This is a genomic window from Flavobacterium johnsoniae (assembly GCF_001879205.1).
Taxonomy (GTDB): Bacteria; Bacteroidota; Bacteroidia; order Flavobacteriales; family Flavobacteriaceae; genus Flavobacterium; species Flavobacterium johnsoniae_A.
Genome location: NZ_MLFK01000001.1, coordinates 1 through 461,373, shown reverse-complemented (window position 1 = coordinate 461,373; position 461,373 = coordinate 1). Strand labels below are relative to the sequence as shown.

Sequence of the window (461,373 nt, the reverse complement as noted above, 5' to 3'; positions counted from 1 at the left end):
AATGACACAACTAATTTACGACAGTACTTTTGAAGGCTGGCTGACAGCTGTATTTGAGATTTATGAATTGAAACTCGAAGATATTGTTTTTGCCAAAAACGAAACTTCAGGCGCTTTACTTTTTTCAGATTCCTATTTAGTGATAACCGATACTGCAAAAGCAAAACGTGTTTTAAACGGACTGAAAGAAAGACTTTCTGCGGATGGATTTGCAAATGTTTACAAAGCGTTTTTGTCTGATATTGATAAGATTGAAGAAATCTTGTTTCGGTTTGTGAAATATGTATTCTCAAGTTCAAAAAACATTGAAGAAGATTTGGCTAATGCCGATGTTTTAGGGGTTAGAAAAGCGGCACATTTAACAGGAAAGGAAAGCCACCGAATGAACGCTTTTGTTCGGTTTAAATTAACAAAAGACAATTTGTATTATGCCATTGTCGAACCCGATTGTGATGTGCTGCCTTTGATTGAAAATCATTTTAAGAACCGTTATGCCGATCAGCGCTGGTTAATTTATGATGCTAAACGGAAATATGGTATTTATTATGACCTTGAAAATACATCAACGGTCGAAATTCAGTTTAATGCTCAATCTGGTTCGTCTAAATTTTTAGCTGAAATATGCGATGAAAATGAAGAGTTTTTTCAGAATCTGTGGAGACGTTATTTCAGCAGTGTTAATATTGAATCAAGAAAAAACACCAAGCTTCATTTACAGCACATGCCAAAACGATATTGGAAGAATTTAACCGAGAAGATTCCTAATCTAAAATAAAATGAGTTGTTTTATTCCGAAAAGCTACACAAAGGTTTTTACAAAGATTCTCTGAATTTAGAGTGATTTCCGGTAAGAACTAATAATCATTCTGTTTTTTTAAATCTTTGTAAAAAATCTTTGTGCATTTTAAGCAACTCTTCAAACGAAGAAAAAATTAAATTCCCAAACGAAAATCTTTTACACTTTTCTGCTCAAGGCTTATGGCTTCAAAATAGCTTGTTGTTCCTTTATCAACCGGACATTGTGCGCTTATACCGCCCCAAAGTTCTGCGGGATAATTGTTTTTGTACAAACGAACCATCTGCCAGGTTTTGTTATCAAGTGAATAATAACTTGCAACTGTCTGTGTATCGGATGAAATTTTCATGTAAACCGTTTTTCCCTGTACAATATCATGATTGTTATCGTCTGAAGTTCCTATTGTACGAACCGTTACGATTCTGTGATTGCCGCGTTCGTCTTGTTCAAAACAGAATTTTTGATAAAAATTATCATGTACATACAAATACAAAACTCCGGCATTGTATAAACCCGTTTCTGTAAACTCAGGGCTCACTTTTGCGGTTAGGGTAAAAGGTTTTGTATTGTCTATTTTGGATAAAAGAATAGGAGCGGTGTTGTTTGAAAGTTTGTTGTTTGGATCTGAAAAGTAATCTTTTTTCTCGCCTACATGAAATTGGATATTCTTTTTCTCGTCGACTTTGGCAAGGGTATCGGCACCGTTTATAGATTTGGTAAACTGAATTTTATCGAGTTTTATATCGCAGGAACTGCCGCGGACAAAAGCAGAATCTGAAGATTTTGCGTTGGTTTTTTCTGCGCTTTGTTTTTGTTTTGAGTTGTCGTTACAGCTTGAAAGTATCATAATTCCGAAAAAAGCAAGGCAGGTAATAAATTTAGTTTTCATAAAATGTTTTGTTAGAAGTATAAAAATGATAATTTAGGTTTTTCAAATTTACTCCCGCTTTCCAAAAACGGCAATACGTAAAATTAACCAATTTATAAAAATGGCTTTATCAAAAGTTTCCATCAAAGACCAGTTAACTTCAATTTTATTACAGCAAACATTTCTGGATGGAGAAAAATTAGATATAGAAGATTATAAAAACTCTGTTGCCTCTTATGTTGCGATAGAGCAATGTGTAGCAGTGCTTTCTGATTTTCAGGCAGATTGCAGTTATATTTATGCAGGAAATTTTGGTGCCCTTTTTGGACTTCCTTCAGAAAGTCTGTTTATCGATTCTGCTTTTGAAGATTGTATTTTCAATAAAATAAATTCTGATGACGTAACCGAACGTCATGCTTTAGAACTTCAATATCTGCAGTATCTTAAAAAAATACCAGATGAGGAATATCGAAAATATAGTACTTTCAGCCGTTTGCGAACTTCAGATTCTGAAAATCCAAATTACATAAATCATCGAACTATGTATCTAAAAAAAGCAGCGAACGGAAGCATTTGGCTGGCGTTGTGCTTGTATTCACCATCAGGTGATGTACATGCCAGAACTGGAATTGACGGTAGAATTGTCAATATACAGACAGGCGAAACAATCACTTCTGAAAAATACAAACCACTCGGAGAAAACCTTCTTTCTAAAAGAGAGTTAGAAATTCTAAAGCTTGTAGCAAAAGGAAACAGCAGCAATCAAATTGCGAAATTGCTGCATATTTCGGTTTATACAGTTCGCCGCCACAGACAGAATATTATTCAGAAGATGCAAGTATCCAATACAACTGAGGCGTTACGAACGGCTTTTGTTTTGGGATTGATTAAATACTAATCTTTGATTTCTACTTACTTTTCTTCAAAGCATCCAGCAATTCCACCATATCAACAACACCGTAAGTTGACGAATAATCAGAAACCGCATAAGGTAAAATAAGGCTGTTGTTGTGAATAATCGCCCCGCAAGAGTATACAACATTCGGGACATAACCTTCTCGTTCGTCTTCTAATGGAGAGAGTAAAGGTTCCTGAAGTCTTCCGATTTCCTTAGACGGATCATCGAGATCAAACAAAGAGGCACCAATGCAGTAACGTCTCATCGTACCCACACCGTGTGTAATTACGAGCCAGCCTTCTTCTGTCCAAAGAGGGGAACCGCAGTTTCCTATTTGTGTGAATTCCCATGTATATCTCGGCTCTTGTAAAAGAGTTGGAGTATTCCACTGCGTAGCACGGTCAGAATACATAATGTAGTTGTTAACCCCGTCGATTCTGGCCAGCATAGCATATTTGCCCTTTATCTTTCTTGGAAATAAAGCCAGGTTTTTATTTTGAGCGCCTTCGCCGTGTAAGGGCATTACTCTGAAAGAATAAAAATCTTCGGTAGAAATTAATTTTGGCAGTATAGCATGACCATTGTATGCGGTGTAAGTTGCCATGACACGTACAGAATTGTCGTCATCAACAAAGCGAACAAAACGTGCATCCTCGATACCACGGCTTTCAGACTCAGATATTGGAAATATAACACGTTCTGTAATATCTGAATCGTGTTTGAATTGCAAATCGTAAAAAGAATTCGCTAACCATAATATTTCCTCCAGTGCCATTTTTCTTTCCTGACGAATAGAGGGATCGCTTAAAGCTGTGTTTAATATGTTTTTTAAAATCGCAAATTCAAATTCCTCCGGCAGATCCTGCATAATCTGGGCAATGTACTTGTCCTGCGTATGCATCTCGATCAGCTTGGTTAGAAAACGCTCTTTATTGAATAAGGTTTTGTGTTCGATTTCGGCCTTATCAATATGATGACCAATTTTCATTATTTGCAGATTATTATCTCGGTCCAAAATTCCTCTCCTAAAAACAATAGACGAAATATGGCCTTCACCTGTTGCACGAAAAGAAATAATAACACGTTTTTCTCCGGCTTCCAGACCAGACTGGTCAAAATCTTCAACGATTGAAGGATTGAAAATCGCAGCCGATTCTATAGCATATTCCATTGTGCAATACGAACCAATAAGCATTTTTCTGTTCAGTGACATCGCTTCATAATCAATCTGCATGGCTTCTATAATAGGTCTGATTCTTTCGCAATGTCTAAAAAATACAGCCGAAATATTTCGATGACGCCTTGCAAACTCACGAAGTGTTTGTTCTAAAGTTTCTAAAACCTGCTTTTCATCCAGCATCATAATACGTAACACCATTTGCTGGGTTCGTTCCTCTCCATTCATAAAATATCGCGCAACAACTCTTCTGGAATCTGGGGTGAATTTTATATTTTTTCGGATGACTGATACTCGCATAGTTTTTGTTTTTGAAAATTATTGTGCTGTTATTTGCTTTATAAAATGGGAAGTGTGCTTGTTTGAAACAAGATTTTTACTTTTTTAACCTCTATTTCAATAACAAGTTACTGATTTTGTTAAAGAAAAAGCTTAATTTTTTATTAAAATCTTTTAAGAAATTTGTTTTTTCTCCGCCTTAATTAATCATCTTATACCAGAATACTTCTAAAGATATCTTAGTTTTTCTTCTTCAATATCCAGATAATGCATTTGCCTGCGTATGATAGACTCATCTAAAGTCTGATCTGCTTTGTTTTTATTTATCAGCCATTTTCTCTGCTGGTTTAATAAGTCAAGATAAATATGCTTATGATGTTGTTCTATTGATTCATCATCGATTCCTTTACTATGCTGTTCCCATTTTTGAATGAGATGTTGTAATGAAGTATTGTCTTTTACCTGATCGTCATAATTCGTTTTTAAATAATGTAAAGCAAATTCAGCCAGTTCTTGTCGTAAAAGATGATTCGCTTCATCACGGGGCAGAGGATCATATATGTCAGTCAGTTTAATTTTTCTGATAAAATACGGAAGCGTTAATCCCTGAATTAATAAAGTCAAAAGAATAACGATAAAAGTGATAAACAATATAAGATTACGCTGCGGAAAGCCATTACCATTGTTCAAATAAACAGGTATAGACAATGCAGCAGCCAGTGAAACCACACCACGCATTCCGGTCCAGCCCAGAATAAATGGTGTTTTATAACCCGGATGTCTTCTGTCTGCCACCGTAATAAAATTTCGCGCAATCAGGGTTACAATAACAGCTCCGTAAGAAGATAATATTCGGCTTATAATTAAAACAATCGTAATAACTACACCATATCCAATTGCGGTAGGAAGACTTATACTTGCTTCTTCAAGCCCTTTGGTAATTTGAGGTAAATCTAATCCGATTAACATAAAGACTAATCCGTTCAATATAAAACAAAAACTTTCCCAGACATTTATGCCTTGCAAACGAGATTTACTGCTTAGAAAACGATGCCTGTTATTGGATAAAAGCAATCCGCAGCTTACAACCGCCAATACTCCGGAACTATGAGCTTCTTCGGCCGCCAGATAAATTATGTAGGGAGTTAGTAATGACAAAACGATATCGGCATTCGCATCGGTAGGCAGATATTTATGGGCTTTCATAAACAGCCATCCTATTAATAAACCAATTGCAACACCGCCAAAAATCATCCAGCTAAAACTCATTGCTGCTTTGTAAAATATAAATTGCTCTGTCGCCACAGCAATCATTGCAAATCTGAAAATAATTAGGGAAGAGGCATCATTTAGTAAACTTTCGCCTTCTAATATTGACGAAATGGTTTTGGGTACTTTAACAAATTTCAAAATTGCACCGGCACTTACGGCATCCGGAGGCGATACGATGCCGCCTAAAACAAAACCTAATGCCAATGAAAAGCCGGGAATAAGATAATTGGCTACTAAAGCGACTGAAAGTGCCGAGACAAAAACAACAACGAAGGCAAAGCTCGTAATAATGCGTCTCCAGCGCCACATTTCTTTCCATGAAACGGTCCATGCGGCCTCATATAACAAAGGAGGCAGGAAAATAAAAAAGATGAGTTCAGGCTCAATATTTATAGTAGGAACACCGGGAATAAAACTAATAACCAATCCGGCCAGTACCAGAAGTACAGGATAGGCTACTTTAATTTTATTGGCCAGCATAATGAGCAGTAAAATAATAATTAACAGACCCAGATAAAAAGGAAAATTGTCCAGCATTTAGTTTAGGTTTCTATATTCAATAGGTGTGTAACCGGTATTCTTTTTAAACATTCGATTAAAATGCTGCGGATATTTAAATCCTAATTCAAAAGCAATCTGGCTTATAGATTTCTCTGTATCAAAAATTCGTTCTTTTGCCAGATTTATTAATTTTAGCTGAATATGTTCCTGCGCAGTTTTACCAGTTTCTTTTTTAATTAAATCTCCAAAATAATTAGGAGAAAAATGCAAAAGGGCCGCAAAATATCCAACAGATGGCAAACCTGTGTCTTGTGCATTTTCAGACTGGAAATAGTCATTTAACAAATTCTCAAATTTTGACAAAATATCAGTATTGATAACATCACGCGTAATAAATTGCCTGTCATAAAAACGAACACAATGATTTAAAAGCAGTTCTATAGTATTGCTTATAATACTTTTGCTGTGCTTATCAATCGATTGACTTAATTCATATTCTAATTTACTAAATAAATCTTTTATAATTTGCTGTTCTTTTAAAGATAAATGAAGCGCTTCGTGCCAATCATAAGAAAAGAACGAATATTGGTTTATATTTTTAGCAAGTGCAGTTCCTTTTATCAAATCAGGATGAAAAAGTAATGTTAAGCCTGTAGATTTATAATTGTCTGTATTGCTGACTTCAAGTACTTGTCCCGGCGCTACAAAAACCATTGTTCCGTCATCATAATCATACGTATTGCGGCCGTATTTTAATTCGCCGCAATTTCCTGCTTTTAAAAATATAGCATAAAAACTAAAGTGTATGCGGGTATGATTAGGTAATGCATTACTATTAGAATTATCAAAAACACTTATTAAAGGATGCTGTGTTTCAACACCTTTTAACTGATTGTACTGTGTTACTTTTTCGAGTTTTATAATGTGTTCCATGATCTATTTGTAAATTATTCAGACAAATATACTATTCAGATTCTTAATAACTTAGCGTAATAATTCAAATCAGTAAAAATGGTAATAATAGCTGTAATATGTATTATATAAAGCTGGTTTTATTAAAGGAAATTTGTACTATTAAAAATAAGAATAAACTTTTATATAAATAAAATTATGGAAAAGAGAATATTAGGAACACAAGGATTGGAGGTTTCTGCATTAGGACTGGGCTGTATGGGATTAAGTTTTGCTTACGGTACAGCGGTAGATAAACAACACGGGATAAAAATAATCAGAGAAGCATACGAACAGGGAATTACCTTTTTTGACACAGCCGAAGCTTATGGTATTGCCAATGAAGAATTGGTAGGAGAAGCTTTGAGTCCGTTTAGAAAAGAAGTTATTATTGCAACTAAATTTGGCTTTAAAGGCGGACAAGCATTTAACGGGCAGGACAGCCGTCCGGAAAATATCCGAGCAGTTGCGGAAGAATCTTTGAGACGACTAAAAACAGATGTTATTGATTTATTTTATCAGCACAGAGTTGATCAAAATGTGCCGATAGAAGATGTTGCAGGAACAGTTAAAGATCTTATACAAGAGGGAAAAGTAAAATATTTTGGGCTTTCGGAAGCTGGAGTTTCGTCTATTAGAAAAGCACATGAAGTTCAGCCTGTATCAGCTTTGCAAAGTGAATATTCGATTTGGTGGAGAGAACCTGAGTTAGAAATTTTGCCAGTGCTGGAAGAATTAGGAATTGGCTTTGTACCGTTTAGCCCTTTAGGACGAGGATTTTTAACCGGAGCAATTACTGAAAGCACCAATTTTGAGCCGACAGATTTTAGAAATAATCTGCCTCGTTTTAGTGAAGAAAACAGAAAAGCAAATCAAAAATTAGTTGATTTACTGGCTGCAATCGCTTCTCAAAAACAGGCTTCTCCTGCACAAATTGCATTAGGCTGGCTTTTGGCACAAAAACCGTGGATAGCACCAATTCCGGGCACAACAAAATCAAACCGATTAACAGAGAATATTGGCGGAGCATCAATTCATTTATCTGCTGAGGATGTTAAAAAAATTGACGACGCATTTGCTCAAACCACAATACAAGGAGATCGATATCCTGCGCAGCTTCAACAAACGGTGGGGAAATAAATTTTATAAAATACAAAAAGTGCTGAATTGAAAAGTTCAGCACTTTTTAATTAAAAGAGGCATCAATTATTTTTTGAAAAAAAATGACCGCACAATCTGGTTAGAATTGTACGGACAAATCAAGTTAACTAATCATTTAATTGGGCGTAAAGGTCAGATAATCTAAATTCATATTGCCATTTTCTACAATATGCAATGTGAGTACTTGTATTCCTTTTTCTAATTTAATAGTTCCAATATTGTCTGAACTGTTCCAATGGTGCCATTGCCTCCATGCAACAGGATCATTGTCGTCGTGTGTCGAAATTATCTTCATATTTCCGGTTGTATCTTTTCCGTTTAGCGAAATAGAAATTGCTCCATCGCCGTTTGCCGTATACAAAACGCCAATTTTATAAATACCGGATTTCTTGACCTCAATGGTATAATTAATCCATTCTAATGGTTGTGTCCAACCTACATAAAGCTGATTCATTTTGATGGGTACTTTGGTGTAAGGCGTATCATCAATACTATCTGTTTTGGTATAGGATATATCTACACCTTCTTTTATCCTAAATTCATTTAAAGGATTTCCGTTTACCGGATTCAGTTTACCGCTTCCGTTATTTATTTCATCAGTATCGTGATATGCTGTTCCTTCGCCTCCCAGATCATAGAATTCACATTCTAACCTGCCTGGAATTTGCTGCACTTTAAATGGTTTTGGCTTTGCAGCCGATGTTTGTGCAAACGTCAAAATACCATTCATCAAAACAAAAAGATTTAGAAGGGTTAGTACTTTTTTCATTCTATTAATTTTGAATTAACGTATTTCTAAAGTAGCAATTGAATGCGCAAGGCTTGTAATTTTCGAAGCTTTTCCTTTTATCCAAAGAAAATATTCTACATCATTATCAGATTGATTCATAACCACAACTTCCAGATTATTGTTTTGATTTACAAAAGCAGTCGACAAAAGTTTATTGCTGCTTGAGTTGCAAGCCACACGTTTAGCGCCTGGTTTAATAAATTTAGAAAAGTGCCCTAAATAATAATATCCGTTAGTATAAATTAATTTTCCGGTTTTAAGATCAGCATGAATAGGAGACATACAGAAATTTTGCACATGATTTGGTCCGCCTTTTTCATCCAATAAAATATTCCAGTCTGTCCAGGCCACGGTTCCAATATTAAAATCGTTAATCATCGACATCCCGTATTTTTCACCATAACTCCAGTCCGTTAATAATTTTTGGTCAAAATCGGCGGCACAGCCTTCAGTCAGAATCAGCGGTTTATCTGGAAAAGCTTCTGCCACGCGGCGTTCTGCTTCAAAGTTCATTCCGTTTTTATGCCAGTCTTCGTACCAGTGATAGCCCACTCCCCAAACATATTTTGCCGCATCTTTATCTTCCAGAACCGTACTTACACGCTGGTACATCAAATCGCGGTTATGATCCCACATGATTAATTTCTTTTTAGATAATCCGGCTTTCTGCATGGTTGGTCCAAGGAAGTTTTTTATAAAATCACGTTCTTCTTCGGCAGTAAAAATACAAGATTCCCATTTTTGTACCGCCATAGGTTCATTCTGAACGGTATAACCCCAAATAGGAATTCCTTCTTTTTCGTATTCATTAATAAATTTTACGAAAAAGTTCGCCCAGCTTTGGTGGTATTCCGGTTTTAAAGCACCGCCTTGTAATACATTATTGTTGGTTTTCATCCATGCCGGCGGACTCCATGGCGAAGCATATAAAGTTAGTTTTCCTCCCGCTTTTGCAATAGCTTCTTTAATTAACGGAATTCTGAATTTTCTATCATGAGCAACATCAAAAGTTTTTAAGTCTTTATCGCCTTCAGTAATATAACTGTAAATATCGCTTGAGAAATCACAGCTTTGCATATTGGTACGCGCTAATGTGTAACCAATACCTTTTTCCTTATCATAATAAGCGGTCAGGATTTCCTGTTGCTTGTCTTTAGGAAGCTGGTAAAAAACTTCTGCGGAAGCATCGGTAATTGCGCCGCCAATTCCCAGCATGGTTTGATAGGTTTTAGAAGGATCAACAAAAACAGAAATTTCTTTTTCCAGAGGCTGCGGTTTATCAAAAAAAGATAATGTTTCGGTTTTTGTTAATTTATTGTCGGTGTTTTTTGCGGTTACAAAAACCGTTACACTTTTGTAAGCTGCAGTTTTAGGAACTTGTTTCTGCGCCATTACATTTGCTGCCAAAAATCCGGACAACATGATGGTCAGGCATGTTTTGATTTGGTTTGTATTCATAGGATTGTGGTTAAATAGTTAATATCATTTTACGAAAGAATCTGATCGATTTTCTGAAGCTCATCGGCAGAAAAAGAAGCATTTTGAAGACAACCCACAGAATCGACTACTTGCTCCGGTTTGCTGGCGCCAATAATTACCGAGCTAATGCGTTTGTCTTTTAAAACCCAGGCTAATGCCATTTGAGCCAGACTTTGGCCGCGTTCTAAAGCCATTTCATTTAGTTTACGGACTTTTTCAATATTTTCAGGTGTAATCGCATCTTCTTCAATTGCTCCGTTACCGCGATGAGCATTTGCTCTTGAATTTTCCGGAATTCCGTTTAAATATTTATTAGTTAAAAGTCCTTGTGCCAAAGGTGAAAAAGCAATGCCTCCAACTCCGTTAAGTTCTAAAACATCCAGTAGCCCATCCTCAATAGTACGTTCCAGCATTGAATATTTGGGTTGATGTATCAGGCACGGCGTTCCTAGTTCTTTCAAAATTTTAATAGCTTTTTGTGTTTCAGTTGGACTATAACTTGAAATGCCTACATAAAGGGCTTTTCCCTGACGCACGATCAAATCAAGTGCAGCCATGGTTTCTTCCATAGGTGTATGGGGATCAGGTCTGTGATGGTAGAATATGTCAACATAATCTAACCCCATACGCGAAAGGCTTTGGTCTAAACTCGAAATCAAGTGTTTTTTTGATCCCCAGTCGCCATAAGGTCCATCCCACATTGGCCATCCGGCTTTGGTTGAAATGACAAGTTCATCACGAAACGATTTGAAATCTTCTTGAAATAATTTTCCAAAAGTACTCTCCGCAGATCCTGCCGGCGGACCATAATTATTGGCAAGATCAAAATGGCTGATCCCATTATCGAAAGCTGTATGCAGTATGTTTCGGGCATTTTCGATGCTGTCAATAGCGCCAAAGTTATGCCATAACCCAAGAGAAAGTGCAGGAAGCAGTAATCCGCTGTTACCGGAGCGACGGTATTCCATTTTTTGATATCGGTTTGAATCTGGTAAATAGCTCATGTTTTTTGTTATGATAGTTATATTTTTCTAAATGCTTTAATTACAATTTCCAGGTCAGTCGCGCCTCGAAAGCCGCTAAAACCAACAGAAAGTTTTGTTCCGTCTGACATTGTTAAGGGTTGTCCGCCCTGCCAGCCTATAAGGTCCGGAGCGTCAATTCCGTTTGCATTTTCCTCCACAATATTGTTAAAAACTAATCTTTCATATTCTCCGGTTTTAACTCCCGTAAGCCATACCTGACTTGCTTTTGTCCAGGCTATTTTATACGATTGTCTTTTGCGGGCTTTATCGTTTCCGTACATTCGGCCGTAAACATTGCCTTCTTCATCAATAATACATATAGCTGCATTTCCGTTAGAAATTGCTTTGTCTTCCTCAATTTCCATGTAATTTGGAATAAGATCTTCAATGGCTGATAACGCTAAAGTAATTTTTAAGTGGAGAATTTGATCATTCATTGTTTGGAGGGATAAAATGTTAAGTTTTCAAAGGTCAATTATTTTGTTACCTAATTTCTTAAACTAGATCAAGAAATAATAATAAATAAATCATCTTATATTTACGATTTATAAATAAATGCAATCCTTATTAAACCCGAATAAAAATGTTTCAGAAGATACACGAATACCTTTCAAGGTCTGTCCGTCTTTCAGAACGAGAGCTTAAGATTTTTGAAAATAGTCTCGAATTGAGGATGGTTCCAAAAAAAACAATTTTGCTGCACGCAGGCGAAGTATGTAATTTTGAAGCCTATATTAATAAAGGCTGTATCAGGGAATATTTTATTGACGATCACGGAATCGAACTGACTTTACAATTCGCAACCGAAGACTGGTGGGTAAGTGATATTACAAGTTTTGAAGACCAGGTTGCAAGCGATATGTATATTGAAACTCTGGAGGATTGTGAATTATTGGTTTTGAGCCGGCAGTCAAAAGAAAATCTTATTAATGAAGTTCCTCAATTAGAAAGAATGTTCCGATTGATGATTCAGAGGCATTTATCTAAATTACAAAAGCGTTTGTTTAAAACGGTTTCTTCTTCGGCAATGGATCAATATATCGAGTTTGTTACACGTTATCCCACCATATCACAGCGCGTTTCGCAGCAATATATCGCATCTTATCTTGGTATTACGCCTGAGTTTTTAAGCAGATTACGTGCAAAACATTTAAAGAACGGAAAGAATTAGATGATCTGCTTTTAAAATAAAAGATTTCAATAAAAAAAGCTCCATTAGAAATAATGGAGCTTTTCAGTTTTATTACATTTTCTGGATTTTCTTAATTCCAGATTCCGTTCATTTCTGTTAATATGATAGGTTTGCCGTCTGTAACTACAATAGTGTGTTCGTGTTGCGCCATAAAACCGCCTTTGTTTCCTACCATTGTCCAGCCGTCATTAAGTTCTACAGCAATAGACGAAGATGTTGAAATAAAAGTTTCAATAGCTACAACAGAGTCTTTTTTAAAACGTCTTTGGTCAAATCGGTTTTTATAGTTTAGTAATTCATCCGGCTGTTCGTGCAGGCTTCTGCCAATCCCGTGTCCGGCAAGATTTTTTATGACTTTGTAACCTCTTTTTTTTGCTTCTGTTTCTATGAGATAGCCTATTTCAGAAATTTTTACGCCGCCTTTTATATTGTTTATTGCTTTTTGTAAAATATCTTTTGAGGCATCAACGAGTTTTTGATGTCCGTTTTTATCTTCGCCAATAACAAACGAATTTCCGTTATCTGACCAAAAGCCATCTAATTCAGCCGAAACATCAATATTAATTAAATCACCTTCGTTAAGAATTCTTTTGTCTGACGGAATACCATGGCAAAATTCGTTGTTTACACTAATACAAGTCCAGCCCGGAAAACCATACGTTAAATACGGTGCTGATTTTGCTCCTAAATCATTCAGGATTTTCCCGCCATATTCGTCTAATTCCTTTGTTGACATGCCAGGTTTTACAAAGTTTCTCATTTCTTTTAAAGCATAAGCTACTGCTTCGCTTGCCTTTTTCATTCCTATTAATTCTGATTCTTGTTTTACTGACATGGTATTTTGTTTATTTAAATCCTAACACATTTCCATGCCAGAATTAATATTCTATTTTTTAATTTGAGATGGTCAATGTGATTTTCTTGATAAAGCAAATATAAAACTAATTAATTACGATTGAATTCGTATGTTTAATAGATTTCTATGCTATTTATTAGTACGTTTTATAAATTTAATTGTGTCTGTAATGATAGGAGCGGTCCAGCCTTTATTTGGATCTGGATTTTTTTGTTCTAAAATTACATGTATCGTATCAGATAAGTTATCAAGTTCGATTATCTTTCTCTCAGATTCTATTCCACCAGAATATTCTTCTCCTAAAAGTCTTAGTTCAAATTGAAAATTTTCGGGTTTCTCTTTTTTGAAAAGTACTTCTAAAGGGTAATTTGTATGCACCATATTATCATTTTCGTCATACGAAATTTCTGTTTTAGCTGTGAATATTTGGAGTTTTGTGCTGTCGAGAAGTATAAAGTTATTTGGTGTTGGAGAATAAAAAATTTGTTCAACCCTTTTTTCTTTATCATCTTCACGGGAGTTGCTTATCATTGAATAAGCTATAAAGCCATAAGTTAATAGATTGCCTATTAATAAAGGAATAAAGAGTTTCTTTATGGTATCATTAAAGATTAATTTAATAGTTAATACTTCAAGAAACACACTTCCTAAACACATTAATATGTATGTTGCCACCCAATTAATAATGTCAAAAGTTGCATGAGGAACAAAATTGTCTGCCACAAGATGCCAAAAAAGCATTGCCCACATCATTACAAATGTTCCGACAAGTCCTGAAATCAAGTTTCCGACTACTGATGCGATGATTGCTTTTTTTAATGAATATTTTAGCATTGCCATAATTGTAAAGGTTTCAATTATGATGGTTACAAATACTAAAAACCAAAAGCGCCAAATTTCGTCATATACGTAAATTGCCGGCCAAACCATATTAAGTGAAATCATGTTGCTTCTGTATTTATTATTTTCTCTGTCGAAATAAAATTAATGATTTAATAGAACTGGCAGATATCTTTGTGAAATTAAAAATGATTTAATAAAAACCCCTTAAACAGAAATGCTTAAGGGGTTTGCCTTTTTATAAAAATAGTATTCTTTATTCAACACATAGAAACGTATATTTTATGTGTGCAAGAATATCAAAAGAAACATATTTCTAACGCCTAGCTCTTTATGTGTGTTTAAAATAAGTGAAATGCCTTTTTAGAGAGGATTAAATTTATGTTTCTATGTTAAAATTAATTGCCCCCAACAATTTTTTTTATTTAACTAAATAAGGAACTTCATCTGCTTCACAAAGTCTGAAATAGCCTAATGCAAAATTATTGACATCGGTATTGTTTACAATATTTCCTCTAATATTTCCCGGTGGAACTGAAAACGGATTTGCGCTTGAGGCTTCTAAGATTAATTTCATGTAATTATAAAAATTCTTTGAGATACCTCTATGCGTTATAGTTACCGTATTGCCGGGTTTCATATCTTCATGAGAAAATCGGGTGCTTATTTCATTACCATTATAAAATTCATCATTTGTTATTTCGTATTGCGGAAATATTAAGAATGAGCTTTTGTATTGTGTTAAATAAAAATTGAGCTGATCTGCCGGATCTTTATAATAAAAAGTAAGTTCGATGATGTCTTCACCTCCAAAATCAGGAATCATCTGCTGTTCTATTTTATCTATTGGAGTTACAGAAGTCAGCTTTTCGACCGCAGTAAAACTTTGACCTTCGGCCTGAATGAATAATTTATAATCCATGTCGATTACCGGAACAAAATTGGTACATACATAAACTCCCGGTTCAGATTCATTAAAAGTAAAAACATCGCCTGTGCTGTTTTCTACTCTTACCTGAGCACCAGAAACTTTTGGTGTCGAACTGCTGTAATAAGAAGCTGTTTTGCTGATTTTGATAACCTGATTGTTACCTGTTGTTCCTTTTTTCCAAATTATTTCGGCATCGATTACAATTCTTGATTCACCTGTGTCTAAATCAAGATTTACAACATCTTCGCAAGAAGTAAAAAATACAACAAAAAGAAGACTCATTAATGCCAGTGCTTTATTCATTACATTATATTTTTTCAATTTATTCATAGCATTAAAATTTAAAATTATAAGAAACTCCCGGTACAATGCCAAAGATTGAGAGTCTTCTTGTTTCATTTGCTCCGGTATCTTCGTTTGTTGTAAAACTCATAGAAGCTGCATTTTTTCTGTTGTAGATATTATAAATGCTGAATACCCAATAGCTTTGCCAGCCTTTCTTTTTGTCTGGTCTTGGTGTATAAGTTGCCGCCACATCAAGGTGATGAAAAAGAGGCAGCCTGTTCTCGTTTCTCAAAGAATAATTAGGAACATTAATTTCTCCAAATTCATAATAACCATTGGCATATGTTACCGGCTGACCTGACTGAAGTGTGAAATTACCATTGAAAGACCATTTTGGACTAAATTCATAGCTTCCTACGATGCTTAAGTTATGCATTTTATCATAGCCTGATAAATACCAGTCTCCATTTGCAATTCCTGGTTCCTCTGGTGTTCTTCCTGGTGTTTTTTGCTCTGCTCTGGACAAGGTATAAGAAACCCATCCGGTAAAAAGACCTGTGTTTTTTCTAAACAATAATTCCATACCATACGATCTGGCTTTACCATTCAGGATAACCTGCTCAATGTTGTTGTTGGCTAAAATATCTGCCCCGTCGATATAGTCAATTCGATTTTGAACTTTTTTATAGAATAACTCTCCTTCAAAAGAATAATCACGGTCTTTGAAATTTTTAAAATATCCAATTGCATATTGATCCAACAGCTGAGGTTTGGTAAACGGTCCGCTTGGCGTCCAGATACTCATAGGAAGCGGAGATTGTGTATTAGATAAAATATGAATGTACTGTGCCATTCTGTTGTAACTTGCTTTTACCGAAGTATTATCATTGAAAGCATAAGATAAAGCAGCTCTTGGTTCGAAATTATCAAATTTACTGATCGTTTTTCCGCTTCCGTAAGAGGTAGTTCCTGTTGGAGTGCCTTCTTCATAGATTTTATATAACGGATTATATACTACCGACTGATTGTTTTCGTAAGTGCTGATTACTTCAGAGCCTAAACGATAAAACATGCTGTAACGAAGTCCGTAACGGAAATTCAGTTTCTCTGTAATCTGATTTTCAAAATCGATAAAAGCAGAAGCTTCTAAGGCATGCTTTTTATCAAGCTGTTTGTAGTTAAATGGAGAATCTAGACTTGTAGGCTGTACAACACCGGGATTGAAATCATAGTATAATCCGTCGATTCCGTAATTGGCCTTGAACTTGTCTGATATTTGATAATTCCAGTTGTACTTAAGTCCGTAACTTTTAATATTACTGTCCCATTCAAAACTTTCTGTCGTGATACCGAGATTAAATCTGTAATCACTGTAAAAAGCAGAAAGATTAGAATTTAAGCTTTCAGAAAATGTATGTTTCCAGCTTAAAATTCCCATTGTGTTTCCGTATTTGCTTGAAAAACGATCGTTAATATCGAATACATCGTTTCCTAAATAACCAGAAAAGGCAATGGTGTTATTGGCATTTAAACGATAATTTAATTTGGCGTTGAAGTCATAAAACATAGCCGAGTTTTTGTTGTCGGCCAATTTTAAAAATAAGTGCGCATACGAAGTACGTCCCGAAACGATAAAAGAACCTTTATCTTTTTTTATCGGACCCTGTACTAAAAGCCGGCTTGAAATAACACCAATACCACCATTTACCTTATAATCTTCAAAATCTCCGGTTTGCTGTGTAACATCTAAAACAGACGAAACACGCCCTCCAAATTTAGAAGGAATTCCTCCCTTATATAAATCTAAACCATTAACGATATCTGCATTAAAAATGGAGAAAAATCCAAACATGTGCGAATCAGCATAAACAGGCGCCCCATCAAGAAGAATCAAATTCTGATCGGCAGCACCACCGCGGACATTAAACCCTGAAGAAGCTTCTCCGGCATTAGTAACTCCGGGTAATGTTAAAATCGATTTTAAAGGATCTGCTTCGCCCATTGCTACAGGAATTCGTTTTATTTCCTGCATAGAAAGCCTGTTCACACTCATTTGAGGAGTCTTGATGTCAACAGCTTTGTTAGTCGTTATAATTACCTGTTCTAATTGCTGACTGTCTTCTTCCAGATTAAAATTAATCGTAGTATCATCAGAAACGGTTATTTGCTTTTCTTTGTTTTTAAAACCAACATAACTAATAGCAACAGTATAACTTCCGTTTGGGATTTCGATGCTGTATTTTCCGTTAGCATCTGTTACGGTGCCGGTTTCCAGTTCTTTAATGTAAACATTGGCGCCAATAACAGATTGTTTAGTATCATCAAGAATTCGTCCCGTCAGCTTACTTTTTTTTTTATCGGCCTTTACAGGTTGAGATTTTTGTTTCACAAAAATATTATGACCCACAATAGAAAATTGAACGGATGAAATTTTGTTTAGTTCAGAGATGAGTTTCTCGATTTCGATATTTTTAAAAGTATTTTTCTTTGTAAAATATTTTTGACTCGTGTCTATTTGATCTGTAAAAGCAAATTTAAAATCGGTTTGATTTTCGATTTGTTTAAAGAATTCTTTTAAAGTTACATTTTGGTCTACCGTTACTGTAACGTTTTGAGCAGACATACATAAACTGAATAAAAAAAAGCATGCTGAAATTATATGCTTCATGAATTTTTGTATTTTTGGATTATTATTAAATGGAATAACTTCGTGTTATCCTGATTATGAGGAGGATGTGTAGTTTCGCGGCTTACATCCTTTTTCTTTTCTATCGAAAAGTAATCTGTTTTAAATCTTCATTTATTTCAAAATTTAGGTTATACATTTCTGATATTAATTCTACAATCGTTTTTAAATCTTCTTTTTTATTTATTCGTACGGTAATTTTCTGATTGCTGTATTCCTCAGGAATTGTCACTTTGTAGTCATAGTTTTCTTCAATATAAGCGCCTACGGCAGTGAGTTTTTGATTGTCAAAATCTACAAATCGGTTAAATTCGGCTACTGATGCGGTTTGGTTTCCGTAAGTAAATTTCTGCCCCGGTTTCAAAATCCATTTTTGATCCTGTCCCTTAACATTCATTTGAACGCTTCCTTCAAAAAGCTCGACCGTTACTTCTTTTTCCTGAGATTCTTTTACAGTAAAACAAGTTCCCAGTACAGTCGTAGTAGTTTCTTTGCAGAAAACCTGAAACGGATGCTGTTTGTCTTTTTTAACCTGAAAATAAGCCTCGCCGGTAACCTCAATTTTTCTGTTTAAGGCAAAATTATTTCCATAAGAAATTTTAGATTTCGGACTTAGTGCAACTTCTGAATTATCTGGCAGCACTACATGTTTTATTTTTGTCGTTGTATTCTCGATTACATTTGAGGCAAGAATGACATTTTCTGTTTCTTGGGTACGATTCAAATAGATCCCAGTCCCAACAAGAATAAAAAGCAAAACCGATGCGGCCGCATAATAGCGCCATGGTTTAAACTTTCGTTTTTGGGCACCAAAAGTTTTGGAATGGAATTCCTCCCAAGAAGCTTCTTTTATCTCGTCTGAATGGGAGCTTGGGGCTTCATTCCATAATTTTTCAAACTCGTCGTCTAATTTTTCTTTATCCATGTTTTTTGGTGTTAAAGTTTTTGACAATAAAATCCTTGTTTAGTAAAAACACCGTATACCATTTCTTTTATTTCTCTATTGGTTTCGATTCGTAGAATTCTTTGGCGATTTTGAAAATCGAAATTTATAATACAATCGGAAATAACGAACTGTAAAAGAGCTACAATTAAGCTTGCATCTTTTTTGGTTCTAACATTCGTTTTATAAGCTTCAATATGCATTTTTTGTTCTTGTTTTTATATATAACAAACGAGAACAAAAAAGTTCCTAATGATCTGCGATTTTTTTTCGAATAAATTTACTGGCGAGATAAATATGATTGGCAATGGTCTTCTCAGAAAGATCCGTAATCTCTGCAATTTCCTTATAGCTAAGGTTTTCCAGTTTGTGTAAAGTAAATATTTTTTGTTGCTGTTCCGGAAGCTGATTGATGAAATTATATAACTTTTCTTTTCTTTCGTCATAAATTCCTGAGTCAGTTTCTTCCTGAACGATGTCAGCTTTAAAAGGATCAAGCTGTACTATTTTGTTTTCTCTGTTAACGTGATTGAGAATGATGTTTTTGCAAATAGTAAACAATTGCTTGTCAAACAAAACATCTTCATTAAGTAATTCTCTTTTATTGTATAATCTTAAAATACTCTCCTGAACAAAGTCTTCCGGAGTAAGTACAGTGAGATCAAATCGTCTGGCAATGTTTATTAGTTTATCATAGTAATTGAAATAAACCTCCTTGAAGGCTGCTTCATTACCTTTTTTTAAACTTAAAATAAACTTTTTATTGTCCATAACAAAAATATCACAACTAGTTTACCTAGTCAAAACTCATTGAATTTAATATTATTGTATTCAAAAAATGAGCAAGCTCAAATTGTAAATGTAATAAGTTACAAAGAACCGTAAATTAATTGTAAGGTTTGACGTTTGCTGCTTAAAAATGTTACAGAATTTTGCTTACTTTTTAATTTAACATTTAAAATTTAACAGTGAACTTGATGTTGAAATCTTGTAGATTAAAGATTTAAGGCGATTATTTTTGTGTATTTTGATTATAAAAAATAAAATCCCTTAAGCTGAAATCTTAAGGGATTTTGTTTCTGTTTATTTAATGAGGTATAGAAAAAAAACACCAGCTTTAAAGTGGTGTTTGTATTTGTATTGAAACAAGCTTTCTAAGTAACAGCTTTATTTTTCCTCTAAATTATCTGCTGCAGAAATCTGATCCAGAATGTTAGTTTGGTTGGGAGAAATGTAATTTTTTATCTCAGGAGCATTTTCTTTCTTAAAAAGAAGATCTAATGCATTGTAAAGTTTTAGCAAAACATCTTTGTCTTCTTTTGCAATATCTAAAGCAGTATTAAAATTAAAAACATAATTATTCGAATTGCGTACTTCTACTTTTATCGTTTTTGATGTGATTTTAAATTTAACTATATCCATATTGTGTATATTACTTCGTTTGCAAAAATACTATTTTAATGGCGGTTAAATAAATGTAAACCACAAATTCTGCCATAATTAGAAAGTTGCTATAAATGAAAAAACATCACTTAAAAAGTGATGTTTTTTTACCTGGTAGCGAGGACGGGAGTTGAACCCGTGACCTCAGGGTTATGAATCCTGCGCTCTAACCAACTGAGCTACCTCGCCTGGACTGCTATCATGAATTCCTGATTGCGGGTGCAAAGATAGAAATAATATTAAAGCTTCCAAGAATAAATTGAAGAAAAAAAAATATTTTTAAAAACGTGTTGTTTTTGAACATATATTCTTATATTTCGAAAAAATTAAAAGTAGCACATGGATTCAAAAATACGTTACGAAATCGAGTTTCCGATCAATTCTTCGCCACAATTATTGTATCAATATATATCAACTCCGTCAGGTTTATCAGAATGGTTTGCTGACAATGTTAATTCAAGAGGTGAATTTTTTACTTTCATCTGGAACGATTCGCAGGAAAAAGCACGTCTTGCCTCAAAAAAAACAGGCGAAAAAGTAAAATTTAAATGGGTTGACGAAAGCAGTAAGGATACTGAATACTTTTTTGAATTGCATATTTTAGTTGATGAGTTAACTAAAGATGTATCATTAATGGTAGTTGATTTCGCTGAAAAAGAAGAAGTAGGAGAGGCTAAACAATTGTGGGAGAATCAAATCTCAGATCTAAAACATCTTATAGGATCGGTTTAGTAAAAGTCTATTTTATGCCTTATATTTGCCCTGAACAAAATTCAGGGTTTTTTTATGATCAATTTTAACGGAAACATAGCAACAGAAGAAAATATACTAACTCAAAATCGTGCCTTTTTATACGGAGACGGTGTTTTTGAAACAGTAAAAATTATAAACAATAAAATTTTGTTTCTGGAAGATCATTATTTTCGACTAATGGCTTCCATGCGTGTAGTTAGAATGGAAATTCCGATGAATTTTACAATGGAATATTTTGAAGAACAAGTTTTAAAACTAGTTCAGGAAAAAAATATTTCAGCATCAGCAAGAGCTAGAATCACTGTCTTTAGGAATGATGGCGGGTTATATCTGCCGAAATCGAATGAAGTTTCGTTTTTAATTCACGCAACACCGCTTGACAATACATTATATGCTTTAAATTTAAGCGAGTACGAAGTTGATTTGTATAAAGACTTCTATGTAACAAAACAATTATTATCGTCGATTAAAACGACTAATAAGATGATCAATGTTACCGGAAGCATTTTTGCCCATGAAAACGGTCTTGCAAATTGCCTTTTAGTAAATGATACTAAAAATGTGGTAGAAGCTTTGCAGGGAAATTTGTTTATGGTTACTGGCAAAAAACTTATTACGCCGCCTGTTTCTGAAGGTTGTTTAAACGGAATTATGCGCAAGCAGATTTTAGCTTTGGCTAAAAAAGTAGAAGGCATAGAAGTAACAGAAGAAATAATTTCACCGTTCGAACTTCAAAAAGCTGATGAATTATTCCTGACAAATGTAATCACGGGAATACAGCCGATAACTAAATATCGAAAAAAAGAGTTTACCAGCAATCTGGCTCATTTATTAGTGCAAAAACTAAATGAATCCATTTCTGAAAATTAATTCAGATATGGATTTTCAGGTGCATTTGACCAGATAAGATAATCTCCGCCAAGTTCAATAATCTGCTCTTTCCAAAAATGGGTAGTAGATTTTCCGATAATTTTGTTTTTGTAATTATTATCAGCAATAATCCAGGAGTTGCCTTGCATTTCACTTTCAAGCTGATTTTCGTCCCAACCGGTATAACCTAAGAAAAAACGAATGTTGTTCTTGTTGATCGATCCGTCGTTAATTAAGTCTTTGGTTGATTCGAAATCTCCTCCCCAATAAATCCCGTTAGAAATCTCGACACTATTCGGGATTAAATCTGGAATATTATGAATGAAGTACAGATTGTCTTGTTCAACTGGGCCTCCGTTATATATTTTGAAGGTGGCATCAATTTCAGGTATTAAATCATTAATAGTATATTTTAATGGTTTATTAATGATAAAACCTATTGATCCTTCTTTGTTATGGTCTGCTAATAAAATTACCGATCTGTTAAAAGATAAATCTCCAATTATTGAAGGCTCGGCAATAAGCAGGTGTCCTTTTTTTAATTTTTCTGAAATCATACGGCTACAATTTTTATTAAATTTAATCATAAAATTTTTAAAATCACAAAAAAAATCGTTAAACCGCACAAAAAAACCCTCCATAAGAGGGTTTTAATTATATTCTTTAGTTTAGAGAACTTTCTTACTTAGTTCACTGCACTTTCTAATTCAGCTCCAGCTTTGAATTTTACTACATTTTTTGCAGCAATTTTGATAGTTTTTCCTGTTTGAGGATTTCTACCGTCTCTAGCAGCTCTCGCAGATACTGACCAAGATCCGAAACCTACTAATGAAATTCTTCCGCCTTTTTTCAAAGTAGTTCCTACATTTCCTAAAAATGACTCTAAAGCTAATTTTGCCGCAGCTTTTGTAATTCCTGCATCAGCAGCGATAGCATCGATTAATTCTGATTTGTTCATAATAATTAGTTATTAATTGTTGGTTAAAAAAAATTGTTAATACACAAATTTAGTAGGAAATCCGTTCCTTGCAAGTGTTTTCTTTAAATTTAGCAAGAATTGTTGATAACTTGCTTTTTTTGTTCATAAAGCAGGTTGTTTGTCGATCAAAAACAGGTACAAACCCCTGTTTTACTGACGTTAATAGACCTTTGCGCTATCAGAAAAAGTTATCCCATTTAGCAATTCTGCCACTTGCATTCGTTTTTTTCCTGGTAATTGTATGCTTAATAACTCAATAAAGCCGTTTTTTATTGCAATCCTGATTTCTTTTTTACTGCTAATTAAGCTTCCTATTTCGTAAGAATGGGTTTCTGAAACCAATTTTGCTTCATATATTTTGATATTTAATTCTTCATTTTTATCCTTCAAAAAGCACCAGGCTGCCGGATAAGGACTTAAACCCCGGATTAAATTGTTGATTTCCTCTCCTGATTTTGTCCAGTCAATCTTACAGTTCTCCTTGTTTAATTTGTAAGCCGTTTTGATTTCTTCATTATCTTCCTGGATTGTAGTAGTTACATTCCCGTTTTCAATCACTTTTAAGGTGTCAATAACGGTCTGGCTTCCTAAATTCATTAATCGGTCGTGCAATTGTCCTGCATTTTCTGGTGGTTCAATAGCAATTTCCGAATTTAATATCATAGCTCCCGTGTCAATTTTATCGTCAATAAAAAATGTTGTAACACCGGTTTTGGTTTCACCATTAATAATCGCCCAGTTTATTGGCGCCGCCCCGCGATAATTGGGTAATAAAGAAGCATGAAGGTTAAAAGTTCCTAAACTTGGCATTTCCCATACCACTTTTGGCAGCATTCTAAAAGCAACAACAATTTGTAAATTTGCATTCAAAGCTTTTAATTCGGCTAGAAAACTTTCGTCTTTTAAATTTGTTGGCTGCAATAAAGTAAGATTGTTTGCCAGTGCATATTCTTTAACAGCAGAATATTTTATTTTTTGTCCGCGTCCTGCCGGTTTATCTGCGGCTGTAATGACGCCAACAACATCGTAATTGTTTTTAAGAATGGTGTCCAGAATGCCAACAGCGAATTCTGGAGTTCCCATGAATATAATTCGTAATTTTTCCATTATGATTTTAAAGTGTATTTATTATTGGGCAATATAATAATATGATTGTTTTCTAATAATTCCTGCAGAACCAAGAGAATATCTTTAGTGTCTAGTTTTATTTGGTTTTCAATTTCTCGCGAAGTTAGTGCTGCTGTTTTTAAAAGAGACAAAATTTTATCGGCAATAGAATCGGCTTCGGTAATTTTTCCTTTTTGTGTTATGCAATAAGAACAAACGCCACAATTTTCTTTTGTTTCTTCACCAAAATAATCCAGGATTAATCTGTTTTTGCACGTTTTGTCTTCTTTTATATAATATAGTACAGACGAAAGCTGATCTCGTTTTAGTTTGTTTTGTTTCTCCAGATATTTTGAAACCCGATTAATAGTTAAATCATCTTCGCGTACTTCGTTGAATAAAATCGTAGCGTCGTTGTTTTTAGACTTGTATTCAATGATTTCTCTTTCTTTTAATTTTTCTAAAAGTGCGGTAACTTGTTCTTCGGTATGATTTGATTTTTTTGCAATCAGTGCCAGATTAATTGCTGTTTTCATTTCGTGAACTCCCGGATAAGTCCTTAAAATTGCCAGAATAATTTCTTCATCATTTGGATTCAGGCTCATATATCGAATTGTTTCTTTTGATTCGATTAAAAACTGCATCGTCACTTTTTCTGAAAATTCCTGAGACATTGTAATAATCCCCTGTTGATTTAAAAACTGTAAAGCATTGTATGTTTTTAAAGTAGGGAAATCATATTTGTTGCAAAAATGATTCATTTTAAAAGAATAAGAATCGTCTAAACCTTCGCCGTAAGCAATTTGAAAATAATTGCAGAGTTTGATGTACATTGTTTTGAGAAACTTTTTGTCTGGCAGTACATTTATGAACTGTTGTTCTGTTTGGTTTGCATCTGAGTTATTGAATAATAAAACCGAGAAAGCTTTTTCTCCATTTCGTCCTGCTCTTCCAGATTCCTGATAATAATTTTCCAGATTTTCAGGTAATTGCGTATGGATAACCGTTTTTACATTGTCTTTGTCAATTCCCATCCCAAAGGCATTTGTAGCAACAATTACCTGTGCTTGTTCAGACATCCACAACTGCATGTTCTTGTCTTTTTCCTGAGCCGAGAGGCCGCCGTGATAATATGTTGCTTTAAATCCTAACGATTGCAGCTGGGTTGATATATTCAGGCAGGATTTTCTGTTTCGTACATATATAATAGAGGGCTGTGGATTTTTCTTTAAAACCTGCTCAACACGATATAGTTTGTCTTCGACTTCAAAAACCATGTAGGCAATGTTTTTTCTCTCAAAAGACTGTTGAAAAAGTTTGGTATCTTTTAATCCGAGTTCAGTTTTAATATCTTCGACAACTCTTGGTGTAGCTGTTGCGGTTAAAGCCAAAAACGGAATTTTAGGGAAGTATTTCTTTAATTCAGAAACTTTTAAATAAGCCGGACGGAAATCATGCCCCCACTGTGAAACACAATGTGCTTCATCAATTGCAATTAAATTTATAGGAAGATTTTTGATTCGCTCCAAAATCCAGTCCGATTGTAAACGCTCTGGCGAAAGATAAAGGAATTTATAATTTCCGAACTGACAATTGTCTAAAAGATTTATGATTTCTTCTGTATGAATTCCTCCAGTAAGTGCAATCGCTTTGATGTCTCTTTTTTGGAGATTTGCGACTTGGTCTTTCATTAAAGCAATTAAAGGAGAAATAACAAGACATATTCCTTCACGCATCATGGCCGGAACCTGAAAACAAATTGATTTTCCGCCCCCGGTTGGCAGCAGTGCAAAAGTATCCTGACCCTCTAAAACTGAATCAATGATTTCCTTTTGGAGTGGTCTAAAACTGGCGTGTTTCCAGTATTTTAAAAGAATTTCCTGTGCGTCCTGCATGGCCTGCGTTTTAAAGTTAAAAATGTAGAAATCAGTTTCTAGTTTTGCAACTTTAAAACCGGCTGCTAAATTTTGTCTAAGATATAAAGAATTCTGTTTTCCACCGTATCTTTTGGAACCTCAATTAAATCGTAGCCGTATTTCTTATACGTTTCAATCAAGTGTTTCTGAATTGTTAATGCCTGTTCAAAATTTTCATAACGTTCTGTGTCGCTCTGATAAATTTCTTCCCATGGTGGTAAAATAAAAGTTTTAGAATATTTGAAATTTTCACAAGCTTTTACAAAATGTTCCGGATATTCGTCGCCAATATAATCCATATAAGCCACAACATCAGGAATGCCTCGATCAATAAAAACGATATTATCAGGTTCTTTTGCAGCGTTTTCAAACTGTTTGATGCGCCCTTCTAAAAGCATTTCACTAAACAATAAAGGCTGCTCCAGAAACAATTGCTCGATGCCTCTTTTTTGAGCTTCGAGTGTAACTTCTCTGGAAATTTCAGGGTAACAACAGTAGCCGCGAGCGACTAATTCGTTTATAAGCGTAGATTTTCCTGTACCAGGACCGCCAATGAGAACTATGATTTGTTTTTGCACTATTCTAAAAATAAAGCGCAAATTTACCTAAACTTATTCATAATTAAAAAGAATATTTATCAAGAGCGAAAGATTTGGCATTTTTAGTGGATAAAAATTCCTGATGTCAGCTTAGGTTTAATACAAATTTTGGTAAACTGGACTGAAGTCCAGCTCTACAATATAGATTGTTCCTTCGGAACTAAATTTTGAAAAGAGACATGTGTTTGGTCAATCTTGCCATCAATGGGCTGAATTCTTTCTATAATATAGGTTGTTTCTCTAGAACTAAATCGAAAAAAAGAGCCATAGGCTGGCCAAATATCGTAAGGCTGGACTTCAGTCCAGTTTGAGAATGTTTGTTTTCGGTGTCTAATCGGAAAAGGAATAATGAATTTTTAGGATTTTAATAGGATCATTTTTTTTAATTACAAAACAAATATCCACCAGAACCTTTTCCTTTTTTAGAAGGAACAATCAAATGCGATTCAAATTTCTTTTCTTTCAAAACATCATTCACAAAATCCAGAACATACTGCTGACCTTCGTGAAAAAGATAACCTGAGAATTCATGTCCGCCGCCACAAAAAGTAATCAGTTCAATATCTTTATGTAAATCCAGTATGTGATTGTAAACCGCGTACGATCCAAAAAGAATCAACCAGCCCGAAGCGTTTGTAGGGCAGGAGCGATGGGAACCTGCATTGTACGGAACTGTATCGTCATTATTTCCATGTGCCAATAACATTGGAATTGCTTTTTCTTTAGTAATCAGATTTATATCCTGAATCGCACCGGAACCTCCAATAAAACCTTTATATTTGAAATTTTCCGGAAGATTACTTTTGTATAAATTCATCAATTTATAATCCCAAAACGAAGCATGAAAACCAATTTCGGCACCGGCACTAATTCCGGAAATAAATATTTTAGAAGTGTCGAGGTTGTATTTATCTGCATTTTCGATTAAGAATGATGTTGCCTGCCACATATCGCTTACGCCAATCTGAATTGCTTTTATTTTTTCGGTTAAAGTTCCTTTACAGCCAAAATCTTTTCCTTTCATATATAAACTGTATGAAATACTGGCAACGGCATAACCGTTTTCGGCCATAAATTTCCCGAAGTTTTTTTCGCTTGTGCGTTCACCACCAGAAAACCCGCCGCCAAAAGCAAACATAATTACAGGAATTTTTTCGCCGGCTTTTTTCTTTGGCAGATACAAATCTAAATCCAGTTTTAGTGTGTCGTTTTGGAAATAAGTACGGGTTTTAACTTCTTGTGCTTTAATATTGTAAAAGGTAAAGAGTGTGAAAAGTAAGAAGATGATTTTTTTCATTGTAATGTATTTTTAATCTCGCAAAGGCGCAGAGCTGCGAAGTATTTTCAAATATAAAGGTTTGTTGCGAATTTCACGAATTTTCAAGATTTTAAATTTTACAAGCAATCAAAAAAGAATGAAATTTGTGACTAAAAAGCAACAGTCTTTTCAATAGAAAAAATCTAAAACCTAAAATCTAATATCTGAAATCAAAAACGTATATTTGCGTTTATTTTTAATTACGAATGGAGAACGATAAAGAAAAAAATACCGCAGAATTTTACGAAAGATTAAAAGTCGAACTAGATAACGCAAATACTTGGCCAGCAGAATACTTGTATAAATTCATTGTGCCGTCTGTAGCCGATAATGTAGAGCGTGTTGAAAAAGCTTTTGATAGTATGGGAGCGGTTATTAAAACAACAAAATCTAAAACCGGTAAATTTACCAGTGTTTCTGTAGATGTAACCATGAACAGCTCTGATGAGGTGATTGGTAAATACAAAGAAGTATCTACAATAGAAGGTATAGTTTCATTATAACTTATGGTCGAAAAATATAAAAAAGAAGTCGCAAACGACGTTGTCTTTAACTTAGAATATAATTCTGAAAGACAGCGTTTGATTATTCCGGAGTACGGTCGTCATTTACAAAAACTGATTGACCAGGCTACTGCAATCGAAGATGATGAAACACGCAACAAAGCTGCGAAATACATCATTCAGGTTATGGGAAGTTTGAATCCGCATTTGCGAGATGTGCCGGATTTTCAGCATAAATTATGGGATCAGCTTTTTATCATGTCTGATTTTAAATTGAATGTGGAATCTCCGTACCCAATTCCGTCAAGAGAAGTTTTGGAGTTAAAGCCAGATGTTTTGCAATATCCGCAAAACTTTCCTAAATACCGATTCTACGGAAACAATATCAAATATATGATTGATGTTGCCAATAAATGGGAAGAAGGCGAAATGAAAAATGCACTGGTTATGGTAATTGCCAACCACATGAAAAAATCATTTTTGAGCTGGAACAAAGACACCGTAAAAGACGACGTAATTTTTGAACATTTATACGAATTGTCCGGAGGAAAAATAAATTTGCTGCACAGTACGGAAGAATTACTGAACACAACAGATTTAATGCGTACAAACAAACGTGTTTCAAACAAAATTGCACCAGCCGGACAGCCAAAGATTCAGAATAACAAAAACAACAAAGGCGGTCAAAAAAAAACATTTCAAAAAAACAATAATCAGAAATAAAAAAGGCGCTAAGATACTAAGGAACTAAGCTGCTAAGATTTTTAGCTTAGGACCTCAGAATCTCAGAACCTTAGAACCTAAACAAGATCTATGGGAATTTTTAAAATCGAAGGAGGAACTCCTTTAAAAGGAGAAATCACTCCGCAAGGAGCAAAAAATGAGGCATTACAAATTTTATGTGCCGTGCTTCTAACGGGAGATAAAGTAAAAATTAATAATATTCCCGATATTATAGACATCAATAAATTAATCACTTTACTGGGTAATTTAGGGGTAAAAATTCAGCGCAATGAACCGGGTTCGATTACGTTTCAGGCTGATGAAGTTAATGTTGGATACTTAGAAACTGAAGCTTTCAAGAAAGAAGGAGGAGCGCTTCGTGGTTCTATTATGATTGTTGGTCCGCTTTTGGCCCGTTTCGGAAAAGGATATATTCCGAAACCAGGAGGAGATAAAATTGGCCGACGCAGATTAGATACTCACTTTGAAGGTTTCATCAACCTTGGAGCAAAATTTAGATACAACAGAGAAGATCACTTTTACGGAGTAGAATCTCCAAAAGAAGGACTTAAAGGAACAGATATGCTTCTTGATGAGGCTTCTGTAACCGGAACTGCAAACATTGTAATGGCTGCTGTTTTGGCAAAAGGAACAACTACAGTTTACAACGCTGCCTGCGAACCATATTTACAACAATTGTGTAAAATGCTGAACTCTATGGGAGCAAAAATTACGGGAGTTGGATCTAACTTGTTGACTATCGAAGGTGTTGAAAGCCTTGGCGGATGTGAGCACACAATCCTGCCTGATATGATCGAAATAGGTTCTTGGATTGGTCTTGCGGCTATGACAAAAAGCGAAATCACGATTAAAAATGTAAGCTGGGAGAATTTAGGTTTGATTCCGAATACATTTAGAAAACTTGGAATTACAATCGAAAAACGCAACGACGATATTTACATTCCGGCTCACAAAGACGGTTACGAAGTAAAAACAGATATCGACGGTTCGATCTTAACCATTGCCGATGCACCATGGCCAGGATTTACACCTGACTTGTTGAGTATTGTTTTGGTAGTAGCAACACAAGCAAAAGGAGATGTTTTAATTCATCAAAAAATGTTCGAAAGCCGTTTGTTCTTCGTAGACAAATTAATCGACATGGGAGCAAAAATCATGTTATGTGATCCGCATAGAGCAGTGGTTATGGGACATAATTTCGAATCTCAACTAAAAGCAACAACAATGTCATCACCAGATATTCGTGCGGGAATTTCACTATTGATTGCAGCGCTTTCAGCAAAAGGAACAAGCACAATTCAAAATATCGAGCAAATCGACCGTGGATACGAGCGTATCGACGAGCGCTTAAGAGCAATTGGAGCAAAAATCGTGAGAGCGTAAAAAGAAAGCAAGCCACGAACTGCACGATTTATTTTAAATAAAAATTTGTGTAATTCGTGCAATTCGTGGCAAAAAAATAAATGTCACTACATGACAAACGAACAAAAAGCTATAAAAGCTACTATCTTTAGTATAGCCGGAAATACCTGCTTAGCCCTTGTAAAAGGTTTAGCAGGTTTTTTTGGCAATTCATACGCCTTGATTGCAGATGCAATCGAATCAACGACGGATATATTTTCATCTTGTCTGGTGTTATTCGGAATTAAATATTCGAATAAACCTGCAGATGAAAACCATCCCTATGGTCACGGTCGTGCAGAACCTCTTATTACCTTTTTGGTTGTTGGGTTTTTAATCACTTCGGCTACGATTATTGGGTATGAAAGTATTGCTAATATTGGAACTTCGCACGATCTGCCAAAATCATGGACTTTATACATTTTAGGTGCCATTATTATCTGGAAGGAATACTCTTTTCGTTTAGTAATGAAAAGAAGCCGACAAACCAATAGTTCCTCTCTTGCAGCCGATGCCTGGCATCATAGGAGTGATGCTATAACTTCGATTGCCGCTTTTATCGGGATTTCGATTGCCTTGATTATGGGAAAAGGTTACGAATCTGCAGACGATTGGGCAGCGCTCTTTGCTGCATTTTTTATTTTATACAACAGCTATAAAATTTTCAGGCCTGCACTTGGCGAAATCATGGACGAAAATCTAAACGACGATTTAGTCGAAGAAATTCGCGTAAAAGCTTTAACTGTTCCTGGAATTCTCGGAACCGAAAAATGTTTCATCCGTAAAGCCGGAATGCGTTACCATGTCGATCTTCATGCTATAGTTTCGGCTAAGATTTCTGTAAAAGAAGGGCATGATTTATCGCATAAATTGCAAGATACCTTAAAAGAACAAATTCCGCAGCTGGGAAATGTTTTGATCCATATTGAACCAGATGATTATCATTGTTAAAAGGTTCTGAGGGGCTAAGGCTCTAAGATACTAAGGTGTTTTTACCATATCTCTCTTTGTCAAAGTTTAAAACTTTGACAAAGATTAAATTAAAAATCCGTTTATTCTTTTTAACGAATAAACGGATTTTTTTGATGTTTGTCAGTTCGGGCGAAGTCGAGAACCATCCAGCTTTTTACTTAGTAACTTAGAAAAAAAACTCAGAACCTTAGTATCTTAGACCTTTAGCAACTTCCTTAGTCCAACACATTCAAAATCTTCAATCCAAACACCACACCATTTTGCTGAATGCCGCCTTGATAAGAATGCACGTAATCGACCCTAAATAATTTGAATTTTCCGAAACCAAGATTGTCTAGACCAACCGTAAATTCAGAATAAGGTTTGCGATCCGGAATTGCCAGCGAATGAAATCCAAGATTCATGGTTGATTTTAAAAGATTCAAAAGCGGAATTTTATTCATCACATATCCCATGTCATTGTGTTCTAAATGCATTTCAAAATAACTGTCGTTTGTGCTGTTCGTATAATAAGGCATTAAATTAAAAACATTTAAATAACGGCCGCTTGTGCCAATATGCGTTTGGTTTCCGTTAAAATGGCGGTAATCTATAAAAGAGATATTCTCAGCATTAAAGAATTTACCCGCTTTAAAATTCATTCCTAAAGTACCTTTGTTTCCAAGCGGTAAATCGTATTGAACAGAAGAACCGATTCTTTCGTATTCATATTTCTTTTCGCTTCCTGCAAATGCTTTTTCGAATGCAATAACTACAGTTGGATATTTACCATCTCTAAAATTATATCTTCCGTCAGGTCTTGAAATGTATTTGTTGCCAAAATTAATTCGGGCACTTACACTGGTTTTAAACAAATGATGCTGTTCAAATGGAGCTGTAGTAAAATCATTTGGAGCAAGCGGATTATTAGAAGAATATAAATCATCTCTTTTAAAAAAAGAATAATCAGTCGTATTAAAAAGAGGTTTTCGCTGTTCATAAGCTGCTTTAGCGTACAGATTGACTCCGTTTAAAACATTTTGCGAATAGTTAACCTGAGCATATTCTAAATTATACAATTTCATATAATTGTCTTTAAAGAACAAAGAACTTATAGAGTTGACTAATTTAGAAATTGGCTGTCCGCTGTTAAACTGCTCCGTTTTTGTTCCTCCTGATATTCCAAGAGTGGCATAATTTATATTGTTGAATTTATGAGTCAATTGCCCGGTTACGCGGAAACGTTCATCAGAAAATCCGTAGTTAAAAGTGGTGCTGACAGAAGTTGTTTTTCCTTCTTCCTCATTGCCTTTTTTAAATGAAAATCCGGAATCTAAATTAAATCCCTGAACCGTATTAAAGCTTAAAGAAGTAAGCTTTAGTAAGCCGTCATAATTAAATGAATATTTTTTGAACGTATTTTTATAATCATAACCCATCAAGACATCCAAAACTTTAAACTTATTGTTTTTTGCATCGATAGAATCAGTGTATTTTCTGGATGTTCGAATCGTTAAAAGACTGTCTTTTTTAGTGTAATCGCTGCTTTCTTCAATCGTTAACGGAATTGGTCTAATTTCATTCCAGAAAGCATTGTCTTTTTTATTCGCATTGGTTTCAAAAGAGACAATTTCGTTTCCAAAAGTTTTTTTCTCGAAAGAAGATGGAAATTCATAATTAGAATAAACATAATTGAAATTTCCAGAGAATTTTATACCAAAAATACCCGCATTAAAAGAAAGAGTCTGCGCATTTTTAGACCAGATTTTGTTTTGCATATTGTAACTAAAGCTCTGTTTTAAATTCATGACTTCAGTAAACTCATTTTTCATGCGATAGCCTTTTATGTCTAAATCTATAGCATAAATGGCAAAACTATCATCGACTATATAAATGTAGCCTTCAAAAACAGGTTCTTTATCTCGTTTAGGGATAACTTTAATTTTATAAATCTGTTGGTTATTATCATTGTAAGATGTGCCTTCTAATTTGTATTTATAGTAATTGAAAGCATTATCGGCAATAGGAGAAATCATTTTAATATCAAACTTCACCGTATTATCATAAAAATCATAAGTAGATAAAGCTGCAGTATTGTAGCTGTATCCGCGGTTATTTCCTGATATTTTCGATGCAATAATTTTCTCTTTTAACCTGGCAGGTTTTTCAAAAGTAATTTTCGAAACCGTTTCAGACAAATATAAAATTCCGGTTCCGGTCGAATCTAAATTTGAAGCCATGTCCGGGCTAAGATCTACTTTTTGGCCTAAGATTTTTTTAGGAAGATCTTTCACTTTAAACATACCTTTCGAATAAAAATCGGCTGTATAACGTCCGGTTTTATCTGAGTTTTCTTTTTTGTTTGCTATTGCACTTTTTATAATAGCATTTGCAGGATTGATTTTAGGATCAATAACAACTTCATTTAGCGAGAAACTTTCTTCTTGAAGTTTAACATCCAAAATGGCTGTTTTCGTTGCTGCAAGAACAATTTTCTTTTGAGTTTTATAGCCTAAGTACTGAAAAATTATTGTGCTCCCCGCAACTTCTTTTACGTTGAGCTGATATTTTCCCTGCTCATTAGAAGTGGTGCCGCGATAAGTGTTTTCTTCAAAAATAGAAACAAACGGCAATGGATTTCCTTTTTCATCGGTTATAGTTCCTTTGATTTGGGCAAAATTGGAAATCGAAAATATAAAAAAGGCGAATAAAGTAAAGTTTCTCATGAAAGTGGTTTCTCTCACAAAAATAAAAGAAGTTGAAAATGAGGTTACTAATAATTTGTTAAATTAAATAGATTCAAATTTCTTTGCACCGTCAGGCTGAGCGGAGTCAATTGTCAGGCTGAGCGTAGTCGAAGCCCTCTTGTTTCCATAAGCCTTCGACTACGCTCAGGATGACATTCGTTAATCAGGTTTTTACAAAAACGACTGAATCGCCAATTCGTAGCTTTTTAAACCAAATCCCAGAATAACTCCTTTAGCATTTCCAGATAAATAAGATTGATGTCTAAAACTTTCTCGGGCATATGTATTTGAGATATGTACTTCGATTACCGGAGTTGTAACGGCTTTTATAGCATCGCCCAAACCAATGGAAGTATGTGTATAAGCACCTGCATTTAGAATTATTCCGTCAAAAGTAAAACCGCATTCCTGAATTTTACCAATCAATTCGCCCTCAATATTACTTTGGTAATAAGAAAGTTCGACGTTTGGAAATTTTTGTTTCAACGTTTCAAAGTAATCTTCAAAAGTCTGGCTTCCGTAAACTTCCGGTTCGCGTTTTCCTAAAAGATTCAAATTGGGTCCGTTGATAATGCAGATTTTCATGTTTAATTATTTATGTTGAAGTATTAGAATTGTCACTAGTTTTTGCAATTGCATTGAAATTGATTTTTGCAATTGTCATTGAACTTTGTAAAAATAAAAAAACCGCTCTAATAAACAGAACGGTTTTTGTAAAAGTATGTGATATTCTTTTAGAACATGTAACCAGCTGAAAGTTGGAATACAGAGTTTTTAAAGTCAGCTTCTTCTGAAATCTCAGTTAGACCAATTCCGTAGCGAGCTTGAACAAAAAGACCTCCAACGACTTTTAATCCTAAACCTGCATTAAGAGAGAAGTCAAAAGTTTTTGGATCTGCTGCATCAAATTCCTTTTTATTACTTACAAGGAAAGAGGCTTGTGGACCAAGTTCTAAGCTAAGAGATTTTGTCATGTAGATTTTTGCCATTACAGGAATAGCAATATATCCCATTTCGTTTTTAAAATCCTGTACAGCACTTTTGTATTCTGCTCCTTGTGTAGTATACAAAAGCTCTGGCTGAATAGAGAATTTTTCTAATAACTTAAGTTCTGCGACTAAACCAGCGTGATAACTGGTAATACCTTCTTTATCAACAGAGATTCCGTTAAAACCAGAACCGCCTGTTTGGTTAGCAAAGTTAACTCCGGCTTTAACCCCAATTTGTACAAATTGAGCCTGAATTGTAGCTGACGTTGCTAGGAACAATACAGCTGCTAAAAGTATTTTCTTCATAAAAAGTGTTTTTAGTGTTTGGTATTTAAATGTTATTCTTTAGATCAAAACTACATTATTTTGATTTTATTGTTTTATATCTGCCTTTATATAATTATTAAAATTTACATTTTTTTTAAGATTTAAATACAGTTTTCTTGACTTTGGTTTGCTAAATGACTGAAATACAACCGAATATTTGTAATTAAATTCTCGCTTATTTTGATATTTAAAATAGATTAAAATATTTTTTTTGATAAGTAAAATCTTAATTTTATATCTAAAACTTAAAAATGCATGCCAAAGGAAAGAGGTAATTTTAGTATAGTTTTTAAAATCATAATGCGAATTTCATTCTTTCAAAAAATCAGAATTAAAACATAATTTATGTTCAATTAACAATTTAGAAGCTTATTACTATTTTATTTGTTAAATTCCAAATTAGTTTTTATGAAGAATATATTTATATTTGACTATTAAATTTAACCAAAACAAATTAAAATGAAGAAAATTATTTTAGCTGCAATCGCAGTGATGGCATTTAGTTTTGCAAATGCGCAGGAAACAAGATTTGGAGTAAAAGGAGGTCTTAACCTTACGACTTTTGCTGGAGGAAATTATTGGGATGCTAAATCTTTGGTAGGTTTTCATGTTGGAGGTTTTGCTGAAATTAAAATTATCGAAAGATTATCTATTCAGCCAGAGGTTTTGTTCTCTACTCAAGGGGCTAAATTAGAAGGACCTTTTGATTCTGATTTTGATGCTAAATTAAATTATATCAATATTCCAGTTTTAGCTAAATTTTATGTTACAAAACAATTTACTGTTGAGGCTGGTCCGCAATTAGGATTTTTAGTATCTGCTAAACAAGAAGGTGAAGATGCTAAAGATTTTTATAAATCTGTAGATTTAGGTTTCAATTTTGGAGTTGGATATAATTTTACTGAAAATGTTGGTGTAGGTCTTCGTTATACTGTAGGTTTATCTAATGTTGGAGATTATGATAGTGAGGATTTCGATGAATATCTTGACAGCCCAAAAAACAGTGTTTTAGCTTTATCTTTAGCATATAAATTCTAATTAGAATTCTAAAATATTAAAAAACCTTCCTAAATCAGGAAGGTTTTTTTATGCTTATTTAGAAGGGTTTCCATTTATGTCTTATTTTAATAGTTAATTGACTTTTAGAGTAAGTTTAATCTTTTGTTTTTAATTTTATTCGTGAACTTAATTAAAATTTAAAAATAAAATGAAGAAGATTATTCTAGCAGCAATTGCAATAATGTTATTTGAATTTGTTAGTGCACAAGAAACACGATTTGGAATAAAAGGAGGAGCAAACCTTTCAAGTTGGACAGGAGATACTAACAACGTTAATCTAAATCCTAAATTTGGATTTGTTATAGGAGGTTTTTCTGAAATTAAGTTGACAGATAAATTTGCATTACAGCCTGAACTTAATTACTCTACACAAGGTACAAAACTAGATAATTTCGTCTTTTTGCAAAATTTACATTTTGACGACTTTGAATTACCAACTGCAGACATAAAGTGGAATCTGGCGTATTTAAATATTCCTGTAATGTTTAAATACTATATAGTTAATAAATTTAATATAGAAGCAGGCCCGCAGATTGGTATTTTACTTTCTGCAAAAACTAAAACAAAAATAGAGGGAATTAATCAAACTAGTGAAATGGATGTTAAAGATTTTTTTAAATCTATTGATTTTGGTTTAAATTTTGGTGCATCTTATGATTTTACAGAAAATGTTTCAATTGGAGCAAGGTATAATTTAGGATTGTCTAATATCGCTAAAACAATAGATGGCGATAAATCAAAACTTCATAACAGTGTTTTAGCTTTATCTTTAGCATATAAATTCTAATTAGAATTCTAAAATATTTAAAAACCTTCCTAAATCAGGAAGGTTTTTTTTATGCGGTGGCTTTTTTACATAAATACTATTTTATTTGTTAAATTAAAAATACCAGAGTAAAAGGTATATTTTTATATTTGACTTAATTATTTAACCAAAAACAAATAAAATGAAGAGAATTTTTTTATCTGCTATTGCAGTTATGGCATTTAGTTTTGCAAACGCTCAGGATGGACACTTTAAAGTTGGAGCACACGCTGGTGTGGTTTTAGGTGATTTAAGTGATTCCTACTCTGCTAACTTAGGTGTTGATGTGGCATATCTGTGGAATGTTGCTGACAAATTCAGCGTTGGAGCAACAACGGGTTATACTGCCTATGTTCCTAAATCTAATAACTATAACTTTGGCTTTGGACAAGTTGAAATTAAAAGTCCTAATGCCGCTTTTATACCAGTGGCGGCAACTGCACAATATTCAATAACAGACAATTTGTTTGTTGGCGCTGATTTAGGGTACGCAATTTATGCCTCAAGCGGAGACGGAGATGGAGGAGTTTTGTATCAGCCAAAATTTGGTTATCAAAATCAGAAAATTGAATTGTTTGCGTCTTATAAAGCAATATCTGATGATGCTACGCTTTCTTCTTTGAACATCGGATTCAATTATAAATTCTAATTTATAGTTTACTTTATTTTCAAAACCTTCCGTAATCCGGAAGGTTTTTTTATGCCCAAAAAATGTTTTACTTTGTAAATATGAAATGGAATAATTATATAAAAGATTATCAATCGTATTTAAGGATAGAAAGAGGTTTGTCTAAAAATACAATTGAAAATTACAGCTTTGATATAGAACGGTTATGCCTTTTTTTGGAGGTCAATCAAATTGATGTTTCTCCCATAAAAATTACCGATGAAACGGTGCAGCAATTTATATATGCGGTTTCTAAAGAAGTAAATCCAAGATCGCAGGCAAGAATTATTTCAGGTCTAAAAAGCTTTTTCAGCTATTTGGTTTTTGAAGATTATCGAAATGATAGTCCATTAGAGTTAATAGAAAGTCCAAAAACAGGAAGAAAGCTCCCAGATACTTTGTCGGTTAAAGAAATCGATGCGCTTATTGCGGCAATTGATTTAAGCAGTAATGAAGGAGAAAGAAATAGGGCCATACTGGAAACTCTTTACGGATGCGGACTTCGTGTCTCTGAATTGGTTTCGCTAAAAATATCAGATTTGTTTTTTGATGAAGGTTTTATAAAAATTACCGGAAAAGGAAATAAAGAACGTTTTGTGCCAATTGGAAAACTGACTAAAAAATACATCGAAATTTATCAAGATGAGATTAGAGTGCATCTTAATATTAAAAAAGGCTGTGAAGATACTCTATTTTTAAACCGAAGAGGAAGTCAGCTTACGCGTGCTATGATTTTTACTATTATAAAGGATTTGGCGGTAAAGATCAATTTAAATAAAAGCATCAGCCCGCATACTTTGCGCCATTCTTTTGCTACACATTTACTCGAAAATGGAGCCGATTTAAGATCGATTCAATTAATGCTTGGACATGAATCTATTACTACAACCGAGATTTATGTTCATTTAGACAGGAGTTTCTTAAAAGAAGTTATGCATTCTTACCATCCGCGTAAATAATTTTTTGGTATAGGTGTTAATTTTTAAGTCAAAAATTAATATCTTGTATTAAAATTTTACATTAAAGCGAGTAAAATAAGCTGATTTTTGAGCATTCTTTGGCTTGAATTAGTGTTTTATTATTTACTTAAATAGCGATATATGGTTTTTGATTTATACAGTAATGAGGATTGCTTAGAAATAAATAATTTTTACAGAAAGTTGTTTGCCGAAATGCCTGATCTGCTTTTTCAGTTTGTTGTAGACCGTAATAACCATTACACTTTTCCTTTGGTTAGTAAGTCGGCAGATGAAATTTTTGAGTTGTCTGTAAATGAATTTACAGATATTATCAAAGTGACTATTTACGAACGAATTTTAGAGCAGGATCGCGATTTGTTTTTTCAATCTTTGGTCAAGGCCAGAAAGGAGATAGAGCCATGGCAAGTTGAATTTAGAGCTGTTTTGCCTAAAAAAGGACTCAGATGGTTTAAGGTCACGGCCAAAACAGAATTGTCGACAGACGGAAGAGTAAGCTTTTTTGGACATGTTTCTGATATTACCGAATTAAAAGATAAAGAAGAAAAACTTCGTATTTCTGAAGAAAGATTTCAGTTTGCTCTTGAAGCATCTACCGCCGGGATCTGGGATTGGGATATGGTGACCAATAATGTTTTTTATTCTTCTCTTTCGCTTAAAATTTTAGAACTGGAGTCGGCAGATATTTTTGATGATCCGGAGCGCTGGGACAAAATCGTGCATCCCGATGATCTTCCAAAATATTACTCAGATATCCGAGAGCATTTTGATAATAAGATTCCCTTTTATGAAAATTACCATCGCGTGATGACTTCCAGTGGTAATTATAAATGGATTCTGGATAGAGGAAAAGTAATTGAAAGGGACGAAAACGGAAAACCACTGCGTGTGATTGGTACTCATACGGATGTTTCAGCTCAAAAAGAAAAAGAATTGGAGCTGTTAAAAACAATGAAATTGTACAGCGACCAAAACAGCCGCTTGTTGAATTTTTCGCATATTGTTTCTCATAATTTAAATACACAGGCGGGAAATATAAAATCGATTTTAGATTTTATTGATGCCGATGGTGACAAAGAAACAGTAACAGAAATGCTGGAACATCTGCGGACGGTTTCAAATGATTTAAATGAGACAATTTCTAATTTAACACAAATTGTAAAAACACAAAGTAACATCAATATTGCCGTTGAGCCTTTGAAACTGCATGAGTATATCGAAAAAACAATTTCAACGATAAAAGGCTATGATAAGCAAAAGAAAGTGACGATTGTAAATAACGTGCCTCAATACTTAACCATAAATTTTAATCCGGCTTATCTGGAAAGTGTCTTGTTGAACTTTACCACTAATGCAATAAAGTATGCGCATCCGGATCGTGATCCGCTTATTGTTTTTGATTTTGGAATTGAACCAGAGGGATACAAATCATTAAAAATTACAGATAATGGTTTGGGAATTGACTTAAAAGTATATGGTGATTTATTATTCGGGATGTATAAAACCTTTCATAAGCATAATGAAGCAAGAGGAATTGGATTATATATCACCAGAAATCAAATTGAAGCCATGAAAGCGACCGTTTCTGTTGAAAGTGAAGTAGGAGTGGGAACAAGTTTTAAAATCGTCTTTAATGATCTTTAAATTATTTATAATAAAAAAGGCTGTCCGATGAAGACAGCCTTTTTTGGTTTTATATAAAATGAGAATTACTTCGCAATGTTAACTGCTCTTGTTTCTCTGATTACAGTAACTTTTACCTGACCCGGGTAAGTCATTTCAGTTTGAATTTTTTGTGAAATCTCAAATGATAAGTTTGCTGCATTATCATCAGAAACTTTTTCGCTTTCTACAATTACACGTAATTCTCTACCAGCCTGAATTGCATAGGCATTTTTTACACCGCTGAATCCGTAAGCTACATCTTCAAGGTCTTTTAAACGCTGGATGTAAGAATCCAGAACCTGACGTCTTGCGCCTGGTCTTGCACCTGAAATAGCATCACAAACCTGAACAATTGGAGACAATAACGATTTCATTTCGATCTCGTCGTGGTGGGCTCCAATAGCGTTGCATACTTCTTCTTTTTCACCATATTTTTCAGCCCATTGCATACCTAATAATGCGTGTGGTAAATCACTTTCTGTATCCGGAACTTTACCAATATCGTGAAGTAAACCAGCTCTTTTAGCCAGTTTCACATTTAAGCCTAATTCGGCTGCCATGATACCACAAAGTTTAGAAACTTCTCTTGAGTGCTGTAATAAATTTTGTCCGTAAGAAGAACGATATTTCATTCTACCCACTACTTTAATTAATTCCGGGTGTAAACCGTGAATTCCTAAATCGATAACAGTACGTTTACCAACTTCGATAATTTCATCATCGATTTGTTTAGCTGTTTTAGCAACAACTTCTTCAATACGTGCCGGGTGAATACGTCCGTCAGTTACTAATTTGTGTAAAGACAAACGTGCGATTTCTCTACGAACCGGATCAAAACAAGAAAGAATAATAGCTTCTGGTGTATCATCAACAATGATTTCAACTCCGGTTGCGGCTTCAAGAGCTCTAATGTTACGACCTTCACGGCCAATGATACGTCCTTTTACATCATCAGATTCAATGTTGAATACAGAAACGCAATTTTCAACTGCTTCCTCAGTTCCAACTCTTTGAATAGTATTAATGATGATTTTTTTAGCTTCTTGCTGTGCAGTAAGTTTAGCCTCTTCAATCGTGTCCTGAATGTGAGACATAGCTTTGCTTTTAGCTTCGGCTTTTAAACCTTCTACTAATTGCTCTTTTGCTTCTTCTGCAGAAAGACCTGAAATTACCTCAAGCTGCTGTAATTGACTTTTGTGTAATTTGTCAACTTCAGCTTGTTTTTTGTCCAGAACTTCAATTTTATTGTTGTATTCAGCAGTTTTAGCTTCAAAATCGTCGTTAACTTTTTTGGCTTTCGAAAGTTCGTTAGAAACTTGAGATTCTTTATCGCGCACTCTTTTTTCTACTTCGGCTACTTTTTTATCGCGTGCCAAAATAACTTGTTCGTGTTCAGATTTTAATTCGATAAAACGCTCTTTTGCCTGAAGGATTTTATCTTTTTTAATATTTTCGGCTTCTAAATTAGCGTCTTTTAATATTGAAGCAGCTTCTTTTTTAGCGTTTTTGATTAGGTTTGAAATATTACTTTTCTCGATAATTTTAGCTATTGCAAAACCTGCCGCAATACCTACAATACCAATAATGATCGTTATGATGTCCATGTTTGTTAGGGTTTATATATAAAAAAAGCCTACATTAATTGCTTGAATAAACTCGTAAAGACAAGTTTTGAGCTAACTCACTGTTCAAGTTTCCCGGTCAAAGCTGGGCATACTATAGTAGCGACGATTTGCTCATTCTAAATTGTTAGTGTTGAGTTTACCAATTGTGAACTAATGTAGGCAGTATCTTAGTTTCTGTAAAGAACGTTTAATTTTCGAGATATTGATCTAAAAGCGAATTTAATCTTTTAATTCTTTCAATGGTTTCTTCGCCATCGATTGCGTTATCAATTTGTTTTTGTTCCACCTGCGATGCAAATTGCAGTGCACACATGGCTAATACATCTTGTTTGTCGCGAACTGCGTAACTTTCTTCGAATTGCTTGATCATAGCATCAATTTTTTTTGAGGCGCTTCTAAGGCCTTCTTCCTGAGCGGGTTCAACCGTTAACGGGTAAACGCGGTCGGCAATTGATATTTTAATTCTAAGCTTTCCGTCCATATTTCTAATCTGATAGTTGTGCTATACAGTAATCAATTTCGCGAATTAATGAATTTATTTTAAGCTTTGTCTCTCTCTTGTTGTTATCGCTGCCAAGCAACGAATTGGCTATTTTAAGTGTTTCATATTGCTTTTTCAAAGCTTCCATTTCTTCAGATTGTTTCTGGATAATTTGCACGGCTTTGGCTAATTCTAATCGTAAATCCTGATTGTTTTTTTCAAGGCCTTTTGATTTTTCAAAAAGCTTCTCGACTTTATATTCAAGAGTATCAATTATTTCGGCAATTACACTCATTATAAATCCTATTCATTACTTAATCATACAAAGTTAGTATTCCTTTTTATTAATGCAATTTTTTCTCGATTTTTTTGCATTAAAAATAGACAAATAAATGAAATTCAATCAATTGTGTTTTTGTGGGTTTTTACTCGGTTTTTACCTGTTAATTTTTTATCTTAGCAAAAATGTTACTTATGAAATTTACAATACTTGCCTTTTTATTTAGCCCTTTTCTATTCGCCCAGACACAATATCCTAAAGATTATTTCCGTCCGCCCCTTGATATTCCTATGCAGTTATCCGGGAATTTTGGAGAGTTAAGGCCCAATCATTTCCATGCAGGTTTTGACTTAAAGACGAATCAAAGAGAAGGATTAAATGTGTATGCGATTGCTGATGGCTACGTGTCAAGAATAAAAATTTCGACTTTTGGAAACGGAAAATGTATTTACATAACGCATCCAAATGGGTACACATCGGTTTATGGACATTTGCAGACAACAGTTGGACCAATTCAGGATTATGTAAAGAAAACTCATTATAAAGAAAAAGCATACGAAATTGAAATGTTTCCAAAACCAGACGAACTTCCGGTTACAAAAGGACAATTAATAGCGCTTTCCGGAAATACAGGTTCTTCAGAAGGGCCGCATCTGCATTTTGAAATCCGCGATACCAAAACAGAGTTTGTAATCAATCCGATGTTTTTTGGTTTTGATAAAAATATTAAGGATACCAAAAAACCTACGCTTTCCAGTTTGTATGTTTACCCTTTAGATAATGCAACGGTTAATCAGTCTAAACAGCCTTTGCTTGTAAATATGACGCTTCAGAAAGACGGAACTTATTTAGCAGGGAAAGTAAAAACAAACGGAAAAATTGGTTTTGGAATTAATGCCGTTGATACCGATGATGTATCTCATAACAAAAATGGTGTTTTTAATGTTTCCAGCTTTTTAAACGGAAACCAGAATTACAATTATCAGTTTAATACGTATTCTTTTGATGAAATGCGATATATCAATGCTTTTATTGATTATTCCAGATATAAAAAAACAAGTCAGCGCATTCAGAAACTTTTTATGAATACGCCTTTTGCATTAAGTATTATTAAATCAGATTCTCTTCGTGGGATAATTTCGGCTCAGCCCAATCTGGCGTCTACTTACAGAATTGAGGTTTCTGATTATTTCGGAAATCAAAATTCAATTACAGTTCCAATTGAGTATGATACTGCAACACCGCTTGTGCAGGCAGAACCTGTTACATCAAAATATTTTATTAAGTACAAAAAGGATTCTAATTTTGAAAAAGATAATATGTCTGTTTTCTTTCCGGCAGGAACTTTCTACGAAGATTTTAATATGAATTTTGATGTAAGAAACAATAAAATTTATATTCATGATGATACGGTTCCTGTACATTCAAACTTTACCATTACGATTAAAGACAGCACTTATCCGGAATCTCTGCGCGATAAACTTTATATAGGAAGAGGCAGCAGCTATAATGGAACTATTAGAAAGGGAGATGTTTTTACTGCCAAGGCCAAAATACTGGGACAATACGGCCTGGTTCTCGATACAATTGCACCGGTTATTAAAATTACAAAACCTGTAGAAGGGAAATGGATCAGCGACCAGAAAAAAATTGATTTTACAATTAATGATTCTTCTTCCGGAATAAAGTCTTATAACGGATACTTAAACGGAAGCTGGGTTTTATTTGAATATGAAAACAAAAACAGAAGAATTACACATACTTTCGATGATCAATACCTGACTGAAGGTGAAAACTTTTTAAAAATTGAAGTAGTTGACAATGTAGGAAATTCTACTATCTTTGAAACTCATTTTTTTAGAAGTCAACAAAAATAAAACCCAAATCTTTGAATAAAAACAAGTTAATATTCGCTTTACTTTTTTTGTGCTTTGCTTGTATTTCATTTGCTCAAAATGCTCATGTAAAAGGTATTATTTTGGATAATGAAAATCATCCGGTTTCTAATGTAAATATAACATCAGGTAAAAACAGCACACAGTCTGATGCGAATGGTTTTTTTGATATTGAAGTCATTTCCAATAAAAAAGCTTCGATCATTTTTACACATATTTCTTTAAAGATGATCAGCCTGACGGTGAATTTAAAAACCAGCGAAATTTTTGTTTTTAATCCTGTAATGAATAATTCACAGGAACAAATGGGAGAAGTTTTTGTTTCGTCCAGAAATAGAAAACGCGTGCAGGGAATTACAACGGTGGATGCTGCGACAATAAAAAAGATTCCCGGTGCCAATGCCGGAATAGAGAATATTCTGAAGACACTTCCCGGCGTTAATTCTAACAATGAATTAAGTACGCAATATGCCGTTAGAGGGGGTAATTATGACGAGAATTTAGTTTATGTTAACGAAGTCGAAGTCTATCGTCCCTTTTTAATTCGTTCCGGACAACAGGAAGGTTTAAGTTTTACCAATACTGATTTGGTTCAAAATGTAGATTTCTCAGCCGGAGGGTTTCAGGCCAAATTTGGAGATAAATTATCATCAGTTTTAGATATTACTTATAGAAAACCAACTCAGTTTGGTGCTTCGCTTGAAGCAAGTTTACTGGGCGGAAGCGCTTCTGTAGATTTGGTTTCGAAAAACAAAAAATGGTCGGCTGTTACAGGAGTTCGTTATCGAAACAATAGTTTATTGGTAAACAGCCAGGATACACAAACGAATTATACGCCTACTTTTGCAGATATTCAGACGAATGTAAATTATGATATTTCTGAAAAATGGCAAATGAGCTTTTTGGGAAATATTTCGCAGAATAAATATTTATATCAGCCTTTAACCCGCGAAACAAAATTTGGAACCATTGATCAGCCGATGGCTTTGGCGGTTTATTATGAAGGTCAGGAAAAAGATCAGTACGATACTTATTTTGGAGCTTTAAAAACGACTTATAAAGCTTCGCCTTCGCTGACTTTAAAATTTATTGGTTCGTTATTTCATACTACAGAAAAAGAACATTTCGATATTTTGGCCCAATATCGTTTAGGAAATGTAGATCCCGAAAATCCAAATGATGCATCACCAATTGACTTTACCCGCGGTATAGGTTCTCAGCTTAATCATGCCCGTAATGATTTAGATGCATTAATCGCCAATGCCGAAATTAAAGGTTTTAAAGATTGGAAAGAGAGTCAGCTTGAATTTGGGTTGAAATATACCAGAGAATCAATTAGAGACAGAATTGTAGAGTGGGAGATGATTGATTCGGCAGGATTTTCTATCAATCCGCCATTGGTTATCCTGCCGCAAAATAATCAGCCTTATGCGCCGTATACGGGTCCGCTTTTACCGTATCAGGATATTCGTGCCGCCAATTTTAATACAATTAACAGGTTTTCAGGATACGCACAATGGAATAAGCAATCAGAACTGGGGTCAAGTCAGATCTGGTATCACATTGGAGCGCGTTTTCAGAGCTGGAATGTTTCAGGAGCTTCAGAAGAAGGCAAAAACCAATTTGTGGTAAGTCCGCGGGCTCAGTTTGCTATAAAACCGGATTGGGATCGCGATATGGTTTTCAGGATTTCGGGAGGATTGTATCACCAGCCGCCGTTTTATCGGGAACTTCGTGACTTAGAAGGGGTTGTCAATCCTAATGTGAAAGCACAGGAAGCTATTCATGTGGTAGTGAGCAATGATTATAATTTCAGGATGTGGAACCGTCCTTTTAAATGGGTTACCGAGGTTTATTACAAATCACTTTCAGATGTAAATGTGTATTCGATTGATAATGTACGTATTCGATATGTGGCCAATAATAACGCAAAAGCCTACGCACAGGGACTTGATTTTAGATTAAACGGAGAATTTGTACCGGGAACAGAATCATGGGTTAGTTTTGGATATTTAAAAACCGAAGAAAACTACGAAAACAAAGGTTATATCGCCCGCCCAACAGATCAGCGTTTAAAATTTGCAATGTTGTTTCAGGATTATATGCCTAATATTCCAAGTGTAAAAGTATATCTAAATTTAGTTTACAATACAGGTTTGCCAGGGGGTGCACCAGCCTATTCAGATCCATATTTGTACCAAAACAGATTGAATGATTACAGAAGAGCTGATATTGGCTTTGCAAAAGTTTTTGTCGATGCCAGTACACAAAATTTAAAAACCAGCTGGTTGAAAAACTTCAAAGAATTAGCTGTTGGATTAGAGATTTTTAATCTCTTTAATAATCAAAATGCGATTACAAATACATGGGTTCGCGATGTGTATTCAAAAAATCAATATGCGATTCCAAACTATATGACTTCGAGAGTTTTTAACGTAAAGATAAATGCTAGATTATGATCGGAAAACGTGAAAAAAGAAAAAAGATTTTTTACGTTCCGGGAATGATTTCTTTGGTTTTGATTCCGTTGTTTTGTTTTTATCATTTTTATAAAGTTGATGCTTTTAAGGATGAAAGATGCATAAGTATCAATATTCCTTCGGATTCTATTGAGATAGGAAACTTTTTATCTCTTAAAAGGGATTATCAGGTTTTTAATTTTCAAAATTCCTTGGATTTGGAAAGAAATAACTTGAATAAACTTCAGTTTGCGTTAAGGAATTTAAATCGTACAAATGATACTATAAAAGGAATTCAAATTCATTTAGGCAAAAAAATGAAATATGAAGTTTATATTAGAATTTTAGACATTTTTATTATTGAGAAAATGCTATTATATACACAATATAAGGATGATTTTTTTGTTGTAATGCTGCCAAAACCAAAACTTTCAAATACAAAAAAAATTGTTCCTATCGTATGTGGTTATTGGGAAGCAAATAAAGATTACTTTCTGGAAGAAGAAAGAAAAGCAAAATTAAAATATACCATTTCTCTTTATGAAAAATATTGGATTGTTTTTCTGGGTTATTTTGGAATTGTTCTAATCAATATCTTCGCAGTAGTAAAATTCAATAAAAACCAAAATTACAATCAAAAATAGTATATTTGGTAATCGAATATAATCATTGCAGATGAAAAAGTATTTTAAATATATCGCCATAGTAACTTTCGGAACATTAATTAGTTGCCGAGAGGAAGTTCAAAAGCCAAAAGTAAGTTACGACGTATCAAACAAGGTAAGTGTCACTAAAGCCGATTCTACGCAGGTAGAAGTTGCAGATCTTCCTGTTCAAATGCAGGGAACGGATTACCTAATTCACCCGGTTGGAGACCTGAGAGTTTATGAAAGAGGTTCCAAAGCACGTTACGGATCTTCGAGTGTAAATGATGTGAGTTTTACTATTTCTAATTTAGGCGAATATGAAATCACAGGTTATCTTCAAAATCTAAAATTTCAAAAAGTCGATTCAGATTCGATTCGTCCGTTATCAGATAAGCCGGTTTTAATTTTAACGGCTACTTATTTAAAAACTGTTGCAGATAAAACGCAGAATAAAGTTATGGTTTACACTTTAACAGATTCTGATACCAATAAAGATGGAAAAATTGATACAAGCGATATTAAAACTTTATATTTAAGTAATATCAGCGGTGAGAATTTTACAAAAGTTTCAGCAGATCTTCAGGAATTAGTTGACTGGAGTTTAATTGAATCTAAAAACCGTTTGTATTTTAGAACTATTGAAGATACAAACCAAAACGGTCAATTCGATAAAAATGACGTTTTGCACTACAATTATATAGACTTAGCTTCTAAAAAATGGGAAGTGAAAAGTTATAAACCTATCTAAGGTGCTAAGATTCTAAGGTTTGTAAAAAGCCGTTTAAAAATTAATAACATAATTTTTAAACGGCTTTTTTGTTCAGTAAGAAAAAAACTCAGTTCCTCAGAACCTTAGTACCTCAGAACCTTTTTATATCAATATATCACTTTCCAGATCAGATTTTTCTATTTCAAAGCCAAAACCCAAACGTTCTACTAATTCTATTACCAGTTTTTTGTACCAGTTTTCAGATTTTGGGTGAATGTATATTTTCTCAATTAATTGATTGATATCAACATTAATTTTTATTCCGTCGTTAAGCTTAATGTCATTTTTTGAAGTGTCGGTAAGAATGCGTACTTCGCGTTCGTATTGAAAGCTTTTTCTTTTAAATAAAAATGGGAAAAACAAATCATCAAACGGAATATATTCTTTTTTATAGTCGATGTAATTAACCTCTCCAATATACTGATCAAAATTATTTTCCGGTTTTACTGCTTTTTGAAGTCTTCCAATTGTAGATTGAATAGCTAAGCCTTCGTTGTTTTTTGTAAAAATCTGCCACATGGCAAAAGATTCATATTCGTTAATATGCCAGCTGCTAATCGCTACTTTTTCGCGATGTGTTTTGTAGTAATTTAAAAATTCAGGATTATCTGCGGCAAGTTTTTTAATCTCTTCATAAGTAGGTTCGCTGAAAGTACCCTCGTATTGATCTTCAAACTTGTCAGAACGGGACATGAATAGCTTTTTTGAAAGTAACAAATCCAGGAATTTAGATAAGTCAAGGTATTTCCAAACAATAGTATCGGGATCTTCGGGCAGTTTTATGTTGGGATTGTTAAGATACATTTGTTGAAAGAATTAGATTTTATCTTTAACTAATTTAAAGTTATAAAAATAAAAACAGATTAAAGAAATTAAACTGAGTTTTAATATTTCCTTAATCTGTTTAGATTGTTTTGTTATGTGTAAGTCTTTAAGATTCGAAAGACTGCATGGTAACTAATTTGTTGTAAGTTCCGTTGTGCGCAATTAATTCGTCATGAGTTCCCTGTTCAACGATTTTTCCTTTTTGCATTACCACAATAACATCTGCTTTTTGAATCGTCGAAAGTCTGTGTGCAATTACAATCGAAGTCCTGTTCTGCATCATGTTTTCGAGCGCAACCTGAACGAATTTTTCACTTTCGGTATCCAATGCTGATGTTGCCTCATCCAGAATCATAATAGGTGGGTTTTTCAATACCGCTCTGGCGATTGATAAACGTTGTTTTTGTCCGCCTGAAATTTTGTTTCCACTGTCGCCAATATTAGTATAAATTCCTAAAGGCAGATCTTTTACAAACTCATACGCATTGGCAATTTTAAGCGCATCGATAATCTCATCATCTGTAGCATCTAATTTACCTAATGCAATATTAGCTTTGATTGTATCATTAAATAAAATACTGTCTTGTGTAACCAGTCCCATCAAACTACGAAGCGACTGCAGGTTTAAATCTTTTATATTAACTCCATCAATAGAAATTGAACCTTCGTTTACATCATAAAAACGGGTTAATAAATTCGCAATGGTGCTTTTCCCGCTTCCGGATTGTCCAACAAGAGCAACAGTTTGTCCTTTTTTAATTTGAAGAGAAAAATCTTTTAAAACATTTTCATTTTCATATTTAAAGTTGATATGCTGGATGTCTATTTCATTATCAAAACTTGTTTTTTCGATCGCATCAACTTTGCTTGTAATAAGGTTTTCCTGGTCTAGAATTTCTAAAACACGTTCTGCAGCAGCATTTCCTCTTTTTACTCCGTATGAAGCTTTAGAGATCGCTTTTGCAGGAGTTAGGATATTATACGCTAATCCCATATAAGCAATAAAAGCAGCACCGTCTAAGGTTTTGTCAATTAAAACCATTTGGCCTCCATACCAAAGCAATATTGCAATTACTGTGATTCCCATAAATTCGCTGGCAGGCGATGCTAAATTTTGACGGTTACCAATGCTGTTTGATAAAGAAAAAAAGCGCTCTGTAGAGTTTTTGAAAACATTGTTGAAATAGTTTTCAGCATTATATCCTTTTACCACTTTTAATCCGCCAATAGTTTCCTCAATAGTAGATAAGAAAGTACCTTGTTCTTCCTGCGCTTTTGTAGATTGTTTTTTAAGCTGTTTCCCGATTAAAGAAATAATGTATCCGGAAACCGGAATAAATACAAAAACGAACAATGTTAACTTAGCACTTATGATTAACATTGCTATTATCGTAAATACAATTGTCAAAGGTTCTTTAACAATAAGTTCTAAAATTGCTAAAAAAGAGGTTTGTACCTCATTTACATCACCAGAAATTCTTGAAATAACATCTCCTTTTCTCTTTTCAGAATAAAAAGCCAAAGGCAGTTCCAGTGTTTTTTTGTATAATGCATTTCGCATGTCTCTTAAAACACCATTTCGTAAAAAAGTAATAAAAAACATCGCAGCATAATCGGCTAAGTTTTTAAGTAAAAAGATCGAAATAATAATCGCGACCATGATAGATAAAACATACCCTGATTCGTGTGTGCCTTTTGTTGTGGTAATATAGTAGCTTAAATAGTCTTCTCCATATTCCTGAATTTTTAAAATTCCGTGAAATACAGGTTTTACAGTGTTCTGTTTTGTTTTATCAAATAGAACCTGAAGCATTGGTATTAATGCAACAAAAGAAAGAGTACTGAAAAGTGCATACAAAACATTAAAAAAGATGTTTAAGAATGCGTATTTTTTATATGGATATATAAAAGGAACTATTTTTTTGAAATTACTCATTTTGATGTATATGGTTTTCTGCTTTGGTAATGGCTCTTTCGAGTTTTTCCGGCAATAATTTTTTTTCGGGCAATTGGTTTAAATAAGCTGAAAAAATTGAAAAATTGGTTTGTTCGTCATCAGCCGGCATTAAATAATGAATTGTGCGGGTGATTTTTCACTGCACAAAATTAATCCAATTGGTTTGTTTTCTCCTTCTTTTTGCTTTTTTTTATAAAAAAGACTCTAATTTACATTATTTCAAATGTGAATCAGAGTCCTGAATGTCAAACTTAATTAATTGAGTACGCGCTGTGTAAACAATTGTAAGGCTTTTATACAGAGTTTGTTACTCATTATATTAATTCAATTGCATATCTGCAATGATATTTTGTATTTTTTCGTCTAAGAAACTTTCGGCAGCATCAAAATCTAAAACCGATTCTAATTCGGCATTAACGCTGATATAGAATTTGATTTTTGGTTCAGTTCCGCTTGGTCTTGCACAAATTTTAGAACCGTCTTCTGTATAATAAATCAATACGTTTGATTTTGGAATATCCATTGAAGATTCTTCGTTTGTCAATAGGTTTAATGCAGTCGATGATTGGTAATCTTCAACCATAATCACACGCTGACCATTGATTTCTTTCAAAGGATTTTGACGTAAATTAATCATCATCTGATTGATTTCTTCCAAGCCTTCCATTCCTTTTTTGGTCAATGAAACTAAAAATTCTTTATAGAAACCATTTTCTACATAAAGCTGAATTAACTCTTTGTAAACAGAACTTCCAGCGGCTTTTGCCTGAGCGGCAATTTCGCATATTAATAAGGTAGCGGCAACGGCATCTTTATCTCTAACGGCATCACCAACCATAAATCCGAAACTTTCTTCGCCTCCGCCAATAAATTCCAATTCAGGAAAATCTTTGATCATTTTAGCGATCCACTTAAATCCTGTTAATCCAACTTTGCATTCTACGCCATAGCTTGTGGCTAATTCCATAATCATTGGAGTCGAAACAATAGTTGAGCCTACAAATTGTTTTCCGTTAAGTTTACCGGCTTTTTTCCATTGTTTCAATAAGAAAGAAGTCATTAAGACCATCGTCTGATTTCCGTTTAGTAAAATCATTTTACCGTCGTTATTTCTAACAGCAACTCCTAAACGGTCGCAATCAGGGTCTGTTCCAACGACAATATCAGAATTTGTTTTATCTGCCAAAGCCAAAGCCATTGTTAAAGCTTCCGGTTCTTCCGGGTTTGGAGATTTTACAGTAGGGAAATCCCCGTCCGGAACTGCCTGCTCTGGTACAATGTGAACATTTTTATATCCTGCCTGTGCTAAAGTATCCGGAATAGATTTTATAGAAGTTCCGTGCAATGAAGTAAAAACAATATGAAGATTGTCTTTGGCTTCAGCCGGAGTATTGAAACTCGCGTTGTCTATAGATGATTTTACAAATGCCTTGTCAATTTCAGTGTCGATATATTGAATTAAGCTTTCGTTTGCATTAAATTTTATTTTATCGTAGCTCAGGTTTTCGATCACTTTGATAATAGCGGCATCCTGAGGAGGAACAATTTGCCCGCCATCTTCCCAATATACTTTATAACCGTTGTATTCCGGCGGATTATGCGAAGCCGTAAGAACAATTCCGCATTGACAGCCCAAATATTTAAGGGCAAAAGACAATTCAGGAGTAGGTCGTAAATCTGAAAATAAATATACCTGAATTCCATTTGCAGAAAAAACATCAGCAACCACCTTTGCCAAAGTATTACTGTTATGACGACAATCATAAGCAATAACAACTTTTAACGGCTGATTTGGAAAAACCTCATGTAAATAATCAGATAAACCCTGAGTGTTTTTTCCAAGTGTATATTTGTTAATTCTGTTGTTTCCAACACCCATAACGCCACGCATACCTCCAGTTCCAAATTCAAGGTTTTTGTAAAAACTTTCCTCAAGTTCTTTTGGAGAAGTAGTCATCAATTCTTTTACAGCTGCTTGTGTTTCCTGATCAAATGTTGGCGTCAGCCATTCGTTTACAGCGTTTAATATATTAGGAGCTATATTCATGTAAATGTCTTTTTAATATTTTAAATAAAGATACGTTTTTTCAGGAGCTGATCCTGCTCCCGATAACTATCGGTACTATGTTTTTACGGCTTAATCCTGCCGCAAAAGGATGCCATTGCCGTGAGGGCTAAGGCTTTTTGTTAAAAATTAACCTCTCGGGAAACTTTATAACGTTCTTCGTTGTTTTTAGTTCTTAAAATAATTTCACCTAAAAACCCGGCTAAGAAAAGCTGTGTTCCAAGGATCATGGTGGTCAGAGCTATAAAAAACCATGGATTGTTAGTCACCAGGCTGTATTTCATCCCGGTATACATATGATATAATTTTGAAACACCAATGTAACCCGCCAGTAAAAAACCAATGATAAACATTACAGAGCCTATGGCGCCAAATAAGTGCATAGGTCTTTTTCCGAATCTTGATAAAAACCAAATTGTAATCAGATCAAGGAAACCGTTAATAAAACGTTCCATTCCAAATTTGGTTTCACCATATTTGCGAGCTTGGTGAATTACTACTTTTTCTCCAATTTTGCCAAAACCTGCGTTTTTTGCCAAAACCGGAATGTATCGATGCATTTCGCCCGAAACTTCGATGTTTTTTACAACCGCATTTTTATAAGCTTTTAATCCGCAGTTAAAATCGTTTAACTCAACGCCGGAAGTTTTTCTTGCCGCCCAGTTAAATAATTTTGAAGGTAAATTTTTTGCTACAACAGAATCGTAACGTTTCTTTTTCCAGCCTGAAACTAAATCGAATCGTTCTTTGGTAATCATTTCATACAATTCCGGAATTTCGTCCGGGCTGTCCTGCAGGTCGGCATCCATAGTAATGATAACATCACCTTTTGCTTTTGCAAAACCTGCGTGCAGTGCCTGCGATTTTCCAAAATTCTTCATGAAACGAATCCCTTTTACATTTGGGTTTTCGTTAGAAAAACTTTCAATAATATTCCAAGAATCATCTGTACTTCCATCATCTACAAAAATGATTTCATAAGAGTAATTGTTAGACTGCATCACTTTAATAATCCATGAATAGAGTTCTTTAAGCGATTCCTCCTCGTTTAGAAGCGGTATAAGTATAGATAGATTCATTTATAATTTTTATTCTTGTGTAGATTTGCTTTTAAAAAATGCCGCTAAAATTAATCCTAAAATAGAGTAGCCTACAATACTAAAAACCAATGCTTTTAATTGTTCCAGAGTAGAGAAGGGACTGTTTTCTTTCATTTTAGCCAAAGCTTCGTTTATGGCAGAAGCAGGAGTTCCAAATTTTTGTAATGTTTCGGCCATATATTTAATAAGTAACTGGTTTACTGTTTCTTTTGCTTCCGGATCAATTACGTTAAATAATACGATGCTGAACAAAGTAGAAATGGCAATAGCAATTATTGTAGTTATAAAAAAAGTGGTAAAAGCATCTTTAAAGGAGAAAAAGCCAATCTCTTTTTTTGTTTTTGTAAGTAATAGAATGCCAACTACTAAATAAATAACAAAAGAAAGACCGCCAATCCAGCCGGAAACAAACAATTTTAAATCAACAGCATATATAGTTGCCGTGATTAACGCCAGAATAATACCCAGGGTAATTCCGTATGTAACTCCATTCTTTTTTATAACTTCATTAATCATATTTATATATGTTTTAAAATTAATCCACAAATATAGCAATTCCCAATATATTCGAAGAGAAAAAAAGCTTTTTGAATTTAACTAAAAAAAAGTAAGCTAAACATTTGTTTATTAAAAAAGAATTGTAAATTTGCACACTCAAAATTAATTAAAATTTTAAACAAAAAAGAGCAGCTTTTGTTTACACCTTTTTCTAACCATGAAAAAGCTTCAAAATAAAAATGTTCTAAACAATAAATAAAAAGAAAGATGAAAAAAGGAATTCACCCAGAAAATTACAGATTAGTTGCATTTAAAGACATGTCAAATGACGAAGTTTTTATCACTAAATCTACTGCAGATACAAAAGAAACAATTGAAGTTGACGGAGTTGAGTATCCAGTTGTAAAAATGGAGATTTCTAGAACATCTCACCCTTTTTATACTGGTAAATCTAAACTTATCGATACTGCAGGACGTATTGATAAATTCAAAACTAAATATGCAAAACACGCTAAAAAATAATAGCTGTTTAAAATTATACAAAAGCCTTCCAGATTTGGAGGGCTTTTTTTTTATGCGTGTCCCATTATAGAATTTAACCGCAAAGTGCGCAGGGATTTTTACTATCAGTTTTTTGAAATACACAAATATCACAAAGCGAAATCCAGACAAAGCTTTGCGAACTTTGCGGTTGAAAAAATTATGAATTTAAAGATCAAATTTCTCCTCAATATTTCTCCTTCCGCTAAAAAAAAAGAATTATTTTCTTATTTTGAATAAAAGCCTGTTTAATCAGACACATAAATATTTGTAACTTTGGTCTCGGTAACCAAATCAAATTTTAACACATTAAATTAATTGTATGAATTACATTCTTTTTGACGGTCCCGTCCGGAATGCTTTATTACCTTTTACATTTACCAGGCCGGTGGCCGATATTTTAATCGGAATTATGACGATTCGCCAAAAATGGGAAACTCGTTTAGGTTCGACTATAACAACTATTACAGAAGAATACTTATCTGCCAAATTCCCAATGGTAGAAATGGAAGAAAATGTAATGATAAACGCGGCGTATTTGCCAAATGATACGCTGGCAGAATTAGTTTCTGATTTAAAACCAAATCAGGCAATTTTTAAAGGGGATGATGTAATTGCTTTTTTTACAACTGAAAATCAGGAAGAAGTTGATTTTGATTCGTATGAAATCATTCAGTATAATGATGAATGTCTGACAGTAGAACATACTTGGGATATTTTTTCCAAAAATGATGCTGCTATTCGTGCCGATTTTGCATATTTGACTGAAGACAGAAAATCACAGCCAATTCCTAAAAGTGTAAATACAATCGCACCGGAGAATATTTTTATTGAAGAAGGGGCAAAATTAGAATTTGTAACCTTAAATGCTTCAAACGGTCCTATTTATATAGGTAAGAATACCGAAATTATGGAAGGAACCGTAATTCGCGGGCCATTTGCTTTATGCGAAAATGCAATGGTAAAAATGTCGGCTAAAGTTTACGGAGCAACAACTGTTGGGCCAGGATCCAGAATAGGAGGAGAGGTTAAAAATTCTGTTCTTTTTGCCAATTCAAATAAAGGGCATGAAGGGTTTTTAGGTGACTCTGTTTTGGGTGAATGGTGTAATATTGGGGCTGATAGCAATAACTCCAACCTTAAAAACAATTACGAAGAAGTAAAATTATGGAGTTATGAAACAGAAGGTTTTGCAAAAACAGGGCTTCAGTTTTGCGGTTTAATGATGGGAGATCATAGTAAATGCGGTATTAATACTATGTTTAATACCGGAACAGTTGTGGGCGTGAGCGCTAATATTTTCGGAAGCGGTTTTCCTCGTAACTTTGTTCCAAGTTTTTCTTGGGGAGGTGCAGCGGGTTTTACAACTTACGTAACCAAGAAAGCTTTTGAAACTGCCAAATTAGTGATGGGAAGACGAAATATAGATTTTGACGAAACCGAAGCTGCAATTTTGGAACATATTTTTGAAGAAACGAAAAAATGGAGAAAAGACTAATTAAATAATTAGTTAATTTGATAATCAGATAAATTAGCAAACCCGTCAGGTTCTTAGAACTTGTCGGGTTTTGTTCTTAAGTCAAATGCTATTTGTCGATCTTGCTGAAATCTCCTTTTAAATTGAATTTTAATTCTAAGCCGTTGCTTAGTTTGGTTTCGTAGCCAAAAGTTCCTATTTCTATTTTAGTTACTTTTTCTTTAGGGAAGTTTGTCTTTATGTACGAAGCAATTTTTTTTGGAACAATTGATTTAGGGATTTTTTCATTTTTACCATCCACTTCTTTCCAGTTTCCTTTTTTATCAAATTCGATTTCAATTTTATTATCAAATTGAACTTTGTATTCTGTAGAAAGAATTTCTTTGTCTTCGAGTATATAGCTCGGCTTTTTCGATCCAAAATGGGTTTTTAAAAAGGTTTGTGCGTTTGCCGGCAAAGCTTCTTTTTTAATTACAGTTTTTTGTGCATTTGCAGAAAGTCCAAACATTAATCCTGCAATTAGATAAACAGCCAGTTTTAATTTCGTTTTCATATTTTGCTGATTTTTAAATTCTTATACAAGGTAAGGTTAAAATTTTAAAATATAAAAATCTAAGTAGTTTTTAAAATCAGTCAATTTTTTAGCCGCAGGTTAAAGGATTAAAAAGATTTTTTACAGAGTTAGTGAAAAACCTATAATCTGCGATAAAAAAAGCAAAACTATCTAATTATCACATTCTCAAAATTAGATAATTTTCAAATTGGCACATTATCTAATTAAATCTATCTTTGCAGCACGAAAAAACAGGTAGTCACATAAACGATTAACCGATTAAACAAATTTACAGAAGATAATGATTACAGTTAACGATATTTCGGTTCAGTTTGGCGGAACTACACTTTTTAGCGATGTTTCTTTTGCTATCAATGAAAATGATAAAATTGCCCTTATGGGTAAAAATGGTGCGGGAAAATCGACACTTCTAAAAATAATTGCCGGACAAAGCAAACCTTCTACCGGAAGTATCTCTACACCAAAAGATGCTGTTGTGGCTTATCTGCCTCAGCATTTACTAACAAAAGACGGCTCAACTGTAATGGAAGAAGCTTCGAAAGCTTTTGGTGAGATTTTTAAAATGAAAGCCGAAATTGATGAAATCAACGAACAATTAACTGTTCGTACTGATTATGAAAGTGACGAATACATGAAATTGATCGAAAGAGTTTCGGACTTAAGCGAGAAATATTATGCAATCGAAGAAGTAAATTATGAGGCTGAAGTTGAGAAAATTTTAGTTGGTTTAGGTTTTGAACGTGAAGATTTTACAAGACAGACTTCTGAGTTTTCAGGAGGATGGAGAATGCGTATTGAGCTTGCTAAAATTTTACTGCAAAAACCGGATTTGATTTTGTTGGATGAGCCTACCAACCACATGGATATTGAAAGTATCCAATGGTTAGAAGAGTTTTTGGTAAATTCGGCAAAAGCAGTTGTGGTAATTTCGCACGATAGAGCGTTTGTAGATAATATTACAAACCGTACTATTGAAGTAACAATGGGAAGAATTTACGATTACAAAGCGAAGTACTCTCATTACTTAGAGTTAAGAAAAGACCGTCGTATTCATCAGCAGAAAGCTTATGACGAACAGCAAAAAATGATTGCTGATAACAGAGCTTTTATTGATCGTTTTAAAGGAACTTTCTCTAAAACAGATGCAGTTCAGTCTCGTGTAAAAATGCTTGAAAAGCTAGAGATCGTTCAGGTTGATGAAGTAGATACATCGGCATTGCGTTTAAAATTCCCTCCGGCGGCACGTTCTGGCCAATATCCTGTTATCGTAAAAGAAATGGCTAAATCGTATGGCGACCATGTGGTTTTTAAAGATGCTAATATTGTAATCGAACGTGGTCAGAAAGTAGCTTTTGTTGGAAAAAATGGTGAAGGAAAATCGACTATGATCAAAGCTATTATGAAAGAAATAGGCGTTGATTCTGGCAGTGTTGAAATTGGACATAATGCACAAATTGGATATTTTGCTCAAAACCAGGCTTCATTGTTAGATGAAAATGCAACCATCTTTGAAACGATTGATGCTATTGCGGTTGGAGATATTCGTACACAGATTAAAAATATCCTTGGGGCATTTATGTTTCAGGGCGATGATATCACTAAGAAAGTAAAAGTGCTTTCAGGAGGAGAAAAAACACGTTTGGCAATGATTAAATTGCTGCTGGAGCCAGTGAATTTATTGATTCTGGATGAGCCTTCGAATCACTTGGATATGAAAACGAAAGATATTATTAAAGATGCACTTCGTGATTTCGACGGAACTTTAATTCTGGTTTCTCACGACCGTGATTTCCTTGACGGATTGGCAACTAAAGTTTTTGAATTCGGCAACAAGCGAGTAAAAGAACATTTTGAAGATGTGGCAGGTTTCCTTGCTCACAAAAAAATGGATTCGATGAGAGAAATCGAAAAGTAATTTATAAATACAATAGCATAATAAAGCACAAGAACTCAAATTTCTTGTGCTTTTTTGTTTTTATTTTTATGCTTCTTTAAAAAAAAAACAAGTCTAAAGAGCAATAGGGGACGTACAAAGTTAAGGATGTTAATTTTGCATTAAATGGTTTTGCAGCAAGCAATTAAAGAATAGTTAAGTGTTTTAAGTACGTTTTTTGTTAATGACAGAAAGTTATGTATTGATGTTAAATTCTTACGTTTTTTTTATACCTTAGTCATCATAATTCTATTAAACTAATTGTTAATATGAAAAAGAGTATTTTATTTTTTGCTGTTTTATTAACGGGTTTATTTAGTTCTTCTGTGTTTTCTCAAACAGATGATGAGCCAGTTGCTTTAGGTCTGCCTGGAGATAATCTTAATTTATATGCGGTTTTGGATATTTTTCAAAAATCGAAAACCTTAGAAGATTTTGAAAAAGCATTAAATGATCCGGAGAATAAGGTTAACAATTTAGATTTAAATAATGATGGAGAAATCGATTATTTAGAAGTAGAAAGTAATAAAGAAGGCAATACACATGTAATTGTGCTTCAGGTTGCTGTAAATAATACCGAAACGCAAGACGTTGCCGTAATTGAAGTAGGCAAAGATAAAAAGAATAATATTCATGTTCAGGCTATTGGAGATGAAGATTTGTACGGTAAGGATTATATTGTCGAACCTTCAGATAAAGTTTCAGGAACACCAAATCCTGGTTATAAAGGAGATGCGACTGTAATTGTAAATAATAATACAACCAATAATTATAATACCACCACAAGTCCAAGCTACATAAGTACAAGTGTGAGTGCATGGCCAGTAGTGTTGTTTTTATTTTCACCAGTATATGTTGTTTATAGATCTCCGTGGCATTGGGGTTATTATCCTCCTTATTGGCGCCCTTGGCGTCCAGTATATTACCATGATTATTGGGGGTACCATGGACATTATTACAGAAGTCCTTATTATAGAAGAACGGCTGTTGTGAGAAATCCAAGGTATTATAACAACTATGTGTCCAGAAGAAATACATCAGTAGTGGTTAGGGATAATCGAGTTAACGGACGCTATAATACTACTTATAATGGAAGAGATTACAAAAGGCCTGCACCGGTTACAAGACCAAGCAGACCCGGAAATACGACCAGACCTGTAACGCGTCCAACAAATCCATCAACAAGGCCGGGAAATACGACCAGACCCGTAACGCGTCCAACAAACCCGTCAACCAGACCAGGAAATACGACAAAACCCGTAACACGTCCAACAAACCCGTCTACAAGACCCGGAAATACAACAAGGCCAGTAACGCCCACTAGTCCGTCTACAAGACCTGCGGTAAGACCTGCACAACCAACAACAAGACCGGCCTCACGCCCGGCGACTTCAAGACCAACGCAGCCAACAGCAACGCCTAGATCTTCAAATGGCGGTTCTAACAGAAGATAGATTGACAGATAGTAATAAAGCTAGTATTAGCTTAAATTTTTATAGAGCGTATGAGTAAAACTTTACACATCATATCAATTTTTGTTTTTTTAGCAATACCGCTTTTTATGAATTCGCAAACTGAAAATACGCAGTCAGCAGCAGTTCCGGAAAGCACTGTTAAATATCCTCAGTTTCAGTTTAAAGGACTTCTGCAAGCTCGTTATTTGGAGAGTTTTGGGGACAATGTTGATGTTTTGGGAGTTCATCATTCTACGGGAGAAGTGACCCAGAGTTCCTTTGATATAAAAAGGATGCGTGTAGGGCTTAATACAAAATTAAGTGAGGCGACAGAAGTTGTAATCCTGGTAAATTTAGCCGATTTTAAATCGGATCCTAAAGGAAAAGTTCTTGAAAACGCTTATGGAAAATATACCTTTAATAGATATCTGGCTTTAACAGGCGGGCAGTTCAGACCTGCTTTTGGTATTGAGGAACTGGTTCCGGTTGATATTATTAAATCATTTGATTTCTCAAATCAGTATTATGAATTTGGAAAAAACGGATGGACGAGTTTTCAAATTGGAGCTTCTGCATCTGGATCTGTTGATATTGGGAAAATTCCGGTAAGTTATGCTGTTTCTGTTTTAAATGGAAATGGAAGAAATCAGGAAATGGATAATGATAACGGAAAACAATATGCAACCAGATTGGTTTTTGGATTGTCAAAATTACACAAAATAGACCTGGGTTTAAATGGCGGAATCGGGAAAAGGTCTAATCAAAAGGTTTTTGCCGTAGGGGTAGATGTTACCAGTGATTTTAAGCTGACGGATAAATTTACTTTTGATCTGCAAATTGAATATAAGCAGGGGACAAATCAAAATCTGTATTTTGCTTTACCGCCGGAAGGCAGAACTGCAAATATTGATGATTATCAAATGCGGGGGATTTACTTTCTGCCTAATTTAAGATATCTGGTCGATTATAAAAAACTCACTTCATTGGAACTGTCCTGCCGATTTGAATCTTTTGATAATAATTTTAAAACAAGCCCAAATTTAAGAAGAACTTATACGCCAATGATAAGTCTTGAATTTGGTAAAGCCTATACAGGGCGCATAGAAATGGGGTTTGAAATAGACCGATACGATAAGAATATTCCGGATACATCTTACTATAATGATGATTTATTCCTGATTCAGCTGCAGCTTCGACTTTAATATAATTTAATTCTTGTTTTTTATGAAAGAAGTAAAAATCCCTCAAACCTTAATTACACTTGCTGTTGGAATTGCGATTTGGTTAATTCCTGCTCCAGATGGTGTCGTTTCTGAAGCCTGGCATTTATTTGCAATATTTGTTGCAACTATTCTGGGAATTATTTTAAAAGCGGCTCCAATGGGAACTATGTGTATGATTGCTATTGCATTAACTGCTTTTACTCAGGTTTTAGCGCCGGGCGATCCGGGAAAGTCAATAACACTGGCATTAAAAGGTTTTGGAGATAAGGTGATCTGGCTTATTGGGATTTCATTTTTCATAGCAAGAGGCTTTATAAAAACGGGGTTAGGAAACAGAATTGCTTTTTTGTTTATTCGAATATTCGGAAAAAGTTCGCTTGGATTGGCCTATGGTTTAGGATTAGCTGATTTGGTTTTAGCACCTGCCGTACCAAGTAATACAGCTCGAGGCGGAGGAATTATTTATCCCATTATGAAATCAATGTCGATGAGTTTTGGCTCAATGCCGGAACAACCCGAAACACATAGAAAATTGGGTTCATACTTAACCCTGAATTGTTACAATATGAACTTAATTGCATCATCAATGTTTCTTACCGGGACGGCGAGTAATCCTATGTGTCAGAAGTTTGCGCTTAATTTAGGGATTAAAATAACCTGGATGTCATGGGCAGCGGCGGCAATTGTTCCTGGTTTATGTGCTTTTTTTGTGATTCCTTTTGTATTGTATAAAATTTATCCTCCGGAGCTCAAAAAAACGGGAGATGCTCCTCAAATTGCTTCTCAAAAACTGAAAGAAATGGGGCCGATTACCCGTAATGAATGGATGATGCTGCTGACCTTTTTTATTTTGTTGTTTCTCTGGATGACAGGTGATTTGTTTTCTATTGATGCCACAACAACAGCATTTATTGGGTTGGTAATCCTGCTATTAACTTCAGTTTTAACCTGGGATGATGTAAAAGCCGAAAAAGGAGCATGGGATACCATTGTGTGGTTCTCGGTTCTGGTAATGATGGCGAGTTCTTTAAATGAATTAGGTTTTATCGGCTGGTTTAGCAATGTTGTAAAAGCGCAAATAGGAGGTTTGAGCTGGCAGATGGCTTTTCCTATTATTATATTGGTGTATTTTTTTAGTCATTATCTTTTTGCGAGTGCAACGGCTCACGTGGCGGCAATGTATGCGGCTCTCTTGGGAGTTGGAGTTTCACTCGGAATTCCAGGTCTGCTTTTGGCTTTTATGCTTGGTTTTGTAGGTTCGATCTACGGAACTTTAACGCATTACGGCCATGGTCCGGCTCCTGTTTTCTTTGGGAGCGGATATGTCGATTTAAAAAGCTGGTGGGTTAAAGGTTTAGTAACCGGACTGATAATGCTTTTTATTTATATGGTAATTGGCGGATTATGGCTGTGGGTTATCGGCGATTTTTAAATCCTGATTCCCGGCGGCAATAAATCTTTGTACTTTGGATTTTTTTTGAAAAATGCAGCGATTTTTGGATGAATGGGTACAACTCTGAATTTTTTCTCTATGCTTAATTCCATAATGTTTTTAAGCAGAGTGTCAATTACAGGTTGGTTTTCAAAGTTTTCCGGAGTGTTGATTTTAGTTAAAAAAATCTTTTTTTCTTGAAAAGAATATTCAACGCTTAATAATCCTTCAGGGACTACGGTTTCAAATTGTCTTGCAAAAGTATTGTCTTTGATTTCCATAGTTTCAGTAGATTCCATATTTGTCATGTTTTTGGGGTGGATAAAAAATATTAGAAAAAGAACGATAAAATGCAGTTAGATACTGTTTTTTTTAAAGATATCTAAAATGATTAATTGGAGTACAAAGGTAATCATTTGATTTTCAATAATGAGTTATTTTTAAGATCGTTTTAATTAAGTCATCATTTTGTAATTTTATTTGTTTTAATATTTAATTATGGTGTAGGATTTGCTGTGCATATTATTAAAAAAAGTAAATTTAGCCTGAAATTAAAACCCGCAATTAAGAGAAATGAGTAAAATTCCAGTATATTTTATGCCCGGTTTGGCGGCAAGTCCGGCAATATTTGAAAGAATCAAATTAGATGAATCTGTTTTTGAAACGTGTCTTTTAGAATGGGAAATTCCACATCCAAAAGAAGCATTGTCAGATTACGCCCTTCGAATTTCTAAGAACATCAAACACGAAAATCCTGTTTTAATTGGAGTTTCCTTCGGAGGAATTTTGGTTCAGGAAATAGCTAAGCATATTCAGGCCCGAAAAGTAATTATTATTTCGAGTGTTAGAAGTAATATTGAATTTCCTAAAAGAATGAAAATAGGAAAGACCACAAAAGCCTATAAATTGATTCCGATGAAGCTTATTTTAAATATAGAAAGTCTGGCGAAATATTCTTTTGGAGAAAAAATCAATAAACGCATTAAATTATATGAGAAGTTTTTAGCTGTCCGCGATCTCAATTATTTGCAATGGGCTGTAGAGTCCGTTATATTATGGGATAGAAATAAAGTAGACGATAATGTAATTCATATTCACGGCGATCAGGACGAAGTTTTTCCTATAAAGTATATCAACAGCTGTATCGTAGTAAAAGGAGGGACTCATATCATGATTCTCAATAAATACAAATGGCTGAATGAGAATCTGCCATCGATTATTTTAGAAAAGTAAATGCCAAAAAAAAATCCCAAACTCTTTTTGAATTTGGGATTTTACTATTGGAATTTTAGAAAAGTTTAAATTTTCTTCATTTGTTCTTTCATCATAGAGATTTGCTCTTTCAGCATTCCTTGTTTGTCTAATTTTTTCGCTTCGGCTAATAAATTAGTCGCTTCTAGTTTTCTTCGGCGTGACATGGCAACTCCTGCAAGGTTTAGTTTTGCTACTGCCAAATCCATATCCATTGATAGTCCAAGCTCGATTGCTTTTTTGAAATGTTTCTCAGCCTGGATTAAATTGGTTTGAGAAAGCATAATCCCGTGAAGGTAATTAAAATATCCTTGTTGTTTTCTTACTAAGGCAGTTTCGGGATTTTTGATATATGCCAGCCATTTTTTAGCACCTTCGAAGTCTTGTTTTCTTAATTTAAGGAAAGCTAATAAGATAAATTCGTTTTTAAAATAAAGAAAAATAGGAATTGCAGACAATAATATAAGGAAGATACCATTTCCGATTTCTTTATCGATAATCTGCCAAACGCCAGCTACTACTAGAAGTCCGGCTAGAATAAGTTTGATAATTTTGTTAAACATAATAGATGTATATTTGTGATTGCAAAGATAGTAAAAGGAATTAAAAATATTTTTATAAAACTACTTGCCAGAAAAAAAAGTCTTTGTATATTTGCACTCGGTTTTAGAATAACGATCTATAAAACCAGAAAAGAGATATTAGATACCATTTAAAGATACAAAGCAATGAGCAAAAGAACATTTCAACCATCGAAAAGAAAAAGAAGAAATAAGCACGGATTTATGGACAGAATGGCTTCTGCGAATGGAAGAAAAGTTCTAGCGCGTAGAAGAGCAAAAGGAAGACATAAATTAACTGTTTCTAGCGAGCCTAGACACAAAAAATAATGTTTCTATAAACATAAATAAGGCGTTACTTTCTTAGTATCGCCTTTTTTTATACCTTGTCGGTAAAAATTTTCTCAACATTCTAGTTTATAGTATACTAAGGATGTTTTTTAAAGTACTTTTATAACTACACAATACATATACAATGCCTAAAGACACATCAATAAAATCAGTTTTAATAATAGGTTCAGGACCTATTGTTATTGGTCAAGCTTGCGAATTCGATTATGCGGGATCTCAATCTGCACGTTCGATTCGTGAAGAAGGAATTGAGGTTATCTTGATAAACTCGAATCCAGCGACGATTATGACCGACCCAACTATGGCCGATCATGTTTATTTGAAACCACTAACTACAAAATCGATTATTGAAATTCTGAAGGAACATCCACAAATTGATGCTGTTTTGCCTACAATGGGAGGACAGACAGCTTTGAACTTGTGTTTGGAGGCTGAAGAAAAAGGAATTTGGCAGGATTTTGGAGTAAGATTAATTGGAGTTGACGTAAACGCAATTAATATTACGGAAGACAGAGAGCAGTTTAAACAGCTTCTTGAAAAAATTAATGTACCAACTGCACCTGCAAAAACAGCTACTTCTTACCTTGAAGGAAAAGAAATTGCACAAGAATTTGGTTTTCCGCTTGTAATTCGCCCTTCGTTTACTCTTGGAGGAACTGGAGCAGCAGTGGTTTACAAAAAAGAAGATTTTGACGAGCTTTTAACCCGCGGACTTGAAGCTTCTCCAATTCATGAAGTTTTGATCGATAAAGCTTTGATGGGATGGAAAGAATACGAGTTGGAACTTTTAAGAGATAAAAATGATAACGTTGTAATTATCTGTTCTATCGAAAACATGGACCCAATGGGAATCCATACAGGAGATTCGATTACAGTTGCGCCTGCAATGACTTTATCTGATACAACTTTCCAAAAACTGAGAGATTACGCCATCTTAATGATGAGAAGTATCGGGAATTTTGCTGGAGGTTGTAATGTACAGTTTGCGGTTTCTCCAGATGAAAAAGAAGATATCGTTGCGATCGAGATCAACCCTCGTGTATCTCGTTCATCTGCCTTAGCATCAAAAGCAACAGGTTATCCAATTGCTAAAATTGCTTCTAAACTGGCTTTAGGATACAATTTAGATGAATTACAAAATCAAATTACAAAATCTACTTCGGCTCTTTTTGAACCAACTTTAGATTATGTAATCGTAAAAATACCACGTTGGAACTTCGATAAATTTGAAGGATCAGACAGAACTTTGGGGCTTCAGATGAAATCTGTAGGTGAGGTTATGGGAATCGGACGTTCTTTCCAGGAAGCACTTCATAAAGCAACTCAGTCTTTAGAAATTAAAAGAAATGGCTTAGGAGCTGACGGAAAAGGATATAAAGATTACGAGCAGATCATCGAAAAGCTTACTTATGCAAGCTGGGACAGAGTTTTCGTAATTTATGATGCAATCGCAATGGGAATTCCGTTGAGCAGAATTCATGAAATTACAAGAATCGATATGTGGTTCTTAAAACAATATGAAGAGCTTTATGTTTTAGAGAAAGAAATTTCAAACTATAAAGTTTCTGATCTTCCAAAAGAATTATTACTTGAAGCAAAACAAAAAGGTTTTGCTGACAGACAATTGGCTCACATGATGAATTGTCTGGAAAGTGAAGTGCATTCTTTACGTATGGAGAAAAACATCAACCGTGTATTTAAACTGGTTGATACTTGTGCGGCAGAGTTTAAAGCTAAGACACCATATTACTACTCTACTTTTGAGGCGGAAATTGAAAAAGCAAACGGCGAACGTTACGTAGATAACGAAAGTATTTTGACTGACAGGAAGAAAGTAATCGTTCTGGGTTCCGGACCAAACAGAATCGGGCAGGGAATTGAGTTTGACTACTCTTGTGTACACGGAGTTTTAGCAGCAAAAGAATGTGGTTACGAAACGATCATGATTAACTGTAATCCTGAAACGGTTTCTACAGATTTTGATACGGCTGACAAATTATACTTTGAACCAGTTTTCTGGGAACATATTTACGACATCATTCAGCATGAAAAGCCGGAAGGTGTAATCGTGCAGCTGGGTGGACAAACAGCTTTGAAATTGGCAGATAAATTATCTAAATACGGTGTGAAAATCATTGGAACTAGTTTTGATGCACTTGACTTAGCCGAAGACAGAGGAAGATTCTCAGATTTATTGACAGAATTACATATTCCTTTCCCAAGATTTGGAATCGCAGAAACGGCAGACGAAGCTTCGACTTTAGCTGACAGTTTGGACTTCCCGCTTTTAATTCGTCCTTCTTATGTATTAGGAGGTCAGGGAATGAAAATTGTAATCAATAAAAAAGAATTGGAAGAGCACGTTATCGATTTGTTGAAAACAATTCCAGGAAACAAATTACTTCTGGATCACTATTTAGCCGGAGCAATCGAAGCTGAAGCAGATGCTATTTGTGATGCTGATGGAAATGTTTACATCATAGGAATTATGGAACATATTGAACCTTGTGGTGTTCACTCTGGAGATAGTAACGCAACATTGCCTCCTTTTAACTTAGGAGAATTTGTAATGCAGCAAATTAAAGATCATACGCATAAAATTGCAAGAGCTTTAAAAACGGTTGGTTTAATCAATATTCAGTTTGCGATAAAAGATGATACAGTTTACATTATCGAAGCAAATCCAAGAGCTTCAAGAACGGTTCCGTTCATTGCAAAAGCTTACGGAGAACCTTACGTAAACTACGCTACAAAAGTAATGTTAGGTCATAATAAAGTAACTGACTTTGATTTCAACCCACAATTAAAAGGGTACGCAATCAAACAGCCGGTTTTCTCTTTCAGCAAGTTCCCGAATGTAAACAAAGCGTTAGGGCCAGAAATGAAATCGACAGGAGAAAGCATCTTGTTTATTGATGATTTAAAAGATGATCAATTCTACGAATTGTACTCTAGAAGAAAAATGTATTTGAGTAAATAATCTCAGATTCTGATATAAATAAAAAAGCTCCAATGTAGATTGGAGCTTTTTTGGTTTTGGTTAGTTTTTATTAGTTATTCACTTTGACTAAAGTTCATATTATCTCTGGTATTTTTTTGTACTGAAATTGCACCAAATAACGCTAGTAAAAATGCGAAAGCATAAAAACCTTTTTCACTTGGAAGAATAGTAGCATTCCATAATCCAACAACTAAAAGAACGATTGACAGCAAGGTTCCAAACCAACAGATTCCGTAATAAATATCGGTTACCGGAAGTTTTTCAAGCCGGTCTCTAACGCTTTTTTGTAAAGAAACAACAGCAAAAAGTCCGAACATTAAAACGGTGAAATAATATCCTTTTTCGTTCAACAGCATTTCGGCTCTGGCAAGTCCAACAATAAATCCAATTGTTCCGGCTGCAAGGGCAACCCATGATGCTGCGATAAAGGCATTAGATGTTTTTTGTATCATAATTAATTAGGTTAATTTAAATTTTGAGATGTAAGTTTTTGGTTGGTTTAAATCTCATTTTGTAAATGTAATTAAATTCGATTAAGATCAAAATAAAAATTACAAAGTAAAATCTTCTTAATATGTTGTATTGGTTTAATGTTCTTTGTATGCCGTTGAAAATAATGTATTAAGGATAAGTTTAAAATAAAAAAAGCTCCAATTATGGAGCTTTGATCATTTATAAAGTAAGTGTAAGAATTTGTTATTTAATTAACTGCTGCAATGGTTTTAATTGTTCCATATCAATTTTTGATTCTTTTAAAACAGACATAAGTGTCATGATATTATTCGGATTCATATTGTTTCCTAAAACACGAACAACTGCAAAGCCATTTTCTTTTCTGTTAGCAAAAACTATAAATTCTGTAATGTTTTCGTCTGTTCCAACATAGCTTATTGATGCACCGTCTTTACCAGAACCAAATTTCATTAATTCCTGATATTTCGGGTTTTTTAAAATTGCTGTAACTTTTTTACGTTCTGTTTCAAACTGAGCCTGATTTTTATCATTGGCTTTAAAGGCCAAGATATTCATTTTGTTGAATGAATTTACTGCATCTTTTTGTTCTGCAGATAGTTTCGTTTTTTCTAAATTTAAAATACTGGGCGAAACGTCAAGTGCGATGAAATCCTTATTGTCGGTATTCTCGACAAAATATTTTTGCAGTGAAGGTTCAGAATTACAACTTACAAAAGTTAGTACTGCTAAAATGGCTGTGGTGATAACATTAATTTTCATAATTATTTTTTGCTTTTAGAAGCTTTTTTTAAGTCAGAACCACCTGGCAACTGCATTTTATCTGTTAGCACTGAGATTTCGTTTAAATCAAAATTACCTGTAAGAGATAATAAAACAGTCTCGTCATTTTTAGCGCCGTCAACAAACATTAGCAATTCTTTAATTTGTGTGTCTGTAGCTCCTGATCTTACCATTATTTTGACATTTTTACCGCTGTCATTCACTCGCATTAATTCTTCTAAACCGGCAGTTTTGATGTATTTATCTGCAGAAGCTTTCATGTCGGCTTCAACTTTAGGGTTTTTTGTTGTAAACACTTTTAAGTAGTCTAATTTTTTAATCAGATTGATGTATTGCTGCGTTTCTTTATCAGAAGCATCAACTTTTACTTTACTCATTAAATCAAACATTTTTTTGTTTACAATTACTGCTGTTACATCGTCCTGACCGTCAAATTTGTCAAAAGCGCTTTGTGCATAAAAAGCTTGTGTAACGAATGCGAAAACTAGAGTTATGATGAAATTTTTCATTTGATTGGATTTTAATTACTGTTTAAAAATTTTGTTTTTTGATTGTTCATATTCTTTAATGTATTGTACACTTTCAATACCTACATTAACATTGTTTGACAATAAGGCCAAAGCTTTCTGCGTTGCTGCCAGTGCTTCTTCCGGATCGTCATAGGTTCCTAATTCTGACTGCGCTACAGCCGGGGCTGCACTTTTTTCGCTTGCAAAATAATAGGTTCCAATTCCAAGTAAAACAACCACCGAAGCTGCGATTGACAACCACGCTGCATTTCGTTTCTTTTTCCTAGGCTCTGAGAACGAAAGTTCCTGCGTCGATTTTTGTTGTTTTACCTGAGAGAAATAACCAAAAAATGGTTTGTACTGCTCCAAATGCTGCGCAACATCTGACGAAGAAAAATATTCTTTTAATTGGTTTTCTTCGGCAATAGTAGTTTCTCCCTGAAAGTATTTTTCTAATATATTTTCTATTTTATCTAATTCCATAACTGTGTGCATTTATCATTGATTCTCTTATCTTTTTTCTTGCTCTCGAAAGTGCTACCCGAATTGCGGTTTCATTCATATTTACGATTTTCGCAATTTCTTCAAATTCGTATTGTTCTACATCCCGCAGCTGAATTAATAATTGAAGTTGCTCCGGCAGCTGGCTTATAATTTTTTCAACCCATTCAAGACTATTTGAATCTTCCAGTTTTTTGTCTAATTGAGGCTCACGATCTGTAAAATTATTATGTACAATCTGCAGATTTCCGGCTCTTTTAGATTTTAACTGATCCAGGCAATAATTTTTTGTCATGGTCATTGCCAGTGCTTCTACATTATTATACTCGTCCAGATTCTCTTTTTTATTCCATAATTTTACCATTACCTCCTGAGTGGCGTCTTCGGCCTCTTCGGTACTGGTAAGCAATCGTTTTGCCAGACGAAAAACTTTGTCTTTAAAAGGATTTACTAATTCTATAAACACATTCTGGTTCATAAATTAAAAGGTTATTCGTTAGCTTATATAGTCAAGACGAGGCACAATTATTTTTGTTACAGGAATTTTGTAAATTTTTTTTAATTAAAAATAATAATTGTTAAAACTAAAGGTAGTATTTTTACGTTAATACTATACCACTTACACCGAAACCTAATTTTATGAAACCAATTTTAAAAAGTCTTATTGTGCTTTTTCTTCTTGCGTTTGCTTTGCAATCGTGCGAAGATGAAGATGATGTGGCGGCTCCCGCACAATTGCAGGTCAATGATTTTATATGGAAAGGCCTGAATGAACTTTATTTGTGGCAGGGTGATGTTCCTAATTTAGCAGATGATCGTTTTAGCACACAAGCAGCATTAAATTCTTATTTAGCAGGATATTCAAGACCTGAGGATTTGTTTCAGGATTTATTAAACAAGCCGGTAAGCAAATATCCGAGTAATCCAATCGATCGTTTTAGCTGGATAGTAAGCGATTATACTGTTTTAGAACAAGAATTAGGTGGTATTACAAAGAATAATGGAGTAGATTTCAGGCTTACACAAGTTTCCGAAGGGTCTAATGAATTAGTAGGCTTTGTTCGTTATATTATTCCTAATTCTGATGCTTCGACTAAAGAGATAAAAAGAGGCGATTTATTTACCAGCGTAAACGGGACAAAACTTACAGTTTCAAATTATCAGTCATTGTTAAGTTCTGACAGCTATACTTTACAGTTTGCGGATGTCAGTGGTTCTTCATTCGTTTTAAATGGAAAATCAGTTTCTTTAACTAAAACAATTTTAGAGGAGAATCCTATTTTGATAAGCAAAGTAATTCAGTCAGGAGGACATAAAATAGGATACTTAATGTATAATGGCTTTTATGCAGAGTATGATGGAAGATTGAATCAGGCTTTTGGAGATTTAAAAGCACAAGCTGCAACTGACCTGGTTTTGGATTTAAGATATAACGGAGGAGGATCTGTTCGCTCTTCTACTCGTTTGGCAAGTATGATTACCGGACAATTTGAAGGAAAGATATTTTCGAAAAGACAATACAATTTTAAGCAAATGGCAGGAATGAATGCCGATGATTTAGAAACTTTAAATGAGCGATTTGTAAAAGATATTGACGGCACGGCATTGAATGGCTTAAATTTATCTACAGTCTATATCTTAACAACTGCAAGTACTGCATCAGCAAGTGAATTAATCATAAACGGACTAAAACCGTATATTAATGTTGTTCAAATTGGACAAACAACTACTGGTAAAAATGTGGGTTCGTTAACGATTTATGATTCACCAACTTTTGTTTCAAAAAGAGGAATAAATCCAAATCATAAATATGCCATGCAGCCCTTAGTGTTTAAGATTACTAATGCTGCAGATTTTGGCGATTATACAGGTGGTTTGGTTCCTACCTATGTAAAGACGGATTCGTATAGAAATTATGGTGTTTTAGGAGATCCTTCGGAGCCATTATTGAACTTAGCCATCTCTAAAATTACCGGAGTTGCAGCTAAGAAAACACAGGATGACGGTGTAGATTTACCTTATGTAAGTGATTCTAAAAAAATAAACGGATTGCGAAACGAAATGTATTTAGACGGTGCTCCAAAAGAGTTTGTAAAAACGATATTAAAATAAAAAAATGGCTTTCAGAAATGAAAGCCATTTTTTTATACACTTCAAAAAAGAATTAGTTGTTAAAGTAAAAGCCGTTTGGAGATACTCCAACATTTAGAGTTTTGCTAAGCGTACCTGTTAAAGAGTAGATATATGCATATCCCGGATCTGTATAATTTACAGCATCACCAATATAAATATTATTGTTTTTTACTGCAAAGCCATAAAGAATCTTAACTTCTGATGCTTTAAATAAGGGAGTTGTTGGTAATGATGCAGCGCTTGTAGCAGCAGTATAGATATTATTTCCAACAGTATAATAAAATTTACTGTCATTAATATCTAAAAATCCTGGATGAGTTAAATCTGCGAAGTTTAATGTTGCTGTAACTGTATTAGTGCTTAAATCAACTTTTACTAATTTACCGGCAGTTTCTGGCGCAGCATATGACGGTCTTCCTGCACACAAAATATATAAAGCACCATTGTCTTTTACTAATGAAGTTGGAACATCTCCTACAGCAAAGTTTGCTGCCACAGTATTAGTAGCGGCATTTATTACCGTTAATGAGTTTCCTTGGCCGTAACCGCCTTTTTGGGCTATATAAAGTTTACCGTTATTTTCTACAATTTTTTCCGGACCTTCAATTACAGGAATTGAAGAAGTAACTGTATTTGAAGCAAGATCGATTACAGCAACATAATCATCTGCTGCATTATAAGGATCTCCCCAGTTCGTAACATATCCTTTTCCGTTTGCAAAGGCAATATATCGCGGATATTTTAAACCAGTTGTAATTGTAGCGATACTTTTAAATGTGTATCTGTTCACTACTTCAATTTTATTAGATGCGTTTACAACTACATAAGCATTGTCTCCTTGAAAACCAATATTTTGTGCAGTATCTCCAGTTACTTTTCCAGGATTAACCAATGAGAATATATTGTTTTCAAGAGTTAAATTATCTGATAAATAAGAAACAGACCCATTAGGAGTTTCAAATTTACCTTCATTTAAAATGAATAATCCGCCTTTGTAGTTTCCGCTGGCTTCTTCTTGGTTATTGTCATCATCATTGCTGCAGGAAGCAAAAAACGCCGAGCTTACAATGACTGCTAAAAATAGTCTATTAAATTTTTTCATGATTTTTAAAAATTAAGGTTTATGTATATAGTATAATTTCTTCCCGGCATTTGTCTGCTAATTACGGGCTGATAATTTTCATTCCACAGATTTAAAACTTGAAATCCAATTTTGTAACTGTTTTTTGTTCCAAAATCATAATCTGCTCCAAGATTTCCAACATTATAATCTTTTACTCTTGTTGCCGGATTATTAAAAGGAGTACTGTAAACTTCTCCATTATATAAATACTGAAAATAAGAGGATATTTTTTTCCAGTTATATGTCACGGATCCTGTTAATTTATGATAAGGAACATAAATTAGTTGTTTGTAAATCAATTCATTTTTAATTGATTGTTTGCTCTCTGAAACTGTATAGGCATAAGTGCCGTTTACTGTAAAATTATGTGCTCCAATTTTAGGTTTCCATTCTAAAAGAACTTCGGCTCCATAAGCTCTGACTTTATCTGTATTTTCAGGTGACCAAATATCTCCGCTTCCTTCTGTTGGAACCCAGCGAAGCAAGTCCTTGATAGAATTGTAATAAGCAGTTATAGATAGAGAAAAGTTTTTTCTAAAGAATTCATTGCCAATTTCAGCCTGATACGATGTTTCAGGTTTTAGATTAGGGTTTCCGCTTCCTTCCCAAAATAAATCATTGTAAGTTGGCATTCTGAAATTCTTTGAAGCATTAAGTTTTATACGGTAAAAGTCAGTAAATTGATATCTTGTACCAAATGAAAAAAGAAAAGGATTACCGTAATTATCTGTTATTTCCTGACGAATACTGGCATTGTAATCCCATTTTTCGGTAAGTAAATGATGCAGTAATAAACTGGCAGAACCCACTTCTCTTTTGACGTTATCAATACTCGAACCGTAGCCTTTATTTCTGCTGTAATCTACAATTGAATTTAATTTAATTTTATCATTTACATCAAAAGCCAAATCATATTTAATAATAGAAGTTTCGACTTTGCCATAAGTAAATGTTTTAGAATTAATATTAGGGAAATATTTATAAGATTCGCCAATATGCGCCACTCTTAGCTTTGAAGTAAAACGATTAAAAAGGCTTTCCCATTCTAATAAATTACGGGTATTAAAATCGTTGTACTTTGTTTTTAATGCGTTTGGAGAAGTTAGAGAAAAATGGCGTTCTGAATCATAAAACTGACTGTAAGCTTTTATAATATTATTAGCATTGAATTTATAACCAAAAGTCGTATTCATACTCGTGTTATAATATTCGCCATTTGTATTTCTTTCATCAGAATTGCCGGGATATTTAAAATCATTCTCAGAACTATTTCTTGAAATGCTGACCTGTAAACTATATTTCTCAGATGAAACTATAGTACGATAATTTGCGCTGTATGTGTCGTAACTTCCTGCACTAAAAAATACATGATTAGAAAATTCATTTTTAAAACGTAGATCGTTATTTAAATGAATGCTTCCGCCAATAGCACTACTTCCGTATAAAACACTTCCGCCTCCTGCTTTTACCGTTATTGAATTGAAATCTCTGGTTCCAATGGTGTTGAAATCGGCTTGACCTAAAAATTGCGAATTAATATTTATTCCGTTCCAAATTACAGCAGTCTGCGCACCGGTTGTTCCTCTAAAAGATGGTGCCGAAGTCATACCAAGACCATTTTCCTTAAAATAAATAACAGTGTTGAAATTTAAAAGAGAGGTTAAAGAAGGCTGGTTTGTATCAATAATAGAATCATTTAATACCTGGATGGACTGAGAACTGGAATATTTCTTAAGATTAGAGTCAGAAACTATAACTTCTTTTAATTTAATAGAATCGCTCTGCGCCAAAATGAATTGGCACAACATCAAAAGAAAAAAGGTAAAACGTATTCTTAAAGTCATAACTTCTCCACTCTTTTTCCCGAGAGCTCGATATTTGTTACAAAGGCAGGTCTCCTGGCTTGCGTCTTGTTGTTTACCTTCCCATTCGCTTGGGGGCGAGCAGTGGTTTTGCAGTTTACAACAAACATTCTTTTCAGAACTAAGCTTACAGTTGCGGGTACAGCTCAAGAATTTACTTGATTCCCTTTTAATGTGTTTGAAAAACACAACCTTAATTTGCTGCAAATATAGAGTTAAATATGCTGATAATTCAAATATCTTTTACTTTAAGAATTAAATATTCAAATAAAACAGATAATTATAGTTCTATTCTTATGACTTCTCCAAAATCTACTTTATTCTGAAATGCTTCTTTTAAAGGGAGTGAGGTCTGATGACATAAAAAACTTCTAATAATACCGGCATGCGCAACAATAATAACAGGATGTTTTGTCTCTGAAATTTGATCGGATAAAAAATCCTTAACTCTTTCATGCAGTTCTGTAAAAGATTCACCATTAGAAACTCTGATGTTTACAAAATCTTTCATCCAAGGATTTAATTGTTCGGGCGGAATATCATTCCATTTTTTCAATTCCCAGTCGCCAAAATTCATTTCTTTTAAACGATCGTCTTCCTGATATGAAATGGTTTTTATATTTTTTTGGATATGTTTTGCCAAAATTGAACAACGCTTCAGCGGACTTGAAAAAATTACCGCTTCAGATGGCAATTCTGAGATAATTCTATCGAAGATTGCAGCAAAAGGCTCCGCAATATTTACATCAGATTGTCCGTAGCAAATACCTTTTTCGCAGCTTGTTTCGGTATGGCGGACTAGATAAATTTCCATATAAAAAGAATACTTAAATAATAAATGACTTCACAAACCTGCTGTGTGGCACCAAGACAATCTCCTGTATAACCGTCAATCCATTTTTGGAAATATCTAGCCAGAAAGTAACGCATGATAAAAACAGGAACTAAAACAAAAAGAATTTTATAGTTGAAATAGGAGAGACCAAAAATTGGAATTAATCCGAAGAAGAAAGAACCGAAAATTTCTCTCCAGCCATAATTTTTAGCAATAGGTTTGCTTTTGCTCGAAGCGTCATCTCTAGAATATTCATGCGTAAAAATAATACTGATTGCAGCCAAACGGCTTAAAGAATGCGCAGAAATAAATAATAGAAAAACGAGAAAAATGTTATTATTGAAAAGAGAAATGGATTCTGAAAGTAATTTAAATTTTGCCAGAAAAAGCAAAACAAGTCCAATCGCTCCATAAGCGCCAATGGCACTATCTTTCATAATCATCAGGATTTTTTCTTTAGTCCAGCCTCCGCCAAATCCGTCGCAGACATCTGCAAAACCATCTTCATGGAAAGCTCCGGTTGTTAAAACAGAAGTTATAAGGGCCAAGATAACCGCTGTTTCTATCGAAAGAAAAAGTGAAAAAAGATAAAAAGCCAGAAATGAAATGGTCCCGACAATCCAGCCAATAAAAGGAAAATATCGTGTGGCTTTATTTAGATAATCCGGATTGTGATCAATATTTTTTGGACATGGAATTCTAGTGTAGAACATTAAACAGGTAAAGAAGATATGTAATTCTTTTTTCATTTTAAGATAAAAATTTAATTGATTTTCTGTCATTTCGACGAAGAAGAAATCGCACTTGCAGATCGATAAAGTTTAGCGATTATCTATGTGAAGTTTCGTGTGCGATTTCTTCTTCGTCGAAGTGATAAATATGGTTTATTTGCGACTAACCCCAGCACTTTCAAAGCTTGCCATTTCATTTAAAAAAGCCTCAGCCGATTTTAAAATAGGGAAAGCAATAGCACAGCCCGTTCCTTCGCCCAAGCGCAAATCTAAATTTAAAACAGGTTTTGCGTCAAGATATTCCAGTAATTTTAAATGGGCTTTTTCGGCAGAGCAATGACAAAAAACGGCATTTTTCATAATATTCGGATTTATTTTTGAAGCAATTAAAAAAGCTGTAGAGCAAATAAACCCATCAATGAGAATCAGCATTTTATTTTCAAAAGCACTCAGCATTCCACCAGCCATCTGCATAATTTCAAAACCTCCAAAATAGGCGAGTTGCTCCATCAATTCGGCTTGACCGGAATAATTTTCCAAAGCTTTTTCTAGAATTTTTTGTTTGTTAAGGAGTTTTTGATCGTTAATTCCGGTTCCTTTTCCAACGCATTCTTCGATGGGAAAACCAGTTAAAATACTCATTAAAACAGAAGCGGTTGAAGTATTTCCAATTCCCATTTCGCCAAAACCGATGCAGTTGGAACCTTTTTCAGCAATATTTTCAACAATCGATTTACCTTTTTCAAAACACAATTGCAGTTCTGTTTCGCTCATTGCAGGAACGTGCAGAAACGATTGAGTTCCTTTTGCTATTTTGGCGTCAATTAATTTTGTGTTGGTTGGGAAATCATAATTTACACCCGAGTCTACAATCGATAAATCAATATTATTTTGTTTACAGAAAATATTAATAGCGGCGCCGCCTTCAAGAAAATTATTGACCATTTGGCGCGTGACATCCTGAGGATAATCGCTCACGCCATGATTTGCAATTCCGTGATCTGCGGCAAAAACAACAATATTCGGATTTATGATTTTCGGATCCAAAGTTTCAAAAATGGATGCGATTTGAAAAGCCAGTGTTTCTAATGTTCCCAAAGAACCAACAGGCTTTGTTTTAGAATCTATTTTTTCTTGCAGAAGGCTTGCGAAATCAGTTTTTTTGTCGATTTTACTTTCTGTCTTTAGATCAAAGCCAGAAATATTTATTTGATGAATTTCGTTAATTTCTTTGGAGTCTGCCGTTTCCGATTTTTGTTTCCAATGCAATTGCTGTAACATGGGCTGATTGCCATAATTTGTGGCAGGTTTACCAATACAGAAATATCCAAGGGGTTCAATATTTTCGGGTAAATCGAGAATTTTTTTAAACTGAAAATAATTTAAAATCGAAACCCAGCCCATTCCGTAACCTTGTTCAGTAAGCGAAAGCCAGATATTCTGCGCAGCACAAACAGAACTGAACTTTACGGCTTCATTACTGCCGATGGTTCCAATAGTAAATTGATTTAAAACCGAACGATCATAAGCAATTATAAGTCCGATTGGAGCTTCTTCAATCGCTTCCAGTTTTAGCGATTTGTAAAGTTCTTTCTGTTCTGGATTATCTGTAAGTGCCTCAGCTTTTTTATTGTAATCTAAAAAAAGATTTTTAATGGCACTTTTAACTTCATCCGATTTAATGATGTAATATCGCGTAGCATCAGTTAGTCCTACAGACGGCGCCCAATGTCCGGCTTGTAAAGCCTTTTGAATTACTTCATCCGGAACCTCATCGGTAGTAAAATGTCGGGTATCACGACGTGATTTTAATATATCGTCTAAACTGCTCATAAAAACCAAAATTTAAATTCCTAATTCCAATTTTTACAATTGAAATATTCTAGTAAAGATAAAGTATAGCGTTGGAATTTGGAATTTAAATTTTGGAATTTCCTTTTAAGGAGTAGAATTTCATCCTTTTATTTTAACCGGAATTCCAGAAACCATCAAAACAACTTCATCAGCTTTTGAGGCTATAAATTGATTCATCCAGCCTTGCAGTTCCGTAAACTTTCTGCCAATTTCTGTTGCGGCATGAACACCCATTCCGATTTCGTTAGTAACGATAATTAAGGTTGTGTTTTCCTGACTGGCTATGGCAAGAAATTCTTTTTTTGCTTCTTCCAGACTTAAATTCACATCGTTTTTATGATCTACAAAAAAGTTCGTGAGCCAAAGCGTGACGCAATCAATCAGTGCTGTTTTTCCTGTAAAGTTAATTTCGCTTAGATATTTTTCTTTTTCAATATTTGTCCAGCGTTCGTCACGTTCGTTTTGATGACGGTCAATACGGTTCTGGAAATCCGAATCCCATTTTCTGGCTGTTGCGACATAAATGGGTGAATTAGAAAGCTGCAATGCTAGATTTTGAGCATACGTGCTTTTTCCTGAGCGTTCGCCTCCTGTTATTAGATAAATCATTTATAATAGTTGGTTGTTGATTATTAATTTTGGATATTTTTTTGCTTTCCAAATGGTTTTTGGAACTTTTGCGAATACTTGTTATTAGTTTTGAAATTGCATTAGTAACTAATAATTAATTTAATAAGGGCAATGACGGCAGCCGTTTCCACAGCAAGTTCCTCTTTTTAGATGATACCATGTTTTAAAGACCATATTGCCGTTTTCGACATAATAGTCAATTCCTTCAATTAATTTATCTGTTTTGGGTAAAGATACGGCTTTGTTTTTTAGGGCATTTTTTGGAGTAATAGTTTCGATGTAAGCATCGATTTTATCTTCGCAGGCTTCTTTAAAGCAGGTTGGACAAAGACAGTCGCCTCCTTCTGAAAGATTGAAAATTGGTGGATAGTCGTTGCACCAGCATTTGTTTTCAACCGAGATATCTCCACAGCTGAATTCAGTCTCACAGCTCGAGCAAACTTTTGTTTTTGTGGTATTCATAAATGTAAAGATACAGTTTGTTGTTTTGTAAGAATAAAGGTAAATAAAAAATTTAGAAAATGCTTTACCTTTGTTCCTATCGAAAACGCAAAATATGAAACATTTATTCCCTAAACTGATTTTTATTTTTTCTTTTTTTGTTCTGGCAGGATGTAAGAAGAATGAAACAATCGAAACGGTAAAAACTGAAACAGCAAAAAACAGCATCGAGTATGCATCTGGGCTTTCTATCGTTAAATATGAGGATTATTCCGTTGTAACGGTTTCAAATCCGTGGCCAAATTCGAATAAAGATTTTAAATATATTTTGAAAGAAAAAGAGGCTAAAGTTCCTGATAGTCTTCAAACCTATACTACGATTCAGGTTCCATTAGAATCTGTTGTTGTAACCTCTACAACCAATATTCCTTTTTTAGAAATGCTTGAAGTAGAGAATAAACTAATTGGTTTTCCGCATACAGATTATATTTCATCAGAAAAAACCAGAGCCTTAATTGATAAAGGTTCTGTTAAAAACGTTGGGCAAAATGAAAAATTAAATATCGAGCAATTAATAGAATTATCACCAAATTTGATTGTAACTTTTGGAGTTGATAATAACAATCCGATGCTGGATAATTTGAAAAAAAGCGGTTTAAATGTTTTAATTCAGGGTGACTGGATGGAGCAGTCTCCACTAGGAAAAGCCGAATGGATTAAACTTTATGGGGCTTTATTTGGCAAAGAAGAAAAAGCAAAAGAATTATTTGATAAAATTGTGCAGAGTTACGATCAGGCTAAAAAACTGGCTGCAGAAAAAACAATAAGTTCAACAGTGTTATACGGATCTATGTACGAAGATGTTTGGTATGTTGCCAAAGGAAACAGTTGGGTTGCCGAATTCATGAAAGATGCGCACGCTAATTATTTGTGGGCAGATTTAAAAGGAACAGGAAGCGAAGGTTTGTCTTTTGAAAAGGTTTTGGATAAAGCTAAAACAGCAAATGTATGGATTGCTTCAGGCTCATTTAAAAGTTTGGATGAATTGCAAAAGGCAAATCCGCATTATAACGAATTTGATGCTTTTAAAAATAAAACAGTATATAGTTTTGAAGGAAAACTGGGCGCTACGGGCGGAACTGTTTATTATGAATTGGCACCAAGCCGTCCGGATTTAGTTTTAAAGGATTATATCAAAATTTTTCATCCTGATTTACTGCCAAGCTACGAATTTACTTTTGCATCAAAACTGAATTAAATTGGCGGATAAAAAACGAAATACCATTTTATTTGCTATTCTGACTTTGGGCCTATTGCTGATGTTTTTTGCAAGCATTAGTTTGGGATCGGTCATGATTCCGCTGAAAGATGTTTTTACAAGTTTAACAGGCGGACATGCAGCAAAATCAACCTGGGAGTATATTATTATTAATTACCGTCTGCCAAAAGCAATTACGGCAGTTTTGGTAGGAACCGGACTTTCGATCAGCGGACTCTTAATGCAGACTTTATTTCGAAATCCGCTTGCCGGACCCTATGTTTTAGGATTGAGTTCCGGAGCAAGTCTGGGTGTTGCTTTTGTGATTTTGGGCGCTGGATTTCTGCCTTCTTTTTTAAGTGTAATTGCTTTATCCTCATACGGAATTGTAATTGCCTCAACATTTGGCAGTACCTTAGTTTTGCTTTTGGTTTTGGTAGTTTCGCAAAGATTACGGGATACAATGGCAATTTTAATTGTTGGTTTAATGTTTGGAAGTTTTACAACCGCAATAGTAAGTGTTTTGACTTATTTCAGTACAGCCGAACAATTGCAGAAATTCACCTTTTGGTCAATGGGGAGTTTAGGAAACCTTTCGTGGTCAACCATCGGAATTTTGACTTTCTGTGTTGGAATTGGATTGCTTTTAAGTGCTAAAAGTATCAAACCTTTAAATGCGTTGCTTTTAGGTGAAAATTATGCAAAAAGCATGGGTTTAAATTTTAAAAGAGCAAGACTGATTATCATATTTGCAACGAGTATATTATCAGGAGCGATTACAGCATTTGCAGGGCCCATTGCATTTATTGGTTTAGCAGTACCGCATATCGCAAAACTAACATTTCAAACGAGTAACCACACCATATTATTTTGGAGTACTTTATTTTTCGGTTCAATTATTATGTTGTTCTGTGATATTGTCTCACAAATGCCGGGATTTGATGTTACGCTTCCAATAAATGCTATTACATCTATTATTGGTGCGCCGGTTGTAATCTGGCTTTTAGTGAGGAAAAGAAATTTTCAATGATTTTTTGTTACAGATTAATGGATTAAAAAAACCAGAAAATCTGAATAATCATTTAATCTGTGGGCAAAAAAACTTAGCAGCTCAGTATCTTAGAACCTTAGCAACTTTCAAAAAAAACAATCTCAATGAAAAGAAGTATCCTAAATACAGCAAATTTAAATATTGGATATAAATCCAAGAATGCAGTTGTGACGATTGCGCAAAATTTGAATTTAAATTTGAAGTCAGGAAAACTCATTTCTTTGATTGGAGCAAACGGAGTTGGTAAATCGACGTTGCTGCGAACCATCACCGGAATTCAGCATCCGTTATCAGGAAATGTTTATTTAAATGATAAAAATATCTCTGCTTACAAACCTTTAGAATTAGCACAGAATTTAAGTTTGGTTTTAACCGAAAAATTACCGCCAAGTAATCTTTCCGTTTTCGAATTGGTTGCGTTAGGCCGTCAGCCCTATACAAATTGGGTGGGAACTTTAACTCAAACCGATATCGAAAAAGTTCAGGAAGCGATGCAATTGACACAAATCGAACATCTTTCTCATAAAAAACATTATGAAATAAGTGACGGACAATTACAAAAGGTTTTAATTGCCAGAGCTTTGGCACAAGACACACCGCTGATTATTCTGGACGAACCCACTACTCATTTGGATTTACTGCACAAAGTTTCTTTATTTAAATTATTAAAGAAACTAACTCAGGAAACTCAAAAGTGTATTTTATTTTCGACCCATGATATTGATCTGGCAATTCAGTTAAGTGATGAAATGATTGTGATGACACCTGAAAATGTGGTTCAGGACGAACCTTGTCATTTAATTTCAAACGGAAGTTTCGCAGCTTTGTTTAAAGACGAACATATTGTTTTTGATGCCGAAAAAGGAAAATTTATCGTGACTTAATTATTGTTTTCAAAGCGAACTCTGTAAACATGAAGCAAGTGTTCCAGTTCTTCAAATTTTATGTCTAATTCATCAATCTCGACCATCACGTTGTTAAAAGATAGAAAATTAGCAGAATCCCGGCCGCTGGATTGGTTAAACACATTGTCATCATGGATGTTTTTCCAGGAAACCAGCTTTTCATCTCTTAATTTAATTCCTTTGTCATTAATTACAATTTGCGGGTTATTGTTTTTAAGTTTCGTAAATTGATCGTAAGCCAGATATAATCCAATTAATATTAGTATTAAAGACCAGTATTCTGCTTCCAAAACTAGGTAAATTCCAATTAAAATTATTCCAACACTTACCGCTAGTGCAAAATAAATACTAGTTTTTGAATAATAAATTAAGGTCTCTTTAGGTACGTTTATATCGTCTTTATAAACATCTTTTTCAAGAAATTTTTTCTGTAATAACTGCAGTTTTGCCTCCTGCTCTGAATTTTTAAATTCTGTTTTTTCAAACCAGCTGTCGCTTTTCCAAATTAGTTTCTGGTTTATTGCTTTTCGTTTTAATTCGTTAACATTTCGCACATTTTCATAAGCCCAGACTTTCCATTTATTAACAAAATAACTCCACGTTATCCAGCCTAATAAAGTACCAAGAATAAAAGTGATAGGAATTGTCCATCCGGGAACTAAATCATATACACTAAGAGTAATGCCTAAAGTGATAATTACCACCATAACTGCCATAGGCAAATAAACAAGTGTAATTTTTCCTTTGCTGATCGCTTCATTAACTGTTACCGTTTTTTTCATACTATTTGAAAAAGTAAAATTGATAAGATTTAATCTGCTCCTGCAAGATTTTTACAAACCCTGTGGGATATCGGGATTATTTCTTTAATCCAATCTGTCTTTTAGCTTCACCAACCACAAAAGCAACCGAGTTTGCGATATTAAAAGATCGAATTAGCGGAGACATCGGGATTGTTAAATGATTTTCGAATCTAGCCATAAATTCTTTGCTTAAACCAACGCTTTCTTTCCCAAATACTAACCAGTCACCATCCTGAAATTCAATTTCGAAATAGGATTTTTCGGCATGGGAACTCATGAGGAAAACACGGGAATGATCCGGAATTTGTTTAACCCATTCGTCTACATTTTGATATTCGGTTACATCGAGATGCACCCAATAATCCAGACCCGAACGTTTTAGGTTTTTATCATTAATTACAAATCCGAAGGGATGAATTAAATGCAGCCGGCTTTCAGTTCCAACGCACAATCTTCCAATATTTCCGGTATTATTTGGTATTTCAGGCTCTACGAGAACTACGTTTAGCATTATTGTTTATTTGTTAATTTATTTAATCGTTTATTTGAAAACCGCTTACTTCTAAAACATCTCCGGCTTTTAGGTTTTGCAAATATACATTTCCTATTCTAACGCGAACTAACCTTAAAGTTGGAAAACCAACCGCAGCAGTCATTTTTCGAACCTGACGAAACTTTCCTTCATTTACCGTAATAGAAGCCCACGAAGTAGGGCCATGACGTTCGTCTCTGATTTTTTTAGCTCTCGGACCAAAATCGGGAATTTCGGTGACAATAAAAGCAGAGCAGGGTTTTGTTTTGTATTTGCCTCCTTCAAAACCTATCTCAACGCCTTTTTGCAATTGCTCGATTGCTTCGGGCGTAATAATGCCGTCTACCTGAACGTAATATTCTTTGTCTACTTTTTTGCTTCTAATCTGCTCGCTTACTTTTCCGTCAGTTGTCAGCAAAAGCAAACCTTCAGAATCTTCGTCTAATCTTCCAATTGCCATAGTGCCTTGTGGGAAATCATGCAATTCGCCCAAAAGTTTTTTCTTTCTTTTTAATTCATAAATAAATTGGCTCAAATAGCCGTAAGGTTTAAAAAGAATGAAGTGCCTGTGCATGTTTTAATTTTTTTGCAAAGATAAGGTTGTTCTGCAAGTATTAAAGCATATCTGCTGTGTGTTTATCGTTTTTCGATTTCATCTTTTTCAGCCATTCATAAACAAACCAAATTACGGTAATGGAAAATACGATTAATAAAGGAGCATAATAGTTTTTGAAAAAATCATGGAAATAACTTCCAATAAAAATATATATAGAGGCCATGCATAATTTTATCAAAATAAATTCGGCATTAGACCAGCTTGTTTTGGTTTTTAAAAATTTCATGTGTTTTTTCAATTTAATTATTTGATAAATAGTGTGTTGTGGTTTTGTACTTAAAGTTATGAAAATGATTTATAAACCAAAAGCTATGTTAAACCATTTCGTTTTAAAATTTAGAATTCGTAATATTAAGATAGAAACTCAAAATAATAAAGATATGGAAACGAATAATTTAGGCTCTAAAAAGATAAATGGAGTGCAAAAAAATATAGATGAATCTAAAGGAAAAAATATTTCGCACGATGGAAAAGCAGATGATGCTAATTTGAAAAAAGAAGTAGTAACAGATGCTGATGGAAAAAAAGAAGTGGTTGAAAGAGCGAGAAATGAAAACGAAGATATTAAAGTTGTCAAAGGAGATGTGAACCCAAATAATGCAAATGCAAACCGTGGTGTTTCCTCCGAAGAAGAAGCAAAAAAAACGGTGGAGAATAAAGACAGAAATTCGGATATTACACCAAACCGCTATCCAAATTCACATCCGGATAATCATGAAGACCGAGGTAACATGAAATTAGACGAAGATGAACAATAAGAAAAAAGGAATGGATTTATGTGATTTTAATGTGAAATAACATTTGATTATGAGAAAGTCTTAATCTTATTGTAAACCCTGATTTTGCTATGGCTGTCAGTAGATATCTTCGTAAATTTAGAGTACAAATTTTAAATACATAAAAAATGGCACTTTTAGAAAACAAAGTAGCTTTTGTATCTGGCGGTGGTTCAGGAATTGGACGCGCTGTTGCAGAAGCCTACGCTCGAGAAGGAGCAAAAGTTGTAATTTCAGATATTAATGTAGAACACGGTGAAGAAACCGTAAAAGTGATAAAGGATAGCGGTGGAGAAGCTTTTTTTGTAAAGGGCGACTCGTCTAGTGCAATTGACAATAAACGTATGGTTGAGGTAACGGTTTCAAAATACGGCCGACTTGATATTGCCTGTAACAATGCAGGAATGGGAGGTCCTGCGAAACCAACCGGAGAATATGAACCAGAAGCCTGGGATCGTGTTATTGCACTGAATTTGAGCGGTGTATTTTATGCTTGCCGCTACCAATTAGAGCAAATGGAAAAAAATGGCGGAGGAAATATCGTTAATATTGCTTCTATTCACGGGCAGGTTGCAGCCCCGTTAAGTCCGGCTTATACAGCTTCTAAACACGGAGTGGTAGGTTTAACAAAAAATATTGCGGCAGAATATGCTCAGAAAAATATTCGTTGTAATGCTGTTGGTCCGGGATATATCGAAACGGCTTTACTAAAAGATAATCTGAATAATGATGCGATGAATGCCGTTGCAGCAAAAGCGCCAATGAATCGTTTGGGAACTGCCGAAGAAATTGCAGAACTTGTCACTTTTTTAAGTTCGGAGAAATCTTCTTTCACAACCGGAAGTTATATTATTGCCGATGGAGGTTATACCGCAGTTTAATAATAAAAATTGAATTATTATAGAGAGCTGTCTGTTTTTCAGACAGCTTTTTTTTGTTTTTTAATATTAAAAAGTAAAGTTGGATAAAAGTTTTTTCTTGTTAATTTTGAATAATTGAAAAAAGAATATAAATGTTATAAAAATCATTAAAAGCCCAATATATCTGATAAAAATAACAATTAAGATTCAATTATGTGATTTTTTCTCATATATACTTACAGAATACCTTACAATAATTTTATGTTTTTACAATATTCTCTTAACTTTAAACGAGATAAATTTGAATTCTAAAAACTCTATTATAAAAACGTATGAAAAACAATTACTCTTTTCGTCATTTAATGACATTATTAGGTTTTTTATGTTGCTTGGTGCTAAATGCGCAGACGATGCCAGTGCCGCAACCTTTGCCTTATACGCAAAATTTTAATGCATTAGCAGCAAATTCAACCACTTATCCAGATGGTTTTCAGGGATGGTTAGTAAGCGCAAGTCAAAATACATCATCGTATAGTACAGCCTTATCAGGTGATAGAGGCTTACTTGCCAGCAGTACTGCAAATACCAGTAGTGGAAACATCCATAATTATAATGGTAAAATAGGTTTCTTAAATACTACTAGTGCAGATTTTTCAATTGGTTTTGCATTTTCAACGGTTAATATTACAGGTGTTAGGGTTCAATATGATGCTATGATAATACGTAATCCTTTTGATGGAGCAGGCAATAATCGTCTTCAGGAAATGGGTTTACAATATCGTGTTGGAACTACAGGGGCTTTTATAAATTTACCTTCAACAGAATATTTAAACAATAGTACTACTCCTCAAACCACAGCAGTTACAAATCCATTAAATAATAGTACTACGAGAATAAGTGTTACATTACCGTCTGATTGCGATAATCAACAGGTAGTTCAGATAAGATGGATCGCAAGATTAGCTTCAGGTACTGCAGGCTCTCGCCAATCTTTCGCAATTGACAATATTGATATTAGAAAGGATATAGAAGGCCCAGCTAATATCGCCGGCTATCCAAAAACGTCTAATATCTTAGGAGAAAGTTTTGATTTTATTAATAAAATAGATGAAATTGGAAAAACATATTACGTACTGCTGCCAGGTGGAAGTGCAGAGCCAACTATTGTGCAAATAAAAGCAGGTCAGGATTCAAATGGAACTGCAGCATTACAATCAGGAGTTTTTGATGTAACAAGTCCAGCTAAGGAATATGTAAAAAGTTTTACCGGATTAACCTTAAGCACGGCATATTCTATTTTTTCAACCTCAGAAGACATAATTGGAAATACTCAGACAGTAAATAAAATAGATGTTACAACACTAAATGTTATTCCTCCTGCTATATCTACATCAGTTGGTGTATTAAATTTAGGCGGTACCGAACCTAATTTTGATCCTTTAGTTAAAAGTTATCAGATAGGAGCTTCTAATCTTACTGCAAATGTAGTGGTTACTGCTTCTGGAAATTTTACTATTTCTAAAGACAATATAACATTTTCATCATCGTTAACATTTGTCCCTGCTGATTTTAATTCTAATGCGACGCCATCAGTTTACGTAAAGTTTACACCAACAGCAATTGGAAGTTTTACAGGTTCCATAACTCATGAAACAACAGGAGGTACAACCAAGACAGTTACTTTAACCGCTTTTGGAGTAAATCCTTTTGTACAAAATTTTGATGATGTAAACATTTTCTCAAACAGCCAATGGCTGCAATACAATGAGGCTGGGGCTATAAACAAATGGTCGCATACCACTCAGTCACGAAATGTTAATTCTGGAACTGGAGCAGTTTTAATAAACGGATTCTCAGATAACGGCCCAAGTAAAGACTGGTTGATTTCTCCGCGATTACGTTTAGATAGTTTTAGCCAAATTCCATTATTATCTTTTTACTCTCGTCAATTTTATGATGGACCATCTTTAAAATTATTAGTTTCTACAAATTATGACGGAGTAAGTGACCCAAATACCGCAACATGGACAGCATTAGACGGGAAATTTCCGGGCAATACCGGAAATTATACAAAGTCTCAGTATATAAATTTAACTGCTTATAAAACAGATCACACTTATTTAGCTTGGGTTTACGAAACAGTTTCAGGTGGAAATGGGAACGCTGCAGAATGGTCTTTTGATGATTTTGCCATTACAAATGAATCACAATATGTGGATGCAAATCCAATTTTAGATTTTGCAGATATAAGTCCAAATTCGGTTTCTGCCAGTCAGTCATTTATTTTTACAGCCGTAGGATATGGCGATATAACTATTACTGCTCCGTCATCGTATGAATTATCAACAGATAATGTTTCATTTGCATCAAGTATTATCGTTTCTTCTGCAGATGCAGGAACAGGAAAAACACTTTATGCTAGATTTGCGCCAACAACAAAAGAACCAACAATTTCTGGTGCATTAACGATAACTGGAACAGAACTCAACAAAAAAATCGGCTCTTTTACAGGATCTTCTATTCTAAAAGTAGATACTTTTGATGTTGTAACTTACAATTTGGAATTTTTTGGGACAGATGTTAGAGATAAAAGCAATGTTGAATTTGGACCTACAAATGATGCGTTACAAATAGAAAACGTTGCTAAAGTAATGAATAAATTAAATGCTGACGTTTATGTAGTTCAGGAAGTATCTGATGATCCGTCAATTGATATTTTAATTTCTAAAATAAATATCAACGGTAAAACATTCGATAAAACAATTTCGACTTCCTGGTCATATTCGTTTCAAGACCCGGATCCTAATTTTCCACCTCAAAAATTAGTAGTGCTATATAACACAAAAACAACGACTGTAAAAAATACAAAAGTGTTGTTTAAAGATTTATACGATCAGGTTCGCCTTGGAACTGTAGTTTTGCCAAATTATCCGGGTACAGAAACACCTGAGAAAAATGATGACAGCTTTTTCTCATCAGGACGTCTGCCATATTTGGTTCAGATAGAAACTAATATTGGTGGTATCAAAAAAGAAATCAACCTGATCGATCTTCATGCACGCGCAAACAGTGGTACCGATATAATGAAATACAATCAGCGTAAATATGATATTGACTATCTAAAAACGGCTTTAGATACAGATTATCCAGATTCGAACCTTATTCTCTTAGGAGATTTTAATGATGATGTAAAATCATGGGTTGGAAATGTAAATACACCATCATCTTACCAGAAATTCGTCGAAGATAATACAGGATACAATGCTTTAACATTAGGAATCAGCCAGGCTGGAGCTTACAGTTTTTTAAGTTCAGGAGGTTTCTTAGATCATATCATAATTTCGAATGAACTGAATGATGAATATATCGACAAATCAATTGCAGTTTACGATCCTCGCATCGATATTTTAAATTACACTACCACAACTTCAGATCACGGACCTGTAATTGCCCGTTTTGAATTGAAAGAAGATGTACTATCGACACCGGACTTTGAAACTAAAAACGGATTTTTCGTAAAAGCCTATCCAAACCCTGCATCTGATGTTTTAAATCTTACAATAAAAACAAACGAAAGTAAAAATCTTAAATTAAGACTTTACGATTTAAACGGTCGTGCATTAGGAAATCCAATTGAGATTAAAAGCAGTCAGGAAGTAAGCGAGACTGTAATGTCAGTTCGAAGTTTAAATCCGGGACTTTATTTTTACACTTTATCAGAAAATAATAAAGTAGTTTATAAAGATAAAATCCTTAAAAAATAAATTTTAGAGTTTAATAAAGAAAGGCAGTTCAACTTGAACTGCCTTTTGTTTTTATTGCGGTTTGCCAAGTAACAACTTAGCTCGATTAAGATCTGTTTGATTAGAAATAGAAAGAAAATAATCTAATTGCCATTGTTGTGTTTTTTGCGCTTGTTTGCTCGTTGTTTCGTCCCAGGGAGGATAAACCCTCGTGGCTCTTATTCCTTCTTTAGCTGCTGTAGTAAAAATTCCTTTTTTAAGTAAAACATCTTTTGAGAAAATAAACTGACCTGCTAAATTCTCTTTTTGAACACTCACAATTACAAAATCAATTTCATCATTATAATCAAATGGTTCAATTATTCCTGATTGATTTCGTTTCCATAACGTTACAAACTGTCCTGTTTTTGTTGGCGTAATCTTTGCCGATCTAAATTTAACCCGGCTTTTATTGATGCTAAAATCAAAAGCATCATATTCCTGACTTTCTTTTTCAGGATGAGGTTCAGAACATTCAAAACCGCAAAGGTCATAAACCAGTTCTTTGGCAGTAAGTAAATTTTTTGGCAGTGATTTCGAATCTTTCCAATTCTTTTTTAAAGTCATTTATAAGTGTTTTTCTTCAAAATTACAATAAAAATAACGTTAGAAATTCACATTTAATCCAAAATTCAATCCCCATTGAAACTGATTGAAAGACTGGCTGTTTAACGGATTTACATAATAATTTACAGCTGGCTCTACAAAAACGTTTGTTTTTTTATAAACACGGTATTGAATCGTACTGCTCAAAGTAGAACCATATACATAATCTTTTGCATTTACATTTTCACCAATAGAATTACCATCTAAAGCAACATTATTCGAAATTAATTTACCAACAAATGCGCCGGTATTTAAATTGATGTTAGTTTTATTTCGGCTGAAAATCGAATATGAAACTTCTAAAGGCATTTCCAGGTATCTTAAATTTTGATCCAGATTACCGCTTTGAACGTTATCACTTTTCAAAGATTCTTTTGCATTATTTGAAACCAGGACATAATCAGCATCACTGGCAATTTGAGGCATGCTGGCACTTTGGGCAAAATAATCAACCGGGGTAAATAACGCACTGCTTTTTACATTAAAATAAGAAACGTTGGCAACACTTTGACCGAGTTCATTGATCTTAAATCCAGACGCAACCGCCCATTTTTTGTTGATTTTATATTGGGTCTTTACACCATAAGAATTACTTTGTTTAGAATCGTTTACATTACCCAGCGTTTTATTGTTTCTATAGTTTTCAGAATTGGCAACTCCGGCAAAAAGCTGTAAAGCCCATTTTTCGTTTTTAGAAAGAAGTTTATCTTCTTTTTTCTTTTTGTCTTCAGCTGGAGTTGTAATCCCTTTTTCCAGATTTTGAAGTTCTGCCAGCTGTGCAGAATCCTTTTTGCTCAATACATTCACATTAGTAAAAGACGAATTGTTTTTCACATTCTCTTTTTGAACATTTGCAATACTTTTTTCTGTGGTTGTTTTTGTGATGTATTGCTTTTCTTTATTGGAGTTTACAGTATTTTGATTTCCATTTAAAGCAGGATTTAAAGCTGTAAATGCAATATTGTTGTTGTTTTTTGAAGATGAAACATTTTCAAAAATTGAATTGGAAAGCTGATTTTTCGAGGCGTTGTTAAAATTATTTTGTTTTCCGCCATTAAATGTTTTCTCTGCAAGAGCTTTGTCTGCTTTTTTTCTTTCAACGTCTGCTAATTGACTTTTTGAAGCCGTCGTAAAGCTGTTGGTTTTATTCGGTGTAAATGATTTTTCAACTGACGGATTTAATTTTCCGTTTTTATTGCCGAAAAGAGAAGCTTTAGAAGCTGAATTAAATGCATTGTTTTCTTTGTCCTGATTAAACGATTTTTGGGCTACAGCCTGATTCAAGCCTGCTTTTTTATCATTCGAAACCGGATTTTTAGAAACTGCATTAAAACTGTTTTCTTTTGCAGCAGGATCAGATGATTTTTCTGCAACAGCACTGTTGTTTAAACTGTTTTTAGAATTCTTTTTTGTTTCAAAAGAACCATTGCTGGTGTTGTTTTCAGAATTAGTTTGAGCTGCTGTTTCCGGATTTTGATTTAGATAATTGTTTGATTGATTTGTTGTTTCTTCTGATGATGAAATTTGATTGTTGTTCGTTGATTGATTTGTAATAGTATTTTCTTTAGAAATGCCTTTGTTTAGATCATTATTTTCAGGGGTGTTTTTTTTCTCGTCCTGAACAATCGTGTTGTTTTTTAAACTGTTATTGTGAATAGTATTGATCTGTTTGCTGCTAGAAGAAAAATGCAAAACAGATGGGAGCATTAAGCCCAATAATAAGCATGCAGCAGCCGACCACCAAAGAATAACTTTCTTCTTCTTTTTAGGTTCGTTTAATTTTTCTTCAATTTGACCCCATAATTCAGGAGGCGGAACACTCGAAAAGTCTTCCATTGATGAAAAAATATCTTCTATTTTTTGCTTCTTCATGCTGTCTTAAAATTTTTTATGCTCAATATTCTTTTTTGCAAAATGTGCTTAGCCCGATTTAAATTAGATTTTGATGTTCCTTCTGATATTTTTAATAAATCGGCAATTTCTTTGTGTTTCATTTTTTCAAAAACATACAGGTTAAAAACCGTTCGGTACTGGTCTGGTAAATCCCGTATATATTCCAGGAGTTTTTCTTGTTCTATGGGCAGAACGTCCAGCTCTTCTTCTTCAATAAAATCCGTATCAGGATCAAAAACATCGAGAAAGAAACTTTCTTTTTTCTTCTTGTTTAAAGTCTCTATGAGTTTATTAATAAAGATTCTTTTGAGCCATCCTTCAAAACTTCCTTCAAATTTGTATTGGTTTATTTTTTGAAAAACGATTACAAAGGCTTCCTGAAAAACATCTTTTGCATCGTCTTCGTTCTTCATATATTTTAAGCATATACCATATAAAACAGGAGAGAACAACTGATATATTTTCAGTTGTCCCTCTCTGTCATTTTTCATGCAAAGCTTAATATATTTTTCTAAATCGTCTTTCAAAAATGTGGTATTGTTTGGTTTTGCAAAAATAGTTTTTATAAGCTTATAAAACTACCTTTTGTAAATAGTTCGGACAGCATCTGCATTATTGCTTACAATTGTTAGGTTTTGATTATCAACGTTTTCTATGATATATGTTTTGCCCTCAAAAGTAATAAGGTTATGCTCTGCCTGATCTAAAAAACCAAGACCTTTTTCTACTTGATAATTGCTCACTCTAATCTCAACATTGTTCTTATAAGTAATTATTTTTCCCTCCGGAGTAAAAACTACCTTTTTGGTAAATCCGGCAGTTTTTGGGGTTGCAGTGTACGGGTTAGATCCGCCGCCAATTGATTTTTCCCATATCCAGGTATTGATTATAGACCCGGAATTTATGCCAGTTGATTCTAGCGAATAAGCTGAAGAGAAAAGACAAAGAACAATTAGAATTATATAATGCTTTTTCATACGCGGGCTTATTTTAAACTAGTGATTTTGTCCTGAATGGCTTTTTTGAATATTTTGATTTCAGTACTTTGATCATCGGTGTCCATATTGTCGATGCTGACTTTGGTTACCACTGCACCTTGACGAAGTTCAAAATAAGTACCGCCTCCATCAGCAACATCCGGAGTTCCGTAAACTTTAGTTTGTCCTTTTAAAGCTAAAATTTCAGCAGGAACACTTTTTAAGAATGAAGTATATTCGCCTCTTTTTGTTTTTACGGTGTATTTGTATTGACCGAAATCATAATTTCCTGTTGCTACATTCTGAAAGTTCAAAATGTTAAAATCATTTAACTGACTGTAAAAATTAACACCGCCAAAAGCTCCAATTACAATATTATCAGCACTTTCATTAACCTTATTGAATATTATAGGTTTATTAGTTCTTGGAATTAAAATGAAATCTGAAGGATAAGTTGGGTTTTGCGTTACGGTTTCGCCGGCTGCAGGTGCTTTTTCATAAAAATTGATTTTAATCTGGCAGTTATTTTCAATAATAGATGTTATTTTTATCAAATAACCGTTAGTAGGTTTTATTCCTGCAAAAATTCCAACTAGTAGGTTTTTAGAAAAATCAATATTTGGATCACTTGGAACGGTACATGTATTCTCATGTTTTGTAAAATAAGTATCCATTCTTTCCTGTGATTCCAGAACGTATGCAGTTGAATTATTTGGTAAAGTTTTTACGCTGTAATTACATAAAAGCGGGAAACCTGTAAAAGCTACATTTGTGTCAGTACCACAATCAGAAACAAGGTCGTCATTATTAAGTGAGCATCCGCTCAATCCAAAAGCTATAAACAAGCTCAATATTAATTTTTTCATGATAAAATTTTAATAGGTTATATGTACAAGATGAAGGTCTTTTAAAAAGGTTGCGTTAAAATTTATTTATTTTTTGATTTATTTTTTTGAAACATTTTCAGCGATTGTTTGTTTAATTTAGAATTGGTACTAATTCGTGAAATTTTAATTTAAAAAACACCAACTACGTATTATTGCGTACTTTTACTTAAAAAAAACTTAGCTATGTTTGATTTTCTTTCGTATTTATTGGCTTTTGTAATCGCTTTAATCTTAGGGATATACTTAGGAAAAGTATTGTCTTCGGCTAAATTTCAGTCAGAGAAAGTTTCTTTAGAAGAAAGATTGAATGCAAATACCAATCAGTTTCAAGTGCAGAAAGAACAATTTGAGACGGAAAGAAATAATTTTCAGAAACAACTTCAAGTTATCAATTCTGAGAAAGAAAATATCCGGACAGAAAAAGACAGTCTTGCCATTCAGCTTTCTAAAAAAGAAGTTGATTTCGAAAATTTATGGGAACGTCATAAAGAACAAAAAAGTGAAATAAACGAACTGCAGGAAAAATTTACAAAAGAATTTGAAAACCTGGCTAATAAAATCCTTGAAGAGAAATCGGCTAAATTCACAGAACAGAATAGTGAGAATATGAAAAATATCCTGTTGCCGCTTCAGGATAAAATTCATGTATTTGAACAAAAGGTCGATCAAACACATAAAGAAAGTATCGATTATCATGCGGCACTTCGCCAGCAGATTATAGGTCTAAGCGAAATGAACGCTCAAATGAGCAAAGAAACCCTGAACCTGACAAAAGCATTAAAAGGCGACAGTAAAATGCAGGGAAATTGGGGCGAATTGGTTTTAGAACGCGTTCTGGAAAAATCCGGTTTAGAAAAAGGGAGGGAATATGAAGTACAGCAGAGTTTTGTAAACAGTGAAGGAAATCGCGTTTTTCCTGATGTTGTAATCAATCTGCCGGACGGAAAGAAAATGATTGTCGATTCTAAAGTTTCTCTGGTTGCTTATGAAAAATGGGTTAACGAAGAATCGGATCTGTTGAAAATCGATTGGCTTAGAGAACACGTTTTATCCATTAAACGCCACGTAGAACAACTCGGAAATAAAAACTACCACGATTTGTACCAAATAGAAAGCCCGGATTTTGTTTTGCTTTTTATCCCGATAGAACCTGCGTTTGCCATTGCACTAAATGAAGATTCAACTTTATATAATAAAGCCTTTGACCGCAATATTGTAATTGTGACCCCAAGTACATTGCTGGCAACACTGCGAACAATAGATAGTATGTGGGCGAATCAGAAACAACAGGAAAATGCTTTCGAAATTGCGCGCCAGGCCGGAGCGCTATACGATAAATTTGAGGGTTTCGTAACCGATTTGGTAAGAATTGGCAATAAAATCAAAGATACCAAAACTGAATATGAAAGTGCTATGAATAAGTTAGTTGACGGTAAAGGAAACTTAATTTCTAGTGTAGAAAGATTGAAAAAAATGGGAGCGAAAGCCAAGAAATCTCTTCCGGAGAACATTATCAACAGGGCTTTAAATACGGATGAAAACGAATTATTGAATTAGAAAATATTAAACACATAGCACACTATATTTATTTGAAAAAGTGAAACACCTTTTTCTAAATTAAAAGCGATGCTTCTATGTGTTAAAAAAATAACTATAGAAATTTCCAAAAACACAAAAACATGACTGCAGATTTTAAACCCGTTTCATCATCCAAAATTAGTATATCAGAGTTAATGCTTCCGTCGCATACCAACTTCAGCGGTAAAATTCACGGAGGATATATTTTACAATTACTGGATCAGATTGCTTTTGCTTCGGCATCAAAATTTAGCGGTAATTACTGTGTAACAGCTTCTGTTGATACAGTAAACTTTCTTAAACCAATAGAAGTGGGCGAGCTGGTAACCATGAAAGCTTCGGTTAATTATGTGGGAAGAAGTTCGATGATTGTAGGGATTCGCGTTGAGGCAGAAAATATTCAAACCGGAGTGATCAAGCATTGTAATTCGTCTTATTTTACAATGGTTGCCAAAGACAAAGACGGCAAAAGTGTTCAGGTTCCAGGCCTGATTTTGTCTAATTTAGAAGAAGTGAGACGATTTAGAAAAGCAATTAAACACATCGAGGTTCGAAAAGAAGTAGAAGAACATGAAAAAATTGCCAACATAAACTCAATTGAAGATTTAGCAAGCTTAGATAAATACAATGTACTTTTAGAAATCAGCTAAATTTCCTATCTTTATTAAATACACATTTAAATAAAGAAATCATGGTAAAGTTTGGATATACAATTTTATACGTTGAAGACGTAGAAAAATCAATAGAATTTTATGAAAATGCATTTGGATTTGCACGAAAATTTGTGAGTCCCGAAAATGATTATGGCGAATTAAATACAGGCGGCACCACACTTTCGTTTGCATCAAAAAACCTGGGTGTTCAAAATCTGGAAGACGGCTTTATTGAAAGTACTTTAGAAGATAAACCTTTTGCGATAGAATTGGCTTTTGTAACAGATGATGTAGGCGATTTGGTACAAAAGGCAACTTCACTGGGAGCTGTTTTGGTTGCCGAACCAAAGAAAAAACCGTGGGGACAAGTTGTATCTTATGTGAGAGATCTTGATGGTTTTTTAATTGAGATTTGTACCCCGGTAGAAATGTAATTTTAAAAAGAAATACCATTTCACATTATACATTTTACAATTAAAATATTCACAAATATTTAGCATTAGGGCCAGAACTTCGCATGTAGAAATTTCGTAACTTTAAGTGTAATCATAAGGTTACGAAATTTTTTCACGGAGTACTGCCGTTCTATTTTTTTAAGTCCAGTTTTTTCTCTTCTTAAAAAGTGAATAGAATGACATAATTGTTTAACTGCTGACGATTATGAAAAGAACTACATCACTTATTTTACTTTTTACCGCATTCTCATTATTTGCCCAGGACAAGTTTAAAACCAGTACGGCAATTGTAAATTTTGAAGCCTCTGTGCCTTTTTTTGAAGAGGTGAAAGCGGTAAATAAGCTCGGAACAATTGTTCTTGAACCTCAATCCAGTACCCTTATTTGTACTGTCGTAGTAAAAGATTTTCGTTTTAAAATGGATTTAATGCAAGAACATTTTAACGATAATTATTTAGAAACCAACCGATATCCAAAAGCAGTCTTTAAAGGCAAAATTGAAAAATTTGATTTAAAAGATGTTGATGGTCTTGAAAAAGAATACAATGTAAAAGGGAAGCTTTACCTGCACGGGAAATCGAAGATTATAGAAATGAAAGCTTTGATAAAAAGAGTACCGGAAGGCATACAAATAGCTTGCAATTACCCTATTTCAGTTTCTGATTTTAATATAGCAATACCAAGTGTTGTGGCTAATAAAATTTCGAGTACGGCCAACACTAATTTACTTGGGGTTGTACAGAATGAGGAAGAAAAAAAGTATCTGACTTTGAAATAACTTAATGTATGCAGCTTATTAATGCTTTTTCTAAATCGGTGAATTGAAATTCAAATCCGGTTTTTTGTATTTTTTCTGATGACACCCTTTGCCCTTTTAAAATGGCCTCGCTCATTTCTCCTAAACCAATTCTAAGAATAAACGGAGGAACTTTAGGAAGCCAGATGGCATATCCGTATAATGCTGCCAGAATCTTAGAGAATCTGGAATTTGTGGTATTATCTGTAACGGCAGCATTGTACGGACCATGCATTTTATCGTCTACAACCGATTTACAGTAAATTTGGCATAAATCTTCGATATGAATCCAGGGTAGATATTGTTTTCCTGTTCCTAAAACAGCACCAAAACCCGATTTAAAACTGGGGTTTACCTTTTTTAAAAAACCTTCATCTTTTCCCAAAACAATTCCAGTCCGGATTTTTACGGTTCGAATGCCGAATGCTTCAATTTTATCGACAGCATTTTCCCATATCTGGCAGGTTGTTCCCAGAAAATCGTCTGCAGGAGGAGTTTCTTCTGTACAAATTTTATGGCTGGTAACTGCCCCGTAAATTCCAACTGCCGAAGACGAGATAAAAGCATTTAGCTTTTTATTGTGTTTTTCTAAAACCGAAAAAATCAAATCGATGGGTTTTGTACGGCTTTCTAAAATTGCTTTTTTTCTCTTTTCGGTCCATCTTTTTTCTACGATTCCTTCACCTGCAAGATGAATGATGTAATCTGCGTTTAAAACCGCATTTTCATCAATATAATTTTTATTTAAATCCCAATTGTAATATTTTATTTCAGGAGTGTTTTCTTTGTTGCTGCGACTCAAAACAGACACAGAATATCCAGCATCAATAAGAACGTTTGTTAAATGTTTTCCAATGAATCCGCTTCCGCCGGTTAATAGAACATTTTGAGCCATAATAGTTTATAATATATTTAACAGTACATATTGTTTAAGGATTAGTAAAGGTACTTAAACAATGTTTACCTTTATGGCAAATTCTAAATTTTAATAAAATGGCGACTAAAAAAAAGGAAATTACCAAAGATTACATCGTTTCAACATATATGAATGAAGTTTTGGAAAAAGGACAAAAACCAAAATCGGTTTATCATTTTGCCAAAGAGAATGATTTTAGCGAAGCCGAATTTTATTCCTTTTTTGGAACATTAGAAGGTTTAGAAAAAGAAATATTCCGACTGTTTTTTGAAAACACAGTCAACTTGCTTCATAAAAACGAGGAATATCAGCAATATGATATGAAGAATAAAATGCTGAGCTTTTATTTTACCTTCTTCGAGATTTTAACGGCAAACAGAAGTTACGTTTTACAAACGCTGAAAGTCGATCGAAATCCGCTTAAAAATTTAGTGCAGCTGGCCACACTTCGAGAAAGTTTCAAGAGTTATGTTTCGGAAATTTTAACTGATGATTATAGATTAGAGCAGGAAAAATTGCAGAAATTTCAGGAAAGCGCTATTCAGGAATCGGCCTGGCTGCAATTGATGCTTACAATTAAATTTTGGATGGAAGATGAATCTGCTGCATTTGAGAAAACCGATATTTTTATCGAAAAATCAGTTAATGCTTCATTTGAGTTAATGAATGTTGCGCCTATGAACCATTTGATAGATTTGGGCAAATTTCTATTCAAAGAAAAAATATACAGTAAATAATGAAAACGATCGATTATATTCCAACTTCAAAAATAGAAAGAGCCGGAAAACTGGTTCAAACCGGGGCTAAAATTGGAGTAAACTATGTAAAGCACTATGCCGAAAAAATAGTCAATCCTGATTTAACCCGAGATAAACTAAACGAAAATAACGCCGAAGACATTTATGACGGACTAAAAAGCTTAAAAGGAAGTGCTTTGAAAGTAGCTCAAATGTTAAGCATGGACAAAAATTTTCTGCCGCAGGCTTATGTAGAGAAATTTTCGTTGTCGCAATTTTCAGTACCGCCGCTTTCTGCACCTTTGGTTTTAAAAACATTCAAAAATAATTTTGGAAAAACGCCTTATGAAATTTTTGATGAATTTAATCCAAATTCAGTAAACGCGGCAAGTATTGGACAGGTACATCTGGCTAAGAAAAATGATAAAAAACTAGCGGTTAAAATTCAATATCCCGGTGTTGCAAACAGTATTTCGTCTGATTTGGCGCTGGTAAAACCAATTGCGATTAGAATGTTTAATCTGCAGGGAAAAGATTCAGATAAATATTTCAAAGAAGTTGAAGATAAACTTATAGAAGAAACGAATTATTTGTTAGAATTAAAACAAAGCCAGGAAGTTGTTGATGCCTGCAGTAAGATAGAAAATATCATTTTCCCAAATTATTATCCGGAGTTTTCATCCGAGAAAATTATTACGATGGATTGGATGACGGGGATTCATCTTTCTGAATTTACAGCAGTAAATACAGATCAGGAAGTTGGCGATAAAATAGGGCAGGCACTTTGGGATTTTTATATGTATCAAATTCACGTTTTACGCAAAGTACACGCAGATCCGCATCCGGGGAATTTTTTGGTTGATGATCAAAACCATTTGATTGCTTTAGATTTTGGGTGTATGAAACAGATTCCGGATGATTTCTATACACCGTATTTCGAATTAATCAACAAAAACGTAATTACGGATCAAGCTTTGTTTAATCAAAAGTTATTTGAATTAGAAATTCTTCGTCCCGATGATACGGCGGCAGAAGTCGAATATTTTACCGAAATGTTCCATGATTTGTTATCACTTTTTACCAAACCTTTTCAAAACGAAACTTTCGATTTTGCCGATGAAACTTTCTTTAATGCCATCGCCGAATTAGGGAAACGCTTTTCTGAAGATACAAATTTGAAAAAAATGAACGGAAATCGTGGTTCTAAGCACTTTATTTACATGAACCGTACTTTCTTTGGTTTGTACAACTTAATGTTTGATTTGAAGGCGAAAATTGTTGTTGATAATTATTTGAAATACTAGACTGGGAAATTCCAATATAAAATATTCAAATTCCAAATTTTATTCTCATAGAACTTTGTCAAAGTTAAAAACTTTGACAAAGTTTTTTTTTTCGTCTAATTTGTGATCCCTCGTTCCTCGGGATGACAATATTGCAAAGATTTACTTATGCGATCCTTTATCAGAATAACAATAATGATTATAAATCTGCTCAATCTGCCAAATCTGCGGGAAGCCAAAAAAAACTTATTTCAAAATTCCAGCCTTATAAGTTGCAATGGCACGATCTCTCGCAAAAGCATGATCGACCATTGGAGCATTATAACCAAAATCGAATTCAGGAATCCATTTGCGGATATACTCGCCTTTTTCGTCAAATTTCTTTTGCTGGATTTCCGGATTAAAAACCCTGAAGTATGGCGCAGCATCACAGCCTGTTCCTGCGGCCCATTGCCAGTTTCCTACATTTGAAGCTAATTCGAAATCCAGCAGTTTTTCGGCAAAATAAGCTTCGCCCCACTGCCAGTTAATTAGTAAATGTTTGCATAAAAAACTCGCCACGACCATGCGCACGCGATTGTGCATATAACCCGTTTCATTAAGCTGACGCATTCCGGCATCGACCATTGGGTAACCTGTAGTTCCGGAACACCATCGTTTAAAATCATCTTCGTTATTTCTCCATTGGATTCCATCATAAGCTGATTTAAAATTATGATTGACACAATTCGGAAAACTGAAAAGAATTTGAATAAAGAACTCTCGCCAAATTAATTCGCTTAAAAATGTCTGGTTTTTTCTATTGGCCCAATTGACTAATTTGCGAATACTTACTGTTCCAAAACGTAAATGAGGCGAAAGATAAGATGTGCTGTCAAGAGCAGGGAAATCTCTTGTTTCTTTATAACTGCCAATTTGTGTAAGGTTGTGCGGCTGTACTTTTATCGTGCTTCTTTCAAATCCAATTGCGGCTAAATCAGGAAATGGAAATTGATTTTTTGCAAAGCTGGATTGAAATGAACTCGCATCGTATTCTGGAGCTGATCCTGATAAATGATACTTTTCGAGCCATTTATTTTTATAAGGTGTATAAACAGTATACGGAAGTCCGTCGGCTTTTGTGATTTCTTTTTCTTCAAAAATAACATGGTCTTTAAAGGAAAAACATTCGATGTTGTTTTCTTTTAATAAAGAACAAATCGCTGAATCTCTCTGGATGGCAAAAGGTTCGTAATCTTTATTGAAAAATACGTTTTGAATATCAAATTCGTGTATAAGTGATTGCCAGATTTCTTTTGTTTTTCCTTTTTTTATTAAAATCGAAGATCTCAGTGAGTTGAGTTCGGTATTGATTTTTTGAAGTGAATCGTATATAAAGCTTACTCTGGCATCGTTTTTTGGAAGATTATCCAGAATATCATCATCAAAAATAAATAGAGGAATTAAAGGAAAATCAGATTGTAAAGCGTGAAATAATCCGGTATTGTCTTCTAAACGTAAATCGCGTCTAAACCAGAAAAAGGAAACTTTTTGTTTTGTCATTGTTTTGATGATCTTTTTTTGCCACACATCTCACAGATTAAAAAAGATCTCTGATCTGTATTCATTTGTGAACCTGTATCTATTTTTTGGAATTAAACAATTCTTCGATTTTTTTGTAACGGAAATCAAAAATGCTTTTTAGTTTGTTCTTTACAACTAAGTGATTCATAATTCGGCCGAGAAAGCCAAATGGCAGGGCATAATGAACGACATCTGTCATTTTAGTGCCGCCGTCTGGTGCTGGCTCAAAAAAATGTTTGTGATGCCATAATGCGTATGGACCGAAACGTTGTTCGTCTACAAAATATTCATTCTGCTGCGAAATTGTGATGATGGTCATCCAGTTGATTTTAATTCCTAAAATTGGTTTTAAAGTATAAGTAATCACTTGTCCGGGATACATGCGTTTGTTGTCAAAATCCTGGATTTCGAAACTCATGGTATCCGGTGTTATAATTTGAAGGTTTTGTGGGCTTGAGAAAAAATCCCAACATTCTTCGATACCGGCATTTAGATGTTGTACAGTTTGTAATTTATATACTTTCATTTCTTATAAATCAATTGATGTAAATGTTTCTTGTAATACGTGAGCGTTAGGGGTTGCAGTGGAGCTCTCCCGATTTTTCATCGGGAAGCGGGAACGGAAAACCCGGCCCTTGGGGAACGCCCAAATAATGCTACATTTTATAATATTTTAAAGGTACAAACAGCATTCCGAAACATTCTCCGTGTTCTTTATTGAGGTGTTTATGATGTATTTTATGTGCTTTTCGAAGTCCGATGAGGTATTTGTTTTTGGTGTTTTTGAACCATTTAAACCGTTGGTGAATCAAGACATCGTGAATTAAAAAATAGCAGACTCCGTAAAGCGTAACACCGCAGGCAATGAAAAACAAATAGTTGAACCCGCCCTGAACACCGAAATAAAATAAAAGAATACTCGGGATTGCAAAAATGACAAAGAAAATATCATTGCGTTCAAAAGTATGCTCGTATTTGGGCTGATGATGATCTGCGTGAAAATACCACATAAAACCGTGCATTACGTATTTGTGAGTAAGCCAAGTTACACATTCCATAAACAGAAAAACGCCCAAAAAGATTAAAAAAGAAATCATTTTTTATGTTTTGAATTTATTATAATAATTGTTTGATCGTGTCATTTACGCATTCTTGTCATTTCGAAGGAGAAATTATACTAGCTTTAATTTATATGTTACAAAAGACTGTGCTAAAAGTCCGGCTTTTGTATAGTTGGAAACGCGTATTCTTGAGTTTCCAATTTCATAGTATGGCGTGTTTTTTAGTTTTTTGAGCAGTTTTCTGTAATAAACATAAGCAGTATATACTCCAAATTTTGCTTCTATTGGCAGTTTTACAATTCCCTGATAGGCAATGCGGAAATCTTCTTCGATTTCTTTAATAATCTGCTCTTTTGCATCTTCGTTGAAATTATTGAGATTAACACCCGGAAAATAAGTACGGTTTAAAATCGTGTTGTCATCTTTTAAATCTCTAAGGAAATTAACTTTCTGAAAAGCCGATCCCAAACGCATTGCTTCGTTTTTTAATTGTTCGTATTTATGCTCTTTACCGCAGACAAAGACTTTTAAACACATTAACCCCACAACATCTGCAGAGCCGTAAATATAATCTGCATATTCGGTTTGAGTGTTGTAAGTTGATTTAATGAGATCTAGTTTCATGCTTTTTAAAAAAGCCTGAACCAAATCGTCGGTAATATTGTATTGTTTTACGGTATGCTGAAAAGAGTTTAGAATTGGATTTAAGCTGATGCCCAGTTCCATTGCTTTGTAATATTCTTTTTCGAAATCGGCAATGAGGTATTCTTTTTCATATTCGTGAAATGAATCTACAATTTCATCGGCGAAGCGAACAAATCCGTAAATGCTGTAAATAGCATCACGAATGCTTGGCGACAGCATTTTGACTGCAATCGAAAAAGACGAGCTGTAATTTTTGGTAACCAATTTACTGCATTTGAAAGAAACGGCGTCGAATAGTGATTTCATTTTTTAAGATCTTAGAGATTTTTGAATTAATTCAGCTGCTAGTTTTCCTGAAATTAAGGCAGGCGGAACACCTGGTCCGGGAACGGTTAATTGTCCCGTGAAATATAAATTCCTGACTTTTTTGCTTTTTAATTTGGGTCTTAAAAATGCAGTTTGTAATAGGGTATTGGCCATTCCGTAGGCATTTCCTTTGTATGCATTATAATCTGTTACAAAGTCGTTTTTGCAAAATGACTTTTTAAATATAATATTATTTCTGATTTCCTGCTCGGTAAGTTTTTCAAAACGGGTAATTATTTTTTCGAAATATTCTTCGCGCAGTGCTTCGCTGTCTTCTATTCCCGGTGCAAGCGGAATTAAGAAGAAGCCTGTTTCCATTCCGTCTGGTGCTGCTGTTAAATCTGTTTTGGATGGAAAATTGGCGTAAAACAAAGGAGATTCTGGCCATTTTGGGTTGTCGTAAATATCAACAGCATGCTGATTAAAATCAGTGTCAAAAAATAAAGCATGGTGCGAAATGTTTTCTATTTTTTTGTTGAAACCAATAAAAAACAGAAGGGATGATGGAGCAAAAATTCGGCTTTCCCAATATTTTTCAGAATATACACGATGTTCTTTTTTTAATAAAGTTTCGGTATGCTCATAGTCGGCGCCGCTTAAAACAATATCGGCTTTTATTATTTCTCCTTTGATTACGATACCTGTAGCGGTTTTATTTTCAACTATTATACTTTCGATTGGTGAATTGGTTTTTATAGTAACTCCCAGTTCTAAGGCTAATTTTTCAATTCCTCTAATAACATCAAACATTCCGGTTTTTGGGTGCCAGGTTCCCAGTCCAAAATCAGCATAATTCATAAAATTATAAAACGATGGTGTTTTGGTTGGTTTAGCGCCTAGAAATAAAACAGGAAATTCGAGAATCTGAATTAGTTTTTCGTTTTTGAATTTCTTCCGGATATCAGCACTTACATTTCCAAAAAACTGATTGAGTTTTAAAGCAGTTTCTTTTGTTATTAATTCAAGTGGTGAAACTCCCGGACGATAGACTAAATCTTTTATCGCGATATCGTAATTGCTTTTGGCCTGATTGATAAAGTTTTCGAGTTTTTGACCACTTCCTTTTTCAATGTTTTCAAAAGTGTTTTTAATGTCTTCTAAATTATCATAAATGCTAATAAAATCATTGATTCCAAAATAGACGCGATAGGCAGGATTTAGTTTGATGAGTTCGTAATAATCGGACGTTTTTTTATTAAAGTCCTTAAAAAAGCGCTCAAAAACATCTGGCATCCAGTACCAGCTTGGTCCCATATCGAATGTAAAACCTTCTTTTTTAAATTGTCTTGCACGACCGCCAATCGATTGATTTTTTTCATAAATAGTGACCTTGTTTCCTTGCTTTGCCAAGTAACATGAAGCGGCTAACGAAGAAAAGCCTGATCCTATTATTGTGATAGTTTTTGTCATTTGTTTAACAAATATACAAAAACTTTAAACAAAATAATTATATTGAATCCATTGTTTCTTCCATGGAGTCAAAAATGCGGATTCTTTCAGGTAAAACTTTCTTGTCAATATGTTCTACCATTTTTCCCATAAGCCATATTTCGTTGTTTTTTTGCAGTAACTTTTGTCCCATCGATTTGACGTATTGGTTTATTACACTGCGATCTGGCTGTATGGTCATGAAAGATACAAAAGTGATATTCTCGAAATGTTTGGTTAAATCCTGCAGGTTTTCGATAGGCATGCTTTCGCCAAGGTAAATAGTTTTGTATCCTCGGGACAGGATTTCATATTGAAGGTAAAGCAGTCCTATTTGATGAATTTCATTTAAAGGAAGTGACAGAACAAAAATTCGGTCTGTTTTTGTTGGTTTTTGAATTTGGAGGCTTTCGGTGTAAATTAAGATTTTCTGCTTAATCAAATGACTCATGAAATGTTCATTTGCAGGCGTGATAGTTTCAGACTGCCATAACAATCCTAATTCTTTTAATAAAGGTAAAAAATGATCTTTAAAAACTTCTTTAAATGTTTTTTCAGAAATAAGCCAGTCAAACGTATTGAAGAATAATTCCTGGTCAAAATTCATCATCGCCATTTTAAAAGATGTAATGGCATAGTTTTGCGAGTTTTTCTTTGAAATTATTTCACGAACTAACTGCGGAATCTTTTCGTCCGGATAAGTTGCGATTTTAGAAATCTTATAACCGTATTCGTGTAGTAAAGTAATGTTTAAAAGTTTCTGTAAATTCTGTAAGTTATAAAGCCTGATATTAGTATCTGTACGCATTGGTTCAAGGATGTTATATCTTTTTTCCCAAATACGGATGGTGTGTGCTTTTATACCGGATAAATTCTCGAGATCTTTTATACTGAAAACAGTTTTTATGTTGTTTATCATTTTTTTCGATTAGGTGAACAAAAGTAAAACAAAATCTCAAAAAATAGGTGAAACTTGTTAAAAATGATAGATTCTTAGCGGTTTACGACGCTTTTAAATTCTAGATTATATTTTGAAAAAATGTTTTGAAAGATTTTATAATGTATAAAAAAAGCAATCTGTAAATAAAATTTTACAGATTGCTTTTTTGTATTTGGCTTTTTGTTATTTACAAAATGTAGCTTTGTTTTTTGCGGCACTTTGACTTCCTAGTTCAATTGCTTTAGAGAAATCTTTACAGGCATTTTTCTTGTCTCCAATTTTGTTGTAAGCTAAACCTCTTAAATTATAAGCGATATAATCTTTAGGGTTTAATCCAAGCGATGAGGTGCAGTCGTCAATAGTTCCTTGGTAGTTTTGCAATTTGTAGTTTACATTAGCTCTTCCGGTGAAAGCGTCTGCATTCATGCTGTCTAAATCAATTGTCTTGCTAAAATCAGCCTGAGCGCCTTTTAGATCATTTAATTTAAATTTTGCAACACCTCTGTTTTGGTAAGCTTCTACAAATTTAGAATTCATGCTGATGGCTTTCGTGTAATCAGAAATGGCGCCTTTTGTGTTGCCGGCTTCGGCTTTTTTCATGGCTTTATCGAAATAAGCCGTTGCAGACTGTGCCCATGAAGAGCAGGATATCATAATGAATGATATCAATAGTAGGTTTTTCATAAAAACTAATTTGGGATTAGCGGTTAATTATTCTTGGACGAATGTAAGGAAGTTTTTGTTTTATAAAAGAAACTCTTTTGTGAAATAAGCATTATTTTATTGTTTGATAATTTGTGAGCTTATTAATTTTATATTTGATAAAAAACAAACCTTGAAATCTATAAAACATATACATCCAGTTTGAGGCTGATATGTCTTATGTTATCAGCATCATATACCAGTTAGCGGCAGGCAAAAGCTAAAATTTCGCATCAAAAAATTAATCAAAAAAAATTACAGCATGGAATTGGATTTTAAAGATTTTCCTATACTAATAACCGAAAGATTAATATTAAGAAATATTGAAAACACTGATGTTGTTTTAATTCATCAATTACATTCTGATGCAATTGTAAATGCTTTTGTTGGAAGAGATAATTCTTCAAGCTTAAAAAAAGCAGAAGAATACATAATTAAAATGCAAAATTTAGTAGCGAAAAATGAATGCATTTATTGGGTTATAACAGAAAAAGGAAATAATAATCTAATAGGTTCAGTTTGTTTATGGAATTTTGATGTAAAAAATGAAATTGTAGAAATAGGATATGAAATGCTGAATGAATTTCAAGGTAAAGGCATAATGACTGAAGCAATCAAAAAAATTATAGAATATACGTTTGAAAAAATGAAAGCAAAAATAATAACAGCTTTTCCGTCTTCTGACAATATTAATTCTGTATCAATATTAAAAAAAATGAACTTTGAATTGGAGAGGAAAAAATATAATAATACCCATCAGAATATAAAAAATCTGGTAACTTATACTTTACGGAATAGCCAAATTAATAACTAAAACTGCTGGTAATTAATAAGCCGCGCTCCACATGGCTAAAAATGAAAAAAGGTCAAGTAAATTAATACCTGACCTTTTGTGACCCGACTGGGGCTCGAACCCAGGACCCCATCATTAAAAGTGATGTGCTCTACCGACTGAGCTATCGAGTCATTGCTTTCAAGAAACTTATTTTGTTAATCACAAATTTGTTTTGTGACCCGACTGGGGCTCGAACCCAGGACCCCATCATTAAAAGTGATGTGCTCTACCGACTGAGCTATCGAGTCATATTCGTTTCTTGAATGCGGGTGCAAATATAAGGAGTTTTTTTTGAAGTTTCCAAGCGATTTTATTATAAATTTGTCTTTTTTTTGGAAAAGTTTCCAATTGCTTAGTTTATAAGGTTTTATTAATATGAAAAAAATTGTACTGTTAGGTTATATGGGTTGCGGAAAGTCTACGATTGCCCAAAATTTGTCTAAAATCACAGAAATTCCCTTTTTAGATTTAGATGTTTGCATCGAAAAAAAAGCAAATTTATCGATAAAAGAGATTTTTGAGCAGTTTGGAGAAATTCATTTTCGCAAATTAGAGCACGAAATGTTCTTAGAATTACTTCAATCTCCGGAAAACAGCATTATTGGTTTAGGCGGAGGAACTCCCTGCTATGCAAATAATCATTTATTATTGCAGAGAGAGGATATCGATTCTATTTATCTTAAAGCATCAATTGATACTTTATATAATAGATTAGTATATAATAAGAGTAAACGTCCTCTAATTGCAGATATGAATGAGGAGGAGATGAAAGAGTTTATTGCAAAGCATTTGTTCGACAGAAGTTTTTATTACAACCACGCGCAATACAAGGTTGTGGTTGATAATAAAACAGTCGATGAAACAGTTGAGGATATTTTGAAGATCCTAGCTTAAGAACGCATGATTGCCTTCGTTTTTGTCAAATACAACCTGAACATGCTCTAATAAAGACGTAGATAAGGAAATTCCTTTAAAATCTGCCTTTACAGGGTATTTTTTGTGATTTCTATCTACAAGTACTGCTGTTTTGAATTTCTTCAATGGTACGTCAAGAAAATGACGAACAGCATAAATTAGTGTAGTGCCTGAATTTAGTACATCATCAACAAGTACCAATCCTTTGTTCTCGTATTCTTCTTTCTTTAAAGAAGTCTGAATAGGAGACTGCGGATTTTGTTTGTCGATTTTTACTTCGCACAATGAAACTTTAAGTGTAGAGATATTGCTTAGGGCAGCAGCTAGTTTTTCTGCAAAAATAGATCCGTTAGAAGCAATTCCGGCAATTACAACTTCTTCTTCGTCAACAAACGTTTCGTAGATTTGATAAGCTATACGTTTTATCTTGTGTTCGATTTCCTGATTGGTTAAGATGATGTTTTTGCTCATGATTTATTTTTTTTGCTAATATAATTAATTTAAAAGCCAATATAAAAAATCCAAATTCCAATTTCTGAAGCCAGATTTTTAATATTGATCATTTTGATAGTTTTTGGGATTTGGAATTTAAAAATGAGGATTTTTAAGACTCATTTATTCTATTTCTTCTTCCTCATCAATAATGTCATTTCCATATTCGTCAATATCTCTTCGGTCTTTTTTGGTTGGTCTTCCTGTACCGCTTTTACGATAATGTTCCTTCGACAGCTTTAGCAGTTCTAAATGTGCATAAGCTTCCGGCGGTGTTTCGTTTTTACGGTAAATATCTACCAGTTTAGCGCCAACTCGGCTTTCCGGAATATCAAGCACTGTTATAATTTGTGTAATTTGATCTTTTCTAAAAGTAATTCTATCGGTAGGAAATACTTCTTTTGATGGTTTTGCAACCTGCCCGTTTACGGTGATATGGTTCTTTTTACAGGCCTCAGTTACCATGTTTCTGGTCTTGTAATAACGAACGCACCATAAGTATTTATCTATTCTCATAATTTTTCTAAAATCCAAGTTAAATTCTTTACAAAAATAAATCAATATTGTATCTTGCGCACCTAAAAAATTAACAATAATGAATAAATTTAAATATTATTTTATTTTATTACTTGCGGGGATTACGATTGTATCTTGTAAAAAAAGTGATGATGATGATGTTGTAGTAGTGCCTTTAAGAGATTATCAGGAACAATATAACGTTGATAACGCAGATATTGAAGAATATTTAAATACTTATTATATAACTGTAACAGATAGTCCTGGTAACCAAACGGATCAGGATGTTACGTTTACAAAGATTACAGACCCTGCAGCGCAGCCTTCCATAATGTCTTATTTAAATAGTGCTTCGTTTCCGAAATTACTAAGAAGAGATATTGATGTGCACGGAATCATTTATAAAACCTATTATTTGGTTTTAAGAGAAGGTACAGGAACTTCTCCAATGAATACAGATGCTGTTCTTACGGCTTATAAAGGAGAGTACTTAACACGTGTTGCGAAAACGGCAACTGAGCCTGAATATGTAAAAACAACTCAGTTTGAAGAGGTTAAATTTCCGCAGTCACCTTTGGATTTATTTGGTACAATTATAGGCTGGAGCGAGCTTTTTCCTCAGTTTAAAACAGGTGATTCATCAACGGACCCTTCTAACGGAAGTGCAAAATATGAAAATTTTGGAGCTGGGATATTATTCATTCCTTCTGGTTTAGGATATTATGCTGCACCGCCAAGCGGAAGTACGATACCTGCTTATGCTCCTTTAATTTTTAGTATTAAGTTGTATAGCTATAAAAGAATGGATCATGAATATAATGTTTCCAATGGATCTCTTATTTCAAATCCTGATGGAGTTTATGATTATCAGGAGGATTTGAATCATGATGGCTATGTTCGTGATTATAGAAATACTACTTTGTATCCTAACAAACCCGTAAATCCAGATGATACAGATGGAGATGGAATTCCGGATTTCTTAGATCAGGATGATGATGGAGACGGTTACAGCACAAGATTTGAAATTACTAAACCAAGTTATGATTTAGATCCATTGGTTTCTGGTTTGAGTAAATATTATCCTTTCGACCCAATTTCGGATAATCCAGCAACTCCTAATGTAGATGAAACTGAAAGACATGGTATTCCTGCATTTTCAGCAACCGGAGAGCCGGATTATAATTCTCCCGGAAGAATAAGAATTCACGTAGACAAAGATCATCATTCGGCAAAACCGTAATGATTTTAAATAGATAAAAGTAAAAACCTCGAAATTGAATTTCGAGGTTTTTTTTGTTTTTAATTAAAAAAAATAATGAATGTAAAGTAATAATATTATGTTAAGGTTTGTGTCTTAAGTATTGTTTATCAATGTTTTAATGTTCTTGTGTAGGATTTGTTTTCTGTTTTACGGGATCACGTAAGTAATTTACTTATTTAACGTGTAGATTTGAAAGAATAATATTAAAATTTTATAAAAATGAAAAAATTAATTGCATTGTTTTTAGTGTTTACTGCTTTGTCATGCAGCAGCGAAGATCAGGTAAATCAAGAAGTTACTGCTGTAGATAATACAGCTTCAGTTTTAGATGGTAAAATGTTATCATTTAAAAATGAAGAACTTTTTGTTAAAGAGTATTCTGATTTGGCTGATTTAGATACTGATGAGCTTAAGAATTGGGTTGCTTCAAAAAAATTAGTTTCGTTACTAAATACTTCAGACGATTCAGCAAGTATGGAAGAAGATGTATTGTCCGAAACAAGAATTATCTATTCAGATGCATTAAAATCAGTTTTAAATTCGGAATCAAAAGTTAAAATTAATGGTAACGTTTTATGGCTTAATGAACGTACTTTTTATTTGCTTTCTGAGGATGAAATTAATTTAAGTGTTGCAGAGCTTACTAATCGTGAAGCTAAATTGCAAAAATACGGCCAGTTGTTAAGTGTTGCTAAAGTTTCTAAGAATATAACTGGCAGATTAGTTCTTCCTAATGAAAACAGAATAAAATCATTTGCAAGTCCAGAAATAAATGTTAATGGCGGCAGATTGAGACATGTAGTAGATTTGTATAATGAAACTATTGTTTTAAATGATGGTATTCAGTCTAGTAAGATGTATTTAAGATCAACATTGCAATACAGATCATGCTCAACATTAGCTGGCTGCAGATGGAAAGAGGCTATGAATCTTCGATATTTAACGAGTGATTTTCAAGGTAGACCAGGTGATACTACTGGTATTTGGACTATATATGGTATTTATAATAATCCAGCAATATCAGGAACAAAAACCTATCAGGTAGGATCTTGGAAATTCACTGTGCCGTATATGTCAGATGTTAATTTTTATATTTCTGGTCCGATAGTGTGTAGTATTAATGGCGTAGTGCCTACTCCACAAATTTCTATGGAAATGTCCTGGTACTACTAGTAAAACTAAAAAACCTCGAAATTTAATTTCGAGGTTTTTTTATAAAGTAAGAAAAGTAAAAAATTATTTTCTTTTGATCACTCTTTCTACAGCTTCAACAATGGCCTGATTGTTTAATTTGTATTTTTCCATTAATTGTTCTGGAGTTCCAGATTCACCAAAACTGTCGTTTACGGCTACAAATTCTTGTGGAGTTGGATTTTTTAGAGCTAATACTCCAGAAACACTTTCTCCAAGACCTCCAAGATAGTTGTGCTCTTCTGCAGTAACTATACATCTTGTTTTAGCAACCGATTTAAGAATTGCTTCTTCATCAAGAGGTTTAATTGTGTGAATGTTGATTACTTCAGCAGAGATTCCTTTTGCTTCTAAAGCTTCTGCAGCGATAAGAGCTTCCCAAACTAAATGTCCTGTTGCAACAATTGTTACGTCAGTTCCTTCGTTTAGTAAAATTGCTTTCCCAATTACGAATGGTTCGTCAGCAGGAGTAAAGTTAGGTACAACCGGACGGCCAAAACGTAAATAAGCCGGACCATGATGATCTGCCAATGCCAAAGTTGCAGCTTTAGTCTGGTTGTAATCGCAAGTATTGATTACCGTCATTCCTGGTAACATTTTCATTAATCCGATGTCTTCTAAGATTTGGTGAGTTGCCCCGTCTTCTCCTAGAGTTAAACCTGCGTGAGAAGCACAGATTTTTACGTTTTTATCTGAGTAAGCAACAGATTGACGGATTTGATCGTAAACTCTTCCTGTTGAGAAATTAGCGAAAGTTCCTGTAAAAGGAATTTTTCCTCCAATTGTTAAACCTGCAGCGATACCAATCATATTAGCTTCTGCGATTCCAATTTGGAAAAAACGCTCTGGATGATTTTTTTTGAAATCATCAAATTTTAATGATCCAATTAAATCAGCACATAATGCCACAACGTTTTCGTTTTTTTGACCTAATTCAGTCATTCCCGCTCCAAAACCAGAACGAGTATCTTTGCTTCCTGTATTTTCGTATTTTTTCATTTAATTTTCTTTTGAGATGCTGCTCTTCTAAGTGGCTTCGTTAAGTTTTACCGAAAACTGCCACTGAGACTGAACACTTTTTTAATAATCGATTTGATCTGCAGAATAGTTTTGAGCTAGAGCATTTTTCAATTGGTCATCGTTTGGTGCTTTACCATGCCAAGCATGAGTGTGCATCATAAAGTCAACACCATTACCCATTTCAGTGTGTAATAAAATACAAACCGGTTTTCCTTTTCCTGTTCTTGATTTTGCATCTGTTAATCCTGCGATAATAGCATCGATATTGTTTCCTTCAGCAATTTCTAAAACGTCCCAGTCAAAAGCTTCGAATTTTGCACGAAGGCTTCCCATTGCTAAAACTTCGTCTGTAGTTCCGTCAATTTGTTTTCCGTTAACGTCTACGGTTGCAATAAGGTTGTCTACTTTTTTAGCAGAAGCATACATAATAGCTTCCCAGTTTTGACCTTCTTGTAATTCTCCGTCACCGTGTAAAGTAAAAACTAAATGATTATCTCCATTTAATTTTTTAGCTTGTGCAGCACCAAGAGCAACAGATAAACCTTGTCCTAATGATCCAGACGCCATACGAACTCCAGGTAAACCTTCATGAGTTGTTGGGTGCCCTTGTAAACGAGAGTTTAATAATCTAAAAGTTGCAAGTTCTGAAATAGGGAAATAGCCGCTACGTGCTAAAACGCTGTAAAATACTGGAGAAATATGACCATTTGAAAGGAAGAAAATATCTTCTCCAATTCCGTCCATATCAAAACCTTCCTTACGTTCCATAATATTTTGGTAAAGTGTTACCAAAAATTCAGTACAACCTAATGAACCACCTGGGTGACCTGAGTTGACAGCATGTACCATTCTAAGAATATCTCTTCTTACTTGGATCGTTAAATCGCTTAATTGTTGTGTGTTAGGCTTCATTTTATATGTAAAAGTTAAACTGTTGCAAAAGTAATCGTTATTTTGCGGGCTGACAAATGATTTTCTGCTTTAGTTTGCCACAATTGTTAAATTATGATTCTTTTTTTATTGATCTGGAAAAAAAGTTTGAACTCTTGCTGTTAGTCTATAAAAAGTTTTGCCGCAGATTTCACGGATTACAATGATTTTAAAATCTTGCTAATCGGTGAAATCTGCGGCAAAAATAACTGTAACGTTATAAATGAAAGATTAATTTGTATCGCTCTCGCTGTAGAAATTATTTTCTTCGTCTTCAGAACCAATTTCTTCTTGTTCGTCATCAAGTTCTGAGCCGGGAATGTCTAAATCATTTCCTATTTTGTCGCTGTTTTGTTTCCATTCGTGATTGTCCTGATTGATGATTCTTTCTCCGGAAATATCTTCGGGATCAATGTCTTCTAATTTGTTTTCCTGATTGTAGATATCTTCATTTGCCGGGTAATCTAGATTTTCCAGGTTTCTCTCGATTTGTTCATCTTTAATCTGATCTAATTTTTCTTCAGAGTTTATCATGATTTCTAAATTTTTAGTTGATAGTATTTTTATAATAATTAAAATTATGAAATGATGATTGTTAATGTGTTACACTTTAGTAATGTGGTTGTTGTAATTTTTACATTTCCTTGAATTTGTGGTTGATGAATAACTGTAAGGCTTTTTTTTACCACAAAAATGCTTTTAGATTTGATTTTTGTCCCTGATTGTTATAGCCGCTAAATTCAAGTGCTGTCAGGTTTCAGGTTTTGGGTTGATCAGTCATCAAAATCTAATTTTCTAATTGACAAATTATCTACTTAAATTTTCCTCAAATTAGATTATCTTTGCCGACTGAAAAAAGAAACAGATGAAGTTTGATTTATTACAAAAAGATCCGCAGTCTAAAGCTAGGGCGGGAAGTATTACTACTGATCACGGCGTAATTGAAACGCCTATTTTTATGCCCGTAGGAACGGTAGCTTCCGTAAAAGGAGTACATCAGCGAGAGCTGAAAGACGATATTAATCCGGATATTATTCTTGGAAATACATACCATTTATATCTTCGTCCGCAGACAGAAATTCTTGAAAAAGCAGGAGGATTGCATAAATTCATGAATTGGGATCGTAATATTTTGACAGATTCTGGAGGTTATCAGGTATATTCTCTTTCGAGTAATCGAAAAATTAAAGAAGAAGGGGTAAAGTTTAAATCGCATATTGACGGTTCTTACCACTTTTTTACTCCAGAAAATGTAATGGAAATTCAGCGTACTATTGGAGCTGATATTATTATGGCTTTTGATGAGTGCACGCCGTATCCTTGCGATTACAGATATGCACAAAGATCGATGCATATGACGCACCGCTGGCTGGATCGTTGTATTAATCATTTAGACAAAGTGCCTTACAAATACGGTTACGAACAGACTTTTTTTCCGATTGTTCAGGGAAGTACTTATAAGGATCTGCGTCGTCAATCGGCTGAATATATTGCCAATGCCGGACAGCAGGGAAATGCAATTGGAGGCTTATCAGTAGGGGAACCTGCAGAGGAAATGTACGCAATGACCGAAGTAGTATGCGAAATTCTTCCGGAAGATAAACCCCGCTATTTAATGGGTGTGGGAACTCCTATAAATATATTAGAAAATATTGCGTTAGGAATTGATATGTTTGATTGTGTTATGCCAACACGAAATGCAAGAAACGGTATGTTGTTTACGGCAAACGGAACGATCAATATTAAAAATAAAAAGTGGGAAGCTGATTTTTCTCCAATTGATGAAATGGGACATACTTTTGTAGATACAGAATATACAAAAGCCTATTTACGTCATTTGTTTGCTGCTAACGAATATTTAGGAAAACAAATTGCTACAATTCATAATCTTGGTTTCTATATGTGGTTGGTTCGTGAAGCGAGAAAACATATCTTAGCAGGCGATTTTAGACCATGGAAAGAAATGATGGTTAAAAATATGAGTCAAAGACTTTAAAAATAGGTTTATTCGTTTAATCGTTTATTCGGTTAAACGATTTGAACAAATAAACGATTAAACTTTATGCTGTCAATAATAGATAAATACATCTTAAAAAGATATCTCGGAACTTTTTCTGTGATGCTGCTTTTGTTTGCTCCAATCGGAATCGTAATTGACGTTTCTGAAAAAGTAAATAAGATGCTCGAAAACAAGATTCCGTTTATGGATATTGCGTTCTATTATTACAACTTTACTATTTATTTTATCAACTCTTTATTTCCGATATTTCTGTTTCTGTCGGTTATTTGGTTTACTTCAAAACTGGCAAATAATACCGAGATTATTGCGATTTTAAGTTCCGGAATTTCATTTACCCGTTTTCTTCGTCCTTATATTGTTGGGGCTACAATTGTTTCGATCTTTGTTTTGTTAATGGGATTTTTTATTGTGCCTGCAGCGAGTGAAGGCTATAATAATTTTAGGTATACCTATTTAAAAGGGAACGGAAAGGAGCTCATGCGGGGCGAAAATACTAATGTTTACAGACAAATTAATGACCACGATTTTATCTTTGTAAATAGTTTTAATGAAGAATCTAAAACCGCATTTAATTTTACGCTGGAACATTTTGAGAAAGAAAAATTGACTTACAAAATTACAGCGAGCCGTATAAAATGGGATCCTAAAAAGAAAATTTACATTTTGTACGATTATACAAAAAGAACGCTGGGAGATTTAAATGATGTTATAGAGAAAGTTCCGGAAAAAAATGTGAGTTTTAAATTTGAACTTGCTGATTTAACTCCGGTTGTTTACATAGCCGAAACACTGACTTTAGGCAAATTATACGATTTTATCGAAAAAGAAAGAAAAAGAGGTTCAGGAAACATCAATACTTATTTAGTGGTGCTTTATAAAAAATACAGTGTTCCGGTTTCTGCTTTTATCCTTACTATTATTGCGGTTTCGGTTTCTTCAATGAAGCGTCGCGGCGGTATGGGAATGAACCTGGCAATTGGAATCGCGATTGCGTTTTCATTTGTATTTTTTGATAAAATTTTTGGTACTCTTGCCGAAAAATCTTCTTTTTCACCCTTATTAGCTGTCTGGTTCCCAAATATGGTTTTTGGAGCTCTGGCAGTTTACTTATTACGTAATGCGAAACGATAATTTAAAAAGTTACCTAAATCTTCATTTAATAGTTTTTATCTGGGGTTTTACGGCTATTCTTGGTGCTCTTATTACAATCGATGCCGAAAATTTAGTGTGGTACAGAATGTTAATTGCCGGACTTTTTCTTGGCGGGTTTATTGTCTATAAAAAGCAGTCTTTTAAAATATCGGCGCAGTCTTTTGCAAAATTAATTTTTGTTGGATTATTAATTGCACTGCATTGGATTTTCTTCTTTAAAGCGATTCATGTGTCCAACGTTTCGATAACGCTGTCCATTTTTTCGCTTGGAGCCTTTTTTGCTTCGTTATTAGAACCGCTTTTTTACGGAAGAAAAGTACTTTGGTATGAGGTTTTCTTTGGGTTGATTATTATTGCCGGTTTAGGGCTGATATTGCAAGTTGAAATAAAGTACCTTACAGGGGTTTATTATGCTTTGATTTCTATAATTCTGGGGGTTTTGTTTACTTTGATGAATGGGAAATTAATATCAGATCATGAGCCATCCGTTATTACGTTTTACGAATTTGGAGCAGGAGTTTTCTTTATCTCGATTTATTTTTTAGTTATAGGAAAATTTAATGCTGACTTTTTTGTGATGTCACTAAATAACTGGATTTTACTACTGGTTTTGGCTTCTGTTTGTACAGCTTATGCCTTTACCGCATCTGTAAAAGTTATGCAGCGATTAACACCATATACGGTAATGTTAACGACTAATTTAGAGCCGGTTTACGGAATTCTTTTGGCTTATTTTATTCTTGGAGGAAAAGAAAAAATGAGCACAGAATTTTACATTGGCGCCATCATAATTGTTATTACTGTTATTTTAAATGGTGTTTTTAAACATTATAAGAATAAAGAAAAAGTGTAATATTTACCTTATTTTTAAATTACATTTTTGCATTTTAAACACGAATTAATCACACGAATAGTATAATATTTTTATATTTGCGGTTCGATTTAAAAACAAAATTCAAAAATCCATGGAATATTTAGATTTTGAGCTTCCAATAAAAGAACTTGAAGAACAGTTAGAAAAGTGTGTTATAATTGGAAAAGAATCTGACGTTGATGTTACGCCTACTTGTAAAGAAATCAACAAGAAATTAGAACAAACTAAGAAAGAAATATATAAAAACCTTACGGCCTGGCAGCGTGTACAACTGTCAAGGCATCCAAATCGACCATATACATTAGACTATATCAGAGCAATTTGCGGTGATACATTTTTGGAACTTCATGGAGACAGAGGTTTTAAAGATGATAAAGCGATGGTTGGCGGTCTTGGAAAAATAAACGGACAGTCGTTTATGATCGTTGGTCAGCAAAAAGGTTTTAATACAAAAACACGTCAATACCGTAATTTTGGTATGGCAAATCCAGAAGGATACCGTAAAGCTTTGCGTTTAATGAAAATGGCAGAGAAATTTGGAATTCCGGTTTTAACTTTAGTAGATACTCCGGGTGCATATCCTGGTCTTGAAGCTGAAGAAAGAGGACAAGGAGAAGCTATTGCCAGAAACATTTTTGAAATGGTTCGTTTACAAGTGCCAATTATCACTATCATTGTGGGTGAAGGTGCTTCTGGAGGAGCATTAGGAATAGGTGTTGGAGATCGAGTTTATATGTTAGAGAATACTTGGTATTCTGTAATTTCTCCAGAGTCATGTTCGTCTATTTTATGGAAAAGCTGGGAGTACAAAGAACGTGCTGCCGAAGCTTTAAAATTGACTTCGTCTGACATGAAAAAACAAAAGTTAGTTGATGATGTTATTCCGGAACCACTTGGCGGAGCGCACTATGACCGCGAAACTACTTTTAAAACAGTAGCCGAATACATTACAAAAGGATACAACGAATTGAAAGACTTATCAACAGCCGAGCTAATTGCCCAAAGAATGGACAAATACAGCAATATGGGCGAGTATAAAGAGTAAATTCATATAATATGATTAAAAATCCGAAGCCCTGCGGTTTCGGATTTTTTTTTGGTTATCAACAAAAGAAAAATATTTATAAACATTTAATAGTTATAACTCGATAACAATTTTTTTTTAAATTTTGTTACTTTCGCTATATGGAAAATTTCAAGAATGTAAACCCTGTAAAGGTAGATAAAACCACTATTATTAATCTCGAAAAAGGAAAACTCCCTCCACAAGTTCTTGATTTGGAGGAAGCGGTGCTTGGTGCAATGATGATTGATAAAAAAGGGGTAGATGATGTAATTGATATTTTACAGCCCGATGCTTTTTACAAAGATGCGCATAAACACATTTTTGAAGCGATTTTGCAGCTTTTTACAGAAACACAGCCAATCGATTTGCTGACCGTTTCGACTCAGTTAAAGAAAAATGGAAAGTTAGAATTAGCGGGAGGAGATTTTTATTTAATTCAGCTTACGCAAAAGATTGCTTCTTCTGCGCACATCGAATTTCACTCACGTATTATTCTTCAAAAATTTATTCAAAGAAGTTTGATTCGAATTTCTTCGGAAATTATCGAAGAATCTTATGATGAAACTACCGATGTATTTGATTTATTAGATAAAGCAGAATCTAAATTGTATGAAGTAACGCAGGGAAATATCAAGCGTAGTTCTGAAACAGCTCAAAGTTTAGTTTTACAAGCAAAGAAACGTATTGAGGAAATTGCGGGTAAAGAAGGTTTGAGTGGTATTGCGACTGGTTTTGAGAAGTTAGATCAGTTAACTTCCGGATGGCAGCCTTCGGATTTAATTATTATTGCAGCTCGTCCTGGTATGGGTAAAACAGCTTTCGTACTTTCTATGGCGCGAAACGTTGCTATTCAGTTTGGGCATGCAGTGGCCGTTTTCTCTCTGGAGATGGCTTCTGTACAGTTAATTACCAGGCTTATTTCATCTGAAACAGGATTGTCTTCAGAAAAATTAAGAACTGGAAAGCTGGAAAAACACGAATGGGAGCAGCTGAGTACTAAAGTAAAAGACTTAGAAAAAGCACCTTTGTTTATTGATGACACACCTTCACTTTCTATTTTTGATTTACGTGCTAAATGTCGTCGTTTGGCCTCGCAGCACGGAATTAAATTAATTATAATTGACTCTTTGCAGTTAATGACAGCTGGTGGTAACGGTAAAGGAGGAGGAAATCGTGAGCAGGAGATTTCTACCATTTCCCGAAACTTAAAAGCATTAGCAAAAGAGTTAAACGTGCCGGTTATTGCACTTTCGCAGTTGTCTCGTGCCGTTGAAACGCGTGGATCAAGTAAAAGACCGTTGCTTTCGGATCTTCGTGAATCTGGAGCGATTGAGCAGGATGCTGATATTGTATCGTTTATTTATCGTCCTGAATATTATAAAATTGAAGAGTGGGATGATGATGAGCAATCGTCAACTGCAGGTCAGGCTGAGTTTATTATAGCTAAACACCGTAACGGTGGACTTGAAAATATTCGTTTAAAATTCTTAGGACATTTGGGTAAATTTGATAACCTTGAAGATTTTAGCGGCGGATATGATGACTTACCTTCAAAAATGAATCATGACGACAATCCGTTTATAACTAAAAATCTTCCATCTGCAAATGAAGCTTTTGGAAGTAATTTAAATGACGATGACGACGACAGCGATGTTCCGTTTTAAATTATATAAAAATCTTAATAAAAAGTCTTTGTAAGTATGTTCTCGCAAAGACTTTTTTTTGTTTAATACTTGCGTATTTATACGCATTATTTCACACTATAGTATTCCTTATTCAGAATAATTTCGGTAGTTTAGCGAGACCATAAACAAATTAACTAATTTTAAATTCTTAAAAAACTATGAGCGAAAAAGACTTTCCAGAAGCAGTTCAAATTCCGTTGGGTATAGCCAAAGAGTGGAAAGAAAGATTTCAGGAAGATAACACTCCTGAAGATCCTAAAACCAAAGTAACATCTTATTTAATTCCAAGAAAAACTTTAGAAAAAGTATTGGAACTTGAAACCGAGGTGGTTCGTGCATATCTTGGGATCAATGACGAAAAACTACGAACTTTACTTTTTGTTGGAGCAAAACTAGATGAAAAAACGGGTAAATATGTAGATGTTTACGGACAAGAAGGATCTGTTTTTGCTAAATCTGCAGATAATGTAGAAGGAGGAGATGTTGTTTACGATGGTATACGTCCTAGCCCGCCATTTTAATTTTAAATTAAGTATTTAAAAATGATTGATTTTTTAATGTACTTGACCTATTTCGTTTTATTTATAAACTTAATAGTTTATTCATATAGCTTTTTCCGAAAGGGAAAAGCTAATGTTTTTTTTGTCTCTTATATAATATTTTCCGCGGCAATGCAATTTTCAATGGAGTTGTTGTACCAGTTTGGAAAAACTAATTTAGTTGTGGTTAATATATTCTTTATAGGACAAATGATTTTACTGGGTATGTTTTATAACTCATTGACCTTAGTAAAAAGCCAAAAAATATTTATAAAAATTAGTTTAGCCATAGCACTGCTTGTTTTGGCGATACAATTTAGCATGAATCCAAATGAGTTTATTAAGTTTAATTTATTTGAAATTACTTTGACGAATCTGCTTATTGTAGTTTTTGCATTATTTCATTTTTATAATATGCTTACAGAAACTAAGAGTTATTATTACATCAGCATTGGTGTCGTATTTTATTTGCTGGCAAGTACTGTATTGTATTTAATTGGAAATCTTTCTGTAGAACTTAGTGATGATCTTAAACTTTTAACCTGGATATTAAATAGTTTTTTAGTTCTTTGTTTTCAATTTTTTATTTTATTCGATTGGATAAAAAGTTTTTCTTCAAAAAACGCCCTAACCAAATAAACTATTTTGTAATACTTTGATATGAACAGTCATTCGATTCCTGAAAAAGAACTAGTCACAATAATTTTATACATCTCCCTTTTCTTTATAATAGTTTCTGTTATACTGGTAATATTTTTCTATTTCTCCAGAAAAAAGATCATTCAGAAGGAACTTGAAAAAAAGGATTTAATACTGCAGTATCAAAAAGAACAATTGCATGCGGTTGTTCATATGCAGGAAGAAGAGCGCAAACGTATTGCACAAGATTTACACGATGACATAAGTTCTAAGCTTAATATTGTTTCGCTGAATACTCACTTGCTTTCGTCGCCAAATTTAACTGTAGAAGAAACAGCAGAAATTACAGGTAACATTATTAATCTAACTGCCAAAGCGTTAGAGAATTCAAGAAAAATTGCACATAATTTATTGCCTCCGGTTTTTGAAAAATTTGGACTTCATGCAGGTATAGAAGAGTTGTGTGAAGAATTTGAGAGCAGCAAATCTGTTAAAACATATTATAAAAATGAGATCAGCTTTAAGGAAAATGAGATCGATCGTCATTTACACGTTTTTAGGGTGCTGCAAGAATTAATGAATAACTCGCTGCGACATGGCAAATCAGACAAAATCTGGATAACGTTTAAAAATGAAAAAGGAATAAATATCTGTGAGTATAAAGATAATGGAGTAGGCTTTGACAGTGAAGATTTTGAAAATTACAGAGGATTAGGAATGAAAAATATCAATAGCCGTATTTCTTTCTTAAACGGAACAATCAGTTTTGAATCAGAAATAAATAAGGGAGTAGAAGTAATTTTTACTTTTTAAGTTAAAAAGCAGAAATAAATTGATGCAAATGCCAATAATATAAGGTTTTTTAACTTTTTGTGATTCATAATTTTGTATTTTCGGCATACCAAACGACCAAAAATAAATGAAATGAATACCATTATTAAAATTGCTTTAGTCGACGACGAAGTTTTATTTCGAAAAGGGATAGCTTTTTTATTGCAGAGAGAAGATAATATTGAGATTATTTTCGAAGCATCAAACGGCGAAGAGTTAGTAAATAAACTGCTTGAAAATGAAGTTAAGCCGGATATTATTATCATGGATTTGAAAATGCCGGTTTTAAATGGAGTTGAAGCAACAAAAATTATTCGAAAATCTTTTCCCGAAATAAAAATTATTGCGCTTACCAGCTATGATTCAAAATCTTTTATAGCCAATATGATTCAAGTAGGTGCAGTCGCTTATTTAATTAAAAATACAACTCCAAAAGATTTAATTAAAACGATTAACGAAGTGAATAAAAAAGGTTTTTATTACAACGAAAGTGTTTTAAAAATTATTCAGGAAACGATCGTTTCTTCAAAAAATTCTAAAGGAAATTTAGAAACAAGTTTTCTTTCGCCCAGAGAAATTGAGATACTTCAGTTAATTTGTCTGCAAAAAACAACTTCTGAAATAGCCGAGCATCTTTTTTTAAGTCCCCGAACTGTTGAAGGCCATCGCAATAACTTGCTGCTAAAAACAGAATCTAGAAATATTGCGGGTTTAGTAGTATATGCGATTCAAAATGAAATTGCCGTTTTAACACTATAATTTTAACTGGTCAGAAACTGAATGGATAAAACATAGTAAGCAATTATCGTTACTACAAGTACACAAAGGCCAATTTTTTGCATGATATTCATTCCTCTTGGCTGGTTATTACTCTCATTAAACTTCATGGTGGTTTCTTTTTACATCGATTAGTTTGATGATTCAGGATTCCAAATGTAGGCAGAAAAAGTTTTTAAGAAATAGGTGTTTTTACCTGTTTTTGCAAACGTTATGGTTAATTTTATCGACGTAGAACTTTAACGTTGAGTTTAACAGCAAAACCTTATGATGCGTTATGTTTTTAAGACGTTCCTCATTATCTTTACTAAAATAATTTTCTAATGAAAAAAAGTTTAGTTTATATTTTTATATTGATGTTTTCGTTCCAAATGAAGGCTTCGTTTATCTTACTTCCTATGGACGAAACCACGCAGCAAAATCATCTAAAAGCGTATGGTATAACATATTGGTGCTTAAGCAGAGATTATAAAGCAAGCTGGCTTTTAAATTATCGCGGTGGTTCGTTTTTATTGCCGGATGCAGAAGAAATTCGAAAAGAATGTAAAATTCGCGGGGTTAGTTTTGAAGTGCTTTCGGATAGTGAAGAAGCTTCAATTTTAAATGATATTTCCAGTCCATCGCAAAATATGGAATCTGTAATTCTTGAAAAAGCACCTAAAATTGCGGTTTATACTCCAAAAGGAAAACAGCCTTGGGATGATGCGGTGACTTTAGTTTTAACTTATGCCGAAATTCCATTTACTCCAATTTATGACGAAGAAGTTTTAAGTGATCAATTATTGCTTTATGATTGGCTTCACCTGCATCACGAAGATTTTACCGGACAGTACGGAAAATTTTATGCAGCTTATAAAAATACACCTTGGTATATTGAGCAAAAAAAAGATTCTGAAGCTTTGGCCGCTAAACTTGGTTATTCTAAAGTTTCTCAGGAAAAAGGTGCTGTTGCAAAAAAAATAAGAGACTTTGTTATTGGAGGCGGTTTTATGTTTGCCATGTGTTCTGCTACGGATAGTTTTGATATTGCACTGGCTGCAGATGGAGTTGATATTTGTGAAACTATGTTTGATGGTGATCCGAGCGAATCTAATTATCAGGCAAAACTAAATTATGGAAATTCTTTTGCTTTTAAAGACTTCATTTTGGAACGCAGACCAGAGGTTTATGAGTTTTCTGATATTGATATGACAGGAAAGAGAAGGGTTCCAATGGAAAAAGACTATTTCACTTTAATGGAATTTTCTGCAAAATGGGATCCCATTCCAAGTATGTTATGTCAAAATCATACACAATTGGTAAAAGGATTCATGGGACAGACAACTTCTTTTAATGAAACTTTGGTAAAATCTAATGTTCTGGTTATGGGAACGTGCGAAATTAATGGCGAAGCAAGATATATTCACGGCGAAAAAGGAAAAGGAATGTTTACTTTTTTTGGAGGCCACGATCCAGAAGATTTTCAGCATCAGGTAGGAGATCCGCCAACGGTTTTGGATTTGCACCCAAATTCTCCGGGTTACCGTTTGATTTTAAACAACGTTTTATTTCCAGCAGCCAAAAAGAAGAAACTTAAAACATAGTTAATTCAACGAAAATTCAAACCAAATAGGAATATGGTCTGATATTTTTCTAGCTTCTTCAAGTGAATCGTAACTGTTGTAAAATAAAACAGTTCCGGAATTGATATGCTTTACGGCATTTGATTTATAAAAAATATTATCAAATTCCGATGCCAAACAGATTCCGGCCTTACATTTATGTTTTAATGTTGTTTTTTGTTTTTGTAAAAGCGAAACATAGCCCATTTTTTTTAATGGATTAAAAACAGTGTGCGATTCGGGGCAATTAAAATCACCGGCAAAAACTAAATTCAAATTAGGATATTCCTGTGGAAGAAATTTGAAATATTTAATTTCGGTTTCTGGTTGTTTACTTTTTGTTATAGCATGAAAATTAACAATAGTAATATTTCTTTTTTTTATTTCGAATGTAGCGAAGTAAGGTTCCCTGTCTATTTCAAGATGGTATTTTTTTTCAAGCCAGGGATCACTTTTTAATTTTGCCTTGCTTGTTTTCCAAAGAAAAGCATAACGCTCTCTTTTATAACTGTTTCCGCTGGTAGGATCACTTATGGTGTAATCCCACTTGCTTCCTTTTTCGTTTAATATAGAGGTAAGTTTAGCAACAGCTTGCGCGCCTCCATAACCAGCAACAACTTCTTGTATTGCCACAATATCATAGTCTTGTATTGTTTTGGCGATAAAGGCTAAATTAGTCTGAGATTTTGATTTTCCAAAGTTTTCTAAATTCCAGGAAATGAACTTGGTTTGTGAAAAGGCTTGTACGGAAATAAAAAAAAGTAGAAGGTAAAATGTAATATTTTTCATTAATTTTCAAAAATCCAAATATAAGCATTGATTTCTATTTCCGTGCTTACTTAAAAAAATTAATGCTTCTTGTATCTGTTTTTTAATGCTGTTCCAATTATTATAATTTGTAAAACTAATAACGCCGGAATACAAATCATTTTCCAGTCAATCTCAAGCCAGCCAGTTCTTTCAGAAATAAAAGCAAAACTTATAGAAAGAAAAAGGCAAAGAACCATTGTTTTCATGATGATTTTATTGTTGGTTGTGTTGATCTTCGCAAAAAGATCAAACTTATATTTAGGTTTCATTTGGTTAATAGTTTATACAAACTTAAATCTATATAAAGTTATTTCCTTACGGGAATCCGTAAAAGGGTGTTAAAACAACCTTACACTAAGCCAAAATCCTTTGCAATGGCAATTAAGTGAACATTATTATTAGCTTTAAAATAAATTTTTAATTTGTTGATTCGTTTTTCTATACTACTCGTTCCATTTGGAGTTATTGAATTTGCTTTAAATTCGTTTGAAATATTTTCTAATATATATCCTTTTGCCAATAGCGATAGAATAGATATGTCGTAAGATTCAATTTCGATTAATGATTTGTCATTAAAGTTAAAGTTTAGATCAGAAGAAAGAATTCGTTCTTCATTTCTAAAAGTTTTTTCAAGTGCTGTTCTTAGTTCCTGAATGCTATTTCTTCCTTTAGATACGTATGCGTTTACACCTAAATCTTCAAACAGGGTTTTAATACGATATGATTTGTCCTCTATTGAAAATACAATTTTTTTAAGTTGAGGCTGTACTTTATTGACCGCTTCTATTAGTTCATCGCCGCTTTCAAGATTTGTCTTTCTATGATCTGTTTTAAATGACAAATCAGTAATAAGCAAATCGTATGGCTCTTTATCATTTAAGGCCTTTTTTACTTTTAATAATCCTTCGTCGCAATATTTTACATGATGAATTACGGGGATTTTTAAGTCCTCAAGAACTTGAACAACCGCAATGCTTATACTATCTAAATCTTCTGCAACTAAAACTTTTTGAAACATATAAATTATTTTATAGGGGGAATGTTATAATTATTTTGAAACCATTTTCTGTATAATTGTCAAAATTAATAGTTCCATTTATAGTTTTAATACGGTTTTCCACATTTTGCATATCATTTTTCAAAATTATTCTTTGATTTGGAGCTTTAGGCCTGTTATTACTGTATGTGACCGAGATATTGTTTCCAATTATTTTAAAGGAAATTATGGCTAAAGTCACATCGATGTCGCTTTTCATATACTGTAGCAGCTCTTGTAATATCCTGTAAAGAATTATTTTTTTAATTTTATTGATCTTATTCCAGTTTATATTATCTAAACCGTTTATCAATAAATTTAGGTTGGGGGTTTTAAAACCAGCCATCATTTCTTTTAAGCCGGTGCCATATTTTTCATTAGTTATAATGATGCTGTTTTCTCTCGAAATGTTCCGTGTCTGCGAGTATATTTTATCTAAGTTGGTTAACAGCTGATTTTTATTCTCAATATTTTCTAAGTCTTTATTTTGAGCAAAGACAAATGTATTGAGCACTTCTCGGGTAAGTTCGTTGTGAAGTTTGTTCAAAATTCTTATTTCATTTTCAAAAACAGCGGCTTTTTTTGCCTTATTACCCTTATATGTTATATGAAAGCTTAAGAAAAGAGTTATAAGACTAATAATAAAAATGATTACAATACTAATAGTGCTTCTGTTTTTTTGTCTTTCTAATTGCAATTTATTTTCAGCTTCTAATGTTTTAAGTTCTAAATTCTCATTTTTATCTAATTTTGAGTGGTACTTTATATTAGAAAATTGATTTTTTTGTTTTAGTCTGGCTGTATTTACGCTGTCTGTAAAATTAATATATAGATTAGTATACTTTTTTAGATCATTTCCTTTGCTGCTTTTTACTAAGAAACCTAAACAATACTTTTGATCAGCATATAAATTAAGTTCAGAAGCTTTTTTGTATCCGAGTTTAGCATATTTTTGAGCTAACTGCGGATTACTTTTGAGATAATATTCAGACAAAGAGGCATAGCTGCCCGACATGTCTTCACGATCTTTTATTTTAATTCTAATTTTTAGGGCTTTATTGTAAAGATCAATTGCTTTTGGATTTTTGAGGTGATAATAACAAATCCCTAAATTATTTACCATTGTAGCGTAATCTATTACATCAAATCGGTCCGTGTTGCTCGTTTTATATTTATCGGCATAATATCCTTGTGTTGTTAACTTTTCGAATATGTAGGCCGCTTTTTTATATTGTTTTTGTTTTATATAAACAATACCAATATTGTTTAAGATATTCCATTTTCTCCAGGGCAAAGTATTGAGATGTAATGCTTTCCTAAAGTACAGCAAAGCATTTTCGGTATCATTGTTTTTAAAGTAATTAAAGCCAAGAATACAATATGCATTCCAGGCATACCGTGGTTTTGTCATGTACTTTAGATGTGGCAAAATTTTTATTGCAGTGGCTTCACTTTGAATATAGTTGCCTTGGTACTGATAAATGTATCCAATTGAAATTAAGGCATCGACATAATCAATTCTGTTTTTTATTGGGTCTGACAGTTCGATTACCTTCGTATAAGCTTTAAAGGCATTGTTATAATCAGCTTGAGCGAAATAATCGTCTCCAACAATTGTTAATCTCTTTATCTGAGCCGTGTGATCAGGTATTATATGTTTAATCTGCTCCTTCTTTTCGCATGAAGCTGGAAGAATGAGTAAAAAAAATAGTGAGAATAAAAATGGAATAAAATTAGTAGTTTTCATCTAAGATTTTTGAAAAACACATATTGTGGTTTCTTAATTAAACTGGAATTTTAATAAAAGCTTTAAATCCTTCATTTAAACTGGAAGTAATATCAATTTGTCCTTTTGTTTTAAGAATTCGGCTTTCTACATTATACAAACCGTTTTTAAATATAATTTTATCGGTTTCTATGCCTTTACCATTATCTGTGTAATTGATTAAAATGCTTTTTTCGGCATTTTTAAAAGTAATTCCAACTAGTGTAGCTTCACTGTACTTTCTCATATTGACAAGTAATTCCTGTAATACTCTGTAAATGGTGATTTTTTTATTTTTATCAATTTCGTTCCAGGCGATGCTCTCTAATCCATTTAAGATTAAATTAATGTTCGATTTTCCAAAGCCGGAAATCATATCTTTAAGAAGTAAAACATAATTTTCATCGGTTGCAATTGTGCAATTCTCTCTTGAAATATCTCTTGTTCTGGAATAAATAGCGTCTAAATTATTTAATAATTGTATTTTGTTTTCAGCTAATGATAAGTTTTTGTTTTCGGCGAAAGCCATTGTATGATAAATATCGTTTGCTAGTTCGTCATGCAGTTTTTTAGAAATTCTGATTTCACTGTTATATGCAGCTTCTATCTTTTCTCTTTTTGCCTTAGAAGTTAGATAATAATATAGAATTAAAATAAGGCATAGACTCAAAACAATAATAATATAAGACGCAATATTTCTATTTTTTTGTCTTTCCAGTTTTAATTCATTTTCTGCTTTATGAGTTTTTAATTTTAAATTCTCTTCCTTTTCACGTTTAGAATCATATTTGATTTTGGCAAATTGATTTTTCGCTTTTTGCCTAACTTCATCAATACTGTCAACTAAATTTATGTAAATGGCAGAGTAATCTTTTAATTCTTTATTACTACTGTTTTTAATTATCATTTTTAATGCTGATAATCTTCCGTCGACATAATTTATTTTACCGTATTCTTTATAGCTTAAAAGTATAAATTCCTTAGACAGTGAAGGATTTTGTTGTTCGTAAAACTGAGCAAGATGAAAATAGCTTTTCCCTAAGCCATAAGGACTTTTTACTTTTTTTCTTATTTCTAATGCTTTGTTTAAATAACCTAAAGCATTTTCATTTTCTTTAAGTCTGAAATAACATAGGCCAATATTTGCTAATATTGAGCCATAGAAACTTTCGTCTCTCATTACTTCTTTTTTCGTTTCTATGGGAAGAAGGATAGTAAGAGCCTGACGGTATTTTTTTTCTTGAATTAATGCAACGGCAATGTTATTTTTCGCTGCTAGCTTTCGCCAGTTTTTTGTGTTTAGTTGCAGCGCTTTTTGATTGTACAATATTGCATTTTTGTAATCGTAGGTTTCTAGATAATTGGTACTTAAAGTAACATATAAGTTCCAGGTGTGAAGTTGGTTTTTTACATATTTGGTATAAGGGAGTGCTTTTGTAATTGTAGCTTCAGTACCTGCATAATCTCCATGAGTCTGCTGAATGATTGCCATACGGTTTAACGTACTTATGTAGTTATCGGCGTCTTTTGATGGTACACATATAAAAATTGCTTCGTTATAATAGTAAAAAGCACTGTCGAGTTTATTGTTGTCAAAAAGAGTATCAGCAATTGCTATTAGTTTGTCAACCTTAGCCTTATTGTAAGCTTCTTTTTTGTTAATGGAAGACTTCTGCTGGCAGGAATAGAGCAGTAGTAAAGTAACAATTAAGAGGTAAGAAAAATATGTTTTTTTCGTAATCATGCGCCAAAAATAAAAAAACTGAATTCCTGTGAAAGAGTATAAATACCTGTTTTTATAAAATTTTCAATTTTGTATTTTTCAGCTGCTCATTTACAAGTATATACAAAGAAACCCTCTGATAAGAGGGGCCTTGGTTTTAAAAATGTTGTAAAATTTATCTTTCTAAAAAAATTATACGGCTCTTAAACCTGTGGTAATTGCTAATCTATTCCAGGAGTTAATTGTGATGATGGCAAGGATGATTTCGGCTAAATATTTCTCATCAAATAAACTTGCTGCATTTTGATAAACTTCATCAGAAACATGATTGCTAATTAAGGTTACTTGTTCTGTCAAAGCCAGGATAGCCTTTTCTTCTTCAGTAAAAACATCAGCTTCACGCCATGCACTTGTTAAGTAAATGCGCTGTTCAGTTTCGCCTTGTTTTCTTGCATCTGCTGTGTGCATGTTAATGCAAAAAGCGCAGCCATTAATTTGCGAAGCACGTATTTTAATTAGTTCTTTATGAGTTGGTGTTAATGAAGTAGTAGAAATGTATTTCTCTAGATTCATTAAAGCTTGATAGGCTTGTGGAGCAACTTCCGGAATAACGATTCTTGGTTTCATTTTATATGTTTTTAAAAGTTTAATACAAAGGTCAATTAAGTATGTTTAAAAAAACTTGAACTACTTCAAGAAATTCATCTTATACTTTTCCGGCTCTGATTTTACTCATAAATTCGGCTGAAAAATCTAAATAGGAGGCAAGCATATATTGAGGAACTCGTTGTACAAATTCAGGGTTTAAATCATTAAAGTGGTGATATCTTTCTTCTGCCGACATTGTAAATAAGAATTTAATCCGCATTTGAGCTGCGCCAAATGATTTTTGAGAAACAACCCTAAAGTATCTTTCAAGTTTTGGAATTTGAACTAATAAGTTTTCTAATGTATTTTTTTCAAGGGCAATAACCTCACAGTTTTCAACAGCCTGAATGTAAAAGTGCGACGGAGTATTATTGTGGTAGCTAAGGTAATCTGTTATCCACCAGTTTTCAATAGCAAATTGCAAAGTTTGCTCTGTTCCTTTTGAATTAATTATGTATTGTCTCGCGCATCCTTTTGTGATAAAGTACATTGTATTGCACATCTGGCCTTCTTTTAATACATGCTCTTTCCTTTTGATAGGAGTTATGCTTAGGCAGGATTTCAAAGTGTCTATTTCTGAAGATTCTAATTTGATGAATTTCTGTATATGATCAAAAAGTGCCGTAAACATTTGTGTATTTTTTTTAGAACTTTAAAGATAAACCAGTTTTGTGGAAAAACAAAAAACCATTCGAATTAACGAATGGTTTCTTTATGATAAGTAAGTAATCTAAATTGAGTTTATAAAACGTTTATTTTACTTTATTAAGTATTGCTTTGAAAGCTTCTGGGTGGTTCATAGCTAAATCTGCAAGAACTTTACGGTTCAATTCGATTCCGTTAGCTTTAACTTTCCCCATGAATTGAGAATAAGACATTCCTTCTAATCTAGCTCCAGCGTTAATACGTTGAATCCATAATGAACGGAAGTTTCTTTTATTCTGTTTTCTGTCACGGTAAGCGTAGCTCATCGCTTTCTCTACCGCATTCTTAGCAACTGTCCAAACGTTTTTACGTCTGCCAAAGAAACCTTTGGCTTGCTTCATTATTTTTTTTCTTCTTGCTCTTTTAGCAACTGAATTTACCGATCTTGGCATAATTTTAATGTGTTTTTGTAGCAGGCGTCCTGAATTGAATCAAAGGAACTTCAAAGCCATACTCCAAGGTTATATAAATAATTTTTTAACCTAAAGAATTATTAGATAATTCTTAATTGTTGTTTGATGCTTTTCTCATCTGTTTTGTGAACTAGCGCTGAGTGTGTCAAAGCTAATTTACGTTTTTTAGATTTTTTAGTCAAGATGTGACTTTTAAAAGCATGCTTTCTTTTAATCTTTCCAGAACCAGTAACTTTAAAACGTTTCTTAGCGCTAGATTTAGTTTTCATTTTAGGCATTTTTCCTAGTGTTTTAATTTATTCTTACTTACTTATATTTTTTACAAGCTTTAGGCTTTAGGCTTTAAGCTTTAAGCAAAGGTTTAATGAACCAGTTGCTTAAAGTTTAGGGCTTATTGCTTACAGCAAATAATTATTTCTTTTTCTTCGGAGCAATGAACATAATCATTCTCTTACCTTCAAGAACTGGCATAGCTTCTACTTTACCAAATTCTTCTAAATCTGTAGCTAAACGTAATAATAAAATCTGCCCTTGATCTTTATAGATGATCGAACGTCCTTTAAAGAAAACGAATGCTTTTAATTTTGCTCCTTCTTTTAGGAACTTCTCAGCATTTTTTCTTTTAAATTCATAATCATGCTCATCTGTCTGAGGACCAAAACGAATCTCCTTTACTACAACTTGCGAAGATTTAGCTTTTAATGCCTTGTCACGTTTCTTTTGTTCGTAAACAAATTTCTTGTAATCCATGATTTTACAAACCGGCGGCTCAGCATTTGGCGAAATTTCAACTAGATCCAATTCGAATTGGTCAGCTAAACGTAGCGCATCAGCTATTTTAAAAACCCCTGGTTCAATGTTTTCACCTACAAGACGTACTTCAGGAACACGAATAAGATTGTTTATTCTGTGTGCATCTTTTTTTTCTACTCGAGGTTGAAAACCTCTGTTACTTTTTATTGCTATGACTTTCTAATTTAAGTTAAACTGTAAATACTTTTAATGTCTTTTTTATTTCTTCGTCTACAATCGAAGCAAATTCTTCGATAGAAACTGTAATGTTACCTTTTCCTTCTTGCCCATGACGACGAATAGAAATAGTACCGTTTTTCTCTTCTTCCTCACCAACAATAAGCATAAATGGGATTTTCTGCATTTCTGCATCTCTAATTTTCTTACCGATAGTTTCATTTCGGTTGTCAATTAGGGCGCGAATTTCGTGATTTTCTAGCAAATCTAAAACTTTTTTAGCATAATTTTCGTATTTCTCGCTCAAAGACAAGATTATAGCCTGTTCCGGCATTAGCCAAAGTGGGAAATTTCCTGCAGTGTGCTCTAGTAAAATTGCTATAAAACGTTCCATAGATCCAAATGGAGCTCTGTGAATCATAACTGGGCGATGTAATTCATTATCAGCACCTTTGTATGTTAAGTCAAAACGTTCTGGTAAGTTATAATCTACCTGAATTGTTCCTAACTGCCATTGTCTTCCTAAAGCATCCTTAACCATAAAGTCAAGCTTTGGTCCGTAAAATGCAGCTTCACCATATTCTACAACAGTATTTAGTCCTTTGTCAGCTGCTGCATTGATGATTGCGTTTTCGGCTTTCTCCCAATTTTCGTCTGTACCTATATATTTCTCTCTGTTTTCCTGATCTCTCAATGAAATCTGAGCTGTGAAGTTTTCAAAGCCTAATGATCCAAATACGTATAAAACTAAATCAATTACTTTTTTGAATTCCTCGTCCAATTGTTCCGGAGTACAGAAAATATGTGCGTCATCCTGAGTAAAACCTCTAACACGAGTTAAACCATGCAATTCTCCAGATTGTTCGTATCTGTAAACAGTACCAAATTCTGCATAACGTTTTGGTAAGTCTTTGTATGACCAAGGTCTTACATTATAAATCTCACAGTGGTGAGGGCAGTTCATCGGTTTTAATAAAAACTCTTCGCCTTCGGCTGGAGTATGTATTGGCTGAAAACTGTCAGCACCATATTTAGCATAGTGGCCAGAAGTTACATAAAGCTCTTTTTGACCAATATGCGGACTAACAACTTGTTCGTAACCTGCTTTCTTTTGAGCTCTTTTTAGAAATTGTTCTAAGCGTTCTCTAAGTGCGGCTCCTTTTGGTAACCATAAAGGTAAACCTTGTCCGACCTTTTGAGAAAAAGCAAACAATTCAAGTTCTTTTCCTAATTTACGGTGATCACGACGTTTTGCTTCTTCTAGAAGTTCAAGGTATTCAGTTAAATCTTTTTGTTTTGGGAAAGATGTTCCGTAAACACGAGTCAGCTGTTTGTTCTTTTCATCACCTCTCCAATAAGCGCCGGCAACGCTCATGATTTTCATAGCTTTGATGATTCCGGTATTCGGAATATGGCCGCCACGACATAAATCAGTAAAAGTAGAGTGGTCACAAAAAGTAATAGTCCCATCTTCAAGGTTCGAAATCAATTCCGTCTTGTAAACGTTGTCTTTATACATTTCTAATGCATCAGCTTTACTTACCGGACGCATTTTAAATTCGTGCTTTCCTCTTGAGATCTCAAGAACGCGATCTTCGATCTTCTTAAAATCAGCTTCAGAGATCTTTTGATCTTCAAAATCTACATCATAATAAAACCCGTTGGCAATTGCAGGTCCTAGAGTCAATTTAATTCCAGGGTATAATTCTTCAAGTGCTTGCGCCATTACGTGCGAAGTTGAATGCCAGAAAGCTTTTTTGCCCTCGGCATCATTCCAAGTATATAAAATAAGATTACCATCGGTCGTTAATGGGGTCTCGGTCTCAATAGTTGTACCATTAAAAGATGCAGAAATAACATTTCTGGCAAAACCTTCGCTAATGTTTTTAGCGACCTCCATTGGAGTTACGCCTGAAGCAAACTCTCTAATTGACCCATCGGGTAAAGTAATCTTGATCATTGTTTATAATTTTGTGAATGCAAATATAAGTGATTAGAAAAATACATACAATATATATATGTATAAGATTACGTATTATATATATGTATAAAGTTTACTATAATATATAAGAGTAAAATTTCAGAACACCTGTCCTAAATATATATGTCTATAATGGTTTGTTTGGTTGAGCGGTTCCCAAGGATTATGCTGTTGGTTTTAAATTGAGTTTTTAATGAGAAGCTTTGTCCTGTGTATTTGTTCTGTCTTTTGTGTTTCCTGAAGTCCTTGTGGATTGGTGTAATAGGATTTGTTATGGAATCGTGGAGAGAATCGGTGTTAAGGCGGAGGGTTTAAAATAGAATTTAGATTAAATAAGCCCAAGAAGTGGTGGTTAACGCTTATAAAACGTATAAACTCTTTAAAATTGAGTGTGTGATATAGGGTTGAAATATATAAATAACAGTAAAATGCAGGAAAAACTGACAATGTTTCAAAAAAGAACAAATTGTAAAACTGCTGTTATCAGACGGTTAAGAAAAAAGGTTAAAAAAGATGGAAAAAATATAAAAAAAAGGCTTGTAAATGTAAATAAAGGTGGTACTTTTGCACCCGCAACAGCGACAGACGTTCCCTGAAATACTGACAAGCTTATAAGATTTGGATGAAGAAATTTTTTCAAAAAAAGATTAAAAAAAGCTTGTGAGAATGGAAAACGGATGTTACATTTGCACCCCGCAAAACACGGAAAGTTCCTTGATATAGTGATAAGAAAATAGAAGAAATAGAGGCGAAAAAAAAGTTTCAAATTTTTTTAAATTTTTCTTGCACATTTAAAAAGAAAGTTTTAGTTTTGCACCCGCTTTGAAACACAAGTGAAAACAAAAAGAAACACGTTCGTAGACATATTGAATTGACAGCCGTTTTGAGAGAGATCTCAAAACAAATAATAAAGAGTAATAGAATCGTTTGATTCGAAAAAAGACCACTAGAATAAAGCATCGCAATATAATATAAAAATATACGATGAAGAGTTTGATCCTGGCTCAGGATGAACGCTAGCGGCAGGCTTAACACATGCAAGTCGAGGGGTATATGTCTTCGGATATAGAGACCGGCGCACGGGTGCGTAACGCGTATGCAATCTGCCTTTCACAGAGGGATAGCCCAGAGAAATTTGGATTAATACCTCATAGTATTATGCCTCGGCATCGAGATATAATTAAAGTCACAACGGTGAAAGATGAGCATGCGTCCCATTAGCTAGTTGGTAAGGTAACGGCTTACCAAGGCTACGATGGGTAGGGGTCCTGAGAGGGAGATCCCCCACACTGGTACTGAGACACGGACCAGACTCCTACGGGAGGCAGCAGTGAGGAATATTGGACAATGGGCGCAAGCCTGATCCAGCCATGCCGCGTGCAGGATGACGGTCCTATGGATTGTAAACTGCTTTTGTACGAGAAGAAACACTCCTTCGTGAAGGAATTTGACGGTATCGTAAGAATAAGGATCGGCTAACTCCGTGCCAGCAGCCGCGGTAATACGGAGGATCCAAGCGTTATCCGGAATCATTGGGTTTAAAGGGTCCGTAGGCGGTTTAGTAAGTCAGTGGTGAAAGCCCATCGCTCAACGGTGGAACGGCCATTGATACTGCTGAACTTGAATTATTAGGAAGTAACTAGAATATGTAGTGTAGCGGTGAAATGCTTAGAGATTACATGGAATACCAATTGCGAAGGCAGGTTACTACTAATTGATTGACGCTGATGGACGAAAGCGTGGGGAGCGAACAGGATTAGATACCCTGGTAGTCCACGCCGTAAACGATGGATACTAGCTGTTGGGAGCAATCTCAGTGGCTAAGCGAAAGTGATAAGTATCCCACCTGGGGAGTACGTTCGCAAGAATGAAACTCAAAGGAATTGACGGGGGCCCGCACAAGCGGTGGAGCATGTGGTTTAATTCGATGATACGCGAGGAACCTTACCAAGGCTTAAATGTAGATTGACCGTTTTGGAAACAGAACTTTCGCAAGACAATTTACAAGGTGCTGCATGGTTGTCGTCAGCTCGTGCCGTGAGGTGTCAGGTTAAGTCCTATAACGAGCGCAACCCCTGTTGTTAGTTGCCAGCGAGTCAAGTCGGGAACTCTAACAAGACTGCCAGTGCAAACTGTGAGGAAGGTGGGGATGACGTCAAATCATCACGGCCCTTACGCCTTGGGCTACACACGTGCTACAATGGCCGGTACAGAGAGCAGCCACTGGGTGACCAGGAGCGAATCTATAAAGCCGGTCACAGTTCGGATCGGAGTCTGCAACTCGACTCCGTGAAGCTGGAATCGCTAGTAATCGGATATCAGCCATGATCCGGTGAATACGTTCCCGGGCCTTGTACACACCGCCCGTCAAGCCATGGAAGCTGGGGGTGCCTGAAGTCGGTGACCGCAAGGAGCTGCCTAGGGTAAAACTGGTAACTAGGGCTAAGTCGTAACAAGGTAGCCGTACCGGAAGGTGCGGCTGGAACACCTCCTTTCTAGAGCCCTGAGTGTTAGTGGAAACACACGCCGGGGAAAAAGATGCTCTATTGGTTTTAGGATTTAGGGATAATATTACTCTTGCTGTTAGTTCAAATAATAAATTTTTAAGTAAAACAGAGTCTCGTAGCTCAGCTGGTTAGAGTACTACACTGATAATGTAGGGGTCGGCAGTTCGAGTCTGCCCGGGACTACTAAATTACTTAAGAAAAAGGAAATTCTGGAAGCTGGGATTCACCAAAGGAAATTAGAGAAGAATTAGAAATCTAAAATCTGAATTCTAAAATCTAAGATTTAAAATGGGGGATTAGCTCAGCTGGCTAGAGCGCCTGCCTTGCACGCAGGAGGTCAACGGTTCGACTCCGTTATTCTCCACAAAAGGCTGTAAGCCTGAGGCCTAGTGCGTAAAGCGCGAAGCATATAAAGTTCATTGACATATTGAGATAAGAAAATAATAAAAAGTAGAAAGCGTTTTTTATAATTTATTGTAAAGAACAAAAAAAAACGGTCATAATTGATTTTATGATTGGTACAATAAGCAAAATAAGGGCGTATGGGGGATGCCTAGGCTCTCAGAGGCGATGAAAGGCGTGATAAGCTGCGAAAAGCTGCGGGGACGGGCACACACCGATTGATCCGCAGATACCTGAATGGGGCAACCCACTATGTTGAAGACATAGTACACCGATAGGTGGGCAAACCCGCTGAACTGAAACATCTAAGTAGGCGGAGGAGAAGAAAACAAAAGTGATTCCGTAAGTAGTGGCGAGCGAACGCGGATTAGCCCAAACCAGTGATGTTACGGCATTGCTGGGGTTGTAGGACCACGAGATTTTATGCATGCAGAACCGGAAGTTACTGGAAAGTGACGCCAAAGAGGGTGATAGCCCCGTATGGGTAATAAATGTAATAGATAGTGGTATCCTGAGTAGGGCGGGGCACGTGAAACCCTGTCTGAATTTGGCGGGACCATCCGCTAAGGCTAAATACTCCTGAGAGACCGATAGTGAACCAGTACCGTGAGGGAAAGGTGAAAAGAACCGTGAATAACGGAGTGAAATAGATCCTGAAACCATACGCTTACAAGCGGTCGGAGCCCTTTCGTGGGGTGACGGCGTGCCTTTTGCATAATGAGCCTACGAGTTAACGTTGCTGGCAAGGATAAGTGGTTAAGCCATGGATCCGCAGCGAAAGCGAGTCTGAATAGGGCGCTTTAGTCAGTAGTGTTAGACGCGAAACCGTGTGATCTACCCATGGGCAGGTTGAAGCTGTGGTAACACACAGTGGAGGACCGAACCGGTTGACGTTGAAAAGTCTTCGGATGACCTGTGGGTAGGGGTGAAAGGCCAATCAAACTCGGAAATAGCTCGTACTCCCCGAAATGCATTTAGGTGCAGCGTTAGTTATAAAGTTATATAGAGGTAGAGCTACTGATTGGATGCGGGGGCTTCACCGCCTACCAATTCCTGACAAACTCCGAATGCTGTATAATGTTCACTAACAGTGAGGGCTTGGGTGCTAAGGTCCAAGTCCGAGAGGGAAAGAACCCAGACCATCAGCTAAGGTCCCCAAATATATGCTAAGTTGAAAGAACGAGGTTTGTCTGCCCAGACAGCTAGGATGTTGGCTTGGAAGCAGCCATTCATTTAAAGAGTGCGTAACAGCTCACTAGTCGAGCGGACGAGCATGGATAATAATCGGGCATAAGCATATTACCGAAGCTATGGATTTAGAGATTACTCTAAGTGGTAGGGGAGCATTCTAACAGGGTTGAAGGTTTTTCGTAAGGAGGGCTGGACTGGTTAGAAAAGAAAATGTAGGCATAAGTAACGATAATGCGGGCGAGAAACCCGCACACCGAAAAACTAAGGTTTCCACAGCTATGCTAATCAGCTGTGGGTTAGTCTGGTCCTAAGGCGAACCCGAAAGGGACAGTCGATGGCTAACGGGTTAATATTCCCGTACTACTAATTACTGTGATGGGGTGACGGAGTGATGAAAGCGCCGCGAACTGACGGAATAGTTCGTTAAAGTACCTAGCTATAGGCTCTGCAGGCAAATCCGCAGAGACTGGTGAAATACGATAGTACTCGGAGTCTTCGGACAAAGAGATAGTGCGCCTAAGGGCTTCCAAGAAAAACCTCTAAACTTCAGGTAATTAGTACCAGTACCGTAAACCGACACAGGTAGTTGAGGAGAGAATCCTAAGGTGCTCGAGAGATTCATGGCTAAGGAATTAGGCAAAATAGACCTGTAACTTCGGGAGAAAGGTCGCCCTGAGCAATCAGGGCCGCAGTGAAGAGGTCCAGGCGACTGTTTATCAAAAACACAGGGCTCTGCAAAATCGTAAGATGAAGTATAGGGCCTGACACCTGCCCGGTGCTGGAAGGTTAAGAGGAGATGTTATCTTCGGAGAAGCATTGAATTGAAGCCCCAGTAAACGGCGGCCGTAACTATAACGGTCCTAAGGTAGCGAAATTCCTTGTCGGGTAAGTTCCGACCTGCACGAATGGTGTAACGATCTGGACACTGTCTCAGCCATGAGCTCGGTGAAATTGTAGTAACGGTGAAGATGCCGTTTACCCGCAGTGGGACGAAAAGACCCTGTGCACCTTTACTATAGCTTAGTATTGACCTTGGATAAATGATGTGTAGGATAGGTTGGAGACTATGAAGCGGCGTCGCCAGGCGTTGTGGAGTCATTGTTGAAATACAACCCTTTGTTTATCTGAGGCCTAACCCCGCAAAGGCGGGGGACATTGCTTGGTGGGTAGTTTGACTGGGGTGGTCGCCTCCAAAAGAGTAACGGAGGCTTCTAAAGGTTCCCTCAGTACGCTTGGTAACCGTGCGTAGAGTGCAATGGCATAAGGGAGCTTGACTGAGAGACATACAGGTCGATCAGGTACGAAAGTAGAGCATAGTGATCCGGTGGTTCCGCATGGAAGGGCCATCGCTCAAAGGATAAAAGGTACGCCGGGGATAACAGGCTGATCTCCCCCAAGAGCTCATATCGACGGGGGGGTTTGGCACCTCGATGTCGGCTCGTCACATCCTGGGGCTGGAGAAGGTCCCAAGGGTTGGGCTGTTCGCCCATTAAAGTGGCACGCGAGCTGGGTTCAGAACGTCGTGAGACAGTTCGGTCTCTATCTACTGTGGGCGTTAGAAATTTGAGTGGATCTGATTCTAGTACGAGAGGACCGAATTGGACAAACCTCTAGTGTATCTGTTGTCCCGCCAGGGGCACCGCAGAGTAGCTACGTTTGGAAGGGATAAGCGCTGAAAGCATATAAGCGCGAAACCCACCACAAGATGAGATTTCTTTTAAGGATCGTGGAAGATGACCACGTTGATAGGCTATAGATGTAAAGGCAGTAATGTCATAGTCGAGTAGTACTAATAATCCGTAAGCTTATGTACACCCTTTTCCCCCGATGCAAGTCGGGGGGAGAAACTTTCTAGAAATACTAAATAAAAATACTTTTCTTTATCTCAGTATGTTAAGATATTGGTTTTAATTATGAATTGTCAATTATCAATTGTTAATTAAAACAGATTGCCCAAAGCAATTATAACTTCTTAAGGTGGTTATTGCGGCGGGGCTCACCTCTTCCCATCCCGAACAGAGTAGTTAAGCCCGCCTGCGCAGATGGTACTGCAGTTATGTGGGAGAGTATGTCGTCGCCTTTCTTTTGAAAAACCCTATTCCAGCGAATAGGGTTTTTTGTTTTATAGATGTTTTTAAAACTTCGCATCAATCTGCGTATTGCACTCGAATAAATAAAAAAGTTTCTTATAACACGCCTGCGTTAGGGATGGAAGCGGCATCCTTTTGTTTTTTTCTTTAAAAAACAAAAGATACAGCGCACAGCCCGGCCCGGAGGGAACGCCATGAATGTTTTTACTTCAACATATTTAAAATTAAAAGGTTCGTTTTTGTTAAATTATAGTCAATTGTTTAGTCTTAAATATTCATACTTTAGAATTTTAGGATTTGAATCAGTATTTTTGTGTTTAAATTATTTATTTAAACATGAAGAAAAGTATTTTACTGTTGGCACTTTTTGTTATCACAAATTTAAGTGCTCAACAACGTCCCAAATTAGTTGTAGGTATTGTAGTTGATCAAATGAAAATGGAATATTTATATCGATTTTCAGATGATTTTTCCCCAAATGGTTTTAAAAAGTTAATGAATAATGGATATGTTTTCCAGAATATGCATTACAATTATATGCCAACTTATACTGCACCTGGACATGCTTCAATATACACAGGTACGACACCTGCTACACATGGAATTGTTGGTAATGAATGGTTCAGCAGAACTTTAGGAAAAGAAATGTATTGTACAGATGATGCTGGTGTGAAAACAGTAGGTGATGGAACTGCAGAGGAAGGCGCAATGTCTCCTAAAAATCTTCAAAACACTACAATTACAGATGAAGTTCGTATGGCAACTAATTTTACTGGTAAAGTAATAGGAATGAGCCTTAAAGACCGTGGTGCAATTCTTCCGGCTGGGCATTTTGCAAATTGGGCATTTTGGTACAGTAAAACAGGCTCGTTTATTTCTAGTACATTTTATGGTGAAAAATTACCAGAATGGGTGTCAGAGTTCAATAACGAAAAAAACTATTTGAAATACATTAATAAAGGCTGGGATTTATTTAAGCCAGCTTCTGTTTATAACGAAAGTCTTCCGGATAACAATCCGTATGAAGGTAAATTATATGGAAGTGCGGCTCCGGTTTTTCCTTACGATTTAAAATCTATGTATGAAAAAAATGATGCTGGAATTATTAGAGCAACTCCTTTTGGGAACGACCTATTAGCTGAATTTGCAAAAAGAGCCATTGAGAAGGAAGAATTAGGGAAAGATAATGTTACGGATTTCTTGACTGTTAGTTTTTCTTCTACAGATTACGTTGGTCACTTATTGGGACCGAGATCTATGGAACTTCAGGATACTTATTTAAGATTGGACCAGACTATTGCTGATTTTTTAGCATATCTTGATAAAACGGTAGGTAAAGGGAATTATTTACTTTTCTTAACAGCAGACCATGCTGGTGCTGAAAATGTTATTTACTTAAAAGATCGTAAATATAATGTAGACAATTACCCTTCTAAAGAAGTTAAGAAAAGCTTACAAGATTTTTCAACTAAGACTTTTGGTGTTGATTTGATTCAAAATTATTCAAACTTTAATGTTTTCTTTAATAAACAGATTATTAAGGATAAGAAATTAGATCTAGATAAAGTTAAAGATGCTTTTAAAAAGTTTTTAATTACTCAGCCACAAGTTAAAAAAGTTTATACGGAAGAAGAAGTTTTAGCTAATGCTGGGAATGACTATGCTCTAAATTTTGTTGCTAAAGGTTATGATGTTACGCAAAATGGAGATTTAATTATTGTTGATAAGCCTGGAATGATAGAATATACAACAACAGGAACATCTCATGGTACTATTTATAGTTATGATACACATGTACCTGCTATTTTTTATGGCTGGCATATCAAAAAGGGAGAATCTTACGATAAGAAAGCAATTACGGAGATTGCTCCAACAATAGCTCAGAAAATTAAAGTTACTTTTCCAAATGGAACAGAAGCAAAAGTAATGACTGAGGTTCTGGATAGTAAGAAATAAAGAAAATATATTATTTTTAAAAACCTGTCTTCATGACAGGTTTTTTTATGGCATAAAAAAAGGTTTTTCTTTATTGAAAAACCTTTTGTAATAGTGACTAGTAAGCACTTATAAATATTGGCACTATGCGTTTGCCAATACTAATTCTTCGTTAAAAGGAAGATTCCATGCTTCAGCAACTCCTTTATAAAGGATTTTTCCGTTAGCAATATTCAACCCTTTTTTTAGTTCTTCATTTTCTGCACAAGCTTTTTCCCACCCTTTGTTTGCTAATTGCACTGCATAAGGCAAAGTAGCATTCGTTAAAGCTAAAGTAGAAGTGTAAGGAACAGCTCCCGGCATATTAGCTACACAATAGTGAACGATATCATCAATAATGAAAGTTGGGTTTTCGTGAGTTGTTGGCGTACAAGTTTCGATACATCCACCTTGATCAACAGCAACGTCAACAACGACAGTTCCCGGACGCATTAATTTAAGCATATCACGAGTGATTAAGTGTGGTGCTTTTGCTCCAGGTATTAAAACTGCTCCAACAATTAAGTCAGCGTCTTTAATTGCTCTTGTAATATTGTAATGGTTAGACATTTCTGTGTTTACGTTTGCAGGCATGATATCATCTAACTGACGTAAACGAGGCAAGCTTAAATCCATAATAGTCACCTGAGCACCTAAACCAGCGGCCATTTTTGCGGCTTGAGTTCCTACTATTCCTCCACCTAAAACTAGTACTTTTGCCGGTGGAACACCTGGTACACCTCCTAAAAGAATTCCTCTTCCTTTCAATGGTTTTTCAAGATATTTTGCCCCTTGTTGAATAGCCATACGACCAGCAACTTCAGACATTGGAACCAATAGAGGTAAGCTGCGGTCTGTTTTTTCAACAGTTTCGTATGCTAAACAAACTGCTCCTTTTTCCAGCATTGCATGTGTTAACGGTTCAGATGAAGCAAAATGAAAATAAGTAAATAATAATTGATCTTTTTTAATTAATGGATATTCAGATGCAATTGGCTCTTTTACTTTTATGATCATTTCTGCAATCGCATAAACTTCTTCAATAGTTGGTAAAACTACAGCACCAGCCTGAACATATTCTTCATCGGCAAAACCACTTCCTAAACCAGCAGTTGATTGAACATATACTGTATGTCCGTGTTTTTTCATTTCTGAAACACCTGCAGGAGTTAAAGCAACTCTGTTTTCATTATTTTTAATTTCTTTTGGAACGCCTATTATCATTTTTGTTATATTTTGTGGTTTTTATTGAATTTTTTACAAAGCTACAGATAGAGAATAAATTGTGGTTTAATGGATGTTAAATAAGAAAATATTATTTTATTTTCTACTTTTACAGAAAATTATTCTTTTTGGGACTTAAAATTATTCTTCAAAAAGAAAAAAAGACTGAATTTCGCAAAATTAATACAACGTTTTCGCTATGGCTTTAGATGAAATTGACAAAAAAATCTTACGACTTTTACAGGAAGATGCGCACTACACTTTAAAAGACATCGCAAACAAAATAAATTTGTCTTTGACTCCTGTTCATGATCGAGTAAAACGACTTGAGAAAGAGGGGGTTATAGAAAAGTATGTGACGATTTTAGACAAGAAAAAACTCGGGAATAATCTAACTGTTTATTGTCAGGTTACGCTTACTAAACAGACTTATGACACCTCTGAGGGGTTTAATCAGTCGATTTTAAATTTGCCGGAGGTTGTAGAATGTAATTATGTTTCAGGGAATTTTGATTATATGCTAAAGATTATAATTCCTGATATGGAAAGTTATCATCATTTTCATCAAAAGAAATTATCCGTTTTACCCGAAGTTTCGCTTATAAATACTGTTTTTGTTATATCTGAAGTAAAAAGTACCACTGTTCTTCCTATATAAAATCTTCCTGTATAAAAGCAAAAACCACCAAGAGTTACTTGATGGTTTTAATAAAAAAGTTAGTTAGGTTGAATTAATAATAAGTATAACGTCTTACCTTGGCAATATATTTTGCAAGACGAATAACTTGATGACTATAACCATATTCATTATCATACCAAATATAAAGTACAATACTTTTTCCATCTTTTGATACGATAGTGGCATTGCTGTCATAAATTGATGGAGCAGATGTGCCAACAATATCAGACGAAACCAATTCATTATTCAATGAATATTTTATTTGCTCTACCAGTTCCCCTTCAAGAGCATATTTCTTCATGATTTTATTGATAGCAGCAATTGATGTTGCTTTTTTAACTTCTAAATTTAAAACGACTAACGAACCATTTGGAACTGGAACTCGAATAGCATTTGAAGTTAATTTTCCTTCTAAAGATGGTAAAGCTTTTGCAACAGCACTTCCTGCACCAGTTTCAGTAATGACCATATTTAATGCCGCAGCTCTGCCTCGACGGTATTTTCTATGCATATTATCGACCAAATTTTGATCGTTTGTATAAGCATGAATCGTTTCTAAGTGTCCCTTTGCGACTCCTAAAGTTTCTTCGATTACCTTTAAAATTGGTGTAATAGCATTTGTAGTACAGGAAGCGGCTGAAAAAATATCATTTTCATCCGGATTATAATCGTTATGATTTACGCCGTGTACAATATTTGGAACTCCTTTTCCTGGAGCGGTAAGCAAAACTTTGCTTGCCCCATTTGAAGTTAGATGCCTTTTTAAAGCTTCTTCCGTTGTAAATGCACCAGTATTATCGATTACCAAAGCATCGTTAATTCCGTATAGTGTATAGTCAATTTCTTCTGGAGAATTTGCAGTAATGATATGAACCGTTGTTCCATTAATAATTAAAGCATTGTTTTTAGGGTCAGCAGTTACAGAACCCTGAAAATCACCGTGAATAGAATCATATCGCAATAGAGAAGCTCGTTTCTCTAAACTTGATGCGTCATTTTTATCGCGGGTTACAATTGCTCTCAAACGCAGTTGATTTCCTTTTCCTGTTTTTGACATTAACTCTCTCGCAAGTAAACGTCCGATTCTTCCAAATCCATAAAGCACAACATCTTTTGGCTGAATTTCTTTTGAAGATTTTGCTTTTTTCAATTTTTCAATGACAAAATATCTTGCGTCAGGATATTTTTCATCTTCTAAACGATATTCGTAAGTTAATTTACCAAGATCAATTTTCGCTGGCGGAAGATCTAATGACAAAACAACTTTTGCAATTTCTACCGAATCAAAGATAGTTATTGGTTTGCCTACAAATTCACCCGCATATTGATGAAGGTTGATAATATCGCTGACATTTTTATCCAATAATTGATTTTTAAATAAAACCATTTCAATGGATTTGTCATACCATAAATCACTTATGATTTTGACTAATTCGACTCCTGCTCTTCTTCGGTCGACTTGTAATGATACCTCTTTTTGGTACAAAGATTTGTTACTCATAATTGATTAAATTGAAAAAATAAAATGCTCACTATTTTAAAATTTTGCGCAAAAGTATCTATTTCAATCGATTTCGTAAACTATTTTGGCATTTATTTTCAAAAAAGAAAATGCCACCTTAATTTCTTAAGATGGCATTTTTTTAAGTTTAGCCCGCAGTCTCAGTTTTCAATTTTTAACAGTTTAACTGCAAACTGAGACAGAATATTGTGACTGATAAAAGTGACTTAAATAATAATTCTAAAAATTTCACCGTTTTTATTAATCATTTCGATACGTACACTTTGTCCTTCGTCTTTTTTATTTAAAAGTTTAGAAACAGTTTCAACATTTGTAGCTTTTACATTATCGATACTCAAGATGATATTTCCCTGCAATTCACTTTGATATTGCATTAAATTTTCATTTGTAATGTTTTTGATTTTTACACCGTAATCAATTCTGAATTTCTTTTTATCGGCAGCATCAATGTTTTCTAATTCAATTCCTTTAAATTCAGTGCTAAAGAATTCATTTTTACTTAAAGTAACAGGAACAGTTTTTGTTTTTCCGTCTTTAATATAAGTTACTTTAACCACATCATTTGGACGTTTTGTATTTATGTAACCAGAAAGATCAGCAAAAGTTGAAATGTTTTGTTCGTCAAGTTTTACGATAATATCTCCTTTAGTAAGACCTGCTTTTTCTGCACCAGAGTTTTTAGAAACTTTGTTAATATAAAAACCTTGAGTTTCTGTAATTCCTAATTCTTTAGATGCTGTGCTGTTCAATTCACCTCCTTCTACGCCCAGAATTCCTCTTTGAACATTCCCATATTCCATTATATCTTCAATAATTTTTCGGGCAATGTTTGATGGAACAGCAAAAGAATACCCAACATAAGATCCAGTCATAGACGAAATCATAGTGTTAATTCCAATTAATTCACCTCTTGTATTTACCAATGCTCCACCAGAATTTCCAGGGTTTACAGCAGCATCTGTTTGAATAAATGACTGAATACCGCTTTGGTCTAAATTTCTGGCTTTTGCAGAAACAATTCCGGCCGTAACTGTTGAAGTCAAATTATAAGGATTCCCAACTGCTAAAACCCATTCTCCGATTTTGACAGAATCAGAATTAGCGAAAGCTGTATAAGGTAATTTTTCATCCGCATTAATTTTTAATAATGCGATGTCCATTTTAGAATCTGTACCTATAAGTTTTGCTTTGTATGATTTTTTGTTGTTTAATGTAATTTCAATTTCAGATGCATCTTTAATAACGTGGTTATTTGTCACGATATATCCATCTTCAGAAATAATTACACCAGAACCGGTTCCTACTTGTTCTTGCTGCTGCTGTCCTCCATAACCATAGAAAAATTCAAGCATAGGATTGCTGACCGTTCTTCTGGAAACATTTTTTACGTGTACAACTGTGTGAATTGTTTTGTCTGCAGCTTCGGTAAAATCAACTGCTTCGCCCGGTAATCCAACAGTTTTGCCGTATGAACTAGGAGCAAGAGTAACAACAGAATTTCCTTTTCCAAAGAAAGAATCACTGCCGTCAAATAATAACTTGTAAGCACCAAGGGTAGTAGCACCGCTTAGTAGTGAAACTAAAAATAAGGTTGAAAATTTTTTCATATTACAGTTTATGTTTTAAGTTATTTAGGTATTTGTTTTTAACATTTATAACGTAAAATTATGCCAAAAAATTATTTCAAAAAATGCTTTAACGCTCTTTAACATTGATTAACATTTCATTAATTAATCTTCGTAGTTTCTTCGTACTTTTGTATTTCTTAATGACAAAAAAATGCAAGTAGAATTTTATAAATATCAAGGTACAGGTAATGATTTTGTGATGATCGATAACAGATCTAATTTCTTTCCAAAAGAAGATGTAAAGTTAATTGAACGCTTGTGCGACAGACGTTTCGGAATTGGGGCGGACGGACTTATTTTGTTAGAAAATGATTCTGAAACTGATTTTAGAATGGTTTACTATAATTCAGATGGAAACCCAAGTTCAATGTGCGGCAATGGCGGCCGTTGTTTGGTAGCTTTCGCAAATCAATTAGGGGTTATTGATAACAAAACAACTTTTATTGCTACAGATGGTTTACATCATGCATCGGTAGGAAATGACGCAATTGTTTCATTGCAAATGATTGATGTTGATGAAGTGCAAAAAAAAGATACTTATACCTTTTTAAATACCGGATCGCCGCATCATGTACAAATTGTAGACGATTTAGAACATTATAATGTAAAAGAAAACGGAGCCGCTATTCGTTATGGCGATTTATACGGACAAAAAGGCAGTAATGTCAATTTCGTTAAGAAAATCGATGATAGTACTTTTTCTCTGCGTACTTACGAAAGAGGTGTAGAAGATGAAACACTGGCTTGCGGAACCGGTGCTACAGCTGTGGCAATTGCTATGAATGCTATTGGAGAAACAGACCAAACTTCGATTAACTTAAATGTTGAAGGAGGAAAACTTGTAGTTTCTTTTGATAAAGCAGGTGATCACTTTACAAATGTATTCCTTACAGGTCCGGCAAAATTTGTTTTTAAAGGAACTATAGAAATTTAATACTCATTCTGAACGGAGTAAAAGACAGATTCAAAATCTAAAATATAAAATCTGCAATCTAAAATTAAAGTATGATAACACTCAAAGGCGATACCATTTATCTTCGTTCGCTTGAACCTGAAGATTTAGAGTTTGTATATGCTATGGAAAATGATCAGAGCATTTGGGAAGTTAGCAATACTAATACTCCATACAGTCGTTTTTTGATTCGCCAATATCTTGAAAATGCACAGCAAGATATCTATGAAGCTAAACAATTACGTTTAGCAATTTGCCAGGATGAGGATTTTCCTGCTATAGGTTTGATTGATTTATTTGAATTTGATCCAAGAAATAACCGGGCGGGAATTGGTATTGTTATTCAAAAAAAGGAAAATCGAGGACAAAATATTGGTTCTGAGGCTTTAGAGCTTTTAATTAATTATGCATTTTTTAATTTAAATCTACACCAGCTTTATGCAAATATTAGTACAAATAATGAAGCAAGTATAGCTCTTTTTACTAAATTTGGTTTTGAGAAAATAGGAATTAAAAAAGACTGGATTTTGCTAAATAACCACTATCATGATGAAGCAATTTTTCAGTTAATCAATAAAAACATTTAAACTAAGTAGCTTTGAAATTAAAAAAAATCATCACCATAACCGCTGTAGCCGTAATTTCAGTTTTAATGATTTACGGATTTATTCTAATAAGCCGAATTTTTAGTGCCAATACCAAATTTGAAGAAAAAGAACTCTATGTATATGTCCCTACAGGAGCTAACTACACTGACGTCAAAAAAATACTAGAACCATACATCAAGAATTTTGACAATTTTGAAATGGTTGCCAGTAAAAGAAGTTATCCTGAAAATGTAAAATCAGGACGTTTTCTTCTTAAAAAAGATATGAATAATATAGACTTGGTTCGTGCCATGCGTTCCAATGTTCCAGTAAAATTAGCTTTTAATAATCAGGAACGTCTAGAGAATTTTGCCGGAAGAGTAGGCTCTCAAATCGAGGCTGATAGTTTATCATTAATGAAAGCATTTAAAGATTCTACTTTCTTAGCAGCAAATGGATTTAACGAAGAGAATGTTTTTGCTATGTTTATTCCAAATACTTATGAAGTTTACTGGAATACATCTGCAGAGAAATTTCGTGATAAAATGATTAAAGAATACCATAAGTTTTGGACTCCTGAAAGAATTGAACAAGCCAAAAAACAAGGATTGACTCCAGTTCAGGTTTCTATTTTAGCTTCTATTGTGCACAAAGAATCGGTTAAAAAAGATGAAAGACCTCGAATTGCAGGTGTTTATTTGAATCGTTTACGTTTAGAAATGCCATTACAAGCGGATCCAACTGTTATTTATGCTTTAAAATTGAGAGACAATAATTTCGATCAGGTAATAAAAAGAGTTTTTTATAACGATTTGGTTATGAAATCTCCATACAATACCTACATACATATCGGCCTTCCGCCAGGTCCAATTGCTATGGCAGATATTACGGCACTTGAGGCAGTTTTAAATCCAGAGAAAAATGATTACATTTATTTTTGTGCAAGTATAGATCGTTTTGGTTATCATGAATTTGCATCTAATTATGCAGATCATACTAAAAATGCAAAAAAGTATTCTGACTGGATTGCTAGTCAGGGTGTGAACAGATAAAGATTAGTTTTCTTCAATAAGAAGAATCAAATAAAAACCGAAGTCCAAAGCTTCGGTTTTTTTAATATAAAAAATCAATACCGAATTATCATTCTTCAATGTCATTATTGTGATAAAAAATCAACCACTTTTATTTTAATTTGAAGTTTATTTCTAATAAAACGAAGGTCAAAAAATGACCGAAAATAATTTTTAAAAAGCTATTTTTAGATAAAAAAATCAAAAACATACTTTAAAAATAGGTTTTAACTTGTTAATAAAAATAAAAATTATGTAATATGAAATGAGTTTTTGATATAAAATAGTTTGTTTGTGTAGGTTTTGCCTTTCTATTTTAACAAAAATGATAAAAAATTGATAAAAATGCCCTTTTTTGTAAATTTAATATTGGCATTTTGGTTCTTGTTTTCAATTTTAGGTAAAGCGTCGAAAACTGCATGATTAGTGGTTTAAGCAAGAATTCTAAAATTTTCAAAACCTGTAAATCGTTGATTAACAGTATTGTTTTGTATTGCGTATCTTTGCATCGTAGAAATTTCAAAAAGGTGACAGCGTTTGAAGAAAAACAAATTATGATAAAGAAATGGTATTTTTATGCGAGTTTAATCGTTATTATTACATTTTTAACTTTGGGTTTTAAACCCTTTAATGTAGAAACCAAACCTTGGTTTTTAATAGAAAAAACAGATGGATCCGAATACTTACTTCCATCGAAAGACAAGGATGACTATCCTGAATTAAAAAAAGTAAATATTTTATTTACAGAAAAACGCCTGATAAGCTTTAAAGAAGCAGTTGCTTTTAAAGAATCTCAAGGAAAATACCGACTGGTAAATTCACTGGGGTATATGGGAAAATATCAATTTGGTTCAAAAGCCTTAAGAGCTATTGGGATCAGAAGTGATAAAGAATTTCTAAAAGATCCAGCCTTGCAGGAAAAAGCTTTTGTTGCCTTATTATCCAAAAACAAATGGATTTTGCGTAATGAAATTGAAAAGTACGAAGGAAAAATCATCAATGGAATCGAAATTACCGAATCTGGTATTTTAGCGGCGGCACATCTTGGCGGCGCCGGATCTGTAAAAAACTTTTTTAAACACAAAGGAAACAGGCATTTTAGAGATGCTTTTGGAACTTCGTTAAAAAGTTACATGCGAGACTTTGGAGGTTATGATCTTTCTTTTATTGAAGCAGATAGTAATGCGACAATAAACGATTAAAAAAAATCCCGATTTGTAAATCGGGATTTTTTTTTGAATATGTTTTAATCAATTAATATCTCTAAAATTTTAATTGCTGCTTCGCTGATTTTGGTTCCGGGACCAAAAATAGCTGCTGCACCTGCATCAAAAAGAAATTGGTAGTCCTGAGCAGGAATAACACCGCCCACAATAACCATAATATCTTCACGATCATGTTTTTTTAGTTCTTCAATAACTTGTGGAACCAAAGTTTTGTGACCGGCCGCAAGTGATGAAACACCTAAAATATGAACGTCATTTTCTACAGCTTGTTTCGCCGCTTCGGCAGGAGTTTGAAATAAAGGACCTATATCCACATCAAAACCTACATCCGCATAACCGGTTGCGACTACTTTTGCACCGCGATCGTGACCATCCTGCCCCATTTTGGCAATCATAATTCTTGGGCGTCTTCCTTCTTGTTTCGCAAAAACGTCTGCTAATTGCTTCGCCTTTTCAAAGTTTTCGTCATTCTTAATTGCTGCACTATACACACCGCTAAATGATTTAATTTGTGCTTTAAACCTCCCGAAAACAGTTTCAAGAGCATCACTTATTTCACCTAGCGTTGCTCTGTTTCTTGCTGCTTCCACAGCAATTTCAAGTAAGTTTCCTTCTTTGGTTTTGGCACAATGAATTAGTTTTTCCAGTGACTGATTTACTTTTTCAGTATCTCTTTTTGCTTTAATTTCTTCAAGTCGTTCAATTTGCTGTTTACGAACCATCTGGTTGTCTACATCCAAAATATGTAACGGATCTTCTTTTTCTAATCTAAATTGATTTACACCTACAATAATATCTTGTCCGCTGTCGATTCTGGCTTGTTTTCGTGCCGCAGCTTCTTCAATTCGAAGTTTCGGAATTCCGGCTTCAATTGCTTTTGTCATACCGCCCAGTTCTTCTACTTCTTCAATTAGCTTCCAGGTATTTTGTAAAATCTCATTGGTTAGTGATTCCACATAATAGCTTCCGCCCCAAGGATCGACCGTTTTGGTGATTTTGGTTTCTTCCTGCAGGTAAATTTGGGTATTTCGGGCAATTCTGGCAGAGAAGTCAGTTGGCAGCGCAATTGCTTCATCAAGAGCATTTGTATGTAATGACTGCGTTCCTCCAAAAGCAGCGGCAGTGGCTTCAATACAAGTTCTGGCTACATTATTAAAAGGATCTTGTTCCGTCAAACTCCAGCCGCTGGTTTGGCAATGGGTTCTTAACGCTAATGATTTATCGCTTTTCGGATTAAATTGCTGAATTAATTTTGCCCAAATCATTCGTCCGGCCCTCATTTTTGCAATTTCCATAAAATGATTCATTCCAATAGCCCAAAAGAAAGAGAGGCGGGGAGCAAATTCATCAATTGTCATTCCTGTGGATAATCCGGTTCGAATATATTCTAAACCATCGGCTAAAGTATAGGCTAATTCAATATCAGCTGTTGCTCCGGCTTCCTGCATATGATATCCGGAAATAGAAATAGAATTGAATTTAGGCATCTTTTTGCTCGTAAATTCAAAAATATCGGCAATGATTTTCATCGAAGGCGCAGGCGGATAGATGTAAGTATTACGCACCATAAACTCCTTCAAAATATCATTTTGAATTGTTCCTGAAAGTTTATTCAGTTCAACTCCTTGTTCTTCGGCAGCGACAATGTAAAATGCCATAATTGGTAATACGGCACCATTCATGGTCATGGAAACCGACATTTCGTCTAACGGAATCTGATCAAATAATACTTTCATATCTTCGACAGAATCGATAGCGACTCCTGCTTTTCCCACGTCGCCAACCACTCTTTCATGATCAGAATCGTAACCACGGTGGGTTGGTAAATCAAAAGCTATAGAAAGTCCTTTTTGTCCTGCTGCCAAATTTCTTCTGTAAAAAGCATTGCTTTCTTCTGCAGTAGAAAATCCAGCATACTGACGAATCGTCCACGGACGGCGAACGTACATGGTAGCGTAAGGGCCGCGTAAATTAGGCGTAAAACCTGCTCCGAAATCCAGAAACTCTAAATCTTCTATATCTTTTTCAGAATAGTTTTTTTTAAGTTCGATTCCTTCGGCTGTGGTGAAGTTTTGGGTTAAGTCCCGAAGCTTCGGGATTGAGTTGTGTGACAGTTCATCTAACCTCTCATTTTTAACTTCTAACTTTATATGTTTAAGGTCTTTTCTTATCATGGAGACACTTTTCTTTGGTGTGAAATTAATTACTTATAACATTATTCAAGTTCAAGCCTTTCTTGTTCCAGCTTCTCGGCCAATCTTTTTTCTATAATGGGTGTAATTAATGTTTTTCTGGGTTTAATTTTTACGAAAGGGAACAATTCTAAATCATGTTTCATTCGGTCTTCTTTATTCGGGTATTTGTTTGTGCCCAGAAGTACTTCTTTTTTAGAATCAAATAATTCCTGCTCTTTATTGGCGCTTTCCTGAATTTTCTTTTTGATTGTTCCGTCGTTCAAAAGCTTTAAGAAACCACCATTTGCTTCAATATCTTTAAATAATGCTAAGCTTTTTTCTGCTAGCTGCATGGTTAAACTTTCGATATAATAACTTCCGTCTGCCGGATTATCCACTTTGTCAAAATAACTTTCGTGTTTTAAAACCAAGAGCTGGTTTCTTGCTATTCGGTCACCAAATTCATTGTCTTTATGATATAATGCATCATAAGGTAAATTAGCGACAGCATCTGCACCTCCTAAAATTGCTGACATACACTCAGTTGTAGTGCGAAGCATGTTTACATTATAATCGTAAATGGTCTTATTACGTTTGGTTGGCGTAACCAAAAATTGGCAGTCTATTTCAGGATTATATTCGGCTGCAATTAATTTAAAGAGCATTCGTAAAGCCCTAAGCTTTGCAATCTCAAAGAAATAATTTGTTCCAACAGCTATTTGAAAAACAATAGGTTTTATTAAACCCGGAAAACGGTTTAAGTATTCATTGGCATGTGCTAAACTATAAGCAATTTGCTGCGTAATATTAGCTCCTGAATTTTGGTATAAACCAGAATCTACGCTTATTAGTGAAAGATTTGTGGTTTGGCCGGCAATCTTCTCGAGCGTTTCAAAATTATTTTTGTCCGATGTTGTAAACCAGTTTCCATCTCGTGCCAATTGTCCAATAGGATCTAAATTACAATAAAAAATCGCCTTTTTCTGGATTGAAATAGTATCCAGCTTTTTTACGAAATCGATTGAGAGAAAACTTAAATGAAAGTAAATAGTTCTGTTTTCTAAAGGAAGATTTTCTAGTAATTTTTGAATATCGGTATTTTCATTTTGAATAGTAAAACGTAAACTTTCAGCACCTCTTTCCAGCGTGTTTATAGCTCTGTTGATTGATTTTTCAACATCATGAACAAATATATTCTGGCAGATTTTAAATTCTGAAGCCTGAGTTTGAACAGCAGCACTTTTTGTAAATTCGTCGCTATGATAAAAAGGTTTAACCTGAATGTCTTCGGGAGAATTCCAAATTACAGTTTGGTTGTAATCGGCTCCATCTAATTCAAACTGAATTTTTTGTTTCCATTGCTTGGATGAAATCGGATTAAAATCGTCGAATAGGTTAGCGGCCATTTGTTTTTTTTTCTGGTTATTCTTTTTCTTGAATGGTATCTCCTTCAAATTGAATGATGTAAATATCTTCGCTGTCTTTTTTCATGAAGTACTTTTCGCGAGCATATTTTTCTATTTGTTCAGGATTTTTAAGTTGTTTGATCTGTTCCTGATCTTTTTTTATTTCTTCCTGATAATATTTTTTATTGTCCTGAAGTTCATTAATCTGCCCATCTAAAAAACGATGATCAAAATAAGAGTAATTGTCTAAAAACAGCATCCAGACAATAAAAAACAGCAAAACCCAAACATATTTGTTGCCCAGGTATTTAAACCATTTTTTGTCCTTATATGGATTTTTTAATTTCATTTTTAAACGAATATTGTTTTGAATATGATTGGTCTTTTTATTCCGATAGTTCCGATCATTCGGTAGAAAATCCTTTTGTGCCGGTCACGAGCTTCGAGAGGCACAAAAGTCTCCTTATTTTTTGGAATAAATTTACAATAAAAATTACGAAATTCTCTGATTAATTACAGCACGAACTACATCAATCGCTACAGTGTTGTATTTGTCATTTGGAATAATGATGTCTGCAAATGCTTTTGATGGCTCGATAAACTGTTCATGCATAGGTTTTAAAGTCGTTTGGTAGCGGTTTAAAACCTCGTCGATATCACGTCCGCGTTCTGAAATATCTCTTTTTAAACGGCGAATTAATCTTTCGTCAGAATCAGCATGAACGTATATTTTAATATCAAAAAGCTCACGTAATTCCGGATTTGTCAGAATTAAAATTCCTTCAACGATCATTACCTTTCTTGGATGTGTAGAAACCGTATCGTCAGTTCTGTTATGCTGAATAAAAGAATATACAGGCTGATCGATTGTTTCACCTGCTTTTAAAGCTCTTAAATGTTTTTCTAATAATTCAAAATCAATCGCACGAGGATGATCAAAATTAATTAATGCTCTTTCGTCAAAAGACAAATTGGTAGTTTCTTTATAATAAGAATCCTGAGAAATTACGCCAACTTCTGTGTCTGGTAATTCGTTCATGATTTGGTGTACTACCGTTGTTTTTCCACTTCCTGTTCCCCCTGCAATTCCAATAATGAGCATAAAATTTTTGTTTGATATTTGTTTGACAAAAATAATAATTTAACTGAATTGTCTAAACATATTAATGTATTTAAACCATATAAGTAGTGTAAGTAAATGTAAGTAAACAGATATTTAAACAATTTATTACTTCATTGAACTTATATCACTTATATGGTTAAAATGATTGTCAATTATATGATAAAAAAATCCCGAAAGTAAACCTTCGGGATTTCGTGCAATCAGTATAGTTTTAAAAAATATTCTGAATTTAGTAAGCACTTGTAATTATTTATTCTTTTTTGCTTTTATCATCATTTCAAGCTGATCCCAAAGTTCTTCCGGAATTGCTTCTAACAAATTAAATTGTCCTGCACCTTTTAACCATTCGCCTCCGTCAATTGTAATAACATCACCATTTACATAAGCAGAAAAATCAGAAACCAGATACGCAGCAAGATTTGCTAATTCCTGATGATCTCCAACACGTTTCAATGGTACTTTTTTTGCCATGTCAAACTTTTCAGAAAGATCTCCCGGCAGTAATCTGTCCCAGGCTCCTTTTGTAGGGAATGGCCCCGGAGCGATGGCGTTAGAACGAATTCCGTATTTGGCCCATTCTACAGCAAGGCTTCTTGTCATGGCTAGTACCCCTGCTTTTGCAGTAGCACTCGGCACCACATAAGCAGATCCTGTCCAGGCATAAGTAGTAACAATATTTAAAATCGTTGCCGAAGTTTGTTTGCTGTCAATCCAGTGTTTTCCAAAAGCCAGTGTACAGTTTTTAGAACCTTTAAGTACGATATCTATAACAGTATCAAATGCATTTGCAGATAAACGTTCTGTTGGCGAAATAAAATTTCCGGCCGCATTGTTTAAAAGAACATCGACCTTTCCAAAAGCTTTTAAAGTTTCCTGAAGCATGTTTTCTACTTCTTCATAATGACGAACGTCACATTGAAGCGGTAAACATTTTCCGCCCGTTTCACTTTCAAGTTCTGCAGCGGTCGTTTTCAGCTTTTCTAAATCTCTTGAAGTAATCGCAACTTGTGCGCCTAATTCTAAAAAATATTTGGTCATTGCTTTACCTAAACCGCTTCCGCCGCCGGTAACTACAATCACTTTTCCTTTCAAAGCGTCGTCACGTAACATTTTATCTGTATAGCTCATACTTTTCTTTTTTTACAATATTAATTAAAAAAATAGGATGCACGCATAATATTGTTATAAAATTTTAATAAACTTTATATATCACATATTTTTTTCGCGGCAGATTCAAGTGTAAAGTCGTCTTTAGCAAAGCAAAAACGGATTAATTTCTGATCTTTATGATCTGAATAAAAAGTCGAAATAGGGATTGCCGCAACTCCATGATTGATAATTAGATTTTTGCAGAAAGTAACATCGTCTTCTTCTGAAATATTGGCGTACGAAGCCACCTGAAAGTAAGTTCCTTCACAAGGTTTTAATTCGAAACGGCTGTTTTGAAGCAGTTTTTGAAAATAATCTCTTTTTTCCTGATAGAATTTTCCAAGCTGGCTGACATCTACAACGTCAAGATATTCGCTGATTGCAAATTGCGAAATACTGTTTACGCTGAAAACCAAAAACTGATGCACTTTCTTGATTTCTTTCATTAAATGTTCTGGAGCAATGGTGTAACCAATTTTCCAGCCTGTAATATGAAATGATTTCCCGAAAGAAGAAACCATAATGCAGCGATCTAAAAGAAAGTTTTTGGTATGTGCCGAAATATGTTTTTCTTCAAAAGTGATGTATTCGTAAACTTCATCAGATAAAACTAAAAGATCGGGATATTTTGAAAGTATTTTTTCTAATTGAAGAAAATCAGCCTCAGTTAATATTTTTCCTGTTGGGTTATGCGGATTGTTGATGATAATCATTCGGCTCTTTGCTGAACATGCTTTTTCGATTGTTTCCCAATTGGGCGTATAATCGTCGTTTAGAGCTACACGAACCGGTTTGGCTTTGCAAAGTAAAACAGGAGATTCGTATGAATCGTAGCTCGGATCCAGAATTATAACCTCGTCGTTTTCTTTTACCAAAGCTAAAATTGACGTAAAAATTCCCTGTGTGGCGCCAGCGGTAACCAAAAGTTCTAAATCAGGATTGATAATTCTGTTATAAGAATCCTGAATCAGCTTTGCAATTTTGCTCATTAATGGCGGATATCCAGCCATTGGGGTGTATTGATGCGCATTTTCCTTAGCTAATCTGGCAATAATATCCGTTAATCTTTCATCAACAGGAAAATTTGGAAATCCCTGAGACAGATTTATGGCATTATATTCGGCAGCCATTTTTGACATTATCGTAAAAATGCTGGTGGTTACGTTTGGGAGTTTACTCATTATAAAGTTTGATTAGGGAAAACTTGTGAGTACAATATAAGGCAATTTTTACAATTACATTTTATGAATGATGAAAATTGTCGGTCGTTTATCAATGTCAATTTTTAATTTCTTCCAGTCAGAGACCTTTAGTGTTTTGATAAATTCTGTTGGCAAAGTAATATCCGTAGCAATACATAAATGTGTCGACGGATTTAAAATCTGAAGTAGATCTTCAATCAATTTGTTATTTCTATATGGTGTTTCAATAAATAATTGAGACTGATTTTTGTCATGTGATAATTTCTCAAAATGACGAATTGCCGATTTTTTCTCGTCTTTATCTATTGGCAAATAACCATTAAAAGTAAAACTCTGACCGTTCATTCCAGAAGCCATCATAGCTAATAGAATAGAAGAGGGGCCGACTAAAGGTACGACCTGAATACCTTTTTCATGGGCCAGTTTTACAATTACAGCACCGGGATCAGCAACGCCGGGACAGCCGGCTTCACTCATTAATCCCATATTTTTTCCTTCTAATAAAGGTTTGATGAAATCTAAATGTTCGCTTGGTTCTGTTCTTTTATTTAGTGTAAAAAGAATTAATTCTGATTGTTTTTTCTCCGGATAAACTGCTTTTATTGATTTTCTGGCTGTTTTGTCGTTTTCAACAATATAATGGTCAATAATTTCGATTGTTCTTCTTACAGTTTGCGGTAAAACATCCATTGGATCGCTTTCGCCCATTGTGGTTGGAATTAAATATAGTTTTCCTAGAAGTTTCATTTTATGACAGTTTATAGTGTAAAACAAAAATGTATTTTAATTATATATGAATAACTAAAATACAAATTAAATTATGAATGTTTTTTGATAAGTTTTTGGGCAATGATTTCGGCTGCTTCGTCGAGCATTTGATATACACTATCAAATCCGTTAACAGCTCCGTAGTAAGGATCTGGAACATCTACATTTTCGTCTGGAAATAATTCATTTAGAATAAGACTGACTTTGTTTTTGTGTTCGGGAGTTTTAGCAAGATGAAGGACATCTCTGTAATTCGAGCCATCCATTACATAGATATAGTCGAATTCGTCAAAATCAGCAGTTTTAAATTGTCTTCCTTTTTGGTTGTCAATGCATAAGCCGTTTTTTTGAGCAACGGCGATCGAACGTTTGTCTGGAGCATGGCCAACATGCCACGAGCCCGTTCCGGCTGAATCAACAATAAATTGGTCTTGAGGTAATTTTGAAGCTAAAATTCCTTCGGCTAAAGGAGATCTGCAAATATTCCCCAGGCAAACCATTAAAATTTTTACTGGCATGATCGCGTTATAGCGTTAGTTTTTTGTTGATATCTTCGACAAATTTCTTGAATTGTTTGTCTGTAGAAACTAAATTATCGACAGTTTTACAAGCGTGTAATACAGTTGCATGATCGCGGTCTCCAATTTGTGAACCAATGTTTGCCAAAGAAGCTTTAGTGAATTTCTTTGCAAAAAACATCGCCAATTGTCTCGCTTGAACTACGTGCCTCTTTCTCGTTTTAGATTGAAGTGTTTCGATATCCAATTGGAAATAATCAGACACAATTTTTTGGATATAATCAATAGAGATTTCTCTCTTAACGTTTTTAACAAATTTCTCAACAACGCTTTTTGCTAATTCAATCGTAACTTCTTTTTTGTTGAAAGAAGATTGAGCAATTAACGAAATAATAGCGCCTTCTAATTCTCTAACATTCGATTTGATATTACGGGCCACATATTCTAAAATATCTTCCGGCATATCAACACCATCACGATATAAAATATTTTTTAAGATCGAGATACGGGTTTCATAATCAGGCTGGTGCAATTCTGCAGACAATCCCCATTTGAAACGAGATAATAAACGCTGCTCGATATCCTGCATATCAACAGGAGCTTTGTCAGAAGTTAAAATTACCTGCTTTCCGTTTTGGTGCAAATAGTTAAAAATGTGGAAAAATACATCCTGAGTTCCTGATTTTCCCGATAAAAACTGAACGTCGTCTATAATCAAAACATCGATTAACTGGTAAAAGTGAATGAAATCGTTACGATTGTTCTTTTTTACAGAATCAATATATTGTTGTGTGAAAATTTCGGCAGAAATATATAAAACCGTTTTTTCAGGATATTTGTCTTTTACTTCAACCCCAATAGCATGTGCTAAGTGTGTTTTTCCTAAACCAACTCCTCCAAAAATCAATAACGGATTAAATGAAGTTCCTCCAGGTTTATTGGCAACGGCCATACCCGCAGAACGAGCTAAACGGTTAGAATCTCCTTCGAGGAAATTGTCAAAACTATAATTAGGGTTTAACTGAGATTCAATTTTTAAATTTCTGATCCCCGGAATTACAAACGGATTCTTAAGTTCAGGATTTAGGTTTTTAAACGGAGCGTCAACCTCTTGCGGTTTCATCGGAACTCTATTGGAACTTGGAAGCTGCTCGGTAAACGGCTGTTTATTTCCATAAGTGTTCTCCATTTTAATTTTATAGAGTAACTTTGCGTTTTTTCCCAGTTCTTTGGTAAGCGCAACTTTCAATAATTTTACGTAATGTTCTTCGAGCCATTCGTAGAAAAATTTACTTGGTACTTGAATATATAATGCGTTATCGGTTAGCTCAACTGATTTGATTGGTTCAAACCAAGTTTTGTATGCTTGATCTTGAATATTGTCCTTTATGAAGGACAAACAGTTTTCCCATACCGATTGAGCAGTTTTAGTCATAGATTCAAATAAATTTTTATATTATTAATAAAGATTCTCCTGTGAAAATGGAGCAATTTTATTCCGTATTTCGGGATAACAAATATGTGAACAAATTTCTGTAAAAAAAAATATTTTGGTATCTAATTTTATAAAAAAATGTTGTAAGAGAACTTTAAGAATTTAAAATTTTTTAATATATAAATAATGAAAAAACATCAAACGCAAGTGCGTGTTCGTTACTCCGAAACTGACCAAATGGGGGTTGTTTATCACGGAAATTATGTGCCATATTTTGAGATCGGACGCGTGGAATGGCTTAGAAATAAAGGGATTTCGTATAAAAGCATGGAAGAAAGCGGTATCGGGCTTCCAATTGTTTCGATGCAAATCAATTATAAAAAATCAGCTCGTTATGATGAGCTTTTAACAATTCATACCACATTCAAAAGTCAGTCATCTGTTAAGATTGAATTTGACTGCGAAATCTATAACGAAGCAAATGAGTTATTAACAACTGCGGTGTTTATTTTAGTATTTATTTCGTTAAAAACGGGCCGCCCTACCGCACCTCCGGATTACATTTTAGAATTGTTTAAAACACTAACATAATTGTTAAAACGAGGGGCGTTTTTATACTAAATTATATAATTTTAACGTCGATTTCAAACATTAAATCAAAAATGTCGAATATAGATTCGGCATTTTTTTTGCGCGTTTTTGTGGTTATTTTGCCAATTGGCAGTCCGGAATTCTCATCAATTTCCATTTCCTGAGAAGTTATTTCGAGTTTTTTTTCTTTTATAACACGCATCACTTTGTTCATGTTTTTATAATCAAAAGAAATTAAAAAATGCACATCGATTGTTTTTTCGACAATTTCGCAAACTTCCAATGTCATTTGTGCTGTTGTCCGATAAGCAGCAATTAAACCGCCGACACCCAGTTTGGTTCCTCCAAAAATACGAACCACAACTATAAGAATGTTTGTTAAACCAAAAGATTGTATTTGTCCATAAATGGGCGCACCGGCAGTATTGCTGGGTTCTCCATCATCGTTTGTACGGTAGGAAATTTTTGGAGCTGTTCCTAATTGATAAGCATAGCAATAATGTACGGCGTGAGGATGAAGTTTTCTTAAATTTTCAATAATTGGTTTTACTTCGTCCTCACTTTCTATAGGGTAAGCATAGCCAAAGAACTTGCTTCCTTTTTCTTTAAAAAGCACTTCTTCAGATTCTCCGGCAATGGTTTGGTATGTATCGTTGTATTCCAAAAGTAAATATCTAAAATATGTTTAATTGTTTTTTTACAGAGTAAAATTTACCGCAAACTTCGTGAAGGTTTTATTGTTAGCTGTCAGTTTGTAAGCTTTAAAAGTTCGCAAAGCTAAATCAATACAAAGTTTTGCAAACTTTATATTCTTAATCCGTTAAAATCTTGGTGAGTTTTGTGTACATCTTTGTGATAAATTCTCCCCAAATTCACGTTACAATATCTTTTTCTCAAATAAATCTACAACATCTTCCTGACCCACTTGTAAATTCCAAACATGAAATCCCAATGCAGTAGCGGCATCTGTATTTTCTTTTTTATCATCAACAAATAACGTTTGGCTCGGAATTAAATTATGCGCATCTATTAAATGTTGAAAAGAGGAGGCATTTGGTTTTCGTTTTCCAATCTCAAATGAAAAATGAACTTTTTCAAAACAATTATAGAAGTCTGTGTAAAAAGCAATTCCGACTGTTTTTTCGAAAGTGCCAATATGAATGGAATCAGTATTACTTAATAAAAACAGGCGGTATTTTTTTGAAAGTTCTTTTAAGAAATCTAATCGGTAAGAAGGGAAATCGGCTAAAACAGCATTCCAGGCTTCTAAAATTTCTTCGATAGAAGCATTTGGCAGCTGCTTTTGAAATCCGTCCAGAAAATCCCCGTATGAAATATCTCCGGTTTCAAATAACAAATTCAAACGGTCCAATTCAGAATTCCATTCGGTTAATCCTAATTTTTGCAATCCGGATATGGTTCCTTGTTTGTTTAAATTGATAAAAATATCTCCAAAGTCAAAAATTATCGTATCAATCATAATTTCTTACGTATATTAATTCGTCGTTTTGAATATAAGTTTTAGCTGCGTTTTTCTTTATAAGTTCTGGTGCTTTTGTTCCTTTTTCAAAAATAGCTTTTCCAACAAATATTCGGGCTTCGTCCCAAATGTTTTGATCTATAAAAGATTGTAAAGTCTGTCTTCCGCCTTCAATAATGACAGATTGAATTTGATGCTGATATAAAACAGCTAAAATCTGCGGAATCATCTTTTCGTCAAAATCAATTCTTTCAAAAATGGTGTTTTCTGTAGAAATATTATTTGCAGATTTCGAAAATACAATTGTCTTTACACTCTCGTCAAAAACAAAACTGTCTTTTGAAATTCGGTTTTTTTGGTCTAAAACCACTCTAACAGGGTTATTGCCAGTCCAATCTCTAACATTCAATTTTGGGTTGTCATCAATCACTGTTTGAGTTCCGGCTAAAATCGCTTGTTCTTCACTTCGCCATTTATGTACTAATTGGCGGGAATATTGATTGGTAATCCAAACCGGTTTGCGTTCCTGGCCCATTTCTTTTTCTGGAGCCAAAAAACCGTCTTGACTTTCTGCCCATTTCAATATAATATAAGGTCTCTTTTTTTGATGAAAAGTAAAAAAGCGTTTGTTGAGTTCGCTGCATTCGTCTTCTAAAATACCTACAACTACATTTGCGCCGGCTTCAACTAATTTTTTAATACCGTTTCCTGCTACTTTTTCGTTTGGGTCAACGGTTCCCACTACAACATTCGGAATTTCGTTTGCAATAATTAAGTCGCAGCACGGAGGTGTTTTTCCAAAATGAGAACAAGGTTCCAAACTAACATAAATAGTAGCTTTTTTTAAAAGCGATTTGTCCTTTACAGATTGTACTGCATTGACTTCGGCGTGTGGTTCTCCGGCTTTTTTGTGCCAGCCCTCGCCAATAATTTTACCTTCATAGACAATTACACTGCCCACCATAGGATTTGGATAAGTTGTTCCAAAGCCGTTTTTGGCAAGTTCAATGCATCGTCTGATATATTTCTCATGTATATTCACGTTGCAAAAGTAACATATTTTGAGTTTTGAGTCTAATGATAAAATAATAGTTGTGAAACAATCCAAATTGTTATGAAAGGATCAAAAAAGTATTTTTATTTTTGTAGATATAAGAAAATAAAGAAAAATGAATAATTGGATTATCAGAAAAATCAAAAAAGAAGACAATCAGTCAGTTGCAAAGTTAATACGGTCGGTTTTTGATGAAATGGAAATCCCAAAAGTAGGCACCGCCTACGAAGATCCGTATTTAGATTTGATGTTTGAAGAATATAATAAGCCAAAATCGGTTTATTTTGTAGTAGAAATTGAAGGCGAAATCTTGGGTTGTGCCGGAATTGCACCACTCGAAAATGGGGATCCTAAAATATGTGAATTACAGAAAATGTATTTTTCGCCAAAATTGCGCGGCTTGGGAATTGGAACTAAAATGATGGAGGAATGTTTAGAGCAGGCAAGAATTTTTGGTTTCGAAAATTGTTATATAGAAACCATGCCTTTTATGCATGCGGCTCAAAAATTATACAAAAAATCAGGTTTCGAATATTTAGACGCTCCAATGGGATGTACCGGGCACAATTCTTGCCCTGTTTGGATGTTGAAAAAATTATAAGCCTATGAGAAAATTTGTTTTTGGAATTGTTTTAGTTTCTGTTTTGTTCTCCTGTAAAGATGCCAAAGAAAAAAAAGCGGTTAAAAATCCCATTAGCAATAAAGATACGGTTGCTGAAATTGCAGTAAGTGAAAATTCTGTCGAACAAGAAGTGTTTAAAAGCGATTTTGAAATTTTGCTTCCGCGAAGTTATCGAACTTATGATAATGAAAATCCAGCATCGTTATTAAACCAAAAATGGATTGAATTGTATCAGGAAAATGAAGAATATTATTTAGGGAGACCCAGCTATAAAATCAAAAAAGGATTTGATGAGTGTTCCGGCGATTCTTTAATTTCTATAATGCCCGAAAATAAAGCTTTGATTTTTATAGATAATCCAGAACTAAAAGCAGGAAAAATAAATTCTTTAAAAATCAAGAAACATAAAATTTGGCCCAATGAAAAAGTAAATTTTACGTTTAATAACGTAAATTACATTTTACGTGCCGAAGGGAAAGTGCTTTCTGAAAATAACGCTGTTTCCAATGATAACGAAGATGAAGTTTTTAAGGAAGTAGCACATTATAAACTTTTTATAACGGCTGGGAACAATGCTGAAAAATTGCTTTTAGCCGAAGAATCTTTCCATGACACTTTTGTAGAACTTCTTTTTGCAGGTGATATTGACGGTGACGGAAAACTAGATTTTGTTTTTGGAGCCAGCAGAGATTATGAAGAAGAAAGAGTAGTCTTGTTTCTTTCATCAAGAGCAGAAAAAGGAGAGGCTGTAAAAAAAGTTTCGGAAATAGCAGTTCAATTTGACTGTTAATTAAATCGACTATCTAAATATAACAGATATAAAAAAAATGAAAATCAAACAATATCGTACTCAGTTTATTAAAGAGTTGTCGCCTTTTTACGATGCGTACGAAGCGGAGAGTTTTTTCTATTTAATTTTAGAAGATAAACATCAGCTGCGCCAAATCGATTTAGCCTTAAATCATGAATTGTTTTTTTCTGAGGCTGATTTTGTTGTTTGGGATTCATTATTAGCACAGCTAAAAAAAGAAGTCCCAATTCAATATCTACTAGGAAAAACTAATTTTTATGGTTTAGATTTTGAAGTAAATGAAAATGTTTTGATTCCGAGACCGGAAACCGAAGAATTGGTCGAGTGGATTATCAGCGAAAACGCGGCAAGTGACAGAACAAAAAAAATAAAAATTCTTGATATAGGAACAGGAAGCGGCTGTATAGCAATTTCATTGGCTAAAAATCTGCCAAATGCCGAAGTTTACGCCATGGATGTTTCTAAAAAAGCAATTGAAACAGCAAAAAGAAATGCTGCCAAAAACGATGTTGATGTCACTTTTATATTTCAGAATATTTTAGAAACGGAAGAATTAAAATGCCAATTTGATATTATTGTTTCTAATCCGCCTTATGTTCGAAATTTAGAAAAACAGGAAATCAAGAAAAATGTACTGGATTACGAACCGCATCTGGCTCTTTTTGTGGATGATAATGATGCTTTAATTTTCTACAAAAAAATAGCTTCTCTGGCTCATAATAATCTTCTTAAAAATGGCCAATTGTATTTCGAAATCAATCAATATTTAGGAAAAGAAATGATCGATTTACTGGGTAAAATGGATTTTATAAACATCGATCTCCGAAAGGATATTTACGACAACGATCGTATGATCTCCTGCAAGGTTTCTATATAGTCTCAGTTTTCAGTCTCAGTCTCAGTTTTCGTTAATAGTGAAACTGAAAACTGAGACTGAAAACTAAAAAAAACTACTCGTAACGAAGAGCCTCAATCGGGTCTAATTGCGAAGCTTTTATGGCAGGATATAATCCGGAAACAATGGCAACAAGAAAGCTGGTTCCAAAAGCAGCAAATATAGCTTTCCATGGAATTACAAAAGCAAAATCCATTATTCCTGCAAATGCACCGCCAACGAGAATTCCTAATACAATCCCGATTAAACCTCCAATTTGACCAATCAATAAAGTTTCGATAAAAAACTGGACTGAAATCGTAATTTTTGTCGCGCCAAGTGCTTTTCTAACGCCAATTTCCCGCGTGCGTTCCGTAACCGAAACAATCATGATATTCATCAAAGCGATTGACGATCCTAAAATTGTAATGACGCTGATAATCCAGGCTGCCCAGCCTAAATATTGGGTGATTCCCAAAATTCTATTAATTAAATCGTCACTTCTCCCAATTCCGAAATTATTATCGCGAACCGGACTTAACTTACGAACTCTTCGCATAGTGCTTGTTGCATTATCAACAGCTTCGTCTAAAAGTTCTTTTTTAGATACCATCACACTAACAGTGTAATTTATATTAGGAGCAGTAAATAAAGATCTTGCTACCTGAATAGGAATTAAAACGCGTAAATCCTGACTGTTTCCAAATGTTGAGCCTTTTTCTTTTAAAACTCCAATAACTTTAAAACGTGCACCGCGAATTGAAATTACTTTATCTATTGGGTTTACATCTTTCAATAAACCTTTTTCAAAATCAGAACCCACAATGCAGGAATACGTATTATTGTCAATATCAAATTGGTTAAAAGAACGGCCCAAAGTGGTTTCCAAACCAGAGTTTGAAATAAAATGTTCATCAACTCCTACAATTGTAATTTCCGGATCTGTTTTTTGATCCTGATATTTTACTTCGGCTTTTGAAGTTGCGGTAAACGAAAGAGAAGTTTCGGTAAAAGGGTATTTATATTTGTTTTTGAATGCAACGGCTTCCGGGTAAGAAATAATTGGGTTTATCACTTCACGTTCATTTCCGCCACGGTTTCGAACTGTATTTTCGTATTGATTAATGTTGAAAGTATTCGCTCCCATCGAAGCAAAATTGGTCGAAACGGTATTTTCGAGAGCCGTTACAACGGTCAAGATTCCAACCAAAGCTGTAATTCCGATAGCAATAATTAAAACAGTAAGAATGGTTCGCAGTAATTGTGTTTTGATAGAACCAAAAGCAATTCGGATATTTTCTTTAAATAATTTTAGCATCATGACCAATTTGTCACGAAAATACGTTTTTTGTTACAAGTTTGTTTTCGAAGTGTTATTATTTATTTTAAAAAGTAAGATATTTGCAGTCCGTTTTAAATTAAGTCGAAAGTTGGAAAGTCATAAAGTCGAAAGTGTAAAACCAACAATCAAAAAAAATCTAAAAGTAAAATAATTTTAAAGGTTTTAGATTTTAGATCTCAAAGAAATCTAAAATCTAAAATCAACAATCTAAAATATTAAATCAAGATGGCTTCAAAACCAAGTATTCCACAAGGAACAAGAGATTTTTCGCCTGCAGAGGTGTCAAAACGTCAATATATTATTCAAACCATAAAAAATAATTTTGAGAAATTTGGTTTTCAGCCGATAGAAACTCCTTCGTTTGAAAATTCAGATACTTTAATGGGGAAATATGGAGAAGAAGGAGATCGTTTGATTTTTAAGATATTAAACTCGGGTAACTTTTTCTTCAATAAAAATAAAATTGAATTACCAGAATCGATTGAAGCGCTGCAGGTTAATTCTGCGGAAACAATTGATATCAATCAAAGAATTGAACTTAATAAATTTACAGGAAAAATTTCTGAAAAAGCTTTGCGTTACGACTTAACAGTTCCGTTTGCAAGATACGTTGTGCAACACCAAAACGAAATTGAATTTCCTTTTAAAAGATATCAGATTCAACCGGTGTGGAGAGCTGACCGCCCGCAGAGAGGACGTTACAGAGAATTTTATCAATGTGATGCCGATGTTGTTGGTTCAAAATCGTTATGGCAGGAAGTAGAATTGGTTCAATTGTACGATACTGTTTTTACTTCTCTAGGTTTAGAAGGTGTAACGATCAAAATTAATAACCGAAAAATATTATCTGGAATTGCCGAAGTTATTGGGGCTTCAGATAAATTAATCGATTTTACGGTTGCCCTTGATAAATTAGATAAAATTGGAGAAGACGGCGTAAAGAAAGAAATGATCGAAAAAGGAATTGCCGAAGAAGCGTTGCTAAAAGTACAGCCTCTTTTTAATTTTAGCGGCACTTTTGCAGATAAAATCAAGCAGCTTTCGGAATTATTAGCTTCATCAGAAGAAGGTATGAAAGGTGTTGAAGAATTGAAGTTTATCTGTGACAATGTTGCGGTTTTAGGTTTGGCGACAGCAACTCTAGATTTAGATGTAACTTTGGCTCGAGGGTTAAATTATTATACCGGAGCTATTTTTGAAGTTGCAGCTCCAAAAACCGTATCAATGGGATCTATTGGCGGGGGCGGAAGATACGACGATTTGACTGGTATTTTTGGTTTAAAAAATATGAGCGGTGTTGGAATTTCTTTTGGACTAGACCGAATTTATCTGGTTTTAGAAGAATTACAATTATTCCCGGAAACTGTGGCAGCGACTTCAAAAGCCATATTTATTAATTACGGAGATAAAGAAGCTTTGTATGCTTCAAAAGCTATTCAGAAATTAAGACAGGAAAATATTAAAGTTGAATTATATCCTGATAATGTAAAAGTAGGGAAACAGTTTCAATATGCAGATAAACGTTTGATTCCGTTTGCGGTCATTGCCGGTGATCAGGAAATTGCTTCAAATTCGTATGCACTTAAAAATTTAGTGACAGGTGAGCAGGTTTCTGTGGACTTTGAAGGATTAAAAAATGCTTTGTTAGCATAAGAGTTTAACCGCAAAGTACGCTAAGATATTTTATTTCACATATAAAAAAACAAAAAGTTCGCAAAGCTGGAGAAACACATAGCTTTGCGAACTTTCTTTTTTTTATAAAACCAGATCTCTAAAAAAAACTGGCAATCTTTGTGATGATTTCATCTGGTTTTTATTTTGCTGAAAAAAAGAGGAATTCGCAAACCTTTGAAGATGATTTGGTTAATTATTTACTAGCTTTTTATCAGCTTAAATCTTTTCTAATCTGCGCGAAATACTTGCTGGTGAAGAAAAAAAGCTTTTAATTTGCCGACCTTAAGTTACGGGCGTAGTTCAAGGGTAGAATAGCGGTCTCCAAAACCGTTGATGGGGGTTCGAATCCCTCCGCCCGTGCGAAAATACATCAAAGACTTTTGAAGAATTAAAAAGTTTAAAGCATAAAAAAAAGCTTCGTCTCTATAAAGGCGAAGCTTTTTTTAATATAAGGTAAACTTGAATTAATAATTATTTAGAGGCCGAGGCCAACCCTTAAATTCAATTTTGATAGGTAATAATTTAGTTCTTACTTTGGGACTCAAATATACGACAAACTAAAACGTAATAGTCTTAAAATTATAATAAATTTTAATGAGCCTTTTTCGATTTTTAAAAGTCTCATAATTAATAAAGTGACAATTTGACATTTTATAAGATTTGGCAGTACTTTTGCAATCCAAAAGAAAGAAATAAAAAATGAAGTTTAAGAATATTTTTAAAAATAAAAGTAATATGACTACGGAAAATACAGAATTCGATCAGGAATTAGACGATGTAACGTTAGAGAACAATGCCAACGGTGAGCAGTTAATTGTTGAAGAATTAAGTGTTGAAGAGCAATTAGCTCAAGACTTGGCAAAAGAAAAAGATAAGTTTTTGAGATTATTTGCCGAATTTGAAAATTACAAAAAAAGAACTTCAAAAGAGCGTATCGATTTGTTTAAAACTGCAAATCAAGAAGTTTTGTTAGCAATGCTTCCTGTTTTAGACGATTTTGACAGAGCAGCTGTAGAGATCAACAAATCTGACGATGAGAATTTGAAAAAAGGAGTTGAGTTAATTCATGAAAAACTAAAAAGCACTTTGGTTTCTAAAGGATTAGAGCAAGTTGAAATTCAAGCAGGTGATGCTTTTAATGCTGATATTGCTGAGGCAATTACCCAAATTCCGGCTCCGTCTGATAAATTAAAAGGGAAAATTGTTGATGTTATTGAAAAAGGATACAAATTAGGAGACAAAATTATTCGTTTCCCTAAAGTTGTAGTTGGAAACTAAAAAATGCAAATAAAATTCTAAATGACAATTCATTAAGTATTGGAATTTGGGATTTGTAGTTTGGAATTTAAACCTAATTATGAAAAAAGATTTTTACGAAATACTAGGCATTTCAAAAAATGCTGATGCTGCCGAAATTAAAAAAGCTTACCGAAAAAGCGCTTTAAAATATCACCCGGATAAAAATCCAGGCGACAAAGAGGCAGAAGAAAACTTTAAACTTGCGGCAGAAGCTTATGAAGTTTTAAGTGATCCGCAGAAAAAAGCAAAATACGATCAATACGGACATCAGGCATTTGATGGTTCTGGCGGATTTGGCGGTGGTCACGGCGGTATGAATATGGATGACATTTTCAGTCAGTTTGGTGACATTTTTGGCGGCGGATTTGGCGGTTTCGGAGGTGGAGGCGGAGGTCCTCGCCGCGCTAAAGGAAGTAATCTTAGAATTAAAGTGAAACTAACTTTAGAAGAGATTGCAAATGGTGTTGAGAAAAAAGTAAAAGTAAAACGTAAAGTTCAGGCAAAAGGTGTAACGTATAAAACTTGTACGACTTGTAACGGTCAAGGTCAGGTTATGCGTGTAACCAATACCATTTTAGGAAGAATGCAATCTGCTTCAACTTGTCCTACTTGTGGTGGTTCTGGTCAAATTTTAGATAAAAAGCCTTCTGAAGCAGCTTCACAAGGAATGGTTCAGGAAGATGAAACAGTATCAATCAAAATCCCGGCAGGTGTTACTGACGGAATGCAGTTGAAAGTTTCAAACAAAGGAAATGATGCGCCTGGAAATAGTATTCCGGGAGATTTAATTGTAGCGATTGAAGAAGTTGAGCACGAATTTTTAAAACGTGAAGGCGAAAACATTCATTACGATTTATACATCAGTTTTCCAGAAGCTGTTTTAGGATCTTCTAAAGATATTGAAGCAATCAACGGAAAAGTTCGAATTAAACTGGAAGAAGGAATTCAATCTGGAAAAATCTTAAGATTAAAAGGAAAAGGAATTCCAAGTTTAAACGGTTACGGAAGCGGAGATTTATTAGTTCACGTAAATGTATGGACTCCAAAAACATTGAACAAAGAACAAAAACAATTCTTTGAAAATGCTTTAAACGACGAACATTTTGTGCCGAGCCCTGAAAAATCAGAAAAATCATTTTTTGAAAAAGTAAAAGATATGTTCTCATAATCTAAACTTTTTTACAATGTTTAAATAATTCAAAACCCATTCTAAACATAAATAGAATGGGTTTTTTGCGTATTATTATGCAGATTCGATACGAATTATTTACTTTTACAGACTGTTGGCAGAAATAGCAAAAGCCGGCAAATGAAAATCAAAAAAATAAAATGAGCAACTTACTCGAAGTACATAAAGTCGTAAAACAATATGGCAATTATGTAGCGCTTAACGAAGTTTCATTAAATGTGCCAAAAGGCAGTATATATGGACTTTTAGGTCCAAATGGAGCGGGCAAAACTTCCCTTATCAGAATCATAAATCAAATTACAATGCCGGACAGCGGTGAAGTAATTTTAGATGGAGAAAAACTACAGCCAAAACACGTGCAGACCATCGGATATCTTCCGGAAGAAAGAGGTTTGTACAGCTCGATGAAAGTAGGCGAGCAGTGTTTGTATCTGGCACAAATGAAAGGACTTTCTAAAGCCGAAGCAAAAAAACAATTGGATTATTGGTTTGACCGTTTGGGAATTCAAGGCTGGTGGAATAAAAAAATCCAGGAACTTTCTAAAGGAATGGCGCAAAAAATTCAGTTTGTAGTTTGTGTATTGCATAAACCTAAACTGCTGATTTTTGATGAACCATTTTCTGGATTTGATCCCGTAAATGCAAATGTCATAAAAGATGAAATTCTGGCATTAAAAGAACAAGGCTCAACTATTATATTTTCGACTCACAGAATGGAAAGCGTCGAAGAACTTTGTGATCATATTGCTTTAATTCATAAATCGAATAAACTAATTGAAGGAAAAGTAGGCGACGTAAAACGTCAGTTTAAAACCAATAGTTTTGAAGTGGGGATTTTAACCAATAATGTCGAAGGTTTGATGTATGATATTACACAAAAATTTACCGTTTCTCCTGCTAATTTTAAATCATTAAATGACGACTTAAAATTAAATATTCAAATAGGAAATGCTGCACCAAATGAATTGCTGAATATTTTGACACAACGTGGACAGGTAACTCATTTCGTAGAAAAAATACCAAGTGTAAATGATATTTTTATTCAAACGGTGACTGAAAACAAAAAATTAAATTCCAATAATTAAATTCCAAATTCCAATTTAAAACATTGGAGTTTGAATTCGAAAATTATAAATATTTATGAGTATTATCTCGTTGATTATAAAAAGAGAGTTTATTGCCAAAGTCCGCAATAAATCTTTTGTTGTCATGACTTTTTTGAGTCCGCTTTTGTTTGTGGCGATTGCCGTATTCATCGGTTATTTGAGTTCGATGAAAGCAGAAACAAAACGTATCGCAATTCATGATGAAACCGGACTTTTTGCCGCAGATTTTTTAAAGGAGAATAAAAAAGGTGCCGAATTTAAATATCTTAATTTATCTGAAATTGATGTAAAAGCGTTGAAAGACAGCATTACAAAAGAAAATTTCAGCGGTTTAATTGTGATCCCAAAAACAATTGACACGAAAGATTTAGAAAGTAAAATTGAATTTATTTCGAATAACAGCCCCAGTATTTCTTTTATAGAAAACACGCAGGATATTATCGGAACAAAAATTACAAAGCTAAATCTGGAGAAAGCCAAACTGGATACGCTGGCTATTCAAAAAGCACAGTCAAATGTAAATATCCATTTGGTTAAAGCTTCTGGAGAAGAAAGTTTAAAAGGTTTAAACGAAATCAAAATAGCAATTGGCGGTGCTTTTGGTTATCTGATTATGATGTTTATTATCATTTACGGAAATATGGTAATGCGAAGCGTAATTGAAGAAAAAACAAACCGAATTATCGAAATCATTATATCATCTGTAAAACCATTTCAATTAATGATTGGTAAAATTGTGGGAACTTCATTGGCCGGAATTTTGCAATTTATGATTTGGGCGATTATTGGTCTGGGATTAATGTTTGCAGCTTCGGCATTTTTTGGAGTTAACGTTGGCCCGACAGCCCGAATTTCGCCAGAATTAATGCAGTCTGCACAACACGAACTTTCAGGATCTGCGCAAATGTATATTGCCGAATTATGGAACCTGCCTATTGCCAGTATCATAATTGGCTTTGTGGTTTATTTCATCGGAGGATATTTTTTATACAGTTCGTTTTATGCGGCAATTGGTGCAGCAGTGGACAATCAAACCGATTCGCAGCAATTTTTACTGCCAATATTAATGCCCTTAATTCTTAGTGTTTATATTGGATTTTTTACTGTAGTGAATGATCCGCACGGAACAGTTGCCGTTGTATTTTCAATGATTCCGCTTACGTCGCCAATCGTTATGTTAATGCGTATTCCGTTTGGTGTGCCGTGGTGGCAAATTGCAATTTCGGTATCATTATTGTTTGCTACCTTTTTCCTTGTTGTTTGGTTCGCTGCCAAGATTTACCGTGTAGGTATTTTAATGTACGGCAAAAAACCAACCTGGAAGGAATTGTATAAATGGCTTAAATATTAATTTTTAAAGTTGCTAAGATTCTAAGGTTCTGAGTTGCTAAGGTTTTTTAGCTTCTTCTAAGAAAAACCTCAGTATCTTAGTAACTCAGAACCTTAGAAAAAATGAGTAAAATAATAATTATAGAAGACGAAGCGGCGATTAGAAGAGTTTTGGTGAAAATTTTATCAGAAGAAAATGATGCGTATCAGGTTGATGAGGCCGAGGATGGTGCCGCTGGTCTTGAAAAAATAAAAAACAACGATTACGATTTGGTTTTGTGCGATATTAAAATGCCAAAATTAGATGGTGTTGAGGTTTTAGAAGAAGTAAAAAAAATAAAACCAGAGATTCCGATGGTGATGATTTCAGGTCATGGCGATATGGAAACAGCAATTCACACTATGCGTTTAGGCGCTTTTGATTATATCTCAAAACCACCAGATTTAAATCGTTTACTAAATACAGTTCGTAACGCTTTAGACAAAAAACAATTAGTTGTTGAAAATAAAATTCTGAAGAAAAAAGTCAGCAAGAACTACGAAATGATAGGCGAGAGCGAATCTATTAATCATATAAAAATGATGATTGATAAAGTAGCTCAAACCGAAGCCAGAGTTTTAATTACGGGACCAAACGGAACCGGAAAAGAATTAGTGGCGCATCAGTTACACGAAAAAAGCGAACGATCTAATTTCCCTTTAATCGAAGTAAACTGCGCGGCGATTCCGAGTGAATTAATAGAAAGTGAATTATTTGGACACGTAAAAGGTGCTTTTACATCAGCAGTGAAAGATCGTGCCGGAAAGTTTGAAGCAGCAGATAAAGGAACTATTTTCTTAGACGAAATTGGCGATATGAGTCTTTCGGCGCAAGCCAAAGTTTTACGAGCACTTCAGGAAAGCATGATTACCCGAGTTGGTGCAGATAAAGATATTAAAGTTGATGTTCGCGTTGTAGCTGCAACAAACAAAGATTTAAAAACAGAAATTGCCGAAGGGCGTTTCCGTGAAGATTTATACCACCGTCTGGCTGTTATTTTGATAAAAGTACCGCCATTAAATGAAAGACGCGATGATATTCCGGCTTTGATACGACATTTTGCGGCTAAAATTGCTTCTGAACAAGGAAATGTGGTGAAAGTATTTTCGGCGCAGGCTATAAAATTATTACAGGAGTATGATTGGACCGGAAATATTCGTGAACTTAGAAATGTGGTTGAAAGATTAATCATTTTAGGAGGAAACGAAATCTCTGAAACCGATGTGAAATTGTTTGCAAGCAAATAGGTGCTTTGCACTTTAGGCGATAAGCAGTAAGCTTTTAGCCTTAAGCTATGACATAAAAGTTTTTTGCCTATGGCTTAATGCCTAAAGCCTAAAGCTGAAAATTTAAAAATAATTTTTGCTTACAGCGTATAGCTTAAAGCTTAAAGCATAAAAAAAAATGAAACTAAAAAAAATAAACGAGAAACTACAAGACGGATTAATTGAAAACGGTTTAACAGAAGCAAACGTTTTGCAGATGGAGACGTTCTCGACGATAAAAAGTGGTGCCGATTGTATAATTATTTCTCCAGAAAAAAGCGGAAAAACAACTACGATTGTTTTGAATGTAATTCAGCAATTGGCAGGAAAAACCGAAGAATCGCCGCGTGCTTTGATTATTGTTGAGGATAAAGCGAAAGTTCTTGAAATGGAAGAGCTTTTTGAGAAGTACGGTAAATATACCAATCTCGAAGTTTATGGTGTACACGACAAGGGCGATATGGATTACGATAAAAATTATGTTTCAACCGGAATCGATGTTTTAATTGGAACTCCAAATAAATTGAGCGATATGTTTTCTACTGCCGGTTACAATGTCAACCGTTTGAAAATGTTTATTTTAGATGATGCAGACCCAATTTTGAAATTACGTCACGAAACTAAAATCATGCGTATTTCAAACAGTATTGCCAAAACACAGCGCTTGATTTTTGCTGAAACGCTAACAGAACGAATCGAAATTTTGGCAGATAAAATGCTTCTTGAACCTTATTTATTTGATATGGATGAAGAAGGTGAGGAGGAACTTGACGAAGAAGAAGAGGATATTCAGGAAGAATAGATAGTCACAGTTTTCAGTTTTTTTTCTTACTGCAAATTGAGAGTGAAAACTAAAATAATAATTATAAAAAAATAAATGTCATGGGATTAATGAAGGTATATTCAGGAAGCGAAGTATTAGCTATTGCTTTACAGGAAAGATTAGAAGAAGCTGGTGTAGAAACATTAAAAAAAGATAATATTCAATCGGCTCGTTTAGGAGGTTTTGGCGGTACAGATTTGGCAGTTGAGGTTTTTATTCAGGAAACAGATTTTGCAAAAGCAAATCCGGTTATTGAAGAATTTAGAATGAGTCTTTAAAAGTTTTCAGTCTCAGTTTTCAGTATGAAAAAACTGCTTACTGAGACTGAAAACTGAAAACTAAAAAAAATGCAATACAAAATGTTAGTTCTCGACATGGATGATACCTTGTTGACAGACGACCACAAAATTTCAGATTTAAATAAAAAAGTATTATTAGAAGCGCAGGCAAAAGGAGTTTATGTTGTTTTGGCTTCTGGGCGTCCTACTTTGGCTATGACAGCTTACGCCAAAGAGCTTGAATTAGATTTGAACGATTCTTATATGCTTTCCTATAATGGCGCTATTATAAGCCGTGTAAAAGATGATCTTGTTTTGTTTGAACAGAAATTAACTCCGGAACAAATTCACGAATTATATGATTATAGTGTGAAAATGAAAACGCACATTATAACATATCTGGATGAGGAAATTATAAGCGAAACAGACTCTGAGTATATTGAGATTGAAAAAGAAATTACCGGAATGCATCATCTTAAAGTTTCTAGTTTTAAAGATACTGTAGACAGACCAGCCGTTAAATGTATTTTATTAGAAGATCCTGCTTATTTAAAAGAAATAGAGAAAGATTTAAAAGCTGCAATGCCTCATTTAAGTGTTTCAATGTCTAAACCTTTTTTCCTTGAAGTGGCTCAAAACGGAATCGACAAAGCGGCGAGCTTGAAGAAATTAGCCGAAAAACTGGGAATTCATCAAAGTGAAATTATCGCTGTGGGGAATGCAGGAAATGACTTGACCATGATTGAATATGCCGGGCTAGGAGTTTGGGTTGATAACGTTACGCCTGAATTACGTGATAAAGCCGATTTAATAGTAGCTTCAAATAATAATAATGGTGTTGCTGAAGTAGTTCAAAAATATATTCTAAATTAATTTCTGATGAAAAATCCAATTGAAACAGAACGTTTGCTATTACGGGAAGTGCTTTTTTCAGATGTTGATGGAATGTTCGAATTGGATTCTAATCCGAATGTTCATATTTACCTCGGAAATAAACCAGTTACTACCATTGAACAAAGCGCAGCATACATCGAAAATCTGCAGCAGCAATACAAAGATTTTGGAACCGGGCGCTGGGCTGTTATTCTTAAAGAAACCAATGAATTTATTGGCTGGTCTGGCATAAAATTTATTACGGATGAGATTAATAACCATAAAAATTTTTACGAAATTGGTTATCGTTTTATAGAAAAACATTGGGGTAAAGGTTATGCAACCGAGGCCGGAAAAGCTTTTATAGATCATGCATTCAACGAAATGAAAGTTGAAGCTGTATATGCCTTTGCAGATGAAGGGAATGATAACTCAAGAAAGATTCTCGAGAAACTGGGTTTACAATTTGTAAACTCTTTTGAATATGAAGGAGAAATGGAAGTTTGGTACAAGATAAAAAATCCAAACTTGTAATTTTCTAAGAAATGCGTTCCAAATCTTTGAAAGCTTTTAGTAAAGTTTGCAAAGATTTGGAAAACGTCGTTTCTTAAATTATTTTTTAGCTACAGAAACAAAATATTTATTTCCGTCACCCATTGTAAGTTTTACACGCTCGTCGCAAAGATCGATTGCAAAATTTGCGCTTTCATAACAGCTGCAAGTAGTGTTTTTATCTTTAGACATTTCAGTTTTACAATTGTTATTTTTGAATGTTGCCAATTGCGGAGTATATAAACTTACTAAATCTGTAGAAGCCGTTACTAAAGAGATAATACTTGCTGAATTATTATTGGTAATTCTGTAAACAATTCTGTCAGTATAATTTACTTCGTTTACAGTTACTTTACGAATGTAAGTATAAGCTGTTGATCCTTCACCTGGCTCTTTTACTTCAAATTTAAATCCAACTGCACGAATTGCGATATCAAATTGTGACTGCGAATTTAAACTCGCCCAATTTGTTAAAGTACTAATTGATGGAAATGGATTAGCAGTTGCAGCTGGGGCATTAGTTTGCGCTTGCGAACTAAAAATGGTTAAGAACATCAAGCAGATTGTGGGTAAAAATGCTTTCATAGTGGGGTTTTTAATTTTTAATTGTTGCCTACTCTTTCTGGTTTTCGGCCTTCCCATTCGTTTTTTTAGTAACAAAACAACAACATAACGATTGAAATTCAAAATTGTTATGCATGATTTGTTATAATATTAATATTAACACTTAATTTTTTTATATTTCTGATTAAATCACCAAAATATCTAAACAAAGTTAAATGTAAGAAAATTTTAATTTAAAGCTCAAAAAAATGTATTTAATCGATAAAATTTGCACTTAATCGATGTTTTTGTCATTTTATTCTTATTGAATTAAAATTGATTCTCTTTTTAATACATCAAATTGAGAGGCATTTTAAATTGTTATTTTATTTTTTAATGTGTTTTAAAATAGATGTTTAATGCAAAATGTTGATATATAGTGTATTATTGATTTTATTTTAAAGAATATTGTATGTAAATTTGCAAACTCCTCAAAAGAGATGTAAATATAATATCTTACTACTTATAAATGTAGTGTATTCCTATGGAAAATAGAAAAAAAGTTGCTTTTTATACGCTTGGCTGCAAATTGAATTTTTCAGAAACCTCTACGATTGCCAGAAACTTTAATGATGAAGGTTTTGATCGTGTCGATTTTGAAGATGTTGCAGATATATATGTGATCAATACCTGCTCTGTAACAGATAATGCAGATAAGCAGTTTAAGCAGGTTGTAAAAAAAGCAATGAAGTTAAATGATAAAGCTTTTGTTGCCGCAGTTGGATGTTATGCACAATTAAAGCCGGAAGAATTAGCGGCAGTTGATGGTGTTGATTTGGTTTTAGGAGCTACAGAAAAATTTAAAATCACCGACTATATTCACGATTTGAGTAAAAACGATATGGGTGAAGTTCATTCATGCGAAATTGCCGAAGCCGATTTTTATGTGGGAAGTTATTCTATTGGCGATCGTACCCGTGCGTTCTTAAAAGTTCAGGACGGCTGCGATTATAAATGTACCTATTGCACAATTCCTCTGGCGCGAGGCATTTCAAGAAGTGATGCTTTAGAAAATGTCTTAAAAAATGCCAAAGAAATTTCGGCGCAAAACATACGAGAAATTGTTTTAACCGGAGTAAATATCGGGGATTACGGAAAAGGAGAATTTGGGAATAAAAAACACGAACATACTTTTCTTGATTTAGTTAAAGCTTTAGACGAGGTTGAAGGAATCGAACGTCTTCGAATTTCATCTATTGAACCTAATTTATTGAAAAATGAAACGATCGATTTTGTTTCAAAAAGCAGAACTTTTGTACCTCATTTTCATATTCCGCTGCAATCAGGAAGCAATGATATTTTAAAGCTGATGAAACGTCGTTATTTACGCGAAGTATATACAGATCGTGTAAACAAAATTAGAGAAGTAATGCCGCAAGCTTGTATTGGCGTAGACGTTATTGTTGGTTTTCCTGGTGAAACTGATGAGCATTTCTTAGAAACGTATCATTTTTTAAATGAAATGGATATTTCGTATCTGCATGTTTTTACTTATTCCGAAAGAGATAATACAGAAGCTGTTGATATGCCGGGAGTTGTTCCTGCTAATGTTAGAGCAAAAAGAAGCAAAATGCTGCGTGGTTTATCAGTTAAAAAACGCCGTGCTTTTTACGAAAGTCAATTAGGAACCAATAGAACGGTTTTATTTGAAAGTGAAAATAAAGAAGGCTACATTCACGGTTTTACAGAAAATTACGTAAAAGTAAAAACACCTTGGAATCCAGAATTGGTAAATACGTTACAAGAAATCAATTTAACAAAAATTGACGAAGACGGAAGTGTTCGTCTGGAGTTTGTAAATAAATTAGCAGAAGCTTAAAAAATATACGCAGAGTATTGTCATTTCTCGTTACTCGGAATGACAAAAAACAGAAAAGCCCTTTTATAAAGGGCTTTTCTGTTTTATTAAAAATTATTTCTGATTCTCCGGAATTACCAATTTCAAAGAATTAATATAGTCCGTATCAAATTCAATCACTCTTATTTTTTCAGGGTTAAAACTAAGTTCTCCGCCAAACTGGCCTCTTGTATCCAGAAAATCAATTAAAAGTTCTTCATCAGTCAGAGAAATCAGTTTTCCTAAATAGGCCGATTTGGCAGATTTTTTCGAGATCTGAAAAATACCATGTTTATTATTGATGAAATTTAAAATAGAATTCAAATCTCTAATCGGGATAATATCTTCGGCATTAGTTTTTAAACCTTTCAATCGGATTACTTTTTCTGTAAAAGCCAAATCCTGATCCCGGTGAACGGCTTCAATATTTTTGTTTTTCAAAATTACATAACCATCCAAAATATAATCAACCGGATTATTTCGGAGTAAAATCCAATCATCAGAATAATCAATAAGAAAACCGGTAAAAATTTCTTTCTTATCCTGAAATTCTATGGCAATTAATTGTCTTAAATATTGTTCCATGTGGTTTTTTATTAAGGCTGTTAAGAACTTTGTCAAAGTTTTAAACTTTGACAAAGTTTGTTGGAGATTGGAATTTAAAAATTTGAAATTTAATTTTTTTAAGGATTAGTAGACCAAATACTGCTGTTTTTTATGAAAACGCGTCGGTTTAATTTCAGCTGTGCGATAATCAATTCGGCGATATCTTCAGACTGCATTACTTTTTCAGGATTTCCATCAGTTAGCTTTAAATCAATTGCCAGATCAGTAGCCACTGTACTTGGCGTTAAAGCTGTAACACGAATATTGTGTTTTCTCATTTCCTGCATTAATGAATCTGTTAATCCTAAAACAGCAAATTTTGAAGCACTGTAAGCACTTGTTACAGCATTTCCGTTTAATCCCGCAGTGGAAGAAATATTGATAATATCACCCGTTTGTCTTTCGATCATGTTTGGAATCACGGCGCGAGTTGTATAGTAAGTTCCCATTAAGTTAACCTGAATGATTCTTTCCCAGTCAGCTGGTTCCAGTTCCAGGAATTTTCCAAAAGCACCAATTCCGGCATTATTGATTAAGATGTCAATCGTTTTAAATTCGGCTAAAGCTTTTTCGACAGCAGCATTTACAGAGTTTATATCAGAAACATCAGCAGATAAAGCCAAAGATTTTACACCTAAATTAGTTGTTTCCACTGCCAGCTGATCAACATCGGCTTGCGTTCTTGCAACTAAAATGACGTTTACGCCTTCTTTTGCCAAAGCAATAGCAATGGCTTTTCCAATTCCTTTTCCGGCGCCGGTTATAAGCGCGTTTTTATTTTTTAAGTCTGTCATGATTTATGTTTTAGAAATGCAGAAAGCATCATTTTAAGTCTAACAAAAATAAAACTTTTGAAAACTAAAATGATGCTTTTAAGTATTTTCTTAATCTAAGTTTAACAACTTTATTATTCTTTAAGAACCATATCGATACACATTACAGCTGCAAGAATTAATTGTCTAAGCGGGCTGTCCTGCGCTACAGTTTCTTCAATTTGAAGTACATAGTTATCAGCGCTGGTAAAAAACTCTTTGCCAAGTCCTGCCCATTTTTTGCTTACCTGAGCCAGTTGTTTGTTTTCGTGCGAGAATTTAAAATCCCAGCCTGTCCATTTTCCTTGTAATGTTGCAACTGGTTTTTCGTTTTTGTCCAGAATATCAAATTTTCCTCCAATAGAAAAGAATTTTTGTTTGAATGTTCCAATCAATCTGTCTTTTTCGTCAAAAACTTCAACTGTTGAACGGAAAATGGCAATTCCTCTTTTTACAGAAATTAATTTCTCTCCAGATGCTGTTGTGATTTCAATATTAAAAGGTGTTGCTCTTTTGTAATCTGTAAAACGAAATACTTTAGTGAAAAAACCAAGATTATTTTCTCGGCAGTTCATGATTATCTGATTCGTTTGAGGATCGTATATGTCATAATTGTTAGCGGCTTTAAACATTCCGATATGTTCTTTAACTAAAAATAGATTCTGGCTTAAAATTGGGTTCATACGTTTATATAAAAATTAGTGTTTGGAATAAAGCCCAAATGTAAAGAAATATTTATTAATTATACTGGTCAGAAGTTTCAACAAGGCGAATAAATTCGGCTTTATATCCTCCTTTATCGTTCGACATTCCCTGTTGCGCTAATGCAGCAATATCTTCTGAAGATTTTTCAGCAATTAATTTTGAATCTCTCAATTTTAGTCCGAACCAGGCCACGGCAGTACTAAATTTAAAATCGTCACTTGCTTTATCTAAACTAACCGATTTGCTGCCGATAACCTGAATCATTTCGATGCTTTTTTCACCGTCTGGTTTTTTGTAACGGAATTTTATAGTTGCCAGTTCATTTGTATAATTAGGCGCATTTGTTTCGGTTTTGGTATATTTTAAATCATCTGGCTGAATATTTAAATAATCGCTTTTTACACCGGCCGGAATAATTTCATACAAAGCCGTAACGGTATGGTTGCTTCCTAATTCTCCTGCATCTATGGCATCGTTTTTAAAATCTTCGGGACGAAGTTTTCTGTTTTCGTAGCCAATTAATCGATACGCCTGAACTTGTTTTGGGTTGAATTCAATCTGGATTTTTACATCTTTTGCAATGGCAAACATCGAACCTTTAAATTCTTTTCCAAGAAAACGATTGGCTTCCTGAATATTGTCGATATAAGCATAATTCCCGTTTCCTTTATCAGCAAGAATTTCCATTTTACTGTCTTTATAATTTCCCATTCCGTAGCCCAGACAGGTTAAGAAAACGCCGGTTTTTCTTTTTTCTTCGATTAATTTTTCCATATCAGAGTTAGAAGAACTTCCCACGTTAAAATCACCGTCAGTTGCCAGAATTACTCTGTTGTTGCCGCTTTTTATAAAGTTTTCTGATGCAATTTTATAGGCCAGCTCAATTCCGGCGCCTCCTGCTGTGCTTCCTCCTGCTTCTAATTTATCAAGCGCTTTAATGATTGTTTTTTTCTCATCGCCAGAAGTTGGAGCCAAAACCATTCCGGCTGCTCCGGCATAAACCACGATTGCTACTTTGTCTTTTGGGCGTAATTCGTTTACCAGTATTTTCATGGATTGTTTTAGCAGAGGCAATTTGTTCATGTCTTCCATTGAACCCGAAACATCAATTAGGAAAACCAGATTAGATGCCGGTAAATCGTCTGTTGGGATGTTTTTTCCCTGCAAACCAATTTTAAGGATTTTATTTTTTGAGTTCCAGGGAGAATCGCTTACTTCTGTATTGATAGAAAACGGATGTTCGTTTTTTGGCTGTGGATAATTGTATTTAAAAAAGTTTACCATTTCTTCAACGCGTACAGCATCTTTTGGAACTTCTTGTCCGCTGTTTAAAAAACGTCTGATGTTGGTGTAAGATGCATTATCGACATCAATAGAAAAAGTAGAAAGCGGCGCTGTTTTTGGACTTTCAAAAGCATTTTCTACAAAAGTATTGTAATCTTCCTGAGCAGGCTGGGAAGCAGCAGGTCTGATGATATTTAATTTTTGATCTAATTCTGCTTCCGAAAGATTTTTGTAAAGCTCATTTTTCGTCACAATTACAACTGCACCATTTGCTGCTTTGTTTCCGTAAATAGCAGAAGCTGATTGATCTTTTAAAACTTTTACATCGTCAATATCATTCGGATTAATTTTTGCCATTTGATCTGCTTTTATCGGAACACCATCTACAATATACATTGGTTCATTGTTAGAAGAAATAGTTTCTGCACTGCGCATGGCAACACTTGGGGCCGGCATATATTGATTATTTGAAGAAATCTGAACTCCCGCAACCGAACCTCGAACTATAGTAGTCGATGCTGTTGTCATTTTCTTTCTGGATTTTGATGTGCCGTAACCTACCATAACAACTTCCTGCAGCTGATTAGTGTTTTCTTTTAGTATAACATTGATAACATTAGAATCTTTTACAGTAATGCTTTGTGTGTCCATTCCAACAAAGCTAAAAACGAGAATGTCTCCTTTTTGTGCTTTAATACTGTACTGTCCATCATAGTTGGTAGTCGCTGTAGTTTTTGTTTTTTTAATATAAACGTTAACTCCCGGAAGCGCTCCTGAGTAAATATCAGTAACCGTTCCTGTAATTGTTCTTTCTTGTGCCATTGTTACGAAACATATAAGCATAGTAATGGCTGATGAAATAAGTTTTAGACTTTTCATGATAATAAGTTTTAAGTGAATGTTGTGATTTTATCTTTGTCAGAGCGTTAAACTCTGACAAAGATTTTTTGAGTTTTTGGCTATTTCTTTAAAGCCGGTTTTCCTGCTTTGGTAGTTATGATAACCACTCCTTTTTTTCCTTTTTCGCCATATTTTGAAGTAGCTTCAAGGTCTTGTAAAATGGTGATGGTTTTTATGTCCTGTTTATCTAAAGGTGCGTAAGGACTTGTTGGATTATTTCCAAATAAATCATTTTCTGAATAATAAATACCGTCGATGATGTATAAAGGATTGTCAAGAACTACAAGTGAATCTACATTTTCCGGATTTAGATTCGGGAGTTCATTCTGCATCATTTTATCTTTTTTGGCATCGTTGCTGTCAGCCATGGCATTTCCGTTTAATATAACCAAAGGCGCACTTTTTCTGGGTGCTCGGGCCTGCATTTCTGCTGCAGAAGCTTTAAAGGTTTCTCTTTCTGTTTTCTTTGCATAACCGAAACTTTGCTCCGTTTTTGCTTTAGATTTTGCCAGAGTATTTTCTTCTGGTTCTTCTTCTCTCGCTTCTTCTGAAAATACTGGAGCCGGCGTCACAATTTCATAATTGGGAGATTGGCTTACAACTGGAGAACCAGCCCCCATTGGTGAAACTTGTACTTCATGAACAGCAACATTTTCTTGCTGCTCGATTTGTTTTTTAAGGATTTTAACGGCTTCTTCTTTCGGAACCAATTGCGAATCTGAAGAAACTACTGCTTTGTTTTTTTCTACAGCAGTATTTTCAATAGTTTCTTTTGCAGTTTCATTTACTACTACTTTAGGGGTTTCGAGTATTTCTTTTTTATCCGTTTTTAAAAACTGATATCCTAAAGAAACTACTAATAGAAGAGAAGCAGCAACCGCAATTTTTTTCCAAAGAGAAATGGTTTTTCTATCTTCTTTTCTGTCGAGTTTTTCTTCAACACGCGACCAGATCTTTTCCATTCCCGGAAAATCTTTGGTTTCTGCATTATCGGCAGCTTCCTTAAATTTGTTGAATATTTTATCTTGATTGTCCATGACTATTTTGCTTTTTGATAATACAATTTATTTACTAATTCTTTCAGCTTGGTTTTGGCGGCATTCAATTGCGATTTTGAAGTGCCTTCAGAAATATTAAGCATTGCCGCAATTTCTTTATGTCCGAAACCTTCTATAACAAAAAGGTTAAAAACAGTTTTGCAGCCATCCGGAATATGGTTTAATAAATTGAGTAAATCTTCTTCTTCTAATGCGTTCACTTCATCTGTAAAAGGCTGCGAAAGTACTTTTACATCATCAAGATACATATTGAAATTAGTATGTTTCTTGATGGTTGCCAAACAGTGATTAACGGTTATTTTTCTGGCCCAGGCTTCAAAAGCTTTTTCTTCTTTGAGCTGATCCAGTTTCGTAAATATAGTATAGAAAGCGTCGGCAAGAGCTTCTTCGATTTCTTCTTCCTTTTTGAGGTATCGTTTGCAAACGCGATACAATTTTGGAGCCATGTGCTCATAAACCTGACGCTGCGCATCGCGGTTCATTTTTTTGCAGTTAGAAATATGGGTTTCGTTTATCACAATTTTGATCTTTAATTATAAAGAGAGCGAAAAAGATAAAAAGGTTGGGACAGGAATGAAAAAAAGTTTTTTTTTAAAGCTTCAAAGTTGCAAAGAATCAAAGTTACAAAGGTTTTGTTGTTGATACACAATGTAATGCGTTTTTGTGTAGTATGTTTCTCGCAATGACATACAATGCTTTTAATTTTTATTTGCTGTATTTTGATACCATTTTTCTATCTTCCTAACAGATTCTTTATCTGTTTTAGGATTGCAATTCAGACCCATAATAATTTTGGTTTTTGAAATATATGAGTTTAAAAAAATTATGGCAAAACCACCGACTTCTCCATTATCATTTGAAATAGTAGAGGAAAATATATTCATATATCCACAACATTTTTCTTTAGATCTCATTATTGAGATTAAATACTGTATATCATTTGGCTTTACCCAATTTTTAGGAAAATCGCCAATCATTGTTACAAAATTTAGTTTGGAGTCTTTGTTATATTTCTCAGTAAAAAGCTTAATAAATGATTTTGGATCTAAATCTTTTGGACTTAAAGTCTTGAAATAATCGTTTTTTATATTTGCCTCGAGGTTCTTCAAATCTGAAAAAGTTTTTAAATCTTCCTTTTTTGTTTTTCTTATTTGAAAATAATATAATGAATAACCTCCGGCCAAAAGAATAGAAACTATTATCAACGAAAGAATTACTTTTTTCATAGAAATTATGTTACTTAGCCGGCAAACTCAATTTAAAAATCTTAGTTTCTAAAAGATCCGTATCATTATCTTCACAAAGTAAAAACTCAATTTTGTTATTTTCTTTTTTATAGAAAGTCAAACCTTCAAATTTATTCGTTGAAGTTATTTTTTGAGTAAAATCGATTTTCATGGTTTTAAGATCGATTCGGCCAATGAAACTTCCCAGGATTTCGCCGTCGTCGTAAGTTGATTTTGTGTCTTCGGCAGTAGATAGAAAGTAAATTTTGTCTTCGACTATAACAGCATCTGTAAAGCTGGAACGAACGCCTTTTATTTTTGGAAGTTTGTAATTTACTGAAATCAATGCAAATTCATCTCCCAGACTTTTAGCGTGAATAGTAAAAATGGTGTTTTTGTTCGAAATTCCGTTGCCGCGGTTGAACAAGTACCAATTTTCGCCGTCGAAAATAGCGCCTTCCAAATTAAAATCTTCCGGTTTAATAGAACCGAAATTTTGCATTACGGCATATAAATCGACTAAATTATTTTTTTTCGAAACCGTTTTTGATTTTAAATCAAATTCAATCATTTTGTTTCGGTTTTCAGTAGAGCCGGACCCAAAAACATAAAGTGTATCGTTATGATGCGTTAAGGATTCAAAATCGGGTTTTAGGTTTTTTGGAATGTTTTGCGAAGGATTCTCAATTAAAGCGTGTTGGTTCAGCTGTTGATTCTGCATATTGTATTCGTATAAGAATCCGCTGTTATCGCCAATAATATAAAGTGCGTCATTATTATAAAATAATCCTGATGCTGAACCGATTCCGATGATTTGAAATAATATTTCTAATGTGAATTTTTCCATGAATTGTATTTTGAAAAAGTATTGCAATGAATAGCAGTTCCGATAGTTATCGGAATTCGTAAAAGTAGTATATTTATGATATATATAAATGAAAATGATATGAAATCAATAGATCCAAAAGATTTTAAAGTTACCGATAAAATTAAATTAAGTAAAATTCCAACTTTGCTGGATGTTGATGCAAATGATGAGGAAAAGGAAGAAAAACTGGATAAGGTTCAGGCCAAACTGAGCGAGTTTCAGGATATAATGTATGCGCACAATAAATACGGGGTTTTAATTTGTCTTCAGGGAATGGATACTTCCGGAAAAGACAGCCTGATCAGAGAAGTTTTTAAAGAATTTAATCCGCGCGGAGTTGTGGTGCATAGTTTTAAAACGCCAAACTCAACTGAACTGGAACATGATTATTTATGGCGTCATTATATCGCTTTGCCGGAGAAAGGAAAGTTTGCGATTTTTAACCGAACGCATTATGAGAATGTTTTGGTAACACGTGTACATCCGGAATTTATTCTGGCGGAGAATTTGCCAGGAATTAATTCGGTTGATGATATTACGCCTAAATTCTGGAAAAACAGAATAGAGCAAATCAATAATTTTGAAAGTCATATTGCCGAAAATGGAACCATTGTCCTGAAGTTTTTTTTGCATTTGAGCAAAGAAGAACAACGTCAGCGATTGTTACGCCGACTTGAAGAAGGAAAACACAATTGGAAATTTTCTCCAGGCGATTTAAAAGAACGTGAACACTGGGATGAATATCAGGAATATTATGAAGATGCTATAAATAAAACCTCTAAAGAACATGCGCCCTGGTATGTTATTCCTGCCGATGATAAAGACATGGCACGTTATATCGTAGCAAAAATTATTTGGGAAGAAATGAAAAAATATACGGATATTAAAGTACCGGAACTCGACGATAAAATTAAAGCCAATTTTGCGCTTTATAAAGAACAGCTAACAAAAGAGTCTAAATAAGGCTCTTTTTTTTGCTTTGAAATTTCAGGTAAATTCATAACAGAAAATCTTAAAAATTCCGTTGGTCAAAACAACAATGTAGTTCATCAAACTAATTTTAATAGCGGTTGTCATTTGTGCTCCTTTGCATCAAATTAATAAAACTATTATCATGAACATGTACAAAATGTTATTACTGACCGCTGTTTTTTTATTGGGGTTAATTTCTTCTAAACTGAATGCTCAATCTTCGTTTCCAATTCATGTTGGGATAAAAGGAGGTTCTAATTATTCTGAATTACCAGTTTCAGAGAGTTTGAATTCGGAATATGCTTTTGGCTATTTTGGCGGCGTTATGGCGCGATTTGATTACAAAAGATTTTATATTCAAAATGAAATCCTATACAGCGAAAAATCTTCTAAAATTGAAAAAAGCGCTCTTTCTGAATCTAAAAATGCAAAATGGAGAAGTATCGAAATGCCATTGGTTATTGGTTATAAAGTGATTGATGTTTCGGCTTTAAATGTCAGGGTTTTTGCAGGAGGAGTTTATTCGTATGTTTTAGATGAAAATTTTTCATCACTAAACCAATTGAAGGATGCCTATAAAAAATTCGACAAATTTAACATTGGATATCAGGTTGGAGCAGGAGTTGAGGTTTGGAAATTTACTGTCGATTTTACCTATCAGGGCGGACTAAATAATGTGAGCAAAAATTTTAATTCTAAGCCAAATTCGTTTAACGTTGGTGTTGGATATTTTTTCTTATAATTTGACCCTTTATCGTTTCACCCTATGTACAGCAAAGAATCTTTTTGGTTCTTTGCTGTTCCTTTACAAAATATAGGGGTATTTTTGAACACAAAGTTTTTTATAATTATATATTTCTTCTTAGATGATTACAAAATATAAAAATCGGCACTGGATATTTTTAGTTTTCTTTTGGTTTATACTTGGTATAACCATTTGGGCACAAATGATAGAGGGTTACGATATTCGATCAGCTACTTATCAGGCCGTTTTAGTATTAATTTCTTCCGCATTTTTAGCTCATTTTCTTAGTGATGTGATATTACCAAGAGCTTTAAAGAAAAATAAAATGAGTTGGTTTGCAGTACAAAGTATTATTGTCGTATTGCTGTTGTCTTTTTGTCTGGCAATAATTTATACCGTTTTTTCAGATGCAGCTTCGCGTGCAAGGATTTATCCCGAAGAGGGAACTCTAAATTCACTTCAGTTTTTATGGGCACGATTCTGCGGCAGTATTCCGGCCGCAATTTTAATTTGCGGTACGGCTTGCGGACTTCGATTTTATCAGGAACATAGTGTAATTGAAAAAAACCACGCCCAATTACAGCAAGTTCATTTAGAAGCACAGATCAAGATTTTGCAAGATCAGATAAATCCGCATTTGATGTTTAATGTTTTAAATCATATTCATATTCTGATGCAGAGTAATGTACAATTGGCATCGGTTTTATTGGTTCAGTTTTCAGATATTTTACGATATCAGTTATATGAATGCAATAAAGAATATGTACCGCTGCATCTTGAAATTAAATATTTGAAAGATCTGATTGCTGTTGAAGAAACCCGCTGGGGAAACGAATTGGAAGTGAAAAGTAAATGGAATATTGAAGACGGACAACTTCAAATCGTACCCTTGCTTTTGGTGCCGTTAATAGAAAATGCTTTTAAACATGTTTCCCGACTTCCAAATCAAAAAGGATATGTGCATTTATCTTGTGAGCAGATAAATAATAAATTGAATTTTAAAATTGAAAATTCTCATACAGAACAATATAAAATACCTTCTAAAAGTCAGGGGCTTGGTCTTGAGAATGTAAAGAAAAGACTGGCGATTCAATATCCGGAAAAACATCAATTAAATATTGATAAAACCAATTCAGATTTTACGGTTACAGTGGTTTTAGATCTAAAATGATTTTTTGCCATAAGTTGCACGAATTAGCGTGAACTTTTAATATGATGCTTTACGTTCTTTGCATCCTTTTTTAACTTAAAATTTTGCGAGTTTTGCGTAAATCTTTGCGTGTTTTGCGGTTAATTTTTTGCCACAAATTTCACTAATTAGCACGAATTTTTAATCTGATGCTTTGCGGTTAAATTTTTTGCCGCAGATTCTAAGATTAAAAGGATTTTTAAATTTTAAAAAAAAAATGTAAAATCTGCGTGAAATCTTAAAAAATAAAACCCAAATCAAAAACAAAGAAAACCTAAAACAAAAAAACTATGAATATGAAATGCCTCGTTATTGATGACGAACCTATAGCAAGAAACGGAATTGTAGATTTTGTTTCTAAAATTGATTTTCTGGAAGTTGCGGGCACCTGTGCTTCGGCATTAGAAGCAACTTCATACCTACAGGAAAAACAGATCGATTTGTTATTTCTGGATATTAATATGCCCTATCTAACAGGTTTAGAATTTCTGGAATCGTTAGAAAATCCGCCCTTAGTGATTTTTACTACAGCCTATTCAGAGCATGCCTTAGACGGGTATCGTTTACAGGTTGTAGATTATTTGTTAAAACCAATTACGTTTCAACGCTTTTATCAGGCTTCATTAAAAGCAAGACAATGGTATCAAATGATAAATTCTCCAAAACAAAATCAATTAGATCCCTTTTTGTATGTGCGGCAGGAAGAAGGATTTCAAAAAATTTCGTGGATCGACATTTTATATATTGAGGGAATGCAGAATTATGCTAAACTTCATTTTAAAGATAAAGTTCTGGTTATCCATCAAACCATGATTTCATTAGAAGAAACACTGCCAGCAGAGATTTTCTTTAGAATTCATAAATCTTTTCTCGTAAACATTACCCATATAGATTCTGTTTCCGGCGGAAGATTATTTATAAAAGGACAAGAACTACCTATTTCAAGAACACGCCGTGAGGCATTATTGAAAGAGGTAGTTTATAAAAACTTATTAAGCAGATAGCTCTAGAATTTCCATTTTAGAGCTACTGCTCCATAAAAAGTAGTGGTAAATTTCGGATCTGCCATATCTTTTTCTTTAAAAATATCTTTAATCTTACGGTTAGTAGTCGAAAAATTACGAACAAGAGTAGATCCGGCGGTAGGTTCTAAAGTCCAATGTTTACCAAGTTTAAGCTGTGGCCTTAAGCCTGCAATAATTTGCTGATATCCTAATAACGAAGATTTGTTTCCAATCTTGGTTTCGGCTGTCATACCGCTTATTTCTCCAACAAGTTTTAAGTCAAAGTTTTCAGACATTCGGTAACCAAATTCTACACCTTCGGGAAAAGTAACTTTAAAATGAAGAGCCCCTGTAGATTCCCAGTTAAAATAAATTCCCGGGAGCACCATCGGCACACCAAAGCTATTGGTTAAAACGGGTCCCACACCCAAAGCCAGATTAGGATTAAAGTGTTTGATAAAAAGAACTCCTCCTTGTATTAAAACATCCTCTTTATTAATTTCTACCATATCTGTATAAATTCCCACGGAAGTTAAGATCAATAAAGACCAGGAAGGAGAAATAGATCGCAAGTGTTTAATACCAATTTGAGTGTTGAGTAATTCATCCGGATACCCTCCCTGGAATTCTAACGGAAGATCTTGAATTTCATAATTTTTGTTTTCCATTTTGGCATAACTTCCATTTACGAAAACAGACCATATTTTGGGACGGTTGTATTTGTCCGTTTTTAAAGAAATAGGAACTTCAAAAGCAATCTGGGCCCTTTTGAAATTACTTTCGGCATTTGTTTTAGTGCTGTCTATTGGCCTTACATATTTAGAAAAAGGAACATAATCGACCTTAAATTCGCCCGAAATTCCCGATTGAGATCGTGCGGCAATAGTAACCAATAAAAAAAGAAAAAGCTGCGAGAGATAAAAAACTGTTTTGTTCATGATTTGATTAATTTTTCTGCGAATTACCGCGATCTAAATCAATCCTAAAAAATCATTTGACTAATGGTACTTCTGTTTTGACCAATGGTATAAAATACAAAACCCGGAAGACTATGAAAACTTCCGGGTTTGTTACCAAAAACAAAAAAATAAAATAAACCTTTTCTTTCTATAATTTAAAACCATAGGCTAAACGTAAAGCCACTTGATTGGTGTTAAATTTATTGTAGTCCTCATAACGGACACTAATGTCAATGTATTTGTTGGCGTAACCAATTCCTGGCGCCCATAAAAAAGTAGTGTCGTCATAACCGTTTGTTACAGCAAAACCGGCACCCACTTCACCTAAGACATAAAATTGATCTTCCCAGACAAAGGCTTTAAAACCAGCTTTTGCCGGAATAAATCCAAGATCTTTTACTTCAACTCCATTTTGGTCTTTCATAAATAAGTTAGTAAAACCAGTAGTTAAAGTCAGCGATGTTCTTTTAGATAAGTCGTATTGTAAACGAACATCTCCTCCAAGAGACCATCTGTAATCATTGTCGGTTGGTATTCCACCATTCACACCAAAGCCTAATCTAAAGCCCTGATCGTAATTTGTTGCTTCGTTTTCTTGAGCAAAAGTTGTGTTGGAGTATAAAAAAGCAAAAGCAGCTAGGCATATAAATTGTAATTTTCTCATGGCAAATATTTATGAATTATTAATAATGTAAAAGTAAAATAGAGGTCTTTTGGGGTTGTTATATAATTTTTAAAAATCGTTATATAATATTACGGTAGGTCGATTCTCATCTTAATATTCGCTTATCTTTTTATTAATAGGATAGAATTCACAGCTTCTGATTATCTTTGCCGACTAAATAAGAATAAAAGTGAATTTAAAGCAGTACACAAAGGAGTTTTCGTATAATTTAAAACTGGCATATCCCGTAATTTTAGGAATGGTCGGCCATACTTTAATAGGTATAGTCGATAATATAATGGTTGGTAAATTAGGAAGTACAGAACTGGCTGCCGTTTCACTTGGAAACAGCATGATCTTTATTGCAATGTCTCTGGGAATTGGTTTTTCGACAGCAATAACTCCAATTGTTGCCGAAGGGGATGCTGAGAAAAACGATACTAAAATTCGTTCAGCATTTCATCACGGATTGTTTTTATGCACTATTTTAGGGTTAATGCTTTTTGGGGTAATTGTCCTTGCAAAACCAATTATGGAAATGTTAGAGCAGCCGGCTGATGTAATTGAACTCGCAAAACCATATCTTGACTGGGTTGCTTTCTCTTTGATTCCTTTAATTATGTATCAGGGATACAAACAATTTGCTGACGGAATGTCGCTGACAAAATATTCGATGTATGCTATGGTCATGGCAAATGTGCTACATGTTGGGATAAATTATGTATTGATTTACGGAATTTGGATTTTTCCAAAAATGGGAATTATCGGTGCGGCACTTGGTACCGTAATTTCAAGAATATTTTTGGTAATGTTCATGCACATTATGCTTTCCCGAAGAGAAGATTTAAAGCGTTTTTTCAAAAGTTTTAGTTTTGATGAAATTAAAAAAGCAACAATAAAAAAAATAATAAGCATCGGTTTTCCATCGGCAATGCAGATGCTTTTTGAAGTGGTATTGTTTACAGCTTCGATCTGGCTTTGCGGTAATATTGGAAAAACCAGTCAGGCCGCTAATCAAATTGCTTTGAGTCTGGCTTCTATGACTTTTATGTTTGCTATGGGATTAAGTGTGACTTCGATGATCAGAGTAAGTAATCAAAGAGGGTTAAACGATATGAAAAAACTAATTGTTGTGGCTCGTTCTATTTTTTTACTGGCCATTATACTCGAAACCTTTTTTGCAATTTTGTTTATCATTTTCCATAATTATCTTCCTCATATCTTTTTGAATATGGAAAACAGCGGACAGATTCTGGATAATACTGAAGTAATAGCAATTGCGTCAAAACTGCTTTTAATTGCGGCTGTTTTTCAAATTTCTGATGGAATTCAGGTTGTGGTACTGGGTGCACTGCGCGGATTACAGGATGTAAAAGTGCCTATGTATATTACATTTGTTGCTTATTGGATCATTGGTTTTCCAATTTCTTACTATTTAGGCGAACATACAGAATTGAAAGCACAAGGTGTATGGATAGGACTTTTGGCCGGGTTAACAGCAGCAGCAATTTTTCTGTATATTCGCTTTCATTTTCTAACCAGGAAATTAATCACAAATTCATCTTCAAATAATTAAATTTGAAGCTTAATTATATTGACCAAATTTACAGATTTAAATGTTAAACGTTTTAGAATTAAAATCCTTTTAATCTGTGTAATCTGTGGCAAAAAAGAAAACTAGTCTGTAAGGCAGGCAATTATAAAAACTAAAACATAAATAAATAAAAATGGAATTACCTAAATTTTTACTCGGAGATAATACTGATTTTCCAGATGATATTTTCATCATTCACCTTGATTATCCAAGATTTATAATCAACTTAAAAGACGATGAGGTCGAATTTATGGAAGAAGCCGAAGATCTTGATGAAGCTGAATTGAATGCCGAAATGGAAGGACTAATTGTTTTAGCAAATGAATTTTACGACAGAGAAATAAATCGTTACGAAGAATAAAAACGTATAGTAGTGCGTATTCTTTACTATCTGTCTAAAATATAAAATCATCTAATGAAAAAATTAAGTTATTTAAAACCTATTTTCAATTTTATCTTAATCGGATTACTGATTACAACTTTAAGCCGAATTTTTCTGTTTTTTCTTTTTAAGGAAAGAGTAGAGCAGACACCGGATTTCTGGTATATTTTTCCAATCGGTTTGCGAATGGATTTAATTTTACTTTGTTATTTGTCATTTCTTCCGGCGGTTTTAATTACTTTTCTGCCAAATAAATGGATTAAGTTTACCAATTCGTTTTTGGTAATTTACAGTTTCTTATTTCTGTTTCTGATTCTTTTTGTAGAATTGGCTTCGCCTGATTTCGTAAAACAATACGATACACGTCCAAATAAGATTTTCTTAGATTATCTAATTTACCCAAAAGAAGTCGTTGGAATGCTTTTAAAAAGTTATCTGACATCTATCATTGTGACTTTCTTAATTCTGGGAGTTGTGATTTATTTTGCTTTCAAAAAAGGGAAAAAATATTTTCATACTACAAGTACCGAGTATAAATTCAAATTAATAGCTTTTCCATTAGTGGCTTTTTTATTGTTTTTTGGTGCACGTTCAAGTCTTACTTCAAAACGTCCTATTAATGCGAGTAATGCCGTTTTCTCAACAGATCAGCTGACGAACACCTTAGGATTGAATTCATTTTATACGGTTGCTTTCGCTGCTTATTCGATTAAGAATGAAGGAAACACAAAAATGTATGGTAAAATGGATGAAGCAGAAGCGGTTGCACGTGTAAAAAAATACATGATCGCGGGTCCAAATGACTTTACCGATGCAGCTATTCCGTTTCTTCACGTACAGCAGCCAGATTCTGTTTTGAAAAAACCGTATAATCTGGTAATTTTTCTGCAGGAAAGTTTAGGCGCAGAATACGTTGGTATTTTAGGAGGAAAACCACTTACACCTGAATTTGATAAACTATCAAAAGAAGGATTGTTATTTACAAATCTATATTGTACCGGAACCAGAAGTGTACGCGGAATTGAAGCGGTTGTAACCGGATTTCTGCCATCGCCGTCTGAAAGTGTGGTAAAACTTGGAAACTCGCAGCAAGGATTTTTTACTCTTGCTGATGCTTTAAAACAAAAAGGCTACGAAACTAGTTTTATTTACGGAGGAATGGCCAATTTTGATAATATGGCATCATTTTTCAACGGAAATGGATTTACTGATATCGTAGATCAAACTGATTTTGAATCAGATGGAAATAAATATGCTTTTAAAGGAACCTGGGGGTATTCTGATGAAGATTTGGTTACTAAAGCCAATAATTATTTCAAATCAAAAGGAGATAAACCATTCTTTTCTTTGATGTTTTCTACCTCAAATCATGAACCGTTTGAATATCCGGCCGGAAGAATCAAACCGTATGACAAAAAACCGGCAACGGTAAATAACGCCATGAAATATGCTGATTTTTCTATTGGAAAATTCTTCGAAATGGCTAAAAAAGAAGACTATTTTAAAAATACTATTTTCATTGTAATTGCAGATCATAATACAAGAACATACGGAAAAAATTTAGTGCCAATTAATAAATTCCATATTCCGGCATTCATTATGGGACCTGGAGTTCCAAAAGGAGCAGTTTACAATAGATTAGCAAGTCAAATAGATATTCCGCCAACATTATTGAGTTATTTAGGCCTTCCTTTTGAAACACCAATGGTAGGTAGAAACTTAAATAAACTGGATCCAAAAGTACAAGGAAGATCGATTATGCAGTTTAATGATATCAATGCTTTTAGAGTCGAGAATCAGGTTGTTATTATGCAGCCAAATTTGAAACCACTTCAGTTTGAAATCAAAAATGACACCACTTTAATTCCGGTTAAATTAAATGAAGAATTAGCAAAAGATGCTTTAGCACATGTAATTACGGCTGGAAATTTATATAAAGAAAGTAAATATAAGCTTAGGAATACGAAAAAATAATTTTCAATTAATTTTAAAAAAAGCTCTAAGGAATTAGAAGCTCTTTTTATATTGATTCAACAAAAGCTGAGCGGCTGCAAAAGGTGATATTTCATTATTTTGCACCGCTTTTTTGTTTTGTTCCAATAATGAAATAATTTCAGGTTGATTGTAGAAATTTTGTTTCAGCTGTTCATCGATAGTTTCCATCATCCAAGACAGGTTTTGTTCGTTTCTTTTTTCCTGAAAGAAGCCTGTTTCTTTAGTCATTTCAAAGTAATCGGAAATCGTATTCCAGATATCCGAAATTCCATCTTTGGTAATGGCGCTGCAAGTCGTCACTTTTGGCTGCCAGTTGGATCTTTTGGGAGGAAATAAATGTAAAGCCCTGTTGAATTCTAGTTTTGCCTGATTGGCTTTTTTTATGTTGTCGCCATCAGCTTTGTTGATTACTATAGCATCGGCCATTTCCATGATGCCACGTTTAATGCCTTGCAGTTCATCGCCGGCACCGGAAATTTTCAATAACAGAAAAAAATCAACCATGCTGTGAACAGCCGTTTCGCTTTGACCAACGCCAACAGTTTCAATTATGATGGTATCAAAACCTGCCGCTTCGCAAAGAATTATCGATTCGCGGGTTTTACGTGCCACCCCGCCTAAATTCTCTCCAGATGCACTTGGACGAATAAAAGCATTTTCGTCTTTTACCAATTCTTCCATTCGGGTTTTATCTCCTAAAATACTTCCATGAGAAATGGAACTGCTGGGATCAACAGCCAGAACTGCCACTTTTTTTCCTGCTTGTGTCAGATAAGTTCCAAAAGCCTCAATAAAAGTGCTTTTACCAACTCCGGGAACTCCAGTAATTCCTATTCTGACCGATTTGTTTGCATAAGATAAGCAACCCTTTATAATTTCGTTTGCTTTTACAGCATGTTCGGGTTTTGTGCTTTCGATTAAGGTAATAGCACGGCTTAAGGCGGTTCTGTTTCCGGAAAGAATTCCAGAGATTAATTCACTAGCAGAAGGTTGTTGTCTGCGTTTGTTTTTGATTTCATTTATAGCCGAAACATTGGTGATTTCAGGAGATGAAATTCCAGCTTTTTCAGTTAAACTGCCCGATTGTTTCTTTAAACTTGACAAAATATACTTTTAGGTAGTGTAAAAGTACAGAAAACAAAAACAGTTTCAAAAAGACAATTAATCCTTTTGAAACTGTTGAGTTTGTTTACACGAATTTGTTATTCTTGTTTTTGTCATCCTGAGCGAAGTCGAAGGATCTTCACAAGCAGCTCGACAAAGATTGTCGAGTTTCTAACGTGTCCTTCGACTTCGCTCAGGATGACATACAGAATTAATTTTTATTTTTAAAAATCTAATTCGTGAATTAGTGGCAAAAAATCTTAGAACCTTAGTCCCGAGGCTTCGGGATAGTAACTCAGAGCCTTAAAAAAATTAATAAGCTGCTGTAAAACGAACCTGATGATGTTTTGGATTTTCTACTTCATCCGCAATAACAACTGCTAAATCTTCGACAGATAAAATACTTCTTTGTTCGTCGTTAAAAACCGGGTTCTCTAAACCTAAACGGTATTTTCCGGTTCTTCCCGTTTTAGTTCCGGCATGCATTTCAAAAGCCGGACTAAAAAATGCCCAGTCCAAATCTTTTTCTTCTTTAATTATATTTAAAAAATTTCTAGCTGCATTTGCTCCGTTAAAAATTTCTTTTGGGAAATCTGGAGTGTCAACAGCCTGCAAATCTGGAGCAACGAATAAACTTCCAGCCCCGCCAATTGTAATAAATCTTTTTACTCCTGATTTTTTTACCGCTTCCAGAATAGCTTTAGACCCGTTAAGAAAATCATCATAAATATTTGGGTTTGTCCAGCCTGGGTTAAAAGCACTCACCACAACGTCGTGTCCTTTTAAAACCTCTGCCAATGCATCAACATTAAAAACATCTGCAGTAATCCAGGCTACGTTTGCAGTATCTTTTGGATTTCTGGCGATAGCCGAAATTTCATGTTTTCTGTCTGTTAATTCGTTTACGATTGCTGAGCCAACAAATCCTGTTGCTCCAATAATTGCGATTTTCATAATATATAAATTTATTTAGTAATAAAAAATGTTACAGTTTTGGGTAAAAAAATAGCTTTTAAAATTGATTCGAAAAATCTTCTAAAGAAATTTCTTGTAATTGAGCGCTTACTTTTTGATTCATATCGGCGTATAAATTGGCCAGATTTTGATTAATTTTTTTTCCAACAGGGCAATCCGGATTGGGTTGATTTTTGGCATAACCCAAATTTATGGTTTCAAAAGTCATTTCAAAAATCTCTTTTAATGTAAGTTTTGATGAATCTACAGCCAGTTTCGTACCGCCATTTTTTCCTTCTTTACTCTCTACAATATGATGTGCTTTTAGGTTTGCGATTTCTTTTCGCACTAAAACCGGATTCAGATTAATGCTTCCTGCAATATACTCAGATGATAAATAATCATTAGGGTACTTTGTAAGCAAAGTAAGAATGTGAATCGTTATGGCAAATTTACCTGAAATCATACTGTAATAAAATATATTACAAATGTAAGCAGTTTTTTGGAATAAAAAATATTTTTAACTAAAAATTAATTTCTTTCGTTACCGTATGTTATAAAAATGAAGTAGAAAAAAATGCACAACACTTAAATAAATGATGTGCATTTCGGGATTAACTATTTGATTTTTGATTGATTTCTAATAGAAGAAAAATAAACCCAAACTATAAAAAGAAGCTGTAATGGGATTCTAAACCATAAGTAAGAGATTCCTTTTCCAGTATAGTCAGCACTTTGTAAATTTATATTATGATAGGCGGCGTAAATATTGGCAGGAAGCAGTATTATAAAAAATAGTATAAGAAGTCTGCCTGCAAGTAATCTTGTTTTAGGAATCAAGAGCCCAAGAGCGGCTATGATTTCGATTATTCCGGTAGCGTATACAATTGTCGCCGGCCAGGGCAGAAAAGAAACCATCATAGCCATTCCTTTGGCAAATATAAAATGACTTATGGCGGTAAAAACAAGCATGACCGACATTGCAATTCTGCCTGCTTGTGAAATTTCAAATCTTTTAGTTATAAACTTTATAATAAGAAGCGAAATTGTAAAAGCCCCTAGTAACACAATTAAAGTTTCCATATCTTTTTTTATGCAAAGTTGCACCGTAATGGAACCTGAAACAATGAACCTGGGTTAATAAATTCGTTTTCTTATTCTGCTTAAAGCTTGTGGTGTAATACCTATATAAGAGGCGAGATATTTTTGAGGAATTTTTTGAATGAGTTCAGGCCGTTCTGTAAATAAATTGCGATACCGCTGCTCTGCGGAATCGTTAAGAAGCGAAAGTTCCCGTTTGGATTTTTTAAGAAATAATCCTTCACTGGCATAACGGCCAATCGTGTTTCCAATTTTTGTTTCGGCATAAATATCTTGTAAGTCAGTATAAGATATTTGCCAAAGTAAGGTGTCGGCAAGCGCTTCAATAGTATAATTTGCCGGCAATCTGGTAATAAACGAATCGTAAGCACTTGTGAATTCCCCATCAAAAACAAAAGCAAAAGTGAGATCATTATCTTCTCTGGGAATATAATATCTTACTATCCCTTTTTCTATAAAAGACAAATAATTTTCCGTTTGACCTATTTCGAGTAAAGGCATTTTTTTTGAAAATTCCCGACGTATGAGCTTAGATGAAAAAAAGGCCCATTCTTCATCTGAAAGTTTAGCCATCCGCTCCATATTCTCTCTTATTTGCCGCATAGATTTTTAAAATTAATAAATTAGAACTTACCTTGTTGGGTTGTAAATACTAAAAAAGAATCATTTAAGACATAGAAACATAGATTTTAGATGTAGTAAAGAATATAAACAGATAAGAAACATGTTTCTATGTGTTAAAATTAATTACACTCAACAGGTTAAAAATAACAAAAATCTCAGAGAAGGTGTAATTTGTTTTATGCATCTGTTTATAAATACCTATTTTTGTGTTTAAGTCTTGATATGAACAACTTTATTATAATATTCTTCTTTTTATTTTTAGGATTGCTTTTGCAAAATGTAAAGCGGTTTCCAACCCATATTTACAAAAGCATTAATAAAATTGTCATTTATTTATGCCTTCCTGCCATCACTTTATATCATATCCCGAAAATAAAATGGAGCAGCGAATTGTTGTTTCCAATAGGAGCGGGCTGGATTAGTTTTTTACTGGCTTTTGTATTTTTCCATTTTTTAGGAAGAAGATTAGGCTGGTCTAATAAACTTATTGGCTGTTTGGTTTTGACAGCGGGATTAAGTAATTCGTCCTTTCTAGGATATCCAATTATTGAGGCTTTATTTGGTAAAAAAGGTTTAGAAACAGCTGTTTTGGTAGATCAGCCGGGCACTTTTGTTGTGGTTTCGACTTTGGGTGTTTTTGTGGCGGCTTTTTATTCAAAAGGCAGTCCGGATGCTGTTAGCATTTTCAAAAAAATAATTCTGTTTCCGCCTTTCATCACTTTTGTGGTTTCTTGTTTAATGAATGTTTTAGATTACGATTTAGATGTGAATATTCAATCTTTATTGCTAAAACTAGGAAGTTTAGTAACTCCCTTGGCTTTGTTTTCGGTTGGCTTGCAGCTTACTTTTGATCGAAACAGCCGTCATTGGAAGTTTCTGAGGCTCGGACTATTCTTCCGTCTTATTGTAACGCCTCTGATCATTTTTATTTTATATGTATTTATTTTTAACCAGCGATCTGAAGCTATAAAAATAACCATTATAGAAATTGCAATGGCTCCCATGATTACGGGGGCGATTTTGGCCTCGACTTATGGTTTAAAACCAAAATTAAGCAGTATGATGATTGGTTTTGGAATTCCAATTTCATTTGTAACCCTGGCTGTTTGGTATTTTGTTGTGAGTTTTATTTAATTTAGAATAGTAATTAGATAGAGAAGATAGAATTTTAACTTTTTTTTAATTCTTGCATGTTTTCTAAATGCATTTTTTAGTTAATTTAGAGGAACTAAAAAATTAAATTATGTCAACATTAAGATTAGGCGATATAGCTCCGGATTTTCATGCAGAAACCACACAAGGACCAATCAATTTTCATGAATGGTTAGGAGATTCATGGGGCGTTTTGTTTTCGCATCCAGCAGATTTTACTCCTGTTTGTACAACTGAATTAGGAACTGTAGCGAATTATGTTCCTGAATTTACCAAAAGAAATACCAAAGTTATTGCTTTGAGTGTTGATGATTTGGAATCACATAAAGAGTGGATTAAAGACATTAACGAAACTCAAAATACAGAAGTTAATTTTCCAATTATTGCAGATGAGGATAAAAAAGTAGCTAATTTATATGATATGCTTCATCCAAACGCAAGTGATAAATTTACCGTACGTTCTGTTTTTGTTATTGGACCAGATAAAAAAATTAAATTAACCTTGACTTATCCGGCTTCTACAGGAAGAAATTTTGACGAATTGCTTCGTGTAATTGATAGTTTGCAATTGACAGCAAATTACAGCGTTGCAACTCCGGCAAACTGGAAAGATGGGGAAGACGTTGTAATTGCTCCTGCAATTCCGGATAGTGATATTCCGGCGAAGTTCCCAAAAGGACATACACCAATCAAACCTTATCTGCGTTTGACTCCACAGCCAAATAAGTAATTGAGGTTCTAAGATACTAAGGCGCTAAGTTTCTAAGGTTTTTTTAAAGAGGTTAAACTCTTAAGAACTTAGAAATACTTAGCGCCTTACCAATTAAAAAAGATACTGAATTTCTAGAAAACAAAGAGAAAAAAATCTTAGCATCTCAGAACCTTAGCAACTTACTTATTCGCTCGCATTAGCTCTGTCATTTTCTTTTTATCTCCTACAACCCAGATAATATCGTTTGGCTGCAGAATTAAGCTGGATTCAGGATTTAGAATCCTATTTCCATTTCTCTCGATTCCTACAACAAGTCCGCCGGTTTTTCCTCTAAATTGTCCAATGCTTTTTTGAATAAACTCGTCTTGAGAAACTTCAAGCTGACGAAGAACAATATCTGTTTCTTCCACTTTTTGCGGGGCTTCTGTTTCGTTTTGGTTTAAATACTTTGTAAACTCTGTAATTTGAGCATCGGTACCAATTACGCAAATTTCATCTCCGGGAAATAAACGCTCGGTTTTAGTTGGAATTGGGATTATTACTTCACCTCTTTTAATGTAGGCAATATTAATTCCTAATTGTTCCCTAATTTTTAATTCTTCCAATGTTTTACCAACCAGATTAGATTCTTTTCCAATATCAAAAAACGACATGTGGCCATCCCAGGGCATTAGATTGGCATATCTTCTATCTATTTTTTTGTTTTCACGATCGTTTAGATTTTTTAAGAAGTGACTTTCAATTCTATGGTATTGTTCGTTTAATTTTTTAGGGAAAATTTGGTAGGCTCCAATAGCAATAATAAGAGCCACAAATGCTACTAAAGGGGAGAAGAAGATATTGAGCAAGAATCCAACAAAGAATAGACCAAGGCTCATTCTAATTAAGATGAGCATTAAAAGTGCACCGCGGTATTTTCGCTCTTCCCAAAGAGTTTCGACTTCATCAACTTTAACACGACGAAGTGAAAGCGCCCATAAAAAAGGAGCAATTATAACCAAAGTGATAAGCGCAGCTAAAGTGTTTCCAAATCGGGTATCAGCCACTAAAGGCGCTACAAATTTTGACGATAACAAAACAATTGCCGTAATAATTATGGTATGAAGTATAATTTGTGTTATAGAAGATCTCAATACAATCTGCCAGGTACTAACAGATTTAATAGCCTGCGCATTGACACTATATCGGTTAATATTTTTAATCCATCGTTTAGGCATTTTCTGTTCTAAAAACTGGGCAAAAGTTTCAGAATATTTAATTAAAAACGGAGTTGTAAAGGTTGTAATAGCAGAAACAGCAACAATTATAGGATACAGGAAATCACTTGTAACTTTTAAGGTCATACCAAGTGTTGCAATAATAAAAGAGAACTCCCCAATTTGAGCCAAACTCATTCCGGTTTGAACAGATTGTTTTAAAGGCTGACCAGAAATTAAAGCTCCTATTGAAGAACTGAATGCTTTTCCGAAAATGGTTAAAAGTGTAATTAGAGCAACAGGAAGCGCATACGTAACTAAAGTTTCCGGATTAATTAGCATTCCCACAGATACAAAGAAAACGGCTCCAAATAAATCTTTAACAGGTTGAATTAAATGTTCAATTTTTTCTGCCATTGTAGTTTCAGCAATAATAGAACCCATAATAAAAGCGCCCAGAGCTGGAGAAAAGCCAACATTTGCAGCAAAAATTACCATCATTAAACATAAGGCCAATGAAATAATAAGCAGCATTTCATCAGTTAGAAGATGTTTGGCTTTTTTGAAGATGGTAGGAATAATAAAGATGCCCCCCAAAAACCATATAATTAAAAAGAAAACCAATTTTAAAACAGATTGTAATAACTCGCCTCCGGAAACCTGATCGCTTACCGCAATTGTCGATAATAGAACGAGCATTAAAATGGCTACAATATCTTCAACAATAAGGGCTCCAAATACAATCCCAACAAACTTTTTTCCTTTTACTCCCAATTCGTCAAAAGCTCTGATAATAATAGTTGTGGAGGAAATTGAAAGGGTTGCACCCAGAAAAATACTGTCCATTTTTCCCCAGCCCATCCATTGGCCAACGCAATAACCAATGAGCGTCATGAATAAAATCTGGGTTATTGCTGTGATGGAAGAAGTTCCGCCGACTTTCATTAGTTTCTTAAAACTAAATTCGAGTCCTAAACTAAACAGTAAAAATATAACCCCAATTTCGGCCCATACTTCAACACTTTTCATGTCGGTTATCGAAGGGAAAAAATCAAAGTGGTTTCCGGCCAGGAATCCTGCAATCAGGTATCCTAAAACCAGTGGTTGTTTCATTTTTTTAAATAAGAGGACTGCGATTCCTGCAGTCATCAAAATTAATCCCAAGTCGCTGATTAAGGGTTGCAAATGGTGTGTAGTTTGTGCAGCGGCATTTAAGGCAATCATAAAGTGGTATCGTTTTCAGGAGTTTATTCAGTTTTTCATCTCAAATAAAATCCACTGAACTGCTCCGGTTAAATAAAAAAAAGCTATCTCGATAAAGATAGCTTTTTTTGACAAAATATTTTAGATTTTATTTAAATTCCTGTGTAATTGCTAGGAGTTATCTGCATTAATTCTGCACGAACAGCATCAGAAACTTCTAAAGTTGCAATAAAATTGTGAATTGCATTTTTATCAATTGCTTCGTTTGTTCTTGTTAAACCTTTTAGAGCTTCATACGGATTTGGATATGCTTCGCGGCGTAAAATAGTTTGAATAGCCTCTGCAACAACAGCCCAGTTTTTCTCTAAATCTTCGGCAAATTTACTTTCGTTTAGAAGTAACTTGTTTAAACCTTTTAAAGAAGCTTCAAAAGCAATAATTGTGTGTCCCATAGGAACACCAATATTACGTAAAACGGTACTGTCAGTTAAATCACGTTGTAATCTTGAAATTGGAAGTTTCGCTGCAAGGTGTTCAAAAATAGCATTTGCAATTCCTAAGTTTCCTTCTGAATTTTCAAAATCAATAGGGTTTACTTTGTGAGGCATTGCGGATGAACCAATTTCGCCTGCTTTGATTTTTTGTTTGAAATAATCCATAGAAACATACGTCCAGATATCACGGTCTAAATCGATAATGATATTGTTGATTCTTTTTAAACCATCAAAAAAGGCAGCAAAATGGTCGTAATGCTCAATTTGAGTGGTTGGAAATGAATGATGTAAACCTAAATCAGTTTCAACAAATTTATTTCCGAATTGTTTCCAGTCAATTTGAGGGTATGCTACATGGTGTGCATTGAAGTTTCCTGTTGCACCGCCAAATTTAGCCGCAAACGGAACATTGAACAACAAACGCATCTGTTCTTCTAAACGCTCTACAAAAACCAGAATTTCTTTTCCTAAACGAGTAGGAGAAGCTGGTTGCCCGTGCGTACGAGCCAGCATCGGGATATCTTTCCATTCTACACTTAATTCTTTTAACTTCGCAATTAACGCAATTAAAGAAGGCATATAAACCTGCTCAAAAGCTTCTTTTGTAGAAAGCGGAATAGCAGTGTTATTAATATCCTGAGATGTTAACCCGAAGTGAATAAACTCTTTGTATTGAGATAAACCCAGTTTTTCAAAAGCATCTTTAATAAAGTATTCAACCGCTTTTACGTCATGGTTGGTCACTTTTTCAGTTTCTTTAATCCAAAGTGCATCCTCGGTTGAGAAATTTTTGTAGATATTTCTTAAGCTCTCGAATAAATCTGAATTTACGCCGGAAAGCTGCGGTAAAGGCACTTCGCATAAAGCGATGAAATATTCAATTTCAACTAATACGCGGTATTTTATTAACGCTTCTTCTGAAAAGAAAGGTGCTAAATTTTGAGTTTTATTCCTATATCTTCCATCAATTGGTGATATAGCATTCAATTCGTTTAGAGTAGTCATTGTTATGTTGTTTTTCGAAAGGTGCAAATATAAGTGATTGTTAAAACTTCTGAAAATTACTGAGGCTTTATTATAGGCTAACTTTCAATTTAAATAATGGTTTTGAAGATTTTATCCCAAAAAGTAAAATAAAATCCAAAATTATGAGATTGGTTTTTATGATGGTCGGAATGAAATTTGGTGGTAGAAATCCATTTAGTAAAAAAACTTTGATACCAGAATGCCGGAAAAAGATCTTTTTCCAGATGTCCAAAAATGCCGTACATCAAATTTAAAAACAAATAAATCGTAAGACTGATGTAATTGAGCTCAAAAACAGAAATCAAAATAAGCCAGATAAAACCAAATCCCAAAGTTTCTACAGGATGCAGTACAAACAAACTATAAACACTAGTGTCTACGTGTGTATGATGTAATTTATGAATTGGATGAAACCATTTTAAAGTATGCGCCAGATAATGAAAGCAAAACATAAAAAAATCCATTAAAACAATCAGCAGAAAAGTGTCCAGAATAATAGCACCTAAATGGTTAGAAAAATCAATTTTAATTAGCTGCAATTGATACAATTGAAAGCCTAATGCCGTAATGAATATATTGCAAATTAAGGTTGAGAGCAGCCATTTTTGATCTTTAGATTTCAAAACAGTGTTGGCAGGTTCGATTAATTTTCCAATTAAAACAGCGATTAGTAAAAGAACTATATTTTCTGCAGAGAAAATAATTAATTGAGTGAGAAAACTTAAATGGGATAATTCCTGTAATAATAGCTCGACATTCATGATAGGTTTTCTAATTCAAATAATTTCTTTTTCATTTCTGCAACACCTTCTGTGGCGGTTTTGGCAATAACTTCGACTTTATTGCTAATATTAGGAATAGAGATTGGTTTAGGATCTATATAAAAAACCGGTGTAATACTGTAGGTATACGAAATCAATCCTGCGGCAGGATAAACCTGAAGCGAAGTCCCGATAACGGCAAAATAATCAGCGTCTTCTACAATCGGGATAGCTTCCTCAAGGGCAGGAACTTCTTCTCCAAACCAAACAATGTGAGGTCGTAACTGATGTCCGTTTTCGTCTAAATCTCCAGTTTGTAAATCAGCTGTCCAATCTAAAATCAAGCTGCGGTTTCTGGTACTTCTAACTTTTAGCAATTCTCCATGCAAATGCAAAACTTTAGTGCTTCCGGCTCGTTCGTGCAAATCATCCACGTTTTGAGTAATAATATAAACATCGAAATCTTTTTCTAATTCGGCTAAAATTTGATGTCCCAAATTTGGGCTTACTTCTTTTAACTGCCGGCGTCTTTGATTGTAAAAATCCAAAACCAATTCCTGGTTTTTGTGCCAGCCTTCGGGAGTTGCAACTTCCATTACATCATGACCTTCCCATAAACCATCACTGTCACGAAATGTTTTAATGCCGCTTTCGGCACTAATTCCGGCACCGGTTAAAACTACAAGTTTCTTTTTCATTCTTATTTCAATTAAAAGATAAAAATAGCAATTTCAAAAATGTAAGACTTGCTTACAAGATTCTTTTTTAATTTTTGAGCAAAAATAAAACCGTACTTATACTTGTTGTTTTGGTTTTGTAAATTATTTAGTTTTAATGTTGAATAAAGAAAGAGAAAATCCAAATGATTTTAATACAATTTACAGGGTTATCAGGTTCAGGAAAAACGACATTGGCCGAAAATGTTCGGCATTTATTAATTCAAAATAATTATAATGTCGAAATAATTGACGGAGATGTGTACCGAAAAACAATTTGTAAAGATTTAGGATTTTCTAAAGAAGACCGATGTGAGAATGTTAGACGTCTTTTTGATGTAGGGCAGCGCTTTGTCAAAGAAAACACCATTGTTTTAATGTCAGTAATAAATCCTTACGAAAGCATACGAAGTGAAATAAGGCAGCATCATTTTGTTAGAACTGTATTTTTAGATTGTTCTGTAGAAAATTTGATAGAAAGAGACCCAAAAGGATTATATAAAAAAGCCTTGCTGCCGGATGACGATTCTAATCAAATTAAAAACTTTACCGGAATAAGTGATGTTTTTGAAATTCCTGCAAATGCAGATCTAATTCTCAAAACAGATTCTGAAGCCGTAACTTTTTCGACCCATAAACTCTATAATTTTATTGTTTCTAATATTTAAAATGAGAATTAAAAATTACAGTTTTTTTGAATTTGTAAAATTTTGCTTATTTATAAGATGTTCAAGTTCTTATAAATTATATATTTACGTACCAAAACAAATTGTATCAAATTTAATCTTTAAAAGTGTATGAATCCTTCCTCCAGCAGACTTTCCATTACTTTTTCAATAGATAAATTACAGCAGGAATTCGCTCTATGTGAAAGCGAATTATGGACGCCGCATTTTAATACTGGGCGTTATGAAGGCAACTGGACAAGTGTTTCTTTGCGGTCACAATCGGGTTTGATTGACGATATTACTTCTTTTCCAAATAAGGAATATCAAAATACTTCTCTCCTTGACCGCTGTCATTATTTTAAAGAAATTATGGATTGGTTTCAGTGCGAAAAAGAAGCCGTGAGATTATTGCGTTTAGGACCAAACAGCGAAATAAAAGAACATGTTGATAACGATACTTCGTATGAAGACGGATTTTTTAGAATTCATATTCCCATTATAACCAATTCTGAAGTTTTCTTTTATGTCGATAAAAAACTTGTACCAATGAAAATGGGAGAGTGCTGGTATGCTAATTTTCAGTTGCCGCACAGCGTAGAAAATAAAAGTAAGGAATCAAGAATTCACCTCACGCTGGATTGTATAAGAAACGATTGGTCTGATAAATTATTTGCTGAAATGGGTTTTGATGTTAGTTATTCTCCTAAAGAAATTGACTATTCAGACGAAATTAAACAACGGATTATAGAAGAACTTTCCAGAAATCCATCAGATACAAACGCAAAACTAATTGCAGCTCTTCAATCAAAATAAAATCAAAATGAAAAATATAGATCATCCTCTCTCCAATTGGATTCCGTATAAATTAATCGAAACCGACAAAGAAGCTTATTTTGAATGGATATATCTGGCAGATGTAAATTTTGCTGAACCATTTTTTACTGACACAATTGCGAAATGCAATGGCCATAAATTTAATTCAAAACTAAATAAAGCCGTAAGTACAGTCGAAAATTTGATTGAGTGGTCGCACGAATTAGAATCGGTCGAGTTGAGATCGCTGGTTTTTCATGTGTCCCGATGCGGATCTACGATGCTGAGTCAATGTTTGGCAGCTTCTGCAGAAAATATCATGATTTCAGAAGCGCCAATTATAGATCAGGTATTAAGAAGTGATTATTTTGGTTTAGATAAAAAAACAGCACTTATAAAAGCGGTATTAAATTTTTTAGGGCAAAAAAGATTTCCGCAGCAAAAGCATTTAATTGTAAAACTCGATGCCTGGCATATATTTAATGCAGGTTACTTTAGATCTATTTTTCCTGAAGTTCCGTTTGGATTATTATACAGAAACCCAACTGAAGTTTTAAAATCACATCAAAAAATGATGGGAATGCACATGGTGCCAAATTTAATTCCTCCAAGTGTTTTTGGAATTTCGTCTCAGGAAATCGAAGAAACAAGTTTTCGACAATACGGGGCTTTGGTTTTAGAAAAATATTTCCAGGGTTTCCTGGATTTTTACGAAACAAATCAAAATGCTGCGATTTTGAATTATAACGATGGAATGAAAAACGCCTTAGAAAAATTTATATCCTTTATTGATATCGAATATTCTCATGACGAGCTTGAAAAAATGCTGGAACGTTTAAAACAGCATTCTAAAGATAAAAATACTGTTTTCACAGGTGATTTGTTTAAAGAAGAAACTTTGCAAATAGATTTTTCAAAACTCAATATATTGCATGAAAAACTAAATAATACATTGCTGGAGCATCTAGAGCACTGAAAACACAATTGAATTTTCATTTTGTTTATTTCTAATGTATTTTTGCGCCAAACACAAACAAAAATGATTGATTTAGATTACCTGGCATTTCTTGAAAATATATTAACGGATAACCGAAAAGAGAAGTTTCTTAAAGTATTAGAAAATCGTACCAAACATTTTACCATTGCGGTCGAAGATGTTTTTCAAATGCACAATACCAGCGCTGTAATGCGAAGCTGTGAAGTTTTCGGAATTCAGGAACTTAATATTATTGAACAGCGTTTTGGAAAAAGAATAGATAAAGAAATCGCATTGGGTGCGCAAAAGTGGGTGGACATCAATCGTTTCGATACCGTAGAGGGCTGTATTTCTTCTTTAAAAAACAAAGGATACCAAATTATCGCCACAACACCGCATGAAAACGATTCAATGCTGGAGGACTTTGATATTACAAAACCAAGTGCCTTATTTTTTGGAACCGAAAAAGACGGACTTTCACCAGAAATTTTAGAAAAAGCCGACGGTTTTTTAAAGATTCCAATGGTTGGTTTTACAGAAAGCTTAAATATTTCTGTTTCGGCCGCCATCATTATTCAAAACTTAACCAACAGATTACGAAATTCAGACATTAGCTGGCATTTGTCAGACGATGAGATTATGGAAAAACGTCTGGCCTGGGCTAAGAATTCAATAAAAGATATCAAAAGAATCGAAGCAAGATATTATCAGGAAAACCCGAGATAAAGTTTTTCTGCAAAGTTTTTAAAACTTGCAGGATAAAAAATAAGCCTCGAATTCATGAATTTTGTCCTGAATTCGAGGCTGAAAAAAACTTAGCATCTCAGCAATTTAGAGCCTTAGCAGCTTACAAAGTATAATTCAAATTAATACTCCATCTGTAATTTGCTTCCATGTTTCCGTTTGAAAGATTTTGTTTAATAGGAAGCATCGCATTTACACCAATCGAGAACTTATCTTTTCCGGCTTCAATACCAAATTTGCCAAACAAAATATCTCCGGCAGTATTAGGCAGATCAAGCGAATGCTGTTTATTAGTCTGGTAAACTTCGCCGGCAAGACCAGCCTGCGGCACAATCTGGAATTCATTTGCATTAAACAAATAGAAAAAAGTACCTGCATAATTAAATTGATCGCCATATTGGTAATTTTTGCTGTTTTCCGTTTTAAAAATATAATTCGCAGTTGCGTTTAACCCCAAATTATTACGTTTAATAACATATTCAGTAACCAATGGAAAATCCCAGCTTCCGGTTCCTAATTGAAAACTCTGATTGATCGTTCCCAGGTTGTTAATCTCTTTAAATTTTCCGGTTGGAATCTTAACACCTCCGCCAATATTCACTTTGTGAGTAAAAACCGTGCTGTCTTTTTTAGTTTCATAAACCGTATAAAGTCCCATAATAGTAATATCTCCCAAACCTTCAATGCTTTGCGTTCCTGCAGTTAATTCCCTCTCGTGAAAATGATAGGGAACCAAGGCCGATATCTGGATTTTCTCTGTAACCGGAATTCTAGCCCAAGCCTGAATCGTGTTGAAGTTTTCATCAATCCATGGAGAATTGGCAAAAATCCCATCACGGCTGGTATAACTTTGTTTAAAATATCTCAAGCCCACAAAATTGTTGTTCAGCATAGAACTAAAACCCATGCTCCCGCCGCTTGCAGAACAGCCGCAGGCATCACAATCAAAATCTTCCATCATTTCTAAACGATGAAAAGTGAATGCCGAAATACTATCTTTTTCAGTAAAACTAAAGGCCGAAAAACCAGCCAAAAGAGCATATACTACTATTAATTTTTTCATTTTAATTATTTTTTAGGAGCTGATCCCGCTTTTCGTTTTAAGCTTTTTTCAAAATCCCATTTTTCTAAAAGTTTATAAAGCTTCCGTTGGTCGCTTCATAAACTCAAGAAAAATTTGGTCTTTTTTCAAAAAGGCTTTCCACTTCAATCGGGGCTATGGCACCTGTTTTTATTAGTTTATTTTTTTTTCAGATTAATTCAATACATAGAAACATAGTTTTGCATCTTTTGAATAAGATTGAAATAAATGACACGTCATTTACACATAGCTATGTGTGTTCATACAAGTGAAACGTCTTTAAGAAATTCTATGTTTCTATGTGTTGAAAGAAACTGTTTCGTATTGTTTTTAATATGTAAAGCCGTATAATCTGTAGGCTAAATTCTTTTTTAAAATTCTGCAAAACGCTTATCTGTCAGATATTGCGTATCCGTTAACGTTTTTAGAAAAGCAATTATTTGTTTTTTCTCTGTTGCATTAAGAGCGATTCCAAATTTTCCATTCTGTTTTAATAGTGGGTCTAATGTTGGCGAGTCTTCAATACCGTTTGAATAATGATCCAAAACGCCTTCAAGAGTTCCAAATCTTCCATCGTGCATATAAGGCCCGGAAACTTCTACATTTCGCAAACTTGGAACCTTAAACTTGTAATAATCGCTTGCCACTTCAGTTACTTTATATCGGCCAACATCATTAACCTTTGGATTTACGGCCAAACCATTATTTCTAAAAGAGTTATCGGTCTGCAAGTCAGTTGCGTGGCATGATGCGCATTTCGATTTAAATAAATCATAACCGGCCAATTCATCAGAAGTAAAAGTTCCGCCAGCTTCATTTCGTCGGTATTTGTCAAACTTAGAGTTGGATGAAACCACCATAACCATAAATTGCGAAAGCGCTTTCAGCATATTTTCGGTTGTAATGGCACCATCGTCAAAAGCCTGTCCAAATAGTTTTTGATATTCTTTATCGGCTTTCATCATTTTTAGAATCGAATTCATATTGCCGTTCATCTCGATAATACTTGTAAGCGGAATAATAGGCTGTAAATCTAAATGATCAGCGGCGCCGTCATACATGAAAATACTTTGGTAAGCTAAATTTTGAATTGGCGGCGTGTTTCGTGTTCCTTCGGCATTATCAACACCATGACTTACTGTATGTCCGTGATGCGTAAAAGCATTGGCTTGTATATGGCAGAAACCGCATGAAACGACTCCATCTGAGGCTAAACGGCCGTCGTAAAAGAGTTTTTTCCCTAATTCAAAACCTTTTTCTGTCGGCGGATTTAAGGCAATATTATAAGCAAGATCAGGAAAGTTTGAAGGGACTTTAAATTCTAACGGAATGTTTACATATTCTTCCTCATCATCCTGATTAGAACAGCTCCATAAAAACGGAACTATCAGCCATAGAAAATATTTTATTTTCAACATGATTTTTTGGTTTTAAGAAGCACAAAAGTTTTTATTTATCCCTGATTTACTTAGCTTTTATTGTAATGGAGTTCAATGAACTTTGTTAAAAGCATTATCTTTTTATGGCAGTATTCGACATAAAAATAGGCAGATAGAGGGTCTGTGAAGTCTTAACTTTTGTGCTCCTGAAAATAAATTTAGTCGTTATGTACGTGATCAATTCTAAACATCGCGCTGAAGTTTTGGGTAATCAACGGCAGGTTTGCACCGCCCATAATCATCGCGCCCATTCCGTTTGCATTGTTGTCTGAAAGTTTAATTTTGTTTTTACCGTCGATAACTTTCGAAAGATCTGTAACGATATGAACTGCAGGAGTAATATTGGTACGAACCAAAGCTTTTGTAGGCATATCAAGTGTTACTTCGGTATAATTGTAGTCTGTTCCGGTTTTTCCGGTATGAATCATAAAAGGAACCGCTGTTGTTACAGTTGGTGAAGTGAAAGTACCTTCAAGAGCGAAGAATTTATAACCTGCAGCCCACGACCAAAGCATTCCGGCATCATTTGCCTGTGCAAGAAAATCACCCTGACCAGCAGCGCCTAATTTCCATTGCTCTTCATCAACCCCAATTCCGAATTTTACCTTTACATAATCTCCAACAGGAACATCGGTCAATTGAAATTGTTGTCCGGCAGTTGTAGATTCATCGGCAATAAAATAGCTTTTGCTTTTTGGGTAGGTATAAGTAGTTCCGTCAGCTTTTGTGAAAACAACATTGCTTACAATATATTTTACAAGACTGATTTTTAATACTTCATTGTTTGAAGTTGTGTTTCCCTGTGTGTTTAAAATTAAGTCGTTAGCGCCGTAAGCGTTGTCAAATTTTAAAGTGATTTTTCCATTTCCTTCAGCCGATGTTTCGTTTTCATCATCGCTTGAACAAGAAAATAAAGATATAGATAGAGCCACAATAGCTAAAGCTTTGTATAAAGTAGTTTTCATTTTATGAATTTTATATAATGATTTTAAATTTTAAGTATGCGTAAACGCTTTTTCACTGTTTTTTAAACAATGAAAATTGATTTCAGTTTTGAAATGAAATCGGATTTAAAAAATTATATAAAAAGGGAAGGCGGGTGAAAAGCCACGATTGAAACTGAGATAGGTTTTTTGTCTAAAACACCAAAGTTTTTTGTTTTAGTTTCAATTGGAGCGATCAATTTGTATTGTGCAGTAATAGTATTTTGAATGTAAACAATCTCTGATTTCTCTTTTAGATTGTCTTGCATCTTCTTTTCGTTGTCGGCGTATTTTTTAAGGCTTTTTTGAAGTTCGCATCGACCATTACACGTATTGAAAACCTGTTTGCGCTGTACACAGATGGTTTTTACAATTTCGTCCTGATTCATTTTGAAAGAAGCATAAACAAAGAAATTGCCAAAAGATGGCACCAGCAGTAGGCAAGAAAGTAATATGATAAAAAACTTCTTCAAGGATTGATTTCGTTGTTTCGAATGCAAAAATACATTTAATTCGTTTTGTTTTTAACTTTTCTTTAAAAAAAGTTTTCAATTTAATCGCAGTGCTCAGTATTCAGTCTCGGTCTCAGTCTCAGTTTTCAGTTATGGTATTTAGTTTTCGTATGCAGGTTGTAAACTATGGCTGGATACTGAAAACTAAAAACCCGACAGGTTTTTAAAACCTGTCGGGTTTGATATGTATCGAAATCAGTCTGTAAACTGAATACTAAAAAATTATTCTTTAACAATAACCCAAGCTCCAGAAGCTAAAAGATTTTCTGCTTTTTTGAATTTCATAGTTTCTGTTTTGCCAGTTGCAACTTCCTGAATTGTTACATTGTCATTACGATTGATTTTTGGATTATCTCTCACAATGGTTTCTGTGACCTGACGCTGTTGCGTTTCTCCAGCTTCGCGGTTGATATCTTCGCTGTTTGGAATTTCGTCTTTGCTTAATTTGAAATTCTCTTTTTGGCGAACTTCTCTTGCTTCGTGAATTTCAGGTACGTTTTGAGCTGGTAAATCACCTTTGAATAAGAATGAGATAACTTCTTTATTAACGTTGTCTAACATTCCTCTAAACAAGTTGAAAGCTTCCAATTTGTAAATAAGCAATGGGTCTTTTTGTTCGTGAACGGCTAATTGAACAGATTGTTTCAATTCGTCCATTTTACGTAGATGTTTTTTCCAAGCTTCATCAACAATAGAAAGGGTGATGTTTTTCTCGAAATCAGCAATTAACTGAGCTCCTTCGCTGTCGTAAGCTTTTTTCAGGTCAGTTACAACATTCAAGGTTTTGATTCCGTCTGTAAACGGAACAACAATTCTTTCAAAATGGTTGTTTGGCTCTTCGTAAACTCCTTTGATAATTGGGAAAGCTTCTCTGGCGCTTCTTTCTGTTTTTTCAGTATAAAAAGCCAAAGCTTCTTTATATACTTTTCCAGTGATTTCAATATCTGATAATTTTGTAAAATCAGCTTCTGAAATAGGAGAAGTAATAGAGAAATAACGAATTAAATCAAATTCGAATGCTTTGAAATCATTTGTTACTTTAGTATTGCTTACAATAAGTTCGCAAGTATCATAAAGCATGTTAGCGATATCCAGTTTTAAACGCTCGCCAAATAAAGCATGACGACGACGTTTGTAAACTACTTCACGTTGTGAGTTCATAACGTCATCATATTCTAATAAACGTTTACGAACACCAAAGTTGTTTTCTTCTACTTTTTTCTGAGCACGCTCGATAGATTTGGTCATCATAGAATGCTGAATCACTTCACCTTCTTTAAGTCCCATTCTGTCCATTACTTTAGCAACTCTCTCAGAACCAAATAAACGCATTAAGTTATCTTCAAGAGAAACATAGAATTGAGAACTTCCCGGATCTCCCTGACGTCCTGCACGACCACGTAACTGTCTGTCAACACGACGAGAATCATGACGTTCTGTACCCACGATTGCTAAACCACCCGCAGCTTTTACTTCTGGAGATAATTTAATATCGGTACCACGACCAGCCATGTTTGTTGCAATAGTTACAACTCCGGCTTTTCCTGCTTCTTCAACAATTTGTGCTTCCTGCTTGTGCATTTTAGCATTCAAAACGTTATGAGTAATTCCTCTCATTTTAAGCATACGGCTTAATAATTCTGAAATCTCTACAGAAGTTGTTCCAATCAATACCGGTCTTCCGGCATTTGCTAATTCTGTTACATCTTCAATTACAGCATTGAATTTTTCACGTGTAGTTTTGTAGATATAATCTTCTTTGTCTTGTCTTGCAATTGGACGGTTGGTTGGAATTTCAACAACATCCAGTTTGTAAATCTGCCATAACTCTCCAGCTTCTGTAACAGCTGTACCGGTCATACCACCTAATTTGCTGTACATTCTGAAATAATTCTGTAATGTTACTGTAGCGAAAGTTTGTGTAGCAGCTTCGATTTTTACGTTTTCTTTTGCTTCGATCGCCTGGTGTAAACCGTCAGAATAACGACGACCGTCCATGATACGACCTGTCTGCTCATCGACAATCATAATCTTATTGTCCATGATAACGTATTCTACATCTTTTTCAAAAAGAGAATACGCTTTTAAAAGCTGTGTTAAAGTATGGATACGCTCGCTTTTTACTCCAAAATCCTGGAATAATCTTTCTTTAGCTTCTGCTTCAGCGTCTTTATCTAATTTTTGTTTTTCGATAGCAGCGATTTCTGTTCCAATGTCTGGTAAAACGAAGAAATCAGAATCTGTATCTCCAGATAAATATTTGATACCGTTATCGGTCAATTCTACCTGATTGTTTTTTTCTTCAATCACAAAGTACAAAGCTTCGTCAACTTTATGCATTTCGCGATTGTTATCCTGCATATATTGATTTTCAGTTTTTTGAAGTAATTGTTTAATTCCTTCTTCACTTAAAAATTTAATTAATGCTTTATTTTTAGGTAAACTTCTGTAAGCTCTTAATAATAAGAATCCGCCTTCTTTAGTATTTCCTTCTTTGATTAATTTTTTAGCTTCTGCTAAGAAACCATTTGCCAGCTGACGTTGTTGTGCAACCAGATTTTCGATTTTTGGTTTCAACTCGTTAAATTCATGACGATCTCCCTGTGGAACCGGTCCTGAAATAATAAGCGGTGTTCTTGCATCATCAATTAATACAGAATCGACCTCGTCGACAATAGCATAATTATGTTTTCTTTGAACTAAATCGCTAGGTGAGTGCGCCATGTTATCTCTTAAGTAGTCAAAACCAAATTCGTTGTTGGTTCCGTAAGTGATATCCGCATCGTACGCTTTTTTTCTAGCTTCGGTACTTGGCTGGTGATTATCGATACAGTCTACAGATAAACCGTGGAATTCGAATAAAGGTGCTTTCCATGTGCTGTCACGTTTTGCAAGGTAATCATTCACAGTTACTAAGTGAACACCGTTTCCTGTCAAAGCGTTTAGGTAAAGCGGCAAAGTAGCCACTAAAGTTTTACCTTCACCCGTTTGCATTTCGGCAACTTTACCTTCGTGTAATACCATACCTCCAATTAACTGAACATCGTAGTGAATCATGTCCCAAGTGATGTCCTTTCCTGCAGCATTCCATTTGTTAGCCCAAACAGATTTTTCACCATCAATTGTAATGTACGGCTTTGTTGCAGAGAATTCACGGTCTTTTGCAGTTGCAGTAACTTCAATATGAGAGTTTTCTTTGAAACGACGAGCCGTTTCTTTTACAACAGAAAACGCTTCCGGAAGAATTTCCAATAAAGTTTTTTCAGAGATTTCATAAGCTTCCTTTTCAAGAGCGTCTATTGCATCATAAATATCTTCTCTTTTGTCGATATCCTCAATTTTCTCAACTTCGGCTTTAAGTGAAGCAATTTTAGCATCTTTATCTGCTCTTGCTTCTTTAATTCTTTCTTTAAAATAAACGGTTCTGGCTCTTAGCTCGTCATGAGATAAACTCATTAAGCTAGTTTCGAAAGTTTTAATTTTGTTTAAGTAAGGTTGTAAAGCTTTGACGTCTTTTTGGGACTTGTCACCTACAAAGACCTTGATGATGCTGTTTATGAAACTCATAATTTATTGTATTTCTTTATTATATAATGTGTATTTGAACCAAAAAAAAAGCCTCTGTGATGAGACTTTTTCCTTTGGTTTATTTTTTAATATTCATCCTCATTCCAAAGATAATCTTCGTCTGTTGGATAATCAGGCCAAATTTCTTCCATTGATTCATATATCTCGCCTTCGTCTTCTATTGACTGAAGGTTTTCTACTACTTCTAATGGAGCACCAGCTCTAATAGCGTAGTCAATAAGTTCGTCTTTGTTAGCAGGCCATGGCGCATCACTTAAATAAGATGCTAATTCTAATGTCCAATACATCTGTTATCTTGTTTAGTTTGTGCAAAAATAAATTTTTTACTGAAAAAGACAAGTAAAATTTGATTTATTTTAATAAAATTTAAGAACGTCTCTTGTTAAATTCCAATATTTAAACTCAAAATCCCAAAAATGGAAGGTAAAAACGCAATATTTTGAATTTTTAAATCCCGAAAATTAAATTCCAAATTACAAAAAAGGAACCTGAAATTACCAAAATTTGGAACTTTGTATGTTGTTTAAATTCTCAGAATTTTTAAATTATTTCTTTGGAATTTGGGATTTCAAAAAATTGGAATTTTAAGAAAATTTACTTTCTCGGAATCCATTTTACTTCCTCCGCTTTTAGGTCTGAGGACAACTTTCGTGCCAAGACAAAAAGGTAGTCAGAAAGTCGGTTTAAGTACATAATTGCAATTTCCGGAACGTGTTCATTATGGCTTAAATGTACTGCCAAACGTTCGGCACGACGGCAAATGCAGCGGGCTATATGACAATGTGACACAGTTGGATGACCGCCCGGCAAAACAAAATGGGTCATTTGCGGAAGACTTTCTTCCATTTTATCTATCTCATTTTCGAGTAATTCTATATCTGAATCAATTATGCCAAGATTTTTTAAGCGAAGTTCACCGTTTTTTAAAACTTCTTTCTCCTGCGGTGTTGCCAAAATGGCGCCTACAGTAAAAAGACGATCCTGAATTTCGATTAAAATGGTTTTGTAATGCGAATCGATTTCCTGATCGCGAATTAATCCTATATAAGAATTTAATTCATCAACAGTTCCGTAACTGTCAATTCTTATATGATCTTTAGGAACGCGGGTGCCTCCAAAAAGAGCCGTTGTTCCTTTATCACCTGTTTTGGTATATACTTTCATTTTTTTGAGGTGCTAAGATTCTAAGTTTTTTTCTTTCGATTAATTTAAAATCTAGTTTTTCTTTTCTGATTAAACGATTAATCAAACAAACAGTTAAACAGATTTGCTCGTGTCGCTTTCAATTAATCCGTCGCGCAGACGAATAACTCTGTGTGCATAGGCAGCAATATCTTCTTCGTGTGTTACCAGGATTACGGTATTTCCCTGCGCATGAATGTCTCCAAAAAGCTTCATGATTTCTACAGAAGTTTTACTGTCTAAGTTTCCGGTTGGCTCATCGGCTAATATAATAGAAGGTTTATTGACCAAAGCGCGGGCAATAGCAACACGCTGGCGCTGTCCTCCAGATAATTGATTTGGCTGGTGATCCATTCTGTCCGCAAGATTTACTTGTTTTAAAACTTCTGTGGCACGTATGTTTCTTTCGGATTTTGAGTATCCGGCATAAATCATTGGTAACGCCACATTGTCTAAAGCAGTGGTTCTGGGTAAAAGGTTAAAAGTTTGAAAAACAAATCCAATTTCGGTATTTCTAATTCCGGCCAACTCATCATCGCGCATTTGGCTTACATCTTTTCCATTTAAAATATATCTTCCGGAAGTTGGCGTATCCAAACAACCTAATAAATTCATTAAAGTTGATTTTCCGGATCCCGAAGGTCCCATTAAAGCTACATATTCGCCTTTGTTGATTTCTAAATTAATGCCTTTAAGAACATAAACTATTTCATTACCTAGTACAAAATTTCGTTTTATGTCGGTTATTTTAATTAATGGATTTGCCATTTCGTTTTACAATTTTGGATTTAAAAGTACAAAACACTTTTCAATAAAAGAATGAGTAGCCGAGAATTCGTTTTTGTTACATATAAGGCTGTGTTTTAAAAAGTATAATTTGATTTTAATAAAAGTTGTTATATCATTATTTTATAAATTTATATAATTATCATATTTTTTAATTTTAAATGAAAAATATTTATTTTAAATATTAATTTTTTGAAAATAATTTATGATTATTTAATTTTTTAACTATATTTGTCTTATAACTTTTAAAAGATAATTATTATGAAAAACATACAAATATTGTTCGGAGCTGCTATAATTGCATTAGGTTTTACATCGTGTAAAGATGAAAAACAAGAAAATGCTCAGAAAAAAATCGACTCTTATGTAGCCTACGTTGATTCAGTAAAAAATGTTGCAGCAGATGATTTGAAAGCAGATTGGAAAGCTGTAGATGCTGAATATGACAGAAGAGCCGCAGAAGCTGAAGCAGCTTTAGCTGATCTTAAAGATAATACCGCAGCGACTGAAAAAATAAATACGAGCAAAACTAAATATGAAGAGTTTAAAAATGAAATGACCACCGTTTTTGCCCCTCCAGCTCCGAGTCCGAAACAACAATTAAGAAACGCCTTGTTTGGTGAAGGAAAAATTGGCGACGATATGAACTTTGACTGGGTTAATGCTAAAAATATTCACAGTGTTTACCAACAATTCGTTCATACTGTTGAAGATAATAAAGATAAATATTCAAGAGAAGACTGGGATGAAGTTAAATTGATGTATGAAGCCCTTGACAGCCGTAAAAACACAGTTGAAAAAGAAGGTCTTACTGCTGAGGATAACAGAAAAATTGCCGGTTTAAAAATCAAATTTGCACCAATGTATACTGTTAACAGAATGGGTGCTAAATCTGAAGAAAATAAAGACGCTAAAAAATAATTGTTAAATAATTGAAATAAAAAAGACGATCAGAAATGATCGTCTTTTTTTATGTCCTAATTATAAAATGTTCTTTTTCCTGCTCGTATCTAAAAAATACAAATCCCCATTGAAAAGTGTCGATGGTGACTTTTACTTTTGGATGATTTTTTATAATCTCCCAGGCTTCTTCCATTTCTGGAGACCAATGGATATCGTCAAAAATCCAAACCGAATCGTTGTTGATTGTTGGCAGTAAAAGTTCAAAATAAGCTAAAGTCGCTTTTTTTGAATGATTGCCGTCGAAATATATTAAATCGAAGTTTTCAGTCTCAGCATTCAGTCTCAGTTTGACGTCCTGCAGATAACTCTCAAATTCAGTTATAACAGAATCTACATTGTTAAGATTGAATTTTTGCAATTGTAATTGACATTGATCTGCCGTTTGCGGGCATCCTTCTAAAGTAATTACTTTTGCTTTTGTGTTCCCAAGGGCCAGGGCAGAAGTGGCCAAACCTAATGATGTTCCTATTTCCAGAATGTTTTTTGGCTGAAAATAATGGGTAACGCGAAATAACAATTCGGCACGTTTGGGAGAAATTCCTGCTGTTGATGCGATTTTAGAAATCTGTCTTCGGTTTGATTTAAATACTTTTGAGCCTGCACCAAAATCCGTTACTTCAATGAAATTTTTATTTTCAAGAAGTGATTTTCTATAATTCTTTAAGATTTGATATTCTGGTTTCGGTTTCTTATCGTAGAAACATTTGGTTAGTAAACTAAAAACAAACGGAGAGTGAACGCCGTGTTCGTTTTTAGAATTCCAAAGAAATTTTAAATAAGATTTGATTTGAAAGAGCATGCTGAATTTTGAGAATAGAATAATCTTAATTAAAAGAAACTAATGTGATATTAAATACAAGTACAGCTCCTCCAGGAATGTTTTGGTTACCAGTGCTTCCATATCCTAAATGAGAAGGAACAAAAAGCATACATTCGCCTCCGGCTTTTAAAAGAGGAATTCCTTCTTTCCAGCCTGGAATAAGTCTGCTTAAAGGAAACGATACAGGATCCGTACTTTGATCAAAAGGCTTTCCGTCTGTGAAAGTTCCAGTATATTTTACAGTTACAGTCGATTTTATTGTAGGTTTTTCTTCTCCTTCACCTTCTTTTGTGATGATGTAATATAAACCAGAAGCAGTTCTTTGCGCTGTTAAATTATTTTTAGCTAAATAATCGACAATCTCTTTTTCATTTTGTTCCGTATAATCTTTGACTTTGTCGTCTTTTGAACAAGAAATAAATAATGTCAATGCTAATAATGATGCTAAAAGGTGTTTCATATCTGTTTTTTGTAAAATTAGTTTTCAGTCGCAGTCGCAGTTTTCAGTCTTTGCACATAACTTCGGCCAAATATAAATAAAATTAGTTTTCAGTCACAGTCGCTTTTCAGTCTTTGCCTTTAATTGCAACCGAATTTACTTGGATTATTAATCATGTAATTAATTAGTTTTCCAATTTCGACACTTTTAATGTTTAGTTTGTCAAAACATTCTTGACTTATGTATTTGCATTTTAAAGAAAATTCCAGCCAGGTATTTGTTTCTGAGTTTTCAGCATCACTATCTGTTAATTTGCTTATAAAATGATTTACATATCTTCTCTTTCTGTAAGATTCTGCAATGTTTGCAGTAACGCTTCTTGAGGAACGACGAATTTGATCAGTTAATGAATAAGTTTCTTCTCTTGGAAATGTTTTCGAAATTTCAAAAATTTCCATCGCCAGTTCAAATGACTTTTTATAGGCCAGTAATTCTTTAAAATCCATTTTTTATTTTTCACAAAAATAACTAAAAAGAAAGAAAATTACTACTTTTAATCGAAAATAGAAAACTGAGACTGAAACTGAAAACTGAGACTAAAAACTGAAATTATCCCTCAATTTTAGCCGAAAGTTCAAACCAGCGTTCTTCTTTTGCGTCTATTTTATTTATGATATTTTGCAGTTCATTTGCTTTTTTCTCGATATCAGCATCGGCAACTTTTCCGTCAGAGAATAATTGTTCGATTTTAGTTTTTTCGATTTCTAAATCTTTAATTTCCCTTTCTATTTTTTGATATTCTTTTTGCTCGTTAAAGCTTAGATTTCCAGTTGGATTATTTTGTTTCCAGTCTTTCTTTTCGGCTTTATTTTCTTCTTTCTGAGCTACATCGGCACTGTCTTCATAAGCACGGAAATCAGAATAGTTTCCTGGAAAATTCTCGATTTCTCCGTTTCCTCTAAAAACGAATAAATGATCGACAATTTTGTCCATAAAATAACGGTCGTGTGAAACTACCAATAAGCATCCAGGATAATCTAAAAGGAAACTCTCGAGTACGTTAAGTGTTACAATATCCAAATCGTTTGTAGGCTCATCGAGAATCAAAAAGTTCGGGTTTTGAATTAAAACGGTACATAAATACAAACGTTTTAATTCGCCTCCGCTTAATTTTTCAACATAATCGTATTGTTTTTTTGCATCAAAAAGAAAACGCTCCAACAATTGCGACGCCGAAATGATTTTTCCCTTTGCAAGCGGAATATATTCTCCGTATTCTTTAATAATATCAATAACACGCTGTCCCGGTTTCGGATTAATTCCAGATTGTGTATAATAACCAATTTTAATCGTATCTCCTTTAACAACGCGCCCGTTATCTGGCGGAATTGTTCCGGTAAGCAGATTTAAGAAAGTAGATTTTCCAGTTCCGTTTTTACCAATAATTCCAATTCGTTCGCCACGCTGAAAATCAAAACTAAAATTGTCCAGAATAACTTTGTCTTTGAATTTCTTAGAAAGTTTGTGAAGCTCAATAATTTTGCTTCCCATTCTTTCCATGTTAATTTCAAGCTCTACTTTGTTTTCTTTTCGTCGGCTTTGTGCTTTTTCCTTAATTACATAAAAGTCATCCTGACGCGATTTCGATTTGGTTGTTCTCGCTTTTGGCTGGCGGCGCATCCATTCTAATTCCTTTACGAATAAGTTTTTGGCTTTGTCAATACTTGAGTTTTCAGAAGTAATTCGCTCTTCTTTTTTCTCTAAATAATACGAGTAATTTCCTTTGTATTGGTATAATTTTCCGTTGTCTAATTCGATAATTTCGTTGCACACACGCTCCAGAAAGAAACGGTCGTGCGTTACCATAAACAAAGTGATGTTTTCTTTGGCAAAATAACTTTCAAGCCATTCGATCATTTCAAGATCTAAATGGTTGGTCGGCTCATCGAGAATCAATAAATCAGGACGATTAATTAAGATGATAGCTAGTGAAAGACGCTTTTTTTGCCCTCCCGAAAGATTTTTTACTTTAAGTTTAAAGTCTTCCAGTTTTAACTTAAAAAGAATTTGCTTGTACTGCGTTTCAAAATCCCACGCATTGTGCTGATCCATTCCGTCAAAAGCCTTTTGGTATGCTTCTTCATCATCTGGATTTTCTAATGCTTTTTCGTAAGCTTCAATAATTTTAAGCGTTTCATTATCAGATGCGAAAATGCTTTCTTCAATGGTAAGCTCATCTTGTAAATTATTGTCTTGTGAAAGAAACGCCATTCTGATTCCTTTTCTCAAAACAACTTGTCCGGTATCCGGCTCATCCAAACCATTTATGATGCTCATAATGGTCGTTTTTCCTGAACCATTTTTGGCAATAAAAGCGATTTTTTGGTCTTTGTTGATTCCAAAAGAAATGTTGTCAAAAAGGACTCTTTCGCCAAATGACTTTGATATATTTTCTACAGATAAGTAATTCATGAAGATTTCTAACTGAAAAATCAGTTTTTATTAATTAAAAATTCTAATAAGATTTCGCAAAGATAGGTTTTTGGATGAGAGAAAAAAAACGAACCCTTTTCGAGCTGTTTTTTCCTGATTAACAGAAAAGAGAATTAATGTTTGTACAATAAAATGAATTGTAAACCAATTGTAACATTTTAAGATATTCTTCGACATATTTAAGAATTTAATTCCTTAGATATGAGAACACAAGAGAAAAATAATGAAAGCTTTGAAGATTTTAAAGTAAATACCAAAATAAAACTTTCAGCATTATGGACTTCTGTTATGTTTTGTTATATATACGGAGATTATTTTTCGCTTTATGTGCCTAAAAAAGTTCAGGATTTTATAAGCGGTGAAACGCTTCTTGATTCGCCCGTAAAACTATTTCTTGCCACAGTTTTGATGGCCATTCCGGCTTTAATGATTTTTGCATCGGTTATTCTGGAACCCAAAATAAACAGATGGCTCAATATTATTTTCGGAATTATTTATACAGCTATAATGCTCCTGATTGCTTTTACGACCGTATCGCTTTGGTGGAGTTTTTATGTTTTTCTGGCATTCATAGAAAGTATACTTACGGCCGCAATTGTTTGGTATGCGATTAAATGGCCGAGACAAGTTTAAATTAAAAGATAAAAAAACATGACTGAAGAATCAAAAATTTCGTTTAGAAATACAGGAAGACTTGCTGGTTTATTATATTTAGTAGTTGTAATAACCGGAATTTTTAGTTTAGGATATGTTCCTTCAAAATTAATTGTTTGGGATAATCCATCAGCGACTTTTACTAATATCATAAACGCTGAGTTCCTTTTTAGGCTTGGTATTGTGGGTGGTTTAATTTGTTATACTTTCTTTTTGTTTCTGCCTTTGGTTTTATACAAACTGCTTAAATCTTTCCAAAAAACCTATGCCCTATACATGGTCGTCCTGGCTATTGTAAGCGTGCCGATTTCTTTTCTAAACATGCTGAATAAATTTGCGGCACTTTCTATTATCAATTCCGGCGAACAGCACAAAGACGATGTAATGTTTTATTTGAATCAATATGATTTCGGAAATTTAATTGTTCAGGTTTTCTGGGGGCTTTGGTTGTTCCCTTTTGGATATTTGGTTTTTAAATCCGGAATAATTCCCAAATTCTTAGGCATTTTATTAATGTTGGGATGTTTTAGTTATTTGATTAATTTCTTCGGAAATGCATTATTTTCAAATTATGCCCAACTCGGAATATCTTCGTACGTGCGGCTTCCTGCAAGCCTTGGCGAAATTGGAACCTGCTTGTGGCTTTTGATAATGGGAGCCAGAAACAAAAATATTATTGTCGATTAAGATATTGGCTTAAAATCAAACTCAAATTTAAATAATGAATTTGCTGCGGCGTATTCAAAATTGGTTTTCTTACTAAGGATTCATTGGTAATGAAATAATGTAGTCCATCTTTTGAGGTGATCCCTTCTATTTGGTGAAAAGGAAGTTTAAGGTCAATTTTTCGTTTATTGCCTGATAAGAAATCATTGTTTTTAAAATCGTATAAAAGATATAAAAATGTTTTTCCGGTTTTTGAATAACCGCAAAGAACAACAATTTTCTTTTCTTCAAGATAGAAGGCACCCGTTACCAAACCTTTTGTGTCTAATGTACCTTTTAATTGAGCGATATGATTTCCGGGTTGATTTGGTAAAACATAAATATTAGTTTGAGATGATCTCCATTGCTTGGTAAATAAATAAATGCTGTCTCTGGAAACAATAAAAGCCTCACAGTCAAAATTGGCTGTATTGGGTTTTTGTGCCGAAAAATCGGCTTGATCAGAGTATTTAAATAAAATTTTCTCCACAATAGGGTTGTCTTCCAGGAATGACTTTTTTTCGATTTTTAAGATATTTAAATCTGTTCTGTTGCCGTGTGCATTATTGCCAAAATCTCCAATATATAGGAAAGAACTATCTTGTGAAATCTCTTCCCAATCGTGATTTGTAACTTCATCAAGAACAATTTTCTTTTTAATTTTTCCTAATGAATCCAATCCGTAAATAGTTTTATCGTGATCGTCATTATGCGTCCATAATAAATTATCAAACGCGATTAAGCCTGAAGTTTCTTTTATAGAATCACTTAGTTTTATCGAGTATTCAGGTTTTATTTTCAGGCTTTTATAAACACAGCTTCCGTCGTTTTGTGCCGCATTTGGATTGTAGTTTTTAGAAAGCGGATCTGTACAGCCAGAAATTTGTGCCTGGGTAGAAAGGATGGATAAAAGAAAAAATAATAGGATCCGCAGCATTTGTTCAACTTTAAATTTTAGTTAAGGTAAAAGTAAATTTTAAAAGAATAGAAAAAATAAGATTTTTAATATAATTAAAATGTTAATTTGCAGCCGCAAGTTTAAGATTTAAGTTGAACCTCAAATATGAAAATTTTAGAAGAGTTATCACGTTTTAGAATGTCCCGTTATTTCAAGCTGTTATTTGTTTGCTGGGATGTGATTTTGTTAAATACTGCGATAGTTCTTTCGGCTTTGGCCAGATTTGGAAGTTTAGACGAGCTTTTGATAAAAGAAGAAAAAACAGTTTCGCTGCTGGCCAATTTAATTTGGGTAGGTTTGCTTTTAAATAAGGATTCTTACCGAATGATTAGAATAGAACGTATAGAGTCGATATTGGCACGAACCATTAGAAAACTTCTTATACATGCTTCTTTGGTTTCTATTTTTGTTGTTTATTTAAAATTCGCAGATATTTCAAGGCTTCGCTTGCTGTATTTTTACTTTTTCTTCTTTGTTATATTGTTGATTTCACGTTATATATCAATGAAACTTCTAAAAGAAATCAGGTCAAAAGGCTATAATTTTAGAAAAATAATTATCGTGGGAGCCAATGAAACGGGCGAAAGAATGCGAAAGATTCTGGCCAAAGATTTGACTTACGGGTATAAATTTTTAGGTTTTTTTGATGAAAAAGGGGATTCTGTTTTTTCAGATCAGATTCTGGGGGGCTTTGATGAAATTGAGGATTTTATTATAAAGCAAGAAGTCGATGAAATGTATGTTGCCCTGCACATAGATAATATCCAAATTATAAATAAACTCGTGAAAATTTGCGATCAAAATATGGTTAGGATAAAATTTATTCCCGATTTTCAACTGTATACAAAATCAAGTAAAGTCGAAATTACTTTTTATGAAAATACTCCGGTATTAATGCTTCGCCGCGAGCCATTAGAATTTGCTGTAAACAAACTGATCAAAAAAGCATTTGATGTCTGCTTTTCGGCTCTCGTAATTTTATTGATTTTCCCGTGGCTGTTTCCAATTGTTATGCTGCTTATTAAAGTAGAATCGCCTGGTCCGGTTTTCTTTAAACAAAAACGGGCAGGACGTGACAACAGGCCTTTTATGTGTCTGAAATTTAGAAGTATGCACATTAATGATCTCGCAGATAACAAACAAGCCGGAAAAGGAGATAGCCGTATCACCAAGTTTGGCGCTTTTATGCGCAAAACGAGTATAGACGAACTGCCTCAATTTTTTAATGTTTTCTGGGGGGATATGTCGGTTGTTGGGCCAAGACCTCACATGGTAAATCTGGCAAAAGAATACAGCGAATTGATTAATAACTACTTAGTGCGTCAATTTGCAAAACCCGGAATAACCGGCTGGGCACAAGTAAATGGTTATCGCGGCGAAACAAAAGAACTTATAGATATGGAAAATAGAGTAGAGTATGATATTTGGTATATCGAAAACTGGAGTTTACTTCTTGATATTAAAATAATTGTACGAACAGTAATTAACATACTTAAAGGCGAAGAAAATGCCTATTAGGTTTTAAAATTTAAAAAACTGATTGTTGGCAATAACTTCTTTTAAATTAGTTTCGTCTATTTTAATTTTTTGATGTAAAGATTCAATGTGGTTGTTATGATGGACATCCGTTCCGGTAAAATCATACATTCCCTTTTTTAGTAAAAGTTCGGCAGTTTTAGAGATTTCGCCTCCATAGTACCCAACCACGGCTAATAAATTGAGTTGAAATAAACAGCCTGCTTTTTTTAATTTTTCGTATTCAGTAAAATTTTTGTGAAAATACAAATACCTCTCCGGATGCGCCAAAACAGGAATATAGCCGGCAAGTTGTATATCAAAAATGATTTTATATAAATTGAATGGAGGACTTAAATAAGAGATTTCAACTAAAATATAATTGTCCTTTAAGGTTAAAAGATTTTTGGTTTTTAGATGATTTTCAAACCAGTCATCTATAAAATATTCGGCAGCAGCTTTAAACGGAAGATTGATGTTTTCTTCTTTCAATAAAAACTGTGTTTCACTTAATTTACTCAAAATATCCTGCTCAGAATTGTTCCAGACATAATGACTGATATGCGGCGTGGTAACAAACTGGGAAATTCCCAAGTCCTGAAACTCCTTTGCTAATTTTGCTGTTTTTTTAATGGTCTTGGCGCCATCGTCAATTCCGGGAAGCAAATGCGAATGAATATCGACATAATCCCCCGCCAAAAGATCTTTTAAAAATGGTTTTGATTTAAAGAATGATAACATGCGTGCAAAAGTAAAGAATTGATCTTGTTTTTATTTAACGTGGTAAAAGATTACTTCAAAATAAAAAAATGTAACAATGTAACCAGCTTTTTATAATTATGTTATATTTGATAAAAAAGTAATATTTTATGAAAATTAAAGAGAATTTATATAATCAAAGGATTATTTCGATTGACGCTTTACGCGGAATTACCATTTTTGTAATGATATTTGTAAATGAATTGGCAAGTATCCAAAATGTGCCCCAGTGGATGAAACACATGCCTGCAGATGCTGATGCTATGACCTTTGTAGATTTAGTTTTTCCTGCTTTTTTGTTTATAGTTGGAATGTCAGTTCCGTTTGCTTTTAATGCCAGATTAATAAAAGGCGACACTCCAAAAGTAATCTGGACACATACCTTAAAACGTGCGTTGGCCTTAATAATAATTGGAGTTTATATGGTAAACGCCGAATACGGTTACGATGCTTCAAAAATGATAATTGCTCCTGCTTTTTGGGGACTTTTGGCTTACTCCATGCCCATTCCTATCTGGAATAAATATCCGAAAGACTTTTCAGTTTTATTAAAATACATACTTCAATATGGCGGTATGCTGGTTTTAATAGCGCTTTATTTTTTATACGTTCAGGAAGAAACCGGCGAAATAGGAATCACGCCAAAATGGTGGGGAATTCTGGGTTTAATTGGCTGGGCTTATCTTATTTCTGTAATTTATTACTGGCTGGTTTCGGGAAGATTATGGGCAATGATCGCTTTTCTTGTAGTTTGTGTAATTGCAAATACAGCTAATTTAACAGAAGGTTTGGTTTTGCCGGAATGGTTAGGTTTTATTGCAGGGCATTTAACTCATGCGTCATTAGTTGCTTCCGGAATTATAATTTCTTTATTGTTTTTTGATCGAAAAATCGAAAATAAAATCAATTGGCCGGTAATAGGATTTATCGTTTTGTTTTTTGCCGTTGGATTTTTTCTTCGTCCCTATTTCGGAATTTCAAAAATACATGGAACTCCATCCTGGACAATGTTATCAGCCGGAATTTGTACAGTTCTATTTTACTTTTTGTATTGGCTGATGGAAGTTAAAAAACAAACCAAATGGAGTGATTTTTTTATGCCTGCAGCGGCGAATCCGCTTTTGATTTATATTTTGCCGGGCGTTATTTACTATTTCTGTAAAGCTTTTAATATTCATATCATTCCGGGATATTTTAGAGAAGGCGTTCCTGGAATTCTCTGGGCATTAGTATTCTCGATCATCATGCTGTATGTCATGAAAATTTTTAACAGATTTAAAATTCAATTGCATTTATAATAGTCTCAATTTTCAGCTGCAGTTTTCAGTTAAATGCACTGCAGGTTGTAACAGTAAACTGTAACTGCGACTGAAGACTGTGACTGATCACTATTCAATAACAACAGATTTTATTTCCAAAAAAGCTCCTGAAACCGGATTGTAATTCACGAAATTAAACTTGCAGAGATTATGGATGTTTAGTGTTTTTCCGTTTGGATTTCCATCTTGTTTGAAAGCTGTCCATGGAATTTTTATTGTTGAGAATTTTTTAGCCGAAACAGGTAAATCAACTCTTGGATGCGAACCGCCGTGAACACATCCTGTTCCGTCTGCGTTTCCTTCTCGTGCCTGTAATTTTATAAGATGCGATGATTTGTAGGTAATGCTGAGGTATTTTGAATATTTGGATAAATTTACTGGTTTGCCATCATTAGAATCTGATTCTTTAACCATGACATTCAGTTCGATTTCTCCAGTCGGATTATCTTTAGCAGTAATTTTTATTACACCTTTTTCCTTTCGAATTAAATTAATCGTTTCCTTGTTTTCGTTGGCTGGACCGGCAATATACCAGGTAGAAATTTTTACAAGATCAATATTTGCATTTAAAAGTTGCTCTGCAGAAGCGAAGCTTAACGACGCAAACAGAAAAATAAGAAAACCAATTAAAGAGAATGAGGCTGCTTTCATTGAAAAGGAAGTTTTGTTCAATTCAAAGATAGATTTTTCTTTTTTATTAATTTAAAAGAACGTCTATTCTGAATAAAATTTTAAATTTGTAAGAAGTTGTTTCTGAAAAGCTTATGTTATGAAAAATGTAAAATTTCGATATATTTTATTTTTCTTTTTTCTAGTGCACATCAGCTATTGCCAGAACGATTCTGTTTCAACTAATAAAAGAGATATTCTGGATGTTTTGATTAAACTTTTTCATAAAAACGACACTTTAAGAAAAAATCAGGATAAAAAAATTGCATTTTCTTTACTTCCGGTTCCTATAGATGCTAATAAAAATGCGGGTTTGGTAGTTTCATTTTTAACCTCTTTTTATCTTGGCGATACGAATTCGACAAAAATGTCTCAGATTACCTTTTCGCCCTATTTTAGTTTTACCAAGCAGTATGTTTTTCCAATTCAATCCTATATTTATACAAAAGACAATCACTGGAATCTTATCGGCGATTATCGTTATATGATTTATCCTCAGGATACTTACGGGCTGGGTGGTCATAATACAGATAAAATGTCGACTTTAGATTATCAGCAATGGCGTTTTTACCAATTTGCCACCCGAAAAATAATAGGCAATTACAGAATGGGATTAGGGTTGTTGTTTGATAATTATCAAAATATTTCTGAAGACTCCTATATTGATGACGAAACAGATTATTTTAAATATATGAATGGAGATTTTTCAGACGAAACTTCTTTTGGGGTTGCCATTCAGGGGCTTTATGATTCGAGGGAAAACAACGTAAATCCAGAACAAGGTTTATATGTCGAAGCAGATTATCGTATAAATACCAGTGGTGTTGATGGCAGAAAATGGAATTCTATTTATTTTGATGCCCGAAAATACCATTCTTTCCATAAATACAAACATCGGGTTTTGGCCTACAGAGCTTTTTATTGGTCTACTTTTGGAGGAAAACCTCATTACTTAGACCTGCCGAGTATTGGCTGGGACCGCGACGGAAAAACCGGACGAGGTTTTACCCGAAACAGATTCCGCAGTAATGCGCTTATTTATTTTGAAGCCGAATATCGAACCGATATTTCAAAAAACGGATTCTGGGGCGCAGTATTTTTCAGCAATATTTCTTCGGTTTCAAAGCTGGATACTTATGATTTTAAAAGATGGAATCCAGCCATTGGAACAGGATTGCGCATTAAATGGAATAAAAAAAATAACAGTAATCTTGTTCTCGATTACGGAATTAGTAAAAACGACTGGTCTTTGCGGTTAGGTTTGGCCGAAAATTTCTAACTTCCCCAAAAATCAATTTCCAATTTTTTCATGCAATTATCGATTGTCATCCTTAATTATAATGTGCGTTACTTTCTGGAACAATGCGTTTTAAGTGTTCAGGAAGCAATTGTTGGGCTTGATGCCGAAATTATTGTGATTGATAATAATTCGTCTGACGACAGTTGTCTGATGATGAAAACTAGATTTCCAGAAGTAAAACTCATTCAAAATCCAAATAATTTTGGCTTCCCAAAAGGAAATAATATCGGCGTTCAACAAGCAAATGGAAAATATATCTGCATTTTAAATCCTGATACAATTGTTGCCCACGATACTTTTACAAAGATTTTGGCTTTCGCCGAAGGAAAACAGGATCTTGGAATCATTGGCTGTAAATTAATTGACGGAACAGGGAATTTTCTTCCCGAGAGTAAACGAGGCATTCCAACGCCCTGGGTTGCTTTTACCAAAATCTTCGGGTTGTACAAAGTATTTCCAAAATCCAGACTTTTTAACCGGTATTATGCTCAGCATTTAAATGAAAACCAAACTGGTGAAGTAGAGATTCTGGTGGGGGCATTTATGTTTTTGAAAAAAGATTTGTATCAAACATTAAATGGTTTTGATGAAAACTGTTTTATGTATGCAGATGATATTGATTTATCTTATCGTGCACTGTTGCTGCAAAAAGAGAACTATTATTTTCACGAAACCACTGTTTTGCATTACAAAGGAGAAAGTACGGTTAAGGATCAACTATATATGAAAAGATTTCAGGATGCAATGAATTTTTTCTACCAAAAACATTTCAGGAAATCATGGTTTTTTAGTTTTTTTATTCAGGCAGGAACCTGGTTTTTTTCTTTTGTGAAAATGTTTCAGGGAAAACCAAAAGAGAAACCATTGCCGGAAAGTTATTTTTTTTACTCCAAAAATGAGAATTTGTCGGAAAAATTGGCTTCGATTTTAGAAAATAAAGTTAGTTTTTTAGAATTCAAAAAAGAAAAAATGGTAAATTCGTGCCTGATTTTAAAGGGTAAAAAGACAGAGATAATTTTGGATAATCAGTATGTTTCATTCAAAAAATGTATCAATATCATAGAAACTCTTAAAGATAAGAACATTACTTTTAAGATTTTCCCCAAAAACACCAATTTTATTATTGGAAGTAATTCAAGAAATGACAGGGGGCAAATCGTGAAAATTGAGTAAAAAATTATATTAAGTGTAATTTATATTTAAAAATTTCAGTAATTTCGCAATCTGAAAATCAAAATCACCCTTTAGAATAACAATATGGCAAGATTTGAATTAAAGCTTCCTAAAATGGGAGAGAGCGTCGCTGAAGCAACCATTACAAACTGGTTGAAAGAAGTTGGAGACAAAATTGAAGCTGATGAAGCTGTACTCGAAATCGCAACTGATAAAGTTGATAGTGAAGTGCCTAGCGAAGTATCAGGAATTTTAGTTGAGCAATTATTTGGCAAAGATGATTTAGTTCAGGTTGGGCAGACTATTGCAATTATCGAAACAGAAGGTGATGCGCCCCAGGCAGATGCAAGTCAGGCTGTAGAAGCTGAAGCACCTGCAGAAGCTGCCGTAATCGAGCAGACAATAGAAACCGTAAAAGAAGATATTTTGGCTCCTCAGGATTTTGCAGGATCTGATAAATTCTTTTCTCCTTTAGTAAAAAATATTGCAAAAGAAGAAGGTGTTTCTGTAGCTGAACTAGATAATATTCAGGGTTCAGGAAAAGACGGCCGAGTAACAAAAGACGATATCTTAAAATATATTGAAGACCGCAAATCTGGTGTTGTTCAAGCATCAAAAGCAGTTCAAGAAACTCCAAAAGCTGTAGTTCAGGCTCCAAAGGTAGAGCCAGTGGTTCAAAAAAGCCAGCAGGCAGTTCCTGTTTCTGTAAATGGTGGTGATGAAATTATTGAAATGGACAGAATGCGTAAGCTGATTTCAGGTTATATGACAGCTTCTGTACAGACTTCGGCTCACGTACAATCGTTTATTGAAGTTGATGTAACAAACATTGTAAAATGGAGAGATAAAGTTAAAACGGCTTTTGAAAAAAGAGAAGGCGAGAAGCTGACTTTTACACCAATTATGATGGAGGCAGTTGCAAAAGCTTTAAAAGATTTCCCGGGAATGAATATCTCTGTTGATGGTGATTATATCATTAAAAAGAAGAATATCAACTTAGGAATGGCGGCTGCATTACCAAACGGAAATTTAATTGTTCCTGTAATTAAAAATGCAGATCAGTTAAACCTGGTTGGAATGGCAAAAGCGGTGAACGATTTAGGAAACCGTGCTAAAGCAGGAAAATTGAAACCAGACGATACACAAGGCGGAACTTATACAGTTACGAATGTGGGAACTTTTGGAAGCGTTTTTGGAACACCAATTATCAATCAGCCTCAAGTTGGAATTTTAGCACTTGGAGCGATTCGTAAGGTGCCTGCTGTAATTGAAACTCCGGAAGGTGATTTCATCGGAATCCGTCAAAAAATGTTCTTGTCTCACTCTTATGATCACAGAGTTGTAGATGGTGCATTAGGAGGAAGTTTTGTAAAAAGAGTAGCAGAATATTTAGAAGCTTTTGATGTAGACAGAGATTTCTAATCGATTCATAAATAAATTCAAAAAACCGGAAATTTTAAAAAGTTTCCGGTTTTTTCGTTTGCAGTAAAAATCTAAAAAATAATTTCCTGCAATATTGTTTTGGAGTGATTTTAAACGTTAAAATCGGAAATTTAGACTTATTTTGAACAAAAAAAGTAAAATTAGGGGCGGAAAATTCGGCTTTAAAAATTACATTTGTAATCTTATAAAAATTAAAAATGGAATTAAAACTTAACAAACCAATCTGCTTTTTTGATCTTGAAACAACTGGAATTGATATTGGTAAAGATCGAATTGTAGAGATTTCGATTTTTAAAGTTTTCCCAAACGGAAATAAAGAAAGTAAAACCTGGCTGGTTAATCCAACAATTCCAATTCCTCCGCAAACTACAGCTGTTCATGGTATTACAGATGAAAAAGTAGCTAATGAGCCCACTTTTACAGAATTGGCGCCTCTTATTCATAATATGATTAAAGACAGTGATTTGGGAGGATTTAATTCAGATCGTTTTGATATTCCTTTACTGGCAGAAGAACTGCTTCGTGCCGGAGTTGATTTTGATATGAAAAATAAGGTTTCTGTAGATGTTCAGACTATTTTTCATAAAATGGAAGAGCGAACATTAAGTGCAGCTTTGAAATTCTACTGCGGAAAAAGTCTTGAAAATGCGCACTCTGCAGAAGCAGATACAATGGCAACTTACGAAATTTTAAAAGCACAGTTAGATCGTTATCCGGAACTGGAAAACGATATGAAATCATTGTCTGAATTCACTACCCGTAAAAAAATCGCCGATTTTGCCGGAATGATTGCTTTTGATAAAGATGACGAAGAGATTTTTACTTTTGGAAAACACAAAGGTGCAAAAGTTGAAAAAGTGTTAGAAGCAGAACCGGGTTATTTCAGCTGGATTCAGAACGCCGATTTTCCGCTATATACAAAGAAAGTTTTGACAGGAATTAAGTTAAGAAAATTAAACACAAAATAAAGGTACTGAGTTTCTAAGGTTCTAAGGTGCTAAGTTTTTTTGCATAGCTTTCTTAGTGCCTTAGAACCTTAGAATCTTAGAACCTTAGAAAAAATGAAAATCATCTGCATCGGTAGAAATTATACCAATCATATCGAAGAATTAAAAAATGAACGCCCGGACGAGCCTGTCGTTTTTATGAAGCCGGATTCAGCGGTTTTATTGAAACAGCATCCGTTTGTAATTCCTGAATTTTCACAGGAAGTTCATCACGAATTAGAAATAATTGTGAAAATTAATAAAGTCGGAAAATATATTGACCCAAAATTTGCGCACAAATATTATGAAGAGATTAGTGTAGGTATTGATTTTACTGCCAGAGATTTACAAGATAAATTAAAAGCAAAAGGACTGCCTTGGGAAAAAGCAAAAGCATTTGATGGTTCTGCGGTAATTGGAGATTTTTTACCAAAAAGTGATTTTGTTTCGCTAGAAAATCTTACGTTTGAGCTCAAAAATAATGCAGAAACAGTTCAAAAAGGAAATACAAGCTTTATGCTTTGGAAGATAGATGAACTGGTTTCTTATGTATCGCAGTTTTTTACATTAAAAATCGGAGATATTATTTTTACAGGAACACCGGCAGGTGTTGCATCGGTTAAGCCTAATGATATTTTAGAAGGCTTTTTAGAAGATAAAAAATTATTCAGAATACAAGTAAAATAATGGCTTTAAAGTACAACCTTTCGAAAGTGTATGCACTTTCAGATAATGACCCTGAATTTGTAAACGAAATTCTAAAATTATTTGTTACGGAAGTTCCTGAAGATTTAAAACAAATCAAAGAAGGAATTAAAAAAAAGGATCATAAATATGCTTATTCTTATGCGCATAAAATTAAACCTACGTTAGATTTAATGGGCTTGAACGTTGCTTTTGAAGAAATTCTGCAGGTTGAAGCCTGGACAAAAGCAGAAGGGAAGAAAAAAGATATTATCGAGACTTTTAAAAGTATAAAAGTGCAGGTAAAAGATGCAATTAAAGAAATCAAAAAAGATTTTGATTTGTAAAAATTAAGCTCCCTTGTTTGTTTAGTAAAAAACAAGGGGGATTATTCTTCTCTTTATTTTTAGGCTTTATTTCGTGAATATAAGGAAGTATCTTTTATTTCCCTGCTTCAAATCATTTCCGCAATCCTACTTCATAATAGACTTACTAATACTGTAAGTAAAAATATTTTATTGATATGAAAGCAACAATAGTTACCATTGGAGATGAAATTTTAATTGGTCAAATTGTAGACACAAATTCTAATTTTATAGCAAAAGAGCTGGATCGAATTGGTGTTGAAACTTATGAAATGATTTCAATAAGTGATGATAAACAGCATATTTTAAACACATTTGCCCAATTACAAAACAAAGTTGATGTTGTAATTGTAACCGGAGGTCTGGGGCCCACAAAAGATGATGTGACTAAAAAAACATTCTGCGATTACTTTGATGATGAGCTGGTGGTGAATCCGGAAGTTTTGGCACACGTTACTGAATTAATTGAAGGGTTTTACAAAAGGCCAATTTCACAATTGAATAAAGATCAGGCACTTGTTCCGTCAAAATGTACCGTTTTACACAACAAAATGGGAACTGCTCCGGGTATGTGGATGAAAAAAGAAAATACCGTGTTTGTTTCTCTGCCGGGAGTTCCGTACGAAATGAAATATCTGGTCGAAAATGAGATAATTCCCAAAATTGTAAAAGAATATAAGCGTCCGTATATCATTCATAAAACCATTTTAACCTATGGTCAGGGCGAGAGTTTAGTTGCAGAACGTATTGAAACGTGGGAAAACAATCTGCCGGAATTTATTAAGCTTGCCTATCTGCCAAATCCCGGAAGAGTTCGTCTGCGTTTAACAGCTCGAGGAGCTAATAAAGAGGAGCTGGAAAAAGCAATCGAAGAAAACGTGCAGTCATTAGATGCTATAATTCATGATATTATAGTTGGTTATGAAGAAAATGAAACGATTGAGTCTGTGGTAGGGAAACTGCTTGCTAAACAAAATAAAACTATTTCGACAGCCGAAAGTTTTACCGGAGGTAAAATTGCATCGCTAATTTCGGCTATTCCCGGAGCTTCAAAATATTTTAAAGGAAGTGTTGTTTCGTATGCAACTGAAGCGAAAGTGAATGTTCTTGGGGTTTCGCAGGATTTAGTCGACGAATTTTCGGTGGTAAGTGCACAGGTTGCATCGGCTATGGCTTTGAATGTGAAAGCGATACTCAAAACTGACTATGCAATTGCGACAACCGGCAACGCCGGACCATTAAAAGGAGACTCAAATGCTGAGATTGGTGCTGTTTTTATCGCTTTGGCTACACCGGAGGGAGTAATAGTCGAAGAATTTAACTTTGGCCAACCACGTGAAAAAGTGATAGATAGAGCGACGATTAAGAGTTTAGAAATATTACAAAAAGAAATTTTAAAAATTGTGCAATAATTTTTTGCTACAATGGTTTATTTTTCTTTTCTTTGCACCCTGATTTTGAATAACGATAAAAGATAAGTATAATGTCAAGAGTTTGTGACCTTACAGGTAAAAGAGCGATGGTAGGAAATAACGTTTCTCACGCTATGAACAAAACTAAGAGAAAGTTTTCTGTAAACTTAGTTAAAAAGCGTTTTTATCTTCCAGAAGAAGATAGATGGATTACTCTTAGAGTAGCAGCATCTACGATAAAAACAATTAATAAAAATGGAATCACTGCTGTTTTGAAAAAAGCGCAGTCAGAAGGATTTATCAAATAATCTTTTCCTAAATAAATATATAGCAAGATGGCAAAGAAAGGTAATAGAATCCAAGTAATTTTAGAATGTACTGAGCACAAGACTTCTGGTGTTCCAGGAACTTCTAGATATATTACAACTAAGAACAAAAAAAATACTCCAGACAGATTAGAGATTAAAAAATTTAATCCAATCTTGAAACGTGTAACTGTTCACAAAGAAATTAAGTAATAATTAGAGATTTTTGTAAATCTCAAATGGTTTTGCCATTTAGAGTTTTATAAAAAACTTCAAATAACATTTGAATCATGGCAAAGAAAACCGTAGCATCGTTACAAACATCTTCTAAGAGATTATCAAAAGCCATCAAAATGGTAAAATCTCCTAAAACTGGTGCATATACATTCGTAGAATCTATTATGGCTCCTGAAGAAGTTGATAATTTCTTGAAAAAGAAATAATTACATTTACAATATATAGAAAAGCTACTTTCATTCGGAAGTAGCTTTTTTATTTTTTATATTTGTTTAAAATTTTGTAGAAACCAAACAATTTGTGTTTTTTTTAAACATTTGTTCCCGCCATACTCTTTATCTTTACCTGTCTAAAGAAGCCAGGCAAAGGATATCGATCCTGTCGGGGTTAAAATTAAACACAGAGGACATTCTATAAACATCAGGATTGTTTCTAAATTCTTAAGAACCAGTCTAAAACTAACAATAAATAAAAAATGAGTTTTTTTAAAAAATTATTCTCTACCGAAAAAAAAGAGACTTTAGATAAAGGTCTTGAAAAAACAAAAACTACTTTTTTCTCTAAGTTAAGCAAAGCTGTTGCAGGAAAATCTAAAGTCGATGACGATGTTTTAGATAATCTTGAAGAAGTTTTGGTAGCTTCTGATGTTGGGGTAAATACAACGTTGAAAATTATCCAAAGAATCGAAAAACGTGTAGCCGAAGATAAATATTTAGGAACAGAAGAACTAAACCAGATTCTTCGCGATGAAATTGGCGGATTATTATCTGAAACCAATACAGGTGAGGCAACTGAATTTGATATTCCTAAGGATAAAAAGCCCTATGTTTTAATGGTGGTTGGAGTTAATGGAGTTGGAAAAACTACCACGATTGGTAAATTGGCTTATCAGTTTAAAAAAGCGGGTTATAAAGTGGTTTTAGGAGCTGCTGATACCTTTCGTGCCGCTGCAATTGATCAACTGCAAGTGTGGGCAGATCGTGTAGATGTACCAATCGTAAGACAAAATATGGGAAGTGACCCTGCTTCTGTAGCGTTTGATACTTTGCAATCTGCTGTGGCTCAAAATGCAGATGTGGTTATTATTGATACTGCAGGACGTCTGCATAATAAAATCAATTTGATGAACGAGCTTTCAAAAGTAAAACGTGTAATGCAAAAGGTTGTTGCCGATGCACCGCACGATGTACTTTTGGTTTTAGACGGTTCTACTGGGCAAAATGCTTTTGAACAGGCAAAACAATTTACTGCAGCAACAGAGGTAACTTCATTGGCAGTTACAAAATTAGACGGAACAGCAAAAGGCGGTGTTGTAATTGGTATTTCAGATCAGTTTCAAATTCCTGTAAAATATATTGGTGTCGGCGAAGGAATTGAAGATTTACAAGTCTTTAATAAATATGAATTCGTTGATAGTTTCTTTAAATAATTTATAATGAGTTTTTCTTCTTTAAAAAATATACCGGCTGTTGCTTTTTATTTTGCCAGCGTTATATGTTTTGTTCTAGCGAATGTTTTAAGAGACAGCAGTCTTTCTTTTTATTATGTTTTATTAGTGCTTGGAATTGGTTTCTTCTTTATGGGGGTTCTTAAAAGACTGCGCACTAAACAATAAAATATTTGCATTTTTGATTATGAAATACTCTTTTCTTGTTTTTCTCTTTATCATAATTTCTTGTACAAATGGAAAAAAAGAAAGCAGCAATACAATTCAAAAAACAAATCAAAAAGTAATAGTTATCCAGCCTTTGGGTAATTTTAAAACTGAGCAGGCCAATAAGGTTCTGACTGAAATAAAAACTATAAATTCAAATGTAGTTTTAAGGCCTAGTATCTCGTTTCCTGAAAATTCATTTTATAAACCAAGAAATAGATATCGTGCTGATAGTATTATTAAAAGTCTTAAAAATAATATTGGCAGGGATTCTGTAATTGTGGGATTGTCAAATCAGGATATCAGTACAACGTATAAAGGAATTAAAGATTGGGGCGTCATGGGTTTAGGATATAATCCAGGTAAAGCTTGTGTAGTTTCTGATTTTAGATTGTCTTTAAAGAATAAAAATCAGCAGTTTTATAAACTTGTGCTTCATGAATTAGGCCATACGGCAGGTCTGCCTCATTGTGCCATAAAAAGTTGTTTAATGCGAGATGCCAAAGGTGGAAATCCGCTGGACGAAGAAAAAGAATTTTGTCCAGATTGTAAAAGTTTTCTAATCAAAGAAGGCTGGCAGTTGATTTAAAAAGTTTTCTCTGCAATATTAAATTAAATTCTTCGTAGTTAATAAATGGTACTTTAATTTTATAAGTTTACCTTTGTAATTCACTAAATTTCTATTGAAAACGGGAGTCCTAGCCCTGATGGGAGCGGCATTCTTTTTCTGGCTTCTTTAGCCGGGAAAAGATAAAGCGGACAGCAGGATCAGCTCCTTACTAATATTATAAATTATTATGAAAAACACTTTTATGATTTTGGTTTTATCGCTTTTGTTTGTAAGCTGTAAACAGGAAATAAAACCGGCAGATGTTGCAAAGTTAAATGGTTATTGGGAAATTGAAAAAGTGGTTTTTGATAAAGGTGAGGAGAAAGCATACGGAATGAATGAAAACTTTGATTTTTTTAAAATTAAAGGTACGAAGGGAACGCGTACGAAAGTTATGGCCCAGCTGGACGGAACTTTTTTAACAACAGATACTTTTGAAAATGTTTCAGTTCGATTTACCGATAAAGGAACTTTTCTGGATTACAATACTGATTATGCAAAATGGAGTGAGGAACTGATTTCGATTTCGGATGAACAGTTTGTGGTAAAAAATGATCAGAATAAGGAATATTATTATAAAAAAGCAGGACCAATAAATATTTTAAACGATGGCAAAAAGACTAAATAACGAAAGTACGATTGGGGCTGTTTTGCAACAGATCATTCAGGTGAATAAATTACAGCCGGGAATGGATCAAATTGATGTAAAAGAGGCTTGGAGACAATTAATGGGGAATGGTGTGAATACATACACCAGAAACGTTGTTTTAAAAGGGAGTACGCTTTATGTTGAACTTGGCTCAGCCGTTTTAAGAGAAGAATTAAGCCACGGAAAATCTAAAATCGTTAAAATGATTAATGAAGAATTAGGGCGTGAGGTTGTGAAGGATGTGGTATTGAGATAGAATTTCTTAGATTTTAGGCTAGCTTAGACTTCTTAGATTGTTATATAATAGCAGAGACCTAATCTATATAATAAAAAACCCGTTTCATTTGAAACGGGTTTTTTCTTTTGTGATTTTAAGAAATCCAGGTTAGTCTAAAACTCTAACAATCTAAGAAAACCTAAAATTTAGAATTGCTCTCTTCCAGCAAAGTGGAATGCACTTTCGATAGCAGCGTTTTCGTCGCTGTCAGAACCGTGAACTGCATTTTCTCCAATAGAAGTTGCGTATGCTTTACGAATAGTTCCTTCAGCAGCTTCAGCTGGATTTGTAGCTCCAATTAAAGTTCTGAAATCTTCTACTGCGTTTTCTTTTTCTAAAATTGCAGCAACAATTGGTCCGCGTGACATGAATTCAACTAATTCTCCGTAGAAAGGTCTTTCTGCGTGAACTGCGTAAAATGCTTTTGCATCAGCTACAGTTAATTGAGTTAATTTTAATGAAACGATTTTGAAACCACCATTAGTGATCATTGCTAAGATATTCCCGATGTGTCCGTTTGCAACAGCATCTGGCTTAATCATTGTAAAAGTTCTATTTGTTGCCATTTTTTATTTTATTAAATTTTGTGCAAAAGTAGACTTTTTTTATGAATTGATTTTAATAAATTCCTAATTAAAACATGATAGAATGATGTTTTGACCAAGAAAATCTTTTTTTTATAAACCATGTAAGTAATATAAGTTCATTTAAATAACTTTGGGCAGAAAGACAGCTCTGGTATTTTTGCTGCTTTCTAAAATGAACTTATATTACTTATGTGGTGAAATCCTTTATACTTTGAATATTAATTTGTTTCTGTAGAATATCCACAAAATAAATGTCCAAATACAAACATACACCAATGCTCCGGCTAAAGAGGCGGTCATTGGATTACTGAAGAATGGCGCAATACCAAAGTTGTACAGATAACTTAAAAGATTAATTTGCTCTTCGGGATTATTAGGATTTTTAAATTGAATCATTACTAAAGCCTGTGGAATTATCTGCGAAGTAAAAAATACAATCATTGGATTTACACCCCAGATTAAAAATGGTTTAAACCCTTTTTTATAATCTGCAATGTCAATTACGTAATATAAAATAGTAAGAAATACGGTTGCTAATCCTGTTGTGTATAAAACGTAACTGCTTGTCCAAAGTGATTTATTGATAGGAAATACAATATCCCAAATTAAACCGAAAAAGATAAGAATTGTGCCTATAATACCCATTCTCTGTGCTTTTTGAATTTTGATGGTATCAGCTTGTAAAACCTGACCAATCAATAAACCGATAATTCCGTTTACTATTGATGGAATGGTGCTTAAAACTCCTTCAGGATCCCAGGTTACGGTGCCTCGGTACATGTGTCCTTTTAGTAAAACGCTGTCCAGCCACGAAGCTAAATTGGTGCCTTTGTCCAGGTTTGCTTCTCCAATTCCAGGAACGGGAATTAAAGTCATTACTGCCCAATATCCTAACAATAAAACGATTCCGGTTGCGATTTGTGTTTTTTGAGATGTTTTTAAATACAATAAAGAAACTACAAAATAAACAATGGCAATGCGCTGCAAAACTCCCGGAAGTCTTACATCGCTGTAGGCCTCGATACCGCTGTAAGCCAGAAAGAGATAAATAAATAGAATTGAAAAAGCTAAAATGTTTTTGACTTTTGAACTGAAATTTCCCATTAACGCATAACCTGCCGCAATGGTAATAATTAATCGGCCAATTAGAAGTGGAATTCCTTCTAATCCAAACAACTGAATTTTTCCGAAAAAGTTGAAGAAAATCCCTAAACAAAGCATTCGTAAAGAACGAACTAAAATTTTGTTGAAAGTGGTGCCATCGTAAAACTTGTCAGGCATTGCAAGCGGAACAGCAACTCCCATTATGAAAATAAAAAATGGAAATACTAAATCAGTTGGGGTGCAGCCGTGCCATTCGGCGTGTAATAACGGTGGATAAACATTGCCCCAATCTCCGGGGTTGTTTACGATTGTCATTAATAAAATTGTGAGTCCGCGAAAGACATCTAGCGAAATTAAGCGTTCTTTTACCATTGGTTTTGGGTAAATTGTTAGTTAATAATTTTTAAAAATCGCTATTTGGTTTGAAATAATAATGTTGAGAAGATAGGTGGTTATTTGATTCTCAGGAATTATTATCTTATTATTTTTTCAGCCACGAATTACACGGATTTACACGAATTATTTTTTACTTTTTGGTTCTGTAAATCAGTGTATATCAGTGTAATTCGCAGTCGTATTTTTAAATTGTTATAATGTTAAAATTCATTTCTAAAGGTTTCAGTTTTTGCAATAAAAGCGGGATTAATTGTTCGCCTTTTTCCAGATAAAATTCAGAAAAATTGCTTTGACGTTCCTGCAGACTGTTGTTTGGAAACAATTCGCACTGCAAATCGGTAACGCGCTGTAATTGGTCGCTTAGTTTTCTTTTTTGAGCTTTTAATAGACGCTTTTCTAAATTTTCAAGACCTTTTGTCTGTTTAACTTCCTGCGCTTTTACAGCTCCTGAAAAAGATTTATCCGTTTGATCTGCCAGTTCGTAAAGATATTGAAATTGGGTTTTCAATATTTCTTTTTGAGGGGTTAAATCAATTGGAAAAGCAGAAATTTTATGTGTAATCGCGTTTACTAAATTCTCTTGTTTATTAAAAAGATCTTTCCAGCTTAAGTGCAGCTGATCTGCTTTTTTGGCTTGTTTTTCGGTTGCTAAAAGAACAGAGTTTCGAACCAAAATCATCGGAAAAGTAATTTTTACAGCATCAAAAAAAGATTTTAATTCCAGCCAGTACGCAATTTCTCCGCCTCCGCCAATATAACATAAATTTGGAAGGATGATTTCCTGGTAAAGCGGACGCATAATTACATTTGGACTGAATTTCTCAGGATGATCTTCTAATTCAGATAGAATTTGTTCTTTAGAAAATGAGATTTTCGTGTTATTTACGAAGTATTTATTTTCTTCAAAAATGATTCTTTCGCGCAGATTATCTTCAATATAAAATAAATTAATCTCACGAGGATTCACCTGAACGGTATAGTCTTTTAGCTTTTCAATAGTTTCCTGAACGGCTTTGTATGAAGTCTGTTTTTCTAATTCTTCTTTTGCATACGGAACAAAAGCACGTTTTAAATCAGCATCATCAGCATCTAAAATCACTAAACCATAATTAGCAAATAAGCTGTTGGCCAGAAAACGCGTTGCATCGGCCAGATTATTGTGTTTTAAATAAGCCTCTTCAAAAAGCTTTTTTAAAGTATTTGCGTTTGTATTAGATCCTAATTCTAAGGAGTAAATTTCGAAGAATTCTGCAAGGCCTTCAGTCGAAAGTCTTCCAACAGGACCGTTACTTTCTTTATTCCATCTGAATTTCTTCCCTTTAAAATTAAAATAATTAATCTCTTCAAAATCATGGTCTTCAGTTGCCATCCAATAAATTGGAACAAAATTATACGACGGATATTTCGATTTTAATTCTTTGGTAAGATTAATAGTCGAAATGATTTTATATAAGAAATACAAAGGCCCGCTAAATAAATTTAACTGATGCCCGGTTGTAATTGTAAAGGTATTTTCGAGTGCTAAAAGTTCAATATTTTGTTTAGTCGAATCTGAGATTTCAATATGCTGATACTGCTTTTTTAAAGTTGTAACCAAAGGAGTTCGGTTATTGTTATCAAAATTAGCTGCTTTTTCAGCAATCTGCTTTTCGAAGTTTTCCAATGTTGGGAAATTGTTGTACAGCGGTTTTAAATCGGATTTTTGATCTAAATAATCTTGTATCAATTTAGAGAAATATCCAGAAGTTTGATAGCTGATACAGTCGGTAGGCATAATTTTAAATTTATTTTTGACAGCTGTAAATTTAATGAAAATATGCAGTTAAAAACGGTTTTAACTATTGCTTATGATTTGATTTTTATTTTTTGGTTTAAACTTCCTGTAATCAGGTTTTTAATTTTGAGTACTTTGGTTCTTTTTAAAACATAAAAGACATCAAATTTGTTAAAAATTAAATAGTGTTTGAAACTAATTGATCTAAACGTGAATTATTAATAACGAAACTATATTTTTGTAGGCAAAAAAAATATATCTATTTTACATGGAAACTAACCCAAAAAAAAAGAACTCATTAAAACACGTTCTTTTTGGTTCTTTAATTGGAACGACAATCGAATTTTTTGATTTTTATATTTATGCCAATGCCGCCGTATTGGTTTTTCCGCAGTTGTTTTTTCCTGGTTCTAATTCGACTATAGCAACTTTAGAATCGTTGGCGACTTTTTCAATTGCATTTTTATCTCGTCCTTTAGGTTCTGCTTTTTTTGGACATTATGGAGATAAAATAGGACGTAAATTTACTTTAGTTGCTGCTTTATTGACAATGGGAATTTCGACCGTTACGATTGGTTTTTTACCAAGTTATGCCAGTATTGGTGTTGCAGCGCCTTTATTATTAATGCTTTGCCGATTCGGGCAAGGTGTTGGTTTAGGAGGAGAATGGGGAGGAGCTGTTTTATTGGCTATAGAAAATGCACCGCCGCATAAACGTGCGTGGTACGGAATGTTTCCGCAATTAGGAGCTCCAATAGGATTACTGCTTTCCGGCGGTACTTTTTTATTGTTAACAGATTCGATGAGCAACGAAGATTTTATGGATTTTGGATGGAGAATTCCGTTTATTGCCAGCGCTCTTTTGGTAATTGTTGGATTTTATATTCGAACAAAAATTACCGAAACGCCTTCTTTTGAAAATTCTAAAAAAGAACAGGAAGAAGTTAAAGTTCCTTTTTTAGAATTGGTTAAGTCCTATAAGAACCAGCTTATTTTTGGAACATTTGCTGCTATCACAACTTTTTTGGTTTTTTACTTAATGACTGTTTTTACACTAAGCTGGGCAACTTCAGATTTAGGAATTGTAAAAAGAGATGGATTACTGATACAATTATTTTCAGTACTGTTTTTTGCCATTTTTATTCCCGTTTCGGCAGTTGTTGCAGATAAAATAGGCCGACGAAAAATGCTTATAATCGCTACGGCTGCTATTGCCGTTTTCGGATTTTTCTTTTCGTACTTTTTAAGCTCAGGAAACATCGTTTTGGTTACCACTTTTGCGTGTATCGGAATGGCGTTAATGGGCTTCACTTACGGTCCGCTGGGAACTTTTCTTTCAGAGTTATTCCCAACAAATGTTCGTTATTCCGGTGCGTCGTTGACTTTTAATATGGCCGGAATTCTGGGTGCGGCCTTTGCGCCTATGATTGCCATTTGGCTGGCTTCTACATACAGCGTGAGTTATGTAGGTTTGTATTTGACAGGTGCTGCCTTAATTTCGCTGGTTTCATTTTTGGTAATTAGCAAAGAGGAACATAAATTTTAACCTTTTGTATCACATACAGAAAGCCGCAATTAAAAAAATTGCGGCTTTTTTTTGTCAATTTAAAAAGTATTTAGATATTTGTCTAAATATATAAATGCAATGAATGATATTTTTAAAGCGCTCAATGATGCAACTAGAAGAGAAATTCTGGAACTTTTAAAAGAGAAAGATTTATCTGCAGGCGAAATTGCCGATGCTTTTAATATTTCGAAACCCAGTATTTCACATCATTTAGATATTTTAAAACGTGCTGATTTAGTTACTTCTGAAAAAAACGGGCAATTCATCATTTATTCTATCAATACCACCATAATGGAAGATGTTTTGCAATGGATACTAACCTTTAAAAAATAACTAGAAATGAATTTTGATTTTAAAAAAGAGCTTCCATTAATTGGAATTGTTTTGACGCCTTTTGTTTACTTGGCTTTAATTTGGAACAGTCTTCCCGAAATAGTTCCTGTTCATTGGAATTCTAAAGGCGAGATAGACAGATGGGGAAATAAGCTTACTTTAATTCTAATGCTTTTTATGCTTCCTGTTTTAACTTATATCATTATGTCTGCCGTTGCAAAGATTGATCCTAAGAAAAAAATGGCACTAATGGGCGGAAAGTTGTATCAGCTTAAATTTATTATGGTTCTTTTTATGTCGTTTCTTGCCTTATTTATCATATACAGCACTAAGAACCTGTCCTTTTCAAGTCCAAGTTTTGTTTTTGCACTTGTGGGAGCTTTGTTTGTGATTTTAGGTAACTATTTTAAAGTGATACAGCCTAATTATTTTATAGGCATTAAAACACCATGGACTTTAGAGCATCCGGAGGTCTGGAAAACAACGCATGTTTTTGCTGGAAAACTGTGGTTTATTGCTGGCTTGATTATTATTTTAGGAAGCTTGATTTTTGAAAGCGCTCTTTTCTCTAAAGTATTTTTGATCATTGTTTTGAGCATAGCAATTGCCCCTCTAGCTTATTCTTATTTAAAATATAAAAGCTTGAAAAAGAAAGGGACTATATAAAGCAATAAATTATTGATGATGATAAAAGTGATATTTATTTTAGTAGCAGTTTTGGTGCATTATATTTGGGAGATTAAGAGTAAGTTTTAAAATATCTGAAAAGTCTCTAAAATCCCGTATTTTTGCAAAAAAAATAATTCTTTTGAAAACGAAACTTTTTGTAATTACGCCTCCATTTACACAACTGAATACACCTTATCCAGCAACGGCGTATATAAAAGGTTTTCTGAATACAAAAAATATCGAATCGGTTCAGGCAGATTTGGGTATTGATGTTATTTTGGAGTTGTTTTCGAAAAAAGGATTGGTGGATTTGTTTCAGGTTTCAGGTTTCAGGTTTGAAGCTGCAAACGCCGAAGTTTCTGATAATTCGAAACGTATTTTTGCTTTGCAGGATGAATACATCAAAACCATTGATGCTGTAATTCAGTTTTTGCAGGGAAAAAATCCAACTTTGGCATTACAGATTTGTCAGGAAGATTTTCTGCCCGAAGCTTCTCGCTTTGCTCAGTTAGAAGAACTCGATTGGGCTTTTGGAACAATGGGAACTCAGGATAAGGCCAAACATTTGGCTACTTTATATCTCGAAGATATTTCAGATTTTATTGTAGAATGTGTCGACGATAATTTTGGCTTTAGCCGATATGCCGAACGTTTAGGCCGAAGTGCCAATTCTTTTGATGAATTGTATGAAGCGCTTCAGCAAGAACCAACTTATATCGATTCAATTTTAATTTCGATTTTAAAAGAGAAAATTGAAGCTGTACAACCCACTTTCTTTTTGATTTCTGTTCCTTTTCCGGGGAATTTATATAGTGCGTTTAGATGTGCGCAATGGGTAAAACAACATCATCCCGAAATTAAAATTTCGATGGGAGGCGGTTTCCCAAATACCGAGTTGCGTTCGATTTCTGATAAACGCGTTTTTGAATTTTTCGATTTTATTACTTTAGACGATGGAGAAGTTCCGATAGAGGAACTTATAGAAAGTTTGTCATCCCGAGCGGAGTCGAGGGACGAGAAGCGTTATAAACGAACTTTTTTATTAGAAAATGGAGAAGTTGTTTATAAAAATAATTCCTTAAAACACGATTATAAGCAGGCTTATGTAGGAACTCCGGATTATTCTGATTTACCTTTGGATAAATACATTTCAGTAATCGAAATTGTAAACCCGATGCATAGAATGTGGAGCGACGGACGCTGGAATAAGCTGACCATGGCACACGGCTGTTACTGGGGAAAATGTACTTTTTGTGATATTTCACTCGATTATATAAAAGTTTACGAACCCGTTGCAGCAAGTTTACTTTGCGACAGAATTGAAGAATTAATGCTGCAAACGGGACAAAATGGTTTTCATTTTGTCGACGAAGCCGCACCGCCGGCTTTAATGCGTGCTTTGGCTCTGGAAATTTTAAAACGAAAATTGGCCGTAACCTGGTGGACAAACATTCGGTTTGAGAAAAGTTTTTCTAAAGATTTGTGTCTACTGCTAAAAGCTTCGGGTTGTATTGCAGTTTCCGGAGGTTTAGAAGTTGCTTCAGACCGATTACTGAAATTAATAGACAAAGGCGTAACAGTAGAACAAGTCGCAAAAGTTACCCGCAATTTTACCGAAGCCGGAATTATGGTTCATGCGTATTTAATGTATGGATATCCCACACAAACGATTCAGGAAACAGTTGACAGTCTCGAAATGGTTCGCCAGTTGTTTGAGGCGGGAGTATTACAATCAGGATTTTGGCATCAGTTTGCGTTGACGGCCCATAGTCCGGTTGGATTATATCCGGAGAAATTTGGCGTTACAAAAAAAACAGAAGCAATCGGGACTTTTGCCAATAATGATATTGATTATACAGATTCAACCGGAATTAATCACGATAAATTTAGCTTTGGATTAAAGAAATCGCTTTTTAATTTCATGCACGGAATATGCTTTGATTATGAATTGCAGGATTGGTTTGATTTTAAAATTCCGAAAACCAAAATTCATCCGGATTTTATTTTTGATGCACTTCAGGAACAAAATGATTTTAACACAAAGCCAAATGCAAAAGTAGTCTGGCTTGGCGGAAAACCTCTGGCAGAAATTTTCACTAAATCAAAAAAAGGAAGAAGCTGGGAAATGATGTCTTTGACTTTTCATGACAAAAAGCAAAGTTTTGCCATTCAAACCAGTAAAGAAGAAGGCGAATGGTTAATTGATGTTTTGTCTAAAATCTCAATTTCAAATCCTAAAAATTATACTTTTCAGGAAGTCAAAAATGATTTTGAAACTTCATTGGAAGATTTTGAATTATTCTGGTATTCTAAGCCAGTTAATACTTTGCGAGAGTTTGGATTATTGATTCTATAACTAATAATCAACACTGGTTCCATCACTTGGAATGGCAACTTTTGAAAGTAAATTGTTTTCTGTTAAAGCTTTTCGCAATTGCTCACGAGTTGTAGGACAATGATTTAGAGCCTCAAGGTGATTGGCAAAAACTTTTCCGGGAGCAAGTGCTGTAAATCTCAGGATATCTTCCATTCGCATTAGTAACGGCTGTCCAAAATCTAATCTTGCCGTACCGCAGGCAATAGTTGCAATATCTGGTTTTAGTTCAATTAATGCTTTCTGTACATCATCAGTAAAAATAGTATCAGAACTGATATAGATGGATTTTTCGTTTGGAAGTTCAATGTAAAAACCCATAACGTTTCCCATGAGTTTTGCAATAAAACCGTAACCGTGCAGCGCTGGAACTCCAATAATTTTACCGCCTAAAAAAGGCTGCGGATCCCAATAATTCAATGTTTGAATAATATTGAGACCTCTTTTTTCTAATGTTTTTTCGTCTTTTGAACTGCAGATGACCGGAATACTTTTTCGTCTTAAATAAACTTCGCCCGCTTTGTCAATATGATCGGGGTGCAAATGTGTAATTAAACAATGCGTTACTCTGCTTAAAATTTCCCGGCTGTTTTTAGGCAGTGCCACAAGCGGATTTCGTTTAGGTTTATATCGAAAAATGGTAAAAGGCGCGATTGTTTTTCGTTTTCCTAACATGGGATCGACCAGAATAACATGCTCTTCTGTCTCAATCACCAAAGTGGCATTTCGCAAATGATGTATTTTCATATCCGGGAAGAATTAGAAATTAAAAATACAAAGATTTTTCAAAATTGTTTTACAGATTTTTCTTTATTTTTAACAGAATTGTTATTATTTATTATATGCACTTACAAGAGGGATTTCACATCTATTACATCTATATTATTACCAATAAAGCTAAGACTGTTTTGTATACTGGGAGTTACGAATAATTTAAAAGTTCGTTTGAGTCAGCACAAGGAAAATATTAAAATTGATAATCAAACTTTTGCCTCAAAGTATAATGTTGAGTTTTTACTTTACTACGAAAAGTTCAATTGGATTCAGGAAGCGATTGCCAGAGAAAAAGAAATTAAAGGATGGAGAAGAGAGAAGAAAATAACTCTTATAAAAATGATAAATCCTAATTTAGATTTTTTAGATTATTTGTTCGTATAGTTATGCGTTTAGTATGTCCTTCCGACGAAGGAGGAATCTCCGTAAGTAACTCTACAAAGTTTGGCTTTTACTACTATACGGAATATTGTCGCGGACATTCCTCCTTCGTCGGAAGGACAATCGTTGTGGTTACTTTGTGTTAAGTATTATGTTCGTTATTCAACAGAAAACCGAAACCCAATCCCATGAAGGTTTTCTATCGAAATGCCTTTTTCATTTGATAGAATTTTACGCAGTCTGGAAATAAAAACGTCCAGGCTTCTTCCCATAAAATAATCGTCGGTTCCCCAAAGTGCGGTTAAAATCTGTTCTCTTTTTAAAACCAGATTTCTGTTGTCGAGAAATAATTTCAGCAACTCAGCTTCGCGCTGTGTAAGACCTACTTTTTCTTCTTCATTAAAAAGAATAAAATTTTTGGTATCAAATTGATATCTTCCAATCTCATAAACCGATTTTTCGACCTTATTATTTTTCTGAGAACGTTTCAGGAAAATTTCAATTTTCAAGATTAACTCCTCAATACTAAACGGTTTAACCAGATAATCATCGGCGCCAAGGCGGAGGCCTTTTATGCGGTCTTCTTTTAAAGTTTTGGCCGAAAGAAAAATGATTGGAACATCAGTATCTAATTTTCGTACTTCTTCTGCAAGTTCAAAACCGTCCATTTTTGGCATCATAATGTCAAAAATGCAAATGTCAAAATCTTCATTTTTAAAAGTTTCCAAACCTGATTTTCCATCGGTACAATGAATTACTTCATAATGGTGCTGCTCCAAATTATCTTTGGTTAAAAATGCAAGCGTTTCATCGTCTTCGGTGTAAAGTATTTTGAAATTTTTCATTTTTTATAAGGAATTGACAAAGTTATGGTAACTCCGTTTTCAGTATTATTTTCGGCTTTTATTTTCCAGTTTTGTAAACTGCAGATTTCTTTAACATAATATAATCCAAGTCCAAAACCATTTACTTCATTACTCTTTTCGTTTTGAACGCGATAAAATTTATCAAATATAAAAGATAATTTTTTAGTAGAAATTCCAATTCCGTTATCGATGAATTCTAATTTTAAAACTGAATTTTCTTCAATTATTCTAATGGTGATTTCCGGCTTTTTATTACAATATTTTACGGCATTATCTAAAAGATTATAAACTAAATTGGCAAAATGAAAAACATCGGTATGCAATAAATATTCTTTTGAAGAACTTTCAATTTGAATAATAGCTTCGGGATATTTTAATTGAATATTTTCGATTGCTTCTTCAATAACCGGAACAATGAGAACGTTTTCTTTTTTAAGTTCTAAAGGAGTGTAATCTGATTTTGCAATATTTAGAATCTTCTCAATATGATGATTTAACTTGTTACTTTGATTAATGATGATCTCGGTATAAGTATAAAGTTTTTTATCGTCTTTAATGGGGTTTTGTTCACTCAGATACTTTGAAGCGATTAAAATGGAAGATAAAGGCGTTTTAAATTCATGTGTCATATTATTGATAAAATCACGCTGCAATTCTGAGTATTTTTTTTGTTGTAAAAGCGTGAAAATCGAATAAACATAAATCAATAAAATCAGGATCAGCATGATCGAAAGCACAAACCAAAAGCGCATCGAACTGAATAAATAGGTAGTCTCGTTAGGAAAACGAACAGCAAAATAATAGACTAGGTTTTTATGTTTTGGAAAAAAAACAGTTTTTTTACATTCGGCCTTTTTTTTCGATAAGGAAATATAATCGCCGTAAATCATCTCGTCGCTTTGGCAATTGTACATCGCATATTCAAAATCAGTCGTAATGTTCATTTTTTTGAATTCTGTTTTCAGATAAAATTCTAAAATATCAGGTTCAAATTCATTGTCGACATTTACAATATAATAATCATTTGAAATTTTTTGTACAGGGTTTTGCGCCGGAAGTTCATGATTGGTTCCCTCGTATAATTTTTTGGCAACTTCCAGAAGTGCAATGTGCGCTTTTTGGCTCAGCTTTTTTTGCTCTATCGTGAAAGCTTCTTTGGTCCAAAGCAATTGCGCCACCAAAATACTAATTATGGCCACCAAACCTAGAACTATAATACTATTGAGTTTATTTATTTTCAAGAAAACAGACTTTGAGAGTGTAATATTAATCAAAATTATAGTTAAAAATGGCGATTAACAAGTCATTAACAAACATTTGAAACCGCTTAACAGCGATTCTTTTTTGTCTGAATTACCTTTGTAATATGAATTTTGAACTATAAACCATTTAAAATATTTAACTATGAAAATTATTAAAATTTCTATGTTGGCTCTGGCCTTAAGCTTAATGTCTTTTTCTGCAATTGCTCCGGTAAAATCATTGGTTTCTGAAACGGAAGTTTTTGAAGCTGCTTCAACAATTGTATGGAAAGCTGAAACAATTGATGTTGGTCAAATTCCTCAGGGAACGCCAAAAGCCATTGTTTATGAATTTAAAAATACAGGAAAAACTGCCGTTGTAATTACACAAGTTCAAGGTTCTTGCGGTTGTACTGCAACAGATTATACAAAAGAGCCAATTGCTCCGGGGAAATCTGCAAAAGTTACAGCGACTTACAACGCAGCAAATAAAGGTGCTTTTACAAAAACAGTTACAGTAACTACAAGTGCTGAGACAACTCCAAAAGTACTTACTTTAAAAGGTACAGTTATTTAAAAATAAGGTTGGTTATAAAGTGAAAGACTCCAAATATATAATGTATTTGGAGTTTTTTTATGTTCAAAACTCACTGATTATTATTTTCTGAAGCGATTTGTTTTTATCAAAACTTTTCTATTTTTATTAAAAAAATCATTATGAAAATTTGGTATTCATTTATTGCTTTTGTACTTCTTTTTACAATCGTTTCTTGTAACTCAAAAGGAGAGAAAAAAGAAGAAAGTCTAAAAAAAGAAAAAAAGGTTGTAGTACCAGAGCTTAAACTTTCTATTGATAGTACTGCTATTTCTAGTTTTTATGAAACTTATCCAAAACTGAAAAATTTTCAAGGGGAGGTAAATTCTTTGTATCTAAAAAAGAATTCTACGCAGTTATGGCTGGACAATAAAGGTGTAGTTGAATTTGGAAATACTTTGTATAATAAATATAAAGGTTTGGAGAATGAAGGACTGAAAGCTAATTTTCCGTATAAAGAAATCAACGCTGTTTTTGAAAATAATACCGATAATAAACTTTCAAAAGTCAATACCGACTTGATGATTACCAACTTGTATTTTTACTATGCCGAAAAAGTATATAGAGGATTTGATGAAAAAACTTCAAGATCGTTAGAATGGCTGCTGCCGAGAAAAAAACTCAACTATCAAGTCTTTTCGGATTCTATTTTTCAAAAATCAACTATAAACGACGACAAGAAAAGTAAAATGTTCAGCCAGTATTACAAACTTCGTGATGTCCTTAAACAATACAGGGAAATCGAAAAAAAGGGAGGCTGGAAAACTATTGAAATTGATGATACTTATAAGAACTTAAAATTAGGAGATTCATCAGCAGTTATTTCTCAAATTCGCGAAAGACTTTTTGTAACCCAGGATATTAAGGAAGATAATAAAAGTGCAGTTTGTGATTCAACGTTAATAAAAGCATTAAAAAACTACGAATTGCATCATGGTTTTACACCAAAAAATATAATTCTTAAAGAACATATTGAGGATTTGAATATTCCGGTTTCTGACAGAATTAAAACCATTATTGTTAATATGGAACGTTGCCGCTGGATTGATCCTGCACTTGAAAAAGGAAAACAGTATCTTGAAGTTAATATTCCTGAATTCAAATTGTATCTTATTCGCGACGGAAAAATTGCTTTTACATCGCCGGTTGTGGTGGGAAGAGCAATGACAAAAACGGTGATTTTCAGCGGTACGATGAGTAATATTGTTTTTAGTCCGTATTGGAATGTTCCTCCAAGTATTATTAATAAAGAGATAAAACCCGGAATGGCCAAGAACAAGAATTATCTAAAACAGAAAAACCTGGAATGGAATAATGGTGCTGTTCGTCAGCTTCCGGGAATAAACAACTCATTAGGATTAGTAAAATTCTTGTTTCCAAATTCAAGTAATATTTATTTGCATGATACACCGTCAAAAAGTTTATTTGAGAGAGAAAGCAGAGCCTTTAGCCATGGCTGCGTTCGTGTAGCGAAACCACGTGAACTGGCAATCGAATTATTACAAGAAGATCCAAAATGGACTCCTGCACGAATAGATAAAGCCATGCATGCAGGTAAGGAAAGCTGGTATACTTTAAAAAACAAATTTCCGGTTTACATTGGCTATTTTACAGCCTGGGTAGATCGAGAAGGACAATTGAATGTCTACAAAGACATTTATCAAAGAGACGAAAGCCTGCTTAAATTATTGACTGAGGAATAAAAGTTTTGCAGCGGATTCACGAATTATACTTTCTGTAATCAAAAATTCGTGAATCCGCGCAAAAAAACTATTCAGACAAAACATCGATACATTTATAAAAACGCTTTGTATAATGTTCTGTATCTAAAGCGGTGATGGTAACTTTTTGGGCTTTTCCGGATGAGGCATGAATAAACTTCGAATGCATTCCGTTGGCTTCACAGATTATTCCCAAGTGGCCTACAACGGTTCTGTCTTTGTATCCGTAAAAAACTAAAATATCTCCCACTTTAAAATCTTCTGGCTTTAGAGCTTTGCCTAGATTTTTGTAACTGCCGGAACTTCTGGGTAAAGTCATTCCAAAATTTTTAAAAACATAACTTACAAAACCAGAACAGTCAAATCCTTTTTTCGGATCACTGCCGGCGTATTTATATGGCGTATCTAAATACTTTTTGGCATATTCTATTATAGAGTCTCTATTAACTTCGGTTCGAATTTTTGAATTATAAATTGGCTTTTCGTTCTTTTTAAAAGTAAAAGAACAAAATAAAGTAATAAATAAAAGGGCTTGTAAAAGATATGGTCTCATTTTTTGTAAGTAAGAAAATGTTTAATTGCTAAAGATAGACTCTAAATTTTGTAAATCAAAAGAATAACTGGCCGTTAATTGTAAGAATTGCAAGTTTTAACTATTAAATGATGTGTTTATGTGGTGTTTTTTTATTGCTTTTTGACGTTTTAGTATCTTTTTTGAAACAGTATTTCAAATATATTTGTGAATTGCATTTATATTTTAACAAATAAATTATGTTTCTCAAAAATTATCCGTTTTTAATTTTGTTTTTGCTGATTTCGGCCATTTCGACATCACAAAGCCAAAATCAAAATAAAACTTTTCTTTATGAAGGTAGAATCGAAAAGTTGCAAAACAATCAGGTTATTTTAATTGGAACGGCTTCTTCGGTTTCTTTTAATTTCATCGGAAATAATTGTTCAATTTCACTTCAAAGTGTAGATTCTTATGAACATCATAATTATGTTTCCCTGGTTTTGGATGGGAAATATCTAGGCAAAATTAAAATTGAAAAAGGTCCTGTGCAGTCTTTTCCAGTAAAAGCGGCTTCAAATAAAAAAGAGCACCGTCTCGAAATTTATAAAAATACAGAAGCACATACTGGCGGTATTTTATTTGCCGGAACAACTGCAAAACTGACTTCAATTTCATCAAAAAAGAAAAAGAAAATCGAATTTATTGGTGATTCTATAACCTGCGCGGCAGCAAGCGATTCTGTTGGTTGTGACAAAGGAGAATACATGGATCACCATAACGGATATTATGCTTATGGACCAACACTTTCAAGAGCCATTGATGTGGATTATTTGACTAGTTCTGTTTCCGGAATCGGGATGTATCGCAATTGGAATGATGAAAACAAAGAGGAAGCCATAATGCCGGATGTTTATCAGAATTTATATTTAACGAAAGACAATTCAAAACCTAAATATGATTTTGCTTTTCAGCCGGATATTATCAGCATCGCTTTAGGAACGAATGATTTTTCTGGTGGAGACGGAAAAAAAGAACGTCTGCCATTTAATACTGAAAAATATGTTTCGAATTACATCAATTTTATAAAAATGCTTTATGTACATAATCCGAATGCGCAGATTGTAATTACAAACAGCCCGATGGTTAACGGGGAAAAAGCAGTTGTTTTTGAAGATTGTCTGAATAAAGTTAAAAATGCTTTTGCGAATGATAAAGAACACAAAACAATTTTTATTTTCAAATTCAAACCTATGAAACCAAAAGGATGTTTAGGTCATCCTGACGTTACAGATCAAAAAGTGATGGCAGATCAATACGGACCTTTTTTAAAAAAGCTGTTAAATGAAAAATAATCAACTGTTTATTTTCTTGTTGATGATTTGCGGTTCTGCAATGGCAAATGTTACGCTTCCAAATATTTTTGGGGATAATATGGTTTTACAACGCAATTCTGAAGTTAAGATCTGGGGCTGGGCAAATCCGAAAGAAGAAATCAAATTAGTTTCTAGCTGGAACAATCAGGAATATAAAGCCGTAACGAATAATCAGGCAAAATGGGAACTTAAAATTAAAACTCCTGAAGCAGGTGGTCCTTTTACTATTTCTATAAAAGGTTACAATGAAGTAATTTTAAAAAACATTTTGATCGGCGAAGTCTGGCTCTGCTCCGGACAGTCAAATATGGAAATGTCTGCCAGTTGGGGAATCGACAATGGAGATGAAGAAGTAAAAAATGCCGCAAATCCAAATATTCGGTTTTTTACGGTTTCAAAATCTACAGCCTTAAATCCTCAAAATAATGTATTAGGAAGCTGGGTTGAATCGACTCCGGAAACCATGAAATATTTTAGCGCTGTTGGTTATTTTTTTGCCAAACGCCTGCGCGAAGATTTAAAAAATGTTCCAATTGGATTAATTTCTTCCAACTGGGGCGGTACTCCTGCCGAAATCTGGATGCCTGAAGAAGTCTTTCAAAACGATCCGGTAGTATTAGAAAATGCCAAAAAACTAAACGAACAGGAATATGGTCCGCACCAGCCCGGACGCGCTTATAATGCCATGATTTCTCCAATTACCGGATTTAAAATTGCCGGAACGCTTTGGTATCAGGGCGAATCGAATGTGGGGTCTTTGGTTTATGATAAAACGCTTTCGGCATTAATTACTTCGTGGAGGAAAGCCTGGAACGACGATTTTCCTTTTTATTTCGTGCAAATTGCGCCGTACAAAACGGGAACAAATAATTTTTCGAATGTTACAGTTAGAAATTCTCAAAGAAAAATTTTAAAAGAAATTCCAAAAACGGGAATGGTTTTGACTTCTGATATTTCGGATACAATTGACATTCATCCCAAGAATAAAAAATCAGTCGGAATTCGGTTAGCAAATTTGGCTCTTGCCGAAGTGTATAAAACAAATTCAAATTGGGTAAATGGACCGCTTTTTAAAGACATTAAAATTGAGAAAAATAAAGTGATAGTTTCTTTTGATTACGCTGACGGATTGTATTTTAAGGATAAAAAATCAAATCAGTTTGAAGTGGCTGGAGCTGATGGAGTTTTCTTTCCTGCTGAAGCATCGATAAAAAATAATCAAGTGATTTTGACAAGTAAAAAACTTGTAAATCCTGCAAAAGTGAGGTTTGCTTGGGGAAATACAATTCAGTCCGATTTGTTTAATAAAGCGAATTTGCCAGCTTCGTGTTTTACGAGTGAATTTTAGATTTTTTTGCTCACGGATTTTACTGATTGAACGGATTAACACTGATTTTTGTCTGCGTTTGTCAGGCTGAGCGAATTCGAAGCTTCATAAAGTGAATATTGAAATGACAAGATTGTCTCTTTTGAAAACGATTTGTGTGAGGGATTGAGGCGGTATCCTTTTGTGAAGAGAAACGGAACAAAAGATAAAGCCGAAAGCCCGACCCGCCTTTTTCGGCGGGACACGCCCAAAGTAATCTTAGAATCTCAGCATTTCAGTCCCGAAGGCTCGGGATAGCATCTAAAAAACTAACCATGAAAAATAAAAAAATAATAATTATTGGGGTTTTGTCCCTGTTTACTGTTGGAAATATGAATGCACAGAAAAAGCCGTATTTGGATAAAAACAAAACTGTCGAGCAAAGAATTGATTTACTTTTGCCGTTAATGACTTTAGAAGAAAAAGTAGGGCAGATGAACCAATACAATGGTTTTTGGGATGTAACAGGACCGGCTCCAAAAGGCGGAACGGCCGAATTAAAATACGAACATTTAAGAAAAGGATTGGTTGGCTCGATGCTGACGGTTCGCGGCGTAAAAGAAGTTCGTGCCGTACAGAAAATTGCGGTTGAAGAAACACGGTTAGGAATTCCGCTTATTATTGGTTTTGATGTAATACATGGCTATAAAACGTTAAGTCCGATTCCGCTGGCAGAAGCCGCAAGCTGGGATTTGGAAGCGATTAAAAAATCGGCGGCGATCGCGGCAGACGAAGCTTCGGCATCTGGAATAAACTGGACTTTTGGACCAAACGTGGACGTAGCAAACGATGCGCGCTGGGGACGTGTGATGGAAGGTGCGGGAGAAGACCCCTATTTGGGCAGCAAAATTGGTTACGCGAGAGTAAAAGGTTTTCAGGGAGAAACGATTGCCGATCTTCAGAAAGTAAATACTATTGCGGCTTGTGCGAAACATTTTGCAGCTTACGGTTATGTTGAGGCTGGATTAGAATATAATATCGTGGATATTAGTAATTCTAAGTTGTACAATTCGGTTCTGCCGCCTTTTGAAGCGACTGTAGAAGCGGGAGTTCGTACGTTTATGAATTCTTTTAATACTTTAAACGGCGTTCCGGCAACGGGAAATGCTTTTTTGCAAAGAGATATTTTGAAAGGAAAATGGAAGTTTGACGGATTTGTGATTTCGGATTACGCTTCGATTCGCGAAATGATCGCGCACGGATACGCCAAAGACGAAGCTGATGCCACTGCAAAAGCTGTAATCGCCGGTTCGGATATGGATATGGAATCGTATTTGTATGTGGCAAAATTGGTTGACTTGGTAAAATCGGGAAAGGTAAAAGAAGCTTTGGTTGATGATGCTGTTCGCAGAATTCTTCGCGTAAAATTTGAATTGGGATTATTTGATGATCCGTACAGATATTGCGATGAAAAACGCGAGAAAGCGGTTGTGGGAAGTAAAGCCAATAATGATGGCGTGCTAGATATGGCGAAGAAATCTATCGTTTTGTTGAAGAACGAAAAGAATTTATTACCGCTGAAAAAATCGGGGCAGAAAATTGCTTTGATCGGAGCTTTAGCAAATGACAAAAATAGTCCGTTGGGAAGCTGGAGAATTGCCGCTGATGATAATACTGCAGTTTCGGTTTTAGAAGGAATGCAGCAATACAAAGACAATCAATTGGTTTTTGAAAAAGGCGTCGATTTATTGAAACAAAAAGCGACTTTCTTGACTGAAACGGTTTTTAACACCACAGATAAAAGCGGATTTGAAGCCGCAAAAACAGCCGCAAAAAATGCTGATGTTGTGGTAATGGTTTTAGGTGAATACGGTTTCCAAAGTGGTGAAGGAAGAAGCAGAACCGATTTGAATCTTCCGGGCTTGCAGCAGGAATTGTTAGAGGAAATTTATAAAGTAAATCCAAATGTGGTTTTGGTTTTAAATAATGGTCGTCCACTAAGTATTCCGTGGGCCGCAGAAAATGTTCCGGCAATTGTAGAAGCGTGGCATTTAGGAACTCAGGCTGGAAATGCAGTTGCGCAGGTTTTATACGGCGATTACAATCCGAGTGGGAAACTGCCAATGTCTTTCCCTAGAAATGTAGGTCAGGTGCCAATTTATTATAACAAATACAGCACAGGAAGACCAATTGACAGCGATAAAAATGTTTTCTGGTCGCATTATATGGATGTGGAGAAAACACCTCAATTTCCGTTTGGTTTTGGTTTGAGTTATACGACATTTGATTATAAAAATCTCAAATTGAATAAAACGTCTTTAGCAAAAGGTGAAAAAGTTTCTGTGTCAGTAGAAGTGACCAACACAGGAAATTATGACGGGAAAGAAGTAGTCCAATTGTATATTCATGATGAATTTGCCACTATCATTCGCCCAATAAAAGAATTGAAAGGCTTTGAATTAATTAATCTTAAAAAAGGAGAAACGAAAACAGTAAACTTTACTTTAACGGATAAAGAACTTGGTTTTTATGATAACGAAGGCAATTATTTAGTAGAACCGGGAACTTTTAAAATTATGGTTGGTGGAAGTTCTGATAAAGGTTTGCAGGGTGGTTTTGAGATTAAAGAATGAAAGTTTTATTCTCGCAAAGTCGCAGAGACGCAAAGTTTAATTTTAAAAATAAGATTGAATGGCGTCCAGCTTTAGCTGGATGGAAATATAGGCGCAACGAAAAAGGCTTTAGCCAAACTTAAATAGTTCGGTTAAAGCCTTTTCAATTCCTATTTATTCGTCTAGCTGAAGAAGCTAGTGGTAATGCAATAAAACTTTGCGTCTCTGCGACTTTGCGAGATTAAAAAAATACGACTTTTAAATTAATAGCTTTTGATATTTTTCTACCTTTAAAATCTATAAACTCCAATCCTTAAATTAAAATAATGAAATACAACAGATGCGGAAAAAGCGGGTTGCTGTTACCTGAAATTTCCTTAGGATTATGGCATAACTTTGGTTCTGTAGATAATTTTGATAATGCCGAAAGTATTGCCGTAGAAGCTTTTGATAAAGGAATTACCCATTTTGATCTGGCTAATAATTACGGGCCGGTTCCAGGGTCTGCTGAGGAAAATTTTGGTAAAATATTATGGCATAATTTTCAGGGCAACCTTCGTGATGAAATCGTAATTTCTACAAAAGCCGGCTATACCATGTGGAACGGACCTTATGGCGATTGGGGTTCGAGGAAATATTTGTTGTCAAGTTTAGATCAGAGTTTGAAGCGAATGAGCATTGATTATGTCGATATTTTTTATTCGCATCGCCCAGATCCCGAAACGCCAATTGAAGAAACCATGATGGCTTTGGATCACGCTGTTAGAAGCGGAAAAGCGTTGTACGTTGGAATCAGTAATTATTCGGCGGAGCAGACCAGAGTTGCGGTTGATGTTTTAAAACAATTGGGAACGCCGTGTTTAATTCATCAGGCAAAATATTCGATGCTGGAACGCTGGGTTGAGAATGGTTTATTGGATGTTTTGGAAGAAAAAGGAGTGGGCTGTATTGCCTTTTCACCTTTGGCACAAGGACTTTTAACGGATAAATACCTAAACGGAATTCCTGAAAACTCCAGAGCGCATAACCCAAACGGACATTTGAAAGAAAATGAAGTCACGGAAGAACGCATTCAGAAATTAGTTCAATTGAATGAAATTGCAAAAAACAGGAATCAGTCTTTGGCACAATTAGCTTTGGCCTGGCTGCAAAAAGACAAACGAATTACGTCGGTTTTAATTGGAGCCAGTTCGGTAAAACAATTGTGTAATAACATTGATTGTCTTGAAAATACTGACTTTTCGCACGATGAATTGAATGCGATTGAGAAGATATTAGCGTAAAATGTTAGTTGTAAAATGTTAGTTGTAAAATGTTAAATAATAAAGAAGGAGAACAACGAATTGTTCTCTTTTTTATTTAATAATCATCGCTAGTCCTCCACCGCTTGCTAATCGATACGTCAATTTTGTTGTCGAATCAACGGTTACAATTTCTTTTTTGTAATCAGTTGCGGCTTTGTCTGCGTTTAAACCATCATAGAAAATCTCGGCTTGGAATTTTTTACCTTTTTCCAGGAAAGAAAAATCAATTGTAATTTCTCTGGAATCCCAATTTGTAATGGCACCCAAATACCAAATATTGTCTTTTTTTCGGGCAATGCAAACGAATTTTCCGACTTCACCATTTAGGGAAACTGTTTCATCAAAAATCGTCGGGACTTTGGCAATAAAATCAGTGCTTTCCTGCTCCTTCATAAAGGCGGTTGGACTGTCGGCCATCATTTGTAAAGGCGCTTCAAAAATCGTGTACAATGCCAATTGATGACATCTTGTTCCCTGACTCATTGGGTTGGAATGACTTGGCTTGAATTCGCTTTTTGAGGCATTTCGCATGGCGCCGGGCGTATAATCCATCGGGCCGGCCATCATTCGGATAAATGGAATGGTGCAATCGTATAAAGGAACATCGTCATTTGGTGTCCATTTATTATTTTCTAAACCTTTTACACCTTCAAAATTTAGAATATTTGGATACGTTCGCTGAATTCCGGTTGGTTTGTACATTCCATGGAAATCGATAATCAATTTATTATTGGCCGCCTTTTGCGCAATATCATAAACTGAATTCACCATTTTGGCGTCGTCACGGTCTATAAAATCAACTTTAAAACCTTTTACTCCTAATTTTGAATAATTAGCAAAAACGGCTTCTGTTTTATCATGTATTGCCATCCACGAAGCCCACAAAATAATTCCGACGTTTCGTTCTTTTGCGTAGGCGATCAAAGCTTCCAAATCTACATTCGGATTGTGTTTCATAATATTGGTTTCAATGCTCCAGCCTTCATCCAAAACCACATATTCGACTTTATTTTTAGAGGCAAAATCAATATAATATTTATAAGTCTGTGTGTTAATTCCGGCCTTAAAGTCAACATTATAAATATTCCAGTCGTTCCACCAGTCCCAGGCGACTTTACCGGGTTTGATCCAGGAAATATCTTTAATTCTTGAAGGTTCGGCCAATTTTTGAACCATATCGTTATTCGCTAAAGCGGCATCATTTTCAGAAATTACAATTGCTCTCCACGGAAAAGTTCTTGCACCTTTTGTTTTAACCAAATAATCGGCACGTTCAGTAATTAATTTGTTGAGGTAATTAAATCCGCCGTTGGTTTCCTGAACTGGATATTTAGAAAAGCGAGATTCAAAACCGGAATTGTTTTTATTATTCGTTACAAACAATCCCGGATAATCTTCGAGATTGGCTTCCAGAAAAACTGCTTTTTTATGGTTTTTATATTCAATTAAAAAAGGTAAAAATGCTAAAGTATCTTTTTTGAATTCGCTTATTTTCTTGTTTTCATAATGCGATTCAAACGATGAAATAAATGGATCTTTTGGGTTTCTTAAATCGCGGACATAAGGCATTAAAGTATTGTAATCCTGATCGAAGTTTAAAACCACTTCTTCGGATTTTATGACAATATCTTTTTTCTTTTTTGTAATAAATCGGTAGGCAGCGCCGTCATCAAAAACACGATACTCAATGCTGAAATCATTTTTGAAGTTTAAAGTTAATTGATTGTAATTATTTTGAACTGATTTCTTTTTGTATAAAGGCGTTTCAAAAGTACTATTTACAGCTTCCTTTTTAGAATTTAAAACAACAGCATTTTTTCCTAAAACAACATTTCCTTCCAAAGTCAATGACATTTCTGACGGAGCCAAAATTACATCCTTTTCATGCAAGATTGTCCAGCTGATTTTATCACCAATATTAATTTTAACTTCAATTTTTCCGTTGGGAGAAAGGATGTTAAAATTCTGATTCTTTTGTGAAAATGAAAAGTTTATCAATAGAAAACAAAAAAGAATAAATGCATTTTTCATGTGAATATTTTTAAACTATATAAGTGATATAAGTTCATTTAGTTAATGCGTAAAAGCCAACTGATTAATGAACTTATATCACTTAAATTGTGAAAATTAGTTTATTTTTTATTTAATCTGAGTTGAATTTCTTAACGATTTCAAGAGTAGATTTATCGCCGTTGAAAACAGAATTTAAACCTTGAGGTTCCTGTGGCGGATCTGTTGTGAGCGGTTCACCCGGATTCCATTTTCCGGTTTCATTAACGGCTTTTCCTTCACCGCCATATCCCCAGAAATTCGCCGCCTGCAACGGACCGCCATTTTTATGACTTTCGAGAACTCGTCCAAAAATATAACTGTAAAATTTATCTCTGGCGATCGAAGATGCTCCAGCATTTAAGTTTTCATTTTCTCTCGGAAGACCAAATTCTTCAATAATTATAGGTCTTTTTAAATTGTTTGCCACTTTAATATGATCGTCAATATATTTTCCGGCATTTTCGATCGTTTTTGGCATTGTAGCTTCGGCATTATCCGCTTTAAACCAATTCCAGTTTTTTGGCCAGATGTGCATCGTCAAGTAATCAATATTAGGGTTTTTATGTGTTCTTTCGAAAATTTCCATGCTGTCGTTAGAACTGTTTTTTCCTTCAGAACCGGTAGAAACTAAATGGTTTTTATCTAAACTATCAATTAAATCCACAATATTGTTGAGCCATTTTGTGAATTTAACTTCGTTTTCAACTGTAAACAGTCTCGGTTCATTTCCAACCTGCCAAGCCATAATGGTATTGTCTTCAGTATATTTCTTTTTGGAATATGAATTTGTCCTGCCAATAATAAATTTTACATGATTTTCGAGTGCTTTCATACATGGTTCGCAGCTGTGAAACTGCTCTGTATATGACATAAATTGCGGCCAGGTATTTGGCGGAATATTTGGAACCGGAATTGCACCTTTTCCATTCCACTCCAAATATTGTGACATACCGCCCGACCATTCCCAGTTATTCGTTAAGTATAAAACGGCATACATTTTACGTTTGCTCATTTCATTGATCAAAAAATCTAAGCCATCCAAAAGATCGTCATCGTATTTTCCTTGTTCATATTGTAAAGCCGGGCGAACAGTAAAATCGTATTTTCCACCCTCGGCACCTACTAAAATACGCAGATTATCGATTCCGTTTTTCTGCATGAAATCCAGTTCGCGAAGCAGTCTTTTTCTGTCTCCTGCTTTTTTCGAAGCCAATAAACTTCCGTACCAGTAATTGGTTCCAATGTAGGCATACGGTTTATCTCCTTTATAAAACTGGTTTCCTTTTACTGTAATTCGCTCCTGCGCCTGACAAGCAATTACAGATAATGTTAAAGCAAGTCCAAAGGTTTTAAGAAGTTTATTTTTCATGTTGTTTTTTTAGAAGTTATTGAATGGTACATTGATTTTACTGACTGAAACAGATTTTTATTTGGGATTTTCTAAAAACCATCTATAGTATAAACGATTTAAATAATGAAAAATCAGTTCTGTCTGCTTAAACTCGCAGTCTTATTTTGGCATTTCATACATCTTTGGCAGAGAATTTAATAGTGCCGATTTTGTTTTAGTACTATAGGTTTTAAAATCTGCTGCGTTTGATACAGAGCCGTTTGGAACATAGTAGCCATCTGCATTATTGTTCCAAAACATGACATAGCTTATCTGGATATCATTTGCTGTTAAGGCATCATATAAATAAGTTGAAAACCAGTTTGCAATTGGAGAATTTGAATTTGTAACACGAAAACCAGTTTCGGTTAAAGCGGCTATTTTTACTTTTCCTTTAGCTAAATCTGAAATTACTTTTAACTTAGCATTGGCTCTGCCTGAACCTGTTGTGCCTTGATTGTCAAAATCTCCATAGTTGTCCATTCCAAGAATGTCAACATATTTATCGCCAGGATAACGGCTTAAATAATTGCTTTCGGTTGTATATGAATTGTCGGGAGAAAAAGCATATAGAATGTTGTGTACTCCTTTTGTGTTTTTTAAGTAATCAACGGTAAATTGGTATGCCTGTTTATATTCTTCGGGAGTGCAGAAATTAGCGCCCCACCAAAACCAGCTTCCGTCAAATTCGTGAAAAGGCCTGAAGATTATTGGAATCAATTCGCCGTTTGAACCTTTTAAATTTAAAATTACACTGGCTGCTTTATCGAGTTTTTTCTTGTACCATTCGTGGTTGACGCCTCCAGGTAAAATACTTTTGAAAGCAGCTGCTTTTTGTTCCGTTGTCATATCGGCGGCATAAAAAGATTCTTCTTTATTGGGCTCTCTTAAATGCCAGCAAAAGGTGTTGATTATTCCTTTTGCGTAAGCGGCTTTTACATCGCTTATAATTTTTTGTTCCTGCAGATAAAACCAGTTATCGGCCTGACCGTTATTACTCTTATCTGTAATAAACATAAAATCTGAACCTAAAACAGCAGGGTCATACTCTGTGTTTTTCTTGATATCAGAATCTCCGGCAGCATCTTGATAAAAACTGTTAAAAGCATCTTGCTGGCCAATTGCAACTTTGGTTTTGGCCAGTTTTTTTAGATTATAAAATAAAGCTACGGTTTCTTTAGAAGCATTTGCATCGACCATAAAAGCACCCACATTTTGCGGCGTTAATGGATCTACCTGTGTTGGCGGTTCGATTACAATCAGCGGATCTGATTGGTCATCAGAAGAGCAGCTGATAATTGCCAGAATAGTGAGGCTTAAAAATGCTGTTTTCAGAAACGTGGTTTTCATTTTTTTTAGGTTTTAATTCGGTTAATAAGCTCCAGACAAGCGCGACTGTTGTGATAAGGGCATTTCCAGAATCCGGCTTTGTCTTTTTCGATTAAAGAATAATCGCGGTAAATTCCCCAAAACCATTCACCGTTTTTAAGATCAAGAATGTGTTTTTGTATAAACTCCCAGTTCTTAAATACTATTTCTAAATAATCTTCATTTCCTGTTAATTGGTAGGCATTATAAAAACCAATTAAAGCTTCGGCCTGAACCCACCAATGTTTTTCGGCAATTAATTTATTTTCTTTAGGCTCAAATTCGTACCATAATCCGCCATCAGTATCTAATCCTTCTTTGGTTACTTCGGCAATTTGAACAGCATGTTTTTTATAATTAGAAATCAGATTTTTATTTTCAAAAACTTCAGCGGAATGCAGCAAAAGCCAGGCTGCTTCGATATCATGTCCGTATGAAACAACGTCCGGTTTTTCTACCCAGTTTTCATCAAAAAATAAACGAAGATGACCGGTTTCAGTATTAATGAAATGCTTTTCTATTGTTTCTAACAATTCAATTCCGTCTTTTTGGAGCGTTTCATCTTTCCACACTTTAAACAAATTCGCATAAGCTTCTATAATATGCAAATGAGTGTTCATGGTCTTTTTTTCGTTGGCATCCTTATCACTCAAACGCAGATCTTCAATGGGCTGCCAATCACGCGTAAAAGCCTCTAGATATCCTTTGTTTATGGGGTCATAACTGTACTTTTGTATGCTTTTGTATAAATTAATGGCTATTTCTAAAGCTTTTAGGTCTTTAGAAATAGCATAATATTCAGATAAACCGTAAATAGCAAAAGCTAGGGCATAAATCTGGTTTTTGGTGTCTTTTGGAGTTTTATCAGCATTAAGACTCCAAAAAAGCCCGTTAAATTCCGGATCATAAAAATATTCAGAAAGATATTTAAAAGCTCTTTCAGCAATTTCTTTGTGACTTTCTTTTTTTGTAACCTGATAAGCAGATGAAAATGTCCAAAGGATTCTGGAGTTTAAAACAGAACCTTTTTCGGCATCGGCAATACTCTGATCGTTGAAATCAATCTGCCCGATAAAACCTCCCTTTTTATTATCAAGCGTATGTTTTGACCAATAATTTAAAATCGAGTCAAGTTGTGCAATTAATTCAGATTTAAGCTGTTTTTGATTTGCTGACACGGTATATTAAATTGCGTTATTTTTTTCAATCTGATTGATTATTGTTTTTACAGAACCTGCAGATATAAAAGTATCTGCCGGAGCATTGGTAACATAATCTACTAATTTGTCTACAGATGAGACAGCAACGTGCATTCTGGTATCTGATGACGCATAATATACATATACAGTTCCGTCAGCGTCTTCAATCCATCCGTTAGAAAATAAAACATTCGATACGTCGCCCACTCTTTCAATTCCTTCTGGTCCCATAAAATGTCCTGCCGGAACGTGTGTTACTTTTGCAATGTCATTTAAATCGGTCATGAACATGTATAAGGTATAGCGCAATCCTGCCGCGGTATTTCGAACGCCATGTGCTAAATGCAGCCAGCCTTTTTGAGTTTTAATAGGAGCAGGGCCAAGTCCGTTTTTCAATTCATAAATGGTATGATATTGCTTCCCGAAGATAATTTTTTCGTCTTTTACGACTGGATTTGTCATATCGTCAACATATCCTAAACCAATTCCTCCTCCTGAACCAACATCAATAAAACCGTCTTGCGGACGTGTATAAAGCGCATATTTTCCGTTTACGAATTCCGGATGCAGAACGACATTTCGCTGTTGTCCGGTATTCGAAATTAAATCTGGAAGTCTTTCCCAGTTTACTAAATCTTTAGAACGTACGATTCCGGCATTGGCTACAGCTGAACTTGTATCTCCTTTTGGTGCCTTTGGGTCTTTTCTTTCGGTACAAAAAATACCATAAACCCAGCCGTCTTCATGATTTACCAAACGCATATCGTAAACGTTAGTATCTGGTTCTTCGGTTTGCGGAATTACGCAGGGCTTTTCCCAAAACTTAAAATTATCTACACCATTTGGACTTTCGGCGATAGCAAAAAATGATTTTCTGTCAATGCCTTCTACACGAACGGCCAAAAGATATTTTCCATTCCACTTCATTGCTCCGGCATTAAAAGCCGCATTCATCCCAATTCGTTCCTGCAAAAAGGGATTTGTTTTTTCGTTTAGGTCAAAACGCCAGTTCAAAGGAACATGAGATGCTGTAACTACAGGATTTTGGTAACGTTGATAAATTCCGTTTCCGGCATTTTCTTCCGGAGCATTTTTTTGCTCGATTAGCTTTTTATGTTCTTTTTCTAATGCTGCTTTTCTGTTTTGAAAAGTAGTCGAAGAGGATATTGTTGTCATATTTTTTGATTTCGGTATCTGATTTATTTTTAATTTGTCTTGTCTCTTTTTTCGTTTAAATCTTGTTCTATGGTTTGCAGTTTTTCTTCAGATAAAGGATAGAATAAAATAAAAGCGACTGATATTGTGGCTGCAATTGCAGGAAGTATGCTTAACATTAACTGAATTCCGTTTTGGGTTACGGCTGTCTGCTCAACATTGGCCTGAAAGCCATAATAACCTAGAAGCCATCCGGTTCCGGCTCCGCCAATTGTCCAGCCAAATTTTTGCGACATTGACGAGGCTGAGAAAACTAATCCTGTGGCTCTGCGTCCTTGTTTCCACTCAGAATAATCGGCGCTGTCAGCATACATAGACCAGATTAATGGAAAAATACAGCCCGCACAAATGCTGATTAAAACCTGAAAACTCATGATTAGGAATATTTCATCTTTTCCGAAGAAATAGAAAATCAAGCTTAGAATTGCAGCTATCGCCATTGCGCCAAAGAAAGTCTTCTTTTTGCCTATTTTATTAGCGATTGGTGTGGCAATAATTACTCCGATGATGTTTGCTGCCTGACCCAAAACCAAGTAAATTGAAGTTGGAGTCATGTGAAAATCGGTTCCAAAAAGCGAAAAATCAAAATTGATAGTACTGCTTACATAATATTTAAAATAATAAACAGCAGCACCGTCTCTGATGGAATTGAAAACCAAAGTTCCAATTCCGGCTCCTAATAGAATCCACCAGGGTCTGTTTTTTAAAAGGTCTTTTAAATCTTCTTTTAAGTTAGATTGTTCGTTTTCGATAGGTTTTACTCTTTCTTTTGTAAAGAAAAAACAAGCCCAGAAAAAAGCAGTTGTAATAACACCAAAAACAGAAATTGTTGCCAGCCAGCCTGTTTTAGAATTCAGGCTTCCGCCGAAATAATTTACAAGAGGCTCAATCAGCCAAAGTGCTAAGAGACTGCCTCCAAATGCAAAAACCATTCTGTAAGAGGATAAAGTATTTCTGTCTTTTCTGTCAGACGACATTACGCCCAAAAGTGATGCGTAGGGAACGTTGATTAACGAATAGATCATCATCATTAACGAATAGGTGATATAGGCATAAATTATTTTTCCTTTTTCATCAAAATCAGGTGTATAAAAGGTTAAAACTCCAATCACGGCAAAAGGCACGGCAACCCACAATAAGTAAGGTCTGAATTTTCCCCATTTTGTTTTGGTTCTGTCTGCAATGATTCCAACAATTGGGTCAAAACAGGAATCCCAGATTCTGGTAATCAAAAACATGGTTCCTACTACGGCAGGCGCTAATCCGAAAACATCGGTGTAGAAAAACAAAAGATACATACTAAAGATTTTCCAGAACATAGAAGAAGCGGCATCTCCAAGTCCGTAACCAATTTTTTCTTTTAAACTAATTTTGTCGTGCATTGAGTGGTTATTTTAAGGTTTTGATTTTTGAGTTTGGCAATTATTATTGAGTTTTTTTAATGTCTTTTTCAAATAGCGTTTTGTCCAGATTGTAATAATCAATAAAATCTTTTTCGCTTACCTGGCCTTTAAAAGGTGCGTAATAATGCATTTTTTTCTCGTTTTCCTGCCAGCCGTGGTTTCTCCATAATAAAACATACGAAATTTTATAATCGCCTATTGCTTTTGAGAAAGTTCCTGTCCACCATTTAGGATCCGGAACCGCTTCGTAACCGGCTTCGGCAATGGCAGTTAATTTGTGTTTTTCCTGACCAATTTCATTGATGATTTTTAACTGGTTTTGAACTTCTGCTATAAATTTTTGTCCGTCTTTATCATCATTATTTTGATAAGAATCAAAGCTTATAATATCGGCAAAATCATCGCCCGGATAATTTGTCAGAAAGTCTTCTTTTGTACTAAAACTGCTGGTATTGTATACATAAATAAGATTGTGAACACCTTTTTTTTGAAGGTAATCAAATGTGAATTTCCAGGCTGTTTTAAACTCTTCGGGAGTACAATTTCCTTTTCCCCACCAAAACCAGCCTCCGGTTAATTCGTGATAAGGTCTAAAGAGAATTGGAATGTTTTTTCCTTTTTTGTCTTTTAGTGAAAGAAAGAAACTCGCCGCTTTATTCAGCCAGGAAGTAAATTTTTGATGATTTTCGCCTCCGGGTAAAATGGTTTTAAGAGAGTTTGGCGTATTGTACCAGGCATTTTTTCCGGTTGCGGGATTGTCAAAATGCCAGCTGATAGTCGAAATACCGCCTCTTTCGTTGGCTTCTATAATATATTGTTTCATTTTTTGAAAAGGAACATCGTCTATATTATTGGTATCATCTTTTTCCAGTCCCGCAATGTCCCAGCCGTAAACAGCAGGATAATCGCCTACAACATCTTTAATGTCGCTTCGGTTGTTTTCGTATTTCCAGTTTACACCATACGCTAAGTCATCCTGATGGCCAAAAAGGTATCCTTTTTCTGTAAGCTGGCTTAGTTTTTTATATAACAAAACAGTTTCAGGTGATGCTTTTTTATCTGCCAATGACAAATTCGTATTACTATTATTTTGCTGTGCAGAGCAGGAAGTTCCTAATAATGCTGTTAATAAAAGTTTGTAAAAGTGTTTTTTCATTTTGAAAATATTGTTTTTCAGCTCATTTCAGGTTTTCTGTTGAGAATTTCTGAATCGTTCTTCAATGCTGTTTTGTCGATTTTTAATTCGGTATTGTTTTCCTGATAAAATTATTAAAACTATAAAAAGGATGAGTATTAAAAATGATTAATGTTTATTATTAATACTGTTTTTGTAAAGTTGATAATTTTATTTTTCAAAGATAAATGGATGTTTAGAGCTGAATTAATATTATTTTATCAATTATATATCATATTATTGCAAAAAAAAAATACTTGATATCAGCTAAAAACAGTTTTAAGAAATGAGTACTGCTAAAAATTTTTATAGAGAGATAGCTCCGCTTTCAGCCGGAGATAGTTTTTTGGTCTTTGACAGGGTTAAGGATAGTTTTGATTTTCCGGTTCACTATCATCCTGAATTTGAGATCAATTTTATTTTGAACGGAAAAGGTGTAAGGCGTGTGGTAGGTGATAATATAGAAGAGATCGACAATGTTGAATTGGTTTTAATAGGGCCAAATTTATATCATGGCTGGGAACTGAATAAGTGTACGAACAAGAAAATTCACGAAATTACCATTCAGTTCCATAATGATTTGTTTCATGAATCTCTGCTCGCAAGACGTATTATGAATCCAATTCGGGATATGTTTAATCGTTCAATTCACGGGATTTTATTTTCTAAAAAAGTTGCTGAAGAATTGACTCCAAGGCTTGTAAGGCTTTCTAAATTGGATGGTATGGACTATTTTCTGGAAATTACTTCCTTATTATATGATCTTGCCAATTCCAGAAATCAGCGGTTGCTTTCTACTTATACAGTAGATTATGATAAGTTTGATGATTATGACAAAATGAAACTGGTTTATGAATATGTACAAAAACATTTTGCTGATAAAATTACTTTAGAAGATGTGGCGAATGTGGCCAGTATGTCTATTATTTCTTTTAACCGTTTTATAAAAAAACGTACCGGAAAGACTTTTGTGAATTATATAAATGATATTAGAATTGGATATGCGGCGCGCTGGCTGGTTGAAAAAGATATGAGCGTTTCTGAAGTAGCTTTTAAATCGGGTTTTAATAATATTGCAAACTTCAATCGTAGTTTTAAGTCTATTAAAAATTGTACACCAAGTCAATATCGTGAAGATTTTTCTGGTCTAAAACGTATTTTATAGTGATACTTTTTTTTCACTAATAAATATTATTTTTAACGAAAACGTTTGATTTTGGCTTTTTCGTTAACTTTTATTTATAATATAGGCTGATTAAGGGCTAGGTCATTGCGAATAATGTAATTTTTGATAGGTTTTATTTTGATATATGTTTTTTTAAACTGATATAGTAAAAATATTATCATTAAATGATGGAATACTATCGATTTGATAATTCCTTCTGTTATAGATTTGTTAAATAATTTAGACGATATATCGAGCTCTTTCTATATCTAAATTATAGATGAACAAATTTAAACTAACCAATCACTTATTATGAAAAAACTAATGACTAACTTTATTCATTGGAATGCTAACCACAGAGTAGTTCCTTTGATTTTATTCTTGTTTCTGACGAGTAATTTTATTACTGCTCAGGTAAAAATATCAGGAGTAGTATCTGATGATAAAGGAATGACAATTCCGGGAGCCAATATTTCTGTTGTTGGATCAAAAAATACAGCTTCTACAGACTTTGATGGTAAATATGCTATCGATGCTCCTTCAAATGGAACCTTATTAGTAACCTTTATTGGTTTTGATTCTCAAAGAATTGCTATTAACGGCAGAACAAAAATTGATATTTCTTTAAAATCAACTTCAGAAGATCTAAAAGAGGTCGTTGTAATTGGATACGGAACTCAGAAAAAGAAAGACGTAAACGGTGCGATATCTTCAGTAAGATCAAAAGATATCGAGAATCTAAAACAAGTTTCTATCGATCAGATGCTTCAGGGTAAAGCGGCCGGAGTTTCAGTGACCAATAACTCTGGTCAGCCGGGTGGTGCATCTTCTGTACGTGTGCGTGGAACAACTTCTATTACAGGAACAAATGAGCCTTTATATGTAATAGATGGTGTGCCAATTTCCGGAGATGCTACTGGAAAATCTACAAGCGGGCAGACTTTAGCAGGTAAAGACGGGTTTTCTTCTTCGGGAGGAAGCGGAAACAATGCCATGAGTCCTTTGTCTATGATTAATCCTAGCGATATTGAGTCTATGGATATTTTGAAAGATGCTTCGGCAACTGCAATCTATGGATCCAGAGGAGCAAACGGGGTTATTATTATTACCACAAAATCTGGTAAAAAAGGCGGTGGAAAAATCGCTTACGAGAACTATACTTCTTTCGCTTCGATCACCAATAAATTAGATGTTTTAACGCTGTCTGAATATGCGGCTTTAAAAACAAATCTGGCTAAGGCATGGGGATTTCAGACGCGTCAGGAATTTTCTCATCCGGAATTGTTAGGTGCTGGTACAAACTGGCAGGATGAGGTCTACAGAACGGCAATTTCGAACAGCCATCAGCTTTCATTTTCTGGAGCTAAAGACGGGACGAGTTATTATTTATCCGGAAGTTATTTGGACAATGAAGGAACGATTATCAATTCGGGATTAAAAAGATATACAGTTAGGTTGAATTTAGACTCAAAAATTAAACCTTGGTTACGAATTGGTGGAAATTTAACAGGCGGTATAACAAATGAAAGAATTACAGTAAATCAAAGTTATTCAGGTTTAATTTCAAATACTTTATTGCAATCTCCTGATATTCCGGTTAGAAATACTGACGGTACATTTGCTGGTCCGCCATCTTCAGAACAAAGTGTTACCTATTATAATCCTGTTGCTGAGGCTTTAACCAGAGAAAATAAATTAGTTAGAAAAAACTTTTTAGGAAACGTGTATGCTGAAGCAGATATTTTTAAAGGATTGAAATACCGCATAGAGATTGCAGCAAATACAGAGTTTTCTGAAAATGATGATTTTAGACCATCTTATGCCTGGGGAAGTCAGGTGAATTTGTTGGCAGATTTAGATGTAAGAAGACAAAACTGGTATTCTACAAACATTAAAAACTTATTGACTTACGATAGAACTTTTGGTAAACACAAAATTACTCTTTTGGCAGGTCAGGAAGCAAACGATTCGCATTGGGAAGGTTTGGTAGCTTCTGCACAGGGGTTTAAAACAAATTCAATCCATACGATTAATTTGGCCGATGTTGATAATAATACTATCACACAATATAAAGGCAGTGCTTCGCTTTCGTCTCTTTTTGCCCGTATTATTTATGATTTTAACGATCGCTATAGTATAACGGCTTCTATCAGACAAGACGTTTCTTCAAAATTTGATCCAACTACAGACAATCAAAAAGGAGTTTTTAACGCAATTTCTGGTTCTTGGAAATTATCCAACGAATCTTTCATGGAAGGAACTCGTAAATATGTAGATAATATTAAGTTTAGAATTGGTTATGGTGAAACCGGAAATCAGCAAATTCCAAACAATAGTTATTCGGCTATGTTAGGAGCTCAAAATTCTGGTTTAGGAAGCGGCTTCTTACCATCAAATTATCCAAATCCGGATTTAGTTTGGGAATCTTTAAATCAAACCAATTTAGGTATCGATTTTACTTTACTTGATAGTAAACTTTCGGCAAGTTTTGACGTATATGATAAAAAATCTGAAGGTTTCTTGTTTCAGGTGCCATTGCCTCTTTATTTAACTGGAGGCGGCGGGCAGTACGGCGGAATTTCTGCTCCATACTCCAATTTAGGTACGATGAGCAATAAGGGATTTGATCTTACTTTGGGCTATGATATGAGATCTACCGGAAAATTCAATTGGGATGCTTCTTTGGTTGTTTCTCACTACAAAAATAATCTGGATGAAATTGCAAATGGAATTGTGTTAACGCAAGAGGTTAATACTAATGGATATCAGCCGGTAGTAGTTACTAATACTACAATTGGAAACCCTATTGGAATGTTTTACGGGTATAAAACAGATGGAATTTTTAAAGACCAAACAGCTTTAAACAATGCACCTCTTCAGTTTGGACAGCCTGTTGGAACCGGAGCAGGAGAAACTGCTTTGGGAGATGTTAAATATATAGATGTAAATGGAGATGGAAAAATTGATGCTGCTGATAAAACTTTTATAGGAAATCCGCATCCAAAATTTACTTACGGGTTTACAAATAATTTCAAATACAAAAATGTTGATCTTTCTATTTTTCTTCAGGGATCATACGGAAATGACGTAATGAATTTGACTCGAAGAGCAGGTACAACCAATGCTTCATTATATGATAATCAACTAGTAGAAGCAATGGATTATTATTCGCCAGCCAATACGGCAAGTAATAACCCAAGACCAATCGCTGATGCTTCAAACAACAATCTGCTTATTTCTGATCGCTATGTAGAAGATGGTTCTTACTTAAGAATTCAGAACATTACGCTGGGTTATTCTCTGCCTCAGGATGTTATTTCTAAATATAAGATATCGAGACTAAGATTGTATGGATCTGCTCAAAACTTATATACGTTTACTAATTATTCAGGTTATGATCCAGAGATTGGTTCATTTAATCAAAATGTGCTTTTATCAGGAATTGACAACGGAAGATATCCGGTAGCAAGAACATTTTTAGTTGGACTTAACTTAGAATTTTAAAAATTAAAACAAATGAAAAAGAAATCTTTTTTAAATAGATATAGTTTGCTTTTTATAGCAGTGACATTTTTGACCTTAGGATCATGTCAGGATGATTTTACCGACAGACCTTCTGAAGATGGAATAAGTTTAGATTCTTATTATAGTACAAACGATCAGGTGGCATCAGCAACAAATGGTATGTACAGCAGAACGTGGTTTCAAATGTATAATAAGTTTTGGTGGGCATTAGAAGTGGGTTCCGGAAATATGTATTCTGGTTCTCCCGATGTAAGCGGATTAAGAACTTTTTCTTTGAATGGAAGTGATCCGGAATTAGTAAACGGATGGTCTTCTTTATGGGCAAATGTACAGCAGTCTAATATGATTATCAATTTCCTGTCTGCCAGAGTTGGGCCGGCAGTTTCTCAGAATGTATTAGATAATACTATAGGAGAAGCTTACTTTATGAGAGCTACTGCTTATTTTGATTTAGTAAGACTTTGGGGGCCGGTGCCAATTATTGAAAATCCGCTTGATTATACAAGTAACCCTTATGTAAATACAAATCCGGTTGCAGATGTTTATAAATTAATCACAGCAGATTATTTAAGAGCAATTACTTTATTGGCAGGAAAAAACAGAGGAGCTAATTATGCCAATAATGGACATGTCTCTAAAGGTTCGGCAAGAGCAATGCTGGCAAAAGTATATTTGTATCAAAAAGATTATGCAAATGCTAAAGCAATGGCCGAAACTGTTATTGAGAGCGGAGAGTTTAAGCTTTTAGGCGGAGAGCAGCTTCCTGGAAAAAGTTTTGCTGATTTGTTTACTTATGCAAACAATAATAATGAGGAATCTATTTTTGCTATTCAGTGGAAAGGCGACGGTAATTATGGTTCAGCAAATAATTCTAATACGCAATTTGGATTTCAGGATGGAACTTTATCTACTTCAAATGCATCTTATGCAGGGGTTTTTGGTCCAAGTCAGGAAGTGTTGCTTTCATTATATGGATCAGGCGACTTAAGAAAACATGAAACTGTAATGGTTCCGGGAGCGGTTTACCCAACAATAAAAACAACACAAGGAATTGGCTTAACAGTTCCTACAGGTAAAGATTTGGCTCAGGCATCTGGAGGTGCAATTAAAAAGTATTGTATTGGTGTTGTAAACGGAAATGTTACCGGTCAAGCCGATGGGTGGGCGATGATGGATAATAATACTTATGTAATGCGTTATGCGGAATTATTGTTAATTCATGCAGAAGCTGTTTTGGCCGGAGGAGCGAGCACATCTGATGCGGGAGCTTTACGATCAATTAATGCAGTTAGAAAAAGAGCTGGTTTGGCAGATTTAACTTCGATTACTTTTGATGATATATTTTTAGAAAGAAGAAAAGAATTGTGCTTTGAAGGAGATTATTGGTTTGACTTAGGGCGTATCGACAAAAATAAAGCGATCGCAATTATGTCGGCACAAAATAGAGGAGACAGATACGGAGAGCGTCATTATACACCTATATATAGTGAAGATCACGCAACAAACGATTTCTATATGGATTATCCGGACAATGAGGTGGCAAAAAATCCTAAATTACTGCAGGCACCGGTTCCGTATACTTTTAAATAATTTCTAAAATTAGACTAACATGAAAAATATAAAAATAAAATACCTTTTGCCTCTTATTACAATGGCATTTATGGTGCTGGGCGTGTTTTCATCGTGTAATAATGATGATTCTTCGGGAAGTTCAGGTGCGCCGGTAATTACAAGTGTAGCAAAATCTGTGGAGGGAGATTTAGTCCCTGTTACAATTGGTGATCCTAAAAACTATTACATCATTCAGGGAAAAGGACTTTCTGGTGTAACGAAAATTTATTTTAATGATTTTGATACTTATTTTAATCCTACGCTGGTTACAGATAATGCCATTTTTGTATTAATTGATGAAAAAACGCCTTTTGCAAACGCAAGCAATAAATTAAAGGTAGTTACAAATCAAGGAACTGTTTTGTATGATTTTGTTGTAGCGCCGCCAACTCCAAAATTGGACAGCTACAATCCTATAAATGCAGCAGAAGGAGATATTGTAACGGTTTATGGGGATTATTTTTTAAATCCTGCTGTAAAAGTGGGTACGGTAGATGTTCCGGTTATTTCTTCAAGTTTAACGGAGCTTACATTTAAAATGCCTGCAAATGCTTCAAGTAAATATGTAACGGTTACTAATATTTCTGGCTCTGCTGTCTCTAAAGAAGCGATTGGTTCTGCATTATTTGATGATGTATGGTACAACAACTGGATGTTTGACGGCCCGGATGGTAAAGTTTCATTAGAAAGTTCGGGAGCTGCGCAGGGCAAAGTGATGATTAAATCAATTAATGATGGATGGGGTGGCAACCAATTTAGAAATAAAGACTGGGCAACTTTAGACGTAACAAATTATAGCGGCCTTAGATTATGGATAAAAGGAGATAAAGCTGGTAAAGTAGCTGTTATATTAAATGGAAAATGGTCAGATCCTGATGCTAAAGTAATTGAAGTGACTACAACATGGAAAGAATACAATTTGCCTTGGAGTTCCTGGCCTTTTGCAGTAACAGGTTTGCAAACTCTTGTAATAAAAGATTTTACAGGAGAAAAATCAAACTATTATTTAGATAATATTGGTTTTATTTTAAAATAGTTAGTTAAAAAGCGGTTATTACGTTTTGAGTTTTGTTTAAATATTCCCTAATCTACTCAATTAGGGAATATTTTTTTTAGTATAATTTTTGAATTTTTAATGATGAAAAATATTATTTCAGCACTTTTTCTATGTGCTTCAGCTTTGGGTTTTAGTCAGGGAAATACGCATACACAAACAGGAGATAAATTTGAAGGCCTAGCCATGACACCGCCAATGGGCTGGAATTCCTGGAATACCTTTGCAACAAATATTGATGAAAAACTGGTAAAAGAAACGGCCGATATTATGGTGTCTTCAGGATTGGCAGCAGTCGGTTATAATTATATAGTACTAGACGACGGGTGGATGACAAAAGAGCGGGATGCAAATGGCGACTTAGTTCCGGATCCGGTTAAATTTCCTAATGGTATGAAAGCGGTAGTGGATTATGTGCATAGTAAAGGTTTGAAATTTGGGTTGTATAATTGTGCCGGAACTCAAACATGTGCCGGATATCCGGGAACTCGAGGTTACGAATATCAGGACGCTCGTTTTTATGCCAAACTCGAAATTGATTTTCTAAAATATGATTGGTGTAATACAAAAGGAATTACAGCACCTGAAGCTTATACTACAATGAGCAATGCCTTAAAAACTGCCGGAAGGCCTATTGTTTTTAGTCTTTGCGAATGGGGCGATAACCAGCCTTGGGAATGGGGAAAATCAGTAGGAAATCTTTGGAGGATTTCGGGAGATATTTACCCGTGTTTTGACTGCGAGTTCAAACATCCTGAAAATTGGTCTTCTTGGGGATTTATGAAAATTGCCGAAATGAGAAAAGATATTCGTAAATATTCTGGCCCGGATCATTGGAATGACTTTGATATGATGGAAGTTGGAAACGAAATGAACGATACCGAAGATAAATCGCATTTTGCCATGTGGTGCATGTTGTCATCACCTTTATTTACAGGAAATGATTATAGAAAAATGTCGAAGGAAACATTAGCCATTTTAACTAACAAAGAACTGATCACCATAAATCAGGATAAATTAGGTATTCAGGGGTTTAAATATGCTGTAGAAGATGGAGTAGAGGTTTGGGTGAAACCATTGTCAGGTGGTAACTGGGCTGTTACATTTTTAAACAGGACAGATGCTGCTAAAAAGATTAATTTCGATTGGAAAAAGAATACAGTAAAAGATGCAGATTTTGGTTATGAAGCTGATTTTGCCAAATCGACATTTAAACTAAAAAACCTTTGGACTAATAAAGAGGCTGGAAATACAAAAAAGAATTTTACCGCAGAGCTGGCTTCTCATGATTGTATAACGTTAAAATTGTCTCTTTTAAATAAAGAATAAGATGAGGTTAAAAACAAATTTAATTACAATTACTTTTTTACTGATTTGTACTTTTTCAAATGCGCAGTTTGTAAAAAAGCATGGACAGCTAAGTGTTCTGGGAACTCAATTAGTAGATAAAAACAATGAACCAATAGTTTTGCGTGGCTTGAGTTTTGGATGGCACAGTATGTGGCCAAGGTTTTACAACGAAAAAGCAGTAAGCTGGCTGAAAAAAGATTTTAACTGTAATGTGGTTCGTGCCGCGATGGGAATCGAACTTGGAGAATACTCTTATAATAAAGATCCTCAATTTTCAAAAGAAAAAATTGAAGCTGTTGTAAATGGGGCTATTAAATCTGATATATATGTTATTATCGATTGGCATAGCCACAACGTGAATTTAAAAGAAGCAAAGGAATTCTTTGCTGAGATGTCTAAAAAGTATTCTAAATATCCCAATATAATATATGAAGTATTCAATGAACCGGATTATGAAACCTGGTGGGAAGTAAAAACTTATGCAGAGGAGATAATTAAAGTTATTAGAGAAAATGATCCAAACAATATTATCCTGGTTGGATCTCCGCATTGGGATCAAGATGTTAATCTTCCGGCAGAAGATCCAATTTCGGGATTTAATAATATAATGTATACCATGCATTTTTACGCAGCAACGCATGGAAAAGAACTAAGGGATAGAACAGATGAAGCTATAAAAAGAGGTCTGCCAATCTTTATATCCGAGTCTGCCGGAATGGAAGCTTCTGGAGACGGACCTTTAAATATAAAAGCGTGGCAGGAATACATTGACTGGATGGAGGCAAAAAAACTAAGCTGGATCACCTGGTCGGTTTCGGATAAAGAGGAAACATGTTCTATTTTGAAAAAAACAGCAAAATCAGAAGGGAAATGGAAAGACGAAGATTTAAAAGAATCCGGGATAAAGGCTCGGGAGTTTTTAAAAAGATACAATAAACAAGAATAAAATACTTCATTATAACTAAAAGCCTGCTCAAATTTGAGCAGGCTTTTTTTGTTTTTATTCATAATTATATGTTTAGCTTATCATGCCTTTTGATGTAAAACAACTGTTCTTTTTTTGTAGGAAATTAGCGAGGTGTTGCTGTTAGGCTGCTTGAGGTATTGGTTGGTGGTTTTTATTTTTGTGTTTTTATTATTTTTTAATATACCCCTTAATTTTTATAGGGTGTTGCTATTTTGTAATGTAAATTTTGTCTTTTAGTCTTGTTTTTTAATTGTAAAAATGGTTTATACCCTGATTTTTTTATCTGTTTTTGAAAATTTATGTTATTGAATTTTCAAAAACAAAACGCTATTAATGTCAAATAACGATTATTGGTTATTTAATTTTTGTAATCCATAATTCTTCAATCAAAACGTCAAAAAAGTAGATTTGGATTATTCTACTCATACAAAAGTTAATAAATTCGCTAATGAAAATGAAGAGGTTTTAGGGGGAGATTCAGGGTTTTAAAAATGACTTATACTATTAAACTAGATATATAAAAGATTAACTAACCAAAATCAATTAATAACTAAAAACCAATTAACACATGAAAAAAGTATTTTACATTTTAGCTGCCACGTTAACGAGTTCTTTTTCTTTTGCACAAGAAGATGAAACGCAAACTTCACCGGCAACTACCTGGGGAGGGTCTGCGGATGCTTACTATAAATATGATTTTTCTAAACAAATGAACGGATTAACGAGCTTTACCAACTCTCAGGATTCGTTTGAATTAGGAATGGCTTCGATAGAAGCAGGTCATACATTCGGAAAAGCATCTGTTTTTGTAGACTTGGGCTTCGGAAAAAGAGCAGGAGAATTTTCATATAATGAAACAACAGATAAAGATATAAATGCTAAATTTTTAATTAAACAATTATTTTTCACGTATCAGATCACAGACAAATTTAAAGTCGTTGCAGGTAGTTTTGGTACACACATTGGGTATGAAGTTTTAGATGCCGTAGATAATAAAAACTATAGTATGTCTTATGCTTTTTCTTATGGGCCATTCTTTAATACAGGGGTAAAAGCCCAATATACATCGGGTAAATTTACAGCGATGTTTGGTATAACGAATCCAACTGATTTTAAATCTGCTATGGATGCAGGTTCAACACAAAAAACGTATATCGGACAATTAGGATATATTGGTGAAACAGGAAGTGCTTATTTGAACTTTACATCTGGAAGTACAAATCCAATACCTGGCAGTACAATACCAGTATCAGACGAGAATAAAACTCAATTTGATTTAGTGGCTTCTAAAACAATAAGTGATAGTTTCGCACTTGGATTTAATGCAACTTATGCTAAAACTAAAAATGATTTCGACAGCACTTTAGATGGTGATTGGTTTTCATTAGTAGGATACGCTAATTATTCATTCAGCCCGTCTTTGCTTTTGGCATACAGAATGGAATATTTTGATGCAAAAGACGCTGCTCCAAGTTTAGGAACACTAACAGGATCAAATGTATTTGCAAATACAGTTTCATTAAATTACAAAGTAGGAAAGTTAACGATCATTCCTGAATTAAGATACGATGCTGCTTCTGAAGATATCTTTTTAGATAAAGATGCTGCCCCAACAGGAGGTTCATTCTTTGCCTTAATTGCTACAACATACTCTTTCTAGAGATAAAGATTGATATTTTTTTTTTTTTTTGGAGCTGTCGAAACATATTAATGTTTTGGCAGCTTTTTTATTGAGTGACAATTTTCAGATTTAAAGTTTCGGGCTGTTCAAAAGGATGGAGGTGAATGGAACGAGCTGTTGAGATACGCTAGAACGCATTTTTTTTAAAGAAGCTAACAGAGATTCTTTAATAAGATTTAGAATTGAAGAGAGGTATTTTTAATGCGCTTTTCTTGAAATTAATTTTCTAGTACTTTGATTATTAAATAAAAAAAGCGCATTTCAAAAGATTAGAAATGCGCTTTGTATTTTTTTTAAATCAGACTATTACTGAACTTGTTTTTTGTAAATAGAGTAAATAGTATCGATTGTTTTTCTGTCTAAAGTAGAAGTTGCATCAGTCTGAATGTAATGTAATTTGAAAGCCTGAATTGCTGCACTTAAATTTTTAGTATTATACCCAATAATTCGCAATGCCGGTTCAATTTTAAAATCAAAAGGAGCTTCTTCAAGAACTGCGTCCGGCCAAATTCCAAAACCTTTTTCTGCTAACGTTTTCCAAGGAAATAAGGCGCTTGGATCTTGTTTTCTTCCGGGTGCAATATCAGCATGTCCTAGAAAGTTTTGAGTTGGGATATTATAATCTTTTTTCAATTTCGTTAATAATGCTACCAAACTGCTGATTTGTGCTTCTGTAAAAGGTTTGAAGCCATTGTTGTCAAGCTCAATTCCAATGGATGAAGAATTTAAATCTGTATTTTTTCCCCAAGTCGAATTTCCTGCATGCCACGCTCTCAAATAATCATTTAGCATCTGAACCACTTTTCCATTTTCTGAAATAATGTAGTGGGCACTAACCTGAGTTTTGGTTTTGGTAAATGTACTTACTGTTTGCTGTAAAGAATCCTGAGCGGTATGATGAATAATTACAAAACTTGGTTTTCTTAAATTAAAATTAACAGTACCAATCCATTCTGTACTAATCCCGTTTAATAAAGCCGTAGACCCTGTTTTAGATAAAGTATCTTTTATAATGCCAAGTTGTGAAGCATAGGTAGTATCAATAATCAACGGACTTACCGGTGGTATTGCTTTTGCTTCTTTACTTGTAATTTGATTTTCTAAAGTTTTTAACTGCTGATCGTATGCTTTTTCAGTAGTTTTATAAGGATTTGTCGAGCAAGAAGTAATGATAATTGCTAAAATCAGATAACAAAAATGTTTTCTTACCATAATAGTTTACATTTTATGAAGTTTAGAACAATTATTCCAGAGTTTTCTCAGTTGGTTTTTCTTCTTCTTTGTTGTCTTTATCTTTATCTTTTTTCTTTTTTGATTTTGTCTTTTTGATCTCTTTAAAATTATCCATGAAATTGGTGTATTTCGGGATCTGGTCCGGATTCAAAAATGCCGTTATCTTTTTTGTCATACTTTCTTTTAGAGCTTTCATTTGCTCCATTTTCTGATCTTGACTGCTGTTTTCATTTTTTAAAAGAATACCTTGCTCTCTTAAACTGTCAGCAAAAACATTTGTAATCGCAATTGTTTGAAGCTCGTCCAGATTAACTACCGGTTTCATTTCGTCTACAATTTTTGCAGCAGTTTCTTCTACAGGTATTTCTTTTGGTTTACTTGTATTTTGCTGCGGTCCCTGCATCATGCTTCTATCCATTCCCATTCCGCTGCCTCTTCCGCCGTATCCGCCGCCGTAGCCATTTCCATAACCATTTCCATATCCGTTCCCGTACTGAGCTGAAACAGAATTGAAGCAGAATAAAGTGAAAACCAAAATAATTAAGTTTTGTATAGGTTTCATAAAGTAGTTGTGTCTAAGTTAGCAATTGTTTATGGTAAATTTAAGCAGGTTCTCCGTATAAATCAAATTCTGTTGCTTCAATTATCTTGATATTAACAAATTCTCCTGTTTTTACATAATGTTTAGAAGCGTCAATTAAAACTTCATTATCTACATCCGGGCTGTCAAATTCTGTTCTTCCCACAAAATGAGCACCTTCTTTTCTGTCAATAATACATCTAAATACCTCTCCTACTTTCTCTTGGTTCAAATCCCATGAAATTTGAGATTGTAATTCCATGATTTCATTTGCTCTTGCCTGCTTAACATCGTCCGGAACATTATCTTCTAATAAATAAGCATGCGTATTTTCTTCATGAGAATAAGCAAAACATCCCATTCTGTCAAACTTCATTTCCTGAACGAAATCTTTCAAAATCTCAAAATCTTCCTGTGTTTCTCCTGGGTATCCTACAATTAGAGTTGTTCTAATTGCCATTCCCGGAACCGCTGCACGGAAATCTTTTAATAACTGAGTCGTTTTTGCCTGAGTTGTCCCGCGGCGCATTGATTTCAAAATAGAATCTGAAATATGCTGCAATGGAATATCGATATAATTACAAATTTTAGGCTCGCGTTTCATTAATTCTAAAACATCCATTGGGAAACCGGTAGGATAAGCATAATGCAATCTAATCCATTCAATTCCTTCAACTTTTGCTAAAGCTTCTAATAATTCAGCAAGATTTCTCTTTTTATATAGGTCTAAACCATAATAAGTTAAATCCTGAGCAATTAGTATTAATTCTTTAACGCCATTTTTTGCTAAACCTTGTGCTTCTTTTACTAATTTTTCAATTGGCTGCGAAACATGAGAGCCGCGCATTAATGGAATTGCACAGAAACTACAAGGTCTGTCGCATCCTTCTGCGATTTTTAAGTAAGCATAATTTTTAGGAGTTGTGGTTAATCTTTCTCCTAATAATTCATGTTTATAGTCAGCGCCTAATGCTTTTAATAACTGAGGTAATTCAGTTGTACCAAAATATTGATCTACATTTGGGATCTCTTTTTCTAAGTCAGGTCTGTAACGTTCAGATAAACATCCGGTCACGAAAACTTTATCAACTAATCCCTTGTCTTTTTTATCAGCATACTCCAAAATCATATTTACTGACTCTGCTTTTGCATTATCAATAAAACCGCAAGTGTTTATTACAATAATGTTTCCTTCATCCTTGGTTGCTTCGTGGGTAACTTCTTTTCCGTTTGCACGAAGCTGACCCATAAGCACTTCACTATCATATACATTTTTTGAACACCCAAGAGTGATTACGTTAATTTTGTTCTTTTTTAAAGACTTGGTTCTCATACTTTTATAAATTGGAGTGCAAAATTACACTTTTTTATTCAAACACGGCTTGTTTCCCATTCATTTAGATGTTTTTTATGAAGCTATGCCGCCGAAATTTTAGGATTCGTTATTTTTTATCTTGCAAAGAAGTTAGAAAAGGATCATCAGGACTATTTGGGGCTAAAAAAAATCCGCCAAGTAACACCTGACGGAAATTTCCATACATCTATTTATTCTTAATTACAATTCAAATAATAAAGTCAGAGAAACATTATTCAATTTTGAGGTAATGTTTGCTGCGTCAGTAAATCCTCTGCTAAATAAAGGCTGGCTCGATTTTCTTTCTAAATACGAATAAGCTAAATCAAGTTTGGTTCCTCCAAAATTATAACCTAAACCAGCAGAAAAACTGTTTGTGTCTCCAATTGTAGTTCCATCTTTATAAGGACTTCCTTCAAAGCGATAACCGCCGCGAAGGCTTAATTGTTTTATTTTGTACTCGGCACCAACTCTTAATTCGCCGTTGCTGGTAAGTTGGCTGTTCATGGCGCTGTTAGTTCTTCTAAAAGCTTCGTCACTTGTTGGTTTGTATTTAGTATTGCTGTAGTCTTTAATAGCATAATCGATACTAAGTAAACCTGATTTTCCAAATACATAAGCGGCACTAAAAGTTACTTTTCCAGGCGTTTGTAATGTGTAAGAATCGTATACATTAATAACATTAGGATTAACATCGTAATAATTAATCGGTCCACCTGTAGTTTCCGTTGTTGTGTATAGACTTTGTGAAAGTTCATCATAAAGTTCATACCACGTATTTGATTCATAGGCTATACCGAGCCTAAATGCATCTGTTACTTTTGCAATTGCTCCTAATTGAAAAGAGAATCCATTTCCATAAGTGTATAACTCATTGTTGAATCTTATTTCAGAAATCGTTTCTGTTGGAGTAAGTGGACTGTTGTTGTATTCAAAAAAACTGCTTGATCTTCTAAAGTCAGTAATGTGTACGTTTAAATTAGCTCCCAAATAAATACGATCTTTATATGATGTGGCTATGTTGAAGCTTAATTTGCTGTTATATCCTCGGGTGTAAATTTCATTTTCTTGAATGTAACCACTGCCGGAAGGGACATTAGATTTGTATTGTGTGTTGTTGTTATTTTCGGTATTAGGAATAATTACTTTTCCATAATATCCAAAATAAGCTTGTTGTTCATCAAAAAATTGATCTCTATAGGATATGCCTTTTATGTCTCCTAAAGGAATTCCGTTAGCGTAATCTACGAAATAGTTTGCTATAGAATTGTTTAGGTTTTTTCCAGAAGTAAAAGTGTTGCTATTGAAATTATTGGTGTTTTCATAACTAGCTCCAATGGCAATTTTATTCCATCCGTTATTCGGGTTTCCGTCTTTAAAAACAAAAATACCACCCGCCTGATTTAGGATAAAGGAGTTGTCTTTGTCTTGTGTTTGATTATTACTGAAATATTTAGAATCATTAACAATATTTTGATTGCTTAATGTTACTCCAACCTGATTATTGTTGAAAATAGCCGATCCCGCCGGGTTCACTGTTATTGCAGAAAGGTCACCACCTACGGCTCCAAAAGCACCGCTCATAGCTCTAAATCTTGCAGTTCCGGTAATGTTATCTTGTGCAAATCGAACAGCATCAGAAACTTCCTGAGAATATGAGACGCTGACAGTTAGTCCTGTAATTAATAGGAGAAATATTTTTTTCATTTTGGTGAGTTTTAATGTGTAAGTGTATTTAGATGTGCAAAAGGGAAAAAATGTTACCTTCTTCCGCCTCCGCCTCCGCCGTACGATCTTCCACCGCCTCCACCGCCTCCAGACGATCTCATGCTTCCGCCGCCACTGTTCATTGAACGAGAAGGGCTAGGAGAGTATGTTCTCGAAGGGCTGCTGTTAGTGTTGTTGTAGCTTCTGTTTGTGGTTGTACCGCTAGATGACCTTCTGTTAGAATAATCATAAGTGTTGTTCTGACCTTGAGAATAGCTTCTTCTGTTACTGAAATTTGGGCTTGAACTATTATTGTAAGTTCTTCCGTTTACAGATGAACCTCTTCTGTAGTCAGAGTAACTGTTAGATCTGTTAGTATAATTTCTATTTGTGGTATAACTACTGCTTCTATTAGTGAAATTTCTATTTGAGTTATAACTTCTGCTGTTTACAAAATTTCTATTTGAATAGTAGTTTCTATTTGAAGCGTAATTTCTGCTGCCATAATAAGCGGCAGATCCTCTTCTTCCATAGCTGTATGAGTAGTTTCCATAGTATCTAGGTCCCCAATATCCTGGGTAGCCCCATCCTGGACCCCAGTATCCCGGATAACCCCAAGCGTATCCCGGGTATCCCCAGCCAGCTCCCCAATAACCGCCATATCCCCATCCGTAATATGGATATCCAAATCCAAATCCGAATGACCATGCAGGGTCAGAATAAACGTTTACAGAAACTTCAGAATTACTGCTTCCCCATGCAGGATAGGCTACAGCTGCAGTTTGCGTGCTGTCAGTATCTGAATAATTGCCGTAATTGTCTACATCGGTAAAAATTTCAGTTGGCTGATTGTCATCCTGAAGCGATCTAAAGTAATCTTTATATTGGTTATTAGCGTTTGTGGTATTTGTTTGAGCATATCTGTTGGTAGTATTACTGTATACACCATCATTGTCATGATAGGATGTATTTTGGTAAGAACCACACGATGCTAGTAGAAAACTCAGTAATCCAATTAAGTAAAAATGACTTGAGTTTTGGCGGAGAGTAGTATAAGTTTTCATATCTGTCGTGTTTTTTATTGTTGCACATTACAAAAATAGTTAGTTTTGTCAAACTATTTAGTTAAAATTATTAAAACAAAATTTGTGCCAAACTATATAATATGAGTAAGAACCTTACTACGCGATCAGAAGATTATTCGAAATGGTATAATGAGCTGGTTGTCAAAGCAGATTTAGCTGAAAATTCAGGAGTTAGAGGATGTATGGTGATCAAGCCGTACGGCTATGCAATTTGGGAAAAGATGCAGGCAGAGTTAGATCGAATGTTTAAAGAAACAGGACATCAAAATGCTTATTTTCCTTTATTTGTTCCCAAAAGCATGTTTGAGGCTGAGGAAAAGAATGCAGAAGGATTTGCGAAAGAGTGTGCTGTTGTAACGCACTATAGATTAAAGAATGATCCGGATAGAGAAGGAAAGCTGATGGTTGACCCAAATGCTAAACTGGAAGAAGAGCTTATTGTTAGGCCTACAAGTGAGGCGATTATCTGGTCTACATATAAAGGATGGGTACAATCTTATAGAGATTTGCCTTTGCTGATTAATCAATGGGCAAATGTGGTGCGTTGGGAAATGCGTACGCGTTTATTTTTAAGAACTGCAGAATTTTTGTGGCAGGAAGGGCATACAGCTCATGCAACAAAAGCAGAAGCTTTGGAAGAATCTGAAAAAATGATGAACGTTTATGCAGATTTTGCTGAGACTTTTATGGCAATTCCTGTTGTTAAAGGGATTAAAACAGAAAGTGAACGTTTTGCGGGTGCAGATGAAACATATTGTATTGAGGCTTTAATGCAGGATGGAAAAGCATTACAAGCAGGAACTTCGCATTTCTTAGGGCAAAATTTTGCAAAAGCATTTGATGTGAAGTTTGCTAATGCGGAAGGAAAACAAGAGCACGTTTGGGGAACATCTTGGGGAGTTTCTACCCGTTTGATGGGAGCGTTGATTATGACACATTCTGATGATCAGGGGTTAGTGCTGCCTCCAAATTTAGCTCCAATACAAGTGGTAATTGTTCCTATTCATAAAACAGACGAACAATTGGCTCAGATTACAACTGCGGTTAATGAACTGACTGCTAAATTGAGAAAGCTTAAGATTTCGGTTAAATATGATGACAGAACAACTCAAAAACCAGGATTTAAATTTGCTGAATGGGAATTGAAAGGTGTGCCTGTTAGAATTGCTGTTGGTCCAAAAGATTTAGAAAACGGAACTTTTGAGGTGGCAAGACGTGATAATTTGTCAAAAGAAGTTGTAGCTGCAGAGAAAATTGTTGAATATGTAAATGATTTGTTAGAACAGATTCAAAAGGATTTATTTGACAGAGCGTTAAACTATCGCAATACTCATATTACAGAAGTAAATAATTTTGAGGAGTTTAAAGAAGTTTTAGAAGGAAAAGGAGGGTTTATTTCTGCTCATTGGGATGGTACTGCGGCAACCGAAGAGAAGATAAAAGATTTGACAAAAGCAACGATTCGATGCATTCCTCTGGATGCAGTTGAAGAGACGGGAACCTGCGTGTTTACTGGTAGTCCGTCGACTAAGAGGGTACTGTTTGCTAAGGCATATTAAAAAAAAATAAAAAAAAATGCATCAGCTATTGTGCAACTAAAAAATAGATGTATCTTTGCATCCGCATTAGAGAAATACACGGTCCGTTCGTCTATCGGTTAGGACGCCAGGTTTTCATCCTGGTAAGGGGGGTTCGATTCCCCCACGGACTACAATTTCAATTTTATTATAAATTGAAGAAAACTTAGAAGGAAATTGGTCTGTTCGTCTAGGGGTTAGGACTCCAGGCTTTCGTCCTGGTAACAGGGGTTCGATTCCCTTACAGACTACAAAATTAGTTGTAAATAAGTTTTATAAAATAAAGATTGGTGTCTCGGTTTTTATTTTATTAGTTAAAACCAAAGTGATTGTTTTGCAATTGTGGGAGGTTTTTCTTTTTTAACTAGTATATATAAATTATTACATCTAAAATTAAAAGAAAATGGCAAATCATAAGTCAGCATTAAAAAGAATCAGAAGTAACGAAAAAAGAAGAGTTCTTAACAGATATCAACATAAAACTACTCGTAATGCTATTAAAGCATTAAGAATAGCTACTGATAAAGCAGATGCTACTGCAAAATTATCAACTGTTATCTCTATGATTGATAAATTAGCTAAAAAGAACATCATTCATGATAATAAAGCTTCTAACTTGAAGTCTAAATTAACTAAGCATGTTGCTAAATTGTAATTAATTACAATTTCCTAAATATCAAAAAGTCCTCTTTTAGAGGGCTTTTTTTGTTTATATAATATTCGGTTTTAAAATTCCAGTTTTAAATGAAAGTGCGGAGTGTGGTAGTTTAGAATTTTGATATTGTAAATTTGCCCTAAATTTCCATTTTCTTTTTAAGGTATTCCAGCATGGCTTGTGTAATTGGTTTAGAAAGAAAATCAATTATTATAGGGTATTTTTTTGCTTTTGCAAGATCTTCGGGGTCGATGGTAGAAGATAATACGATGACTTTCGCCGTGTTAAATTCAGTATAAGCTTCGGAAGTAAAATGATCCAAAAACTCCCATCCTCCCATAACAGGCATGTTTAAGTCAAGAAAAATCAATTCTGGTTTTTTGTTTACTTTGTTTTTGCTGTTAGTGTATTTTAACGTGTTAAAATGGTGTAATGCTTCTTCGCCATTTTGAGCAGTAATAATTTCATGTGAGAATGATGATTTTGAAATTACCTTTTTGCATAGCATTAACGTGATTGGGTCATCATCAATGCATAAAATTTGCTCGAGCATGTTTTTAATTTTTAAATGTTATAGTAAATGTGGTGCCTTTATTAACTTCACTGTCTATTGTAATAGTTCCTCCCATTGTTTCAACCTGCGATTTTACAAGGTATAAACCTAACCCTTTACTGTCAGGATAGTTATGGAATCTTTGGTAAAGACCAAAAACTTTATCGCGATTTCTTTCTAAATCTATTCCGATTCCATTGTCTTTAAAGGTTAAAATGGCTTGGTGGTCTATTTGTTCGGCTGTAATAGATATTTTCAGCTTTCTGTTTTCTGATTTGTATTTTATTGAATTTGTAAGCAGATTAAGTAAGATGCTTTCTATGTAGGCCTTATTTGTATTTAAAAGTGGTACTCTGTCAAACTTTAATTTAATAATAGGTTTGTGCAATTCAATTTGAAAAGACAACTGGCTAAAAACATTTTCAAAGACTTCTTTTAATGAAACCTCTTCTTTTTGCATGGATGGATTGTCTTTTATGATAATTACTTTTACCAGATCGTTTATTGTTTCATTTAATAAATGTGTCGATTTTGTAAAACCAGCCAAAATTTCTTCCAGTTCTTCGTTTTCGATTGGAATATCTTCAATAAGATTTAAAAGTCCGATTAAGTTAGATAACGGTGCACGGAGATTATGAGATGTGATATAAGAGAATTGTTTTAAGTCTTTATTGTTTTGCGTAAGCTCACGAATGAGATGCTCTTTTTCGGTTTCCAGTTTTTTCTCATCTGTAATATCTCTTTGTATAGAAATCCAGTGTGTAATGACTCCTTCGTTGTTAAAAATAGGGATCATGGCAAAACGAACCCAGTATTCTTCTTTGGTTTTAGTATAAGTTATTGTTTCGATTACACATTCTTCCTCATTTTTTATGGCCCTTAAAAGTTTTTTTAATTCTTCAGAATCAGATTTTGGGCCTTTGAATATGTTTGTTGATTTTCCAATAATTTCATTAGACTGATAACCTGACATTTGAGAAAATGCCGGATTTACGTAGACAATTCGTGGAATTTTGCGATCTAGAGAATTGGCTTCGGTAATTAAAATGGAATCTTTAGATTGTGTAATTACGGTTTCCAAAAGCTTTAATCGCTGTTCTTCTTCTTTTTGTTTGGTGATATCCTGAATAGCCCCGATCATTCTAATAGCTCTTCCGTTTTCATCTTTTAACAAAAAACCTCGGTCTAAAACGTATTTATAAGTTCCATCCGCACATCTAAAACGGTATTGATCCTGCCATTTTTCTGTTTTTTGCTCAATAAATGAATATAATTTTATAGACATTCTGATACTGTCTTCCGGGTGAATTTTATCGAACCACCATTTTGAAGTTTTTCCTACTTCCTGCGGATTATAACCAAAGACACTTTCAATACCTTTGTTCCAATTTATGCTGTCTTCCTGAATTTTCCAATCCCAAATTGTATCGCTTGTTGCTTTTGCAACGATATCATATTTTTCATTTGATTCCTTAATTTCTTCATTTGTCCTGTTTAATTTTTTAAAAACAGAAATATTTTTCTTTTCATTTGCGGATAATATATATCTGAAAATGAATCCTGTAGTGATGATGAAAAAAACATCTTTAAGGAAAAATAAATACGAATATTTGGATTGAAAAAAGTAGTCAGTGAGTAGATTATGACAGACTATGGCCATAATTAGCGATATGATAACGTAAACGAGAGTAATTTTGAGAGTTTTACTTTTCATTACTCAAATATAGTTAAATTAACTATAACTAAACAATAACTAAAGTTCATTTTAGGGGGTAAATTAATACTAGTTTAACGAACTAATTACTTGTATATACGCAAACTATCACAGAAACGTTTTTTTTATCAAAATAAAGTGTACTTTTGCACCCATTAAAAATCACAAATGGAATCTATTAGAAATATTGCAATTATTGCCCACGTCGATCACGGTAAAACCACTTTGGTTGATAAAATTATGTATCACTGTCAATTATTTCGTGACAACGAAAATACAGGTGATTTAATTCTTGATAATAACGATTTAGAGCGTGAGAGAGGTATTACTATTACTTCTAAAAACGTTTCTGTTCAGTACAAAGGAACAAAAATCAATATTATTGACACTCCAGGCCACGCGGATTTTGGAGGTGAAGTAGAGCGTGTATTGAACATGGCCGATGGTGTATGTTTGCTAGTGGATGCTTTTGAAGGTCCTATGCCGCAAACTCGTTTTGTGTTACAAAAAGCGATTGACTTAGGTTTAAAACCTTGTGTAGTTATTAATAAAGTTGACAAAGAAAACTGTACTCCTGAAGAAGTTCACGAAAAAGTTTTTGATTTGATGTTTGAATTAGGTGCAACTGAAGAGCAATTAGATTTTCCAACTGTTTATGGTTCTGCTAAAAACAATTGGATGTCTGACGATTGGAAGAACCAAACAGAAAATATCGAGCCTTTATTAGACATGGTTATTGCTAATGTACCAGCTCCTAAAGTTTCTGAAGGTACTCCTCAAATGTTAATTACATCTTTAGATTTCTCTTCTTTTACAGGTCGTATCGCTATTGGTCGCCTTGAAAGAGGTGTTCTAAAAGAAGGAATGCCAATTTCTTTGGTAAAAAGAGATGGTAAAGTAATCAAATCAAGAATTAAAGAATTACATACTTTCGAAGGTTTAGGCCGTAGAAAAGTAGAAGAAGTTATTGCCGGAGATATTTGTGCAATCGTAGGTGTAGAAGGTTTTGAAATTGGTGATACTATTGCTGATTTTGAAAATCCTGAAGCTTTACAAACTATTGCTATCGATGAGCCAACAATGAGTATGTTGTTTACTATTAACGATTCACCATTCTTCGGTAAAGAAGGTAAATTTGTTACTTCTAGACACATTAGAGAAAGATTGACAAAAGAACTTGAGAAAAACTTAGCGATGAAAGTTGGAGAAACTGATTCTGCTGATAAATTCATGGTTTTTGGTCGTGGTGTACTTCACTTATCTGTTCTTATTGAAACAATGAGAAGAGAAGGTTACGAACTTCAAATTGGACAGCCGCAAGTTATCATCAAAGAAGTTGATGGTGTTAAATGTGAGCCAATTGAGGAATTAACAATCGATTTGCCAGAAAACCTTTCAGGTAGAGCGGTAGAATTTGTAACTATCCGTAAAGGTGAAATGCTTTCTATGGAAGGTAAAGGAGAGCGTATGATTATTAAATTTAATATTCCATCTCGTGGAATTATCGGTTTAAGAAATCAATTGCTTACTGCTACTGCTGGTGAGGCTATTATGGCACACCGTTTCATAGGATACGAACCATACAAAGGAGAAATTCCTGGACGTAACAACGGTTCATTAATCTCTATGGAAAACGGAAAAGCAATTCCTTACTCTATCGATAAATTACAAGATCGTGGTAAATTCTTCGTTGATCCTAACGAGGATATCTATGAAGGTCAGGTTATTGGAGAAAACACTCGTAGCGATGATATGACTGTTAACGTAACTAAAACGAAAAAACTTTCAAACGTACGTTCATCTGGAGCTGATGACAAAGCAAGAATTATTCCTGCTATCAAATTCTCATTAGAAGAAGCTTTAGAGTACATTCAAAAAGATGAGTATGTTGAAGTTACTCCAAAATCTCTTCGTTTAAGAAAGATTTATTTAAGTGAAACTGATAGAAAAAGATATAAAATCTAATAAGTTTTAACTCTCAATATAAAAATCCCAAATTCCAATTAGGAGTTTGGGATTTTTTTATGCCTTAAATTAGATTCTTTATCTTTTTAAACTAAAATGTCCTTTTACATTTCTGCCGTCAACAAAGATCAAAGTAAACCAATAATCATCAGAAGGAAGCTGCTGACCGTTGTATAATCCATTCCAGCCTACACTGTTCTTGTTCATTTCTTTTAAAAATTTTCCGTAACGATCAAAAATGTGTATCGTGTAGTCAGGAAGTAAATTAGAATCTTCAATAACCCATAAATCATTATAACCGTCTCCATTTGGCGTAAAAAATCTAGGATAATCTAAAACATAAACCAAAAATGAATTTGATAATCCGCATCCGTTTTTATCTCTTGCAATGGCGTTATAAGTTCCTACAGTTACTCCGGTAAACAAAGGATCATCCTGAAAAGTTAATCCGTCTAATGAAAATTCATAATTTCCAACTCCAGTATAATCGATTAGAACAGAATTATCGTTTCCGGAAAAATCTTTAACAACTGCATTTGTTATTGTGGCAGGTTCAGATAATATTACTTTAAACTTTTTTGTTTTTTCGCATCCATTTGCATCTTTTACAGTTACAGAGTAATCGCCGGGAACTGTTATGGTTGTAGAATTTGAGGTCTCACCATTGCTCCATAAATAACTGCTGAATCCTGAAGCTACGGTTAATGTTACATCACTATTTTGGCATAAAAACTCCGACTCATCTTCAAAATTCGGCGGATCAAAAGTATTCACAACAAGAGCAGCCGGTACAATATCGTAGCAATCAGGACCGTTGACAACTCTGGCGTAAATAGTCTGATTATAAGCGGTAGTGTTTTTAAAAATATTAGAAAGCTGATTTGTTTCTGTTAAAGCATCATTAGCTGTTAAATAATAATTGACAGTTAATCCGCTTGGCAATCCGGCAGTAATTTTTGGTGTAACATCTGCATTCAAATCAAATTGGTAAAAACCATCCTGTATTCCGTCTCCATCGCAGGTATTTATTGGAGCAGGATCTGCTATTGATGTAGCTGCAATTTGTAACGTTACTTCGGCAGTTGTAAAACAGCCATATTCATTTTCTAGACGGGCATAAACAATTTGATTGTTTGCCGTATTTGTATACGTATTTGGTACAGCAATTTTATTTGTTTTAGTTTGGGCATTTGCTAGTGTTACATAATATCCTTCATTTATAATGGCTGGGACATTATTTTTTACAATATTATCTGCCTTACTTAAGTTGAAAATTGAAATTCCATCTGTGTTATCATCACATTGAAGAAGGATTGTATTTGTTGAAAGAATTTCAGCAGCATAATCAATTTTTATTTCTCCGGACAGTAGGCAGGTTGTACCAATAACGGTGGCTTCAACTCTATAATTTCCTGCATTTGTAACCTTATAAGTAGAATTTGTACTTAGAACAACGGCAGGATTATCTTTTTTAAACCATTTAAAAGTATAAGCAGCAGGATCAAGATTACTGTTAAGATCGATTTCTTCTCCAAAACAAGCAGGGTTGTTTGTGGCAATTGTACGATCCTGGCCCAGAAGAATTTTTGATGCAAAGCTTCCGGCTTCAAGAAAAATGGCTGATTCGAGGTTTCTATTTCGGTCGTCAGCAATTACCAGTTTTACGTGATATGTTTTTCCTGCAATTACATCAGATTGAGCCGTCATAACAACAGTTTGTCCGGCATAATTTACCGGACTTGTATTGTTGTTCAAACCATTAAAGTAACTTAAGTTCGCGGCTTCGCAGCCAGTATAAGTGAAGCCTCCAGGTCTTGTACCCGGTTCAATTTTTGGACGGATGTCAATAGATGAAACAGGGGTATTGGTATTAGGGATTACGGCTAAATTCTTATAAGGATTTGTGGTTCCAACTTCCTTGATTAAAAATGCAAATCCATCTGAATAGTTACATGGATAATCGTATTGATATTCATTTGAAGCAAAAATGTAATTAAAACTTAATGAATTTGCCGAAGCAACAAAATCAAATTCTAATACTGTTGCATTTATAGAATGACTGCCCAATGTCTGATCAAGATCATTGTCGCCAAGCCAGTTTGGACTGTCATTACTTACAAGCTCGCTTACAAAAGGTCCAACTGCACTTTGAGCCGTTGATGTTGCCAGAACTATTCCTTCGGTAAAAGGGAAATTGCTTCCGTTCCTGTTGAAATAAGCAAAACTTTGTTTTCCGGGTCTAAAATTATCTCCCTTACCTGTAGAATTTGTGGCAGCAGCGCATGAACTATTTATTAAAATATCTTCAATGAGCTGCTGTGGTGTTTTTGTATCATCAATGCTTATAACTTGTGCATTCATCTTTAAAGATGAAACGCATAAAAATAGAAAAATAAAAAAACTTCTTGTGTAATTCATAGTATAACAAATATACTATAAATCTCTATTTTTTAATAATTTGTAAGAAAAATATACGAATAAAAATGTCCAGATTAATACAATTAAAATAGAGAAATAATGTACTCCATAATCCTTTGTACTTTCAACTCCCATTTGATTTCCTATGCTTCGTATTATAGATAATCTTGAAAAAGGTTCAATGATTAAGTTAGACATTGCTTCTAGTGGAAAGAATTGCATAATATAATCTCCGGTGTTGCTTTGAGGAAAAATTCTAAAAGTTAGAATTCCCTTTATAATTCCTTCCAAAATGCTCCAAACCAACAAAAAACCTAATGCAAAAGCAGAGCGTTTTACCAAAATTCCCAAGAATAAACAGAAAGCAAAGAAACCAGTTAGTTTTACAAAAAAGGCCAGTAAATAATCTAAATCCATGAAAATAACATCAAATTCATTGTAAGATGAAAAACTGAATCCAAGAAGTAAACTCATTATAAAAACAAAAATAGTAGAGCACAAAGCAAAAAGCACAACAGTCAAAAATTTAGAGAGAATGAATTCTTTTTTGCTTAAACCGTCAATCAAATTTTGTTTTAAAGTGCCATAACTGTATTCGTTTGCCATCATGGAAACAATTACAATAGCAAGAAAAAATTTAAGAAGAGCAGCAATGTAAGTATTAAAATGCCATATAAACGGAAAATTGAAAATACCCATTTCGGCCAAATGGAATTTAAAAACTCCCAAATCAAATTTAATTGAAGCAATTAAGGCGATAAAGGAAAGCAGGACAAAATACGTTATTGTTAAAATACGACTGGCTTTGTTTTTCCAGATTTTTTGCAATTCTATAGAGATAAGTCTGTTCATGGCTTAGTTAGATTTTTGGATTGGTATTTTTGGTTAATTCTAAAAACTGTGCTTCAAGGCTATTTTTACGTTTTACCAAATGACTTAAAACAATGTTTTTTGAGAATAAAAACTGATTTAGCTCTGAGGCAGATAATTCAGATTTTAAGTAAACCAAAACTTTTCCGTCTTCGTCTTTAATTTGTCCCACAGCCTGATGTTCACCCAAAATTGATTTCAGCGCCGTATTATCATTCGAAGAAATTTCAAAGAAACCTTCAATTGCGGACATTCCGTCAACAGAGCCTGAGTATAAAACTTCTCCTTTTCGTAATACAACAACGTGCGAACATACTTTTTCGACTTCGTCTAATAAGTGAGAGGCCAATAAAATCGTAGTTCCGTGCGATGCAATTTCTTTGATAATATCTCTAATTTGATGAATTCCCTGCGGGTCTAAACCATTTGTAGGCTCATCCAGAATTAAAATTTCAGGATCATTTAAAAGCGCTGATGCAATCGCCAGACGTTGTTTCATTCCAAGAGAAAAAGTACTGAATTTGCTGTCTTTTCTTTCTGTTAATCCAACAAGATTTAGTTTTTCTTCAATCTTAGAATAATTAATGTTTTTAATTTTGCAAACCAGTTTAAGGTTTTCCTCAGCAGTCATATATGGATAAAAATTGGGGCGCTCGATTATGGCTCCCACTTTTTTTAAAGCTTCGTGTGTCTGTACATTTCCGTCAAACCATTTATAATCGCCTGATGTTCTGTTAACGACATTTAAAACAATTCCTAAAGTAGTAGATTTTCCGCTTCCGTTAGGGCCCAGGATTCCGTAGACATGGCCTTTTTGTATGCTAAAAGATACATTTTTAAGAGCTTGAATGCGCCCGTATCTTTTACTGAGATTCTGAATAGTAAGTATGGTTTCCAAATTTATTTCGGTTTTAGTTTTTAGTAAGACGAGCCAACTGGTATATTGTTACGTCAAATTTATTTTTATCATCTTATTGATGTAAATTTGTAATAAAGATATTCAAAATGAGCGAACCTTTGATGGTGTTAAAGAAACCTTCTTATCCTTTGACACAGCCACTTTTAAGTTATTTGGACAGATACGAACGTATTTCGAAAGTATCTGTGTTTTATGATGACTTACTGCGTTTTTCAGGTTCAATTAATGTTTACGATAAAAATGAAACTGACACTTTATGGATTCGCGTTTATTACAACGAATTCGAAAGGAATGAAATTGATCTGAATCTTAAGAAAATTTATTCACTGCTGCATTCTGATGGAAATACCGAGATTATTCAGTTTTTAAATATTGATGCCATTGATTATTGCACATTTGGAAACTCCAAACCTTTTAGAATCAAAGTCAGAAATATTCTTAACGATAATTACGTTCATTTTTATATTAAAAAAGCTGATGCTTCAAGAATTTACGGTTTAGAATTAGAAGATATTCTTTCGCCGGATAAAATCAACTTTTTGGTTTACAATGATACTTTGATCGAGGAACATATTATCGGAATTCCGGGTGACGTTTTTATGGATACTTTGCTCGATAAATGTACCGAAATGGAAAAAGCGCAAATCGCCAAAGAATTTGTAAAATTTAACGAGCGATGTATGATTAGGCTTTTGGGCGATATGCGCGCCTATAATTATGTCATTGTGCCCATTCACGATTTCGATCAGGTCGTTTATAAAATTCGTCCTATAGATTTTGACCAGCAATGTTATGAGGGAAATTTCAAAGTATATCGTCCGCAGTTTTTTAAAGAAAATTATCCGATGATTAAGCTGATTAAAGAGAAATTAGAAGAGCGTTCTATTATTCAGTATAAGGATGAAGAAAGGGCGATTTTGGCCAAACGTATTCATTCTGCAGAAAACAGAATCAAGAAATTACTCAATATAATGTGCCACGATACTATTTCAACAGAAGAACATTTAAATCAGCTGAAAATGGAATTGTATAGATATACAAACGATATGAAATTTAAAAACGCCAAATCGATGGGGCACATTATGCATGCCGCTTTTGAATTTATTATTCGTAATTTTAAAAATACAAACTTAGTTTAAAATAAACCAGGTAAGTTATATAAGTCCATAAAGCAAAACTTGAATTTTTCTTGTATTTCTTAGTACTTATATGATTTAAAAAGTACATACAAGTCTATAAGTAAAACTTAAATTTTCTTATATAACTTATATGGTTTTAAAAAAACACAATCTTATGAAAAAGCCTTTTATAGTAGTCGTATCTTTAGTTTTATTAGCCTGTCAGCAACAATCTGACAGTGATTTTAAAACGCTTTATTCACTTCCAAAAAAATTAAAAGAAGTTTCAGGAATTACTTATTTTCCAGAGACTCATATAATTTACACTTTAGAAGACAGCGGCAATAAAAATGCAATTTATGCGATCAATGCGAAAGGAAAATTAGAGAAAACAATTACCATTTCTAATGCTCAAAACGTCGATTGGGAAGATATTACCAAAGATAAAACCGGTAATCTTTACATTGGAGATTTTGGAAATAACGACAATGAACGAAGAGATTTGTGTATTTATAAAGTTGCCAAAAGTCAGTTAAATAAAGATGAGGCTTCCGCCGAATATAAAATCTCATTTTCATATCCTGAACAAACCGAGTTTCCTCCAAAGAAAAAAGAGATGTTCTTTGACGTTGAAGGTTTCTTTGAACACAACGGATATTTTTACCTTTTTACAAAAAACCGCAGTAAAGGTTTTGATGGAACGGCTTTTATCTACAAAATAAAAAATGCAAAAGGAACCCAGAAGGCAGTAAAAATTGGAGAGTTCAAAACTTGTAATAATTACAATCACTGTGTTTTAACAAGCGCCACAATTAGTCCTGATGGAAAAAAAGTTGCTTTGTTGAGCCACGATAAAGTACTTTTATTTAAAGGTTTTAAAGATGATTTATTCCATAAAGGAACGCAAACCGAAATAAACCTTGGTCACTTTTCTCAAAAAGAAGCTATCGTTTTTAAAGACAACAATACACTCCTGATTGCCGACGAAAAAACAAATAAAGTAGGAGGGAATGTTTATGAGTTTAAGTTGAAGTGACCAAGATACTAAGTTTCTGAGTTGCTAAGACTTTAAAAAAGATTGCCACGAATTCACGAATTATTATAATCAATAATTCGTGAATTCGTGGCAAAAAACTTTGTCACTTAGAGCCTTTGTTACTTTGAACCTAAAAAAAACTTAGAACCTTAGCATCTCAGAACCTTAGGGCTAAAACTAAAAGCTGTAAGCTGCTCCAAAAATAACTCTTCCTACTTCATCTGGAGATTTAAAGTAAGAGATTCTTGCAGTTAGGACATTAATAGCATTTAGCCAAAGTCCGCCGCCGTAATCCTGATGCCATTTTCTGGAGTTTTCTCCATCAAGCCATATTCTTCCGTAGTCAAAACCACCTAAAATTCCATAGGTTAATGGTGCAATGGTTTTTTGAATTTTACCCAGACTTAAACGTAAATCAGAACTTTGAGAGAAATAAGAACTACCTAAAAATCGGTCATTTCTAAAACCACGTAAATCTGTATCTCCTCCTAAAGCGGCACCTTGATAAAACTCATAGTTATTATTTAAAATAGCTTTTCCTTTAATATAAGTTGCCAGCACTAATTTGCCATTGTGATCAATCTTATGCGTAAACCCTAAGAAACTTTCCAAAGTTGGAAAATTTTGTTTGGTTTCACTTAAGTTTGCCGTCCAGGTTGCCGCAATCATAAACGCCATTCCTAAAGTTGGTTTTGCCGCAAAATCAGAATTTTTAAATAGATATTTTACTTTTAAGCCTCCATAATTCTGAGTGTCAAAAACATTCGGATTTACTATGTTAGGAATGTTAATGTATCTGTTTTCTGTTTCTTCGACAGTCATTCTCTGAAAGATAGGCTGTACGCTAAATTCACTTCCATATCTTCCAACGTGACGAATGGCACCGGAAACATTAAATTTTCTAATTCGAACTCTGTTATAATCCATTCCCAGATCATCGTCGTGATTTTGAGTTTCATTTCCGTATCCAAAATAATTCATCGCAAAGTTTGGAGTTGTGTAAAGCGATTCAACATCAATAACCCATTTTCCTAATAGTCCCGGGAAGTGAGCCGCATAATTAAATTCTAAACCACCAGTAGCAAAATAATAAAATGCATTTAAAACGTGTCTTTGTGTATAAGGGTTTTGCTTAAAATTGTTTACGGTATAATTTAAATTAACGCCCACTTTTACACCGTCATCAGGATTAAAACCAATATTTGGCAAACCGGAAATTACATTGTATTTCGGTTTTTCATAATTATATAAGTTTACATCATAATCGTCTGTTAACTGTGTTTTGGTTTTAGTACCCGCACCTTGTGAGAAATTATAAGTGTTTTCTTTTGATTTAAAATCGTAAACAATAACCTTTCTTCCGTTTTCAATATTATAGGTATCGTTGTTCTGACCTCCAATTAAACGAATCTTAATTCGCGATTTCTGATCGCCTTTTACTTCAAAAACATCATTATCATCTAAACCGTAAATCCATAAATTCTTGGTTTTCGCATCGGTTACGGTTTTGGTGTATTGCAGTTCATCGCCTTCTTTTTTCATTCTGAAAACCTGGATTTCAATACTTTTTTTGTTATTATGATTCAAAACAAATTTGTCTTTTTTATCTGTTCCGGCAATCATAACCGTTTTGCTTAAAACATCAAAATACTTCGAAGCATATTTTTTAAGTTCTTTTTTTCTGTTTTTTAATTTGCGTTTAATGTCTTCAACTGTTTCATCCTGAACTTCTTTCGGCATGTTTTTAAACGCAGCATCAATATCACTGTCCGTTAAATTTTCCTGTATGAATTTTGCCTCTGCAATCCAGTCTTTTTCTTCTGCAGTTTTTAAAAATGCCAAATCCATAGGGTAAGGTTCCCTGCCCAGCCATTTTACATTATCGATTTTATTCTTAAAAGTACGCATATGGCGCAGTGCTGGAATATTCATTAAGAGAGAAAGCAATGTTCCGTCATATTTTGCAAAAGCCTGATCCCTGTCTCTCGGAATTGGTTTATAAATTACTTTACCATCTTTTTTATATTCGGCCCATCGCCATTGATCACTATGTCTGTCCCAGTCGCCAATAAGCATATCAAATAAACGGGCTTTTATATATTCTTTTTCGTCAACGCTGTATTTTTCATCTTTATGAAGATTGGTCATCAAATCATCTGTACCAATAATGTTGCTTGGATTTCCAAAATTTTTACCATCTAAATGATTATCAGCAGGTCTTTCTTCAATCATATACAACTGATCCCCAAATCCGGCATTAAATTCGCCCAAACCATTTTGTTTTGGGATATAATACAAAATAGGATTGGTGTGTAAAAGTCCAATTTTGTCTGACATACTGCCAATAGCAAATGGGGCATACGGATGAGAAGTGGTATAGAAATCTAATAAAAAATTCTCTGTATAAGTATCTTCAAAATCATTTACAACATATTGATCCTTAAAAGCAACAGATTGCAAAAACACAGTTGCACTTTTTTTCATACCGCGCATTACATATTCGCGCCCCTTAGGATCAGACATTCTTAAAGAAACAGATTGGTGTCCTCCGCCTTCGCGAATAGGTTTTAAACCACCTTTTAAAGTATCTACAGTTGCGACCTTAACATCAATTGGCATACTGTAATACTTTCTGTAATGCTGTCCGAAAAGGAATTTATGAAACAAACTTTTATCTGTCATTTTTGTCGAATAAATAGAAGTCGTAATCTTTGAAGGAAATTTATTCGGGATATCGGATGCCCAGTTAATTTCTTTTGCTTTTATAATTTCACGTTCAAAAAGCAGTTTTTCTTTATTGTTTTCATTTCCAAAAAAAGAAACTTTTGCATCACCGCTTTTAAATAGAGTTAAGGTTGCATAACCATTGCCGCCATACGAGAAATCATTTGGGTTTACGGTTCTTGCCGCTTCAGATTTTGATCCGGCGCCGCTTATAATCTGCTGAATATTTTCTTTGTTGATATATTGCAGGTTATGATCGTGCCCTGAAACTACAATTACATTTTTCTGCTTTTGCAGGAGTGTTTTAATTCGCTTAGCATAAATGGTATATTGCTTATTTTGAATGTCCTGCGGACTCACTCCGGACGTTTTTCTTAGTAAATTAATAAAAGATCCAATTACCGGAAGCGGAATTTTGTTTTCGAGCGGAAATAGTTGTTTTTCCATAGAAAACTGCCCGCCATGCGTTCCGTTGCTCAGCAAAGGATGATGAATTGCGAGAACAACCGTTTTTTCCTGATTTTTATTTAAGATATTTTCCAGTTCATCAAAGAAAGCTTCTCTTGTTTTAATGTCGCAATTGTCATTTATTGTGGGGTGATTGTCCCAGTCTTCCAGAAACCATTCGCTGTCAATAGTTATTAACGTAGTGGTACTATCAATTTTTACATCTTCAATGGCGCAGGATTTCCTTGGCAGAAATGCTTTTTTATCGTTCAAATGTTTGGTTACAAAATCAGCCTGCAGTTCTAAACCTTTAATACCGCTGTACCAATCGTGGTTTCCCGGAATAAAAACGGTTTTTCCCTTAAAACCTTTAGCCAGTTTTAATTGGTTTGTCAGTTTTGTTTCGGCTAAAGCTTTATCTTCAGCATCTTTATCGCTTGGAAAGCCTTTTGGGTAAATATTATCTCCCAAAAATATTAAAGTCGATTTTTTGCTGGATTTCTTAAGCTTTTGATGTAAGAGTTCCAGCGTTTGCTGTGCCTGTTCTTCATCAGCGTTTCCGGCATCTCCAACAAGATAAAAAGTATGTGCAATTTTTATAGTATCTGTTGCGTTTTCTGTTTCGTTGGCACTAACATTTTTTCCATACTGCGCTTTATGCGTGGCACAGGAATTTATTAGTACTATAGTAGTAATTGCTAATGAAAAGTTTTTAATCTTAGCAATAAAATGATTATCCAAAAACAATTTCATAATTTAGTGGTATAAAAATATTCTTTATGAATCTAATAGAACAATCCGAAGATTTCGTCAGTAATTTACTCAAAGATAAACTTTCTAATTTATATTCTTATCATAATTTTAACCATACTTTCACTGTAGTTACGGCGGTAAAAGAGCTTTGTAAAAAAGAAGATGTAGAAGGAGATAAAAAAGAGGCGCTTTTGGTTGCAGCTTGGTTTCATGATACGGGGTATGTTGAAGGTTATGAAAACCATGAAAACAAGAGTGTAAAAATAGCAGCTGATTTTTTAAGAGAAAAAGGAAAATCAGAAGATTTCATAGAACTTGTTTCCAGCTTAATTTTGGCTACAGCCAAAGAATATGAGCCTAAGACCCATTTAGAGAAAATAATTAAAGATGCGGATTATGCGCATCTTATGGGAACTGAATATACTACAACCTGCGAATTACTGCGTCTAGAGTTAAAAAATACTGGAATAGTAACTTTTACCAATGCCGAGTGGACCAAAGAAAATCTTAATTTTTTATTGAACAAGCATCGATTTTATACAGATCATGCTTTGAAAAAATGGCAGCCTCTTAAAGAAAAAAACCTGCTTTTGATTCAGAAAAAAATAAATAAACAAGAATTGAAAGCTGCCGAAACTATTGAAAAAGAAAATAAAAAGAACGAAAAAATCGAGAAACCAGATCGTGGTATTGATACCTTATTTCGCGTTACACTCGGAAATCACACTCGCTTAAGTGGTATTGCTGATAGTAAAGCCAATATTTTATTATCAGTAAATGCGATTATTATTTCGATTGCATTGTCGTCTATAATTCCAAAATTAGACAGCCCGAAGAACGCCCACTTGGTTATTCCTACATTTATTATGCTGATGTCTAGTGTAATCACGATTATTTTTGCCATTCTTTCGACCAGGCCAAAAGTTACATCTGGTTTTTTTACGCGTGATGATGTTGAGGCAAAAAAAGTGAATTTGATGTTTTTTGGAAATTTCTATAAAATGCCTCTTGAAGATTACGACTGGGCAATGAACGAAATGATGAAAGACCGTGATTATTTGTATTCAACCATGATTAAAGACTTGTATTATCTGGGATTAGTGCTGCAACGCAAATATAATTTACTTCGAATTGCCTATAACTTTTTTATGTTTGGTTTAATCATTACTGTTATTTCGTTTGTAATTGCCTTTAAATCAATTTAAGTTTTATCGTAAGAGAAAAATTAGCAGCTTTGTCGAAGTTTTAAACTTTGACAAAGCTTTTTTATTTATTCAAAAATCAAAAATCAAAAATCAAAAATCCGCTATTATCCGCGTTTTCGCCATAGCGAATTCGTTTCATCAGTGTTCGATAAACTCAAAAAAAAGCTCAACTAATTAGTTGAGCTCGTCTAATAAATCTTGATAGGTAATTTTTTTAACCGCTGGATTTGAAGTATTATTAATGACTTTTACACGAATGGCTCTTAAGCCCGAAACTCCCTGAAGATCTTCAACTTCAAATTGTTCTATTGCCGGCTCAAGAATCTTCTTGTGCTGTAAATATTTAATGTATTTTAGATATTCGGCTTCTTCGCTGTTTTGAGAATATACGATTGTAATTTTTTCTTTTTCGGTAATACGGTCATTTGTACCTTTAATGTTCGATTTGTCGATTCGTTTTTTAACAACTTCATATCTTGCATTGTAAGTTCCGTCTACATCAAAACGTTTTTCATCCATTCTAAAACGAATAGAAAGAGGCTGGCTGAATACCAAAATCAGTGAAGTAACATCTAACTCGTAAGGAAGAGATTCTTTTAGCTGATGATGTTCTAATTCCATTTCGCATAAAGTCTGCAATTGCCACAAACGAAGATTATGCAGATACATAATATCAAAAGGACGTGTTGGTGTAATTGAGGCTCCTATATATAAATTATGTTCAACTCCATCTGTTTTAAAACGTTCGTAATAATGCGGATAAATTTGCTGCGCTTCAATTTGTTTTTTATCTAAAACTGTTGCCAGTCTTTTGTTGATAATTGACATTGCATTATCAAACTTTTTTCTCTCCTGATAAAACATTCCTGTCTTTTCATCCAGACTTTCAAAGTACAATTCTTCTAATTCTTCATTTTTAGCATTGCCTTTGGTGTTTTTCAGTATCGGATGAATTTCTTCTTCGATATAACGCTGAATATGTTGTTCTGTATCTGCTTTTAGTGGGAAATCCAATTCATTTCGAAGCGATTCCAACTCAAATTTTCTTTGTTCCAAAAGAACCAGATTTGAATTTGGCTTCTGATTATCAAAGATTTCCAATAAAGCCGTAAGCTGATTTTTTAAATCAATTTTGACCGTTTCATTTCGATGTTCAGACGAACTTTTAATATCGATTTGTCCATATAAAGGGAAAACGTTTTTGAATACAATTTCCTTAAAAATATAATCTTTTGTATGATTTATATTTTGAAAATAATTTTGTGATTCTTTTTTAAATTTCCAGTAAACACTTGGATGAATCGTAGTATATTCACGCTGAATAATGGCTTCGATCTGATGCTGCATATCAGTATTGTAACGATCGATAGTATCTGTTAAATACGGTAAAACCAATTCTAGTTTAGTGGCATTTACACTGTTTAAATCTCTTGCATTTTCAGATACTAATTCGACAACGCCCAGTAAATGCCCATCTTTTATAACCGGAGCAAAAACACAGCTTTGAATTCCCTGCTTTAATAAATGTTCACCAAGTTTTTTGTTTGAAGATTCTTCGATGAATTTTTTAACATTCGAGATTGCAAAAGGTTCTTTATTGTCTAAAAGGTTTTGAAAAGAACAGCCAAAGAAAGCATTTTTGCAATCTACTTCCTGATCTGTTTTTAGTAAAAAACTCTGAAGCTGATTGTCAAATTTTATTGGTCTGATGAATTTTTCTTCCTCTGGATTATAGATAATGAAACCAACCTTTAAACTCGGAATTTTAAATATTGACCTGAAAATATTCTCAATAACATCATTTGAAGCAACAGTTTTGGAATCCGGTTTTAATAAATTACTTTTTAAATTTGAAATAGCACTTTCGGTAGTGGCATCAAATAAAGAAACAATACCAAAACCTTTTAAAATCCAGCTTCCCGGAGGAAATTTTGATTTCCAAAGATCAATGTCATTGTAATTATCAAACAATAAATCAATATCGTCCTGAGTTAAATGTACCGATTTTTCTGTTGGAATAATTTCCATAAAATCAGCATTATATAAAATTCGATAATGTTTTTCGACCCCATCTTCATCTGGAATATCGTAAAAGAAAGGTTTATTAAAATCTATTTTTTGTTTGTAATAAACACCTAAAATAAGACAGCAGTTGTTGACATAGAATTGATGATCATCAAAATCACGAATTTCCATGTAAAATTCGTCACCTGCATTGCGTAATATTTTCTTGAAACGTTCTGTATAGTTGAAAGAGATGTTTTGAAAAGGAATTGTTATAGCCTTTATTTCGTTGTTTGTCAAAGCCGTAGGGAATAAATCTGCAGCAATGTTTCTAATTAATGCCTCATTATTTTTAATAACGCTGTAATCGCGAATGCCGGTTCTAAATTCCGGATAAGCTTCGACTTCTTTTAAAATAGCTTTGGCGTAGTTAGATCGGTAATCAACATCAGATAAAGCAATCTGCTCAAAAGACTCAATTAGTTTATGAAATGAGATTATCGTTTCGAAAGGGCTTTCGTTGGGTAAAAGACGATCCATCTGTTTTTTTGTTTTAGAATACAAAATTAAGCATAAATTAAGAATCGGCGACATTTTATGATTTCTTTCGTTTATAGTTTGATAGATACAATCCCTTATAAATGGGCGCTTTAAAAAGAGATTAGCTGTTTTAACTAAATATTAACATAATTAATAACGGAACGATCGTTCCGTTATTATATCTTTGTACCATAATAATTGAATAATCAATAACTTAAATAACAAATAAAATGAAAAATTTAGTAAATAAAGTGGCTATTGTAACAGGAGGAAATAGCGGAATTGGGTACGCAGCTGCTGCCGAATTAGTAACAAAAGGTGCACAAGTAGTTGTGACTGGAAGAAACAAAGAAGCGCTGGAAAAAGCCGAAACCGAATTGAATGTTACAGGAATTGTGGCAGATCAGTCTGATCTAAGCTCAATTGATAATTTAGTGGAAGAAGTAAAAGCAAAGTTTGGTAAAATTGATATTGTATTCTTAAATGCCGGAATTGCCTCATTTTCTCCAATGGAATCTGCTCCGGAAGAGCATTACGATACTATTATGAATGTAAATACTAAAGGTGTTTATTTTACAGTTCAAAAATTACTGCCAATTTTAAATGATGGCGCATCTATTATTTTTAATACTTCTATAAATGCCCATGTGGGAATGCCAAATTCAAGTGTTTATGCAGCAAGTAAAGCAGCAGTTTTATCTTTTAATAAAGTTTTTGCAGTAGAATTGGCTCCAAGAAAAATTAGAGTAAATGCCGTTTCTCCAGGTCCTGTTGAAACACCGCTTTACGGAAAATTAGGTTTGCAAAAAGAAGAAGTAGATGGTTTTGGAACTATTTTAGGCGAAAAAATCTTGTTGAAACGTTTTGCTCAATCTTCAGAAATTGCCAAAACAGTCGCATTTTTAGCCTCAGATGATTCGTCATTTATTACCGGAACTGAAATCGTAATTGACGGCGGACTTACCGTAAATGCAGTAGTATAATTTTTTTGACTAATTCAGGAACGATTGTTCCGTATAATCATTATCTTTGTATAGAAATTTAAATGTGCGATCATGGCTAGAACAAAAGAGTTTAATGAAGATAAGGCTTTAGATAAAGCGATTGAAATTTTTTGGCACAAAGGTTACAACGGAACATCTGCTCAGGATTTGGTAACGCATTTGGGTTTAAGCCGTTCGAGTTTGTATGATACTTTTGGTGATAAGCAGAAATTGTTTTCGAAATCTCTGCAGCGCTATCAAAAGCAAGCGCAGGATGCTGTAAAAGAGCTTTTAGAAAAATCAGATAATGTTAAAGAGACCCTGCATGATATTTTTAAACAGGCTGTTATAGAAAGTCTGGAAGACCGAATTACAAAGGGCTGTTTTATGGTCAATTCTTCTGTTGAGCTTGCAATGCACGATGAAGAAATAGCAAAGATTGTAAAAAACAACATTCAGACCATGGAAGAAGTTTTTACAAATGCCGTGAAGAAAGGGCAGGAGCAGGGGCATATTTCAAAACAGCAGGATGCCAGAGTTTTGGCGCGATTTATCTTTAATAATTATTCAGGAATCAGGGTTTTGGCCCGCACTGGAGAAAGGGATAAACAGGTCTATGACGATATTGTAAAAGCAGTATTTTCAATTTTATAAAATTCGAAAATAGTGCAATTAAAAAACGGCAGTTACAAAATGTAATTGCCGTTTTTTGTTTAGTAAGTAAGTAATAGAAAATGAATGACTCTTAGCTTTTTTCTTCTTTATTGAAATACACTAAGTAGTAATACATTTGTTTTTCTTCATCCCAGCCTTTTTCAACAAATTTCTCTGCACTTTCAGGGTTGATAAAATCCATTTTAATTTGAATGTGAGTATCCAGATTAATTACGTTTTTAATCGATTTTCTAGCGTCAGAAACTGCTGCGTTTGCGATTGGGAATGAAGTTACATCTTCGATGCTGTATTTTTCTCCTTTATCAACTTTATAGTTTTTAAATTCAGGAATTAAGTCAGGATTGTCTAATACTTCATTCAAGAAATTTTGTTCTTCAAACTGATCATTTTTTGCGAAATAATTCACAGATCTGTTCATAAACATTACTTCCTCTTTCTTGTCTTCTGCTGGCAAAACCACGTCTTTTGCGAAGTTTTGACAGAATTTTAAATATTTTTTAGTGATGAAATTTTCATCTTCAAAAGCATCTACAGATAAAAAGTGCTCTAACCAGTAACGAGCGTCATAACGGTTGCTGTCTACAGTTAAGATTTTATATCCTTCTTCTTTTTTATAATTAAAAATCAAACATCCTTTATCTAATTTACTCAGGTTAATTCCCTGTTGTAAAATCATTTCAAGGTTGCTGTCTTTTTCTTCAAATTGTAAAAAGTCAGCCTGTAATTCACTTTTGAAAATTCCAATTGCATCAACAACATTATTGTCAATACTTAAGTTTGTTAGATACGTTACGTAAACCTCTCCGTTTTTAATATGCGGATGATTGGACTGCTCGTATAAATGCTTGGTGATTTTTTTGGAAACCTCCTGAACATTCGCAGGATTTGCAAAAATCTCAGTTGCATATTTAAACATATCGTTGTAATCCAAGTCCACTTCGTGTGCAAACTGATAATAGTTTTCTTCTTTCTCTCTAAAAGGTTTAAAGAAGTATTCTTTTATCAAAGGCACAATTTCATCGTTTAGATTAAATGGCTGTTCTGATAAAAAAATAGCTTCGTTACGGCTTTTGTTTCCTACGCGGTGTATCGCAAGCGTCTCGATGTGGGTGTTGAATAAGTTGATCATTTTTTTTAGGTGCTGAGGTTCTAAGATGCTAAGGTACTAAGGTTTAGTTTCTAGTTTTTATTTTTTTAATAAAAGAAACTAACATTCTTTCTACTTCGCGGCTGTCCTCATATAGGTTATTAAAATCGTCTTCTTTTAAGTACGATATATTTTTTGCGATTTCTAATTGAGTCTGCATTTCAAATAAAGACCCAACAGAAATATTTAAAAATCGTAAAAGATCTTTATCGCTTTCTCTTCCAAATCCCTCGGCAATATTGCTTGGAATTGAAATTGAGCAACGTCTAATTTGTGAAGTTAACCCGAAGATTTCTTCTTTTGGAAAATTGTTTGTTGAAAAATAAATTCTGGTCGTCAAAGCCATTGATTTTTGCCAAATAAGCAGGCTTCTAAAATTACTCATGTTTAAATATTTTAATTCAAAGAATTAAAAATAAGAAAAAACTTTCAAAGTAAAACCTCAGACCCTTAGACCCTTAGATTAATTCCAATTCTCCTCAAATCCGTAGTCTTCAAAGCTGTCATCGCCTTCAAACATGTCCAGATCGTCTTCGTCTAAGTCGTCTTCAAATTCTCCGTAAATGTCATTATGCATATCATCTGCTTCGAAGTTTTTTTCAAGGGCTTCATCCGGCATTTCTCCGTGAGAGAATAATGTTTCAGGATAAGTTGCTCCGGCAACTTGTTCATCAATCGCAGCCAATTCAACTAAGAAAGTCCACATATTGATAAAATCATAAACATAGATAATTTTGGTATTTTCCTTGTCTAAGATAGATGATAATGGATAATCGCCCATTGTTCTCTGCTCGCCAGGAACATCGCCCGTATCAAAAAGCGGAATTTCATCTTCCTGATTCCAAGTTTCATCGCAAGTATAGAACGAAGCTACTTCCATTCCGTCAAAACCAAAAGCGTTGAAGATTGCATTGTGTAAATCCTCTAAAGTATCATCTTCAAGAATTGCAATGTCTCTAAAAATATCTTCCTCGGCGTCTAGAATTACTCTAAATTTATAAACCATAATCTTTGTTTTTATTGAGAGGTCAAAGGTAAAATATAAAAAACGAAATACGAATTGTGAATTACGATTTGTTGAAAAGATTTTAATCTTTTGATTTACTGTAGTTTATTTAGTTTGATGTTCCTGTAAAGTTTTGAAAACCTTGCAGGGATGCAGAGATAATTATTACCTCCCAATCAATCTCTTTCTGATCTTATGATAATGTTTATGATAAGTACTATGGCTCGGATAACTTCTGCTCGAAGTCATATTATTAAAAATCAAAGCGGTCAAAAGTAAAATCAAAGTGCCTACTAAAACAGGAGAAATCACATACATATACCCAAGGGCTTTTACTTTTTCGGTACCAATAACAGCAATTAAGGCCGTAGCACCTCCCGGAGGATGAAGAGTTTTGGTAATCTGCATTGAAATAATAGCAAATGAAACAGCTAACGGAGCCGCTATAAACATAATATCAGGAACCAGTTTATGTACCGTTACCCCTATAAAAGCAGATATTACGTGTCCGCCGACTAAATTTCTTGGCTGTGAAAACGGACTTTGGATGATTCCATAAACCAATACGCTCGAAGCCCCAAAAGAACCAATTAAATATACGGCGTCATTTCCTGAAAAATGCAGAGATTGCACATAAGCCAGAATTCCAATTCCGACGAATGAACCTATAAACGACCAAAAATGTTCTTTAGAATCAATTAATGTTTCTTTATAAAGAATATATCGTGTTTTTCGGTAGCTTCTTTTAATTTTTGGAGTGGGCATAATTGTGGTATTTTGCTTAAAAAGATTAAAGATTAATACTTACTTTTTTATTGTAATGCTATTTTGTTAAGCTTGGGGAATAACTATAGACAGTATAAGGATATATTGTTTTTGCAGTGTATTTTGAAATCAGACAAACAACAAGAATTGGGAAAAACAAGGTGTAGTCGTTTGTTAAGCCGCAAACCAAAAATATTGCAGTAAACGGAGCATGTATACTGGCGCTCAAAACGGCGGCCATTCCGATAATCATAAAGTTAACGGGAATTACATGTACATGAAAAAATGTATTTAAGATTGATGCCAGCAATAATCCTAAAAAAGCACCAATAAAAAGGCTCGGTGCAAAAACACCGCCATCACCTCCGGAAGCCAGTGTTATAGATGTTACGATTGGCTTAAGAATTAAAACACCAATAAATGTTATGGCTAATGTAATGGTTAAAGGAATTTCTGCGGCGTTTCCGAAAATGCCTTTTATCGCATGGTAGCCTTCGCCATATAATTGAGGGAAAATAAATAAAGAAATGCTTAAAACTGCAGATCCAATTATGATTTTATAATAATGAGTTCCAATTTTTCCGAATTGAGATTTAAAAAACAATACACATCTTGTTAAGTAAACTGAGTTCATTCCGGCCAGAATTCCTAAAAGAATAAAATACGGAATCGCTTTTAGATGCCAAGTTGTTATTGAAACCGCAAACAAAGGCTCTTCTTTTAAGATTGAAAGTAAACCAAAAGCAATTGAGACTGCAATGATATTTGAAATAACAAAAGCACGTGTCACTTTTCTGGAAATAACTTCGAGAGCAAATAAAACTCCTGCTATCGGACTGCTGAAAAGTGCTGTAACTCCCGCTGCAACTCCTGCACAGATAAGTTCTGTTTTGTATTGACGGAAAATATTTTCTTTTTCATGAGCTACAGATCCAATTGTAGCAGTGGCAACTACGGTCGAAACTTCGATTCCGGTTGAACCGCCAAAAACAACAGTAAGTAATCCGTTTATAAAGTGAGATGGAATTTTATAAGAAGGAAGATTTTTTGAATTTGATCCTGTGCTTTCAAAAACTTCTTTGATTCCTTTATTTTCTTTTTTCTTAAAAAGATACTGCCTTAAAAAATAAATTACCGACAATCCGAAAACCGGAAAAATGATATAAAATATTGGATTTACTGAAACTTCGTGAAAAAAGATTTCTTCGTAATACTCCGTGATTTTTTTGAGAGAAATTCCTAAAAAGGCTGAAAGGAAGCCAATTAAAATCGAAACAATAACTAATTTTCGGAATTTGATAAATTGATGATTTTTTTTGATTTGCGCCGTTTTGTTCATCAGAAGTGATCGCAGTTTTTTTATGCGGATTACAAAATTAAGAATCAAATTCGGTTTTTTATAGAAAATAAGCAATATAATGTGTTAAAACTGATAAAAACAGGAAAATTCTTTCAGTATGTTTTTCCTTGTATATCGCTTATTTAGTACAAAGGTGTAAAGTTTTTTAGTTTAAAATACTTCAATTGCCTTCAGCTAAAGCTGGTGGCAATTGAAGTATTCTTAATATATAACAAGAAACCTTTGTTTCTTTGAACCTCTGCACCTTTAAACCTTAAGTTCCTATCTTTCGTAAAACTCAATTGGCAACAAATCAGGATCAGCAATAAAGGTGAAACGTTTTTCGGTTGTTTCATCAATTCGTATTGGTTCTGATTCTATGTTTTTGGAGGTTAAAAAGGCAACGGTTTCATTTAAATTAATGACTTCAAAAGCCAAATGACGCAATCCGACTGCTTCAGGTCTTGAAGGCCTTTTTGGAGGATCTGGAAATGAAAATAATTCAATTACGTAACTTCCATTTAAAGCCAGATCTAATTTGTAGGACTGTCGTTCTTCTCTATAAATTTCCCTGATAATCGTCAGCCCCAGAATTTCAGTGTAAAAAGCTTTTGATTTTTGATAATCAGAGCATAAAATGGCAATATGGTGAACTTTATTTAAGGTAAGCATTATGATTTTAATTCAGATTCTTGATTTAATTTTCGAATTACTTTTGCCGGATTTCCAACTGCTAATGAATTGTCCGGAATATCTTTGGTTACAACAGAACCGGCACCAATAACACAGCCTTTTCCGATGGTTACGCCAGGGCAGATAACAGAATTTCCGCCAATCCAGCAATCGTCTCCAATTGTTACCGGGTAAGCATTTTCAAGTGATTTTCTTAATTCAGCGTCAAGTGGATGTGATGCGGTATAAATCTGCACGTTTGGCGCAACAAATACATTTGAACCAATATTTACGGGAGCGCAGTCCAGAATAACACAGTTCACATTAAAATAAACGTTGTCGCCGCAGAAAATATTATAACCGTAATCACAATGAAATGGAGGTTCTATATAAAATCCTTGTCCGGTATTTGGAATTAATTCTTTTAAAATTTCTTTTGCTTTTTTTGTTAAGCGGTATTCTGTTACATTTAATCTATGCAGTAAGTTTTTTGCTTTTCGACGGTCTTTTACTAAAACCGGATCCCCGGCAATATAATATTCACCGCTGATCATTTTTTCTTTTTCTGTTTTCATATCAGGTATTACATTTTCGTCTTGGCAATTTTTTCGTGTATTTTTAAGGTTTCCTGCAAAGCAGCAGTGCAGTACCAAGGTGTTAATTCGGCTTTGAGTAAATTGGCTTTTATGGCGGGATCTGTTGCTACCAGTTCCTTTGCATCTTCAATAGTTTCTACATTAAATATATAAATGCCTCGATAATTTCGGTCGTTTTTCATAAAAGGCCCAGCAACAACAAGTTTTCCTTCTTTTGCCAGTTTATTAATATTTGCCATATGACCTTCAAAGAGTTTTTTGGTTTCTTCTTTTGAAGCCGTTGTGTTTGTTCCCGATTTTAAAAGACAGAAAACATATTTTTTCATTCCATATTCATCAGCATTTAAAGACTTCGCTAAATTTTCATCAAACTTAACTTCCGTTTCCTGTGAGAATCCTAAAAAGCTAAGCAAAAAAAACACAATTAAAAATGTAGATTTTTTCATCGTTGATCTTATTAAGTATTATTTATCGAGCATTCTGTTTTTTATCAATTCCAGATTTTTAATTGAACCTACAGGAGCAATCTTTATGGCGGAGTTCCCTTCACTCATGTAAAAATAGTAGGCTGTATTAGAACCAATGATGTAAACATTTTCAGATTTTTCGTCGCTGTAATTCAGTTTATAATTATAATGCAGTTTGTGGCTTTTTATATGCTCAGAAAGAAATTTGCCATCGGCAATTCCGTATCCTAAAAAAAGGGAGATTAAAAAAGTGCTTAGTGATTTTATGGATGCGGTGGTGTAACAATTTAATTTTTCCTCTTCAGACAATTGTTTCAATTCAGTATCGGTTTTAGTTATACCCGAAAATTTATGTATCCACTTTTTATCTTCGTTTTTGAGTAATATTTTTGGAAGGTTGTAGTAAAAAATAAACAATAATAATATAGTGATAAAAAATACCGGATGAGAGGTAACTGCTGCAATCGGACTGATCAAAATGTCCATAATAGAGGAATATTTAATTATGTTTATTCCAATTTGATAATAGAATATACTATCTTTTGTTATCCCTAAAATTATAAGAAAAAGATAACCAAGCGGAAGCAGGTTTTGTACTTTATCAATGTTTTTCATCCAGGTATGATTTAATTTCTGATTTTTAAATTTTACAAAAGTTTTTTCAAAATAACAATCTGTCCTAAATGATAAACGTCATGCTGAATAATTCCGTGAATATGTTCGTAATAGGTATGTCCGTTATTGATGTATATTTTTGCTAAATCGGCATCATCAAAATCCTCAAAAAAAGCGTTCCATGCTTCTTGTGATTTCGCGAGACTTTGAAGCGATTGTTCCCAAGCTGCTTCAGACGGATCTAAAATTGGAACAAAATAATTGTGGTCAGGAGTTACAACCGTTTCGCCCTGCATACGGTTTAGAATATTTCGTCTCCATTGTATAAGATGATTAACAATTTCCCAAATCGTGTTTAAATTAGGATTGATTTTTCTATAAGCCTGCTCTGCGTTTACGTTTTCTAATGTATGGGCCAAAGTTACTTCCAGCCACGGATTTCCATTATAAATGGATTGATATAGATTTGAAATTCTTTTGTTTTCTGACATAATTGATGATTTTGGAATTCATAGCTAAGATACAAATTAGAAATTTACAACTCATCCTCAAAATTCTACAATTGGGTTATTATATATTTTTTAACAGGAAATGTTAAAATACATTTGCTCCATCAAAACCAATAAATACCATGAAAACCAAAATTACTTTTATTTTATTATTAATAAGCACTTTTACTTTTGCCCAAAATATTATTTCAGGAAAAGTTGTAGACCAAAAAGGAAAACCGGTTGCAGGAGCTAATATTTATATTGATGGTACCTATGACGGAGCAACAAGTTCTGAAACCGGAGATTTCTCTTTTGAAACTACAGCAGCAGGAAACCAATTTCTTGTAGTGAGTTTTTTGCTTTTCGAAACATTTAAAAAAGAAATCGATGTTACCAATTATAAAAATCAAACGGTAAAACTAAGAGAAAACGTAAACGCTCTTGATGCCGTTGTAATTACGGCCGGAACTTTAGAATCTGGTGACAAAGCAAGAGTTTCTGTTTTAAAACCTTTGGATATTGTAACAACGGCAGGATCGGCAGGAAACATTGTTGCCGCTTTGCAGACTTTACCGGGAACGCAGTCGGTAGGTGAAGATGGTCGTTTGTTTGTTCGTGGAGGAGAAGCCAGCGAAACGCAAACATTCGTTGACGGAATTCGTGTGGCACAACCATATGGTGCAACTACAAATAATTTACCAACCCGAAGCCGTTTTTCTCCTTTCTTATTCAGCGGGATTTCTTTTTCTACCGGAGGTTATTCGGCCGAATATGGTGAAGCCTTGTCAAGTGTTTTACTTTTGAATACGCAGGATGAAGCAGATCATGAAAAAACTGATATTGGTTTCATGACTGTTGGATTAAGTTTAGGAAATACTCAAAAATGGAAAAAAAGTTCCTTAAGTGTTAATATGGCTTACATTAATCTGGCGCCTTATCAGGCTGTAATTCCTCAAAATGTAGATTGGAATAATCCTTATCAATCTCTTGGCGGTGAAACGGTTTACAGATATAATTTTACAAACGGAATCTTTAAATTATATGCTGCTTTTGATTCTGAGCGATTTGATTTGAACCAGAAAAATATCAATTTTGAAAATCCCATCAGAACTGACTTAAACAATAATAACTTTTATCTAAACTCTTCTTATAAAGGAAGCTTTGGAACAGGATGGCAGTTAACAACCGGAATTAGTTATGGTTACAGCAAAAACAAAACAAAATATGATATCAATGATATTGATGCAGAAGAAAATGCTGCGCAATTAAAGTTAAAACTTGGAAAAAAAGTTTCAAACTATTTCAAAATATCTTTCGGAACAGATTATTTTATCACCAAATTCAATGAAAATTTTAATGATAATATTGCTGTAGATCTTACAAATGGATACGATTCCAACATTTTTGCCGCTTACGCAGAAGGAGATATTCTGTTTTCTAAAAGATTAGCTATGAAAGTAGGTTTTAGATATTCGAATAACAGTTTGTTGAATGAAAATAATATTGCTCCGAGGGCTTCATTGGCTTATAAGTTTTCAAAAACCAGCCAGCTTTCTTTTGCTTACGGGGATTTTTCTCAAACTCCTGTTGTCGATTATATTAAATATTCAAAATACCATCAATTTGAAAGTGAAAAAGCAAGACATTATATTTTAAATTATCAGTTTACAAAACCGGGGCAGATTTTTAGGGCAGATCTTTATTATAAAGATTACAGAAATTTGGTTCAGTATGATACAAAAGACATTCAATACAACTCGGTCTTTAATAATAATGGTTCAGGATATGCTAAAGGACTAGAATTGTACTGGAGAGACAGCAATTTGTATAAAAACTTAGAATATTGGATTTCATATTCATATATCGATTCTGAGAGACAATATAAAAACTATCCTACGATGGCAACTCCTAGTTTTATTGCAAATCATACCTTGTCTGTAGTAACAAAATATTTCATAACCGACTGGAAATCACAAATTGGTTTTACAAACAGTTACAGTTCAGGACGTCCTTACAACGATCCAAACCAAACACAATTCATGAACGGAAAAACAAAATCATACAATAGTTTGAGTTTTAACTGGGCGTATTTGTTAACAACGCAAAAAATCCTTTATTTCTCGGTTTCAAATATTTTAGGAACGCAGAATATCTTTGGGTATGATTATGCGAAATTACCAGATCCAAACGGAGTATACAACAGACAAGCGATAACACCAACAGCAGATCGATTTTTCTTCGTAGGTTTCTTCTGGACCATCAGCCAGAATAAAAATGAGAATCAGTTGAAAAATTTATAGGTGCTAAGGTTCTGAGTTGCTAAGCGACTAAGAAAAAAAAACTTAGACCCTTAGCAACTCAGAACCTTAGAATCTTAAAAAAAAACAATTCATCATCAAAAATCGACAACTCAGTATTATTTAATTTTTAATACCTAAAATCCGATATACTTTTGAAGTATAATAATAAGCGACTAAGCAGCTAAGGCTCTAAGATACTAAGAGAAAAACTTAGAGACTTAGTTTCTTTAAAACTTAGAACCTAAAAAAAAGAGTTTTAATCATCAATAAAAAACTTAGAATCTCAGTCCCGAAGCTTCGGGATAGTAACTTAGAAACTTTAAAAAAAGAAATCATGACCAAAATTATTACCATAATCACGTTATTTATCTGCAGTTTAATGGCTGCCCAAAATGTAAAACTAACTGTTGCTGTTTCAGGTTTAAAAAACGATACAGGAATTGTTAAAGTAGGATTGTACAACTCAGATGGGACATTTCTTAAAACGACTTACAAAAGCCTTTCTTCTGAAATTAAAAACAATAAAGCAGTAGTAACATTTGACAATCTTCCGGCAGGAGAGTATGCAATTTCAACGTATCACGATGAAAACAGTAATGGAAAACTGGATAGAAATGTAATGGGAGTTCCGTCTGAAGATTATGCAGCTTCAAACAATGCAAAAGGATTTATGGGGCCTCCTTCTTATAAAGATGCTAAATTTGTTATTGGTAAAGATTCGAAAATTGAAATTACATTATAAATAATTAACCACAAATTAAACAACCATTTAAATAACCTGAAAAATGAAAAAAATCATCACTTTAATCGCATTACTTGTAGTAGTAATAAGCTCTGCACAAACACAATTTGAACAAGGAATGACTAAAGCTTTCGGACTTTGGAAAGAAGGTAAAAATACCGAAGCTTCGGCATTATTCGAAAGAATTGGATCAGCAGAGAAAAACAGTTATCTGCCTAATTATTATGTGGCTTTGATTAATACAACAAGCGCTTTTACTGAAAAAGACAAAACAAAAATCGATTTGTTATTGACAAAAGCACAAGACGCATTAGACGTTGAATTTATTAAAGATCAAAACAATGCCGAGTTATACGCCATGCAGGCCTTGATTTATACTGCTTATGTTGTGGCAGACCCAATGACAAACGGAATGAAATATTCAGCTAAAGTGATGGAGGCTTACGCAAAAGGAAAAGCAATTGATCCAAATAATCCAAGAATTGTTTTTGGTGAAGCTGATTATCAGTTAGGTGGAGCAAAATGGACAGGTGTTGACACAAAACCACTTTGTGCTCAAGTTGATAAAGCTATTGAACTTTTTGCTACTTTTAAACCAGAAACACCTTTTTCTCCAAAATGGGGATTAGAAAGAGCCTTAGAAACTCAAAAAACGTGTAAATAATTTAATAAAAAAAAGAATGACCTTAAAACCAAATCTATTAAAAGCGCTTTTAATTGGCGGAGTAGTTTTCGTATTCTCCTTTTTAATTCGTTTTGCTTCATTTGGAACTGCAATTTTTACCAAAGACCTGTACATCTACTTTTTGTATTGCATGTTGTACAGCGTAGTTTTATACGTCGTAAATGCATCTCTATTTGTGTTCTTAGACAAGGTTTTTAAAGGAGAAAACAGATTTTCTGCCAAAAGAATTTTCATAGGATTTGTTAGTTCGTTTTTTATTTCACTCTTTATAATTTTTATACTGCGGATTTTCACCCAGGTAGTGATAGAAAGACGTCCTATTTTAAGTTTTTTGGCCAATGAAGATCCGGCAAATTATATAGAATCCTCGGTTATTACTTTTATTGTACTGCTTGTTTTTCACGCTTTACACTTTTATAAATTATATCAGGAAAATAAAGTTATACAGCAAAAGATTATTGCGGGAACGGCAAGTGCCAAGTTCGAGAGTTTAAAAAATCAAATTGACCCGCATTTTCTTTTTAACAGCTTAAATGTTCTTAGTTCCTTAATCGAAGAAAATCCGGATAATGCGCAGCGATTTACTACTTCTTTGTCTAAAATTTACAGATATGTTTTAGAACAAAAAGACAAAGAACTGGTTTCTGTTGAAGATGAATTATCATTCGCAAAAACCTATATGAACCTGCTGAAAATGCGTTTTGAAAACAGCTTGTTTTACGAACTGCCCACAACAAACATAAATCCGGATGCAAAAGTGGTACCGCTTTCCTTACAGCTTTTACTGGAAAATACAGTAAAACATAATGTTGTAAGCGAGCAAAAACCATTGCATATTCGAATTTTTATTGAAAAAGATTATTTGGTAATACAAAATGATCTTCAGAAAAAAGAAGTACTGCAAGACAGACAAGGAGTTGGACTGCAGAATATTGTAAATCGTTACGGAATTATAACCGACAGAAAAGTGTTGATTAATCAAGATGAGAAAAACTTTTCGGTTAAGATTCCAATTTTAACAAAACAAATTACTGTTATGGAAATAGGTGCTGAATATAATGACGAAGCTAAAGCTTATTACAGAGCCAAAAAAAGAGTTGAAGAGTTAAAAGGTTTTTACGGAAATGTAATTTCATATTGCTGTGTAATTCCTTGTTTAGTATTTATCAATTTACAATTCTCGCCGGGATTTCAATGGTTTTGGTTTTCGGCTTTAGGCTGGGGATTTGGAGTAGCAATGCATGCTTTTAAAGTTTTTGGTTACAGCTCTGATTGGGAAGAAAGAAAAATCAGAGAAATTTTAGAGAAAGAAAACAATCAAAAAACCTGGAAATAATTATGGAAAAGAATTATGTGGAAGGAGAACGATATTATCATGCTCAAAAAAGAGTAAAGGAGATTAAAGCTTTTTATGAACATTTAACTGTCTATATTTTAGTAAATCCTATTGTAATCGTGGTAAACATTATGACTTCACCTGGATATTTGTGGTTTATATGGTGCCTGATGGGATGGGGAATGGCGATAGTTTTACATGGATTAAAAGTTTTTAGTTTACCGCCTTTTTTTAATGAGAAATGGGAGGAAAGAAAAATCAGGGAAATTTTAGAAAAAGAAAACAGTCAAAAAACTTGGGAATAATATGGAAACAAATTCTACTAATAGCCCCGAAGAATATGAATTACAGCAATTGGCAAGTAAAAAAGTGGTTAAGCTGAAATCATTTTATAAACATACGTTTCTTTACATCATTGCTTTAACTCTTTATATTTTAAAAGAATATACACAACTGCCTTTGCATTTCTTTCCTCTTCAATTTATAAACGAAGTTGTAATGATTATCTGGTCGGCAGTTTATATTGGTTCTGCAATTGATATGCTTGTTTCTTTCAAAATTTTTGGAAAAGAATGGGAAGAAAGAAAATTGAGAAGTATACTGGAAAAGAAAAATAAAACACAAAAATGGGAGTAATCATGGAAATGAAATTTAATGAAGAGGATAAATACTTTTTGGCAAAAAAGAAAGTAGAAAGTATTAAAGGATTTTATGGAAATCTGGTCGCTTATATTTTAGTAAATGCAATTTTGATTTTCATTAACTTATATACTTCACCAAAATATTTATGGTTTTTCTGGCCTTTAATGTGGTGGGGAATAGGAGTTGTTATTCACGGATTAAAGGTTTTTGATGTATTTCCAGTTCTGGGAAAAGACTGGGAAGAAAGAAAAATCAAAGAATTCATGGAGAAAGAAAAGGAGAATAAAAATAAATGGAAGTAATTTAATAAAAGCTGCTATGGGACGTTTTAGAAGACGCATGTACGACGAATATGCTCACGAATTTAGTACAGATGAGAGTTACAATATAGCCTACAAAAAGGTAAAAAGAATAAGAGGTTTTTATTCGCACTTGAAGATTTATATCATAGTAAATGTTATTATTATCATATCGAGTTTAAATAGAATTTATGTTGGAAATCATTTTGAAATAAGAGGATTCCAGAATTGGGAAATCTACTCAACGGCATTTTTCTGGGGAATAGGTTTAGCAGGTCATGCATTATCTGTTTTTGGTCGTGATCTTTTCTTTAGCGCTGAATGGGAGCAAAAGAAAATCCAAAAATATATGGAGAAAGAAGCCGCAAATACAAATAAATGGGAGTAACTTTGAATTAATATTTTTTCAAATTTTGCATTATAGTAAATGATCACATTAATTATAGAAGACGAAAAACCAGCCGCAAGATTGCTGCAAAGAAAACTTGAAAAGCTAGATGTTAGAGTAGAAACGATGCTTCATTCGGTTGAAGAATCGATTCAATGGTTTTCAAATAATCAACATCCTGATTTAATTTTTCTGGACATTCAATTATCAGATGGCTTGTCGTTTGAAATTTTTGAAAAAATAGATATCAAAAGCGCTATTATTTTTACAACAGCATACGACGAATATGCGCTCAAAGCTTTTAAACTCAATAGTATTGATTATCTTTTAAAACCAATTGATGAAGATGATCTGGAAACAGCAGTTTCAAAATTCAAATCCCGTTTACCAAAAGCATCTTCTGAGACTTCAAACATACAGCTTGATTTTGAACAGATTCGCCAAATGTTGTCTAATCCGTTTGAGAAAACGTATAAAAAGAGATTTACGGTTAAAATTGGTCAGCATTTAAAAGTGATTAATACAGAGGAAATTGAATGTTTTTTTAGTGAAAATAAAGGAACTTATCTTCATACGTACGACAATCGAAATTACCTGTTCGATTCGACCTTAGAAATCCTGGAGCAAGAATTAGACAAAAAGGATTTTTTTCGCGTAAGCAGAAAATTTATTGTCCCGCTTCAGGCAATTAAAGAAATTCAGGTGTATACTAATTCACGTTTAAAAGTAATCTTACCAACTTACAAAGAAGATGAGGTTATTGTAAGTCGTGAAAAAGTGCAGGATTTTAAAACCTGGCTCGGATAAAATGATTTTTAAAATGAATTTGACTTTGACGGATTGAAATCCGTCTCTATAATATTGACCGTTCGGGAACTTTTATGATCTATGATTGTCATTTTATCAGAATTTTTTAAATTATTCCAATAAAGAGCCAGAGGCTCGATTTATATTGGCCGGATTTCAATCCGGATAACGATACGTAGATTTTCAAACGAAATTAACCAAACACATAAAATAAAAAATAGCCGAAATTTTCGGCTATTTTTTATTTTATTCAAACATTATTTACTCAATCGATGCAATGTAAAGGTCATGGCGCTCAAAAGGAAAAACGCCATAATCTGGTGAATTAATCCTAAAGCCAAAGGCACGCTGTACAATAAGGTAAAAACGCCAAGTAAGAATTGTATAAAAACAAAAACGACCAAAGTATTGATTCCGTTTGCCTGCGTTCTCGTAAGTGAATATTTTTTACTTTTAAAGTAAAGGAAAAGAATAATTGCTACGACAACATAAGCAAAAGTTCTGTGCACAAACTGAACACCGCTTTTTCCTTCGATTAAATTTTTCACTAAACTGGATTGTTCTATAAAAACCGATTCGTGAATGAATTCTCCGTCGCTCATTAAAGGCCAGTGATTGTGAATTAATCCGGCATTTAATCCGGCAACAAATCCGCCATAGATAATTTGAATTAACAAAGCAACTAAAGCATATCTTGCGATTTTACGAAGCGGTAATATCTTATTGATGTTTCTTTCCGGATAAATCAAATCTAATGCAACCCAAAGTGTATAAGCAAAAGTTATAAAAGCAAAAGTTAAGTGTAATGAAAGTCTAAAGTGGCTAACATCCGGATTATCTATTAAACCGCTTCTAACCATAAACCATCCCAAGAATCCTTGAAAAGCTCCCATTGCCAAAAGCACGATACATTTTTTTATCGTATCTGTATCCAGTTTCTTTTTTATCAAAAAGTAAACAAATGGTACAAAGAAAACCAGTCCAATAATACGACCGATGAAACGGTGAAACCATTCCCAGAAATAAATGAATTTATAATCTGAAAGTTGAAAATCGTTGTGAATATTGATTTTTTGGTACTCAGGAAATTTTTTATACTCATCAAATGCTGCCTGCCATTTTGCATCTGTCAAAGGCGGAAATGTGTCGGTTACCAAATGCCAGTCGGTCATTGATAAACCTGAATTAGTTAAACGCGTGATGCCTCCTACGACCACCATTAAAAACAATAAAACACAGCCTGATAGTAACCAAATGATTACTGATTTATTCTCTTTTTTCATTCTTTTCCAATTAATTCTATTTCGTTTATTCGTTTGATTTTCTTTAAGTAAAGTTTTGCCAGAAAATAATTGGCTGCAATATTTGATGGAAGTATCACAGAAAGTTTTCCAATTCTTTCGGCATACGTATCGTTGATTTCTAAATTTAAAACTCCTATAAGAATAGAAGATTCAAAAATAAAAAACAAAATAAAAACCATCGCAATAGCAATTATACAGCTAAAGAAAAATATGATTTTAAGTTTAAAATGGCTGCCGTCTGAGTTTTTTATTTTTTTTGAAAACATAATATTTGATAGTATGAATACCAATAAAAGTAAAACGAGAAAGACAGCACCCAATCCGTCCATTATTTTTTAAGCGTTAAATTTAACTTTGCAGCCCTTTTAATCACAAAATCGTACGCTGCCTGATATTCATTCGGGATATCACCTTCTAAAATAGCTTCTTTTACCGCTTCTTTTAAAACTCCAATTTCGCGAGAAGGTTTTAAATCGAACATTTCCATAATTTCTTCACCGGAAATTGGCGGCTGGAAATTACGTACATGATCTCTTTCTTCAACTTCAACAATTTTCTTGCGGACAACCTCAAAATTCTTATGATATTTCTTGAATTTCGACGGATTTTTGGTTGTAATATCAGCTTCGCACAATGTCATTAAATCTTCTACATCTTCGCCGGCATCAAAAACCAAACGACGAACCGCACTGTCGGTTACAATATCCTGTGCCAAAACAATCGGACGCGAACTCATGATAACCATTTTCTGCACAAATTTCATTTTGTGATTTAATGGCATGTGTAAACGTTCGAATATCTTTTTGGCCATTTTCCCGCCCAAAAACTCATGTCCGTGAAAAGTCCAGCCTTGTTTTTTGCTGAAACGCTTTGTTGGTGCTTTTCCAATATCATGTAACAAAGCTGCCCAGCGTAACCAGACATCGTCTGTGTTTGGGCAAATATTATCGACAACTTCCAGCGTATGATAAAAGTTGTTTTTATGCGTATGACCTTCAATTTCTTCCACCTGATTCAACGCCGTTAATTCAGGTAATATTAAATCTAAAAGTCCGGTTTGGTATAAAAGTAAAAATCCGGTTGAAGGTTTAGGCGTAGAAAGAATTTTGTTTAATTCGTCTACAATTCTTTCACCCGAAATAATTTTGATACGATCTGCATTTTTTGTGATTGCTTCTAATGAATTTTTTTCAATATCAAAATTTAACTGGGTTGCAAAGCGAATGGCGCGAAGCATACGCAGTGGATCATCAGAATAGGTAATGTCCGGATCTAAAGGAGTTTTGATAATTTTATTCTCTAAATCTAACAATCCGTTAAAAGGATCCAGAAGATCGCCAAAATTATTTTTGTTTAAAGATAAAGCCAAAGCATTGATCGTAAAATCGCGTCGGTTTTGGTCATCCTGAAGTGTTCCGTTTTCCACAATAGGATTTCGGCTGTCGAAATTATAAGATTCTTTTCGGGCGCCAACAAATTCAATATCGGTATCTTCAAAACGAAGCATTGCTGTTCCGTAAGTTTTAAAAACCTGAACTTTTGGTTTGTTTGGAAGTAAATCCGAAACTTTAAGTGCTAATTCGATACCGCTTCCAACTGCTACAACGTCGATATCTTTTTTAGAACCTCGATTTAAAAGTAAATCACGAACGAAACCTCCTATCACATATGAATCGACTTTTAATTCTTGAGAAGCTTTCGAAATGATATCGAAGATTTTGTTTTCTAAAGCAGTTTTGTAATTTGTTTGTATAGCCACGAATTCACTAATTTTTAAGTAAAAATGCAATTTATATTTTAATAGAAATAGTTTCTGTTAAATAGAATAAAATGCATGCAAATTTACAACATAGAAAATGCCTATTATAATCTACAGCTCACTTTTTTGAACAATTTCACATTTAAGATGTCGATTTTTATGAAAATTGAAAAAGGTTTGACACGAATAACACAAATTGCCACGAATTTATTTTTTCTGCCACAGATACAGGATTTCAAGGATTAAAAAAATCTGTGAAAATCTTTAATATATAGCAAAGAATCGAAAGAATCTGGGTGAAAGAATAATTCGTGAAGATTCGTGGCAGAAAACTATGCAACAATAAAACAAATCAATTGCAAACGATAATTTTTAAAAATTCAATTTGTATTTTTGAATCATAGAAAAAAGCACACATGAAAATTGTTATATCGCCGGCGAAATCACTGAATTTCGAGAAAGAATTACCTACTGCAAAACATACCGAACCTTCATTTTTAAAAGAAGCGAGAGTAGTTCATAAAGTAGTAAAACAAAAAAAGCCTTCTGAATTATCCGAATTAATGTCAATCTCAGATAAATTAGCAGATTTAAACTGGAAACGTAATCAGGATTGGAAAACACCTTTTACCCCAGAAAACGCACGCCCGGCAGTTTATACTTTTGATGGCGACGTTTATACAGGTTTAGACGCTTACACTATTCCTTTGGAAAAATTAGATGTTCTTCAGGATAAATTGAGAATTTTATCAGGGCTTTATGGTCTTTTGAAGCCTCTTGATTTAATGCAGGCATATCGTTTAGAAATGGGAACCAAAATGCCGGTTGGTGAATACAAAAATCTGCACGAATTCTGGAAACCAACGGTTACAAAAGCGCTAAATAAAGAACTGAAAAAAGAGGAGTTATTCGTGAATTTAGCGAGTAATGAATATTTTTCTGCAGTTGATGTAAAAGCTTTAAAAGTACCTGTAATTACGCCTGATTTTAAAGATTACAAAGATGGAAAATTAAAAATGATCAGTTTCTTTGCCAAGAAGGCGAGGGGGATGATGGTTCGTTATATAATTGATACCAATGCAGAAACGATTGACGATTTAAAAGGTTTCAATTATGATGGATATGCTTTTGATGCCAATCTTTCAAAAGGAAATCATTTGGTTTTTACTCGTTAGGGCTTAGTATAGGGACAAAGGTGCAAAGGTGCAAAGGTTCAGAGATTTTTTCTAAAGGTTCTGAGTTACTAAGACGCTAAGATTCTTAGGCTTTAACCGCGAAGAGCGCTAAGACAAACGCAAAGTTCGCAAAGTTTTTATGACAAAGCTTTGCGAACTTTGCGTTTTATCACATCCTGGGAATAAAATCTTTGCGAACTTTGCGGTTAAATAAAATAAAAAATAAACGCCGAATTCTAAATGATGAATTCGGCGTTTCTGCGTATTATAAAATTATTATTATTAATGCATTGCGTCGGCTGCACTAATTTTGTTCTTCCCTTTTTTGATAAAGAGAATAATCGGTATGCAACATAAAAACATGATTCCAAGATACATGAAAATATCCATATAAGCCATTACTGTACTTTGTTTCATGACTGAACCTTCTATTGCCTGATACGCTTTTTTCAAAGCAACATCTGCACTATATCCTTTTGCCATAAAAGCGTGCTGCATTCCTGCAATTCGCTGCTGCACTTCAAATTTGGCAGGATCTAGATTATTAATTAAATCTACTCTGTGTGACTGGCTGAAACGTGTGATGAACGTGGTAATAATAGCAATACCAAAAGATCCGCCTAACTGACGCATCATTCCCGTAAATGCTGCTCCTTCACCAATTTGTTTTCCTTTTAAAGTAGAAAGAGAAAGTGTTGTGATAGGAACGAAAAGCAATCCTAAACCAATTCCTCTCAAAATTAAAGGCCAGTACATATGCTCAACTCCAGTATCAGGTGTCATACGGCTGTACATCATAAAGGTAAAGAAGAAGAAAACCAAAAATCCTACTCCAACCATATAACCTTGAGGAACACCTTTCTGAATCATATTACCCACAAAAGGCATCATAAGTGCTGTTGTAATAGATCCTGGAATCAATAATAATCCGGCATCCGTTGCGGTCCATCCTAAAATTGACTGCGTATAAATTGGGATAATTAAAGTGGAACCATACAAACCAAAACCAAGGATGAAACACATAACGGTTCCAATTCTTAGATTTCCATCTTTTAAAACACTTAAGTTTACAATTGGATGTTTGTACGTAAGCTCTCTCCAAATAAAAAGAACCAATCCTAAAACAGTCACAACACTTAATGTTACGATTGTCGAATCGTTAAACCAGTCGTCCTGTTGTCCGTGTTCTAGTACGAATTGTAAAGATCCAATGAAGGCGCTCAACAAAATAATTCCCCACCAGTCAACCTGATTTGCTTTTAGTTTTTCTCCGTATTTCGGACTTCTAACGAAAGTTAAAGCCAGAATAGTTGCGATAATCCCTAATGGAATATTGATGTAAAAGATATAAGGCCAGGAATAATTATCTACTAAATATCCTCCTAAAGGCGGACCAAGAGTTGGACCTACAATTACACCCATTCCGTAAATAGCCTGTGCCATACCACGTTTTGCCACGGGATAGCTTTCGGTAATAATCGTTTGGGCTGTTACAAGTAACGCTCCACCACCCATACCTTGTACGAATCGGAAGGCTACAAGTTCCCAAATATTAGTCGCATTACCACATAAAAAGGAACAGACTGTAAATATTATGATAGAAGCCACAAAATAATTACGTCTTCCAAATTGCTGTGATAACCAGCTTGTCATCGGAATTACAATAACATTCGCAATTGCGTATGCTGTAATAACCCATGCCACATCGGTCAAGGTAGCACCAAGACTTCCGCGCATGTCTGTTAGAGCTACGTTTACAATCGTGGTATCTACAATTTCCAGCAATGCACAAAGTACTGCTGTAATGGTAATAATAACGCGTCGGTAACCGTATTCTACTAAATCGTCGTCTGCTTGTACTGCTGCTGCCATTTATTTATTTTAAATGTACATCTACATCAACATTCATTCCTGGTCTTAAAAGTTTTACTTTTTCAGGATCATTTGACTCATCTATACTAATTTTTACTGGTAATCTCTGAATTGTTTTTACGAAGTTTCCTGTTGCATTATCAGGAGGAAGCAATGAAAAACGTGATCCTGTTGCAGGAGAAAATGAAGTTACCGTACCTTTAAACTCATAGTTTGGATAAGCATCTACTTTTAAACTAACTTTTTGTCCTACCACCATTTTGTTCAATTGTGTTTCTTTAAAATTAGCTACAACCCAAGCTTCGTTGTTGTTGATGATGTAAAATAAAGATTGTCCCGGTTGTACTAATTGTCCCGGCTGAATATCAACTTTAGAAACCTGACCGTCGATAGCAGCTGTAACTACTGTATAGCTTAAGTTTAGGTGAGCAACATCTAACATTGTTTTTGCTTTTTTGATGTTTGCTGCAGCAACTTCTGTTTGTTTGTCAGAAACTTTAGATTTTGACTGAATTACCGATTTTTGGTAAGAACTTGCTCTTTGCTGCTGTTCTAAAACACGCACTTGATTTTCAGCTTCTTCTTTTGCTGTTAACGCCTGCTCATATTGTTGTTTTGTAATAGTATGAGTTTTGTACAAATTATTGTAACGGTTGTAATCGTTTGTAAGTTGTCTCAATCTAATTTTTGCACTTTCGATAGAACCGCCTGCAGATCTCATTTGTGCATCAGAAACAGAAATACTTGCGTATGCACTTCCAATGTCAGCCTTTGCAGCTTCGTATTGACCTTCGGCTCCTAATAAGGCAGCATTTGCTTCATCGATTTTTAACTGATAATCTCTTTTATCGATAGTAAATAAAGTATCTCCTTTTTTTACATAGTCATTATCTTTCACATATACTTTGCTGATATATCCTGATACTCTGGGAATAATAGGATTCATTTTTTTCTCGATTTGAGCATCATCCGTTTCTTCGTGAGCTAATGAGTGCATGTATTTTGATATTCCGTAAGTTCCGCCCACTAAAACCAAAACGGTTAGTATGATGATGAATTTTTTATTTGTCTTTTTCTTTTCCATGAGAGCTATCGATTATATTTTAGAAAGATTGAATGATTGTGATAATTGTCCTGATACTGAAAGTAATTCGTAATATTTTTGAATAATAGTTGCCTTTGATACAGCAGTATTAATTTTGGCGCTTAAGTGTTCAACATCAGCTTCAACCAAATCATTGGTATCAGCAAGACCGTTGTCGAATTTGTCTTTTACAAGTCTGTAATTTTCTGCAGCCTGCTGTAATGCTTCATTGTACACTACACTCTGATTGATCGCCAGGTCGTAATCTTCTATAGATTTTTGAACTTCAACTTTAATGCGGTCAGTCATAATAGCTTCAGTATTTTTTACTTCAAGAGCTTTACTTTCTGCTTCTTTAACGTGTGCACTGTTTTTAAGAATGCCTGATAAATCATAAGATAAACCTAGGCCAAAATTCATAGCATATTTTACTGTAATAATATCTTTAAGATCTAATGCAGTATAACCTCCAAGCAATGAAATGGTTGGATAATATCCTGCTTTTGCTATTTTTACATTAGCTTCAGAAGCTTTTTGCTGTAAACGAATAGCCTCTAAATCTTTTCTGCTTTCAAGAGCCAAAGCATCAGATGTTGGTGCATTGGTTGTTTTTAAGTTAAAGAAATCTTCTTCATTAACCTGAATTTTTACAGATGGGTCTAATTTAAGTAATGTCGTTAAATAAAAATTAATGTTATTGATATTATTGTTAGCTTCATCAATAGACAATTGCGTTTTTGAAACTAATAATTGTGCCTTCAATAAATCATTTCTCGGAATAATTCCGTTTTTCTCTAACTCAGTAAAATCAGTAACACGCTGTTTAGCACTTTTTTGATTTTCATTTAAAACATCCAGAGTTTTTTGTGCTTTGTACAAAGCAGTGTAGTAAGTAACCACTCTTAAAGCTACATCCTCTTTTGTTTTAACAGCATTAACGCTTTCAGCTTCATATAAGCTTTCAGAGGCATCAATACTATTCTGGATTTTAAATCCTGCAAAAAGCGGCAGGCTTAAATTTGCCATTCCAAACATGGCACGATCAGGAGAGGCAAGAGATGCTCCTTCACCTTGATTTGGCATGTCGATTGAAGCTTTTGTTAAACGCTGGTACTGACCAGAAATTTTTAAATCAGGATATTGGTTATTTTTAACCGTTTGCAGTTCGTATTTTTTTGAGTTTACCTTAGTATTGGCAAGCGTAACTTCGTTACTCTTTTCCCAAGCCATTTTTACGGCCTCATCTAAGGTTAAACTTGTTTTTTCTTGTGCTTCTATTGAAGATATTCCGATAAAGAAAACTCCAAAGAGCATTAATTGACTAATTTTCATAAACAAGTAGCGCTTTTATAGTTTGTTGAATGTGCTTTGTAAGACTGTTTTTAATGTAATCGTTGTATAACGTTTCTGTATTTAGATTTAAGAGTTCCTCAAAAAAGGATTTGTTCATGTGGAAATGAAAAAAAGTACCCATAATCGTTGGTGTGATTAAAGGAATAATGACATCTTTTCTGAAAATTCCTTTGGATTGGCCTTCTTTAATAATAGATTCAAGAGATTTAAGATTACCCTTTTTCAATTCTGTGAAAGCAGTAAGACTTTCTTCTCTTTTTTTTGAGGCTAGTTCGAAATGTAAAACCCTGAAAATCCCTCTATTGCAATTAATTCGATTAATATAAATTTCAACTAATTTATTTACTTTATCAAGAGGATGAAGATCTTCGTGCTGTAAACTTTCGATTTGCAGTTTTAAATCAGCTGTTTTGTAAAGAATTAAAGATTCCAGTAATTTATCTTTAGAACCAAAATAATACGAAACCATGGCAATGTTAATTTTGGCATGTTTTGAGATGTCTCGTATTGATGTACCCTCAAATCCTTTATCCGAAAAAAGCTTTTCAGCTACGGTGAGAATCTGAATTTTTTTATCGTTTAATTCGATGTTTGACATGGTATTTTTTCTAATCGGGTACAAAATTAAACACTTGTTTAATTTAAACACTTGTTTAATTTTATTTTAACATAATATTAACATAGGTAGGAATAGTTGTTTTAGGCATAAAAAAAGCTGAAACACTTAGTATTTCAGCTGTATTAGTTTGTTTTTTATTTAAAAACGATAATTAGCGAATCTCCCCAACAAACTCTTTAATTTTCCCAGAACCACTTTCGCTCAAATGTTTGATAAAAGCACTTCCAATAATAGCGCCTTTAGCATATTTAGTTGCCTGATTAAAAGTTTCTTTATTTGAAATTCCAAAACCTACAATCTGCGGATTCTTCAAATTCATATCGGAAATTCTTTCAAAATAATCTTCCTGAACGTTTCCAAAACCAGACTGAGATCCTGTAACGCTTGCAGAACTTACCATATAAATAAAGCCGTTTGAAACGCTGTCGATAAAACGAATGCGTTCGTCTGAAGTTTGAGGCGTAATCAGGAATACATTGATTAATCCGTATTTTTCGAAAATAGCTTTGTATTCATCTGCATAAACATCAACCGGAAGATCTGGAATAATTAATCCGTCGATTCCAATTTCAGCACATTTTTTACAAAAAGCTTCAACACCATATTGTAACATTGGGTTAAAATATCCCATAATAATCAACGGAATTTTTACGCTTTCGCGGATGTTTTGAAGCTGGTTAAAAAGAATTTGAGTCGTCATTCCGTTATGAAGTGCCTGTGTAGAACTTGCCTGAATCGTTGGTCCATCAGCCAAAGGATCGCTGAACGGAAGTCCAATTTCGATCAAATCGACGCCGTTTTTTTCTAAGTCCTGAATAATCTGCACGGTATCATTTAAATTAGGAAAGCCAGCAGAAAAATAGATAGAAAGAATCTTTTTATCTTCTTGTAATTTTTGAGTTATTCTGTTCATTTTAATATCTTTTATTTGCTCCTGCAAGTCCCTAAGCTTCGGGATCAAACCTTGCAGATATATTATTTAGTTTGTTTTTTTTGCCACCGATTAAACGATTTTCACGGATTAACTTTGTAAATTTTTCCCGCAGATCTAAATTGATTTATGCAGATTTGCTTTTATTTAAATCCGCTTTAATCTGCCAAATCTGCGTGAAAAAAATCTTTTTAATCTGTGCAATCTGTGGCATTTTTTTTAAATTTTGATAACTCTACTTGTCCAATTATCATTTTGATTTTCGACCAATAATAATCCGGAATCAGAATCATTCATCTGACCGACGAGTTGTCCTTTATTATTCCAAAAAGCGCTTTTTCCGCCGGAAGGATAACCCCATGATTCGCCGCCGAAATTAGCCATCAAAACATTCATTTTGTGTTTTTGAGCGTAACTTTGTAAATCGCGATACGCATTCGGAATCCCATTTGGTGAAAAGAAAATACTGGCAATGTAAATATCAGTTGCTTTTTTTTCGGCATTTTCAGCATGCTGCGGATGATCTATATCGGCACAAATTGCAAATGAAATCTTTTGATCTTCAATTGTAAGCACTGGGTTATAATTGAATGAAGATTGAAAATATTTGTCTTCTCCTTCATGCAAAAACTGCTTTGTATAAATTGAAACCGAATTATCCGGAGAAATCACAAATTCACCAATAAACAATTCCGATTCTATCTGAATAGGAGCGCCTGCAATAATTATAATGTTATTTTCGACAGCCAGTTTTTTTAAATGATCCAGTCTCGAATCGTCTTTCTTGAAAGCAAACTGCTTTGCATTTTCTCTTTCATAACCTGTGATGGACATTTCGGGAAATGCAATTAATTGCGCTTCATTTTGCACTGCCAAATGGATAAGACTATAATGGTCTGCTAAATTAGCCTCAATATTTCCCCTTGCTGGTTTTGTTTGTGCCGCGGCTAAAATCATTTTGGTTATTGTTTACAATTAATTTTCCATATAAATCCAGGCTTCAATTCCGGATTTTAATGTAACGCGTACTCTTTTATATGAATTTGATTCGAATACATCTACTTTTGCCAAATCTGTATTTGAAATGGTAAAAACAACACCATAAATAGTGTCTGAAAGGTCATCGCTTGGGACAACTACAACGTAATCTGCCATCCCAAATTCTTCCTCAATCTGCAGGCTTTTTAGTTTATGGCCAAGAAGCTGATCCGGGGTTCCTGTCAATAGTTTATTGAAAAGACGCATTTGAATTTCTTTTGATCGTAATGTTCCGTATGAAAATAACTGTTCCATAATTATTGTTTTTTTCTCATTGTTTGCTGCGTTAGTGCTGGTAAACTGCATCCTTTTTCTTTTTTTTAAAGGAAAAGATTTAGGAGTGAGTCTTCCTTGCGAACGCCCAAATTACGATTTTTATTACAATTTAAAATAATCTATATAATTGTCTAAATCTTTATCTCCCCGGCCAGAAAGGCTGATAACTACAATATCTGTAGGTTTAAATTTCTTTTGATCTAAAACTGCAAATGCATGTGCGCTCTCGATTGCCGGGATAATTCCTTCTAATTTAGTAAGCTGTAAACCTGCATTCATAGCATCATCATCGGTAACAGAGAAGAATTCGCCGCGGCCGGTTTGTGCCAAATGTGCGTGCAAAGGCCCGACTCCCGGATAATCTAATCCGGCAGAAATAGAATAAGGTTCAGTAATTTGTCCGTCTGGAGTTTGCATCAAAAGCGTTTTACAACCGTGAATAACGCCTACTTTTCCTAATTTACTGGTTGCAGCGCTATGACCGCTGTCTACACCTTTTCCGGCTGCTTCAACAGCAATAATTCCCACTTCAGGTTCGTGAAGAAAGTGGTAATATGTTCCTGCTGCGTTGCTTCCTCCCCCAATGCAGGCCACAACATAATCAGGGTTTTGACGACCTTCTTTTTCTTTTAACTGCCATTTTATTTCTTCTGAAATAATGCTTTGAAAACGCGTCACCATATCCGGATAAGGATGAGGTCCAATTGCCGATCCGATAATATAATGTGTGTCAACCGGATTGTTGATCCAGTCTCTAATTGCTTCGTTAGTTGCATCTTTTAAAGTTCTTGAACCCGAAAGTGCCGGACGAACTTCTGCACCTAACATTTTCATACGAGCCACGTTTGGTGCCTGACGTGCAATGTCGATTTCACCCATGTATACAATACACTCAATTCCCATTAAAGCACAGACCGTTGCTGTTGCTACGCCGTGCTGACCCGCTCCGGTTTCGGCAATAATTCTTTTTTTACCCAAACGTTTTGCTAATAAAATCTGCCCAATTGTATTGTTGACTTTATGCGCTCCTGTATGGTTTAAATCTTCTCTTTTTAAGTAGACTTTTGTATTGTATTTTTCAGATAAACGTTTTGCAAAATACAGTGGACTAGGGCGTCCCACATAATCTTTAAGCAATTGGTTGAACTCAGCCTTAAAATCTGGTTCATCCATTATGCTAAGGTATTTTTGACGTAATTCTTCTACATTTGGATAAAGCATTTCTGGAATGTAAGCTCCTCCAAATTCTCCGTAATATCCTTTTTCGTTGACGTTAAAACTCATTTTGTTTAAATTTTAAAAGTTGGCAACATCAAATTTTCGTTTGAAATTGCTAAATAGATTTTTGTTTTTAAGCCCTGGTTCAATTTCAAATTTACTATTTACATCCACAGCATAAATAGGTAAACTGCTTTTTGAAATTTCTTCTATGGCTTTTAATTCATTTATTCCGATGCCGCCACTCAAAAAGAATGGTTTAGCAGAATTGTATTTTTTCAATATTGTCCAGTCAAAAGTTGTTCCGTTGCCACCCGGTAATTTTCCTTTGGTATCAAATAAGAAATAATCACAAACCGGTTCGAAAGGTTTTATGACTTCAAAATCAAAATTTTCATCAGCCGAAAAAACTTTAATAATTTCGATTTTTTGAGGCAGTTGTTTTTTTAGTTCTGATAAAAATTCAACAGATTCATTTCCGTGTAACTGAACAGCTTGTAAATTGTATTGTGCGACTTTTTCTAAAATTTCTTCCTGACTTTGATTGACAAAAACACCCACTTTTTTGATGGTTTTGATCAGCTCCGGAATAGTTCCGTTAAAATATCGTGCGGATTTTTCCCAGAAAATAAATCCCATATAATCGGGTAGGAGCGCTCCTACTTCGAGAATGTTTTCGGGATATTTCATGCCGCATATTTTGAGTTTCATTTTTTTTTTTGATGCTTTAAGCATTAGGCAATAAGCTTTTGGCTTTATGCTTTATGCTGAATTAGTTTATGTGATAGTTGCTCAAGCTTATAACCTAAAGCTTACAGCTGACTAATAAAGTCAACAGCTGCTTTTCCTGCGTTGTCGGTTTTCATGAAGTTTTCTCCAATTAAAAAACCACTGTAACCATAGGGTCTAAGTTCTGAAATGGCTTCGATCGATGAAATGCCGCTTTCGGAAACTTTTACAAAATCATCCGGAATTAGTGATGCTAATTGTTTGCTGAAATCAAGACTTACTTCAAAAGTTTTTAGGTTTCGGTTGTTTACTCCAATCATGTCTAAACTTGGCATAATCGATTTTTCCAGTTCTTCCTGATTGTGAACTTCTAACAGAACTTCTAAGCCTAATTTCTTTGCAAATTCTGATAACGATTTAATTTCTTCACGAGTTAAAACCGCTGCGATTAAAAGAATCAAATCGGCTCCAAAGGCTTTGGCTTCCAGAATTTGGTATTCATCGACAATAAATTCTTTTCGCAAAAGCGGAATATTTACGCTCGCTCTTGCCAGAAGTAAATCGTCTAAAGATCCTCCAAAATATTTTCCGTCTGTTAAAACAGAAATTCCGCAAGCGCCTGCATTCTCATAACCTTTTACGACTTCTTCAACCGTAAAACTATGATTTATAACTGATTTTGATGGAGAACGACGTTTGTGTTCTGCAATAATTCCGGTAGAACTTGTTTTTAGTTTTTGGCTCAAAGAAATCGTTTCTCTTCCGAAAAACACAGAGCTTTCCAATTGCGAAACCGGAATAATCGATTTTTTAAGAACGACTTCTCGTTGTTTATCAACTATTATTTTATCTAAAATATTCATGAGTTTTGTTTGTTTCAGGTTTCAAGTTTCAGGTTTCAGGTTCCAACTAACTTGAAACTTGAAACCTGAAACAAAAGAAACTATTTTTTATTTACTTAATTCCTGTAATGTTTTCAATGCGTTCAAACCTTTTCCAGAGAACAGACTTTCTTTTGCCAGTTCAAATCCTTCAAGCGGTGAACATTTATTAACCGTTGCAATTGCCATGGCAGCATTGGCTAAAACGACATTGTTCTGCGCTTCTGTTCCTTTTCCGGAAATGATATTGATAAACATTTCAGCTGATTCTTCGATGGTTTTTCCGCCTTCGATTTCGCTTTGTGATAATAAACGAACGCCAAAATCTTCTGGTTTCAGCATTCCTTCCATGCGAGATGTGATCGTTTTAGTCGGACCTGTTAATGAGATTTCATCATAGCCGTCAAGCGAATGTAAAATCGTGAAATTGATATCGGTATTTTGATATAAATAAGCATACATTCTCGCTAATTCAAGATTAAAAACACCAACTAATTGATTTTGTGGAAATGATGGGTTTACCATTGGTCCCAGCATATTAAAGAACGTTTTTACGGCTAATTCTTTACGAATTGGCCCAACGTTTTTCATGGCCGGGTGAAATAGGGGAGCGTGTAAAACGCAAATTCCGGCTTTGTCGATACATTTTTCTAAAAACGAAGGATCGTTACTGAATTTGATTCCCATTTTTTCCATTACGTTGCTCGATCCTGAAATAGAAGAAACGCCGTAATTTCCGTGTTTTGCAACTTTTATTCCCGCTCCGGCAGAAATAAATGAGGCCAAAGTAGAAATGTTGAAAGTATCTTTTCCGTCGCCGCCGGTTCCGCACAAATCGATTGTATTGTAAGCTGATAAATCAATACGAACACACAATTCTAACAAAGCTTCGCGAAAGCCCGAAAGTTCATCAATTGTAATGCTTCGCATCATAAATACGGTCAAAAATGCCGAAATCTGACTCGGATTGTACTGACCGCTTGAGATATTAATCAACACGTTTTTAGCTTCTTCTTTAGAAAGCACTTCGTGATTGATTAATTTGTTTAATATATTTTTCATTTTTCTTTAAGGTTCTGAGTTACTGAGACTCTAAGTTGCTAAGATTTTAAACTGTGACTGAGACTGTGTACTTTTTTAATGTTCATCTCCCTGATAAATCCACATCGGTTCTGTTTTTCCGGCACGTTCAAATCCGTTCTTTTTATAAAAATCAACTGATCTTCCGTCGGCAGTTAACATTTGCATATGAAAGTGACTGTATTTCTCCTGCATTTTATCCATAATCAATTTCCCGATTCCTTTTCCCTGATATTCCGGAAGTACCAATAAATGCGGATAATAAACGGTTAAAAATCCATCAGAAATCGCATTCCCAAGTCCAACTAACTTTTTTTCGTCCCAGGCCGTAATCAAGGTTTCTGAATTTAAAAGAGCATTATATAATTCGTTTGGTTTGTTAGCCGAACTCCATTCGTTTGCTTTGTATAAAACCAATATATCTTCAATATTGATTTCTTTAGTTGCTGAAATAGTTATTTCCATTTTTAAGATGCTAAGGTTCTAAGAGACTAAGTTGCTAAGTTTTTTTTCTGTAAACTGTCACTGAGACTGAATACTGAGACTGTAAACTAAAAACTAGCTCTTAATCCAGTTCTCTAAAATCAATTTCCCTTTTGGGGTTAAAACACTTTCCGGGTGAAACTGAACGCCCCTTACATCAAAAGTTTTGTGTCTTAGTGACATAATTTGCCCGTTTTCGTCGATTGAAGTTGCTTCCAGAACTTCCGGTAAATTGCTGTCAACAACCCATGAATGGTATCTCCCTACTTCAAATTCGTTTCCTAAACCTTCAAACAAAATTTCGTCTGACACTACGGTTTTTACATTCGTTGCAACTCCGTGATATACTTTGTCAAGATTTGAAAGTGTTCCTCCGAAAACTTCTCCAATGGCTTGCTGTCCTAAACAAACGCCAAGGATACTTTTTGTTGGGCTGTATTTTTCAATTACTGCTTTTAATAACCCTGCTTCATCCGGAATTCCGGGTCCTGGAGAAAGTAATATTTTATCGAAAGAAGCGATTTCGTCAATATCAAATTCATCGTTTCTGTAAACGGTTACTTCGCAGTTTAAATCTTCTAAATAGTGCACTAAATTATAAGTGAAACTATCGTAATTGTCTATAACTAATATTTTTTTCATGTCTTTTTTGTTTCAGGTTTCAGGTTTTTTTTTGTTTCAAGTTCCAACAACGTGAAACCTGAAACTTTAAACCTGAAACTATTTTTTACTCTCGAACGTACTTTTCAGTAATAATACGGTCGATTCCTAATTTTTCTACTTTTTCGACTCCTTTTTGAGTTAAGGTGTCGTTTTTGATTTTTACCACAAACTCAAATTTGCCATTTTCCCATTGCCTGTTATTAAAGAACTCCAGATTCTCGGTATAAATACTGTCTTTTAAAGTATATTTTCCGCCTCCTCCAAAGAAAACTGCATTTGTTGAATCTTTACCATTGTTCAAATCGTGATTGAAAAAAGCAAAATGTGTATCATTTATTATTTTAATCATTTTTGTTTTTGGATTAAAAGTAGAGAACGTAGAATCTTTTTCAGTGGTTTCTGCTGATATCAGACGCCAGGTTCCTTCAAGTGGATTTTGCTTTTTTTCTGTATTACAAGCTGTTGTACAAATGATTAAAACTAAAATTGAAATTGCTTTTTTCATGATTATTGATAGTTTATGGTTTTTATGGTTTTTATGGTTTGTTTGTTAATTGTTTCAGGTTCCAATAACTTGAAATTTGAAACAAAAATTAAATTTTCTCTGCCATTTCCAGCGCTGTATTCAACGCTCTTAATTTATTGTAAACTTCCTGCATTTCACTTTCTTCGTCAGAACTGGCTACAATTCCGGCTCCGGCCTGACAATGCAATTGATGGTTTTTACTTAGGAAAGTTCGAATCATGATAGCGTGATTAAAGTTGCCTTCAAAATCCATAAAGCCAATGGCTCCTCCGTAAAAATTACGGTTGGTTTTTTCGTAATCTTCAATCAATTGCATGGCTCTGTGTTTTGGAGCGCCACTCAAAGTTCCGGCAGGAAAAGTATCAGCCACAACCTGCATTGTAGTTGCTTTTTCATGTAAATGTCCGGTTACTTTTGAAACCAAATGAATTACGTGAGAGAAAAACTGAACTTCTCTGTATTTTTCTACGTTTACATCGTGACCATTTCGGCTTAAATCATTTCTTGCTAAGTCGACTAGCATTACGTGCTCACTGTTTTCTTTTTTATCTTCAGAAAGTTCTTTGGCCAAAAGTGCATCTCGCTCGTCATTTCCGGTTCTTTTAAAAGTTCCGGCAATTGGGTGAATTTCTGCTTTTCTGTTTTTTACGATAATTTGTGCTTCGGGCGAAGACCCAAATATTTTGAAATCTCCATAATCAAAAAAGAATAAATAAGGAGATGGATTAATGCTCCTTAAAGCTCTGTACACATTAAATTCGTCACCTTTAAAACCTTGTGTAAATCGGCGTGAAAGCACCAATTGAAAAACGTCTCCACGGAAGCAGTGTTTCTTAGCTAAAGCCACATTGTGTTTGAATTCTTCATCGGTTAAGTTTGAGAAACCTTCGCCTTCTTTGGTGAATTTGTACGATGCAATATTTCTGGATTGTAATAATTGCTCAATTTCAGCAATGTTATTTTTTCCGTCAACGCTGTGGCAGAAAATATACGCTTCATTTTTAAAGTGATTGATCGCGATGATGTTTTGATAAACGGCATAAAAAACATCCGGAATTAAAGTGGCAGTATCTTTTTTGGCAATTGAAACTTTCTCAAAGTAACGAACGGCATCATAAGAAATGTATCCGAATAAGCCATTATTAATAAATTTGAAATCGTTTTTCTCTGATTGGAACTTGCTTGAAAATTCCTGAATTACTTCTGGAATATTTGTCGAAGCGTCAATTTTATTTTGTTCCGAAGTTCCGTCAGGAAAAGTTTTTGAAATTGTTTCGTTCTCAATCTTAATCGTTGCAATCGGATTACAGCAGATATAGGAGAAACTATTGTCATTTCCGTGATAATCACTACTTTCCAGTAATAAACTATTTGGGAATTTATCTCTTATTTTAAAGTAAATACTAACCGGCGTAATGGTGTCTGCCAGAATTTGTTTGTAATGTGTGTTGAGTATAAAAGGTTTCAAAGTATGTTGTTTTTAGTTTTTTAATTATAATTTTTAGTTTTTTTTCGGCCAAAAAAAAAGGCTTGTCGTGATGACAAGCCTTTTATATTTATAGTTTTGAAAATACCATAGGAAGCTTCGTTCACGACGTTTGACGTAAATTCTTCCACCACCAAGTATTGTTCATTAATGTTTTCATTTCTTTATTTTGATGTGACAAAGATATAAATGTAATTTGAATTAGAATACATAAAATTTCAAAAAAAACTTTTCTAAATTTTGAAATTTGTTAAATTTTGAAAATTAAAGTTTCTTCAAAAGCTTAATTTCCAATAGCAAGCGTGTTATTTACGTTTGCTCTAAAATCTGGATTTCCTTTGATATTTGGGGTTGTAAACAGCTCCGTATTCTTCATTTTTGTGTATTCATTGCCAGAATTTGGATTGTAAAAATTCTGAATTGACGCATTACTGCTCGAAGATTCGCTTGTAATACCGCCGTTGCAATTGTTTACAAGAATGTTTTTGAAACTCATTTTTGAGAGATTTGCTTCTCCGTTTCCAATATTTCCTTCCAATAAAACAAAAGGTGTAAAACCGGAAACAATACTGTTGCTTAAATTGAAAAAAGTGTTTTCTCTAACGAAAATTGATTCTCTGACCAATCCCTGATTATTCTCTTCTAAATTAACCAAAGAGATGTTGCTGGCATTGATTTTAGTCATTTTTTTGCTCATATCTGTATTTTGGATTTTGTCGTAAGAGTCTACTTCAAAGCATCTTGATCCTGAAATATCTGATGAAAAGGGATGACGAATAGCAATACTGTTATTGATGTTGATTTGTGCACCTTGCGTAAAATCGAAATCATCGTCTGTGGTTCTGTATGAAATTAGGTTATTCATATTTAAATCACCTCCATAGCATTCGAAAGAATCATCATTTGAGTAACTTACTTGTATATTGCTCAAAACTGTTTTTCTCCCAACACCTGCAAGCGATAATCCGTTAAGTTCTTTTTCGGCACTTAATTTTCTGCCGGAGAATTCAATTCGAACATATTTTAAAATACCCGAATTATCTTCTGCATCTGTACCACCGTAATGATTTAACATAGGTTCTAGGTTAAAAGGCAGTGTATGAAGGCCTCCAAGAGAGTTAATTGGTGCTTTTCCTAAAATAATAATACCGCCCCAGTCTCCCGGTCTTCTGTCTGCAATTTCTTTATTTGAAGTAAAAACGATTGGATCTGTTTCCAGACCTTCGGCTATAATTTTCGAGCCATTTGTTACTACAAGTGTACCACAGGTTTTATCATCTCCGCGAATAACAGTTCCGGGTTCTATAGTTAAAACGGCATTATTGGTTACATAAACAATACCAACCAGCTGGTAAGTGTTTCGTTTTACTAATCGGGTATCTTTATCGATCGTTCCTGCAATTATATTGGTAGCTTCGTTGTATTCTATTTTGGCCGGATTAAAATTAGTCCAGTTGTTCATCCAATTGTTACTTCCAATAATTCCTTTAGTCTGCTGTTGGGCTTGAAGAAAAAAAGTGCATAAAAGTGTAAAAATTACAATATGTATTTTTGTTTTCATAACTATAATATTATTTCTAGTTTTTGATTTTTATTTTGCTCAAAATTAGAGGCCGAATGTTAATCAATACGGCTATAGTTATTATGAAAGTGTTATTTTAATATTAAGAACGTTATGTTTTTGAAAAGTTTAAAAATAAGAAAACCCTAACAGAATCAATCTGTTAGGGTTTTTCTTATATATGAATTTAGTGTGCTTAAATTAGAATTTTAAAGCTACTGTTAATTCGAAATCGTCATTGATAGTTTTGTCTCCTAAGTTTTCGAAGAAGTTACCAGAGTTGTATTTAATATCGTATTTAGTTCTGTCAACTTTGAAAGCTGTTGTAGCAGTGTTTCCGTTTACAGTGATATCAAAAGTTACTGGTTTAGTGATTCCTTTAATAGTTAAATCAGCAGTTACAGTATAAACATCAGCAGATTTAGATCCGATTTTTTTGAAAACTAATTTTGAAGTTGGGAATTTGTCAGTTCCAAAGAAATCATCAGCTTTTAAGTGACCGTTTAATTTTCCTTGGTATTCTCCAGTTAAGTCTGTAGAAGTTAATGAAGTCATATCAACAGTGAAAGAACCACCAGTTAATTTTTTTCCTTTGAAAACTACAGCTCCGTCTTTAAAGTTTACAGTTCCAGAGTGCTCTCCAGTTACTTTTTTACCTACCCATTTAATAGTAGATGCTTTTACGTCGATTTTTTTAGTTTGAGCGTTTACTGAGATACCAGCTGCTGCTACGAATAATGCAATTGCAATTGTCTTTAAATTTTTCATGTTGTTAAATTGAATTTGATTAATAATAATTATATAGTGATAAATAATTCCTCGTGAGATTTTCTAACTTTTTTGTAGTGCTGTGTATCGTCTTCAGTATGTCTGTAACCTACAGTAGCAATAACTGAAGCGTTTAAGCCTAATTTATCGAAACCTAAGATTTCGTTAAATGCAGCAGCATTAAAACCTTCCATAGGAGTTGCATCGATTTTTAATTCAGCTGCAGCGGCCAATAAAGTTCCTAAAGCGATATAAGTTTGTTTTGCTGTCCAGATATTTTTAGCTTCTTGTGATAAGTTAGCAATTGTGCCTTTCATCATATCGCTGAATCCAGCTAATGCATCAGCAGGAACACCTCTTGTTTCGCTGATATTTTTGATGTAAGCATCTACAGATTCTGCTCCGGCATTTAAGTCGTTTGCAAAGATAAACAGCTGCGAAGCATCAGTAATTTGAGTTTGCCCATAAGCGGCAGCTTTTAATTTTTCTCTGATTTCCGGATTTTCTACAACAATCACTTTGTATGGTTGTAATCCGTATGAAGAAGCGGCTAATCTTACGGCTTCTTTTAAAGTATTTAAATCTGCTGAAGATATTTTTTTTGATGCATCAAACTTTTTTGTTGCATATCTCCAGTTTAGATTATCTAATAGTGTGCTCATAAATATTAATTTTGTTGGGTTCGGTATTTTTCTAATAATGTATTTAATAATTCTAATTCTTCCGGGCTTATATTCTCGGCAAATGTGCGCTCGTGCTCATCTACTTTCGGGTCTAATTCTTTTAAAACATCAAGTCCTTTTTGCGTAATTAAAACTTCAATTTTTCGGCGATTGTCAGGACAGACATTTCTTGTAACGAATTCTTTCAGTAGTAATTTGTCAACTAATCGGGTTGTGTTGCTCGTTTTAGCTAACATACGTTCTTGTATAACACACATATTAGCAGGATTTCCTTTTTGTCCTCTTAATATACGCAGTACATTGTATTGCTCTCCGGATAAATCATACGGTTTTATTAACTCGTTGAAATGATCCTGAATCACATTTTGTGTGTACATGATATTCAGAATAACTTTTTTCGCATTATCCATCTTAACTGTACTCTTAATAACCTCTTCAATTGTCATAGTCGTAAGTGTATAATTTGTATATACAAATGTATAGCTTTTAATAGTTGTATATACAAATGTTGTGTTAATTTTTTGTTAATTCAAATAAAGCAGAATCACTATGTACAGAAACCCTATATAATTAGTATAAAAATACTGTAAAAATCTATTTAAAATATTGATATGTTGATATTTAACTATTGTTTAAAATTGGAGTAGTCTTTTTTTAAACTTTAAATGGAAAGCTTTATTGAAATTCAGATAAAAGAAATCCCTTTGAAATTGCCCTGAAATTTGAAATTTCTTTAGTTATCCAGGCTTCATCATGTCCCAATTCCTTTGCAAGTACCCGTGCTATCTTTTCTGAAGATTGAATGGCAGCTCGGGCATCTAAAAATAATAAACGAACACGTCTTGCTAAAATATCATCTATCGTTCTCGCCATTTCATATCGAATAGCCCAAACCGCTTCTGCCATCGTAAATTCGTGATTTGGATGAATTTTTTCGTTTAGTTCAGGATGGTTTTGCTGCAATTCGATTATTTTAGGAATATCAGATCCATAGATATACAAGTGATTTTCCCGGTCTAAAGTTGTAGTAATTTTATTTCCATGAATAGGAAGATGTTCTGTTACACATTGTTTTTTAGGAAGTTTACCTGTTTTAATTGCTTTGTTTATAATATCTTCTGCAATTTTTCTATAAGTGGTCCATTTTCCTCCCGTAATGGTAATTAAGCCTGTTTCCGAAACTATAATTTTATGGCTTCTGGAAACTTCTTTAGTGCTTTTCCCTTCTTCTTCAGGTGCAGCCAAAGGCCTCAAGCCTGCAAAAACAGACAATACATCAGCTCTCGTTGGTTTCTTTGCTAAAAAATGCTGCGCGGTTTGCAGTACAAATGCAATTTCGCTTTCTAAGGCGATAGGCTCCAAACTTTGTTTTTTAATTAAAGTATCTGTTGTTCCTACTACAATACGATTATGCCATGGCACTGCAAATAAAACTCGTCCATCACTTGTTTTTGGAATCATCAAAGCGTGATCACCCGGTAAAAATGATTTATCAAATACAAGATGAATTCCCTGGCTCGGAACAATATATTTTTTGTAAACCGTGTCATTCAGCTTCATGATAGCATTTGTAAAAACGCCGGTTGCATTAATTATCGCAGATCCTTTTAAGTTATATTTTTCACCAGTTTCCTGATCACATACCTGAACACCAATAACCTGATTGTTGTTATCCTTTACTAAGTTTGTAACTTTAGAATAATTTAAAATACAGGCACCTTTTTCTACCGCAGTTTGTGCAAGATTAATGGCAAGCCTGGAATCATCAAATTGTCCATCGTGATAAATCACACCGCTCACCAAACCCTTTTCTTCAACGTTGGGGAGCATCTCAATTGTTTTTTCTTTTGAAATATATTTTGAACTGCCTAAACTTAAACGTCCTGCCAGCAAATCATAGATTTTTAACCCGATGGTGTAAAAAGAACCACCCCACCAATTGTAATTTGGAATTACAAAAGATTGGTTTTTGACCAAATGACCTGCATTTTTTGCCATCAAACCTCTTTCTTTTAGTGCTTCCCTTACTAAATGTATATTTCCTTGTTCTAAATATCGAACACCGCCATGAACTAATTTTGTACTTCTGCTTGAAGTTCCCTTTGCAAAGTCTACAGCTTCCAACAAAATTGTTTTGTAGCCTCTGCTTGCTGCGTCAACTGCAGTTCCCAAACCGCTTGCACCTCCGCCTATTATAATAACATCCCACTTTTCAGTGTTTTTTAATTTTAATAACTGTTCGGAATGTTTCATATAATTATGGCTTAGTTTTTTTACTGGCGTTTATTTTTAACAACAAACTTAATGAAACAAAACGGAATTAGGTGAAATAGAGCAGAAGGTTATAATTGTATTTTAAAAGAAATTCGGCTTTGGTAACATCAGAGTTTGCCGCCATCCAGATAAAAGGATAGAATTACTGTGTGCGTTACACCTTATTATGTGAATGTTGCCGTGCTTTTTCTTTTGTTGTTTCGGATTAGCTTTATCCTCGCGAAAGCAGGAGAAATAAGAAACCCGACAGTTTTTTAGGCCTGTCGGGTTTAATTGTAATTTTGAAATTCGATATTTTACGTTAATTCTTTTTCGAATGCTTTTCGTGCTGATCCTCTAAAAAATACTTCGCCACAATAGGTGTAGTTTAATTTATCAAGAATTTTCAACATTGGTATATTGTCAAAGTTGGTGTCTACTTTTATGCTATGAATATTGTTTGCAAGGCAGACATCTTCTATGTTTTTAAAAAGTTTTGTTGCAATTCCTTTTCCTTTTGCTAGTTTTGATGCTGCAACCCGATGCACAACGGCATAATCGCCATCTGTAAGCCATTTGCCTTGTATATCTTCATAAGCTGGTTCTATGTCAAATATTATGGCGGCGTAACACAGGATCGATTCATTTTCTGTAAGCACATACGCATAACCATTTTGTATGTCATTTTGAACTGTAAGTTGGTTAGGATATCCATCCTGCCATTGCGAACTTCCGTCTTGTCGTCTTTGTTCTATAGCATCTTGCAGGATATTCCAAATTTGATCTGTTTCAGAAAGGTCTGCTTTTCTTAAAATTAGCTGTTCTGTTTGGCTCATTTTTTAGATCTTAAACTGTAAATAAATTTTAATGAGGTAGTTTATCTTTAAAGAAACCATAAACCCAGGTTCCTGCAATTGCGCTTAATAATGTAATCACAATTACAGTTGCTCCGGTGCCTATTTGAGCAAAAAGCGGTCCGGGACAAGCTCCGGTAATGGCCCATCCAAAACCAAATAATAACCCGCCATAGATTTGTCCTTTGCTGAACGTTTTAGGCTGAATTTCTATTTTTTCTCCCTGAAGGGTTTTGATGTTGAATTTTTTAATGATAAAAACAGATATCATACCAACAACTACGGCACTTCCAATTACACCGTACATAAAAAATGACTGCAGGTGAAACATTTCCTGAATACGAAACCAGCTGATGATTTCTGCTTTTACAAATACGATCCCGAAAAGAATTCCAACAACTAGATATTTTAAATTCGAAAATCCCGAATCTTTAATTTGACTTCCGTTGATTCCTTCAGTATCGGTGTTTTTATTTTCTAAATTGCTCATTTTTGAAATTTTAAAGTGAAAGAATATAAGGCAGAATCAAAAGCGACATTACAAAACCGCCAATCATAAAACAAATTGTAGCTACTAATGAAGGCCACTGTAAGTTTGAAATTCCCATAATCGCATGTCCGCTTGTGCATCCGCCGGCATAACGCGTTCCGAAACCAACTAAAAAGCCGCCCACAACAATCATAATAAAGCCGCGAAGGGTTAATAAACTGTCCCACGAAAATAATTGGGCCGGAACCAAACCAGAATGATCTGTGATTCCGTAAGAAGCTAATTGTTCTGAAAGTTCAGGAGTAATTTGAACCTCATTCGGGTTGGATAAAAAGTAAGCCGCAATAACGCCGCCCAAAAATATTCCGAAAACAAAGAATAAATTCCAGCTTTCTTTTTTCCAGTCGTACTTAAAGAACTGAATATTGGAAGGAATACAAGCCGCGCAAATATGACGAAGTGAAGAACTAATCCCGAAAGATTTATTTCCGATAATCAATAAAATAGGAACTGTTAATCCAATCAACGGACCTGAAACGTACCAAGGCCAAGGTTCTTTTAAAATTTCTAGCATTTTTTTTTAAGTTTCTAAGATACTAAGTTACTAAGGTTAAGGTTAAAAAAAACTTAGAACCTTAGAATCTTAGTAACTCAGTATCTTTAATTTATTTCAATACTTTACTCTGGCAGACAAAATCTGATTTTGGAATTTCAGTTTTTGCAATGGCGCCAAAACCGCCGTCAACTTCGCTGAAATTTCTAAAACCGCGTGCCTGCAAAATCGAAGCGGCAATCATGCTTCTGTATCCACCGGCGCAATGCAGGTAAAAATGTTCATTCGGATTAATATCTTTTACCCAGTCATTAATATAAGCCAAAGGTTTACTGTAAGCATCTTCGATATGTTCTGCTTCATATTCGGTTTCTTTACGAACATCAATCACTTTATCTTCTTTGATATTAAATTTACCGGCAAATTCTTCAGCTGAGATTCGGTTTACTGTATCAGTTTCAAAACCAGCTTTTTCCCAGGCTTCAAATCCGCCTTCAAGATGACCAATGATAGAATCGAAACCAACACGGCTTAAACGAGTTACGGTTTCTTCTTCAAGACCTGTTTCGGTTACTAATATGATAGGTTGTTTTACATCGCCTATTAAAGTTCCAACCCACGGAGCAAAATCACCATTAATCCCGATGTTAATTGACTGAGGAATAAATCCTTTTGCAAAATCACCACTTTTTCTGGTATCTAAAATCAACGCTCCGGTTTCTTCGGCAACAGCCTCAAATTCTTCAGCCTTAATAGATTTCATTCCGTTATGCAAAACCGATTCAAAACTTTCATAACCTTGTTTGTTCATGGCTACATTCATGCTGAAATAGGCTGGAGGAGGCAGTAATCCATCGGTTACTTCTTTGATGAATTCTTCTTCGGTCATATTGGCGCGCAAAGCATAGTTGGTCGCTTTTTGATTTCCTATCGTTGAGACCGTTTCTTTGCTCATGTTTTTGCCGCAGGCACTTCCGGCTCCGTGCGCAGGATAAACGATAACGTCATCTGCCAGCGTCATGATTTTATCTCTTAACGAATGATATAAAATCCCGGCCAATTGATCCTGAGTCATTCCGGCGGCTTTTTGAGCCAGATCAGGACGACCCACATCACCTATAAATAAAGTATCTCCGGAGAAAATCGCATGATCTTTTCCGTCAGCGTCAATCAATAAATAGGTAGTGCTTTCTAAAGTGTGTCCCGGAGTATGAAGAACTTTAATGGTAACATTTCCAATTTTAAATTCCTGTCCGTCTTTTGCAGAAATGCAGTCAAATTCGCAGGCTGCATTAGGTCCGTATACAATTGGTGCTTTTGTTTCTTTGCTTAAATCAACATGTCCCGAAACAAAATCAGCGTGAAAATGTGTTTCAAAAATATATTTCAGTTTCACATCATCGCGTTTCAAACGATCCAGATAAGGCTGGATTTCCCGAAGCGGATCAATAATCGCCGCTTCTCCGTTTGAAGTAATATAATAAGCACCTTGTGCCAGGCATCCGGTGTAAATTTGTTCTATTTTCATGATACGTATTGTAAAAATAAGGGATAACAAAGGTAATCTAGTTTTTTCGTAAAATAGGTGACTTATGTTACAGAAATTTGATTTTTGTGTAAAAAATGGAAAGAAAAATAAAATTGACTAAGAATAGTAAATCAAAGGAAGTGGAATTTGATTAAGGATTAAGCATTTTGTAATTTTACAGCTTTACGAAATCATTTATACATCATTATTATGAACACAGCAGATTTATTAGATCAAATTGCTTTTATAAAAGAAATTGATAAAGTAAAATACATTCAGCGAAAAACAAAACTGTTTAACAGCGATCGAAATGAAAATGATGCAGAACACAGCTGGCATTTAGCTTTGATGGCAATTGTTTTGGCAGAACATTCAAATGAGCCGATTGATGTTTTAAAAGTCGTAAAAATGGTTTTAATACATGATATTGTAGAAATTGATGCTGGAGATGTTTTTATATATGATACGGCAAAAAGTCATGATAATACCGATGAAGAAAGATTGGCAGCAAATAGAATTTTTGGTTTGCTTCCGAAAAAACAGGCCGAAGAATTGATTTCAATTTGGGAAGAATTTGAAGCCGGAGAAACCAACGAGGCCAAATTTGCAAAATCAATGGACAGGTTAGAACCTTTATTGCAGAACACCTCGAATAATGGAGGAACCTGGAAAGAATTTGGCGTGAATTACGATAAGGTTTATGAAAAAAAGAGCGTTATTAAAGAAGGCTCAAATTCTTTATGGACGTACGCCGAAGGTTTGATTAATGAAAGCCTTGAAAAAGGAATTTTGAAGAAATAGTTTTTTTTCGTCGGCAAAACTTTGTCAAATTTTCAAACTTCGACAAAGTTGTAATGACAAGTGTCATTTCTACCCTTTAAATTGTTGAAAAGTTTAACAAATATAAGGTCATAAACTTTTTTTAAAGCACGTTAATTCGGGTTTTAATGGGTAAATTTGTGGAACTTCATAAACAAACGACACTTATGGAAGAAATGCTCTTTTATGACCGAATGCAATTCGCCTTCACCATTACTTTTCATTATCTTTTTCCACAGCTTACAATGGGTCTTTCGCTCATCATTGTTTACTTCAAATGGAAATACTTAAAAACTAAAAACGAACAATACAATCACGCCACCCATTTCTGGATGAAAATCTTTGCCCTCAATTTTGCAATGGGTGTTGTAACCGGAATTCCAATGGAGTTTCAATTTGGAACAAACTGGGCAAAATTCTCCGAATTAACGGGAGGAATTATTGGGCAGACCCTTGCAATGGAAGGAATGTTTTCTTTCTTTCTCGAATCTTCTTTTCTGGGTTTATTTTTATTTGGAGAAAAACTCCTTGGCCATAAATGGCATTTTGTAACCGGATTATTAATTATGATTGGTTCCTGGGCGAGTGGTTATTTAATTATTGCCACACATTCCTGGATGCAGAATCCGGTAGGTTATGAGATTCTCGAAAACGGAAAATTTGTACTGAATAATTTTCAGGCTTTATTTTTAAATCCGTGGCTTTGGCCTTCTTACTTACACAATCAGGCCGCTTCTTTAGTAACAAGCTCATTTGTTGTGGCCGGAATTGGCGCTTTCTATATTTTAAGTCAGAAAAATGTTTCTTTCGGGAAATTGTTCCTTAAAACGGGAGTGATCTTCGGATTGATTTCGAGTGTAATAGTAGCGGTTCCAACGGGAGATTTACTCGCAAAAAACGTTGTAAAATATCAGCCTGTGACTTTTGCCGCAATGGAAGGGATTTTTCATACCGAAAAGAAAGGTTCTGAAATTGTATTAATTGGCCAGCCCGATGTAAAAGACAAAAAACTCGATAATAAAATTGCCGTTCCTAATATTTTAAGTTTCCTGACTTATGGAAACTGGGAACAGGAAATTAAAGGTTTAGATCAGTTTGAAGAAGATCTGCATCCAACCAATATTTCGGGATTGTATTATGCCTATCATATTATGGTAGGACTTGGAACCGTATTTATTGGATTAATGGTGATTTCGCTTTTTCAATTAATAAGAGGAAAATTGTTTGAAACCAAATGGATTTTATGGTCGCTAATGTTCATGATGCCGTTTCCGTACATTGCCAATACAACAGGCTGGTACACGGCTGAATTAGGCAGACAGCCTTGGCTGGTTTACAATTTAATGCGGACTGCAGCCGGTGCTTCACCAACGGTTTCATCGGGAAATACCTTGTTTACATTACTGGGTTTTATAGGTTTATACCTTTTACTGGGAATGCTGTTTTTACTTTTAATTGGAAAAATTATTAATAAAGGGCCTCATAATGTAGACCTTTCATCAGAAAAAATATAGATATGGAATTTTTTTGGTACGTAGTTTTAATGGGAATTCTGGCTGTTTATCTGGTTTTAGACGGCTACGATTTTGGAGCAGGAATTATTCACTTATTTTTTGCTGATACAGAAAAAGATAAAAAGGCAATTACAAGCGCAATTGGTCCGTTTTGGGATGCTAATGAAGTCTGGCTGATTGCGGCTGGAGGGGTTTTGTTTTTTGCTTTTCCAACTTTATATGCTTCCTCATTCAGCGGTTTTTATCTCCCTTTGATTATGATTTTATGGCTATTGATTTTTCGTGCTATTGGATTGGAGATGCGCGGACAGATCCATAACGCAATGTGGGAATCGATTTGGGATAAAGCTTTTGGGATCGCAAGTTTGCTTTTGGCGCTTTTCTTCGGGATTGCTTTAGGAAATATTGTTCGTGGTGTAAATCTCGGAATGGTGCAAAACGGAATTTCAACGCAAGAACCACATTTTTTCTTTCTGCCTTTATGGAATCCGACTTTTAGCCCGCAGGCAAATGAATTGGGGATTATAGATTGGTTTACGCTTTTCTTGGGGATTGTGAGCGTTGTCGCTTTAACGATTCACGGCGCGAACTGGATTATTTATAAAACAAATTCATCTCTGAATCCGAAACTTAAAAATGTAGTTTTTAAACTGAATATTGTTCTTTTAATTTTAGTTTGCATATCCTTACAGATCTGGCATTTTATTGAGCCCCAGCCGTTTCATAATTTTGTTGAAAATCCAATCTTGTGGTTTTTTCCAGTTTTGACTTTTATAGGAATTGCCGGCTTGTTTAAAGTCCGTTCGTTTAAAAAAGACGGTCACGGATTTGTATTCTCCACTTTATTTCTAGTGGGAGGATTTGCATCAACAGCAGTTTCGATTTTTCCGAATGTATTGCCTTCAACCAATAAAGTCAATCCATCGCTAACGATTTACAACACCGCCGCTCACGAATACGGATTAAACGCCGGATTGAGCTGGTTTTTTATTGCTTTGTTTCTTGTGATTATTTACTTTATTATTCAGTATCGTGTTTTTAGCGGTAAAATGGATGATATTGGGTATGGGGAACATTGAGGTTTTTGCCTGCCAAGAATTGCACCAATTTTCACGAATTAATTAATATAAATAACCGTTGGTTTTAACCAGCGGTTTTTTTTTATTCCTCGTAATGACGTTGTGTGTGTTTGCGAAGAACCAGCAGTCTTACGATGTTTGGCAATTTTGAAAACAAAATTTCTAGTTTACCCAGCTCTGCGTTAGGGATAGGAGCGGTATCTCCCGATTTAGAAAAACAAGGCTTTTTAGCCGTAGTTTTTGTTAATTGGGAATAAAGCGGATAGCCCGGCCGGAGGAAACGCCCAAAAAATGCAAATCTCTTTATTTCTAGAAATACACTGATTTTTTAGTTTTTATTGCCGAATAACTTTGCAGAATGCTGGATGAGCTTGTTTTGTTCAAACTGGACTATATGTGAGTTTGTTCTTTATGATACTTTCGCTTTTTTAACTGAAACACTTAAAACAATGGATTACAAAATCAAAAAAGCAAGTATTGAAGATCTTAATGAAACAGCAGAACTTTTTAATCTTTATCGTGTTTTTTATCGTCAGGAATCTGATGTAGAAAAAGGAAAAGCATTTCTTAAAGAGCGATTATTGAATAATGAGTCGGATATTTTTTTAGTAATTACTAACGGAATTGCTGTTGGATTTGTGCAGCTCTACAAATTATTTCATTATACAAAACTGCAAAAGCAATGGCTTTTAAGTGATCTTTTTGTACATCCGGATTATCGTGGTAAAGGATTGTCTGTGGCGTTAATTGATCGCAGTAAATTATGGTGTGAAGAAACTGGAGCGTGTGGTTTAATGCTGGAAACGGAAAAAACAAATGATATAGGAAATACGTTATATCCTCGATGCGGATTTGAATATGATGGACTTCACAATTATTATCATTGGTGGAGAACTGCTAAATAATGACCATGATTTAGAATAGTAGAAAAGTTTAATTTAAATACAAATCCGCTTGTTCCCCAAAAAAAATAAGCGGATTTTTTAGTTTCATCTTTGCCAAAATTTAAAACTTTGGCAAAGATTACTCTACAAGTGAAACTAAATTCGAATTAAAACAAAACCTCTTTTGTAATTATATAAAATCCCATTACCAAAACAAACCAGCCAAAAAGCGGTTTTAATTTTGTACCGTCTATTTTTTTAGAAAGCTGGCTTCCGATAAACATTCCCAGAAGTGCCATTCCAGAAACGCCTAATAAGAATGTATAATTGATGGGTGTTCCAATGTATAAATCGCCTCCAAAACCTATCGAAGAATTAATGGTGATAATTAATAAGGATGTTCCAACGGCTTGTTTCATAGGTAAATTGGCAAAAAACAAGAGCGCCGGAATTATCAAAAAACCACCGCCGGCTCCCAGAAACCCTGTTACAATTCCGACGATAAATCCGATCAGGCTTAATTGGATGTAATTCGTTTCGCAGCTTTTTATTTCGGGTTGATTTTTTTTAATCATTGAAATTGCGGCAGTTATCATTAAGATCGAAAAGACAATCATGATTAGAAAATCTTTTGAAACGGAATATGATGCAATAGAAAATAGGGTAGAAGCAATCTGCGGAAAAATAACTTCGCGGATTATCAGAATCGAAATCACAGACGGAATGGCAAAATATAAAGCTGATTTCAGTTTTAAGTTTCCCATTTTATAGTGACTATAACTGCCAAACAAAGCTGTTAATCCCACAATAAATAAGGAATAAGAAGTAGCCTGCTCCGGGTTTACTTTAAATAAATACACTAGAATTGGAATTGTCAATATCGATCCGCCCCCGCCAATTAATCCCAGTGAAATTCCGATAATGATTGAGGCAAAATATCCTAAATATTCCATTGCATTTATTTTGATGCAAAGTTGCCCCGTAAATTAGAAACTTACAGTAACATTTATCACATACAAATGTTTTTTTGAGTGGGGAATTTTCGCCCGCGGATTTTGCGGATGAAACGGGTTGTCGCGGATTGTTAAAGGTTCTGGGCGTTATATTTTAAATGCATAGATACATAGTTTTACTAACTCTAAAAAAGACGTTTCACTTTTCATCAACAAACATATCTATGTGTCGACAACCCGCAAAGTATTTTGACTTCGCTCAATTTGACAAAACAATCTTTTGTAAATCTTTTAATCTGTGACACAAAGAAAAATAGCGTAAACTCGTTTTATCTGTAAAATCCGTGGGCAATATCATTTTAGTAATTCAATCTGGTTTCGGTTGAGTTTTACGAGGCCTCGCTGTTCCATTTTTTTTAATAATCTCGAAACAACTTCTCTTGAAGTGTTTAATTCAATTGCGATTTCCTGATGTGAAAGATTAACTTCAGAACAGCCGCAGGCATCAGAATGTCTTTTTAGGTAAAATTCCAAGCGTTCGTCCATAGAACGGAAAGCGATATTATCGACAACTTCCAGAACTTCTTCAAAACGGCTTCTGTAGGTTTCTATTACAAACTCGTACCATGATCTGTGTTCCATCATCCATTTGTCCATCATTTGCAGCGGAATCATCATAACCGAAACATCTTCGACAACTTTTGCCATAATCTGGCTTTTTTCACTTTTTGCGGTGCAGATCATCGAAATGGCGCAGGCTTGTCCGGGCTGTAGATAATACATTAAAAATTCGCCTCCATCTTCGCCTTCACGATAAATTTTAATTTTTCCTTTGGTTATCAAAACGGTATTTTTAATGTACTGTCCGGTACGCATTAAAATGGTGCCGGCTTCGAAATCCTGATGGCTTCCGTTTTCTTCAATAGTAGCAATTAGTTCGCTGGAAAAATTAGGAAAGATGGTTTTTAATGAATTTTGCATGTATTGTATTTTTTTGCCATGAATTACACGAATTTACTTAAATACGTTTCTGAAGTTTGTGTAAATCATAGCGTGATATTTTATCAAAAAGAAATCAAATATTATAATTCTTTACAAAGATAATAGATTGTGCTCGCATTAATTGTCAGAAAACTATATTTAGGATGAATTTTATGTAAATGAAAAAATCCTATTTTCTATCGATTTTGCAGACTATATTTTTAAAAATAGTAAGTAAATTTGTAAATCACTGATTATAATAGTTTCTCTAAAACGTTTTCTGAGAATAATAATCGAAATCGCATTTGGTACGTTTTTAATTAATAGAAACGTCGTAATTTTACAAAAAACACATATTATGAATTTATCACAAGAAGATTGGGTTAATCAGCTTGCTGCTGACGAGAATGCAGTTATACTGGACGTAAGAACTGAAGACGAATTTAATGACGGCTACATTGAAAATGCTTTAAACATTGATATCAATAAAGGCCAGGGTTTTATTTATGAAATAGAAGAATTAGATAAAAATAAAAACTATTATGTGTATTGTCGTTCTGGAGCCAGAAGTGCTAAAGCATGTCAGATTATGAATGAGTTAGGTATAGAAAATGCCTATAATCTGCTTGGTGGTATACTGGATTGGGAAGGCGAAACCGTACAACCATAAAAAAGAAGAAGAGGCAAAAAAAGCCTCTTTTTTCATTAAAGCACTATTAATAACCAAACTAAAATTACCAGATTATGAGTTTAATACCCGAAGAATTTGAAATTAAAACCCTTATAAACCAAGATACCTACCTTGTAAATGGAGAGTTAAAAAAGTGGACAGGGCAGACCACACCTGTATTTTCGACTATTTCTTCTACAGAAAAATATGCGCCTACCTTATTAGGTTCTATTCCCTTTATGGCCGAAGCCGAAGCAGCGGAAGTTGTTGAAGCAGCAAATAATGCCTATGATAAAGGACAGGGTTTATGGCCGACAATGAAAGTGGCTGACCGTATTAAATGCATGGAGAATTTCGTTAAACAAATGAAAGAAACCCGCGAAGAAGTCGTGAAGTATTTAATGTGGGAAATTGGGAAATCATTAGGGGATTCTCAAAAAGAATTTGACAGAACCGTAGAATACATTTATGACACTATTGCCAGTTATAAAGAATTAAACGGGCGCAGTTCGCATTTTGAAAAAGTACAGGGTGTAAACGCCATGATACGCCGCGGACCGCTTGGAGTGGTTTTGTGTCTTGGGCCTTACAATTATCCCTTAAATGAAACTTTTTCATTGCTGATCCCGGCTTTGATAATGGGAAATACCGTTATTTTCAAACCGGCTAAACATGGTGTTTTATGTATTTCGCCATTGCTGGAAGCTTTCAGAAGCAGTTTTCCTAAAGGAGTTATAAATATCGTTTACGGACGCGGACGCGAAGTAGCTTCTCCAATTATGAAATCCGGTAAAATTGATGTTTTGGCATTAATTGGAAACAGTAAATCGGCGATTGCTTTACAGGATCAGCATCCAAATAAAAACAGACTTCGTTTGATTTTAGGTCTTGAAGCTAAAAACCCGGCGATTATTCTTCCGGATGCCGATTTGGATTTGGCTATCCAGGAATGTATAACAGGAACTTTATCTTTCAACGGACAGCGTTGTACGGCTTTAAAAGTTTTATACGTTCATGAATCAATTGCAGAAGAATTCAACAGAAGATTCTCTGAAAAAGTAGATGCCTTACAATTTGGAAATCCGTGGGAAAAGGGAGTGGCTTTAACACCGCTTCCGGAAACTGAAAAACCAAATTACATTCAGGGATTAATTGACGATGCAACAAGCAAAGGAGCAGAAGTTCTAAATCAAAAAGGAGGAAAACACACAGAAAATTATATTTTTCCCGCAGTTTTATATCCGGTAAACAGCAAAATGCGTGTGTATCACGAAGAACAATTTGGACCGGTGGTGCCAATTATTTCGTTTAAAGATATTCAGGAACCATTAGAAGATATGGCTGAATCTAATTACGGACAGCAGGTGAGTTTATTCGGAAAAGACATTAAAACTCTGGCACCGCTTATCGATGCTCTGGTAAACTTAGTCTGCCGAGTGAACTTAAACAGCTCTTGCCAAAGAGGTCCGGATGCTTTCCCTTTTACAGGTCGTAAAGATTCTGCAGTAGGAACATTAAGTATTCCAGATGCTTTGCGCTCTTTCTCAATTCGTACGTTTGTCGCTTCAAAAGATATCGCTTATAACAATGAAATTCTGCAGGAATTGCTAAACAGCAAAGAATCAAATTTTATAAATACCGATTATATTTTGTAGTATCAAGGTTATATATTAATTGTAGGTACCGCCTTTTTCTTTTTGAAATGGGCGGTTTTTTCTTTTTATGCCGCTAAGATTTTGGGATTCTGAGATGCCAGGCTTTTTTTAAATTGTAATTTTATAAAGTTTTGTAACATTATTTTAAAAAAGAGGTCTTATTATAAATAGTTAAAATTTATCAAACCAAAAACCAGCTTATGAAAAAAAGATTATTTCAATTTACATTTATTGCATTTTTGTTTTTGACGCACACAGGTTTTGCACAAGAACTATATATGCCTAGAAATATAAAAGAGGCATACGAAAAAGGAACTCGTTCTAAAGATGGGAAACCCGGCAAAAACTATTGGCAGAATCACGGAAAATATACGATGGATATTACCGTTGATGCTAAAACAAAAATGGTAAGCGGAACAGAAACCATTGTTTATGAAAACAACAGTAATAACTCGTTAGATAACCTGGTTATTCGATTTGTAAATAATCTGCATAAACCATCTTCGCCAAGAAGCGGGAATGTAAGCGATGACTTTTTAAGCAGCGGCTTAACGATTACAACGTTAAAAGTTGATAATGAAATTTATAAAGAAGATGCCAGAAGCTGGGGAACCGTGGGAATTGTAAAATTGAAAAAAGCAATTGCACCTCATTCTAAAGCAACAATTAATATCGATTGGAATTATCCTTTGTCTAAAGAAAGCGGCAGAGAAGGACAAATTGATGAAACTACTTTTTTTGTGGCATACAGTTATCCTCGTGTTTCTGTTTTTGATGATTATAATGGATGGGATAAATTACCGCACACAGATCGTCAGGAATTTTACAATGATTTTAATGATTATACTTATTCTGTAAAGGCACCTAAAAATTACGTGGTTTATGCAACTGGAGATTTCTTAAATCCTGATGAAGTTTTACAGCCGGAGTTTGCAGCACGCCTTAAAAAATCATATTCTACAGATGAGATTCTGCATGTTGCAAACGAGAAGGAAATGAAAAGCGGTGCAGTAACCAAACAAAACGACTGGAATATCTGGAAATTTGAAGCAAACAATATTTCAGATGTCTGCTTTGGGCTAAGCGATCATTATTTATGGGATGCGAGCAGTGTTTTGGTAGATAAAAAAACAAATCGCCGCGCGAGTGTTCAGGCGGCGTATGATGTTAAAGGAACTGATTTTGTAAATTCGGTTAAGAACAACCAGTTTGCGTTAGATTGGTTCTCGAATAACTGGCCGGGAATTCCGTATCCATTTTCAAAAATGACAGCTTTTCAGGGTTTCGCTGATATGGAATACCCAATGATGTGTAACGATTCGCAAATGGGAGATCCTATATTTGCACAATTGGTTCAGGATCACGAAGTAGCACATACTTATTTTCCGTTTTTTATGGGAATCAACGAAACACGCTATGCTTTTATGGACGAAGGCTGGGCTACAACTTTTGAATACTTAATTGGAATTGCTGAACACGGAAAAAAAGCCGCCGATGACTTTTATAAAAAATTTAGAGTAGAAAATTATATCAACGATTTGTCAACAGAAGAAGATCAGCCTATAATTTCAATGTCTACACAAGTTTCCGGCGCAGGTTACGGAAACAACTCTTACGGAAAAGCGTCACTTTCTTATTTAGCTTTAAAAGATATGCTGGGAGATGATTTGTTTAAAAAAGCACTCCACCATTATATGAATACCTGGAATGGTAAACACCCAATTCCATGGGATTATTTTAATTCGATGAACATGGGCTCAGGTAAAAATCTGAATTGGTTTTTTAATAACTGGTTTTTTACCAATAATTACATTGATATTTCTATAAAAGAAGTTTCAAAAAATACTATTTCTATTGCAAATGCAGGTGGTTTTGCAATTCCGTTTGATCTGATTGTGGTTTATGGAGATAATACGACAGAAACATTACATCAAACGCCGGCAATCTGGGAAAAAAATCAAAAAACAGCAGTAGTTACAATTAACAGTAAAAAGCAAATTAAAAAAGTTACTGCTGATGGAGGGATTTTTCTAGATGCTACGCCTGCAAACAATGTGTGGGGAAGCTGATTTTTATTATATAAAATAAACAAATCGATTATGGAAATAAGTTTACAGAATATTTTTAGTAAAAGAAAAACAGTGGTATTTGTTTTTTTTATACTTTTTAATTTTGGATTTGCACAGAATAATTCAAAAATTGAAATAGGAACAATTGACAGTATTTCTTCAAAAGTTTTAGGCGAGAGCCGTAAAATCTGGGTGCATCTTCCTAGAAGTGCTAAAAATACCGGGTTTGCAAAACAAAAATATCCTGTAGTTTATGTATTAGACGGAGATGCTCATTTTAGTTCGGTTGTGGGAATAATCGAAGAATTAAGTGAAATAAACGGAAATACAAATTGCCCTGAAATGATTGTAGTAGGGATTACAAATACAAACAGAAACCGTGATTTAACGCCAACACATTCAGATGTTGATCCTCCATTTGTTCCTAAGGGGCTAAGCGAACAATCAGGCGGGGGAGAAAAATTTACTGCCTTTTTAGAAAAAGAATTAATACCATATATTGATGCTAAATACCCAACGGCACCGTATAAAACATTAATAGGACATTCTTTTGGAGGATTAACGGTTATGAATATTTTAACCAATCATACTTCTCTGTTCAATTCTTACATTGCTATCGATCCAAGTATGTGGTGGGATCATGATCAGTTTTTAAAAGAAACTACAAAAAAGCTCGCAGCTAAAAATCTAACAGGGATTTCTTTGTTTTTAGCCGCCGCTAATACAATGGATGATAATATGAATATTGTAAAAGTTAGAAGAGATACAACCGTTTTTACGAGACATATACGATCTATTCTGAACTTAAATGATTTCTTAAAACAGAATAAAAAAAGCAATTTAAATTACGAATACAAATATTATGATAAAGACGATCATGGTTCTGTACCCTTAATTGCCACATACGATGGATTGCGTTTTTTATTTAAGTTCAATAAACTCCAGCTTTCAATACCGGAAAAAATTAATTTTGATAAAGCTGTTTTGTCTAAAATGGAAAAACATTTTGATGAGGTTTCGAAGCATTTAGGGTATAAAGTCAGTATACCCGAAAATACAATAAATGCCTATGGATATCAGTCTCTGGGTAAAAAAGATATAGAATTGGCCGGTTATTTATTCAAGATGAATGCGGCTAATTATCCTCAAAGTCCCAATGTGTATGATTCGCTTGGCGATTTTTACGAAGCCGGTGGAGATAAGAAAAATGCAATTGCGAACTATGAAAAGGCTCTGGTTCTCGATAAAAACTTCGCTGAAACAAAAGCAAAATTAGAAAAGCTTACAAGTAATTGATTAAAAATAAATAAAATGTCAGGAGAAAAAGATTTACAGATATTACTTAAAAGCATGAAACCTCAACACAAATCTGGTGATTATGTTTTTTGTAAAGTAGAAAAATTAGAAAATCTCGATTTAGATAATATAGACATGATTTTTAGGGAAGAAGAAGCCATTACGCTGATACTGAAAAAAGAAATCGCTCAAAAACTGAATCTGGATTATTCTGTTATAATGTCGTGGATAACTCTTTCGGTACATTCTTCACTGGAAGCAGTTGGATTAACGGCAGCTTTTTCTAAAGCGCTTTCAGATCATGAGATAAGCTGTAATGTAGTTGCTGCATTTTATCACGATCATATTTTTGTAAATAAAAAAGATACTGAAAAAGCTCTGAATATTTTAAATTCATTTTCAAAATAAGTTTTTTTTCTTTTTATAAATAACTGTTACAGAAACCGCTCTTTTTAAAGGAGCGGTTTTTTTTAAACTAAATTGCAAAATAGTTTTTGTAAGAAAAATTTAATACGTTTGCAAAAAATAAAAAAACACTCAAAACCCAATGAAAAATTATTTAATTCTTATTATTTTGCTGTTTTCGCTAAAGATTGCAGCACAAAATGATGCTAAAACCAAGTTTCAGAAAAACAAATACGAATTAGCTGTTTCTTATTACAAAAAATCAGATTTTGTAAACGCTTTAGATCAATTTTCAATTGCTTCCAGAATTAAACCAGAAAATGAAATAGGGCAGGAGGCTATCAAAAAAGTGGATACTTTGAAAGAAATTTTAAGAAAAGAAATTTTAGAAAGAGTTAACGGAACGTGGTTAATGACAGGCGATAAGCCAATATGGACGGTTAATGGAAATGAAAATTTTAAGAATAAAGAAGTAGATGAAGTAATAGAAGTAAACGATAATAAAATTTTGTTCTATGAGCAGGATCGTAAAACTAAAGTTAGAAAACTAATAAAAACAGAAGATTTAGTTTACTATAATATGGACAAATCAGATTCGTTATATTCAGCTATTATTTTATCAGATGGCTCAGTATGGAATTGCAGTATCGACGATAAATCTAAAGTTTTGCATATAATTAATATTGCCAGAAAAGGACAAAACGGAGTCGAAAAAATTACACAAGATAATCAGGAAGTTTATTATAAAAAGGAGCTATAAACTTACAAACAAATATATTTATCAAAAAAGGAATCTAATTTTAGATTCCTTTTTTTGATATAATTTTTATAAAAATTTAAAACCAAGTGAAAAATTAGTAATTCCGGTTTTTATTTCTCCGCTGGAACTATCAATATCAATTAGTCCGGCAAGATATCTAATATCAAAAGTAAATTTCCAGACATCTACCCCAACGCCTCCCAATACGCTGTGATTGTTTTTTTCTAATGCGATATAATTTAGATTATTACTGGTTTTAATATCGGAATAATTTTTCCAGTTATATCCCACCAATAGGCGTACATTTCCCACTTTGCCAAGCGGAATAAGCTTATATCCTGCAATTAATGTGGCATCTGTTCCTGCTAACTTAAATTCAGTTTCACCAACACCATTTTGATACACACTGAAATTTGATTTCGCATAACCAAATTCGCCTTGCGCATAAAAAAGTAAAAGATTAACGCGGGCAAATGCCGCAAAGCCAATTCCGGAATTGGTATGATCTGAGCTAAAATTGTTTGTATTTACAGAAGTAATATTGGTAGAAATTTGAGGACCAATTTGAATTAATTGTGCAAATCCGTTCGTACAAATACATAAAAAAGAGACAAGCAAGAATTTTTTCATAATGCAGTTATTTGTTTTTAGATGATATAAAAATAAATATAAAAGCTTAAAAATGAAAGATTTATCTTCTTTTATTTTTTGTAAATATGTATAGTTAAATATTTTAGGTTTTTTAATTGAAAATGAAATGCATTACTTTTGAAACAACCCGAAAAAATAATAAAAATGGAAATTAAAGAAATTCAAGCCTCAGAAACCTGGCAGATCAGGCATGAAGTAATGTGGCCGGACCACCCTTTTGAATTTGTAAAGTTAGAAGAGGATAATTCCGGATTTCATTTTGGAATTTTTGAAAACGATAAGTTAGTTTCGATAGTTTCATGCTTTATCGAAGGTCAGGAAATGCAGTTTAGAAAACTGGCAACTTTAGCAGAATATCAGGGAAAAGGAATTGCTTCGCATCTTCTAAAATATATCCTGAAGTTTGCAAAAGAAAAGAATATAAACAAAGTTTGGTGCAATGCCAGAAGCAATAAAAAATCATTTTATGAGAAATTTGGTATGAAAGATACTTTTAAAACTTTTAGCAAAGCAGAGCAGGAGTTTACTATAATGGAAATTGTTCTTTTTTAATAATATTTGTAAGTAGTTGATTTGTAGAGTTGTATAAATTTTGTTCTCGTAAAACGTAAGTTTTTTAATAAAATAGTTGAATATTAAATGAATGAAAACGTTTTCGTTTTATATAACTGTTAAACCTTGTTAAAAATTCTTTTTTTGTTTTAATACTTTTACTACTTTCGCACCCAAATGAGAAAGTTAATAGTATTTCTAGTATTCATGAATTTGCTTCTGCTGGGCGGAGGCCAATATCTTAATGCGAATACTTTTTCTCATAATCATCATCTTGCACAAAAACATAGAGTTAAATTCACCAATCATGATCGTGGAACTTCAATTATTGAAGATGCCGATATTGATTTAGAGGAAGACCTTGTGGGCAACGATGATACCAATTTACTTACGAATAAGTTTTTTGCTGCTTCGTATAGTTTGGTAGACACTTTGTATCTGGCACTTTCAGATCAGTCTGCAGCGAATGATTCCAATCGTTTAAAAATTTCTACGCCTTTCTTTGGGCATTCAAATCCTATCTATATTACTCAACGAGTATTAAGAATTTGATTTTAAAGTATACATCGGTTACCTTGTCGTGATCTGCATATCTCGTTGATGTATATTTATTTTTTTACTTCTTCTTATATGAAAGTTAAGGTCTGACTAAGGCTGGCTGATGCATTTAATCATCCAAAAAAGGAATCTTTATTCCAAAGCATTCAATCGCTTAATTTCCAAACTAAATCATGAAAAGAATTATCTTGTTCACAGGCTTTATGGCCTTAGTGTGCTTAACTAGCTGTACATCTAAAAAAGAAGAGAAAGAAGAAGCAGAAAAATTCACGGTTACAAATCCGATTAGAATTGACACTTCATTTACAAAAGAATATGTTTCGCAGATTAAATCTGTTCGAAATATCGAGATCCGTGCCCAGGAAAAAGGGTTTTTACAAAACATTTATGTTGATGAAGGACAATTTGTGCATAAAGGCCAATTGTTGTTCAAAATTATGCCAAACATGTATCAGGCCGAATTACTTAAAGCGCAGTCTGAACAAAAATCAGTAGAAATTGAATTGCAAAATTCAAAATTACTGGCTGATAAAAATATCGTTTCTAAAAATGAATTAAGTGTAGCTCAGGCAAAACTACAATCTGCAAAAGCCGAAGTTGCATTGGCAAAACTTCATTTATCATTTACCGAAATCAGAGCTCCGTTTGACGGAACAATCGACAGAATTCCTTTGAAATTAGGAAGTCTTATCGATGAAGGCGAATTATTGACAAGTCTTTCAGACAACAGTCAGATGTTTGCTTATTTCAACGTATCAGAACCTGAATATTTACAATACCAAACAGACGTGAAAGACCGTGCTGACAATAAAGTAAGCTTGGTTCTGGCGAATGGAGATACTTTTAAAGAAAAAGGAAACGTAGAAGTTATAGAAAGTGAATTTAATAATGAAACAGGAAATATTGCTTTTAGAGCAAGATTCCCAAATTCAGGAAAATTACTTAGAAACGGTGAAACCGGGCAGGTGCAAATGATCGTGCCGCTTAAAAACGCTATTGTAATTCCGCAAAAAGCGACTTACGAAATTCAGGATAAAAAATATGTTTTTATAGTGGATAAAAATGATAAAGTAAGCTCTAGAGAAATCACAATTACAGGTGAAATCCCTGATTTATATGTGATAAAAACCGGACTGAATGAAGGTGATAAAATCTTACTTGAAGGTGTTCAGAAAGTAAAAGAAAACGACAAAATTAAATACGAATTTGAATCTCCTAAAAAGGTAATCAATAACCTGCGCTTAAAAGCAGAATAGGTTTTTGTTTAATAGTTTCAAGTTTCAGGTTTTAAGTTTCGTGCTGAACAACCAGAAATCAGAAACACTTTTAAACTTCAAATAAGTTTAATCATTAAAAAAATATAAAAATGTTTAATAAATTTATTCAAAGACCAGTATTGTCGATAGTAATATCGCTGATAATTGTCTTTTTAGGGGTTTTGTCTGTATTGAATTTGCCAATTACACAATTCCCTACAATTTCGCCGCCAATGGTGAACGTTACTGCAGATTATCCTGGATCTAACGGTGAGTTGATGGTTAAGGCAGTGGTTATTCCTTTGGAAAGAGCCTTAAATGGAGTACCGGGAATGAAATATATGGCTTCTGATGCCGGAAATGATGGTGAAGCTACAATTAAAGTAGTTTTTAACTTAGGAACAGATCCAAATCAGGCCGCGATCAACGTTCAGAACCGTGTGGCTTCGGTTACCAATAAGTTACCTCCACTGGTAATTAGAGAGGGTATCAAAATTACCCGAGAAGTACCGAGTATGTTGATGTACGTGAATCTTTACAGTACAGACAAAAATACTGACATGAAGTTCTTGTATAACTATGCTGATATCAACGTACTTTCTGAATTAAAAAGGGTAAATGGTATTGGTTCTGGAGATATCTTAGGAACACGTGAATATGCCATGCGTATTTGGTTGAAACCTGATCGTATGCTGGCTTATAAAATTTCTGCCGATGAAATAATGGAAGCATTATCTAGTCAGAGTTTGGAGGCTTCTCCGGGTAAAACGGGAGAAAGTTCTGGTAAACGTTCTCAGGCATTTGAATATGTATTGAAATATTCCGGACGTTTTACAACAAAAGAGCAATACGAGAACATTGTAGTAAAAGCAAATCCGAACGGAGAACTTTTGCGTTTGAAAGATGTTGCCAAAGTTGAATTTGGAAGCTCGATGTACGATATCTATTCTAATTTGAATGGAAGACCATCTGCCGCGATTGTATTAAAACAATCTTTTGGAAGTAACGCGAATCAGGTTATTGAAGAAGTAAAAGCAAAACTGGAAAAAATTAAGCAGAGATTTCCAAAAGGAATGGATTACGAAATTTCGTATGACGTTTCTAAATTCCTAGATGCTTCTATCGAAAAAGTAATTCACACTTTGGTCGAAGCATTTATTCTGGTAGGGTTAGTCGTATTCCTTTTCTTAGGAGACTGGCGTTCTACAGTTATTCCGGCAATTGCGGTACCGGTATCGTTAGTGGGAACCTTTGTGTTCATGACATTCTTTGATATTTCATTGAACTTGATTACGTTATTTGCTTTAGTATTGGCAATTGGAGTCGTCGTCGATGATGCTATTGTAGTGATCGAAGCTGTACACGCCAAGATGGAAGAAGAACATCTCTCGCCGTTTAAAGCGACTAAAAAAGCAATGCATGAGATTGCAGGAGCAATTATTGCAATTACATTCTTAATGGCGGCGGTATTTATCCCGGTTGCGTTTATGTCTGGTCCGGTTGGGGTATTTTACAGACAGTTCTCTGTAACTATGGCAACTGCGATTATCCTTTCTGGTATTGTGGCTTTGACATTGACACCGGCGCTTTGTGCAATGATGCTAAAGAACAATCACAGTCAGCCTAAAAAGAAAACACCAGCGAATAGATTTATAGATGCTTTCAACGAAAAATTCAATTTAGCGCAAGGTAAATATCAAAATCTATTAGGTAAAATTGTTGACAGAAGAGTTGTGACTATTGTAGCGCTTCTTGGTTTCTGTGCCGGAACGTGGTTAATAAGCAGTTCTGTTCCTTCAGGATTTATTCCTAATGAGGATCAGGGAATGTTTTATGCTGTAATTCAAACTCCTCCGGGTTCATCTTTAGAAAGAACCAATAATATTGCAGAGAGAGTTCAAAAAATCGCAGAAGATATCGATGGGGTAAAATCAGTTTCTTCATTAGCAGGTTATGAGATTTTATCTGAAGGTACAGGAGCTAACTCAGGTACTTGTTTGGTGAACCTGAGAGACTGGAGCGACCGAAAAGAATCTGTTGTTGAAATTATGCATGAAATGGAGGAAAAATGTAAAGATATTACGGGAGCGAATATCGAGTTCTTCCAACCGCCTGCTGTACCTGGATATGGTGCTGCCGGAGGATTTGAACTTCGTTTATTAGATAAAACCGGTTCTGTTGATTATAAGAGAATGGAACAGGTAAATAACGATTTTGTTGCTGAATTAAACAAACAGCCGGAATTATCAAACGTATTTAGTTTTTACAGCTCTAGTTTCCCTCAGTACATGATGAAAGTCGACAATGACCTGGCACAGCAAAAAGGTGTTTCTATCGAAAATGCCATGAATACTTTGTCAACTCTTGTGGGAAGTAATTACGAAATCAGTTTTATTAAATTCGGTATTAACTATAAAGTAATCGTTCAGGCTTCACCAGAATATCGAGCACAGCCGGATGATATCTTAAAATTATACGTAAAAAATGATCGTGATGAAATGGTGCCTTTTTCTGCTTTTATGAAATTGGAAAAAGTGTACGGACTTTCAGAAATTACACGTCATAACATGTACACCTCAACTCAAATCAGTGGTTCTCCGGCCGCAGGTTATAGTTCTGGTACCGCGATTAAAGTAATTCAGAAAATAGCGGCTGAAAAATTACCAAGAGGATATGACATTGACTGGGCAGGTATTTCTGCCGATGAGGTTGCTCAGGGTAATCAGGCGATTTGGGTGTTCTTAATTTGTTTAGGATTCGTTTACCTGGTATTAGCTGCTCAATATGAGAGTTTTATTCTGCCATTATCTGTAATTCTTTCATTACCGGCTGGTATTTTTGGAGCTTTCCTTTTATTAAAACTAACAGGATTAGAAAATAACATTTATGCTCAGGTTGCCATGGTAATGCTTATTGGTTTATTGGGTAAAAATGCCGTATTGATTGTAGAATTTGCCATACAAAGACACGCAGCAGGTAAGTCAGTTTTAGAAGCAGCAATGGAAGGCGCAAAAGCAAGGTTCCGTCCTATCTTAATGACTTCATTTGCCTTTATCGCCGGATTATTACCGCTTGCATTTGCAACGGGCCCTGGTAAAATTGGTAACAGAACAATTGGTACAGCAGCAGCAGGAGGTATGCTTATAGGAACCATCTGCGGTGTATTTGTAATTCCGGGCTTGTATTTCATTTTTGCTAAAATCGCAGAAAAACACAAACTGGTAAAACATGAAGAAGAGAATCCATTAACAGAAGAAATTGATAACAATCATGTATAAAGTTAAATTATATCAGTACAGTATTGCATTGGGCTTATGTCTTGCCGTGGCAGGATGTAAAGCTCCTGCAGCTGAAACAGCAAGTACAAGTGCTCCTGTTCCTGAAGCATTTGGAAATGTAAAATCTCAGGACACAACCAATACTTCTGCTCTAAAATGGAAAGATTTCTTTAAAGATCAAAACCTGGTAGAGTTGATTGATATTGCGCTGAAAAACAATCAGGAACTAAATATGACTTTGCAGGAAATTGAAATAGCAAAGAATGATATCAGAGTTCGTAAAGGTGCTTTATTGCCAACAGTTGGAGTTCGTGCCGGTGCGGGAATTGAAAAAGTAGGACGCTATACAAGTCAAGGTGCCGGTGATGCCACAACAGAGATTAAGCCTGGAATCGAAACCCCGGACCCACTACCGGATTATACCATTGCCGCTTATGCAAACTGGGAAGTAGATATCTGGAAAAAATTACGCAATTCTAAAAAAGCTGCCGTAAACCGTTATTTAGCTACGGTTGAGGGTAAAAACTTTGTTGTAACCAATTTAATCGCTGAAATCGCCGATTCTTATTATGAATTATTGGCTCTGGACAGTCAGCTGGATATTGTAAAACAAACTATTACTTTACAGTCTAATGCTTTAGAAATTGTAAAAATTCAAAAACAAGCAGCAAGAGCAACAGAACTTGGCGTTCAGAAATTTCAGGCTGAGGTTTTAACTTCAAAAAGTTTAGAGTTTGATATTTTGCAGAAAATTAAAGAAAACGAAAACAAAATCAACTTTTTGTTAGGACGTTATCCGCAGGATATTAAAAGAGATAAAACCAATTTTACAGATTTGCTTCCGGCGGCCGTAAATTCTGGTATTCCATCTCAATTGCTAATCAATCGTCCTGACGTGAAACAGGCAGAATTAGAATTAGTTGCTGCTAAACTAGATGTAAAAGTAGCTCGTGCAGAATTTTATCCTTCATTGGATATTTCGGCAGCTTTTGGAGTTCAGGCTTTTAAACCATCTTATTTGTTTACATTTCCTGAATCAATTCTATATTCATTAGCCGGAGATATTGCAGCACCGCTTATCAATAGAAATGCAATAAAAGCAGAATTTTCCAGTGCCAATGCAAGACAGCTTCAGGCATTGTATAATTATGATAAAACTATTTTAAATGCTTATTTAGAAGTTTCAACGCAGCTTTCTAAAATAGAAAACCTTCAAAAAGGCTACGATTTAAAATCACAACAGGTTGATGCTTTAAACAGATCAATTGATGTTTCGAATGATTTGTTCAAATCGGCAAGAGTAGATTATTTTGAAGTTTTGATGACACAGAGAGATGCATTAGAAGCTAAACTTGAATTAATAGATACTAAGAAAGAACAATTAAATGCTGCAGTTCATGTTTATAGAGACCTGGGCGGCGGATGGAAATAATATTGCCTGTTAATTTGTAGCGAAAAAGCCTTTTGAGAGTAATCTTGAAAGGCTTTTTCAGTTTAAGATGAAACGGATGAACTTCTTTATATTTGTATTTCAAAAGTTATTTTATGAAGAGTCTTATTAAACCAAAAGCATTAAAGCGAGGTGATAAAGTTGCGGTAATATCGCTCTCGTGGGGAGGTGCCGGAGAATTACCGCACAGATATGAATTCGGAAAAAAACAGCTTCAGGAAGTGTTTGGACTGGAAGTTGTAGAAACGAGAAATGCTTTGAAACCCGCAGATTGGATTTATAACAATCCCAAAGCGCGTGCCGAAGATTTAATGGAAGCATTTTTGGATGACTCCATCAAAGCGATTATTAGTAATATTGGAGGAGAAGACAGTGTTAGAATTCTGCCCTTTTTAGATTTAAACATTATAAGACAAAACCCGAAAATATTTTTAGGTTTTTCAGATTCTACAATAACCCATTTTGCTTGTTTAAAAGCAGGATTGACTTCTTTTTACGGCACTTCAGTCTTAGTAGGATTTGCCGAGAATTGCGGTATGCACGATTACCAAATTGAAGATATTAAGAGAATGTTGTTTTCTGCAAAACCTTCGGGAGAAATACTTCCAAGTCAGGGTTGGACATCCGAATATCTGGATTGGTTTGATACTTCATTATCCAATACAAAAAGAACTATGACACCATCAAAGGGATGGAACTTTTTGCAGGGAAAAGAGAAAGTGCAGGGAAAATTAATAGGAGGCTGTTTAGACGTATTAGAATTTTTGAAAGGTACAGAATTATGGCCGTCAGCGGAAGAATGGAATGATTGTATTTTATTCTTAGAAACCTCCGAAAGTAAAGTAGAGCCAAGGGTGTTGAAGTATTGGCTTAGAAATTATGCTGCTCAGGGTATTTTGCATCGTGTAAAAGGAATTATTTTCGGCCGTCCGTATGATGCGAAATATGCCCAAGAATATAATGATGAGATACTTAAAATTATAAAAGAAGAAAATTTAACAGATCTTCCCATTATTACCGAAATGGATTTTGGTCATACCTGCCCAACATTTACTATGCCGTTTGGTGCTTTGGCAGAAATAGATTCTGTAAATAAAACTTTCAGCATTTTAGAAAGCGGTGTAATAGAATAATATAATATTAAAAGCCTTTCAGGAAAAATTCTGGAAGGCTTTTTTATTTCCGGGAATTAAAGAATAGTTAAACCGGTATTTTTATAAACTTTCAGGATTTCATCTTCGGGAGAAACATTAGTAACTAATACATCGATATCTTTTAAAGGGCAGACAAAATAAGATTCGGCAGTTTCAACCTTTTCGATAGAACTTAAGGCAATAACAAAATTGGAGTTCTGAATCATATTCTTTTTCAGCATAGAATCGTCGTATAAAATTCCCGTAATACCGCGTTCATGATGAATACTGCAGATTCCTAAAATGAAGATGTCTGCTCTGAAATTTCTAAAGAAATCAATCGTTTCAATACTCGAAGTTGCAAAAGAAGTTTTGCACATTTTTCCGCCGGCAAAAATTAAATCAATATTGGGTAAATCTTCGATTAGTACCGCAACCGGAAAACTGTTTGTAATAACGGTTATTTTTAAATCATGAGGAAAACTTGCTACTAAAGCCAGTGAAGTTGTCCCTCCGTCAATAAATACAACCTGACCGTCTTTTAAATAAGAAATTGCTTTTTGGGCAATAATTTTTTTGCTTTCAATATCGTGTTTTTCTCTTTTTCTGTAATGCAATGGAATAGGAGAAGGAGCAACCGCACCGCCGCGAACTGCTTTTAAAAGTCCCTGATCTGAAAGTTCTTTTAAATCCCTGCGAATAGTATCTTCAGAAACACTTAGATACTCGCTTAATTCTATCGAAGTAACACGGTGTTCTTTAGATAAATAGTCTAAAATAGTTTTTTGACGTTCTTCCTTTTTCATTTTTATTTGCGGTTTTACATTGCAAAAATAAGTTAAAAATTGCAATATTGTGCAATTTTTGCATAATTTTACCGCAAAATAAATTTAACCATGAGAAAGAAAACCATTGCAGTTGATATGGATGGGGTACTAGCCGATATAGAAACCCAATTAATTGAACATTATAATAAAGCATACGGGACAAGTCTGTCCAAAGAAAGTATTCAGGGATTAAGTGAAGAAGAAGCTTTTAAAGAAAGAGAGCTTTTGCACGGTATTTTAAATAAAGGCAATTTTTTTAGAACCCTGCCGGTAATGCCCCATGCTGTTGAAAGTCTGCGTGAACTTCAAAAGAATTTTGAAATCTTTATTGTTTCGGCAGCAACAGAGTTCCCAATTTCGCTTGGAGAAAAAGTGGCTTGGCTTGGAGAACATTTTCCTTTTATTAAATGGGAAAATATTGTTTTGTGCGGCAGTAAAAGAATTATCAATACCGATTATTTAATCGATGATCATTGTAAAAATCTGGATTATTGCATGGGTAAACCTATTATGTTTACAGCCTTTCATAATATCAACCAAACGCATCATTTAAGGGTAAATAACTGGAAAGAAGCGGTTGCCGTTTTAAACGAAACATTATAAGCTGAAGAGGTTATAATATTACTTGTTTTTTGAAGAAAAGCCTTTCGAGAGTATTCTTGAAAGGCTTTATATTTTAATTTATTTAGGCATAGTAAGTTTTGCTCTAAAACCTTTATCAGGTTCTGTATCAAAATCGATAGTTCCTTTCACTGCCTGAATACGGCTTTCCATATTTTGAAGTCCATTTTTTACCATATTCGCTTTCTCGCACCCTTGGCCATTGTCTGTGTAATTTATTAAGATTGATTTTTGATCGCTGTCAAATTTGATTACCACAAGATTTGCCTTACTGTGTTTCTTCATATTCACCATTAATTCCTGTAGAATTCGGCTGATGGCAATCTTTTTAACATCATCGATATTTTCCCAGTTTATGCTTTCTAAATTAGTAACCATGATATTTCTTTCTCTGGTATTATAAGTGGACAGCATTTCTTTTATGCTTTTGGTAAAAGTTATTCCGGTATCAATTCTATTATTTTCTTTAGAGATTCCTCTCACACGACCATAAATATCATCTAATTTTTGAAGTAGATTCTCTTTGGTGCTTTCGGTAGATAAAGGCTGAGATTCGGCAAAAGCAATCACATGAAATACGTCGTTTGCCAGTTCGTCATGGATTTTTTTAGCAATACGAGTTTCAGTATTATATGAAGTTTTAAACTCTATAGCTTTGTTTTTATTTTTAAAATAACGTATTAAGATGGCTATCAAAATGACTAGAAAGATAAAAACGATTACAAATACAATTCGCAGGTATTTAGCTTTTTGAAGTGCTAATAGATTTTCTGCTTTTTCTAAACGAAGTTTTGCATTCTCGTCTTTTTCTTTTTTAGCATCATATTTAATTTTAGCAAATTTGTTTTTGAAGTTATTTCTAACCTTAATGATGCTGTCATTTAAAGTAAAATACTTTTGGACATATCTGCTGTCCTGGGCACTATGGTTATTCGAAATTAAAATTTGGAGTGCCTCTAATCTTTCATCAACACTATTTAGTTTTGTGGCTGTATTGTAAGCTAATAGGGCGTTTTCGTCTGATTTTTGAAGGTTTTTTTTAGCATAATAATCAGCAAGGTGCAGATAACTTTCTATGCTTCCATAAGTATCTTTAATTTCTTGTCTTATTTGCAGTCCTTCATTCATTAAATGCAATCCTTTTTCATCCATTCCTTTCTTAAAATAAGCATAACCAAGATTATCTATAATTAAAGATTTTTTAGATACTAACGTTTTCTCCTGCAGCAAATTTTTGGTCAATAAGGATTCTAATAAAGCGATTGCCTTATCATATTTTTTTTGTTGAATATAAACAACTGCAATATTATTTAAGGCCATTTGTTTTCCAACAGGGTCTGCTGTATAGCCTTTAACAGCTTCTTTATAGTAAAAAATGGCATCGTTATAAAGAGATAATTCTTTGTCAGCAATCCCTAATCTATTGTTTATACTTGCTATATATTGTTTATTCTTTTTAACATAAGGCAGTGCTTCAGTAACTGTTTCTTTACTACCGTAATAGTCTCCATTGACTTGTTGAATACATGCCATTTCAATAAGTATATAACCTATATTGGCACTGTCTTTTAAAGTTTCATAGAGTATTTTTGATTTATTGAATTCATAAAAAGCGGTATTGAAATTTTGTTTTTCGGAATTTTGAATTCCTTTATTTCTTAAAGTAAGTGCCTCTTTTCGTATAGATTCGTTATTAGTGCTAATGGTTTTCTTTTCCTTACAGGAAAAGAGAAAAAGAAGTATAATAAAATAAAAAAACGGGGACCGCAACATATCAGTTTACTTTCCCCGAAAATAGTAATTAATTAGATACTAAAAATATAATATTTATTAAGCTTTTGGTGGTGGATTTTTAGTGTCTCCATCGCCAGGACCTTCAGGGGTTTCGCCTCCTGCAAAACCATCTTTTTTCTCTATTTTCTTTTTTGGTTGAGTTTCGATCTCGTCCGGAGTACAAGAAAACATAGTGAATAATAGTGTGAAAGTTATGAATAGTAATATTTTTTTCATTTTGATTTAGTTTAAAAATTAGACATAGGTATTGCTGTCCGGAGTCGATCCAGAGTTTTTCAATGGCAATACCAAATTGATTTTTGGGGAAGTAATCGTGTAGAATCCGCAAGACGTTATTTATACTTCCCGATTAAACTCGGTCTTACGGATTTTTACACTGTTATTTAAACTAGTTTATACTTTGTTTTATGCTGCAGATAAAACGTGAACTAATTTCTTTGGCAAAGGAAAGGCGCTTTGAGCCCTTTGTTGACAAAGGATTCCCAGAATTCCCGCGTTTTCCCGGGATTCCCAAAAATTCCTTCAAACAAGATACAATGCATAGTAAATTTAGGTTTGTTAGAACACGTTATTTGAGTATAAAACCAATCTGACCTTTATTATAATAGAGACAAAAAATCCTAAAAAGGTTGTCTGAGATTATAAAAAAAAGGAAAAAGACAGAATTGCAAAAGCATAAAAATTGGAAACCGCCTAGAAGACTAAGGGCGTTATGGAGGATAATAAAGTCATAGAGATTGAGAATTTAGTCGAAAATGAAAATGAAGAGTCGAAAGAGCATCCCAAAAAGGGACATCTTTTTTAAGTTTGAGTCTATATTTTCTAAAAGAATGGCTCAGAAAATATAGCCGGTAAAGATCATTATGGCTGCAATTTGAGCAGTAGTATTTCCTGCGTATTTATATTTTGTGCAGAAAAGAGTTTAGGTAGAATATTTTCTAAATTAAGACGGAAAGCACTTTGAAAAATAAAATGCGATAAGAGGTAAAAAAAATAATTTTTAAGAGGATAAAAAAGGCGTTTAAAGAATTTGTTTTTCGGCATATATTAACTGTTATTTATACTATAAAGATAAGAAAAAATAACTTGTGAACCTAGTAAATATCAGGAAAATAACTGATTTTTTTTGCTTTTATAACGATAAATTTTCGGAAATTTCCCCCTCTGCCCATTACTATTTTCTAAAGCAATAAACCTGCTTTTTATCAACACTGAAATTGGAATAAAATTATTTATATTTATAAAAGATTACAATAGATTTTTGATTTGTAGTTACTATTCATTTTAAAAATATCTTTTATGAAAAAGTTTCTGATACTGTTAATCGTTTTATGCACTTTTGGTTGTAAAAAATATGTTGTTTCGTTTGAACAGCCAACAAATATGAAACTTGATAACTTAAAACTTGAAATACTTTTGGATAAAAAGAAAGTTCATGAAATTAACTTAAAAGCAACAAATGCAATGCCGGGCTATGAAACAGCAGAACTGTCAATCTCTGATGAGGGAAAACACCAGCTTCAGGTTAAAGTAAAGGATACAATTTTTAGTTATGATATAAATTATCCGGAAGAAAAATATATCCTTCTAACGACTCATTTGAAAGCTAATGGAAAGATTCATATTGGAATCTTAAAACAGCAATACAATTTTAGATTGCGTTGACAGCTGCGTTTATACAAAAAAAGCCTTTCACTAAATTGTGAAAGGCTTTTTTTGTATTTCTAAGAATCAGTTTAAGATAAAAAATCCTTAAACCACAATCCTGAATTTTTAATGGTTCTTTTCTGCGTTTCGAAATCAACATGAATTAATCCGAAACGTGCATTATAACCCTCAGCCCATTCGAAGTTATCAGTCAGACTCCAAACAAAATAGCCTTCAACATTTAAACCGTCTTTTTTGGCTTTTAAAATCTGTTCTAAATGATCCTGAATATAATGTGTTCTTTTGATATCGAATACTTTTCCGTTCGTAACAGTATCGGGAAAAGCAGCGCCATTTTCAGTAATTATAATTTTTCGGATTCCATTGTATTCATTGAATTTTTTCAAAACGTGATAAAGTGCCGGCGGATAAACTTCCCAGCCCATTTCAGTAGAAATGACGTTTCTTTTTTCGGCACTAATTAATTCGGCACCAATATAGGGAGTTAAAATAGAAGATTTTACCACTTCACGCGTGTAACATTGCAGGCCTATAAAATCAAAATCGAAAGCGAGATTGTTTAAATCATCTTCCAGAATATAATTGTTCAGCTTTTTAAGTACCGGAAGATCTTTTTGCGGATATCCTAATCCTAAAATAGGTTCGATAAAAGTTCTGTTGAGCAAAGTATCGACACGTTTTGCGGCTTCAATATCTTTGGAACTTTCTGTCGCGGGTTCGATATGCGTACAGGAAAAAGTTGTTCCGATGTTTGCTTCGGGAATTCTGTTTCTCAAAATTTTTGCTCCTTTGGCAGTTGCCAAAGTTACATGATGCATAGCTTTTAGGTAATTGGTAATACCTTTTTTTCCGGGTGCATGAATGCCCAGGAAATAACCAGCTCCAGTAAATACAGATGGCTCGTTGATTACCATCCAGTTTTTGACGCGATCGCCAAAATACTGAGCGCACACTTCTACATATTCTGCAAACCAGGAAACCGACTCGCGGTTTGTCCAGCCTCCTTTTACTTCGAGAGCGTGCGGTAAATCCCAGTGATAAAGAGTAATCCAGGGTTCGATTCCGGATGCGAGCAGCGAATCGATGATTTTATTATAATAATCAATTCCGGCCTGATTTACAGGATGTATTCCTGTTGGCATAATTCTGGGCCAGCTGATAGAGAATCTGAAATTCGGAATATTAAGTTCCCGAATCAAATCGATATCGTTTTGATATGAGTTGTAGAAATCGCAGGCAGTCAGGGCATGATGTCCGTTTTTTATTTTCCCTTTTTGAGAAGTAAAAACGTCCCAGATAGAAGAACCTTTTCCATCTGAATCATGAGCTCCTTCAATTTGGAAAGCGGCGGTAGAAACACCCCACAAGAAATCTGCACCAAATTGGTTTTTGTTCAAAAATGAGTTTTCAACTTTATTCATTCAATATTACTTTCCTTTATTTTTAAACAGTTTTATTAATGTAGGAAAGATGATTGCATGGCTCTTAAAAAAAGCCATTCTTTGAATGATACCAGGAATTTTAGGTTAAAGAATTTCATAACGATTAGTTTTAATCAAATTAATAAAACTAATGTGAATTTATTGTAAAGTGATTATTATCAAATAATTAAATAAAAAAAATGGGAAGATATGCTAATCTTCCCATCCACAAAGTGTGAGGCCGTAACCTTGTGCTTTTTTGAGTGAAATTTTTACTGTTTCGCTTCTACAGCTCGATAAACCGCGGCAGGTTTCTTTTAAATGGTATTTTTTTGCACCAGTTGAACCGCATATATATACGCTGGTTTCTGGCAGCCGTGATGAGGTTAGAAAAACGAAAACTAAGAGTAAAGTATATTTCATTTTATTTGACAATTAAATTGTATTGGTTTCCTTTTTTATCGAGAGCTTTTAATTTTCCGTATGAAATCCATTCGGTGTTAATTTCAATTTCAGCAACCGTATCGCTGTTTAAAATTCCGGCACCGTATTTTCCCTGAACGTTAATATTGCCACAAACCGAATCACCTAAAACATTTACTCCTTTTACATCGTAATTGTATTCATAATGTCCAGGATTTCCGGTTCTGTATTCGTATTGATATGTTCTGTTTACATGATATGTTTTGGCTTCTTCGGGCGTAATCGTTTTTCGGTCATCTGCAGTAACTGCTGTTTTATAAAATGAATTTATTTGTACCGGGGGCGGAGCAGAAGCTTTTTTACAGGAATAAAACGTAAATAATAAAAGTAAGATGAGGTAGTTTTTCAGCATAGGCTTTGTGGTATTGTGTTAGTTAGTTTTGTGATAAATCTAGTTAGAATTACGGTTTTTGAAATAAGTACTTATACGGGATTTACACTTATACAATAATGGCTTTAAAAACCATTATTGTATTTTACATTAAAGGAATGATCTGACATGAATAAAAGCCCGAAGAATTGAAAAAAAGCTAGTATTGAAGGAATAAAAGTCCAACAGAATAATAAATAAAGAATTCCTTGACCAGATTGTCCTAAATAGAATTTATGAATCCCAATTCCTCCAAAAAAGAAGGTCAAAATTGTTGCAGTTAGTTTACTTTTCATAATTTACATTTTTGATAAAATTTCTGTTTTTTTCGTATCAAACTCTATTTGCGATATAATTTCGCTTTCTAATAATTTTTTTAATTTTTGAAGAGTTTCCAATGGATCTTCTTTCTGTTCTGTGTTTTGCTGAATTGGTAAGCCTGCATTTACTGTAATTCCGCCTCCGGCAATTGCCCTTTTAGTTTCCAGATCATGCTCGCGTCTGTAAATGATCATTTCCTCTTCCTTTTGCTGTGCAAATTGGTAAAGTTTTCTAGCTTGAGCTTTTGGTAAATAATCCAGCATGTTCATGGTTCCTCTTACTGTTTTCATAGAAAATGTAGCACCCATTATGCCTTCTTTCATATGGCAGTCCAAAATATCTTTCCATGCATAATCTTGAAAATCCATTGATAGTCCTAGATTCTTAGGTCGGCAGAAAATGATTCGTTTGTTAGTTAATGCAATACAATCCGGAGATAAATTAATAGCCGGTTTTTTTTGAACGGCGATATATTCTACCTGTTCTCCCGAAGTTAATAGTCCATTAACTTTTACTAAAAGTTTTTCAACTGCTTTTGGATCTTGTTCTTCATTTAAGAACTTTTTTAAATCGTTTATCATAATTTTTTTAATTTATTCAGTTTCGTAAAGTGCTACAGTTTCTAATAATTCTTTTTCATATTGATAAATATCATCAATAGATGAAATTGCGATTTTAACTTCATTTTTATTATCATGAAAGAGGCTTATGTATTTTTTGCTTCCATTCAAATGCAGTCGTGATAGTGGTTTTCTATTATTGTCATCCAATAAGATTCCGAAATAAGATTGTGTATCCCGATGGACAATTCTATTAGTTGGTAATTTTCGACGTAAAATAGCAACTACAATGCGGTAAGCATCAAGTTCTTCTTCTGTAGTTACAATTTTATTGTCGTCTTCAACTATTGTAATTTCTTCATCTTGTTGTTTGATCGTTTCTTTTGTTAAAGCGGCATTTAATCGATCATTAATTTTGTCATTGATATATTGGCTGACTGATTTCTGGACTAAATCTTTAAATTCATCTAAGACTTTTTCAGTAAGTCGACCCGTATAAACTTTATTCGCAAATAGTTTGGTAAAATCGTTAGAAGGGCTTTCCAGCTCTGCATTAATTTGTTTTTTTATTTCTTTAATGTATTTTAAAGAGCTTGCATTGCTTACAATATTGTTTACATCGAAATTGGCTTTATGAAATTTTGCAATTTCATTTATTGTATTTTCTTTTAAATTACAGATATCAAATTCTAGAAATGGTTTTTCATCCATTTTATTTTGATCATCTAAATCAGTGAAAAACTGATAATTAATTCCGTTGGTTAAAAGTGCAAATCTGGTTTTTGTAACGTGGAAGTAGCGAAACAACTGTGAATTATGTACTGTTAGTTTTTCTTTCCAGCTTTTACATTCGACAATTATGATTGGTTCACCATTTTGAAAAATTGCATAGTCTACTTTTTCTCCTTTTTTCAATCCAAGGTCGGCAGTAAATTCAGGAACCACTTCAAGCGGATTAAAAGCATCATAACCCAAAATATGTATAAAAGGCAATACAAAAGCATGTTTTGTAGATTCTTCTGTTTCAATTTTACTTTTTAGCTGATTTATTTTATCAGCTAATGATTTTAGTTGAATATTCATTTCCATTGGTTTGTGGTTTAAATTATTAACCCAAAAGTAAACCCAATAAAAACCAGTATATTACGGAAAACCATAATCCGTAAATTTTAAATTTCAGACATAAAAAAAGCCCCCGAAGGAGCTTTAAAAAGTATATTGATTAGGAGAATTAAATAATCCCCATATCTTTTGTAATAGAAACCAAATGCACGGTATTGTTTGCTTTAAAAAAGTCTTTGAGTTTAGACAATCTTTTTTCGACAGCACTTTTACTGTTGGGTTTAATATCTGAGGTTTTGAAAATTTCGATTATCTCATCCTGCGAAGTTCCGGCAGATAAAAATTTAAGAATTTTGATGTCGACATCGTCAATTTCAAAATTGTTTTTTTCCTGCAAAGCCGATGCAACTTCCGGAGAAATAAATTTTTGATCTGAAGTTGAAATGATATGAATTGCTTTTTTTAATTCCTCAATGCTGTTTAAACTTTTTAAAACAAAACCATCCACTTCTGCATTTTCAAACAGAGATTTAATTCGAAAACCTTTGTCTTCGACAGAATAAGCAATAATTTTAATATCGGGCTGGAGTTCACGAACTTTTTGCACCAGTTCGTCTCCACTGGAAATAGTTACTTTGCGATGATCTGTTTTAAAAGAAAGATCACTAATTAATAAATCGTAAGGTTCATTTTGATTAATAGCAGCACGTATTTTTAGAAATGCATCATCACAAAATTTCGAATGCTGAAAATTGGTAATATTTAAATCTTTTAAAACTTGCTGAATTCCTAAATTCATTGCGTCGATATCCTCAGCTATTATTACTTTTTTAAACATAGGCTTTTATTTAGGCATTGTTATTTTTACTTTAAAACCTTTATTAGGTTCAGTGTCAAAAGTAATAGTTCCTTTGATGGCCAGAATACGGTTTTCCATATTTTGTAAACCATTTTTTATAATTTTATTTTTTTCAGCGCCCTTTCCGTTATCGGTATAATCTATAAATACAGTTTTAGCGTTACTTTCAAATTTCACAACGACAATTGATGCCAGGCTGTGCTTTTTCATATTGACCATTAATTCCTGTAAAACCCTATGAACTGTAACTTTTTTAAATTCATCCAGTAAGTCCCAATTTACTTTTTCAATGCTGTTAATAATAACATTGGTATTGTCGCTATTATAGGTCGACAGCATTTCTTTTAAATTGGAGGCAAAATTGGCTTTGGTATCGATGTTATTATTTTCTCTCGAAATGCCTCTTACGCGGGCATAAATATGATCTAGTTTTTGAATTAAAGTTTCTTTTGTGTTTTCAATTTCTAATGGCTGTGTCTGGGTAAAAGTAATGGTGTTAAAAACATCATTGGCCAGTTCGTCGTGAATATCTTTGGCAATTCTGGTTTCGGTGTCGTAAGCTGTTTTTATTTTTTCTATGCGGTTTCGGTTTTGATAAAACTTTCTCAAGTAAAATAATAAAAAGAAAAGTGATAAAATTCCGATAATGAAGAATATCCGTTGGTATTTTGCTTCCTGGAGTGATAATAAATTCTCGGCTTTCTCTAAACGAAGTTTCTGATTTTCGTCTTTTTCTTTTTTAGAATCGTATTTTATTTTGGCAAATTTATTTTTAAAATTGTTTCGAACGCTTATAATACTATCGTTAATAGAAATGTATTTTTGAGCATATTTTGTACCGCCGCCGTTTGATATTAAAAATGATAATGCTTTTAAACGCTCGTCAACACTATTAAATTTGCTTGCTGTTTCATAGGCTTTTTGGGCAAACTGATTCGATTTTTGAATATCGCTTTGCGAATAAAACTCAGCTAAGTGAAGATAACTGCCTACACAGCCATAATCATCATCAATTTGAATTCTTAACTGCAAACCTTCGTTTAAAAATTGAAGTCCTTTTTCTTTCATTCCTTTTTTAAAGTAGGCAAAACCAAGATTATCTATAACTCTGGATTTGCTTTTGACAGAGGTTGCTTTATCATCAAAAACGTTTTTATTTAGAATAGATTCTAAAATTTTGATAGCTTGATCGTATTTTTTTTGTTTGATGTAAACAACAGCAATATTATTTAATGGAGATTGTATAGAAATAGAATCTTTAGCACCTTCAACAGCTTTGCTATAATAATAGACAGCGTCGTTATAAAGAGAAAGTTCTTTATCGGCAATTCCGAAAAAATTGTTTATTACCGGAGTAAAGTGGTCATTTGCGCTGTATTGTAATGCTTCTGTTAAGGTTTCTTTGCTTCCGTAATAATCACCATTTATTTGCTGTATGTTCGCCATTTGAATTAAATTGAAGACAATATTGGCGCTGTCTTTTCTATTTTCAAATACTATTTTGGACTTATTGAAGTAATAAAAAGCACTGTTATAATTGTTTTTTTGAAACTGATCTGTTGCTTTTTTTTGCAGCATAACACCATATTTTCCACTTGGGTTTGGCTGGATAGGTCGTGGTGTTTTCTCCTTACAGGAAAGGAAGCCAAAGAAAAGGAATAAAAAAAAATACGGGGATCGTAACATAAAATGTACTTTCCCCGAAATTAGTAATTAATTGAATACCTCAGATTTTATTTATTATTTTTTTGGAGGTGGCGGTGTAGTAGGCATCGGATCATCATCTGGTCCGGTTGCCTGTGCTTCATTTGTTGGAATAACTTCTTTTTTTATTTCCGTTTTTTTCGCTTCTGTTTCGAATTCGTCAGCAGTACAAGAGAAAATTGTAAGACTCAATAGCGCGCACGCTCCCAATGTAAATAGTGTTTTCATTTTTTTATGATTTAAAATTTAGTGAAAGGGCTTTGCCGTTCAGAAAGGTTCTGAATTTTGTTATGGCAATGCCAGATTGCTTTGGGAAGTGAAGTGCGTAGAACTATAAAACTTTATTTATACTTCCCGGATAAACTCTGTTTTACGGTTTTCCGCACTTGTTGATTGAACCAGTTTTGTACATTTGTTTTTGACCTGCAGATCAAAACGTTAACTGATTTTGTTGAGGCAAAGTAACAACCGTTTTGAGGCTGTATTGATAAGGAATTCCGATATTTCCGATGATTCCGAAAATTCTAATAAATCCGTAGAAGCTTATGACGAACTTTACTATTGTAGATTATAAAACTGCTATTCGTACACAATATAAAACTGCAATTGAGAGAGATGTGTCTGGTATTTTATCAGATCCAACTCCTGCTCAACTGAGAGATTTTTATCTTAGATTATTTGAAAAAGGTTTAAGTGAAATTGATGAAGAAATTCTAAAATTGTTTTTGGAAGCAAAAGAAAATTCATCTTTAAAAAAGGCTATCGAAAATTGTAACATTGGTAAATTGAAACCGATAATCAATTTTTTGGAAGGAGGAAATACTGAAAATAAAGCAAGAATTGAAATGGCAGCAATACTAGTTGACTTTCAATTTAGACCTTTTAATAAGTTTAAGAAAGAGTTTAGTGAAGACGAATTAGAATTAATAAAAGAACTTCGAGATGCAAGTGTGTGGAATGATTTATCTGAAAAAACAAAAGTAGAAGAAGAAAAGGTAGAAACTTCAAAAGAAGAAATACAAGCAATTGGGACAATCCAAGTTTTTGAATCAGAATCAAAACCAGTAAAAATTAATCTTTTTGTAAATGCTAAAAAGAAGCTTATACATAATTTTAAAAATAGACTAAAGAAAACTGCCATTGCTACAATACTTATTTTTTGTTTAATAGGTGCTGTCGTTTATTTCGCTTTTTTTAAGAAACATTGTATGCAATGGTCAGAGGATCATTATGAAGTTGTGGATTGTTCTGCAAATGATGATGATGTTGTTTTAAATGAAATAATTCCGCTGGATAAAGATCTTTTAGATTTTAGAAAATTAAAAGCCTGCGATACCACCAGATGCTTTATGGAAAATGGAGATTCATTTGTATGGTATTCAAAAACACCAAATGGAATTGATTTTTTTAATGATAATGGAAATGGCAAGCATCCTGTAACAAAAGGAGCGCTAAGACCGGTTAGTCATTATATATTTAATAAATACCTTAGAGGGAAGCCATGTGAATAAAATGCGATTTATGTAATATATTCTGAAAATCATGAAATTTTTTGTAAGTATATCCTTTTAATTTAGCATTATTAAATTAAATCAATAAAAAACAAATCGACATGAAAAGTAGAAAGATATTATTCGTATTAGCCTTAAGTTTGGGAATGTTTGCAACGTCTTGCAGCAATGATGATAACGAAGGAGAAACAATTGTTCCAATTCAAGGGAAATACAACCTAAGTCAAACAGGAGCAATTATTGACGGGAAAGAAGTTTTAAATGATGCTATTCAAAACCAAAGTGGATGCAGCAGAGATTATTTAGAACTAAGATTGAGTAATACAGCGGTTATTGGGGATTATAATGGTTCAGATTGTGCATTGGTAGAAACTACAGGAACTTATGTAAGATCTCATAATGATTTAACGCTTACTATTGGTGCATTAAGTACAACAAGTGATATCATGAATCTTACAAATAAAGAACTGAAAATTAAAGACAAAGTAACTGGTATAATTACAGTTTATACGAGATAATTGGATTGAATTAGTAAATAAAAAACGGAAATAACTTTAAAAGTCATTTCCGTTTTTTTTATGATTTTTTTTTAAGATTATTTCACCGGAATGTAAATGTCAAAAGAAGCGCCTTCGTTTTGCTCGCCTTTTGCAGTTATAAATCCGTTATGGTTTTCTACGATCTTTTTTACTATTGCAAGACCAATTCCGGTTCCGTTATATTGATCCCGACCGTGTAAACGTTGGAAAACATCAAAAATCTTTTTGCTGTATTGCGGCTCAAAACCAATTCCGTTGTCTAAAATATTAATATGACAGTACGTCTTTTCTTTATCTAAAGCTTTTTCATTAAATTTTGAACCTTTGCCAATTTCACTTTTAATTTTTATTACAGCCGGAACATTAGATTTAGAAAATTTCAGTGAATTGCTAATCAAATTATACAGTAATTGTCTGAATTGAAAAGGAATGATATTAACATCGCCCACTTCATTACTTTCAATAACACCATTTCTTTGTTCTAATTCTTCTTTAAGGTCTTCTTTCACTTCTTCAATAATTTTAGAAAGATTTGTTTTTTCAAATTTTCTTTCCTGAATATTGGTTCGTGAATATGAAAGTAAATCATTGATTAAAGTCTGCATTCGCTGGGCAGCTTTCTGCATTCGCTGAAATTTGTCTTTTCCTGAATCTGATAAGTTTTGAAATTCCTTATCAAGAATCTGCGAGGCAAAAGTCTGAATTTTACGCAGGGGCTCCTGCAAATCATGGCTCGAAATATAGGCAAAAGACTGAAGTTCCTTGTTCATGTGTTCCAGTTCAGCATTTTTTTGTTCGAGTTCTAATGCATTCAATTTGATTTTATCGTCGGATCTTTTTTTCTCTGTTAAATCGTGCGTCACTTTAGAAAAACCTATGACCTCATTATTTTTATTATGTATAGCTGTAATTACGACGCTTGCCCAAAACAAACTTCCGTTTTTGCGCACACGCCAGCCTTGTTGTACAGCTCGTCCTTTCTCTCTTGCTAATTGAAGCAGTGTTCTTGGAAGATTATTTTTTTGATCCTCGGGAGTATAGAAAACTTCAAAATGTTTTCCGGTTATTTCTTCTGCTTTGTAGCCTTTTATTTTTTCGGCCCCAACGTTCCAGTTTTCGACTATTCCGTCTCGGTTTAAATATAAAATAGCGTAATCCTGAACTTCTTCGACCATTAAATGATAGCGTTCTTCACTCTTTTTCAGCGATTCGTACATTTGGCTCAGTTCTCTGGTTCTTGCTGTAACCTGCTGTTCGAGTTCATGCGTAAAGGCTTTTTCAGTATGAATATCAGTAAAAGCTCCAACCCATTTTACAATTTCATTGGCGTCGTCAAAAACAGGTTCGCCAATTACGGCATGCCATCTATAACTGCCGTCTTTTCTTAAAACCCTGACATCAGACCGAAATACATTTCCTGTTGCTAAACTGTGCGCCCAAATTTTAATATTTTCCTCTAAATCATCTGGATGAATCATGGATTTCCATTCGGCTTCGCCTGCAGGTTTAATTCCGGTATATTCAGCCCATCTTCCTGAGGCAAATAAAGCATTTCCTTTTTCATCGGTTTCCCAGATTAACTGCGGAATACTTTCTGTGAGTGAACGAAAACGCTTTTCACTTTCTTCGATTTTTTTTCTGGCTTCTACTTTTTCCGTTACATCAATTATCGTGGCTCTAATTCCGGAAATTGTATTTTCTGCCTCGTATATTGGGGCATATTCAAAATCGACATAAAGTAGATGACTGCCACTTTTATTGTTTATAATTAATGGAGACTCAATTTCAGTATGTACTTTTCCGGTAGCATAAACTTCATTTAAAAGACCGGCATATTTTTGAGTAAGAAGTTCCGGGAAAGCATCAAACAGTTTTTTACCCTGAACTTCATTTTCTTTTCTTTTCCAAATATTTTTTAGCAAAGCAATATTGGCGATTTCTATTACCATATCCTTTCCTTTCAAAATTACTTTTGGAACTGGAGACTGCATAACAAGATTACGAAATCTCTTTTCGCTTTGTTCTAATTCCTGCTGATGATTTTTTTCAATTGTAATATCCCGAATAGTTCCAATTAATTTCTCCGGATTATGATTTTTATCGTAGAAAACTTTTCCTTTTCCTTCAATCCAGTGAATGCTTTTATCTGACCAGATTGTTCTTGCTTCATAATGAAGAAAACCGGATCGAAGCGCATCTTTAAACGCCTTGTTCCTTACGGCCATATCGTCAGGATGTAAATGTTGCAGCAGTTGTTCGTGCGACAGCATAATTTCGTCTTTGTAACCGCCTAAAATTTCCAGATATCGTTGTGAATAACGAGGTTCTCTGGTTTTGGCATTCAGTTCCCAGGTTCCTAATTCGCTGGCTTCTACAATTATATTTAAGCGTTCTTCGTTTTGTTCGATTTTTTTTCGAACTTCAACTTTTTCGCTTACCTCGGTAACAGTTACTATAATTCCTGTAATTTCTCCAGTTTCTTCCCGTAAAGGATAATATAAAAAATCAAAATAGGAGATCTCTTGTTTTCCGTATCTGTTTAGCGGAACCGGAACTTCATTTCCATGGTAGGGAACTCCGGTATTTAAAACAGCTGCTAAAAGATCACTAACCGTTTCTTTTACTTCTGGGAGAGACTCAAATAATGGTTTTCCAACAAAAGTGTTTTCTTCTTTGTCGACCAATTGTAGATAAGCTTCATTTGCAGATTCTACTATATAATCCGGCCCGCGCAGAATTGTAATTCCTAATGGTGCCTGTTTTACGGTATCGCGAAATCGTTTGTCTGCGATTTCAATTTTTTTAGAGGCAAGATGAAGGTCAGTAACTTCTGCGGCAGTATTCATAACCGCGTACACATTTCCATTCCTGTCAAATAAAGGGGTAAAACTGTAATTAAAATAAAAAGTTTCGAGCTTATTATTTATTGTTAAATCTATTCGTGCATTTTTGTTATGAAACGACTGTCCGGTTTTAAAAACATTTTCAACCTGATCAAAAACCGATTGATTATTAAGCTCCGGCAGAATTTCCTTATAAGATTTCCCGATTACATCACTGCCTTTTCCCCATACTTTTATAATAGACTCATTGGCAAGCTCAATTCGCATATCTCTGCCTACATAAACAGCAATAGGAAAAGGAGCATTATCGACAAGCTGCCTGATTTTTTGTTCGCTGTCCTGAAGTTTTTCCCGTGCTTCGACCTGATCTGTAACTTCAATAGCGATAGCAACAACACCGCTAATATTTCCATTACATTCGGTTAAAGCTTCGTATATAAAATTGACATAGGTGTTTTCTGTTTTTCCATTTCGCGAAAGCTGAACTAAACGCTCATTGGCAATAAATTTTTTTCCGGTTGTATAAACGTTCTGTATCAGTTCTTCTAAACCTTGATCTTTGATTTCTGGCAGGACATCAAAAATAGATTTATTAAGTACTTTTTCGGTGCTGGTTCCCCAGAGCTGCATCATTTTTTCGTTGGCAATTTCTACAACGTGGTCTTTTCCTCTAAAAACACACATTGCCAGCGGTGCCTGCATGATATTATTTTTAAAACGCTCATTATTTTCCCGTAAAATGTCTGCTGCTTTTTTCTTTGCTGTGGTTTCAATTACAGTTACTAAAACGCCGCCAACTTCGCCGTTTTCTATTTTTATAGGAGAATAAGAAAAATCAAAATAAGAGATTTCTATAGTTCCGTTTTTGTTCAAAGGAATTACGAAATCAGGAAAACTTATAGATTTTCCCTGCATAACTTCTTCAAACATGGGGCCTGTAATATTCCAGATTTCTGCGAATGTTTCCTGTGGAGAGTTTCCTAAAGCCAGCGGATGTTTGTCTGAACCCAGAATTTTGCCAAAAGCATCGTTGTATAACTGCGTGAATTCTTTTCCCCAGGCAATGTACATTCCAAAAGGATTATGGAGAATGACTGAAGTTAAAGTACGTAAAGTTTGAGGCCAGTTTTCAGGATCACCTATGGGAGTTTTGCTCCAATCTTTGGAGCGTATTAATTCGCCCATTTCTCCGCCATCGGCTAGAAAATAATGTTCCTTGTTTACACGGCTCATTAAAAATGATTTAGGGTTGAATTATAAAATGCGGTCTGGCAGGTTGTTTAAAGTTATTTTTGGATGCAGCAATAAGTGCATTTTCAATAACCGATTTTAATTTAGAAAAATCACCAGGTTTGCGAATATAATTTGTTGCGCCTTTTTCGTACATAACATCGACAATCTCGCTGTCAAGAGAAGTCGAAAAAATAATGATTGGAAAATCTTTTAGTTTCTCAATCTGTTTGATTTCAGTAAGACATTCAGACCCATTTTTTCTAGGCATATTTAAATCCAGAAAAAGTACATCAGGAAGATCATTTCCAGATTTATCTGCTAAAAAGTCCATTAATTGAACTCCGTCATTTACAGTTACAAGTGTGGTTGTAAGTGATAATTCATCTAAGGCTTCTTCAAAAAAAGAGCAGTCATCTTCATCATCATCAGCAAGTAAAATGTTGTAAATCTGTTTGTTCATTCAGCTTAAGGTATTTTTGATATTCTTTATTTTAGTCCAAAAAATTAATTGTTTTTTGCTAAGGTAAAATTATTTCTACAGTGCAATTAATTAAATACCTATAAAATTAACTTATTTAATTGAAATTTTATAGAGATTATTTACTAATAATTGTATTTGAAGTTTTTTGTAAGTAAAATTTTCATTTTTAAAACGGGGTTTAAAAGACTTTAATTTGTTTAAAATTTAATACAATTTTCGGTGATATTTTTCGTTTTAGAGTATACTGCATCTCTTCGCAGTTACAAAAAATCCCTTATTTTATTACTGTTTACACACCAAAAACTGTATAAACATTCTACAAAGTGTGAAATTATTACACATATTGTTTTGTATCCGTTTTTTCTAAAACGCTTAAAATCAGTTTAAATCCTAAATGGCACATCGCTTGCAAATTGGGAACATGTCACTCTTTAAATTTTAGTGTTTTATTAAAAAAAATCACAAGAGAAGAACACAAAAAATAAAAGCCAACTTAGTAGAATTAATACAGCAAACAGGACATGGAAAGCGAAACAATTATCTCAAAACAATTTTACGCAGGCAGCGATTTAAGCAGCAACGACGTACAAATAAGACCATCTATTTTTAAAATCAACAATAATTCAACAAAAGCGCATATTGAAAGACCAAAGAGTACTTTTGGATTTATGATTCTTGCAGGAACTTTTTTATTACTGCTTGCAGGTGCATTTTTCGTTTTTCAATTTCAACCGGACTTTGATCAGCTTCATTTAGAAAGATTAAATTCTACAGGCGGGATTATTTTTCTTGCCATAACGGTAGCATTGTTTCTTTTTAAAGGCGGTATGTTTTTATACAATTTATTTCTTTATTTCAAATACAAACCAATAGAATCAGTTTCTGATGAATTACTTCCAACTTGTACCGTAATTGTACCAGCTTACAATGAAGGAAAATTGGTTTACGAAACTTTAATGAGTTTAGCCGAAAGTGATTTTCCGGCACATAAATTAGAGCTTTTGGCAATTGATGATGGTAGTAAAGATGATACTTGGTACTGGATTCAGCAGGCAAAAATTAAATTGGGCGATCGCGTTTCAATTTTTCAACAGCCGCAAAATAAAGGAAAACGTCACGCATTATACCGTGGATTTAATTTAGGAAAAGGAGAAATTTTTGTAACGGTTGACAGTGATTCAATCGTGAAAAAAGATACGCTAAGAAATTTAGTAAGTCCGTTTATTGTAGATGAAAAATGTGGTGCAGTTGCCGGAAATGTTCAGGTTTTGAACAACGAAAAAGCAATCTTGCCAAAAATGTTAAACGTAAGTTTTGTAATGAGTTTTGAGTTCATGCGTTCTGCCGAAAGTGCACTGGGTTCTGTACTTTGTACTCCGGGAGCATTGGCCGCTTACAGAAGAAATGCTGTTTTTGCCTGCCTGCCGGAATGGATTGACCAGACTTTTATGGGACAGCCATCGGATATTGGTGAAGACCGTGCCATGACAAATATGATCTTAAAACAAGGACACCACGTATTATTTCAACGCAATGCTTATGTCTTAACAAACGTTCCTGAAGATTACAAAGGTTTGTACAAAATGTTTATTAGATGGGGAAGAAGTAATGTTCGTGAAAACATTATGATGGCACAATATGTTTGGAAAGATTTTAGAAAAGAATCTAAAGTTGGAGCAAGATTATTGTTTACAGAGCAGTCATTGAGAATCATCATGACGTATCCCTTTTTTATTTTCATGTTCTATTTTATTGCAACCCATCCATTATTATTTATCAGCTCTGCGCTTTTAGGAATATTAATTGTATCCAGCTTTTCGGTTTTATTTTATGCGAAAAGATATTCTTTCAGCGAAGCATTCTGGGCATATTCATATAGTGTTTTCTACACTTTCGGATTGTTTTGGATCGCTCCATATTCTATCATTACAGCTCATAAAAGAGGATGGCTGACTAGAGGTTAAGAAATTTCAACTACTATTTTATATTTAATCCTGAAAAACTCCTGTTCCACTAAGCAGGAGTTTTTTTATTATACCTGATTTAGAATTGAAATTACGTTTTCTCTAATCCCGGTTTTTAAATCAATGACTTCAAATCTTTTCGTTGAAGAAAAAGATCCTATATCACTATCGCTGTTAATCAAAATTGCACCAACAACAATAACATATTTGCAATTGTACCTGGTAGAAGCAATAAGTTCTTGTATGCGTTTATCGATGGCCTCATAGATTACTTCTGTTGCTTCAAATAAGGGAATTTCGGCACTTAGAATTTTCTCTTTCTCTTTATAAAGAATTTGTTCAATTATATTCATTTGATAATCCAGTTCTGTTATATTATTGGGTTGTATAACATCGTGTATCAATTTGTTTAAAGCTCCTACCGCAGCACCACAGCAAAGCGAATTACTGTTTTGTCCATGACGATTTATTTCTCCAATAGCCCCTTCTTTTGAAATACCAATATGAGGTCCATAATAGATAAAAACGGCACCATCATCCGGAACATGACTGGCAAAAGCGGCCATACCGCTTAAACCTGTAAAAGGAAAGCCGTCTAATCCGCCCATTTTAAAAGGCCCTAAAAATTCGAGAGCCCTTGCCGGATACTGAATGCTGTTAACATCATCGCTGCAAATACTGTCAGCCAGTATAATTTGAGAGGGTTCTAAATCTAATTTTTCTTCTACATAATCAATTATTTTATTAATATAATCAATCGTAGTTAAGGCATTAGGATAGTGTTTTCGTATAAGCTCCAGCTTTTCTCTTTTTTTCATTTATCAAAAATTTTGTAAAAAAGGTTTTAGTAGTTATTCTGTTTAAAACAGTATTTCTCATTTTTTTACAGAACAAAAAAATGAGAAATAGAATTGGAAAAACCTTTTTCTGCATCTTTATTCGGGGATAAAATTAGCTTTTTTTAATTAAAGCATCTTTTTTAAAATAGATTTTAATTGAAACTCCAATTTGTATACGCACATACAAAAAGATAAAAAAAAATACAGAAAAAGAATACAAAAGTCGTGATTTGTGAAAACAAACAGCCCGACTTGTTCTTTAATTTTGTCTCTGGTTTCTAATAAAAAGAAACTATTGAGCGAATGAAACGTTTAGCGTATATCGTAACTTGTTTTTTAACATTGGTGCTTTTTGCTTCTGCAAAAAACAAGCCTGCGATTTCTATGCAGCATGCTCATAATCAATTTGAACATCAGTTTCTTTCTAAAGATCTGTCGGGATCAACAAATTATACTTCTATCGATTTAATTGATTTTGATGATGATTTGTATGCTGAGGATATTGATGAAACTGATAATAGCAAACAGAGTTCCGACCATTTTGCAATTCCTGAATTTGGTGATGTAATATCATTTCTTTTTAATCATCAGTCATTCAAATCATCAGTGTGTACAAAAGTTTCTCAGCATACAGCGCATACAACTGCTATTCCTCTTTACATTTTATTTCATTCTATGATTATTCCTTCGGGAAAATAATCTGGAATTTACCTATTACTTCTTTAAGGAATTTTTCAACCTGAATAAGAGATGTCTCTTGTTGTTGAATTCCTTCAAAAAATCCTATAGTCCATTATTATTTTTTTTCAGTATTACTAGGAAAGCAGTACTGATCGTGGATTCTTATTTTTCAAAAATTGTTAAACATTAAAATTTAAACACTATGCATCTTACGCCAAGAGAAAGTGAAAAACTGCTATTGCATCTCGCCGGAGAATTAGCCGCAAAAAGAAGGGCTCGCGGCCTGAAACTAAATTACCCTGAAACTATTGCTTACATCAGCAGTCATTTACTTGAAGCTGCCCGTGACGGAAAATCAGTCGCAGAACTAATGAATTATGGTGCATCTCTGCTTACCAGAGAAGACGTTATGGAAGGAATTGCAGAAATGATACATGATGTACAAATTGAAGCAACATTTCCAGACGGTACAAAATTAGTTACGGTTCATAGCCCAATTCGTTAAATCTAAAAGTATTAATTATGATTCCAGGAGAATATTTTATCAGTAAAGGAGACATTGAATGCAATGTTGACCGAAAAAGAACAAAAGTAAAAGTAACCAATACGGGAGATCGCCCCATACAAGTTGGTTCTCACTGCCATTTTTTTGAAATCAACCGTATGATGAGCTTCGATCGCGGCGAGGCTTTTGGCATGAGGCTCAATATTGCGGCCGGAACAGCTGTTCGTTTTGAACCAGGAGAAGAAAAAGAGGTAGAGCTGGTTGCGTTTAGCGGAGCAAGACGCGCTTTTGGTATCAATAATTTGGTAAACGGAGATACTACGCTCGAAATTAACAAACAACACAGTTTGGCAAAACTGAAATCAGAAAACTTTAAAAACAAATAATCATGAGCCTGAAAATAAATAAACTGAAGTATGCCAGCATGTACGGCCCTACAACAGGAGATAAAGTTAGACTAGCCGATACAGATATTATTATTGAGATAGAAAAAGATTTTACTGTTTATGGTGATGAAAATAAATTTGGAGGCGGTAAAACCATTCGGGATGGAATGGCACAATCAAGTACTGCTACTCGTGACCAGGGAGTTTTAGATTTGGTCATTACAAATGTTACCATTATTGATCACTGGGGAATTGTAAAGGCCGACATTGGTATAAAAGATGGTAAAATTGTTGGTATTGGAAAAGCAGGAAATCCCGATACGATGGATGGTGTAGATCCAAACATGATTATTGGCGCCAGCACAGAAGCTCATGGAGGTGAAAACCTGATTGCAACTGCCGGCGGAATCGATACACATATTCACTTTATTAGTCCACAGCAGATAGAAACTGCTTTGTACAGCGGTGTAACGACTATGATTGGTGGTGGAACAGGCCCAGCCGATGGTACAAATGCTACTACCATTACTCCTGGTAAATGGCATATTGAAAAAATGCTGCAGGCGGCAGAAGCGTTTCCTATGAATCTTGGTTTTTTCGGTAAAGGAAATTGTTCTACAGAAGCTCCGCTAGACGAGCAGATTGAAGCAGGTGCTTTAGGTTTAAAAATCCATGAAGATTGGGGAGCATCACCAGCTGTAATTGATGCCGCTTTAAAAGTAGCTGACAAATATGATGTTCAGGTAGCAATTCACACCGATACACTTAACGAAGCAGGTTTCCTTGAAGATACAATGAATGCGATTAATGGTCGTGTAATTCATACTTTCCATACAGAAGGAGCGGGTGGAGGTCATGCTCCGGATATTATAAAAGCGGCAATGTATCCGAATGTATTACCAGCTTCAACAAATCCGACTCGTCCATACACTATCAATACAATCGATGAACATTTAGATATGTTGATGGTCTGCCACCACTTGAGTAAAAATATTCCAGAAGATGTTTCATTTGCAGATTCTCGTATTCGTCCTGAGACAATCGCTGCCGAAGATATTCTGCACGACATGGGTGTATTCAGTATCATGAGTTCAGATTCGCAAGCAATGGGACGTGTGGGTGAGGTAATTACCCGTACTTGGCAGACTGCCGATAAAATGAGAAAACAACGCGGTGATTTAGCAGAAGATGAAAAAAGTGGAAATGATAATTTCCGAGCAAAACGTTATGTGGCTAAATATACCATCAACCCTGCAATTGCGCACGGTATTTCTCAATATGTAGGATCAATTGAACCAGGAAAAATGGCCGATCTTGTATTATGGAAACCGATGTTATTTGGTACAAAACCAGAAATTATTATAAAAGGCGGAATTATAATCGCAGCTCGTATGGGAGATCCAAATGCTTCAATACCTACACCACAGCCCGTTATTTATCGTAATATGTTTGGAGCTTTTGGCAAAGCCTTATCTAAAACATGTGCAACGTTTGTTTCTCAGGCATCTTTAAAAAACAACATTGTAGAAGAGTATGGTTTAGAAAAAATGATTCTGCCAGTAGTGGGATGCAGAAATATTTCAAAAAAACATTTAATCCATAATGATAAAACACCTGAAATAACGGTAAATCCAGAAAATTATGAAGTACGTGTGGATGGAGTAAAAATCATCTGCGAACCGGCAGCTGAACTGCCAATGGCACAGCGTTATTTCTTATTCTAAAAGAGAAAGAAGTTCTTAAACTATAAATCAATAGAAACCGCTGCGGGTTTTTCCTGCAGCAGTTTCTTAAGTAAAAAAGATATGATTATAAATGAGACAGCGGGAACTATTAAACAGTTTGATACGGCAAACCGCACTATTGATTTTCTTGAGATAGAATGGTATGAAGCTTCAAAACGCATTCAGCGAAAAAAAACTAAAAGCGGACAAGAGATTGCCATAAAATTTTTAAAAGAAGGACAGCGCTTAAAACAAGATGATGTTTTGTATGCAGATGATTTTAAACTAATTGTTGCCGATATCATTCCGTGCGATGCCATTGTAGTAAAACCAAAATCACTGCTGGAAATGGGAAGTGTGTGTTATGAAATAGGAAACAAGCACCTGCCTATGTTTATCCAGGATGATGAGGTGTTGCTGCCTTTTGAAGACCCCATTTTTAAATGGCTTTCGGCAAGCGGATACGATACTGAGAAAATCTTTACCCGTTTAACCAATATCGTAAACTCGACAGTACAGCCGCATGGACATTCAGAAAGCAGTTCGCTTTTCTTTAAAATCATGAATATCGCCAAGTAATGTTAATGTACTTAAAAAACAAAGTAAGATGAAAAATTTTATAGGCAGTTTGCTGCATCTTAGTGATCCTACATTACCAATTGGTGGCTATACGCATTCTAATGGATTAGAAACGTATGTACAGCAAAAACTAGTAAAAGACCCCAAAACAGCATCATTGTTTGTACATAATATGCTTGCGAATAACCTGCAGTATAACGATGCCGCTTTTGTGAAACTGGCATATGAGGCAGTAATAAATAATAATATTGATTTGTTACGAAACCTGGATGAAGAGTGCAGTGCATTAAAAACAGCCCGTGAAATTAGACAAGCCAGCCAAAAGTTAGGTTTAAGACTAATAAAGATATTTAAACGCCAGATTACTGCGGATATAATTAATGAGTATGAAAAAGCAATTATAGAGAAAAGATCCGAAGGGCATTATTGTATTGTTTACGGCGTTTATGCGGCACTGCTCGATATTCCGCTTCAGGAAGCCCTTTTTGCTTTCTTGTACAACGCTGCAGTGGGAATGGTAACAAATGCAGTAAAACTTGTTCCGCTTGGACAGCTCGACGGACAGGACATTTTACACGATATGCAGAATGTAATTACTACCGTTACCGAAAATGTAATGCAGCTCGATCGAAATTTGGTTGGTTTATGCAACATTGGTCTCGATGTCAGATGTATGCAGCACGAACATTTATATTCACGACTGTACATGTCTTAGTAAAGAAAAACATAAAAAGTAATAAGGTAACAGCGTCTTTGTAACAGACGTTGTACCATTAAAATTAAGCAAAATGAAAGAAAGAAGTTATATAAAAATAGGAGTGGCCGGTCCGGTAGGATCAGGAAAAACAGCATTAATCGAACGTTTGTCCCGAAAATTAATGAACGAATACAGTATTGGGGTCATTACCAATGATATTTATACAAAAGAAGACGCAGAATTCCTGACTAAAAACAGTATGCTGCCAAAAGAACGCATTATTGGTGTCGAAACTGGAGGATGCCCTCATACCGCAATTCGTGAAGATGCCAGTATGAATCTTGAAGCAGTAGAAGAAATGGCTTCGCGCTTTCCTGATCTTGAATTGATTCTGATTGAAAGCGGCGGTGATAACTTATCAGCAACTTTCAGTCCTGACCTGGCAGATGTCAGCATTTTTGTTATTGATGTTGCCGAAGGAGATAAAATTCCTCGTAAAGGAGGTCCTGGAATTACCAGATCTGACTTGCTTGTTATTAATAAAATAGATCTGGCGCCTTATGTAAATGCAGATCTTGGAGTTATGGAACGTGATGCACGAAAAATGCGCAACGGACAACCCTTTGTATTTACAAATCTTATGAGCCTTCAGGGACTTGATGTTGTTATAGGATGGATTAAAAAATATGCTTTACTCGAAAATGCCGAAGAGCCGCAATTGGTTAGATAATCGATGTATTGTATAACACTCAACATATTTTAAATGATCAATAGATTAAATATTATCAGTGGATTTAAAGATGGACGTTCTTACTTAAAAGACGTCTTCTTTACAAGACCTTTCAGAATAGCCAATATTAGCGAAGACAGGTCAGATCCGTCTCTTTATCTTATGCTGATGAGTTCCTCTCCGGGAATACTTGATAACGACCACTATGATATCAACATCATGCTGGAATCAAAAAGCCGTTTGATGCTGGAATCTCAATCCTATCAGCGTTTGTTTAATATGCAGACTGGCGCCAAACAGGAAATGAAAGTTTTGTTGTCTGATGATAGTACATTCAGTTATGTACAGCATCCAATTGTACCGCACGAAAAGTCTGTTTTTAAAGCACATAATGTAATTAATTTAGAAGGGAAGTGCAGTTTGACATTAGGGGAGATTATTACTTGCGGCAGGAAACATTCAGGAGAAGTATTTCTGTTTTCAAAATTTCAAAACCTAACCGAAGTATTTCATAATGGCAAACTGATCTTAAAAGACAATATACTATTACAGCCCTTATTAACAGATGTAGAAACTTTAGGTCAAATGGAAGGTTATACCCATCAGGCGGCATTAATTCATATCAATACCGGATTGTGCGATATGGAATCTCTAATTGAAGAAACCTACGCTGGTTTGCAAACAGAAGAAAATATAGTTTTTGGAGTATCGCAGCCCTTTGCTAATGCAATGATAGTGCGTATTTTGGGTAATGGAGGCGAGCAATTGTATAATGCCTTTAGAAAGGTACAGCATAAAATTTGGCAAACGGAAAAACAAATAAATGCAGAAAATCAGGAATTACAACCAGCTGAAAATTACATCTAATGGATACAACATTAACTACACTAATAGTATCAGCAATCACAATAAGTTGTCTGCATACGGCGACAGGACCGGATCATTATCTGCCATTTATTGTATTATCCAGATCACGAAAATGGTCTATTAGTAAAACAATTTGGCTTACTATTGTTTGCGGACTTGGACACATTTTAAGTTCGGTTATACTTGGATTAATTGGGGTTTTAGTAGGCTGGCAGCTGTCTAAATTATCGATGTTTCAAGATGTAAGGGGTAATATTTCGGGCTGGTGTTTACTTCTATTCGGACTTCTTTATTTTATATGGGGATTACGAAGCGCCTATTTAAACAAACCGCATAAGCATTTTGAAGTTTACAACGACGAAGATATTTATGTGTATGAACATCGGCACGGAGAAGCGGTTGCCCCAAAAGACCGAATCAAAATTACACCCTGGATATTGTTTGTCATTTTTGTAATGGGCCCAAGCGAACCTCTTGTACCCCTATTGTTTTACTCAGGTATACGACGATCATCACTAGAAGTAATTGTTCTCATTACTGTTTTTGCAGTATTTACAGTTCTTACCATGCTTACCATGGTTTTGATAGGGTGTTATGGATATTCATTTTTTAAAACTGACAAACTAGAACGTTATGTACATGCTATTGGCGGCGGTGTGGTTATGCTATGCGGCATCGGCATGGTGTTTCTAGGTTGGTAAACTAATTTTTTATGGAATCAAAAATCAATTTTTATACTAAAACAATTTTAACCGGCATTGGTCAAATCATGCTGCAAGAAAATCCCTGGACCGGATTATTATTTCTGGCAGGCATATTTTATGGTTCTCCTGTAATGGGAATCGCTGCACTTTTAGCTTCAATCATCGGATTAGGCACTGCAGTATTATTAAAATTTGACAAAGAAGAAATAGCTCAGGGATTGTACGGGTTTAGTGCGGTATTGGTAGGAACGGCCTTAACTTTCTTTTTTAAGCCAGAGCCTGTAATATGGATCGCTGTAATTTTAGGAGCAGCGTTTGCCGCAATTTTACAGCATACTTTCATACGTCGCCAAATACCGGCATTTACACTGCCATTTATTCTGGTTACATGGATCTGCTTATATCTTTTTCATAACCTTTACATTATAGGAGGTCCGGATGTAGGAACGCAGCCTGAAACGAATCTAAATGAACTGGCTACTGTTGCCCATGGTTTTGGAGAAGTAATTTTTCAGGGAAGCATACTTGCCGGTGTTATTTTTATTCTGGCTGTTTTTATCAATAGTCCTGTTGCAGCCTTGTATGCTATTACATCTGGCGTGTTAAGTGCTTATATATCGCTGCAGTTTTCTGAACCTGAAACCGATATACATTTGGGTTTGTTTAGTTTTAACGCTGTACTGTGCGCTATAACTTTCTCCGGAGTTCGTGTAAAAGACGGCCTGTATGTACTTTTTTCCGTCATTGTCTCAACCTTGCTGGATATTTTTATGGTAAAAATGGGCTGGCCTCCGCTTACGTTCCCTTTTGTAGCCTCCAGCTGGATTACTCTCTTTGTTAAAAAGATGACTGCTTAACTGCACATTAAAAAAAAATCTTCCTTATTAAATAATCAATTAAGATGAAAAAATACGCACTATTAAGCGCATTGCTGTTTGCAGTGTGCTGTTCGACCTATGCTCAGGTTTCGTTTGAATCAAAAGCAAAAACATCGGATAAACCATTATATGAAATGGAATTTTCACCACGCCTTAAATTGAATGGTTATGTGAATTTAGGCGGTAATGATAGTAAAACATCACAATCATTAAACTTAAATTCTGCAGATCCGTACAACAAATTCACAGATAAAAATGCAGATGCTAATATGTATCAAACGCAGCTCGCATGGAAAACTACTTATAATGGTTTTGAAAATGGCCCATTAACTACCTATGTAGAAGCACAATGGTGGGGAGGCCCCGGAGCAGGGGGGAATCTGCAATTGAGAGTAGCTTATGTAGATTATAACCACTGGCACGTGGGACAGGACTGGAGTTTTTTTGGCGGAGGTGTACCTAGCTGGTATAATACTTTAGACTGGGAAGGCCCAAACTCGGGTACATGGGCAAGACACCTTCAGATAAAATATTACGATAGTTTCGGGAAAGATAAATTATGGAAGTTTGAAGGAGGAGTAGAAACCACCGCTCAGTACATGAAGATAGCCGGAGGCAGTATTCCGGGGCAATTTTCTGTAGATCCTATAGCGGCATTTACGAAATATTCACAAGATGGAAGTTTTGTCCGTCTTGCTTTTTTGGGTCGAAGTATTCGTTATACAAAAGAAAATGCTTCAAATGCACTTGAAATAGGCTGGGGAATAAACGCGAACTTAAAAAGAAAGCTGAATGATAAAAGCTATTTCATGGCGCAGGGACTTGCCGGTTCTGGCATTGCTGGTTCTTACACCTTATCGGGAGCTTTATTTGGTAGTGGCGGCCCTGCGAATATGTACGATGGAATTTACGATCAGAATGGCAATTTCAAAACCGTTCCCGTCTATGGCGGTTCTGCCGGAATTGAATATTTTTTTGGAGCAAAAAAGAATCTGCATTCCAATTTGGTTTTAGGGTATACTAATCTGGCTTACAAGGCAGCACCAATTTCCTTAGTGCAGAGTAAAGTAGTAAATGATAATGCAGAAGGCGATTTTGTAAATAAAAATAACGAAGCGACAACGCATACTGTTTTAACTTTTGGATCTGTCAACATGATGTATGATGTTAACAAAATAATCACAATGGGTATTGAGTATGATGCTGGTGCCAAACAAATTATAAATTCAACTACACAAAGCGCTATGGTAAACCGTATCGCTTTAGGATTAAAGGTAGGGTTCTAAAAAAACATTTAACACATAGAGACATAGGCTGCAAGTGTACAAAAGGATATAAAAAGAAATAGGTTTCTACGCATAACGTTCTATGTGTATTTAAAAAGTGAAATGCCTTTTTTGAAAGTCCTAAATCTATGTTTCTATGTGTTTAAATTATTTATGCTAAACCGGTTAAATAAATAATGCTTAAAAGAATATTACTTATTTAATATCTCTAAACGAAACGCTGAAGGAGATTTGCTGGTAACCTTTTTAAAGACTCTCGAAAAATGAGAAATCGAATGAAAATTAAGTTCATAAGCGACATCTGCAATTTCGCGTCCGAGATCACATAGCAGTATTTGACTGTGCTGTACACAAATTTCATTGATCCATTGTTTTGGAGGTTTTCCTGTTGCTTTTTTTATGCATTTGTTGAGGTAAGTTTCGGATATATTTAATTCCTTGGCATAAAAGAAAACATTTTTATGGTCTTTATGTTCCTGCTGTAATTTTTCTCTGAACTTATACGTAATATCGAGTTCGCGTGCCATGCACGGAGATTTATGGGTGGTCTGCTTAATTATTTTCAGCATAATAGCACGAAAAATAGTAGTACAGATATCTTCTTGCACACAAGGATTATGAAGTTCTTCTTCCAGAAGCTCAAATGTTTTGACCAGAAAACCAAACGAATTTTCCTGAATGGTTATAACTGAATCTGAAACCAAAAATATGCTGTCTTGTCTGTTTAGAGCGATAGAGGAAATAATATCATTTTCATAGATAAGGTAAAAGCCTTTTACATTTTCAGATAATTCATGGGTTCGCGTAATACTGCCTTGTTTTATGTTTAGTATCTGGCCCGGACCTATCAAATGATTTTCGGTTTCTAACTGCTGTTTTATATAACCATCAGTAATAAATAACATAAAATTAAAAGAAGTTCTATAAGGTGCGACCGGTATTACTATTTCTTTTAGATAATCTTCTATTCGATACAGTTGCAGCTGCGATTTATCTTGTAATGTATACGCAGTTACGCGGGGTAAAAACTGTAATTTGTACTCGTAAGCACTAAGAATTTGAATGGGCTTTTCCATTTATTAACGTGCCGTAATCGGTGTATTTTATAATTAAAAAACTAGGCTATAAAGTTAGAATAAAATACTGATCGCAGAACAATCTCCTTCTTTTTTATGTAAGATTATGCTTATTTTAACACTGATAAAACATATAGGATATCTGTGATACTTCAGGAAAGGTCTTTTTAACTTATTGTTATTATAATTTAAGATTTGGAAAGATTCTTTTTTTAATAGTTCTGCTTCAAAAACATCTATAAAAATGTTTTATCATGAGCTGATATATAAATGAGAAGAGGGAAAGATATTTTGCACCTTTCCCTGACTTTTCCCTGATGCTGAGCAGGATTAGTTTTTAAAATCATTTTTGATATTTCTTCCATATAAAAACTGAAAAAGCATTTACAAAAGCTAAAATCCACAAAATTGGACTTGTAAAAAAGCTTTGGTAGCTTCGTCCGTTTGGTATTTCTACAAATGGAACTGTAATAATAACATCTAAAAATAAAGCGGTAAGAGACATAATTATTCCGAGCTGCAAACCGTTTATTTTATAATTTTTGAGATAATAAAACTTTGCGGCACCAATCGCAAAAAACACAATACAAATAGCCGTAATTACAGACTGCCAGAAAAAGGATTCTCTTATAAGCGGAATGATTCCTAAAATGTAAAAGGAAAGGCTTACCGCAGTCCAGACTAAAATCCCCGAAAATAGTGCCCTGAAATATTTCATGATTTTAATTTTCGGGATTCCAAATTCCGGTTTTGGCTGTTTCTTGAGCATAAGCGCTAAAATCTTTTGCCTTTCTTCCCAGCACTTTTTCAATGTCTGAAGTTACACTTGAATTTCTTCCGTCTAAAACCTGTTCAAAAAGATAATTTACCAGCCAGATATGATCATCCGGAACCTGATATTCCCTAAGCATCTGGTTATATTCATCTAAACTTAAACCCTGAAAAGCTATGTTTTTACCGCTGGCATTAGCAATTTCGTTTACAGCATCTTTAAACGTTAATAATCTTGGTCCGGTCAGTTCGTATGTTTTTTCATTGTGTTTATCGTCTAAAATTGCAGCCGTTACCACATCGGCAATATCATCGGCATCTGTAAAAGGCTCAAGGGCTTCGGCTCTTGGCAATGCTACAATTCCGGCAAGGATGGGGTCTAGGAAAAAGCTTTCGCTAAAATTTTGATTGAACCAGCTGGCACGGACAATTGTCCAGTTTTTGGCATTTTTCTTTACTATTTCTTCGCAGACCTGAGCTTCTTTTTCGCCTCTTCCAGAAAGCAGCACTATTTTTTGTACACCAGATTTTGTGGCAAGTTTGGTGAAATTTTCTATAGCTTCTGAAGCAAAAGGAACAGCCAGGTCAGGCTGAAACGTAATGTAAACCGTATCAATATCTTTTACGACATTTTTCCAGGTTGAGGAGTTTTCCCAGTCAAACGGAATTTTTTCATTTCTGGAACCTAAACGAATTTCTACTTCAGGATTATTTTCTAATCGTGCGGCAACTCTGCGTCCTGTTTTTCCATTGGAACCCAGAACTAAAATTTTCTTTTTCATATCAATAGTTTTTTTATGATTACTGATACAAAGTTGCTGCGATTAAAACAAAATCATTTGTTGCAAAAGAATTATGATTTGTTTGAAAAGAACTGCTGTTTTACATCATTTGGGCGCATACCAAATTTTTTATGGAAAGCATTCGAAAATGAGCTTAAACTTTCGTAACCCACTTCCCAGGCAGATTCCTGTACTGTTTTTTCGCTTTCGCGGAGTAATTCATACGCTTTATTTAATCGTTCTTCCTGAACATATTTAAAAACCGGAATCCCGAATAGTTCTTTAAAATTTTTCTTCAGTTTATTACTGTTGAGCCCTACCATTTGTGATAATTGCGTAATGGAAGGCGGCGTAGAATAATGGGTGGTTACAATTTCTTTAGCCTGAAAGAGCTTGTTATTATCGGCTTCAGACAAATCAGATTTTTTTTCAGAGGACAAAAGCGCGTAGAAATGGGCCAAAAGTTCATTAATCTGACTTTTTAAAAATAACAAACGTGTATTTCCGGTATAAGTGGTATTAAAGATTTTCTGAACAGCCAATTGCATTTCGAGTGTCATATAAAACGACGGACCTTTTACAAAATGTTCTTTTGGGTTTAACAATTGCGGTAAGTAACTTTCGAAGATCTCTTTTTCGGCTTCCGGCAGCGATTTCAGATTTTTTAGTTTGGTAAAAATACTAATGGACTGTAAAGGTTTATCGGGTTCAATTTTATGAGAGAACTCAACTTTTTGGTTTCCAAAAAAACAAATGGCCAAACCTGTTGTATTGAGCAGGTATTTTGTCTGTTTATTGTGCTTGATTTCTAACTCCACGTTGCCGGAACCATAAAATGCAAAACCCAGGGCATCGCCATCGATTTCGCATTTCTGGATAATTGTTTTAGTAGTATTCGACTGCTCGATTAAAACAATACAATCATGTAATTCTATAATATCAGTTGTCATAATGGAGTTGCGGTTAGAATAAAAAGCTCGAAAAGTTACTATTTATTTTTAATCCATAAAAATGAAGCAAATCTTACTAATATTTTAAACTTTATATTTATTGAAAATCAGACTTTATGGGCATTTAAAGAAATTAGCTACACGAAAATTAGGTTTATAAAATAAAGTTGAAAATTTTATTTACAACCTGTAATTATCGTGTTTTTTAAAATCACTCTTTAAAATATTAAAGAATTAGAAATTATTGAATTTCGGAACTTTATTTTTACGTTAATTTTAAATAGCGGCAAAATAAGTAGAGTTTAAAGATGAAATTAAAAAATAGAACTAAACTTCGTGATTCAGACCAAATTAAATATTTTGAAATAATTTATTATGTTTGCCAAATATACCTATTCAAAACACAATTAATTGTCAAATCAGAACTTAAATCACGATGAAATTTTAATCGGACGCCTTAGAAACGGCGATGAGTCTGCGTTGACAGAATTGTACAATAAGTTTTGGCAGTCTCTCTTTATGTCGGCTTATAATGTTTTGAAAGATAAGGAATTATGTGAAGATATCATTCAGGATATTTTTATGAATATCTGGAACAACCGCGAAAAGCTCGAAATTCATATTTCGTTAAAAGGATATATGTATGCTTGTGCGCGATATCAGGTTTTTAATCAGTTTAAAAAGAACAAAGACAAAATTCACGTCGAATTTTTTGATGATCTCGATAAGCGTTTTCAGCATTCAACCCCGGAAACCCAATTGATGCACGAAGAACTGGTGCAGCAAATTAATACAATTGTAGAAAGTCTTCCTTTAAAATGCCAGCTCGTTTATAAATTGAGCAGGGAAGAACAATTGAGCCACAAAGAAATTGCAGAACGTTTGGACATTTCTACCAAAACAGTCGAAAATCATATTACTAAAGCACTTCAGGTAATTCGTTTATCGATGGGAAGCAGCGCAAGTATGGCTATGGTTTTATGGCTTTCACGCAATCTGATCAAATAGTATGTTATTTTTTCAATTAGAAATAGATTTGTTAATTTACCCTATTTCTTTTTGATGTTGCTATACGATTTTTCCTGTTTTTTTGAATGTTTTTCCCAATTTTTTAATTAAAATGAAAAAAAATGCTATCTCGACTAGGGGGTACAATTCATTTTGTGTACTTACTACTTAGACTCCCGATTTAATACAAAATAAAATGAAAAAAGAAGAATTTTTGGTGTTACTAAACAGATATCTTTCTGGTGAAACCAATTTGGAGGAGAATAAAAAATTACTGAACTATTATGAAAGCTTTCAAACAGCTTCTGATTGGGATGAAGCTTTAGGATCAAAGGAAGACCTTGAAAACAGAATGCTCAATCGAATTCAAAAATCATTGAAATCTGAAGAAGTAAAAGTTGTGCCGTTAAGACCATTCTATACCAGAACCAGTTTTAAAGTTGCCATAGCAGCTTCTGTGGCAATGCTGATTTCGATTACATTATTATTCAATACAAAAGATGCTCCGCAGGGAACAGTTACGGTTGCGGTAAATAAAAATATTTTAATAGGAACTGATAAAGCGACGCTTACGCTGGAAGACGGTTCTGTAATTGCATTAGAAAAAGGAAAAGAGTATGAAACCGGAAAAGTTTCGAGCAATGGAGAAAAACTGGTTTACAATTCGCAGAATAAATCAAAAGCAATTGCCAATAACCTTTTGACGATTCCAAGAGGAGGACAGTTTTTTGTACAGCTGGCTGACAGCACAAAAGTCTGGCTGAATTCAGAATCACAGTTAAAATATCCAATTGCATTTGTCGATGGCGAAACCAGACAGGTAGAATTACTTTATGGAGAAGCTTATTTTGAAGTATCGCCAAGCACCAAACATAAAGGCTCGAGATTTAAAGTAAAAACCCAAATGCAGAATGTTGAGGTTATTGGAACAGAATTTAATATTAAAGCCTATAAAGACGAATCTTCTATTTACACCACACTTGTAAAAGGAAAAGTAGCGATTGACAACGCAAAACAAAAAGAATTTTTAGAACCAAACGAGCAGTCAAGAATCAGCAGAAACAGCACCGAAATTGCGATTTCTAAAGTAGATGTTTACAACGAAATTTCATGGAGAAAAGGACTTTTTGTTTTCAAAGGAATGCCTCTGAAAGATATTGCAAAAGTATTGTCAAGATGGTATGATGTTGATATCGTTTTTGCCGATCCGGCTTTAGGAAATGTGAAATTTAATGGGGTTTTAAATAAAAACCAAAAACTCGAAGAAATATTAACGACCATCAAAAACATCAATTTTATTAATGCCTATGAAATAAAAGACCACAAAGTAATTATTAAATAAAAAAGAAAAGGGATTGAAGTTTAGACTTCCGACGGTACCGCGCTTCATCCCTTTTTTGAGTATTAATCAATTAATCCATTTTAACAACCGACCAACCAATTAACATGTAAATTTATGAATTTTAAATTAACCGACGTTCTTTTCTATTTTAGAAAAAGACTAATTATTAACATTATGAGAACTTTTATATTCTTGTTTTGCACTGCTATTTTTGGTTTTACGCCCGCAAATCTTTTTTCTCAAAATGTTAAAGTTGTGATTCCTGCTGATAAAACAGTAACTGTTGATGAAGTTTTTGACATCATTAAACAGCAAACGAATTATACTTTTATTTATCAGGAAGATTTATTTAAAAAATTACCAAAAGTTCATTTAAAGAAAGGAAAAATCAAAGTAAACGATTTGCTGCAGGCGAGTTTTTCGAGCAAGGATTTTAATTTCAGTTTTACTAATGGAAACACCATTTTGGTAAAAGAAATTCCGGCAGAAAAAGTGGCGGTATTTCAATCAAAAATGATAGAAATTAAAGGAACTGTTACAAACGCTAAAAAAGAACCTATTCCGGGAGTGAATGTAAAAGTTAGAGGAACAAACGCCGCTGCTCAAACTGATTTTGACGGAAAATATACTGTTACGGCACCAAGCGATGGGACTTTGCTATTTACTTATATTGGGCACAGGGCAGAAATTGTGGCAGTAAACAACAAAAAAGTAATCAATGTTACACTTGCCGAAGAAACGAAGCAGCTCGAAGGCGTGGTAATTAATACAGGGGTAACCGTTCGTAAAAAAGAATTGATTACAGGCGCAGTCTCTACTTATAAAGGTGAGGAGTTAAGACAAGTTTCGACTCAAAACGTTGTTCAGGCCTTAAAAACGTTAGATCCTTCGTTTATGGTTTTGAACAATAACATCGCAGGTTCAAACCCAAATGTTTTGCCAGTAATCGAAGTGAGAGGACAGACCAGTTTATCTGTAAACCAAGTAAATGATCGTTTTAAAGAAGATCCAAATCAACCTTTGTTTATCTTAGACGGATTCCCAACTACATTACAGCAAGTGGTTGATTTAGATATTAATAGAATTGCCAATATTACGCTTCTTAAAGATGCTGCTTCTACAGCATTATATGGTTCACGTTCTGCAAACGGAGTTGTTGTTATTGAGACCAATAAACCAATTCCAGGAAAATTACAAATTTCTTATGTCTATAATTCATCTTATGAATTGGCAGATTTAAGTGTTTATAATTTAATGAATGCTGAGCAGAAACTAGAATTCGAAAGACTTTCAGGTGCATATGTAATAAAGCGTCTTGGCGACTATGCTACACAATTTAAGTGGGACGAAATTTATAACCAGCGTCTGGCAAATGTGCGTCGTGGTGTTGATACTTACTGGCTGAATGAGCCTATCCAAATGGGAATTACCTCGGGACACAGTTTAACAATTGGCGGAGGATCAGACGAATTTAGATTTAATCTTGCAGGAAATTACAAATCTTTATCAGGAACAATGAAAGGCTCTGAGCATAATACTTGGGGATACAATGCTAACTTGATTTATAGAAAGAAAAAAGTGAGTTTCAATAATAACTTCTTTATTTCAGGAGGTAATAATCAGGAATCTCCTTATGGCTCATTTGCTACCTGGGCAAAAGCAAGTCCGTATTATGAAAAATATAATGAAAATGGAGTTCCAACACGTTATTTAGATGGAACTAATATTCCTGTGGGAAATCGAATTGTAAACGATTATGTAAATCAGGCAGAGAATCCTTTGTATAATGTTCGTTTAAACAGCTTTGACAAAAGTGTAGATTTTAATTTCACAAACAATTTTGCTATTAATTATGACATTAATCCTCATATAAAAACAACTGCAGCACTATCGGTTTCTAGATTGCAGACTACATCTACAAAATTCGTTTCGCCTGATAACACGCAATTCATTTCCGATATTCCAACAGAAAAGGGAAGTTATGAGAGAAAAGATTATCTGACTAATAAATGGAATGGAAATATTGGAGGAACATATTCAAATGTTTTTAATAATGTTCACTCTGTTACTTACACATTGCGAGCTTCGGCTTTAGAAACAAGATATGGATCTTATAGTTCCATTTTAAGAGGATTCCCATTAGGAGTTGAAGGTAATCCTAGCTTTGCTTTTGGATTTGAGAAAGATTCAAAACCTGGAAATTACAGTGAAATGGTGCGAAGCATTGATTTAACCAATCAGCTGAATTATGCTTATAACAGAAAATATTTGCTTGATTTAACTCAGACAATTTCTGGAGCAACCAATTTTGGAACAAATAAAAAATATTCACCTTACTATGGTATCGGTATTGGATGGAATATGAACTACGAATTTAACATGAATGAAGATATCGTGAATATCTTAAAACTTCGTGCAAATTTTGGTCAGACAGGAAATCAAAATCTTGTTGGTTTTGCTTCACATGATATTTATACTTATGATCCTAATACTAATATTTTTGGCGCCGGATTAAACGTTTCGCAATTGGCAAACATCAATTTAGAGCCTCAAAAAACAAAAGATTTGTCTTTAGGATTAGACTTGGCAATGTTTAGAAACAGATTGACAGCAACTTTGGGAGCTTACAGACGTAGAACTTCTCCACAAATTGTTGAAATCGATCTTGCGGCTTCAACTGGAGTTACCGCTTATCCTTTAAATATTGGTTATATCACTACTAAAGGTTTAGAGCTTAAAGCCAATTATACTATTATAAATAATGCTAAATCTGATTTTTATTGGGGAGTAGGATTAACAGCGACTACAAATGAAAATGAATTAGGAGGATTTAATAATGCTTTGGCTTCATTAAATGATGCGGCCAAAAAAACAACCAGTCTGACAAGATTTTATGATGGAGCCAGCACAAATGATCTTTGGGCAGTGCCTTCATTAGGAATTGATCCTGCTACAGGAAGAGAAGTTTTCTTGAAGAAAAATGGAGAAGCTACATTTATTTTAGATAAAAATGATGAAAGAATTATGGGTAACTCAAGAGAAATTGCAACAGGTGTTTTTTCTACAAGTGTTAATTACCAAAACTTTAGTTTAGGAGTATTCATCCGTTACAGTTTTGGAGCAGATCAATTCAACACTGCTTTATATGACAAAGTCGAAAATATCAGCTCAAGTAATATTTTTGATAATCAAGATGCCAGAGCGTTTACAGACCGATGGACAACTCCAGGACAAATTGCACAATTTAAGGCTATCAGCTTAACAAACGAAACACCAATTTCGTCTCGATTTATTCAAAAAGCAGATTATATATCAGGAGAATCGCTTCGTTTAGGATATCGCGTAACCAACAAAGCTTGGCTTAATAAATCAGGATTAGCTGGTTTAGCATTCAATGCTTATGCAAATGAGTTTTTTAGAGTTTCGACTATAAAAGCCGAGCGAGGAATTGAATATCCTTTTTCAAGAATTTATTCTTTAAGTATAAACGTATCATTTTAATACAGCAATTATGAAACAGTATTTAAATAAAATAGCATTAATCATCTTGATTGCATTGTTAGCTTCAGGCTGCAGTGATTTCTTGGATGTAACGCCTCAGGATAAAATTTTAGAAAATCAAGTATTTGAAAATGAAGCAGGAATGCAGAATGTGCATAACGGACTTTATTTAAGTCTGGTATCTGATGACCTTTACGGAAGACAGCTGACAATGGATGCTGTAGAAATTTTAGGGCAGCAATATAATATGACAAACAATACTTCTAAAAGTAAAATAGCATCGTATTCTTATACAGAAAGTCATCCTAAAGCAGTGTTCTCTAATATCTGGGAAACAGGATATAAAACTATTTTGTATGCCAATAAATTTTTAGAAAGCATGGAGGAACATGCAGGAATTGTTTCAAAGGAAAAATCCGATCTTTTAAAAGGAGAAACAATCGGGATTAGAGCAATGCTTCATTTTGATATGCTTCGTTTATATGGACCAATCTATAAAGTTGATCCTTCTCTTCCTGCAATACCTTATTATGACACTGCCGTTACTGCAAATCAGCCTTTGATTTCTGCAAAAGATCTTGTGGCTAAGATTCTGGCTGATTTGGATAAAGCCTTAGAATTATTAAAAAAAGATCCAATTTTGACTTCAGGAAAATATAATGCGACTACTGATTTTGATGCTAATCCATATTATTCTGCAAACAGAGGTCTACGAATGAATTATTTGGCTGTAAAATGTCTTAAAGCACGTGTGTTATTATATTCTGGAGACAAAACGGGGGCTTCTGCAGTAGCAAATGAAGTAATTAATTTTACTAAATCGACGACATTTTTTCCATGGACTCCATTTTTAGAAGCCACAAATGCTTCAAATCCAGATCGAATTTTTTCTTCTGAAAACTTTTTCGCTTTAAGTGATTACAGATTGTATACAAAACAAAAAGCTTTATTTGATTATAATCTAGCCAATGAAGCTATTTATTCTCCTTTATTGAGCAGATTAACAGCTGTTTTTGAATCAAATGATAATGATTACAGAAGCCTGCCAAGCTGGAAAGTTCCTGCTGTTGGTGGAAAAACGCAAAAAACTTTTTACAAATATGAAGATGTAGAGACAAAAACAAAGCTATTTCGCCTGCAGATTCCTATGATAAGACTTTCAGAAATGTACTTGATAGCTGCAGAAACCGCACCAGTACCAGCTGATGGAATTGCTTTTTTAAATACACTTCGTTTTAATCGCGGTTTGACAAATTTGGCAGCGACGGCAAATGTTACTACAGAAGTTACAAAAGAGTATAAAAAAGAATTTATTGGCGAGGGACAGCTATTCTTTTACTATAAAAGAATAAATAGCGTTACAGTTCCTAATGGCTCAGCAGCTTCTGGAAACATATCTATGGGAGCACTTCAATATGTTGTGCCATTGCCGGACATTGAAGTTAATTTCCAATAATTTTAAACAAAGTATCATGAAAAAAATATTGATTTTAAGCCTATTGTTTTTATCATTTTTAGGACTTGCTTCATGCGATCAGGAAGGAATCGAAACGTATAGTGGAAGTGACAGCATTTATTTTGCACCTTCTGTTTATGGAATTTCTGACGGTGCAAATACAACAGTAACAGATAGTACAGGGCTTACTTTCGCTTTAGACAAGGCTGAAATTGTTGGTAGAATTTATAATATTCCAGTTCGAATACAAGGAAAAAGCAGTGATGTGGACCGAAAAGTAAAAATTACCATAGATCCCAAAAGTACTGCCGTATCAGGAACTCATTTTAAAATTCCCGAAAATTTTGTAATTCCTGCAGGATCGGTAGTGAATGATCTGCCAGTAACTGTTTTCAGAACTGAAGACATGAAGAAAAATGGTTTTTTGCTGATTTTAAATTTAGAGGAAAACGAATCGTTTAATACGAATATGAAAAGTAGAGTAGTAAATAATCTGACGAATAAAAAAATCAGCTTTATTACTTTCAAACTTTCTTTTGATGATAAATTAACGCAGCCTATCGGATGGTACGCACCATATTTAGGTGTTTTTTCGGCAAAGAAATTCTTCTTGATGTGCGACTTGATTCATTTAGAGCCTGCAATGTTCAATCAGAAATTAGGTTCAGTAGGACTTTCTATTCCTGATATTATGTATTATCAAGCTTTTATGAAACGTTATCTGGCTGACCAAAAAGCATCTGGCAATACTGTTTATGAAGAGGATGGGAAAGAAATGGTCTTTCCTTAAAAATCATTTAGTAAATTTTAAAAAAGAACATTATGTTAAAAAATATAAAGATTCAATTTCTTTTGTCGCTGATGCTGGTTTTAGCTTATAGCTGTACTGAGGATGAAGGGAATTACAATTATAATGCAATAAATGAGATTGCAGCAACTGGTATTGAAGAAGCGTATACTGTTTATACGGGTGATAATTTTAAAATTACGCCTGATTTGAATGAAACTTTAATTGACGTCAACAGTACAGATCGTTACAGCTACGAATGGGTAGCGCTAAATCCTTCTAAACTTTTATTAGAATCAAGAACATTGCTTGCAACTACCAAAAATTTGGATGGAGTCATAAAGTTAGCACCAGGAAGTTATAAGATCTACTATTTTGTAAAAGATAAAGTTACAGGCGTTACTTGGCAGCAAGAACCTTTTAAGCTAAATGTAGTTTCAGCTATTTATGAAGGCTGGATGGTGATAGGAAATGTAAACGATAAAGCACGTCTCGATATGGTTTCAATTGTGCCTGGTGTTGCACAACCAAGAATTATTACAGATGTTTTAGATGCTTCAGGTTCTGTATTAAAACTAACTGGTAAAGCTTTAGATGTTTCTTGTTTTGGAAGCGCCGTTTATGCTACTTCGGCTTATGGGATTTATGTAACCACTACAGAAAATGGTACCGCAAGACTTGATCCAGATTCTTTTGCGTGGACTCAAGCACAAAATTTGGCTTATGAAACTTTGGGAGGTTCATTTCCTACCAACTTTGGAGTTGATTTTATGGAAACTCCCGGTCTCGGAGGCGAAAATTTTATTTATAGCAAAGGCGATATATATTATTATTACCGCGCTTATAACATAAAATACGGTTTGCCTCAAAACATATTAGAGACAGCTACAAAAACTTTTTATGCAGCACCTTTTATAGCTTCTAATAATGGCTCAAGTGCAGCGCCGGTTTTCTTTAATAATGAGACTAGCAGTTTTGTTCGTTTTAATTATTCAAAAGGAAATTGTTCGGCTATGCCACCTGTCACTGGAAGTACATCAACTTTAGATTGGAATAATACGAACTCCGATTTAATCTACATGACTACTTCTGGATTTAATGGTTATGAAAATTTTGCTGTTCTAAAAAATCGATCAACAGGAAAATACTATTTACTGCGTTTTTCTCGAGGTTTGATTCAAAGTTATTACAAAGAAATTTTGAATGCGCCAGAATTTGACAAAGCAACAAAATTTGCTGTAAGCCCAGATTCAGGGTATTTATTTTATGCAGTTGGTGGTAAAGTGTATGAATATGACAACGGAACACAATCGGCTAAATTGATGATTAATAAAGATGCTGAAGAAATAACTTATATCGCTTTTAATTCTCTAGCAAAAAATGCTGACAAAAAATTAATTGTGGGCAGTTATGGAACTTCAGGCACATTAGAGCTTTATACAGTTCCTCCGGTAAATGGCGATTTAGTATTAACTGACAAATATGAAGGCTTATGCAAAATTGTCGATGTTGCATACCGCCGAAGATAATTTTAAACTAAAAAAAAACCGGATGAAGCATGAAATTCATTCTTCATTCGGTTCTTAAAAACCACATTTTATGAAACGATTTTTTAAAATCGCAAGCGCAGTTTTGCTGCTTGCCTGTCCATCTATTGCCTTAAAAGCACAGGCTCAATCTACCGAAGAAAGCTGGGCGCAGGCCAAAAAACAAGCGCAAACGGAGAAGAAATTAATATTTGTCGATTTGTATTTTACAGGCTGTGCGCCGTGTGCACAAATGGACAAAGAAGTATTTCCAGATCCAAAAGTAGCAGCTGTTTTAAGTGCAGATTTTGTCACTTTCAAGTCTGACATTTTAAAAGAAGAAATTGGTAAAAAATTATGCATGAAATACGGCGTAACTGGTTTTCCAACATTTTTATTTATGAATGCAGATGGAAAAGTAATTGATATTGCGGGCGGATTTCAAAACGTTGAACAGTTTACAGCCTTGCTTCAAAACGCGAAAGAAGCAGCTAAAAGAGGAGTTTTCAAAAAGTACAGCCCAGAAATCCAGGAAAAAGATTATCCTGATTTTTACAAACAAGCTTATTTAGATGGAAAAAGAAATGTTCCGTTTGAGGTTATCGATACGTATTTAAAATCTAAAGATACTTCTGAAGAGGTTTCTTTTGTGATTATTACCGGATTAAGAGTGGGTAAACAATATGATGATCCATTTCTTTTAGGGAGTAAAAAATTAGCGAATGATTACGGAAAATGGAGTGTTAACAGTCATGTATTTACAATTTTACAGCGCAAGAAAAAAGAATTTGAAAAAAAGAAAGATTTGAAAGGTTTTACAGAATTAGTAAATGATGCTAAAGAACTTTATACGCCAGAAGAGTTTACCAAATATTCAGGTATTTTATTGAAAGATTTCGGAGTTGAAAAAGTGGTGGTTAAACCGAATACTCCACAAAAATAAATCGAAATGAAAAAGATATTCCTGTTTTCAATATTGATTTTTGGCTGTAACATTTATGCTCAAAACAGCATTCAGAAATCTATTGAAACTTTCGAAAAAGCCTTTCAAAATAAAGATTACAGCAGTATGAAAAATCTTCTGGCACCACAGTTTACTGTTGGTGTTGGAGATTCGTCTTCAAACGAATATTATTTGAATGGTATTTTTAATGCTTTTCCCGCTTTAGATTCTATTCAGATTGGAAAAACTGCAGAGATGAAAAATGAAACCTATGTTTTGGTAGATTTCTATTTTAAAGGAAAAGAAAAGAAACCGTCTCAAATCGTTTTCAATTCAGAAAACAAAATGTTGTATGTGACTTTTTTCGATGGCTTGTACAAAGTCGACCGAAATGCAACAGTAAAAGAAGTAGCAAGTATTCCGTTTCAAATTATCGAAAACGGAATCGCCATTAAAATCAAACTAAACAAAGCCGACCGCGAGTTTTTAATGCTTTTTGACACCGGCGCAGACGGAATGGCTTTAAACCCGGACAGCGCTTACAAAGCTGGAGTTGTGGTTACGAAAACCAAATCGGCTTCTGTAGTTGGTGGCAGTCAGCAGGTTCAGTATTCTGCAGATAATACCATTTATTTGGGAGATCAGGTTTTAAAAAATCAAGGCTTGGTAATTTTTCCAAAGCATGGTGTTTATGACGGATTATTTGGTGCCAATCTGCTTCGAAATTACATCACTTCTGTCAATTTTGATACCATGACCATTGATTTGTACAACTTCGGAAATTTTAATTATTGGGGAAAAGCAAAGCCGTTGGTTTTTGATTATAAATCAGGACTTCCGGTAGTAAAAATGAATCTGACTTTTGAAGATAAAAAAACAGTCGAAGGCAGTTTCACTTTTGATACCGGAGCAGGTTATGATCTTATCGCCTACGGACCTTTTAATCATAAAAACAATCTCGAAGCCAGTTTAAAAACCGAGTACACATCAGTCAATTACAGTTTAGGAAAACAAACTAAAATTGTCGGCGGTGCCATCCCGAATGTCAGCATTAACGGGAATAATTTTCCAAATGTAACCGTGGCACTTCAGGAATATCAGGAGGAGAATAAAAATTGGGCTTCTGCCGATGGATCTTTGGGAATAGATTTGATAAAGCGTTTCAATTTTACAATCGATTTATTACACAAAACCGTGTATTTAGAACCCAATAAAAATTTCAAAAAAATACCTTCCTTTTATTTAGGCAGACTCAATTTAGAATTTGATGAAAACCAGAATCTTTTGGTAAAAAAAGTTTTAGAGCAGCAAAATGATGATTTAAAGAAAGTAAAAGTCGGGGCAAAAATTACTCAGATTAACGATTTTGAAGCTAAAGATTTAGTAAAACCAGAAAATCTAAAAAAGCTGAAAGAAACTAAAGAAAGCAAAGATATTATTATAGAACAAGACGATCAGTCAATGCGAATTTCAATTTAATCTATCAAACAAAAAACAAATATACTATTATGAAAAAACACATTTTTTATTTCATTTTAACCTTCCTTACGGTTCAAATGAGTTTTGCTGTTAATCTATCTGAATATGCAGTAATTAAAGGAACAGTTGCAATACCAGATCATAAAGTGAAAGAAGTAACACTTTATAATGTGGAAGAAGGAAAACCAGCGGTCGCTGCAACCGCGAAACTCAATGCTGTGGGAGAATTTGGCTTTATGACACCAATTACTGCTCCCGGATTTTATTATGTTGATTACGGACAATTTAAAAGCAGAAATCAATTAATTCGTTTGTATTTAGAACCTAAACTGGAAATTAATCTTGTAATCAATAAAGAGAATTACATTTTAAGCGGCAAAAATATCGGGCAAAATGCTTTGGTGCAGAAAGCCAATGAAATTTATAACGAATTTGCACCTTTCGCCAGATTAGGAGGAGATGCAACGTATGTAGAATTTTATCCTTGGCTCGATAAAGGTGTGGCAAAAGCCGATGAATTTTCGAAAACAATTAAAACGAAAGATGCTGTTTTCAATAAATTATTAAAATTAGCCGTTGCAACAGATGTTGAAGAATTGACGTATACTTTTTTCAGAATGCCCAGAACGGCATTTCCTGATAAAGACGATCGCCCGGCGGTGATCAAAACCTGGCAGACCGATAAAAAATTTACAGATCCAGATTTATTAAAATTACAAAACGGCGTTTCGTTAATGTCTAATTATTTCTTTTATATAAGTATGAATTCTGGCGCAGCGCCAAAACGTTTAGACTTGACAGAAGCCATTACACATATTACAGATCCGGCCTTAAAAGATGTTTACCTGCGCGATGCCATTGCATCATCACGTATGAAAATCGAAGAATATGAAAAAATAGCTCCTCTTGTAAAACCTTATTTAATTTCTGATGCGAGTAAAGTATTTTTATTGGATTATGAAAAAGTTCTTCATAAAAATGTGGGACAAAAAGGATTGGAATTCACATACAAAGATATAAACGATAAACCAGTTTCGTTCTCAGATTTTAAAGGTAAATTTGTCTACATCGATTTATGGGCAACCTGGTGCGGACCTTGTAAAGCCGAAATTCCTCACATGAAAAAAATCGAAGAAGATTACCACGGAAAAAATATTGTATTCGTAAGCCTTTCTTTGGATAAACCAAAAGACGCACAAAAATGGAAAGACTTCGTTAAAAAAGAACAATTAAAGGGCATTCAGTTAATGGCCGATAAAGATTTTGGATCTGATGTTGCAAAGAATTACGAGGTAAATGCGATTCCGAGATTTTTATTATTTGATCCGCAGGGAAAAATTATTAATGCCGATGCACTGCGTCCGTCAAATCCGGAATTGAGAGCTCAATTGGATAAATTATTAAAAGTTTAAGCTGTAAATATTAAACACCAAGTTTGTCATTGTGTTTAAATAGCTGTCAGCAGTAAATAAAAAAAGAAAATATATGTTTTATAAACAAAAATCGTTACTGGCTTTTCTGCTTGTAATTGGGATTAATGTTTTTTCGTATGCCCAGAATTTCAAGTCAAATGACCCAATTGCAGTCAATCAAAAGATCAAAAAAGGCGTTCTGCCAAATGGAATGACGTATTATATTTATCCAACAACGGTAAATAAAAATACGGCCAGTTATTACATTATTCAAAACGTAGGTTCAATTTTAGAAAATGACCAGCAGAAAGGTTTGGCGCATTTTTTGGAACACATGGCCTTTAACGGAACCAAACATTTTGAAGGAAAAGGAATTTTAAATACCCTTCAAAAACAAGGAGCCGTTTTCGGAAAAAATATAAACGCGTACACCAGTACAGACGAGACCGTTTATAATCTCGACAATATTCCTTCAAAAGACAACGATGTGGTAGATACCTGCTTATTGGTTTTGCACGATTGGTCTGGTTTTTTGTCTTTAACCAATGAAGAAATCGATGCAGAGCGAGGTGTAATTACCGAAGAATGGCGTACAAGACAAAACGCAAGAGCCAGAATCTACAATCAGTTATCGCCTTATTATTACAATAACTCTTTGTATGCAGAACGCACGCCGATAGGCGACATGGAAATCGTTAAAAACTTTAAATATCAGGTTTTAAAAGATTTTTATAAAGACTGGTACCGTCCGGATCTGCAGGCCATCGCAATTGTTGGAGATATAAATTCAGACGAAATTGAAGCAAAAATCCAAAAACTTTTTGCTGATATTCCGGCGCCTCAAAATCCTAAAAAACGTTTTGAAATTGCAATTCCGGAAAGAGAAGAAGCGACTTTTAAACTGGCTTTGGATAAAGAAATTTCGACTTCGAGCATTAATTATATGATTCGCCATATTTCTGAAAAACCAACTGGAACTTATGCCGAATTAGAAAAGTCAACACAACGCAGCATTGCTTTCGGAATCATAAACAATCGTTTGTCCGAAATGGCTCAAAAACAAGAATGTCCATTTAAAGGAGCGCAGGTTGGGTATCAAAAATATTCCCGTCTTAACGACATATTTATTGTAAGTGCAGCACCAAAACCAGGAAAACAGGCCGAAGCTTTTACTTTGGTAATGAACGAATTGGTTAGAGCCTGTAAGTTTGGTTTCTCGGCAGGAGAAATAGAAAGAGCCGTTACCGAGACGATATCTAATTACGAAAACTATTTAGATAAGCTGAATGAGATTTCGCATAAACAGGTAATTGGAATGGTAAAAGACGATTACCTGAATCATGAAATAATTGCAGATCCTGTTGCAGAATTTGAAATGACAAAAGACATTTTGAAAAAGATTGATTCTAAAACTCTTCAGGAGCAAATAAGCAAATTATATACAAAACAAAACAGAGTTATAGCCGTAACAGGAGTAGAAGGAGAAGAAAACCTGACTCAGGAAACAGCATTTGATATCATTCAGAAAGCAGAAAACGATGCCTCATTACAGCCTTACGTAGATACATTTGTGGCTAAATCCCTTATGGATGGTACTGATGTAAAACCGGGTAAAATTGTGTCTGAAAAAGTAACAAAAGAAATCAATGCAACGACTTATAAGTTAAGCAACGGGGTTGTAGTACATTATAAATTTGCTGATAAGAATAAAAAATCAGTTAGTTTACAAGCAGAGAGTTATGGCGGTATTTCATTATACGAACCAAAAGATGTTCCTTCTGCCGCTCGCTGTACCGATTTAGCTTTAATGTCTGGTGTTGGATCATTTTCAGATACTGATTTAGAAAAAATGCTAAAAGGAAAAATCGCCAATTGCGGTGTATCGGTTACCGGTATGTCTGAAGTTGTTTCTGCATCAGCAAATGTAAAAGATATAGAAACGATGATGCAGTTGGTTCACCTTCGTTTTCAAAAACCAAGATTCGATCAGGATCAGTTTTCTTTATTAAAGCAAAAACTGCAGAACTATCTAAAAAATAAAGAAAAAGACATTAACTCTAAAATGGAAGATAGTTTAACCGCTGCGGTCTACGGAAAAGATAATCCGAGACTTCGCCCTATTAACCAGCAGTTTATAGACGATTTGTCTTTTGATAAAATGAAAAAGATTTACGAAGATCGATTTGCCGATGTTTCTGATTTTGAATTTAATATCGTAGGCGATGTAACTCCGGAAGTTCTAAAACCGCTGTTAGAAAAATATATCGCAAGCATCGACGGAATTAAACGCAAAGAAAAGTATAAAGACAACCAGCCTAAATGGATTTCGAACAAAATTGATAAAGATATCTTTATCAAAATGGAAACACCAAAAAGCAGCGTAAAAGTTAATTTCAGTAAAGATTTTCCTTACACTCAAAAAAATAAAATTCTGGCTTCTTTTTTAGGCGATATTTTAACTTTAAGATATACAGAGAGTCTGCGTGAAAAAGAAGGAGGGACTTATGGCGCACAGGTGCAATGCAATGCGATTCAATTTCCTGCTCCAAAAGTACAGCTAAGAATTTTATTTGACTGCGATGCCAATAGAGTAGAACATTTACTGCCTATTGTTTACGAAGAAATCGAAAACATTAGAAAAGGAAAAGTTGCCCAGGAAGATTTAGACAAAACGAGAACAAACTACATAAAGTCAAGAGCCGACAGCAAAAATTTTAATAGTTACAGCATGAATTTAATCTACAACTATTTTAGAGAAAACTACAACATGGACGATCCTAAGAATTATGAAAATATCATAAACGCTGTAACAGTAAAAGATATTCAGGATTTTGCCAACAGCTTTTTAAATCAGGCAGATACTTATGAAGTAGTTTTTAAACCTTTATTATAAAGTTCATCCATTTTTTTAATTATAGAGTTTAATTGTTTTCGCTGTCGATTATTTTGAATTAGTAAGCATTGTAATTTTTATAGCGGAATTACAGAGGGTTGTTTTTGTCATATTCAACCCTCTTTTTTTTAAAATTTCACCCCCATGAACAAGAACGTATTTTTTGTCAGCGTTTTGCTATTGTGTTCGATAATGGCAAAGGCTCAGATCTATAATCCAATAAAATGGAAAACCAGCGTAGAAAAGATTTCAGAAACAGAATATGAATTGCAGATAAAAGCCAATATCGAAAACGGCTGGCATTTATACAGCCAGAATGTTGCCGATGGAGGCCCGAGTCCAACGCATTTTTCATTCTCTAAAAGTTCCGATTTTCAATTGCTTGGAGAAGTAAAAGAAGAAAAAGGAAAAACGATAGACGATCCTGTTTTTAAAATGTCGATTAAGTTTTTTGAAAAAGAAACCGCATTTAAGCAGCGTATAAAAGCCATTTCCCAAAAGCCTTTTTCTATAAAAGCTGAGGTTGAGTTTATGGTTTGCAACGACGAAAACTGTCTGCCTCCAACTTATGACGAACTCAATTTTACCGTAAATCCAACAGAGAAAAAAATCGCTGAAGAAAAACAAACCGAAGTTCCTGCAGCACTTATCAAGATTGATTCATCAAACGGAAAAGAGATCGAAGAAGCCGGAATTTTACCAATCGAAAAATTGCCGCACCTAAAAAAAGCGTCAAAAAAGAAATTTCCCAAACAAAACTTAGATAGTTTATGGACCATTTTTATTCTCTCTTTTTTCTCTGGTTTTGCAGCGCTGCTAACGCCTTGTGTTTTCCCGATGATTCCCATGACGGTTAGTTTTTTTACCAAACAAAGCAAAACCAAATCACAGGGAATTAAAAAAGCCGTTTTTTACGGAATTTTTATCATCACCATTTATATTTTTTTAGGAGCCGTTGTAACTTGGGCTTTTGGCGCTGATTCTCTAAATGGACTTTCAACCAATGTTTGGTTCAACTTAATTTTCTTTATCCTGCTGATGGTTTTTGCCTGTTCGTTTTTAGGTGCATTCGAAATTATACTGCCAAACACCTTAGCCAATAAAGTCGATTCTCAGGCCGACAAAGGGGGACTTGTCGGGATTTTCTTTATGGCTTTGGCCTTGGCAATTGTTTCTTTTTCGTGTACAGGTCCAATAGTAGGAACATTATTGGTCGAAGCAGCTTCAAGAGGCGGACTCGCTCCTTTTATTGGAATGTTTGGATTTTCATTGGCTTTGGCCCTGCCGTTTACTTTGTTTGCCGCTTTTCCGGGCTGGTTAAATTCGCTTCCAAAATCGGGAGGCTGGTTAAATTCTGTAAAAGTATTTCTGGGATTTTTGGAAATGGCATTGGCTTTCAAATTTTTATCAAACGCCGATTTAGTTTTACAATTGCACTGGCTCGAGAGAGAAACTTTTTTAGCCATCTGGATTGCCATTTTTGCCGTGTTAGCGTTTTACTTATTTGGAAAAATTCAATTGCCTCATGACAGCCAGCCTCTACATATAAGTGTAGGACGATTAGGCTTAGGAATTTTGGTTTTATCGTTTACTATTTATTTAATTCCCGGACTTTTTGGGGCACCTTTAAAAATGATAAGCGGTTTTCCACCGCCTTTAAATTACAGTGAAATACCGAACGGTTTAGGAAATAATTCAGGTTCGGATCAAACGAGCGAAATTCTTCCGGAAGGGGCAGAATTTGGTCCTCATAAAATAATAGCTTTTACTGATTACGAAAAAGGAATGGCTTTTGCCAAAAAAGCAGGAAAACCCGTAATGCTTGATTTTACTGGTCATGCTTGTGTCAACTGCCGTAAAATGGAAGACAATGTCTGGTCTGATAAAAAAGTACAGCAAATGCTGAAAAATGATGTGGTTTTAATTTCCTTATATGTAGATGATAAAAGAGAATTGCCTCAAAATGAACAGACTATTTCTCAATTAACAGGAAAGAAAATTAAATATATCGGTCAGAAATGGAGCGAATTTCAAACCATTGTTTATAAAACAAACGCACAGCCGTTTTATGTTTTAATTAATAAAACCGGAGAATCCTTGAACGAACCCTCTGCTTATAATCCGGATATTGAATCTTATTTCAATTGGCTGAAAGAAGGAATCTCAAATTTTAAATAACACATTTGGTGTAATTACTTTGCTTGAGGGATAAAAAATCATTTAACACATAGAGACATAGATTTTAGATGTAGTAAAGAATATAAAAAGAAACATGTTTCTAACACATAGCTCTATGTTTGTTTTAAACAAGTGAAACGCCTTTTTGATAGTAGTTAATCTATGTTTCTATGTGTTAAACTATTACACAACGTATTTAAAATTATTAAATTTTAATTCGTTCTGATGTGTTCATTTTTAATGTATTATGAAAATAAATCTAATAAAACTTGCAAATATAGACCGATCGGTCTATATTTGCACTTTCAAATGAAGTGATTATGAGCAAAGCAGAAAGAACCAAGCAATTTATTATAGAGAAATCGGCTCCCATTATCAATCGTAAAGGAATGGCCGGAACCTCTCTTACTGATATTATGGAAGCGACCAAACTGGCAAAAGGCGGTATTTATGGTAACTTCGAAAACAAAGAAGAAATTTGTACTGAGTCGTTTTTGTATTTAAGATCGCAGCTGGCAGATAAATTGAACAATGCTTTGGCTCAGGGAAAATCAGCAAAAGAGAAACTTTATAACTTATTGAATGTTTACGAAAATAAAGATAATATGGTAGGTGGCTGCCCGATTTTAAATTTTGGAGTAGAAGCAGACGATACCAATCCGGTCATAAAAGAACAGGTAAAAAAGGCCATTCAATCTGCTCAGAAACGTTTTTTTGATTTGGCAGAAGAAGGAATTGCCAATAAAGAATTGACATCTGAAATTAATCCGGAACATTTCAGCATTAAAACATTTGCCATGATTGAAGGCGCTATTTTATATCGAAAAGTTTTTGATAATGACGAGCAGATAAAAATTGTTTTAGAAAGCATTAAAAAAGAATTTGAAAGATATGTTGTATAACATATTTTTTTTAAAATATTTTAGACCGAACGGTCTATTTTGTAATAATTAATTTTTAAAAAGAATGAGAAATTTAAAAGAGGATCATAAAGGATTCAGTACCATATTGGCTTTGGCCTTAATTCCGTTATCCGGTTTTGCGACTGATGTTTACCTGCCGTCGCTTCCGGCAATGGCAAAAGATTTAAATGTTTCGGCTTCGGCTGTGCAGCTTACATTAGTGTTTTTTATGTTTAGTCTGGGTATAAGCCAGATTTTTATTGGGAGCATATTAGACAGCTTTGGACGATTTAAAATCAATATTGCATCACTTGCAGTATTTTCATTATCCAGTTTCGTTATCGCACTTGTTCCGGATATTTACGTAATATATGCCATGCGTATTGTTCAGGGAATTGCAATTGCTTTTATTGTAATTGCAAAACGAGCATATTTTGTAGATTTATTTAAAGGTGACAAATTAAAAAGTTATATCAGTTTGTTTTCTATCATTTGGGCGAGCGCACCTATTATAGCTCCGTTTTTAGGAGGCTATTTAGAGCATAGCTTTGGATGGAAATCCAACTTTTATTTCCTCGGGCTGTTATCATTTCTAATTCTGCTTTTAGAACTTCGCTATAGCGGAGAAACGATTAAAGAAACCCATCCGTTTAAATTAAAATCTATTTCAGAAACCTATTCTAATATGCTTAAATCTGCCGATTTTACGTTAGGATTCGTCATTCTCGGAATCACTTTTGCAATAGTTATAATGTTCAATTTATCAAGTCCTTTTATAATAGAACGGATCTTTGGTTATTCGGCCATAACAACAGGATATAGTGCTTTATTATCTGGATTATCAGTTATGATTGGCGGTATTACTGCAAAATCTCTGATCAAAAAACCTTTGGCAAAAAAAGTCGGAACAGCCATAATCATTCAGCTGATTTTGGTTTTGCTGATGATTTTTACTTCTTCTTTTGAAAGTAATATTTACACTTTAGTTGCCTTTACAATGGGGTTAAATATCTGCGGTGGTTTTATATATAATATTATCCTGGGTTTTTGTTTAAGCCGATTTTCAAAAAATGCCGGAGTTTCCAGCGGATTAACAGGCGGAGGAGCTTATATGGTTAGTGCTCTTTTTAGTTATCTTTTTGTGAATTTATACGCCGTTAAAAGTCAGTTTTTGTTAGGATTAGCCAATGTTTCTTTACTCTTAATTGTTGGAATTGTTTTTATCGTTTTCAATAAATATCGCTTAAAACATAACGCCTAATTTATATAAAAAAATCTCCAGTCTAAACTGGAGATTTTACTTATTTGCATCTTGTATTTCAAGTTTCAGGTTTCCTGTTTCCCCATTTACAATCTACCTTCACTATATTACAATTTACAATATATAAGTTGAAGTTCCTTTGTTTGGCCATAAGGTGTTAGCATTTGGCAGGAAAGCGGCATCAACGTGTATTTTAGGAGATTTTATGTTCGACTGGAAACTTTGGTTTGTAATCGCAGCATTATTTCCATTTTTTATGCTGATATCCGTTAGTAACGAGCAATTAGTAATCCATAACATTGTAAGTTTTGAATTTGCATCGTAGTTTAATGAAGTCCATTTATTAGCAGAAACATTTGTTTGTTTCAATTCTGTTAATGGAGCCAAAGTCAATGTTGTCAAAAGATTAGTCTGGCAGAATAAATCGGTAATTTTATTATTTCCATTTAAGTTTAAAGTTGCTAATTGGTTTCCATAACACCAAACACCCCAAAGTGTAGTGGTAGAAGCAGGAAGGGTCAAATTTGTCATTCCATTATTTTGGCACCATACCTGATACAATTTTGTATTTGCACTTAAATTTAAAGTAGCCAATTGATTATTTTGGCATTCAATCCAGGTTAAGTTAGTCAAGGCAGATACATTTAAAGTTGTCAATTGATTGTTGCTCACAATTAATTGTACCAAAGAAGTAAAAGCCTGAATTCCTGTAAGATCAGTTATACCGGCATTGTCTAAAAATAAACCACCGCGTGATTTATCAATATCAATATTGCTGTCACTAGGATTTGCATCTTCCTGACCAGCTCCAATACTAATTAATCTCGCTCTAAAATTGGCATTTGGAACATAAGTGTTAACCCAAACTGCTGCTGTTTTTTTAGTTCCGTTGTCGGCTAATTCTTTTTGATTTTCGATGAAACTCGCATACTTAGCTTTTGCATAATCTGATGGAGTAGGATCAGGATTAAAAGTACTTTCTTTCTCTTTTGAAAATTCATTAGAAGTCGATTCACTGTTGTCATTTGAGCACGCAGCAAGGTTTAGCGCAAGGGCTAACATTAAAATTTTTTTCATAGTTTATGGTTTAATATTAATAAGTATTTTCCCAAAAGTATGTATTAAATTTTAATAAAAAACTAAAATTATGCAGATTTTCTTATATTAATATTAAATGTACTAATATATTACTTGTTATTATATAATAGTCTGATTCGTTATCTTTTATAGCTGTAAAAAGCGAATTTAAGCAGTGTATTTAAATCCCATCAATGGATTGACATAAAATAGCTACAGCTTTTTCCATTTCTTCTTTTTCTAAATGTCCAAATCCTAGTCGTGTAGCGGTCAGATCTTTGGTTTGGTATAAAATAGTTTTGGGTAGAAACAATCCGTTAGCGGCACATTCTTTTTGAAGCGTTATTAAATTAAACTTGTCGAGCCATTCAATCCAAACGGCTAAACCTCTCAGTGGTACTTTAAATTTAATTTTAGCGCTTAATTTTTCATTTAATAAGGAAACAAAATAATCCCGGCGTTCTTTATATATTTTTTTATTTTTTTTTGAAAGCCGATGCACTTCGCCTTCATTAATCCATTCGGTTAAAACCTGCTCTTTAATCACATCAATTCCGGGTTCTAAAATATTCTGGTGTTTTTCTAACTCCGTTATAAATTCAGGCGAAGCAGCTACAAAACCATAACTAAATCCCGAAGGAAGTGATTTTCCAAATGATCCTATATAAACCACCTTTTGGTGAGAATCGAAAGCGGCTAATGGCAAAATGGGATTATTGTCGTAATGAAAATCGAAATCATAATCATCTTCTAAAATAACAAATCCGTATTGATTTGCCAATTCAAGAATCTCCATTCGCCTTTTGGCACTAAGTGTAATTGTAGTGGGATAATGATAATTAGAAGTAAGGTACAACGCCCTTATTTCCGATTCTTTGCAAATTTCTTTTAAACGATTTGTGTCAATTCCGTCCTTATCTACCGGTATTGTAATAATCTGCGCTCCGGTATTGGTCAAAGTCATATTAGAAATAAAATAACCCGGAGAAGCCACCACGACTTTATCGCCTGGAGAAATAAGAGCTTTGGTAACTACATACAAACTAATTTCATGACTGCTGGTAGTGAGCAGGCTGGAAGTGGAAATTCTAAGGCCTCGCGTAAGATTTAAATAGTTGGAAAAATGGGTTTTAAAATTCAAATGCGATTGTATCTGAATTTGCTCGTAAGTTTTAGAAGTTTTCTGTCTTTTTAGTTTAGAAACATACAATCGGGCTAAAATTTCATTTTGAACCAATCTCAAATCAGGCAGACCGTCATTAAATTGATAGGGAAGAGTACTGGTTTCTGTTGGATTTTCGAGTATGGCAGAACGTTTGAAAGTAAAACCGGTATTAATTTCTGAGGCATTTTGGTTTGGAGTTACGATAAACTCTTCTTTGCTCTTTTGTTTATGCTGAGACAATATAAAAGTGCCTTTGTTTGGAAGCGTTTCAATCCATCCCTGCGATTCCAGATCCTGAAAAGCTTTGATTAGGGTGTTTCTGTTTACAGAAAGTAATTTGCATAATATACGTGTGCCCGGAAGTTTTGTTCCTTCGGGAAGAAATCCGGTTTGTATCGCTTTTATAAATTCAAAAACGATTTGCAGATAAATAGCTGTGCTTTGTTCTGGCTTAAGCTGAATAAAGCTTTTAAAAGGAATTTCAACCGGACTACTCATAATTACAAAACTGGTATACTTGATTAGTACGGCAAGATACTACTTTTGCAAAAATTTTAAACCAAAATGAAAAAAATCTATTTTGCCGTCTTTACTTTGATGTGCACAAATTTTTATGCCCAAACCAAAAGGGATTCTATCATAGAAATTGACGAAGTGATTATTAACGAAAACCGTTTAAGTACTCCAATTTCTAAACAAAACAGAAACGTATACGTAATCAATAGCGAAGCAATAAAAAAGTTACCGGGAAGAACTCTACAGGAAGTATTACAATATGCAAATGGAGTAGACATTAGACAAAGAGGCCCTTTTGGCGGTCAGGCGGATGTAAGTGTTGACGGAGGAAGCTTCGAGCAGACGGTGGTTTTGCTGAACGGAGCGAAAATTATTGATTCGCAGACGGCTCATAATATGCTTAATCTGCCACTTCCGGTAGAAGTTATTGAAAGAATTGAAGTTTTGCGTGGTCCGGCTGCAAGAATTTTTGGAATCAACAGTTTAACAGGAGCAATTAATATTATCACTAAAAAACCAACCGATTCCGGATTTTTGGTAAGCACTTATGCAGGTTCTAATTTTGAAAAAGATACTCAGGATACCGGCGATACTTTTTACGGAGGCGGGATTCAGGTTGGAGCTGTTTTAGGAAAAGAAAAACAACAGCATTCTATTTTTGCATCGCATGATAAAAGCAACGGATACCGTTACAATACCGGATTCGAAAATAATAAATTATTATATCAGGGAAATGTTCAAATAAATGATTCTAATGAAATTTTAGGTTCTTTTGGATATGTAAAAAACGGATTTGGAGCAAACGGATTTTACGCAGCTCCGGGCGATCGAAATTCTACTGAAATAGTTCAGACTACATTTGCCAATATTCAGTCAAAACATGCTATTACAGAAAGATGGAAAATAATGCCGAGAATAACTTACCGCTATAATTATGACGACTATAGATATTTAGGGAATAACAACTTAAATGTGGGAAGAAGCCAGCATTATACCAATTCGATTGCGGCAGAATTGAACTCATCTATTAAAACAGAAAACGGCGAAATTGGTTTTGGTGCCGAATTTAGAAATGAAGATATTCATTCGTCTAATATTGGAGATCACGATCGCGAGAATGTTGGAATTTACGCAGAATACAGAACGTATTTGTTTGAAAAATTAAATGTGAATGTGGGTACGTATTTAAACTACAATTCAGATTATAAATGGCAGATTTATCCTGGTATCGATGCAAGTTACGAACTGACAGAAGAATTTAAGATTATTGGAAATATTGGTACAAGCCAAAGAATTCCTTCTTTTACAGATTTATATCTGAATCAGCGTCCGGGGAATATTGGAAATCCTGATCTGGATTCTGAAAATGCTTTTCAAAGTGAGTTTGGATTTAAATTCAACAGAAAATCTTTAAATCTTAATGTGAACTATTTTTACAGAGAAATCAGCAATTATATCGACTGGACTCGTATGACAACTACAGTGCCGTGGCAGAGTCAAAATTACGGCGATTTGATCACAAACGGAATCAATATGAGAGGTACATACAGAATTGATTTATCATCAGATTCTAAATTGAATTTTATGCTGGGTTATTCTTATTTAGATTCTAAATTTAAGGACACGCGTTCTGAACCGTTTTCTAAGTATTTGATTTCGTCTTTAAAACATCAAATTACCAATACAATTGATTTTCAACATAAAGATTTCTCCGTTTTATTTGCTACTCGATTTAACGAAAGAGTTACCGGCGCGTCTTATTGGATCAATGACTTTAGAGTAAGCCAGTCAGTTAAGAAATTTACATTTTTTGTAGATGCGCAAAACATCTTCAATACAACTTATTTTGAGGTTGGAGCATTTCCTCTGCCGTCAAGATGGTTTAGTGCGGGAGTAAAATTTGTGAGTTTTTAAATTATAAAGGTTGTTATATAAAAGGGAAGACATTTTTTTTAATGTCTTCCCTTTTTGTTTTTTCGTCATGAATTAAAATGTTACTATGAATAACGATTAAAAAATTAGTGAAAATTCGTGTAATTCGTGGCTAAAAAAACTTTTCAATTCATAATCCCTAAATTCCTAAAAACAGATTTTGTAATTTCCTTTCGGCAATTTCCAAAATCAGATCTATTCGCTTTTCGGTCTTGTAAAAGGCGTGTGGCAAAAAAATAAGCGCCGTTTTTATTTTCGATATAACCAACCCACCAGCCGGTATTGATTTCGTCTGCTCGTGTCCAGCCCGTTTTAGAGTGAATTGTGTAATCCATATTTTGTTCGGTTATCATGACTCTTTTTACGATTTCGATGTTTCGTTTTGAAAATGGAAGTTTTTCTTCGTACAATTTTTTCAAAAATTCAACCTGATTAACCGGAGAAATTCCGAAAGCACCAAAATTCCAGAAATCAGCCTCTTTTTGCGAGAGATTGCCATTTCCATAATGGCAGAGCTTGAGGTATTTTTGGTAATGCTGCTTTCCAATTTTCTTAGCTAATTCTATAAATGCCCAGCCAGCCGAAACTTCAAAAGCTTCTTTTACCGTTATATCGTGATAAATATCCGGTCGGTTATCGTATTTGAGCGTATCAATGCTTCCCGGCCATTTTACAATATCATTTTCACTCGAAATGGTTTTGGTTTCTAAGGCAATAAGTAAATTAATAATTTTAAAGGTTGAAGCAGGAAGTGTTTCTTTTCGGGAATTTATCGTGTCAGATAAAATCCATTTATGGTTATTGTTATCATAAATGGCAATCGCTCCTTCAGCATTACAATTGTCAAAATATTTTTTGAAATCAGGACGTATTTCAACAGTATCAATACTTGACAAAGAATTAATTTTTCTATTGTTTGACGAACAAGAAAAGAGAAATACGATAAATAGAAAGCCGAGAAAATGTTTCAATTTCATGATAATCTTTGTTAATGGGAGATGCACTGTGGTGAGTCAACGCAACGTTGATCTTATTTGCCACGAATTACACGAATTTCCACGAATTAAAAAGTTACTATGCATAACGATTAAAAAATTAGTGAAAATTCGTGTAATTCGTGGCAAAAAAAAAGAGTTTTAATTAAAAATTTTCACCGTTCATTCACGAACTAGAATATTCAATAAGCATAACTAACAAAATAAATATTCCTGAACATTCGTGAATGAACGGCGAAAAAAAACACAAAAAACTAAACCTTAAAAATCAATTTCTTTTTGTAGAAAACCCAAAGGATTATCGACCAAAAAACGGCGTATGAAAGTGCATAAGCTAATGATGCATTCAATGGATTTTCAAAACACGGAGCAATTCCATGTTTATAAATTAAGGTTTGAAAACTAATTTCTTCTCCGCCAATTTCCGGATTTTGAACTTTAATAGAACCCAAAACTCTCGGAATTATGCCCGAAAAGAAAAACACAATCATAGGGTTTACTCCCCAGATTAAAAAAAGTTTTGTCCATTTTTTATAACCCTGAATGTCGATTATATAATACAATAAGGTTAAGCATAAAGTCGCAATTCCGGCGGTATACAAAACATACGAACTGGTCCAAAGCGATTTATTGATAGGGAAGATGATATTCCAAAGCAACCCGCCGATTAATAGAACAATTCCGGCAATTGAAGCTTTCTTTAAAATTTCGGTTTTGCTTTCCTGTAAGTTTAGTAACTGACCAATATACATTCCCAAAATTCCTGTGCCAATGGCTGGTAAAGTGCTTAAAATTCCTTCCGGATCCCATGTTTTAGAAACGCTCCATAAGTGTCCGTTTAAAACTAAATTGTCTAACCATGCCGCAAGATTGGTGCCTTTGTCAAAATTAGCAGGGCCAAATCCCGGAACGGGAACAAAAGCCATTAAAAGATAGTAAATTACTAAAATTGATGCGACAACGATAAGCTGTGTTTTTAAATTTGTTTTTAGATATAGAATAGAAGTGAAGAAATAGACGATTGCAATTCGCTGTAAAACGCCTGGTATTCTGGTGTCTTCAAAATGTTCAAGGCCGCTAAATGATAACGAAAGCAGTATTATAAAAATTCCAACAGCAAGAATCGTTTTGACTTTCATTGAAAAGTTTCCTAAAAGTGCATAAGCGACTGCAAATGCAATTACCAGTCTTACGCCTAATAACGGAATTCCTTCGAGACCAAATAAATGGATTCTGCTGAAAACGCTCAAGAACAATCCTAAACAGAAAATTCGGATCGAACGAACCAAAATTTTATTAAAAACTGCCGCGTCAAAATGTTTTATAGGCATTGCAAATGGTATAGCAGTTCCCATTATAAAGACAAAAAATGGAAATACTAAATCAGTTGGCGTACAGCCGTGCCATTCGGCATGTTCTAATGGCGGATAAATAGAGGCCCAGCTTCCCGGGTTATTTACTATTGTCATTAATAAAATAGTAAATCCTCTAAACACATCCAGTGAGGTTAAACGTTCTTTTGTCATTGGGATTAGATTTTAGATTTTAGATTTTTTTTTGAAGAAGTAAAAGAAGAAAGAGGCAAGACTTCGTCTAGATTATTTTATTATGGCTTCTTGGATTATTTTTTGAATTTCTTCTCTGATTTTTCCTTTGGCTAATTTATTCTCGTCATTCACAACTTCGGGATAGGTTCTGTTAGATAAAAAGACATACACAATTTCGGTCTCCGGGTCAACCCAGGCCATGTTTCCAGTAAATCCGGTATGACCAAAACTGGATTCAGAAACACAGCCGCAAGTTGGACCGTCTTTGCCAATTCTTTTATCGAAGCCTAAGCCTCTTAAAACACCTTTGTCTTTGTAATAACAAGTATTAAAGGCATCAAAAGTCTGCTCAGAGAAATATTGTGTATTGCCGTAATTTCCTTTTTGTAAAAATAGCTGCATCATTTTGGCAACATCCATTGCATTAGAAAAAATTCCGGCATGACCTGCAACACCGCCTTCCATGGCTGCCGCCATATCATGAACGTAACCCTGAATAGGCTGATGTCTGAAATAATTGTCAATTTCAGTAGGAGCAATGTTGTTTTTTTCAAATTTATCTAACGGATTGTAAAGCGTATTAGTCATCCCAAGAGTGCTGTAGAAATTGTCACGGCTTAAATCTTCCAGTTTTTTATGGGTTTTTCTTTCCAGATATTCTTTTAAAATAATAAAAGTAAAATCACTGTATTTGTATTCAATTTTAGGCGATACAGGACTTTCTGCAATGATTTTCATGATCGTGTCGTGATAATCATTTCGAATATAAAGATTGTCGGCTACTTTAGTTGTAAAACCCGTTTCGGCTATTTTTCGATAGTATTTTTCAGAAGGCTGATTGTTGCTGTCTAAAGTCGCTTTATAAAATGGAATCCAGGCCTGAAGTCCTGCATAATGCGATAGCAAATCTTTGAAAATGATATTCTCTTTATTTGTTTTTGCAAAAAGCGGTACCATGTCTTTTAATTTAGTGTCCAGTGCCACTTTATTTTTATCGTACAGCTGCATCACATTTGGCAGTGTAGAAATCATTTTTGATATCGAAGCAACATCATACAAATCGGTATTGGTAACTTTTCTGGTATTGTCATAAGTTTGATAGCCGTATGATTTCTGAAAAATAACATTCCCTTTTCGGGCGACTAAAACCTGCATTCCCGGGGCCATTTTTCCGTCAATTGCTTTTTGTGCCACAGCATCAATTTTTGATAGAATTTGAGGATTCATCCCCACATTTTCCGGTGCGGTAAAAGCCAGACGGTTTATTTTTTCGGTAGATAATCCGTCATTTACTTTGAAAAAACTATTAATAGAAACGGGTAGTTTTCCTTTTGCTCCAACAGCTCCAAAAAGTATTTCTGCCGAAACGACCTGACTAATGTCTGAATTTTGATAAGAAACCACTAAGCCTTCAATATCATCAAAATCAGAAATAGATAATAAAGAATAAGGTTTGGCAAAAACATCCAGAATTACTTTGTTGTGTTTCGCAATTTCTTTCAGCCAAAGCAGTTCGGTTAAGCTAAACTCTTGTTTCTCCCAAGGTTTATTTACTTTATGAAAGCTGATAATAACCTTGTCAAACTTTTTTAATTCCTGATTCAGACTGTCAAGATTGGTGTCTTTAACTTCTGTTATTTCTGTATATTTTTTTAAGGTCGATATAAAAGTACTATTCGTGTCATCGCCTAATTTTACGTAAGCAATTTTCTGATCCAGTTCTTTTATCGGGAGTATTTCCTTTTCATTTTTTAAAACAGTAACGGCATTTTCATACAATTGATAATGCAGCGCATCATTTTGTGAAGGATTAAGGTCAGAGTAAATATTGGCCATATCAATAGGCTTGTAGTGATTTAATCCTGCTTTGAATTTATAATGCAGTATTTTTTTAACCGAATGTGCCAAACGTTCTTCGGTTATGGTGCTGTTTGTGTAGGCTTCTTCCAGTTTTTGAACCGCAACGGGAACATTTTCGGGACAAAGTAAAATATCATTTCCGGCAAGAATTACCGCAATTTCAAGATCTCCGGGACCTTTAAAATTACTGGCTCCCTTCATGGCTAAACCATCTGTAAAAATCAAACCTTCAAAACCTAGTTCTTTTTGAAGAAGGCTGGTAACCACATTATAAGAAGCCGAAGAAGGCAGATTTGGAATTGGTTCTAAACTCGGAATATTAAGATGCCCTACCATAACGGATACTAAACCTTCATCAAACATTCGTTTGTACGGATACAATTCGACCAATTCGAGTCTTTCTTTCGAAAAATTAACCAAAGGCAAGGCATGATGAGAATCGGTTGCGGTATCGCCATGTCCGGGAAAATGTTTTCCGGTGCTGAAAACGCCCTGACTCTGCACGCCTTTCATTAAAGCAATGGCTTTGCTGGTTACGTTAACTTTGTCTTCACCAAAAGAACGGTTTCCGATAATAGGATTTTTAGGATTGGTATTAATGTCCAAAACCGGAGCAAAATTAAAATGGATTCCAATTCGCTTGTTTTCGTTGGCCATGTTTCTTCCTACTTTTTCAATTAAGTTTAAATCCTGAATCGCGCCCAAAGTCATATTCCAGGGATAACGATAAGTAGAATCTAAACGCATGGCTAATCCCCATTCGGCATCAATTCCTACGAATAAAGGCACTTTTGCTTTTGATTGATATAAGTTGGTCAATTTTGCCTGACGAACCGGTCCTCCCTGAAAAAAGATAACGCCGCCTACTTTATAATCCTGGACTAATTTGTTAACTTCATTTACATGAACAGAATCTTTATTGGAATAAGCCGAAATCATAAACAGCTGGCCTACTTTTTCTCGAAGTGACATTTTATTGTAAATACTGTCAACCCAGGCTGTTTCTTTATCAGAATCTTTAAAAAAAGTTTTTTTCTCTAATTTATTTTTAACTTCATAAGCCACTGTATCTTTTAAAGGAATGTCTTTTTTTGCATCTGTAATTGTACTGTTTTTTTTAGAAGTGGCACAATTGGTAATCAGAAAAAGGAAAGAGGCGTATAAGCTTATTTTTATGAAGAAATCTTTCATAGCATTGTTTTTTTAATCATTTGAAGGCTTACTATTTTCAGCCTTCAAATGAGTAGTCATGTTTTTTTTAAAGCAGTTTAAAAACTTATTTTTTCACTGCTTCGGGAACTAGTAAAGTATAAACCTAAATAGGTTATTAATCCGTTTAATACGATTAATTCATTATCGAAAACATATCCTGAAAATAATAGTTTCGAATTTTCATTTATCAAATAGGTAAAGAATGGAGATAATAAACAAATTAGTGGAACGAGCTTGTCATTTACATTTCGTGATTTTTGGAACAAGCCAAAAGCATACAATCCTAATAAGGGACCGTAGGTATAAGAGGCAACTTTAAATATCATTCCCACAACAGAACTGTCGTTGATGGAATTAAAAATAAGGATGATAAAGAATATTAATGCCGAAAAGCTGATGTGTACCAAATGTCTTGTTCGGACTGTATTTTTTTTATTGCTGTTTTCGGCTTTGTCCATGCCTAAAAAGTCAACGCAAAAAGAGGTTGTCAGGGCAGTTAATGCCGAATCCGTAGTGGCAAAAGTGGCGGCGATAATTCCCAATAAAAATACAATTGCAGGAACTAAAGCCAGATGATTTAGGGCAATTTCCGGGAAAAGTAAATCGGTTCTTGGTTTGCCTGTAACTAAATCTGTCGGAATGGCGATTCCGTTTTTATTGGCATAAATGTATAATAAGGCACCTACGCTCAAAAAGAAAATATTGATTACTACGAAGATTCCTGTAAACGTAAACATGTTTTTTTGCGCTTCGCCAATGTTTTTACAACTAAGGTTTTTTTGCATTAAATCCTGATCCAGACCAGTCATGGCAATAGTTACAAACATTCCGCCTAATATTTGTTTGACGAAATGGAATTTGCTTCCAAAGAAATCATCAAAGAAAAATATTTTAGAATAGTTGCTGTTTTTTACTTCTTCAAAAGCACCGATTGCACTTAAATCCATACGATCGCAGATGAAATAAATAGTAAGGAAAACCGATGTAACGAGAAAAAAAGTTTGCAAAGTATCTGTGATAATAATCGTTTTTAATCCGCCTCTATAAGTGTAAGAGAAAATAAGAAGCAAAGAGATTAAAACCGTAAAAGCAAATGGAATATGGTAGAAATCAAATACAAAACGCTGTAATACAATTACCACTAAATAAAGTCTGAATGCCGAACTTATGGTTCTGCTTATCAGGAAAATAGAAGCGGCAGTTTTGTAGCTGAAAAAGCCCATTCTTTGTTCTATATAACCGTAAATAGAAGTTAAATTCATTCTATAATACAGTGGAAGCAATAATTTTGTAATTACTATAAAACCAATAGCATTACCCAGTACAAACTGGAAATATTTGAACTGCTCGCCGCTTGGGGCGCCCACTTCGCCGGGAACCGATATAAAAGTTACACCGGAAAGAGCGGTTCCAATCATTCCAAAAGCAACTAAATACCATTTAGAATTTTTGTTGGCTGTAAAAAAAGCTTCGTTGCCGCTGTCTTTTCTGCTCACTCGGTGTGAGATATAGAATAATGTCCCGAAATAAACGATAATTAGTAAAAGGATGGTGCTTGGTGTCATTTTATAGCTTTGGTGGTTTGGTTATTATTTTGTGGATTAAACCTGACAGTCCCGAATTTTCAGGATAAAAACCAGTCAGGCGTCCGATGAATTTCAATAATTATAGATTGATTTGATTACTATAAATCTATAAAAACGCGTTGGATTAATTCATAAAAAAATCATTTAACACATAGAAACATAGGTTTTATGTATGTAAAAGAATTTAAAAAGAAACATGTTTCTAACACATAGCTCTCTGTTTGTTTACATAAGTGAAACGCATTTTTTTACAGGTATTTACATCTATGTTTATGTGTTTAATTAAAGGCAGCGCTTATAAAAATTTTTAGATTTCCTGATTTTTATTTTGAGCCAGTAAAACTGCTCTTACGCTTTTATGTTTATGTAGTAATTCTTCGGCTGCATCATACTCAATTCCAAGTTCTTCCATAATCATTTTAATGCCGCGTTTTACCAGTTTTTCGTTAGACAGCTGCATATCGACCATTTTATTGCCTTTTACTTTACCCAGTTTAATCATTACCGAAGTAGAGATCATGTTTAAAGTTAGTTTTTGGGCAGTTCCTGCTTTCATTCTGGTACTTCCGGTTAAGAATTCAGGGCCAACAATTAATTCAATAGGATGATCTGCTTCCTGGGCAATAAGTCCGTTGCTGATGCAGGAAATACTTCCTGTTTTGATGTTGTGTTCTTTCGCTTTTTTCAAAGCCCCTAAAACATAAGGCGTGTTTCCCGAAGCAGCGATTCCGATAATAAAATCTAAACTAGAAATTTCAAATTTTGCTAAGTCTTTCCATGCTTGTTCGGTGTCATCTTCAGCATTTTCAACTGCTTTTCTAATGGCAGTATCTCCTCCAGCGATAATTCCGATAATCATATCGTGCGGTACACCAAAAGTAGGCGGACATTCTGAAGCATCCAGAATTCCAATTCGTCCCGAAGTTCCGGCACCAATATAAAATAATCGGCCGCCCAGCTGCATCTTTTTTACAATTGCCTTAACCAGTTTTTCAATTTTAGGAATCTGTTCTTCTATAATATGTGGTACTTTTTTGTCTTCTGTATTAATGTTGGTAAGAAGTTCTTTCACGCTCATTTGATCCAAGTCTTTGTACAAAGATTCTTGTTCAGTTTCAGGATTTTTATTTTTCATTTTTCTTTTTTTTTGATTTTTGAAACCAAAATTATTTCGAATAACCGGTTTCGATATTTTGTAATTAAGTTGGTTTTATTTTTTAGAAGTAAAAAAAGATACTTAATAAATTAAATACGCTTTTCTCATTTTTTTGAAGGTTTCTAAATCCTTCTGCCAGCTCTTTCTTATTTCATTTTCTGAAATTCCGCTTTCAATTTGCTGTTGTAATTTTTTAGTTCCGGCAAGCTTGGTGAAAAAAGCATTAAAGAATTTCGTTTTATCGCTTGTATTTTGATAGGCTTTTATGAGCCATTTTAATTCTAATTGGGTAAGTTTAGGATAAGAGGTTAAATCTTCTCCAAAACATTCTTTTCCGTTATAAAGCGGATCTTTGGCTCCAAAATTTGGTCTTGGGATAAAAGTAAAATTGGTTTTCGTTAAATAAGGAGAACCATAAATTTGAAATTGTTTTTCGGTTCCGCGTCCCATACTTACGTTTGTTCCTTCAAAAAGACATAAACTGGCGTACAGGTTAATCGATTGATCATTAGGTAAATTTGGAGATGGTTTTGCCAATAAACTGTATGGCATATCTCGCTTATAATCTACACAAGGGATAACAGTTAATTTGCATTGAACCGCATTTTTCAACCATTTTTCACCATTGATCATTTTTGAATATTCCCCAATGGTCATACCGTGAAGTAACGGAATAGGGTGCATGCCCACGAAACTGGTAAATTCTTTTTCCAAGAGAGGTCCGTCTACGATACTTCCATTTGGGTTTGGTCTGTCCAGAACAATAAGCGGGATTCCGTTTTCTGCACAAGCTTCCATTACATAATGCAAAGAAGAAATGTAAGTGTAAAAACGTGCGCCAACATCCTGTAAATCGAATATCATAACCTCGATTCCGGCTAATTGTGCTGCTTTTGGTTTTTTATTGTCTCCATAAAGAGAGATGATTGGTAATCCTGTTTTAGGATCTTTTCCGTCCACAACATGTTCTCCTGCATCGGCAGTTCCTCTAAATCCGTGTTCGGGAGCAAAAATAGTCTGCAGGGCAACTTTTTTTTCTAATAAAAAATCTACCAAATGTTTTTTATCAGATAAAATTCCGGTTTGATTGGTAACGATTCCTACTTTTTTATCTTTTAACATAGGAAGGTATTTTTCAAAATTATCGGCTCCTGTTTTAATTGTGGGAGGATTTATTTCGGATGTGTTGTTTTTTGTAACCGCCGAAAAAGAATTTGAATAAGAAGTTGTAAAAATGAAAGAAGTTACAATAAGAACACTTTTTGCTATGAATTTTATCATTTTATGTACAGTTAATAGTTAAGGCAAAAATGGACTAATAAAATTAGGTTATTATTTGATTGCTATTTGATGTTTTTTTTGATTGTTGTAGTGGGTATTGTAGAAATGGGCACCTGAGTTTTTTTTCAGATTTGGATTTTATTTTGTCGCTTTTTTGATTGTTACTTGATGATAAAAAGCTTTTAAAATACTGCCTCCGAAAAATATATCAGAGGCAGTTTTGTTATTGGAGGGGCAATTTATTTTTTTATGAATTTCGAATTACCAGCCAGGGTTTTGTTTTAATTCTACACCTTGTGCTTTGTATAAATCGATATCATTAGTAGGAATGTTCATTAAATAATGCTTTGGCTCAAAAGTTCTGGTGCTTGCCGGATAAATTTTTACATATCCGTTAGCATCTACTACTGTTTGTGTTCCAACAGGCGTTCCAATTCTTGCTCCAAGATTTACATCAGGATTTTTATTGGTATCCAGGTAATCTCCTTTTTTCCAACGGTAAATATCCGCTTGTCTTAAAGTTGTCCAGCTCATGAATTCGATTTGGCGCTCGCGGCGTACTTCCCATATTAACGGGTTAACTACACCTGTAAGCTGTTCTAAAGCCGAAGTTCTTCTTGGGTCGTTAATTTGTACACCTCCTGCAGAAGCCGTAACACCGTCAGTAGTTAGAGGAGCAATTCCGGCACGAATACGTACTTTGTTAATTGAAATATCAAGATCATTATTTGTCGCATTTCCTAATTCAGCACAAGCTTCGGCATAATTTAAATATACTTCGCTTAATGTAAATAATGGTGCATCGGTATAATTACGTCCGCCAGTTGTAACATCAGGACCAGTTGTAGCCGGGTTGTTGTACAATTCAAATACATATCCTGACATCGATACTAAAGCTGTTGTACCAAAAGGTTTTCCTTTATAGCCATAATTTGCAGGGTTTACCGTTTTACCAAAACGCGGATCTCTGTTTGCAAAAGTCTTTGTAACATTATCATCACCCGTAAATTGAGCATTTCCCGCTTGTTGAATTGGTAGTCCATTGGTTGTTACATAACTGTCTGCAGCCCATTTTGTTAAACCATACTGAATAGTTGACGTATTGGTATAGTTTTGAAGTGAATGCATGATTACGTTTGTTAAATAACGTTTTGCCAAAATAACTTCGGTATTGCCAAGTAATTCAACTGAATTGTAAAGCCCTTTCCAATCCGCGTTTAATTTATAACTTGGATTATTCATGATAGCCAATGAAGCTGTTTTTGCTTTGTTTAAGTAAGCACTTCCATCTTGTCCTAAATGGTATTTTCTGTACGTTCCTTCATAAAGACAAGCGTTGCTTAAAGCAGCATAAGCAGTGTATTTGTTTACAGTAACGTTTTTATCATCAGCCACAAGCATTAAGTTTGCTGCTTCTTCTAATTCGGCAATTACTTTGTCTATTACTTGAGCTCTTGGCATTGCAGGAGCATAAACTTCAGGATCTCCCTGAGCTAAAAATTTATCTGTATAAGGAACGTCTCCAAATTTTTGCACCAAACGGAAATAAGTGTAAGCTCTAAAGAATTTAGCAACCCCAGTGTAGTGGTTCTTTTTTTCCTGAGACATAGGAACACTTGGTATTTTATCCAGCATCAAGTTACAACGACGGATAAGTGTATAATATTCGTTCCATGAATATACATTTGTCGTAGCCGCTGTAATTGGCATTTGATAAAAAGTAAAAGCCGATAAGTTGTCGTCTACTCTGTAATCACTTCCATGGTAGTAGAAAAAAGAAAGACCAATAGTGGTTCCGTTTCCATAACCGTAAAAAGTATCGTAATTAAGCCATGAAAAAGTTTTTACGTTATCTTCTGACTGCCAAAAGTTCTCGTTTGTAAATTTATCTGCAGGATCATCTGTTAGATAATCTGAACAGCTTACTGCGGTCATTGATGTTGCAGCAACAGCAAATAGAAGCAGAAATCTTGATTTTATATATGATTTTTTCATTTTAAAAGTTTTGTATTGTTAGGATTAGAAAGAAAGCTCAACACCAAAAGACATTGTTTTGGTATAAGGATAAGCTCTTCCCCAGAAAACTTCTGTCTCGTCAATTTCAGGATCCACAGGAAGACGTTTGTCTGCCCAGGTTACCAGGTTTTCACCAGAAGCATAAATTCTGACTTTCTCTAAACGGGCTCTTTTTACAAGCTCTTTTGGAAGTGAATATCCAAGCGTAACATTTTTTAGACGGAAATAAGACATGTCTAATAAATATCTTGTTGATGTAACAAAGTTGTTTGAACCTGAAGTACCTGCGCCAAGAGTATTGGCTTCGTTTCCGTAATATGGGTTTGGCCAGTAAGCCTGAGTATTTGTCTCTGTCCAGTAATCAGCCTGGTTTTCATACATTTGCTGAGGCGCACGATAGAAAGGCAATACCGCATCTGAAGCCGCCCAGTAATCGCGTTTACCAACTCCCTGGAAGAAACCTGAAATATCAAATCCGCGGTATTTTCCACCTAATGTTATACCGTATTTGTAACGAGGAGTTGAATTACCAATTTTTTTCAAATCTCCATGATCGTCAGCAGTTCCTGCACCACGAGTTATAGCTCCGTCTCCGTCAACATCCACATAATGAACATCTCCTGCTCCGTATTTAAAGTTACCAACCATTGTTTTAGAGTAATCAACACCATTTACCGTTTTTCCATTATTAGTGATTACGTCATCAGATTGAAGAAGTCTGTCGCTTGTTAAACCCCAGATCTGCCCAATTTCATAACCATCATAGTAAGGATATGTAGTAGGAGTAACTAAACCTAGTAATTTAGAAGTATTGTTCCATTTGGTGATTACAGATTTGTAATCAGATAATGCTACATCAACAAATACCGAAGCCGTTTCGCTTAATTGTTTGTTGAAATTCAAAGACAATTCCCAGCCTCTTGTTCTCATGTTTCCAGAGTTGGTTTGTGCCGCACTTTGACCAAATGAACCCGGAAGCGTTATACCGGGAGCCAGCATTCCTTTTGTGTCGCGTTGATACCAGTCAAAAGAAGCACCTAACATGTCAAATATTTTAATATCGATACCTACATCTTTAGTATATACTTTTTCCCAAGTTAAGGCAGGGTCAACGTTTGTTGGTAATCCTGTAGAAGGCGGCAGTGTAGAACCGCTGTTTACCCATGAAGGATTTGCTGAATTTAATATCGATAAGAACGCGTTGTTTCCTACGTTTTGGTTTCCAATTGATCCAATAGAAGCACGAAGTTTAAGGTCATTTAACCAGCCGCGTGTGCTTTCCATGAATTTTTCATTCACAATTTTATATCCTACAGAAGCAGAAGGGAAGAATCCCCATTGTTCGTTTGTAGGGAATTTTGAAGAACCATCGTAACGAGCATTTAATTCTAATAAATAAATTCCGTTATAATCATAATTTAAACGAGCAAAGAAACCTGCAATTGAATACGTTGTTTCTGCCGGATTAAGAGAAGTATTTGCAGAGCCCGAAACAAATTGTTCTCCTACTGCAAGGTTAAACTCTGGTTTTGATTTGTCTAAAAGTGTATTTCTTCTCGCATAATTACGAGAGAAATCCTGCCACTCTGAGTTAAAACCTCCTAATACTTTGAAGTTGTGGCCTCCTAATTGTTTTTTGTAGTTACCATAAATGTTTACAACATTTGTAGTTGACTCAGATTTTGACTGCGCTACATAATCGTTTCCTGCTTCAAGAGTGGCTGGTGTAGCCGTTTGAATTGTGGTTGCATCATAAGGCATAGCCGACCAGCTGTCCCAAGCAAGGAATTTACCACCGTTTTGTTTTCGGTTATAAAATTCAGTTACGTTGCTTACTTCAGCGATAATGTTGAAATCTTTTGTAATATCTGCTGTAAGTTTTGCACTCAGCCTGTTATTACGTTTGATGTTTTCGTTTCTTGATGCATTTGAGATATATCCTCCCGCAGTACGGAAATTATATCCTCTGTACGTTCCAAAGTTTGGAAAATACTGCCCCCAGCGAAGCGCATAACCAAAGTAACCACCATAGCTGGTATCATCTGTACCAGAACCGCCATAGTAATTAAACGGCTGATCGTAAGAGCTGTTAATAGTCATTACTTTGAAGTCTCCAGTAAGCCAGTCAGCTAATTTTGTAGTGAAACCTAAGTTAATGTTTGTTCTTTGTCTTTGTTCCTGATTAACTCTTAACATACCCTCTTGGTTAGTAAGGGCAATAGAAGCGAAGAAAGAACTTTTTTCTCCTAAGTTACCTTGTGCAGATAAGTTGTGCGTTGTCTGCAGTGCGTTGCTTGCATACAATTCTTTATTAGCATCCCAAACTCTGTAGAAATAAGGTGTACCGTTTTTAATCTCCCAGTCTTCACCATAAACCATTTCACGGCTGGTACGATTATTTGCATATTTTTCTTTCCAGTTTTTAATTCCGGCCAGTAAAGTATTGTAGTTTGCACCAAAGATCTCTGGCACAGCACCATCAGTACGAGTACCTGCAGCAATTAATCCCGGAATTTCTACTGTTGGATCTAAGAATTTTAAAGTAGAAATTGGATTTGTAAAAGCGGTATTAGCAGAATAAGAGAATCTCACTTTTCCTTCACCTGATTTTCCTCCTTTAGTAGTAATCAAAACTACCCCAAAAGCGGCACGAGCTCCATAAATAGAAGCTGAAGCTGCGTCTTTCAGTACAGACATCGTTGCGATATCATTTGGATTAATAAGCGATAAATCTGTTGGTACTCCGTCAACTAATATTAAAGGAGCGTCTGAACCATTAATTGTACCAGCTCCACGTATATTAATGTTAGCGGCACGGTTAATATTTCCTGAGTTAAAACTAACATTTACCCCCGGTGTTGTTCCTTGTAAAGCTTTGCTCACATCTGTCAGCGGTCTGCTTCCAATTGTTTTAGCTACATCGATTGAGGCAACAGCTCCGGTTAAATTTGTTTTCTTTTGAGAAGAGAATCCTACTACAACTACTTCATCAAGTTTTGAAGTACTTTCAGAAAGATCAACGTTAATTTTTTGTTGTCCTTCCACTTTTACTAATCTGGTTTCAAAGCCCATGTAGCTGAAACTTAATGTTTGTCCTGCTGATACAGAAATGCTGTAATTTCCGTCAAAATCAGTTGTGCTTCCGTTTGAGGTTCCCTGAATAAGAACACTGACTCCAGGTATCGGAATCCCGTCTGCTTTGTTTTTGACAGTTCCAGTAATTGTTTTTGTTTGCCCAAATGTTGCTTGAATGAACAAAACCAACAATGAAATAAGAAATAATTTTTTCATGATTATTTGGTTTTTTTAATGGTTGTTGAGCAAATATATTTATTTATTGCATATAAATGCAGTTTTTTGAACTTTTTTTCTAAAATTGACTAAAATAACGCAAAACAACGCAAATTTTACATGTAAATTCTTTCCTGTTTTATTTTTGAGTCTAAAAAACGCAAACTATTGCACTTTCTTACAAATGCGCAATTTTCAATTGAATTATTTGATATATTTGTGCTGAATTTTAACTTTTTAAAAAATGCTGAAAGCCGAAAGACATAAATATATAATGACTAAGCTTGTTGAAGAACAGAAGGTTGTCACAACAGATTTAGCTTTGGCTCTGGATTTGTCAGAAGATACAATTAGAAGGGATTTAAACGAACTGGATAGTAAGAAACTGCTGGAGAAGGTGTATGGCGGGGCAGTTCAGGTTAAAGAAAAATCTGCAGATGTTTTTGATATCCATATTTCCGGCGAAGAAGAAAAGAAAGCAATCGCAACAAAAGCATTGTCTTTATTGCATGATGACCAAGTTATTATAATGAGCGGAGGAAGTACAAATTTGGTTTTTGCAAAATTAATTCCGTCTCATTTAAAAGCTACTATTTATACTTACAGCCTTCCAATAGCAATGCAACTGTCCCAGCACCCAAATATTGATTTAATATTTATTGGAGGGAAAATGCAAAAAAACGCAATGGTAACAATTGGTATGGACGTGATTCAGGTTGTGTCTAAAATTAAAGCTGATATTTGCTTTATTGGTGCCAGCAGTATTAATATAAAACAAGGCTTAACGGAGATTGGATATGAAATCTCGATTGTTAAAAAAGCCATGATAGAAGCTTCTGATAGGGTTGTGTCTATGTTTTCTGCGGATAAATTAAATACCAAAATGCCGCATGTTGTCTGTGATTTGAATCAGCTCGATACGATTGTAACCAATTTAGATCCGGAAGATGCCAGACTGGAAGAATACCGCAAATCAGGTGTCTTTATATTATAAATTTAAAAAGTAAGTCAAACTTTTCTGCGTTTTTTTGCGTTATTTGAATTTAATTTTGTTAAATAACGCAAAATAATGTATTTGTTTTGTTTTTTGTATATATATTTGTTAAAACTAATTTTAACTACAATCAATATATTATGAAAACCACTACTTCTTTAGCTTACGACATACCCGGAAAATTTGAAGAAACACGATTCGAAAAAAATCATAATGTGATCTTTGAGAATTCTGCAGAAGCTTCAAAAAATGTCGCTCAAGAAATAGCTGAATTAATACTTTCCAAACAAGCCGCTAACGAATCCTGTGTACTGGGTCTTGCTACAGGATCTTCTCCTATAAAAGTATATGAAGAATTAGTTCGAATGCATAAAGATGGGCTGAGCTTTAGCAATGTAATCACTTTTAACCTGGATGAATATTATCCAATGACTAAAGAGAGCCGACAAAGTTACCATTACTTCATGCATCAGCATCTTTTTAATCATATTGATATTAAGCCCGAAAATGTAAATATTCCCGACGGAACAATTGATTTAGATCAGTTGAACCAATACTGCATTGATTATGAAATGAAAATTAAAAATGCCGGAGGGCTTGATTTTCAACTGCTGGGAATTGGTCGTACAGGTCACGTTGGTTTCAACGAACCGGGATCACACATCAATTCAGGAACACGAATTATTACACTGGATCATATTACTAGAGTAGATGCCTCATCTGATTTTAACGGTATTGACAACGTTCCGAAAAGAGCGATTACCATGGGGGTTTCTACCATTATGCGATCTAAAAGAATCGTTTTGATGGCATGGGGACAAAACAAAGCCGATATCATCAAAAGAACCATTCAGGGTGAAGTAAGTTCAGAAGTTCCGGCAACTTTTTTGCAAAACCATCCAAACGCCACTTTCGTTCTGGATCAGTCTGCTGCATCAGAATTGACGCGTTTTAAAACGCCTTGGCTGGTTGGAGAATGCATCTGGACACAAGAATTAAAAAGCAAAGCTATTGTTTGGCTGTGCCAGAAAACAAACCAGTCTATTTTAAAACTAACAGACCGTGACTACAACAACAACGGAATGTCTGATTTATTAGCATTGGAAGGTTCTGCTTACGATTTGAATATTAATATGTTCAATATTCTTCAGCACACCATTACAGGCTGGCCTGGCGGAAAACCAAACACCGACGATTCTCATCGTCCGGAAAGAGCCAATCCTGCCAAAAAACGAGTGATCCTTTTCAGTCCGCATCCGGATGATGACGTGATTTCGATGGGGGGAACTTTTTCAAAATTGATAAAACAAGGACATGATGTACACGTAGTATATCAAACCTCTGGAAATATTGCCGTTACAGATGATGAAGCCTTGAAATTTGCTGAAGTATGCAACGATTTCACGGGCGGAAATCTTCCAAAAGATATCAACTTCAAATCGGTTATTGAGTTTTTAAACAACAAATCAGAAAATCAGATTGATTCTCTTGAGGTTAGAAAGTTAAAAGGATTAATCAGAAGAAGAGAATCTTATGCAGCAACAAGATACATCGGCTTAAAAGATGAAAATACACACTTTTTGGATCTTCCTTTTTACGAAACAGGACAGGTAAAAAAGAATCCGTTAGGGGCTGAAGATATTGCCATTGTAAAAGAAATCATTGCCAGAATAAAACCGCATCAGGTATTTGCAGCCGGAGATTTAGCAGACCCGCATGGAACACATGAAGTTTGTCTGAATGCGATTTTTGCAGCCATGAAAGAATTAAAACCTGAAAAATATATGGACGACTGCTGGCTGTGGCTTTACAGAGGCGCATGGCACGAATGGGATATCCATGAAATTGATATGGCTGTACCGCTTTCTCCATCAGAAGTATTGCTGAAACGCCACGCTATTTTATACCATCAATCTCAAAAAGACAGAGTTATGTTTCAGGGGAATGACTCCAGAGAATTCTGGGTTAGAGCCGAAGATCGTAACAAAAATACCGCAGTTCTTTATGACGAACTAGGATTGGCAGAATACGAAGCTATTGAAGCTTTTAAACGTTTTGATTATTAGTAATTTCTGAAAAGTTAATCTTTTCGGTGATAAACCTGACGGGTTTTCAAAACCCGTCAGGTGTAATTAATAAAAAAATTGATTTAACACATAGAAACATAGTTTTGATTGTGTGTAAAAGAATATAAAAAGAAACATGTTTCTAACACATAGCTCTCTATGTTTGTTTTAAATAAGTGAAACGCCTTTTTTAAAAAGGTTAAATCTATGTTTCTATGTGTTGAATTAATTATATCTAATGGTTAACACAATCAAAATAGAATTTTAAAATTACCAACCAAAAGCAATACAACAAAATAAATGCCCGATTCTCTTCAATTACAACAACTATCTGATTCCTTAGAAGGAACTCTTTTTTATGATGAACTTCATAAAAAGCTGTATGCTACAGATGCTTCGGCCTACAGAATTATGCCGAAAGCTGTTGCAATTCCTAAAACCGAAGATGATATTGTAAAAATCATTCGCTTTGCTTCAGAAAATAATATTTCAATAACACCAAGAACGGCAGGAACTTCTTTGGCGGGTCAAACTGTTGGAAACGGAATAATTGTAGACGTTTCGAAACATTTTACCAAAATTGTTTCTTTTGATGCCGAAAAGAAAACGATAACAGTGCAACCCGGGGTAATTCGGGATGAACTGAATTTATTTTTAAAGCCGCACGGTTTGTTTTTCAGCCCGACAACTTCTACCACAAATCGATGTATGATTGGCGGTATGGTGGGCAATAATTCATCAGGAACAACTTCAATTCGCTATGGTGTTACACGAGATAAAATTGTCGAGATAAAAGCCGTTTTGAGTGACGGAAGTACGGCGGTATTTAAAGATTTAACTTCTGCAGCATTTATAGAGAAGACAAAAGGGGATTCTTTAGAAAGTAAAATTTACAAAACGATTTACGAGGAACTTTCGAATAAAGAAAATCAGGAAGAAATCAAAAGGGAATTTCCAAAGCCCGAAATTCACAGACGAAATACAGGTTATGCGATTGATGCATTACTAAAATCAGAACTGTTTTCGGGAACTGAAGATACAATCAATTTAGGGAAATTACTTTGCGGAAGCGAAGGAACTCTGGCGTTTACAACCGAAATAACTTTGAAAGCAGACGATTTGCCGCCCACAAACAATATTATGGTTGTGGCACATTTTCATACCATTCAGGAAAGTTTAGAAGCGGTGGTTACGGCAATGAAACATCATTTGTACACCTGCGAAATGATGGATGATACGATACTAGATTGTACCAAAACTAATAGAGAACAGGCTAAAAACCGATTTTTTATCGTGGGAGAACCTAAAGCAGTAATTATGCTTGAAGTAGGATCGCATATTAGTATGGAAGATGCCGAATTACAGGCCGATGCTTTGATTAAGGAGTTGCAGGATAATAATTTTGGATATGCACTGCCTAAAATTTACGGAACTGATATTGATAAAGTAAACGAGGTTCGAAAAGCAGGTTTAGGACTTTTAGGAAGTATTGTTGGCGATGACAAAGCAGCCGATTCTATTGAAGATACCGCAGTTGAACTCAGCGATCTGCCCAATTATATTGCCGATTTTGCGGCCATGATGGAAAGGCATGGCCAAAGTGCGATTTATTATGCACATGCCGGAGCGGGAGAATTACACTTACGTCCGAAGATAAATTTAAAAACAAAAGAAGGATTACACCAGTTTAGAAATATTTCCACGGAAGTGGCTCACTTGGTGAAAAGATACAGAGGTTCACTAAGTGGTGAACATGGCGACGGTATTTTAAGAGGAGAGTTTCTGCCTTTTATGATTGGCGATAAAAATTATGAATTGCTGAAACGAATAAAAAAGGCATTTGATCCAAATACCATTTTAAACGTTGGAAAAATTGTAAATGCTTCTAAAATGGATGAAAATCTTCGTTTTGAAGCAGGGAGAATAGAGCCCAATATTAAAACCATTCAGGACTTTTCAGACAGCATGGGAATTTTACGCGCCGCTGAAAAATGCAATGGTTCAGGCGATTGTAGAAAAATGCCTTCGGCGGGAGGAACTTTGTGTCCGAGTTACCGCGCCACCCGAAACGAAAAAGATACGACTCGCGCCAGAGCTAATGCGCTGAGAGAATATCTGACAAATTCTGAAAAAGACAATAAATTCGATCACGAAGAATTGTATAAAGTGTTTGAATTGTGCGTAAGCTGTAAAGCCTGTGCAAGTGAATGCCCAAGTAATGTAGATGTAGCAACTTTAAAAGCCGAATTTTTATATCAATATCAAAAAGCAAATGGATTTTCTGTTCGTAATAAAATATTTGCTTTCAATTCCAAATTAAATAAGTTAGGAAGTATTGCGCCATCGATGACCAATTTTGTTTCTAATTTGTCTTTGGTGAAAAAAAGCATGGGAATTGCACCTCAAAGACAAGTGCCTTTATTGGCGCCAAAGACTTTTAAAAAATGGTACGAAAAGAATAGAAAATCAGCGGAGACCAATTCTTTTAAAAACGGAAAAGTATATCTTTTTTGCGATGAGTTTACGAATTATTATGATGTTTCTGTCGGAATTGATGCTTACGAATTATTGACCGGATTGGGTTATGAAGTCATAATTACGGACCATGAAGAAAGCGGAAGAGCATTTATATCAAAAGGTTTTCTGGAAGAAGCACAAGAAATCGCCAATAAAAATGTCGCCGTTTTTAAAGATTTAATTTCTGAAGAAACCCCTTTAATCGGAATAGAACCATCGGCAATATTGACTTTTAGAGACGAATATATTCGGCTGGCAAAAGACAAAGAAAGTGCTGAAGCACTATCAAAAAATACTTTTACGGTTGAAGAATTCTTTAAAAGAGAAATTACAAAAGGGAAAATTCATTCCGGACAATTTTCAGATGTTGAGAAAACAATAAAGATTCACGGACATTGTCATCAAAAATCATTAAGCACGGTTGAAGCATCTTTTGCAATGCTGAATTTACC

The 461,373-nt window shown here is 34.3% G+C and carries 421 protein-coding genes, 8 tRNA genes, 3 rRNA genes, 1 pseudogene and 1 riboswitch; of the genes and pseudogenes, 203 read left to right on the top strand and 230 right to left on the bottom strand.

The window, feature by feature from the left end; genetic code table 11:
• Position 1 precedes the first annotated feature (1 nt).
• Positions 2–775 carry a TIGR03915 family putative DNA repair protein gene (locus tag BKM63_RS02180; protein ID WP_071635024.1) on the top strand — a complete coding sequence of 258 codons (774 nt, stop codon included), beginning with the start codon at positions 2–4 and terminating at the stop codon, positions 773–775.
• A gap of 157 nt (positions 776–932) precedes the next feature.
• Here BKM63_RS02180 and BKM63_RS02175 read toward each other — a convergent pair whose 3' ends face one another.
• Positions 933–1,685, bottom strand: a complete 753-nt coding sequence (locus tag BKM63_RS02175; RefSeq protein ID WP_071635023.1) for a DUF1349 domain-containing protein — start codon at positions 1,683–1,685, stop codon at positions 933–935.
• A 100-nt stretch (positions 1,686–1,785) separates the two neighbouring features.
• Here BKM63_RS02175 and BKM63_RS02170 point away from each other — a divergent pair, with 100 nt between their 5' ends.
• Positions 1,786–2,562, top strand: a complete 777-nt coding sequence (locus BKM63_RS02170) for a response regulator transcription factor (protein ID WP_071635022.1) — start codon at positions 1,786–1,788, stop codon at positions 2,560–2,562.
• A 10-nt stretch (positions 2,563–2,572) separates the two neighbouring features.
• On the opposite strand, the gene BKM63_RS02165 is transcribed toward BKM63_RS02170, so the two are convergent.
• From BKM63_RS02165 to BKM63_RS02155, 3 genes are all read right to left on the bottom strand, one after another.
• Complete coding sequence (locus tag BKM63_RS02165) at positions 2,573–4,039, bottom strand: glycoside hydrolase family 130 protein (RefSeq protein WP_071635021.1); 1,467 nt, start codon at positions 4,037–4,039, stop codon at positions 2,573–2,575.
• A 207-nt stretch (positions 4,040–4,246) separates the two neighbouring features.
• The gene (locus BKM63_RS02160) at positions 4,247–5,827 is read right to left on the bottom strand and encodes a Na+/H+ antiporter (protein WP_071635020.1); all 1,581 of its coding nucleotides are present in this window, start codon (positions 5,825–5,827) and stop codon (positions 4,247–4,249) included.
• Positions 5,828–6,724 carry a helix-turn-helix domain-containing protein gene (locus tag BKM63_RS02155; RefSeq protein ID WP_071635019.1) on the bottom strand — a complete coding sequence of 299 codons (897 nt, stop codon included), beginning with the start codon at positions 6,722–6,724 and terminating at the stop codon, positions 5,828–5,830. It lies immediately after the preceding gene.
• A gap of 177 nt (positions 6,725–6,901) precedes the next feature.
• Here BKM63_RS02155 and BKM63_RS02150 point away from each other — a divergent pair, with 177 nt between their 5' ends.
• Positions 6,902–7,882: an aldo/keto reductase gene (locus BKM63_RS02150; RefSeq protein WP_071635018.1), complete on the top strand. Its 981-nt coding sequence runs from the start codon at positions 6,902–6,904 to the stop codon at positions 7,880–7,882.
• 136 nt (positions 7,883–8,018) lie between these two features.
• On the opposite strand, the gene BKM63_RS02145 is transcribed toward BKM63_RS02150, so the two are convergent.
• Genes BKM63_RS02145 through BKM63_RS02130 form a run of 4 tightly spaced genes read right to left on the bottom strand, consistent with a single transcriptional unit; the run spans position 8,019 to position 11,634 of the window.
• A complete protein-coding gene (locus BKM63_RS02145) occupies positions 8,019–8,672 on the bottom strand; it encodes a delta endotoxin C-terminal domain-containing protein (RefSeq protein WP_071635017.1) in 654 nt (217 codons plus the stop codon).
• A 15-nt stretch (positions 8,673–8,687) separates the two neighbouring features.
• Positions 8,688–10,151 carry a glycoside hydrolase family 30 protein gene (locus BKM63_RS02140; protein ID WP_071635016.1) on the bottom strand — a complete coding sequence of 488 codons (1,464 nt, stop codon included), beginning with the start codon at positions 10,149–10,151 and terminating at the stop codon, positions 8,688–8,690.
• A 29-nt stretch (positions 10,152–10,180) separates the two neighbouring features.
• Positions 10,181–11,176, bottom strand: a complete 996-nt coding sequence (mgrA, locus tag BKM63_RS02135; protein ID WP_071635015.1) for an L-glyceraldehyde 3-phosphate reductase — start codon at positions 11,174–11,176, stop codon at positions 10,181–10,183.
• A gap of 17 nt (positions 11,177–11,193) precedes the next feature.
• On the bottom strand, positions 11,194–11,634 hold the full coding sequence (locus tag BKM63_RS02130; RefSeq protein WP_071635014.1) for a GlcG/HbpS family heme-binding protein: 441 nt from the start codon (positions 11,632–11,634) through the stop codon (positions 11,194–11,196).
• A 146-nt stretch (positions 11,635–11,780) separates the two neighbouring features.
• Between BKM63_RS02130 and BKM63_RS02125 the strand changes: the two genes are divergently transcribed.
• On the top strand, positions 11,781–12,368 hold the full coding sequence (locus tag BKM63_RS02125) for a Crp/Fnr family transcriptional regulator (protein WP_071635013.1): 588 nt from the start codon (positions 11,781–11,783) through the stop codon (positions 12,366–12,368).
• Between the two features lie 91 nt (positions 12,369–12,459).
• On the opposite strand, the gene map is transcribed toward BKM63_RS02125, so the two are convergent.
• From map to BKM63_RS02080, 8 genes are all read right to left on the bottom strand, one after another.
• Positions 12,460–13,224, bottom strand: coding sequence for a type I methionyl aminopeptidase (map, locus tag BKM63_RS02120; RefSeq protein WP_071635012.1), 765 nt, complete (start codon positions 13,222–13,224; stop codon positions 12,460–12,462).
• Positions 13,225–13,374: 150 nt separating this feature from the next.
• Positions 13,375–14,190: a hypothetical protein gene (locus tag BKM63_RS02115; protein WP_071635011.1), complete on the bottom strand. Its 816-nt coding sequence runs from the start codon at positions 14,188–14,190 to the stop codon at positions 13,375–13,377.
• Between the two features lie 316 nt (positions 14,191–14,506).
• Positions 14,507–15,346 (bottom strand): DUF4249 domain-containing protein, encoded by an 840-nt coding sequence (locus BKM63_RS02110; RefSeq protein ID WP_071635068.1) that lies wholly within the window; start codon positions 15,344–15,346, stop codon positions 14,507–14,509.
• Between the two features lie 4 nt (positions 15,347–15,350).
• Positions 15,351–17,969 carry a TonB-dependent receptor gene (locus BKM63_RS02105; protein WP_071635010.1) on the bottom strand — a complete coding sequence of 873 codons (2,619 nt, stop codon included), beginning with the start codon at positions 17,967–17,969 and terminating at the stop codon, positions 15,351–15,353.
• 100 nt (positions 17,970–18,069) lie between these two features.
• Positions 18,070–18,912 carry a FecR family protein gene (locus BKM63_RS02100; protein ID WP_071635067.1) on the bottom strand — a complete coding sequence of 281 codons (843 nt, stop codon included), beginning with the start codon at positions 18,910–18,912 and terminating at the stop codon, positions 18,070–18,072.
• A 267-nt stretch (positions 18,913–19,179) separates the two neighbouring features.
• Positions 19,180–19,701 carry an RNA polymerase sigma factor gene (locus BKM63_RS02090; RefSeq protein ID WP_071635008.1) on the bottom strand — a complete coding sequence of 174 codons (522 nt, stop codon included), beginning with the start codon at positions 19,699–19,701 and terminating at the stop codon, positions 19,180–19,182.
• Between the two features lie 396 nt (positions 19,702–20,097).
• The gene (locus BKM63_RS02085; protein ID WP_071635007.1) at positions 20,098–20,352 is read right to left on the bottom strand and encodes a hypothetical protein; all 255 of its coding nucleotides are present in this window, start codon (positions 20,350–20,352) and stop codon (positions 20,098–20,100) included.
• A 133-nt stretch (positions 20,353–20,485) separates the two neighbouring features.
• Positions 20,486–20,562: transfer RNA gene (locus BKM63_RS02080), tRNA-Met, on the bottom strand.
• Positions 20,563–20,712: 150 nt separating this feature from the next.
• On the opposite strand from BKM63_RS02080, the gene BKM63_RS02075 reads away from it, so the two are divergent.
• On the top strand, positions 20,713–21,105 hold the full coding sequence (locus BKM63_RS02075; RefSeq protein WP_026727620.1) for an START-like domain-containing protein: 393 nt from the start codon (positions 20,713–20,715) through the stop codon (positions 21,103–21,105).
• Positions 21,106–21,159: 54 nt separating this feature from the next.
• Positions 21,160–21,996 carry an aminotransferase class IV gene (locus tag BKM63_RS02070; protein ID WP_071635006.1) on the top strand — a complete coding sequence of 279 codons (837 nt, stop codon included), beginning with the start codon at positions 21,160–21,162 and terminating at the stop codon, positions 21,994–21,996.
• Here BKM63_RS02070 and BKM63_RS02065 read toward each other — a convergent pair.
• The 6 genes from BKM63_RS02065 to BKM63_RS02040 all read right to left on the bottom strand — a co-directional run bounded on the left by BKM63_RS02065 (position 21,993) and on the right by BKM63_RS02040 (position 27,894).
• A complete protein-coding gene (locus BKM63_RS02065; RefSeq protein WP_068845244.1) occupies positions 21,993–22,553 on the bottom strand; it encodes a YqgE/AlgH family protein in 561 nt (186 codons plus the stop codon). The genes BKM63_RS02070 and BKM63_RS02065 overlap by 4 nt on opposite strands.
• A 128-nt stretch (positions 22,554–22,681) precedes the next feature.
• A complete protein-coding gene (locus BKM63_RS02060) occupies positions 22,682–22,954 on the bottom strand; it encodes an HU family DNA-binding protein (protein WP_071635005.1) in 273 nt (90 codons plus the stop codon).
• Positions 22,955–23,134: 180 nt separating this feature from the next.
• A complete protein-coding gene (gene fmt, locus BKM63_RS02055; protein WP_071635004.1) occupies positions 23,135–24,082 on the bottom strand; it encodes a methionyl-tRNA formyltransferase in 948 nt (315 codons plus the stop codon).
• A complete protein-coding gene (locus BKM63_RS02050) occupies positions 24,082–25,977 on the bottom strand; it encodes a RecQ family ATP-dependent DNA helicase (RefSeq protein WP_071635003.1) in 1,896 nt (631 codons plus the stop codon). The genes fmt and BKM63_RS02050 overlap by 1 nt, the downstream gene beginning before the upstream one ends.
• Positions 25,978–26,042: 65 nt before the next feature.
• Positions 26,043–26,576: an AAA family ATPase gene (locus tag BKM63_RS02045; RefSeq protein ID WP_071635002.1), complete on the bottom strand. Its 534-nt coding sequence runs from the start codon at positions 26,574–26,576 to the stop codon at positions 26,043–26,045.
• Between the two features lie 403 nt (positions 26,577–26,979).
• Positions 26,980–27,894 carry an alpha/beta hydrolase family protein gene (locus BKM63_RS02040; protein WP_071635001.1) on the bottom strand — a complete coding sequence of 305 codons (915 nt, stop codon included), beginning with the start codon at positions 27,892–27,894 and terminating at the stop codon, positions 26,980–26,982.
• Positions 27,895–28,121: 227 nt separating this feature from the next.
• Here BKM63_RS02040 and BKM63_RS02035 point away from each other — a divergent pair, with 227 nt between their 5' ends.
• The 4 genes from BKM63_RS02035 to BKM63_RS02020 all read left to right on the top strand — a co-directional run bounded on the left by BKM63_RS02035 (position 28,122) and on the right by BKM63_RS02020 (position 31,514).
• Positions 28,122–28,418 (top strand): DUF493 family protein, encoded by a 297-nt coding sequence (locus BKM63_RS02035; protein ID WP_071635000.1) that lies wholly within the window; start codon positions 28,122–28,124, stop codon positions 28,416–28,418.
• A 3-nt stretch (positions 28,419–28,421) separates the two neighbouring features.
• Entirely contained in the window at positions 28,422–29,141 is a 720-nt protein-coding gene (locus BKM63_RS02030) for a DUF4290 domain-containing protein (protein ID WP_071634999.1), read from the top strand.
• A 90-nt stretch (positions 29,142–29,231) separates the two neighbouring features.
• A complete protein-coding gene (gene murA / locus BKM63_RS02025) occupies positions 29,232–30,545 on the top strand; it encodes a UDP-N-acetylglucosamine 1-carboxyvinyltransferase (RefSeq protein WP_071634998.1) in 1,314 nt (437 codons plus the stop codon).
• 90 nt (positions 30,546–30,635) lie between these two features.
• Positions 30,636–31,514, top strand: a complete 879-nt coding sequence (locus BKM63_RS02020) for a cation diffusion facilitator family transporter (RefSeq protein WP_071634997.1) — start codon at positions 30,636–30,638, stop codon at positions 31,512–31,514.
• A gap of 236 nt (positions 31,515–31,750) precedes the next feature.
• Here BKM63_RS02020 and BKM63_RS02015 read toward each other — a convergent pair whose 3' ends face one another.
• From BKM63_RS02015 to BKM63_RS02005, 3 genes are all read right to left on the bottom strand, one after another.
• On the bottom strand, positions 31,751–34,240 hold the full coding sequence (locus BKM63_RS02015; protein ID WP_071634996.1) for a DUF5686 and carboxypeptidase regulatory-like domain-containing protein: 2,490 nt from the start codon (positions 34,238–34,240) through the stop codon (positions 31,751–31,753).
• Between the two features lie 192 nt (positions 34,241–34,432).
• Positions 34,433–34,846, bottom strand: coding sequence for a type II 3-dehydroquinate dehydratase (aroQ, locus tag BKM63_RS02010; protein WP_071634995.1), 414 nt, complete (start codon positions 34,844–34,846; stop codon positions 34,433–34,435).
• 149 nt (positions 34,847–34,995) lie between these two features.
• On the bottom strand, positions 34,996–35,556 hold the full coding sequence (locus BKM63_RS02005; protein ID WP_071634994.1) for a porin family protein: 561 nt from the start codon (positions 35,554–35,556) through the stop codon (positions 34,996–34,998).
• A 480-nt stretch (positions 35,557–36,036) separates the two neighbouring features.
• On the opposite strand from BKM63_RS02005, the gene BKM63_RS02000 reads away from it, so the two are divergent.
• The 5 genes from BKM63_RS02000 to BKM63_RS01980 all read left to right on the top strand — a co-directional run bounded on the left by BKM63_RS02000 (position 36,037) and on the right by BKM63_RS01980 (position 40,729).
• The gene (locus BKM63_RS02000; protein WP_071634993.1) at positions 36,037–36,615 is read left to right on the top strand and encodes a porin family protein; all 579 of its coding nucleotides are present in this window, start codon (positions 36,037–36,039) and stop codon (positions 36,613–36,615) included.
• A gap of 169 nt (positions 36,616–36,784) precedes the next feature.
• Positions 36,785–37,423: a porin family protein gene (locus BKM63_RS01995; RefSeq protein ID WP_071634992.1), complete on the top strand. Its 639-nt coding sequence runs from the start codon at positions 36,785–36,787 to the stop codon at positions 37,421–37,423.
• 160 nt (positions 37,424–37,583) lie between these two features.
• Positions 37,584–38,090, top strand: coding sequence for a hypothetical protein (locus BKM63_RS01990; RefSeq protein ID WP_071634991.1), 507 nt, complete (start codon positions 37,584–37,586; stop codon positions 38,088–38,090).
• A gap of 80 nt (positions 38,091–38,170) precedes the next feature.
• Entirely contained in the window at positions 38,171–39,067 is an 897-nt protein-coding gene (gene xerD, locus BKM63_RS01985; RefSeq protein ID WP_071634990.1) for a site-specific tyrosine recombinase XerD, read from the top strand.
• Between the two features lie 141 nt (positions 39,068–39,208).
• Complete coding sequence (locus tag BKM63_RS01980; protein WP_071634989.1) at positions 39,209–40,729, top strand: sensor histidine kinase; 1,521 nt, start codon at positions 39,209–39,211, stop codon at positions 40,727–40,729.
• A gap of 65 nt (positions 40,730–40,794) precedes the next feature.
• On the opposite strand, the gene rny is transcribed toward BKM63_RS01980, so the two are convergent.
• The 3 genes from rny to BKM63_RS01965 all read right to left on the bottom strand — a co-directional run bounded on the left by rny (position 40,795) and on the right by BKM63_RS01965 (position 43,151).
• A complete protein-coding gene (gene rny, locus BKM63_RS01975) occupies positions 40,795–42,354 on the bottom strand; it encodes a ribonuclease Y (RefSeq protein WP_071634988.1) in 1,560 nt (519 codons plus the stop codon).
• A gap of 208 nt (positions 42,355–42,562) precedes the next feature.
• The gene (locus BKM63_RS01970; RefSeq protein ID WP_012022231.1) at positions 42,563–42,856 is read right to left on the bottom strand and encodes a cell division protein ZapA; all 294 of its coding nucleotides are present in this window, start codon (positions 42,854–42,856) and stop codon (positions 42,563–42,565) included.
• A 4-nt stretch (positions 42,857–42,860) separates the two neighbouring features.
• On the bottom strand, positions 42,861–43,151 hold the full coding sequence (locus BKM63_RS01965; RefSeq protein WP_057124074.1) for a hypothetical protein: 291 nt from the start codon (positions 43,149–43,151) through the stop codon (positions 42,861–42,863).
• A gap of 179 nt (positions 43,152–43,330) precedes the next feature.
• Between BKM63_RS01965 and BKM63_RS01960 the strand changes: the two genes are divergently transcribed.
• From BKM63_RS01960 to BKM63_RS01945, 4 genes are read left to right on the top strand one after another with little or no spacing between them, the layout of a single operon-like run.
• Positions 43,331–45,013, top strand: coding sequence for a M23 family metallopeptidase (locus tag BKM63_RS01960; RefSeq protein WP_071634987.1), 1,683 nt, complete (start codon positions 43,331–43,333; stop codon positions 45,011–45,013).
• Between the two features lie 11 nt (positions 45,014–45,024).
• On the top strand, positions 45,025–47,490 hold the full coding sequence (locus BKM63_RS01955) for a TonB-dependent receptor plug domain-containing protein (RefSeq protein WP_071634986.1): 2,466 nt from the start codon (positions 45,025–45,027) through the stop codon (positions 47,488–47,490).
• Positions 47,487–48,134 (top strand): hypothetical protein, encoded by a 648-nt coding sequence (locus BKM63_RS01950; RefSeq protein WP_071634985.1) that lies wholly within the window; start codon positions 47,487–47,489, stop codon positions 48,132–48,134. The genes BKM63_RS01955 and BKM63_RS01950 overlap by 4 nt, the downstream gene beginning before the upstream one ends.
• Before the next feature lie 31 nt (positions 48,135–48,165).
• The gene (locus BKM63_RS01945) at positions 48,166–48,885 is read left to right on the top strand and encodes a hypothetical protein (RefSeq protein WP_071634984.1); all 720 of its coding nucleotides are present in this window, start codon (positions 48,166–48,168) and stop codon (positions 48,883–48,885) included.
• 123 nt (positions 48,886–49,008) lie between these two features.
• On the opposite strand, the gene BKM63_RS01940 is transcribed toward BKM63_RS01945, so the two are convergent.
• The 5 genes from BKM63_RS01940 to BKM63_RS01920 all read right to left on the bottom strand — a co-directional run bounded on the left by BKM63_RS01940 (position 49,009) and on the right by BKM63_RS01920 (position 55,369).
• The gene (locus BKM63_RS01940) at positions 49,009–49,710 is read right to left on the bottom strand and encodes a hypothetical protein (protein ID WP_071634983.1); all 702 of its coding nucleotides are present in this window, start codon (positions 49,708–49,710) and stop codon (positions 49,009–49,011) included.
• Between the two features lie 127 nt (positions 49,711–49,837).
• Complete coding sequence (locus BKM63_RS01935; protein WP_071634982.1) at positions 49,838–51,667, bottom strand: ABC transporter ATP-binding protein; 1,830 nt, start codon at positions 51,665–51,667, stop codon at positions 49,838–49,840.
• 340 nt (positions 51,668–52,007) lie between these two features.
• Positions 52,008–53,735 (bottom strand): phospho-sugar mutase, encoded by a 1,728-nt coding sequence (locus BKM63_RS01930; protein ID WP_071634981.1) that lies wholly within the window; start codon positions 53,733–53,735, stop codon positions 52,008–52,010.
• Between the two features lie 140 nt (positions 53,736–53,875).
• Positions 53,876–54,832: a glycosyltransferase family 2 protein gene (locus BKM63_RS01925; protein WP_071634980.1), complete on the bottom strand. Its 957-nt coding sequence runs from the start codon at positions 54,830–54,832 to the stop codon at positions 53,876–53,878.
• Between the two features lie 9 nt (positions 54,833–54,841).
• Positions 54,842–55,369 (bottom strand): DUF4199 domain-containing protein, encoded by a 528-nt coding sequence (locus BKM63_RS01920; protein ID WP_071634979.1) that lies wholly within the window; start codon positions 55,367–55,369, stop codon positions 54,842–54,844.
• A 249-nt stretch (positions 55,370–55,618) separates the two neighbouring features.
• Here BKM63_RS01920 and BKM63_RS01915 point away from each other — a divergent pair, with 249 nt between their 5' ends.
• Positions 55,619–55,873 carry a type B 50S ribosomal protein L31 gene (locus BKM63_RS01915; protein WP_008464817.1) on the top strand — a complete coding sequence of 85 codons (255 nt, stop codon included), beginning with the start codon at positions 55,619–55,621 and terminating at the stop codon, positions 55,871–55,873.
• 340 nt (positions 55,874–56,213) lie between these two features.
• A complete protein-coding gene (locus BKM63_RS01910; protein ID WP_071634978.1) occupies positions 56,214–57,389 on the top strand; it encodes a GlmU family protein in 1,176 nt (391 codons plus the stop codon).
• A gap of 88 nt (positions 57,390–57,477) precedes the next feature.
• Here BKM63_RS01910 and BKM63_RS01905 read toward each other — a convergent pair whose 3' ends face one another.
• Positions 57,478–57,921: a PepSY-like domain-containing protein gene (locus BKM63_RS01905; protein ID WP_071634977.1), complete on the bottom strand. Its 444-nt coding sequence runs from the start codon at positions 57,919–57,921 to the stop codon at positions 57,478–57,480.
• Positions 57,922–58,222: 301 nt separating this feature from the next.
• Between BKM63_RS01905 and BKM63_RS01900 the strand changes: the two genes are divergently transcribed.
• The 4 genes from BKM63_RS01900 to BKM63_RS01885 all read left to right on the top strand — a co-directional run bounded on the left by BKM63_RS01900 (position 58,223) and on the right by BKM63_RS01885 (position 63,984).
• Complete coding sequence (locus BKM63_RS01900) at positions 58,223–59,857, top strand: ABC-F family ATP-binding cassette domain-containing protein (RefSeq protein WP_053472781.1); 1,635 nt, start codon at positions 58,223–58,225, stop codon at positions 59,855–59,857.
• Positions 59,858–60,144: 287 nt separating this feature from the next.
• A complete protein-coding gene (locus BKM63_RS01895) occupies positions 60,145–61,329 on the top strand; it encodes a hypothetical protein (protein ID WP_071634976.1) in 1,185 nt (394 codons plus the stop codon).
• A gap of 107 nt (positions 61,330–61,436) precedes the next feature.
• The gene (locus tag BKM63_RS01890) at positions 61,437–62,531 is read left to right on the top strand and encodes a porin (RefSeq protein ID WP_242661080.1); all 1,095 of its coding nucleotides are present in this window, start codon (positions 61,437–61,439) and stop codon (positions 62,529–62,531) included.
• Positions 62,532–62,553: 22 nt separating this feature from the next.
• Positions 62,554–63,984 carry an anion permease gene (locus BKM63_RS01885; protein WP_071634974.1) on the top strand — a complete coding sequence of 477 codons (1,431 nt, stop codon included), beginning with the start codon at positions 62,554–62,556 and terminating at the stop codon, positions 63,982–63,984.
• Here the strand turns inward: BKM63_RS01885 and BKM63_RS01880 are convergent.
• A complete protein-coding gene (locus tag BKM63_RS01880) occupies positions 63,981–64,292 on the bottom strand; it encodes a GNAT family N-acetyltransferase (protein ID WP_242661079.1) in 312 nt (103 codons plus the stop codon). The genes BKM63_RS01885 and BKM63_RS01880 overlap by 4 nt on opposite strands.
• Before the next feature lie 265 nt (positions 64,293–64,557).
• Between BKM63_RS01880 and BKM63_RS01875 the strand changes: the two genes are divergently transcribed.
• Entirely contained in the window at positions 64,558–65,217 is a 660-nt protein-coding gene (locus tag BKM63_RS01875) for a YqiA/YcfP family alpha/beta fold hydrolase (RefSeq protein WP_071634973.1), read from the top strand.
• A gap of 65 nt (positions 65,218–65,282) precedes the next feature.
• Here the strand turns inward: BKM63_RS01875 and BKM63_RS01870 are convergent, their stop codons facing one another.
• Positions 65,283–65,798, bottom strand: a complete 516-nt coding sequence (locus tag BKM63_RS01870; protein WP_071634972.1) for a hypothetical protein — start codon at positions 65,796–65,798, stop codon at positions 65,283–65,285.
• A gap of 165 nt (positions 65,799–65,963) precedes the next feature.
• On the opposite strand from BKM63_RS01870, the gene rpmH reads away from it, so the two are divergent.
• Positions 65,964–66,125, top strand: coding sequence for a 50S ribosomal protein L34 (gene rpmH / locus BKM63_RS01865; RefSeq protein ID WP_008464848.1), 162 nt, complete (start codon positions 65,964–65,966; stop codon positions 66,123–66,125).
• A gap of 145 nt (positions 66,126–66,270) precedes the next feature.
• Positions 66,271–69,126: a carbamoyl-phosphate synthase large subunit gene (gene carB / locus BKM63_RS01860; protein WP_071634971.1), complete on the top strand. Its 2,856-nt coding sequence runs from the start codon at positions 66,271–66,273 to the stop codon at positions 69,124–69,126.
• A 74-nt stretch (positions 69,127–69,200) separates the two neighbouring features.
• Here carB and yiaA read toward each other — a convergent pair whose 3' ends face one another.
• The 5 genes from yiaA to BKM63_RS01835 all read right to left on the bottom strand — a co-directional run bounded on the left by yiaA (position 69,201) and on the right by BKM63_RS01835 (position 71,889).
• Positions 69,201–69,599, bottom strand: a complete 399-nt coding sequence (gene yiaA / locus BKM63_RS01855) for an inner membrane protein YiaA (protein ID WP_071634970.1) — start codon at positions 69,597–69,599, stop codon at positions 69,201–69,203.
• Positions 69,600–69,843: 244 nt separating this feature from the next.
• Positions 69,844–70,380, bottom strand: coding sequence for a DUF4252 domain-containing protein (locus tag BKM63_RS01850; RefSeq protein ID WP_071634969.1), 537 nt, complete (start codon positions 70,378–70,380; stop codon positions 69,844–69,846).
• A 2-nt stretch (positions 70,381–70,382) separates the two neighbouring features.
• Positions 70,383–70,910 (bottom strand): DUF4252 domain-containing protein, encoded by a 528-nt coding sequence (locus BKM63_RS01845; protein WP_071634968.1) that lies wholly within the window; start codon positions 70,908–70,910, stop codon positions 70,383–70,385.
• A gap of 15 nt (positions 70,911–70,925) precedes the next feature.
• A complete protein-coding gene (locus BKM63_RS01840; protein ID WP_071635065.1) occupies positions 70,926–71,393 on the bottom strand; it encodes a hypothetical protein in 468 nt (155 codons plus the stop codon).
• Positions 71,380–71,889: an RNA polymerase sigma factor gene (locus BKM63_RS01835; protein WP_071634967.1), complete on the bottom strand. Its 510-nt coding sequence runs from the start codon at positions 71,887–71,889 to the stop codon at positions 71,380–71,382. Before BKM63_RS01835 ends, BKM63_RS01840 begins: the two co-directional genes overlap by 14 nt.
• 161 nt (positions 71,890–72,050) lie before the next feature.
• Between BKM63_RS01835 and BKM63_RS01830 the strand changes: the two genes are divergently transcribed.
• Positions 72,051–73,523, top strand: a complete 1,473-nt coding sequence (locus BKM63_RS01830) for a S41 family peptidase (protein ID WP_071634966.1) — start codon at positions 72,051–72,053, stop codon at positions 73,521–73,523.
• 52 nt (positions 73,524–73,575) lie between these two features.
• Here BKM63_RS01830 and BKM63_RS01825 read toward each other — a convergent pair whose 3' ends face one another.
• From BKM63_RS01825 to BKM63_RS01795, 7 genes are all read right to left on the bottom strand, one after another.
• Positions 73,576–74,646, bottom strand: a complete 1,071-nt coding sequence (locus BKM63_RS01825) for a YncE family protein (RefSeq protein WP_071634965.1) — start codon at positions 74,644–74,646, stop codon at positions 73,576–73,578.
• 5 nt (positions 74,647–74,651) lie between these two features.
• A complete protein-coding gene (locus tag BKM63_RS01820) occupies positions 74,652–76,511 on the bottom strand; it encodes a TonB-dependent receptor plug domain-containing protein (protein WP_071635064.1) in 1,860 nt (619 codons plus the stop codon).
• A 27-nt stretch (positions 76,512–76,538) separates the two neighbouring features.
• A riboswitch (cobalamin riboswitch) is annotated at positions 76,539–76,740 on the bottom strand.
• Between the two features lie 69 nt (positions 76,741–76,809).
• Positions 76,810–77,343 carry an alpha-ribazole phosphatase gene (gene cobC, locus BKM63_RS01815; RefSeq protein ID WP_071634964.1) on the bottom strand — a complete coding sequence of 178 codons (534 nt, stop codon included), beginning with the start codon at positions 77,341–77,343 and terminating at the stop codon, positions 76,810–76,812.
• The gene (locus BKM63_RS01810; protein WP_071635063.1) at positions 77,328–78,113 is read right to left on the bottom strand and encodes an adenosylcobinamide-GDP ribazoletransferase; all 786 of its coding nucleotides are present in this window, start codon (positions 78,111–78,113) and stop codon (positions 77,328–77,330) included. The genes cobC and BKM63_RS01810 overlap by 16 nt, the downstream gene beginning before the upstream one ends.
• A 135-nt stretch (positions 78,114–78,248) precedes the next feature.
• Complete coding sequence (cobT, locus tag BKM63_RS01805; protein ID WP_071634963.1) at positions 78,249–79,928, bottom strand: nicotinate-nucleotide--dimethylbenzimidazole phosphoribosyltransferase; 1,680 nt, start codon at positions 79,926–79,928, stop codon at positions 78,249–78,251.
• Between the two features lie 120 nt (positions 79,929–80,048).
• Complete coding sequence (gene cobU, locus BKM63_RS01800; protein WP_071634962.1) at positions 80,049–80,558, bottom strand: bifunctional adenosylcobinamide kinase/adenosylcobinamide-phosphate guanylyltransferase; 510 nt, start codon at positions 80,556–80,558, stop codon at positions 80,049–80,051.
• A gap of 120 nt (positions 80,559–80,678) precedes the next feature.
• Positions 80,679–81,041, bottom strand: a complete 363-nt coding sequence (locus tag BKM63_RS01795) for a DUF5522 domain-containing protein (RefSeq protein WP_071634961.1) — start codon at positions 81,039–81,041, stop codon at positions 80,679–80,681.
• 94 nt (positions 81,042–81,135) lie between these two features.
• Here BKM63_RS01795 and BKM63_RS01790 point away from each other — a divergent pair, with 94 nt between their 5' ends.
• The 3 genes from BKM63_RS01790 to BKM63_RS01780 all read left to right on the top strand — a co-directional run bounded on the left by BKM63_RS01790 (position 81,136) and on the right by BKM63_RS01780 (position 84,213).
• Positions 81,136–82,278 carry an ABC transporter substrate-binding protein gene (locus BKM63_RS01790; RefSeq protein ID WP_071634960.1) on the top strand — a complete coding sequence of 381 codons (1,143 nt, stop codon included), beginning with the start codon at positions 81,136–81,138 and terminating at the stop codon, positions 82,276–82,278.
• Position 82,279: 1 nt separating this feature from the next.
• The gene (locus tag BKM63_RS01785) at positions 82,280–83,308 is read left to right on the top strand and encodes an iron ABC transporter permease (RefSeq protein WP_123907035.1); all 1,029 of its coding nucleotides are present in this window, start codon (positions 82,280–82,282) and stop codon (positions 83,306–83,308) included.
• Between the two features lie 125 nt (positions 83,309–83,433).
• A complete protein-coding gene (locus BKM63_RS01780) occupies positions 83,434–84,213 on the top strand; it encodes an ABC transporter ATP-binding protein (RefSeq protein ID WP_071634959.1) in 780 nt (259 codons plus the stop codon).
• Here the strand turns inward: BKM63_RS01780 and BKM63_RS01775 are convergent.
• The 4 genes from BKM63_RS01775 to BKM63_RS01760 all read right to left on the bottom strand — a co-directional run bounded on the left by BKM63_RS01775 (position 84,210) and on the right by BKM63_RS01760 (position 86,411).
• Positions 84,210–85,016, bottom strand: a complete 807-nt coding sequence (locus BKM63_RS01775) for a hypothetical protein (RefSeq protein WP_071634958.1) — start codon at positions 85,014–85,016, stop codon at positions 84,210–84,212. The genes BKM63_RS01780 and BKM63_RS01775 overlap by 4 nt on opposite strands.
• Positions 85,017–85,092: 76 nt before the next feature.
• A complete protein-coding gene (locus BKM63_RS01770) occupies positions 85,093–85,548 on the bottom strand; it encodes a tRNA (cytidine(34)-2'-O)-methyltransferase (protein ID WP_071634957.1) in 456 nt (151 codons plus the stop codon).
• Positions 85,549–85,570: 22 nt separating this feature from the next.
• Entirely contained in the window at positions 85,571–86,143 is a 573-nt protein-coding gene (locus tag BKM63_RS01765) for a pseudouridine synthase (RefSeq protein WP_071634956.1), read from the bottom strand.
• 40 nt (positions 86,144–86,183) lie between these two features.
• A complete protein-coding gene (locus BKM63_RS01760; RefSeq protein WP_071634955.1) occupies positions 86,184–86,411 on the bottom strand; it encodes a hypothetical protein in 228 nt (75 codons plus the stop codon).
• A gap of 154 nt (positions 86,412–86,565) precedes the next feature.
• Here BKM63_RS01760 and BKM63_RS01755 point away from each other — a divergent pair, with 154 nt between their 5' ends.
• The 3 genes from BKM63_RS01755 (at position 86,566) to BKM63_RS01745 (ending at position 91,585) form a co-directional block, all read left to right on the top strand.
• Positions 86,566–86,943 (top strand): hypothetical protein, encoded by a 378-nt coding sequence (locus tag BKM63_RS01755; RefSeq protein WP_071635061.1) that lies wholly within the window; start codon positions 86,566–86,568, stop codon positions 86,941–86,943.
• A gap of 146 nt (positions 86,944–87,089) precedes the next feature.
• Positions 87,090–87,842 (top strand): SDR family NAD(P)-dependent oxidoreductase, encoded by a 753-nt coding sequence (locus BKM63_RS01750; protein ID WP_071634954.1) that lies wholly within the window; start codon positions 87,090–87,092, stop codon positions 87,840–87,842.
• 311 nt (positions 87,843–88,153) lie between these two features.
• The gene (locus tag BKM63_RS01745) at positions 88,154–91,585 is read left to right on the top strand and encodes a T9SS type A sorting domain-containing protein (RefSeq protein ID WP_071634953.1); all 3,432 of its coding nucleotides are present in this window, start codon (positions 88,154–88,156) and stop codon (positions 91,583–91,585) included.
• Between the two features lie 51 nt (positions 91,586–91,636).
• Here the strand turns inward: BKM63_RS01745 and BKM63_RS01740 are convergent, their stop codons facing one another.
• The 5 genes from BKM63_RS01740 to BKM63_RS01720 all read right to left on the bottom strand — a co-directional run bounded on the left by BKM63_RS01740 (position 91,637) and on the right by BKM63_RS01720 (position 95,945).
• Positions 91,637–92,170 (bottom strand): MepB family protein, encoded by a 534-nt coding sequence (locus BKM63_RS01740; RefSeq protein ID WP_071634952.1) that lies wholly within the window; start codon positions 92,168–92,170, stop codon positions 91,637–91,639.
• A gap of 39 nt (positions 92,171–92,209) precedes the next feature.
• On the bottom strand, positions 92,210–94,081 hold the full coding sequence (locus BKM63_RS01735) for a hypothetical protein (protein ID WP_071634951.1): 1,872 nt from the start codon (positions 94,079–94,081) through the stop codon (positions 92,210–92,212).
• Entirely contained in the window at positions 94,078–94,593 is a 516-nt protein-coding gene (locus BKM63_RS01730; RefSeq protein WP_278248007.1) for an RNA polymerase sigma factor, read from the bottom strand. Before BKM63_RS01730 ends, BKM63_RS01735 begins: the two co-directional genes overlap by 4 nt.
• An 87-nt stretch (positions 94,594–94,680) precedes the next feature.
• Positions 94,681–95,079: a hypothetical protein gene (locus BKM63_RS01725; protein WP_071634949.1), complete on the bottom strand. Its 399-nt coding sequence runs from the start codon at positions 95,077–95,079 to the stop codon at positions 94,681–94,683.
• Positions 95,080–95,087: 8 nt separating this feature from the next.
• Positions 95,088–95,945, bottom strand: coding sequence for a protease complex subunit PrcB family protein (locus BKM63_RS01720; protein WP_071634948.1), 858 nt, complete (start codon positions 95,943–95,945; stop codon positions 95,088–95,090).
• A 204-nt stretch (positions 95,946–96,149) separates the two neighbouring features.
• Between BKM63_RS01720 and rmuC the strand changes: the two genes are divergently transcribed.
• From rmuC to BKM63_RS01700, 4 genes are all read left to right on the top strand, one after another.
• Positions 96,150–97,523 carry a DNA recombination protein RmuC gene (rmuC, locus tag BKM63_RS01715; RefSeq protein WP_071634947.1) on the top strand — a complete coding sequence of 458 codons (1,374 nt, stop codon included), beginning with the start codon at positions 96,150–96,152 and terminating at the stop codon, positions 97,521–97,523.
• A gap of 122 nt (positions 97,524–97,645) precedes the next feature.
• Positions 97,646–98,194: an acyl-CoA thioesterase gene (locus BKM63_RS01710; RefSeq protein ID WP_071634946.1), complete on the top strand. Its 549-nt coding sequence runs from the start codon at positions 97,646–97,648 to the stop codon at positions 98,192–98,194.
• Positions 98,195–98,235: 41 nt separating this feature from the next.
• Complete coding sequence (locus BKM63_RS01705; protein WP_071634945.1) at positions 98,236–98,631, top strand: VOC family protein; 396 nt, start codon at positions 98,236–98,238, stop codon at positions 98,629–98,631.
• Positions 98,632–98,857: 226 nt separating this feature from the next.
• Entirely contained in the window at positions 98,858–99,430 is a 573-nt protein-coding gene (locus BKM63_RS01700; protein ID WP_071634944.1) for a YceI family protein, read from the top strand.
• A 1-nt stretch (position 99,431) separates the two neighbouring features.
• Here the strand turns inward: BKM63_RS01700 and BKM63_RS01695 are convergent, their stop codons facing one another.
• Positions 99,432–100,343 (bottom strand): TIGR01777 family oxidoreductase, encoded by a 912-nt coding sequence (locus BKM63_RS01695; RefSeq protein ID WP_071634943.1) that lies wholly within the window; start codon positions 100,341–100,343, stop codon positions 99,432–99,434.
• 98 nt (positions 100,344–100,441) lie between these two features.
• Between BKM63_RS01695 and BKM63_RS01690 the strand changes: the two genes are divergently transcribed.
• Positions 100,442–101,101: a TetR family transcriptional regulator C-terminal domain-containing protein gene (locus tag BKM63_RS01690; protein WP_071634942.1), complete on the top strand. Its 660-nt coding sequence runs from the start codon at positions 100,442–100,444 to the stop codon at positions 101,099–101,101.
• Positions 101,101–102,405 carry an ABC1 kinase family protein gene (locus tag BKM63_RS01685; protein WP_071634941.1) on the top strand — a complete coding sequence of 435 codons (1,305 nt, stop codon included), beginning with the start codon at positions 101,101–101,103 and terminating at the stop codon, positions 102,403–102,405. Before BKM63_RS01690 ends, BKM63_RS01685 begins: the two co-directional genes overlap by 1 nt.
• A gap of 225 nt (positions 102,406–102,630) precedes the next feature.
• Here the strand turns inward: BKM63_RS01685 and BKM63_RS01680 are convergent, their stop codons facing one another.
• The 7 genes from BKM63_RS01680 to BKM63_RS01650 all read right to left on the bottom strand — a co-directional run bounded on the left by BKM63_RS01680 (position 102,631) and on the right by BKM63_RS01650 (position 109,071).
• On the bottom strand, positions 102,631–103,926 hold the full coding sequence (locus BKM63_RS01680; protein WP_071634940.1) for a cryptochrome/photolyase family protein: 1,296 nt from the start codon (positions 103,924–103,926) through the stop codon (positions 102,631–102,633).
• A gap of 79 nt (positions 103,927–104,005) precedes the next feature.
• Positions 104,006–104,473: an SRPBCC family protein gene (locus BKM63_RS01675; RefSeq protein WP_071634939.1), complete on the bottom strand. Its 468-nt coding sequence runs from the start codon at positions 104,471–104,473 to the stop codon at positions 104,006–104,008.
• A 130-nt stretch (positions 104,474–104,603) separates the two neighbouring features.
• Positions 104,604–105,044 (bottom strand): sterol desaturase family protein, encoded by a 441-nt coding sequence (locus BKM63_RS01670; protein ID WP_071634938.1) that lies wholly within the window; start codon positions 105,042–105,044, stop codon positions 104,604–104,606.
• A gap of 75 nt (positions 105,045–105,119) precedes the next feature.
• Positions 105,120–105,959, bottom strand: a complete 840-nt coding sequence (locus BKM63_RS01665; protein ID WP_071634937.1) for a phytoene/squalene synthase family protein — start codon at positions 105,957–105,959, stop codon at positions 105,120–105,122.
• A gap of 3 nt (positions 105,960–105,962) precedes the next feature.
• The gene (locus tag BKM63_RS01660; RefSeq protein WP_071634936.1) at positions 105,963–107,429 is read right to left on the bottom strand and encodes a phytoene desaturase family protein; all 1,467 of its coding nucleotides are present in this window, start codon (positions 107,427–107,429) and stop codon (positions 105,963–105,965) included.
• A 37-nt stretch (positions 107,430–107,466) separates the two neighbouring features.
• Positions 107,467–108,366 carry a MerR family transcriptional regulator gene (locus BKM63_RS01655; protein ID WP_071634935.1) on the bottom strand — a complete coding sequence of 300 codons (900 nt, stop codon included), beginning with the start codon at positions 108,364–108,366 and terminating at the stop codon, positions 107,467–107,469.
• A gap of 204 nt (positions 108,367–108,570) precedes the next feature.
• Positions 108,571–109,071, bottom strand: coding sequence for a tetratricopeptide repeat protein (locus BKM63_RS01650; RefSeq protein ID WP_242661077.1), 501 nt, complete (start codon positions 109,069–109,071; stop codon positions 108,571–108,573).
• 280 nt (positions 109,072–109,351) lie between these two features.
• Here BKM63_RS01650 and BKM63_RS01645 point away from each other — a divergent pair, with 280 nt between their 5' ends.
• Complete coding sequence (locus BKM63_RS01645) at positions 109,352–109,903, top strand: GNAT family N-acetyltransferase (protein ID WP_071634933.1); 552 nt, start codon at positions 109,352–109,354, stop codon at positions 109,901–109,903.
• A gap of 79 nt (positions 109,904–109,982) precedes the next feature.
• On the opposite strand, the gene BKM63_RS01640 is transcribed toward BKM63_RS01645, so the two are convergent.
• Together BKM63_RS01640 and BKM63_RS01635 are read right to left on the bottom strand one after the other, a co-directional pair.
• A tRNA-Lys gene (locus BKM63_RS01640) sits at positions 109,983–110,055 on the bottom strand.
• Positions 110,056–110,099: 44 nt separating this feature from the next.
• Positions 110,100–110,172: transfer RNA gene (locus tag BKM63_RS01635), tRNA-Lys, on the bottom strand.
• Between the two features lie 127 nt (positions 110,173–110,299).
• Here BKM63_RS01635 and BKM63_RS01630 point away from each other — a divergent pair.
• A complete protein-coding gene (locus BKM63_RS01630; RefSeq protein ID WP_071634932.1) occupies positions 110,300–110,818 on the top strand; it encodes a shikimate kinase in 519 nt (172 codons plus the stop codon).
• Here the strand turns inward: BKM63_RS01630 and BKM63_RS01625 are convergent.
• Positions 110,810–111,310: a phosphoribosyltransferase domain-containing protein gene (locus BKM63_RS01625; protein ID WP_071634931.1), complete on the bottom strand. Its 501-nt coding sequence runs from the start codon at positions 111,308–111,310 to the stop codon at positions 110,810–110,812. The two genes, BKM63_RS01630 and BKM63_RS01625, sit on opposite strands and share 9 nt — an antisense overlap.
• A gap of 144 nt (positions 111,311–111,454) precedes the next feature.
• On the bottom strand, positions 111,455–111,847 hold the full coding sequence (locus BKM63_RS01620) for an RNA-binding S4 domain-containing protein (RefSeq protein WP_071634930.1): 393 nt from the start codon (positions 111,845–111,847) through the stop codon (positions 111,455–111,457).
• Between the two features lie 79 nt (positions 111,848–111,926).
• Here BKM63_RS01620 and BKM63_RS01615 point away from each other — a divergent pair, with 79 nt between their 5' ends.
• Positions 111,927–113,087: an FKBP-type peptidyl-prolyl cis-trans isomerase gene (locus tag BKM63_RS01615; protein ID WP_071634929.1), complete on the top strand. Its 1,161-nt coding sequence runs from the start codon at positions 111,927–111,929 to the stop codon at positions 113,085–113,087.
• Between the two features lie 240 nt (positions 113,088–113,327).
• A complete protein-coding gene (locus tag BKM63_RS01610) occupies positions 113,328–114,281 on the top strand; it encodes a hypothetical protein (RefSeq protein WP_071634928.1) in 954 nt (317 codons plus the stop codon).
• Between the two features lie 63 nt (positions 114,282–114,344).
• On the opposite strand, the gene BKM63_RS01605 is transcribed toward BKM63_RS01610, so the two are convergent.
• From BKM63_RS01605 to BKM63_RS01595, 3 genes are all read right to left on the bottom strand, one after another.
• Complete coding sequence (locus BKM63_RS01605) at positions 114,345–115,298, bottom strand: transketolase family protein (RefSeq protein WP_071634927.1); 954 nt, start codon at positions 115,296–115,298, stop codon at positions 114,345–114,347.
• Between the two features lie 81 nt (positions 115,299–115,379).
• A complete protein-coding gene (locus BKM63_RS01600) occupies positions 115,380–116,231 on the bottom strand; it encodes a transketolase (RefSeq protein WP_071634926.1) in 852 nt (283 codons plus the stop codon).
• Positions 116,232–116,480: 249 nt separating this feature from the next.
• Complete coding sequence (locus BKM63_RS01595) at positions 116,481–116,783, bottom strand: hypothetical protein (RefSeq protein ID WP_071634925.1); 303 nt, start codon at positions 116,781–116,783, stop codon at positions 116,481–116,483.
• A gap of 331 nt (positions 116,784–117,114) precedes the next feature.
• Between BKM63_RS01595 and tgt the strand changes: the two genes are divergently transcribed.
• The 9 genes from tgt (at position 117,115) to BKM63_RS01550 (ending at position 125,814) form a co-directional block, all read left to right on the top strand.
• On the top strand, positions 117,115–118,245 hold the full coding sequence (gene tgt, locus BKM63_RS01590; RefSeq protein WP_071634924.1) for a tRNA guanosine(34) transglycosylase Tgt: 1,131 nt from the start codon (positions 117,115–117,117) through the stop codon (positions 118,243–118,245).
• A 66-nt stretch (positions 118,246–118,311) separates the two neighbouring features.
• On the top strand, positions 118,312–119,400 hold the full coding sequence (locus tag BKM63_RS01585; protein WP_071634923.1) for an LptF/LptG family permease: 1,089 nt from the start codon (positions 118,312–118,314) through the stop codon (positions 119,398–119,400).
• Positions 119,387–120,274: a DMT family transporter gene (locus tag BKM63_RS01580; protein WP_071634922.1), complete on the top strand. Its 888-nt coding sequence runs from the start codon at positions 119,387–119,389 to the stop codon at positions 120,272–120,274. Before BKM63_RS01585 ends, BKM63_RS01580 begins: the two co-directional genes overlap by 14 nt.
• 112 nt (positions 120,275–120,386) lie before the next feature.
• On the top strand, positions 120,387–121,340 hold the full coding sequence (locus BKM63_RS01575) for an acetyl-CoA carboxylase carboxyltransferase subunit alpha (RefSeq protein WP_071634921.1): 954 nt from the start codon (positions 120,387–120,389) through the stop codon (positions 121,338–121,340).
• 140 nt (positions 121,341–121,480) lie between these two features.
• Entirely contained in the window at positions 121,481–123,025 is a 1,545-nt protein-coding gene (gene dnaB, locus BKM63_RS01570) for a replicative DNA helicase (protein ID WP_071634920.1), read from the top strand.
• Positions 123,026–123,204: 179 nt separating this feature from the next.
• Positions 123,205–123,567 carry a hypothetical protein gene (locus BKM63_RS01565; protein ID WP_071634919.1) on the top strand — a complete coding sequence of 121 codons (363 nt, stop codon included), beginning with the start codon at positions 123,205–123,207 and terminating at the stop codon, positions 123,565–123,567.
• A 21-nt stretch (positions 123,568–123,588) separates the two neighbouring features.
• Positions 123,589–124,224 (top strand): hypothetical protein, encoded by a 636-nt coding sequence (locus tag BKM63_RS01560; RefSeq protein WP_071634918.1) that lies wholly within the window; start codon positions 123,589–123,591, stop codon positions 124,222–124,224.
• 21 nt (positions 124,225–124,245) lie between these two features.
• A complete protein-coding gene (locus tag BKM63_RS01555; protein WP_071634917.1) occupies positions 124,246–125,037 on the top strand; it encodes a sensor histidine kinase in 792 nt (263 codons plus the stop codon).
• Positions 125,038–125,148: 111 nt separating this feature from the next.
• Positions 125,149–125,814, top strand: coding sequence for a response regulator transcription factor (locus BKM63_RS01550; RefSeq protein ID WP_071634916.1), 666 nt, complete (start codon positions 125,149–125,151; stop codon positions 125,812–125,814).
• A gap of 2 nt (positions 125,815–125,816) precedes the next feature.
• Here the strand turns inward: BKM63_RS01550 and BKM63_RS24020 are convergent, their stop codons facing one another.
• Positions 125,817–125,942 carry a hypothetical protein gene (locus tag BKM63_RS24020; protein WP_278248006.1) on the bottom strand — a complete coding sequence of 42 codons (126 nt, stop codon included), beginning with the start codon at positions 125,940–125,942 and terminating at the stop codon, positions 125,817–125,819.
• Positions 125,943–126,155: 213 nt separating this feature from the next.
• Here BKM63_RS24020 and BKM63_RS01545 point away from each other — a divergent pair, with 213 nt between their 5' ends.
• A complete protein-coding gene (locus tag BKM63_RS01545; RefSeq protein WP_071634915.1) occupies positions 126,156–127,415 on the top strand; it encodes an asparagine synthetase B in 1,260 nt (419 codons plus the stop codon).
• Here BKM63_RS01545 and BKM63_RS01540 read toward each other — a convergent pair whose 3' ends face one another.
• The 11 genes from BKM63_RS01540 to thrS all read right to left on the bottom strand — a co-directional run bounded on the left by BKM63_RS01540 (position 127,416) and on the right by thrS (position 137,462).
• Positions 127,416–128,222 (bottom strand): endonuclease/exonuclease/phosphatase family protein, encoded by an 807-nt coding sequence (locus BKM63_RS01540; protein ID WP_071634914.1) that lies wholly within the window; start codon positions 128,220–128,222, stop codon positions 127,416–127,418.
• A gap of 59 nt (positions 128,223–128,281) precedes the next feature.
• On the bottom strand, positions 128,282–128,512 hold the full coding sequence (locus tag BKM63_RS01535) for a hypothetical protein (RefSeq protein ID WP_071634913.1): 231 nt from the start codon (positions 128,510–128,512) through the stop codon (positions 128,282–128,284).
• 80 nt (positions 128,513–128,592) lie between these two features.
• A complete protein-coding gene (locus BKM63_RS01530) occupies positions 128,593–129,261 on the bottom strand; it encodes a response regulator (RefSeq protein ID WP_071634912.1) in 669 nt (222 codons plus the stop codon).
• A 10-nt stretch (positions 129,262–129,271) separates the two neighbouring features.
• Positions 129,272–131,026 carry a tetratricopeptide repeat protein gene (locus tag BKM63_RS01525; protein WP_071634911.1) on the bottom strand — a complete coding sequence of 585 codons (1,755 nt, stop codon included), beginning with the start codon at positions 131,024–131,026 and terminating at the stop codon, positions 129,272–129,274.
• 37 nt (positions 131,027–131,063) lie between these two features.
• A complete protein-coding gene (locus tag BKM63_RS01520) occupies positions 131,064–132,788 on the bottom strand; it encodes a tetratricopeptide repeat-containing sensor histidine kinase (RefSeq protein ID WP_071634910.1) in 1,725 nt (574 codons plus the stop codon).
• A 171-nt stretch (positions 132,789–132,959) separates the two neighbouring features.
• Positions 132,960–133,394, bottom strand: a complete 435-nt coding sequence (locus BKM63_RS01515) for a carboxymuconolactone decarboxylase family protein (protein ID WP_071634909.1) — start codon at positions 133,392–133,394, stop codon at positions 132,960–132,962.
• A 79-nt stretch (positions 133,395–133,473) separates the two neighbouring features.
• Positions 133,474–134,046 (bottom strand): Crp/Fnr family transcriptional regulator, encoded by a 573-nt coding sequence (locus tag BKM63_RS01510; RefSeq protein WP_071634908.1) that lies wholly within the window; start codon positions 134,044–134,046, stop codon positions 133,474–133,476.
• 121 nt (positions 134,047–134,167) lie between these two features.
• Entirely contained in the window at positions 134,168–134,512 is a 345-nt protein-coding gene (gene rplT / locus BKM63_RS01505; protein WP_008464948.1) for a 50S ribosomal protein L20, read from the bottom strand.
• A 101-nt stretch (positions 134,513–134,613) separates the two neighbouring features.
• Entirely contained in the window at positions 134,614–134,811 is a 198-nt protein-coding gene (gene rpmI / locus BKM63_RS01500; protein WP_011921545.1) for a 50S ribosomal protein L35, read from the bottom strand.
• Between the two features lie 133 nt (positions 134,812–134,944).
• Positions 134,945–135,499, bottom strand: a complete 555-nt coding sequence (gene infC / locus BKM63_RS01495; RefSeq protein ID WP_425554263.1) for a translation initiation factor IF-3 — start codon at positions 135,497–135,499, stop codon at positions 134,945–134,947.
• Between the two features lie 16 nt (positions 135,500–135,515).
• Positions 135,516–137,462 carry a threonine--tRNA ligase gene (thrS, locus tag BKM63_RS01490; protein WP_071634906.1) on the bottom strand — a complete coding sequence of 649 codons (1,947 nt, stop codon included), beginning with the start codon at positions 137,460–137,462 and terminating at the stop codon, positions 135,516–135,518.
• A 449-nt stretch (positions 137,463–137,911) separates the two neighbouring features.
• Here thrS and BKM63_RS23555 point away from each other — a divergent pair, with 449 nt between their 5' ends.
• The 7 genes from BKM63_RS23555 to pafA all read left to right on the top strand — a co-directional run bounded on the left by BKM63_RS23555 (position 137,912) and on the right by pafA (position 145,629).
• Entirely contained in the window at positions 137,912–138,079 is a 168-nt protein-coding gene (locus BKM63_RS23555) for a hypothetical protein (protein ID WP_165608744.1), read from the top strand.
• A gap of 385 nt (positions 138,080–138,464) precedes the next feature.
• A 16S ribosomal RNA gene (locus BKM63_RS01485) occupies positions 138,465–139,978 on the top strand.
• Between the two features lie 121 nt (positions 139,979–140,099).
• Positions 140,100–140,173, top strand: a tRNA-Ile gene (locus BKM63_RS01480).
• Between the two features lie 107 nt (positions 140,174–140,280).
• Positions 140,281–140,354 (top strand) — tRNA-Ala (locus tag BKM63_RS01475).
• A gap of 157 nt (positions 140,355–140,511) precedes the next feature.
• Positions 140,512–143,396 (top strand): 23S ribosomal RNA (locus tag BKM63_RS01470).
• A gap of 160 nt (positions 143,397–143,556) precedes the next feature.
• Positions 143,557–143,666, top strand: a 5S ribosomal RNA gene (gene rrf / locus BKM63_RS01465).
• Together the 16S, 23S and 5S rRNA genes with 2 tRNA genes alongside form the textbook arrangement of a ribosomal RNA operon.
• A gap of 343 nt (positions 143,667–144,009) precedes the next feature.
• Entirely contained in the window at positions 144,010–145,629 is a 1,620-nt protein-coding gene (gene pafA, locus BKM63_RS01460; RefSeq protein WP_071634905.1) for an alkaline phosphatase PafA, read from the top strand.
• Between the two features lie 123 nt (positions 145,630–145,752).
• Here pafA and ald read toward each other — a convergent pair whose 3' ends face one another.
• The gene (gene ald / locus BKM63_RS01455) at positions 145,753–146,871 is read right to left on the bottom strand and encodes an alanine dehydrogenase (RefSeq protein WP_071634904.1); all 1,119 of its coding nucleotides are present in this window, start codon (positions 146,869–146,871) and stop codon (positions 145,753–145,755) included.
• A gap of 199 nt (positions 146,872–147,070) precedes the next feature.
• Between ald and BKM63_RS01450 the strand changes: the two genes are divergently transcribed.
• Positions 147,071–147,529 carry an Lrp/AsnC family transcriptional regulator gene (locus BKM63_RS01450; protein WP_071634903.1) on the top strand — a complete coding sequence of 153 codons (459 nt, stop codon included), beginning with the start codon at positions 147,071–147,073 and terminating at the stop codon, positions 147,527–147,529.
• Between the two features lie 73 nt (positions 147,530–147,602).
• On the opposite strand, the gene BKM63_RS01445 is transcribed toward BKM63_RS01450, so the two are convergent.
• A complete protein-coding gene (locus BKM63_RS01445; protein ID WP_071634902.1) occupies positions 147,603–149,051 on the bottom strand; it encodes a glyceraldehyde-3-phosphate dehydrogenase in 1,449 nt (482 codons plus the stop codon).
• 227 nt (positions 149,052–149,278) lie between these two features.
• The gene (locus BKM63_RS01440; protein WP_071634901.1) at positions 149,279–150,679 is read right to left on the bottom strand and encodes a trypsin-like peptidase domain-containing protein; all 1,401 of its coding nucleotides are present in this window, start codon (positions 150,677–150,679) and stop codon (positions 149,279–149,281) included.
• Between the two features lie 172 nt (positions 150,680–150,851).
• Here BKM63_RS01440 and dapF point away from each other — a divergent pair, with 172 nt between their 5' ends.
• From dapF to BKM63_RS01420, 4 genes are all read left to right on the top strand, one after another.
• Complete coding sequence (dapF, locus tag BKM63_RS01435; RefSeq protein WP_071634900.1) at positions 150,852–151,634, top strand: diaminopimelate epimerase; 783 nt, start codon at positions 150,852–150,854, stop codon at positions 151,632–151,634.
• Positions 151,635–151,705: 71 nt separating this feature from the next.
• On the top strand, positions 151,706–152,239 hold the full coding sequence (locus BKM63_RS01430; RefSeq protein ID WP_071634899.1) for a GNAT family N-acetyltransferase: 534 nt from the start codon (positions 151,706–151,708) through the stop codon (positions 152,237–152,239).
• Positions 152,240–152,250: 11 nt separating this feature from the next.
• Positions 152,251–153,291 (top strand): endolytic transglycosylase MltG, encoded by a 1,041-nt coding sequence (mltG, locus tag BKM63_RS01425; protein ID WP_071634898.1) that lies wholly within the window; start codon positions 152,251–152,253, stop codon positions 153,289–153,291.
• Between the two features lie 572 nt (positions 153,292–153,863).
• A complete protein-coding gene (locus BKM63_RS01420) occupies positions 153,864–154,511 on the top strand; it encodes a peptidoglycan-binding protein LysM (protein WP_071635060.1) in 648 nt (215 codons plus the stop codon).
• A 44-nt stretch (positions 154,512–154,555) separates the two neighbouring features.
• Here BKM63_RS01420 and scpA read toward each other — a convergent pair whose 3' ends face one another.
• The 9 genes from scpA to dnaA all read right to left on the bottom strand — a co-directional run bounded on the left by scpA (position 154,556) and on the right by dnaA (position 164,310).
• On the bottom strand, positions 154,556–156,709 hold the full coding sequence (gene scpA, locus BKM63_RS01415; RefSeq protein ID WP_071634897.1) for a methylmalonyl-CoA mutase: 2,154 nt from the start codon (positions 156,707–156,709) through the stop codon (positions 154,556–154,558).
• Positions 156,710–156,750: 41 nt separating this feature from the next.
• The gene (locus tag BKM63_RS01410; protein WP_071635059.1) at positions 156,751–158,115 is read right to left on the bottom strand and encodes a methylmalonyl-CoA mutase subunit beta; all 1,365 of its coding nucleotides are present in this window, start codon (positions 158,113–158,115) and stop codon (positions 156,751–156,753) included.
• A 16-nt stretch (positions 158,116–158,131) separates the two neighbouring features.
• On the bottom strand, positions 158,132–158,464 hold the full coding sequence (locus tag BKM63_RS01405) for an FtsB family cell division protein (RefSeq protein WP_071634896.1): 333 nt from the start codon (positions 158,462–158,464) through the stop codon (positions 158,132–158,134).
• A gap of 144 nt (positions 158,465–158,608) precedes the next feature.
• On the bottom strand, positions 158,609–159,217 hold the full coding sequence (udk, locus tag BKM63_RS01395; protein ID WP_071634894.1) for a uridine kinase: 609 nt from the start codon (positions 159,215–159,217) through the stop codon (positions 158,609–158,611).
• Between the two features lie 267 nt (positions 159,218–159,484).
• Positions 159,485–160,366: an SDR family oxidoreductase gene (locus tag BKM63_RS01390; RefSeq protein WP_071634893.1), complete on the bottom strand. Its 882-nt coding sequence runs from the start codon at positions 160,364–160,366 to the stop codon at positions 159,485–159,487.
• A 74-nt stretch (positions 160,367–160,440) separates the two neighbouring features.
• Complete coding sequence (locus BKM63_RS01385; RefSeq protein ID WP_071634892.1) at positions 160,441–161,568, bottom strand: methionine aminotransferase; 1,128 nt, start codon at positions 161,566–161,568, stop codon at positions 160,441–160,443.
• 54 nt (positions 161,569–161,622) lie between these two features.
• Positions 161,623–162,336: an SAM-dependent methyltransferase gene (locus BKM63_RS01380; protein WP_071634891.1), complete on the bottom strand. Its 714-nt coding sequence runs from the start codon at positions 162,334–162,336 to the stop codon at positions 161,623–161,625.
• Between the two features lie 71 nt (positions 162,337–162,407).
• Positions 162,408–162,875 carry a low molecular weight protein-tyrosine-phosphatase gene (locus BKM63_RS01375; RefSeq protein WP_071634890.1) on the bottom strand — a complete coding sequence of 156 codons (468 nt, stop codon included), beginning with the start codon at positions 162,873–162,875 and terminating at the stop codon, positions 162,408–162,410.
• Between the two features lie 7 nt (positions 162,876–162,882).
• Positions 162,883–164,310: a chromosomal replication initiator protein DnaA gene (dnaA, locus tag BKM63_RS01370; protein ID WP_011921525.1), complete on the bottom strand. Its 1,428-nt coding sequence runs from the start codon at positions 164,308–164,310 to the stop codon at positions 162,883–162,885.
• Positions 164,311–164,496: 186 nt separating this feature from the next.
• Between dnaA and BKM63_RS01365 the strand changes: the two genes are divergently transcribed.
• A complete protein-coding gene (locus BKM63_RS01365) occupies positions 164,497–164,901 on the top strand; it encodes an acyl-CoA thioesterase (protein ID WP_071634889.1) in 405 nt (134 codons plus the stop codon).
• A gap of 31 nt (positions 164,902–164,932) precedes the next feature.
• On the opposite strand, the gene BKM63_RS01360 is transcribed toward BKM63_RS01365, so the two are convergent.
• The 3 genes from BKM63_RS01360 to ribD all read right to left on the bottom strand — a co-directional run bounded on the left by BKM63_RS01360 (position 164,933) and on the right by ribD (position 167,423).
• Entirely contained in the window at positions 164,933–165,565 is a 633-nt protein-coding gene (locus BKM63_RS01360) for an IMPACT family protein (protein ID WP_071634888.1), read from the bottom strand.
• 213 nt (positions 165,566–165,778) lie between these two features.
• Entirely contained in the window at positions 165,779–166,381 is a 603-nt protein-coding gene (locus tag BKM63_RS01355) for an HAD family hydrolase (protein WP_071634887.1), read from the bottom strand.
• The gene (ribD, locus tag BKM63_RS01350; protein ID WP_071634886.1) at positions 166,374–167,423 is read right to left on the bottom strand and encodes a bifunctional diaminohydroxyphosphoribosylaminopyrimidine deaminase/5-amino-6-(5-phosphoribosylamino)uracil reductase RibD; all 1,050 of its coding nucleotides are present in this window, start codon (positions 167,421–167,423) and stop codon (positions 166,374–166,376) included. Before ribD ends, BKM63_RS01355 begins: the two co-directional genes overlap by 8 nt.
• A gap of 127 nt (positions 167,424–167,550) precedes the next feature.
• Here ribD and BKM63_RS01345 point away from each other — a divergent pair, with 127 nt between their 5' ends.
• From BKM63_RS01345 to prmC, 3 genes are read left to right on the top strand one after another with little or no spacing between them, the layout of a single operon-like run.
• On the top strand, positions 167,551–168,036 hold the full coding sequence (locus tag BKM63_RS01345; protein ID WP_071634885.1) for a GNAT family N-acetyltransferase: 486 nt from the start codon (positions 167,551–167,553) through the stop codon (positions 168,034–168,036).
• A gap of 4 nt (positions 168,037–168,040) precedes the next feature.
• Positions 168,041–168,847 (top strand): FG-GAP repeat protein, encoded by an 807-nt coding sequence (locus BKM63_RS01340; RefSeq protein ID WP_071634884.1) that lies wholly within the window; start codon positions 168,041–168,043, stop codon positions 168,845–168,847.
• Between the two features lie 37 nt (positions 168,848–168,884).
• Positions 168,885–169,745 (top strand): peptide chain release factor N(5)-glutamine methyltransferase, encoded by an 861-nt coding sequence (gene prmC, locus BKM63_RS01335; protein ID WP_071634883.1) that lies wholly within the window; start codon positions 168,885–168,887, stop codon positions 169,743–169,745.
• 73 nt (positions 169,746–169,818) lie between these two features.
• Here the strand turns inward: prmC and BKM63_RS01330 are convergent, their stop codons facing one another.
• On the bottom strand, positions 169,819–171,063 hold the full coding sequence (locus tag BKM63_RS01330; RefSeq protein ID WP_071634882.1) for an ABC transporter permease: 1,245 nt from the start codon (positions 171,061–171,063) through the stop codon (positions 169,819–169,821).
• Between the two features lie 246 nt (positions 171,064–171,309).
• On the opposite strand from BKM63_RS01330, the gene hisS reads away from it, so the two are divergent.
• The 11 genes from hisS (at position 171,310) to BKM63_RS01275 (ending at position 181,494) form a co-directional block, all read left to right on the top strand.
• Positions 171,310–172,737: a histidine--tRNA ligase gene (gene hisS / locus BKM63_RS01325; RefSeq protein ID WP_071634881.1), complete on the top strand. Its 1,428-nt coding sequence runs from the start codon at positions 171,310–171,312 to the stop codon at positions 172,735–172,737.
• 310 nt (positions 172,738–173,047) lie between these two features.
• Positions 173,048–173,118: transfer RNA gene (locus BKM63_RS01320), tRNA-Trp, on the top strand.
• Between the two features lie 339 nt (positions 173,119–173,457).
• Complete coding sequence (locus tag BKM63_RS01315; protein ID WP_071634880.1) at positions 173,458–174,036, top strand: nucleotide exchange factor GrpE; 579 nt, start codon at positions 173,458–173,460, stop codon at positions 174,034–174,036.
• 79 nt (positions 174,037–174,115) lie between these two features.
• Positions 174,116–175,225: a molecular chaperone DnaJ gene (gene dnaJ, locus BKM63_RS01310; protein ID WP_071634879.1), complete on the top strand. Its 1,110-nt coding sequence runs from the start codon at positions 174,116–174,118 to the stop codon at positions 175,223–175,225.
• Positions 175,226–175,386: 161 nt separating this feature from the next.
• A complete protein-coding gene (locus BKM63_RS01305) occupies positions 175,387–176,331 on the top strand; it encodes an ABC transporter ATP-binding protein (RefSeq protein ID WP_071634878.1) in 945 nt (314 codons plus the stop codon).
• 55 nt (positions 176,332–176,386) lie between these two features.
• Complete coding sequence (locus tag BKM63_RS01300; protein WP_071634877.1) at positions 176,387–177,703, top strand: ABC transporter permease; 1,317 nt, start codon at positions 176,387–176,389, stop codon at positions 177,701–177,703.
• A 101-nt stretch (positions 177,704–177,804) separates the two neighbouring features.
• On the top strand, positions 177,805–178,968 hold the full coding sequence (locus BKM63_RS01295) for a sigma-54-dependent transcriptional regulator (RefSeq protein ID WP_071634876.1): 1,164 nt from the start codon (positions 177,805–177,807) through the stop codon (positions 178,966–178,968).
• 157 nt (positions 178,969–179,125) lie between these two features.
• Positions 179,126–179,788 (top strand): DEAD/DEAH box helicase, encoded by a 663-nt coding sequence (locus BKM63_RS01290; RefSeq protein WP_071634875.1) that lies wholly within the window; start codon positions 179,126–179,128, stop codon positions 179,786–179,788.
• Positions 179,789–179,868: 80 nt separating this feature from the next.
• Positions 179,869–180,087 (top strand): putative signal transducing protein, encoded by a 219-nt coding sequence (locus tag BKM63_RS01285; RefSeq protein ID WP_071634874.1) that lies wholly within the window; start codon positions 179,869–179,871, stop codon positions 180,085–180,087.
• Positions 180,088–180,156: 69 nt separating this feature from the next.
• A complete protein-coding gene (locus BKM63_RS01280) occupies positions 180,157–180,960 on the top strand; it encodes a Cof-type HAD-IIB family hydrolase (protein WP_071634873.1) in 804 nt (267 codons plus the stop codon).
• Between the two features lie 6 nt (positions 180,961–180,966).
• Positions 180,967–181,494, top strand: a complete 528-nt coding sequence (locus BKM63_RS01275; RefSeq protein WP_071634872.1) for a GNAT family N-acetyltransferase — start codon at positions 180,967–180,969, stop codon at positions 181,492–181,494.
• A gap of 78 nt (positions 181,495–181,572) precedes the next feature.
• Here BKM63_RS01275 and BKM63_RS01270 read toward each other — a convergent pair whose 3' ends face one another.
• A complete protein-coding gene (locus BKM63_RS01270) occupies positions 181,573–182,097 on the bottom strand; it encodes a hypothetical protein (RefSeq protein WP_071635058.1) in 525 nt (174 codons plus the stop codon).
• Positions 182,098–182,599: 502 nt separating this feature from the next.
• Here BKM63_RS01270 and mtaB point away from each other — a divergent pair.
• Positions 182,600–183,934, top strand: coding sequence for a tRNA (N(6)-L-threonylcarbamoyladenosine(37)-C(2))-methylthiotransferase MtaB (mtaB, locus tag BKM63_RS01265; protein ID WP_071634871.1), 1,335 nt, complete (start codon positions 182,600–182,602; stop codon positions 183,932–183,934).
• A gap of 93 nt (positions 183,935–184,027) precedes the next feature.
• On the opposite strand, the gene BKM63_RS01260 is transcribed toward mtaB, so the two are convergent.
• The 8 genes from BKM63_RS01260 to BKM63_RS01225 all read right to left on the bottom strand — a co-directional run bounded on the left by BKM63_RS01260 (position 184,028) and on the right by BKM63_RS01225 (position 191,390).
• Entirely contained in the window at positions 184,028–184,537 is a 510-nt protein-coding gene (locus BKM63_RS01260; RefSeq protein ID WP_071634870.1) for a hypothetical protein, read from the bottom strand.
• 98 nt (positions 184,538–184,635) lie between these two features.
• Positions 184,636–185,352: a 3-ketoacyl-ACP reductase gene (locus tag BKM63_RS01255; protein ID WP_071634869.1), complete on the bottom strand. Its 717-nt coding sequence runs from the start codon at positions 185,350–185,352 to the stop codon at positions 184,636–184,638.
• Positions 185,353–185,465: 113 nt separating this feature from the next.
• A complete protein-coding gene (locus BKM63_RS01250; protein ID WP_071634868.1) occupies positions 185,466–186,053 on the bottom strand; it encodes an LURP-one-related/scramblase family protein in 588 nt (195 codons plus the stop codon).
• A gap of 55 nt (positions 186,054–186,108) precedes the next feature.
• On the bottom strand, positions 186,109–188,238 hold the full coding sequence (locus BKM63_RS01245) for a vWA domain-containing protein (RefSeq protein WP_071634867.1): 2,130 nt from the start codon (positions 188,236–188,238) through the stop codon (positions 186,109–186,111).
• A gap of 80 nt (positions 188,239–188,318) precedes the next feature.
• Entirely contained in the window at positions 188,319–189,296 is a 978-nt protein-coding gene (locus tag BKM63_RS01240; protein ID WP_071634866.1) for a hypothetical protein, read from the bottom strand.
• 2 nt (positions 189,297–189,298) lie between these two features.
• A complete protein-coding gene (locus BKM63_RS01235) occupies positions 189,299–189,799 on the bottom strand; it encodes an RNA polymerase sigma factor (protein WP_071634865.1) in 501 nt (166 codons plus the stop codon).
• A gap of 216 nt (positions 189,800–190,015) precedes the next feature.
• Positions 190,016–190,543: a hypothetical protein gene (locus tag BKM63_RS01230; protein WP_071634864.1), complete on the bottom strand. Its 528-nt coding sequence runs from the start codon at positions 190,541–190,543 to the stop codon at positions 190,016–190,018.
• 10 nt (positions 190,544–190,553) lie between these two features.
• Positions 190,554–191,390 carry a DUF6929 family protein gene (locus tag BKM63_RS01225; RefSeq protein ID WP_071634863.1) on the bottom strand — a complete coding sequence of 279 codons (837 nt, stop codon included), beginning with the start codon at positions 191,388–191,390 and terminating at the stop codon, positions 190,554–190,556.
• A 99-nt stretch (positions 191,391–191,489) separates the two neighbouring features.
• Here BKM63_RS01225 and BKM63_RS01220 point away from each other — a divergent pair, with 99 nt between their 5' ends.
• From BKM63_RS01220 to BKM63_RS01205, 4 genes are all read left to right on the top strand, one after another.
• Positions 191,490–192,374, top strand: a complete 885-nt coding sequence (locus tag BKM63_RS01220; RefSeq protein ID WP_071634862.1) for a PPK2 family polyphosphate kinase — start codon at positions 191,490–191,492, stop codon at positions 192,372–192,374.
• Between the two features lie 151 nt (positions 192,375–192,525).
• The gene (locus BKM63_RS01215; RefSeq protein ID WP_083572153.1) at positions 192,526–193,125 is read left to right on the top strand and encodes a porin family protein; all 600 of its coding nucleotides are present in this window, start codon (positions 192,526–192,528) and stop codon (positions 193,123–193,125) included.
• A 328-nt stretch (positions 193,126–193,453) separates the two neighbouring features.
• Positions 193,454–194,299, top strand: coding sequence for a sensor histidine kinase (locus BKM63_RS01210; protein ID WP_242661076.1), 846 nt, complete (start codon positions 193,454–193,456; stop codon positions 194,297–194,299).
• Between the two features lie 308 nt (positions 194,300–194,607).
• Positions 194,608–195,321 carry a LytR/AlgR family response regulator transcription factor gene (locus tag BKM63_RS01205; RefSeq protein ID WP_207539231.1) on the top strand — a complete coding sequence of 238 codons (714 nt, stop codon included), beginning with the start codon at positions 194,608–194,610 and terminating at the stop codon, positions 195,319–195,321.
• Positions 195,322–195,323: 2 nt separating this feature from the next.
• Here BKM63_RS01205 and BKM63_RS01200 read toward each other — a convergent pair whose 3' ends face one another.
• A complete protein-coding gene (locus tag BKM63_RS01200) occupies positions 195,324–196,259 on the bottom strand; it encodes a DUF6268 family outer membrane beta-barrel protein (protein WP_071634859.1) in 936 nt (311 codons plus the stop codon).
• Positions 196,260–196,428: 169 nt separating this feature from the next.
• Positions 196,429–196,944, bottom strand: a complete 516-nt coding sequence (locus tag BKM63_RS01195; protein WP_071634858.1) for a hypothetical protein — start codon at positions 196,942–196,944, stop codon at positions 196,429–196,431.
• Between the two features lie 190 nt (positions 196,945–197,134).
• Here BKM63_RS01195 and BKM63_RS01190 point away from each other — a divergent pair, with 190 nt between their 5' ends.
• The 3 genes from BKM63_RS01190 to BKM63_RS01180 all read left to right on the top strand — a co-directional run bounded on the left by BKM63_RS01190 (position 197,135) and on the right by BKM63_RS01180 (position 200,894).
• On the top strand, positions 197,135–198,520 hold the full coding sequence (locus tag BKM63_RS01190) for an MATE family efflux transporter (RefSeq protein ID WP_071634857.1): 1,386 nt from the start codon (positions 197,135–197,137) through the stop codon (positions 198,518–198,520).
• Positions 198,521–198,671: 151 nt separating this feature from the next.
• Positions 198,672–198,899, top strand: a complete 228-nt coding sequence (locus tag BKM63_RS01185) for a hypothetical protein (RefSeq protein WP_017495128.1) — start codon at positions 198,672–198,674, stop codon at positions 198,897–198,899.
• Between the two features lie 54 nt (positions 198,900–198,953).
• A complete protein-coding gene (locus BKM63_RS01180) occupies positions 198,954–200,894 on the top strand; it encodes an LTA synthase family protein (protein WP_071634856.1) in 1,941 nt (646 codons plus the stop codon).
• A gap of 33 nt (positions 200,895–200,927) precedes the next feature.
• On the opposite strand, the gene meaB is transcribed toward BKM63_RS01180, so the two are convergent.
• The 5 genes from meaB to BKM63_RS01155 all read right to left on the bottom strand — a co-directional run bounded on the left by meaB (position 200,928) and on the right by BKM63_RS01155 (position 204,677).
• Positions 200,928–202,019, bottom strand: coding sequence for a methylmalonyl Co-A mutase-associated GTPase MeaB (gene meaB / locus BKM63_RS01175; RefSeq protein ID WP_071634855.1), 1,092 nt, complete (start codon positions 202,017–202,019; stop codon positions 200,928–200,930).
• A 312-nt stretch (positions 202,020–202,331) separates the two neighbouring features.
• Entirely contained in the window at positions 202,332–202,973 is a 642-nt protein-coding gene (locus tag BKM63_RS01170) for an NAD(P)-dependent oxidoreductase (protein ID WP_071634854.1), read from the bottom strand.
• Positions 202,974–203,031: 58 nt separating this feature from the next.
• The gene (locus tag BKM63_RS01165; RefSeq protein ID WP_071634853.1) at positions 203,032–203,439 is read right to left on the bottom strand and encodes an Rrf2 family transcriptional regulator; all 408 of its coding nucleotides are present in this window, start codon (positions 203,437–203,439) and stop codon (positions 203,032–203,034) included.
• A gap of 152 nt (positions 203,440–203,591) precedes the next feature.
• The gene (locus BKM63_RS01160; RefSeq protein WP_071634852.1) at positions 203,592–204,056 is read right to left on the bottom strand and encodes a DoxX family protein; all 465 of its coding nucleotides are present in this window, start codon (positions 204,054–204,056) and stop codon (positions 203,592–203,594) included.
• A 54-nt stretch (positions 204,057–204,110) separates the two neighbouring features.
• On the bottom strand, positions 204,111–204,677 hold the full coding sequence (locus tag BKM63_RS01155; RefSeq protein WP_071634851.1) for a Crp/Fnr family transcriptional regulator: 567 nt from the start codon (positions 204,675–204,677) through the stop codon (positions 204,111–204,113).
• A gap of 243 nt (positions 204,678–204,920) precedes the next feature.
• Between BKM63_RS01155 and BKM63_RS01150 the strand changes: the two genes are divergently transcribed.
• Positions 204,921–205,832, top strand: coding sequence for an AEC family transporter (locus tag BKM63_RS01150; protein ID WP_071634850.1), 912 nt, complete (start codon positions 204,921–204,923; stop codon positions 205,830–205,832).
• 109 nt (positions 205,833–205,941) lie between these two features.
• Positions 205,942–206,580, top strand: coding sequence for a peroxiredoxin (locus tag BKM63_RS01145; RefSeq protein ID WP_071634849.1), 639 nt, complete (start codon positions 205,942–205,944; stop codon positions 206,578–206,580).
• Between the two features lie 161 nt (positions 206,581–206,741).
• On the opposite strand, the gene BKM63_RS01140 is transcribed toward BKM63_RS01145, so the two are convergent.
• From BKM63_RS01140 to BKM63_RS01125, 4 genes are all read right to left on the bottom strand, one after another.
• On the bottom strand, positions 206,742–208,982 hold the full coding sequence (locus tag BKM63_RS01140) for a cation:proton antiporter (RefSeq protein WP_071634848.1): 2,241 nt from the start codon (positions 208,980–208,982) through the stop codon (positions 206,742–206,744).
• A gap of 131 nt (positions 208,983–209,113) precedes the next feature.
• Positions 209,114–210,460, bottom strand: coding sequence for an adenylosuccinate lyase (purB, locus tag BKM63_RS01135; RefSeq protein WP_071634847.1), 1,347 nt, complete (start codon positions 210,458–210,460; stop codon positions 209,114–209,116).
• Positions 210,461–210,549: 89 nt separating this feature from the next.
• Positions 210,550–211,242, bottom strand: coding sequence for a sterol desaturase family protein (locus BKM63_RS01130; protein WP_071634846.1), 693 nt, complete (start codon positions 211,240–211,242; stop codon positions 210,550–210,552).
• A complete protein-coding gene (locus BKM63_RS01125) occupies positions 211,239–211,940 on the bottom strand; it encodes an SIR2 family NAD-dependent protein deacylase (RefSeq protein WP_071634845.1) in 702 nt (233 codons plus the stop codon). Before BKM63_RS01125 ends, BKM63_RS01130 begins: the two co-directional genes overlap by 4 nt.
• Positions 211,941–212,104: 164 nt before the next feature.
• Between BKM63_RS01125 and cysC the strand changes: the two genes are divergently transcribed.
• From cysC to BKM63_RS01105, 4 genes are all read left to right on the top strand, one after another.
• The gene (cysC, locus tag BKM63_RS01120; protein WP_071634844.1) at positions 212,105–212,626 is read left to right on the top strand and encodes an adenylyl-sulfate kinase; all 522 of its coding nucleotides are present in this window, start codon (positions 212,105–212,107) and stop codon (positions 212,624–212,626) included.
• A 129-nt stretch (positions 212,627–212,755) separates the two neighbouring features.
• Entirely contained in the window at positions 212,756–213,439 is a 684-nt protein-coding gene (locus tag BKM63_RS01115; protein ID WP_071634843.1) for an aspartyl/asparaginyl beta-hydroxylase domain-containing protein, read from the top strand.
• 7 nt (positions 213,440–213,446) lie between these two features.
• Positions 213,447–214,415 carry a sulfotransferase family protein gene (locus BKM63_RS01110; protein WP_071634842.1) on the top strand — a complete coding sequence of 323 codons (969 nt, stop codon included), beginning with the start codon at positions 213,447–213,449 and terminating at the stop codon, positions 214,413–214,415.
• A gap of 63 nt (positions 214,416–214,478) precedes the next feature.
• Positions 214,479–215,141, top strand: a complete 663-nt coding sequence (locus BKM63_RS01105; protein WP_071634841.1) for a TrmH family RNA methyltransferase — start codon at positions 214,479–214,481, stop codon at positions 215,139–215,141.
• A gap of 121 nt (positions 215,142–215,262) precedes the next feature.
• Here BKM63_RS01105 and BKM63_RS01100 read toward each other — a convergent pair whose 3' ends face one another.
• The 8 genes from BKM63_RS01100 to BKM63_RS01065 all read right to left on the bottom strand — a co-directional run bounded on the left by BKM63_RS01100 (position 215,263) and on the right by BKM63_RS01065 (position 224,712).
• The gene (locus BKM63_RS01100; RefSeq protein ID WP_071634840.1) at positions 215,263–216,222 is read right to left on the bottom strand and encodes a hypothetical protein; all 960 of its coding nucleotides are present in this window, start codon (positions 216,220–216,222) and stop codon (positions 215,263–215,265) included.
• A 389-nt stretch (positions 216,223–216,611) separates the two neighbouring features.
• Positions 216,612–217,658, bottom strand: coding sequence for a cytochrome-c peroxidase (locus BKM63_RS01095; RefSeq protein WP_071634839.1), 1,047 nt, complete (start codon positions 217,656–217,658; stop codon positions 216,612–216,614).
• A 179-nt stretch (positions 217,659–217,837) separates the two neighbouring features.
• On the bottom strand, positions 217,838–218,644 hold the full coding sequence (locus BKM63_RS01090; RefSeq protein WP_071634838.1) for an MbnP family protein: 807 nt from the start codon (positions 218,642–218,644) through the stop codon (positions 217,838–217,840).
• Between the two features lie 113 nt (positions 218,645–218,757).
• Positions 218,758–219,051, bottom strand: coding sequence for a hypothetical protein (locus BKM63_RS01085; protein WP_242661075.1), 294 nt, complete (start codon positions 219,049–219,051; stop codon positions 218,758–218,760).
• A gap of 345 nt (positions 219,052–219,396) precedes the next feature.
• On the bottom strand, positions 219,397–222,741 hold the full coding sequence (secA, locus tag BKM63_RS01080) for a preprotein translocase subunit SecA (protein WP_071634836.1): 3,345 nt from the start codon (positions 222,739–222,741) through the stop codon (positions 219,397–219,399).
• Positions 222,742–222,827: 86 nt separating this feature from the next.
• Positions 222,828–223,049, bottom strand: coding sequence for a DUF2795 domain-containing protein (locus tag BKM63_RS01075; RefSeq protein WP_007138072.1), 222 nt, complete (start codon positions 223,047–223,049; stop codon positions 222,828–222,830).
• 307 nt (positions 223,050–223,356) lie between these two features.
• Positions 223,357–223,926 (bottom strand): cob(I)yrinic acid a,c-diamide adenosyltransferase, encoded by a 570-nt coding sequence (locus BKM63_RS01070; RefSeq protein ID WP_012026965.1) that lies wholly within the window; start codon positions 223,924–223,926, stop codon positions 223,357–223,359.
• 93 nt (positions 223,927–224,019) lie between these two features.
• Positions 224,020–224,712 carry an ABC transporter ATP-binding protein gene (locus tag BKM63_RS01065; protein WP_071634835.1) on the bottom strand — a complete coding sequence of 231 codons (693 nt, stop codon included), beginning with the start codon at positions 224,710–224,712 and terminating at the stop codon, positions 224,020–224,022.
• Between the two features lie 279 nt (positions 224,713–224,991).
• Here BKM63_RS01065 and BKM63_RS01060 point away from each other — a divergent pair, with 279 nt between their 5' ends.
• A complete protein-coding gene (locus BKM63_RS01060; protein WP_071634834.1) occupies positions 224,992–225,651 on the top strand; it encodes a DUF6565 domain-containing protein in 660 nt (219 codons plus the stop codon).
• A 49-nt stretch (positions 225,652–225,700) separates the two neighbouring features.
• Here BKM63_RS01060 and BKM63_RS01055 read toward each other — a convergent pair whose 3' ends face one another.
• The 4 genes from BKM63_RS01055 to BKM63_RS01040 form a co-directional block, all read right to left on the bottom strand.
• On the bottom strand, positions 225,701–226,492 hold the full coding sequence (locus BKM63_RS01055) for an O-methyltransferase (RefSeq protein WP_071634833.1): 792 nt from the start codon (positions 226,490–226,492) through the stop codon (positions 225,701–225,703).
• 25 nt (positions 226,493–226,517) lie between these two features.
• Positions 226,518–226,973, bottom strand: coding sequence for an FKBP-type peptidyl-prolyl cis-trans isomerase (locus tag BKM63_RS01050; protein ID WP_071634832.1), 456 nt, complete (start codon positions 226,971–226,973; stop codon positions 226,518–226,520).
• Between the two features lie 119 nt (positions 226,974–227,092).
• Complete coding sequence (locus BKM63_RS01045; RefSeq protein WP_071634831.1) at positions 227,093–227,458, bottom strand: four helix bundle protein; 366 nt, start codon at positions 227,456–227,458, stop codon at positions 227,093–227,095.
• 103 nt (positions 227,459–227,561) lie between these two features.
• Positions 227,562–229,424 carry an ABC-F family ATP-binding cassette domain-containing protein gene (locus BKM63_RS01040; RefSeq protein ID WP_071634830.1) on the bottom strand — a complete coding sequence of 621 codons (1,863 nt, stop codon included), beginning with the start codon at positions 229,422–229,424 and terminating at the stop codon, positions 227,562–227,564.
• Positions 229,425–229,646: 222 nt separating this feature from the next.
• On the opposite strand from BKM63_RS01040, the gene BKM63_RS01035 reads away from it, so the two are divergent.
• The gene (locus BKM63_RS01035; protein WP_071634829.1) at positions 229,647–230,078 is read left to right on the top strand and encodes a DUF6326 family protein; all 432 of its coding nucleotides are present in this window, start codon (positions 229,647–229,649) and stop codon (positions 230,076–230,078) included.
• 18 nt (positions 230,079–230,096) lie between these two features.
• Positions 230,097–230,786, top strand: a complete 690-nt coding sequence (locus tag BKM63_RS01030; RefSeq protein WP_071634828.1) for a DUF4386 domain-containing protein — start codon at positions 230,097–230,099, stop codon at positions 230,784–230,786.
• On the opposite strand, the gene BKM63_RS01025 is transcribed toward BKM63_RS01030, so the two are convergent.
• On the bottom strand, positions 230,773–231,741 hold the full coding sequence (locus tag BKM63_RS01025; RefSeq protein WP_071634827.1) for a hypothetical protein: 969 nt from the start codon (positions 231,739–231,741) through the stop codon (positions 230,773–230,775). The genes BKM63_RS01030 and BKM63_RS01025 overlap by 14 nt on opposite strands.
• A 126-nt stretch (positions 231,742–231,867) precedes the next feature.
• Between BKM63_RS01025 and BKM63_RS01020 the strand changes: the two genes are divergently transcribed.
• Complete coding sequence (locus BKM63_RS01020) at positions 231,868–233,280, top strand: undecaprenyl-phosphate glucose phosphotransferase (RefSeq protein WP_083572152.1); 1,413 nt, start codon at positions 231,868–231,870, stop codon at positions 233,278–233,280.
• A 3-nt stretch (positions 233,281–233,283) separates the two neighbouring features.
• Here the strand turns inward: BKM63_RS01020 and BKM63_RS01015 are convergent, their stop codons facing one another.
• Positions 233,284–234,018 (bottom strand): tyrosine-protein phosphatase, encoded by a 735-nt coding sequence (locus tag BKM63_RS01015; RefSeq protein WP_071634826.1) that lies wholly within the window; start codon positions 234,016–234,018, stop codon positions 233,284–233,286.
• 128 nt (positions 234,019–234,146) lie between these two features.
• Between BKM63_RS01015 and BKM63_RS01010 the strand changes: the two genes are divergently transcribed.
• Complete coding sequence (locus BKM63_RS01010; protein WP_071634825.1) at positions 234,147–235,334, top strand: DUF5009 domain-containing protein; 1,188 nt, start codon at positions 234,147–234,149, stop codon at positions 235,332–235,334.
• 90 nt (positions 235,335–235,424) lie between these two features.
• Here BKM63_RS01010 and BKM63_RS01005 read toward each other — a convergent pair whose 3' ends face one another.
• Positions 235,425–236,006 carry a hypothetical protein gene (locus BKM63_RS01005; RefSeq protein ID WP_071634824.1) on the bottom strand — a complete coding sequence of 194 codons (582 nt, stop codon included), beginning with the start codon at positions 236,004–236,006 and terminating at the stop codon, positions 235,425–235,427.
• Between the two features lie 118 nt (positions 236,007–236,124).
• Between BKM63_RS01005 and BKM63_RS01000 the strand changes: the two genes are divergently transcribed.
• From BKM63_RS01000 to BKM63_RS00930, 15 genes are all read left to right on the top strand, one after another.
• Positions 236,125–237,303: a hypothetical protein gene (locus tag BKM63_RS01000; protein WP_242661074.1), complete on the top strand. Its 1,179-nt coding sequence runs from the start codon at positions 236,125–236,127 to the stop codon at positions 237,301–237,303.
• Between the two features lie 30 nt (positions 237,304–237,333).
• Positions 237,334–238,497, top strand: a complete 1,164-nt coding sequence (locus tag BKM63_RS00995; protein WP_071634823.1) for a glycosyltransferase family 2 protein — start codon at positions 237,334–237,336, stop codon at positions 238,495–238,497.
• An 84-nt stretch (positions 238,498–238,581) separates the two neighbouring features.
• Positions 238,582–239,919, top strand: a complete 1,338-nt coding sequence (locus tag BKM63_RS00990) for a dihydrolipoamide acetyltransferase family protein (RefSeq protein ID WP_071634822.1) — start codon at positions 238,582–238,584, stop codon at positions 239,917–239,919.
• Between the two features lie 218 nt (positions 239,920–240,137).
• A complete protein-coding gene (locus BKM63_RS00985; protein WP_071634821.1) occupies positions 240,138–240,908 on the top strand; it encodes a 3'-5' exonuclease in 771 nt (256 codons plus the stop codon).
• Positions 240,909–241,001: 93 nt separating this feature from the next.
• Positions 241,002–241,613: a fumarylacetoacetate hydrolase family protein gene (locus BKM63_RS00980; RefSeq protein ID WP_071634820.1), complete on the top strand. Its 612-nt coding sequence runs from the start codon at positions 241,002–241,004 to the stop codon at positions 241,611–241,613.
• Positions 241,613–241,957: an Hpt domain-containing protein gene (locus tag BKM63_RS00975; protein WP_012026948.1), complete on the top strand. Its 345-nt coding sequence runs from the start codon at positions 241,613–241,615 to the stop codon at positions 241,955–241,957. The genes BKM63_RS00980 and BKM63_RS00975 overlap by 1 nt, the downstream gene beginning before the upstream one ends.
• A 176-nt stretch (positions 241,958–242,133) precedes the next feature.
• On the top strand, positions 242,134–243,387 hold the full coding sequence (locus BKM63_RS00970) for a CinA family nicotinamide mononucleotide deamidase-related protein (protein ID WP_071634819.1): 1,254 nt from the start codon (positions 242,134–242,136) through the stop codon (positions 243,385–243,387).
• Positions 243,388–243,458: 71 nt separating this feature from the next.
• On the top strand, positions 243,459–243,695 hold the full coding sequence (gene rpmB, locus BKM63_RS00965) for a 50S ribosomal protein L28 (RefSeq protein ID WP_008468080.1): 237 nt from the start codon (positions 243,459–243,461) through the stop codon (positions 243,693–243,695).
• A 27-nt stretch (positions 243,696–243,722) separates the two neighbouring features.
• Positions 243,723–243,905: a 50S ribosomal protein L33 gene (gene rpmG, locus BKM63_RS00960; RefSeq protein ID WP_008253902.1), complete on the top strand. Its 183-nt coding sequence runs from the start codon at positions 243,723–243,725 to the stop codon at positions 243,903–243,905.
• A gap of 77 nt (positions 243,906–243,982) precedes the next feature.
• Positions 243,983–244,135, top strand: coding sequence for a DUF4295 domain-containing protein (locus BKM63_RS00955; RefSeq protein ID WP_071634818.1), 153 nt, complete (start codon positions 243,983–243,985; stop codon positions 244,133–244,135).
• 269 nt (positions 244,136–244,404) lie between these two features.
• Positions 244,405–245,358, top strand: coding sequence for a signal recognition particle-docking protein FtsY (ftsY, locus tag BKM63_RS00950; RefSeq protein ID WP_071634817.1), 954 nt, complete (start codon positions 244,405–244,407; stop codon positions 245,356–245,358).
• A 6-nt stretch (positions 245,359–245,364) separates the two neighbouring features.
• On the top strand, positions 245,365–245,544 hold the full coding sequence (locus tag BKM63_RS00945) for a hypothetical protein (RefSeq protein ID WP_071634816.1): 180 nt from the start codon (positions 245,365–245,367) through the stop codon (positions 245,542–245,544).
• Between the two features lie 19 nt (positions 245,545–245,563).
• Positions 245,564–246,172, top strand: a complete 609-nt coding sequence (locus tag BKM63_RS00940; protein WP_071634815.1) for a Zn-dependent protease — start codon at positions 245,564–245,566, stop codon at positions 246,170–246,172.
• Between the two features lie 208 nt (positions 246,173–246,380).
• Positions 246,381–246,821: a hypothetical protein gene (locus BKM63_RS00935; protein WP_071634814.1), complete on the top strand. Its 441-nt coding sequence runs from the start codon at positions 246,381–246,383 to the stop codon at positions 246,819–246,821.
• Positions 246,802–247,098 (top strand): DUF721 domain-containing protein, encoded by a 297-nt coding sequence (locus BKM63_RS00930; RefSeq protein ID WP_071634813.1) that lies wholly within the window; start codon positions 246,802–246,804, stop codon positions 247,096–247,098. Before BKM63_RS00935 ends, BKM63_RS00930 begins: the two co-directional genes overlap by 20 nt.
• 167 nt (positions 247,099–247,265) lie before the next feature.
• Here BKM63_RS00930 and BKM63_RS00925 read toward each other — a convergent pair whose 3' ends face one another.
• The 3 genes from BKM63_RS00925 to bshC all read right to left on the bottom strand — a co-directional run bounded on the left by BKM63_RS00925 (position 247,266) and on the right by bshC (position 250,980).
• Entirely contained in the window at positions 247,266–247,685 is a 420-nt protein-coding gene (locus tag BKM63_RS00925; RefSeq protein WP_071634812.1) for a nucleoside-diphosphate kinase, read from the bottom strand.
• Positions 247,686–247,910: 225 nt separating this feature from the next.
• On the bottom strand, positions 247,911–249,182 hold the full coding sequence (locus BKM63_RS00920) for an acyltransferase family protein (protein WP_071634811.1): 1,272 nt from the start codon (positions 249,180–249,182) through the stop codon (positions 247,911–247,913).
• A gap of 208 nt (positions 249,183–249,390) precedes the next feature.
• Positions 249,391–250,980 (bottom strand): bacillithiol biosynthesis cysteine-adding enzyme BshC, encoded by a 1,590-nt coding sequence (bshC, locus tag BKM63_RS00915; RefSeq protein WP_071634810.1) that lies wholly within the window; start codon positions 250,978–250,980, stop codon positions 249,391–249,393.
• A gap of 268 nt (positions 250,981–251,248) precedes the next feature.
• Between bshC and BKM63_RS00910 the strand changes: the two genes are divergently transcribed.
• The 4 genes from BKM63_RS00910 (at position 251,249) to BKM63_RS00895 (ending at position 255,905) form a co-directional block, all read left to right on the top strand.
• Positions 251,249–252,526, top strand: coding sequence for an MFS transporter (locus BKM63_RS00910; protein WP_071634809.1), 1,278 nt, complete (start codon positions 251,249–251,251; stop codon positions 252,524–252,526).
• A gap of 99 nt (positions 252,527–252,625) precedes the next feature.
• Positions 252,626–252,880 carry an autorepressor SdpR family transcription factor gene (locus tag BKM63_RS00905; protein WP_071634808.1) on the top strand — a complete coding sequence of 85 codons (255 nt, stop codon included), beginning with the start codon at positions 252,626–252,628 and terminating at the stop codon, positions 252,878–252,880.
• 6 nt (positions 252,881–252,886) lie between these two features.
• Entirely contained in the window at positions 252,887–253,546 is a 660-nt protein-coding gene (locus BKM63_RS00900; protein ID WP_071634807.1) for an SdpI family protein, read from the top strand.
• 142 nt (positions 253,547–253,688) lie between these two features.
• Positions 253,689–255,905, top strand: coding sequence for a B12-binding domain-containing radical SAM protein (locus tag BKM63_RS00895; protein WP_071634806.1), 2,217 nt, complete (start codon positions 253,689–253,691; stop codon positions 255,903–255,905).
• Here BKM63_RS00895 and BKM63_RS00890 read toward each other — a convergent pair whose 3' ends face one another.
• Entirely contained in the window at positions 255,906–256,670 is a 765-nt protein-coding gene (locus tag BKM63_RS00890) for an MBL fold metallo-hydrolase (protein ID WP_071634805.1), read from the bottom strand.
• 95 nt (positions 256,671–256,765) lie between these two features.
• Between BKM63_RS00890 and BKM63_RS00885 the strand changes: the two are divergent.
• Positions 256,766–257,081 (top strand): annotated as a pseudogene (locus BKM63_RS00885) (GIY-YIG nuclease family protein).
• 155 nt (positions 257,082–257,236) lie between these two features.
• Here the strand turns inward: BKM63_RS00885 and BKM63_RS00880 are convergent.
• A complete protein-coding gene (locus tag BKM63_RS00880; RefSeq protein WP_071634804.1) occupies positions 257,237–257,923 on the bottom strand; it encodes a response regulator transcription factor in 687 nt (228 codons plus the stop codon).
• Entirely contained in the window at positions 257,920–259,185 is a 1,266-nt protein-coding gene (locus BKM63_RS00875) for a sensor histidine kinase (protein ID WP_071634803.1), read from the bottom strand. The genes BKM63_RS00880 and BKM63_RS00875 overlap by 4 nt, the downstream gene beginning before the upstream one ends.
• A gap of 163 nt (positions 259,186–259,348) precedes the next feature.
• On the opposite strand from BKM63_RS00875, the gene BKM63_RS00870 reads away from it, so the two are divergent.
• Together BKM63_RS00870 and BKM63_RS00865 are read left to right on the top strand one after the other, a co-directional pair.
• Positions 259,349–259,762 carry a DUF1573 domain-containing protein gene (locus BKM63_RS00870; protein WP_071634802.1) on the top strand — a complete coding sequence of 138 codons (414 nt, stop codon included), beginning with the start codon at positions 259,349–259,351 and terminating at the stop codon, positions 259,760–259,762.
• Between the two features lie 140 nt (positions 259,763–259,902).
• Positions 259,903–261,483, top strand: a complete 1,581-nt coding sequence (locus BKM63_RS00865) for a L,D-transpeptidase family protein (protein WP_071634801.1) — start codon at positions 259,903–259,905, stop codon at positions 261,481–261,483.
• 67 nt (positions 261,484–261,550) lie between these two features.
• Here BKM63_RS00865 and BKM63_RS00860 read toward each other — a convergent pair whose 3' ends face one another.
• Positions 261,551–262,054, bottom strand: a complete 504-nt coding sequence (locus tag BKM63_RS00860) for a C40 family peptidase (RefSeq protein WP_071634800.1) — start codon at positions 262,052–262,054, stop codon at positions 261,551–261,553.
• 218 nt (positions 262,055–262,272) lie between these two features.
• Here BKM63_RS00860 and BKM63_RS00855 point away from each other — a divergent pair, with 218 nt between their 5' ends.
• From BKM63_RS00855 to mgrA (BKM63_RS00840), 4 genes are all read left to right on the top strand, one after another.
• A complete protein-coding gene (locus BKM63_RS00855) occupies positions 262,273–263,367 on the top strand; it encodes an SGNH/GDSL hydrolase family protein (RefSeq protein WP_071634799.1) in 1,095 nt (364 codons plus the stop codon).
• Positions 263,357–264,736, top strand: a complete 1,380-nt coding sequence (locus tag BKM63_RS00850) for a sialate O-acetylesterase (RefSeq protein WP_071634798.1) — start codon at positions 263,357–263,359, stop codon at positions 264,734–264,736. Before BKM63_RS00855 ends, BKM63_RS00850 begins: the two co-directional genes overlap by 11 nt.
• A 293-nt stretch (positions 264,737–265,029) precedes the next feature.
• Positions 265,030–267,327 (top strand): beta-glucosidase BglX, encoded by a 2,298-nt coding sequence (gene bglX, locus BKM63_RS00845; protein WP_071634797.1) that lies wholly within the window; start codon positions 265,030–265,032, stop codon positions 267,325–267,327.
• Between the two features lie 305 nt (positions 267,328–267,632).
• Positions 267,633–268,589 carry an L-glyceraldehyde 3-phosphate reductase gene (mgrA, locus tag BKM63_RS00840; RefSeq protein ID WP_071634796.1) on the top strand — a complete coding sequence of 319 codons (957 nt, stop codon included), beginning with the start codon at positions 267,633–267,635 and terminating at the stop codon, positions 268,587–268,589.
• A 72-nt stretch (positions 268,590–268,661) separates the two neighbouring features.
• Here mgrA (BKM63_RS00840) and BKM63_RS00835 read toward each other — a convergent pair whose 3' ends face one another.
• The 7 genes from BKM63_RS00835 to BKM63_RS00805 form a co-directional block, all read right to left on the bottom strand.
• Positions 268,662–270,641, bottom strand: a complete 1,980-nt coding sequence (locus BKM63_RS00835; protein ID WP_071634795.1) for a glycoside hydrolase family 97 protein — start codon at positions 270,639–270,641, stop codon at positions 268,662–268,664.
• 112 nt (positions 270,642–270,753) lie between these two features.
• On the bottom strand, positions 270,754–272,031 hold the full coding sequence (locus BKM63_RS00830; protein WP_071634794.1) for a glycoside hydrolase 5 family protein: 1,278 nt from the start codon (positions 272,029–272,031) through the stop codon (positions 270,754–270,756).
• 141 nt (positions 272,032–272,172) lie between these two features.
• Positions 272,173–273,402: a glycoside hydrolase family 26 protein gene (locus tag BKM63_RS00825; protein ID WP_071634793.1), complete on the bottom strand. Its 1,230-nt coding sequence runs from the start codon at positions 273,400–273,402 to the stop codon at positions 272,173–272,175.
• Between the two features lie 5 nt (positions 273,403–273,407).
• A complete protein-coding gene (locus BKM63_RS00820; protein WP_071634792.1) occupies positions 273,408–274,598 on the bottom strand; it encodes an AGE family epimerase/isomerase in 1,191 nt (396 codons plus the stop codon).
• A gap of 6 nt (positions 274,599–274,604) precedes the next feature.
• Positions 274,605–275,795 carry a glycoside hydrolase family 130 protein gene (locus BKM63_RS00815; RefSeq protein ID WP_071634791.1) on the bottom strand — a complete coding sequence of 397 codons (1,191 nt, stop codon included), beginning with the start codon at positions 275,793–275,795 and terminating at the stop codon, positions 274,605–274,607.
• A gap of 29 nt (positions 275,796–275,824) precedes the next feature.
• Positions 275,825–277,216, bottom strand: coding sequence for an MFS transporter (locus tag BKM63_RS00810; RefSeq protein ID WP_071634790.1), 1,392 nt, complete (start codon positions 277,214–277,216; stop codon positions 275,825–275,827).
• A gap of 43 nt (positions 277,217–277,259) precedes the next feature.
• Positions 277,260–278,393: a glycoside hydrolase family 26 protein gene (locus BKM63_RS00805; RefSeq protein ID WP_071634789.1), complete on the bottom strand. Its 1,134-nt coding sequence runs from the start codon at positions 278,391–278,393 to the stop codon at positions 277,260–277,262.
• A gap of 304 nt (positions 278,394–278,697) precedes the next feature.
• Here BKM63_RS00805 and BKM63_RS00800 point away from each other — a divergent pair, with 304 nt between their 5' ends.
• The 7 genes from BKM63_RS00800 (at position 278,698) to BKM63_RS00770 (ending at position 289,743) form a co-directional block, all read left to right on the top strand.
• Positions 278,698–279,576: a helix-turn-helix domain-containing protein gene (locus BKM63_RS00800; protein WP_071634788.1), complete on the top strand. Its 879-nt coding sequence runs from the start codon at positions 278,698–278,700 to the stop codon at positions 279,574–279,576.
• A 312-nt stretch (positions 279,577–279,888) separates the two neighbouring features.
• Positions 279,889–283,080, top strand: a complete 3,192-nt coding sequence (locus tag BKM63_RS00795) for a SusC/RagA family TonB-linked outer membrane protein (protein WP_071634787.1) — start codon at positions 279,889–279,891, stop codon at positions 283,078–283,080.
• Between the two features lie 12 nt (positions 283,081–283,092).
• Positions 283,093–284,691 (top strand): RagB/SusD family nutrient uptake outer membrane protein, encoded by a 1,599-nt coding sequence (locus tag BKM63_RS00790; RefSeq protein WP_071634786.1) that lies wholly within the window; start codon positions 283,093–283,095, stop codon positions 284,689–284,691.
• Between the two features lie 19 nt (positions 284,692–284,710).
• Positions 284,711–285,748, top strand: a complete 1,038-nt coding sequence (locus BKM63_RS00785; RefSeq protein ID WP_071634785.1) for an IPT/TIG domain-containing protein — start codon at positions 284,711–284,713, stop codon at positions 285,746–285,748.
• A 102-nt stretch (positions 285,749–285,850) separates the two neighbouring features.
• On the top strand, positions 285,851–287,095 hold the full coding sequence (locus tag BKM63_RS00780) for a glycoside hydrolase family 27 protein (protein ID WP_071634784.1): 1,245 nt from the start codon (positions 285,851–285,853) through the stop codon (positions 287,093–287,095).
• A gap of 1 nt (position 287,096) precedes the next feature.
• Positions 287,097–288,062: a glycoside hydrolase family 5 protein gene (locus tag BKM63_RS00775; protein ID WP_071634783.1), complete on the top strand. Its 966-nt coding sequence runs from the start codon at positions 287,097–287,099 to the stop codon at positions 288,060–288,062.
• A 589-nt stretch (positions 288,063–288,651) separates the two neighbouring features.
• Positions 288,652–289,743 carry an outer membrane beta-barrel protein gene (locus BKM63_RS00770; protein ID WP_071634782.1) on the top strand — a complete coding sequence of 364 codons (1,092 nt, stop codon included), beginning with the start codon at positions 288,652–288,654 and terminating at the stop codon, positions 289,741–289,743.
• Positions 289,744–290,070: 327 nt separating this feature from the next.
• Here the strand turns inward: BKM63_RS00770 and BKM63_RS00765 are convergent, their stop codons facing one another.
• The 5 genes from BKM63_RS00765 to BKM63_RS00745 all read right to left on the bottom strand — a co-directional run bounded on the left by BKM63_RS00765 (position 290,071) and on the right by BKM63_RS00745 (position 295,702).
• Positions 290,071–290,976: an N-acetylmuramoyl-L-alanine amidase gene (locus BKM63_RS00765; RefSeq protein WP_071634781.1), complete on the bottom strand. Its 906-nt coding sequence runs from the start codon at positions 290,974–290,976 to the stop codon at positions 290,071–290,073.
• A gap of 31 nt (positions 290,977–291,007) precedes the next feature.
• The gene (locus BKM63_RS00760; protein ID WP_071634780.1) at positions 291,008–291,559 is read right to left on the bottom strand and encodes a hypothetical protein; all 552 of its coding nucleotides are present in this window, start codon (positions 291,557–291,559) and stop codon (positions 291,008–291,010) included.
• 40 nt (positions 291,560–291,599) lie between these two features.
• Positions 291,600–292,910 carry a 30S ribosomal protein S12 methylthiotransferase RimO gene (gene rimO / locus BKM63_RS00755; protein WP_071634779.1) on the bottom strand — a complete coding sequence of 437 codons (1,311 nt, stop codon included), beginning with the start codon at positions 292,908–292,910 and terminating at the stop codon, positions 291,600–291,602.
• A 222-nt stretch (positions 292,911–293,132) separates the two neighbouring features.
• A complete protein-coding gene (locus BKM63_RS00750; RefSeq protein WP_071634778.1) occupies positions 293,133–294,638 on the bottom strand; it encodes an OmpP1/FadL family transporter in 1,506 nt (501 codons plus the stop codon).
• 53 nt (positions 294,639–294,691) lie between these two features.
• Positions 294,692–295,702, bottom strand: coding sequence for a hypothetical protein (locus tag BKM63_RS00745; protein ID WP_071634777.1), 1,011 nt, complete (start codon positions 295,700–295,702; stop codon positions 294,692–294,694).
• A gap of 101 nt (positions 295,703–295,803) precedes the next feature.
• Here BKM63_RS00745 and proS point away from each other — a divergent pair, with 101 nt between their 5' ends.
• The 4 genes from proS to rpsT all read left to right on the top strand — a co-directional run bounded on the left by proS (position 295,804) and on the right by rpsT (position 297,955).
• On the top strand, positions 295,804–297,282 hold the full coding sequence (gene proS / locus BKM63_RS00740; protein ID WP_071634776.1) for a proline--tRNA ligase: 1,479 nt from the start codon (positions 295,804–295,806) through the stop codon (positions 297,280–297,282).
• Between the two features lie 80 nt (positions 297,283–297,362).
• A tRNA-Glu gene (locus BKM63_RS00735) sits at positions 297,363–297,434 on the top strand.
• A 45-nt stretch (positions 297,435–297,479) separates the two neighbouring features.
• Positions 297,480–297,551, top strand: a tRNA-Glu gene (locus BKM63_RS00730).
• Between the two features lie 152 nt (positions 297,552–297,703).
• Positions 297,704–297,955 carry a 30S ribosomal protein S20 gene (gene rpsT / locus BKM63_RS00725; RefSeq protein ID WP_068844538.1) on the top strand — a complete coding sequence of 84 codons (252 nt, stop codon included), beginning with the start codon at positions 297,704–297,706 and terminating at the stop codon, positions 297,953–297,955.
• 139 nt (positions 297,956–298,094) lie between these two features.
• Here rpsT and BKM63_RS00720 read toward each other — a convergent pair whose 3' ends face one another.
• Together BKM63_RS00720 and BKM63_RS00715 are read right to left on the bottom strand one after the other, a co-directional pair.
• Positions 298,095–298,508: a response regulator gene (locus BKM63_RS00720; RefSeq protein ID WP_071634775.1), complete on the bottom strand. Its 414-nt coding sequence runs from the start codon at positions 298,506–298,508 to the stop codon at positions 298,095–298,097.
• A gap of 4 nt (positions 298,509–298,512) precedes the next feature.
• Positions 298,513–300,168 carry a PAS domain-containing sensor histidine kinase gene (locus BKM63_RS00715; RefSeq protein WP_242661073.1) on the bottom strand — a complete coding sequence of 552 codons (1,656 nt, stop codon included), beginning with the start codon at positions 300,166–300,168 and terminating at the stop codon, positions 298,513–298,515.
• Positions 300,169–300,390: 222 nt separating this feature from the next.
• Between BKM63_RS00715 and typA the strand changes: the two genes are divergently transcribed.
• Positions 300,391–302,187 carry a translational GTPase TypA gene (typA, locus tag BKM63_RS00710; RefSeq protein ID WP_071634773.1) on the top strand — a complete coding sequence of 599 codons (1,797 nt, stop codon included), beginning with the start codon at positions 300,391–300,393 and terminating at the stop codon, positions 302,185–302,187.
• A 78-nt stretch (positions 302,188–302,265) separates the two neighbouring features.
• On the opposite strand, the gene BKM63_RS00705 is transcribed toward typA, so the two are convergent.
• The 3 genes from BKM63_RS00705 to BKM63_RS00695 form a co-directional block, all read right to left on the bottom strand.
• Positions 302,266–304,548: a T9SS type B sorting domain-containing protein gene (locus tag BKM63_RS00705; protein ID WP_242661072.1), complete on the bottom strand. Its 2,283-nt coding sequence runs from the start codon at positions 304,546–304,548 to the stop codon at positions 302,266–302,268.
• 72 nt (positions 304,549–304,620) lie between these two features.
• A complete protein-coding gene (locus BKM63_RS00700; RefSeq protein WP_071634771.1) occupies positions 304,621–305,457 on the bottom strand; it encodes an ABC transporter permease in 837 nt (278 codons plus the stop codon).
• A 7-nt stretch (positions 305,458–305,464) separates the two neighbouring features.
• Positions 305,465–306,373 carry an ABC transporter ATP-binding protein gene (locus BKM63_RS00695; protein WP_071634770.1) on the bottom strand — a complete coding sequence of 303 codons (909 nt, stop codon included), beginning with the start codon at positions 306,371–306,373 and terminating at the stop codon, positions 305,465–305,467.
• Positions 306,374–306,480: 107 nt separating this feature from the next.
• On the opposite strand from BKM63_RS00695, the gene BKM63_RS00690 reads away from it, so the two are divergent.
• A complete protein-coding gene (locus tag BKM63_RS00690; RefSeq protein WP_071634769.1) occupies positions 306,481–307,533 on the top strand; it encodes a hypothetical protein in 1,053 nt (350 codons plus the stop codon).
• A 154-nt stretch (positions 307,534–307,687) separates the two neighbouring features.
• Complete coding sequence (locus BKM63_RS00685) at positions 307,688–308,548, top strand: hypothetical protein (RefSeq protein WP_071635054.1); 861 nt, start codon at positions 307,688–307,690, stop codon at positions 308,546–308,548.
• 177 nt (positions 308,549–308,725) lie between these two features.
• On the opposite strand, the gene BKM63_RS00680 is transcribed toward BKM63_RS00685, so the two are convergent.
• Positions 308,726–312,472 (bottom strand): metallophosphoesterase, encoded by a 3,747-nt coding sequence (locus BKM63_RS00680; protein WP_071634768.1) that lies wholly within the window; start codon positions 312,470–312,472, stop codon positions 308,726–308,728.
• Positions 312,473–312,498: 26 nt separating this feature from the next.
• On the opposite strand from BKM63_RS00680, the gene BKM63_RS00675 reads away from it, so the two are divergent.
• Positions 312,499–313,677: a Pycsar system effector family protein gene (locus tag BKM63_RS00675; protein ID WP_071634767.1), complete on the top strand. Its 1,179-nt coding sequence runs from the start codon at positions 312,499–312,501 to the stop codon at positions 313,675–313,677.
• Positions 313,678–313,851: 174 nt separating this feature from the next.
• Here the strand turns inward: BKM63_RS00675 and BKM63_RS00665 are convergent, their stop codons facing one another.
• Entirely contained in the window at positions 313,852–316,221 is a 2,370-nt protein-coding gene (locus BKM63_RS00665) for a GAF domain-containing protein (RefSeq protein WP_071635053.1), read from the bottom strand.
• Between the two features lie 230 nt (positions 316,222–316,451).
• Here BKM63_RS00665 and BKM63_RS00660 point away from each other — a divergent pair, with 230 nt between their 5' ends.
• Positions 316,452–317,204, top strand: coding sequence for an SDR family oxidoreductase (locus BKM63_RS00660; RefSeq protein WP_071634765.1), 753 nt, complete (start codon positions 316,452–316,454; stop codon positions 317,202–317,204).
• Between the two features lie 72 nt (positions 317,205–317,276).
• Positions 317,277–317,858, top strand: a complete 582-nt coding sequence (locus tag BKM63_RS00655; protein WP_071634764.1) for a TetR/AcrR family transcriptional regulator — start codon at positions 317,277–317,279, stop codon at positions 317,856–317,858.
• A 91-nt stretch (positions 317,859–317,949) separates the two neighbouring features.
• On the opposite strand, the gene BKM63_RS00650 is transcribed toward BKM63_RS00655, so the two are convergent.
• The 10 genes from BKM63_RS00650 to BKM63_RS00605 all read right to left on the bottom strand — a co-directional run bounded on the left by BKM63_RS00650 (position 317,950) and on the right by BKM63_RS00605 (position 324,977).
• Positions 317,950–319,008, bottom strand: coding sequence for a nucleoid-associated protein (locus BKM63_RS00650; RefSeq protein WP_071634763.1), 1,059 nt, complete (start codon positions 319,006–319,008; stop codon positions 317,950–317,952).
• Between the two features lie 43 nt (positions 319,009–319,051).
• Complete coding sequence (locus tag BKM63_RS00645; RefSeq protein WP_071634762.1) at positions 319,052–319,411, bottom strand: four helix bundle protein; 360 nt, start codon at positions 319,409–319,411, stop codon at positions 319,052–319,054.
• A gap of 78 nt (positions 319,412–319,489) precedes the next feature.
• Positions 319,490–320,032 carry an IS1096 element passenger TnpR family protein gene (locus BKM63_RS00640; protein ID WP_071634761.1) on the bottom strand — a complete coding sequence of 181 codons (543 nt, stop codon included), beginning with the start codon at positions 320,030–320,032 and terminating at the stop codon, positions 319,490–319,492.
• Between the two features lie 165 nt (positions 320,033–320,197).
• A complete protein-coding gene (locus tag BKM63_RS00635) occupies positions 320,198–320,797 on the bottom strand; it encodes an HPP family protein (protein ID WP_071634760.1) in 600 nt (199 codons plus the stop codon).
• Positions 320,798–320,855: 58 nt separating this feature from the next.
• Positions 320,856–322,136, bottom strand: coding sequence for a chloride channel protein (locus tag BKM63_RS00630; RefSeq protein WP_083572151.1), 1,281 nt, complete (start codon positions 322,134–322,136; stop codon positions 320,856–320,858).
• A 282-nt stretch (positions 322,137–322,418) separates the two neighbouring features.
• Positions 322,419–322,808 carry an SMU1112c/YaeR family gloxylase I-like metalloprotein gene (gene gloA2, locus BKM63_RS00625; protein ID WP_071634759.1) on the bottom strand — a complete coding sequence of 130 codons (390 nt, stop codon included), beginning with the start codon at positions 322,806–322,808 and terminating at the stop codon, positions 322,419–322,421.
• Positions 322,808–323,383: a sugar O-acetyltransferase gene (locus BKM63_RS00620; RefSeq protein WP_071634758.1), complete on the bottom strand. Its 576-nt coding sequence runs from the start codon at positions 323,381–323,383 to the stop codon at positions 322,808–322,810. The genes gloA2 and BKM63_RS00620 overlap by 1 nt, the downstream gene beginning before the upstream one ends.
• A gap of 8 nt (positions 323,384–323,391) precedes the next feature.
• Positions 323,392–323,850, bottom strand: a complete 459-nt coding sequence (locus BKM63_RS00615; protein ID WP_071634757.1) for a YciI family protein — start codon at positions 323,848–323,850, stop codon at positions 323,392–323,394.
• Positions 323,851–323,868: 18 nt separating this feature from the next.
• Positions 323,869–324,486, bottom strand: a complete 618-nt coding sequence (locus BKM63_RS00610; RefSeq protein ID WP_071634756.1) for a hypothetical protein — start codon at positions 324,484–324,486, stop codon at positions 323,869–323,871.
• Positions 324,487–324,518: 32 nt separating this feature from the next.
• On the bottom strand, positions 324,519–324,977 hold the full coding sequence (locus BKM63_RS00605) for a DinB family protein (RefSeq protein ID WP_071634755.1): 459 nt from the start codon (positions 324,975–324,977) through the stop codon (positions 324,519–324,521).
• Positions 324,978–325,117: 140 nt separating this feature from the next.
• Between BKM63_RS00605 and BKM63_RS00600 the strand changes: the two genes are divergently transcribed.
• From BKM63_RS00600 to BKM63_RS00560, 9 genes are all read left to right on the top strand, one after another.
• Positions 325,118–327,277, top strand: a complete 2,160-nt coding sequence (locus BKM63_RS00600; protein WP_071634754.1) for a TonB-dependent receptor — start codon at positions 325,118–325,120, stop codon at positions 327,275–327,277.
• Between the two features lie 334 nt (positions 327,278–327,611).
• Positions 327,612–328,019: a DUF2141 domain-containing protein gene (locus BKM63_RS00595; RefSeq protein ID WP_071634753.1), complete on the top strand. Its 408-nt coding sequence runs from the start codon at positions 327,612–327,614 to the stop codon at positions 328,017–328,019.
• 43 nt (positions 328,020–328,062) lie between these two features.
• Positions 328,063–328,683 (top strand): hypothetical protein, encoded by a 621-nt coding sequence (locus tag BKM63_RS00590; RefSeq protein ID WP_071634752.1) that lies wholly within the window; start codon positions 328,063–328,065, stop codon positions 328,681–328,683.
• 16 nt (positions 328,684–328,699) lie between these two features.
• Entirely contained in the window at positions 328,700–330,040 is a 1,341-nt protein-coding gene (locus BKM63_RS00585; RefSeq protein ID WP_071634751.1) for a histidine kinase, read from the top strand.
• Between the two features lie 2 nt (positions 330,041–330,042).
• Positions 330,043–330,345, top strand: coding sequence for a 2TM domain-containing protein (locus BKM63_RS00580; protein ID WP_071634750.1), 303 nt, complete (start codon positions 330,043–330,045; stop codon positions 330,343–330,345).
• A gap of 1 nt (position 330,346) precedes the next feature.
• Complete coding sequence (locus tag BKM63_RS00575) at positions 330,347–330,676, top strand: 2TM domain-containing protein (RefSeq protein WP_071634749.1); 330 nt, start codon at positions 330,347–330,349, stop codon at positions 330,674–330,676.
• Between the two features lie 2 nt (positions 330,677–330,678).
• Positions 330,679–330,984 (top strand): 2TM domain-containing protein, encoded by a 306-nt coding sequence (locus tag BKM63_RS00570; protein WP_242661071.1) that lies wholly within the window; start codon positions 330,679–330,681, stop codon positions 330,982–330,984.
• Between the two features lie 16 nt (positions 330,985–331,000).
• Positions 331,001–331,369, top strand: a complete 369-nt coding sequence (locus tag BKM63_RS00565) for a 2TM domain-containing protein (protein ID WP_071634747.1) — start codon at positions 331,001–331,003, stop codon at positions 331,367–331,369.
• A 39-nt stretch (positions 331,370–331,408) separates the two neighbouring features.
• On the top strand, positions 331,409–332,176 hold the full coding sequence (locus tag BKM63_RS00560; protein WP_071634746.1) for a LytR/AlgR family response regulator transcription factor: 768 nt from the start codon (positions 331,409–331,411) through the stop codon (positions 332,174–332,176).
• Between the two features lie 257 nt (positions 332,177–332,433).
• Here the strand turns inward: BKM63_RS00560 and BKM63_RS00555 are convergent, their stop codons facing one another.
• From BKM63_RS00555 to BKM63_RS00545, 3 genes are all read right to left on the bottom strand, one after another.
• Complete coding sequence (locus BKM63_RS00555) at positions 332,434–333,459, bottom strand: COX15/CtaA family protein (RefSeq protein WP_071634745.1); 1,026 nt, start codon at positions 333,457–333,459, stop codon at positions 332,434–332,436.
• Entirely contained in the window at positions 333,456–333,746 is a 291-nt protein-coding gene (locus BKM63_RS00550; RefSeq protein ID WP_071634744.1) for a hypothetical protein, read from the bottom strand. The genes BKM63_RS00555 and BKM63_RS00550 overlap by 4 nt, the downstream gene beginning before the upstream one ends.
• Before the next feature lie 62 nt (positions 333,747–333,808).
• Complete coding sequence (locus tag BKM63_RS00545; RefSeq protein WP_071634743.1) at positions 333,809–335,239, bottom strand: CCA tRNA nucleotidyltransferase; 1,431 nt, start codon at positions 335,237–335,239, stop codon at positions 333,809–333,811.
• A gap of 416 nt (positions 335,240–335,655) precedes the next feature.
• On the opposite strand from BKM63_RS00545, the gene yaaA reads away from it, so the two are divergent.
• A complete protein-coding gene (gene yaaA, locus BKM63_RS00540) occupies positions 335,656–336,414 on the top strand; it encodes a peroxide stress protein YaaA (RefSeq protein ID WP_071634742.1) in 759 nt (252 codons plus the stop codon).
• 282 nt (positions 336,415–336,696) lie between these two features.
• Here the strand turns inward: yaaA and BKM63_RS00535 are convergent, their stop codons facing one another.
• The 24 genes from BKM63_RS00535 to BKM63_RS00420 all read right to left on the bottom strand — a co-directional run bounded on the left by BKM63_RS00535 (position 336,697) and on the right by BKM63_RS00420 (position 359,343).
• Positions 336,697–338,286 carry an MDR family MFS transporter gene (locus BKM63_RS00535; RefSeq protein WP_071634741.1) on the bottom strand — a complete coding sequence of 530 codons (1,590 nt, stop codon included), beginning with the start codon at positions 338,284–338,286 and terminating at the stop codon, positions 336,697–336,699.
• A 4-nt stretch (positions 338,287–338,290) separates the two neighbouring features.
• Positions 338,291–339,370: an HlyD family secretion protein gene (locus BKM63_RS00530; protein WP_071634740.1), complete on the bottom strand. Its 1,080-nt coding sequence runs from the start codon at positions 339,368–339,370 to the stop codon at positions 338,291–338,293.
• A gap of 12 nt (positions 339,371–339,382) precedes the next feature.
• Positions 339,383–340,702: a TolC family protein gene (locus BKM63_RS00525; RefSeq protein ID WP_071634739.1), complete on the bottom strand. Its 1,320-nt coding sequence runs from the start codon at positions 340,700–340,702 to the stop codon at positions 339,383–339,385.
• Complete coding sequence (locus BKM63_RS00520; RefSeq protein ID WP_071634738.1) at positions 340,692–341,321, bottom strand: TetR/AcrR family transcriptional regulator; 630 nt, start codon at positions 341,319–341,321, stop codon at positions 340,692–340,694. The genes BKM63_RS00525 and BKM63_RS00520 overlap by 11 nt, the downstream gene beginning before the upstream one ends.
• 172 nt (positions 341,322–341,493) lie before the next feature.
• Positions 341,494–342,255 carry a tryptophan synthase subunit alpha gene (gene trpA, locus BKM63_RS00515; protein WP_071634737.1) on the bottom strand — a complete coding sequence of 254 codons (762 nt, stop codon included), beginning with the start codon at positions 342,253–342,255 and terminating at the stop codon, positions 341,494–341,496.
• A 237-nt stretch (positions 342,256–342,492) separates the two neighbouring features.
• The gene (locus tag BKM63_RS00510) at positions 342,493–343,230 is read right to left on the bottom strand and encodes a carbon-nitrogen hydrolase family protein (protein ID WP_071634736.1); all 738 of its coding nucleotides are present in this window, start codon (positions 343,228–343,230) and stop codon (positions 342,493–342,495) included.
• A gap of 18 nt (positions 343,231–343,248) precedes the next feature.
• On the bottom strand, positions 343,249–343,566 hold the full coding sequence (locus BKM63_RS00505) for a gamma-glutamylcyclotransferase family protein (protein ID WP_071635051.1): 318 nt from the start codon (positions 343,564–343,566) through the stop codon (positions 343,249–343,251).
• Between the two features lie 123 nt (positions 343,567–343,689).
• Positions 343,690–344,871, bottom strand: coding sequence for a tryptophan synthase subunit beta (trpB, locus tag BKM63_RS00500; RefSeq protein ID WP_071634735.1), 1,182 nt, complete (start codon positions 344,869–344,871; stop codon positions 343,690–343,692).
• Between the two features lie 12 nt (positions 344,872–344,883).
• On the bottom strand, positions 344,884–345,516 hold the full coding sequence (locus tag BKM63_RS00495; protein ID WP_071635050.1) for a phosphoribosylanthranilate isomerase: 633 nt from the start codon (positions 345,514–345,516) through the stop codon (positions 344,884–344,886).
• 101 nt (positions 345,517–345,617) lie between these two features.
• Positions 345,618–346,397 carry an indole-3-glycerol phosphate synthase TrpC gene (gene trpC / locus BKM63_RS00490; protein ID WP_071634734.1) on the bottom strand — a complete coding sequence of 260 codons (780 nt, stop codon included), beginning with the start codon at positions 346,395–346,397 and terminating at the stop codon, positions 345,618–345,620.
• Between the two features lie 87 nt (positions 346,398–346,484).
• The gene (trpD, locus tag BKM63_RS00485; RefSeq protein ID WP_071634733.1) at positions 346,485–347,477 is read right to left on the bottom strand and encodes an anthranilate phosphoribosyltransferase; all 993 of its coding nucleotides are present in this window, start codon (positions 347,475–347,477) and stop codon (positions 346,485–346,487) included.
• 75 nt (positions 347,478–347,552) lie between these two features.
• Complete coding sequence (locus tag BKM63_RS00480; protein ID WP_071634732.1) at positions 347,553–347,960, bottom strand: GNAT family N-acetyltransferase; 408 nt, start codon at positions 347,958–347,960, stop codon at positions 347,553–347,555.
• A 93-nt stretch (positions 347,961–348,053) separates the two neighbouring features.
• A complete protein-coding gene (locus BKM63_RS00475; protein WP_071634731.1) occupies positions 348,054–348,620 on the bottom strand; it encodes an anthranilate synthase component II in 567 nt (188 codons plus the stop codon).
• Between the two features lie 85 nt (positions 348,621–348,705).
• On the bottom strand, positions 348,706–349,146 hold the full coding sequence (locus BKM63_RS00470; RefSeq protein WP_071634730.1) for a hypothetical protein: 441 nt from the start codon (positions 349,144–349,146) through the stop codon (positions 348,706–348,708).
• Positions 349,147–349,234: 88 nt separating this feature from the next.
• A complete protein-coding gene (locus BKM63_RS00465; protein ID WP_071634729.1) occupies positions 349,235–350,635 on the bottom strand; it encodes an anthranilate synthase component I family protein in 1,401 nt (466 codons plus the stop codon).
• Positions 350,636–350,936: 301 nt separating this feature from the next.
• Positions 350,937–352,214 carry a hypothetical protein gene (locus BKM63_RS00460; protein ID WP_071634728.1) on the bottom strand — a complete coding sequence of 426 codons (1,278 nt, stop codon included), beginning with the start codon at positions 352,212–352,214 and terminating at the stop codon, positions 350,937–350,939.
• Positions 352,215–352,415: 201 nt separating this feature from the next.
• Positions 352,416–352,982 carry a YceI family protein gene (locus BKM63_RS00455; protein WP_071634727.1) on the bottom strand — a complete coding sequence of 189 codons (567 nt, stop codon included), beginning with the start codon at positions 352,980–352,982 and terminating at the stop codon, positions 352,416–352,418.
• A gap of 29 nt (positions 352,983–353,011) precedes the next feature.
• Positions 353,012–353,644 (bottom strand): NAD(P)H-dependent oxidoreductase, encoded by a 633-nt coding sequence (locus tag BKM63_RS00450; RefSeq protein WP_071634726.1) that lies wholly within the window; start codon positions 353,642–353,644, stop codon positions 353,012–353,014.
• Positions 353,645–353,649: 5 nt separating this feature from the next.
• On the bottom strand, positions 353,650–354,111 hold the full coding sequence (locus BKM63_RS00445) for a MarR family winged helix-turn-helix transcriptional regulator (RefSeq protein WP_071634725.1): 462 nt from the start codon (positions 354,109–354,111) through the stop codon (positions 353,650–353,652).
• A 229-nt stretch (positions 354,112–354,340) separates the two neighbouring features.
• The gene (locus tag BKM63_RS00440; RefSeq protein WP_071634724.1) at positions 354,341–355,918 is read right to left on the bottom strand and encodes a glycerol-3-phosphate dehydrogenase/oxidase; all 1,578 of its coding nucleotides are present in this window, start codon (positions 355,916–355,918) and stop codon (positions 354,341–354,343) included.
• A 317-nt stretch (positions 355,919–356,235) separates the two neighbouring features.
• Positions 356,236–356,754 (bottom strand): GNAT family N-acetyltransferase, encoded by a 519-nt coding sequence (locus BKM63_RS00435; protein ID WP_071634723.1) that lies wholly within the window; start codon positions 356,752–356,754, stop codon positions 356,236–356,238.
• Positions 356,755–356,782: 28 nt separating this feature from the next.
• Positions 356,783–357,262 carry a DUF6691 family protein gene (locus BKM63_RS00430; RefSeq protein WP_071634722.1) on the bottom strand — a complete coding sequence of 160 codons (480 nt, stop codon included), beginning with the start codon at positions 357,260–357,262 and terminating at the stop codon, positions 356,783–356,785.
• A 10-nt stretch (positions 357,263–357,272) separates the two neighbouring features.
• Positions 357,273–357,836 (bottom strand): YeeE/YedE family protein, encoded by a 564-nt coding sequence (locus BKM63_RS00425; RefSeq protein WP_071634720.1) that lies wholly within the window; start codon positions 357,834–357,836, stop codon positions 357,273–357,275.
• Positions 357,837–357,927: 91 nt separating this feature from the next.
• Positions 357,928–359,343, bottom strand: a complete 1,416-nt coding sequence (locus tag BKM63_RS00420) for an MBL fold metallo-hydrolase (protein ID WP_071634718.1) — start codon at positions 359,341–359,343, stop codon at positions 357,928–357,930.
• A gap of 210 nt (positions 359,344–359,553) precedes the next feature.
• Here BKM63_RS00420 and BKM63_RS00415 point away from each other — a divergent pair, with 210 nt between their 5' ends.
• The 4 genes from BKM63_RS00415 to BKM63_RS00400 all read left to right on the top strand — a co-directional run bounded on the left by BKM63_RS00415 (position 359,554) and on the right by BKM63_RS00400 (position 363,660).
• Positions 359,554–360,144, top strand: a complete 591-nt coding sequence (locus BKM63_RS00415; protein WP_071634716.1) for an HD domain-containing protein — start codon at positions 359,554–359,556, stop codon at positions 360,142–360,144.
• A 185-nt stretch (positions 360,145–360,329) separates the two neighbouring features.
• Positions 360,330–361,676, top strand: a complete 1,347-nt coding sequence (locus BKM63_RS00410; protein WP_071635049.1) for a cytochrome ubiquinol oxidase subunit I — start codon at positions 360,330–360,332, stop codon at positions 361,674–361,676.
• 2 nt (positions 361,677–361,678) lie between these two features.
• On the top strand, positions 361,679–362,755 hold the full coding sequence (gene cydB, locus BKM63_RS00405; protein WP_071634714.1) for a cytochrome d ubiquinol oxidase subunit II: 1,077 nt from the start codon (positions 361,679–361,681) through the stop codon (positions 362,753–362,755).
• Between the two features lie 449 nt (positions 362,756–363,204).
• Entirely contained in the window at positions 363,205–363,660 is a 456-nt protein-coding gene (locus tag BKM63_RS00400) for a GNAT family N-acetyltransferase (RefSeq protein ID WP_071635048.1), read from the top strand.
• A 146-nt stretch (positions 363,661–363,806) separates the two neighbouring features.
• On the opposite strand, the gene BKM63_RS00395 is transcribed toward BKM63_RS00400, so the two are convergent.
• Both BKM63_RS00395 and BKM63_RS00390 read right to left on the bottom strand, forming a co-directional pair.
• A complete protein-coding gene (locus tag BKM63_RS00395; RefSeq protein ID WP_071634712.1) occupies positions 363,807–364,592 on the bottom strand; it encodes a sulfite exporter TauE/SafE family protein in 786 nt (261 codons plus the stop codon).
• A 354-nt stretch (positions 364,593–364,946) separates the two neighbouring features.
• Positions 364,947–365,573, bottom strand: coding sequence for a Crp/Fnr family transcriptional regulator (locus BKM63_RS00390; RefSeq protein ID WP_071634710.1), 627 nt, complete (start codon positions 365,571–365,573; stop codon positions 364,947–364,949).
• Positions 365,574–365,931: 358 nt separating this feature from the next.
• On the opposite strand from BKM63_RS00390, the gene BKM63_RS00385 reads away from it, so the two are divergent.
• From BKM63_RS00385 to BKM63_RS00360, 6 genes are all read left to right on the top strand, one after another.
• Positions 365,932–366,243: a rhodanese-like domain-containing protein gene (locus BKM63_RS00385; protein ID WP_071634709.1), complete on the top strand. Its 312-nt coding sequence runs from the start codon at positions 365,932–365,934 to the stop codon at positions 366,241–366,243.
• Between the two features lie 74 nt (positions 366,244–366,317).
• Positions 366,318–367,898: an NADP-dependent glyceraldehyde-3-phosphate dehydrogenase gene (locus BKM63_RS00380; RefSeq protein WP_071634707.1), complete on the top strand. Its 1,581-nt coding sequence runs from the start codon at positions 366,318–366,320 to the stop codon at positions 367,896–367,898.
• Positions 367,899–368,098: 200 nt separating this feature from the next.
• A complete protein-coding gene (locus BKM63_RS00375; protein ID WP_071634705.1) occupies positions 368,099–369,967 on the top strand; it encodes a M1 family metallopeptidase in 1,869 nt (622 codons plus the stop codon).
• A 30-nt stretch (positions 369,968–369,997) separates the two neighbouring features.
• Positions 369,998–371,263 carry an alpha/beta hydrolase-fold protein gene (locus tag BKM63_RS00370; protein ID WP_071634703.1) on the top strand — a complete coding sequence of 422 codons (1,266 nt, stop codon included), beginning with the start codon at positions 369,998–370,000 and terminating at the stop codon, positions 371,261–371,263.
• Between the two features lie 15 nt (positions 371,264–371,278).
• Positions 371,279–371,671, top strand: a complete 393-nt coding sequence (locus BKM63_RS00365) for an ACT domain-containing protein (protein ID WP_071634701.1) — start codon at positions 371,279–371,281, stop codon at positions 371,669–371,671.
• 139 nt (positions 371,672–371,810) lie between these two features.
• A complete protein-coding gene (locus BKM63_RS00360; RefSeq protein WP_071634699.1) occupies positions 371,811–372,428 on the top strand; it encodes a hypothetical protein in 618 nt (205 codons plus the stop codon).
• 66 nt (positions 372,429–372,494) lie between these two features.
• Here BKM63_RS00360 and BKM63_RS00355 read toward each other — a convergent pair whose 3' ends face one another.
• Positions 372,495–373,058 carry an outer membrane beta-barrel protein gene (locus BKM63_RS00355; RefSeq protein ID WP_071634697.1) on the bottom strand — a complete coding sequence of 188 codons (564 nt, stop codon included), beginning with the start codon at positions 373,056–373,058 and terminating at the stop codon, positions 372,495–372,497.
• Between the two features lie 165 nt (positions 373,059–373,223).
• Between BKM63_RS00355 and BKM63_RS00350 the strand changes: the two genes are divergently transcribed.
• The 6 genes from BKM63_RS00350 (at position 373,224) to BKM63_RS00325 (ending at position 381,306) form a co-directional block, all read left to right on the top strand.
• Entirely contained in the window at positions 373,224–373,631 is a 408-nt protein-coding gene (locus tag BKM63_RS00350) for a GNAT family N-acetyltransferase (RefSeq protein WP_071634695.1), read from the top strand.
• A 177-nt stretch (positions 373,632–373,808) separates the two neighbouring features.
• Positions 373,809–374,183: a hypothetical protein gene (locus BKM63_RS00345; protein ID WP_071634693.1), complete on the top strand. Its 375-nt coding sequence runs from the start codon at positions 373,809–373,811 to the stop codon at positions 374,181–374,183.
• Between the two features lie 179 nt (positions 374,184–374,362).
• Positions 374,363–375,445, top strand: a complete 1,083-nt coding sequence (locus tag BKM63_RS00340; protein ID WP_071634691.1) for an efflux RND transporter periplasmic adaptor subunit — start codon at positions 374,363–374,365, stop codon at positions 375,443–375,445.
• Between the two features lie 110 nt (positions 375,446–375,555).
• Complete coding sequence (locus BKM63_RS00335; protein WP_071634689.1) at positions 375,556–378,723, top strand: efflux RND transporter permease subunit; 3,168 nt, start codon at positions 375,556–375,558, stop codon at positions 378,721–378,723.
• The gene (locus BKM63_RS00330) at positions 378,716–380,155 is read left to right on the top strand and encodes a TolC family protein (protein WP_071634687.1); all 1,440 of its coding nucleotides are present in this window, start codon (positions 378,716–378,718) and stop codon (positions 380,153–380,155) included. The genes BKM63_RS00335 and BKM63_RS00330 overlap by 8 nt, the downstream gene beginning before the upstream one ends.
• Positions 380,156–380,268: 113 nt before the next feature.
• Positions 380,269–381,306, top strand: coding sequence for a S66 family peptidase (locus BKM63_RS00325; RefSeq protein WP_071634685.1), 1,038 nt, complete (start codon positions 380,269–380,271; stop codon positions 381,304–381,306).
• Between the two features lie 56 nt (positions 381,307–381,362).
• Here BKM63_RS00325 and BKM63_RS00320 read toward each other — a convergent pair whose 3' ends face one another.
• Positions 381,363–382,112 (bottom strand): DeoR/GlpR family DNA-binding transcription regulator, encoded by a 750-nt coding sequence (locus BKM63_RS00320; protein ID WP_071634683.1) that lies wholly within the window; start codon positions 382,110–382,112, stop codon positions 381,363–381,365.
• Between the two features lie 90 nt (positions 382,113–382,202).
• On the opposite strand from BKM63_RS00320, the gene BKM63_RS00315 reads away from it, so the two are divergent.
• Positions 382,203–382,736: a 5' nucleotidase, NT5C type gene (locus BKM63_RS00315; RefSeq protein WP_071634681.1), complete on the top strand. Its 534-nt coding sequence runs from the start codon at positions 382,203–382,205 to the stop codon at positions 382,734–382,736.
• Between the two features lie 78 nt (positions 382,737–382,814).
• Here the strand turns inward: BKM63_RS00315 and BKM63_RS00310 are convergent, their stop codons facing one another.
• Both BKM63_RS00310 and BKM63_RS00305 read right to left on the bottom strand, forming a co-directional pair.
• On the bottom strand, positions 382,815–384,527 hold the full coding sequence (locus tag BKM63_RS00310; protein ID WP_071634679.1) for a tetratricopeptide repeat-containing sensor histidine kinase: 1,713 nt from the start codon (positions 384,525–384,527) through the stop codon (positions 382,815–382,817).
• 57 nt (positions 384,528–384,584) lie between these two features.
• Positions 384,585–384,764, bottom strand: coding sequence for a hypothetical protein (locus tag BKM63_RS00305; RefSeq protein ID WP_071634677.1), 180 nt, complete (start codon positions 384,762–384,764; stop codon positions 384,585–384,587).
• A gap of 1,083 nt (positions 384,765–385,847) precedes the next feature.
• Between BKM63_RS00305 and BKM63_RS00290 the strand changes: the two genes are divergently transcribed.
• Positions 385,848–386,213 (top strand): hypothetical protein, encoded by a 366-nt coding sequence (locus tag BKM63_RS00290; protein WP_071634671.1) that lies wholly within the window; start codon positions 385,848–385,850, stop codon positions 386,211–386,213.
• A 71-nt stretch (positions 386,214–386,284) separates the two neighbouring features.
• Here the strand turns inward: BKM63_RS00290 and BKM63_RS00285 are convergent, their stop codons facing one another.
• The 9 genes from BKM63_RS00285 to BKM63_RS00245 all read right to left on the bottom strand — a co-directional run bounded on the left by BKM63_RS00285 (position 386,285) and on the right by BKM63_RS00245 (position 393,224).
• The gene (locus BKM63_RS00285) at positions 386,285–387,637 is read right to left on the bottom strand and encodes a GH1 family beta-glucosidase (protein WP_071634669.1); all 1,353 of its coding nucleotides are present in this window, start codon (positions 387,635–387,637) and stop codon (positions 386,285–386,287) included.
• Positions 387,638–387,850: 213 nt separating this feature from the next.
• Positions 387,851–388,060, bottom strand: coding sequence for a hypothetical protein (locus BKM63_RS00280; protein WP_071634667.1), 210 nt, complete (start codon positions 388,058–388,060; stop codon positions 387,851–387,853).
• A 1-nt stretch (position 388,061) separates the two neighbouring features.
• Positions 388,062–388,472, bottom strand: a complete 411-nt coding sequence (locus tag BKM63_RS00275; RefSeq protein ID WP_071634665.1) for a hypothetical protein — start codon at positions 388,470–388,472, stop codon at positions 388,062–388,064.
• 104 nt (positions 388,473–388,576) lie between these two features.
• Positions 388,577–388,786, bottom strand: coding sequence for a TM2 domain-containing protein (locus BKM63_RS00270; RefSeq protein WP_071634663.1), 210 nt, complete (start codon positions 388,784–388,786; stop codon positions 388,577–388,579).
• Positions 388,787–388,789: 3 nt separating this feature from the next.
• Positions 388,790–389,392 (bottom strand): PH domain-containing protein, encoded by a 603-nt coding sequence (locus BKM63_RS00265; protein WP_083572150.1) that lies wholly within the window; start codon positions 389,390–389,392, stop codon positions 388,790–388,792.
• A gap of 12 nt (positions 389,393–389,404) precedes the next feature.
• On the bottom strand, positions 389,405–390,460 hold the full coding sequence (locus tag BKM63_RS00260) for a type I restriction endonuclease (protein ID WP_071634661.1): 1,056 nt from the start codon (positions 390,458–390,460) through the stop codon (positions 389,405–389,407).
• A gap of 142 nt (positions 390,461–390,602) precedes the next feature.
• Positions 390,603–391,271, bottom strand: a complete 669-nt coding sequence (locus tag BKM63_RS00255) for a response regulator (protein WP_071634660.1) — start codon at positions 391,269–391,271, stop codon at positions 390,603–390,605.
• Between the two features lie 6 nt (positions 391,272–391,277).
• Positions 391,278–392,870 (bottom strand): ATP-binding protein, encoded by a 1,593-nt coding sequence (locus BKM63_RS00250; protein WP_347511866.1) that lies wholly within the window; start codon positions 392,868–392,870, stop codon positions 391,278–391,280.
• Positions 392,871–393,032: 162 nt separating this feature from the next.
• Positions 393,033–393,224, bottom strand: coding sequence for a hypothetical protein (locus BKM63_RS00245; RefSeq protein ID WP_071634656.1), 192 nt, complete (start codon positions 393,222–393,224; stop codon positions 393,033–393,035).
• A gap of 389 nt (positions 393,225–393,613) precedes the next feature.
• Here BKM63_RS00245 and BKM63_RS00240 point away from each other — a divergent pair, with 389 nt between their 5' ends.
• A complete protein-coding gene (locus BKM63_RS00240; protein WP_123907034.1) occupies positions 393,614–394,507 on the top strand; it encodes a hypothetical protein in 894 nt (297 codons plus the stop codon).
• 101 nt (positions 394,508–394,608) lie between these two features.
• Complete coding sequence (locus BKM63_RS00235; protein WP_071634652.1) at positions 394,609–395,025, top strand: lipocalin family protein; 417 nt, start codon at positions 394,609–394,611, stop codon at positions 395,023–395,025.
• A gap of 77 nt (positions 395,026–395,102) precedes the next feature.
• Here BKM63_RS00235 and BKM63_RS00230 read toward each other — a convergent pair whose 3' ends face one another.
• Both BKM63_RS00230 and BKM63_RS00225 read right to left on the bottom strand, forming a co-directional pair.
• Positions 395,103–399,122 carry a PAS domain-containing sensor histidine kinase gene (locus tag BKM63_RS00230; RefSeq protein ID WP_071634650.1) on the bottom strand — a complete coding sequence of 1,340 codons (4,020 nt, stop codon included), beginning with the start codon at positions 399,120–399,122 and terminating at the stop codon, positions 395,103–395,105.
• Between the two features lie 10 nt (positions 399,123–399,132).
• Positions 399,133–399,582: a response regulator gene (locus BKM63_RS00225; RefSeq protein WP_071634648.1), complete on the bottom strand. Its 450-nt coding sequence runs from the start codon at positions 399,580–399,582 to the stop codon at positions 399,133–399,135.
• Positions 399,583–400,124: 542 nt separating this feature from the next.
• On the opposite strand from BKM63_RS00225, the gene BKM63_RS00220 reads away from it, so the two are divergent.
• The gene (locus tag BKM63_RS00220) at positions 400,125–401,567 is read left to right on the top strand and encodes a glycosyltransferase family 2 protein (protein ID WP_071634646.1); all 1,443 of its coding nucleotides are present in this window, start codon (positions 400,125–400,127) and stop codon (positions 401,565–401,567) included.
• A gap of 68 nt (positions 401,568–401,635) precedes the next feature.
• On the opposite strand, the gene BKM63_RS00215 is transcribed toward BKM63_RS00220, so the two are convergent.
• The gene (locus BKM63_RS00215; protein WP_071634644.1) at positions 401,636–402,385 is read right to left on the bottom strand and encodes a hypothetical protein; all 750 of its coding nucleotides are present in this window, start codon (positions 402,383–402,385) and stop codon (positions 401,636–401,638) included.
• 324 nt (positions 402,386–402,709) lie between these two features.
• On the opposite strand from BKM63_RS00215, the gene BKM63_RS00210 reads away from it, so the two are divergent.
• The 11 genes from BKM63_RS00210 (at position 402,710) to BKM63_RS00160 (ending at position 411,443) form a co-directional block, all read left to right on the top strand.
• Positions 402,710–403,105, top strand: a complete 396-nt coding sequence (locus BKM63_RS00210; RefSeq protein WP_071634642.1) for a hypothetical protein — start codon at positions 402,710–402,712, stop codon at positions 403,103–403,105.
• Between the two features lie 184 nt (positions 403,106–403,289).
• Positions 403,290–403,592: an urease subunit gamma gene (gene ureA, locus BKM63_RS00205; RefSeq protein WP_071634640.1), complete on the top strand. Its 303-nt coding sequence runs from the start codon at positions 403,290–403,292 to the stop codon at positions 403,590–403,592.
• Between the two features lie 17 nt (positions 403,593–403,609).
• On the top strand, positions 403,610–403,978 hold the full coding sequence (ureB, locus tag BKM63_RS00200) for an urease subunit beta (protein WP_071634638.1): 369 nt from the start codon (positions 403,610–403,612) through the stop codon (positions 403,976–403,978).
• 2 nt (positions 403,979–403,980) lie between these two features.
• Positions 403,981–405,702, top strand: a complete 1,722-nt coding sequence (gene ureC / locus BKM63_RS00195; RefSeq protein WP_071634636.1) for an urease subunit alpha — start codon at positions 403,981–403,983, stop codon at positions 405,700–405,702.
• An 81-nt stretch (positions 405,703–405,783) separates the two neighbouring features.
• Entirely contained in the window at positions 405,784–406,281 is a 498-nt protein-coding gene (gene ureE, locus BKM63_RS00190) for an urease accessory protein UreE (RefSeq protein WP_071634634.1), read from the top strand.
• Positions 406,282–406,309: 28 nt separating this feature from the next.
• Entirely contained in the window at positions 406,310–406,996 is a 687-nt protein-coding gene (locus BKM63_RS00185) for an urease accessory protein UreF (protein ID WP_071634632.1), read from the top strand.
• A 73-nt stretch (positions 406,997–407,069) separates the two neighbouring features.
• A complete protein-coding gene (ureG, locus tag BKM63_RS00180) occupies positions 407,070–407,708 on the top strand; it encodes an urease accessory protein UreG (RefSeq protein WP_071634630.1) in 639 nt (212 codons plus the stop codon).
• Between the two features lie 33 nt (positions 407,709–407,741).
• Positions 407,742–408,575, top strand: coding sequence for an urease accessory protein UreD (locus BKM63_RS00175; RefSeq protein ID WP_071634628.1), 834 nt, complete (start codon positions 407,742–407,744; stop codon positions 408,573–408,575).
• On the top strand, positions 408,575–409,276 hold the full coding sequence (locus BKM63_RS00170) for a hypothetical protein (protein ID WP_071634621.1): 702 nt from the start codon (positions 408,575–408,577) through the stop codon (positions 409,274–409,276). The genes BKM63_RS00175 and BKM63_RS00170 overlap by 1 nt, the downstream gene beginning before the upstream one ends.
• An 11-nt stretch (positions 409,277–409,287) precedes the next feature.
• Entirely contained in the window at positions 409,288–410,136 is an 849-nt protein-coding gene (locus tag BKM63_RS00165; protein WP_071634619.1) for an urea transporter, read from the top strand.
• Between the two features lie 44 nt (positions 410,137–410,180).
• Positions 410,181–411,443 (top strand): hypothetical protein, encoded by a 1,263-nt coding sequence (locus BKM63_RS00160; protein ID WP_071634617.1) that lies wholly within the window; start codon positions 410,181–410,183, stop codon positions 411,441–411,443.
• 191 nt (positions 411,444–411,634) lie between these two features.
• Here BKM63_RS00160 and BKM63_RS00155 read toward each other — a convergent pair whose 3' ends face one another.
• The 4 genes from BKM63_RS00155 to BKM63_RS00140 all read right to left on the bottom strand — a co-directional run bounded on the left by BKM63_RS00155 (position 411,635) and on the right by BKM63_RS00140 (position 415,022).
• The gene (locus BKM63_RS00155) at positions 411,635–412,519 is read right to left on the bottom strand and encodes a helix-turn-helix domain-containing protein (RefSeq protein WP_071634615.1); all 885 of its coding nucleotides are present in this window, start codon (positions 412,517–412,519) and stop codon (positions 411,635–411,637) included.
• Between the two features lie 343 nt (positions 412,520–412,862).
• Positions 412,863–413,237 carry a DUF5367 family protein gene (locus BKM63_RS00150; RefSeq protein WP_071634613.1) on the bottom strand — a complete coding sequence of 125 codons (375 nt, stop codon included), beginning with the start codon at positions 413,235–413,237 and terminating at the stop codon, positions 412,863–412,865.
• Between the two features lie 4 nt (positions 413,238–413,241).
• The gene (locus BKM63_RS00145; RefSeq protein WP_071634612.1) at positions 413,242–414,072 is read right to left on the bottom strand and encodes an NAD(P)H-binding protein; all 831 of its coding nucleotides are present in this window, start codon (positions 414,070–414,072) and stop codon (positions 413,242–413,244) included.
• A 71-nt stretch (positions 414,073–414,143) separates the two neighbouring features.
• A complete protein-coding gene (locus BKM63_RS00140; protein ID WP_071634610.1) occupies positions 414,144–415,022 on the bottom strand; it encodes a helix-turn-helix domain-containing protein in 879 nt (292 codons plus the stop codon).
• A 411-nt stretch (positions 415,023–415,433) separates the two neighbouring features.
• Here BKM63_RS00140 and BKM63_RS00135 point away from each other — a divergent pair, with 411 nt between their 5' ends.
• The 13 genes from BKM63_RS00135 (at position 415,434) to BKM63_RS00075 (ending at position 435,710) form a co-directional block, all read left to right on the top strand.
• Positions 415,434–416,030, top strand: a complete 597-nt coding sequence (locus BKM63_RS00135) for an RNA polymerase sigma factor (RefSeq protein ID WP_071634608.1) — start codon at positions 415,434–415,436, stop codon at positions 416,028–416,030.
• A gap of 196 nt (positions 416,031–416,226) precedes the next feature.
• Positions 416,227–417,372, top strand: a complete 1,146-nt coding sequence (locus tag BKM63_RS00130; protein WP_071634606.1) for a FecR family protein — start codon at positions 416,227–416,229, stop codon at positions 417,370–417,372.
• Between the two features lie 114 nt (positions 417,373–417,486).
• Positions 417,487–420,873, top strand: coding sequence for a SusC/RagA family TonB-linked outer membrane protein (locus BKM63_RS00125; RefSeq protein ID WP_071634604.1), 3,387 nt, complete (start codon positions 417,487–417,489; stop codon positions 420,871–420,873).
• A gap of 10 nt (positions 420,874–420,883) precedes the next feature.
• Complete coding sequence (locus tag BKM63_RS00120) at positions 420,884–422,329, top strand: RagB/SusD family nutrient uptake outer membrane protein (RefSeq protein ID WP_071634602.1); 1,446 nt, start codon at positions 420,884–420,886, stop codon at positions 422,327–422,329.
• Between the two features lie 16 nt (positions 422,330–422,345).
• Positions 422,346–423,119 (top strand): DUF4843 domain-containing protein, encoded by a 774-nt coding sequence (locus tag BKM63_RS00115; RefSeq protein WP_071634600.1) that lies wholly within the window; start codon positions 422,346–422,348, stop codon positions 423,117–423,119.
• Between the two features lie 32 nt (positions 423,120–423,151).
• Positions 423,152–424,645 (top strand): PKD-like family lipoprotein, encoded by a 1,494-nt coding sequence (locus BKM63_RS00110; RefSeq protein ID WP_071634598.1) that lies wholly within the window; start codon positions 423,152–423,154, stop codon positions 424,643–424,645.
• Between the two features lie 70 nt (positions 424,646–424,715).
• On the top strand, positions 424,716–425,585 hold the full coding sequence (locus tag BKM63_RS00105) for a thioredoxin family protein (RefSeq protein ID WP_071634596.1): 870 nt from the start codon (positions 424,716–424,718) through the stop codon (positions 425,583–425,585).
• A gap of 6 nt (positions 425,586–425,591) precedes the next feature.
• Positions 425,592–427,064 (top strand): retropepsin-like aspartic protease, encoded by a 1,473-nt coding sequence (locus BKM63_RS00100; protein WP_083572148.1) that lies wholly within the window; start codon positions 425,592–425,594, stop codon positions 427,062–427,064.
• A gap of 29 nt (positions 427,065–427,093) precedes the next feature.
• Complete coding sequence (locus BKM63_RS23785) at positions 427,094–428,476, top strand: TlpA family protein disulfide reductase (RefSeq protein ID WP_071634592.1); 1,383 nt, start codon at positions 427,094–427,096, stop codon at positions 428,474–428,476.
• 73 nt (positions 428,477–428,549) lie between these two features.
• Positions 428,550–431,369 carry a M16 family metallopeptidase gene (locus BKM63_RS00090; protein ID WP_071634590.1) on the top strand — a complete coding sequence of 940 codons (2,820 nt, stop codon included), beginning with the start codon at positions 428,550–428,552 and terminating at the stop codon, positions 431,367–431,369.
• Positions 431,370–431,513: 144 nt separating this feature from the next.
• The gene (locus BKM63_RS00085) at positions 431,514–433,547 is read left to right on the top strand and encodes a protein-disulfide reductase DsbD family protein (RefSeq protein WP_071634588.1); all 2,034 of its coding nucleotides are present in this window, start codon (positions 431,514–431,516) and stop codon (positions 433,545–433,547) included.
• Between the two features lie 320 nt (positions 433,548–433,867).
• Positions 433,868–434,449 (top strand): TetR/AcrR family transcriptional regulator, encoded by a 582-nt coding sequence (locus BKM63_RS00080; RefSeq protein ID WP_071634586.1) that lies wholly within the window; start codon positions 433,868–433,870, stop codon positions 434,447–434,449.
• A 64-nt stretch (positions 434,450–434,513) separates the two neighbouring features.
• Complete coding sequence (locus tag BKM63_RS00075; protein WP_071634584.1) at positions 434,514–435,710, top strand: MFS transporter; 1,197 nt, start codon at positions 434,514–434,516, stop codon at positions 435,708–435,710.
• 114 nt (positions 435,711–435,824) lie between these two features.
• Here BKM63_RS00075 and BKM63_RS00070 read toward each other — a convergent pair whose 3' ends face one another.
• Together BKM63_RS00070 and BKM63_RS00065 are read right to left on the bottom strand one after the other, a co-directional pair.
• Positions 435,825–436,787, bottom strand: coding sequence for a hypothetical protein (locus BKM63_RS00070; protein ID WP_071634582.1), 963 nt, complete (start codon positions 436,785–436,787; stop codon positions 435,825–435,827).
• 181 nt (positions 436,788–436,968) lie between these two features.
• Positions 436,969–438,450 (bottom strand): PLP-dependent aminotransferase family protein, encoded by a 1,482-nt coding sequence (locus BKM63_RS00065; protein WP_071634580.1) that lies wholly within the window; start codon positions 438,448–438,450, stop codon positions 436,969–436,971.
• A gap of 66 nt (positions 438,451–438,516) precedes the next feature.
• On the opposite strand from BKM63_RS00065, the gene BKM63_RS00060 reads away from it, so the two are divergent.
• On the top strand, positions 438,517–440,382 hold the full coding sequence (locus BKM63_RS00060) for a TonB-dependent receptor plug domain-containing protein (RefSeq protein ID WP_071634578.1): 1,866 nt from the start codon (positions 438,517–438,519) through the stop codon (positions 440,380–440,382).
• 143 nt (positions 440,383–440,525) lie between these two features.
• Here BKM63_RS00060 and BKM63_RS00055 read toward each other — a convergent pair whose 3' ends face one another.
• The 8 genes from BKM63_RS00055 to BKM63_RS00020 all read right to left on the bottom strand — a co-directional run bounded on the left by BKM63_RS00055 (position 440,526) and on the right by BKM63_RS00020 (position 455,344).
• Positions 440,526–441,377 (bottom strand): penicillin-binding transpeptidase domain-containing protein, encoded by an 852-nt coding sequence (locus BKM63_RS00055; RefSeq protein ID WP_071634576.1) that lies wholly within the window; start codon positions 441,375–441,377, stop codon positions 440,526–440,528.
• A gap of 272 nt (positions 441,378–441,649) precedes the next feature.
• Positions 441,650–442,921, bottom strand: a complete 1,272-nt coding sequence (locus BKM63_RS00050) for an acyltransferase family protein (RefSeq protein WP_071634574.1) — start codon at positions 442,919–442,921, stop codon at positions 441,650–441,652.
• A 72-nt stretch (positions 442,922–442,993) separates the two neighbouring features.
• Positions 442,994–445,993 carry a glycoside hydrolase family 3 N-terminal domain-containing protein gene (locus BKM63_RS00045; protein ID WP_071634572.1) on the bottom strand — a complete coding sequence of 1,000 codons (3,000 nt, stop codon included), beginning with the start codon at positions 445,991–445,993 and terminating at the stop codon, positions 442,994–442,996.
• A gap of 77 nt (positions 445,994–446,070) precedes the next feature.
• Positions 446,071–447,579, bottom strand: a complete 1,509-nt coding sequence (locus BKM63_RS00040; protein ID WP_071634570.1) for a sodium:solute symporter — start codon at positions 447,577–447,579, stop codon at positions 446,071–446,073.
• A 328-nt stretch (positions 447,580–447,907) separates the two neighbouring features.
• Positions 447,908–448,735 carry an N-acetylmuramic acid 6-phosphate etherase gene (murQ, locus tag BKM63_RS00035; RefSeq protein ID WP_071634568.1) on the bottom strand — a complete coding sequence of 276 codons (828 nt, stop codon included), beginning with the start codon at positions 448,733–448,735 and terminating at the stop codon, positions 447,908–447,910.
• 102 nt (positions 448,736–448,837) lie between these two features.
• A complete protein-coding gene (locus BKM63_RS00030; RefSeq protein ID WP_071634566.1) occupies positions 448,838–450,037 on the bottom strand; it encodes an exo-beta-N-acetylmuramidase NamZ family protein in 1,200 nt (399 codons plus the stop codon).
• Positions 450,038–450,298: 261 nt separating this feature from the next.
• A complete protein-coding gene (locus BKM63_RS00025) occupies positions 450,299–452,032 on the bottom strand; it encodes a RagB/SusD family nutrient uptake outer membrane protein (RefSeq protein ID WP_071634564.1) in 1,734 nt (577 codons plus the stop codon).
• Between the two features lie 24 nt (positions 452,033–452,056).
• Entirely contained in the window at positions 452,057–455,344 is a 3,288-nt protein-coding gene (locus BKM63_RS00020) for a SusC/RagA family TonB-linked outer membrane protein (RefSeq protein ID WP_071634562.1), read from the bottom strand.
• 244 nt (positions 455,345–455,588) lie between these two features.
• On the opposite strand from BKM63_RS00020, the gene BKM63_RS00015 reads away from it, so the two are divergent.
• The 3 genes from BKM63_RS00015 to BKM63_RS00005 form a co-directional block, all read left to right on the top strand.
• Positions 455,589–456,338 (top strand): DeoR/GlpR family DNA-binding transcription regulator, encoded by a 750-nt coding sequence (locus tag BKM63_RS00015; protein WP_071634560.1) that lies wholly within the window; start codon positions 455,589–455,591, stop codon positions 456,336–456,338.
• 140 nt (positions 456,339–456,478) lie between these two features.
• Positions 456,479–458,404 carry a glucosamine-6-phosphate deaminase gene (nagB, locus tag BKM63_RS00010; protein WP_071634558.1) on the top strand — a complete coding sequence of 642 codons (1,926 nt, stop codon included), beginning with the start codon at positions 456,479–456,481 and terminating at the stop codon, positions 458,402–458,404.
• Positions 458,405–458,704: 300 nt separating this feature from the next.
• Positions 458,705–461,373, top strand: a 2,669-nt coding sequence (locus BKM63_RS00005; protein ID WP_071634556.1) for an FAD-binding and (Fe-S)-binding domain-containing protein, incomplete at its 3' end; no start/stop codon positions are given.

Excerpts from the sequence above, each read along its gene's own strand:
- BKM63_RS02180 (WP_071635024.1), top strand. The coding sequence starts at position 2 with ATGACACAACTAATTTACGACAGTACTTTTGAAGGCTGGCTGACAGCT.
- BKM63_RS02175 (WP_071635023.1), bottom strand. The coding sequence starts at position 1,685 with ATGAAAACTAAATTTATTACCTGCCTTGCTTTTTTCGGAATTATGATA.
- BKM63_RS02170 (WP_071635022.1), top strand. The coding sequence starts at position 1,786 with ATGGCTTTATCAAAAGTTTCCATCAAAGACCAGTTAACTTCAATTTTA.
- BKM63_RS02165 (WP_071635021.1), bottom strand. The coding sequence starts at position 4,039 with ATGCGAGTATCAGTCATCCGAAAAAATATAAAATTCACCCCAGATTCC.
- BKM63_RS02160 (WP_071635020.1), bottom strand. The coding sequence starts at position 5,827 with ATGCTGGACAATTTTCCTTTTTATCTGGGTCTGTTAATTATTATTTTA.
- BKM63_RS02155 (WP_071635019.1), bottom strand. The coding sequence starts at position 6,724 with ATGGAACACATTATAAAACTCGAAAAAGTAACACAGTACAATCAGTTA.
- BKM63_RS02150 (WP_071635018.1), top strand. The coding sequence starts at position 6,902 with ATGGAAAAGAGAATATTAGGAACACAAGGATTGGAGGTTTCTGCATTA.
- BKM63_RS02145 (WP_071635017.1), bottom strand. The coding sequence starts at position 8,672 with ATGAAAAAAGTACTAACCCTTCTAAATCTTTTTGTTTTGATGAATGGT.
- BKM63_RS02140 (WP_071635016.1), bottom strand. The coding sequence starts at position 10,151 with ATGAATACAAACCAAATCAAAACATGCCTGACCATCATGTTGTCCGGA.
- mgrA (WP_071635015.1), bottom strand. The coding sequence starts at position 11,176 with ATGAGCTATTTACCAGATTCAAACCGATATCAAAAAATGGAATACCGT.
- BKM63_RS02130 (WP_071635014.1), bottom strand. The coding sequence starts at position 11,634 with ATGAATGATCAAATTCTCCACTTAAAAATTACTTTAGCGTTATCAGCC.
- BKM63_RS02125 (WP_071635013.1), top strand. The coding sequence starts at position 11,781 with ATGTTTCAGAAGATACACGAATACCTTTCAAGGTCTGTCCGTCTTTCA.
- map (WP_071635012.1), bottom strand. The coding sequence starts at position 13,224 with ATGTCAGTAAAACAAGAATCAGAATTAATAGGAATGAAAAAGGCAAGC.
- BKM63_RS02115 (WP_071635011.1), bottom strand. The coding sequence starts at position 14,190 with ATGATTTCACTTAATATGGTTTGGCCGGCAATTTACGTATATGACGAA.
- BKM63_RS02110 (WP_071635068.1), bottom strand. The coding sequence starts at position 15,346 with ATGAATAAATTGAAAAAATATAATGTAATGAATAAAGCACTGGCATTA.
- BKM63_RS02105 (WP_071635010.1), bottom strand. The coding sequence starts at position 17,969 with ATGAAGCATATAATTTCAGCATGCTTTTTTTTATTCAGTTTATGTATG.
- BKM63_RS02100 (WP_071635067.1), bottom strand. The coding sequence starts at position 18,912 with ATGGATAAAGAAAAATTAGACGACGAGTTTGAAAAATTATGGAATGAA.
- BKM63_RS02090 (WP_071635008.1), bottom strand. The coding sequence starts at position 19,701 with ATGGACAATAAAAAGTTTATTTTAAGTTTAAAAAAAGGTAATGAAGCA.
- BKM63_RS02085 (WP_071635007.1), bottom strand. The coding sequence starts at position 20,352 with ATGGATATAGTTAAATTTAAAATCACATCAAAAACGATAAAAGTAGAA.
- BKM63_RS02075 (WP_026727620.1), top strand. The coding sequence starts at position 20,713 with ATGGATTCAAAAATACGTTACGAAATCGAGTTTCCGATCAATTCTTCG.
- BKM63_RS02070 (WP_071635006.1), top strand. The coding sequence starts at position 21,160 with ATGATCAATTTTAACGGAAACATAGCAACAGAAGAAAATATACTAACT.
- BKM63_RS02065 (WP_068845244.1), bottom strand. The coding sequence starts at position 22,553 with ATGATTTCAGAAAAATTAAAAAAAGGACACCTGCTTATTGCCGAGCCT.
- BKM63_RS02060 (WP_071635005.1), bottom strand. The coding sequence starts at position 22,954 with ATGAACAAATCAGAATTAATCGATGCTATCGCTGCTGATGCAGGAATT.
- fmt (WP_071635004.1), bottom strand. The coding sequence starts at position 24,082 with ATGGAAAAATTACGAATTATATTCATGGGAACTCCAGAATTCGCTGTT.
- BKM63_RS02050 (WP_071635003.1), bottom strand. The coding sequence starts at position 25,977 with ATGCAGGACGCACAGGAAATTCTTTTAAAATACTGGAAACACGCCAGT.
- BKM63_RS02040 (WP_071635001.1), bottom strand. The coding sequence starts at position 27,894 with ATGAAAAAAATCATCTTCTTACTTTTCACACTCTTTACCTTTTACAAT.
- BKM63_RS02035 (WP_071635000.1), top strand. The coding sequence starts at position 28,122 with ATGGAGAACGATAAAGAAAAAAATACCGCAGAATTTTACGAAAGATTA.
- BKM63_RS02030 (WP_071634999.1), top strand. The coding sequence starts at position 28,422 with ATGGTCGAAAAATATAAAAAAGAAGTCGCAAACGACGTTGTCTTTAAC.
- murA (WP_071634998.1), top strand. The coding sequence starts at position 29,232 with ATGGGAATTTTTAAAATCGAAGGAGGAACTCCTTTAAAAGGAGAAATC.
- BKM63_RS02020 (WP_071634997.1), top strand. The coding sequence starts at position 30,636 with ATGACAAACGAACAAAAAGCTATAAAAGCTACTATCTTTAGTATAGCC.
- BKM63_RS02015 (WP_071634996.1), bottom strand. The coding sequence starts at position 34,240 with ATGAGAAACTTTACTTTATTCGCCTTTTTTATATTTTCGATTTCCAAT.
- aroQ (WP_071634995.1), bottom strand. The coding sequence starts at position 34,846 with ATGAAAATCTGCATTATCAACGGACCCAATTTGAATCTTTTAGGAAAA.
- BKM63_RS02005 (WP_071634994.1), bottom strand. The coding sequence starts at position 35,556 with ATGAAGAAAATACTTTTAGCAGCTGTATTGTTCCTAGCAACGTCAGCT.
- BKM63_RS02000 (WP_071634993.1), top strand. The coding sequence starts at position 36,037 with ATGAAGAAAATTATTTTAGCTGCAATCGCAGTGATGGCATTTAGTTTT.
- BKM63_RS01995 (WP_071634992.1), top strand. The coding sequence starts at position 36,785 with ATGAAGAAGATTATTCTAGCAGCAATTGCAATAATGTTATTTGAATTT.
- BKM63_RS01990 (WP_071634991.1), top strand. The coding sequence starts at position 37,584 with ATGAAGAGAATTTTTTTATCTGCTATTGCAGTTATGGCATTTAGTTTT.
- xerD (WP_071634990.1), top strand. The coding sequence starts at position 38,171 with ATGAAATGGAATAATTATATAAAAGATTATCAATCGTATTTAAGGATA.
- BKM63_RS01980 (WP_071634989.1), top strand. The coding sequence starts at position 39,209 with ATGGTTTTTGATTTATACAGTAATGAGGATTGCTTAGAAATAAATAAT.
- rny (WP_071634988.1), bottom strand. The coding sequence starts at position 42,354 with ATGGACATCATAACGATCATTATTGGTATTGTAGGTATTGCGGCAGGT.
- BKM63_RS01970 (WP_012022231.1), bottom strand. The coding sequence starts at position 42,856 with ATGGACGGAAAGCTTAGAATTAAAATATCAATTGCCGACCGCGTTTAC.
- BKM63_RS01965 (WP_057124074.1), bottom strand. The coding sequence starts at position 43,151 with ATGAGTGTAATTGCCGAAATAATTGATACTCTTGAATATAAAGTCGAG.
- BKM63_RS01960 (WP_071634987.1), top strand. The coding sequence starts at position 43,331 with ATGAAATTTACAATACTTGCCTTTTTATTTAGCCCTTTTCTATTCGCC.
- BKM63_RS01950 (WP_071634985.1), top strand. The coding sequence starts at position 47,487 with ATGATCGGAAAACGTGAAAAAAGAAAAAAGATTTTTTACGTTCCGGGA.
- BKM63_RS01945 (WP_071634984.1), top strand. The coding sequence starts at position 48,166 with ATGAAAAAGTATTTTAAATATATCGCCATAGTAACTTTCGGAACATTA.
- BKM63_RS01940 (WP_071634983.1), bottom strand. The coding sequence starts at position 49,710 with ATGTATCTTAACAATCCCAACATAAAACTGCCCGAAGATCCCGATACT.
- BKM63_RS01935 (WP_071634982.1), bottom strand. The coding sequence starts at position 51,667 with ATGAGTAATTTCAAAAAAATAGTTCCTTTTATATATCCATATAAAAAA.
- BKM63_RS01930 (WP_071634981.1), bottom strand. The coding sequence starts at position 53,735 with ATGAATATAGCTCCTAATATATTAAACGCTGTAAACGAATGGCTGACG.
- BKM63_RS01925 (WP_071634980.1), bottom strand. The coding sequence starts at position 54,832 with ATGAATCTATCTATACTTATACCGCTTCTAAACGAGGAGGAATCGCTT.
- BKM63_RS01920 (WP_071634979.1), bottom strand. The coding sequence starts at position 55,369 with ATGATTAATGAAGTTATAAAAAAGAATGGAGTTACATACGGAATTACC.
- BKM63_RS01915 (WP_008464817.1), top strand. The coding sequence starts at position 55,619 with ATGAAAAAAGGAATTCACCCAGAAAATTACAGATTAGTTGCATTTAAA.
- BKM63_RS01910 (WP_071634978.1), top strand. The coding sequence starts at position 56,214 with ATGAATTACATTCTTTTTGACGGTCCCGTCCGGAATGCTTTATTACCT.
- BKM63_RS01905 (WP_071634977.1), bottom strand. The coding sequence starts at position 57,921 with ATGAAAACGAAATTAAAACTGGCTGTTTATCTAATTGCAGGATTAATG.
- BKM63_RS01900 (WP_053472781.1), top strand. The coding sequence starts at position 58,223 with ATGATTACAGTTAACGATATTTCGGTTCAGTTTGGCGGAACTACACTT.
- BKM63_RS01895 (WP_071634976.1), top strand. The coding sequence starts at position 60,145 with ATGAAAAAGAGTATTTTATTTTTTGCTGTTTTATTAACGGGTTTATTT.
- BKM63_RS01890 (WP_242661080.1), top strand. The coding sequence starts at position 61,437 with ATGAATTCGCAAACTGAAAATACGCAGTCAGCAGCAGTTCCGGAAAGC.
- BKM63_RS01885 (WP_071634974.1), top strand. The coding sequence starts at position 62,554 with ATGAAAGAAGTAAAAATCCCTCAAACCTTAATTACACTTGCTGTTGGA.
- BKM63_RS01880 (WP_242661079.1), bottom strand. The coding sequence starts at position 64,292 with ATGACAAATATGGAATCTACTGAAACTATGGAAATCAAAGACAATACT.
- BKM63_RS01875 (WP_071634973.1), top strand. The coding sequence starts at position 64,558 with ATGAGTAAAATTCCAGTATATTTTATGCCCGGTTTGGCGGCAAGTCCG.
- BKM63_RS01870 (WP_071634972.1), bottom strand. The coding sequence starts at position 65,798 with ATGTTTAACAAAATTATCAAACTTATTCTAGCCGGACTTCTAGTAGTA.
- rpmH (WP_008464848.1), top strand. The coding sequence starts at position 65,964 with ATGAGCAAAAGAACATTTCAACCATCGAAAAGAAAAAGAAGAAATAAG.
- carB (WP_071634971.1), top strand. The coding sequence starts at position 66,271 with ATGCCTAAAGACACATCAATAAAATCAGTTTTAATAATAGGTTCAGGA.
- yiaA (WP_071634970.1), bottom strand. The coding sequence starts at position 69,599 with ATGATACAAAAAACATCTAATGCCTTTATCGCAGCATCATGGGTTGCC.
- BKM63_RS01850 (WP_071634969.1), bottom strand. The coding sequence starts at position 70,380 with ATGAAAATTAATGTTATCACCACAGCCATTTTAGCAGTACTAACTTTT.
- BKM63_RS01845 (WP_071634968.1), bottom strand. The coding sequence starts at position 70,910 with ATGAAAAATTTCATCATAACTCTAGTTTTCGCATTCGTTACACAAGCT.
- BKM63_RS01840 (WP_071635065.1), bottom strand. The coding sequence starts at position 71,393 with ATGGAATTAGATAAAATAGAAAATATATTAGAAAAATACTTTCAGGGA.
- BKM63_RS01835 (WP_071634967.1), bottom strand. The coding sequence starts at position 71,889 with ATGAACCAGAATGTGTTTATAGAATTAGTAAATCCTTTTAAAGACAAA.
- BKM63_RS01830 (WP_071634966.1), top strand. The coding sequence starts at position 72,051 with ATGAAACCAATTTTAAAAAGTCTTATTGTGCTTTTTCTTCTTGCGTTT.
- BKM63_RS01825 (WP_071634965.1), bottom strand. The coding sequence starts at position 74,646 with ATGAAAAAATTTAATAGACTATTTTTAGCAGTCATTGTAAGCTCGGCG.
- BKM63_RS01820 (WP_071635064.1), bottom strand. The coding sequence starts at position 76,511 with ATGACTTTAAGAATACGTTTTACCTTTTTTCTTTTGATGTTGTGCCAA.
- cobC (WP_071634964.1), bottom strand. The coding sequence starts at position 77,343 with ATGGAAATTTATCTAGTCCGCCATACCGAAACAAGCTGCGAAAAAGGT.
- BKM63_RS01810 (WP_071635063.1), bottom strand. The coding sequence starts at position 78,113 with ATGAAAAAAGAATTACATATCTTCTTTACCTGTTTAATGTTCTACACT.
- cobT (WP_071634963.1), bottom strand. The coding sequence starts at position 79,928 with ATGAGCAGTTTAGACGATATATTAAAATCACGTCGTGATACCCGACAT.
- cobU (WP_071634962.1), bottom strand. The coding sequence starts at position 80,558 with ATGATTTATCTAATAACAGGAGGCGAACGCTCAGGAAAAAGCACGTAT.
- BKM63_RS01795 (WP_071634961.1), bottom strand. The coding sequence starts at position 81,041 with ATGAATACCACAAAAACAAAAGTTTGCTCGAGCTGTGAGACTGAATTC.
- BKM63_RS01790 (WP_071634960.1), top strand. The coding sequence starts at position 81,136 with ATGAAACATTTATTCCCTAAACTGATTTTTATTTTTTCTTTTTTTGTT.
- BKM63_RS01780 (WP_071634959.1), top strand. The coding sequence starts at position 83,434 with ATGAAAAGAAGTATCCTAAATACAGCAAATTTAAATATTGGATATAAA.
- BKM63_RS01775 (WP_071634958.1), bottom strand. The coding sequence starts at position 85,016 with ATGAAAAAAACGGTAACAGTTAATGAAGCGATCAGCAAAGGAAAAATT.
- BKM63_RS01770 (WP_071634957.1), bottom strand. The coding sequence starts at position 85,548 with ATGCTAAACGTAGTTCTCGTAGAGCCTGAAATACCAAATAATACCGGA.
- BKM63_RS01765 (WP_071634956.1), bottom strand. The coding sequence starts at position 86,143 with ATGCACAGGCACTTCATTCTTTTTAAACCTTACGGCTATTTGAGCCAA.
- BKM63_RS01760 (WP_071634955.1), bottom strand. The coding sequence starts at position 86,411 with ATGAAATTTTTAAAAACCAAAACAAGCTGGTCTAATGCCGAATTTATT.
- BKM63_RS01755 (WP_071635061.1), top strand. The coding sequence starts at position 86,566 with ATGGAAACGAATAATTTAGGCTCTAAAAAGATAAATGGAGTGCAAAAA.
- BKM63_RS01750 (WP_071634954.1), top strand. The coding sequence starts at position 87,090 with ATGGCACTTTTAGAAAACAAAGTAGCTTTTGTATCTGGCGGTGGTTCA.
- BKM63_RS01745 (WP_071634953.1), top strand. The coding sequence starts at position 88,154 with ATGAAAAACAATTACTCTTTTCGTCATTTAATGACATTATTAGGTTTT.
- BKM63_RS01740 (WP_071634952.1), bottom strand. The coding sequence starts at position 92,170 with ATGACTTTAAAAAAGAATTGGAAAGATTCGAAATCACTGCCAAAAAAT.
- BKM63_RS01735 (WP_071634951.1), bottom strand. The coding sequence starts at position 94,081 with ATGAAGAAGCAAAAAATAGAAGATATTTTTTCATCAATGGAAGACTTT.
- BKM63_RS01730 (WP_278248007.1), bottom strand. The coding sequence starts at position 94,593 with ATGAAAAATGACAGAGAGGGACAACTGAAAATATATCAGTTGTTCTCT.
- BKM63_RS01725 (WP_071634949.1), bottom strand. The coding sequence starts at position 95,079 with ATGAAAAAGCATTATATAATTCTAATTGTTCTTTGTCTTTTCTCTTCA.
- BKM63_RS01720 (WP_071634948.1), bottom strand. The coding sequence starts at position 95,945 with ATGAAAAAATTAATATTGAGCTTGTTTATAGCTTTTGGATTGAGCGGA.
- rmuC (WP_071634947.1), top strand. The coding sequence starts at position 96,150 with ATGTTTGATTTTCTTTCGTATTTATTGGCTTTTGTAATCGCTTTAATC.
- BKM63_RS01710 (WP_071634946.1), top strand. The coding sequence starts at position 97,646 with ATGACTGCAGATTTTAAACCCGTTTCATCATCCAAAATTAGTATATCA.
- BKM63_RS01705 (WP_071634945.1), top strand. The coding sequence starts at position 98,236 with ATGGTAAAGTTTGGATATACAATTTTATACGTTGAAGACGTAGAAAAA.
- BKM63_RS01700 (WP_071634944.1), top strand. The coding sequence starts at position 98,858 with ATGAAAAGAACTACATCACTTATTTTACTTTTTACCGCATTCTCATTA.
- BKM63_RS01695 (WP_071634943.1), bottom strand. The coding sequence starts at position 100,343 with ATGGCTCAAAATGTTCTATTAACCGGCGGAAGCGGATTCATTGGAAAA.
- BKM63_RS01690 (WP_071634942.1), top strand. The coding sequence starts at position 100,442 with ATGGCGACTAAAAAAAAGGAAATTACCAAAGATTACATCGTTTCAACA.
- BKM63_RS01685 (WP_071634941.1), top strand. The coding sequence starts at position 101,101 with ATGAAAACGATCGATTATATTCCAACTTCAAAAATAGAAAGAGCCGGA.
- BKM63_RS01680 (WP_071634940.1), bottom strand. The coding sequence starts at position 103,926 with ATGACAAAACAAAAAGTTTCCTTTTTCTGGTTTAGACGCGATTTACGT.
- BKM63_RS01675 (WP_071634939.1), bottom strand. The coding sequence starts at position 104,473 with ATGAAAGTATATAAATTACAAACTGTACAACATCTAAATGCCGGTATC.
- BKM63_RS01670 (WP_071634938.1), bottom strand. The coding sequence starts at position 105,044 with ATGATTTCTTTTTTAATCTTTTTGGGCGTTTTTCTGTTTATGGAATGT.
- BKM63_RS01665 (WP_071634937.1), bottom strand. The coding sequence starts at position 105,959 with ATGAAATCACTATTCGACGCCGTTTCTTTCAAATGCAGTAAATTGGTT.
- BKM63_RS01660 (WP_071634936.1), bottom strand. The coding sequence starts at position 107,429 with ATGACAAAAACTATCACAATAATAGGATCAGGCTTTTCTTCGTTAGCC.
- BKM63_RS01655 (WP_071634935.1), bottom strand. The coding sequence starts at position 108,366 with ATGATAAACAACATAAAAACTGTTTTCAGTATAAAAGATCTCGAGAAT.
- BKM63_RS01650 (WP_242661077.1), bottom strand. The coding sequence starts at position 109,071 with ATGAAAAACCTACTATTGATATCATTCATTATGATATCCTGCTCTTCA.
- BKM63_RS01645 (WP_071634933.1), top strand. The coding sequence starts at position 109,352 with ATGGAATTGGATTTTAAAGATTTTCCTATACTAATAACCGAAAGATTA.
- BKM63_RS01630 (WP_071634932.1), top strand. The coding sequence starts at position 110,300 with ATGAAAAAAATTGTACTGTTAGGTTATATGGGTTGCGGAAAGTCTACG.
- BKM63_RS01625 (WP_071634931.1), bottom strand. The coding sequence starts at position 111,310 with ATGAGCAAAAACATCATCTTAACCAATCAGGAAATCGAACACAAGATA.
- BKM63_RS01620 (WP_071634930.1), bottom strand. The coding sequence starts at position 111,847 with ATGAGAATAGATAAATACTTATGGTGCGTTCGTTATTACAAGACCAGA.
- BKM63_RS01615 (WP_071634929.1), top strand. The coding sequence starts at position 111,927 with ATGAATAAATTTAAATATTATTTTATTTTATTACTTGCGGGGATTACG.
- BKM63_RS01610 (WP_071634928.1), top strand. The coding sequence starts at position 113,328 with ATGAAAAAATTAATTGCATTGTTTTTAGTGTTTACTGCTTTGTCATGC.
- BKM63_RS01605 (WP_071634927.1), bottom strand. The coding sequence starts at position 115,298 with ATGAAAAAATACGAAAATACAGGAAGCAAAGATACTCGTTCTGGTTTT.
- BKM63_RS01600 (WP_071634926.1), bottom strand. The coding sequence starts at position 116,231 with ATGAAGCCTAACACACAACAATTAAGCGATTTAACGATCCAAGTAAGA.
- BKM63_RS01595 (WP_071634925.1), bottom strand. The coding sequence starts at position 116,783 with ATGATAAACTCTGAAGAAAAATTAGATCAGATTAAAGATGAACAAATC.
- tgt (WP_071634924.1), top strand. The coding sequence starts at position 117,115 with ATGAAGTTTGATTTATTACAAAAAGATCCGCAGTCTAAAGCTAGGGCG.
- BKM63_RS01585 (WP_071634923.1), top strand. The coding sequence starts at position 118,312 with ATGCTGTCAATAATAGATAAATACATCTTAAAAAGATATCTCGGAACT.
- BKM63_RS01580 (WP_071634922.1), top strand. The coding sequence starts at position 119,387 with ATGCGAAACGATAATTTAAAAAGTTACCTAAATCTTCATTTAATAGTT.
- BKM63_RS01575 (WP_071634921.1), top strand. The coding sequence starts at position 120,387 with ATGGAATATTTAGATTTTGAGCTTCCAATAAAAGAACTTGAAGAACAG.
- dnaB (WP_071634920.1), top strand. The coding sequence starts at position 121,481 with ATGGAAAATTTCAAGAATGTAAACCCTGTAAAGGTAGATAAAACCACT.
- BKM63_RS01565 (WP_071634919.1), top strand. The coding sequence starts at position 123,205 with ATGAGCGAAAAAGACTTTCCAGAAGCAGTTCAAATTCCGTTGGGTATA.
- BKM63_RS01560 (WP_071634918.1), top strand. The coding sequence starts at position 123,589 with ATGATTGATTTTTTAATGTACTTGACCTATTTCGTTTTATTTATAAAC.
- BKM63_RS01555 (WP_071634917.1), top strand. The coding sequence starts at position 124,246 with ATGAACAGTCATTCGATTCCTGAAAAAGAACTAGTCACAATAATTTTA.
- BKM63_RS01550 (WP_071634916.1), top strand. The coding sequence starts at position 125,149 with ATGAATACCATTATTAAAATTGCTTTAGTCGACGACGAAGTTTTATTT.
- BKM63_RS24020 (WP_278248006.1), bottom strand. The coding sequence starts at position 125,942 with ATGAAGTTTAATGAGAGTAATAACCAGCCAAGAGGAATGAATATCATG.
- BKM63_RS01545 (WP_071634915.1), top strand. The coding sequence starts at position 126,156 with ATGAAAAAAAGTTTAGTTTATATTTTTATATTGATGTTTTCGTTCCAA.
- BKM63_RS01540 (WP_071634914.1), bottom strand. The coding sequence starts at position 128,222 with ATGAAAAATATTACATTTTACCTTCTACTTTTTTTTATTTCCGTACAA.
- BKM63_RS01535 (WP_071634913.1), bottom strand. The coding sequence starts at position 128,512 with ATGAAACCTAAATATAAGTTTGATCTTTTTGCGAAGATCAACACAACC.
- BKM63_RS01530 (WP_071634912.1), bottom strand. The coding sequence starts at position 129,261 with ATGTTTCAAAAAGTTTTAGTTGCAGAAGATTTAGATAGTATAAGCATT.
- BKM63_RS01525 (WP_071634911.1), bottom strand. The coding sequence starts at position 131,026 with ATGAAAACTACTAATTTTATTCCATTTTTATTCTCACTATTTTTTTTA.
- BKM63_RS01520 (WP_071634910.1), bottom strand. The coding sequence starts at position 132,788 with ATGATTACGAAAAAAACATATTTTTCTTACCTCTTAATTGTTACTTTA.
- BKM63_RS01515 (WP_071634909.1), bottom strand. The coding sequence starts at position 133,394 with ATGAAACCAAGAATCGTTATTCCGGAAGTTGCTCCACAAGCCTATCAA.
- BKM63_RS01510 (WP_071634908.1), bottom strand. The coding sequence starts at position 134,046 with ATGTTTACGGCACTTTTTGATCATATACAGAAATTCATCAAATTAGAA.
- rplT (WP_008464948.1), bottom strand. The coding sequence starts at position 134,512 with ATGCCAAGATCGGTAAATTCAGTTGCTAAAAGAGCAAGAAGAAAAAAA.
- rpmI (WP_011921545.1), bottom strand. The coding sequence starts at position 134,811 with ATGCCTAAAATGAAAACTAAATCTAGCGCTAAGAAACGTTTTAAAGTT.
- thrS (WP_071634906.1), bottom strand. The coding sequence starts at position 137,462 with ATGATCAAGATTACTTTACCCGATGGGTCAATTAGAGAGTTTGCTTCA.
- BKM63_RS23555 (WP_165608744.1), top strand. The coding sequence starts at position 137,912 with ATGCAGGAAAAACTGACAATGTTTCAAAAAAGAACAAATTGTAAAACT.
- pafA (WP_071634905.1), top strand. The coding sequence starts at position 144,010 with ATGAAGAAAAGTATTTTACTGTTGGCACTTTTTGTTATCACAAATTTA.
- ald (WP_071634904.1), bottom strand. The coding sequence starts at position 146,871 with ATGATAATAGGCGTTCCAAAAGAAATTAAAAATAATGAAAACAGAGTT.
- BKM63_RS01450 (WP_071634903.1), top strand. The coding sequence starts at position 147,071 with ATGGCTTTAGATGAAATTGACAAAAAAATCTTACGACTTTTACAGGAA.
- BKM63_RS01445 (WP_071634902.1), bottom strand. The coding sequence starts at position 149,051 with ATGAGTAACAAATCTTTGTACCAAAAAGAGGTATCATTACAAGTCGAC.
- BKM63_RS01440 (WP_071634901.1), bottom strand. The coding sequence starts at position 150,679 with ATGAAAAAATTTTCAACCTTATTTTTAGTTTCACTACTAAGCGGTGCT.
- dapF (WP_071634900.1), top strand. The coding sequence starts at position 150,852 with ATGCAAGTAGAATTTTATAAATATCAAGGTACAGGTAATGATTTTGTG.
- BKM63_RS01430 (WP_071634899.1), top strand. The coding sequence starts at position 151,706 with ATGATAACACTCAAAGGCGATACCATTTATCTTCGTTCGCTTGAACCT.
- BKM63_RS01420 (WP_071635060.1), top strand. The coding sequence starts at position 153,864 with ATGATAAAGAAATGGTATTTTTATGCGAGTTTAATCGTTATTATTACA.
- scpA (WP_071634897.1), bottom strand. The coding sequence starts at position 156,709 with ATGATAAGAAAAGACCTTAAACATATAAAGTTAGAAGTTAAAAATGAG.
- BKM63_RS01410 (WP_071635059.1), bottom strand. The coding sequence starts at position 158,115 with ATGGCCGCTAACCTATTCGACGATTTTAATCCGATTTCATCCAAGCAA.
- BKM63_RS01405 (WP_071634896.1), bottom strand. The coding sequence starts at position 158,464 with ATGAAATTAAAAAATCCATATAAGGACAAAAAATGGTTTAAATACCTG.
- udk (WP_071634894.1), bottom strand. The coding sequence starts at position 159,217 with ATGCTCATTATTGGAATTGCAGGGGGAACAGGAAGTGGAAAAACAACG.
- BKM63_RS01390 (WP_071634893.1), bottom strand. The coding sequence starts at position 160,366 with ATGAGCTATACAGATAAAATGTTACGTGACGACGCTTTGAAAGGAAAA.
- BKM63_RS01385 (WP_071634892.1), bottom strand. The coding sequence starts at position 161,568 with ATGAGTAAACTCCCAAACGTAACCACCAGCATTTTTACGATAATGTCA.
- BKM63_RS01380 (WP_071634891.1), bottom strand. The coding sequence starts at position 162,336 with ATGAAACTTCTAGGAAAACTATATTTAATTCCAACCACAATGGGCGAA.
- BKM63_RS01375 (WP_071634890.1), bottom strand. The coding sequence starts at position 162,875 with ATGCCAGTAAAAATTTTAATGGTTTGCCTGGGGAATATTTGCAGATCT.
- dnaA (WP_011921525.1), bottom strand. The coding sequence starts at position 164,310 with ATGACTAAAACTGCTCAATCGGTATGGGAAAACTGTTTGTCCTTCATA.
- BKM63_RS01365 (WP_071634889.1), top strand. The coding sequence starts at position 164,497 with ATGAAAAAACATCAAACGCAAGTGCGTGTTCGTTACTCCGAAACTGAC.
- BKM63_RS01355 (WP_071634887.1), bottom strand. The coding sequence starts at position 166,381 with ATGATTGATACGATAATTTTTGACTTTGGAGATATTTTTATCAATTTA.
- BKM63_RS01345 (WP_071634885.1), top strand. The coding sequence starts at position 167,551 with ATGAATAATTGGATTATCAGAAAAATCAAAAAAGAAGACAATCAGTCA.
- BKM63_RS01340 (WP_071634884.1), top strand. The coding sequence starts at position 168,041 with ATGAGAAAATTTGTTTTTGGAATTGTTTTAGTTTCTGTTTTGTTCTCC.
- prmC (WP_071634883.1), top strand. The coding sequence starts at position 168,885 with ATGAAAATCAAACAATATCGTACTCAGTTTATTAAAGAGTTGTCGCCT.
- BKM63_RS01330 (WP_071634882.1), bottom strand. The coding sequence starts at position 171,063 with ATGATGCTAAAATTATTTAAAGAAAATATCCGAATTGCTTTTGGTTCT.
- hisS (WP_071634881.1), top strand. The coding sequence starts at position 171,310 with ATGGCTTCAAAACCAAGTATTCCACAAGGAACAAGAGATTTTTCGCCT.
- BKM63_RS01315 (WP_071634880.1), top strand. The coding sequence starts at position 173,458 with ATGAAGTTTAAGAATATTTTTAAAAATAAAAGTAATATGACTACGGAA.
- dnaJ (WP_071634879.1), top strand. The coding sequence starts at position 174,116 with ATGAAAAAAGATTTTTACGAAATACTAGGCATTTCAAAAAATGCTGAT.
- BKM63_RS01305 (WP_071634878.1), top strand. The coding sequence starts at position 175,387 with ATGAGCAACTTACTCGAAGTACATAAAGTCGTAAAACAATATGGCAAT.
- BKM63_RS01300 (WP_071634877.1), top strand. The coding sequence starts at position 176,387 with ATGAGTATTATCTCGTTGATTATAAAAAGAGAGTTTATTGCCAAAGTC.
- BKM63_RS01295 (WP_071634876.1), top strand. The coding sequence starts at position 177,805 with ATGAGTAAAATAATAATTATAGAAGACGAAGCGGCGATTAGAAGAGTT.
- BKM63_RS01290 (WP_071634875.1), top strand. The coding sequence starts at position 179,126 with ATGAAACTAAAAAAAATAAACGAGAAACTACAAGACGGATTAATTGAA.
- BKM63_RS01285 (WP_071634874.1), top strand. The coding sequence starts at position 179,869 with ATGGGATTAATGAAGGTATATTCAGGAAGCGAAGTATTAGCTATTGCT.
- BKM63_RS01280 (WP_071634873.1), top strand. The coding sequence starts at position 180,157 with ATGCAATACAAAATGTTAGTTCTCGACATGGATGATACCTTGTTGACA.
- BKM63_RS01275 (WP_071634872.1), top strand. The coding sequence starts at position 180,967 with ATGAAAAATCCAATTGAAACAGAACGTTTGCTATTACGGGAAGTGCTT.
- BKM63_RS01270 (WP_071635058.1), bottom strand. The coding sequence starts at position 182,097 with ATGAAAGCATTTTTACCCACAATCTGCTTGATGTTCTTAACCATTTTT.
- mtaB (WP_071634871.1), top strand. The coding sequence starts at position 182,600 with ATGGAAAATAGAAAAAAAGTTGCTTTTTATACGCTTGGCTGCAAATTG.
- BKM63_RS01260 (WP_071634870.1), bottom strand. The coding sequence starts at position 184,537 with ATGGAACAATATTTAAGACAATTAATTGCCATAGAATTTCAGGATAAG.
- BKM63_RS01255 (WP_071634869.1), bottom strand. The coding sequence starts at position 185,352 with ATGACAGACTTAAAAAATAAAAACGCGCTTATAACCGGCGCCGGAAAA.
- BKM63_RS01250 (WP_071634868.1), bottom strand. The coding sequence starts at position 186,053 with ATGAACCCAATTTTAAGCCAGAATCTATTTTTAGTTAAAGAACATATC.
- BKM63_RS01245 (WP_071634867.1), bottom strand. The coding sequence starts at position 188,238 with ATGAAAAGTCTAAAACTTATTTCATCAGCCATTACTATGCTTATATGT.
- BKM63_RS01240 (WP_071634866.1), bottom strand. The coding sequence starts at position 189,296 with ATGGACAATCAAGATAAAATATTCAACAAATTTAAGGAAGCTGCCGAT.
- BKM63_RS01235 (WP_071634865.1), bottom strand. The coding sequence starts at position 189,799 with ATGAACCGCGATGCGCAGCGTCAGGTTTATGAGCACATGGCTCCAAAA.
- BKM63_RS01230 (WP_071634864.1), bottom strand. The coding sequence starts at position 190,543 with ATGAAAAAAGTAATTCTTTCGTTGATAATAGTTTCTATTCTTTTGGCC.
- BKM63_RS01225 (WP_071634863.1), bottom strand. The coding sequence starts at position 191,390 with ATGGAAAAATTCACATTAGAAATATTATTTCAAATCATCGGAATCGGT.
- BKM63_RS01220 (WP_071634862.1), top strand. The coding sequence starts at position 191,490 with ATGAAATCAATAGATCCAAAAGATTTTAAAGTTACCGATAAAATTAAA.
- BKM63_RS01215 (WP_083572153.1), top strand. The coding sequence starts at position 192,526 with ATGAACATGTACAAAATGTTATTACTGACCGCTGTTTTTTTATTGGGG.
- BKM63_RS01210 (WP_242661076.1), top strand. The coding sequence starts at position 193,454 with ATGAGTTGGTTTGCAGTACAAAGTATTATTGTCGTATTGCTGTTGTCT.
- BKM63_RS01205 (WP_207539231.1), top strand. The coding sequence starts at position 194,608 with ATGAATATGAAATGCCTCGTTATTGATGACGAACCTATAGCAAGAAAC.
- BKM63_RS01200 (WP_071634859.1), bottom strand. The coding sequence starts at position 196,259 with ATGAACAAAACAGTTTTTTATCTCTCGCAGCTTTTTCTTTTTTTATTG.
- BKM63_RS01195 (WP_071634858.1), bottom strand. The coding sequence starts at position 196,944 with ATGAGAAAATTACAATTTATATGCCTAGCTGCTTTTGCTTTTTTATAC.
- BKM63_RS01185 (WP_017495128.1), top strand. The coding sequence starts at position 198,672 with ATGGAATTACCTAAATTTTTACTCGGAGATAATACTGATTTTCCAGAT.
- BKM63_RS01180 (WP_071634856.1), top strand. The coding sequence starts at position 198,954 with ATGAAAAAATTAAGTTATTTAAAACCTATTTTCAATTTTATCTTAATC.
- BKM63_RS01170 (WP_071634854.1), bottom strand. The coding sequence starts at position 202,973 with ATGAAAATCGCAATTATTGGAGCAACAGGATTTGTTGGCTCAGCAATC.
- BKM63_RS01165 (WP_071634853.1), bottom strand. The coding sequence starts at position 203,439 with ATGATTTCAGGTAAATTTGCCATAACGATTCACATTCTTACTTTGCTT.
- BKM63_RS01160 (WP_071634852.1), bottom strand. The coding sequence starts at position 204,056 with ATGGAAACTTTAATTGTGTTACTAGGGGCTTTTACAATTTCGCTTCTT.
- BKM63_RS01155 (WP_071634851.1), bottom strand. The coding sequence starts at position 204,677 with ATGCGGCAAATAAGAGAGAATATGGAGCGGATGGCTAAACTTTCAGAT.
- BKM63_RS01150 (WP_071634850.1), top strand. The coding sequence starts at position 204,921 with ATGAACAACTTTATTATAATATTCTTCTTTTTATTTTTAGGATTGCTT.
- BKM63_RS01145 (WP_071634849.1), top strand. The coding sequence starts at position 205,942 with ATGTCAACATTAAGATTAGGCGATATAGCTCCGGATTTTCATGCAGAA.
- BKM63_RS01140 (WP_071634848.1), bottom strand. The coding sequence starts at position 208,982 with ATGATTGCCTTAAATGCCGCTGCACAAACTACACACCATTTGCAACCC.
- purB (WP_071634847.1), bottom strand. The coding sequence starts at position 210,460 with ATGACTACTCTAAACGAATTGAATGCTATATCACCAATTGATGGAAGA.
- BKM63_RS01130 (WP_071634846.1), bottom strand. The coding sequence starts at position 211,242 with ATGAATGTCGAGCTATTATTACAGGAATTATCCCATTTAAGTTTTCTC.
- BKM63_RS01125 (WP_071634845.1), bottom strand. The coding sequence starts at position 211,940 with ATGAAAAAGAAACTTGTAGTTTTAACCGGTGCCGGAATTAGTGCCGAA.
- cysC (WP_071634844.1), top strand. The coding sequence starts at position 212,105 with ATGATTTTAATACAATTTACAGGGTTATCAGGTTCAGGAAAAACGACA.
- BKM63_RS01115 (WP_071634843.1), top strand. The coding sequence starts at position 212,756 with ATGAATCCTTCCTCCAGCAGACTTTCCATTACTTTTTCAATAGATAAA.
- BKM63_RS01110 (WP_071634842.1), top strand. The coding sequence starts at position 213,447 with ATGAAAAATATAGATCATCCTCTCTCCAATTGGATTCCGTATAAATTA.
- BKM63_RS01105 (WP_071634841.1), top strand. The coding sequence starts at position 214,479 with ATGATTGATTTAGATTACCTGGCATTTCTTGAAAATATATTAACGGAT.
- BKM63_RS01100 (WP_071634840.1), bottom strand. The coding sequence starts at position 216,222 with ATGAAAAAATTAATAGTAGTATATGCTCTTTTGGCTGGTTTTTCGGCC.
- BKM63_RS01095 (WP_071634839.1), bottom strand. The coding sequence starts at position 217,658 with ATGTTGAAAATAAAATATTTTCTATGGCTGATAGTTCCGTTTTTATGG.
- BKM63_RS01090 (WP_071634838.1), bottom strand. The coding sequence starts at position 218,644 with ATGAAAACTACTTTATACAAAGCTTTAGCTATTGTGGCTCTATCTATA.
- BKM63_RS01085 (WP_242661075.1), bottom strand. The coding sequence starts at position 219,051 with ATGAATCAGGACGAAATTGTAAAAACCATCTGTGTACAGCGCAAACAG.
- secA (WP_071634836.1), bottom strand. The coding sequence starts at position 222,741 with ATGAGTTTCATAAACAGCATCATCAAGGTCTTTGTAGGTGACAAGTCC.
- BKM63_RS01075 (WP_007138072.1), bottom strand. The coding sequence starts at position 223,049 with ATGTATTGGACATTAGAATTAGCATCTTATTTAAGTGATGCGCCATGG.
- BKM63_RS01070 (WP_012026965.1), bottom strand. The coding sequence starts at position 223,926 with ATGAAAGTATATACCAAAACAGGTGATAAAGGAACAACGGCTCTTTTT.
- BKM63_RS01065 (WP_071634835.1), bottom strand. The coding sequence starts at position 224,712 with ATGGCAAATCCATTAATTAAAATAACCGACATAAAACGAAATTTTGTA.
- BKM63_RS01060 (WP_071634834.1), top strand. The coding sequence starts at position 224,992 with ATGAAAAACATACAAATATTGTTCGGAGCTGCTATAATTGCATTAGGT.
- BKM63_RS01055 (WP_071634833.1), bottom strand. The coding sequence starts at position 226,492 with ATGCTCTTTCAAATCAAATCTTATTTAAAATTTCTTTGGAATTCTAAA.
- BKM63_RS01050 (WP_071634832.1), bottom strand. The coding sequence starts at position 226,973 with ATGAAACACCTTTTAGCATCATTATTAGCATTGACATTATTTATTTCT.
- BKM63_RS01045 (WP_071634831.1), bottom strand. The coding sequence starts at position 227,458 with ATGGATTTTAAAGAATTACTGGCCTATAAAAAGTCATTTGAACTGGCG.
- BKM63_RS01040 (WP_071634830.1), bottom strand. The coding sequence starts at position 229,424 with ATGAATTACTTATCTGTAGAAAATATATCAAAGTCATTTGGCGAAAGA.
- BKM63_RS01035 (WP_071634829.1), top strand. The coding sequence starts at position 229,647 with ATGAGAACACAAGAGAAAAATAATGAAAGCTTTGAAGATTTTAAAGTA.
- BKM63_RS01030 (WP_071634828.1), top strand. The coding sequence starts at position 230,097 with ATGACTGAAGAATCAAAAATTTCGTTTAGAAATACAGGAAGACTTGCT.
- BKM63_RS01025 (WP_071634827.1), bottom strand. The coding sequence starts at position 231,741 with ATGCTGCGGATCCTATTATTTTTTCTTTTATCCATCCTTTCTACCCAG.
- BKM63_RS01020 (WP_083572152.1), top strand. The coding sequence starts at position 231,868 with ATGAAAATTTTAGAAGAGTTATCACGTTTTAGAATGTCCCGTTATTTC.
- BKM63_RS01015 (WP_071634826.1), bottom strand. The coding sequence starts at position 234,018 with ATGTTATCATTCTTTAAATCAAAACCATTTTTAAAAGATCTTTTGGCG.
- BKM63_RS01010 (WP_071634825.1), top strand. The coding sequence starts at position 234,147 with ATGAAAATTAAAGAGAATTTATATAATCAAAGGATTATTTCGATTGAC.
- BKM63_RS01005 (WP_071634824.1), bottom strand. The coding sequence starts at position 236,006 with ATGAAAGCAGCCTCATTCTCTTTAATTGGTTTTCTTATTTTTCTGTTT.
- BKM63_RS01000 (WP_242661074.1), top strand. The coding sequence starts at position 236,125 with ATGAAAAATGTAAAATTTCGATATATTTTATTTTTCTTTTTTCTAGTG.
- BKM63_RS00995 (WP_071634823.1), top strand. The coding sequence starts at position 237,334 with ATGCAATTATCGATTGTCATCCTTAATTATAATGTGCGTTACTTTCTG.
- BKM63_RS00990 (WP_071634822.1), top strand. The coding sequence starts at position 238,582 with ATGGCAAGATTTGAATTAAAGCTTCCTAAAATGGGAGAGAGCGTCGCT.
- BKM63_RS00985 (WP_071634821.1), top strand. The coding sequence starts at position 240,138 with ATGGAATTAAAACTTAACAAACCAATCTGCTTTTTTGATCTTGAAACA.
- BKM63_RS00980 (WP_071634820.1), top strand. The coding sequence starts at position 241,002 with ATGAAAATCATCTGCATCGGTAGAAATTATACCAATCATATCGAAGAA.
- BKM63_RS00975 (WP_012026948.1), top strand. The coding sequence starts at position 241,613 with ATGGCTTTAAAGTACAACCTTTCGAAAGTGTATGCACTTTCAGATAAT.
- BKM63_RS00970 (WP_071634819.1), top strand. The coding sequence starts at position 242,134 with ATGAAAGCAACAATAGTTACCATTGGAGATGAAATTTTAATTGGTCAA.
- rpmB (WP_008468080.1), top strand. The coding sequence starts at position 243,459 with ATGTCAAGAGTTTGTGACCTTACAGGTAAAAGAGCGATGGTAGGAAAT.
- rpmG (WP_008253902.1), top strand. The coding sequence starts at position 243,723 with ATGGCAAAGAAAGGTAATAGAATCCAAGTAATTTTAGAATGTACTGAG.
- BKM63_RS00955 (WP_071634818.1), top strand. The coding sequence starts at position 243,983 with ATGGCAAAGAAAACCGTAGCATCGTTACAAACATCTTCTAAGAGATTA.
- ftsY (WP_071634817.1), top strand. The coding sequence starts at position 244,405 with ATGAGTTTTTTTAAAAAATTATTCTCTACCGAAAAAAAAGAGACTTTA.
- BKM63_RS00945 (WP_071634816.1), top strand. The coding sequence starts at position 245,365 with ATGAGTTTTTCTTCTTTAAAAAATATACCGGCTGTTGCTTTTTATTTT.
- BKM63_RS00940 (WP_071634815.1), top strand. The coding sequence starts at position 245,564 with ATGAAATACTCTTTTCTTGTTTTTCTCTTTATCATAATTTCTTGTACA.
- BKM63_RS00935 (WP_071634814.1), top strand. The coding sequence starts at position 246,381 with ATGAAAAACACTTTTATGATTTTGGTTTTATCGCTTTTGTTTGTAAGC.
- BKM63_RS00930 (WP_071634813.1), top strand. The coding sequence starts at position 246,802 with ATGGCAAAAAGACTAAATAACGAAAGTACGATTGGGGCTGTTTTGCAA.
- BKM63_RS00925 (WP_071634812.1), bottom strand. The coding sequence starts at position 247,685 with ATGGCAACAAATAGAACTTTTACAATGATTAAGCCAGATGCTGTTGCA.
- BKM63_RS00920 (WP_071634811.1), bottom strand. The coding sequence starts at position 249,182 with ATGGTAAAAGAACGCTTAATTTCGCTAGATGTCTTTCGCGGACTCACA.
- bshC (WP_071634810.1), bottom strand. The coding sequence starts at position 250,980 with ATGCCTACCGACTGTATCAGCTATCAAACTTCTGGATATTTCTCTAAA.
- BKM63_RS00910 (WP_071634809.1), top strand. The coding sequence starts at position 251,249 with ATGGAAACTAACCCAAAAAAAAAGAACTCATTAAAACACGTTCTTTTT.
- BKM63_RS00905 (WP_071634808.1), top strand. The coding sequence starts at position 252,626 with ATGAATGATATTTTTAAAGCGCTCAATGATGCAACTAGAAGAGAAATT.
- BKM63_RS00900 (WP_071634807.1), top strand. The coding sequence starts at position 252,887 with ATGAATTTTGATTTTAAAAAAGAGCTTCCATTAATTGGAATTGTTTTG.
- BKM63_RS00890 (WP_071634805.1), bottom strand. The coding sequence starts at position 256,670 with ATGAAAATACATCATTTGCGAAATGCCACTTTGGTGATTGAGACAGAA.
- BKM63_RS00880 (WP_071634804.1), bottom strand. The coding sequence starts at position 257,923 with ATGAAAAATTTCAAAATACTTTACACCGAAGACGATGAAACGCTTGCA.
- BKM63_RS00870 (WP_071634802.1), top strand. The coding sequence starts at position 259,349 with ATGAAAATTATTAAAATTTCTATGTTGGCTCTGGCCTTAAGCTTAATG.
- BKM63_RS00865 (WP_071634801.1), top strand. The coding sequence starts at position 259,903 with ATGAAAATTTGGTATTCATTTATTGCTTTTGTACTTCTTTTTACAATC.
- BKM63_RS00860 (WP_071634800.1), bottom strand. The coding sequence starts at position 262,054 with ATGAGACCATATCTTTTACAAGCCCTTTTATTTATTACTTTATTTTGT.
- BKM63_RS00855 (WP_071634799.1), top strand. The coding sequence starts at position 262,273 with ATGTTTCTCAAAAATTATCCGTTTTTAATTTTGTTTTTGCTGATTTCG.
- BKM63_RS00850 (WP_071634798.1), top strand. The coding sequence starts at position 263,357 with ATGAAAAATAATCAACTGTTTATTTTCTTGTTGATGATTTGCGGTTCT.
- bglX (WP_071634797.1), top strand. The coding sequence starts at position 265,030 with ATGAAAAATAAAAAAATAATAATTATTGGGGTTTTGTCCCTGTTTACT.
- mgrA (WP_071634796.1), top strand. The coding sequence starts at position 267,633 with ATGAAATACAACAGATGCGGAAAAAGCGGGTTGCTGTTACCTGAAATT.
- BKM63_RS00835 (WP_071634795.1), bottom strand. The coding sequence starts at position 270,641 with ATGAAAAATGCATTTATTCTTTTTTGTTTTCTATTGATAAACTTTTCA.
- BKM63_RS00830 (WP_071634794.1), bottom strand. The coding sequence starts at position 272,031 with ATGAAAAATAAACTTCTTAAAACCTTTGGACTTGCTTTAACATTATCT.
- BKM63_RS00825 (WP_071634793.1), bottom strand. The coding sequence starts at position 273,402 with ATGAAAACCACGTTTCTGAAAACAGCATTTTTAAGCCTCACTATTCTG.
- BKM63_RS00815 (WP_071634791.1), bottom strand. The coding sequence starts at position 275,795 with ATGACAACAATATCCTCTTCGACTACTTTTCAAAACAGAAAAGCAGCA.
- BKM63_RS00810 (WP_071634790.1), bottom strand. The coding sequence starts at position 277,216 with ATGCACGACAAAATTAGTTTAAAAGAAAAAATTGGTTACGGACTTGGA.
- BKM63_RS00805 (WP_071634789.1), bottom strand. The coding sequence starts at position 278,393 with ATGAAAAAACACTTTTACAAACTTTTATTAACAGCATTATTAGGAACT.
- BKM63_RS00800 (WP_071634788.1), top strand. The coding sequence starts at position 278,698 with ATGAGTACTGCTAAAAATTTTTATAGAGAGATAGCTCCGCTTTCAGCC.
- BKM63_RS00795 (WP_071634787.1), top strand. The coding sequence starts at position 279,889 with ATGAAAAAACTAATGACTAACTTTATTCATTGGAATGCTAACCACAGA.
- BKM63_RS00790 (WP_071634786.1), top strand. The coding sequence starts at position 283,093 with ATGAAAAAGAAATCTTTTTTAAATAGATATAGTTTGCTTTTTATAGCA.
- BKM63_RS00785 (WP_071634785.1), top strand. The coding sequence starts at position 284,711 with ATGAAAAATATAAAAATAAAATACCTTTTGCCTCTTATTACAATGGCA.
- BKM63_RS00780 (WP_071634784.1), top strand. The coding sequence starts at position 285,851 with ATGAAAAATATTATTTCAGCACTTTTTCTATGTGCTTCAGCTTTGGGT.
- BKM63_RS00775 (WP_071634783.1), top strand. The coding sequence starts at position 287,097 with ATGAGGTTAAAAACAAATTTAATTACAATTACTTTTTTACTGATTTGT.
- BKM63_RS00770 (WP_071634782.1), top strand. The coding sequence starts at position 288,652 with ATGAAAAAAGTATTTTACATTTTAGCTGCCACGTTAACGAGTTCTTTT.
- BKM63_RS00765 (WP_071634781.1), bottom strand. The coding sequence starts at position 290,976 with ATGGTAAGAAAACATTTTTGTTATCTGATTTTAGCAATTATCATTACT.
- BKM63_RS00760 (WP_071634780.1), bottom strand. The coding sequence starts at position 291,559 with ATGAAACCTATACAAAACTTAATTATTTTGGTTTTCACTTTATTCTGC.
- rimO (WP_071634779.1), bottom strand. The coding sequence starts at position 292,910 with ATGAGAACCAAGTCTTTAAAAAAGAACAAAATTAACGTAATCACTCTT.
- BKM63_RS00750 (WP_071634778.1), bottom strand. The coding sequence starts at position 294,638 with ATGAAAAAAATATTTCTCCTATTAATTACAGGACTAACTGTCAGCGTC.
- BKM63_RS00745 (WP_071634777.1), bottom strand. The coding sequence starts at position 295,702 with ATGAAAACTTATACTACTCTCCGCCAAAACTCAAGTCATTTTTACTTA.
- proS (WP_071634776.1), top strand. The coding sequence starts at position 295,804 with ATGAGTAAGAACCTTACTACGCGATCAGAAGATTATTCGAAATGGTAT.
- rpsT (WP_068844538.1), top strand. The coding sequence starts at position 297,704 with ATGGCAAATCATAAGTCAGCATTAAAAAGAATCAGAAGTAACGAAAAA.
- BKM63_RS00720 (WP_071634775.1), bottom strand. The coding sequence starts at position 298,508 with ATGCTCGAGCAAATTTTATGCATTGATGATGACCCAATCACGTTAATG.
- BKM63_RS00715 (WP_242661073.1), bottom strand. The coding sequence starts at position 300,168 with ATGGCCATAGTCTGTCATAATCTACTCACTGACTACTTTTTTCAATCC.
- typA (WP_071634773.1), top strand. The coding sequence starts at position 300,391 with ATGGAATCTATTAGAAATATTGCAATTATTGCCCACGTCGATCACGGT.
- BKM63_RS00705 (WP_242661072.1), bottom strand. The coding sequence starts at position 304,548 with ATGAATGCACAAGTTATAAGCATTGATGATACAAAAACACCACAGCAG.
- BKM63_RS00700 (WP_071634771.1), bottom strand. The coding sequence starts at position 305,457 with ATGAACAGACTTATCTCTATAGAATTGCAAAAAATCTGGAAAAACAAA.
- BKM63_RS00690 (WP_071634769.1), top strand. The coding sequence starts at position 306,481 with ATGAGCGAACCTTTGATGGTGTTAAAGAAACCTTCTTATCCTTTGACA.
- BKM63_RS00685 (WP_071635054.1), top strand. The coding sequence starts at position 307,688 with ATGAAAAAGCCTTTTATAGTAGTCGTATCTTTAGTTTTATTAGCCTGT.
- BKM63_RS00680 (WP_071634768.1), bottom strand. The coding sequence starts at position 312,472 with ATGAAATTGTTTTTGGATAATCATTTTATTGCTAAGATTAAAAACTTT.
- BKM63_RS00675 (WP_071634767.1), top strand. The coding sequence starts at position 312,499 with ATGAATCTAATAGAACAATCCGAAGATTTCGTCAGTAATTTACTCAAA.
- BKM63_RS00665 (WP_071635053.1), bottom strand. The coding sequence starts at position 316,221 with ATGGATCGTCTTTTACCCAACGAAAGCCCTTTCGAAACGATAATCTCA.
- BKM63_RS00660 (WP_071634765.1), top strand. The coding sequence starts at position 316,452 with ATGAAAAATTTAGTAAATAAAGTGGCTATTGTAACAGGAGGAAATAGC.
- BKM63_RS00655 (WP_071634764.1), top strand. The coding sequence starts at position 317,277 with ATGGCTAGAACAAAAGAGTTTAATGAAGATAAGGCTTTAGATAAAGCG.
- BKM63_RS00650 (WP_071634763.1), bottom strand. The coding sequence starts at position 319,008 with ATGATCAACTTATTCAACACCCACATCGAGACGCTTGCGATACACCGC.
- BKM63_RS00645 (WP_071634762.1), bottom strand. The coding sequence starts at position 319,411 with ATGAGTAATTTTAGAAGCCTGCTTATTTGGCAAAAATCAATGGCTTTG.
- BKM63_RS00640 (WP_071634761.1), bottom strand. The coding sequence starts at position 320,032 with ATGGTTTATAAATTTAGAGTAATTCTAGACGCCGAGGAAGATATTTTT.
- BKM63_RS00635 (WP_071634760.1), bottom strand. The coding sequence starts at position 320,797 with ATGCCCACTCCAAAAATTAAAAGAAGCTACCGAAAAACACGATATATT.
- BKM63_RS00630 (WP_083572151.1), bottom strand. The coding sequence starts at position 322,136 with ATGAACAAAACGGCGCAAATCAAAAAAAATCATCAATTTATCAAATTC.
- gloA2 (WP_071634759.1), bottom strand. The coding sequence starts at position 322,808 with ATGCTTACCTTAAATAAAGTTCACCATATTGCCATTTTATGCTCTGAT.
- BKM63_RS00620 (WP_071634758.1), bottom strand. The coding sequence starts at position 323,383 with ATGAAAACAGAAAAAGAAAAAATGATCAGCGGTGAATATTATATTGCC.
- BKM63_RS00615 (WP_071634757.1), bottom strand. The coding sequence starts at position 323,850 with ATGAAAAAATCTACATTTTTAATTGTGTTTTTTTTGCTTAGCTTTTTA.
- BKM63_RS00610 (WP_071634756.1), bottom strand. The coding sequence starts at position 324,486 with ATGAAAAACATTGATAAAGTACAAAACCTGCTTCCGCTTGGTTATCTT.
- BKM63_RS00605 (WP_071634755.1), bottom strand. The coding sequence starts at position 324,977 with ATGTCAGAAAACAAAAGAATTTCAAATCTATATCAATCCATTTATAAT.
- BKM63_RS00600 (WP_071634754.1), top strand. The coding sequence starts at position 325,118 with ATGAAAACCAAAATTACTTTTATTTTATTATTAATAAGCACTTTTACT.
- BKM63_RS00595 (WP_071634753.1), top strand. The coding sequence starts at position 327,612 with ATGACCAAAATTATTACCATAATCACGTTATTTATCTGCAGTTTAATG.
- BKM63_RS00590 (WP_071634752.1), top strand. The coding sequence starts at position 328,063 with ATGAAAAAAATCATCACTTTAATCGCATTACTTGTAGTAGTAATAAGC.
- BKM63_RS00585 (WP_071634751.1), top strand. The coding sequence starts at position 328,700 with ATGACCTTAAAACCAAATCTATTAAAAGCGCTTTTAATTGGCGGAGTA.
- BKM63_RS00580 (WP_071634750.1), top strand. The coding sequence starts at position 330,043 with ATGGAAAAGAATTATGTGGAAGGAGAACGATATTATCATGCTCAAAAA.
- BKM63_RS00575 (WP_071634749.1), top strand. The coding sequence starts at position 330,347 with ATGGAAACAAATTCTACTAATAGCCCCGAAGAATATGAATTACAGCAA.
- BKM63_RS00570 (WP_242661071.1), top strand. The coding sequence starts at position 330,679 with ATGGAAATGAAATTTAATGAAGAGGATAAATACTTTTTGGCAAAAAAG.
- BKM63_RS00565 (WP_071634747.1), top strand. The coding sequence starts at position 331,001 with ATGGGACGTTTTAGAAGACGCATGTACGACGAATATGCTCACGAATTT.
- BKM63_RS00560 (WP_071634746.1), top strand. The coding sequence starts at position 331,409 with ATGATCACATTAATTATAGAAGACGAAAAACCAGCCGCAAGATTGCTG.
- BKM63_RS00555 (WP_071634745.1), bottom strand. The coding sequence starts at position 333,459 with ATGAAAAAAGAGAATAAATCAGTAATCATTTGGTTACTATCAGGCTGT.
- BKM63_RS00550 (WP_071634744.1), bottom strand. The coding sequence starts at position 333,746 with ATGTTTTCAAAAAAAATAAAAAACTCAGACGGCAGCCATTTTAAACTT.
- yaaA (WP_071634742.1), top strand. The coding sequence starts at position 335,656 with ATGAAAATTGTTATATCGCCGGCGAAATCACTGAATTTCGAGAAAGAA.
- BKM63_RS00535 (WP_071634741.1), bottom strand. The coding sequence starts at position 338,286 with ATGGCAGCAGCAGTACAAGCAGACGACGATTTAGTAGAATACGGTTAC.
- BKM63_RS00530 (WP_071634740.1), bottom strand. The coding sequence starts at position 339,370 with ATGGAAAAGAAAAAGACAAATAAAAAATTCATCATCATACTAACCGTT.
- BKM63_RS00525 (WP_071634739.1), bottom strand. The coding sequence starts at position 340,702 with ATGAAAATTAGTCAATTAATGCTCTTTGGAGTTTTCTTTATCGGAATA.
- BKM63_RS00520 (WP_071634738.1), bottom strand. The coding sequence starts at position 341,321 with ATGTCAAACATCGAATTAAACGATAAAAAAATTCAGATTCTCACCGTA.
- trpA (WP_071634737.1), bottom strand. The coding sequence starts at position 342,255 with ATGAACAGAATAACTCAAAAATTACAAGAAGATAAAAAGATTCTTTCT.
- BKM63_RS00510 (WP_071634736.1), bottom strand. The coding sequence starts at position 343,230 with ATGATTTTAGCCGCGGCACAAACAAAACCAGCAAGGGGAAATATTGAG.
- BKM63_RS00505 (WP_071635051.1), bottom strand. The coding sequence starts at position 343,566 with ATGGAACAGTTATTTTCATACGGAACATTACGATCAAAAGAAATTCAA.
- trpB (WP_071634735.1), bottom strand. The coding sequence starts at position 344,871 with ATGAGTTTTAACGTCAACGAAAAAGGATATTACGGAGAATTTGGAGGA.
- BKM63_RS00495 (WP_071635050.1), bottom strand. The coding sequence starts at position 345,516 with ATGAAACTCAAAATATGCGGCATGAAATATCCCGAAAACATTCTCGAA.
- trpC (WP_071634734.1), bottom strand. The coding sequence starts at position 346,397 with ATGAATATTTTAGATAAAATAATAGTTGATAAACAACGAGAAGTCGTT.
- trpD (WP_071634733.1), bottom strand. The coding sequence starts at position 347,477 with ATGAAAAATATATTAAACAAATTAATCAATCACGAAGTGCTTTCTAAA.
- BKM63_RS00480 (WP_071634732.1), bottom strand. The coding sequence starts at position 347,960 with ATGGAAATAACTATTTCAGCAACTAAAGAAATCAATATTGAAGATATA.
- BKM63_RS00475 (WP_071634731.1), bottom strand. The coding sequence starts at position 348,620 with ATGAAAAAAATATTAGTTATAGACAATTACGATAGTTTCACTTATAAT.
- BKM63_RS00470 (WP_071634730.1), bottom strand. The coding sequence starts at position 349,146 with ATGAAAAAAGCAATTTCAATTTTAGTTTTAATCATTTGTACAACAGCT.
- BKM63_RS00460 (WP_071634728.1), bottom strand. The coding sequence starts at position 352,214 with ATGAAAACAAAAATACATATTGTAATTTTTACACTTTTATGCACTTTT.
- BKM63_RS00455 (WP_071634727.1), bottom strand. The coding sequence starts at position 352,982 with ATGAAAAATTTAAAGACAATTGCAATTGCATTATTCGTAGCAGCAGCT.
- BKM63_RS00450 (WP_071634726.1), bottom strand. The coding sequence starts at position 353,644 with ATGAGCACACTATTAGATAATCTAAACTGGAGATATGCAACAAAAAAG.
- BKM63_RS00445 (WP_071634725.1), bottom strand. The coding sequence starts at position 354,111 with ATGACAATTGAAGAGGTTATTAAGAGTACAGTTAAGATGGATAATGCG.
- BKM63_RS00440 (WP_071634724.1), bottom strand. The coding sequence starts at position 355,918 with ATGAAACATTCCGAACAGTTATTAAAATTAAAAAACACTGAAAAGTGG.
- BKM63_RS00435 (WP_071634723.1), bottom strand. The coding sequence starts at position 356,754 with ATGAGCCAAACAGAACAGCTAATTTTAAGAAAAGCAGACCTTTCTGAA.
- BKM63_RS00430 (WP_071634722.1), bottom strand. The coding sequence starts at position 357,262 with ATGAGCAATTTAGAAAATAAAAACACCGATACTGAAGGAATCAACGGA.
- BKM63_RS00425 (WP_071634720.1), bottom strand. The coding sequence starts at position 357,836 with ATGCTAGAAATTTTAAAAGAACCTTGGCCTTGGTACGTTTCAGGTCCG.
- BKM63_RS00420 (WP_071634718.1), bottom strand. The coding sequence starts at position 359,343 with ATGAAAATAGAACAAATTTACACCGGATGCCTGGCACAAGGTGCTTAT.
- BKM63_RS00415 (WP_071634716.1), top strand. The coding sequence starts at position 359,554 with ATGAACACAGCAGATTTATTAGATCAAATTGCTTTTATAAAAGAAATT.
- BKM63_RS00410 (WP_071635049.1), top strand. The coding sequence starts at position 360,330 with ATGGAAGAAATGCTCTTTTATGACCGAATGCAATTCGCCTTCACCATT.
- cydB (WP_071634714.1), top strand. The coding sequence starts at position 361,679 with ATGGAATTTTTTTGGTACGTAGTTTTAATGGGAATTCTGGCTGTTTAT.
- BKM63_RS00400 (WP_071635048.1), top strand. The coding sequence starts at position 363,205 with ATGGATTACAAAATCAAAAAAGCAAGTATTGAAGATCTTAATGAAACA.
- BKM63_RS00395 (WP_071634712.1), bottom strand. The coding sequence starts at position 364,592 with ATGGAATATTTAGGATATTTTGCCTCAATCATTATCGGAATTTCACTG.
- BKM63_RS00390 (WP_071634710.1), bottom strand. The coding sequence starts at position 365,573 with ATGCAAAATTCATTAAAAACCATCTTTCCTAATTTTTCCAGCGAACTA.
- BKM63_RS00385 (WP_071634709.1), top strand. The coding sequence starts at position 365,932 with ATGAATTTATCACAAGAAGATTGGGTTAATCAGCTTGCTGCTGACGAG.
- BKM63_RS00380 (WP_071634707.1), top strand. The coding sequence starts at position 366,318 with ATGAGTTTAATACCCGAAGAATTTGAAATTAAAACCCTTATAAACCAA.
- BKM63_RS00375 (WP_071634705.1), top strand. The coding sequence starts at position 368,099 with ATGAAAAAAAGATTATTTCAATTTACATTTATTGCATTTTTGTTTTTG.
- BKM63_RS00370 (WP_071634703.1), top strand. The coding sequence starts at position 369,998 with ATGGAAATAAGTTTACAGAATATTTTTAGTAAAAGAAAAACAGTGGTA.
- BKM63_RS00365 (WP_071634701.1), top strand. The coding sequence starts at position 371,279 with ATGTCAGGAGAAAAAGATTTACAGATATTACTTAAAAGCATGAAACCT.
- BKM63_RS00360 (WP_071634699.1), top strand. The coding sequence starts at position 371,811 with ATGAAAAATTATTTAATTCTTATTATTTTGCTGTTTTCGCTAAAGATT.
- BKM63_RS00355 (WP_071634697.1), bottom strand. The coding sequence starts at position 373,058 with ATGAAAAAATTCTTGCTTGTCTCTTTTTTATGTATTTGTACGAACGGA.
- BKM63_RS00350 (WP_071634695.1), top strand. The coding sequence starts at position 373,224 with ATGGAAATTAAAGAAATTCAAGCCTCAGAAACCTGGCAGATCAGGCAT.
- BKM63_RS00345 (WP_071634693.1), top strand. The coding sequence starts at position 373,809 with ATGAGAAAGTTAATAGTATTTCTAGTATTCATGAATTTGCTTCTGCTG.
- BKM63_RS00340 (WP_071634691.1), top strand. The coding sequence starts at position 374,363 with ATGAAAAGAATTATCTTGTTCACAGGCTTTATGGCCTTAGTGTGCTTA.
- BKM63_RS00335 (WP_071634689.1), top strand. The coding sequence starts at position 375,556 with ATGTTTAATAAATTTATTCAAAGACCAGTATTGTCGATAGTAATATCG.
- BKM63_RS00330 (WP_071634687.1), top strand. The coding sequence starts at position 378,716 with ATGTATAAAGTTAAATTATATCAGTACAGTATTGCATTGGGCTTATGT.
- BKM63_RS00325 (WP_071634685.1), top strand. The coding sequence starts at position 380,269 with ATGAAGAGTCTTATTAAACCAAAAGCATTAAAGCGAGGTGATAAAGTT.
- BKM63_RS00320 (WP_071634683.1), bottom strand. The coding sequence starts at position 382,112 with ATGAAAAAGGAAGAACGTCAAAAAACTATTTTAGACTATTTATCTAAA.
- BKM63_RS00315 (WP_071634681.1), top strand. The coding sequence starts at position 382,203 with ATGAGAAAGAAAACCATTGCAGTTGATATGGATGGGGTACTAGCCGAT.
- BKM63_RS00310 (WP_071634679.1), bottom strand. The coding sequence starts at position 384,527 with ATGTTGCGGTCCCCGTTTTTTTATTTTATTATACTTCTTTTTCTCTTT.
- BKM63_RS00305 (WP_071634677.1), bottom strand. The coding sequence starts at position 384,764 with ATGAAAAAAATATTACTATTCATAACTTTCACACTATTATTCACTATG.
- BKM63_RS00290 (WP_071634671.1), top strand. The coding sequence starts at position 385,848 with ATGAAAAAGTTTCTGATACTGTTAATCGTTTTATGCACTTTTGGTTGT.
- BKM63_RS00285 (WP_071634669.1), bottom strand. The coding sequence starts at position 387,637 with ATGAATAAAGTTGAAAACTCATTTTTGAACAAAAACCAATTTGGTGCA.
- BKM63_RS00280 (WP_071634667.1), bottom strand. The coding sequence starts at position 388,060 with ATGAAATATACTTTACTCTTAGTTTTCGTTTTTCTAACCTCATCACGG.
- BKM63_RS00275 (WP_071634665.1), bottom strand. The coding sequence starts at position 388,472 with ATGCTGAAAAACTACCTCATCTTACTTTTATTATTTACGTTTTATTCC.
- BKM63_RS00270 (WP_071634663.1), bottom strand. The coding sequence starts at position 388,786 with ATGAAAAGTAAACTAACTGCAACAATTTTGACCTTCTTTTTTGGAGGA.
- BKM63_RS00265 (WP_083572150.1), bottom strand. The coding sequence starts at position 389,392 with ATGATAAACGATTTAAAAAAGTTCTTAAATGAAGAACAAGATCCAAAA.
- BKM63_RS00260 (WP_071634661.1), bottom strand. The coding sequence starts at position 390,460 with ATGGAAATGAATATTCAACTAAAATCATTAGCTGATAAAATAAATCAG.
- BKM63_RS00255 (WP_071634660.1), bottom strand. The coding sequence starts at position 391,271 with ATGTTTAAAAAAGTAATAATAGCTGAGGATATCGACGCAATGAATTTA.
- BKM63_RS00250 (WP_347511866.1), bottom strand. The coding sequence starts at position 392,870 with ATGCTGCAAAAAAAAGCAACAGATCAGTTTCAAAAAAACAATTATAAC.
- BKM63_RS00245 (WP_071634656.1), bottom strand. The coding sequence starts at position 393,224 with ATGAAAACACTATTTACATTGGGAGCGTGCGCGCTATTGAGTCTTACA.
- BKM63_RS00235 (WP_071634652.1), top strand. The coding sequence starts at position 394,609 with ATGAAAAGTAGAAAGATATTATTCGTATTAGCCTTAAGTTTGGGAATG.
- BKM63_RS00230 (WP_071634650.1), bottom strand. The coding sequence starts at position 399,122 with ATGAGCCGTGTAAACAAGGAACATTATTTTCTAGCCGATGGCGGAGAA.
- BKM63_RS00225 (WP_071634648.1), bottom strand. The coding sequence starts at position 399,582 with ATGAACAAACAGATTTACAACATTTTACTTGCTGATGATGATGAAGAT.
- BKM63_RS00220 (WP_071634646.1), top strand. The coding sequence starts at position 400,125 with ATGGAAAGCGAAACAATTATCTCAAAACAATTTTACGCAGGCAGCGAT.
- BKM63_RS00215 (WP_071634644.1), bottom strand. The coding sequence starts at position 402,385 with ATGAAAAAAAGAGAAAAGCTGGAGCTTATACGAAAACACTATCCTAAT.
- BKM63_RS00210 (WP_071634642.1), top strand. The coding sequence starts at position 402,710 with ATGAAACGTTTAGCGTATATCGTAACTTGTTTTTTAACATTGGTGCTT.
- ureA (WP_071634640.1), top strand. The coding sequence starts at position 403,290 with ATGCATCTTACGCCAAGAGAAAGTGAAAAACTGCTATTGCATCTCGCC.
- ureB (WP_071634638.1), top strand. The coding sequence starts at position 403,610 with ATGATTCCAGGAGAATATTTTATCAGTAAAGGAGACATTGAATGCAAT.
- ureC (WP_071634636.1), top strand. The coding sequence starts at position 403,981 with ATGAGCCTGAAAATAAATAAACTGAAGTATGCCAGCATGTACGGCCCT.
- ureE (WP_071634634.1), top strand. The coding sequence starts at position 405,784 with ATGATTATAAATGAGACAGCGGGAACTATTAAACAGTTTGATACGGCA.
- BKM63_RS00185 (WP_071634632.1), top strand. The coding sequence starts at position 406,310 with ATGAAAAATTTTATAGGCAGTTTGCTGCATCTTAGTGATCCTACATTA.
- ureG (WP_071634630.1), top strand. The coding sequence starts at position 407,070 with ATGAAAGAAAGAAGTTATATAAAAATAGGAGTGGCCGGTCCGGTAGGA.
- BKM63_RS00175 (WP_071634628.1), top strand. The coding sequence starts at position 407,742 with ATGATCAATAGATTAAATATTATCAGTGGATTTAAAGATGGACGTTCT.
- BKM63_RS00170 (WP_071634621.1), top strand. The coding sequence starts at position 408,575 with ATGGATACAACATTAACTACACTAATAGTATCAGCAATCACAATAAGT.
- BKM63_RS00165 (WP_071634619.1), top strand. The coding sequence starts at position 409,288 with ATGGAATCAAAAATCAATTTTTATACTAAAACAATTTTAACCGGCATT.
- BKM63_RS00160 (WP_071634617.1), top strand. The coding sequence starts at position 410,181 with ATGAAAAAATACGCACTATTAAGCGCATTGCTGTTTGCAGTGTGCTGT.
- BKM63_RS00155 (WP_071634615.1), bottom strand. The coding sequence starts at position 412,519 with ATGGAAAAGCCCATTCAAATTCTTAGTGCTTACGAGTACAAATTACAG.
- BKM63_RS00150 (WP_071634613.1), bottom strand. The coding sequence starts at position 413,237 with ATGAAATATTTCAGGGCACTATTTTCGGGGATTTTAGTCTGGACTGCG.
- BKM63_RS00145 (WP_071634612.1), bottom strand. The coding sequence starts at position 414,072 with ATGAAAAAGAAAATTTTAGTTCTGGGTTCCAATGGAAAAACAGGACGC.
- BKM63_RS00140 (WP_071634610.1), bottom strand. The coding sequence starts at position 415,022 with ATGACAACTGATATTATAGAATTACATGATTGTATTGTTTTAATCGAG.
- BKM63_RS00130 (WP_071634606.1), top strand. The coding sequence starts at position 416,227 with ATGAAAAAAGAAGAATTTTTGGTGTTACTAAACAGATATCTTTCTGGT.
- BKM63_RS00125 (WP_071634604.1), top strand. The coding sequence starts at position 417,487 with ATGAATTTTAAATTAACCGACGTTCTTTTCTATTTTAGAAAAAGACTA.
- BKM63_RS00120 (WP_071634602.1), top strand. The coding sequence starts at position 420,884 with ATGAAACAGTATTTAAATAAAATAGCATTAATCATCTTGATTGCATTG.
- BKM63_RS00115 (WP_071634600.1), top strand. The coding sequence starts at position 422,346 with ATGAAAAAAATATTGATTTTAAGCCTATTGTTTTTATCATTTTTAGGA.
- BKM63_RS00110 (WP_071634598.1), top strand. The coding sequence starts at position 423,152 with ATGTTAAAAAATATAAAGATTCAATTTCTTTTGTCGCTGATGCTGGTT.
- BKM63_RS00105 (WP_071634596.1), top strand. The coding sequence starts at position 424,716 with ATGAAACGATTTTTTAAAATCGCAAGCGCAGTTTTGCTGCTTGCCTGT.
- BKM63_RS00100 (WP_083572148.1), top strand. The coding sequence starts at position 425,592 with ATGAAAAAGATATTCCTGTTTTCAATATTGATTTTTGGCTGTAACATT.
- BKM63_RS23785 (WP_071634592.1), top strand. The coding sequence starts at position 427,094 with ATGAAAAAACACATTTTTTATTTCATTTTAACCTTCCTTACGGTTCAA.
- BKM63_RS00090 (WP_071634590.1), top strand. The coding sequence starts at position 428,550 with ATGTTTTATAAACAAAAATCGTTACTGGCTTTTCTGCTTGTAATTGGG.
- BKM63_RS00085 (WP_071634588.1), top strand. The coding sequence starts at position 431,514 with ATGAACAAGAACGTATTTTTTGTCAGCGTTTTGCTATTGTGTTCGATA.
- BKM63_RS00080 (WP_071634586.1), top strand. The coding sequence starts at position 433,868 with ATGAGCAAAGCAGAAAGAACCAAGCAATTTATTATAGAGAAATCGGCT.
- BKM63_RS00075 (WP_071634584.1), top strand. The coding sequence starts at position 434,514 with ATGAGAAATTTAAAAGAGGATCATAAAGGATTCAGTACCATATTGGCT.
- BKM63_RS00070 (WP_071634582.1), bottom strand. The coding sequence starts at position 436,787 with ATGAAAAAAATTTTAATGTTAGCCCTTGCGCTAAACCTTGCTGCGTGC.
- BKM63_RS00065 (WP_071634580.1), bottom strand. The coding sequence starts at position 438,450 with ATGAGTAGTCCGGTTGAAATTCCTTTTAAAAGCTTTATTCAGCTTAAG.
- BKM63_RS00060 (WP_071634578.1), top strand. The coding sequence starts at position 438,517 with ATGAAAAAAATCTATTTTGCCGTCTTTACTTTGATGTGCACAAATTTT.
- BKM63_RS00055 (WP_071634576.1), bottom strand. The coding sequence starts at position 441,377 with ATGAAATTGAAACATTTTCTCGGCTTTCTATTTATCGTATTTCTCTTT.
- BKM63_RS00050 (WP_071634574.1), bottom strand. The coding sequence starts at position 442,921 with ATGACAAAAGAACGTTTAACCTCACTGGATGTGTTTAGAGGATTTACT.
- BKM63_RS00045 (WP_071634572.1), bottom strand. The coding sequence starts at position 445,993 with ATGAAAGATTTCTTCATAAAAATAAGCTTATACGCCTCTTTCCTTTTT.
- BKM63_RS00040 (WP_071634570.1), bottom strand. The coding sequence starts at position 447,579 with ATGACACCAAGCACCATCCTTTTACTAATTATCGTTTATTTCGGGACA.
- murQ (WP_071634568.1), bottom strand. The coding sequence starts at position 448,735 with ATGAAAAATAAAAATCCTGAAACTGAACAAGAATCTTTGTACAAAGAC.
- BKM63_RS00030 (WP_071634566.1), bottom strand. The coding sequence starts at position 450,037 with ATGATAAAATTCATAGCAAAAAGTGTTCTTATTGTAACTTCTTTCATT.
- BKM63_RS00025 (WP_071634564.1), bottom strand. The coding sequence starts at position 452,032 with ATGAAAAAATCATATATAAAATCAAGATTTCTGCTTCTATTTGCTGTT.
- BKM63_RS00020 (WP_071634562.1), bottom strand. The coding sequence starts at position 455,344 with ATGAAAAAATTATTTCTTATTTCATTGTTGGTTTTGTTCATTCAAGCA.
- BKM63_RS00015 (WP_071634560.1), top strand. The coding sequence starts at position 455,589 with ATGCTGAAAGCCGAAAGACATAAATATATAATGACTAAGCTTGTTGAA.
- nagB (WP_071634558.1), top strand. The coding sequence starts at position 456,479 with ATGAAAACCACTACTTCTTTAGCTTACGACATACCCGGAAAATTTGAA.